Below are 454,795 nucleotides of genomic sequence, written 5' to 3'. Positions count from 1 at the left end.
TCTTGATCTCGTGCGCGAGCCGGCGCGCAACTTCGCCCCAGGCCTGCGCGCGCTGGGCCGAGACGATCTCGGAGATGTCGTCGAACACCAGCAGCCGCGCGGCACCGGGCAGCTCGGCGCCACGCGCGACGATGTTGATGGCGCCGTCCTGCTGCGGCAGGTCGGCACCGGAGGCATGCAGCTCGAAGGCATGCTGCCAGTGGTCGAGGCCGTGCTGCATGCGCTCGACGAGAAAGTCCTCGAACTGCTGCTGCACCTTGGCGCCGAACTCCGCCAGCCCAGGCACTTCGACGAGCAGCCGGCCTTCGTAGGCCGCTAGCGGCGCGCGCAGCACGCGGGTCGCGCCCGGATTGGTGGACAGCACGGTGCCCTTGGCATCGAGCACGATCACGCCCGAGGTCAGGTTGTCGAGGATGGTCTGCAGGTTGGCCCGCGCCGCGTCGAGCTGGCCCATGGTCTTCTCGACCGCGCCGCGCGCATCGGCCAGCTGTTGTGTCATGACGGCGAAGGAGCGCGTAAGGCCGCCCAGCTCGTCCTTGCCCTGCAGCACGGCGGTGGGCCTCAGGTCGCCGGCGGCCACCTGCCGCACGCCGTCGGCCAGCACGAGCAGCGGGCGCGCGAGCTGGTTGCCGAAGAGCACGGCCAGCAGCACCGCACCGAACACGGCGAGGAACAGGCTCAGCGTGAGCGTGCCGATATACATGCGGCGCAGCCCCTCGCGCGCGATCGCACGCTCCTGGTACTCGCGGTTGGCTTCCTGCACGTCCAGCGCGTTCTTGACCACCGCCGGCGGCAGCGGCCGCGTGACCTGCAGATAGCGCGGCGCGGTGTCGAAGTCGAAACCCGGCCTTTGCACCATGGCGAGCGCACGCACGCTGGCGACCGGCGGAGTGGCGCCCGCCGCGGTGGTTTCGTCCAGACCCTCGACGTGCGCGACGGCGCGCTCGGGGCGCACCTGGCGAAACTGCTGCACGGTCGGGCGCTCGGGGTTGAGCTGGAAGCGCGAGGTGCCGGCACTGGCCACCAGCTGGCCGCTGCCGGTCCAGAGAATGACGTCGCTGGCCTCGAGCTGGTCCCGGATGCGCTCGAGCACCAGGCCCGCGCTGGCGTCGGGCACCTGCGCCAGCTGCGCGCTGGCGCTGCGCGTCTTGACGGCAAGATCGTCGGACAGCGAATCGAGCGTGGCGCGCCCGAGGTTCAGGCCGGCGTCGAGCGCGCCTTCCACCTTGACGTCGAACCAGCTCTCGATGGAGCGCGCGACGAACTGGTACGACACCACGTAGACCAGCGCCCCCGGCACCACCCCCACCAGCGCGAAGATGGCCGCGAGCTTGATGAGCAGCCGGCTGCCGAACTTGCCCTGTCGCAGGCGCCGCAGCAGGCGGAAGGCCACCCAGCCGATCACCAGCACCAGCAGCACCGCCACCACGACGTTGATGCCGAACAGGCGCACGTAGTAGCGCTCGTACAGGGCGCGGTTGTTGGTGGCCTGGGCCAGCAGGAACATCAGCACGAGGCCGATGGCCGTGACCAGCGCGGCTCCGACGCCGATGGCCCAGCGTCGGGCCCGCGCGCGGCTCGCGGCCGACGAGGCCGAGGTGCCGCCGCGCTCCGGAGTGCTCACTTCTGCTTCTCCACCGCGAGACGCGCGGTGCGCTCGACGGCGATGTTCCAGTCGGACTGGCCGACCACGCCGATCTGGAAGGGGCGCGGCAGCTGCGAGGTGTCGAGCCTGAACCGGAACGTGACCTGGTGCTGCGGGTCGTCGCCGATCTCAGCCACGTCGCCCATGCGCAGGCGACCGACTCGCTTGATGGCATCGAGCGCGTCGCCGAGGGTGTCGAAGTTCTGGTTCAGCGAGATGCCCAGGCCGGCCGCGCCGGTCATCGGCGCCGCCGACACGTTGAGCCGCCAGCGCCGCGTGAGCGGCTGGTAGGCCAGCCGCATGTGGCGCGTGACCTGCGCGACCTTGCGGTCGGTCCAGTACCAGCGCTCCTGGAAGAGTTCGGCCTCGGCCACGAAATAGACGGCGATGCCCTTGTCGAGCACCTCCTCGACCAGCGAGGGCAGCTCGAACTGCACCGCGGCGCTGAAGTAGATGCCGTCGTCGGACTGCTCCAGCCGCATCTGGGTGATCGACGCGCCGTTGCGGCCCTGCGCGGAGACCGGAGCCGGCAGGAAGGCCATCCAAATCGCCCAGATCCAGAGCAGGACGGGCAGCGACAGGATCAGCCGGCGCCGTCGCTCAACGCGGACGCTTTTCAAGCAGGGCGTAGAAGAAGCCGTCGTGGTCACCAGAGGCATTGTCCGGGACGCTGCGGGCATTCGACCCGCTTTGGGGCAGCAAATGGCCCGGCGATGGCAGCAATCGTGCGTCGGTGTTGTGTACAAGAAACGCATCAATTTGTTGCGAACCCTCTTCGCGGAACACGGAGCAAGTGCAGTACAGAAGCCGCCCGCCGGGCCGCACCAGCGGCCACAGGGCCGCCAGAAGCGCGGCCTGCTGGGCGGCGAGCTGGGCGGTGTCGCTTTCGCGGCGCAGCCAGCGCACGTCGGGATGGCGCCGCACGATGCCCGAGGCGGTGCATGGCGCGTCGAGCAGGATGGCGTCGAAGGGCGTGCCGTCCCACCACTGGGCCGGCCGGGCCGCATCGGCGACGAGCACCCTGGCCTGGAGCCCGAGGCGGGCCAGGGTTTCGTCGATGCGGCGGCTGCGCGTTGCATCGACTTCCAGCGCGGTGACGTCGATGGCGCCGGGGCTCGCCATCTCGAGCAGATGGGCGGTCTTGCCGCCGGGAGCGGCGCAGGCGTCGAGCACGCGCAGCGGCGCGGCCGTCTCGCCGGGCTTCGCTGGCTGCAGCAGGCCGTCGAGCAGCAGCGGCGCAGCCATCTGCGCGGCGGCGTCCTGCACCGAACAGGCACCATCGGCAAAACCGGGCAGCTGCTGCACGGGGCGGGCGCGCGCCAGTTGCAGGCCGCTGGGCCCCACGCGCGTCGCGCCCAGGCCGACTGCCTCCAGCTCGGCGAGATAGGAAGCAGCGGTCGTCTTGCGTGCATTGACCCGCAGCGTCATCGGCGCCTGCGCGTTGTCGGCAGCGAGCACGCGCTGCCACTCGCGCGGATGGTCGCGCCTGAGGCGCTCGATCCACCAGCGCGGATGGTTCCATTGCGCGACGGGTTCGGTGTCGGTGGCGGCCACGAGCTCGTCGCGCTCGCGCAGGAAGCGCCGCAGGCAGGCGTTGATGAAGCTGGCCTGCGCCCGCGTGGCGGGGTTGCGCTTGGCGGCCTCGACGGCCTGGTCGACCAGCGTGAAAGGTTCGTAGGGCGCGTGCGCGGCGTCCCAGGCAAGCGCCAGTGCGGTGCACAGCAGTGCATCGGGCAGGGGCGGCGGGGTGCGCTTGGCCAGGTGGCGGCGCAGGGCCTCGGCGCGGCCGAGCCAGCGCAGCACCTGGAAGCCGAGCGCCTGCACGCCCGGCCGCAGCGCGGGCTCGACGGCCTCGAAGGCCACCGAGCCCGAGGTGCCGGCCCGGATCGACGCCAGCGCCGTCGCAGTCAGCTGCAGCTGGCGCCAGAGCGGAGGTTGTTGCAGCGGCGGCGTATCGCCATGGCCCCTGCGGGAAGGATCGGAAGGTAGTTCTGACAAGTTGGAGGCGATGGTAACGGGCCGGCCAAAGGCCGGACTTCGCGCATGGAAAGAAGAAGAAACGGAGAGAAACGGTGGTCGAAGCGCGCCGCAAGCTCTATTCAGAGCAGCGGAGCTGCCGGACGCAGACGCACGGCCCATGCCACCAGTACCGCCGGAAACTGCGCGATCGCGGCGTTGTATTGCGCCACCGCCAGGTTGAACTGGCTGCGCGCGATCTCGGCCGCGGCCGAGGGCTCGGGCCAGCCGATCGGTTCGGCGGCGCCGGACACCACGGTCGTTGTCGTGCCGGGCTGCAGCGGTACGGGCCGCGACAGCGTGCCGTCGGCATCGAACACCGTCACCTGGTCGGGGTGCTGGCGCTGCCAGGCTCCGATCCAGACCTGCAGCGCGGTGGCCAGCGCGGCCATGCCGCCGACATCGAGCGGTCGCAGCCGGGTCGCTCCCAGCAGGGTGGCGAGCTGCGCGGTTGCCGCCTGCAGCGGTGCGACCGAAGACAGCAGCTCGCCCGTGGGCGCGGCCTCGGGTTGCGGCCCCGCCGCGATGCTGGCCTGCACGAAATCCAGCTGCTTGCCCAGCGCCGCATCGAGCTGGCCATAGGCCTGCAGCACGGCCGCGCGCAGACGCACCAGCCGGTTGTAGGCACCGACAAACCAGAACAGCAGGATCGCGATCACGATCCAGCCGGCCATCGATTCGGGCAACAGACTCATCGACCACCAAGCCTCATGGGAACACAAAGAAAAACGCCCCCCAACCGGGGGCGGTCGGGGGGCGTGATGTACCGGTCATGGCCGGTGATGCTAACCAGTTATTCGGTCGCAGCGCCTTCGCTGGCTTCCGTCGTGCTGGCAGCCGCATCGGCTTCACCGGAGCCAGCCAGTTCGGCTGCTTCCGATTCGGCGATGGCGCGGCGCTCGGCCTCGTCCATGGCGTCCTTGACCTTGCGTGCCTGGTGGTACGCCATGCCGGTGCCCGCGGGGATCAGGCGGCCGACGATGACGTTTTCCTTCAGGCCGCGCAGCTCGTCGCGCTTGCCCATGATCGCGGCTTCGGTCAGCACGCGCGTCGTTTCCTGGAACGAAGCAGCCGAGATGAACGAGTCGGTCGACAGCGATGCCTTCGTGATACCCAGCAGCAGGTTGGTGAACGTCGCGGGGATCTTGCCTTCGGCGCGCAGGGCGTCGTTGGTGTTGAGCATTTCGCTGCGTTCGACCTGTTCGCCGGAGATGTAGCTCGTGTCGCCGATGTTGTCGACCACGACGCGGCGCAGCATCTGGCGAACGATCACCTCGATGTGCTTGTCGTTGATCTTCACGCCCTGCAGGCGGTACACGTCCTGCACTTCGTCCACGATGTAGCGCGCCAGTTCTTCCGAACCCAGCAGGCGCAGGATGTCCTGCGGGTCCGCCGGGCCGTCGACCACGGATTCGCCCTTGTTCACCACCTGGCCTTCGTGCACCAGGATGTTCTTTTCCTTCGGCACGAGGTCTTCCCAGACCGTGCCTTCCGGATCGGTGATCTGCAGGCGGATCTTGCCCTTCGTTTCCTTGCCGAACGACACGGTACCGGTCATTTCGGCCAGCATGCCCTTGTCCTTCGGCGAACGGGCTTCGAACAGCTCGGCAACGCGCGGCAGACCGCCGGTGATGTCGCGGGTCTTCTGGCCTTCGACCGGAATACGCGCCAGCACTTCGCCGGGGCCCACGTCCTGGCCGTCACGCACCTGCACCAGCGCGCCGATCGGGAAGCCGATCGTCACCGAGTGGTCGGTGCCCGGGATCTTCACTTCGGCGCCGGAGGCGTCGATGAGCTTCACCTGCGGACGAACGACCTTGGCGGCGCCGCGGCGCTTCGGGTCGATCACGACCAGGGTCGACAGACCGGTCACTTCGTCCACCTGCTTGGCGACCGTGAGGCCTTCCTCGACGTTCTCGAACTGCGTCTTGCCGGCGAATTCCGTGATGATCGGGCGGGTCAGCGGGTCCCAGTTGGCCAGGACGTGGCCAGCCTTGATCTGCTGGTCGGCCTTGACCGTCAGGGTCGCGCCGTACGGCACCTTGTGGCGCTCGCGCTCGCGGCCGTGCTCGTCGTGGATGATGATTTCACCCGAACGCGAGATCACGACCAGCTCGCCCTTGCTGTTGGTCACGTAGCGCATCGTGGCGTTGAAGCCGATCGAGCCGTTCGACTTGGCTTCCACGCTCGAGGCGATGGCGGCGCGCGAAGCGGCACCACCGATGTGGAAGGTACGCATCGTCAGCTGCGTGCCCGGTTCGCCGATGGACTGGGCGGCGATCACACCGACGGCTTCGCCGATGTTGATCAGGCCGCCGCGGCCCAGGTCGCGGCCGTAGCAGGTCGAGCAGATGCCGAAGCGGGTTTCGCAGGTCAGCGCGGTACGCACCTTGACCTCGTCCACGCCCTGCGCCTCGAGCTCCTCGATGGTGTCCTCGTCGAACATCTCGCCGGCCTTCAGCAGCACCGCGCGGTTCTCGGGGTGCAGCACGTCGTCGGCAGCGGTACGGCCGAGGATACGGTCGCGCAGCGATTCGATGACTTCACCGCCTTCGACGATGGCGCGCATCAGGTAGCCGCCGTGCGTGCCGCAGTCCTGCTCGGTGACGACCAGATCCTGCGTCACGTCGACCAGACGACGGGTCAGGTAGCCCGAGTTCGCCGTCTTCAGCGCCGTGTCGGCCAGACCCTTACGGGCACCGTGGGTGGAGATGAAGTACTCCAGCACGTTCAGGCCTTCGCGGAAGTTCGCGGTAATGGGCGTCTCGATGATCGAGCCGTCAGGCTTGGCCATCAGGCCGCGCATGCCGGCCACCTGGCGAATCTGGGCCGCGGAACCGCGGGCACCCGAGTCGGCCATCATGTAGATCGAGTTGAAGGACTCCTGCTCGACTTCCTTGCCGTTGCGGTCGATGACCTTCTGCTTCGACAGCTTGGCCATCATCACCTTCGACACTTCGTCGCCGGCCTTGCCCCAGATGTCCACCACCTTGTTGTAGCGTTCGCCGGAGGTCACGAGACCCGAGACGTACTGCTGCTCGATCTCCTTCACTTCCTTGGCCGAGCGCTCGATGATGCCGTGCTTCTCCGAAGGCACCAGCATGTCGTCGATGGCGATCGAGATGCCGGCCTTGGTCGCCAGGCGGAAGCCGTTCTGCAGCAGCTTGTCTGCGAAGACAACGGTTTCCTTCAGGCCGCACTTGCGGAACGAGACGTTGATGAGCTTGGAGATCTCCTTCTTCTTCAGCGCCTTGTTGATGTTCGAGAACGGCAGGCCCTTCGGCAGGATCTCGGACAGCAGCGCGCGGCCCACGGTGGTGTCCACGAGCGAGGTCGACGGCGTGAATTCGCCGGTTTCCTTGTTCTTGGTGTACTCCGTGATACGCACTGCCACCTTGGCGGTGAGTTCGACTTCGTTGGCGTCGAGCGCGCGCTGGACCTCACCGATGTCGGAGAAGACCAGGCCTTCGCCCTTGCCGTTGATGCGGTCGCGGGTCGTGTAGTACAGACCCAGCACCACGTCCTGCGAAGGAACGATCGACGGTTCGCCCGAAGCCGGGAACAGCACGTTGTTGGAGGCCAGCATCAGCGTGCGGGCTTCCATCTGCGCTTCCACCGACAGCGGCACGTGGACGGCCATCTGGTCGCCGTCGAAGTCGGCGTTGAATGCCGCGCAGACGAGCGGGTGCAGCTGGATGGCCTTGCCTTCGATCAGGATCGGCTCGAAGGCCTGGATGCCCAGACGGTGCAGCGTAGGAGCGCGGTTCAGCATGACCGGGTGCTCCTTGATGACCTCTTCCAGGATGTCCCAGACCACCGGCGTGCCCGATTCGACTTCCTTCTTGGCAGCCTTGATCGTGGTCGCGATGCCCATGGCTTCGAGGCGCGAGAAGATGAAGGGCTTGAACAGCTCGAGCGCCATCAGCTTCGGCAGGCCGCACTGGTGCAGCTTGAGCGTCGGGCCCACCACGATGACCGAACGGCCCGAGTAGTCGACGCGCTTGCCCAGCAGGTTCTGGCGGAAGCGACCGCTCTTGCCCTTGATCATGTCGGCCAGCGACTTCAGCGCGCGCTTGTTGGCGCCCGTCATGGCCTTGCCGCGGCGGCCGTTGTCCAGCAGCGAGTCGACGGCTTCCTGCAGCATCCGCTTCTCGTTGCGCGCGATGATTTCCGGAGCCTTCAGCTCCAGCAGGCGGCGCAGACGCGAGTTGCGGTTGATGACGCGGCGGTACAGGTCGTTCAGGTCGGAGGTCGCGAAGCGGCCGCCGTCCAGCGGCACCAGCGGACGCAGGTCCGGCGGCAGCACGGGCAGCACGTCGAGCACCATCCACTCGGGCTTGATGCCCGACTTGCGGAAGGCTTCCAGCACCTTCAGGCGCTTGGAGTTCTTCTTGACCTTGACTTCGGAGCCGGTCAGGTCGCCGCGCAGGCGTTCGATCTCGCTGTCGAGCTCGATGCCTTCCAGCAGGTCCTTGATGCCTTCGGCGCCCATCTTGGCGACGAACTCGTCACCGTATTCCTTGCGCTTCGCGTCGTAGTCGTCCTCGGACATGATGCCGAACTTCTTCAGCGGGGTCATGCCGGGGTCGGTGATCACGTAGGCTTCGAAGTACAGCACGCGCTCGATGTCGCGCAGCGTCATGTCGAGCACGAGGCCCAGACGCGACGGCAGCGACTTCAGGAACCAGATGTGTGCGCAGGGCGCGGCCAGGTCGATGTGACCCATGCGCTCGCGACGCACCTTGGTCTGCGTGACTTCGACGCCGCACTTCTCGCAGATCACGCCGCGGTGCTTCAGGCGCTTGTACTTGCCGCACAGGCACTCGTAGTCCTTGATGGGGCCGAAGATCTTCGCGCAGAAGAGACCGTCGCGCTCGGGCTTGAACGTGCGGTAGTTGATCGTCTCGGGCTTCTTCACCTCGCCGAAGGACCACGAACGGATCTTCTCGGGCGAAGCCATGCCGATCTTGATGGCATCGAAATGCTCATCGGGCGTGAATTGCTTGAACAGGTCGAGTAGCGATTTCATAAGACTCTTTCCCTTTTCAAATTAGGAACGCTCGAGCTCGATGTCGAGACCCAGCGAACGGATTTCCTTGACCAGCACGTTGAACGATTCCGGCATGCCGGCTTCGATCGAGTGCTCGCCCTTGACGATGCTTTCGTACACCTTGGTGCGGCCTTGCACGTCGTCGGACTTCACGGTCAGCATTTCCTGCAGGACGTAGGAAGCGCCGTAGGCTTCGAGCGCCCACACTTCCATTTCCCCGAAACGCTGGCCGCCGAACTGCGCCTTGCCGCCCAGAGGCTGCTGCGTGACCAGCGAGTACGGGCCGGTCGAGCGGGCGTGCATCTTGTCGTCCACCAGGTGATGCAGCTTCAGGAAGTGCATGTAGCCGACGGTGACGGGACGCTCGAACTGGTCGCCGGTGCGGCCGTCGAACAGGTAGGCCTGCGTGCGGCTGTCGGTCAGGCCCTTGGCCTTGGCGATGTCGTCCGGGTAGGCCAGCTTCAGCATGCCGCGGATTTCCTCTTCCGAGGCACCGTCGAACACCGGCGTCGCGAAGGTCGCGCCGTTCTGCAGGTTGCCCGCCATCTCGAGCAGTTCGGTGTCGCTCAGCGAGGCGATGTCTTCCTTGCGGCCCGAACCGTTGTACAGCTGCTCCATGAACTTGCGCAGCTCGGCCACCTTGGCCTCCTGCTGCAGCAGGTCACCGATGCGCTGGCCCACGCCCTTGCCGGCCCAGCCCAGATGCACTTCGAGAACCTGGCCCACGTTCATCCGCGAGGGCACGCCCAGCGGGTTCAGGCAGATGTCGCACGGCGTGCCGTCGGCCATGTGGGGCATGTCTTCGACCGGAACGATCTTCGACACCACACCCTTGTTGCCGTGGCGGCCGGCCATCTTGTCGCCGGGCTGCAGGCGGCGCTTGACGGCCAGGTACACCTTGACCATCTTGAGCACGCCGGCGGGCAGCTCGTCGCCCTGCGTGAGCTTCTTGCGCTTTTCTTCGAACGCGAGGTCGAAGCTGTGGCGCGTCTGCTCCAGCGAGTTCTTGATCGACTCGAGCTGCGTTGCCACTTCGTCTTCCGCCGGGCGGATGTCGAACCAGTGGAACTTCTCGACCGACGACAGGTAGGCCTTGTCGAGCTTGGTGCCCTTGGCCAGCTTGTTCGGACCGCCGTTGGCGACCTTGCCGGTCAGCAGCTTCTCGATACGGTCGAACGCGTCGGCTTCGACGATGCGAAGCTGGTCGTTCAGGTCGAGGCGGAAGCGCTTCAGCTCGTCGTCGATGATCTGCTGGGCGCGCTTGTCGCGCTGGATGCCTTCGCGGGTGAACACCTGCACGTCGATCACGGTGCCTTGCGAGCCCTGGTCCACGCGCAGCGAGGTGTCCTTCACGTCGGAAGCCTTCTCGCCGAAGATGGCGCGAAGCAGCTTCTCTTCAGGCGTCAGCGTGGTCTCGCCCTTCGGCGTGACCTTGCCCACCAGCGTGTCGCCCGGCTGCACTTCGGCGCCGACATAGATGATGCCGGACTCGTCGAGGCGGTTGAGCTGCTGCTCGGCCAGGTTCGGAATGTCGCGCGTGATTTCTTCGGCGCCCAGCTTCGTGTCGCGGGCCATCACCACCAGTTCCTCGATGTGGATCGAGGTGTAGCGGTCTTCGGCGACGACGCGTTCCGAGATCAGGATCGAGTCTTCGAAGTTGTAGCCGTTCCAGGGCATGAACGCGATCAGCATGTTCTGGCCGAGAGCCAGTTCGCCGAGGTCGGTCGATGCGCCGTCGGCCACCACGTCGCCCTTGGCGATCTTGTCGCCGCGCTTGACGATCGGACGCTGGTGGATGTTGGTGTTCTGGTTCGAACGCTGATACTTGATCAGGTTGTAGATGTCCACACCGACTTCACCGGCAGCCGCTTCGGCGTCGTTCACGCGCACCACGACACGGGTCGCATCGACGTAGTCGACGATACCGCCGCGGGTGGCCGTGACCACGGTGCCCGAGTCGACCGCGGAAACGCGCTCGATACCGGTACCGACCATCGGCTTCTCGGGACGCAGCACGGGCACGGCCTGACGCTGCATGTTGGCGCCCATCAGCGCGCGGTTCGCGTCGTCGTGCTCGAGGAACGGCACGAGCGATGCGGCCACCGACACGATCTGCGCGGGCGACACGTCCATGTACTGGATGCGTTCGGCGCCGACCAGGATCGATTCGCCGGCTTCACGCGCTGAGACCAGGTCGCCGGTCAGCACGCCGTCCTTGTCCAGGGCCGCGTTGGCCTGGGCGATGACGTACTTGCCTTCTTCGATGGCCGACAGGTAGTCGATCTCGTTCGTGACCTTGCTGTCCACCACGCGACGGTACGGCGTCTCGATGAAGCCGTATTCGTTCAGGCGGGCGTACAGGGCCAGCGAGTTGATCAGACCGATGTTCGGGCCTTCAGGCGTTTCGATCGGGCACACGCGGCCGTAGTGGGTCACGTGCACGTCGCGCACTTCGAAGCCTGCACGTTCGCGCGTCAGACCGCCCGGGCCAAGGGCCGACACGCGGCGCTTGTGGGTGATTTCGGACAGCGGGTTCGTCTGGTCCATGAACTGCGACAGCTGCGAGGCACCGAAGAATTCCTTCAGCGCGGCCGAGATCGGCTTGCTGTTGATCAGGTCGTGCGGCATCAGCGGCTCTTGCTCCGCCTGGCCCAGACGCTCCTTCACGGCCTTCTCGATACGTGCCAGGCCGGTGCGGTACTGGTTCTCGGCCAGTTCGCCGACGCAACGCACGCGGCGGTTGCCCAGGTGGTCGATGTCGTCGACTTCGCCGTTGCCGTTGCGCAGGTCAACGAGGATCTTGACCACGGCCAGGATGTCCTCGTTGGTCAGCACCATCGGGCCGGTCGATTCGTCGCGGCCGACCTTGGCGTTGAACTTCATGCGGCCGACGCGCGACAGGTCGTACGTGTCCGGGTTGTAGAACAGGCGCTGGAACAGGGCCTGCACGGCGTCTTCCGTCGGCGGCTCGCCGGGGCGCATCATGCGGTAGATGGCCACGCGCGCGGCGAACTCGTCCACGGTTTCGTCGATGCGCAGGGTCTGCGAGATGTACGCGCCCTGGTCGAGTTCGTTCGTGTAGATGACCTGCACGTCCTGCACGCCGGCCGTGCGCAGCTTCTTCAGCAGCGCTTCGGTCAGCTCGTCGTTGGCCTTGGCCAGGATCTCGCCGGAGTCGGCGTCGACGATGTTGCGGGCGATCACGCGACCGATCAGGAAGTCTTCCGGCACGCTGATGTGCGTGGTGCCGCCCTGCTCGAGCTCACGCGTGTGGCGCGCGGTGACGCGCTTGTCCTTGGCGACCACGACCTTGCCCGACTTGTCGGTGATGTCGAAGCGCGCGACTTCGCCGCGCAGGCGCTCGGAGACGAACTCCATCTGCGCGCCGCTGTCCATCAGGCGGAAGTTGTCGTTCACGAAGAAGTTCGCGAGGATCGATTCCGGGTTCAGGCCGATGGCCTTCAGCAGGATCGTGACCGGCATCTTGCGGCGACGGTCCACGCGGAAGTACAGCATGTCCTTCGGGTCGAACTCGAAGTCGAGCCACGAGCCGCGGTAGGGAATCACGCGGGCCGAGAACAGCAGCTTGCCCGAGCTGTGCGTCTTGCCCTTGTCGTGCTCGAAGAACACGCCAGGCGAGCGGTGCAGCTGCGACACGATCACGCGCTCGGTACCGTTGATGATGAACGAACCCTTGTCCGTCATGAGCGGCACTTCGCCCATGTAGACCTCTTGTTCCTTCACTTCCTTGACCACCTTCGACTGCGAGGTCGACGACTCGCGGTCATAGATGATGAGCTGCACCTTGGCGCGCACGGCCGACGCGAAGGTCAGGCCGCGGGTCTGGCATTCGCGCACGTCGAACGCCGGCTTCGCCAGGTTGTACTCGAGGAACTTCATCTCGACGAAACCGTTGTGCGAGACGATCGGGAAGGCGGCGTCGAACGCGGCCTGCAGGCCTTCGACGGTACGTTGTTTCGGCGGGATGCCGGCTTGCAGGAACGCGGTGTACGCGTCTTTCTGCATCTGCAGCAGGTAGGGGATTTCGACGACGCTGTCGCGATTGCCGAAACTTTTTCGGATGCGCTTGCGTTCGGTGTAACTGTACGCGGACGATTGGGCCATGAGAGCTCCGGTGCTTGAGATCTTCAGCGACTTGTCAGCAGTGCCTGGGCACCACTGCTTGGCGGCTGGCCACTACCAGCCGTTGGCGGACAGCGATGCGTTGCACATCGCCCGAACCAAGGGGTCTTCTGCAGTCGGGGTCAGAAGACACTCAAAAAACATCTCGCTCTGGCTTTTCCGGAGCCCTTCGGGTCTCCGGGAAAGCCGGCAACGAGCCGGCTTTTGAGTGCGCTCTGAAAGCGGCAAAGGCTGGAGGGCCTTTGCAGGCACCTCCAGCCCTCCAGGGGGTCTGAATTACTTCAGTTCCACCTTGGCGCCGGCGTCTTCCAGCTTCTTCTTGGCGGCTTCAGCGTCAGCCTTCGACAGGCCTTCCTTGACAGCCTTGGGAGCGGCTTCCACCAGGTCCTTGGCTTCCTTGAGGCCCAGGCCGGTGATTTCGCGCACTGCCTTGATCGCCGAAACCTTGTTCGCGCCGGCATCGACCAGCACGACGTTGAATTCGGTCTTCTCTTCGACTGCAGCAGCAGCGGCACCGCCACCACCAGCAGCCGGAGCGGCCATTGCAGCGGCGCTCACGCCGAACTTCTCTTCGATGGCCTTGACCAGGTCGTTGAGTTCCAGGACCGTCATGCTGTCGAGCGCGGTCAGAAATGCGTCTTTATCGAATGCCATTTTTGTTTCCTAACAATTGGGTTGAATGTTTCAAACGCAGACAGCTCAGGCTGCCTGTGCTTCTGCCGGGGCATCGGCGGGTGCAGCTTCGCCACCACCGCGCTTCTCGGCCAGCGCCGCGAGCACGCGGGCGGTACGAGAGATCGGGGATTGCATCAAGCCCAGCAGTTGCGCCAGCAGCACTTCCTTCGAAGGGATGTTGGCCAGTTGCTTCACGCCCTCGACGTCCAGGGCCTTGCCACCGAAAGCGCCACCGCGAATGACCAACTTGTCGTTGGTCTTCGCGAAATCGGCCACCACCTTGGCGGCGGCCACAGCGTCTTCGGAGAAGCCATAGATCAGCGGACCGGTCATCTGGTCGCCGACGACTTCAAACGGGCTACCAGCGACAGCACGGCGGGCCAGGGTGTTCTTCAGAACACTCAGGCTCACACCCTTGCTGCGCGCTTCGTTGCGCAGTTTGGTCATATCGGCCACCGTGATGCCACGGTATTCCGCCATCACGAGCGTTTGAGCTTTTGCGGCGAGGCTGGTCACGTCATTGATGACCGCTTCTTTCTCACTGCGATTCAGACTCAAGGTCTACTCCTTTAAATGCGATCTTCGGCCGGAGCCTGGGATCGCGCTTCATGCAGCGACCAACTGTCAGGAACAAAAAATCGACTTCCTTGATTCCTTGCAGTGGGGTCGCCATCTGCGCTGGATACCGGACAGGGAGGTCCGGCGTTTAAGTGCAGCACCCTGCACACCAGCGGTCTTGGATGGCCCGCGGCAACCGAAGCCGCCGCGACCCACCACATCCGCCCCACCCTTGCGAGGTGGAGCAAATCTCTTTAGCTCGCCGAGATGGTTTGCGTGTCCACGCGGACACCCAGACCCATGGTCGACGACACAGCCACCTTGCGCAGGTACACGCCCTTGCTGGTCGCGGGCTTGGCCTTGACCAGAGCGTCGATCAGCGCGGCGAGGTTGCCTTGCAGCTTGTCGTTGTCGAACGAGCGACGGCCGATCGTGCCGTGCACGATGCCGGCCTTGTCGACGCGGAACTGAACCTGGCCGGCCTTGGCGTTCTTCACGGCCGTGGCGACGTCCGGGGTCACGGTGCCGACCTTCGGGTTCGGCATCAGGCCGCGGGGGCCGAGGATCTGACCGAGCGTACCGACGACGCGCATCGCGTCAGGGGCAGCGATCACGACGTCGAAAGGCATGTCGCCAGCCTTGACCATGGCAGCCAGGTCGTCCATGCCGACGATGTCGGCACCGGCAGCCTTGGCTTCCTCAGCCTTGGCGCCCTGGGCGAACACGGCGACGCGCTTGGTCTTGCCGGTGCCGTTGGGCAGCACGACGGCGCCACGCACGACCTGGTCCGACTTCTTCGCATCGATGCCGAGCTGCACGGCCACGTCGATCGATTCGTCGAACTTGGCGGTAGCGGCTTCCTTGACGATGTTGATCGCGTCAGCCAGCGGGTACAGCTTGGTGCTGTCGACCTTGCCTTCGAGCGACTTCTGCTTCTTGGTGATCTTGGACATTTACACGCCCTCCACATTCACGCCCATCGAACGGGCCGTACCAGCGATGGTGCGAACTGCGGCATCCATGTCGGCAGCGGTCAGGTCCTTCATCTTGGTCTTTGCGATCTCTTCGAGCTGTGCACGCGTGATCTTGCCGACCTTGTCGGTGTGCGGACGTGCAGAACCCTTCTCGAGCTTGATGGCCTTCTTGATCAGGACGCCGGCCGGCGGCGACTTGATGATGAAGGTGAAGCTCTTGTCGGCGAACGCGGTGATGACCACCGGCAGCGCCAGACCCGGCTCGTAGCTCTGCGTCTGGGCGTTGAACGCCTTGCAGAATTCCATGATGTTCAGACCGCGCTGACCGAGTGCGGGACCGATCGGCGGGGACGGGTTGGCCTTACCAGCTGGCACTTGCAGCTTGATGAAGCCGACGATTTTCTTCGCCATGCTTTTTGCTCCTTGCGGGTGATATCGCCTTGGCTTGCGGCCGAGGCTCCCCGGGGTTAAACGACTCTTCGATCAAAGCCGCGCGCCGAGTCGGACAACGCGCAGCCGGGAGTGGCTCGGACCTCTCGGTCCGGGGCTCAGGTCTTTTCGACCTGGCTGAATTCGAGTTCCACAGGCGTCGCGCGGCCGAAGATCATGACCGACACGCTGACCTTGCTCTTCTCGTAGTTGACTTCCTCGACGGTGCCGTTGAAGTCGGTGAACGGACCTTCCTTGACGCGCACGAATTCGCCGACGGTGAATTCGATCTTGTGGCGCGGCTTCTCGGTGCCCTGCTGCATCTGGCTGACGATGTCCTCGACCTCTTTCTGCGAGATCGGGGCCGGACGGTTCTTGGCGCCGCCCACGAAGCCCGTCACCTTGTTGGTGTGCTTCACCAGGTGCCAGCTTTCGTCGTCCATGATCATCTCGACCAGCACATAGCCGGGGAAGAAACGACGCTCGGTGGTGCGCTTCTGGCCGTTCTTGATCTCGACCACTTCTTCGGTCGGAACCAGGATGCGGCCGAACTTGTCCTGCATGCCGGCGCGGTTGATGCGCTCGGTGATGTTGCGCTCGACGGCCTTTTCCATGCCCGAATAGGCATGCACCACGTACCAACGCAGGTCAGGATTGGCGGCAGGAGCCAGCACGGAGGTGTTTTCTTCCTCCGGCGCGCTCGGCGTGGTTTCAACTGCGTCGTCGATCATTTATTTTCTCCAGCCCAGAATGAGGTCGAAAAACACCCATTCGAGCGTCTTGTCGGTGAGCCAGAGGAAGACGGACATGATCGCCACGAAGGCGAACACATAAGCCGTCATCTGCATCGCTTCCTTGCGGGTCGGCCAGACGACCTTCCTGACCTCGCGCCACGAATCACGACCGAACGCCCACAGTTGGCGGCCATTCTCCGAACTGCCGAACGCAGCCACCGCCGCAGCCAGGCCGACCAGCAGCGCAGCCCATTGCACCAGCGAGCCCTGACGCGCCAGCAGATAGAACGCCACAATGGCGCCCACTGCCAACACCACCGCCGCGGCCAGTTTGGCCTTGTCGGCGCCGGTGCTCACGGTTTCGATTTGAGAAGTGGCCATGTTCGGCTGATTTCCTGTGACCCGAAGGCCTTCAATTCAATGCGTCTCTTGAGACGCCGAAGCCCGTCGGGACGCGACGGGCTTTTCGGAGTGCCACCTAAGTGGCAGGGGCAGTAGGAATCGAACCTACAACCTTCGGTTTTGGAGACCGACGCTCTGCCAATTGAGCTATACCCCTCCGGTACTCTTCGCGCTCGGCTTACAGGTCGAGGATCTTCGCCACGACACCCGAACCCACGGTACGGCCGCCTTCGCGGATAGCGAAGCGCAGACCTTCTTCCATGGCGATCGGAGCGATCAGCTTGACCGTGATCGACACGTTGTCGCCGGGCATGACCATTTCCTTGTCCTTGGGCAGCTCGATCGCGCCGGTCACGTCCGTCGTGCGGAAGTAGAACTGCGGACGGTAGTTGTTGAAGAACGGCGTGTGACGGCCGCCTTCGTCCTTCGACAGAACGTACACCTCGGCGGTGAAGTGCGTGTGCGGCTTGATCGAGCCGGGCTTGCACAGCACCTGGCCGCGCTCGACTTCTTCGCGCTTCGTGCCGCGCAGCAGCACGCCCACGTTGTCGCCGGCTTGACCCTGGTCCAGCAGCTTGCGGAACATTTCCACGCCGGTGCAGGTGGTCTTGACCGTCGGGCGGATGCCCACGATTTCGATTTCTTCACCGACCTTGATCACGCCGCGCTCGACGGCGCCGGTCACCACCGTGCCGCGACCCGAGATCGAGAACACGTCTTCCACGGGCATCAGGAACGTGCCGTCCACGGCGCGCTCGGGCGTCGGGATGTACGTGTCCAGGGCTTCGGCCAGCTTCATGATCGAGCCTTCGCCGAGTTCGCCCTTGTCGCCTTCCAGGGCCAGCTTGGCCGAGCCGTGGATGATGGGGGTGTCGTCGCCGGGGAATTCGTACTTGTCGAGGAGTTCGCGGACTTCCATTTCGACCAGTTCGAGCAGCTCCTTGTCGTCGACCATGTCGCACTTGTTCAGGAACACGATGATGTAGCCCACGCCCACCTGGCGAGCCAGCAGGATGTGCTCACGGGTCTGGGGCATCGGGCCGTCGGCGGCCGAGCACACCAGGATGGCGCCGTCCATCTGGGCAGCGCCGGTGATCATGTTCTTCACGTAGTCGGCGTGGCCGGGGCAGTCGACGTGTGCGTAGTGGCGGTTGGCCGTTTCGTATTCGACGTGCGCGGTGTTGATCGTGATGCCGCGGGCCTTTTCTTCAGGCGCAGCGTCGATCTGGTCGTAGGCCTTGGCTTCGCCGCCGAACTTCGACGACAGCACGGTCGCGATCGCAGCCGTCAGCGTGGTCTTGCCGTGGTCGACGTGACCGATCGTGCCCACGTTCACGTGCGGCTTGGTGCGGGTGAATTTACCTTTTGCCATTTTTCGACTCCGAAAAAAACGTTTCCAACGTATGCAGATGGGTTGCAGTGCTGCTTTTGCAACCCCCAAAAACTGGTGCCCTTTGCGGGAATCGGACCCGCGACCTCTCCCTTACCAAGGGAGTGCTCTACCACTGAGCCAAAAGGGCTTTGTCTAACCAATCGCTTTTCCGGCGCCGAACCGGGTCTCTGGAGCGGGAGACGGGAATCGAACCCGCGTCATCAGCTTGGAAGGCTGGGGTTCTACCATTGAACTACTCCCGCATCGGGGGCACTCAAGGCACCCAAAGCGCGAAATCCAATCGCTCTTAGAAACCAAATTCATCGCTGGTGGAGAGGGCTGGATTCGAACCAGCGTACTCGTAAGAGGGCAGATTTACAGTCTGCTGCCATTAACCACTCGGCCACCTCTCCGGCGAACCTCGAAATATAGCACGGTTTTGTGACTACTCAGAAATCCATGCATCAACGAAGATGCTGGAGAACTGCTCGAGGCGTTAGCCCACGATTATCGCCTAAGTTTTCACCCCGCCGACCGCTGCGCCTCCCGCCAGGCGCGCGCTTCGCCGAAATGACCGCAGCCGATGAACGGCACGGGCGGCCGCTGGGCCGAAAGAGGCGACGGATGATTCGACATCAGCACCTTATGGCGCTTAACGTCGATCAACGCCCGCTTACTTTGCGCGTGCGAGCCCCACAGCATAAAAACAACAGGTTTGGCACCGCTCGAAACATGCCGGATGACGGCGTCCGTCAGCACCTCCCAGCCACGCCCGGAATGGCTGGCCGGCTGCGCTTCTTCGACCGTCAGGCAGGTGTTGAGCAGCAGCACGCCATGCGTGGCCCACTTCACCAAGCTTCCACCCGGGTTCGGAAACGGCGGCGGCGCCGTCCCCAGATCGCGCTGGAGCTCCTTGAAGATGTTCCGCAGCGACGGCGGCAGCGCCACGCCGGGCGCCACGGAAAACGCGAGCCCCTCGGCCTGGCCGCGCCCGTGATACGGGTCCTGACCCAGGATCACCACGCGCACATCCTCAGGCGGCGTGAGCTCCAGCGCCCTCAGCGGCTGCGGCGGAAAGATCACGGCGCCCGCGTCGAGCCGCTCGCGCAGGAAACCCAACAGCTTCTGCCCCACGGCGCCGCCGAAGAACTCGTCGACCAGCGGCTGCCAGCCCGCCGCCACCGGCCAGTCGGCAGGATCGCTGCTCGACAGCTGATCGGGCCGGCTCATTTGAACAGCGCGGCGAGGGCCTCGCCGGGCTCCTTGGCGCGCATGAAGGCCTCGCCGACCAGGAATGCATTGACCCCGGCCGCACGCAGCGTGGCGACATCCTCTCGCGTACCGATGCCCGACTCGGTCACCGGCAGGCGGTCGGCTGGCAGCTTCGGCAGCAGATCGATGGTCGCCTGGATCGACACCTCGAAATTGCGCAGATTGCGGTTGTTGACCCCGATCAACGCCGTCTTCAGCCTGAGCGCGCGATCGAGTTCGGCCGCGTCGTGCACCTCCACCAGCACCGCCATGCCCAGCCCGCGCGCGATGGCTTCGTAGTCCTTCATCTGCGCGTCGTCGAGGCAGGCGGCAATCAGCAGGATCGCATCGGCGCCCATCGCGCGCGACTCGTACACCTGGTACGCGTCGACGATGAAGTCCTTGCGCAGCACCGGCAGGTCGCACGAGGCGCGGGCCTGCTTCAGATAGTCCACGCCCCCCTGGAAGAACTGCTTGTCGGTCAGCACCGAAAGGCAGGCCGCGCTGATCTCGCCATCGCCCTCCGCGTAGCTCTGGGCGATGTCGGCCGGAATGAAGTCCGCGCGCAGCACGCCCTTGCTCGGGCTGGCCTTCTTGACTTCGGCGATGACTGCGGCGTGGCCTGCCGCGATCTTGGCGCGCAGCGCGCCTTCGAAGTCGCGCGTCAGCACGCGGCTCTCCGCATCGAAGCGCACGGCCTCGAGCGGCGTGCGCTTCAGGGCCGCGGCCACTTCCTGGTGCTTGACGGCAACGATCTTGTCGAGGATGTCGGACATGACTTCTGGGGTTCCTGTTCTCTTGAAGCTCAGACGGCCGCGGACGCCTTGACCAGCTCGGCCAGCTTGGCTTTCGCCGCGCCGGAAGCGATGGCGGCGCGCGAGCGCTCCACGCCGGCCTGCACCGAATCGACCACGTTCGCCGCATAGAGCGCCGCGCCGGCATTCAACAGCACGATGTCGAGCGCGGGGCCGGCCTGATTGTCGAGCACGCCCAGCAGCATTGCCTTCGACTGCTCGGGCGTCTCCACGCGCAGCGCGCGATTGCTGGACATCTGGAAGCCGAAGTCCTCGGGATGCAGCTCGTACTCGCGGATCTCGCCGTCCTTCAGCTCGCCCACCATGGTGGCGGCGCCGAGCGAGATTTCGTCCATGCCGTCGCGCCCGTAGACCACCACCGCATGCTCGGCACCGAGCCGCTGCAGCGCCCGCACCTGGATGCCCACCAGGTCGGGATGGAACACGCCCATCAGGATGTTCGGCGCGCCGGCCGGGTTGGTCAGCGGCCCGAGGATGTTGAAGATGGTCTTGATGCCGAGTTCCTTGCGAACCGGTGCGACGTTCTTCATCGCCGGATGGTGGTTCGGCGCGAACATGAAGCCGATGCCGCACTCCTCGATGGAGCGCGCGATCTGCTCGGGCTTGAGGTTGATGTTCACGCCCAGCGACTCCAGCACGTCGGCGCTGCCCGACTTGCTCGACACGCTGCGCCCGCCGTGCTTGCTCACCTTGGCCCCCGCCGCGGCGGCCACGAACATCGAACATGTCGAGATGTTGAAGGTGTGCGAGCCGTCGCCGCCGGTGCCCACGATGTCCACGAGGTTCGTCGTGTCCTTCACCGGCACCTTGGTCGACACCTCGCGCATCACCTGCGCGGCCGCGGTGATTTCGCCGATGGTCTCCTTCTTCACTCGCAGGCCGGTGATCAGCGCGGCCATCATCACGGGCGAGCACTCGCCGCTCATGATGAGGCGCACGATGTGCAGCATCTCGTCGTGGAAGACTTCGCGGTGCTCGATGGTGCGCTGCAGCGCTTCCTGGGGGGTGATCATGGAAAGTCTCCTCGGAGGTGAATCAGTGAGTCGTTCGTTCAGCGGCCGACGCGAACGGCGGCGGGCGCATCGGTGAACGCGAGCTTGAGGCCGAAGCCGATGAACAGCACGCCGGCGACGCGGTCGAGCCAGTGCATGCCTTTCTGCACCGCGCTGCGGCGCGCCATCCAGCCCGCCGCCAGGGCCCATCCCACGTTGACGGGAATGGCGTTGACGTTGAACAGCACGCCCAGCAGCACGAAGGCCAGCGCCTTGTTGTCGGTGCCCGGCGCGATGAATTGCGGCACGAAGGCCAGGAAGAACAACGCCACCTTCGGGTTGAGCACGTTGGTCCAGAAGCCGCCCAGGAAGATCGCCTTGAGGCTGCGCTCCCCGCTCACCGCCGCGGCGGCCGCATCGAGGTCGGCGGGCGGCGCCGCTTTCGACATCAGCATGCGCACGCCCAGGTAGAGCAGGTAGGCCGCGCCGATGTACTTGAGCACCGTGAAGGCCATCGCTGAAGTCGCCATCAGCGTGCCCACGCCGACGGCAGCCGCAAAGATGTGGACGAAACAGCCGGCCGTGATTCCCAGCCCGGCCACGATGCCGGCGCGCACGCCCGAGCGCAGCGAGTTCGTCACGACGTAGAGCACGTCGGGCCCCGGGGTGAGATTCAGCAGCCAGCCGGCGGCGATGAATGCGAGCAGATGGGGAAGATCGGGCATCGCGCTCTCGTGGTTGTCAGGATTTGAAGAATGCTCTGATCGCTGCAATGGCCCGGTCGACGCCGGCGGCATCGACATCGAGGTGCGTCACGAAACGCAGCCGGTAGAGCCCCGTCGCGAGGATGCCTTGCGCATTGAGGCTCGCCAGCAGCTCCGAGGAGCGCGACTGGGCAGCCCCTGCGAGATCGACGAACACGATGTTCGTGTGCGGCGCTTCCACCTTCAGCCCCTCGATGCCTTCGAGCCCCTGCGCCAGGCGCTGCGCCAGCGCGTGGTCGTCGGCAAGGCGGTCGACGTGGTGGTCGAGCGCATGCGACGCCGCTGCTGCCAGCAGACCCGCCTGCCGCATGCCGCCGCCCGCCATCTTGCGGATGCGGTGCGCACGGGCAATGAATTCGCGAGAGCCGACCAGCGCCGAGCCGACCGGCGCGCCCAGCCCCTTGCTGAAGCACACCGACACGCTGTCGAAGCACTGCGCGATGCGGCGGGCTTCCGCACGGATGTCGCTGCGCTTGTTCAGCGCCGCCTGCGCCGTCGCGGCATTGAAGAGCCGCGCGCCGTCCAGGTGACGCTGCAGCCCCTTGCTCCTCGCAAGCTCGGTCGCGGCCTGCACGTACTCGAAGGACAGCAGCTTGCCGCCCAGCGTGTTTTCCAGCGCCAGCAACCGCGTGCGTGCGAAGTGCGCGTCGTCGGGCTTGATGGCCGCCTCGATCTGAGCGAGCGGCAGCGTGCCGTCGGGCGCATGGTCGAGCGGCTGCGGCTGCACGCTGCCGAACACCGCCGCGCCGCCGCCTTCCCAGCGATAGCAATGCGCCTGCTGGCCGACGATGTACTCGTCGCCGCGCCCGCAATGCGACAGGATCGCGCACAGGTTGCTCTGCGTGCCGGTGGGCACGAACAGCGCCGCCTCGAAGCCCAGCATGGCCGCGATCTTTTCCTGCAGCGCATTCACGCTCGGGTCGGTGCCGAAGACGTCGTCGCCCAGAGGCGCCGCCATCATGGCCTCGCGCATCGCGGGCGTGGGTTGCGTGACGGTGTCGCTGCGCAGGTCGACGAGAGATGTACGGTCTGTCATGGTGGGCTAGTCCAGAAAGTTTTTCAGCATGGCGTGGCCGTGCTCGGTGAGGATCGATTCGGGATGGAACTGCACGCCTTCGATGCGCACGTCGTGCGCGAATCCGGTGTGCCGCACACCCATGATCTCGCCGTCGTCGGTCCAGGCGGTGACAGTCAGGGCCTTCGGGCAGCTCTCGCGCTCGATGGAAAGCGAGTGGTAGCGGTTGACGACGAACCTCTGGGGCAGGCCCGCGAACACGCCTTCCTGCGTGGTCGTGATCTCGCTGGTCTTGCCGTGCATGAGCTGCTGCGCGCGCACGATCTTGCCGCCGAACGCAGCACCGATGGCCTGGTGGCCGAGGCACACGCCCAGGATCGGCAGCTTGCCCGCAAAGGCCTCGATGGCAGCCACCGAGACACCCGCCTCAGCCGGCGAGCACGGCCCCGGCGACACCACCAGCCGCGTCACGCCCGAGGCGATCAGCTCGCCGATCTGCTCCACGGTGATCTCGTCGTTGCGATGCACCTGCACGTCCGCACCCAGCTCGCCGAAGTACTGGACGATGTTGTAGGTGAACGAATCGTAGTTGTCGATCATCAGCAGTTTCATGGCTTGCTCACAATCCGGTGCACGCCCTTGACGACGGGGAACACGTTGAAGTTGATCAGGAGGCCCAGCTTGAGGCCCGAGAGACGCAGCGCGGCCAGCACCTGCGCGCGATGGAGGTCGGTCAGCACGTCGACCGCCCTGAGTTCGACGATGACCGACTGCTCGACCACGAAGCCCGCGCGGTACACCTCGCCGAGCGAACGGCCCTTGTAGCTGGCCGACAGCGCCACGTCGCGCGCGAAGCCGATCTCGCGCTCGGCGAGCTCGATGGCCAGCGCCGCTGCGTAGGTCGCTTCATCGAGCCCCGTGCCAAGCACGCGCTGCACCTCGACGGCAGCACCGATGATCTCGTGCGAGAAGTCGCTCTGGGTATCAGGCGCAGCGCTCATTCCAGCCCCTCCTCGACCAGCTCGGCCGCGCGCAGCAGCGCACGCGCCTTGGCCTCGGTTTCCTTCCACTCCAGCTCGGGCACCGAGTCGGCCACCACGCCGGCTGCGGCCTGCACGTGCAGCATCTGGTCCTTCACGATGCCGGTGCGGATCGCGATGGCCACGTCCATGTCGCCCGCGTAGCTGATGTAGCCGCATGCGCCGCCGTACAGGCCGCGCTTGGTGGGCTCGAGCTCGTCGATGAGCTCCATCGCATGCACCTTCGGCGCGCCGGTCAGCGTGCCGGCCGGGAAAGTGGCCTTCAGCACGTCGATGGCGGTCATGCCGTCCTGCAGCGTGCCCTCGACATTGCTCACGATGTGCATCACGTGGCTGTAGCGCTCCACCGCGAAGGCCTCGGTCACCTTCACGGTGCCGGTCTTGGCGATGCGGCCGATGTCGTTGCGCGCGAGGTCGATCAGCATCACGTGCTCGGCGCGCTCCTTCGGGTCGTTGATGAGTTCGACTTCGGCGGCCTTGTCGAGCTCCAGCGACGCGCCGCGCGGGCGCGTGCCGGCCAGTGGGCGGATGGTGATCTTCTGCTCGCCCTCGCCCGTGTTCTCCTGGCGCACCAGGATCTCGGGCGAAGCACCCACCACGTGGAAGTCGCCGAGGTTGTAGTAGTACATGTAGGGCGACGGGTTCAGCGAACGCAGCGCGCGGTACAGAGACAGCGGCGACTCCGTGTAGCGCTTGCTGATGCGCTGGCCCACCTGCACCTGCATGAAGTCGCCGGCAGCGATCATTTCCTTGGCGCGCTCCACCGCCGCAAGGTAGTCGGCCTTGGCGAAGCTGCGCTCGGGCGGATGCGGCTGCGTGGGCTTCACGACGGGCGCGCTCACCGAGTACTTGAGCTTTTCCTTCAGCTCGCGCAGGCGGCGCTTGCCAGTCGCATAGGCCTCGGGCTGCTTCGGATCGGCATAGACGATGAGGTACAGCTTGCCCGACAGGTTGTCGATGACGGCCAGTTCCTCGCACTGCAGCAGCAGGATGTCGGGGCAGCCCAGCGCGTCGGGCGGGCAGGTCTTCTCGAGCTTGCGCTCGATGTGACGCACGGTGTCGTAGCCGAAGTAGCCCGCAAGGCCGCCGCAGAAGCGCGGCAGGCCCGGCCGCAGCGCCACCTTGAACCGCTTTTGATACTCGGCGACGAAGTCGAGCGGATTGCCCTTGACGGTCTCGACCACCTGTCCGTCGGTCACCACCTCGGTGACGGCTTCGGCGCCGAAGCCGATGGCACGAAGCAGCGTGCGCGCCGGCAGTCCGATGAAGCTGTAGCGCCCGAAGCGCTCGCCGCCCACCACCGATTCGAGCAGGAAGCTGTGCTTGCCGCCGCCCTGCGAGTGGGCCAGCTTGAGATAGAGGGAAAGAGGCGTCTCGAGGTCTGCAAAGGCCTCGGCCATCAGCGGAATACGGTTGTAGCCCTGGGCGCTGAGGCTCTTGAATTCAAGTTCGGTGATCACGGATACGTTCTCCAGTTGCCTGCGGCGCTCCTTCGGCCGGCGGCAAGGTCATTCACGGGTGGCCCGGTGTCGGCGTGCATGCCGGTCCGGAACCGCGGGCGCACGGCGTGCGCCGCGCAATCAAACAGTCAGCGAAGTATGGCTACGCCAGGGCCAGGCTCCCCGGCTGCCTTCACCTGTTTGAATGATGTGATGAACGAACATATGAGTCGCGGAGTTTAGCCCACGAAAACGCCGGGGCGCGCAAACGATCTCGTTCGGCTCGGCTTTCAGGGTTCCCCCGAGGCCGAAGGAGTAGAACAAAAAGATACATTCGAACGACCGTTCGCAAAATTCCAAGGAGACAGCGTTGACCGCCCTTCCGTTCACGACCATGTTCTCTCGCCTCGCCCTGGCTGCCTGCCTCGCAACCGCCAGCCTCGGCGCCTCGGCCGCGCAGGTCGACGTGGGCGGAGTCAAGCTCGAAGACCAGATGGACCTGCGCGGCACGCCCCTCGTGCTCAATGGCGCGGGCATCCGCTACAAGGCCATCTTCAAGGTCTACACGGCCGGCCTGTACGTGGGCAAGAAGGTGTCGACTCCCGAAGAAGCTCTGTCCGCGCCCGGCCCCAAGCGCGTGGCCATCACCATGCTGCGCGACATCGACGCGAACGAGCTCGGCAAGCTCTTCACCAAGGGCGTGGAAGACAACTCGCCCAAGAGCGAGATGGTCAACCTCATCCCGGGCCTGCTGCGCATGGGCCAGATGTTCGCCGACCAGAAGCAGCTGAAGACCGGCGACACCTTCACCATCGACTGGCTGCCCGGCACCGGCACGCTCATCACGGTGCGCGGCGTGCCGCAGCCCGACCCGATCAAGGAGCAGGCCTTCTTCAATGCGCTGCTGCGCATCTGGCTCGGCCCCAACCCGGCCGACTGGAAGCTGAAGGACGCGCTGCTCGGCAAGCAGTAGCCGAAGCGGCTACCGCCCGGCGGCCGGCACAAGCTCGGCCAGCGAATCGACGAAGCCGTCGGCATCCACGCCACGCACCGGCTCGCCGTGGTTGTAGCCATAGCTCACCAGCACGACAGGGCAGCCCGCCGCGCGAGCCGCGCGCGCATCGTTGCTCGAGTCGCCGATCATCAGCGTGCGCGCAGGCGTCGTGCCCATCGCCTCGCATGTCTTCAGCAGCGGCAGCGGATCGGGCTTCTTTCGCTCGAACGCATCGCCGCCGAACACCAGCTCGAAGAAACCGTCCAGCCCCTTGTCGGCCAGCAGCGGCTTGGCGAACGAGGTCGGCTTGTTGGTGAGGCAGGCCAGCCGCAGGCCCTGCGCACGCAGCGCCTTCAACCCGTCGATCACGCCCGGGTACACCTCCGAATGCCGTCCGTTGACCGCGAGGTAGTGGTGCTGGTAGCGCTCCCACGCACGCTCGAACAGCGCGCGCGCCTTCGCATCTGCATCAGGCGACGCCATCACGTGCACGAGCGCGGAATGGATCAGGTGCTCGGAGCCCTTGCCCACCATCGTCTCGATGGCGGCGGGCGCCACGTGCGGCAGCGAGAGATCGTCGAGCATGCGGTTGAGCGAGGCGGCGAAGTCGCCCAGCGTGTCGACCATGGTGCCGTCGAGGTCGACGATGGCGGCATCGAAGCGGGTGCGGTCGAGAGAAATGGAGTTCAAGGCAGGCAGGAAGCGGAGTTGGAGCGAAATTGCGAAATATGCGAAGAGTCGCCCGACACTTTACAGAGCGCCGGAAAACCGCCGCCAGCCGCCCGATGCCGGGCGAGTGCCCGCGAGCCCGGCACTTTTGCAAACTGTTTCAAAGACCGTCGTTGTCATGCCTCGGAAACTTTTCGGGGCCTTTTGCACACCTATGCCCCATCGTTTGCAAAAACCCAACAACGAGGAACACTCCATGCGTCTCACGACGAAGGGCGGCTTCGCCTTGACGGCCATGATCGATGTCGCGATGCGCGAACAGGACGGCCCCGTGCCACTGGCGTCGATCAGCAAGCGCCAACACATTGCCCGCTCATCGCTCGAACTGCTGTTCAGCAAGCTGCGCCAGCACGCACTGATCAAGGCAACACGCGGACCGGGCGGCGGCTACACGCTGACGCGCAGGGCGTCCGAAATCACGGTGGCGGACATCCTCGCCTCGGTCGACGGCCAGCCGCTGACCGACACCGAAACCTCCTCCGGCAAGAACGAGCCCGGCAGCAAGGGCTGCTATTCGACGGAAGCGCTGTGGGCCTCGGCCAAGCACCACGTCATGGAATTCCTGGGCTCCGTCACGCTGCAGAGCCTGGTCGAAGACCAACTGGCCAAGGGCGTGCGCGTCGAGCACGAACCGGCGCCGAAGCGGAGAGAAACCCAGCCGAGCCCCGCGGCGCTGCCGTTGCGCGTGAACGCACCCAACTCGGTGTTCGCGTGGAACGGCGTCTTCGCCAAGCGCTGAAGACGGCAACGACACGCTTCGCCGCTTTCTCTCTTTCTCCTCACGCCGACCTCCTTGCCGACGATGCCCCGCTGGCTTCTGTCTCTGCTGCTCGTGCTCGCACTGGGCTGCCAGAGCTTTGCCGCGCTGGCCAAGTCGCATGAGGCGGCAGTGGCCCCGATGGTCGCCGGGCTTCATTCGCTGCAAGGCTCCGGCTGCGAAGCACCGGCCCATCCGTTGACCACGCTCGAGGAACGCTCGCCCGCAACCGAGCTGGCGCCCGATCTTTCCGAGATCTGCGGGCTGCGCAATGCAGCCTTGCATCACGCCGCATGGCGTGGCGCGGCGCCGCCGCAATACGTGCACACGCCTGCATCCCGCGTGCCGCGGGTTCCGCTGAAGCCGCCGCGCACGGACATCGCCGTCTAGACGGCGACGACGCGGGCACGCCCCGCGTCTTCACCTCCCTCATCGACGTCCCCGAAGACCGCGACGCGCGGGCCACCTGGCCTGCGCGTCGCATTCGTCCTGCGCGGCCACCACCGGCCGGCGCGGGCTTTCGACTCAACGCAACGCGAAACCGCTTTTCTCCCGATGAACGAAATCACCATGGTCGCCTTCGGCACCTGCCTCCTTCTGCTGTACCTGGCGTGGCGCGAACGCGTCGTCTCGAACGATCGCGATGCCGGCCTGCTTGCCGGCGTGGCCGCCTGCGCGGGCGTGGCCGGCATCGTTTCGCTGGTCGTGTGAAGACGACCGCGACCGCACGGCGGCAGCGCTGGTCTGCCGCCGTCGCTCCCGTTGCACTCGCCCTCGCGGCGAGCGCATGCACCGACGGCTACCCGTCCAAGGACGCGCCAGCCGCCCACACGCTGAGCGCCGCCGAGCACATCCACGCGCTCAACGACATGCTCCGGCACGAGGCGCGCAGCGTGGACGCGAAGCTGACGCTCGCGACGCCCTGCGTGCTGAGGCTCGCGACCACGGCACCCGGCGAGCGCGAGCAGACGGCCTCGCTGCGGCTGGAGACGCTGCGCATCGCCTTCTCCGTGGACGAGCGCTACCGGGTGAGCCTGGCCCGGGACGCCAACGCGCCCGTCGCGCGCGACCACCGCTTCGTGGTGGACGACTGGCACGACGCGGTCGCCTTCCGCTCGCACCTCCAGCAGCTGCAGATGGCCTGCGCGGCGTCGAAGGACTGAGGCCGGCCTTCTTTTTTTCTCCGCCATTGCGGGTTCCGGCATCTCGTTCGGCAACCGGATGAAAGCCTCTGAATTGCCAGAAGCGCCATCCGGAGATTGCCTTGGTTATCCTTCCCGCACGCCACCGCGCAGCCTGTGTCCGGCTGTCCGACATCGCACTCACGCTGGTCGCCATCCTCGCGATCGGCGCGCTGGTTCCCGCCTGCGGGGACAGCCGCAGCAGCATCGGCCCCAGCAGCAGCAAGAGCAGCGCCCCCGCCAGCACGACAGCGCCAGACGACCCGCCCCCGACCGTGCGCGACTGCACCGTCACCCTCGAGGGCGACTCGATCCTCTACGGCAGCTACGCCAACAACCAGCGCTTCGAAGAGCCGCCCGCGGCGATGCTCAGGCGCCTGCGCCCTGCCTACACGGTGATCGACAACAGCGCGCCCGGCTCTACCGCCGTCCAGCGAGCGCCCGCGTTCGCCACGGCACCGCTCACCACCCATTTCGTGGTGCTGCAGCACGGCATCAACGACGGGCAGTTCGGCCAGCCCTACGAGCCGGCGCTGCGGCGCATGGTCGCGCACGTCCAGGCCGAAGGGCGCACGCCGGTGATCACCGGGCTCAGCCGGCAGACGCATCCGGCCCCGGGCAGGGACGCCGCCGACGACGTCGCCCGCCGGGTGGCCGGCGAGACCGGCGCGCTGTTCGCCGACTGGGGAACCGTGTCCTTCAAGCCCGCCGAGATGGCCGACGTGCTGCACCCCGCGCCGGCCTACAGCGAGCGATTGGTCGGGCGCATCGTGTCCCTGCTGGACCGGGCTGCGCCCGAGTGCAGGCTCTGACGTCGACAGCTATCGGCAGTTTTTTCGGCCTGCCATTGCGGGTTCCGGCATTCCGTTCGGCAAGGAAGTGCATCCACCTGAAACCCGAAGAGGAACCGCCTCCCATGCTTCAGAGCCTTGTCTTCCACGCACCGCCGTCGCCCACATCACCCGCGTCGCCAGGCTCGCGCCGCCGGGAGACTGCCCGATGAGCGCCGGCAGCCTCGGCCTCGTGGTGGCCGCGCTATTCGCGCTCGGCGCCGCCTGGTTCACGGGCAAGACGCTCGCAGCGCGCACCGCCGCCGGCACGCCAGCGGCCCAGCTCGTCGCCCGCCAGGCGCCCGCCGCCGCGCGCGAGCGCATCGACCTGCGGCAGCCGCTGCGCACGCACGCGGCAGCGCTGGCGCAACGCGGCATCGACGTCGATCTGAGCGTGCCCGACACCCCGCTGCCGGTGGCTGCGCTCGCGGGCGACCTGCCTCGGCTGATGGCGCACATCGCCGACGCGGCGGCCGCCACCCTGCCGCAAGGCACGACACTGCGAGTGCTGGCACGCGCCGAAGGGCACCAGGCGGTGATCAGCCTGCGCGAGGCCGATGCATCTTCCGAAACCATCCCACGCCTGTCGCAAGCCTTCGAGACCGGCGCCGGCCGCGCCGTCGCGCCCCATGTCCACGCCTGCCAGGCCATCGCGGCGCGCCACGGCGCACGCATCTACACCGCGCCTTCGCCGCTGGGCGGCGGCTGCCTCACGCTGCGGTTTCCGCTGGACGGCACGCGCGCCACGCGCGCGCCGAAGGGGCTGCTGTGATGGCCGCCCACCGGTTCCCCGCGCCGCGCGAGATCGGCATGCCGGGCCGCTCCGGTGAAACCGGCGGCGCAACGGACCCGCGGCGGTCCTGGCTGGTCGACGGATGCTGCCTCGGCGCGGCGGCCGCCGGCCTCGCGCTCGCGGTGGGTTTCAGCCGCTGCGAGGCGGGCAGCGCCGGCACCGCGGCGCTGTCCACCCTCGCGCCCATCATGCAGACACGGGGCCATCGCCCTCCGGTGGGATGCAGACGCGGCAGAACTTCGGTCACAAATGTCAACGCAGTGAGATAGATTCATGCCTGCCGCACTCGCAGCGTTCCCGAACGACTTCTACCCGCCCTCCATGCCGGACCGTCCCCCCTCGCGCAGCGTGGAAACCCTCTACGGGGAACACCACGGCTGGCTGCTCGGCTGGCTGCGCCGCAAGCTGGGCCATCCGGGCGATGCCGCCGACCTGGCGCAGGACACATTCCTGCGCGTGTTGGGCCGCCAGCGCGACGTCGACGAGGTGCGGGAGCCGCGCGCCTGGCTCACCACCATCGCGCACGGCCTAGTGGTCGACCACGTGCGGCGCCGCACGCTGGAGCGCGCCTGCCTCGAAGCCATCGCCGCCCTGCCCGAGCCGCAGGCGCCGTCGCCCGAGACTCAGATGCTGCTGGTCGAGGCGCTGGTACGCATCGACGCCATGCTCGACGGCCTGCCCGCCAAGGCGCGCAGCGCCTTCCTGCTCTCGCGGCTCGACGGCCTCGGCTATGCCGAGATCGCGCAGCGCCTGAACGTGAGCCTGAGTTCGGTCGAGAAATACATGGCGACTGCCATCCGCCATTGCCTGACGCTGAAATGAACATCCCCCAGGCTTCGCGCACTTCGTGTCGCTTCTCCTCCCCCCTCACCGGGGGCAACACCGGCGGCCCGGCAGAGCCGGTTCCGCGGCGTTCCTGGTCTTGGCCGTGGCGGCTTCATGCGTCGTGGCCTTCACGGTGCACGGGGAGGCATCCGGAATGAGAGCAGCACTCCCTTCTTCCGACCTGCTCGACCAGGCCATCGCCTGGGCCGTGCGGCTCGGCTCCGGCAGCGCCGACAGGAAAGCGCACGACGAGTGCGACGCATGGCGCGCCGCGCACCCGTCGCACGAACAGGCCTGGCAGCAGGTGCAGGCCGTGGAGGACGCCTTCCGCCAGGTGCCCCGCATCGGCGACGCGGGCGACCACCTCGGCGTGGCGGGCGGCGCGCTGGCCCATGGCGCGCTGCAGGCCGCCACCCGCATGCGGGCGCAGCAGGGCCGCCGCCGCGCGCTCGGCGCGATCGGCGTAATGGGTCTCGCCGCCACCGGCGGCGTGATCGGCCTCTTCGTCTGGCGCGAGCAGCCCTGGGAGCGGCGCACCGACTACGCCACCGCCGTGGGCGAACGCAAGCGCGTGACGCTGGCCGACGGCACCGAGCTGAACCTCAACACCGGCTCCGAAGTGCAGGTGGTCTTCTCGCCGCGCAGCCGGCGCATCGTGCTGCGCCGCGGCGAGCTCTTCGTGCGCACCGGCGCCGACAGCGGCGCGCTGTTCGGCCATCGCACCTTCTGGGTCGAGACTCCGCATGCGCGCTTCGAGGCGCTGGGCACGCGCTTCGGCGTGCGCGAGCAGGACGGCCAGACGCGGCTGTCGATGACCGAGGGCCGCGTCGCAATCCACACCACCGACAGCGACGCGCAGCCGGTGGTCGCGCAGGCCGGCGACGGCTACATCGTGCGCGGCGACGCGGCACCGCCCCAGCGCATCGTGGACCGCAGCTTCGAGCCAGACGCCTGGACCGACGGCGCGCTGGTGGCCCGGCAGATGCGGCTGGACGCATTCGTCGCCGAACTGGCGCGGTACCACGGCACGCCGCTGCTCTGCGACGCAAACGCCGCTTCGCTGCGCGTGTCGGGCGTTTTCCAGCTCAACGGGCCAGATCCGGTCGGCCGCGCGCTCGAAGCGCTGGTGCGCACGCTGCCCGTACGACTCGAACAAGGCTCTGGAGGCACATTGACCATTTCGCGACGTTGAGAAGACTTCCTCCGGACCGCCATCCCGGGTTCTGGCGCCTCCGGCCGGCAAGGCCCATCCTGCTTCCCGCGCTGCTGCTGGGCATCGCGGCGGGATGGCTCGTGCCCGCCGTATCCGCGCGCGCGCAGGCGCAGCCGGCGGAGGGTTCGGCGCGCGCGGGTTTCGACATTCCGGCCGGCGCGCTGGAGGACGCGCTCAGCACCTTCGCGCGGCAGGCCGGCATCACGCTGTCCTTCGATCCGGCACTGGTGCGCGAGAAGAGCGCCGCCGCGCTCAAGGGCAGCCGCACGGTGCCCGAAGGCCTGGCCGAGCTGCTGTCGCCGCACCGGCTGGAGGCCGTTCCCGGCGTGAGCGGCGCCTATGCGGTGCGCCCGGCCGCGGCAGGCTCCGTCACTTCCGGCACCGGAGCCACCCTGCCCACCCTTACCGTCACCGCGCAGAGCGAGCGCGCCGACGGCCAGGTCGACGGCTACGTGGCGCAGCGCAGCGCCACCGCCACGCGCACCGACACGCCGCTGCTCGAGACGCCGCGCGCCGTCACCGTCGTCACGCGCGCGCAGATGGACGACCAGGCCGTGCACACCGTCGAGCAGTCGCTGCGCTATTCGGCCGGCGTGCTCACCGAGGTCGCCGGCTACGACACGCGCTTCGCCTCGCTCAGCGTGCGCGGCTTCGCGCCGGCCGAGTACCTCGACGGCTTCAAGCTCCCCACCGGCAGCGTCATCACGCGCTGGCTGGCCGAGCCGCAGGCGCTGGAGCGCGTCGAGCTGCTGAAGGGCCCCGGCGCGGTCTACGACCCGTCGGCGCCGGGCGGGGCCATCAACATGGTGTCCAAGCGCCCTTCGGCGGAGGCGGTGCGCGAGGTGAGCCTCTCGGTGGGCAACCGCAACCGCCACCAGGCCAGCTTCGACCTCGGCGGCGCGATGAACGCGGACGGCAGCCTGCTCTTCAGGCTCAACGGCGTGGTGCGCAAGAGCGAGGGCCAGACCGACTACTCGCGCGACGACCGCAGCTTCATCGCGCCCTCGCTGACGTGGACGCCTTCGGCGCGCACCAGGCTCACGCTGCTGGCGGAGGTCACGCGCGACCGCATGACGCCCAAGAGCATCTGGCCCGAAGGCACGCTCGTCACGTCCAACCCCTGGGGCAGCATTTCGCGCGAGCGCTTCATCGGAGAGCCGGGCTTCGACCGCTACAACCGCAACGCGTTCTCGCTCACCTACCTGTTCGAGCACAAGCTCGACGACCACTGGACCCTGCGGCAGAACGCGCGCCGCGCGTCGCTGGACGTCGACTACCGGCAGGTCTACGGCACCGGCTTCCAGAGCGACCAGCGCACGCTCGACCGCACGGCGTTGCGGGCCAGGGACCGCAACCGCACCACCACGCTGGACACCCAGGTCGAAGGCCGCTTCAGCACGGGGCCGATCGCGCACACCCTGCTGATCGGGATGGAATACCAGCGGCAGTCGAGCAAGCTGAGCAGCGGGATCACCCAGGCGCCGTCCATCGACGCCTTCGCGCCGGTCTATGGCGCGCCGGTGCCCGAGCCGGCGTTCAGCGCCGTGTCCGACAACGCCGTCACGCAGCGCGGGTTCTACGTGCAGGACCAGATGCGCAGCGGCCCCTGGTCGCTGGGGCTCACGGTGCGGCAGGACCGCGCCCGCAACAGCTTCAGCCCTCTGTCGACGGCCTCCAGGGGCATCGACACCAACACCAAGACGACCTACAACGCGGGCCTCCTGTATCTTGCGCCGAACGGGCTCGCGCCCTACTTCAGCTACTCGACCTCGTTCACCCCGCTGTCGGGCGCCTTCGCCAACGGAAATCCGCTGAGGCCCGAGCTGGGCCGGCAGGTCGAGGTGGGCCTGAAGTACCGCCCGCCCGGCGTGGACGCGCTGTTCACCGTGTCGGTGTTCGACCTGCGCAAGAACAACTCACCCACCTTCGACCCGTACGTGATCGGCCCCGTCTCGCAGATCGGCGAGGTGCGCACGCGCGGCCCCGAGTTCGAGGCGCGCGCGGCGCTCACGAAGCAGCTCAAGCTGGTGGCCAGCTACACGCTGCTCGACGCCGAGGTCACCCGCAGCCTCAACCCCGCGGAAGTGGGCAAGCAGCCGCTCAACACAGCTCGCCAAACCGCCGCGCTGTGGCTCGACTACCGCTTCGCCAGCCCCGCCCTGCAGGGCTGGAGCATCGGCGGCGGCGTGCGCCATGTCGGCAAGGTGCCGGCCAGCATCGACAACAGCAGCTACAACCCGCCTTACACCCTGCTCGACGCGGCCCTGCGCTACGAACGCGGCCCCTACAGCTTCGCGCTGAACGCCACCAACCTCACCGACCGGGTCTACGTCTCGGGCAACGGCCAGTACTTCGGCCAGGGGCGCGCGGTGCAGGCGAAGTTCACCTACCGCTGGTAGCGGCGGCTCAGCGCAATGTCGCGTGCGGGTGCAGCGGATGCGCCAGCGTGTCCGCGATCAGCCGCAGCGCCTGGTCGCACTGCTCGCGCGACATCGGCCCGCCCAGGCAGATGCGCACCGCGTCGGGCGGGTCGCCGTCGGTGGAAAAGGCCGCGCTCGCCACCACGCCCACGTTCTGCGTGCGCAGGTACGACGCGAACTCCACCGGGCTCCACCCCGGCGTGAGCGGCAGCCATGCGTGAAAGCCCTCGGGGTGCGCCTGCAGCCCGCTGCCACCCAGGTGGCGCGCGGCCAGTGCCTGCCGCGCCATCGACTCGGCGCGCACCGCCTGCAGCATCTCCTCGGCCGTGCCGTCTTCCACCCACAGCGTGGTCAGCGCGTTGGTGATCGGCGAGGCCATCACGGTGGTGGCCCGCATGGCGCCGGCCAGCCGCTGCGACTGCACCACCGTCGGCGAGCACACGTAGGCGCTGCGCAGCCCCGCGCCGAAGCACTTGGAAAAACCGCTCACGTAGTAGGTGAGCCCCGGCGCCAGCGTGGCGAGCGACGCGGGCACCTGGCGCGGCAGCATGCCGTAGGCATCGTCCTCGATGATCGGCACCGCGTAGCGCAGCGCCACGTCGGCCAGCGCCTCGCGCCGCGCGCGCGACACGGTGGCGGCCGTCGGGTTCAGCAGCGTGGGGTTGCAGTACAGCGCCTTGGGCTTGAGCGTCCTGCAGGCGTGCTCGAAGGCGTCGGCGATGGGGCCGTCGTCGTCCATCTGCAGCGCATGCAGCTGCACGCCGAGCTGCGCCGCGATCGCCTTCACGCCCGGGTAGGTGAGCGACTCCACGCAGATCAGCTCGCCCGGCCGCGCGAGCTGCGAGAACAGCGCGGTCAGCACGCCGTGGATGCCGGGGCACACCAGGATGCGGTCGACGCTCGCATCGGGCACGAAGGGCCGCAGCCAGTGCATCGCGGCGGCGCGGTCGTGCGCGGTGCCGCCGAAGTCCTGGTAGCGCAGCAGGTCGTGGAAGTCGGCCTGCGCGAAGGCGCGGCTGGCGCTGTCGTGCAGGCGCGCCATCAGGTGCTCGTCTTCGGGCTCGGGCGGCATGTTCATCGTCATCTCGGCGCCGCTGCCGCCGCGCAGCCGCAGGCTCGGGCTGCCGGAGCGGATGAAGGTGCCGGTGCCGGCGCGCGAATCGATCAGCCCGCGCTTGCGCGCCTCGGCATAGCCGCGCGCCACCGTCGTGTAGTTCAGCTCGAGATCCACCGCCAGTTCGCGCAGCGTGGGAAGTCGGTCGCGCACGCCGAGGCGGCCGGTCTTGATGTCGTCGGCGATCAGGTCGGCCAGCAGCAGGTAGGCCGGCCGGGCGGTGTTGCGCAGCTGCTTGCGCCAGTGGGCGGTGATGGTGGTCATGGGGCGTGGTCCGGCGGAGTTGATTGCATCCATTGATTGCATCTGGCCACCGATCAACATGCAGGAACCGCGCCCGCTCCAGAGGGGCCGGATGCTTCGATCAGGTGCGATCAACCCCATTGATCGGGTGCATTGATCGCATGAGGCGTGCGTCGTCGCGGTGCGGAACGGGCCGCACGGGACCGCCGCCGAGCCGCTTTTCCGGGGCTCGAAAAATTTTCGTGTGCGCGCGGCCCGCGCCGCCGCGCATTGATCGCGCATTGATCGCACGCGCCCCGCGAGCCGCTGGCACATCGCCTGCGAAGAGAAGGGCACGCAGCTCCTGCGTACCCACCACCCAACCGGAGTACCCCATGCCCAAAGTCACCCGCCCCCGCAACGAAAAAGGCGAGTTCCTCGTCGACTACGAAGAGAAGGTGTTCGAAGACGTCAAGGCCGAGCCCGGCGAGAAGGCGCTCGTCACCTTCCACACCGTGGCCTTCGAAGGCTCCATCGGCTTCGTGAACCTGCTGCAGGCCACGCGGCTCAAGCGCAAGGGCTACGAGACCTCCGTCCTGCTGTACGGCCCCGGCGTGACGCTGGGCGTGCAGCGCGGCTTTCCCACGCTGGGCGACGAGGCCTTCCCGGGCCACCAGAACTTCAACAAGCAGATCGCCAAGTTCATCGAGGAAGGCGGCAAGGTGTATGCCTGCCGCTTCGCGCTGCAGGCGCTCTACGGCCACGGCGAAGGCGCGCTGATCGAGGGCATCACGCCGATCAACCCGCTCGACGTGCTCGACCTCGTGCTGCTGCACAAGAAGGCCGGCGCGGTGGTCATCGACACCTGGACCCTGTGAGCGAAGGCGCGGCGATGGCTTCCACACCCCATGTCGTGCGGGCCGCGGCGATCCAGATCGCGCCCGACTTCGAGCGGCCCGAGGGCACGCTGGAGCGCGTGTGCGGCGCCATCGACGCGGCCGCCGCGAAGGGCGCGCAGATCGCGGTCTTTCCCGAGACCTTCGTGCCCTACTACCCCTACTTCAGCTTCGTGCTGCCGCCGGTTCTGCAGGGCGCGCCGCACCTGCGGCTGGCCGAGCGCGCGGTGGTCGTGCCCGGCCCGGTCACGCAGGCGGTGGCCGAGCGGGCCCGCGCGCGCGGCATGGTGGTGGTGCTCGGCGTGAACGAGCGCGACCATGGCAGCCTCTACAACACGCAGCTGGTGTTCGACGCCGACGGCACGCTGGCGCTCAAGCGCCGCAAGATCACGCCGACCTATCACGAGCGCATGGTCTGGGGCATGGGCGACGGCGCCGGCCTCAAGGTGGTCGATACCGCCGTCGGACGCGTCGGCGCGCTGGCCTGCTGGGAGCACTACAACCCGCTCGCGCGCTACAGCCTGATGGCGCAGCACGAGCAGATCCACTGCGCGCAGTTTCCCGGCTCGCTGGTCGGCCCGATCTTCGCGGAACAGATGGAAGTGACCATCCGCCACCACGCGCTGGAGTCGGGCTGCTTCGTGATCAACGCCACCGGCTGGCTGACCGACGAGCAGATCCGCTCGGTCACGCCCGACGCCAACCTGCAGAAGGCGCTGCGCGGCGGCTGCCACACGGCCATCGTCTCGCCCGAGGGAAAACACCTCGCGCCGCCGCTCACCGAGGGCGAAGGCATGGTGATCGCCGATCTCGACATGGCGCTGATCGCCAAGCGCAAGCGAATGATGGATTCGGTCGGCCACTACGCACGGCCGGAACTGCTGTCGCTCGCCATCAACGACCGGCCCGCGCAGACCACCGTGCCGATGCACCCCACGCAACCCCTTGTTCAACGGAGCCCCGACCATGACGACACCCACGACGACGCAGCCGCAGGACAGCCGGCAGCTGATGACAGAGCTCCAGTCCTTCGGGTTGCGGCTGGTTGACCCTTCGGCCGGCGTCTCTAGCCGCCGCGGCGGCGCGGGCCCCTCGGACCACAAGGCCGTGACGGTGGACGGCCACACGATCATGGTGCCGGTCCACACCTCCACCGCCTGGCACTCGCCCTTCACCGCCGAGGCTCCCGACGCCGCCGGCGTGAGCCGAGTGATGCGCGGCAGCATTCCCATTGCGAGCATCAGCTTTCCGAAGCAGCCGCGCTTCTACGCGATGCAGACCTTCGACGGCGTGCCCTACTCGCACATCGCCACGCTGCACGGCAGCGACGTGCTCGCCACCACCGTGCTGCAGACCTGCATCCGCTACGAGAGCCGCAGGAAGAGCTGCAAGTTCTGCGCGATCGGCCAGTCGCTCGCGGCAGGCCGCACCGTCGCGCGCAAGACGCCCGAGCAGCTCGCAGAGGTGGCGCGCGCCGCCGTGCTGCTCGACGGCGTGAAGCACATGGTGATGACCACCGGCACGCCCAACGCCACCGACCGCGGCGCGGCCGTGCTGTGCGAGAGCGCCTTCGCCATCAAGGCCGCTGTGGACATTCCCATCCAGGGCCAGTGCGAGCCGCCCGACGACGACCAGTGGTTCCACCGCATGAAGGCCGCAGGCATCGACACCCTGGGCATGCACCTCGAGGTGGTCACGCCCGAGGTTCGCGAACGCATCATGCCGGGCAAGGCCAGCGTGCCGGTCTCGCGCTACATGAGCGCCTTCGAGGCTGCCGTGGGCGTGTTCGGGCGCGGGCAGGTCAGCACCTACATCCTGGCCGGGCTGGGCGACACGCGCGAGGCCATCCTCGACACCTGCGACCAGCTGCTGGCGCGCGGCGTCTATCCCTTCGTGGTGCCCTTCGTGCCGATCAGCGGCACGCCGCTGGAAGACCACCCCGCCCCCACGCCCGAGTTCATGAAGTCGCTGCTCGCGCCGCTGGGCGAGCGCGTGGTGGCGGCGGGCCTGCGCTCGGCCGACATCAAGGCCGGCTGCGGCAAGTGCGGTGCGTGCTCGTCGCTCTCCATATACGAAAAAGAAAGCGAAAGCTGAACATGCTGTGCATCGACGACCTCTGCGAGATGCGCGAACGGATGGGCGACCACTACGCGCCCGTCGAATACCTGGTACGCGAAGCCGCACAGCAGTGGGAGCGCGACGAGGCCATGGCGCTGCGCCGCGCGGTGTTCTGCATCGAGCAGGGCATCTTCGCGCGCGACGACCGCGACGCCGTCGACGACCATGCGCGGCTGCTGGTGGCCATGTCGTGCAACGGCGGCATGCCCGAGCAGGTGGTGGGCACGGTGCGCATCCATCGCGGCCAGGGCGACGGTGAGTGGTGGGGCTCGCGGCTGGCCGTGCATCCCGCCTTCCGCAGCCAGGGACACCTGGGCGCGACGCTGATCCGGCTCGCCGTGTCGCGCGCCAACGCGCTGGGCTGCAAGGTCTTTCTCGCGCAGGTGCAGATGCAAAACGTGCCGCTGTTCCAGAAGCTCGGCTGGGCTGTGCTCGAGGAGACCGACGTGCACGGCCGTCCGCATGCGCGCATGCAGGCCGACCTCGGCCGGTATCCCCCCTGCCACGACCCGGTGAGCGGCTTCGTCACGCGCGCCAAGGTGATGTCATGACCAACGCCGGCGAGATTGCCGAAGCCCTGCGAGCCACGCGCGGCTTCGCCCACAAGCGCGACATCGGCGACGTGATGTCGGCGCTGGGCCGCTCGCTGCCCGGCGGCCATGCCGCGCTCGCGCAGGCCGTTCCCGTGGGGGACGACTGCGCCGCCATTCCCGACGGCCACGGCGGCTACCTGCTCTTCGCCATCGAGGGGCTGGTGGAGGACTTCATCGTGCGCATGCCCTGGTTCGCGGGCTACTGCGGCGTGATGGTCAACGTGAGCGACATCTATGCGATGGGCGGGCGCCCCACCGCGGTGGTCGACGCGCTGTGGAGCAACGGCATGACCCCGGCCGACGACGTGCTGCGCGGCATGGCCGAGGCCGCCGTGCGCTACGGCGTGCCCATCGTCGGCGGGCACAGCAACAACCGCAGCGAGCGGCCGCAACTGGCGGTGGCCATCCTCGGCCATGCCCGCCGGCTGCTGACCAGCTTCGACGCGAAGCCGGGCGACCTGCTCGTGATGGCAGCCGACCTGCGCGGCGCCTACGAAGAGCCGTTCCCGTACTGGAACGCGTCGACCCGCGCACCCGCCGCGCGGCTGCGGACCGACCTGGAGCTGCTGCCGTCCATCGCGGAGGACGGCCTGTGCTGCGCCGCCAAGGACATCAGCATGGCCGGCGCGGTGGGCACGGCCATGATGCTGCTCGAATGCTCGGGCACCGGCGCCCGCATCGACCTCGACGCGATTCCGCGGCCCGACGGCGTGCCGCTGCTGCGCTGGCTGTCCTCGTTCCCGAGCTACGGCTTCGTGCTGAGCGTGGCGCCCGCCCAGGTGGCACCGGTGCTGGCCCGGTTCGCGGCGCGCGACATCGCGTGCGGCGTGATCGGCGAGGTCGACGCGACCCGGCAGGTGCGGCTGCGCGCGTCAGGCGAGGAGGCTCTGCTGTGGGACTTCGGCAGCGACGCCTTCATCCAGCCCGCCGCCGACACGCACGAGGCGACGTATGTCTGACCGCCCCCTGCGCATCGCCTTGCTCACGCACTCGGTCAACCCGCGCGGCGGCGTGGTGCACACGCTCGAACTCGCGACCGCGCTGCACGAGGCCGGCCATGCGGTGACAGTGCTCGCGCCCGCCGCGCCGGGGCAGCGGCTGTTCCGCACGCCGCCCTGCGCCGTCGAACTGGTGCCGGTGCACGGCGCGCCTCGCGACACGGTGGAGATGGTGCGCTCGCGCATCGCGGCCTTCGTGCGGCACCTGCGCGGACTGCTGCGGCACGAGCGCTTCGACGTGCTGCACACGCACGACTCCATCGGCGGCAATGCGCTCGCCCAGCTGCGCGACGCGGGCGACATCGACGGCTTCGTGCGCACCGTGCATCACCTCGACACCTTCGACGTGCCGCAGCTCACGCAATGGCAGCACACGGCATTCGCGAGCGCGAGCCGGGTGCTGTGCGTGAGCCGCCTGTGGTGCGATCACCTGGCGCGCGAATACGGCATCGCGGCGCACGAAGTGCCCAACGGCGTGGACACGACGCGCTTCTCGCCGCAAGCGCAGCCGGCCGATGCGGCGCTGGCGCATCGCCTCGGCATCCGACCCGACGCGCCCGTGGTGCTCGCCCTGGGCGGCGTCGAGGAGCGCAAGAACACTGCGCGGCTGCTCTCGGCCTTCGCGCTGCTGCGCGCCACGCATTCGCGGGCGCAGCTGGTCATCGCCGGCGGCGCGAGCCTGCTCGATCACTCGGCCTATGCACAGGAATTCCGGGCCCTGATGCAGGCACTCGGCTTCGACGAAGGCCCGTTGCAACCGGTGCGGTTGACCGGGCCCCTGCCCGACGAAGACATCCCCGCGCTCTACCGGCTGGCGGACGTGGTCGCGATGCCGTCGCTGCGCGAGGGCTTCGGGCTGGTGGTGCTCGAAGGGCTGGCGAGCGGCGCGCCGGTGGTCGCCTCGCGCATCGCCCCGTTCACCGAGTACCTGACCGAGGACGACGTGAGCTGGGCCGATCCGCTCGACGCCGACTCCATCGCCGCTGCCCTGCGGCATGCGCTCTCGACGCGCGACCCGCAACGCATTGCGCACTCGGCCTCGAGGCTGGCCCAGCGCTTCAGCTGGCAGGCCAGCGCCGCGCGCCACGTGGCGCTGTACCGCGCCGCCATGCAGGAGACCGAAGCATGCCCGTGATGCACTTCCACGTGCGCTGGCCCGACGCCAGCGAGACCCGCTGCTATTCGCCATCGCTCGTGGTGCGCGACCACCTCGAGCCCGGCCGGCACTACCGGCTCGACGAGTTTCTGCAACGCACGCGCGAGGCGCTGGGCATCGCCTCGGAGCGGGTGCGCGCCAAGTACGGCTTCGCGTGCTCGCAGGCGATGGACCAGCTCGCCGAGATCGAAAGCATCGCCGCTCGCTTCGGCGAAACCGCGGACGCCCAGGTCACCGTCGTCGCCTTCGACTGACCTCTCCCCATATCCAGAGAACGAAAGAAGCACCCCATGTCACATCCTTATGGCGGACGCAGCCACTACAGCGTCGTCATCGTCGGCGGCGGCCAGGCCGGACTGTCGCTGAGCCACTGCCTGCAGCAGCGCGGCATCGACCATCTCGTGATCGAGAAGCGCAGCCTCGTGCACACCTGGCGCACGCAGCGCTGGGACTCGTTCTGCCTCGTCACGCCCAACTGGCAGTGCCAGCTGCCGGGCTGGGGCTACATCGGCAGCGATCCGCACGGCTTCATGGTCAAGAACCAGATCAACGAATGGCTCGCGGGCTTCGTCGAGCACGTGAAAGCGCCGGCCATCGAAGGCGTGACGGTGGAACGCGTCGCGCGCGATGGTGAACGCGAGCGCTTCAGCGTACAGACCGACGCCGGTCTCTACACCGCCGACCAGGTGGTGGTGGCCTCGGGCGGCTACCACCGCCCCATCGTGCCGCGCCTTGCCGAGAAGCTGCCGGCGGGCGTCGCGCAGTTCCATTCCGCCCAGTACCGCAACCCGGCGCAACTGCCCGAGGGTGCCGTGCTGGTGGTGGGCTGCGGCCAGTCGGGCGCGCAGATCGCCGAAGACCTGCACCTGGCCGGCCGCAAGGTCCACCTGGCCACCGGCAACGCACCGCGGTGCGCGCGCTTCTACCGCGGCCGCGAAGTGGTCGACTGGCTCGCCGACATGAAGTACTACGACATGCCGGTCACCGAGCATCCGCTGCGCGAGGGCGTGCGCGACAACACCAACCATTACGTGACGGGCCGCGACGGCGGCCGCGACATCGACCTGCGGCGCTTCGCGCTCGAGGGCATGGAGCTCTACGGCCTGCTGAGCGGCTTCGACGAGGGCGGCTTCGAGTTCCAGCCCAACCTGCGCGACAACCTCGACCAGGCCGACGACACCTACAACCGCATCAACGCATCGATCGACAGGCACATCGCCGCGCAGGGCATCGGGGCACCGCCCCCTTCTGTCTACACGCCGGTGTGGGAGCCGAAGGAAGAGCGCACGCGGCTCGACCTCGCGGCCGCGGGCATCGCCAGCGTGGTCTGGTGCATCGGCTTCTCGCCCGATTTCGCCTGGGTCGACGCACCGGTGTTCAACGGGCGCGGCGCGCCGGTGCACCTGCGCGGCGTGACGAACGAGCCGGGGCTGTATTTCCTCGGGCTGCCATGGCTGCACACATGGGGGTCGGGGCGCTTCTCGGGCGTGGCGCGCGACGCCGAATTCCTGGCGGAAGCCATTGCGCAGCGGAAGGAAGGCAAGGAGGGCTTGCACGACGGTACCGGCGGCGCCGCGCCGCATCCCGAGTTGCGCGCGGCCTAGGGCCTGTTCACACTATTTCCGCGGCGCTTCGTCTCCCTTCTTCCAGCGCCTTCCAACGCACCCCGGCGCACGCTTGTTGCGTTGGCAACGCCGTATTGCTTGCGGGAAAGCACAGGCACGGTCCGCTCGACGTCTCCCTAGACTGCATCGCGCAACGCGAAGCGATTGCAGCAAGAAGGGAGACGACCTGATGAGCACTCGAAGACTGTGCCGGCTTGCGCTGGGCATGGGGGTTTCGTTGCTGGCCGCCTGCGGCGGCAGCGGCGGCGGATCGAACAATGCGCTCCTGCCATTGCCCGGATCCACGAACAACGGAACCACCGGAGCACTCGTTCCCTCGCCGGCGGATGCCGGCAACCCCGCGACGGCTCCGGCGTCGACGGGCGGCGATCCGGCGGTGCCGTTCGTCAAGCAGTCTCTCGCCGACTACGTGAACACCATGCGAGGGGCCAACTCCAGCGGCGACTTCACGCGAGGCAACACCTTCCCCGCCATCGCCGTGCCGTTCGGATTCAACTTCTGGACGCCGGTCAACCGCGACGACAACAACTGGTTCTACCAGTTCCACACGAGCACCGGAGAGGCCTCCGACGGTTCGCCCATCACCACGATCCAGTCCTTCGCGACGGTGCACGAGCCCAGCCCGTGGATCGGCAACCGGCAGTCGCTGTCGATCATGCCGATCGACGACGTGAACGCCACCGCCCCGTGGAACCGCGCCCAGACCTACTCGCGCGCAACGCAGGTCGCGCATGCGCACTACTACAGCGTGACCTTCGACAACGGCATCAAGACCGAGATCACGCCGACGGACCACGCGGCCTACTTCCGGTTCACGGTGCCGGCCTCGGCGACCACCGCCACGGTGCTGTTCGATCGGTTCGCCGGGGAAGGATCAGGCAGCCTGAGCGTGGACACGAACGCCAGCACCGTATCGGGAACGGTGAACAACAACGGCGACAAGAACGCGCCGCTCATGTACTTCCATGCGAAGTTCGACGCCCCCATCACGGCCTCGAAGAACATCGACACAGGAAGCATCAAGAGCTGGGTTCAGTTCGCGACGCCGGGCACCGGGAAGACCGTGGGCATGAAGATCGCCACCTCCTTCATCAGCATCGAGCAGGCGAAGGACAACCTGGCGCAGGAGATCGGCGACAAGGGCTTCGACGACATCCGGCTGCTGGCCGCCGCCGCGTGGGACGACAAGCTCAACACCGTCCAGGTGGAAGGCGGCGCCGACGACGCGAAGACACCCGATGCCGTGAAGGCTTTCGAGGACAGGAAGGTCACGCTCTACTCGAACATGTACCGGGCCTTCCTCTACCCGAACTCCGCGTGGGAGAACGTGCGCGACCCTGCAACCGGCAAGGGCACGGCGACCTACATGAGCCCGTACATCCAGGGCACGCCCAAAAGGCAGGGAAAGATCTGGGTCAACAACGGCTTCTGGGACACCTACCGGACCACCTGGCCGCTCTATTCGCTGCTCGTTCCGACCCAGGCGGGCGAGATGCTGGACGGTTTCGTCAACGCCTACAAGGACGGCGGCTGGGTGCCGCGCTGGTCGGGCCCCGACTACCGCGACAGCATGGTCGCCACCAGCTCCGACGTGATCTTCGCCGACGCCTACCTCAAGGGCGTGCGCAACTTCGACGTCGATTCGGCCTACGCGTCGATGCTGCGCAACGCCTCGGTCAACAGCACCGACGGCAGCAAGGGGCGCAAGAACATGAACCAGTCCGTCTTCCACGGCTACGTGCCCTCGGACGCGATGTCGCGCGAGAGCGTGGCCTGGTCGCTCGAAGCGAACCTCAACGACTTCGGCATCGCGCAGATGGCCAAGGCGCTCGGCAAGCCCGACGACTACGCCTACTTCATCGACCGCGCCCTGAACTACACGCGCCTCTTCTCCGACCAGGGCACGGGCGCCTGGGCCGGCAAGTGGTTCCGCGAGAAGGACAGCGCCGGCAGGTGGACCGACGACGGCAACAGGCCCGACGACTGGGGCTACGGCTACACCGAAGGCAACGCGTGGTCGTACCAGTTCCTCGCCCCGCAGGACGGCCAGGGCCTGGCCAACCTGCACGGCGGCCGCGCGCAGCTCAAGGCCAGCCTAGACACCTTCTTCTCGGCGCCCACCTACCTGTCGCCCGGCAGCTACTGGACGGTGATCCACGAGATCAAGGAAGCCCACGCGGTCAGCGTGCTGGCCAGGGTCGGCCAGTACCAGCACTCGAACCAGCCGGTGCATCACTCGATCTACATGTACAACTACGCCGGGGCTCCGGCGCAGGGACAGAAGTACCTGCGCGACGTGATGAGCAAGCTCTACAGCGCCGGGTTCGACGGCAACGGCGTTCCCGACGGCAGCGGCTACATCGGCGACGAGGACAACGGCGAGCAGTCGGCCTGGTACGTGTTCAGCGCCATGGGCTTCTATCCGGTGAGCATGGGGCGGCCCGAGTACGCGATCGGCGCGCCCTACTTCCCGAAGATGGTCGTGAACCTGGAAAACGGCAAGCGCATCGTCATCACCGCGCCGGGCGTGAGCGACATCAACCGCTACGTGCAGGGCCTGCGACTGAACGGCCAGCCCATCACGCGCAGCTACCTGCTGCACAAGGAGATCGCCGACGGAGCGACGCTGGAGTTCGCCATGGGCGCGCAACCCTCGTCATGGGGCACGGGCGAGAACGACGTGCCGGCCTCGATCACGCAGGGCAACGCGAAGCCGGCACCGCTGCAGTCGCTGCTGCCGACGGGCACGTACACGGTGTCGTCGAGCACGACAGGCCAGTCGGGCAACCTGTACGACCGCGACTCCGACACCGCCTGGCAGAGCGCATCGGCCAACGCGTGGATCGAGGCCGACGCCGCCGCGGGCCAGCCAGCCAGCGTGCCCAGGATCTACACACTGACCTCGGGCACGCAGGGCGCGGATCAGGACCCGAAGAGCTGGAAGCTCAAGGCCTCGAAGGACGGAGCCACCTGGGTGACGCTGGACGAGCGAAGGAACGAGAGCTTCCAGTGGCGCCAGCAGACCCGCCCGTTCGCGCTGAAGGCAGGTACCGAGTCCTACAGCAGGTACAGGATCGAGTTCGACAACACGGGCACGATGACCGTGTCCGAGTTCGAACTGCTGGTGCAGTGAAGAAAAGGAAGAGGAGCCAGAAGGCGCAGGGCCTATCAGGCCTGCTGGGCCTCGGTCAATGCCTGCGCCGCCACCACTGCCTCGGTGCGGTTGCGCACGTTGAGCGCCCGGAAGATGGCCGCAAGGTGGATCTTCACCGTGCCTTCGCTGATGCCCAGGCTGCGCCCGATGAGCTTGTTGGGCTTGCCCTGCGACAGCAGCTGCAGCACCTCGACCTGCCGCTCGGTGAGCACGCTGCGCAGGTGCTCCAGCGTCTGGGTGCCGCCACCGCCGCTGCTGCTGGCGCCGCCGGCAGCACCGCCGCCGCGCACCAGCGCTTCGGCGCCCGCCTGCGGTGCCATGCCCGCTACCATGCCCGGCGGCAGCGCCGTCAGCATCATCGGCGGCACGTACACGCCGCCGGCCAGCACCAGGCGCACGGCCGAGAGCATCACGTCGGGGGAGTAGGCCTTGGGTATGAATCCGAGCACGCCGCGCTCGAGCGCGCTGCGCATGATGGCCGGGTCTTCGTAGCCCGACAGCACGATCACCGGCACCGCCGGATGGCGCTGGCGGATCTGGTCGATGTGGGCCTGGCCATCGGCACCGGGCATGTTGAGGTCGATCAGGGCCAGGTCGAGGTCGTCGGTGGCCCCGGCAAGCAATTCGTCGACGCTCATCGCCAGGACGAATTCGATGCCGGGCTCCAGCTCCGACAGCTTGGCTTTGACCGCCTCGATGACGAGCCGGTGGTCGTCGGCGATCAGTATTTTCATGATGTCTTTTCCCCGTGTCCCAGCGTGCAACGCACGGCAGACGCTGAAGATACCGGCGAATGCCCCGCGCAGCAAGGCCGGCGGCCCCACCAAAGGCATAGACCCCAAGCGATATGGCGCCCGCCGCAAGCACTTTGAAAGAATGAGCGCCTACTCGAAGGAACCGGGGACATGGGCATGTGCCATCGCTGCAGACGCCGGTGCAAGGCATCCTTCGCAACCCTCGACTGAGCGGGCCCGTCCATGGCCCGCCTCCTCGACTGCTTCTCCACCCTCATCTCGTCCGGCCTCTCACTGGACGCCGCCATCGCGGCCGGCGCCCCGCTGCCGTCGCTCGACGGCGCGCAGCAGCAGTTCCGCCAGCAGCTCGACGCGGCACGCGCCGCCGCGGAGGCATCGGGCACGCCCGCGGCGCAGATCGAGTCGGCCGCCTTCGCGATGGTGGCCTGGATCGACGAGATCCTCGCGCGCCACCCCGACGCCGCCACGGTCGCGGGTACCGGGGCGGGCGCGGCGGCCCCGCTGCAGGTCCAGCTCTTCAACTCGAACAACGCCCACAGCGAGTTCTTCCATCACCTGTCGGCGCTGGGTGCCGGCGACGACGCGGTGCGCGAGGTGTACTGGCACGCGCTGGCTCTGGGCTTCAAGGGCCAGTACTACTTCGAGGAAGGCGACCAGGGCGAACTGGGCAAGCTGAAGGACCTGCACAGCCGCCAGCTCCTGCTGCGCCCGCTCTCGACGGGCAGCCTGGTGCAGGACCGCATCGCGCCGCAGCCCTACGAGGTGGCCGACCCGCGCGGTCCCAACGACACGCGCCGGCGCGACCGCACGCTGCTGCTCAGCGGCGCCGCGCTGGCGCTCGCCCTGCCCCTGCTGTACATGCTGTGGCTATGGTCCGGCGGCCCGCCGACGGCCGACACCGGCCTGGCCCAGCGCATCGAGCAGCACCTGCAGACCTTCGCCTGCGCCGACCTCACGGCCAGCGTGGACCGCGACGGCCACACGCGGGTCACCGGCTTCGTCTCGCTGCCCGGCGACCTGCCGCGCGTGGAGCATGAGGTGAGCGCCCTGCCCGGCGTGAAGGCGCCGCGCTTCGACATCGGGCTGCGCGTGTGGCCGCACTGCGAGGTGTTCGCCATCCTCAAGCCCTACCAGACGCGCAACAGCGAGAAGGCCTACGGGCTGGACGTGAGCGCCCCCACGGCCCGCGACGGCAAGCTGCGCGAGGGCGACAACGTGCGCATGCAGGTCGTCGCGCCGCGGCACGACAGCTACATCTGGGTCGACTATTACACCGTCGACGGCTCGGTCATGCACCTCAACGCGGGCCAGCAGCCCACCCGGCTGCACTCGGGCGAAACGCTGGAGATCGGCCGCGACATCCCCTCGAGCTGGCTCGTGAGCCCACCCTTCGGCAGCGTGCTCGTCACGGTGCTGTCGTCGCCCACCCCGCTCAGCGAGGCATCCGACCGGCCGCCCTTCGAGCTCGCCTCGGCCTACCTGCTGCGGCTGCGCGAGTCGCTCGCGGCCAGCAAGAACAGCGACCGGCTGATCGCCGACTTCGTATTCCTGGAGACCGTTCCGCGATGAGCGCGCTGCTGCTGTCGCCCGCTCACCGCTTCTGGCTGCTGCTGTCGCTGTGCCTGCTGGGCTTCGGCCTGCTGTATGCGGTGGTGCGCGACGCGGGGCGCGGCGCGCGGCGGCGCGGGCTGCAGAAGCGCATCGCGGCGCTCGGCTGGCCCGCTGCCGGCGCGGACGAGGCCGCCATCGGTGCGCTGAGGGAAGGCATGGCACAGGCGCAGCAGGCCATGCGCCGCGCGCACTGGGCGAAGTCCGCTGCGCCGGTGCCGTGGTTCCTGTGCTTCGGCGACAGGGCGGCCAACCTGCCGGGCCTGTTCGCGACGGCGCACGGCGAACGCGCGGACGCGCCTTCATCCCCCGACGGCGCATGGTGGCGCTGGTGGCTGACGCCGCGGCTGGTGGCCGTCGAGGTCGATTCCACCGCCGCCGGCGACACCGCCGGTGCGCCACGGTCGCGCGGCCTGTGGCTGCACTCGCTGCTCGCGCTGGCCGAGCGGCGCGACCGGCTGCCGCTCAACGGACTCGTGGTGGGCGTGGCAGCCGCAGACCTGCTGGAGGCCGACGCGGCGGAGCTGAAGTCCCTGGCCGCGCAAACGCGCCGCCTGCTCGACGAAGCCAGCGACACCCTGCGCCTGCAGATGCCTACCTACCTCGTCGTGACCGGCCTGGAGCGGCTCGCGGGCTACGAGACCCTGCACGGGGCGCTGCCGCCCGAAGTGCTGGCGCAGGCACTGGGGCACCGGCTGACCGACCCTTCGGCATTCATCGAGACGCCGGCCGGCGAACGGCTGGACGCGGTGTTCGACCCGCTCGCGCAACAGCTGCACGCACTGCGCATGGCGCTGCTGCGCGAACAGCCCGGCGCTACCGGCCGGCTCGCGATCCATGAATTCGTGGAGGCCGTGCGTGCGCTGCGGCCCGGCCTGCGCGAGTTCGCGCAGGTGCTGTTCGAGAACCACGGCCGGAATTCGCGCGCCCCGCGCTGGCGCGGCCTCTATCTCACGGCCGCCGCGTCGGATGCCGTCGGCGGCGCCTTCGTGAACGACCTGTTCGAGCGCTTCCTGCCCGTCGACCAGCCGCTGGTGCGGCCGGGACGGCCGTCGTGATCGGGAGCGAGGCGGACGCGGCCGCTACGGCCGCTGCGGCTGCTACTTGCTGTCGACGCGCATCGCGCGCGCGCCGAAGGTCACGTCGAGCGCCTGCGCCTTGCCGGTGACCACGGGGCGCACTTCGCGCCAGCGTGCGCGATCGAGGTCGCGGTAGGCCGCCATCACGCCCATCGACTTCGCGTCGGGCGGCAGGTTGAAGTCGAGCTTCTTCGTCTCGCCGGGCCGCAGCAGCACTTCTTCGCGCTGCACGAGCTCGGCGCCGAGCGTGGCCTGGTCCTTCTCGAAGAGCGAGAAGAAGTCGGAGCCTTCGAACGGGCCCGGCGACTTCAATGCATACACGCGCACCGTGAGCGGCGATGCGCGGCCGCGCGCGTCGGGGTTGGCGTCGGCGCCGGCGGTGAGCGTGACGGCCACAGTGGTGACCACGGGCTTCGCCGCGCAACCCGCGAGCAGAAGACCGGCTCCAGCAAGGCCAAGAACGGCGATGTGGCGCCGCGTTACTGCGGCAGGGAGGCCCTCATAGGACGAATGGTGTGTACCCAGCGTGCGCATGCTATTCCCTTCGTTGCATTGACCGGTCAAGACGCATCTTTGATTATCACCAGCGAACTCGAACAGGCAACATGCTGAACAACGAACTCGCTGCAACACTGCTCGCGCCCATCGGCGATGCATCGCCGTGCGGCGACGATCTCGAGTACGACGCGGACTTCATGGCACTGGTCGCGGACGCGCAGGGCAAGCCCGAGCAGCAGTTCGGCGACACGGTGATCCCCGCTGTCGAGCCCGAGTGGCGCGAGGTCGGCGAGAAGGCCGAAGGCATTCTTCGCCGCAGCAAGGACGTGCGCGCCGCCGTGCTGCTGCTGCGCGCCTCCACCCGCATGCAGGGCGTGGAAGGCTTCGCCGCCGGGCTGCGGCTGCTCAACGGTTTGCTCGACACATTCTGGGACGGCATACATCCAAAGCTGGATGCCGACGACGACAACGACCCGACGATGCGCCTGAACGCGCTCGCACCGCTGACCGACGAGGCCATGGGCCTGCGCGACCTGTATGAGGCGCAGGTCGGCGTCGCGCGGGGCGTGGGCCCGATCCGCGTGCGCGACATCGCCATCGCCCACAACACGCTCACGGCCGTCGGCGGCGAAGCCACCTACTCGATGGCGCAGGTGCAAGGCGGCCTGGAGACAATCCAGTCCGAACGACCCGATGCGATCCAGGCCGCGCTGGGCGTGCTCGCGCTGGTGGACCAGCTCAGGAAGCTCATCGCAGACCGCACCGGCCGCGCCGATGCGTTCGACTTCGACCCGCTGCGCTCCATCGCCCGCGTGCTGCAGAAGGCATGCGCCTCCGCCAGCGGCGCGTCGGCCGAGGCGTCGGCGGACGAAGCCTCCGGCGCGGCGGACACCCAGCCCGATGGCGCTGCCGCGGCTCGCCCCGCCGCCGCGCGCGGCGAGATCCAGAGCCGCCAGGACGCCGTGCAGATGCTCGACCGCGTGATCCGCTATCTCGAGCAGGCCGAGCCCGGCAACCCTGCGCCGCTGCTGATCGAGCGCGCCAAGAAGCTCATCGGCGTGAGCTTCCTCGAAATCATGGCCAACCTCGCGCCGAACGCGATGGACACCATCGAAACGGTCACGGGCCGCCGTCCTTCCGAGTAGGCCCCGACCACTTCCCTATCCGCCTCATCCGCCCCCATTCACACCCGCAAGGAGCATCTCCATGGCCAAGAGCAGTCAGAAATTCATCGCCCGCAACCGGGCGCCCCGGGTCCAGATCGAGTACGACGTGGAGCTCTACGGGGCGGAGAAGAAGGTGCAGTTGCCCTTCGTGATGGGCGTGCTGGCCGATCTCTCCGGCAAGCCGGCAGACCCGCTCGCACCGGTGGCCGACCGCAAGTTCCTGGAGATCGACATCGACAACTTCGACTCGCGCATGAAGGCCATGAAGCCGCGCGCGGCCTTCGCGGTGGAGAACTCGCTCACCGGGGAAGGCGACCTGAAGGTGGAGCTCACCTTCGAGAACATGGAAGACTTTTCGCCCGCCGCCGTGGCGCGCAAGGTCGGCGCGCTCAACAAGCTGCTGGAGGCGCGCACGCAGCTTTCGAACCTCGTCACCTACATGGACGGCAAGGGCGGCGCCGAGGAACTGCTGGCCAAGGTGCTCGAGGACCCGGCCCTGCTGCAGACCCTGGCCGCGAGCAAGAAACCCGAAGACGGCGGCGCCACGCCCGCCGCCTGACGACACCCATCCGACCGCCACACAGGATCACGAGGAGTAAACAACCATGGCCACCGAAGCACTCGAACAGAGCGCGCTGAAAGATGTCGCGTACGCGGGCAGCGACTTTTCATCGCTGCTGCAGAAGGAATTCAAGCCGCGCAGCGACGAAGCCAAGAGCGCCGTCGAAGCCGCGGTGCTCACGCTGGCGCAGCAGGCGCTGGCCAACACCACCGTCATCGGCAAGGACGTGACCAAGTCGATCCAGGCCATGATCGCCGCGATCGACGCCAAGCTCACCGACCAGGTGAACAAGATCATCCACCACCCCGACTACCAGAAGCTCGAGAGTGCGTGGCGCGGCCTGCACTACATGGTGAACAACACCGAGACCGACGAGAACCTCAAGATCCGCGTGATGGACATCTCCAAGCAGGAGCTGGCCAAGAACCTGAAGAAATTCAAGGGCGCGGCCTGGGACCAGAGCCCGATGTTCAAGAAGATCTACGAGCAGGAATACGGCCAGTTCGGCGGCGAGCCCTTCGGCGCGCTGGTGGGCGACTACCACTTCGACCAGAGCCCGCCCGACGTGGAGCTGCTCGGCGAGATGGCCAAGATCGCCGCCTCGGCGCACGCCCCCTTCATCACCGGCGCCAGCCCCAACCTGATGCAGATGGAGTCGTGGCAGGAGCTCGCCAACCCGCGCGACCTGACCAAGATCTTCTCCACCCCAGAGTACGCCGGCTGGCGCAGCCTGCGCGAGTCGGACGACTCCAAGTACATCGGCCTGTGCATGCCGCGCTTCCTGGCGCGCACGCCCTACGGCGCCAACACCAACCCGGTGGAGGAGTTCGACTTCGAGGAAGACACCGCCGGCGCCGACCACAACAAGTACGCCTGGGCCAACGCGGCCTACGCGATGGCGACCAACATCAACCGCTCGTACAAGCTCTACGGCTGGGGTTCGCGCATCCGCGGCATCGAGTCGGGCGGCGCGGTGGAGAACCTGCCGCTGCACACCTTCCCGAGCGACGACGGCGGCGTGGACCAGAAGTGCCCCACCGAGATCGCCATCAGCGACCGCCGCGAGGCCGAGCTCTCGAAGGCCGGGCTGCTGTCGATGATCCACCGCAAGAACTCCGACTTCGCGGCCTTCATCGGCGCCCAGTCGCTGAACAAGCCGGCCGAGTACGACGACCCGGACGCCACGGCCAACGCCAACCTGGCGGCGCGCCTGCCCTACCTCTTCGCCTGCAACCGCTTCGCGCACTACCTCAAGTGCATCGTGCGGGACAAGATCGGCAGCTTCAAGGAGCGCGAGGACATGCAGCGCTGGCTCAACAAGTGGATCATGAACTACGTGGACGGCGACCCCGCCAACTCCTCGGAGATCACCAAGTCGCAGAAGCCCCTGGCCGCCGCCGAGGTGGTCGTGGAGGAAGTGGAAGGCAACCCGGGCTACTACACCTCCAAGTTCTTCCTGCGCCCGCACTACCAGCTCGAAGGCCTCACGGTTTCGCTGCGCCTGGTATCGAAGCTGCCCTCGGCCAAGGGCGGTGCGTGAAAACCTGAAAAAACGGGCCGGACTTTCTTGAAATTCCGGCTCCCGTTTCGTTCTATCAACAGCTGCCACATACCGGTCTTGCCAGCAAGCCGGCGGCAGCCCAAGCATCCGTCTCGATCATCAACAGCAACCGCCCGAACGCAATCGGGTTCCAAGGAGTAGGAACATGTCTTCTGACTTTCACATCAAGCTCGACGGCGTCAAGGGCGAGTCTTCCCACAAGGACCACAAGGACGAGATCGAGATCTCGTCGTGGACCTGGAACGTGAGCAACGCCTCGGGCGCCGGCTCCGGCGGCGGTTCGGGCAAGGGCAAGGCCACCCCCGGCGAGTTCCACTTCACGCACACCTACGACAAGGCATCCCCGGTGCTGGCCAAGAACTGCGTGAGCGGCAAGCACTTCAAGGACATGGTCCTGACCTGCCGCAAGTCGGGCGAAGGCCAGCAGGAGTACCTCAAGGTCACGCTCAAGGAAGTCTTCATCGCCATGGTCGGCCCCGGCGGCGCGCAGGGCGGCGACGTGCAGGAACAGGTGTCGTGCTCGTTCAAGGACATCGAGTTCGCCTACAAGGCCCAGGACGACAAGGGCGCGGCCGGCGGCGAAGTCAAGTTCGGCTGGAACGTCGCGACCACCGAGACCCGCTGACGGACGACGGACCCGCGGGGCACGGCATCGGGCGCGCCAGTGCCCGGTGCGGTTTCCACGCGTCCTCACCGGAGCAATGCAATGGCATTCAGCACCCCACTCATCGGCACCAGCGGCGCGCTGCTCACCGCCTACAACATCGACTGGTCGGTAGGCCGGATCGGTTCCAACACGCGTGAAGACGTGATGCTGGTACAGGCGCTGTTCAAGATCTTCTACTACGAGCTGCTGGGCTTCAACCACGACCTGGACCCGCCCCCGGGCCAGACCGAGGTGATCGTCGTGGACGGCTACTACGGGCCGATCACGCAGAAGCACATCACGCACTTCCAGACGCAGGCGATCGCGCTCGGACAGAAGGTCCTGCCGGACGGCATCTTCGATCCGTTCCGCGAGCCCGGCGCGTCCAGCACGCTGAGCAAGACGCGCTACGCGCTCGACCTGCTCAACAACGGCTGCGCCAACTGCTGCAAGGAACAGGGCATCGACAACTACACCAACCTGCCCAACCGTCAGGACATGCCGCAGCTGCTGCGCAGCGCGCTGAAGAAGGTGAAGAAGACGGCGAGCAAGTACACCTACGTCGCGCCCCAGACCGTGCCCAGCACGGGCGGTGCCTGAGCAGCGCAGTTGCCTCACCCGCAAGAAAGGGCCCCTCGGGGCCCTTTCTCTTTTGCCGGCCGGGAAGAGAGAGGTCAGGAGTCGGTCGATGCGACGTTCTCTGGCATCAGCCGCGTCACGTCGTCGCCGTCGTCCTCGATCACCCACAGCGTGAGCGCCGTGTAGTTGTCGTGGCCCGGCTTGGCGTTGGCCTTGACCTGCGCGTCGATCAGCTCGGTCCACTGGCTGGGCGTGCGCGAGGCGTGCAGCGTGTCGATCAGGCATTCGTCGCCCAGCGGCTCCCACACGCCGTCGCTGCACAGCAGCAGCACGTCGCCGGGCAGCAGGCGCATGCGCTCCGACACCGCGATGTCGGGCGCCTCCTCGATCGATCCCAGCGCCGACAGCAGCATGTTGCGCTGAGGGTGCAGCCGCGCGCCCTCCTCGTCGAGCATGCCGCCGGCCACCATCTGCTGCACCAGACTGTGGTCGGTGGTGCGCGCCACGATGGCGCCGCCGCGGAACAGGTAGGCGCGGCTGTCGCCGCTGTGCACCCAGGCGAGCGCCTGGCTCTCGAGGTCGATGGCCGCGAACACGATGGTCGATCGCATGCCCGCGAGCTTGCCACCCTCGGCCTGGCGCGCCACCACGTCGCGGTTGGCCTGCTCCACGAGACCGCGCAGCGTGGCCTCGTCCAGCCCCGGCGCGACCGCGAAGCCGGCGAGCATGCTGCCGCGCGCAGTGGCCGCCGCCACGTCGCCGCCGCCATGGCCGCCCGCGCCGTCGGCCACGAGACAGGCGACGAAGCGCTCGTCGTGCCAGTGGCCGTGCACGTCCTCGTTGTAGTTGCGGCCTCCCTGCCGGGAGAGCGTGACGATTTCGATTTCCAAGCGGGGTGCCTCGCGAGTGCTGGGGTTGTGTTGTCTTTGTGTTGCCTGCCTGTCAGCTGCTCTGCTCTTCTTCTTTTTTCTCGTCAGGCGTCGGACCTCAGGCGCGCCATCTGCTCCTCGTAGGCCTCGAGGAAGGCCTTGCCGAAGAGACTGTGGAAGTCGTCCTCCGCCTCGCTCGCGATGCCGCCGTAGAGCGACACGAACTGGTCCCACAGCTTGGCCTTGCGGTTGGCGCTGAAGAGCGCGTCGAGCGCCGTCTTCGCGCTGATCTTCTTCTCCAGCTCCGCCGGCTCGAAGCGCGCGATGACATGGGCCAGCGCCGCGCGCATGCCCACCATCACGCCGAACTGGTGCGCGCGCAGGTCGTTGAAGGCATCGCGCATCGCGGCCTCGGGCGGCATGAAGCCGCGCACGCCGGGGCCCAGCAGGTGCGCAAGCGCCACCTCCACCGTGGGCGAGAACTTCAGCGGGTTGTTGGCCTGCGCCGCGATCATCGTGACCTCGGCGCGCACCTCGCGCTTGAACTCCTGGCGCGTGAGCAGCAGCTGCAGCGTGCCCTCGGTGGCGCTGCGCAGCATCGAGCCGATGCGCTCCATCAGGCCGGGCGTGAGCATCTCGGGCGGCTGGTGCGTGCTCGCGAGGCCACGCAGGAAGGCCGCGAGCAGCTCGTCGTCGCTGGCCATGCGCTCGGGCGGAGGTGCCGCCGGGCGCGGAGCCGGCGCGGGAGCAACGACCGCCGGCGCCGGAGGCCGCAGCGGCTCCAGCGGCTTGCCGGAACCTTCAGGCCCGCTGATGCGGATCGGCTGGCCGGTCATGTCGTCGAATTGCGCGGTCGGCATGACTGGCGCAGGCGCGGGGACAGGGGCTGGCGACATCACCGGCGGCTTCGGCGGCTCGACGGCCTTCGGCGGCGTGAAGCCGAACTGGTCGATGGGCAGATGGTCGGGGCGCGGCGTGGGCGTTGGAGGCGCCGCCTGCTGCAGGGCCGCCAGCGGATCGGCGTTGGACGCGGTGTTCGGCTGCAGCAGCGGATCGGCCAGCGGCGACAGCGCGAGCGGATCGCCGCCGATGCCGCCACCGCCGCCACCCATGCCGCCGAACAGCTCGTCGATGTTCGCAGCCTTGCCGTGCGCGGGCGGCGCGCCGAGATCGGAGAAGTCGTCGAGGGCCCCCAGGCCGGCCACCGGCGCCGACGACGGCGTGGGCCCCAGCAGGTTGGCGAAGGGATCGACCTGCGAGGCCTGCACGTTGCGCGAACCGCTTTCCATCGGGTCGGGGAAGAGCAGCGAATCGGGCAGCGCGGCGGCGGGCGTGGAGGCGGCTGCGGCAGGCGCTGCAGCCCGCGGAGCCGGAGCAGGCGGCGGCGCGAGACCCGCGAGCAGGTCGGCAAAGGGATCGTCGCTCGTCGGCGTGGCCGCGGCAGGAGAGCTTCCCAGCACCGTCGCGGGAATGATCGGCGATGCCGGCGCGGCAGCAGCGGCTGCCGTCACGCGCACCGTGAGCTCGAAGCTGCCCACCACCAGCCGCGCACCATCGGTCAGCGCGGCCTCCTTGCCGGAGCCCAGCGACACACCGTTGCACTGCATCGGGTTGCTGCCCCGGTCGATCACGAAGTACTGCCCGTCGCGGCACAGCACCTGCGCATGCACGCGCGAGACCGTGCGGTCGGGGTCGTCGAGCACCAGCGTGTTGGTGTCGGCCCGGCCGATGGTGCCTCCGTTGGGCCCGAAGTCCGCCGAGATGGACTGGCCAGCCGGAGCGCCTTGCCGGGTGATGACAGCGATATGGATCATGAATCGGCCCCCGAAGGCTCTGTGCCTGAATGCGCCCGAACAAACTCGCAAGGAGTATTCATTCCGTGGGGCATGTTGGCAATCTCGCCTAAAGAGGTATGCCGTCGCCCAGCCAGCGCTGCTGGCGCCACGCCGGCGCGCTGGTGGCGAACAGGGGCGCACGCGCGTCGAGCAGCGCAAGGTGCAGCGCGGCGGCCACCCGCTGGCGCTGGAAGCCCTGGCTCAGCACGCCCTGGCAGCTGCTAGGCGAGACCGGCTGCCCCATGAAGAGTCGTCCTCCCGGGGCGAAGCGCGCGCCGTTCCGCTGCCACCACGCGCGCACCTTGTCGATGTCGGGCCAGGGCAAGGCGATGTCCTCGGGCAGCTCGACGTTGTCGTCGTCGGGATCGTCGGTAGGTCCGTCCTCGAAGCCGTCGGGCGGAGGAACCTCCATCTGCTCGATGTTGAAGTCCACGCCGGTAATGGTGACGAAGGCCTCGGCCGCGATGCGCGCCGTGGCCGGCTGCGCCATCTGCTCGATGAGCCAGGGCACGTAGCGCGCGTCGCCGATGAAACCCGAGCCGATGATGCGCAGGCGTTGCGCCTCGGGCAGCGCGGCGCTGTCGAGCAGCAGTGCGTGGCCCGGCACGACCTCCATCGCCTGCAGCGCGAGCTGGAACGCGCGCGGCTGGCGCGGTCCGCTCTTCAGCGCGAAGGCCGCGAGTACGTCGAGCGCCTGCGCCCGGTCGCCGAGCAGCACCGCCGCCCACGCGGCCCAGAAGCGCAGCTCGGGCTTGACCTCGCCGAGCAGCGACAGGGCCTGCGGCAACAGGTCGACACGGCCCAACTCGCCCGCCGCCCGAAGCGCGCGGACGCGCACGCTGTCGGGCGCACTCCCGAGCAGTTCGCCGAGCAACGGGCCCGGGTCGCGCCGATGCAGCGCGCAAGCCGCCACGCCCAGCTTCTGCTTCAACGGCGAGGCATCTTCGAGCAAGGCCCTGACGCGGCCGCCGAGATGCTTCGGCTCGACCCAGCCGAGCGCGGAGATCAGGCCGGGCACGACCTCGGGCAGGTCCTTCGCGCGCTCGACCAGGTCGTCGAAACGGCCATCGACAGCTTCGATGGCGAGCACGGCCGCAACGAAGAAATCCTCGGGGCCTTCGTTGTCGGTAAGGGCCAGCGCGTGCTGCCAGCCCTCGTCGCCGGCGACGCGCAGGCCGTCGATGTGGGCGGCGAGGCGCTCGTCGAGGTCGGTGAACTGCTGGAGCGAATAGTTGGGGGCGTGGACTGCGCTGGCGCGTTGCAGCCAGAGGAAGGAGACTTCGTCGGCGTGCTCGGCGACAACGGAAGTCAGTGTGTCGGAGTCCATGGAGCGAGTTCCTACTCGAAGTGCAGCCGCACGATGGGCAGTGTCTCGTGCCAGGCGCAGCAGAGGTTGACGATCAGACTCCATGCCCCGGCGTCAGCGTTATCCCAGATCCATTCGTGGTAGTGGATGGTGCGCGGATCGTTGAACATGGCTTGCGCGCCGCCGGCTTCCACTGGAACGTCGGGATCCAGAGGGTAGGCCGGCACGAGGGCATCCCACAACGCCAGGGAGGAGAGCAGCTGCTGGCCCACATCCGTGGGTACCGGATGCACGAATTCGATCTCCACCAGCAGAGCGTAGTTGCCGCCCATGTCCTCCGGGAACTCGACCTCGAACGGCGGAGATTCCGGCATCGCCGGACGCTCCCCGCTGTCGATCAGCAGGTCGAACTCGCGCTGCCCCAGAACGGCACGCGCGGACTGGACGAAGACGTCGCGGTGGCGCTCGTCCGCCAGCATGCCGGCCAGCACGCCCAGGGCTGTCACGGGCAGATCGTCGACTTCCACCCGGCCATGCACTGACGCGCCTGCGACGCGGAGTTCCAGCGGCGCCGAAGGGCGCAGCCTTGCGGGGAAGAAGAAGCCGGCGCCGATCCCATCGATGAAGTTGCGAAGCCGCTGCTGCGCCGCCTCGATCGCATCTGCGGGCCCCTGCGCCGGTGTCACCTCCAGCAGGAGCGGGCCGCTGTAGTGCTCAGACGAAGAAACGTCGGAACCACTCATAGGCGTCGTCTCCCTTCATGCCATCGACCGCGACCTCGTCGAGTGCCTCGTCGGGCGCCACGACGGGCGCCACCATGCGGCCGACGGCGTGGTAGACGGGCAGAGGATCCCGCCGATTCACATCCCCCAGTGCCGGCGCCTCTCCGGCGCGCAAGATCGCCCCGCCCGGCCCCAGTGGGAGCACGCTCACTTCCGCGGGTGCGTTCTGTGCCAGCGCCTTTCCTCCCCCCAACGCGGCCGTCAACTCTGGGCCGAGCAGGGTCAACCAGCTCACCACGGCCAGGCCCGCCTCGGAGGCATTCGCGACAGACAGCGGCTTGCCATAGCCAAGGCCCGGATGGCGTCGCAGCAAAGGCGCGGCCCAATCGCAGATCGCCCGGTCCACTGAAGGGTCGCGGTCCCACAGCAGCGAGTAGCCGCAATAGCCGCTCACCAACGGAAACTCGGCGAGCGCATCCTGGGCCAGCCGCACCACCTCGTCCGGGCTGTCACCCGACTCGACGGGCAGGACCATGCGGAACGCATAGCGCTGGGGTTCGAAGTTGCCCATCAACGATATGTCGATCGCCGGCGCGGCGATGTCGTGCGCGGTGGCGCCCGCATGCGCCTCGAATCCCAGCACCTTGGTCGCCAACATCGCGGGGTCGGAGAACCAGTGGCGCGGCCCCTCGAGTGCCTTGGGATCGAAGGGGCGGAAGCGCTTCATGTCGCCCGTGCGATAGACCGAGAGGCGACCGCCGAACGCATCGCAGAACACGCGCAGGAATCTCGCGAAACCGGCGCCGTCGGCGGGAACTCCGAACGAAAAGGCGACGAGCTCGAGACAAGGCACCGCCGCCACGCGCTCGTCGAACTTCAGGGTGAATTTCTCGGTATCCATCTGGAGTCCTTTCAGGTGCACAGACAGTCGGGAGGGGGTTTGGCGTTGGGGTCGGTGCCGACGGTCATGGTAGTTACTTTGTCCTTCTGCGATTTCGGCATCGAGTCCATCAGGGACTGCTGATTCTTGGTGAGCGTGTCATTCGGGAACTTGACCTCGACGAAATGCTTGATGTCCTTGACCCCCAGCGACTTCAATCCGGGGGTGACTCCGGCTGCGGTGACGACGATGTCCCACTTGACGAAGGCACGGCCATTGGCGACCTTGGAACCCCATCTGCCGATGAGATCCTTGCCCGCCTGCCCCACCTCCGTGATCAGCCCCGGGTTCTTGGTCCCGCGCTTGCGCGGGTCCAGCAGGTTGCGCATCTCGTTCTGGAACTTGCTGGTCGATGGCTTCTGCTTCTTCTTGTTCTTCTTGGCCTTCTTCTTGGCCTTGCTGTCGCCCTTCTTCTTCTTCTCCATCGCCTTGCAGGCGGCTTCGCAGAGCTTCTGCGCAAGGGCTTGGTCCCCGTCCAGCGCATCGATCAGCGGCTGCTGCGCCACCCCACCCAGATTCGCCGCGTTCTCCGAGTTGTGGAACATCTTGTCCGTGAGCCGGGCCGTGTTCTTGCCGTCCATCTTCACGTCGAAGGAGTAGAGGATCCAGGTCGCCTCCTTCATGAACGTGCTGGACTTCACGCCGCCGGCCACGCCGGCGTTGTCGCCGTTGGACAGCGCGAACTTCGAACCCTTGTTGGCCGCCATCGCCTTGTCGCCCTTGACGGTGGAAGTGCCGTTGGACAACGTGATGGAGTTGGCGATGTTCGGGTAGGGCACCGGCACCGGACCGCCGGGGCTCGGCGTCTTGCACACGTCGGGGATGGTCGCGGTGCTGATGCCGATGCTGAACTTGTGGACCAGCGTGAGACTGGTGCCGTTGACGCGGATGGTGAGCGGCACGGCTTAGCCTCCCATGCCCCCGGCACCGCGCAGCAATACCGCCCCGCGCTCGCCCGACTCCGAACTGCCCCACACCATCGACAGCGGACCCTTGTCGTAACGCTTGCGGCTCGCGATGACCGCCAGCGCGATGTGCAGCGGCGAGCCCGCCGCGCCCACATCGCCCCAGCAGTCGGCTGGTGCATGGAAGTCCGACGCTGCACGAAAGCGCTCCCCGGTGCGCAGCGCGGCGAAGCCGAACTCGTCGGCGCGATAGGCCTCCCCGTTGAGGTCGCAGAACACGTTGTGCACCAACTCACCGGGGGGCAGGACCTGGAGCGCAGCGCGGAAGGCCTGGGTCAAGCCCTCGCCGACGCACACCTCGTCTGTCTTGATGAGTTTGGACTCCATGCCGATGCCAACCGACACCAGTTCCCCCAGCGGCGCGATGCCGCACAGCTGGGCCAGCCGGGGCGTTCCGAACAACACTGCACCGGCAGCCTCGCCGGGGATAAAGCCCCAGGCATTGTTGAGCGGACCACCGCCGTGGAGCTGATCGCAGGCGTCGACCCATTCGAGCGTCTCGGGCGCGAGGTACGAGTCAGTGCCCGCCACCACGCACGCATCGAAGGCATCACGCGCGCAGCCAGCCTCGGCGGCAGCCACGGCCATGTGGCCCGCTGCGTGGCCGACCTCGAAGCGCGCAATGCGGGTGAATCGATCACCCATGCGCTCCCGTATGGCCTCCAGAACCTCATCGGCCAAGCCATCAGGCTGTCCGGGGCGCGGCGGCGGCAACGCCAGTGCGAGGCCGATGCGCGGCGACACGCTTCCGCCGAGCGCCGTCAAAGGCGCCAGCGCTTCCTCGATGGCCGGCAGCAGCAGCGCTCCCAGGCGCGCAGCACCATCGAGGCCCACGTCGATCCAGGGTGCCCGCGCGATGCGCATCGGCTCGCCGGCCGTGTCGACCATGTACGGATGCTCGGAGAAGCCACATACGCCGGCGCGCACCGCCGCAGCGCTGGCCCACGCATTTCGCCCTATGGGCGTGCTGGCACCGAGCCCGAGGATCCGCAATGCGCTGCCAGCCATGCTCAGGCCTCCACCGCCTGCTCGGGCACGGTCTCGCCCAGGCGCAGCAGCCGTTTCTCGAAGATGCGCGTCTTCAGCAGCTTGTGAACCTTGGGATGGCAAGGCAGCGTGCTGTGCCAGACCAGCGAAACGCGCATCGCAGCCGGCTCGAGGATCACCGTGTGCAACTGCGGTCGCTCATGCAGAACCTGCGTGCCGTCGGAGAAGAAGGTTTCGAAACCCAGCAGCACGCGCGGCAGCGTGAAGCGGATCTCGGACTGCTGCGCCAGATGCACCATCAACACTGGCTCTCCGCCCACCAGAAACTGCGGCGCCTGCTGGTCCGCAGGAGCGCACTGGTAGTGCCTGTCATCGAAATCCACCGGCAGCAACGGCAACCGCTCCCTCTGCCACGCCTCGTCGTACGTTCCCGCGAACCCCGCGCGCGGTTGCCAGTGGTTGCACAGCGGTCCGAAGCCCGCCGGCTCTGGCCGTTCGTTCCAGGTACGCACGAGCTGGTCGGGGTACTCGATGTTCGGCAGCCGCATCCCCTCCGCATGCACGGCTTCGAACGCGAAACCGGTGCCTACCGGATTGCGCACGTCGAACTGCGGATTCGGCGCATCGCACGTCCATGGATCGACACCGCCATACGCGCGTTCCCACACCAGCGGCATCGTGACGAAGGACTGGGGCTCCGACGGCGAACCGCCCAGCCATACGCGATCGCCCGTCACGCGCAGCCGCTTCGCTATCGGACCGACGCGCAGTCCCACGTCGATCTGCGTCACCGGCACGCCGCCGGGCGCATGCGCGTGGCCGATCAACAGCACGTCGGTCGTCTGCTTCGTGCGCACCAGGTCCATTTCGTACAACAGGCTCGGCTGGGGCGCGGCCTCGTCGACGAAGACGGGCGCCTGCGCGACGGGTGGCTGTTCGGGCGCGACGCTCGTCTCGCCGTCGGGCGCGATGTCGAAGCTGCACTTCACCGCCACGAGCCAGATCTCCGCACCGTCGCGGTCGCGCACCCAGGTGCGTTCGGCGGCGTAGGGCGTGCGGTTTTCGAGTTGCCACATGGCGTGTGCCTCGTCAGTTGATGCCCACGTAGGCGCCCTTGACGCGGTTGGCGCCGCTCGAGCGCGAGAGCACGTAGCTGCCGTTGATCAGCACCTTGCCCGCGCGCGTGAGCACGATGCTGGCCTCGCCGCAGCGCAGCTCGATGCGCTCGCGCGCCTGCAGCACGACGCGCTCGCCGTCCACGCGCGCGTCGAACGCCGGCGTTTCCGTGTGCGGCGGCTGCACGCGGCCCACGATGACGGGGTGTCGCGCCTCGCCCTTCTCGAAGGCGACCACGACGGCCGCGCCCGCATCGCCGGGCGCCAGCCCCACGGTCGACAGCGCCTGCACCGGCGCCATGCCCTCGCCCAGCGTGACCAGGAAGCGTCCCTCGGCATCGAAGCCGGCGAAACGGGCCACCGCCACGCCCTGGCCCGAGAGCTTCGACCATGCCGCCACGCTGTGCAGCACGCTGCGCGCGCTCCTGAGATCGGTTTGGTCTTCCACGGCCTCAGTCCTCCCCCAGGTTGGAGCCCTTGATCTTGATCGAGCCTCCGGCCTTGAACGATGCGGTGCCGTCGGCCTTGATGGTGATCTTGGCGCCCTTGATGGTGATGCCGCTGGCGTTCATGACGATCTTGCTGCCGCCCGCCTTGAGCATGATGGTGGGGGCCTCGACCATGCAGATCGCGCCCGCCTTGATCTTGATCGGTCCCTTCGAGGTCTCGGAGATCACCGCGGCCGACAGCTTGTGCGGGCCGCCCACGGATACCGACTGCAGCGCACCCACGCTCACCTTCTGCAGCCCGCCCACGCTCACCATCTGCGCACCGCCGACGCTCACGGTCTGCACGCCGCCCACGTTGATGGCCTCGCCGGCGCCCACGCTGTGCATGCGGCCCGCGCCCACGGTGTGCGCCTCGGCCACCGAGATGGTGGTGGTCTGCATGCCGTTGACGGTGTGGCTGCGCCCGCCGTTGACCGTCACGGTCTCGCCGCCGTTCACCGTCTCGGTGCGGTGGCCCGTAATGGTGATGGTCTCGGTGCCGCCCACGGTCTCCGTGCGGTTGGCGCCGATCGAGACGCTCTGGTCCACGCCCACGTGCTGCATCTGGTTGTTGCCCACACTCTCCGAGTCGTCGACGTCGATGGTGTCGGTGCGGCTGTTGTGCACGGTGGTCGTCTGGTTGTTCTCGACCGTGGTGTTCATGTCGTACTGGCCGTGGATCGTCACCTTCTCCTTGCCGGCGGTGTCGTCCATCGACAGTTCGTTGTAGCCCTTGCCCTTGTGCGTGTTCGACTTGATGCCGCTCACCACCGCGCCGGCCGGCAGGCCGAACGGTGCCATCGATTCGCCGTTGTAGAAGCGGCCGATGATGATGGGCTGGTCGGGGTCGCCGTCGAGGAAGTCGACGATCACCTCCTGGCCGATGCGCGGAATGCTGATCGCGCCCCAGCTCTTGCCGGCCCAGGGGTGCGACACGCGCACCCAGCACGAACTGTTCTCGTCGTTCTTGCCGTAGCGGTCCCAGTGGAACTGCACCTTCACGCGGCCGTGCTCCTCGGTCCATATCTGCTCGCCGCTGCGGCCCGTGACGATGGCGCTCTGCGGGCCGGGCATGGTCACGCGCGGCGTCATGCGCGGCGGGCGCCAGGGCGTGTTCAGCGGGATCGCGGTGAGCAGGAAGCTGCAGGCCCCCTGCCTGCCCGTGCGCAGCGTCGGCGTCTCGGCGATCAGGTCGCCCACCAGTTCGGCCATGCCGGCATTGACCGGATCGTCGGCCAATGCCTCGTGCAGCACGACGTCGATGGGACGCTGGCTCTCGAGGAAATTCGCGCCCTCGTAGCCGGGGTGGCTCGCGACGAAAGTGCAGGCGGCGATCAGGTAGTCGCCGTCGCGCTTGCCGTCGGGGTCGCCCTTGAAGGCGAAGCTGCGCCCGGCCGCCACATCGGGCCAGCCGGTCAATGCCCAGTGGCGCTGCCGCCGGCCGACCAGCTCGTCCAGGCGCAGCTGCGCGAGGTTGTCGGTATCGTCGCCCGACTGGTAGCCGCCCGGAAACTCGAACACCTCCAGGTCGGCCAGCTCGTGCGTGTCGGGGTCGCCCTTGTCCGCATCCAGCTGCTTGCTGATGACCTTGAAGTCGCGGTCGCGCGACGCGAACTTGCCCGACTCGAACTGCCGCGAGCTGACCCAGCGCGTGATCTCGTTGAAGCGCCCTTCCGATGCGCCGCGCTCGACGTGGTTCAGCGTGTCGGCCGCCGGCAGCTTCTCGTGCGCCAGCGTGCTGGTGTCCGACAGGTACAGGGTGCCCGGCGCATCGTGCGCGTCGAACCAGTAATAGATACCTTCTTCTTCCAGAAGGCGCGAGAGGAACTGGTAGTCGCTTTCCCTGTACTGCACGCAGTACACGTGGGGCGCATGCGGGCCCACCACGCCGCCCGCCTTGATCTTCTTCAGGCTGCCGACCGGGCTGTCGTCCAGCACAGCGTCGATCACGCCCAGCACCGGCTTGTTCTGCAGGATGCGCGCGTTGGTCCGCTTGCTCAGCAGCCAGAACCACGAACGCAGGCTGATCCGGTATTCGAGGAAGCGCCCGCTCTGCGACACGCGCGTCAGGCGCACCGCGTGGCCCTGGCAATGCCGCTTGTGGGCGTTGCCGTCGGCATCGGCGAACTCGATCACGACGTCGAAGGAGCGGCCCAGCACGTCGGCCGCGTCGATGCTTTCGTTGTCGGTCAGCACGGTGAGCTCGTAGGCGGAGGGACGCGCCAGCACCTCGTGGCCCACGATGCGCCAGAACATGAGCTTGTCGACCGCGGGCGAATCGCCCTGGATGCTGAACTTGTGATCGGCCATGCTTCCCCCTTTTTTCTCTCTCTCATCGCCTCTCCTCTCCCCTGGTCCGTGCGGACGGACCGGACAGCGGAACCTACGGCGCCAACAGCAGCACCAGCGGCTGGCTCGGCACGGTGCGCACGCCGGGGCAGTTGGTGCTGTTCTGCAGCGACACGCTGGTCAGGCGCGACGCGGGCATGCCCATCAGCAGCACCGTGAAGGCGCCGGTGAGATGGCGGCTCGGCCCCATCACCGTGCCCGAGGCCACGCCCAGCAGCACGCCGGAGTTGTCGCCGTTGGTCATCGGAATGGTGGTGCCGAGGTTGTGGGCCGGACCGCCCATGATGAGGATCGTCGGGCAGTTCGGAATCGCCATCGGACCCATGGCGATGTTCGGATACGGCACCGGAATCGGCGACGGCGCGGCGGGCGTGATGCAGACATCGGGAAAGCCCATGTCCGTGCCCATCAGCTGGCAGTTGGCGAACATTTCTCTTTCTCTCCGCTGCCGCTTCAGCCGAAGTGGATCTGCGCGCCGCGCGCCTTGACCAGCTCGCGGCCGTTGACCAGCGTGTGCTCTCCCTCCAGGCGCATCAGCTGCTGCGCCTCGCACTCCACGTGCGTGGCCGACACGCGATCGATGCCGTCGGTAGTGCGCAGGTAGTGCCTGCTGAAGTGCTGCACGCGGTCCATCACCGACGACAGCACCGAGCCCACGAGCTTCAAGCTGGTGCCGACCACACTGAGCTGGCGGCCGACGACGTCGGCGCTGTCGGTGGCCAGGCGCGTGCGCTGCGTGGCGATGTCGAGCTCCTCGGCAGCGAGCTCGATGCGCCCGCCCTCCGCGGCGATGCGCATGCCGCCGCCTTCGCAGTTCACGACATTGGCCGTGCCCTCCTCGCGCTGCAGTACGGCCATGACCCACACCTCGTCGGGCGCGATGCGCAGGCAGGCCACGCTGTCGCCAGCCGCGGGCTCGAGCAGGCAGCTCGCGGCGCGGCGTGCGCGAAGCTTCAGGTCGCCGCTGGCAACGACCTGGCGGCCCTTCGCGTCGGTGCCCAGGATGCCCACGCACCACTCGCCGCCGATGGCCTTCGCGGCCGGGCGCTGGCGTGTGCGGGTCTTCAGCGTCGTTTCGTTGTTCATGGCGTGTTCCCTCTGTGTTCGTTCATCCGGCGAATCTGGTGATCAGGCAATCAGGCGACCAGCGGCTGCCAGCGCTCCGATTCCGCGAGCTCCGGATCGGTCTCGAGCGCGCGGGCGCGGTCGCTCATCTGCGCGTTCTCGGTGATGGCGGCGTGCAGCACGGTGCGCAGCATGGTGGCGCGGCGCAGGTCGGCCGAGGTGAGATCGGCACGCCTGAAGTCGGCATACGTCAGCTCGGCGCCGCTGAAGTTGGCGCCCTGCACTTTCGCGCCCGCGAAATGGGTCTGGTACAGGTCGCAGCCTGTGAAATTGGCTTTGGGCAGCACGGCGCCGGTGAAGAGAGCCTGCCGCAGGCGCGCGCCCGAGAAGTCGGCTCCCTTGCCGGTGGCCGCGCAGAAGATCGCCGACGGCGCCACTGCGTTCGCGAACTTCGCGCCTTCGAGGTTGGCGCCCTGGAAGTTGCACTGCTGCAAGGTGACGCCACTGAAGTCGGCCCCGCCCAGGTCGGCGGACGAGAACTGGCAGCCGTTCAGGTCCAGCCCCGCAAACGGCATGCCCTTCAGCGAGGTCTTGAAGAACACGTTGCGCAGCATGCGCGCGCCGGTCCACGTCAGGTGCGAGAGATCGCATTCGTTGACGGTCGTGTACTGCCAGCTTGTGTCGTCGGCGCAGACGTCGAGTAGCACCGACTGGCTGAGAACGGCGGAGTCGAGCCGCACGCCGCGCAGCACGGCATGGTCCAGCCGGCAACGCGCCAGCGTGGCCATGGTCATCGCCGACTGCGCCATCTGCGCGTGCGTCAGGTCGCACTCGGAGAAGACCGCACCGTGCAGATTGGCTTCGCGCAGGTCTGCGTGGTCGAGCTTGCAGCGATTGAAGACGGCCTTGCGCAAGTTGGCGCCCGATGCGATGGCGCCGCGCAGGTCGCATGCGTCGAACACGGTCTCGCGCAGGTCGGCACCGCGGAAATCCGTTTCGGCGAAATTGATCCGGGAGAAGATTCCGCCGCCGAGCGCGAGGCCCGCGTAGCGTCCCTTGCGCAGGTCGAGGCCTTCCAGCGCCTCGCCGACGCTGACTGCAATGGCCAGCAGGTTCGGGCTCATGCTGCGGCCTGCTGTTCCGGCGTGAGCCGTGGCCATGTTCGCGCCCGCTTGAGCAATGCACCGTCGAAGCTCGTCGAGCCGTCCAGCCGCACGCGCCCGAGGTCGGCGCCGAATAGATTGCTGCGCCGCAGGTCGGCCCCGCGCAGATCCGCCGACTGGAAGATGGCGTCGCTGAAGTTCACGCCCGACAGCAGCGCGTTGGTGCAGACGGCCTTGCGCATCAGGGCACCCTTGGCGCTGGCGAGCCGCATGTCGGCGCCCTCGAGCAGGGCTTCGCAGAGATTGGCGCCGTCGAGCACGGCGCGAATCATCTTGGCGCCGCGCGCATCAGAGGCACCGAAGTTGAAACGGCGCAGGTCGGCCTGGCTCATGTCCGCACCGGCCAGGCTGCTTCCCTTGACCGCCACGGTGCCGGCGCAATGTGCCGCCATCATCCTTGCGCCGTCGAGCTTGCTGGTCACGAAGGTCGCGTTCTCCATTTTCGCGCCGTGCATGTCGACACCCGAGAGGTCGGACTCGATGAAGTTGCAGACGGACAGGTTCGCCTCCGGCCAACGCATGCCTTTCAGGTCCAGCTTGTGGAAGACCTGGCCGCTCAGGTCGGCACCGGCCCAGTCGGCCTCGCCCCACGTGGTGTGAAGCAGGTTCGCCTTGGCGAATGTCGCGCGCCGCATCTGCGTGCCGGCGAATGCGCAATGCATGAGCGTCGCGCCGCTGAAGTCGGCATCGTCGAAGACGCCGCGGGCGAGCCGCGCCTTGCCGAGGTTGGCTTTGCCGAACTTCGTGCCGATGGCGATCGCGCCTTCCAGATTCGCGTGCGCCAGCACTGCCCCCGCGAGGTTGGCGCCGGAGAGATTGGTATTGGCGAGGTTCGCGCTCTCGAGCCACGCGCCTTCGAAGTTCACGTCCCGCAGGTCGAGGCCCGAGAGATCGGCGCCGGTGAGGTCGATGCCCGCGAAGAACTTGATGCCCGCTGCGCTGGCGCGTGCCATCTCGCTGCGCAGCTTCGCGGCCTCGCCCACGGCCATCGGGTAGGCCGGCGGCTGCATGTGCGCGGACTGGAGATAGCCCGCGCGATGCGCATCCTCGATCTGGCACAGCTTCGGATAGATCGGCGCCAGGTCGACGGGCCTCGTTCCCATGGCCACCTGCGCGCGCATCTCGGCCATGTGCCTGTCGGGGTCGTATTTCGGCGGACCGCGGTGCTGCAGCTTGGCGAGGTCGATCTTCTGCTCCTGCGACATCGCCAGCGCCCGCTCGATGACCGTGACCGCATCCTCGACCGCCGCCCACCGCTGGGCCTCGGCCTCCTTCATCTTCTTCTCGAGGTAGGGCGGCAGTTCGTCGCCGACCGGAACCTTCTCGCGCGGCGGCATCCGGATGCCCAGTGCGTCCGGGTCCTTGCCCATGGAGATGGCCTTCTCGCGAGCGAAGGCCACATCCATCCCGGCGCGACGGCGCTGCGCTTCGCCCTGCAGTCCCTCCGTCCCGAAGGGCGCCTTCGCGGCTTCCACATCGGGGTCGACGGTGCTCACACCCTCCGGGAGCAGGTCGCTGTCGACGATGGCGTAGATCGGTCCCATCTTCGGATCGGCACGCTTCGCGGCAGCGTCCAGATAGTGCGCATCGGAGCGGACCTGGCCGATGCGTTCGACCGCCCCCATGAGGCTGACCACGTCGGAGCCGTCGTCGGTCCCGACCTCGGCCAGGCCCTGGAAGATCGCGATGCAGCGCTCGGCATGCGGAAAGAACCACACCGTCGTCAGCCGCAGCGGCACTTCGCGCACCTTGGGCTCGCCGACCGCCATGCGGTAGCCGACGAACACGCGGGCCCGCATGCCCGGCAGGCGGCCTTCGATCAGGCGCTTTTCCGGATGCATGTTCTCGAACGAGAACGGTTCGTCGCCGACGAGCGCCGCGCCCATCCACTGGTCAGGCGGCGCGAGGTTGAAGTAGCGCCAGTCGGTGTCCGGCGCGAAGCCCGGCGCGTGCAGCTTCAGGTAGTCGGCGTCGTAGGTGCCGCGGTACTGCACGCGCTGCGGATGCATCACGTCGAGTGCGCCCATGCCGGCGGGCGCAATGGCCTGGTCGGGGCGAAGGAGGCGGTCGTGCGGCAGTTCGATGTTGGGCAGCCAGGCCACGCCATCCGCCTTCTGCCTGCCGCGGCCTGCGGTGTTGAGGGGAAAGTCCGTCCCGCCGTAGGCCCTCGACCAGTCCAGCGGCATCTCCGCGAAAGGCCGGGCCTTGCTCGGCTTCGATCCGTCCCAGTAGCGGTCGCCCAGTACCAGCAAGGTCTTTTCCTGCGTGCCGAAGCGGGCCCTCACGGCACAGCCGTCGGGCCGGTCCGGGGGCGGGAATGCCTTGCCGTGCACCAGGAACTCCGGCGTGAGCTTGGCCACGCCCTCGTCGATCATCGGCTGGGCCATCTCCTTCGCCAGGAAGGACCACATCGACTGCTCCGCCCACAGCGTTGCGCACTCGCCCTGCGCGAACGGCAGGTGCAGGCAGGCGCTGATGCTGAGCCCGAAGCGCTTGCGGTACTCGATGGGGCGCGTCGACAAGCCGAGCGCCTGGGGTTTGAGGACTTGCATGGTCGATCGACAGCCCTCTTCATTCCCAGTCGTCGTTCGGCGGTACCCCGCCGTCCAGCGGGTCGGATGACGGCGGCGGCGGCGGCGGCGGTGGCGGTGGCGGTGGCGGTGGCGGTGGCGGTGGCGGGGGCGGCGGTGGCGGGGGCGGCTGTGGCGGCGGTGGCGGTGCTGGCGGCGTCGGGCTCCACTCCTGCGTCGGCTCCGCGGGGGCGCCTACCCCTGGTGCAGGCGGCGGGGCCGGTGGAGCCGGCGGAGGCGGGGGCGGTGCGGCGGAGCCGTCCGCGTTGACAGACTCGTCGGCCGCCAGTCGTTCGCCGCCGGTGCCGACGCCAGCGGCACCCAAGGCACCGACGATCAGTTCACCGCCGGCGATCGCGACAGTGCCGACCACCGGGATGCTGCCGATCACGCCTTCCGTGCGACGGTTGCGCGTGATCGCGCCGAGCGAGCGCAGCCGGCCCGCAAGGCCCGGCAGGTGCGCGGCGTCGGCCTCGTTGGCTGCGTTGTCCAGCGCATTGGCGGCGTCCGCGTACTGCTTCAGTGTCGCGGCGATGTCCGCGTCCGCACTGGCAAGGCCCGCAACCGCTCCGAGCATGCCGGCGACCGCGGCTCCGCCCGCGCCACCGGCACCCGCTCCCGGCGTGAAGGTGTGCAGCGCGGCCTGCTCCACGTCGACCGGAAAGGCCTGGATCTCCGGCGCGAGGCCGGACGACAGCTTGACGCCCAGCGCGGTATCGATGGCCACGCCTCCGAAGTTGGAGATGGCGATGGCCAGCGCGTTGTCGATGCTCATGCCCATGAAGGTCGAGCGCGCGATGCCCAGGTTGGCTTCGCTGTTGGTGCCGATGTAGCCGCTGGTGTTCGGCCCGAGGATGGTCGTGTTGGAGCCGACCGAGGTCGCGTCGATGCTGCCCACCGCCATCATCTCGATGCCGGTGTTGCTCATCAGCTTGATCTTGTTGGCCATCAGGTGCAGCGGCCCGGTGGGCACCGTGATGTACTTCGAGCTCGCCCCCGTCACCATCCAGTCGATGTGCCCGGCCTCGAAGCTCATCTTCGCGGCCTTGTAGGTCACGTTGCCGCTGACGGTGATGGTCTGGTTGCCGATCACGTTGCGGGTCTCGCCGGCGCGCGAGGTGTCGGTGCGCGCACCGGTCACGTCGCTCAGGCTGGTGCCGGTCACCATGGTCTTGTCGTTGCTGTCGACGAAAGTGGTGCGGTCGCCCACCACCTGGTTGTTCTGCTTGCCCTTGACCGTGTTCTTCTGATCCACCACCACCATGTTCGTGTCGTTGCGCGTCACCGTGCTCTTGCGGTCGCGGTCCACGTGGTTGGTCTGGTCGCGCTTGACGGTGACGCTCTGGTCGCGGTCGATGGTGGTGGAGTCGTCGCGCTCCACGCTGCGGCTCATGTCGAGCTCGGCGTGGATGTTGATGTTCTCCTCGCCCTTCTTGTCCTCGAACATGATCTCGTTGTAATTCGAGGAGCCGCCGCCGGGCGTGGAGCGGGTCTTGAAGCCGCTCTGCGTGGGCGACTTGTACGGTATGGGCTGCTCGTCGTTGTAGACGCGGCCCATGATGATCGGCCGGTCGGGGTCGCCGTTGAGGAAGTCGACGATCACCTCCTGGCCGATGCGCGGGATGAAGTAGCCGCCCCAGCCCTTGCCGCCCCAGGGCTGCGACACGCGGATCCAGCAGGTCGACTTCTCGTTGCTTTCGTCGTAGCGGTCCCAGTGGAAGTGCACCTTCACTCGGCCGTGGTCGTCCACGTGCAGCTCGTCGCCCTTGGGGCCGACCACGATGGCGGTCTGCGGGCCGGGCATGGTCACGCGCGGCGTGAGGCGCGGCGTGCGGAACAGGCGCTCGATGGGCATCACGGTCAGCAGGAAGATGCTGTTGCCGGTCTGCGCCGCCGAGAGCGCGGGCGTGGCGGCGATGATCTCCTCCAGCACCGGCAGCGTGTCGGCGTTCACCGCGTCGTCGCGCAGCACGTCGGCCAGTGCGTCGTGCACGGGCCGGGCCGGGGCGCTGGCGCTCACGCCCTCGTAGCCGCGATGGCTGGCGACGAAGGTGCAGGCCGCGATGATGTAGTCGCCGTTGCGCGTGCCGTCGGGGTCGCCCTCGTACTTGAAGCCGCGACCGGCCGTCACGTCGGGCCACGGCGTCACGGCCCAGTGGCGGTCGCGGTGAGCGTTGAGTTCGTCGCCGCGCAGCTTGGCGCGGGTTTCGGCGTCGTCGCCGCTGAAGTAGCCGCCGGGGAACTCGAAGAGCTCCAGGCTCGCCAGTTCATGGTCGTCCGACGCGTCGATGTCGGCGCCCAGCTTCTTCTTGATGGCCTTGAAGTCGCTGTCGCGCGAAGCGTGCTTGCCGGTGTCGAACTGCCGCCCGCTGACCCAGCGCGAGATCTCGTTGAAGCGCGGCTCGGCGGCGTTGACGGCCATGTGGCGCAGGGTGTCGGCCGCGGGCAGCTTCTCGTGCGCCATGTCGCTGGCATCCGAAAGGTGCATGGTGCCGGGTGCGTCGTGCGCGTCGAACCAGTAGTAGATGCCCTCGTCCTCCAGCAGGCGCGAGAGAAAGCGGTAGTCGCTCTCCTGGTGCTGCACGCAATAGCGCCTCGGGTTGTGCGTGCCGATCACGTTGTCGGCCTTGGTCTTCTTGAAGCGCTTGATGGGGCTGTCCTCGAACACCGCGTCGAGCACCTCCAGCACCTTCTTCTCCTGCAGGATGCGCGAGTTGGCGCGCTTGGTGAGCAGCCAGAACCACGAGCGCAGCGTGATGCGGTATTCGTAGTGCCGCCCCATGTGGCCCGCGCGCACGAAGCGCACCGCATGGCCCTGGCAGTGGCGCTCGTGCGTTCCGCCGTCGGCGTCCTTGAACTCGATCACCACGTCGAAGGCATGCCCCAGGATGTCCTTGGCGTCGATGGCCTTGTTCTTCGAGATCACCGTGAGCTCGTAGGTCGACGGACGCGCAAGCGCCTCGTGCCCCACGATGCGCCAGAACATCAGGTCGTCCTTGGCGGGTGAATCGCTCTCGATGCGGAACTCGTTGTCGGCCATCTTTTTCTCTTGGGGTGGAGGCTTGTCAGTCGAAGGCGTAGGTGAAGTCGGCGTCCTTCACGTCGAGCGCCACGCGGCGGATCTCGCCGCCGGAGGCCAGGCGCTGCAGGTACTCGACGGAGATCGTCGGCAGCACGGTGTTGGTGAGGATCGCGTCGATCACACGCCCGCCCGACTCCGGGTCCTGGCAGCGCGCGACCACCTGGTCGACCACCGCGTCGCTGTACTCGAAGGGCACGCCGTGGTTGGTTTCCACGCGCTTCTTGATGCGGCCCAGCTGCAACCGCACGATCTTCTTCATCATCTCGGGCGACAGCGGGTAGTAGGGAATGGTGACGATGCGGCCCAGCAGCGCGGGCGGGAACACCTTCATCAGCGGCGCCTTCAGTGCATCGGCCAGGCTGTTGGGCTCGGGCAGCAGCTCGGGGTCGCGGCACATGCTCATCACCAGCTCGCTGCCGGCGTTGGTGGTCAGCAGGATGATGGTGTTCTTGAAGTCGATCATCCGGCCCTCGCCATCTTCCATCCAGCCCTTGTCGAAGACCTGGAAGAAGATCTCGTGCACGTCAGGGTGGGCCTTCTCCACTTCGTCGAGCAGCACCACGCTGTAGGGCCGGCGGCGCACGGCCTCGGTCAGGATGCCGCCCTCGCCATAGCCCACATAGCCCGGAGGCGCGCCCTTGAGCGTGGAGACGGTGTGCGCCTCCTGGAACTCGCTCATGTTGATGGTGATGATGTTCTGCTCGCCGCCGTACAGCGCCTCGGCCAGCGCGAGCGCGGTCTCGGTCTTGCCCACGCCGGAGGTGCCGCAGAGCATGAACACGCCGATGGGCTTCTGCGGGTTGTCCAGCCGCGCGCGCGAGGTCTGGATGCGCCGCGCGATCATCTCCAGCCCGTGCTTCTGTCCGATCACGCGCTGGTTGAGCGTGTCGGCGAGCTTGAGCACGGCCTCCACCTCGTTCTTCACCATGCGGCCGACGGGAATGCCGGTCCAGTCGGCGACCACCGAGGCCACGGCCTGCTCGTCGACCGAAGGCAGGATGAGCGGCGACTCGCCCTGCACCGCGTGGATCTTCGCCTGCAACTCGTGCAGCTCGGCCAGCAGCGCGGCGCGGTCGGGCGCGGGTTCGGCGGATGCGGGCGCGGCCGCATCGGTGGCCGTGGCTGCAGCGGGCGTGTCCACCGGCTTGTTGCCCGCGCGCAGCTTGCTGCGCAGCTCCAGCAGCCGGTCGACCAGCCCCTTCTCTTCCTGCCAGCGCGCATTCAGCGCATCGAGCTGCACCTTCGATTCGGCCAGCAGCGCGGCAACCTGCGCGGCGCGCTTGGTCACGTCGATGCCGATGGCTTCCTCGCGGCCGATGATTTCCTGCTCGACCGTGAGGCCCTCGATGCGGCGCATGCAGTCTTCCACCTCGGGCGGCGTCGCATGCTGCGACACGGCCACGCGCGCGCAGGCGGTGTCGAGCAGGCTCACGGCCTTGTCGGGCAGCTGGCGCGCGGGAATGTAGCGGTGGCTCAGCTTCACTGCCGCCTCGATGGCCTCGTCGAGCAACTGCACGCGGTGGTGCTTCTCGAGCACGCTGGCCACGCCGCGCAGCATCAGGATCGCCTTGGTCTCGTCGGGCTCCGGCACCTGCACCACCTGGAAGCGGCGGGTGAGTGCCGGGTCCTTCTCGATGTACTTCTTGTACTCGGCCCAGGTGGTGGCGCCGATGGTGCGCAGGTTGCCGCGCGCCAGCGCCGGCTTGAGCAGATTGGCTGCGTCGCCGGTGCCGGCGGCACCGCCCGCGCCCACCAGCGTGTGGATCTCGTCGATGAAAAGAATGATGGGCGTGGGCGAGCTCTGCACCTCGTCGATCACCTGGCGCAGGCGCTGCTCGAACTCGCCCTTCATGCTGGCGCCGGCCTGCAGCAGGCCGATGTCGAGCGTGAGCAGCTTCACGTCCTTGAGCTGCGGCGGCACGTCGCCGCGCGCCAGGCGCTGCGCGAAGCCTTCGACCACGGCCGTCTTGCCGACGCCGGCCTCGCCGGTGAGCAGCGGGTTGTTCTGGCGGCGGCGCATGAGGATGTCGACGATCTGGCGGATCTCCTCGTCGCGGCCCGTCACCGGGTCCATCTCGCCCTTCTTCGCCTTCTCGGTGAGGTCGACCGCGAACTTCTTCAGCGCGTCGCCCTTGCCCATGGCGGCCGGGGCCATCGCGCCCGAGTCTTCGCCCGGTGCGCCGCTGCCCATGCCGGTGCCGTCCTGCGCGCGCATCTGCGCTTCGGGCGAGGCGTCGCAGATCTTGGCGAAGTTGTCGGCCAGGTCTTCGACCTTCACTTTCTCGAACTGCTTCGACAGGCCGAACAGCGGGTTGCGCAGGCTCTGCGTCTTCAGCATGCCCACCAGCAGGTAGCCGGTGCGCACCTGCGCCTCGCCGAACTGCAGCGTGGCGTAGGTCCACGCGCGCTCGATGGCGTTCTCGATGTGCGGGGAGAAGTCGCTGATGGCGGTGGCGCCGCGCGGCAGGCGGTCGAGCGCGGTTGTCATGTCCTTGGCGATGACCGACACGTCGAGGCCGTAGTGCTGGATCACGCGGTGCAGGTCGGAGTCCTGCGCCTGCAGCAGCTGCGCGAACCAGTGCTCCAGCTCCACGTACGGATTGCCCCGCATCTTGCAGAACACGGTGGCGCCTTCGATGGCCTTGTAGGCCAGCGAGTTGAGCTTGCCGAAAAGGGCTGTGCGGCTGATTTCACTCATGAGGGACTCCGTATCTCTTCTGAACGAATGAAGATGGGCTTGTTGAAAGACTGGTTGCCGATGCGCACGTCGGCGGCGTTGCGCGAGCGTGGGCGCTCTCCGAGCCACGACACCCAGCCGAGGCGCGGCGCGCTGCCCTTCGCGTCGCCAAGGCGCGTGGCCGGCACCTGCGCCTTCTCGAGCACGAGTTCGGCATCCCACTCGAGCTCGTCGCCGAGCAGCTGCTGCATCCAGCGCTGCAGCACGGGGCGCGCGTTTCCGATGGGAAGGAACATGCGGTACTGCTCCAGCGTGAGCGGCCCCAGGTGCAGTCGCACGCGGTGCTGGCGGTCCCACGCGCGGGTGCCGAGCATGGCGCCCATACCCATCGAGCGCGAGCTCTCGCCCTGCCCCAGCCGCGTGAGCTCGCCGGCCGGCAGGCTCATCCAGTGGCCGACCCAGCGCTCCAGCTTCACCGGCACGCCGAAGTAGCTGCACAGCACCGATTCCACGCTCTCCACGTTGTGCACGCGGCGCGCGAGCCAGCCCGAGAAGTGCAGGCGCGCGTCGTCGTGGATCTCGTCGCGGTCGACGCGGCCCGGCGTGCCGATGCCGACCAGCGCGCCGATCTGCAGGCGGAAGCGGTCCTCTCCGGGACGGTCGAGCGCGACGGCGGGACGCGACTGCGCCCACGCGCGATAGAAGTGCAGCGAGAAGCGATGAGAAAAGCTGTCGAGGAAGGCCAGCCAGGTCGGGTCGCCATGGTTCAGGCTGCGCTCGCGTATGAAGTCGCTCAGGTGCACCGGCAGCGGTCCGTTGGGGCCGATGTAGCCGAAGAACTGCTGGCGCAGGCGTGGCGGCGAATGCACGGTGGCGGGCTCGAAGCGGCTGAAGCTCGCTGGCGCGAACGACAGCGACGGCTCCTGGCCCACGCGCACCGGCTCGGCGCCGGGCAGCAGTGCGCGGCCCCAGCGCGGCGTGGTGCGCGCGACCGATTCGAGCCGGCGCATCACTGCGAAGTAGTCGAAGGCCCAGGGCTCGCTCGACCATTCGCGCAGCGCCGCGTCGACGCGCGCCTGCACGGTGCCGCCGGCCTCGAGTGGCCGGGCCACGCTCGTCACAGGATCTGCCGCGTTCCGCACAGCGGCCTCCAGCGCATGGCCTCGCCCTTGCCCGCGATGCGCAGCACGGTCTCGACGAAATGGTTCACCTCGACGTGGCGCGAGAGAAAGCGCGCCAGCACCGCGCCGAACAGGAAGGCGCTGTGGCCGTGGAAGGCGTCCTTGTCGACCTCGAGCGTCACCTCCAGGCCGCGCCCGAAGGCGATCGGCCCCTTCAGCGGCAGCCTGCGCGCCACGGGCTTGCACTTCACCGACAGCAGGCCGCGCACCTGGCCCTGCCGCATCTCGTCGGCATGCACCGCGTAGAGCATCAGCGTCTCGCGCAGCGCGGCGGCGCCCTGCTCCGGCGTGCTGTCGGACAGCGACAGGTAGTTGAGCGCGAGGTGGTCGACCACGCGCCACCCCAGCCCCTGGCTCACCACCGGCGACACCGGCCGCGACGGTCCGCGCACCATGCGCACGCGCTGCACGGGAAAGGAGTCGACGCAGTCGAAGTCGTTCTCGCGGCCCAGCGGCATCAGCAGCGGCAGGTCGCGGTTGGTGCACAGCGCGGTCACCGCCAGCTGCCGCAGCGTGGCCGCATACGGCGCCTGCTGCGGATCGACGATCTGCATGTAGACCTCGGAGCCGATGTGGCTGCTGCGGTTGCCCTCGGTGCGCTGGCGCACCGACAGCATGCGCGGCTCGCGCGTGGTCGTGAAATAGGCCGGGTGGCTCAGGCGGCTGCCGTGGAAGGCCGAGTAGAAGGGCCTGAACGGCTGCTCGGCCGCCACCGCGTCGCTGCCGGGCGCGCCGTGGCCGATGACTTCGGTGACGGTATGCACCTCGAAGTCCTGCGGGCGCGTGCGATCGGGCACGAGGTGGAACTGGCTCACGCCCTCGGTCATGGCCACGCGGTCGAGCCGCTTGTTGAACAGGTTGACGGCGGGCACGCAGTGCAGCAGCACGTTGTCGGCGCTCACGAGTTTCTCGAGCGCCGCGTCGCCGCGCGAGAACAGCAGCACGATCTCGACCTCGGCGACCGGCATCTCCGCCAGCAGCGCCCTGAGTCCGCCGATGCGCACGAACTGGAAGCGCTGCGGGAACGCGAAGTACTCCTGCAGCAGCCTGAAGCCCGAGAAGCCGGTGGCGGTCACGGACAGCAGGGCCTCGTCGTCCTCGAAGCCGACCGCGCCGATGGCGCTCGGCGGCAGGCTGCGCGCGGTGCCCTGCAGGGCGCCGCCCGCACCGAGCGGCCGCACCAGCACGCCGACCGGCTGGCCCAGCGCGCATTCGTGCAGCTGCCAGGCCACGTCCTCCGCGCCGCCGAAGTGCAGCACCAGGTCGTCGAGCGCGATCTGGCTGAAGTCCAGGCCGGCCGTGGCGCGCAGCGCGATGCGCAGGCCGCCGCGGATGGCGCGCGACTGCGGGTGCGTGTTCAGCGGCAGGTCGGGCGCGTAGGTGAAGTACTGCGCGCGTTGCACCTCGACGGGCCAGACGCGCAGCGCGCTCGCCGTACGGAACTCGCAGTGCGTGTTCTGCCCCACCGCCTGCCGCGCGCGCAGGCCGCTGCCGCGCGGCAGGCTCGGGCCGGTGGCGAGGTTGGCGTCGTCGGGGTCGGGCGCGAACGAGACCACCACCATCGCCGGCGTCGGCGCGAGGAAGTGCGGATAGACGATGTCGAGCAGGTGACCGGTGAAGCGCGGGTATTCGGCGTCGAGCTTGAGGCCCACGCGCGCAGAAAGGAATGCAGTGGCCTCGATGAGCCGCTCCACGTACGGATCGGCGACCTCCTGGCCTTCGATGCCAAGTCGATGCGCAATCTTTGGAAATGCGCGTGCGAACTCCGAAGAGCTCTCACGGAAGTAGCGCAGTTCCTGTTCATACAGGCTCAGCAGCCGAGGGTCCATGTCGGACTTACCTTGGGTTTTGCGCCATGTCCACTATCTCGATGCGGCCCTCTTCAAGGTCTACGCGGCTTCGCATGAGGAACTCGAGCGGCACGGGCTGCGCCCACAGCATGCCGCGGATCTGCAGGCCGATGCTGTTGTGGGAGTCCAGTGCCGGGCCTTCCATGATGAGTTCGACTTCGAGTGTTCGGGACAGGATGCGCGGCTCGAACTGCAGGATTGCGTTCTTCAAAGCCTGTTCCATGCTGACACGCTGCACCGACGAGGTGAACTGGCCAGACAGCATAGGCAATCCGTAGTTGATGACCGAGCGCGCCGCATTCGGGTACTGCCTGTCGTCCATCGAGAGGCCGTAGCCGGTGGCGTTGAAGAGCCACCCCAGGTCGCGCAGCACGGCCTGCCGCAGCGCCTGCTTGGTCAGCGTGCGCTTGTCGTCGCCCTCGCGCTTCTCGTCGGGCGCGTTGTCGACGAGGCGGTCGAGCAGCGATGGCTGCAGCCGCTCCTGCGCGGTGAGCTCAGCCATCGACCGCACCTTCGGCGGGCGCTTCGGCCGATGCATCGGCCTGCGTGAAGAGGATCTCGCGCACGTCCATCAGCGCATGCTCGCTGCCGTCGCTGCTGCTGAGCACGCGCTGGCCGTAGCCGGCCCACACCTCGGGACGCAGCTCGCGCCATTCGGTCTTGCGTGCAAGCCGCAGCTCGCCGTCTTCCACCTTCTCGGTGCCCTCGTAGCGCGTGGGAATGAGCGCGAGCGTCTCGCCGCCGTTCTCGAACTGCAGGTGCGCAGGCATCCACACGCAGTCGCGCAGGTCCTCCGGCGGCTCGATCTTGATGTGGGCAAGGCGTGCGTAGGGAATCCAGTAGTACTTCCCGTTGACGAAGGCCTCGAGCACCGGCCCCAGGCGCATGTCGGCATCGGCCAGCCACTCGAAGGGCTTGCCGTCGATGCTGCCGCCGATGGCGGGCGCGCCGTCGAAGGCGCGCTGGCGCAGGTCCTCGGCCAGCTCGCTCTCGCCGCGGCCCTGGCGCAGCAGCGACTCGATGAGCAGCGCCAGCCACTCGTCGGGCTGGCCGAAGATCATCGGCGTGCGCGTGCCGGCGAACACCTCGGCGCGCAGGCCCTCGCACCGCACGGCCTCGCCGTAGACCTGCTTCATGGGCACGGCCAGCGCGTCGAGCTCGGCCGCGACGGTGAGCTGGTTGAGCGCGCGCTCCCACTGCCCCAGCACGCACAGCAGCTGCGCCATGAACACGCGGTGCTTGCTGTCGGAGGGCTTGGCGCGCACATCGTCGCTCAGGGCCTTGAGGGCGGCGGCCGGGTCGGCGGCCTTGAGGAATTCGGCGGCGGTGGTCATGGCGTGCGGCTCCTTGTGGCTGGGCTGGGTGCGCGGCTCATGCACGGGTGAACTGGCATTCGCGCACCGCGCCGCGCAGGCCTGTGGTCTTCTGCGGGGCCGAGCGGACCTTCACCGTGCGGTAGCTGATCGAGATCAGCTCCGAGGGCACGCCCCAGTGGCCACCCGAGCTGAGCACCAGCCGGCAGATGCGCGCGTTCTCCAGCACCATCTCGAAGGTCGACTGCGCATCGGGCGAGCGCTCGTCGCCTCCCGACTTGAAGGCGCTGATCATGATCTTCAGGTCCTTCTCCTGCGCGCGCAGCAGGCTGGCGATGGTGGCGGTGGCCGCGTCGCTGCGGCGCGCGACGATCAGGTTGTTGGGCACGACCTGGTTCTGACTGGAAGACTCGGGCACCTGCACCGACCAGTAGTAGCCGCCGATGTTCAGGCGCGCCTTGCCGTCGTCGAAGCTGCGCTCCAGCTCGCCTTCGACTGGCGCGCCCTTGTTCTCGATCAGCATGACCAGGTCGGTCTCGGCCGAGCCGGTGCCGATCAGTTCGTAGAACTGGCGGGCGTCTTCAGGGCTCCAGGAGCCGTCGTCAAGGAATGCCATATCACCTCCGGAAATCGAGAGAACAGGAACAGGAAAGAAAAAGAAGAACTGGAACCGTCATGGCTTGGCCCCCACGTCCGCCGTGCCGCTCCTGCGCAGCAGGGCCGCGAACACCTGGCGCTCGCCGCTGTCGGCCGGCGGCTGCCCGCCGCGCACGCGCACTTCCGATACGTCGGCCTGCGCATAGGCCACGCCGAACAGGCGCGGCGCGCTGTAGGGCGTGGCGGGCACGGCCATGACCAGCAGGCGCGCGTCGCCCGCCGCATCGAGCCATGGCAGGTCGAAGCGCTTCACCGAGGGCTGCTCGGGCGTGCCGCGCTTGAAGCGGTTGGTTTCGCCCGACTCGTCGGGGTAGACCGGCTGCAGGTTGCCGCGCGCATCGATGCCGGCGATGACGAGATCGAGCGAACGGCCGCTGGTGTTGCGCACGCTCAGGCGCAGGCGCTCGCCAGGGCGTGGCGGCGGCAACGCATTGGCGGCCTGCGCGACTGATGCGATGGGCACGCTGCGCAGCATGCGGTCGGCGCTCCACGCTTCGAGCGCCGCGTCGAAGCCGTCGAGCTGGCCGTCCTTGCCGTAGCCCTGAAGCTGCGCGAGCCACTTGAGCTGCGCCAGCGCCTGCAGGCGGCGGCGCAGCGCGGCGGTGTCGGGCAGCACCACGGTGGAGACGTTGGCGCCGAACAGCGGCGCGAGCAGTTCGAGGCGCTGTCCCGAGGAGCCGAGGTCGGTCCAGCGCACGTCGGCGGTGGCGGCGGCGTCGGCCGGGCGGATCGCGGCCGGGTAGTCGAGGCTGAGGCCGGCGGGCAGCGGCTTGTCGGCGCGCACGCGCAGCGCGGTGGCGGCCGGCTCGCCCATGGGCGTGACGCTCCAGAAGGCGCTGCCCGGCACGTCCTTCAATGCGGCGGGCACGCCGAGCCATGCACCGCCGAGCTTGATCTGCGCCACCGTGGCGGACGCGCCGCGCACCGTGCCGTCGTCCAGCGTCGCGAGCACGCGCAACTCCTGCTGCTGCGCGAGGCCGTCGAGCAGGCCCGCCTTGATGGCCAGGCTGTCGCCGCTGCGCTGCGCGCGCCACACGGGGCGCGTGGACGCGGGCGCGCCGCTGTTGGCGAACAGCGGCGCGTCGAGATTGCCTTCGGCCACCGGCGATGGAAGCTCGCGCGTGGGAAAGCGCTGCGCGAGCTCGTCGATGACCGGCGGGTAGAGCGCGAGCACGCCATCGAACAATTCCCGCCAGGTGGCGGGCTTGCGCGAGAGGGCTTCCACCATCGCCCAGGTCAGCAGGCCCTGCGGCCTGGCGTTGCGCGCCTTGCGGGGCAGGCGCAGCTCGGGCGTGATCTGGTGGCTTTCCGATGCGAAGAAGGCGACGTAGCGGGCACGGGGAACGGCCTCCGCCGGCACGGGCGGTGCCGGCGCGCGCGCGGGCGGAGCACCGCCCGCCAGTTGCGTCGCACGCAGGCCGCGCCATCGCACCTCGTCGTCGCCCGTGCCCTCGGCGGTGGGCGGCGCGTCGGCGGTGCCGCGCGTCATGGAGTTGGCGGAGCAGGTGTCGAACACCGAGGCGACGAACACGTTCTTCGCGAGGAAGGACTGGATCCATGCATCGAAGTCCACGTCTCGCAGGTCGCCCGCGAGAGCGCTGTCGCTGCCGAGCGTGCCGCGCACGTCGCGCGCGAGGAAGTTCTCCGACAGCCCGTCGGGCTCCTGGTAGCGCTTGACGATGTCGCGCAGCCGGGTGCCGTGGCCCGAGAAGTACAGCAGCACGAAGTCGCCGCTTCTGGATTGCGCGAGCAGCCGCGTCAGCGCGTCGTGGATGGCCTGCGCCTCGGGCAGCGCGGCGCCGTTCACGCCGTCGGCCAGCACGGCGATGTCGGTCGCCGCGAAGCCCTGCTTCTGCAGCGCGTCGCGCATCAGCAGCACGTCGTTGCGCGGCGCCTGCAGCCACAGCGCCTGCGGCTGGTTGACCAGCTCCGAAACGCCCACGAGCAGCGCGCGCTGGGTGGCGAAGGCGAGGCTGCAGCAGGCGAGCAGCCATAGCACGAGCAGCACCTGCAGCAGGCGCAGCTGCCTTGTCCCTTCCCTCTTCGGCGGGATGACGGGACGAGTCTGGCGGGGGCGCCTCATGTACGTGTCATGCGCCCCCATCCCCGGTCTTCCCCAATGGAGAAGGGAGAAGGAAGACTGGTGTGCGGCGCGTTTCATGGCCGCTGCTCCCCGGCGGATTGCGCCGGCTGGGCCGGCCCGGCCGACTCGACCAGCGGCGAAGCCGCGAGCATTGCCAGCGCATCGACCGGCCTGGGCACGCGCAGGCGCCATGCGCCGTCGCCGCCGGGCCCGCCCACCACGTCGGCCGAGATCGACTGCAGAAGCCTGTCGGCCTCGTCCATGCGCACGCCGGCCTTCCAGCGCACCACCAGATCCGCGCGTGCCGGCGCGGGTGCGGCAGGCACGGCGCGGAAGCGCACTTCGTCTTCCTCGGGTCCGGCGCCGCGTCCGCCGAGCAGACCGACGTTCTGGACCACCACGACCAGCGCGAGCACGGCGAAGGCCGGGCGCGCCCAGCCTTCGGAGCCGAACCAGCGGCGGATGCTGCCCCACCAGCCGCCTTCGGGCCGGGGCTGCGGCCGGGCGGGCGATGGCGCAGGAGAAGCAGAAGCCTCCTCGCCCTGCGGCCGCGTCAGCGCCTTGCCCAGTTCGAGGCCGACGTCGCGGTACAGGTCCTGGTACTCGGTGCGCGGGTCTTCAGGCCCGAGCGGCGTGCCCGACAGCACCGAGAAGACGCCGCCCACGCTGCGCAGCGCGATGCGCCCCGGCTCGGGCGCGATGGCCGGCGCGGCGTGCGCGGCCCACTCGTCGTGCACCGCGCGGACCGCCGCGAGCCGCGTGGCCGTGACTTCGCCGAGCACGCGCGCGCAGAGCTGCGGGCCGGGCTCGAGCGTGAGCACGTTCCAGGCCTGGATCACGCCGAAGGCGGGCTCGAAGGGCTCGTCCTCCGGCTCCAGCAGCACGTCGAAGGCGCCGGCCCAGTCGGCCTCGCCCGCGGCCATCCAGCCCTGCCAGAGTTCGCCCTGCACGCGCCGGTCGAGCAGCACGCCGAGCATCCGCCCCTGGTGCACCACGCTGACGAGGCGGCCCGGCGCCCAGCGGGCCGGGAAGGCGCGCCGGGCCACGGCCTCGCGGCGCCGGGCCAATTCGGTGAGCGGCAGCAGCAGGTCGGATGCGGCTGCCGGCGAGGGTTCGGCCCCCGGCGGCGCTCCGGGGGATATGCCCGGCATGGCGACGGTCGCGGTGCCGGGTGCGCCGTCGGGCACGGCCGCGCCTGTTTCCAGCGCGCTGCGGATCACGCTGAGCGGGGGCCAGAGGTCGTGGGTCATGGCGTCTGTTCCTGAATGGCTATGTCTTCAGGCGTAAGACGCTTCAGCACCGAGGATTTTGAAAACCTGCAGGATCGCCGCCATGTTGTCGGGCTCGATGGCGATGCCCAGCGTCTGCTGGATCCAGCCGCCGAGCCGCGTGCGGGCATAGTCCGCCGTGAGCCCTTCGCGCTTGTGCACCAGCCCCAGCCGGCCCGCGCGGTAGTGGTAGGACGCGATGGCGTGGCGCGAGGCGATGCCCGAGAGCCCGCCCTCGGCCTCCTTGCCGAAGCCCTCGCACAGCAGCAGGCGCTCCGGCTCGGGCAGCTCGGCGATGAAGGCGCGCGCTGCGAGCTGCACGGCCTGGGCGCTCAGGCCGTGCTCGGCGAGGCAGCCTTCGAGGTCTTCGTCCGGGCCGATCTCGTCCTCCAGCTGCGCCTCGGTGATCTGGTCGCCGATGGAGAGCTTGCGGCGGAAGGAACTGGCGCGCGTGCAGTCGATGAGATAGCGGCGGAAGTAGGCGCACAGCGCGAAGGCGGTGGACGGCGCGCTGTGGCCCGCGCGCTCCTCGGCCTCGTCGGGGTCGGCGTCGAGCCGCAGCACCTTGACGTAGATGAACTGCGCCACCAGCTCCTGCCGCCCCTCGCCCAGCACCTGCAGCTCGGGCGGATTGCAGGCCACCAGCGCATCGCCCACGATGCGATACATGGCGCCCATGTCGTCGGGGGACAGCGTCTGCCTGCGCCGCCAGAGGCGGACGAGTTCACTGCTCTGCGCGGACGACAGCGTTTCGATCATCGGCTCACCCCCAGGCTTCGCGCACTTCGTGTCGCTTCGCCCACCCCCTTGCAGGGGGCAACACCTGCGGCCCGGCAAAGCCGGTTCCGCGGTGTTCCCCGAACGGGCCTCGCTTCGCGGGCCGACGGGATGGCAATTGGCCCGGGGTCTCGCATGCCTCGATCCTTCAATCGTCGACGCAGCTGCCCTCGGAAGGCACCAGGCATTGCGGCAGGTTCGCGCCCACCGGCCCGCCGCGCGTGCGGATCGTCGAGGACACGGCCGCCTGAGCCACCGCGAGGCCGCGCGGCAGCAATATCCACAGCTGGCCGCGCTCCTTCATGCGACGCGCGTTGGTCGCGGCCTGCTGGCCGTTGCCGAAGAAATAGTCGGCGCGCACCGCGCCGCGGATGGCGCCGCCGGTGTCCTGCGCGATGGTGAGGCGCTGCATCGGCGCGCCGCTGCCGGGCGTGCGCGTGGACACGAACACCGGATAGCCCAGCGGCGTGCTGCGCGGATCGACCGCGATGGAGCGCCCCGCCGACAACGGCACGCCGAAGGCGCCCACCGGGCCGCCCACGGGCGACGGCGACTCCTTGAAGAACACGTAGCTCGGGTCCTTGATGCCCGAGCCCGTCACCGCGCCGCCGGCCGCCGGGCGCCGACCCGGCACCACCACCGGACCGCTGGCCACCGGCCGCGCGAGCGTGAAGCCTCGCGTGCGGATGGTGCCGTTGGCCACCGCGCCGACATCGCTGTCGTCGTCGTCGCCGTCGTCGAGCTGCAGCTCGATGGACGAGCCGCGCACCTTCACCGGGCTGCGCGGCTTGCCGTTGGCCGCTTGCGCCAGCGTCGGGCGGAAGGGCTGCCCGTTCTGCTCGGCATAGGCGACGCGCACGATGTCGCCGTTGGCCATGCGGATGCGGCCCGAGCCCTGGATCTGCATTTCGTAGAGCGCGGTGGCGCTGCTCACGAAGGCCAGCACCTTGGCGTTGGGCGCGCCCTTGGTCTCGATCTCCTCGCGCGTGTAGTACGGCAGCAGCTGCTTGCCCTCGATGCGCAGGCGCACCTTGCGGTCGAGCGTGTCGCGCGAGATGCCCGAGAGGTCGAGCGCATAGAGGCCCGGCGCGCCCATGTCGCGCGTGCTCAGGCCGGTCTGCACCACCACGTTGCGCCCGTCGACGCGGGCCGCGACCGTGCCGCTGCCCGGCGGCAGCTTGCGCGCGTCGGCGAAGAGCATGTCTTCGGGCTGGCCGTACACCGGGTAGATGAAGGGCGCGCCGTACTGGCGCGCGCCCGCGATCTCGGGCTCGAAGTAGCCGGTGACCACGCCGTCGGGCCGGCGGTCGTCGTCGCGGATCTGGTAGGCCGAGAACTCGCTCTCGAAGAAGCCGCGGATGGAATTGCTGTTCTTCGCGTCGACCTTCTGCGCGCGGTCGCACACCGACTTCCATTCCGCTCCGCGCCCGTTCAGCACCTTGCAGCTGCCGAGGAAGGCCGGCCAGCTCTCGGAGAAATCGTCGCGCGACCAGCCCGGTACCGCATCGAAGCTCACCGACGTGTAGGTGGCGAGCTGGGTCGAGAAGGTGCGCGCCTGGCCGGCCACGCTGGCGCCGGCGGGCGGGCGCGATGCGGCTGTGTCTGTGCTCGCGGCGGCGGTGGTTGCGGCGCTGGTGTCGGTGGCGGCCGGCGGAGGCGCGGCGCAACCCGCCAGCGATGCGACGGCGGCGGCAACGCTCCAGCGGAGTGCGCAGGCCAGGGTGCGTCCCCGGGGTTGCCGTTGCTGTTGCAGCAGTTGTTGCTGCTGCTGCGGTTGCGATGTGGTCATCATGAAAGCCTCCTTGTCCGGAAAGTCACGGCCCGAAGGCCAACGCTCTGCAGACGATTACTTCTCGACGATTTTGAAATTGCCGACGCCGTAGACGTCGTTGCACGGGGTGTTGGGCGCGCATACCGGCCTGCCCAGCAGCGGCGACGGACCGGTGCCGCGCGTGGCCTCCAGCGCGGCCAGAACCGGCAGCGGGAACACCGGGAACACGCCGTCGTTCTGCACGCCGGCGGCGCTGAAATCGCGCTCGTGCTCGCTCACGAGCACCGCGAACTGGTCGGTGCCGGCTGGCCCGCCCGCGTCCATCGGCCACGATGCGCGCGGCAGCGAGAGCGTGCCGCCCGCGGTGATCTTGTTGTACTTGTCGAGCAGGTTCGGGAACAGCAGGAACATCTCGCCGCCGCTGGACAGCAGGAACACGTAGACGTAGCCCTCCCGCTTGCTGCGGACCTCGAACGCGAGCCGGTCCTTGCCGATCGAGACCTCGGCCTTCTTCGGCGTGGCCGTCACGTCGAAGCCGGGCGCGGCGCCCGTCGCGAGCGACTGCAGCGACTCGGCCGGCGTGCGCGGGGCCGGAGGAGGAGGCGGCGGTGGCGGAGGAGGCGCCGGCGGAGCCTCCGCAATCTTCGTGTCGGACGGCGGGGCCGGCGTATTGGCGACGACCGGCTTGTCGTCCGCGCCGCCGCGCCCCTGGAACCACCACCAGCCGCCACCGGCCGCCGCGGCGAGCACGGCGATCGAAGCAAGGGCGACGACGGTCTTGCTGCCGCCGCTGCTGCTGTTGCTGCCCTTGTTTCCCGCGGGCGCCGGTGCGGGCGCAGGCGCCTTGACGCCGGCCTTCCCTGCGATGACCGTGGCCGCATCGGCATTCGTACCCGCTCCCCGCCCACCCGAAGACGACGGCGGCTGCGTGCGCGGAACCGGCGCGATGCTGTGGCCCACCTCCAGATCGAGCGCGGCGCGCAACTCCGCCATCGACTGCGGCCGCTGCTCGGGCCGCACGCCCAGCCCCGCATCGATCGCCTCCAGCAGTCGCGGGCTGTAGCGCTTGCGCAGGATCTCGTTGCCCGCGAGCGGCACGTAGCTGTCGGACAGCAGCCGCGCCACCGAAGGCGGCGGCGCGCGCCCACACACCGCCACGTGCATCACCGCCGCGAGCGCGTACACGTCGGTCCACGCGCCCTGCGACATGTCGGGCATCTCGGCGTACTGCTCGATGGGCGCGTAGCCCGGCTTCAGGATCACCGTGATCGCCTGCGTCTTGTCGGTGATCACGCGCCGCGCCGCGCCGAAGTCCAGCACCACCGGTCGGCCCGAACCTTCGAGCAGGATGATGTTGTCGGGCGCGATGTCGCGGTGGTAGCAGTTCGCGTTGTGCATCACCGCGAGCGCCTGCGTCACGCCGTCCATGATGCGGATCAGCCAGGCCTCGTCCACGCCCGCGGGGATCGAGACCAGCGCCTCCCTGAGCGTCTCGCCGCGGTAGAAGGGCATGACCATGTAGGTCGTGCCCTTCTCCTGCCAGAAGCGGTAGACCTTCAGCAGCGACGGGTGGTCGAACTGGGCCAGCAGGCGGGCTTCGTTGATGAAGCTGCGCATGCCGAGGTCGAAGGTTTCCCTGTGTTTCTCCGACAGGGGGACGACTGTGCCGTCCTGCTGTCTTGCCGATAGCGAGGTCGGCAGGTATTCCTTGATCGCTACGACTCGCTCCAGCGTGTGGTCCCAGGCTTCGTAGACGACGCCGAAGCCGCCCTGGCCTATGACTCTTGTTATTTCGAATTCTGCGAGGCGGCTGCCTATGGGGAGGAGGCCGGCTTCCGTTGCGCCGGTGGCGGGGCTGGTCACGGGGTTCGAGCCGGACATGCTCGTGGGGGTGCCTGCCGTGATGACGGTGGCTGATGTGTCGCCTGTTGTCGTTGGCTGCGACGGCGGGGTCGATTTGGGGACTACGCGGGTGCGATCGTTTTCGTTGGAGTCGGTCATTGACTGGCTCCTTTTTGGGTTGTGCTGAGGGTTTGTTTCCCGGGGCCGGGTCTCGCCTCGGCGGGCGACCTACTTTCTTTTGCTTCGCCAAAAGAAAGTAGGCAAAGAAAAGGCGACCCTGCTGTCTGTGTCCCTTCGCTTCGCTACGGGCAACCTGCGGTGCTCGGCGCAGGAGGGGGTCCGCAGAACTCGCTTCGCTCAAACAGCTGCGGCCCTGATCCCTCCTGCGCCTGCGCTCCTCGGCACAGCCAGAAGGGAGTGGGACGCGCCATCGCTGCGCTCGGCCACCAAGGCACAGCAAGCGCTTCGCGCTTGCTGTGCTTGGAATGGGTCATTGGTCTTGTTTGGTTCGCTGGGGTTGAATGCGCGGCCGAGCGAAGCGAAGGCCAGCCCAGGCTGTTCAAAAGCCGAGCGCAGCGATGGCGCGTCCCACTCCCTTCTGGCTGTGCCGAGGAGCGCAGGCGCAGGAGGGATCAGGGCCGCAGCTGTTTGAGCGAAGCGAGTTCTGCGGACCCCCTCCTGCGCCGAGCACCGCAGGTTGCCCGTAGCGAAGCGAAGGGACACAGACAGTGGGGTCGCCTTTCTTTTGCCTACGTTTCTTTGGCGAAGCAAAGAAAAGTAGGTCGCCCGCCGAGGCGAGACCCGGCTCCGGGAAGAAAAACGAAGAAGGGCCTTCATCTCACCCCTCCTCCGCAAACCCAAGAAACAAAGCATCGAACTGCTCATCCCGAGGCAACCCGGTACTCAACATCCGAACCCCATGCTCCGCAGCAGGATCACTCAACCACAGCGAAGCCCCCGCCAGAGGCAAGTCCAGCGACTCGACCGCCCCCTCAGGCACACCAGAAGAAGCGCCTTCAACAAACAGCCGATGCAGAACAGCATCGAACCGCAAGGCATCCAGATCCCCATCAAGCCCCTCCAACGCAGCCTGCGTCGCATGAGCCCACCACCGCAACGCAGCAGCCAGCGCATCGCCCTGCAGCTGCCCAGGCGCCGAAGCATCGAGCTCGATCGCAAGAGCAAACGGAAAGTACCGCCCCACCCCATCCACCGAGGGCATCAACACCCCGATCCAGGCCTGGTCGCCAGCCACCTGCCGCCCGAGCGCAAAGCACCAGATAGGCGCCTCCAGATACCGCTCGGTCCAGTCCGCCCGGTCCCGCAGCCGCGACATCCCCCGCTGCAGCCACTGATCCCACACCGCGCGGAACGGCTCAGGCAGCCGCCGATGCGCGAAGTCCCCCATGCCCGGCAGCTTGCCGAACCACCCCGGCAGCGCAGTCGATGCAAACAGCAGTGGAGAAGAAGGAGAAGAAGAGGAAGCCTCGCTCACAACCCCTCCGGACATGAGAACTCGCGCAACTCGCGCAAGCGGATCGGATGCTGCACGCTGTTGGTGGTCACCTCGAACCGCGTCTTGCGCGCGCCGATCTGGAAGGTGATGAAGAACTTCTCGGGCGCGTCGCCCGCCTCGAGCTGGCCGTCGTCGAGCGCGCGGAACAGGGCCCACGGGCCGTCCACCGCCGCGCCGGAGCTGCCGGTGGTCGAGGGCGGGCTGACCTGGATGCGCACCTGGTTGCTGCCCTTCGGCCCCGGCCACTGCACGGCCATGGGCACGACCGGACCGTGCGCGTATTTCACGAGCTGGCCGTCGACGTCGAGGATGAACTGGGTGATGCCCGCGTCCATCTCCACCGGCTTGAAGTCCAGCCGCATCGAGGGGCCCCGGCCGCCGCCGCGGAAGAAGATTTCCTTGATGCGTGCCGCGCGTTCGAACTGCGCGATCGCCTGCGTGGTGATGGCGCCGCGCTCGGCCACGGGCTTGTAGCGCCACGGGCGCGTGCTGGTGTCGACGATGGAGGCAAGGCGCTTCTGGAAGAAGTCGTCCATCAGGCCGCCGGGGCCGAACATCTGGCCGAAGTCTTCGGGCAGCACGTCGCGCTTGCTGCTCTGCACGAAGGGGTAGCGGCCGGCGATGGCGCGCGCGCAGAACTCGGTCACGGGGCGCAGGTCCTGGCTGAGGTTGCCGCGCTCGGCCACCTGCGCCTGCGCGGCGCCGGCCTGGCTCAGGTTCTCGACCATGGAGCGCACCGGCTCGGGCAGCCGGCCGGCGTCGGACTTGAGCTTGCCGGCCACGTCGCCGGGCGGCGGCGAGGTGCGGCCCTTCACTGCCGTGTCGACGGCGTTGAGGTACACGTACACCTCGTTGAAGAGCTTCAGCGCGTCGTCGATGGGCGCGGGCTGGTTGGGGCCGCCGGCGGTGACGAGCCGGCGCAGCGCCTCGAAGCGGTCGTCCACGATGCTCTCGATGCGCTTGCCCGGCGCCACCTGGCGGCCGGGGTCGCTGCCGAACAAGTCTTCCAGGCCCTTGCGGGTGTTGCGCACGGTCTCGGTGGCCTTGCTGACCACGTCCTTGTTGGCGTCGGCGGCAGGGATCAGCGTGGTCTGCTTGACCACGGCGCGCAGGAAGTTGGCGAGCGGCGAATCGACGCCCGAGAGGATGCGCGCGGTCTCGATGTTCTTCTCCAGGCCGTTCACGCGGATCAGGCGCACGTCGGCGAGCAGCGCCTCCCACTGCTTGACGTACTCCTCCAGGTAGAGACGGCGCACGCGGTCGGTCAGCGCGCCGAGCGCGGCCACGTCGCGCAGGCGGTCGGCGGCGTTGCGGTCCTGGCCCAGCACCCACGGGTCTTCATTCGCGAGCAGGCCGGTGAGCACGGTCACCTCGTTCTGGAAGCGCTTGTGATAACCGTCGTAGGTGAACATGCCCGGCACGCCATCGGACAGCGGCTTGCCGCTGATGCGCTCGAACACCAGCGGACCCGAGGGGCCGGTGGCGGTCGCCACGCTGAAGGCCGGGATGTCCTTGCTGGCGCGCTGGCGCTTGAGGCGGCTGAACACGCGCTGCTCCAGCGGATAGCTCGCGAGCACGGCGCGCACGCTGCGCACCAGGTTCTCGTCCATCTTCAGCGGCGAGCGCGGTGGACCCTGGGCGATGAGCACGTCGAGCTGGTCTTCGAGCTGCTTGCGCTGGTCTTCGGGAATGCCGCGGTCGAGGTTGCGCGCCCAGTCGAGGGTGATCCAGGCCTTCAGCGCCTCGGCGTCGAAGTGCTCGGGCTGGTAGAGCATCAGGTAGCTCTTGAGCGCCTCATACGTGAATTCGAGGTTGTCCTTCTGCGCGGTGCGCAGCTGGTCCTCGATGCGCTTGGCGATCTGCGGCAGGAAGGCGTCGTTGAGCGCGCGCTGGTGCGTGAGCATAGCGGCGGCGTCGAGCTTGTCTCCCTGGTAAAGGCCCAGCGTCATCGACAGCGGCTCGTCGCCCTGCCGGTTGTCGGGCGTCTTCCAGATGTCGCGCAGGCTCTGCAGCACGGGCGCGACTTCCACCAGGTTCTGCACGCGCGCCGGCAGCGCGGCGAGGTTCTGCCGGGCGGGCTCGACGCGGGCCTCGACCGACTTCAGGTAGTTCATGTTCTGCAGCGTGCTGTAGCCCCAGGCCGCGAGCAGACCGACGGTGAGCAGTGTCATCGCCGTCACGCCGATCACGCGCAGCGTGTGGCGGCGGCGCTCCAGCTTCACGTCGGCGCCGGCGAGGCGCTGCTCGGGGAACACCACCTCGCGCAGCAGCGAGGTGAGGAAGTAACTGCGCCCGCTGGACTTCTGCGGCGCGAGCATCGCGCGCTCGATGCCGAAGCTGCGCGCGAGGCTGCCCATCACGCGATCGATGGGGCTGCCTTCCTGCGTGCCGCTGGTGAAGTACACGCCGCGCACCCACGGCGGCTGCGCGAAGCGCGAGCCGGTGAACACCTGCTCCAGCAGGTCGGACAGCAGCGGGCCGATGGAGCCGAACTGCGCCGGAAAACCGAAGATGGCCGCGCGGCGATTGCCGTCGGTCTCGCGCTGCATGCGCGCGATGAGGCCGTCGTTCACCCGGTTGTGCAGCAGCGCGAACTCGCGGTTGAAGGCGGCAGAGAGCCCCTTCTCCTCGACCTGCAGGTTCTCGTCGGCCGGCAGCGTGAAGCCGAAGACCTGCGCGCGCTGTTCCTTGCCCAGGTCGTCGAAGTAGTCGGTGAAGCCGTAGAGCAGGTCGCTCTTGGTGACGAGCACGTACACCGGCAGCCGCGTGGTGAGCTTGCCGTCGAGCTCCAGCAGGCGCGCGCGGATCGATGCCGCGAGCTGCGTGCGCGCCTCGGGGCCCTGGCTCAGCAGGTCGGCCACGCTGACGGTGAGGAACACGCCGTTCAGCGGCCGGCGCGGACGCACCTTCTTCAGCAGGCCGAGAAAGCCTTCCCACGCGCTCTTGTCTTCCGACTGGTGGCTGTCCTGCGTGGTGTAGCGCCCGGCGGTGTCGATGAGCACGGCCTCGTCGGTGAACCACCAGTCGCAGTTGCGCGTGCCGCCCACGCCGCGGATGGCGCCGGGGCCGAACTTCTCGGCGAGCGGGAAGCTCAGGCCCGAGTTGACCAGCGCTGTGGTCTTGCCCGCGCCCGGCGCGCCGATGAACACGTACCAGGGCAGGTCGTAGAGATAGCTGCCGCCCGAGATGGAGAGCCAGTCGCGCCAGCCCGGCTTCTTGCCGGCGGCGTGCATGCGCATCTGCTTGAGCGTGGCGACGGCTTCGCTGAAGCGGGTGTCGAGGATCTTCTGCTCGCCGTTGACCGGCGCATCGGCCTTGGCGGCCGGCGCCTTCATGAGGCCGTCGGTCAGGTGCTGGCTCGCGCGGCGGGCGCGCCAGCGGCGGTACAGCGCGCGCAGCACCACGATGAGCACGATGACGCCGATGACGACGGCGCGCGTGGTCTCGCCTTCGAGCGGCGCGAGCGATCCGATCTTCACCAGCGGGCCGATCCACCAGATCAGCAGCGCGACGACGATGAGCGCCAGCAGCGTGAGCAGCAGCGGGCTGAACAGGAAGCCGAAGATTTTCTTGATCATTTCGTCGCTCCCGTGGCCGGAGCAGCAGCTGGAGCGGCTGCCGGAGCAGTGGCGACGACGCCTTCAGGCCCGGTCAGCAGCACGACCTCGACGCGGCGGTTCTTCGCGCGGTTGGCCGGCGTGTCGTTGGGCGCCACCGGCTCGGCGTCGGCCTTGCCGTCGGAACGCATGCGCGCCGGATCGACCAGCGTGGAGAGCGCTCCCTTCACCGCGTCGGCGCGCGCGGCCGACAGGTGCCAGTTCGACGGATAGCGCAGCGAGCGGATGGGCTGGTTGTCGGAGTGGCCGGTGATCAGCACCTCGCCCTTCACCTCGGCCAGCGCCTGGCCGATGCGGCGCAGCACCGGCAGCGACTGCGCCATCGGCTCGGCGCTGCCGGAGCCGAAGAAGGAGTCGCCGCGCAGCCGCACCACGCTGCGGTCGGCCTCGTCGGTCACCGTGACCAGGCCCTGCTTCACCTCGGGCTCCAGGAAGCGTGCGAGGCGCGGCGTCTTCGCCGGCAGCGCGGGCGGCGCGATCTGGATGTTGGGCGCGCGCAGGCTGGACACCGCGGCGTACGTGGTGTCGGAGCGGTAGTTGAGCGTGAGCCGCAGGCCGAACCATGCGAGCGCCAGCAGCAGCGCGAAGCCGGCCGCGAACACCCACAGCGGCAGCGATTCGCGCAGCCGCACCGTGCCGGCGCCCTGCCCGCGCCAGTGCGGCGAGAGCTCGGCTTCCACCGGCGGACGGTCCTTGGCGATGAGGTCGGCCAGGCGCTGGCGCACCGAGTCGAGCTGCGCGCGGCCGTTGTCGATCACGCGGTAGCGGCCCTCGAAGCCGAGCGCGAGCACGCTGTAGATCAGCTCCAGCAGCTGGCGGTGCGTGGGCACGTCCTGCGCGAGCTTGGCCAGCAGCTGGAAGACTTTTTCGCCGCCCCAGGTCTCGTTGTGGAACTGCACCAGCAGGCTCTGCTTGTTCCAGCCGGCCTGCACGCCCCAGGGCGTGTTGGCCACGGCTTCGTCGAGCGCGGTGCACAGCACGTAGCGCGCGGCGAGCACCGACTCGTTGCCCACGCCGGCGCGGCGCGCGCTGGCATCGAACTGGTTCACCGCGTCGGCGGTGGAAGCGCGCAGGGCCGGCACGTTCGGCGGCTGCGCGAGGTTGCGCAGCTTGCCGATCAGCACCAGCAGCTTGCCGGCGGCCGACACCAGCGGATTGAGCAGGCCGAGTTCGCCGACGTCGGCGGCCGGCGTGGGATCGGCACCGCCGAAGAACGGCGCCGGTGCCGGCGCGCTCGGCGTGCCGCCCGGCGTGCGCGGCTTGGGCTTGATGACCGTGCGTTCCGACTCGAAGGCGGCAAAGGGATCGGGAGGTGTGCTCATGATGGCTCCACGCTGACGGCGCCAATTCGTGGAACGCCGCGGAACCGGCTTTGCCGGGCCGCAGGCACCGCCCCCTGGAAGGGGGTTGGCGTAGCGACACGAAGTGCGCGAAGACTGGGGGTCATGCTCGGATTGCCCAGAATTGAAGGTCGAGGCCGGGGAAGTCGCCCGCGATGTGCATCGCGATGCCGCCCGACTGCTCGAGCTGGCGCCACAGGTCGCTGTTGCGCGTTTCGAGCTCGAAGTAGTTGGCGCCCGTGTGAAAGGGAATCTGCCTCGGCGCCACCGGCATCGGCGTGAGCGTGACGCCCGGCAGCGCGAGGTTGACCAGGTCGCGGATGCGCTCCACCGGACCGATCTTGACCTGCGTGGGAAAGCGCGCGCGCAGCGCCTCGCTGGGCATGCTGGCGTTCACCGCGAGAACGAAGGTGGCCTTGCGCTGCAGCTCCACGTCGGTGACCACCGCCACGCGCACGCCGTGCTTGCGGTCGTGCAGCTCGATGCGGATGGCCGACTGCTCGAACACCATCGAGAGGCTGCGGCGCAGGTCGTCCATGAGCGGCCTGAAGCTCATGGCGAGGTCATCGTGGATGTAGGGGCCGAAGCGCGACACGCGGCGCGAGTCGCGAAAGCTCGCGAGGTCGCCCGCGAGGCCCAGCGCATGTTCGAAGAAGTGCTGCGGATGCAGCATGGCGCTCTTGGCGAGGTGCGCGAAGATGGCTTCGTTGCGGTTCACGGCCTGCAGCAGCATGAAGTCGGCGATCTCGGCCACGCCGCCGGTGCCGCCCTGCGTGAGCCGGCCGGCCAGCGCCTCGCCGCGCTGGCGCAGCAGGCCCAGCAGTTCGTCGAGCCAGGCGCGGATGACGGCATGGCCGGCCACGTCGAGCAGCGGCGGCAGCATGGCGCGGTCGAGCTGCACCTGGTTGTCGACGCGGCGCTCGATCACGCGGGCCACGCCGATGGTGGTCCAGGCGTCGGTGGCCTCGCTGGCGCGCATCAGCCGCGTGTGGAGCTGGCCCAGCTGCAGCATCGCGGTGCGCTCGCCGGCGGTGTTGGAGTCGGGCACTTCCGACTCGAGCACGCGGTGGCGCACCAGCTCTTCATATTCTTCCGCGTCGGCTTCGCGCGCGCCGGCGCGGCGCAGCGGCAACGCGAGCACCACGGCCTCGTCGCGCATGGACGATGGAATGTCGATGGGCTCGGGCAGCGGGTCGACCGCCGGCATGTCGAAGACGGTACCGTCGCCGAAGACGCCGACCGCGCGCACCAGCGCCAGCTTGCCCAGCGTGAGCGCGGCGGGGTCGATCTCCAGTTCGGCGAAGCCCCACGCATAGGGAGTGGTGGAACGCAGCAGCACGTGCCGCGCGTGATCGGCATGACGCTCGCTCTGCTGCAGGTGCTGAGGCTGCAACAGCATCCCCTCGCTCCAGACCACTTTTGTTCGCCAACTCATCCGCACTCCGTCAACGGCAAGGGTGCCTGAAAGAAACACGAAGTTTCCGGCCCGGTGGACGGGAGGCAAATCCGCCTTAAGGCCTAGCTAATGGCCTAGGCGCGGGGATTTGGAGCTACGGCGAAGGGAGTAGAAAGGAGCGCGAAAGAAGCGCGAAGGGACCGGCAGGGCCGGCTCAGCGGGCGGCGGCGCGCAGCGTCTCGACCTGCTCCGCGTAGGTCTTCTCGATGCGCTGCAGGCGCTGCTCGCGCGCGGCCTCGTTGACCCACGATGCGGCCATGGCGCGCTGCCTGCCGAGCTGGTGCTCCAGCCGCGCCTGCGGCAGCAGCGCGCTGTCGTCGGCCGCGACGTAGCCGTAGGCCGCGCGCAGGCTCTTGAGCACTTCGCGCTCGGCGTCGCCGCGCGCGCCCTTGGCCTTGCCGTAGCCGGTCAGGAAGTTCTGCAGCCGCGCCTGGAACTCGGGCGGGAAGTCGCGCCGCACCACCATCGGCGCGCCGGGCGGCGGCTCCGATTCCCACACCACCTGCAGCCGCTCGGCCTCCACCGGGAACTGCTGGCGGAAGCGCTCGAAGTCGGTGGTGTTGTTGGTGGCCACGTCGGCGTCGCCGTTGGCCACGGCCAGCGCGGTGGCCTGGTGGGTGCCCACGATCTCGCTGCGGAAGCGGGTTTCCATCTCGATGTTGTGCGGCAGGAAGAGCTGGCTCTGCGGCACGATGAAGCCGGTGACGGAGCGGCTGTCGCCGCGCGCGAGCCGCCACTTCTCGGGCTGGGCGAGCAGGCCCTCGAGCGTGTTGAGCGGCCCGGCCTTGCGCACCAGCAGCACGGCGCGGTGCTCGGGCACGCTGGGGTGTCGCGCGATCTGCGCCAGCACCTTCATGCGCCGCTGCATCACGGCGTCGAGCGCCATCTTGGCCGAGAGAAAGGCCATGTCGATCTCGTCGCGGCCGATGGCGCGGTCGAGTTCCTCGTAGGTCGGCACCGAATACATGCTGACCGGCATGCCGAGGGCGCGGCCCATGTCGGTCATGAGCGGGGTCCACAGCGCGCGCGACTCGACCGTGCCGCCCAGCGGCAGCACGCCGAAGCGGATCATCCGCACGGCGGGCGGCGGCGCGGCCTTCTCGCCCGGCGCGGCGGCGGTGCCGTGCTGCACCTGCGCCATGGCCGGCGGACCGGCGAAGGCGGCAAGGACGACAAGCGAGGCGAACACCCCGGCGGCCGCGCGCCGCAGCTTCCCGAGCGGCGTCGTCGAGGTCACGGCGACACGTCCTTCAGCACCGCGACCTGGTCCGCGTAGTTGCTCTCGATGCGCTGAAGGCGGGCCTCGCGGGCGGCGTCGTTCACCCACTGCGCGGTCATGGCGTTCTGCTTCGCGAGCTGGTAGGCCAGCTTGGCCGCCGGCTGCAGCGAACTGTTGTCGGCGGCCACGAAGCCGGCCAGGTCGTGCAGCGACTTCAGCACCAGGCGCTCGGCGTCGCCGCGCGGTCCCTTGGCGCGGCCATAGCCGACCAGGAAAGCCTGCACGCGCTTGCGCAGTTCGGGCGAGTATTCACGTCGCACCACGATCTGCGCGTGCGGTATCAGGTCCGACTCCCACAGCACCTGCAGCCGCTCGGTCTCGGCCGGAAAGCGCGTCTTGAAGCGTTCGAAGTCGGCTGTGTTGTTGGTGGCCACGTCGGCCTCGTTGTTGGCCACGGCCAGTGCGTTGGCCTGGTGGGTGCCCACGATCTCGCTGCGGAAGCGCGTCTCCATCGCGATGTGGTTCGGCAGGAAGAGCTGCAGCTGCGGCACGATGAAGCCCGACACCGACTGCTTCTCGCCGCGCGCCAGCCGCCAGCGATCGGGCTGGTCGAGCAGGTTCTTCAGCGAGTTGAAGGGCGGCGCCTTGCGCGCGAGCAGCAGCGCGCGATAGCCCGGCAGGCCGTCGTGCCGCACCACCTGCGCCACCACCTTCATGCGGCGCTGGGTGACGGCGTCGAGCGCCATCTTCCCGGACAGGAAGGCCATGTCGACCTCGTCGCGCTGGATGGCCTGCTCCAGCGCCTCGTACGAGTTGACCGAGAGCACGCTCACCGGGCGGTTGATGGCGCGGCTGAGCTCGGCCAGCAGCGGGTCCCAGTCGCTGCGCGACTCGAAGGCACCGCCGAGCGGCAGGATGCCGAAGCGCACCGGGCCGTCCAGCGGGCTCACCTGGGCAGGGGTCGCGAGCGGCAATCCGGCCAGCAAGGCGAGCGTCGCCGCACGGAAGAAAGCGGCTGAGAACTCGGCGAATCGGCGCATGGAAGCCTGCATTTCTGGAGCGAAAGACATAGGGCCGGCGCGCATCGGCGGTCTAACATGGGCAGCGCGGACGTCATTAAATATCAATTACAAGCATTTTTTGTGATGTTTTTCCTAGCTTTCCCGCCCTGGAGCGCCCCCATAAGCTCGGCGCCAATGAGTCCGTTGCCCTCATGAACTGGAATTTCCGTGTCATCCGCGGCCTGGCCCGCCTGACCTTCGCCCAGCAGCTGATCCTGCTGGCGATGGTGCCGGCGGCCCTGGCCACGCTGGCGGCGATCGCCGTGCTGACGCGGCAGCATCTGGGCAACCTCACCGAGCTGATGCGGGCCAACGCGCAGACAGTGGCGCTGCAGGTGGCCACCGTGGCGCAGGCGCCGCTGGCGCGCATGGACCGCCGCGCGCTGGCGCGTACCGCCCAGTCGGGCACCTACCAGCCCAACGTGCAGCAGGTGCAGATCTGGACGGAAGACGGCGAGATCGTCGCCAACTCCGAGACCCTCGACCGCGCCCGCGGCGAGGGCCTGCAGGTGGTGGTGCCCATCGTGGGCGACGACGGCCGCCACAACGGCAAGGTGATGGTCGAGATGAGCCTGGCCGCCGTGCAGAACGCGCGGCGCTCGGTGTGGTTCAACGTGGGGCTGGTGCTGGCGATCAGCCTGGTGGGCGTGGGCCTGGCCGGCTGGTGGGCGGCGCGCCGCATCAGCGAGCCGATCCGCGCGCTGGGCAAGGCGGTCGACCGCCTGGGCGCGGGCGAGGACGCGAGCGTGTCCATCGAGGGCACGGCGGAGGTGCGGCACCTGCAGCACGGCTTCAATCAGGCCGCGCGCGCCCTCGCCGAGAGCCACCGGCTGCTGCAGAGCCGCATCAACGAGGCCACCGCCGAGCTGGCCCGCAAGAACCAGCAGCTGGAGGTGGCCAGCCAGGCCAAGACCCGCCTTCTGGCCGCCGCCAGCCACGACCTGCGCCAGCCGCTGCACGCGCTCACGCTGTTCTCCGACGGCCTGGCCAACGGCGAGAGCGACCCGGTGAAGCTGCAGCGCATCGGCCACATCCGCGAATGCGTGGATTCGCTCGACCGGCTGTTCTCCGAACTCCTGAACCTGTCGCAGCTCGACGCCGGCGTGCTGCAGCCGCAGTGGATCGACTTTCCGCTCGACCGGCTGTTCGAGGAGATCAGCCGCAACTTCCGGCCGGTGGCCGAGCAGCAGGGCCTGCGGCTGGTGGTGCGCAAGACCGACGTGTGGGTGCGCTGCGACTACGTGATGCTCTCGCGCATCCTGAACAACCTGGTGTCGAACTCGCTGCGCCACACCATCGAGGGCGGCGTGCTGATCGGCGCGCGGCGGCGCGGCCGGGGCGTGCGCATCGACGTGGTCGACACCGGCGTTGGCATCGCCGCGCATCACCAGGCCCGGGTGTTCGAGGAGTTCTACCAGGTGGAGCCCGCGAGCCGGCAGGCATCGCGCGGCGCGCGCGGCATGGGCCTGGGCCTGGCCACGGTGCAGCGGCTGGCCGAGCTGCTCAACACGCGCGTGGAACTGAGCTCGAAGCTGAACAAGGGCACCTGCGTGCGGGTGCTTGTGCGCTCGGCGCCGGCCGCGCTGCCCGCGCCCGTGGCGCCGGCGGCCATTGCCGCCATCGACGAGGAGGAAGGCCTGGCCAACGTGCGCATCCTCGTGATCGACGACGAGCGCACCATCCTCGAGGGCCTGACGGTGGTGCTCACCAACTGGGGCGCCGAGGTGCTGCCCGCGCAGACCCGCGCCGAGGCGCTGGCCATGGCCGACAGCTGGGAGCGCCCGCCCGACGTGGTCATCAGCGACTTGCTGCTGCAGGGCGGCGACAACGGCCTGGACGTGATCGCCGCGCTGGAGCGCCATCCGCGCGGCATCGGCGCGGGCACTGCCCGCCTGCTCGTGACCGGCGAGACCAAGCCCGACCGCCTGCGCGAAGTGGCCAGCGCCGGCATCACGGTGCTCTACAAGCCCGTGTCGCCGCGCGTGCTGCGCCAGGCGATACAGGCGCAGCGCGCGGCGGCCGCACAGATGACGGGTGCGTAGAACACAGGAGTCTGTCCGTGCGTGAAACACCGCGGAACCGGCTTTGCCGGGCCGCAGGTATCGCCCCCTGGAAGGGGGATGGCGAAGCGACACGAAGTGCGCGAAGCCTGGGGGAGCGCCGGATATTCCATCGGACATAGGCCGAGCGGCCATTCCCCTCGTGGAATCCGTCACGCGGGCAGGCCACTGCCGACGCTGACATAAGCCCTCCGCCTTATCGCGCTAAGAAGGGGTCGTCCTTACATTGGATCATCGCCCCTCGCTGCGGAAGCAGTCCATGTTTGTTGCCGTGAATCCCGTCCTCCCGCCCTTCTTTCGAAGGCTGCGGCGCGCCGCCCGAACCGTGCTGGCCGCAAGCCTTGCATGCGCCGCGGGCGCGGCTTTCGCGGCGGTCAACCTCACGGTGCTGATGGGCGACGACATGGCGGCTTCCTCCGAGTTCGTGCAGCGGCTGCGCGCGGACCAGGAACCCGGCGGCAAGTTCGAGCTGGTGCGCCTCGGGCCCGGCGGCACCGAGACGCAGCCGGCGGCGGAGCAGGCCGCGGACGCCGAACGCGCCGCGAACGCAGGCGTGCGCACGCGCAGCCTGCGCGGAGCTTCATCTTCGTCTTCTTCCTCCGATGTGCCGCTCACCATGGCCGTCGGCCCCGCCGCCGCGCGCGCCGCCGTCGAGCGGCCGGGACAGGAGCCGCTGGTGCTCGCGATGCTCAGCCGGCTCGAATACGAGACCCTGAAGGCGACCAGCCCGGCGCTCAAGCGCGCCGACCGCCGCGTGGGCGTGCTGCTGCGCGACCCGGCCATGACCGATCAACTCGCGCTGGTCAACGCGGTGCTGCCGCAGAAGCACCGCCTGGGCGTGGTCGCCACGCCCGAGTCGGAACCGCTGGTGCGCGAGCTGCAGCGCGCGGCTCAGGGCGCGAACCCGGCCTGGGACCTGCGCGTGGAATACGCGCCCGACGCCCGGTCGATCGCCTCCGCCCTGCGACTGGTGGTGCCGAACAGCGACGCGCTGCTGGTGCTGCCCGACCTGATCGGCGACAACCAGGCGGCCACGCTCTCGGTGCTGCGCGCCGCCGCCGGCGCCGGCCTGCCGGTGTTCGGCGCCAGCGAGGGGCTGGTGCGCTCGGGCGGACTGGCGGCGGCGGTCTCGACGCCGTCGCAGCTGGCCCAGCAGGCGCGGCAGCTCGGCCAGAAGGTCGCGAGCGCCGGCAACAGCAGCAATGCACCGCTGGTGGAAGCCGCGACGCCCGCCACCGTGCGCGTCAACGCCACCGTGGCACGCGGACTCGGCCTGCGTCTGCCGGAGGAACGGGAACTGACCGACCGGCTCGCGGCCCCGCGATGAGCAGCGCAGCACCTCCCCACGAACGGGCGGCGCCCACGGCAACGGAGGGTGCGGGCGCGGCACTGCCGCCGCCGTCGCCCCCACCGCCTCCCCCGCCTCCATCGGCCCACACGCTGGTAGTGCGCGGCAACCTGCAGCGCGACCTGTTCCGCCTCGGCGTGGTGCCGTGCGCGGCGGTGGCGCTGGCGCTCACGGGCTGGTTCACGCACAACCGGCTGCAGACACTGGAGGCCGCCTTCGACGCCGAGGGCCAGGCCGTGGCGCGACAGGTGGCGGCCATGTCCGACCTGAGCCTCTACGCGGGCGACGTGCCGGCGCTGCAGAACGTGGCCAACGCGGCGCTGCGCGGCGGGCAGGTGACGCGGGTGGAGATCAGCAACAGCGCGGGCGTGTACGTCACGGCCGGGCCCAAGACCGCCTCGCTCGCGCAGCTGCGCATGTTCACCTCGCCGGTCACGCTGCGCGAGGCATCGCGCGCCAGCGCCTTCGCGCCCGCGGGCTCCACGGCGGCGGGCGACACGCCCATCGGCCTGGTGCAGACCTTTCGCGACACCACCGCCTACACGCGCGAGCGCAGCCGCTCGCTCATCGCGGGCATCGGCATCGCGCTGGTCGCGCTGATCGCGGCCTGGGCCTCGGTGCGGCACATGGCGCGCACGGTGGCGCGGCCGCTTCGGCGCGTGTCGCGCACGGTCGCGGCGTTGGAGGCCGGGCATTTCGAGGTGCGCTGCGACGTGGTGGAAGGCGGCACGCGCGGCACGCACGAGCTCGCCGTGCTCGCGCACGACATCGACCGCCTCGCCGAGCGGCTGCAGCGCAACCGCCAGATTAGCGAGGAGCGCGTGCGCGAGGCCACCGCCGTCGCGCTGCAGCGCATGGCCGAGGCGGAGCAGGCGGCGCTTTCCCGCGCGCGCTTCCTCGCGGCCGCGAGCCACGACCTGCGCCAGCCGCTGCACGCCATGGGCCTGTTCATCGACGGCCTGCTGCCCGGAGCTTCACCCGCGCAGCGCCCGGCGGTGCTGCGGCTGCAGGAAAGCACCGAGTTCATGGGCGTGCTGCTCGACGACCTGCTCGAGATCTCGCGGCTCGACGCGCAGGTGCTGACGCCGGCCATCGCCAAGGTGCCGCTCGCGGAGCTGTTCGACCAGCTCGACGCGCAGCACGCCGCCGCGGCCGTCGAGGCCCGCGTGCGACTGCGCTGGAGCGACCGCGGGCTGGCGGTGCGCAGCGACGCGGCGATGCTGCGGCGCATCGTCGGCAACCTGGTGACCAACGCGCTGCGCCACGCGCCCGAGGGCGGCACCGTGCTGGTGGCGGCCCGGCGCAGCGCATCGGGCGTGCGCATCGAGGTGCGCGACAACGGCGTGGGCATCGCGCCCATCCACCAGGGCCGCATCTTCGAGGAGTTCTACCAGGTGGCGAACACCGAGCGCGACCGGCGCCGCGGCTTCGGGCTGGGGCTGGCCATCTGCGCGCGCATCGCCACGCTGCTGGGCACGCGCATCACGGTGCGCTCGGCGCTTCAGGCGGGCAGCACCTTCGCCTTCACGCTGCCCGCGGCTCGGCTGGCCGACGTGACGCCGCCCCAGCCGCCTGCACTGGCCCCGGCGCCGCTGGCTGGACTGCGCTGCCTGGTGGTGGACGACGACCCCGCCATCCTCGACGGCAGCCGCGCGCTGCTGGAGCAGTGGGGCTGCCAGGTCGAATGCGTGAGCACCGGCGCCGAGGCCATCGCGCGGCTGGGCACCGGCGACATCCACTACGACGCGGTGCTGTGCGACCTGCAGCTCGCGGGCGACGGCGACGGCGTGGACGTGATCGACGCCGCCAAGCGGCTGCAGCCCGAGGCGCTGGCGGTGCTGGTGTCGGGTGCCACCGGGCCCGAGGTGCTGCAGCGGCTGCGCCATGGCGGCGTGATGCTGCTGACCAAGCCGGTCGCGCCGGCCAAGCTGCGCGCGCTGCTCACCACGCGGCGGCAAATCATGGTCTGACCCCCAGGCTTCGCGCACTTCGTGTCGCTTCGCCAACCCCCTTCCAGGGGGCGATACCTGCGGCCCGGCAAAGCCGGTTCCGCGAAAGCGTGAACTCACCCCCAGGCTTCGCGCACTTCGTGTCGCTTCGCCATCCCCTTCCAGGGGGCGATACCTGCGGCCCGGCAAAGCCGGTTCCGCGAAAGCGTGAACTCACCCCCAGGCTTCGCGCACTTCGTGTCGCTTCGCCACCCCCTTCCGGGGGCAACACCTGCGGCCCGGCAAAGCCGGTTCCGCGGTATCCCTGGCATTCAGGGTTTCCTGATGCGAAGCACGCCCTCTTCCTCATGCCCGCGAGAACTGCTGGCGGTATGCCGTGGGCGACAGCTTGAAGGCCGAGACGAAATGCTTGCGCAGCGACACCGCTGAGCCGAAGCCGGCGCCGGTGGCCACGCGCTCCACCGGGTGGTCGGTGGTCTCCAGCAGCCGCTGCGCGAGCGCGAGGCGCTGGTTCTGCATCCACTGGCCGACGGTGGTGCCGGTGGATTCGCGGAAGCGCCGCGTGAAATTGCGCCGGCTCATGAGCGCGCGCCGCGCGAGGTCGTCGAGCTCGTGCGGCGTGTCGAGATGCCGGCCCAGCCATTCGAGCAGCGGCGCGAGGCGGTCGCGCTCGGCGGCGGCGGGCACGGGCTGCTCGATGTACTGCGCCTGGCCGCCCTGCCGGTGCGGCGCCACCACCATGCGCCGCGCGGCGCGATTGGCCGTCTCCGCGCCATGGCGCACGCGCAGCAGGTGCAGGCAGCAGTCGATGCCCGCGGCCGTGCCGGCGGAGGTGAGCACGCTGCCGTCGTCCACGTAGAGCACCTCGGGCTGCAGCTTCACCTTCGGATACTGCTTCGCGAAGATCGGCGCCAGCTTCCAGTGCGTGGTGGCGGGCCGGCCGTCGAGCAGGCCCGCCTCGGCCAGCACGAATGCGCCGAGGCAAAGCCCCATCACGACGGCGCCGCGCCGGTGGGCGGCCTGCAGCGCGCGGATCAGCTCGGGCGGCGCCGCCGAACAGTCGTCGCGCCATGAAGGCACGACCACGATCTGCGCGCGGCGGATGGCCTCGAGCCCGTGCGGGACGACGAGCGCGAAGCCGGCGTTGGTGCGCAGCTCCCCGGGCCGGGGTGCGCACACCTTCACGCGGAAGCGCGGCTCGCCGGTCTCGGTGCGGTCCTCGCCGAAGACCATGCAGGGCACGGACAGGTGGAAGGGGCTGATGCCGTCGAAGGCGACGACGGCGACGGTCTCGGCGGTTGGCTGCGGCATGGCCCGATCTTATCGATGAATGGCTTTCGGGCCACTTTCTGGACGTGACGCCGGCGGGAAGAATCCAGTCATCCGAACCACACAAGAGAAGGAGCCCAACATGAGCAACACCACCGCCCCGCGCCGCGCCCTCGTCGTGATCGACGTGCAGAACGAATACTTCGAAGGCGGCGGCCTGCCGATCGAGTACCCGCCCATCCTGGACACGCTGCCGAACGTGACGAAGGCCATGGACGCAGCCCGCGCAGCCGGCACGCCCGTGGTGGTGGTGCGCCACCACGCGCCCAAGGGCGCGCCGGTGTTCCAGGCCGACACGCACAACGGCCAGCTGCACCCCAAGATCGCGAAGCGGCCGCACGACCACCTCGTCACCAAGAGCTTTCCGAGCGTGTTCACCGGCACCGACTTCGCCGACTGGATCGCGCGCAACCAGATCGACACGCTGAGCGTGGCCGGCTACATGACGCAGAACTGCGACGCCTCGACCGTGTTCGAGGCCATGCACCGGGGACTGAGCGTGGAGTTCCTGTCGGACGCCAGCGGCGCGCTGCCCTACGAGAACGCGGCGGGCAAGGTCACGGCGGAGGAGATCCACCGCGTCTTCAGCGTGGTGTTCCACAGCAACTTCGCGGCCGTGACCACGACGGACGCATGGATCTCGGCGATGCGCGAAGGCCAGGTCATCCCGAAGGACAACGTGGTGCTGTCCAACCGCCGCGCACGAGGCCTGGCGTAGCCCGGTCGCCGGCTAGAAATCGGCGCAGCCGTTGCGCTTCTCGGTGTCGACGCAGCTCGACAGGTTGGGCCGGGAGCGCACGCGCGACCATTCGCGCGCCAGCACGTCGCCGCCCTGCGTCGCGCGGTCGCCTTCCAGCGGCCCGGTGGCGAAGCAGATCGGCGGCGGGCCGATGTTGCGGTCGTACACCCAGGTGGCGGGCAGGTCGCGCAGCGTGTCGGGGCGCGGCAGGTCGGGCACGCCGCCCACGAAGAGGTTGCCCGGCACCACGTTGACCCTGTAGCCCTCTGCCGAGGTGAAGGCGCCGTTGATCGGGTACACGCCCGGCGGGCTGGCCTGCAGCGCGGGCGAGAACATGAAGCCCGCGAATCCCGCGCCCGTGTCGCCCAGGATCAGCCCCGTCACGAGGTAGCTGAAGAGCGGGTTCGGATAGCCGAAGGGCCTGGTCGCATTGCCGATGAGCACCGTGGCCACCGGCTGCTGCGCGTAGATGAAGTGGTTGGCGCCCGCGGGGATGCTCACCGCGCACAGGCCCGAGTAGGCGCAGTGGTACAGGTTGGGATAGATGCCCGACCCCGCGAGCCCGCCGCGCGTCTCGCCCACCCAGGTGTCGGCCCACACGCGCCACGGTGCGCCGGTGATGCTGTAGCCGCCGGTGTTCTGGAAGCGCGAACCCGCCACCAGGTCGGCTCCGCTGGTGCTGCTCACGTTGGTGCCCAGCAGCAAGTCGCCGCTCAGGGTGCGCACGAACACGGTGTCGGCCGCCATCGAGCCGGCCGACACGACCTGCGGCGCATTGCCCGCCGCGTCGTAGCCGGTGACGCTCACCGAACCCAGCTTGACGGTGTCGACGTCCACGTACCTGAATGCGCCGGCCGCGCCGCCGCCCAAGGTGTCGGCACTGACGTTGTTCGCCGCCTGGTCCAGCAGCACGCTGCCGCCGGTGGAGCGCGCCAGCAGCGTGCCGGCGGTGATCGGCGCGGCTGCCGTCTGCGTGATGTTGCCGCCGGAGATCAGCCCCACGGTCGAAGCCGTGAGCGCACCGCCGAGCTGGATGCCGCCGCCCCCGCCGGTGTTCTGCAGGGTCAGCGCGCCGGGCACGGTGAGCGGGCCCACCACGTTGATGTTGCCGGCGTGCGCGTTGCTGCCAGCCACGATGGTGGGCGCGTCGAGCCGCGTGAACTCGTCGGCCGACACCGCGAAGCCGTTGGCCGCAGTGCCGCCGAGCGTGATGGTGTTGGCCGTGCGGTCCGCCGCGTTGCCGGCCGCGTCCACGCCACCGGGGCGCAGGTTCAGCACGTTGCCGGCGCGCACGGTGCCTGTCAGCACCACCGCGTCGGTGCTGCCGTCGTTGCTCGCGCGCAGCACCACGTTGCGGTTGCCGTCGATGCGTCCGCCGGTGCCCAGGGTGATGCCCGTTCCGTTGGCCTGCGACTCGCCCGCCACGTCGATGTCGCCGACGCCCAGCGTGGTGACCAGCGCGTTGTTGGCGATCAGCACGCCGCCCGATGTGCCGCTCATGGCGCCCGGCGTCACGAGTCCGCGGATGCCGATGTTGCCGTCGACGCTGCGCACCGTGACGTTGCTGAGGTCGACGGCCTGCACGGCCAGCGGCCCGGTGCTCGGGTCCGTCACGCCGCTGCCGATGCCCACGATGGAGATGTCGCCGCTGGTGGTGAGGATCTGGCTGGGCCCGGTGCCCGCGCCGATGCGCACGCCGGTGCCGCCGGGCGCCGTGCCCGAGATCGACACGTCGCCGGTGCTGCTCTGGATGGTCGCGCCGCTCAGCTGCACGGTGGCGGTGAAGCCCGAGAAGGTGGGCGTTCCGCGCTTGCCCGTGATCTGCACCGAGCCGCCGGGGCCGGCGTCGCCCAGCGCGGTGGTCCGCGTATCGATCGTGGTGTTGGTAATGCCGATCGCCTGGTTGCCCGAGGGGCTGGTGTCGGCCGTCATCGTGACGTTGCCGCCGTTGGTGGCGATCTTCGCGCCGGTGAGGAAGATCGATCCGCCCTGCCCGCCCACGCCCGCGTTGAACACGACGTTGAGCGCGCCCGAGTTCGACTGGATCGAGTTGTTGCTGAAGGCGTTGATGTTGTGCGCCGCGTCGAGCTCGAAGGTCAGTGGCGTGGAGCCCTTGCTGCGCACGATGGCCGCGTCGGCCGCGAAGGTGATGTTGCCGTCGAAGGCGTTGCCGCCGGTGCCGGTGGTGATGGTGACGCTGGTGCCGCCGTCCAGCGCGTTGTTGATGTCGCCGTCCTGGATTGTCGAGTTCGCCAGCGGATCGAAGGGGTTGCCCGTGAGGCTGCCCGATGCGGTGCCGTGCGCGATGTTGACGTTGTAGGGGTCGATGGTCCACTTGCCCGCGGTGCCCACGGGCGCCGCGGCGTCCACGCGCAGGCCGGTCAGGTCGAAGTGCGCGGCCGAGGTCTCGATGTTGCCGCCGTTGCCTCCGCTCGCGCCGCCGCGCGCCGACAGGCTGCCATAGCCGCGCAGCGTGTCGCCCGCGATCACGTTGATCGTGCCGCCGTTGCCGGAAGCCGATTTCGCATCGGCGCGCAGGCTGACCTGGTCGCTGATGGCGATGGTGTTGATGGCGCGCACGTCGATGGTGCCGGACTGGCCCGCGCCGCCCGCGTCGACGGTGGTCACGTCGTCGAACGAATCGAGCACCAGCACGTTGCGCCCGGCGAGGCTGACGGTGCCGCCAGCGCCGGTGCTGCTCGACACATCGAGCACCGGCAGGAAGACGGTGCCCGAGGGCACGTCGCGCACGTTCACGCGCCCCACGCGCACGTCGCCGCCGCGCCCGTCGATCGCGATGCGCCCGCCCTCGGCGCGCACGGTGCCGCCGGCCTCCATCGCGAGTGCCACCGCCGATGCGTCGTCGCCGATGGTCGCGGCGCCGCCGTCCACCGTGAAGCTCTTGCCGCCCGCCGTGCCCGAGATCGATATGTCGCGCCCCTTGCCGGCCGTGATGCTGCCGCCGAAGATGGTCACGCCGTTGCCGGCGGCGTAGGCCACGCCGGCGCCGCCGTTGGCGGCCGATGCCGAGGTAAGGAAGGCGCTGTTCGCCGTGAGGCCCTGCATGTCGCCGCCGGTGCCGTCGATGGCCACGCGCCCGCCGGAGTCGATGGTCACGCCGCGCATCGAGATGCCGCCGACGTTGCTCGTCGTCACGTCGGGGAAGGAGCTGTCGACGAAGTCCACCGTGCCGCCGTACACCGCCGCGGGGTCGGTGGCGGTCCAGCTGCGCGAGCTGCCGGTGATGCTCACGTCGCCCGTGCCGGTGCGCAGCACCGTGCTGTTGCCCTCGGTGTTGTCGAGCAGCACGCCACCCGCGCCGATGCCGCCCACGCCGGTGATGGCGATGTTGCCGCCACCGGTGGTCAGGCTGGTGCCCGAGATCTCCACGCCATCGGAGCTCACGTAGTAGCTCGGGTCGCCGGCCGAGGTGCTGGTGCCCTGCCCGCGCAGCGTGATGGAGCCGCTGCCGCCGCAGCTGCCGGAGGCCATCGCGCAGGTGTTCAGCGAGCTGTCGAACAGCGAGACGCCCGCGCGCCCGACATTCGGGCCGCCGTCGGTGGGCGCGATGCCGCCGACCGCGTAGCCGTTGGCCGCGTGGCCCTGGCCGTAGAAGCGGATGTTGCCGCCGTTGGTGGCGATGCTCGCGTTGTTGAGCTCGATCACGCCGCCGTCGGAGCCGCCGGTCGCATTGGCGTCGAAGTCGACGTGCAGCGCGCCGCTTTCCGAGCGGATCGACGAGCCACTGGACATGCGGACGTCGCGCAGCGAATCGACCGTGAGGCGCGCGTCGCGCCCCTCGGTCTTGACGATGCTCGCGTTGTCCTGGAACACCACGTCGTTCGACTCGCCGTCGTTGGATCCGGTGCGCAGCTTCACGTCGGTGGCGCGGCCCAGCGCGCTGCCGATGGCGGTGGAGCTCACGCGCGTGTCGGCCGTGTTCAGGCCGTAGTTGTCCGGGTCGTAGACAGGCACCGTGTTGTCCACGTTGAGCGTGCCCTTCGAGTCGACCACCCAGGTGCCGTTGGCGCCGCTCGCGCCGCCCGCCGCGTCGATCTGCGCGAGCTCCGTCACCTCGACCTGCCGGGCCGCGGTGGTGATGGTGCCGCCCGCGCCGCTGCCCGCGCCGCGCGCCTGGATCTGGCCGGAGACGTGCGTGTAGTCGGCGCTCAGGCCCACCGTGCCGCCCTGCCCGTTCGCGCCGGTGGCGTTGCTGCGCAGCACCGAGTCGGGCGACATGCTCACTGCCGCATTGCCCGTCACCTGGATGCTGCCGCCGTTGCTGCCGCTGGCGTCCGCCGTCAGCCCCGACAGGCGCACGTAGTCGGCGCTCGCGGTGATCGAGCCGCCGGCCACGCCGGCTTCGGAGCCGGTCGCGTCGATGGTGCCGCCCAGCAGCATCTCGTTGGTGCGCGCGGCCGACTGGCCGCCGTCGAGCACGATCTCTCCGTTGCGGGTGGACAGCGAGCGCGCACGGATCACGCCGGTCTGGCTCACCACCAGCTGGCGTGCGTCCACGTCGGCCGCGGCAGCCATCAGCACCACGCGGCCGCCGTCGGCCGTGACCTTGCCGGTGCTCGTGTTCATGAGCTGGGCGGTGGTGGTCTTGTCGGTGGCCTGCAGGTCGGCGAGCTTGAAGGTGGTCTGCCCGTCCAGCGGCACCTTGAATGTGGTGAGCCCGTCGCCGTCGAAGTCCAGGTTCATCGTGAGCTTGCTGGCCGACACCAGGCCCACCGAGCCGCGCGCGACGTTGATCTCGCCGTCGTTGCGCACCGAGCCGCCGACCAGCGCCACGGTGCCGCCCGGCGCGGCGGTGATCGACGCGCCCTGCTCCAGCCGCACCTGCGCCATGCTGTTGGCCGGCCCCACGAAGACCAGCTGCTCGCTCTTGTCGAAAGCCTTGTTCTCCGAGCCCGCCGGCATGAAATTGCTGTTGGCGATGTCCAGCGTGGACGCCACCAGCCCGCCCACGTTGACCGACGCACCGTTGCCGAACACGATGCCGCTCGGGTTGATGAGGAACACGCTGCCGCCCGGCAGGTTGGGGTTGCCGATCAGCGATGTCCTCAGCGTGCCGTCGATGCGCGAGGCCTGGATGGTGCCCCCGTCGCCCACCACGCGGTTGAGCAGCACCGCGCGCGTGCTCGGCTGCGCGATGTTGACCGTGCCGCCCGCACCGATGGAGAAGGTCTGCCAACTGGCGATGCCGCGCATCATCGGCTGGGTGATGCTCATCACGCTGCCGCTCTGCGTCATGGTGACGCCGCCGGCAATGGAGTTGAAACCCGTGGGCAGCACCTGCGCCATGGCGGGCGCGGCTCCTGCGCAGATCAGCGACAGCGCGAGCGGGCGCAGTTGCAGCCGCCGTTGTGTGAATCGGTTGCGTTGCTTCATGGTCAGAACGCCTTGATGAGCTGCACGAAGAGGCGGGGGTTGCGCCCGCCTCCGTCTGTCTGCGCGGGCGGCGTGCCGGCACGCCAGGCCAGCGTCGCGTTGATCGAGAAATTGCCGGGTCGCGACCAGCTCAGGCCGATGCCATAGCCGCGCAGGCTGTGGCTGTTGACGCCGTCGTAGGGCGTCGGGTTGCGCACGATCTTTCCGTGCGCGGCGTCGTAGAAGAGGAAAGGCGTGAGCTCCTCGTTGAGCGACCAGCGCCATTCGACGGTGCCGATCACGCCCTGGTCCACCAGCAGTTCGCCCGAAGGGTAGGCGCGCACCGCGCGCGCGCCGCCGAGCGCGAGCTTCTCGGACGCGTCGAGGTTCTTGCTCGCCCACTGGCCACCGATCGACAGGTACAGCGAATGGCGCGGCACGATGGCCTGCAGGCGCGAGAGCTGGAAGCTCAGCTTGGTGAAGCCGCCTTCGGTGCGGTGGCCGGTGATGCCCCTGTCGAAGTCGCGGCTCTCGGGGTCGCGGATGGAGAGGTTGCCGTGGTACAGCGTGCCGGAGCTGGCCCAGTAGCCACCGCCCAGCAGCTCGTCGCGGCGCTCCCAGGTCCAGCCCAGGCTCAGGCCGTTGACGCGCTTCTTCGAGTTGTAGTCGGCCGCGCGCAGCTCGTCGGTGAGGTCCTTCACGTCCACGCCCAGGCGCAGGAAGAGGTTCTGCTGCCGCTGGCGGATCACCGGATAGCTCAGCGAGAAGTCGAGCACGTTGGCCCGGCCGCGCGCGTCGAGGTCGGCGAACTGGCCTCCCAGCTCGTAGCTCACGCGCGACAGGCCCACGCCCGCGCGCAGCCCGCTGGTGCCGATGGGCGCCTCGTACGCGATACGGCCGAACTGCAGTGCGTTGCTGTTGGAGACCATCAGGCGCATGTCGAGGTTGTCGCCGATGCCGAAGGGGCTGAGCCAGCGCGCGGTGCCGCCCACGCGGTAGCGGCCCGACTCCTTGGTGCCGTGGTTGTCGCCCTCGGCGGTGAAGGCCCAGCGCGGCGCGGCGGTCACTTCCACCGCGAGGTCGGTGGTGCCGGGCTGCGTGCCCTCCTGCAGGCCCGAGGACACCTTGACGCCGGGCTGGTCCGACAGCAGCAGCATCGCGCGCTCGTAGTCCGGCGCGCTCACGGCGGCACCGGGCTGCAGCGGCGCGAGGAAGCCGCGTACGCGCGACTCGGCAATGGGCGCATCGGGCGCGACCGTCACGTCGACCTTGCCGAGGCGGCCCTCGATCACGCTGATCTCGACGATGCCGTCGCGCACCGTCTGCACCGGCACCACGGCCTGCGCGAGGAAGTAGCCGCGTTCCTTGTAGCGGGCGGTGATGGCCTTGGCGAGCTCCTCGAGATCGGACAGCGTCACGTCGCGGCCGATGTAGGGGCCGGTGATGGCCTGCAGCTCCTCGTTGCTCAGCGCCTTCACGCCGTTCAGGCGCAGGTCGTTGAGCTTGAATGTCGCGCCGGCGGGTCCGCCCGTGTTGCGCGGCGGCGCGGGCAGGCTCTGCGGGGCGACGGCGCCGGTGGGCGCCTGCGCGATCGGGCGGTCGCAGGCACCACAAGGGTCCTTGGTCGGCAGGAGCGCGGTGGCGTTGTCGTCTGTTTCAGCGGCATGCGCGCGCTGGGCCGCGACGAGCAACGTGGCGCTGACCAGGGCCGTGACCGCGAAGGCGATCGGCGTGGGACATTGACGGACTTTCATTTCAACTCCCGACCGTTAAGCGCCAGTTGCCGATCAGGTTGAACGGCGCCCAGAAGAAGGGATGGGACATCTTGGGATCCTTCAGCACCGCGAGCTGCCCGGCCTGCATGGCCTTCTGGATGTCGCGGCCTTTCGAGAGCTCGCCGTAGAGCGTGCCCATGAGCACCGCGGTGGCGTCGTCGGACACCGGCCACAGCGAAGCGATCAGGCTGGAGCTGCCGGCCGACAGGAAGGAGCGCGTGAAGCCCAGCACCTCGTCGCCCTGCGCGATACGCCCGAGGCCCGATTCGCAGGCCGAGAGCGTGACCAGCGCGGTGCCGTCCATCGGAAGCCCGAGGATCTCGTGCGCTTCCAGGAAGTTCTGCTTGCCGCCTTCGTTGGCCAGCAGGATGCGCGAGTACAGCGGATCGACCGCGTCGGCCTCGGCGTGCGCCGCCACGTGCATCAGCGGCGAGCGCGCGGCCACGTCGCGGAACTGGGTCTTGGTGGCGGCCGCGCCCATGTACACGGCGTTGCGCGGGAACAGCCGCGCGAGCTGCTTCACCTCGGTCTCGGCGCCGGGCAGGTCGTACTTGTCCTCGATGCGCGGATTGCCGAAGGCGGTGAGCGACGCGTTCACGCGCGGCGTGCGCTGCGCGAGCTGCACCGCGATGCTCATCGACGGCGCCACCGCCACCGGATGCGTCTCGATGATGTAGCGGCCGTCGAGCCGCAGCGCCTGGAACGGCAGGTAGTGCAGCGGCCCGTGCGGCACCACGACCAGCCGCTGCCCCGGCGCAAGGCCGAGCGGCCCGAGCAGCGCCGCGCCCAGCTTGTCGGCATTGGTGATGGCGGTGCGGCGGCCGCGCACGATCGAATTGCGGAAGGTCTCGACCAGCTCGTTGAGCTCGTCGCGCTTCACCGCCACCGTCTTCTCGGCGATGCTGCTGGGCCCCACCACCCACACCACGAGGCGGTCGGGCAGCGAATGGAACTGCACCACGCGCTCGTCGGCCGCCAGCGTGCGCTGCAGCGTGGCGAGGTCGACGGTGTTGGCGGCCTGCTCGTTGATCTTCGCGCGGCCGCGCACCGCGTCGAGCAGCGCGCGCGAGCGGCTGTGCTCGCTCACCTCGAAGGCCTGGCGCGCATCGCCCGCGTCGCTGTAGATGGACACGCCGCGCTCGAACACCGTCTGCAGGTCCGAGAACAGGCCCATCTTGAATTCCTCGCTGCGGAATCTTGCGCGCACCTTGTCGACGTCGCCCAGCGCGCGGCCCACGGCCTCGGCGGCGGCCTGCTTCTGGCCCAGCGCGAGTTCGCTGCGCGCCACGCCGTCCCAGGCCCAGAGGCGGTAGTACTCGGTGTCGGCCCCCACCTGGCGCGCGGTGAGCGCGCGATACGCATCGCGCGCCTCGGCGGGCTTGTTCTCGGCCAGCAGCAGGCGGGCCCGGGTGCGATCGAGCTGCGCGGTGAGCGGCGCGTCCTTCGGCGGGGCCATGGTGCCGAGCACCTCGCGCGCCCGCGCCGGGTCACCCGATTCGATCAGCGCATTGACCAGCGATGCCTGCACCAGCGGCGCGTAGCGCTGCGAGCTGTTGGCCAGCGCCTCGTCATAGCTGAGCACCGCGCCTGCATAGTCGCCGCGGCGCGAGCGCACGTCGCCGATCACCTTCTGCACGGGGCCGACCACCAGCTTGGGGTCGCGCGCCTGGTGCCTGAGCGCTTCGCGTGCGAACTCCTCGGCCTTCTCGAGCTGGCCCGAGTAGCTGTAGACGATGGCCAGGTCGCGATTGGCCATGGCCATCAGGTTGGGGTCGTTGGTGGCGTTGGCCAGGTGCAGCGCCTTGCTCGCGGCACGCACGCTCTGGCGGAACTCGCCCGCCTCGGCCAGCGCGACGGCCTGGCTGCAGTACTGGTAGCCCGAGAGCTTGACCGAGTCCTGCCCGTAGAGCACGGCGCCTTCGCTGGTGAGGGCCAGCAGGGTGTCGGTGTCCGCAAGGCGGGCCTGCTCCATCCTGCTGGCCGCGGCCTCGGCACTCGTCGCCTGCTGCTGCTGCTGCGCCGAAGCCACGGAGCCGTAGCCCGCGAGAAGAATGCATGTCATACCGAGCGCGCCTGCGATTCCCGCACGACGACGTGCAGGGCGCTCCCATCCCCATCTCGAAAACCACGCCATTGGACCCCCGCGCGCGGCCCACGCATCCGCTTTGGCGGGATGCTCGACGTCGCGAAAGTGCGCGCCGTTCAGGCCTCGTGGGGGCGAAGTCTAGGAGTGGCCCTCTATGGCGCCTATTCGCAATACGGTCTAGCGCTAAAGGCTTAGAACCGGCCTCGCCGGCGGCCCTATGCCGGCACGGCGTCGATGTTCGCGCGGTCCCAGTGCCGGTGCTTCGCGATGGCCGCGAGGAAGCGCTGCGCGATCTCCGTCGCGCCGGAGCTGTCGCCCAGGTTGGTGACCGGCGTCGCGGCCACCACCAGCCCCGCGGGCAGTTCGTCGGCCGGCGTGTCCTCGGCAATGCCGAGCGTGGACAGCAGCCGCACGCCCTCGCCCACCGTGCAGATGGCCTTGCAGTGCCTGTAGGCTTCCAGCACGAAGTGCACCGCGTCGCCGATGCCCGCCAGCGCGGCGGCGCAGTCCTCGCCGGCCGGCACCAGCACGGCGTCGAACATCACCGAAGGCGTGTTGGCGAAGGTCGCGTCCACATCGATCTGGCGCTTCGAGGCGCTGGCGATGGTGCCCAGGCGCGGACCCACCACCTTGCATTGCGCGCCGGCCTGCTCGAGCGCGTCGCGTATGGGCTTGAGCGAGGCGGAGTCGACGCCGTCGGCCGCGATGATCGCGATCCTGCGCGTGCGCACCGAGCCGTCGCCGGTGTCGGCCATGCTCAGCGCGGGCGACTCCTCGATGGGCAGCGCGATGCGATGGTCGCGAAAGCCCGCGCGGCCCGCCGCCGCCTTGGCATCGGGCTCGCCGATGCCCAGCGGCTCGGCCACGCGGCGGGCGAGCTTCTCGTCCACGTGCGCGAGGTTGTCGACCATGCGCTGGCGGATGGCCGGCACCTCCAGTTTCGACAGCTCGAAGCGGAAGGCCGCGACGATGTGCTCCTTCTCGGCCGCGCTCTGGCTTTCGAAGAACAGGCGCGCCTGCGTGAAGTGGTCGTCGAACGAAGCGCTGCGGCGGCGCACCTTGGGCGGATCGATTTCCTCGGGGAAAGACTGGAAGCCGTGGCTGCCGCCGTCCACGCGGAACTCGGTGCCGCTGCCCAGCGTGTTGGGCTCGTAGGCCACCTGGCCGCGCGCGATGGTCTGCCGGTGCATGCCGTCGCGCTGGAAGTTGTGAAACGGGCACACGCCCTTGTTGATGGGCAGCTCGTGGAAGTTGGCGCCGCCCAGGCGCGAGATCTGCGTGTCGGTGTACGAGAAGAGGCGGCCCTGCAGCAGCGGGTCGTTCGTGAAGTCGATGCCGGGCACGAGGTGGCCCGGATGGAAGGCCACCTGCTCGGTCTCGGCGAAGAAGTTGTCGGGGTTGCGGTTGAGCACCAGCCGGCCGATCTTCTGCACCGGCACCATCTCTTCGGGAATGAGCTTGGTGGGGTCGAGCAGGTCGAAGCCCAGCGAGTGTTCCTTGTCCTGCGGAATCAGCTGCACGCCGAGCTCCCACTCGGGGAAGTCGCCGTTCTCGATGGCTTCCCACAGGTCGCGGCGGTGGAAGTCGGGGTCCTTGCCGGCGATCTTCTGCGCCTCGTCCCACGCGAGGCCGTGGATACCGAGCTTCGGCTTCCAGTGGAACTTCACGAAGTGGCTCTCGCCGCGGCTGTTGACGAAGCGGAAGGTGTGCACGCCGAAGCCTTCCATCATGCGCAGGCTGCGCGGGATGGCGCGGTCGCTCATGGCCCACATCAGCATGTGGGTGCTCTCGGGCATCAGCGAGGCGAAGTCCCAGAAGGTGTCGTGCGCGCTCGCGGCCTGCGGCATCTCGTGGTGCGGCTCGGGCTTGACGGCGTGGATGAGGTCGGGGAACTTCATCGCGTCCTGGATGAAGAACACCGGGATGTTGTTGCCCACGAGGTCGTAGTTGCCCTCGCGCGTGTAGAACTTGACGGCGAAGCCGCGCACGTCGCGCACGGTATCGGCCGAGCCGCGCGAGCCGGCCACGGTGGAGAAACGCACGAACACGGGCGTCTTCGCGTCCGGGTCCTGCAGGAAGTCGGCGCAGGTGAACTGCGACATCGACTTGTAGACCTGGAAGAAGCCATGCGCCGCCGAGCCGCGCGCATGCACCGCGCGCTCCGGGATGCGCTCGTGGTCGAAGTGCGTGATCTTCTCTCGCAGGATGAAGTCTTCGAGCAGCGTGGGGCCGCGCACGCCCGCCTTCAGCGAGTTGTGGTTGTCCGGCAGCTGCAGGCCCTGATTGGTGGTCAGGGTCGTCGGGTGCTCGACGGTGAACCCTTCGAGCTGCTGCTGCTTGGCGTTGCCTGCGTCGCCAGCCTTGACGGCGCTGGCGCGACGGCCGGCGGCGGCCTTGTTCTGGGGCGACATCGTGGACTTGCCGGAATCTTTCATGGGGTGGAGATGGGCGTTCAGCCCGTTTCGTTGCCGCCGTCGAGGAACATGTCGAGCACGTTGACCACGGCGATGAGACAGATGAGGCCCGCCACGGCGGCGATGGACCACACGAGGATTTCGTTGCCCCAGGAACTGGCGAACGAGTCGAAAAGCGATGCGAATTCCATCATTCCCTCCGGGTTTCACGCTGCCTGTCTTGCGCATGCCCCGCGCATGTTGCGGGCGAATCCGAAGGTTATGTCCGGCGCGGCTCCAGCCCCGTAGTGGCCGCCCTCCCGCCCCTGTGGGAGAGGGCGCGCGGACCGGGTAGGAGCCTGCCGACAGCCGCCCCGCAACAAGCCGCAATAAGCTGAAATCCGCGAGCAACATCGCGGCCCGACGCTCGCCGCTCCAACCACGATCGAGGAGCAAAAGTGTCGATTTCCGAATGCCGCCGACCCGGGCAGGACCAGAACCGAAACCACAACCAGAATCACGACCACAGGCACGGCCACCACCTGGCCGACGACCTTCCGCTCATGGCGGCGCAGCTCGGCCTCCAGCGCCGCAGGGCGCTGGCATGGCTGGGCTCCGCGGCGGCGGCGGGACCGGCTCTTCTGCTGGGTGGCTGCGGTGGCGGAGGCGGCTCCGACGCAAGCGGCAGCCTCGCCGGGCTGGTGGCGGCCTCGGGCACCACCTCGGCGACCACGACCACGCCGACTACGTCGACTTCGAGCTCGGGCTCTTCCACGACCACCGGCAGCAGCACGAGCAGCTCCAGCAGCAGTTGCACCGCGCTGCCCGGCGAGACGGCGGGGCCGTATCCGGCGGACGGCACCAACAGCTCGTCGGGCTCGACCTCGGACATCCTCACTTCCAGCGGCATCGTGCGCAGCGACATCCGCAGCAGCTTTCTCGGCACCACCACGCAGGCCGGCGGCGTGCAGACGACGCTGACGCTCACGCTGCTGAACACGTCCTCCAGCTGCGCGCCGCTGTCGGGCTACGCGATCTACCTCTGGCACTGCGACCGCGACGGCAACTACTCGCTGTACTCGGCGCCCACCGAGAGCTACCTGCGCGGCGTGCAGGTGACCGACAGCAACGGGCAGGTGACCTTCACGACGATCTTCCCAGGCTGCTATTCGGGCCGCTGGCCGCACATGCACTTCGAGGTGTTCCAGAGCCTCTCGACCGCCACGACCGGAAAGAACTCGATCCTGACCTCGCAGCTGGCGATGCCCAGCGCCGTGTGCGGCGCGGTGTACCCCTACGCCACGGGCTACACCAGCAGCGTCGCGAACTTCGCAGCGGTCAGCCTCTCCACCGACAACGTGTTCGGCGACAACACCTCGGCGCAGATCGCGGCGATGACGCCTGCCATGAGCGGCAGCGTCGCCGCCGGCTACACCGCGACGGCAACCATCGGCATCGCGCGCTGAGCGGAGGGAGGAAGGCCGGGACGGAGCACGGCGGCCGTCAGCCGGGCTCGTACCCGAGCAGCTTCATCGCGGCAGCGAGCCCCTTGCGGCTGCGCTCCATCGCGGCCCAGGGCTGGTTGCCGACCTCGAAGCGCTGCGCCGCGTTGGCGACCGTCCATCGGTCCGGCCCCGGGAGTTCCGGAAGCTCGTCCCACGTCAACGGCACCGAAACGCCCAGCCCCGGCCGCGCGCGCGCCGACCATGCGCTGACGGTGGTCGCGCCGAAGCCGTTGCGCAGGTAGTCGACGAAGATCCTGCCCACGCGGTTGCGCGGCCCGCTCTTGGCGACGAAACGCGCCGGAATGGTCTGCGCGAGATGCGCCACCACGGCCTGCGAGAAGCCCTTGACGGTGTCCCAGTCGTACTGGCGGCGGACCGGCACCACCACGTGCAGCCCCTTGCCGCCGCTGGTCTTCAGGAACGATGGCAGACCCAGCTCGTCGAGCAGCGTGCGCACCAGCATCGCGGCCTCCTGGATCTGCGCCCAGGCGACGCCTTCGCCGGGGTCGAGGTCGAAGGTCATGCGGTCGGGCTTGCCGATGGCGCGGGAGGTGGCGTTCCAGGTATGCAGCTCGATGACGTTCATCTGCGCCGCGCCGAGCAGGCCCGGCTTGGTGTCGATCTGCAGCAGCGGCTCGTGACCGGGGTCGAGCGCGGGGTCGAGCAGGCGCACGCCGGGTATCTCGCGCCCCTGCACGTGCTTCTGGAAGAACAGCTCGCCGCCCACGCCTTCCGGTGCGCGCACCAGCGACACCGGCCGCCCGCGCAGGTGCGGCAGCATGAGCTTCGCCACGCCGTCGTAATAGGCGGTGAGTTCGCCCTTGGTGATGCCGCTGTGCTCGTCGATCACGCGGTCGGCGTGGGTGATCTTCAGGGACATGGCCTTGCTTTTCCCTTCGCTGCTTGCGCTGCTTCTGCCGCTCTTCGTGGCCGGCGAGCTTGCCGACGCCTCGATCTCCCGCGTCCGCTGCGCATGCTCGCGCCGCACTTCGGCCGCGGGCTTGTCGCTGCGCAGGCCCTGGAACACGGCCTGGCGCACGCGGTTCTCGCGCGTCCATTCGCCGAACGATATCTCGGCCACCAGCGAGGGCCTGACCCACTGCGCCCTGACGCCGCGCGGCACGGGCTCGAAGGGGCAATCGTCGACGGCCAGCCGGTCGAGCTTCGCCTTGATGTCGGCGAGACGGCCGGCGTCGAAGCCCGTGCCCACGTTGCCGCAGTAGCGCAGCCGCCCGCTGTCTTCGTCGTACACCCCGAGCAGCAGCGCCCCGAAGCCGGCGCGCGAGCCCTTGGGCGCGGTGTAGCCGCCGATCACGAATTCCTGTCGCTGCTGGTTCTTGAGCTTGATCCAGTCGGACGAGCGGCGCGACACGTACGGCGAACCCTTGCGCTTGGCCACGATGCCCTCGAAGCCGATGCGCGCGGACGCCGCGAGCAGGTCGCGCGGCGCGGCCTCGAAGGCGTCGCTCAGGCGCAGCGGCGACAACCGCCGGCCGGCGAGTACCGCAGCGAGCCTCGCGCGGCGCTGCTCGACCGGCAACTCGCGCAGGTCTTCGCCATCCAGAAAGGGCGCGTCGAAGAGCCAGTAGACGATGGACGAGGTGGCGCCGCGGTCGAAGGCGTTCTGCAGCGCCTGGAAGTCGGGCGCGCCGTTGGGGCCGTCGACCGTGATCTCGCCGTCGAGCCAGGCCGAGCGCGTGCCCAGCTTCGAGATGGCCTCGACGAGCGCGGGCAGCTTCGCGCTCCAGTCGTGCCCGTTGCGGGTGAAGCAGCGGACCTTGCCCTTGTCGTCGATGCGCGCCAGCAGGCGGTAGCCGTCGAACTTGAGCTCGTAGAGCCAGTCGTGCGGCGACGACAGTGGCGAGGACGCGAGGGTGGCGAGCTGGGGCTCGAGGACGGCGGGCAGCTCGGCCTTCTTCTTCCTGGGTTCCTCTTTCTTCGCCGGCGTGCTGCTGCTTTTCGCCTTCGCCTTCTTCCTCGGCACCTGCCCCACCTCGTCCACGCCGAGGCCGGTGATCACGCTCGCGGGCTCTTCCTCCACCACGTCGTAGTCGTCGAGCGCGCGCGCCTCGCCGTCGCGCTCCTTGATGAGCAGCCAGGGCTCGTGCGATTCGTCGCCCTTGCCGTGCATGCGCACCAGCGTCCAGTGGCCGTGCAGCTTCTCGCCGCGCAGCTCGAACTTGAGCTTGCCGGCCGCGAGCGCCTTGCGCGCGTCGCCGTCGGGCAGCCAGTCGCCGCGGTCCCAGACGATGACGGTGCCGGCGCCGTACTGCTTCGGCGGGATGGTGCCTTCGAAGTCGGCGTACGAGATCGGGTGGTCCTCGACGTGCACCGCCATGCGTTTCACGCCGGGGTCGAGGCACGGCCCCTTGGGCACGGCCCAGCTCTTGAGCGTGCCGTCGAGCTCCAGCCTGAAGTCGTAGTGCAGGTGGCTCGCGTGGTGCTTCTGGATGACAAAGCCCAGCGTGCCCTTGCCGCGCCGGCCGCCGGCCTTGGGCTCCGGCGTGCGGGAGAAGTCGCGCTTGCCGTGGTAGCGCGCGAGCGCCTTGCGTGCGGTGGATGACGAGGATGATGCTGTGCGTGCCATGGCGTGCGGTCCTCGACGGGCTCAGGCGGCGCGACGGTGGCGGGCCGGTGCCCTGCGCGCGGTGGCGGCGCTCTTCTTCGTGGCGGTACTGCGCTTCTTCGCAGCGGGCCGCCTGGGTCGCGGCTCTTCCTCTTCATCGGCGTCGGCTTCCTCGTCCTTCGACCTGCCCCCACTGCCACCCGCGCCCCCTTTGCGCAGGCTGCGCTTGAGCAGCTCGGTCAGGTCGATGACCTTGGCGCCGCGGCCTTCGCCAGCCTGCTCGCCTTCTTGCGGTTCGGGCTGGGTCACGGTCTCGGTCTGGCCGGCCTTCACCTTCCTGTCGACCAGCCGCAGGATCTCGTCCTTGAACTCGTCTCGGAATTCCTCCGGGTCCCAGTCGGCGCTCATGTCCTCGACCAGCTCCTTCGCCATCTCGAGCTCGCGCGGGCGCAGGCCGGCCTTCTTCGCGTCTTCGGAAGGCAGCGGCAGGTCGGTCCAGGGGCGGATGTCGGCGCCCCAGCGCAGCAGGTTCAGCACGAGGCCGGGGCCGACGGGCACCAGCGCCGCAAGATGCTGCCTGGTCTGGATCACCACGCGGGCCACGCCCACGCGCCCGCTGCGCTGCAGGGTCTCGCGCAGCAGCGCGTACACCTTGGCGCCGCGGTTGATGGGCGCCACGTAGTAGGGCCGCTCGAGGTACACGAAGGGAATGCCGTTGGCCGGCACGAAAGTCTCGATCTCGATGGTCTGCGTGGTCTTCGGGTAGGCGGCGGCGATCTCCTTGTCGCTGAGCACGACGTACTCGCCGCTCTCGTACTCGATGCCCTTCACGATCTGCTCGCGCGCGATCTCCCTGCCGGTCTTCTTGTTGATGCGCTTGTAGCCGACCGGGTCCATGGTCCTCTTGTCGAGCCAGTCGAAATCGATGCCGTGGTCCACGGTGGCCGAATAAAGCGCCACGGGGATGTGGACGAGGCCGAAGCTGATGGCGCCCTTCCACAGGACACGCGGCGCGGGTGCTTTCTTCGAGACGGGCATGGGTTGCACACTCCTTCACCCCGGAATGTGCGCCGCCCCGGCGCGCGCGATGTAGGAACGCGGCCCCAGGCGCCGTCAGGCCGCGCCGGTTGCGCCCGTGGCCTCGGTCACCGGTCCGAGCCGGCGTTCGCTGGGGCGCGCGAAGTAGAACCACTCGGCGCCCGGCAGCGCCATCGCGTTGGGGAACACGATGAAGCCGTCGTCGGGCGCGCTCACCAGGGTGCCGTCGTGCCGCATGCCGATGGGCTCGCCGCGCTGCACTTCGTCGAAGGTGGCCCAGTCGCGCACGAAGCTGTCTTCCTCGTGCAGGCGATCTGTAACGCTGGCCAGGCGCAGCAGTTTCGGCGGCTGCGCGGGGCCGCCGGAGAGCCCCTCGGGCAGTTCGGCCATGCCCAGCAGCGCCAGGGTGCGGCGGATGGCGCGCCACGCCACCTCGGGCGCCTGCGGATCGAGGTGCTGGCCGCATTCGAGCGTGACGCCGTAGCCGCCGCGGCTGCGGATGAATTCGTTGGTGCCGCGGCCGAAGTCGAGTTCGGCCTCGCTGGCCGGCGCGCCGCCCGAGCGCTGCGCGATGCCGGCGGCGTAGATGTCGAGCCAGCCTTCCACCACGATGGGCGTGCCGATGTGCAGCGCGAGCTGGCCCTCCTCGTACGAGCGGGCGAAGGGCTCCAGCGTGCCGGTGTTGTCGCGCGGGCCGATCATGGCGAAGGCCTCGCCCTCGCTCTGGAAGGAATGCAGGTCGAGCAGCACCTCGTGGCGCTCGATGAGCGGGGCCAGCACGTTGGTCACGCGGGCTTCGTAGTCGGCCGGCGACTCGGAGGGGCGGAACAGGCGGTTGAGGTTGCGCTCGCCCTCGCGCTGCAGGCGCCTGCGGGCCAGCGGATTGGCCACCGGCACCATGGTCAGCTCGCCGCGCAGCAGCCGCAGCGAGCCGGCCTCCAATTCGCCCAGCACGCGCTCGATGCCCAGGGTGCCGGAGATTTCGTCTCCGTGCACGCCGCCCATCACGAGCAGGCGGGGACCGGGGTTGAGCGAGGCGAAGGCGTGGATGCGCAGGCTGTCGGTGGCCACGCCGGCGAAAGGATCGGAAGACATCCGGGGATTATTGCGGAGCCCTTTCCCTGCGCGCAAAGGCGCTATTCGTTTCATAGCACCGGCCGCCGAGGCGCCGCCTACAGGGGCTGCCTCGCCTGTCCTACCGGGCCGGCCGCGGCGGGGGCGCAGGCTCGGCCTCTGTCAAAGGAGTGCATGCATGAACAGCAAGAGCAGCCGCGGCAAGACCAAGGTGGAGCAAGGCGGCGAATCGGCGCCCCGCCTGCCGCACGAGCGCGACCAGTCGTCGGACAGCCAGCAAACTCTGGACGGCAATCCGCCCGAGGTGGGCCGCAAGGCCCACGAAGACGTGGAGCGCGGCGTGGTCGACACCGACCGCGGCCCGCCGAGCGACCGCGTCTACAACGAGAAGCTCAGGCGCTGACGACGCCGGCGAGCTGCCTGCGCATCTCGGTGATGACCGCGCCGTAGTCCTTGGCGTTGAAGATCGCGCTGCCGGCCACGAAGGTGTCGGCGCCGGCCGAGGCCACGCGCGCGATGTTGTCGGCCTTGATGCCGCCGTCGACCTCCAGGCGGATGTCGCGCCCGCTCTGCTCGATGCGCTTGCGCGCCTGCTCGATCTTGCGCAGGGCCGAGTCGATGAAGCTCTGGCCGCCGAAGCCGGGGTTGACGCTCATGATGAGGATGAGGTCGATGTCGTCGATGGCCCAGTCCAGCGCCTCCAGGCCCAGCCCGGGGTTGAATACCAGCCCGGCCTTGCAGCCGGCCGCCTTGATGGCCTGGATGCTGCGGTGCGTGTGGGGCGAGGCGTCGGGGTGGAAGCTGATGTAGTCGACGCCCGCTTGCGCGAAAGAGGCCGCCAGTGCGTCGACCGGCTGGATCATGAGGTGCACGTCGATGGGCACCGGGGTGCCGTCGGCGGTCTTGGCGTAGGGCTTGAGCGCCTGGCAGATCATCGGGCCGAAGGTCAGGTTCGGCACGTAGTGGTTGTCCATCACGTCGAAATGGATCCAGTCGGCGCCGGCCGCGATCACGTCGGTCAGTTCTTTGCCGAGGTGCGCGAAGTCGGCGGACAGGATGGAGGGCGCGATGCGGAACGGGGTGCTCATAACCCCTGATTCTCGCAGCCGGCGCAAGCCCGACCAAAGGCCTCCGTTACCATGCGCCCCATGTCACACAGCCCTTTCAGCGTACAAGTCGAACCGCGCTACCTCGCCGACCAGTCCTCGGCCAAGGACAACATCTACACCTTCTCGTACACGGTCACCGTCACGAACACGGGTTCGGTGTCCGCCCAGCTGATCGCGCGCCACTGGCTCATCAACGACGCCTCGGGGCATTCGCAGGAGGTCAAGGGCCTGGGCGTGATCGGCCAGCAGCCGCTGCTGGCGCCCGGCGAATCCTTCCGCTACACCAGCGGCTGCCGCCTGCAGGCGCCCAGCGGCACGATGCACGGCAGCTACTTCGTGGTGACCGAGGAAGGCGACCGCTTCGACGTGCCCATTCCCATGTTCGTGCTGGAAGCCGACATCGGCGGCGCCCCTGTTTCGCGCGTACTGCACTAGACGCACCAGGCGTTCCTCAGGCTTCGCTTCGCCTCCCCCTCGCCGGGGGCGACACCTGCGGCCCGGCAATGCCGGTTGCGCGGTGTTCCCCGGCACTTGACTTGACGAGATCGCTCCCATGGCTGCCGCATCGCGCGACTTGCAGGGGCTGCTTGCCGGCCTCGACCCCACGGCCGATGTGGCGCAGCGCCACATCTGGCTCATCGACATCTTCGACTGGCTGCGCGGCGACCGCGCCTCGCCGCAGGCGGCCATCGGCCGCGTGCAGCTGCTGCTGGACGCCATCGAGGCGCGGCCCGAGCTGCGCGAGCGGCTTCGCGCCTGGTGGCGCGCCTTCACGCAGACGGTCGACCTGACCACGCTGCTGGCCGACTACGGCTTCGCCCCGCGCACCGCCTTCGCGAGCGAGCTCAGCGAACGGCTGCGCCGCAAGATCCTGCCCGGCACGCCCGAGACCACCGACGCATCGGACCTGTTCCGCATGGTGCTGCCCGGCGTGTTCGACGCGGGCTGGATCGCCCTGCTCGACGAGACGCAGCTCGGGCGCATCGGCGCCCTGCTGGCCGACGCGGCGCTCGACGAAGACGGCGCCCCGCGCTGGCGCCACACGGTGATGGACGCCGTCACCTACTGCAGCAGCCAGGTGGTGGCCGCCGGCTTCTCGCCCGAACTCCGCCTGCGCATGAGCACCGACGCTGTCGGCGAGACGCGCCCCTTCCACGCGCTGATGGCCGACCTGGACGAACTGCGCGAGCAGATGTTCGACCGCCCCGGAGAGCCGCGCGACGAAGAGGCCCTGCAGGCCGCCTTCGTGGCCTTCCGCGACCGGCTCGATGCCTGCCGCGCCGGCGCCGCCTCGGTCTACACGCACCTGGAGGACAACGGCATCTCGGTCGGCCTGGTGTTCCGGCTGCGCCAGCTGCGCGAGCGGGTACTGCGCATCCGCGAGCTGCTCGACTGCCTGATGGCGCCCAACCCCGGTCCCAGCGTGGCGCGGCTGGTCGGCCGGCTGGTGCTGGCCGGCGGCGAGCGCAACAGCATCCGGGCGCTGATCGCCTCCAATTCCTCGATGCTGGCCGCCAAGGTGACCGAGCGCAGCGCCGAGACCGGCGAGCACTACATCACCCGCGACCGCGCCAGCTACCTGCGGATGGTGAAGAAGGCGGCCGGCGGCGGCGCCTTCACGGCCGTCACGGTGCTGCTGAAGTTCGGCATCTATGCGCTGGGGCTGTCGGCCTTCTGGAGCGGCCTGGGCTCGGGGCTGATGTACGCGGCCAGCTTCGTCGCGATCCAGCTGCTGCACCTGACGCTGGCCACCAAGCAGCCCGCGATGACGGCGCCGGCCATGGCGGCGCGGCTGCGCGACATCAAGTCGGACGCGGCGGTGGACGATTTCGTCGACGAGGTCGCCAACCTGGTGCGCTCGCAGGTGGCGGCGGTGCTGGGCAACGTGCTGGTGGTGGTGCCGACGGTGGCGGCCATCGCGCTGCTGGCGCAGTTCGCGCTGGAGCGGCCGCTGCTGGACGCCGCCCATGCGGCGGCCACGCTGAAATCGCTGTCGCTGGCAGGCCCGACCGCGCTTTATGCGGCAATCACCGGCATCCTGCTGTTTTCGGCCAGCATCATCGCCGGATGGACAGAAAACGCCTTTGTCCTGCATCGAATGGACTCTGCAATGCGTTACAACCCCCGCATCGGCGCATTTCTCGGCGCCGCACGGGCTCGCCGCTGGGCCGATTTCATGCGCACCAACATTTCAGGCTTCGCCTCCAACATCTCGCTGGGACTCATGCTCGGGCTGCTGCCCGCGTTCGCGGGTTTCTTCGGGCTCGGGCTGGACGTGCGGCACGTGACACTGTCTGCCGGACAGATCGCCGCCGCGGCGGCATCCACCGGCCTGGCGGTGCTGCAGCAGCCTGCGCTGTGGTGGGCGGTGGCGGCGATCCCGGTCATTGGCGCGCTCAATGTGAGCGTGAGTTTCTATTTCGCTTTCCGCCTGGCGCTGCGTGCGCACAGCGTGAGCCTCGGTGACCGCGCGCGCATCCGCAGCGCGATCTGGGCCCGCTGGCGCAGCCGCCCGGTGAGCTTTTTCCTTCCTGGATGAATTTGACGAGCTTCTTCAACGATCTGCTGGGTTTCTGGTCCGAGTGGGTGCGCCCCTCGGCCGGCCTGCCCACCGTGCTGTGGTCGCTGCTGCTGGCGGCCGCCGCTGCTTCCGGCCACCTGGTGCAACGCTACCTGGGGTTACCCAAGGTGATCGGCTACTCGCTGGTCGGCGCCGTGGTGGGCTTTGCCGGCTTCGAGGGCGCGATCTGGCCGCTGCGCGGCATCAGCCTCTTCCTGCTCGAGCTCGGCGCGGCCGTGGTGCTGTTCGAGGCGGGCGGGCGGCTGCCGCTGCGCTGGTTCCGCCACAACCCGATGGTGCTGGTGCAGAGCCTGCTCGAGGCCACGCTGACCTACTTCGGCGTGTACTGGGTGCTCACGCTGCTGGGCCTGCCCGAGCCGGTGGCCAACCCGATCGCGCTGATGGCCATCGTCGCCTCGCCGGCGGTGCTCAGCCGCGTGATCATCGACACCCGCGCCGCCGGCCCCGTGACCGAGCGCGCGATGACGCTGGCCACGCTCAACACCTTCTATGCGCTGGCTCTGGGCTACGCGCAGGCCGGGCTGATCGAGCGCGCGCCGCAGACCATGCTGCAGAAGCTCTACCCGATCGCGGTGGTGCTGGGCCTGTCCTTCGTGGTCGGCGCGATCATGGCGCTGGCGCTGCGCTCGGCGCTGCGGGTGATGAGCCCGTCGAGCGAGAACACGTCGATCCTGCTGCTGGCGATCATTGCCGCGGGCGCCGCGCTCACCGCGCACGTCGGCGGCTCCGCGCCGCTGGCCGCGCTGATCGGCGGGGTGCTGCTCAAGACGCTGAACCCCAAGCCCTGGGCCTGGCAGCGGCAGCTGGGCACGGCCTCCTCGCTGCTCACCATGCTGATGTTCGTGCTGGTGTCGATCGTGGCGGCACAGGCCGACTGGACGCTGCCGGTGGCCAGCGTGGTGCTGGCCGTGATCGGCGTGCGCCTGCTGACCAAGATCGCGGGCGTGGCGGTTGCCAACCCCGGCAGCGGCGCGAGCTGGAAGCAGGCCTTCTGGGTCGGCTGCGCGATGTCGCCGCTGTCGTCGATCGCGCTGCTCATCGCCTCCAATTTCGCCACCGCCTCGCCGCTGCTGGGCACGATGATCACGCAGGTGGCCCTGCCCTCGATCCTGTTGATGGAGGTGGTGGGCGCGGTGCTCGCCACCCTGGCCATCCACGCGGTGGGCGAGAGTTCGGTGCCCTGGATGCCCCAGGCCTTCAGCATCACGGAGGACACGCAGCGATGAGCACCGCAGCCAGCAACAACAGCCCCGTCGACCCGGACAGCGACGACGTCCGCTCGGCGCCGCTGCCTTCGGACCCGGAGAGCCGCGCGGTCAAGCTCGAGCCCTTCAACAAGTCGGAGGCGCTGTCGCTCGGCGTGGAGCTCGAGCTGCAGCTCGTGAACACGCACGACTACGACCTCGCGCCCTATGCAGAGGACATGCTGCGCCTGATGGCCCAGACCCCGCTGCCCGGCAGCGTGGTGCCCGAGATGACCTCGAGCATGATCGAGATCTCGACCGACATCTGCCACTCGGCGCAGGACGTGATCACGCAGCTGTCGCCCATTCGCGAGGCGCTGATCCGCAACGCCGACAAGCTCAACATCGCGGTGGTGGGCGGCGGTACGCACGCCTTCCAGCAGTGGCACGAGCGGCGCATCTACGACAAGCCGCGCTTTCGCGAGCTGTCGGAGCTGTACGGCTACCTGAGCAAGCAGTTCACCATCTTCGGCCAGCACGTGCACATCGGCTGCCCCGATGCCGACGCGGCACTGCTGATGCTGCACCGCATGTCGCGCTACATCCCGCACTTCATCGCGCTGTCGGCGTCCTCGCCCTTCGTACAGGGGCAGGACACGCAGTTCGACTCGGCGCGGCTGAACTCGGTGTTCGCGTTCCCGCTGTCGGGCCGCGCGCCCTTCACGCTGAGCTGGAAGGAATTCGAGGCGTATTTCGAGCGCATGACCCGCACCGGCGTCGTGCGCAGCATGAAGGACTTCTATTGGGACATCCGCCCCAAGCCCGAGTTCGGCACCATCGAGATCCGCGTGTTCGACACGCCGCTCACCGTGGAGCGCGCCGCCGCGCTCGCGGGCTACGTGCAGTCGCTGGCCGCCTGGTTCCTGCAGGAGCAGCCCTTCGAGCCGACCGAAGACGACTACCTGGTCTACACCTACAACCGCTTCCAGGCCTGCCGCTTCGGCCTCGACGCGGTGTACGTCGACCCGGCCACCGGGCAGCACATGCCGCTGCGCGACCACATCCTGATGACGATGACGCAGCTCGAATGGCACAGCGAGGCGCTCAACGCCACGCAGGCGCTGGGCGAGCTGCGCACCAGCGTGGAATCGAACCGCAACGACGCGCGCTGGCTTCGCGAGAAGCAGGGGAAGGAGAGGCTGCTGGCCGAAGTCGTGCGGCAGGCGGCGTTGAGGTTCCGCGGGCAGGCCTGAGCGCGGTCAGGGCGCGGGCTGCTGCCGCAGCAGCGCGACCTGCGCCATCTTCCGCAGGTAATGCGCGAGCGGCGGCGTCGCCTTGTCCCGCACCTTCGCCAGGTCGTCGTAGCGGCGCACGCGCAACGATTCGTCGGCGAATGGCTCGCGCATGAAGGCGTCTGCCTCGTCTTGCGTGTGAGGGCCGCCCTGCAGCACCAGGCTGTGCTTCGATGCGGGAGACAGGGTGTCCCAGTAGCCGTCCTGCGTGCAAAGGTAGCGCTTCGCTTCCACGTGCAGGCGGATCGGCGCCAGCACGCCCGGCGGAAACACCCCGTGCAGAAAGGGCAGCGCGATGTACTGGTGCAGGTCGTCGCGCGCCGGCATCGCTTCGCCCTCTTCAGATGTCTCTTCCTCCTGCTGCGCGCTTCCCGGCGCGAGCAGGTGACCAAGATCGTGCAGCAGCGCCGCCACCACCGTCTCGGTGGTCTCGCCCGCTTCTTCCGCGAGCGCCGCGCATTGCAGCGCGTGATCCAGCTGGCTCACGGCTTCGTGGCCGTATTGCCGCTGGCCGGGGCCGGCCAGCAATTGGGCGATGTCGTCGAGGGTCAATGCCATCGCAGCAGTCCTTGCCTGTTCAGATCAGCACCTTGCGGATGCGCGCCGACACCAGGTCGATCGCGCTGACGCTGATCACGATGATGATCATCACGGCGCAGGTCTGCGCGTACTGGAAGCCGCGGATGATTTCCCAGAGCACCACGCCGATGCCGCCCGCCCCGACCATGCCCACCACCGACGCCGAGCGCACGTTCGACTCGAAGCGGTAGAGCGCGAAGGAGATCCACAGCGGCATCACCTGCGGAAGCACGCCGTACACGATCTCGTGCAGGGCGCTCGCGCCGGTCGAGCGGATGCCCTCCACCGGCTGCGGATCGATGGCCTCCACCGCCTCGGAGAAGAGCTTGGCCAGCACGCCGGTGGTGTGCACCCACAGCGCCAGCACGCCGGCGAAGGGGCCGAGGCCCACGGCCACCACGAACAGCATCGCGAAAACCATCTCGTTGATGGCGCGGCAGCTGTCCATGAGGCGGCGCGTCGGCTGGTAGATCCACCACGGCACGATGTTGGCCGAGGCCAGCAGCGCCAGCGGCACGGCCGTGGCCACCGCCAACGCGGTGCCCCACAGCGCGATCTGCAGCGTGACCACCATCTCCTGCAGGTAGATGCGCCACTGCGTGAAGTCGGGCGGGAAGAACTCGGCGGCGTAGGTCGCCATGTTGCCGCCGTCCCGGACGAGGTCGAGCGGACGCATGTCGGCGCCATTCCAGGAGGCCGCGAGCAGCAGGAGCAGCGCGGCCCAGGAGAGCTGCCACGCTAGGTTGCGCTTGGGAGCCGTCGTGGCGAGCGGCGGGCGGTTCATCGGGATCGAGGAGGACATGGGAGGCGAACGAGCGGTCGTCGAAAAGGAAGCTGCACTGCGCTCAGTTCAGCGCGGCCAGCTTCTTGTCGATGTCGGCCAGCTTCGCCTTCCTGTCGGCATCGCCCAGCGCGGCATCGGCCTCGATCTTGTTGCGCTGGCCGAAGAGTTCGATCTGGCGGATCGGCAGCAGCTGCTTGTCGCTCGATTCCTTGAAGCCCGCGAGCTTCGAGATCTTCATGACGATCTCCTTCTCGCGCGGATCGGTCTTGGCGTAGTTGATGAAGAAGTTGCGGATCTTCGTCTTCGTGGCCTCGGGCAGGTCCTTGCGCATCACGAGCGGGTCGAGCGGGATCAGCGGCGAGGTCCAGATGACGCGGATGTCCTTGTACTTCTCGGGGAAGCGTTCCTTGATCTTCTCCAGGTTCTCGCTGTTGTTGGTCGCGACGTCCACCTGCTTGTTGGCCACGGCCAGTGCGTTCGCCTCGTGGTTGGCGCTGCGGGTGATGCGGAACGCGGTCTTGGCGTCGATCTTGTTCTGCGCGAAGACGTAGAAGCCCGGCACCAGGTAGCCCGAGGTGGAGTTCGGTTCGCCGTTGCCGAAGCTCAGGCTCTTCGCGTTCTTCAGCACGTCGTCGAGCGTCTGCAGCGGGCTCTCGCGGTTGACGATGAGATAGGAGTAGTAGCCCAGCGTGCCGTCGGCGTTGACCTTCTGCGCGAACACTTCGCCGTTGGCGCGGTCCACGGCTTCCATGGCCGACTTGTTGCCGAACCAGCCGAGCTGCACCTTGTTGAAGCGCATGCCTTCGATGATGCCGGCGTAGTCGGGTGCGAAGAAGGCGTTGACCTTCAGGCCGGTCTGCTTGCTCAGGTCGTCGATCAGCGGTTGCCAGTCGGCCTTGAGGTTCTGCGACGACTCGGTAGAGATGAGGCCCATGTTGAGGGTGTCCTGCGCGAACGCGCCGGCCATGCCGAGGCCGAACGCCGCGGCGGCGATGAGTTTCTTGATCATGGATGGCTCCAGGAAATGAAAGAGGAACGAGGGAGTGAAAGAGGAGACGGAGAGAAAGACGCGGCAGGCGCCCGGAGGCGCCCCGAGAAAATCAGACTGCGCTTGCCGGCTGGGCCGTCCACGGCACGGCAACCGGTGGCGCGGGCTCGGGCGCGACAGGCCGCAGCAGCTCTTCGGCCTGCACGCCGTACAGCTCGTGCAGCAGCGCGGGCGTGAGCGCGGACGAAGGCCCGTCGAACACCACGCGGCCCTGGTTCAGCGCAACGACGCGCGGGCAGTACTTCATTGCGACATCGACCTGGTGCAGCGAGACGATGACGGTGCAGCCGTCCTCGCGGTTGATGCGCGCCAGGATTTCCATGACCTTGCGCGAGGACTCCGGATCGAGCGAGGCGATGGGCTCGTCGGCCAGCACCACCTTGGCGCCTTGCACCAGCGTGCGCGCGATGGCCGCGCGCTGCTGCTGCCCGCCCGATAGCGTGGAGGCGCGCTGCGCATGGCAGTCGGCGATGCCCACGCGCGCCAGCGCATCGAGCGCCTGCGCGCGCTCCTGCGCGGTGAACACGCGCGCCAGGCTACGCCACCACGGCATGCGGTGCAGCGAACCCACGAGCACGTTGACCAGCACCGGCAGCCGCGCGACGAGGTTGAACTGCTGGAACACGAAGCCCACCTGCGAGCGCACCTTGCGGATGTCGCGATGGATGCGCCCGCCCTTCTGCACACAGCATCCGTCGATCTCCACCAGCGACTGCGAGCCGCCGTCGGCCGCCACCAGCCCCGCGATGTGGCGAAGCAGGGTCGACTTGCCGGAGCCCGAGGCGCCGATGAGCGCGACCATGTCGCCGCGCGCCACGTCGATGTTGATGTCGCGCAGCGCGTGCCGGCCGTTGGCGAAGTGCTTGTCGAGATGTCGGATGCGCAGGAGGGTGTTCATTGCTTGTCTCAAAGTCGTCTAGACAAGTGCAGTTTCACCAGCCCGTGTGACGAGCCGGAGACACTTCGGCGACGACGAAATGTCAGGGCGGTTCAGACCACCCTTCGGCCTTCGCGCCACACGCCGCGCACCACCGGGTACCGCGCACCGTCGGGCAGCGTGCACATGCGCACCTGCACCAGGTCGGCGCGCAGGCCGACCTCGAGCGCGCCGCGATCATTCAGGCGTGCCGCGCGCGCCGGCGTGCGCGTCACCATGCCGACGGCCTGCGGCAGCGTGACGATCCCGTCATGCACCAGCCGCATCGCGGCGCCCAGCAGGCTGCTGGGCACGTAGTCGGAGGAGAGGATGTCGAGCAGCCCGTGGCGCGCCAGCTCGGCCGCCGCGACGTTGCCGGAGTGCGATCCGCCACGCATCACGTTCGGTCCTCCCATCACGTTCGAGAGGCCCAGCCCGTGCGCGGCGCGTGCCGCGGCCAGCGTGGTCGGGAACTCCGACATGCTCGCGCCCTCGGCGTGCGCCTGCTCCACGTGCGCCACCGTGGTGTCGTCGTGGCTCGCGAGCGCGATGCCGTGCGTGCGGCAGTATTCGACGAAGTAGCGCCGGTGCGGCAGCGCGTACTCGGCCTGCAACGCGCCGGCCTGCGCCACGCGCTCGTCGAACTTGCTGTCGCTCCAGCCCTTCTTGCCGGTGTAGTAGACGCGGGCGATCTCGATGTTCTCCCACTGCCGCTGGCCCGGCGTGTGGTCCATCAGCGAGATCAGCGACAACCGCGGATGGCCATGGAAGGGCTCGAACAGCTCGACCGTGTTGGGCGCGGGCAGCTCGCAGCGCACGTGCAGGTGGTGGTCCGCGCGCAGGAGGTCCTGCGCGGCGCAGGCGTCGAGCGTGGTCAGCGTCGCCTCCCAGGTGCTGCCGCGCACGCTGTCGGGGTCGGCCTCGCCCACGCCGAGCGCATCGAACACCGTCGTGATGCCGGCGGCCGCCATCTCGGCGTCGTGCGCCAGCAGCGCGGGCAGCGGGCCCCAATGCACCTTCGGGCGCGGCATCAGGTGACGCTCGAAGTTGTCGGTGTGCACTTCCACGAGGCCGGGCAGCAGGAAGTCGCCGTCGAGGTCGATGGTGCCTTCGGCGGTGGGGCCGCTGTCGATGCTGGCGATGCGACCGCCGTAGACGGTGAGCGCACCCGAAACCACCTCGCCCGGCAGCACCATGCGTGCGTTGGCGAATACCGTCGTCGTGCTCATGGCCTGCCGCTCCTGAAGGCGCCCACGTCGACACGGCGCGTCGCGACCGCGGCGCCGACTTCGGCATCGTGAAAGATCCCCACCGTGGCCGCGCCGCGCGCGGTGGCCTCGCGGATCAGCGAGATCACGGTGTCGGTGTTGGCCGCATCGAGCGAGGCGGTCGGCTCGTCCAGCAGCAGCAGCGGCTTGGGCTTGATCATGTTGCGGGCGATGTTGATGCGCTGCTGCTCGCCGCCCGAGAAGGTCGCGGGCGGCAGGTGCCACAGCCGCTCGGGAATGCGCAGGCGCGCGAGCCAGCGGCGTGCTTCCTCGCGCGCGGCCTCGATCGCGGCGGGGTCGTCGCCCGCGTCCTCGGCCAGCGGCTCGGCCACCACGTCGAGCGCCGGCACGCGCGGGATCACGCGCAGGAACTGGCTCACGTAGCCGATGGTGTCGCGCCGCAGGCTCACCATCTCGCGCGGCGTCGCCTGAGTCACGTCGACCGGGCCGGCCGGCGACTGCACGGTGATGCGCCCCGCGCTCGCGCGGTAGTTGGCATAGACCAGCTTGAGCAGCGTGCTCTTGCCGAGGCCGGAGGCGCCGTCGAGCACCACGCACTCGCCGGCGGACACGCTCAGGTCCACGTCGTCGAACACGGGCAGCTCGAGGCTGTTCTGGCGGTGCAGCGTGAAGCGCTTGGCCACGCCCTGGAGTTGAAGCATCGGAGGAGCCATCATGGTTGCAGTACCGAGGAAACGAGCAGTTGGGTGTAGGCGTGCTGCGGGTCGTCCAGCACCTGGTCGGTGAGGCCGGCCTCGACCACGCGGCCCTGCTGCATCACCAGCATGCGGTGCGCGAGCAGGCGCGCCACCGCCAGGTCGTGCGTGACGACGATGGCCGCGAGCTGCATCTGCCGCGTCAGCTGGCGCAGCAGGTCGAGCAGGCGCGCCTGTACCGACACGTCGAGGCCCGAGGTGGGCTCGTCCATGAACACCAGGCGCGGCTGCGTCACGAGGTTGCGCGCGATCTGCAGGCGCTGGCGCATGCCGCCGGAGAAGGTGCGCGGCGCGTCGTCGATGCGCGCCGGGTCGATCTCGACGCGGCCCAGCCACTCGGCGGCGGTGGCGCGCAGGCGGCCGTAGTGGCGCTCGCCCAGGCCCATGAGCCGCTCTCCGACGTTCGCGCCGGCCGACACGTCCATGCGCAGGCCGTCGGCCGGGTTCTGGTGCACGAAGCCCCAGTCGGTGCGCGCGAGCATGCGTTGCTGGGCCTCGGTCATCGTGAACACTTCCTGCAGGCCGCCGCCGCGCACCTGGAACTCGACGCTGCCCGCATCGGGCTTGTCGCGCGCGGCGATGGCATTGAGCAGCGTCGACTTGCCGGAGCCGGATTCGCCGACCACCGCGAGCACCTCGCCGGGCCAGAGGTCGAAGGAAGCGTCGTGCAGCGCCACGCGCTCGCCGTAGCGCTTGGCGATGCCGCGCACGCGCAGCAGGGGAGATTTCGTGTCGGGGGCGTTCATGCAAGAGCCTGTTCGGGTTCGCTGCGGGGCGCGGGAGCCGGTTGCTGCTGCTCCTGCCGGCGCGAATGGCAGTGGTCGGAGTCGGAGCACACGTGCATGCGGGTGCCGCGGTCGTCCGTGATGATTTCGTCCAGGAAGCTGTCGGTCGCTCCGCACAGCGCGCAGGGCACGTCCCAGCGCTGCACCTCGAAGGGGTGGTCGTCGAAGCACAGGCTCTCGACCGGCGTGTAGGGCGGCACGGCGTAGATGCGCTTCTCGCGCCCCGCGCCGAAGAGCTGCAGCGCGGGGTTCATGTGCAGCTTGGGGTTGTCGAACTTCGGGATCGGCGAGGGCGACATGACGTAGCGGCCGTTGACCAGCACCGGGTAGTCGTAGGTGGTGGCGATGTGGCCGTAGCGCGCGATGTCCTCGTAGAGCTTGACGTGCATCAGACCGTACTCGGCCAGCGCGTGCAGCGTGCGGGTGGCGGCCTCGCGCGGCTCCAGGCGCTGCATGGGTTCCGGCACGGGCACCTGGTAGACCATCACCTGCCCTTCGGCGAGCGGCGCCTCGGGAATGCGGTGGCGGGTCTGGATCAGCGTGGCATCGGCGGTGCGCGTGGTGGTTTCCACGCCTGTGGTGCGCTGGAAGAAGCGGCGGATGTTCACCGCGTTGACGGTGTCGTCCGAGCCCTGGTCGATGACCTTGAGCACGTCCTTCGGCCCGATGACCGCGGCCGTGACCTGGATGCCGCCCGTGCCCCAGCCGTAGGGCAGCGGCATCTCGCGGGAGCCGAAGGGCACCTGGTAGCCGGGGATGGCCACGGCCTTGAGGATGGCGCGGCGGATCATGCGCTTGGTGCGCTCGTCGAGGTAGGCGAAGTTGTAGCTGCTGCTGGTGGTGGTCGTGTCGGCGGTCATTGCGGGTCTTCTCCTGCGCCGTTGGCGCGCATCTTTCGCACGAGCTCGAGTTCGGACTGGAAGTCGACGTAGTGCGGCAACTTCAGGTGCTGCACAAAGCCCGAGGCCTCGAGGCTGTCGCTGTGCGAGAGCACGAACTCCTGCATCTGCGCGGGCGCCTCGACCGGCTCGCCCAGTTCCTCGGCGCGCAGCGCACGGTCGACCAGGCTCATGGCCATCGCCTTGCGCTCGCTGTGGCCGAAGGCCAGGCCGTAGCCGCGCGTGAACTGCGGCGGCTCGGTCTTGCTGCCGGCGAACTGGTTGACCATCTCGCATTCGGTGAGCGCCATGTCGCCGATGGAGATGGCGAAGCCCAGCTCCTCCGGCACGATCTCCAGCTCGGCCGTGCCCACGCGGATCTCGCCGACGAAGGGATGGCTGTGCGAGTAGCCGCGCTGCGTCGAATAGGCCATGGCCAGCAGGAAGCCTTCGTCGCCGCGCGCGAGGTTCTGCAGGCGCGTCGCGCGGTCGGCAGGAAAGCGCAGCGGCGTGCGTGTGAGGTCGACCGGGGCCGGGTCGCCGGGCGGGACCTCGTGCGTTTCGATCAGGCCTTCGTGGTTCAGCAGGTCGACCACGCGCGGCGTGAAGGCCGGAGCCTCGGCCGTCGCTGTCGCAGCGGGCGCGCCTGTGGGCTGCTGGCCGTTCGCGAGCAGCGTGAAGTCGAGCAGCCGCTGCGTGTAGTCGTAGGTCGGGCCCAGCACCTGGCCGCCGGGCAGGTCCTTGAAAGTGGCGGAGATGCGGCGGTCGAGCTGCATGCGCGCCGTGTCGAGCGCGACGCTGGCGCCCAGGCGCGGCAGCGTGGCCCGGTAGGCGCGCAGCAGGAAGATGGCCTCGACCACATCGCCTGCCGCCTGCTTGATGGCGAGCGCGGCGAGTTCGGGGTCGTACACCGAGCCTTCGGTCATCACGCGGTCGACGGCGAGCCTGAGCTGTTCGCGGATCTGCTGCACCGACAGCTCGGGCGTGTCGGCGTTGCCGCGGCGCTGTTCGGCCAGCAGCCTGTAGCTGTTGAGGATGGCGGTCTCGCCGCCCTTGACTGCAACGTACATCTCAAGCCTCCTGCTCGATGCGCGTGGTGCGCGGAAGGCCGACGATCTGCCCCGGCGCTGCCAGGAACATGTCGACGCCGCGCGGAAAGGCCGCGTGGTTGGCGGACCACTGCGCGGCGAAGGGCGTCGCGCCGGTGCGCGGCAGGCCTTCGACGGCAACCGATTCGCTGTCGCGAATGCCGGGGCCGCGCAGCGTCCATGCGCCGGCACCGCCTTCGGCGAGGCCGGCCACGTCGACCACGCAGGTCGTCGACTGGTCGGGATAGGCGTCGCTGCCCTGCGCGAAGCTGTCCAGGCGCGGGCATTCGTCGCCCTGCGCCACCCATGCGAACTGCGCGGCCTCGGGCTTGTCGACCAGCACGCAGCCGGTGTGGAAGCGCAGCCAGGCAGCGGCGTCGCTGCCGGCCAGAGAGGGCGAGAGCCAGAGCGTGCAGTCGGGATCGAGCAGCGCGAGCAGCAGCGCGGCGGAAGCGGGGTGGCCGCGCGACGGTGTCTGCGCGTCGTGCGCGAGGGCGACCACGCGGCCGGGATGCGACAGCGCATGCTGCGCCGTGCGGAACACCGACTGGCTGCCCAGTGCCGCGTCGGAAAAACCGGCGCCTAGAGTGGAAAGATCGAGCGCGCTCATTCGGAATCGTCCTCGCCTTCGGCATCGCCGGCTTCGCGCGCGACGGTGAAGAACTCGACCTTGCTGCTCTGCGCGCTGGCCTGGCGGCGTGCGCGCAGCTGCTGGATATGGCGGCGCACGGGAGCGAGCAGCTGGGCATCCAGCGCCGGTTGGCGTTCCGGGTCTTGCAGCAGCGCGTCGGCCACGGCGGCCAGTTGCGCATGACGGTGCGAACGGCCCATGACGTAGGCGACGCCTACCGCGGAGCCGGCCTCGCCCAGACGCAGGGCGCAACGCGTGACCGTGACTTCGCCGAGGTTGAAGCGCTCGCCCGAGCCGCCCGCGCGGCCCTGCACCATCACGAGGCCGGTTTCCGGCGCGCGCAGCCACTGTGGCGTACCCTGCGCATGAGCACCGAGCGCCGGCTCGAGCAGCTCAAGCGGAGCCCGCGCCAGCGTGGCCATCCACTGGGCGCGATCCAGCGGGCGCCCGGGCGGTTCCGTGTCAAAAGCATGAAACATGTAAGTGATACTCTCAAAGTTGTATAGACAAATTCAACAACCGGCGCGAGCTTAGAGAGCGCTCAAGACGACTTCATGACAAGCACTACAAGTTCTCCCGCATCGCTTCCCGCCCGCCCGCCGCGCGACAGCTTCTGGACCCGCATCGCAGCCGACATCGCCGACGCCATCGCACGCGGCGTCTATCCGCCGGGGCAACGGCTTCCTCCCGAACACGCACTGGCCGAGCAATACGGCGTCAACCGCCACACCATCCGCCGCTCGCTGGCCGACCTCACGAGCCAGGGCCTGCTGCGCGTGACGCAGGGCAGCGGCACCTACGTCGAGGAATTCGCGATGGACCTCGCGCTGGTCAAGCGGCCCCGGCACCACCAGCGCATGGCACTGGCCGGCCTGCGCGGCGCGCTGAGCGTGGTGGCCGCCAGCACGGTGCGCGCAACCGCCGCGCAGGCCCGCGCGCTGGACGTGGCGGCACGCAGCACGCTGCTGTGCCTCAATGTGATCGGCGATGCCGAAGGACAGCCGCTGCATTTCAGCGAGCGCTTCTTCCCGTTGCCGCGCTTCGCGACGCTCGAGGATGTGGTGCGCGAGACCGGCTCCATCACCGCGGGCTTCGCGGCCCACGGCGTGGACGACTACACGCGCCGCGACAGCCGCATCACCGCGCAGATGCCCGAGCCCACGGTGGCGTCCCACCTGCGCCAGCCGGTGACGCGGCCGGTGCTCTTCGTCGAGAGCGTCAACATCGACACCGCCGCCGTGCCCATCGAATACGCCCGCACCTGGTTCGCGGGAGATCGCATCTCGCTGACGGTGACGCACGATGAGTGAACACCGCTACGCCGCCTACTTCGCGCCGCCGGTCGAAAGCGCATGGTGGGAGGCCGGCAGCCGCTGGCTGGGCCGCTGCGCGGCGAGCGGGCGCACATGGCCGCTGCCCGACATCGCGGGAGCGCCCGCGGAACTGCAGAAAAGGCTCACCGCCGCGCCCCGGCGCTACGGCTGGCACGCCACGCTCGCGGCGCCCTTCGTGCTGAAGCCCCGGTTCACCGAGGCGGAGCTTCGCGCCGGCATGCAGGCGCTCTGCCGCACGCTGGAGCCCTTCGACATGCCCGCGCTCGAAGTCGCGCTGCTCGACGACTTTCTCGCGCTCGTGCCCGTTCGCCCGGACGCACCGCTGCGCGCGGCGGCCGATGCCTGCGTGATGCAGCTGCACGCCTTCGCCGAGCCGCTGCCGCCTTCGGAGCTCCAGCGGCGCCGCGCGGCCGGCCTCACGCCCGAGGAAGACGCGCTGCTGCTGCGCTGGGGCTATCCCTTCGTGATGGACCGCTTCCGCTTCCACATGTCGCTGACCGGATCGCTGCGCAACGTCGAGCCGGATGTCGTGGCGGCCTTGCAGGCGGCGGCACGGCAGCACTTCGCGCCGCTGCTGTCTTCTCAGCCTCCGCTGCGCTTCGAAGCCATCAGCCTCTTCGCCGAGCCCTCGTCCGGGGCCGACTTCATGTGCCTCGCGCAGATGGGGCTGGGCCGATGACCGGCCGCCTCGTCTACGTGGCCGGCCCTTCCGGCGCGGGCAAGGACAGCCTCCTCGGCTGGCTGAAGGACCACCTTCCGCACGACGCGCCCGTCTCCTTCGCCCGCCGCACCATCACGCGCCCAATGACCGCCGGCGGCGAGCAGCACGACGGCGTCGACCTGCCCGGCTTCCTGCGACTGCGCGAAGCAGGTGCCTTCGGGCTCGACTGGGAAGCCAACGGGCTCTGCTACGGCGTGCGACATACCGAGCTGACGCCGCCGCGCGACGGCGGCACCGTCATCGTCAACGGATCGCGCGCCTACCTGCCCGAAGCCGCACGGCGCTTTCCGCGGATGACGGTCGTGCACGTCACGGCCAGCGTGGAGACGCTGCGCCGCCGCCTGACGGCACGGGCGCGCGAGTCCGCCGAGATGGTGGAAGCCCGCGTGCAGCGCGCGCTCGACTTCCGCATTCCACCGGAGCTGGCCGCCATCGAGATCCACAACGAGGACGTTCTTGCGGATGCCGGCGCCCGGCTGCTGCTGGCGCTGAGCATGCCGCGCAGGGAACTCCATCCGGAGGCGTAGCGCTTATGCTCTCACCCCCATGGGTGAATTCGACCTGATCGCACGCTACTTCAAGCGCCCCGCCACGCGCTCCCCGCTCGGCGTGGGCGACGACTGCGCACTGCTCGCGCCGGCTCCCGGCATGCAGCTCGCCGTTTCCTCCGACATGCTCGTTGAAGGGCGGCACTTCCTTTCCACCGTCGATCCGGCCCGGCTGGGCCACAAGGCGCTGGCGGTGAACCTCAGCGACCTGGCCGCCTGCGGCGCGAAGCCGCTGGCCTTCACGCTCGCGCTGGCGTTGCCGGGCGTGGACGAGCCCTGGCTCGAAGGCTTCTCTCGCGGCCTGCTCGCGCTGGCCGACGCGCACGGCTGCGAGCTGGTGGGCGGCGACACCACGCGCGGCCCGCTCAACATCTGCATCACGGTGTTCGGCGAGGTGCCGGCCGGCGCGGCACTGCTGCGCTCGGGCGCGCGCGCGGGCGACGACATCTGGGTGAGCGGCACGCCGGGCGAGGCGCGGCTGGCTCTCGAGGTGTTCCGCGGCACGATCGCGCTGCCGGCGGACGCCTTCGACACGGCGCGCAGGCGCATGGAGCAGCCGACGCCGCGCGTGGCGCTCGGGCAGGCCCTGCGCGGCATCGCCTCTTCGGCCGTGGACGTGAGCGACGGACTGATCGGCGACCTGGGCCACATCCTCGCATCGAGCGGCGTGGGCGCCACGCTGGACGCCGACGCGGCCACCGCGCTGATCTCGGTCGACACCGGCAACCTGGGAGAGGAACTGCGCCGCACCTGCGCGCTCTCGGGCGGCGACGACTACGAGCTGGTCTTCACCGCGCCCGCCTCGGCGCGCAACGCGGTCGGGCAGGCAGGCATGGACAGTTCCACGCGCGTCACGCGCATCGGCCGCATCGAGGCCGACGCCGGCCTGCGCATCGTCGACGCGGCCGGCGCGCCGGTGTCACAGCGCTTCGGCTCGTTCGACCATTTCGTCTAGTTTTCCTGCAATCCCTCTCTTTCGGGAAACACCGAGGAACCGGCTTTGCCGGGCCTCAGGTGTTGCCCCCGGAAGGGGGTTGGCGAAGCGACACGAAGTGCGCGCAGCCTGGGGGAGAGCCTATCCTCCGCGCACCACCGCCTGCATCTTCTGCTGAGCGGCATTGATGGCCGCCGACTGGCCGTTGAGCTGCTGCAGCATCTTGTTGAGCTCGGCCTGCACGGCAGGGTCGGTCACGGCGACGCTGCTGCCGCTGATCTGGATCTTCGACTTGTTCTTCTCCAGGAAGTCGCCGATGGCCAGCGCGCTGTCGAACACCTTGTCGAGCGCGGGGAACACTTCCTTGAAGGTGGCGGAGGGCGTGGTCACGGTCTTCTCGAAGGCCTTGTCGTAGACCTGCTTCAGGTCGTCGGGCTGCTTGAGCTGCGCGTGCGCGGCATCGGCCTTGGCGGACTGCTGGTCGAGCGCGGTGCGCAGGCCCGTGAGGCCGTCCTTCGCGGCCTTGAGGTCGTCGCGGCGCGCGGGCAGGTCGGCGATGGAACGCAGCGCGCCCTTGGCCATGATCTGCGTCATGGGCTGGCTCACGGACTTGTTCATGCCTTCGTTGAAGTCGGTGATCACGGCGTAGTGCTGCGCGTAGTCGCCGAAGGAGGCTTTTTCTTCCGCGGTGGGCACCGGCACGCGCAGGCCGGGCTTGCCGAGCACGCGGGTCTGCAGGAAGGAGATGAAGGCCTTGCGCTGCTCGGCCTCCTTGTTGCCGCAGGCCACCAGCGCGAGGCTGAAGGCGACGAGGAGCGTCATGGCCCCGAGACGTTGAATGAAAGTTCTCATGGGCCGGGCCCTCCTGTTTGTTGTGCCGGAAAAATTATAGGGAGCGCTTCAGCGCATCGATGAAGGCTCGCGCCGCGGCCGATAGCGAATGGCCGCGCTTGGTGACGATGGAGATGTCGCGCGCCACGCGCGGCGAGCTCAGCACCTTGATGACCAGCGACGGGTCGGCCTCCGCGCGCGCGAAGGCCGAGGGCATGATCGACGCGCCCATGCCGGCGGCCGTCATCCATATGGCGGTGGAGAGGAACGACACCTCGTTCACCACGTCGAGCGCCACGCCCGCCTCGGCCGCGGTGCCGTCGATGAGCGGCCGCACGCCGTAGCCCGGTCGCACCGTGATGACGGGGTGGCCGCCCAGGTCGCTCCAGCGCACCACGCGGGCCTTGGCCAGCGGATGGTCGTCGCGGCAGACCACGGCGAGGTGGTCGCGCATGAGGCGCTGCACCTCGACCTCGGGGCCGGGCCGCTCGGGCGTGCCGATGCCGAAGTCCACGTGCTCGCCGATGATGCGCGAGACGAACTGGTCGGGCGCGCAGTCGTTCACCAGCACCCGCACGCCGGGATGCTGCTCGTTGAATGCGCGCATCGCGTCGGGCAGCAGGAAGGCCGCGAGCGTGGGCGTGATGGCGAGGGTGACGCGGCCGCGCTCGAGCGTGGCCAGTTCGCGGAAGTCGTTCGACAGCGAATCCACGTCGCGCAGGATGCGCTCGACCGTCATCATCATCTGCTCGGCCGCCGCCGTGGCCTTGAGCGAGCGCGTGGTGCGGTCGAACAGGCGCGTGTCCAGCCCTTCCTCGAGCTGGCGGATCAGCATGCTCACCGCCGACTGCGTGACGAACAGCCGCTGCGCCGCCGCGCTGAGCTTTTTCAGCTGGTAGACGGCGAGGAACGCACGCAGCTGGCGGATCGTAGGACTGAAGTTCGTATTCATCAGCAAAGATGATATTTCATTAGAAATTTCTTGATTTACGAATGAATCCGGCCATCGTTCAATCATCGGAAAAACGCATCACATTCAAGGAGTCTCGATGGCAGCACCCCTTGCCCGCGGGAAGAGCGCGCGTCGCCGGCAGCTGCTGCTGGCCGCCGCCGGCGCGGCACTGACCGGTGGCACGGCGCTCGCGCAGGCGCCTTCCGCGCCGACCGGCGATTTCCCGAACCGGCCCATCCGCCTGGTCGTGACCTTCCCGCCCGGCGGCAGCGCCGACGCGGTGATGCGCATGCTGGTGCCCCGGCTCAACGAGAAGCTGGGCCAGCCGGTGGTGATCGACAACAAGCCCGGCGCGGGCGGCAACGTGGGGCTCTCGCTGGTGGCCAAGACTCCCGCCGACGGCTACACGCTGGGGCTGGGCGCGGCGGGCGCGCTGACCGCCAACGTCAGCCTCTATCCGCAGATGCCCTTCGACCCGGTGAAGGACTTCAAGCCCGTGGGCATGGTCGCGGCCACGCCCTTCGTGATCGTGGGACACCCTTCCATCGCCGCGCGCACGCAACGCGAGCTGATCGCGCTGGCAAAAGCCAGCCCCGGCACTCTGTCGATCGGCCACGGCGGCAACGGCACGGCCATGCACCTGTCGGCCGCCCTCTTCGCGCAGATGGCGGACGTGAAGCTGGTGGAGGTGCCTTATCGCGGCTCGGGCCCGGCGGCGCTCGACGCCATCGCGGGGCAGATTCCGCTCGCGCTGGTCGACCTGCCCGCCTCGCTGCAGCAGATCAGGGCCGGCAAGCTGGTGGCCTTCGCGGTGACGAGTGCGCAGCGCGTGCCGATGCTGCCCGAGGTGCCCTCGGTGGCCGAGGCCGGGCTCGCCGGCTACGACTCCACCGGCTGGTTCGGCGTGGTGGCGCCCGCAGGCACGCCAGCGCCCGTCGTCGCGCGGCTCAACGCCGAGATCAATGCCGCGCTCGGCGACGAGCAGATCAGGGCCTCGATGCGCAACCTCGGCGCGGAGCCCGCGCCGACCTCGCCGAGGCGTACATCCAATCCGAAACGAAGAAATGGGCGAAGGTGATCCAGACCGCCCGCATCAGGCTCGACTGACGACAGGCATCCGCCAGAACATGACCGACCAGAACCACACCTCAGCACTGCAGGCCGACGTGATGATCGTCGGAGCCGGCCCCGTGGGCCTCACGCTGGCCATGGACCTCGCCTCGCGCGGCGTCTCGGTCCTCATCTGCGAGACGCGCCGCTTCGCCGAGCCGCCGAACGTGAAGTGCAACCATGTCGCCTCGCGCACCATGGAACAGTTCCGCCGCCTTGGCGTGGCGCAGAAGCTGCGCGACGCGGGCCTGCCGGCGGATCATCCGAACGACGTGGTGTTCCGCACCACCGTGACGGGCACCGAGCTCACGCGCATCCCCATCCCCTGCCGGCGCGACCGCTACACCGAGACCGAGGGCCCCGACGCATGGTGGCCCACGCCCGAGCCGCCGCACCGCATCAACCAGATCTACCTGGAGCCCATCCTGCTGAAGCACACGGCCGCGCTGCCGGGCGTGCAGCTGCTCAACCGCACGCAGTTCGCGGGCTTCACGCAGGACGATACCGGCGTGACCGCGATCGCCACCGACATGGACAGCGGCGTGACGCGCAGCATCCGCTGCCGCTACATGGTGGGCTGCGACGGCGGCTCCTCGGCGGTGCGCAAGCAGATCGGCGCGAAGCTCGAGGGCACGGCGGTCATACAGCGGGTGCAGTCGACCTTCATCCGCGCGCCCGGGCTGCGCGCGCTCATTCCGGGCAAACCGGCGTGGTCGTACTACGCGATGAACCCGCGCCGCTGCGGCACGATGTTCGCCATCGACGGGCACGAGACCTGGCTGGTGCACAACCACCTGAACGCCGAGGAGCCCGAGTTCGATTCGGTGGACCGCGACCGATCGCTGCGCGAGATCCTCGGCGTGGGCCCCGACTTCGAGTACGAAGTCATCAGCAAGGAAGACTGGGTCGGCCGCCGCCTCGTGGCCAACCGCTTCCGCGAGGGCCGCGTGTTCCTCGCGGGCGACGCTGCCCACCTGTGGGTGCCCTACGCCGGCTACGGCATGAACGCGGGCATCGCCGACGCGCTCAACCTCTCCTGGCTGCTCGGCGCGGTGGTCCAGGGCTGGGGCGACGAGGCCATGCTCGACGCCTACGAGGCCGAACGGCTGCCGATCACCGAGCAGGTATCGAACTTCGCGATGAACCACGCGCAGAAGATGATCCGCGCGCGCCGCGCCGTGCCGCAGAACATCGAGGAGCCGGGCGCCGCCGGCGACGCGCTGCGCGCCGAGATCGGCCGCGAGGCCTACGAGCTGAACGTGCAGCAGTTCTGCTGCGGCGGCCTGAACTTCGGCTACTTCTACAGCGGCTCGCCGATCATCATCCCGGACGGCGAGCACATGGCGCCGCCCTACTCCATGGGCGAGTTCACGCCCTCCACCGTGCCCGGCTGCCGCGCGCCGCATTTCTGGCTGGCCGATGGCCGTTCGCTCTACGACGCCTTCGGCCCCGGCTACACCATGCTGCGCTTCGACCGCAGCGTGGACGTGCGCCCGCTCGAACGCGCCGCGGCCGCCTACAACATGCCGCTCACGGTGCTCGACATCGAGACGGAGGAAGTGCCCAAGGCCTACACGCACCGCCTCGTGCTGTGCCGCGCCGACCAGCACGTGGCCTGGCGCGGCGCGCACCTGCCGGCCGAGGTCTACGACCTGGTGGGCATGCTGCGCGGCGAAGGCCAGCGCATACGCGCTCGCCGCAAGGCGCTGGCGTGGGAAGGCGTGGTGGCCTGAGCCGCTTCACCAGTTGCGCCGCGCGACGACGCGATACGCGAGCCACGCGGCGGCCGCCGGCGCGAACGCAAAGCCCGCGAACAGCCACACGGCCGCCGACTTCGCGCCCTCCACGCCACCCGGCACGCTGAGCCCCGCCGCGTTCGCCACCAGCCCCGCCACCGCCGCGCCCACGGCCATGCCGTAGAGCTGCACGGTGGTGATCGAGGCCGAGGCCAGTCCCTGCTCGCCCTTCGGCGCCAGCGCCATCACGCGCGTGATGAGGTGCGGCCAGCCGATGCCCACGCCGAGCCCCACGGCCGCGAGCGCGGTTGCGATCAGCAACGTCTCGAAGCCGCCGCCGAAGAAGCCCGGCGAAGGCAGCAGGCACGCGAGCGCTGCGAGCCCCAATGTGCACGCCACCGGCCCGATGCGCAGCATGCGGTCGGCCTTCGCGCCGCTGCGGCCCGAGGACAGCAGCGAGCCCGCGCTCCAGCCGCCCGCCATCGCGGCCGTGAGATAGCCCGCCGCCAGCGGCGAGTGGCCGTGCAGCAGCTGCAGGAAGTACGGCACGAAGATCTCGGTGGTGCTTCCGATGAGCAGCAGCGCCACGCTCGCGTAGATGGCGCCCAGCGGCGCGCTCACGGCGTAGGCGCCGGCCGGCAGCACGCGCACGGCGGCTCGGCTGTCGATGCGCGTGGCGGCGAAGCCTATCGCCAGGCCCAGCGCGACGCCCGCCGCCTGCCAGGGGAGATCGGGCACCAGGCCGCTGGCGGCGATCACGAGCACCGAGGCGGCGAGCAGGCCGATCTGCGGCGCCGGCACGCGCGGCGGCGTGGCGGGCCGCTCGTGCTTCACGCCCATCGAGGGCCGCAGCTGCACGAGCACCAGCACTGCCTGCGCCGCCGCCACCGGCAGCAGGAACCAGAAGGCCCATCGCCAGTGCCCAGCCTGCGCGAAGAGCCCGCCCACGGCCGGCCCGCACAGCGTGGCCACGCCCCACATGCCCGACACCAGCGCCACCGCGCGCGGCCACAGCCGCTGCTCGAACACCAGCTGGATCAGCCCGTAGCTCAGCGCCGCGAGCAGCCCGCCGCCCAGCCCCTGGACCGTGCGCCCCGCCAGCATCCATGGCATGGCCGGGGCCAGCGCGCAGCCCACCGAGCCGGCGCTGAACACCGCCAGCGCCGCCAGGCAGGCGCCGCGCGGGCCCAGCACCGCGAGCAGCCGCACCGACAGCGTGGCGCCGAGGATCGAGCCGATCACGAAGAGCGTGGTGCTCCAGGCGTACCAGTCGAGCCCGCCGATCTCTCGCACCACCGAGGGCAGCACGGTGGTCACGATGTGCACGTTGACCGCGTGCAGGGCGACGCCGCCGGTCAGGGCCAGGGCGCGCCAGCCGTTGCGGCCGCTGAACAGTTCGCCCCAGGCGGCGGTGGAAGAAGGGGCATGCAGAGCGGCGGACGAGGCTGGAGAGGAAGGCATGGCAGGCATCGCGCTGACGCGAGGATCGGATCGGAAGGAGCCCGGATACTAGGCGTCGCCCGCCAATTAAACAAGCTATTGCTTTGATAAATAAAACTGCACCGACCCGGCCCCGCCGCAGATGCGCGAAACTCCTGCCCCGATGCAAGCCGTTTCCCCCAACTCTTCCTCTTCGTCCACCCCGACCTCCGGCGCCATGCCCCAACCCTCGATGCGCCGCGCCACGCTGAGCTTCCTGCTGTCCCACCCCGCGCACTTCATCGCGCTGGGTTTCGGTTCCGGCCTCTCGCGCCTCGCGCCCGGCACGGTGGGCACGCTGTGGGCCTGGGTCGCCTTCTCGGTGATGCAGCTGTGGTTCACGCCCGCCACCATCGGCTGGATCATCGCCGCCTCGCTGCCCGTCGGCTGGTGGGCCTGCACGGTGGCCGCGCGCGACATGAACGTGGCCGACCCCAGCCCCGTGGTGTGGGACGAGGTGGTCGCCTTCTGGATCGTGCTCTGGCTGGTGACGCCGGCCGGCCTGCTGGCGCAGACGGTGGCCTTCCTGCTGTTCCGCTTCTTCGATGCCGCCAAGCCCGGCCCGGTGGCCTGGGCCGACGGCCTGTTCAAGCCACGCGACCCGGCGCAGGTGCGCTGGTGGCAGGCCGGCTTCGGCATCATCCTCGACGATCTGGTGGCCGCCTTCTGCACGCTGCTGGTCATTGCGCTGTGGCGCGCATGGTGACCCCGATGGATTCCTCGCTCTCCCCGACCACGGCGCTCGCGGACCAGGACACGGCCGGGCTGGTCGTGACCCTGGCCGGCCTGCTGCAGAAAAAGGGCTGGATGCTGGCCACCGCCGAGAGCTGCACCGGCGGGCTGATCGGCGCGGCATGTACCGACCTCGCGGGTTCGAGCGTCTGGTACGAGCGCGGCTTCATCACGTATTCGAACGAGGCCAAGACCGAGCTGCTGGGCGTGGACGCGGGCGTGATCGCCGCGAACGGCGCCGTCAGCGAGCCGGTGGCGCGAGCCATGGCCACGGGCGCGATCGCGCATTCGCCGCCCTCGCGCGTTGCGCTGGCGGTGACTGGCGTGGCCGGGCCCACGGGCGGCACGCCCGACAAGCCGGTGGGCACCGTGTGGTTCGGCTGGTCGGTCGACGGCGACGTGCGCACCGAGCGCCGCCGCTTCGACGGCGACCGCGCCACGGTGCGCGCGGCCACGGTGCACCACTCGCTGCAGACGCTGGTGGAGCTGCTGCTCGCGCGCTGAGCCCGCCGGCGCCCGCGGCGCCTCAAGCCATCATGAAACCCGCGAGCGCCCGGCGCGGCGCGGCGGGCACCGGCGCCATCGGGTAGCCGAGGCGGCAGATCATCTGCACCGTCGGGCCCTGCCTGTCGCCCGGGAGCGCGGTGCCCAGCAGCATGTCGTGCGCGGCCGCGCGGTGCGGCGCCATTTCCGCGAATTCCTCCAGCGGCTGGCTCATCGGGTGCATGCCCAGGCCCAGGTCGGTGGCGCGCAGCTGCTGGCGCATGTAGGCGCGGCCCGCCGCGATCTGCTCGGTGCGGCTGTTGCCGCGCGTGCTGAGCCAGACGAAGCCCATCGCGGTGTTGGCCTGGTCCTCGAACAGCTGCAGGGTGCGGCGGAACGAGAGGCTGTCCTCGGACGCGGGCGTGCGGCGGTCGAACTGCCCCAGCGCGACGGCGACGCGCAGCGCAGGGTCGTTGATCGAGAAGCCGTCGCGGTGCGCGAGGATCTCCTGCGGGCCGACGCGCAGCAGCTGCAGGTTTTCCATCGCCGTGCCGGGCGTGGTGAGCTCCACCCGCGCGGCCGCCGCGCAGAGCTTGCGCAGGGGCTGCACGCGCGCCATGTCCACCGTGCCGGCCGAGCTCACCATGCCGCCCGCGGACGCGATGGAGGTCAGGCCCTGCAGGATGTCGGCCGACACCGGCCGCGTGAGGTCGAAGCGCTGCTTGGGCGTGCGCCGCCGCAGCACCTGCGCGAACAGCGGATCGGGCACGCCGCCGCCCGCCAGCCGCAGCCGCGCCACCGGAACGTGCGGCCAGTGCCTCGGCTCGCCGGCCAGCTCGCCCTGCGGCCACAGCTGCACGCTGGCCTGCAGCCCCTGCTGCGCGAGCGCCATCACCAGCAGCTCGATGAAGGCACCGTGGCCGATGACGATCTGGCGTCCGTACGGATCGGTCTCGGGCTGCACGCGCTCGCGGTCGCAATACACCACGATGGCGTCGGGCTCGCGCAGGTCGACCAGCCAGGGCTGGCGGTTGTAGGCGGTGGGGGCCGTCACGGCGTACGCGACGGCGCGCTTGCGCGCATCGGGCTCGTCGCCGGGGCCGTTCCATATCTCCAGCGCGGCCGCCGGCACGTCGGAGTTCAGCCACCAGGTTGCCAGCGCGGCCGCACCCGCCGCCACCACAACGCCGCCTCCCAGCAGCCGGATAAAGTTTCTTCGCTCATCCATCGGGCGGATTATCGAAAGCGGGGCAGCGATTAACAATCGCTTAAGCTTCCATAACTGCTATGCGGAACTGAATACCTGCCCGACACCCACCGGACCTCCGATGCGCTCCGAAAACGAACTCGGCTTCGACTGGCGGCTGGTGCGCGCATTCCTGGCCGCGCTCGACCACGGCAGCCTGCTCGCGGCAGCGCGCGCCCTGGGCGCGAGCCAGCCGACGCTGGGCCGGCACATCGCGGAGCTGGAATCGCAGCTGGGCGTGGTGCTGTTCGAGCGCACCGGCCGGGGGCTGCGGCCCACGGCCATGGCCACGCGTCTCGCGGAATCGGCCCGTGCCATGGAGAACGGCGCGCTCGCGCTGTCGCGCAGCGTCTCGGGCGCCAACGCGACCATCGCGGGATCGGTGCGCATCTCGGCGAGCCAGGCCACCGCGCGCCAGATGCTGCCCGGCCTGCTGGTGCGGATGCGGCAGGAGCTGCCCGAGATCCAGGTCGACTTGGTATCGACCAGCGAGATCAGCAACCTGCTGCAGCGCGAGGCCGACATCGCCATCCGCATGACGCAGCCCACCGCGGCCACGGTGGTGGCGCGCCGCATCGGCACCTTCGCGCTCGGCGCCTTCGCCCATGTCGACTACCTGCGGCGCCGCGGCACGCCGAGGCAGACGACCGACCTGTACCGGCACGACGTGCTGGGCTACGACAGCATCGACACCATCGTCCGCATGTCGGCGCAGCTGGGCACGCCCTTGCTGCGCGAGCACTTCTGCTTCCGCACCGACGACATGGGCGCCTACTGGGAAGCGCTGCGCCTGGGCATGGGCATAGGCTTCGTCAGCGAGTCGCTCGCGCGCACCGACGGCTCGGTGGTGCGCGTGCTGCCGCAGCTGAAGATCAAGTCGCTGCCGGTGTGGCTCGCGGTGCATCGCGAGATCCACACCGACCGGCGCATCCGCGCGGTCTATGATTTCCTCGCGCGCAACATCCCGGCGTCGATCTGACGCCACGCCGCTCCGCTCAACCCCAAGAGGCCTCATGACAGCAGCCACCAACGCCCAGACCATCGAGCGCTTCTACAGCGCCTTCGCGAAGCTAGACGCGCCGACCATGGAGGCCTGCTACGCCCCCGACGCGGTGTTCGACGACGAGGCCTTCTCGCTGCGCGGACGGCGCGAGGTGGGCGGCATGTGGCGCATGCTGGCCGGCGGCACCAAGGCCAAGGGCGCCGACGTGTGGAAGCTGACCTGGCGCGACGTGAAGGCGAACGACGACGGCACCGGCAGCGCCCACTGGGACGCGCACTACCGCTTCACCGCCACCGGCCGCATCGTCGACAACAGCATCGACTCGCGCTTCACCTTCACGCCCGAGGGGCTGATCGCCACTCACCGCGACAGTTTTCCGTTCTGGACCTGGTCGCGCCAGGCGCTCGGCACACCGGGCCTGCTGCTAGGCTGGAGCCCCATGCTGCGCAACAAGGTGCGCGCCACCGCGGCAGCCAACCTCGCAACCTTTCTCGCACGACAGCCATGAGCACCAACGACACCGCCCTCGCCTTTTCCAACAACGAAGCACAGCACCGCTACGAGGCCGCGCTCGAAGGCAAGCTGGCCGGCTACGCCGAATACAACCTGCTGACCGACGCGATCATGTTCACCCACACCGAGGTGCTGCCCGAATTCGAGGGCAAGGGCGTGGGCTCGGGCATCGCGAAGCACGTGCTCGGCGAGGCTCGCGCGAAGGGGCTGCACGTGATTCCGGTGTGCCAGTTCATCGCGGGCTATATCCGCAAGCACCGCGAATACGCTGACCTGGTGCGGCCCGATATTCAGCGCGCCTTCAAGATCTAGGCGATTCGGGCTTCGGGGCGGGCAGCCACGCGAAGGCTGCGATGCCGATCACCAGCAGCACGGCGATCGTGCCCAACACGGCCGTCAGCGGATCGCCGCCATGCGCCGCCGCCACCGAGGCGGCCACGCCCGTGCCCCACTGCATGAACGCCACGCCGAGGAACATCGCCATGGTGAACACGGCCATCGCGCGGCCGGTGAGCGTGGCCGGGTAGGCGCCGCGCACGTCGGCGTACTGCCAGACGATGAAGCCCGAGAGCACGCCGATCAGCACCATGCCGGCGATGTCGAGCCAGGCCGAGTGCAGCACCGCGATGAGCGCGAAAAGCCCCGCGTAGCCGAGACAGCAGATCGCGATCCAGCGGCGGCGCGAGGCACCGTCGCGGTCGAGCCGGCCGAAGAGCGGCGCGCCGAACAGCGAGATCACCGACACCGCCAGCGCCACGTTGCCGCTCTGCACCAGCGAGTAGCCGTGGCGCTCCATCATCAGCGGGCCCAGCCACAGGCCGCGCAGCGAGATGAAGGCCGCGTACGTGACCGCGCCCAGCACCATGATGCCCAGCGTGTGCGGCATGGCGAACAGCGCGCCGAACTGGCGGATCGCCTCGGGAATGGACTCCCGCTTGCCCGGCATGGCCGAGGCCGGCTCGTGCATCCAGTACCAGATCGCCAGCCACGCCAGCGCTGCGGCCAGGGCCAGCACCAGGAAGCCCGCGCGCCACGAATACGCCTGCACCAGCCAGGCCAGCGGCGTGCCGGTGGCCAGCATGCCCAGGCCGCCGACGGCCAGCACGATGCCCGACACGGTGGCGAAGCTCGCCGGCGGGAAGTGGCGAGCGATGAACACCGTGCAAACCAGGAAGGCCGGCGCGCAGCCCACGCCGATCAGCGCCTGCCCGGCCACCAGCACCAGGTAGCTGGACGACACCGCCGACAGCAGCGCCCCCGCGATGGCGACCGGAAAGGCCACCAGCACCGTGCGGCGCACGCCGTGCAGGTCAATGCCGATGCCCATGAAGAGCTGCATCGCGCCGAACGCAAAGTGAAAGGCCCCCGAGAAGATCCCGAGGGCCTGTGCGGAAAGATGGAAATCGGCCTGCAGCGGACTCGCCATGATGGCGCCCACCGTGCGGAACGCCTGGCTCAGCGCGACCCCGGCGCACAGCGCCAGGACCATCACCCATGCCGCACGGGGCGTCAGGGGTTCTGCGGCGGAGCGCTGCGCCAGGACTGAGCTCATTTCAGGAATACCGCGGAACCGGCTTTGCCGGGCCGCAGGTATTGCCCCCTGCAAGGGGGTTGGCGAAGCGACACGAAGTGCGCGAAGCCTGGGGGTGAGCCCAGTTACTCACCGTGGCACTTCTTGTACTTCTTGCCGCTGCCGCAGGGGCAAGGGTCGTTACGTCCGGGCGTGGCTTCCTTGCGGATGGTCTCGGCCTTGGGCCCCAGGCTCTTCCAGAGCTGGCGCAGGTCGTACACGGCCCAGATGGCGGCGCCGAAGTCGTCCAGCCGCTGCTGGCTCACGCTGGGCGGGGCGTCGTCGCTGTACATCGACAGCGTGGGCTTGCCGGTGTCGTCCTCGGTGAGGGCGACGATGTTGTCGAGCGCGTCGTTCAGCATGCGCGCGGCGTCCTTGTCGCGCGGCTCGGCCCAGTCTTCGGGCCAGTTCTCCACGGCGTACATGAAGCCCAGCGCCCAGACCTGGGCGAACGAGGGAATGGCCTCGCCGGCGACTTCGGCGCGTTCTTCTTCCGGCAGGGAGGCGATGGCGCCGCGGGTGTCGAGCACCTCGGGCTGCCAGCTGCGCTCGTCGTCGAGGGTTTCGACGGGGGCGTCGAGGCCTTCCTCGATCTCGATCCAGCGGCGCTTCCAGTTCCAGACGAACTCCATGTGCTGGGCGGACGAGAAGCTGTCGCCCAGCAGGACGGGCCAGTATTCGGACGGCAGGATGGGCCGGCGGGTGCAGATCAGGGCGGCCATGAAGCCTTCGCAGAACTCCCACTGGGGGATTTCCTCGTCGTGCTCGCGCATGGCGTCGAGGGCCTGGTCGAGGGCGTCGAAATCGTCGGGGCCGAGGGGAGTGCGGGCTGCGGGGGTGCTGTCGGGAGGCGAAATGGGGTCGGGAATGGTCGTCATGGCAAGTTCGAGGCAGCCCTCTATGATGCAGCAGGCCACGGTCGAGACTATTTCTATGCCCACGATTATTCCGTTTCCGGCGCGCTACAGCGCCTTCGCCCTGTGCGTGGTCGGTCTGGTGGCATGCCTGGCGTTCGTGCTGGTTTCGCCCCACCTGTGGCTGGCCTGGATCGGCGTCGCCGTCTTTGCGGTACTTACAGGTACCGGCGTACACGACCTGCGGCAGGCCCGTCATGCCATCCTGCGCAACTACCCGGTGATCGGCCACCTGCGCTTCCTGCTGGAGTTCATCCGCCCCGAGATGCGGCAGTACTTCATCGAGAGCGACTCCGAGGCCGCGCCCTTCTCGCGCGCCCAGCGCTCGCTGGTGTACCAGCGCGCCAAGGGCGACCCCGACAACCGCCCCTTCGGCACGCAGATGAACGTGACCATCGCGGGCTACGAGTGGATCAACCACTCGATGCGGCCGACCAAGCTGGCCGACCACGATTTCCGCATCGTGATCGGCGGCACGCCCCAGCCGGCGGGCGCGAACCCCGCGCAGGTCTGCACCCAACCCTACAGCGCCAGCGTGTTCAACATCTCGGCCATGAGCTTCGGCGCGCTGTCGGCCAACGCCATCCTCGCGCTCAACAAGGGCGCGAAGATGGGCGGCTTCGCGCACGACACCGGCGAGGGCTCGATCTCGCAGCACCACCGCGTGCACGGCGGCGACCTGATCTGGGAAATCGGCTCCGGCTACTTCGGCTGCCGCAACGACGACGGCAGCTTCAGCGAGGAGCGCTTCACCGCCAACGCGCGCGACCCGCAGGTGAAGATGATCGAGATCAAGCTGAGCCAGGGCGCCAAGCCCGGCCACGGCGGCGTGCTGCCGGCGCCCAAGGTCACGCCCGAGATCGCCGCCGCGCGCGGCGTGCCGGTAGGCGTCGACTGCATCTCGCCCGCCTCGCACAGCGCCTTCTCCACGCCGACCGAGATGATGCATTTCGTCGCCAGGCTGCGCGAGCTGTCGGGCGGCAAGCCCACCGGCTTCAAGTTCTGCCTGGGCCATCCTTGGGAATGGTTCGGCATCGTCAAGGCGATGCAGGCCACCGGCATCACGCCCGACTTCATCGTGGTCGACGGCGCCGAGGGCGGCACCGGCGCGGCGCCGGTCGAGTTCAGCGACCACGTGGGCGCGCCGCTGCAGGAAGGCCTGCTGCTGGTGCACAACACGCTGATCGGCGTGAACCTGCGCCACCGCATCAAGATCGGCTGCGCCGCCAAGGTGATCACGGCCTTCGACGTGGCGCGCATGATGGCGCTGGGTGCCGACTGGTGCAACGCCGCGCGCGGCTTCATGATGGCGCTGGGCTGCATCCAGGCGCAGAGCTGCCACACCGGCCACTGCCCCACGGGCGTGACCACGCAGGACCCGCTGCGCCAGAAGGCGCTGGTGGTGCCGACCAAGGCCGAGCGGGTGCACAACTTCCACCGCAGCACGCTGCACGCGCTGCAGGAGCTGGTGCAGGCCGCGGGCCTCGACCATCCGCAGCAGATCACGGCGCACCACATCGTGCGCCGCATTTCCGACACCGAAGTGCGCCTGTTGAGCAACCTGGTGATGCAGGTGCAGCCGGGCGCCCTGCTCGGCCCGCTCGACGAGCAGCACAATGTCTTCCGTACCTACTGGCCGCTGGCCAGTGCAGAGAGTTTCCAGCCCGTGACGCAGGGCCCGCAAGGGCTCGTGACGGGCTTCGCATTGGCCGCATGAACCCACTGAGTAGAGGCGCCAGCAGGCGCCTGCAAACGCGCAAGGGCGCAGCTTCGGCGCCCGCGCCCCTGGACGCGCTTTCCCCGAACCCGCCGGCGCCCGGCGACTACGCGGAATTCCTGCGCACCACCCTGCCCCAGCAGCAGAAGAACGTGGCCAGCCACCGCTTTGGCAGCGAACGCGTGTGGCTCAAGAAGGCCGGCCCCCGGCACGGCAAATGGGGCTACCGCGTGATGGCGGCGGTCGCGCGCATGGCGCGGCTGGACATCATCAAGCCCGTGCCCAACCCCGGCGGCGAAGCGGCCATCGCCACCGAGGCGCGGCGCCTCAAGCAGCTCGCGGCCGCCGGCCTGCGCGTGCCGGTGGTGCTGGCGCAGCAGCCCGACGGCCTGCTGATCTCCGACCTGGGCGAGAGCGGCCGCGCGACGGTGGTGCTGCAGGAGCGGCTCGACCAGGCAGCGGCCGCCGGCCCCGCCGCGCTGCTGTCGGTATGGCGCGAGGGCCTGGCCGCCATCGCCGCCGTGCACGTGTGCGGCCAGCACCTGAGCCAGGCCTTCGACCGCAATCTCGTGCAGTGCCCCGACGGCGTGATCGGCTACATCGACTTCGAGGACGACCCGGCCGAGGTCATGACCCTGGCCGAATGCCAGGCGCGCGACTGGCTGAGCTACCTGCACTCGACGGCCATGATGCTCGAGGCGGCCGCCCCGCAGGCCGCCGGGCAGCACTGGCACGCGGCGCTGGCCGGCGTGAGCGAAGAAGTGCGAGAGCGCATCGCGAATGCTGCAAGGCGAATGAAATGGGCGCAGAAGCTGCCGGCGAGCCGGCGCTGGGGGCGCGATACGCAGCGGGTGCGGGCGGTGGCGCGGCTGCTGGGGCGGTGGCATCTGCAGGTTGCCAACGGGGTGCAGCACTAGCCACGCTTGTCCGCAAGACTATTGGCGGTCGAGCCGTTTCCGAAGCCATTTGCGAAGCAGCCAATCGCCAAGCCAGCCCCCAACGATGGCGGAAAGGGCTTGCATTGCAAGGGCGATCACGAAGGCTTGCGTCAGATCGCTCTCGCTTTGAGCCTTGTTCATTTCGTACCACTGGCCAATGGGGACGAGCAGTCCCTTGGTCACAACGAAGCTGAGCGCGAGTCCGCCCAGCACAATGCAGATGAGGCGAAATAGGATTTTCATTGGACCTGCCAAAACCATATGGCTTGCGCCAGACGCATGTCGGTGAAAACGCCTTCCAAGGAGAGGTGCCATTGAATGCGGAAATAGGACATGCGCTCCGTCATCCGCGAACCATTCCAGAGATCGATGTGGTCACCCTGTCGCCCTGCGCCCCAGTAGTTCTGGACGAACACGATTCCTGTGCGCTTGGCGATTTTCTCGAACCCTTCCTTGCCTGAGTATTTCTCGGTGCGAGACATGAAGCCGGACTTGCCGGAGTCCAGCCAGCTCGCCAACTCCTGAGCCCTGATCGGGTACTTCGGCCTGTCCTTCTGCCAGGAATAGACACCCGGGAAGCTCTCGAGGCTCAGGCTGGAGCGGATGAAAGTCGCTCCTACGTTGATGGCGCATTGATCCTTGTAGACGTCCTTGTCCAGCAAGGCGTCGTCCCCCTTGATCGTCGGGTGGTTCGCCCAGAGGGTCGCAAAAGATGGCTGCATGATTTCCAGTCGGTCAAGGCAGGCGCAAGCCTGCGATGCCCATTCACCGCAGCCACCCTCCCCTTGCTGAAAATCTAGTGCCGCTTCAAAAAAGTTCGATGAACGAAACGTTGTCAATTGATACCCGGCACCGGGCAACACCACCGGCCACTAGGCCCCATACGCCGCCTGCACCACCACCCCTCGCAGCGCCAGCCGCTTCTTCATCGACAGCACCGCCCGGTCCTTGCTCAGCAGCAGCGCCTTGTGCGCCACGGCCAGGTCGATGAAGACCTGGTCGTCGGGGTCGCTGCACACGCATGGCGCGCGCGGCGGGACGGCTTCCACCACGTGCACCCGCGCGTCGAAATCGGCGAGCACGGCCGGCGCCTGCAGTTCCCGCTGCGCCATGCGCCGGGCGATCAGGGGGTAGCCCAGCACGCGTTCGAGTTCGGTGCGCATGGCGGCCGTGGCCAGCCAGCGCAGTTCGCCGGCGGCCAGGCGCGCGGTCAACGGGCCCCAGGCCGGGTCCTCGAAGACCAGCAGGTCGAGCGCGATGTTGGTGTCGATGACGACAAGGCTGGCGGGTTCTGTCAACGTCATGGGATGTGCGGGGAATATCGCCGATGTTGCACCATCCGATGCTGCGGTCAGCCGCCCGTTAGCCGGGCCGACGACAATCGGACTTCGCCAAAACCAGCACTCCCCGCCTTCCTTCATGAAACGCCTACCGCTGCTCTGCCTCGCCCTGCTCGCGCCCGTTGGCGCCCGGGCCGAGTGGCTGACGCTGGCGGGTACGCCCGGCGACGAGACCGCCAGCTATGTGCAGGTCGACCCGACCAGCGTCGAGGCCGACGGCTCGAAGCGCCTGGTGAGCCTGCGCATGAGCCTGCCGCAGGACCGCACCGGTCGCGACGGCATCAAATACCGCTCCTTCCAGGCCCGGGCCAAGGTCGATTGCGATGCCCGCAGCGCGCGCTACGTGAACGTCAGCTACTTCGGGCATCCGAACTTCGTGGGCGAACCGGTCGCGGTGAAACACTACGAAGAAGAGGAAGACGTGCGCCCCGTGACGCTGGCCGGCGCGCGCGACCTCGTCACGCGCACGATCAACGCGGCCTGCGCGGTGCGGCCGAAGGAAGCCAGGGAGCCGCAACAACAACAGCAGCCCAGGCCCGAGGGCGAACCGCCGCTCTCGCCGCTACCTGCGCGCTGAGCCCGCGACCATGTCGAAGCGGAACAGCCGGCATTCGATCGGGCCGTTCCACATCGGCACGCGGCGCGATTCCTTCAGGCGCATCAGCTTCGGCAGCTTCAGGTCGGGCGTGAGCACCCAGGCGGTCCAGCCGGCGTAGTTCTTCTTCCAGTGGGTGGCGAGCTGCGGGAAGAAGTCGCCGCCGTCCCCGTCGGTGGACTGCGCCGCCTCCCGTGCCCCGGGGCGCCCCGCGCCGGCCACGCCGCCCACGGCGATGCGCTCGCCGTACGGCGGGTTGAGCATGATCACGCCGCCTTCGGCAGGCGGCATGCGCTGCAGCGCGTCGCCGCCGCGGAACTCGACGGCCTGCGCCACGCCGGCGCGCTCGGAATTGCGCTGGGCGAAATCGACCATGCGGTGCGACACGTCGGAGCCGAAGACCGCCGGGGCGCCGTCGCCGGCCACTGCAGCCTCGGCTTCCAGCCTGATGGCCGACCACACGTGCGCCTGGAACGGCAGCAGCTTCTCGAAGCCGAAGCGCCGCAGCGATCCGGCCGCGATGCCGCGCGCGATCTGCGCCGCCTCGATGGCGATGGTGCCGCTGCCGCAGCAGGGGTCGTACAGCGGTTGGTCCGCGACCTCGCCGGTCTCGGGGTTCCACCAGCCGCTGGCGGCCAGCATGGCGGCGGCCAGGGTTTCCTTCAGCGGGGCGTCGCCCTTGTCCTGGCGCCAGCCGCGCTTGAAGAGCGGCTCGCCGCTGGTGTCGATGTAGAGCGTGCAGGTGTCGGTGGTCAGGTGGGCGAACACGCGGCAGTCGGGCCACTGGGTCTCGATGCTCGGGCGCACGCCGTTGGCCTTGGCCCGGAAGCGGTCGGCAATGGCGTCCTTGATGCGCAGGGTGGCGAAGTTCAGGCTCTGCAGCGGGCTGTGCTGGGCGGTGGTCTCGATCTTGAAGGTCTGCTTGGGCGTGAACCAGATCTCCCAGGCCACGCCGCTGGCGATGCCGTAGAGGTCGTTCTCGTTGCGGTAGGGCCCGTGGGCCAGCTCGACCAGCACCCGCTGCGCGAGGCGGCTGTGCAGGTTGAGCTTCAGGCCGTCGCGCCAGTCGGCACGCACGCGCACGCCGCCGCGCAGGGAAAGCAGGTCCTGCCCGGCGCGGCCGGTCAGGGCGTGCACCTCCTGGGCGAGGAATTCCTCGACGCCGGCGGCGCAAGGCAGGAAAAAGGAGAGATCGTTCACGGAAAGTAGGCCATCGGGAAGCCCGACTAGGGGACTCCATTGTCGCCGCGCTGCAACCCTTCTCTATATAGTCGATTCGCCGATGACTCCCACCCCCGCATCTCCGCCAGCGCCGTCCCCCGCCGGCAACGGCAGCGACAGCTTCGCGATCCAGTGCGAGGTGCTGCGGCTGTCCATCAAGCCCATCGGGCCGGTGCTGCTGGTGCAGTACCTGCTGAACTGCGGCGTGGCGGCGCTCTTCGCCTGGCAGTTCTCGCTCGTGCGCGCGCTGGCGTGGATCGCGCTGATCACCGGGGTGACGGCGATGCGGGGCTTCTTCCCGCAGCGGCTGCCCGAGCCCTTCACGCCCGCCAGCCTGCGCGAGGCGCAGCGCACCCATACGCTGCGCACCGCCGTCTGGGAGCTGGCGCACGGGCTGGCCGGCGTGCTGCTGTTCAACCCCGCGCGCGTCGACCTCCAGCTGCTGCTGGGCGTGATCATCATGGGCATGACGCTGTCGTCTGCCTTCTCTGTGTCGTTCTACACGCCGGCCACGCAGCTGGCGATCACGCTGCTGCTGGCGCCGATCATCGTCACCGGGCTCTGGCTGGGCGCCCCGGTGATGGCGGCGGTGGCCGTGATCGGCATCGGCCTGACCGCGATGATGTGGAAGCTGGTGGCCGAGCGCTCGCGCCAGCTCGAGGAAAACATCGGCCTGCGGCTCAACGAGCACAGCCTGCGCGAACAGGCCCTGGCCGGCCTGCGCGCCTCCGAGCAGGCGCAGGCCGAGCGGCTGCGCTTCTTCTCGGCCGCCAACCACGACCTGCGCCAGCCGGTGATGGCGATCGGCCTGCAGGCCGAGGTGCTGCGCCACCAGCTGGACGACGGCGCGAGCATGGAGGCGGTGCAGCACACGGTGGGTTCGCTGGCGCGGGCGCAGCAGGCGCTGGAAGGGCTGACCAACCAGCTGCTGGAAATCGGCCGCATCGAGGCCGCCGTCGACCCCCTGCGGCCCACCACCGTGGCGCTGGCGCCGCTGCTGCAGGAACTCGCGCGGCAGGCGGGCAACGGCCGGGTGCTGGTGCGCTGCCCGCCCGGCGCGATCGCCTGGAGCGACACGGTGTCGCTGCGCCGCGTGCTCGCCAACCTGGTCGACAACGCCGTCAAGTTCACGCCGCGCGGGCGCGTGCTGCTGGCGGTGCGCGCCCGCCGGCGCGACGGCGCCCGGGCCTGGCGCGTGGAGGTGCGCGACAGAGGCATCGGCATTCCGCCCGAGGCGCAGCAGCGCGTGTTCGACGACTTCGAGCAGATCGGCAACGTCGAGCGCAACCTGCAGCGCGGCCATGGGCTGGGCCTGGCGATCGTGCGGCGGCTGGCGACGCAGCTCGGCATCGAGGTGTCGCTGCGCTCGGCGCCGGGACGGGGCTCGGTGTTCGGCTTCGAACTGCCCGCCGCGCCCGAGGGCGCACAGGCGACTGCTCAGCAACCCACCGCTCCGGCCGCAAAGGACGAGGGCGCCGGTGCAACGAGCACGCTGCGCCCCGGCCTCGCCGTGCTCGTGGTGGAAGACAACGCGGTGGTGGCCGACAGCCTCGCCGCGCTGCTGCGGCAATGGGAAGTGGAGCCGCGCGTCTACGCCAGCGCCGCCGAGGCGCTGGCGCTGGCCGACCTGCACGCGCTCGACGCGGCGCTGTGCGACATCCGCCTGCCGGGCGCGCTCGACGGCATCGCGCTGGCCGCGAAGCTGCAGCAGCAGAAGCCCTCGCTGGCGATCGCGCTGATCTCCGCCGACATCACCGAAGCCACCCAGCGGCTGGCCGCCGAGCAGGGCTGGCGCGCGCTGCGCAAGCCGGTGCAGCCGGAGGAACTGCGCCGGATGCTGCTGGGAGTGCAGCAGGCGCGCGGCTGACGCACCCGACCTACCTGACGCACCTGACGCGTGCTGGAGCTGGCACGGCCCGTGCTGTCATCGCTTCCGGGATATGCTCCGCGCACACCGCGTACAGGCCGCCGTCCCCGCCCCCGATGTCCACCGACACGCCTTCTTCCCCCCTCGCCGCCGACCCGGCCGGCCTGCGCTACGACCTGTTCGCGATCGCGCTGCACTGGCTGCTCGCGGTGCTGATCGTCGGCTCCTTCGGCGTGGGGCTCTACATGACGGGCCTGCAGTTCTCCCCGCTGCGGCTGAAGATCTACAGCTGGCACAAGTGGGCGGGCATCACGATCCTCCTGCTGTCGGCATTGCGCCTGCTGTGGCGGCTCGGGCACCGCCCGCCGGCGCTGCCCGCGGGCATGTCGCGCCTGCAGCTGGCGAGCTACCGCGTCAGCCATGCGCTGATGTACCTGCTGTTCTTCGCCGTGCCACTGTCCGGCTGGGCCTACAGCTCGGCCATGGGCATGCCCGTCGCGTGGTTCGGCGTGCTGCAGCTGCCCGACTTCGTGCCGGTCGACCACGACTTCGCCGAGGCGATGCTGCAGCCGCTGCACCGCAACTGCGCCTTCGTGCTGGCGGGCGTCACGCTGCTGCACGTGGCGGCGGTGCTCAAGCACCACTGGATCGACCGCGACGGTCTTCTGAAACGCATGTGGCCCGGGCCACGCCAGGAATCAGCTCGATGACGATGAAGATGAAGCTCCCGTTGTTCACCCCGGTGCTGGCTCTGGCTCTGGCCCTGGCCATGGCGCTGCCGGCCGGCGCGGAGCCCCCGGCCGCCAGGCTCGTTGCCGACAAGAGCCAGATCGTGTTCGTCAGCAAGCAGATGGGCGTGCCGGTGGAAGGCACGTTCAAGAAGTTCGACGCGCAGGTCGCCTTCGACCCGAAGAAGCCCGAGGGCGGCAGCGTCGTGCTTCACATCGACACCGCCAGCGCGGGCTTCGGCATTCCCATGAGCGACGCCGAGCTGCCCAAGCAGCCGTGGTTCGACGCGGCGCACTTCCCGCAGGCGAGCTTCCAGTCGAGCGCCATCAAGGCGCTGGGCGAAGGCAGGTTCGAGATGGCGGGCAAGCTCACCATCAAGGGCACGTCCAGGTATGTGACGGTGCCCGTCAGCATCGCGCCGGCGCCTGGCGGCAACTACGCGGTGGCCACCGGAAGCCTTACGATCCAGCGGCTCGACTACAAGGTGGGCGACGGCGAATGGACCGACACCTCGATGGTCGGCAACGAGGTGCAGGTGCGCTTCAGGTTCACTCTCGCGGGCCTCGGGCCGCTGTGATCCGCTTCGCCCACCCGCCCGCCCTCCTTCATCGGTTTTTCTCTTTCATGCCCCACACGACCACCGCCATGAAAAAGCTCCTTCTCGCCGTGGCCCTGTCGGCCACCGTGTTCACCGGCGCCACGGCCCAGCAACAGCTGCCTTCCGAATTCGCGCCGGCGGCAGCCGCCAAGCCCGCGGGCGGGCCGGCGAAGAACGCCAACTACGTGATCGACCCCACGCACACCTTCGTGATGTACGAGATGGGCCACTACGGCACCACCACCAACCGGGGCCGCTTCAGCACCAAGGACGGCTCGGTGCAGATCGACGGCACCGGCACCAGCGGCAAGGTCGACATCACGATGGACATCAGCTCCATCAATACCGGCGTCGACCTGCTCAACCGCCACGTGCAGAGCAAGGACTTCTTCAACATGGCCGAGTTTCCGACCGGCCGCTTCGTGGCCGACCGCATCGAGTTCTCCGGCGACAAGGTGGTCGACGTGCCCGGAACGCTCACGCTGATGGGCCAGACGAAGCCGGTGACGCTGAAGGCCGTGCGCTTCAACTGCTACCTGAGCCCGCTCATCAACCGCCAGGTGTGCGGCGGCGACTTCGAGACCACCGTCGAGCGCAGCGACTGGGGCATCACCTGGGGGCTGAACTTCGGCTTCGAGAACAAGGTGAGGCTGCTGGTGCAGGTCGAAGCGGTCAACGTGCAGTAACGCTGCGGGAGCACAGCCATGATGGACACCACCCTCGCCCTTCTCGGCATCGCCGGCGCCATGACCGTGGGCGCGATGAGCCCCGGCCCCAGCTTCGTGATGGTGGCGCGCACCGCCGTGACTTCGCGCGCCGACGGCCTCGCGGCGGCGCTGGGCATGGGCGCCGGCGGGCTGGTCTTCGCGATCGCGGCGCTGGCAGGGCTGCAGGCGGCGTTTCTCGCGGTGCCTGCGCTGTACCTGGCGATCAAGGGGCTGGGCGGCGCATACCTCGTCTACCTCGGCTTTCGCATCTGGCGTGGCGCGCGGCAGCCGCTGGCAGTGGCGCAGGAGGCCGTCGATTCCTCGCAGCGCCCGCAGGGTCGCGGCAAGCGCACCTTCCTGCTGGGCCTTGCCACGCAGGTGAGCAACCCGAAGACGGCGGTGGTCTACGCCAGCATCTTCGCGGCCTTCCTGCCGCGCGAGGTGCCGCTGGTGCTGGCGCTGGCCGTGCCGGCGGTCATCTTCTGCATCGAGACGGGCTGGTATTCGATCGTCGCGCTGGCGCTGTCCTCGGCGGCGCCGCGCTCGGCCTACCTGCGCTACAAGGTCTGGATCGACCGCGCGGCAGGCGGCGTGATGGGGCTGCTGGGCCTTCGGCTCGTGTGGTCGGCCGTGCGCGGCGGCCACTGAGCGGCGTCGAGGCTCAGAGCAGGCTCTCCGGTGTCAGCGGCGCCAGGATCTCGAGCATGGTCCGGTCCCAGAAGCCGGAGTCGGGCTCCTCGGTCAGCACGGTGAGCTTGCCGGCGTCGTCGCTGACCCACTCGATGCGCGACTCGTTGCTGCCCTCGGCGAAGCGCAGCCTGTAGGCGCCCTGCTGCTTGAGCACGTCGATGAGCTTGAGCGCCTGCTGCGCCATCTCGGGGCTGCGGATGAAGAGGCCGATCTCGGTGTTGTGCGTTTCGGAGCGCGGATCGAAATTCATCGAGCCGACGAAAAGAATGCGCCGGTCGATCACCGCCGACTTGGCGTGCAGCCTGCCCACCGAGGTGCCGAAGAGCCCCAGCCGCACGCTGCGCCGGGTGCGGTTGGTGCTCAGCTCGTAGAGGTCGGCGCCCAGCTTCAGCATGTCGGGGCGGTAGCGGCGGTAGGCTGTGTGCACCAGCGGCTCGTCGGTAGCGGCCAGCGAGTTGGTGACCACGCTGATCTTCACGTTGCGGCCGCGGATCTCGCGCATCACCTCCAGCCCCGAGGGGCCCGGGATCAGGTAGGGCGAGACGATGGTCACGTCCGAGCGGGCGCGGCGCATCTGCTCGACCACGTTGTAGCGCACGCTGTCCACGTCGAGCAGCGGCACGCCGCCGTAGGAAGCGGTCTTGCCGATCACGCGCTCGGGCGAATCGGCGTATGCCTCGGCGGTGGTCCAGATCAGGCCGAGCTTGCCGGCGTCCAGGTCTTCCGCCATCGGGCTGTAGCCGAGCAGGTCGTTGGGCGCGGGCCTCGGCGGCGGCGGCGTGGTGTCGGGGCCGGTGGCGAGCTCGAAGCGTTGCTGCAGCTCCTCGCGCGACAAGGCACTGCTCGCCACCGACTGGATCGGCCGCACGTAGACACTGTTCCAGTACTGGTCGAAGAGACTGCCCAGCCGGGGGATGAGCGCGCCTGTGACGAAGGTATCGAGGTCGATGAAGTTCTCGCCCGCGGTGCGCCTGAAGTACTGGTTGCCGATGTTGCGCCCGCCCGCGACCGCCATCGCGCCGTCGGCGATGAACAGCTTGTTGTGCATGCGGCGGTTGACGCGGCTGAAGTCGAAGAGCGAGGCGGTGAAGCGCTTCAGCAGGCTGCCGCGGCCGGCCGGGAACGGGTTGAACAGCCGCAGCTCCACGTTGGGCGTGGCGGCGAGGCCGAGCAGCAACTCGTCTTCGCCGGAGGTGTAGAGGTCGTCCATCAGCAGCCGCACGCGCACGCCGCGCAGGGCGGCGTCGCGCAGGGTGCGCAGCAGGTAGCGGCCGGTCTCGTCGTTCTCGATCTGGTAGTACTGCACGTCGAGCGTGCGCTGCGCGCGGCGGGCCAGCTGGATGCGGGTGTCGAAGGCGAAATCGCCGCCGGGCATCAGGCGGAAGCCGCTCAGGTCGGGGTCGGGCTGGGAAGCCAGCGCGATCTTGCCGAGGGCAGTGTCGGCCGAGACGGCCATGGCCCTGGTGGGCGTGCGCGGCGCCTCGTCGGGCAGCGTGGCGCAGCCTGCGAACAGCACCACCGCCACCATGGCGAAGACCCAATGCCCACAGCGCGACATCAGGCCCCGGCTCATCGACGGTGTCTTTCTACAGGGCTTTGCGCAGGTTGGCGGGCGCGATGCGAAGCGCTTCGCGGTACTTGGCGACGGTGCGGCGCGCGCACTCGATGCCCTGTTCCTTCAGCATCTCGGAGATCTGGCTGTCCGACAGCGGCTTCTTCACGCTCTCGGAGCCGACGAACTGCTTGATGAGCGCGCGCACCGCGGTGCTCGACGCATTGCCGCCGGTCTCGGTGCCCAGCGCCGAGCCGAAGAAGTACTTGAGCTCGACCGTGCCGAAGGGCGTGGCCATGTACTTGGCGGTGGTCACGCGCGAGATGGTCGATTCGTGCAGGCCCAGCTCGTCGGCGATCTCGCGCAGCACCAGCGGGCGCATCGCGAGCTCGCCGTGCACGAAGTAGCTCTTCTGCCGCTCGACGATGGCGTTGCTCACGCGCAGGATGGTGTCGAAGCGCTGCTGGATGTTCTTGATGAACCAGCGCGCCTCCTGCAGCCGCTGCGACAGCGCCTGGCTGCCCTCGCCCTTGTGCGACTTGAGCGCGCCGGCGTAGATGTCGTGCACGCGCAGGCGCGGCATCACCTCGGGGTTGAGCATGACGCGGAACTTCACGTTCGTGCCGCGCCCGGTCTTGGTGACGATCACGTCGGGAATGATGATGTTGCGCTCGACGTCGACGAAGCTGCGGCCCGGCTTGGGCTCCAGCCGCGCGATGATCTGCAGCGCCGAGCGCACCAGGTCCTCGTTGCTGCGGGTGAGCGTGGCCAGGCGCTTGAAGTCGCGGCGCGCGAGCAGCTCCATCGGCTGCTTGCAGATGGCGATGGCGGTCTTGCGGACCTGCTCCTCTTCCTCGGTCTCGTCCTCGCTGGCCATGGCGCGCAGCTGGATGCTCAGGCATTCGCCGAGGTCGCGCGCGCCGACGCCGGCGGGCTCCAGGCTCTGGAGCAGGCCGAGCGCCACCTGGAAGTGGTGCACCAGGTCGTCGAACTGGTCGTTGTCGTCGCCGGCCAGGCCCGAGGCCAGGGCGGGCAGCGAGTCTTCGAGGTAGCCGTCGTCGTTGAGCGACTCGATCAGGAAGCGCAGCGCGGCGCTGTCGTTCTCGTCGAGGCGCAGGCTCAGCGCCTGGCGATGCAGGAAGGACTGCAGCGACTCCTGGCTGCGCGCGAGCTCGGTGGCGTCGGCGCGCTCGTCGTCGCCCAGGTTGTTCTGGCGCGCGGGCGCGTCGCTGCCCCATTCGCTGTCGTCGGGCGCCATGTCGACGGTGCCGTCGCCTTCCCAGTCGGGCTCGCGCTCGGAGATGTCGGCGGCGGGGCCGTCGGTGTCGGCCGTGCTGGTGACGGTTTCGGTGGAAGCAGTGGATGCGCTGCTGGCGGCCGGCGAAGCGAAGTCGCCCTCGCCGTCCCCGCCTTCACCACCGTCACCGCCTTCATCGCGCGGAACCGGGGCATCGGCCGTGTCGAGCCCGAATTCCTCGCGCGCCGCTTCTTCCGCGGTGCGCTCGAGGAACGGGTTCTCGTCGAGCATCTGCTCCACCTCCTGGCTCAGTTCGAGCGTGGAGAGTTGAAGCAGCCTGATCGACTGCTGCAGCTGTGGCGTCAGCGCCAGATGCTGCGAAACGCGAAGGGACAGCCCTTGCTTCATGGTGGAAACCGCCCCCGCGCCTTACATGCGGAAGTGCTCGCCCAGGTACACCCTGCGTACCTCGGCGTTGTCGACGATCTCCGAAGGCGTGCCTTGTGCCAGCACATGCCCGTCGCTGATGATGAAGGCGTGATCGCAGATGCCCAGCGTCTCGCGCACGTTGTGATCGGTGATGAGCACGCCGATGCCGCGCTCCTTCAGGAAGCTGATGATCCGCTGGATCTCGATCACCGCGATCGGGTCGATACCGGCGAAGGGCTCGTCCAGCAGGATGAAGCGCGGCTGCGTGGCCAGGGCGCGCGCGATCTCGACGCGGCGGCGCTCGCCGCCCGACAGCGCGAGCGCGGGCGAATCGCGCAGGTGGTCGACGCGCAGGTCGGCCAGCAGCTCGGACAGGCGCTCCTCGATGTGCGGCTTCGACAGCGGGGCCATCTTGCCGTTCGCGTCGGGCTCCATCTGCAACTCGAGCACGGCGCGCACGTTCTCCTCGACCGTGAGCTTGCGGAAGATCGAGGCTTCCTGCGGCAGGTAGCTCAGGCCCATGCGGGCGCGGCGGTGGATCGGCATGTGGGCGATGGGCTCGCCGTCGATGGCGATGTCGCCGGCATCGGCGCGCACCAGACCCACGATCATGTAGAACGACGTGGTCTTGCCGGCGCCGTTGGGGCCGAGCAGCCCGACGACTTCGCCCTTCTGCACGTCGAGCGAGACGTCCTTCACGACCGTGCGGCTGCCGTAGCTCTTCTTCAGGCCGCGCGCGACCAGGCGGCTGCCCGGGGCGCCGTTGACGTCCTGCGTTCCTGCGGATTCGATCACTTGCGGGTATCTCCCTGGTCACTGCCGAGCGTGGTGCTCTGGCGCAGGCCCTTGCCGGGTGCCGGGGTGGGTGCCGGCGGCGGCGCCTTCGCGCCGGCGGCCGGGGCCGAGGCGCCGGCCGCAGGGGCTGTGGCGGCCTTGGGGGTCAGGATGGTCCTGACGCGCCCGCCCGGAGCCGAGGCGTTGACGGCGGTGTTCGGCGGCACGGTGGAACCGTTGACGGTGTAGGTGTCGTTGCTCTGGTCGTAGACGATCAGCGCGCCCTGGCTCTCGTCGTTCGGCGTGGCGCCCAGCAGCCGGCGCATGGTGGCGTTGCGGATGAACTTGACGTTGTCGGCGCGGCTGTCGTACTCGATCACTTCCGACTCGCCCTCGATCCACTCGTCGGGCGCGTTGCGCTTCTGCTTGTAGTAGGCCCGCTTGCCGGGTGCCGCCGTGACCACGCCGTACTGGTAGCCCTCGGCGTCCTGGCGCACGTCCAGCCGCGCGCCGCGGATGATGATCGTGCCCTTTGTCACCAAAACGTTGCCGGTGAACACGCTGGTCTGCTTCAGGTCGTCGTAGCGCATCGCGTCCGACTCGATGTTCATCGGCTTGGAGCGGTCGGCGGTCTCGGCCAGGGCACCCGAGGCGAAGCCGGCCAGCAACAGCGCGCCGGCAGCCAGCCGGCTGACGCGACGAAGGAAGGGGATGGTGGGGTAAGAGTGCAATGTCATAGAGGCACGAAACTTGCTCGGCATTGTATGCGTCTGAGTGCTTCTGCCCCGCACGCACAGATGAAAAAGCCCGCCTAGGCGGGCTTGACTTTCGCTCTGGTTTGCTACCAGAAACAGCGTGAATCCAAGGGCTCAGCCCTTCTTTGCTTCGCCGATCAAATAGTTCACGACCTGAAGTACTTTGGTCATGTTGCCGGCGGTCTCGCCGTCCACGTACCAGCGGCCTGCCACGGCCATCGCGGGCACGCCGGCCACCTTGTAGGCGTCGGTCAGCTGCGAGGCGCGCTTGGCCTTGCTGGCCACGCCGAAGGAGGTGAAGGTTTCCTTGAACTTGGCGGCATCCAGGCCGTTGGCAGTGGCCCAGGCAATGATGTTGGCGTCGCCGTTCACGTTCTGGCGCTGGGCGTGGATCGCGTTGAACACCTTCGGCTGGTATTCGTCGACCTTGCCCATGGCTTCGAGCGTGTAGTACAGGCGCTGCTTGGCCTCGACGTCGTTGCCCACGAAGGGAACGGGGATGCGGCGGAAGGCGACTTCCTTCGGCACCGTCTTGATCCAGGCTTCCAGCGACGGCTCGAAGTCGTTGCAGTGCGGGCAGTTGTACGAGAAGAACTCGACCACCTCGATCTTGCCGGCGGGCGCGTCGACCGGCACCCGCTTGTCGAGCACCAGGTACTCGGAGCCGGCCTTGGGCACGCGCGCCTGGGCGTGTGCCGGGTTGGCGGCCAGGGACAGCAGTCCGAGCGAAGTGGCGGCCAGCGAAAAGTCACGACGTTTCATTGAAAGAGCTCTCCAGTTATTACGGCAGACTGAGCCGGCGCGCGGCGGGGAGTTCCCCCGCATCCGGCGCGCCCGAGGCTGTGGATGGTGGCGGCAAACGCCGCGCTGCGAAGCTTAGGGGCTATTCGTGTCGGTTGCCGGCCGGATGACGTCCGGTCAGCGCTGCACGCGGACCAGCGCCGAATCCATGCCGCCGCCGTCGAGCCGCTCCTTCAGGCGGTCGGCGTCGTCCTTCTTGTTGAAGGGGCCGGCACGCACGCGGTAGACGGTGCGGCCCGCCTGCTCGCGCTCGGTGACCTTGGCCTCGACGCCCATCAGCGACAGCTTGGCGCGCTGCGCCTCGGCGTCCTCGGTGGTGCGGAAGGCGCCGGCCTGCACGAAGTACATGAACGGATCGGGGCCGGAGCTGCTGCCGGCGTTGCTGCCGCTGCTCGGCGCGGCCGACGCGGTGGTCGTGCTGCCGGAGCCGGAAACGCTGCCCGAGCGAGCGCGGGCCAGGTCGCCCAGCGGATCGTTCGACGGCGGCAGGGCGTTGGCCTCGGCCGGCACCGGCGCGGGGCGCGGCTTGGGCGCCACCACCACGGGCACCGGCGGCGCGGTATTGGGCGAAGCGGTGGCCGGGGCCGCGGCGGTGTTGCCGGTGGCCGGCTCGCCGGTGATGGGGTTGACCGGGCCGGTCGGAGCGGCCGGGGCCGCCGGCTTGGGAGCGCCTGCCTTGCCGGCCAGCGGCGCGTTCGGGTCCCAGTCGCGGTTCTTGCGGGCTTCGGCCTCGTCCTGCTCGGCGCCGCCGCGCTGCGTCTTGGTCACGAACGGGATCGGCACCTTGGTCACGTAAACCGCGATGCCCAGCGCGACGCCCAGGCCGAGCACCAGCCCGATGATCAGGCCGATGACGATGTTGCCGCGTTGACTTCTTGTCTTCTTCATGGTGAGGGAGTTCACATCTTGCTCGGCGCACTGACGCCGAGAATCGCGAGGCCATTGTGCAGCACCTGCGCGGTCGCGGCGACCAGCGCCAGGCGGGCCAGTTTCACCTTTTCGTCGTCGACCAGGATGCGCTCGGCGTCGTAGTAGCTGTGGTAGCTGGCGGCCAGCTCGCGCAGGTAGAAGGTGACGTCGTGCGGGGCGAAGTCCTTCGACGCGGCGGTCAGCATGGCCGGGTACTTGGCCAGCAGCAGCATCAGCGCCTGGGCGGCCGGGCTCTCCAGCGGCGACAGGTCGACGTCCTTGAGCGCTGCCGTGTCGCCGCCCCAGCCGGCCAGCACCGAGCAGATGCGCGCGTGGGCGTACTGCACGTAGTAGACCGGGTTGTCGTTGTTCTTCGTCACCGCGAGGTCGACGTCGAAGGTGTACTCGGTGTCCGGCTTGCGGCTCAGCAGGAAGAAGCGCACCGCATCGGTGCTGGTCCACTCGATCAGGTCGCGCAGCGTGACGTAGCTGCCGGCGCGCTTGCTGATCTTGACCTCCTCGCCGCCCTTCATCACGCGCACCATGGTGTGCAGCACGTAGTCGGGGTAGCCCTCGGGGATGCCCTCGCCGGCGGCCTGCAGGCCGGCGCGCACGCGGGCGATGGTGCCGTGGTGGTCGGTGCCCTGGATGTTGATGACCTTGTGGAAGCCGCGCTCCCACTTGGCGATGTGATACGCGACGTCGGGCACGAAATACGTGTACGTGCCGTCCTGCTTCTTCATCACGCGGTCCTTGTCGTCGCCGTAGTCGGTCGACTTCAGCCACAGCGCGCCGTCCTGCTCGTAGGTCTTGCCGGCGGCCACGAGCTTGCGCACCGCATCCTCGACGCGGCCGCTGGTGTAGAGGCTGGACTCCAGGTAGTACTGGTCGAAACGCACGCGGAAAGCCTGCAGGTCCAGGTCCTGCTCGCGGCGCAGGTAGGCCACGGCGAACTCGCGGATGGCGTCGATGTCCTCGATGTCGCCGCTGGCGGTGACTTCGCGGTCTTCCGACTTGACGGTCTTCTTCGCCTTGAAGTCGGCCGCGATGTCGGCGATGTAGTCGCCGTTGTATGCAGGCGCCTTCTCGCCGCTGGGCCATTCGGCGTCGCCGGGCTTGAAGCCGCGCGCGCGCAGCTGCGTGCTGTTGGCCAGCGTCTGGATCTGCACGCCGGCGTCGTTGTAGTAGTACTCGCGCCAGACGCTCTCGCCCTGCGAGGCGCGCAGGTTGCAGATGGCGTCGCCGAGCGCGGCCTGGCGGCCGTGGCCCACATGCAGCGGACCGGTCGGGTTGGCCGAGACGAACTCGACCAGCACCTTCTCGCCGGTGGCCGGCTGTTGGCCGAAAGTATTCCCGGCCGACAGCACCTCGCGCACGATCTGCTGCTTGGCGGCAGTCTTCAGGCGGATGTTGAGGAAGCCGGGCCCGGCGATCTCGATGGCGTCGACCCACTGGGCGAACGCGGGGGTGGCGAGCAGCGCGGCGCTCAGTTCCTCGCCCAGTTCGCGGGGCTTGCGCCCCAGCGGCTTGGCGAGCTGCATCGCTGCCGTGCAGGCGAAATCGCCGTGCGCGGCCATCTTGGGCGACTCGAACGCGGCCTTGGAGCCGGCGCCGGGCGAGAGGGATTCGAGCGTGTTCGCGAGCGCCGCGAGCAGCTCCTGTTTGACCAATAGCATCCGGAAATTTTACCGGGGGCAAACCCGGGCGCTGTTGACGATGGTCATCCGATCGTTGCCTTGGCCCGTTACGATGGTCGGCCCCGAGGCGGGGAACCTGTCACAACTCAACCTAGCGAGGACATATCACCATGAAGAAGCTCCTTTCCCTGGTCGCACTGGGCATCTGCCTTTCCTTCGGCGCAGCCCAGGCTCAAGACAAGGCTCCCGCACCCGCTGCAGCCCCCGCCGCTGCCGCCCCTGCCGCAACAGCCCCCGCCGCCGGCGCGAGCTGCGAAGCCAAGGCCGTGGACAAGAACGGCAAGGCCCTGGCCGGCGCCGCCAAGGCCAGCTCCATCAAGAAGTGCGAGAAGGAAACCAAGGCCGCGGCCGCTCCCGCCTGCGCCGCCAAGGCCGTGGACAAGAACGGCAAGCCGCTGGCCGGCGCCGCCAAGAACAGCTTCATCAAGAAGTGCGAGAAGGACGCCAAGGCCTGAAGCCATGGCGCGTCGGTGCATCGAAGCACCGGCCTTCGAGAAGAACGAGGCCCGCAGCGTGCGGGTCTTTTCTTTTGGCGTGACCGTGCCGCCGTGCGCTACTTCAGCGCGCCGAGCAGGTTGTTGAAGTCGTCGGTCCAGGGCCGTTGCCCGGGCTGCACTTCGATGGGAATGGCTGCCTGCCCCATCGGATCACGCTTCAGCACCCGCGGATCGCGCGCGACCAGCACCCAGTCGGTGCGGCGCAGCCATTCGGCTTGCTCCGCCTCGTCGTGCACCAGCACCGCATGCAGTCCCCGCGCCTGCGCCACCCGGGCGATCACGGGCGAGAGCGCCAGGAAGCGGTTGGTGACATGAAAGGCGATCACCCCGTCGGGCTTCATGTGCCGCAGGTAGGCGTCCATCGCCTCGGCCGTGAGCAGGTGGACCGGCACCGAGTCTCCTGAAAACGCATCCACCGCGAGCACGTCGAAGCCCTGCACCGGCTCGCGCTCCAGCGCCAGCCGGGCATCGCCGAGCACGCGCTCGATGCGCGCGGCGCTGTCGCGCAGGAAGCTGAATTCCTTGTCCGCCAGCGCGAACACCTGCGGATTGATCTCGTAGAAGCGGTAGACGTCGCCGCTGCGGCCGTAAGTCGCGAGCGTGCCGGCACCCAGCCCGATCAGCCCCACGCGGCGCGGCCCCGCCGGCGCGGCGGCGATCGCGCGGCCGATGCCCGAAGTCTCGCCGTAGTAGGTGGTGGGCTCGCGCCGGCGCGCCGGGTCCAGAAACTGCGCTCCGTGCTTGACCGATCCATGCGCCAGCTGGCGCACGCTGTCGGAGGGCGGGTCGCGCATCGTGTCGTATGCCAGCAGCGCGCCATAGAAATTGCGCTGCAGGCTCCGCGCGCCCGCCCGGTCGCTGTCGATCTGCAGCAACAGGAAAAGCATGCAGCAGGCAGCCAGCACCACGCAGCTCAGCCGCAGCCACATCCGCCGGCGCAGCACGGCCGCGGCCGCCAGCGCCGTCAGCATCAGGCCGAGCCCCAGTTCGTAGTACGCCGCCAGCACGTGCGGCGCGACCAGCCCGACCATCACCCCGCCCAGCGCCCCGCCCAACGACAGCATCAGGTAGAAGCGCGTGAGGTAGCGCGCCCCCGGCCGCAGCCTCGCGGTTTCGCCGTGCAGGAACATGCACAGCACGAAAAGCCCCGACACGTAGAGCGGCAGCGCGACGTAGACATCGGCGCCGATGCTGTGCTGCAGCCCGAAGGCGCACAGCAGCAGCATCACGGCCGCCAGCGGCAGGAACACGCCGCGCCGGTACCAGCGGTCGCTCTCGAAACACAGCACGAAGGTCAGCAGGTACAGCGACAGCGGCAGCACCCACAGGAAAGGCACCGCGGCGACGTTCTGGGTGATGTGGTTCGTCACGGCCAGCAGCAGCCACGAAGCCAGCGCGGGTAGCGCGAGCCACAGCAGGTAGTCGGCGGGCCGCGGCGGCTGGTCCGGCGCGGCGGCCTGGCCGGGCGGCTGCGGCGCCACCACGCCGACCGGCCAGCGCCGCGCCATGTACAGCGTCGTGCCCGCGCACAGCAGCACGAACGCGCCGTAGCCCCACGACCATCCGTTGGCCTGCTGCCGCAGCGTGCTGAACGGCTCGATCAACACCGGATAGCTCAGCAGCGACAGCAGCGAAGCCAGGTTCGACAGCGAGAAGTAGCGGTACACCTGCGCACCCCACGGTGTGCGCGCCACCCACGACTGCACCAGCGGCCCGGTGGTGGAAAGCAGGAAGTACGGCAGGCCGATAGTGGCGAGCAGCAGCCCCAGGATCCGCCAGGCCGGGTCTTCGGCGCCGGTCGGCTTCCACTGCGCGCCCACCACGATCGGCACGAAGGCCAGGCTCGCGACGAGCAGCCCCACGTGCAGCACGGCCTGCGCCCGCATGCGCAGGTGGCGCGCGACCCAGTCGGAGTACGCGTACCCCGCGAGCAGCACGGCCTGGAAGAACACCATGCAGACCGACCACACCGCGGCCGAGCCGCCGAACCACGGAAGAATCTGCTTCGCGATCAGCGGCTGGACCAGGAACAGCAGGAACGCGCTGCTGAAGATCGTTCCGGCAAACAGGAGCTGGATGCCGGCGCGTCCCATGCCGCGCCTACTTGCCGAAGCCCCGTGCCAGGAACACCGCCACCAGCGGGATCAGCGCGATCAGGTGCGCCTGGATCATCACCAGCTTGCGGGTCTTCAGGATCTCCGCCTCGGCCGGCAGCTTGCCGGTGGCGCGCAGCGTCTTGCGCCAGCGGAAATACGTGAGCGTCGGAAAGATCGACACCACGCCCACGATGATGAAGAGCCCCAGCTTCACGTGCAGCAGCGGGTTGGTCCAGTACCAGGCCGTGCCCTTCACGCCCCACCAGGTGCGCGCGATGCCGGTGGCGAGCACCGCGATGGCGGCGATGCCGTAGACCATGTCGACCTTGGCCAGCCGCTCGACCACCGCCGCGTTGAGCCACTGCACGCGGCACAGCGCCGCTTCGCTGGAAATGAACACAACCATCGTCAGGATGGCGAGCAAGTGCAGGTACGCGAGGATGGCTTCGAGCGTCATCAGTGACTTTCTTCTCTGTGGGGTTGCAAATGCAAACAGATTGTGACGCCGCTGATGCGACTCAGGCCCTTCCTCCCCAGAATTCCGGATTCCCGTACTGCTCCTTGAGGAAATCAAGCCACAGTCGCACCCGCAGCGGCAGGTGCTTGGCACCCGCGAACACCGCATAGATGCCGTTGGGCGGCGCGGCGAACTCGTCGAGCAGCGGCACGAGCAGGCCGGCGTCGATCTCCGCCTCGACCTCCCAGGTGCTGCGCCAGGCGATGCCGTGGCCGGCGAGGCACCAGTCGTGCAGCACCTGTCCGTCGGAGCAGTCGAGCGGGCCGCTCGGGCGCAGGTGGATCAGCTCCTGGTTGCCCTCCTCGTTGACGATGCGGAAGGCCCAGCCGCGCGTCTGCGAGGCGTCGCTCGACAGCGTGAGGCAAGCGAAGCGCGAGAGTTCGCCCGGATGCTTCGGCTTGCCGTGGCGGCGCACGAACTCCGGCGTGGCGACGCAGCGGCGGCGGTTGTCGGCCAGCCGCACGCTCACCAGCGACGAATCGGGCAGGTCGCCCACGCGCACCGCGCAGTCGAAGCTCTCGCCGGTGACGTCGACCACGCGGTCGCTGAGGTTCAGCGAAATGGTCACTTCAGGGTGCAGCGCATGGAAGCGCGGCACCAGCGGCGCGACGTGGCGGCGGCCGAAGCCGGCGGGCGCCGTCACGCGCAGGTGGCCGCTGGCCTTGAGGCCGCCGGCGCTCACGCTGGCCTCGGCATTGGCGAACTCGGACAGCAGGCGCTGGCAGTCCTCGAGGAAGGAGCTGCCTTCGTTCGTGAGCGTGATGCGGCGCGTGGTGCGCACCAGCAGCTTGACGCCCAGCCGCTCTTCCAGCGCATCGAGCCGGCGCCCCATGATCGCGGGCGCCACGCCCTCGGCCTTGGCCGCGGCGGTGAGGCTGCCGCGGGTCGCGACCGAGACGAAGGATTCGAGTTGCTTCAGGCGGTCCATGGGGCGGGAACTATAGCCCCGCTCACTCCGGCACCGGCCCTTCCGGCTCTAGGCCTGGTGCCGGGAGTCCGTCGCGTGCGAGAAGAGCGGCGCCCCGCCCACCGGCAGCTCCGCCTCCAGCACGCTGCCGGTGGCCGAATCGGTCAGCACCAGCTGCCGCGTGCCGGGCCGGAAGGCGATGTTGGTCACTGTCTGCCCGGCCGGGCTGCGCACCATGTGCGTGACCTCGCCGCGCGCATTGAGCACGAAGGCGCCGCCCAGGCTCGCATGCGCCACCACGAGGCCGCCATCGGACGTGACCGCCAGCCCGTCGGGCCCGCTGGTGCCGAAGAAAGTCTGCAGCGCGCCCACCTTCGAGAGGCTGCCGTCGGGCAACAGCGGCGCGCGCCAGACCTGGTTGCCGCGCGTGACCGCCACGAAGAGCACCTTGCCGTCGGCGCTGGCCGCGATGCCGTTGGGACTCGGCGCGTTGCCCAGCAGCAGGTCGAGCCGGCCATCGGCATGCAGCCGGTACACGCGCCCGGTGGGGTCGTGCAGGCCCGTCTGGCCCTGGTCGGTGAAATAGAGGCGCCCGTCGAGATCGAAGCTCAGGTCGTTCACGCCCTTGAAGGACTCGCTGTTGCGATGCCCGAGCACCGTCTCGATACCGCCGCCTCCCGCATCGCGCCGCAGGATGCCGCGCCGGTAGTCCGCGATCCAGAGGCTGCCGTCCGCATGGATCGCCAGCCCGTTCGGCCAGCCTTCGTATTCGACGACCAGCTCCCAGTCGAGCGACGAAGGCGCGATCCTGAAGATGCGGCCATAGGGAATGTCGGTGACGTACAGGTTTCCAGCCCGGTCGAACACCGGGCCTTCGAGAAAGCTGTCCATCACGTGGCCGGGCTTGTTGGCGTCTACCCACTCGGTGCGCCGCGGCTTGCGGAACGCGTCGGGCAGGCGGGTGAGCACGCGCGCCTCGATGATCTCGGGCGGCTGGAAGTTCAGGTTCCACATGGCTTCGCTCAGTCGGGCTGGACGCCGGCGGCCTTGATGACCGCACCCCAGCTCTGCGTCTGGCCCTGGACGAACTTGCCGAAGTCGGCCGTCGCCGCGCCGCCCGGGCTCGCGCCCTGCTCGGCGAAGCGCTTCGCCAGGTCGGGCGACGCCAGCGCCTTCTTCACCTCGGCCTGCAGCTTCTCGACGATGGGCTGCGGCGTGCCCTTGGGCGCCGCGATGCCGAACCAGTTGGTGGCGGTGAAATCCTTCAGCCCGGCCTCGGCGCTGGTCGGCACCTCGGGCAGCGCTGCAAGACGCTGCGGCGAAGTCACCAGCAGCGCGCGCACCTTGCCGCCCTTGACCTGCGGAATGGCCGTGGGCGCCGCCGTCACCAGCACGTCGACCTGCCCCGACACCACGCCCAGCATCGCCTCGCCCGCGCCCTTGTAGGGCACGTGCGTCAGCGCGAGCTTGCCGTTCTGCTTGAGCAGCTCGCCGCCCAGGTGGGTGGAGCTGCCCACGCCGCCCGATCCGAAAGTCAGCTTGCCGGGATTCGCACGGGCCTCGTCGATCAGCGCCTGCACCGTCTTGTAGGGCGAGCTCGCGCCCACCACCAGCACCAGCGGCGCATCGACGATGGCCGTCACCGGCACCAGGTCGGCCGGCTCCCACGGCAGCTTCTTGAAGAGGTGCGGCAGCATCGCGTAGGTGGTGTCGTTGATCAGGAACGCGCCGCCGTCCGGCGCCGCCTTGGCCACGAAGTTGGAGCCGATGGTGCCGCTCGCGCCGGCCCTGTTGTCCACGTAGAAGGACACGCCGGTCTGCTCGGTGAGCTTCTGCGCGATCTGGCGCGCCGCGTAATCGGTGGTGCCGCCCGGCGCGTACGGGACCACGAGGCGCACCGGCTTCGAGGGCCACTGGGCCTGTGCGTGCGACTGCGCGGGGGCGATGAATGGAGCCGCCAGCGCGATGGCGGCGAGCCAGGAGTGCAGCTTCATCTTTGTTCCTTTGTCAGCAAGGAAAGGAGTCGGTCACTCGGGTCGCACGCCGGCCTCGCGCACCGCCGCGCCCCAGCGCGCGTGCTCCGCCTTGATGTACTGCGCCGCCTGCTCGGGCGTACCGCCCACGGGCGTGCTGCCTTCGGCCAGCAGCTGCGAGATGGTCGCGGGCTTGGCCAGCGCCTTGTCGACGGCGGCGCTGAGCTTCTTCACGATGTCGGGGCTGGTGCCGGCCGGCGCGACGAGCGCCTTCCAGTCCACCGCCTCGAAGCCCTTGTAGCTCTCGGCGACGGTGGGCACGTCGGGCATCACCGGCAGGCGCTTGGCCGAGGTGACGGCCAGCGCGCGCAGCTTGCCGCCCTTCACCATCGCGAGCGCGCCCTGCGGCGTGGCGAACATGTAGTCGGTCTGGCCGCCGAGCAGGTCGGTGATGGCGGGCGCGGCTCCCTTGTACGGCACGTTGAGCACCGTGAAGCCCGCGCGCTTGGCCAGCACCTCGCCGGCCATGTGGCCCAGCGTGCCGGTGCCCGCGAGCGCCTGCCTGATCTCGCCCGGCTTGGCCTTGGCGGCGGCGACCAGCTCGGCCAGCGACTTGAACGGCGCATCGGCACGCACCACCAGCACCACGGGCTGCGAAGCCACCACCGCCACCGGCACCAGGTCCTTCAATGCGTCGTAGGGCATCTTGGGAAACAGCGTCGGGTTGATCGCGAGGTTCGCGGTCTGGCCCAGGCCGATGGTGTAGCCATCAGGCTTGGCCTTGGCCACCACGTCCATGCCGATGTTGCCGTTGCCGCCCGCGCGGTTGTCGACGATGAAGGTCCACTTGGTGTCGTCGGCGAGCTTCTGCGCGACGAGCCGCGCCACGATGTCGGTGGCGCCGCCGGGCGTGTAGGGAACGATGAGCCGAACGGGCTTGTCGGGCCAGGCGGTGTCGGCAAGGGCGGGGGCGGCGTTCAGCCATGCGGCGGCCGCGGCGCACGCCAGCAAGGCGCGCCGTGCATTGAAAAACATGAGGTCAGTCTCCGAGTGTGATGTGTCGTGTTTCGAGCGCGGCGATCTCTTCGTCGCTGTAGCCCACTTCCTTCAGCAGCTCGCGGCCGTGCTCGCCCACGCGCGGCGGCTGAAGGCGGATGCCCGGGCGTTCGCCGTCGAGCGTGAACGGCATCAGCGGCACCTTGGCCATGCTGCCGTCGTTCATGCGCACCGGCGCGAGGCCGCCGGTGGCGTTGAGGTGCGGATCGTCGAACAGCTCCTGCGGCCTGGTGATGGGCGCGAAGGGCAGTTCGTTCTTCTCGAACACCGCGGCGAGATCGGCCGCGCTGTGGTTCGCGAGATGCGAGCGCAGGATCGGCATCATCCATTCGCGCGCCAGCACGCGGTCGTTGTTGGTCTTCAGGCGCGGGTCGGCCAGCATCTCGTCGAGACCGAATGCCTTGCAGAAGATGGCCCACTGCTTGTCGCTCACCGCCGCCAGGAAGATCTGCTCGCCGTCCTTCACGGTGAACACGTCGTACACGGCCCAGGCCGAGATGCGGCTGGGCATCGGGTCGGCCGCCTTGCCCGTGGCGGCGAACTGCATCATGTGTTGCGCCACCAGGAACACGTTGTTCTCGAACAGCGCCGACTGCACCTCGCAGCCCTTGCCCGTGATGTCGCGCTGGCGCAGCGCGGCCATCGCGCCGATGGCGCCGAACATGCCGCCCATGATGTCGTTCACGCTGGTGCCCGCGCGCAGCGGGTCGCCCGAGCGGCCGGTCATGTAGGCGAGGCCGCCCATCATCTGCACCACCTCGTCGAGCGCGGTGCGATGGTCGTAGGGGCCGGGCAGGAAGCCCTTGTGGCTCACGTAGATGAGGCGCGGGTTGAGCTTGCTGAGCGTGTCGTAGTCGAGCCCCAGCTTCTTCATGGTGCCGGGCTTGAAGTTCTCGCTGACGATGTCGGCGGTGGCGATGAGGCGCAGCGCGGCTTCCACGCCCTCGGGCTTCTTGAGGTCGAGCGCGATGCTCTTCTTGTTGCGGTTGAAGGTCGGGAAGAAGCCCGAGCCCGAACCGAGCAGGCGGCGGGTGTTGTCGCCCTCGATGGGCTCGACCTTGATGACCTCGGCGCCCAGGTCGGCCAGCAGCAGGCCGCAGGTCGGGCCCATGACCATGTGCGTGAACTCGACGACGCGCACGCCTGCGTACGGCAGCGGGTTCGACGATGGGTTGGCTTCAGACATGAGCGATGTGTTCCTGGACAAAGCCTTTCGGCAGGCCGGCCTCGGGCGTCATGCCGTAGACCGGTTCGCCGGGCAGGCCGGCCATGAGCGGCGCGCGCGCCGCGATGAGTTTCTGGATGTCGATGCCGGTGCGCACGCCCATGGCTTCGAACATGAAGACGAGATCTTCGGTGACGGCATTGCCCGAGGCGCCCGGTGCGTAGGGGCAGCCGCCGAGTCCGCCCAGCGATGCGTCGAAGGTGCGCACGCCCTCGTCCCATGCCGCGAGGCAGTTGGCGATGCCGAGGCCGCGCGTGTTGTGCATGTGGGCCGCGCCGGCGTGCCTGCCGATCTCGGCGCGCAGCCGCTTGAAGAGGCGGCGCACCTGCGCGGGGTTGGCGTAGCCCACGGTGTCGGACAGGCCCGATTCGTCGGCACCGGCCTCGATGCATTGCGCGGCCAGGCGGATCACGTCGTCCTCGGGCACCAGGCCCTGCAGCGTGCAGCCGAAGGCGGTGGAGATGCCGGCCTCGAGCCTCACCTGCGGCGCGATCTCGCGGCGCAGCTCGGAGATGGCGCGCACCTCCTCGACCATCTCGGTGGGTGTCTTGCGCACGTTGGCCAGCGAATGCGCCACGCTGGCCGACACCGGCATCGTGAGCTTGTGCGCGCCGGCCTCGAGCGCGGCCTGCGCACCCTTGCGGTTGGGCACCAGCGCCATCACCACCAGGCCGGGCAGCGTGACGGCGTGGCGCACCACCTCGGCGGCGTCGGCCATCTGCGGCAGCAGCTTCGCGGGCACGAAGGAAGCGACCTCGATCTCGCGCACGCCGGCGGCGTAGAGCGCGTCGATCCAGCGCAGCTTGTCGGCCGTGGGCATGGTGGCCTTGACCGACTGCAGGCCGTCGCGCGGACCGACCTCGCTGATGAGGACGTCGGGGGGTGTCATCGAATCCGTCTCCTGTTCTGGAATTGCTTGACTGTTCTGTCTTACAGAACTATATTCCGTTAAACAGAATTAGACCGTCGATCCGCCCCGACTGTCAAGCCGAGCCGCTCCCAACTCCTTCCCGTCATGCCCCGCAAAGCCCAGACCGAATCCGTCTCCGACCTCAATGCCGCCCCCGGCGGCGCGGCCGCGGTCGACCGCGCGCTGAGCCTGCTCTCGGCCTTCCAGCCTGGCGACGAGGCGCTGTCGCTCGCGCAGTTCGCCGAGCGCACGCAGCTCTACAAGAGCACCGTGCTGCGGCTGCTGGCGTCGCTGGAGCACGCGCGACTGATTCGCCGCCAGGACGACGGCCGCTACGCGCTGGGCATGGAGATCGCGCGGCTGCACGGGCTCTACACGGCGTCGCAGTCGCTCGACCGCATCGTGCTGCCGGTGCTGCGCGCGCTGGTCGCGACCACCGGCGAGAGCGCGGCGTACCACGTGCGGCAGGTGCAGGGCGACAGCTGGGTGCGGCTGTGCCAGTTCCGCGTCGATTCATCGCACGTGGTGCGCGACCACGTCCGCGCCGGCGACCTGCTGCCCAACGACCGCGGCGCGGGCGCGCGCGTGCTGATCGCCTTCGGCCCTGAAGCCGAGCTGCCGCGCGGAGCGAAGGAACGCAAGTTCTACGACACCATCCGAGCGCAGGGCTGGTGCGCGCTGGTGGGCGACCGCACCGCCGAGCTGGCCGGCATCTCGGCGCCGGTGTTCCATGCCGACGGCAGCCTGGCGGCCGCGGTCACGCTGACGATGCCCACGCACCGCTACGACGAGCGCTACATCGAGCCGGTGCGCGCCGCGGCGAAGGACCTCAGCGGGCAGGTCTGAGGCAGCGGGTCAGGACTCGGCCTTGAAGCCCGAGTTCTTGATGGGCAACTCCCAGCGCTTCAGGTGCGCCGCCTGGATCGCAGCCAGTTCTGCCGGCCCCGCATGCGCGGGCACGAGCCCCAGCGCGTAGATCTTTTCCTGCACGTCGGGCATCCGCAGCGCCTCGGCCACGGCCTTGTCGATGCGCGCGACGAGTTCGGGCGACATCCCCGGCGGCCCGTACAGCCCGAAGAAGGCATCGGCCGTCACGTGGATGCCCGCCTCCTTCAGCGTGGGCACCTCGGGCAGTGCGCGGCTGCGCTGCTCACCCGTCACCGCGAGGATTCGGACCTTGCCCGCGCGATGGTGCTCGATGGTTTCCGAAGCCGTGTCGACCATCAGCGGCACCTGCCCGCCGATCAGGTCCTGCGCCGCCGGAGCACCGCCGCGATAGGCCACGTGCGTCATCGGCACGCCGGAGGCCTGGGCGATCAGCTGTCCCGCGAAGTGCGGCACCGTGCCCGCGCCCGAGGTGGCGTAGTTCGCCTTGGCGGGATTGGCCTTCATCCACGCTAGCACCGCCTTCAGGTCGCCAGCCGGCGCGCCCGGACCGGCCGTGACCGCGAAGTCGAAGGTGCTGCCGAGGGCGATCGGCGTGAAGTCCTTCGCCGGGTCGTAGCCGAGGTTCGGATAGAGCCACGGGTGGATCACCATCGCGCCGCTGGGCGAGAAGGCCAGCGTGGCGCCGTCGGGCGCCGAGCGCTTGAGCTCGCCCAGCGCGAGCCGGCCCGCCGCGCCGGGCTTGTTGTCGATGATGACGTTCTGCCCGAGCGAAACACGCATCTTGTCGGCCAGCAGGCGCGCCACCACGTCCACCGACCCGCCCGGCGGAAAGCCGACCAGTATCCGTATCGTGCGGTCCTGCTGCGCGAAGGCCAGCGGCGCGGCGGCCGTGACGGCAAGGGCGGCAGCGGCCTGCGCTGCGAACTGACGGCGTTTCATGGTCTTGTCTCCTCGTGGCGTTGTGGAAATGTCGGACCCGCCGGGTTCAGCCCGGCCTTGTTCGGCTCAGCGCAAGGCGGCCAGCACCGCCCGGTTCTGCTCCGGCAGGCCGATGCTGACGCGCAGCCACTCCGGCAGGCCGTAAGGGCCGAGCAGCGAAACCTCGATGCCGGCCGCCAGCAGGCGCGCATGCACGGCCTGCGCGTCGCCGACCCGCACCATCAGGAAATTGCCGGACGAAGCGACGTATTCGAGGCCCAGCTCCCTGAAGCCGGTCGCGAGCTGGTCGCGGCCCGCCGTGTTGAGCTCGTAGGTGCGCGCGAGGAAATCCGCGTCGCCCAGCGCGGCCACCGCCGCTGCCTGCGCCGGCGTCGTCACGTTGAAACGCGGGCGCTGCGCATTCATGCGCGCCGTGAGCGCCGGCTGCGACACGCCGTAGCCGATGCGCAGCCCCGCCAGCCCGAAGGCCTTGGAGAAGGTGCGCGCCACGATGAGGTTGGGCAGCCGCCGCACCCATTCGATGCTGTCGTAGCGCTGCGCGGGCGACAGGTATTCGGTATAGGCCTCGTCCAACAGCACCGTCACGTGCGCCGGCACCGACTGCAGGAAGGCCAGCAGCGGCGCGGCGTCGATGAAGGTGCCGGTCGGGTTGTTCGGGTTGGCGACGAACACCAGCTTCGTGTCGTCGCCGATGGCGGCGCGCATCGCGTCGAGGTCGTGGCCGAAGTCGCGCGAAGGCACGACGGTTGCGTGCGCATGGGCATGCGCCGTGGCCTGCGCGTAGACGATGAAGCCGTACTGCGAATAGACGGCGCCCTCGCCCGGCTTCAGGCTCACCTGCGCCGCCAACTCGAGGATCTCGCTCGATCCGCTGCCCAGCGTGAGCCAGTCGGCCGGCACGTCGAGCCGGGCGGCCAGCGCGTTCTTCAGCGCCGTACCGTTGCTGTCGGGGTAGTTGCCGGCGCCCGCGAGCGCTTCGGCGGCCGCGCGGCGGGCCGATTCGGGCATGCCGAGGGGGTTTTCGTTGGAGGCCAGGAGGATCATGGAACTGGAATTCGTTTTTTATTTAAGAAGTTAAATATATCCGGCACTTGCAACGCTCTTATCAGTGCCTACCCTTTGCACCACAGGGCGCCCGACATCGATTACCTCCATTTTTGTCACGGATAAATCCCGCTTCCGGCTCTTACTGGCCAGCAAAGTATCGAATAAAGTTCGTCCCAGGATTGCATTTGTCTCAAGGAGAACCCCCATGACCGCCCGCACCACCGCCCACGGACTCCAGGTCGCGACCGAGCTGCACCGCTTCATCGAGGACAAGGTCCTCCCCGCCAGCGGCGTGGCCAGCGACGTCTTCTGGAAGGGCTTCGACGCCATCGTCAGCGACCTCGCGCCGAAGAACATCGCCCTGCTCGCCGAACGCGACCGCCTGCAGAGCGAGCTCGACGCATGGCACAGGAAGAACCCCGGCCCCATCGCCGACATGCCGGCATACCGCGCCTTCCTCGAGAAGATCGGCTACCTGCTGCCCCAGCCCAAGGGCACCAAGGCCACGACCGCGAACGTCGACTCCGAACTCGCGCTGCAGGCCGGCCCGCAGCTGGTGGTGCCGATCCTGAACGCGCGCTATGCGCTGAACGCCGCCAACGCGCGCTGGGGTTCGCTGTACGACGCGCTGTACGGCACCGACGCGATTCCCGAGACCGGCGGCGCCGAGAAGGGCAAGGGCTACAACCCGGTGCGCGGCGCCAAGGTCATCGAGTTCGCGCGCAACGTGCTCGACCAGGCCGCGCCGCTGCAGAACGGCTCGCACAAGAACGCCACCGGCTACAGCGTGAAGGACGGCCAGCTGGTCGTCGCGCTGCAGAGCAGCAGCACCGGCCTGGCCGATGCCTCGCAGTTCATCGGCTACCAGGGTGACGCCGCCGCGCCGTCGTCGGTGCTGCTCAAGCACAACGGCATCCACCTCGACATCCGCATCGACCGCTCCACGCCCATCGGCAAGAGCGACGCGGCCGGCGTGAGCGACCTGGTGCTCGAAGCCGCGCTCTCCACCATCCTCGACCTGGAAGACTCGGTGGCCGTTGTCGACGCAGCCGACAAGGTGGTCGCGTACTCGAACTGGCTCGGCATCGTGCAAGGCACGCTGACGGAAGAAGTCGCCAAGGGCGGCAAGACCTTCACGCGCGGCCTGAACGCCGACCGCGAGTACACCGGCGCAGACGGCAAGCCCGTGAAGCTGCATGGCCGCTCGCTCATGTTCCTGCGCAACGTGGGCCACCTGATGACCAACCCGGCCATCCTGTATGCCGGCGGCAAGGAGATTCCCGAAGGCATCCTCGACGCCGTGGTGACCACCACCATCGCCACCATCGACCTGAAGCGCAAGGGCAACTCGCGCACCGGCAGCATCTACATCGTCAAGCCGAAGATGCACGGCCCGGCCGAAGTGGCCTTCGCCAGCGAGCTGTTCGGCCGCGTCGAGCAGCTGCTGGGCCTGCCCGCCAACACCGTGAAGCTGGGCATCATGGACGAGGAACGCCGCACCAGCGTGAACCTGAAGGCCTGCATCGCCGAGGCCGCCGCGCGCGTGGCCTTCATCAACACCGGCTTCCTCGACCGCACCGGCGACGAGATGCACACCGCCATGCAGGGCGGCCCGATGATCCGCAAGGGCGACATGAAGTCCAGCGCGTGGATCGGCGCCTACGAGAAGAACAACGTGCTGGTCGGCCTGTCGAGCGGCCTGCGCGGCAAGGCGCAGATCGGCAAGGGCATGTGGGCCATGCCCGACCTGATGGCCGCGATGCTCGAGCAGAAGATCGGCCACCCCAAGGCCGGCGCCAACACCGCCTGGGTGCCCTCGCCCACCGCCGCCACGCTGCACGCGCTGCACTACCACCAGGTCAGCGTGACCGCGGTGCAGCAGGAGCTGGAGAAGATCGCCGCCCAATCTGACCCAGTGATCGAGCGCGACAACATCCTCAACGCGCTGCTGCAGGTGCCGATCGCGGCCGAAGCCAAGTGGACGGCTGAAGAGCGCCAGCAGGAGATCGACAACAACGTGCAGGGCATCCTCGGCTACGTGGTGCGCTGGATCGACCAGGGCGTGGGCTGCTCGAAGGTGCCCGACATCCACAACGTCGGCCTGATGGAAGACCGCGCCACGCTGCGCATCTCCAGCCAGCACATCGCCAACTGGCTGCTGCACGGCGTCGTGACCAAGGCGCAGGTCGACGAGACCTTCCAGCGCATGGCCAAGGTGGTCGACGAGCAGAACGCAGGCGACCCGCTGTACCAGCCGATGGCCGGCAACTTCGCGACCTCGGCCGCCTACAAGGCTGCGCAGGACCTGGTGTTCAAGGGCATCGAGCAGCCCAGCGGCTACACCGAGCCGCTGCTGCACGCATGGCGCCTGAAGGTGAAGGGCGAGGCCTGATCGCCCATCCAGGTCCGGCACTACGCCGGGCTTGAAGCATGCAAGACGAACGGCGCCCTCGGGCGCCGTTCTGCATGATGGGCGGCATGCCGTTAGCATCGACGGGGTTCTCCCTCCGCTTCCCGCCCTCCCCTTCGATGAACACGAACGCGGCATCGCCGCCTCCGCCGCGCTGGTCCTCTTCCGCGGCCGCCATGCTCGTGGCACTGGCCACCGCCTTCGCACTGAGCCAGGCCTTCCGCACCGTCGGCGCCATGATGGCCACGCCGCTCACCAGCCACTTCGGGCTGACGCCGCAGCAGCTCGGCACCTGGGCGGGCACCTTCCACTTCATGTTCGGGATCATGCAGCTCGCGATGGGCGTGTCGATCGACATGTTCGGCGTGCGCCGCACGGTGCTGACCGCCTTTCCGCTGGCCATCGCGGGCGCGGTGCTGTGCGCGATGGCGCCGAACTTCCACGCGCTGCTGCTGGGGCAGGCGCTGATCGGCGTGGGATGCGCGCCGGCCTTCCTGGCCTGCACCGTGTTCATCGCGCGGCACTTCGACGCATCGCGCTTCACCGCGATGTCGGGCCTGGTGATGAGCCTCGCCGGCATGGGCATCCTGTTCACGGGCACGCCGCTGGCGCTGCTGATCGAGGCTTCGTCGTGGCGCGTGGGCTATGCGGTGCTGGCGGCATTCGCGGTGCTTTCGTGGCTGCTCATCTCCTGGCGCGTGCACGAGCCTGCGCGCCCTACGGACCAAGCACCCGCGGGACAGACCGAGCGCCAGTCGCTGCGCAAGGCCGTGCGCGAGCTGCTGCCGCTGTTCGCCATGCCCCACACGCTGGGGCTGCTGTGCTTCGCCTGCGTGTCGTACGCCGCCTTCATCACGCTGCGCGGCCTGTGGCTCGGACCGGTGCTGCACGACCGCCACGGCCTCTCGCTGGTGGCGAGCGGCAACGTCGCGCTGGTGATGACTGTCGCCGGCATGATCAGCCCCACGCTCTTCGGCCGCATGGACCCGGGCGGCGCGCGGCGTACGCGCTGGATGATGGGCTGCGCGCTCGCCGGCACGCTGATGTTCGGCGCGATGGCGCTGACGCATTCGCGTGCGGTCGACATCGGCCTTCCGATCATCTATGGCCTGCTCTCCGGCTACAGCGTGCTGCAGTACGCGTACACCAAGAACGCCTACCCGGCCGCCATGACGGGCCGCGCGATGGCGCTGATGAACATGGCCATGTTCCTCGGCGTCTCGCTGATGCAGTGGACCACCGGCGTGGCCGCGTCGTGGGCCGTGGCGAATGGCGTCGAGCCGTTCCGCGCGGTGTTCCTCACCGTCGCGGGCATGCTGGCCGCCGGCACCATGGCGTTCTTCCTGCTGCCGCGCGCACCCGCACGGACGGCGGCGCAGCTCAGCGCTTGATCGCCAGCATCAGCACGCCGCCAGCGATCATCGCGACACCGGCCCATTCGCGGCCGGAGGGGCGCTCGCCGAGGAACATCACCGCGAAGAGCACCACCAGCACCACGCTGAGCTTGTCGACCGGCGCAACCTGAGAGGCATTGCCCATCTTCAGCGCGCGGAAGTAGCAGACCCACGACGCGCCCGTCGCGAGCCCCGAGAGAACGAGAAAGAGCCAGGTGCGCGGCGACAGCTGCAGCGGGTTCGTCCACTTGCCGGTGGCGTTCACGAAGACCAGGAGCACCGCGAAGATCACCACGGTGCGCACCAGCGTGGCCATGTCGGAATCGACGCCGGCCAGGCCCAGCTTGGCGAGGATGGCCGTCAGCGCGGCGAAGACGGCCGACAGGACGGCCCAGAGGAACCAGTTGGAGGCGGTGAGGTTCATGGTGCTTCTTTCATCGACGACAACGCGGGCGCCTCCATCATGCGCGACGCGACTTGTCGCTAGCTGACGAGCGGCTCAGGCGTCTTCACCCAGCCTCGCCCGGATCTCCTTGCGGCTCAACTGGCGCTTGGTCGCGGCATAGACATCCGGTCGCCCGTACATGGCCTGGTTGCTCGATACGCCGAACTCCGGTCGACCCCATGTGCAGGTGGTCTTGACGAAGCAGCGCCGCAGCGCGTCGAAACGCTTCTCCCAGACGCCCGGAGCCTTCATCGGCGGCGTAAGCGCCAGCGTGATCTCGAACCAGTCGCCGTTCACGCAGTGCCATTGCGTGAGTTCGTCGATCGCGATGAAAGACGCATGTGGCTTCTTTCCGCTCCTCTCATCGCTCTCGCCGCGAGCCCATTGCCGGGCCTGGGCGAGACGCCGGTTGGGCAGCAGGATGCCGGTGACCGGATGCACGAACAGTTCGACATGCGAAGCCTGATGCAACGGCGCGCGACTGCCGTCGCTCCACCAGCGTGCCCGCACCCACACTTCGCCATCGCGCAGCACCGCTGCGCGTTCGACGAAGTCGTCGATGTGTTCAAAGATGTGCGCCTGCACCGTGCTGCGGCGATCGATGCCGCTGCACAGTTCCGCGTAGACCTTGTCCCATGGCCGGTGCACCTGCTTGTGCAGCCAACGCTTGAGCGGCGCGAGATTCTCGTTGAGCCACTTGGTGCGGCCGTAGCCGCGCTTCATGCCGAGGTGCGAACCACGCTCCTTGCTGTTGCGCCACTTGCGCCCATCGCCCTGCACGCCGCCACCGCGGCGCGGCCGCTCGACGATGACCTTGTCCATGTCGTCACGCATCGTCGCTCCTCCCCCTGAAGTCGCGCGCTGCCTTCTGCAGCGCCACCTTCTGCGCGCGCCGCTCGGCGCTGTGGGTGCGCAGGTGGCGCCCCGCCTTCTGGCTTGCTTCGCGGCGCGCCAGCGCGGCCACCACGGGATTGCGAGGTGCCGCATTCGGCACCGAAAAATAGAACCGGCCCAGACGCTTGTCGTCGTCGCGGGCCTTTCGTTGAGCACTCATGTGCACACACTCCGAAAAACAAAAAGGCCCCGGCGAATGGCTGCGCGGGGCCTTTGTCGACTGGCCTCGGGCGGGTGCGTGGAATGCACATCCGGCCGGGGCGGTCGGTGTGCGGATCAGGTGTTCAGGTAACGGTTCATTGGATTGATGTGTCGCCAGGGAGGTTGGTCGTCGCCGGGCGCGAAGGGAGCAAAAACTGTTGCTGAAAAACGAAGGGCGGATTCTGTCGATCGCGCATGCGATGTGCAAGCGCCGCATGTGCCTCTGTGGCGCAAAGCCTACGCAAGGCTTTTCTTGAACCCGGTGAATCCGGTTGCGCGAATGCGCCGTATCCCACTCAAGCGCGTCGCGCCTCCGAGCTGTTGGCGGTTTCCACAGAGAGCCTCGAGAACCAATCACCTTTCCAGGAGACTTCCATGAAGAAACTCGTGATCGCAGCAAGTGTCTCGGTCCTGCTCGCAGCCTGCGCAGGCGGCATGGGCATGAGCGGCAGCAGCAGCAGCGGTGGCGCATCGAACCCGATGGTCGGCGGCGCTCCGATGTACCCGACGAAGGACATCGTCGACAACGCCGTGAATTCGAAGGACCACACCACGCTGGTGGCCGCCGTGAAGGCCGCGGACCTCGTCGGCACGCTGAAGAGCCCCGGCCCCTTCACCGTGTTCGCGCCCACCAACACGGCCTTTGCCGCTTTGCCGGCGGGCACGGTCGACACTCTGCTCAAGCCCGAGAACAAGCCCACGCTGACCAAGGTGCTGACCTACCACGTGGTGCCCGGCAAGCTCGACGGCGCCGCGCTCATGAGCGCCATCAACGCGGGCGGCGGCAAGGCCACGCTGAAGACCGCGAGCGGCGGCACGCTCACCGCGACGATGAGCGGCGGCAACGTGATGGTGACCGACGCCAAGGGCGGCACCGCGACGGTGACGATCGCCAACGTCTACCAGTCCAACGGCGTGATCCACGTCGTGAACAAGGTGCTGCTGCCGGGCTGATCGGCCCCCTTTTTCCGTTTTCCGCTTTCGTCAGCCGCGCTGCGCGGCCTCGGCTTCGTCGCGCAGCCACTGCGCGAACTCCTGCGCGTCGCGGTTGCCCGCGGCGCGCCTGGACATCTCGATGAAGTAGCCGCGATGCGAGGCGGCGCCCTCGCCCAGCGGCGCCACGAGCCGGCCGTCGCGCACCAGCTCGCTCAGCAAGGGCAGCCGCCCGATCACCACGCCCTGCCCCGCCACCGCGGCGGACACGGCATCGGCGTACTGCGTGAAGCGCAGCGTGCTCTTCATGCGCAGGTCTTCCAGCCCCATCACCTTGAGCCAGGGCTCCCAGTCGGCCGTGGGAGCTTCGCTGTGGTCGGGGTACTCGACGGTAAGCAGCGTGAGCTTCGAGAAATCGGAGAGCTGGCGCAGCGATGCGGCCACCTGCGGCGAACACAGCGGGATCACCGACTCCTCGAACAGCGCCGGCCCGATGCCGCGGCCCACGGGCACGAAGCGCACCGCCAGGTCGATGCGGCTGCTTTCCAGATCGAGCACGTCGAGCGTGGCCGACACGCGCACGTCCACCTGCGGATGGCTGCCGGTGAAGCGCGCCAGCTTCGGAATGAGCCAGATCGACGCGAAGCCCGGCGTGGTGGTGATCGCCACCTGGCGCGGCGCCGAACTCGCACGCACCCGCGCCGTGGCGTCGCGCAGGCGCTCGAGGCTGTCGGTGACGGCGCGCTGCAGCACGCCGCCGGCCTCGGTGAGCGACAGCGCGCGATGGCGCCGCTCGAACAACAACACGCCCAGGCTGGCCTCGAGCTGCTGGATCTGCCGGCTCACGGCCGACTGCGTGAGGTGCAGCTCGGCGGCCGCCAGCGTGAAGCTCAGCCGGCGCGCGGCCGCCTCGAAACTGCGCAGCAGCTCCAGCGGCGGCAACTCGCCGCCGGTGGCTCCGACGGCTTTCACATTCTCTGTACGCATGCAACGAGTTCCGAATTACCGTGTGCAAAGAGGGATCCGGCTCACTATATTCATTCGCATAGTGAATGCAATGGAGCTTGCCATGAGCACCTCGCCCTCTTCCACCGCCTCTTCTTCCTCTCCCTCCGTGACTTTCTCGTCCAGCACTTCCCGCTTCCACGTGAGCCTGCCGAAGCGCTCGGTCTTCGCCGTGCCCGACGGCGCGGGCGTTGGCATCGAATGCCGCAGCGGCTCGGTATGGGTCACGATCGACCGCGACACGCGCGACATCGTGCTGGAGCCCGGCGAGCGCTTCGAGAGCAGCGATCACCGGCGCGTGCTGGTGTCGGCGCTGGAATCGTCGTGCATCACCGTGTCGGACGCCCGGCCGGCCGCCATGCCGCTGCCCGCGCCTTCTCCGCGCGCATGGTCGCCCCGGCGACTGCTGCCACACGGGTTGTCCCCGGCTTGACCGGCCCCCGTGCGCATCGAACCATCGATGCCATGAGTTCCGACACGACCCCACAACCCTTCATCCTCCAGGAGCAGGCCGACGGCATCGCGACGCTGACGCTGAACCTGCCCGCCAAGCTCAACCCCATCGCGCGCGACCTGCAGGTCGAACTGCGCGACGCGCTGGAGCGCATCCGCGACGACCGCTCGGTGCGCGCCGTGATCCTCACGGGCGCCGGCAAGGCCTTCTGCGTGGGCGCCGACCTGAGCGCGATGACGCCGCCCGAGGAAGGCAAATCGCTCGGCACGCAGACCGCCGAGTGGATGCAGAGCCTGAGCAACCCGCTGATCGAGACGCTGCGCACGTTGCCGGTGCCGGTGGTGGCCGCGGTGAACGGCCCGGCCGCCGGCGCGGGCGTGGGCCTGGCGCTCGCGGCCGACGTGACCATCGCGGCGCGCAGCGCCTACTTCTACCTGCCCTTCCTGCCGAAGCTGGGCATCGTGCCCGACCTGGGCTGCACCTGGGCCATTCCGCGCCGAGCCGGCCGTGCACGCGCCATGGGCATGGCGCTGCTCGACGAGCGCGTGGGCGCGGGCCGCGCGGTGCAGTGGGGCCTGATCTGGGCCTGCGTGGACGACGAGCAGCTGCTCGAAGAGGCCAGGGGCATCGCGCAGCGCCTCGCCCGCCTGCCGGCGCATGCGGTGATCGAGGCGCGCGAAGCCTTCGAGGCCTCCGAGCGCCACACGCTGAAGGAACAGCTGCACTACGAGAGCGAACGCCAGCGCGAGCTGATCGACCGGCCCAGCTTCCGCGAAGGCGTGAGCGCCTTCCTGCAGAAGCGCCCGCCGGTCTTCGAGAGCCGCTGACAATCCGACACCGGCGTGCACTGGCGCCGGCCGGGGGGCTGCAGGACAATGCCGCGCATGCCCATCCCCAACGCCTTCTACGCCCAGTCGGGCGGCGTCACCTCGGTCATCAACGCCTCGGCCTGCGGCGTGATCGAAACGGCGCGCCGGCACCCCGACCGCATCGGCAAGCTCTACGCCGGACGCAACGGCATCATCGGCGCGCTGGCCGAGGAACTGATCGACACCGGCGCCGAATCGACCGAAGCCATCGCGGCGCTGCGCACCACGCCCTCGGGCGCCTTCGGCTCCTGCCGCTACAAGCTCAAGTCGCTGGAGAAGAACCGCCGCGAGTACGAGCGGCTGATCGAGGTGTTCAAGGCGCACGGCATCGGCTACTTCTTCTACAACGGCGGCGGCGATTCGGCCGACACCTGCTTCAAGGTGAGCCAGCTCTCGCAGTCGATGGGCTATGCGCTGCAGGCCATCCACGTGCCCAAGACCATCGACAACGACCTGCCGCTGACCGACTGCTGCCCCGGCTTCGGCTCGGTCGCGAAGTACGTGGCGGTGTCGACCATCGAGGCCTCGTTCGACGTGCGCTCGATGGCGGCCACCTCCACCAAGGTGTTCGTGCTCGAGGTGATGGGCCGGCACGCGGGCTGGATCGCGGCGGCCGGCGGCCTGGCCTCGGACCAGGGCATTCCGGTGGTGGTGCTGTTCCCCGAGATCGAGTTCGACAAGGCGCGCTTCCTCGCGCGCGTCGACGAGCTGGTGAAGCGGCACGGCTACTGCTCGGTGGTCGTGTCCGAAGGCTGCCATCACCCCGACGGCACCTTCCTTGCGGAGCAGGGCACGCGCGACGCCTTCGGCCATGCGCAGCTGGGCGGTGCCGCGCCGGTGGTGGCGCAGATGATCAAGGAAGCGCTGGGCCACAAGTTCCACTGGGCCGTGGCCGACTACCTGCAGCGCGCCGCGCGGCACATCGCATCGGCCACCGACGTGCGGCAGGCCTACGAACTCGGGCAGCGCGCGGTCGAACTCGCGCTGGAAGGCCGCAACGCGGTGATGCCGACCATCGAGCGCATCTCCGACGTTCCGTACGCATACCGCATCGGCAGCGCGCCGCTCGAATCGGTCGCGAACGTCGAGAAGCCGATGCCGCGCGACTTCATCTCCGACGACGGCTACGGCATCACCGAGAAGTGCCGCCGCTACCTGCTGCCGCTGATCGAGGGCGAGGACTACCCCGCCTACAGCGGCGGGCTGCCGGTGTACGCGACGCTGCGCAACGACATCGTCGCGAAGAAGCTGCCGGCCTTCGAGATTTCATGATGACCACGGAGGCCGTTCCCGGCCTGATCGACGCCACGCGCTGCCCGCTGTGCGGCGAGTTGAACCGCTGCGCGATGGAGATCGAGCGCGAGACCGGGCAGGCGCAGCCGCCGTGCTGGTGCATGCAGGTCGACTTCAGCAAGGCGCCGCTCACCAACCTGCCGGAAGAAATGCGCGGGCTGGCATGCATCTGCATGCGCTGCGCGACGGGCGCGGCTCCTCAGTCTCAGGACTGACCAAGGCTCTGCTGCTGTGCCTCTGCCTGCGGCTGCGCCTGCGCAGCCTCGGCCACGTCGGCCGCCACCACCATCGACGGCGCATCGCCCGGCCGCTGCTGCGTGACCACGCGGTGGATGAACTGCAGCTTGCCCACTGCCACGCGCGGCATCACGAAGGGGTAGTAGTCGGGCTGCCCCATGCTGCGCGACAGCTCGTTGAGCACGTTGGTGAGCAGCACCCAGCCGTTGACGAAGTCGAGGAACTTGCCAGCGTCGGGGTCGTCCGGCTGCCAGAGGTCGTCGAGGGTGAACAGGTCGCTCGCGAGTTCGACGTTGGTGGCGTCGACGCCGAAGCTCATCGCGGTATCGGCCGTGTCGGCCATGTGCAGGTAGTGGGCCCAGGTCTCGGCCCAGTCTTCCCACGGGTGCGTGCTCGCGTAGCTGCTCACGAAGCGGTCGGCCCAGTCGGGCGGCGGGCCCTGCTCGTAGTGCGTCTGCAGCGCGGCGGCGTAGTCGGCGCGCTCGTCGCCGAAGAGGGCGCGGAAGTCGTCGATCCACTGCGTGGGCTGCACCAGCAGGTCCCAGTAGTAGTGGCCGATCTCGTGGCGGAAGTGGCCCAGCAGAGTGCGGTAGGGCTCGCGCATCTCGGCGCGGATGCGCTCGCGCACGGCGTCCTCGGCCTCCTCGGCGTTGAGGGTGATCACGCCGTGCTGGTGGCCGGTCATGACGTGCGGGCCGCCGGGCACGTTGCTCAGGAAGTCGAAGCTCAGGCCGTGCGCGGGATCGACGTGGCGGCTCACCACCGGCAGGCCCAGCGCCAGCAGCTGCGAGACGAGCCGGCGCTTGGCGGTCTCGAGCTTGCGCCAGAGCTCGCCGTTGCCCTCCACCGATAGATCGGGAATGGTGCGCGTGACGCTGCAGGCCAGGCAGTAGCCGGGCGCCAGGCCCTGGGTGTCGGGGGGCAACTGCTCGCCCTCGCGCGCGGCGGGCACCATCCAGTTGCACGCGGCGGGCGTCATGAGGTTCGCGCAGCGGCGGTAGGTCTTGCCGTGCGGATCGCCGAACACGGTGAAGGTGTCGGGCTGCGCGCCCTCGCCGACAGCCGGCGCGAGCGGCATCACGCCGAGCCGGTCGATCACGTAGCCCAGCGGCGTGTGGCAGGCCAGGCACTCGCTGTTGCGCAGGAAGACGGGGCGGTCGCACTGGCAGCGGTAGGCGCGGCTGACGGTGGGCGCCGCGAGTTCGGTCGCGAGCGTGGGCGCGCCTTCCAGTTCGCCTGAGGCAACCGGCTGGGCGTTGGCTTGATCGTCGGATGGAGCGTTCATGCGGCAGTTGTCTTGATCGATCTTCTTGACGCGGAGGGGACAGCGGACCGATTTTGCGGCCGCCCCTTTCATTTGCCGCCACGCAAAGCCCGATATGCTTGTAGGACGACGGACCCGAGACATTCCGCCGCCCCATGACCTCCCCACAGCCCCAAGAAGCCGCGACCACGCCGGCCCCGCCCTCCATCGGCACGATGCGCCAGCGCTATGGCGAACGCTACCGCTGGTACCTGCTACTTTCCGTGATGGTGGGAACGATGGCGTCGATCATGTCCTCGACCATCGTCAACGTGGCGATCCCCGGAATGAGCCATCACTTCTCGCTCGGCCAGGAGCGCGCGCAGTGGGTGAGTTCGGGCTTCATGGTGGCGATGACGGTGTCGATGCTCACCACGCCGTGGCTGCTGTCGCGCTACGGCTACCGGCGCACCTACGTGGGCACGATGCTCCTGCTGCTGGTGGGCGGCATCGTGGGCGGCGTGGCCAACGACTTCTCGCTGGTGCTGTTCGCGCGCGTGGCCGAGGGGCTGGCGGCGGGCGTGGTGCAGCCCATTCCGGCCATCATCATCCTGCGCGCCTTCGAGCCGCACGAGCAGGGGCGCGCGAGCGGCATCTTCGGCATGGGCGTGGTGCTGGCGCCGGCCATCGGGCCGAGCATCGGCGGGGTGCTGGTCGATCTGTTCGGCTGGCGCTCGATCTTCTTCATGGTGGTTCCGTTCTGCCTGGCCTCTCTCTGGCTGGCCTACAAGTTCGTGCCCAAGACCGCGCCCGGCGGCGTGGCCGCCACGCGCGGCGACGGCCTCGATGCGCGCGGACTGGCGCTGGGCACGGTCGGCACGCTGTGCCTGCTGAACGGCCTGGTGGCGCTGCGCGGCGATTCGCCATTGCAGGCGGCGCTGCTGCTGGCGGGCGCGCTGGCCTCGTTCGGCATCTTCGTGTGGTGGCAGCGCCGCCTGGCTGCTTCGGGCGGCACGCCGCTGATGAACCTAGCGCTCTTCCGCTACCGGCAGTTCGCGATGGGCAGCGTGGTCGCCTTCATCTACGGCACGGCGCTGTTCGGCTCGACCTACCTGCTGCCGGTGTACATGCAGGTGGGGCTGCATCTGTCGGCCTCGCACGTGGGCACCATCCTGCTGCCGGCGGGCATCGTGCTGGCGCTCACCATCGCCGGCGTGGGCCGGCTGGCCGACAAGCACCCGACCTGGGTGCTGGTGACCATCGGCCTCGCGCTGCTGGCGGCCTCGTTCGCGCTGATGATGGTGCTGCGGCTCGACAGCGCGCTGTGGCTGCTGGTGGCCTTCGCCATCATCGGGCGCATCGGGCTGGGCTTCATCCTGCCCTCGCTCAACCTGGGCTCGATGCGGCCGCTGGCCAAGCCGCTGATCCCGCAGGGCGCGAGCGCGATCAACTTCGTGCGCATGCTGGGCGGCGCGGCCGGCGTGAGCCTGTGCGCCATCGTGCTCGAGTGGCGCCTCGCGGCGCACGGCGATTCGCTGGCCAACCCGATGAGCAGCCCGGCGCGGCTGGCAGCCTTCGACGAGGTTTTCGCGATGCTGGCCGGGCTTTGCGCGCTGGCGGTCTGCGCGGCCTGGCAGTTGCACCAGGGGCCCGCGGAACCCGTGAAGCCGGCGGGGCCGCCGCGCAACACGGGGTAAACCCCGGCGGCGGAAGACGGGGCTTTCGCATTCAATTGTTATAAGTTGTATCGCAATCAGCCCCCAATGCACCGTAGAAACTTCATCGCCGCCTCGGCTGCGGCAGTGGCCGGCCTCGGCCCGCTTTCATCCTCCCTGGCCGCCGAGAACGGCGTCACCGACAGCGAGATCGTCCTCGGCCACACCGGCATCCTGAGCGGCCCGCTGGGCGTGCCGGTCAAGGTCGTGATGGCCGGCGCAGGGCTGGCCTTCGACGCGGTCAATGCGCAGGGCGGGTTGTCGGGCCGCAAGATCAGGCTTGTCTCGCTCGACGACGAGCTGAAGCCCGAGAAGGCCGTCGCCAACTACGAAAAGCTGCTGGCGGAACATCGCGTCTTCGCCTTCTTCGGCTGTGTCGGCTCCGCCACCACCGCCGCGGGGGCCAAGGTGCTGAACCAGAGCGGCGCGCCGACGGTGGGCGGCTACGCGGTATCGGATTCGGCCCGCGAGAAGGTCGGCGGCGCCGGCTACTTCGTGCGCGCCACCTTCGCCCGCGAGGCCCAGGCGCTGGTGCAGCACCTGACGACCATCGGCGTCTCGCGCATCGCCGTGGCCTATCTCGACAACCCGGGCGGCGCGGAGGTCGCCAAGCTCGTCGGCGATGCACTGACCGCGCTGAAGCTGAAGCCCGAGGCGCTGGTGGCGGTGAAGGGCGACGGCACCACCAACGAGGCGTCCGGCAAGGCACTGGCCGACAGCAAGGCGCAGGCCGTGATCATGTACCTGGGCGGCGGCATCGGCGGCGAGGTGATGAAAGCCGCGTGGGCCGCGGGCGGGCGCCAGATGTTCTACGGCATGTCGATCGTGCCGGGCGACGTCACCGCGAAGCTGGTGGGCGACAAGACCAGCGGCCTCGCCATCTCTCAGATCGTGCCGTACCCCTGGAGCGAGGTCGACGCCGGTGCCAAGGAATACCGCCAGCTCGCCGAGCGCGCCAAGGTGGACATCGGCTACCTGAGCTACGAGGGCTACGTGAACGCGATGGTGATGATCGAGGCCCTGCGCCGCACCGGCCGCGACCTCACGCGCGCCAAGCTGCACGCCACGCTCAAGGCCATGAAGCTGCGCATGAGCAACATGGAGATCGACTTCACCGGCGCCAGCAACACCGGCTCGCGCTTCATCGAGATGGTGCGCGTGACGAAGGAAGGCAAGTTCCTGCGCTAGGAACGCCCCTCACGCGGCCCGCGCCGCCGCAGGCACCCGAGCACCGCCGTCGGCCACCAGCGCAGCGCCGGTGACGAACGAAGCCTCGTCGCTCGCAAGGAACAGGCACACGGCCGCCATCTCCTGGGGCGTGGCCATGCGGCCCAGCGCGATGCGCGCCACCGTCTGGGCGTGCGCGGCGCTCTCGTCGATGCCGCGCTCGGCCGCGAGGTCGCGCATCTCCTGCCGGCTCATCGGCGTATCGACCCAGCCGGGGCACAGCGCATTCACGCGCACGCCCTTCGGCCCGTAGGCCTGCGCCGCCGAACGCGTGAGCGCGACCACGCCGGCCTTGCTCGCGGCGTAGCTCGCCATGCCAGCCCCGGCATTGAAGGCCGCGACCGAGGCGATGTTGACGATAGCGCCGCCACCTTGAGCCACCATGCCGGGCAGCACCGCGCGCTGGCAGCGCATGGTGCCGCCGAGGTTGACCTCGTGCAGGCGCCACCAGTCGTCGTCGTCGATGTCGGCCGCGTCGTCGTTGCGCACGATGCCTGCGCAGTTCACCAGCACGTCGAGGCGGCCGAAGGCGGCCTGCACCGCTGCCACGGTGGCGCGAACTGCCTCGTCGTCGGTCACGTCGCAATCGAAGGCCGGGCCCTCGCCTACGGGCTGCGGCCTGGGCCAGCCGGCCACCGCGACGCGTGCGCCCTCGGCGGCGAAGCGTGCAGCGATGGCGGCACCGATGCCGGTGGCTGCGCCGACCACCAGGCAGGCCTTGCCCTGCAGGCGCCCGGTCATGCCTGCTCCGCGAAGAACGGGCTCTCGGGCAGCGTGGAGCCGCCATCGACCACGATGGTCTGCCCCGTGATGTAGCGCGCCGCCGGGCTGGCCAGGAAGCGCATCGCGTACGCGATGTCCTCGGGCCGCCCCAGTTCGCCGGCCGGAATGTGCCGCGCGATGCGCGCCGCCTTCGCCGGGTCGGACAGCAGCGAGCCGCCCTGCTTGGCGATGTAGCCCGGCTCCACGCCGTTGACGGTGATGCCCTCTCGCGCGTACTCCAGCGCAGCAGTGCGGATGAAGCCGTTCACGCCCGCCTTGCTCGCCGCGTAGTGCGCGCTGCCCGGCATCGCCACGCGCGGCCCCGTGACCGACGAAGTGACCAGCAACCGCCCGCCGCCGCGCGCGCGCATGTGCGGCACCGCCGCCTGCGCAAGCCAGAAACAGGCCTTGAGGTTCACGGCGAGCGTCTGCTCGAGCTGATCGTCGCTCATCGCGTCGATCGCGGCCCAGGGGTTCACGGCCGCGTTGTGGACCACGATGTCGAGCGCGCCGAAGATGCGCGCCGCCTCGGCCACGGCGCGTTCGACCTCGTCGCGACGGCCGATGTCGCAGGCCAGCGCCTGTGCGCGAAGGCCACGCTCTCGCAGCGCAGCCGCCACCGCCTCGCCCGCGCTGCCGGTGCGGTTGGCGATCAGTACCGAGGCACCGGCCTCGGCGAACACCTGCGCGATGGCCGCGCCGATGCCGCGCCCGCCGCCGGTGACGAGCGCGACCTTGCCTTCGAGCCCGAAGGGATCGCCCGCGCTCATCCCCTGCACTCCCGCACGAACTCGGCGAAGGCCGCGTTGTGCTCGTCCACCTCGCGCTCTGTGGTGCCCGGGCAGCACAGCATCATGTTGTGGAAGGGCGTGATGAGCACGCCCCGGTTCATCAGGTAGAGGTGCAGCAGCGCCTCCAGGTCGCCGTCGCGCGTGCGGCGCACGTCGGCGGCGTTGCGTGGCGCGTCGGGACAGAAGAGCGTTTCCACGCGCGCGCCGACCTTGGTGGCGTGCCACGGCAGGCCCGCTTCCGCGATGCTGGCGTTGACGCCATCGGCCAGCCGCTGCGCGAGCGTGCGCATGCGCTCGAAGGCCTCGGGCGTGAGCACCTGCGAGAGCACCGCGCGCATCACGGCCACGGTGAGCGCGTTGCCCGCCAGCGTGCCGCCGAAGCCGGCATGTGCCGACTGGCGCTGCGTGGGATGCAGCTTGGGCAGCACCTGCCAGACCCGCTCGGCGGTTTCCGAGCTCAGCCCGAAGGCTGCGGCGGGAATGCCGCCCGCAATGGCCTTGCCGATCACGAACATGTCGGGCTCGAGCCCGTGCTCGCGCGTGTAGCCGCCGGGTCCGCTGGAGATGGTGTGAGTCTCGTCGATGACGAGCAGCGTGCCGGTCTCGCGCGTGAGGCGGCGCAGCGCCTCGTGGAAGCCGGGGTCGGGCGCGATCATTCCGTAGTTGGTCATCGCGGGTTCGGCCAGCACGCAGGCCACGTCGCCGGCGCGCAGCGTGCGCTCCAGCGCCGGCAGGTCGTTGAACTCGACCACGGCCGAAAGTTTGTCGTGCGGAAAGCCGTTGGGGTGGATGTTGTTGCGCATCGCGACCGCGCCGTCGCGCAGCTCAACGTGCGCCTCTTCCACCGAGCCGTGGTAGCAGCCCGAGAACACCAGCACGCGAGGCCGGCCGGTGACCATGCGCGCCAGCCGTATGCAGGCGCGGTTGGCGTCCGAGGCCGAGGTCGTGAGGTTCCAGTACGGCAGGCCGAAGCGGCGCGCGAGCTCGTCGCCGACCCAGGCCGCATCGTCGTTCGGCAGCATCAGCGAGGTGCCAACGCGCGCCTGCCGAGCCATGGCCTCGACGATGGCCGGATGGCCGTGGCCGCACATGCCGCCGGTGTCGCCGAGGCAGAAGTCGGCATAGCCGTTGCCGTCCACGTCGACGAAGCGCGCGCCGTAGGGCAGCTGCGCATCCTGCACGTAGAGCGGCCAGCCGCCGATCCAGCGGCGCATCCAGTGCGAGGGTGCGCCGTAGAGCCAGGCCTGCTGGCCCTGGGCATAGAGTTCGCCGGAGCGGGCATGGGTGCGCGCGTAGCGCTCCTGTTCGGCCTGCATCAGGGCCTGCACGCATTCGCGCGGCACGGTGGGTTCGAAGGTCGGTGTCATCGGAAGAAAGATCAATCGAGAGAGGAAGAAGCGACACCCAGCAAGGCCAGGGCCTTCGCATAGCTCGCGCCCGGATGCATCACGTCGAAGTGCACGGTGCGCATGCCCACGCGCTCGGCGCCGGCGATGTTGCGCAGCTGGTCGTCGACGAACACGCAGGCATCGGCGCTCAGGCCGAGCTGCTCGATGCATTGCAGGTAGGCGCGCGCGTCGGGCTTGAGGATGCCGGTGTGCGTGGCGTCCACCACCACGTCGAAGGCGGACATGAAGGGCAGGCGCTTGCGGAAGTCGGCGCCGTAGAACAGGTCGAGTTCGTTGGAGAGGATCGCGAGCCTGCAGCCCGCGCGGCGCGCAGCGTCGATGGCCGCGATCGCCTCGGGGCGGATCGCCGCCTCCGGGTCGGCGCCGCGCGCGCGCTGCACGAAGGTTTCCATGCGGTCCCAACGCTCGCCGACGAGTGCGCCGACTTCGCGGGTGCGCGCCATCCAGTAGTCGCGCTCGGAGATCTTGTCGGCCTGCATGTCGCGCCACAGCGGATCGCTCGCGATGTCGAAGGGGCCTCGCCAGGTCAGCGTGCCGCGCGGCAGCGAGAGTGCCTCCTCGGTGAGCGCGTGCGTCTCGAACAGCGTGCGGCTGATGACGCCGCCGAAGTCCAGCACGAGTGCCTGCGTGCCGCGGCTCATGCGGGCCTCCCCGCGGGCACGGTGCCGTCGGCCACCCAGGCGTCGAACACGCGCAGCGCGGCGTCGCAGAAGGCGTCGTCGTTGATGTGTGCGTCCAGCTCGATCAGCCGCGTGGCATTGCCGATGCTGCCGCGCAGGCCGTCGGTGAAGGCCGCGAGGCCCTCGGGGTCGTGCAGCGGCTCACCGGGGCGGTCCCAGCCTTCGATGCCCTGCAGCGGCATCAGCACGCAGGTGGCGCCTTCGGCACGGGCCAGCCGGCGCGCGATCTCGGCCGCGACGCCGCGTCGGAAATCGGGCGCGCTCAGCGCGGAGGCCAGCAGCCGGTTGTGCATGTGCGCCGGCCGGCCTTCCAGTCCCGCGGGCATCGGCTGCCACGCGGGGTAGTCGAGCATGTCGATCGCGCCCGGCGCGACGATCTGCGGCGTGCCCGCGCGGCCCGCGCCCAGCAGCCGGTCGGGGCCCGCGTTGACGCAGGAGCCGCCGAGCTGGTTGGCCAGCTCCTGCAGGCTGAAGTCCATCACCGCGCAGAAGCGGCCCTCGGCGGCCAGTGCCTCGAAGGCACGCCCGCCCATGCCGGTGGTGTGGAACACGGCGACCTCGTAGCCGCGCGACTCCAGCGCGGGCTTGAGCGTCTTCATGTAGGTCAGTGCGCTGGAGCCCAGCGAGGTCATGCCCACCAGCGGCCGGCCGAAGGCAGGCGCGCGCACCTGGCGGCAGGCGCCCAGCACCGCGCCGGCCGCCTGGCTCAGGGCCGAGCGGCACAGGCTGTTGAGGCCGTAGAGACCGCCGGCCCACAGCACCATGATGAGATCGGGCGGAATGCGCTCGGGCGGCAGCAGGTGCGAGTAGGCGATGGTCGAGACCAGCACCTTCGGCACGCCCAGCGGCAGCGCCTGCGCCACGTCGAGCGCGAGGTCGGTGCCCATGGTGCCGCCCAGCGCCAGCATGCCGTCGATGCGACCCTCGGCCTGCCAGCGGGCTGCAAGTTTCGCGGCGCCGTGCGCCATCAGCGTCATCGCGGTGTTCTCGTCGCCGCTGGCCGCCACTTCGGCGACGGTCTTGCCTGCCGCCGCGGCCACTTCGACGTGGGTGATCTCTGGCACGAAGGGCGCGCCGTCGAGCACGCCCACGTCCATCACCACCGCACGGCCGCCGCCGGCCTCGATGCACTCGCGCATGAAGAGCAGCTCGGCGCTCTTGGTGTCGGCAGTGCCGATCAGGAGGATGGTCGGAACGGTCGGTGTCACAGCGTCGCTTCCACCTCGGCGAATGCGCCTTCGAGCGCATCGACCATGAAGTCCACCTCCTCGCGCGTGATGACCAGCGGCGGCGAGAGGATCAGGTTCGGCCCCGAGATGCGCACCATCAGCCCGCGCCGGTAGGCGGCCTGCGCCACCTTCGCCGCGACCGGGTTGCCGCGCGGCAGCGTGGCGCGCGTGGCCTTGTCGGCCACCATCTCGATGCCGAGCATCAGGCCCATGCCTCGCACGTCGCCGACGAAGCTGAAGCGCTCGGCGAAGGGCCGCACGCGGGCCTGGAAATGCGCGCCCACCCGCGCGGCGTTGCCGGGCACGTCGAGTGCCTCGATCTGGTCGAGCGTGGCCAACGCTGCAGCAGCCGCCACCGGATGCGCGCTGTAGGTGTAGCCGTGCCCCACCGCGGCCTGTCCCGTCGGGTCGTCCATGAACGCCTCGGCCACCTTGGCGCCGATGGCCGTGGCGCCCAGCGGCACGTAGCCCGAGGAGATGCCCTTCGCGAGGCACCAGAGGTCGGCCTTCACGTTCCACAGCCGCGTGCCGAACATCGCGCCGCCGCGGCCGAAGCCGGTGACGACCTCGTCGGCGATCAGCAGCACGCCGTACTTGTCGCAGATCTCGCGCACGCGCGGCCAGTAGTTGGGCGGCGGCACGATCACGCCGCCCGCGCCCTGGATCGGCTCGGCGATGAAGGCGGCGACGGTGTCGGGGCCCTGGAACAGGATCTCGCGCTCCAGCAGCGTGGCGCAGATCTCGCCGAGCTCCTCTAGGTCTTGCGTGTAGGGGTTGCGGTACAGCCATGGCGTGTCGACATGGAAGCAGCCGGGCAGCAGGGGCTCGTAGGCGCGGCGGAAGTTGAGGTTGCCGTTGACGCTCATGCCGCCGAAGTGCACGCCGTGATAGCCCTGGCGCAGCGCGATGAACTTGTGGCGGTCGGCCTGGCCCTTGAGCTTCCAGTACTGGCGCGCGAGCTTGAGCGCGCCTTCCACCGCGTCGGAGCCGCCGTTGCTGAAGAACACGGCCGTCACGCCGTCGGGCTCCATGGTCTGCACGATGCGCTTCGACAGCTCGATGGCGCGCGGATGCGTGGTGCCGCGGAACACGTTGTAGAAGGGCAGTTCGTCGAGCTGCGCGACGATGGCGTCGCGCACCGCCTTATTGCTGTGGCCGAGGTTCGCGGCCCACAGGCCGCCGACGCCGTCGAGCATCCTGTGGCCGTCGACGTCCCAGATCCAGCAGCCCTCGCCGCGCGCGATGATGTCCGGTTTCGTCTTCTGCATGGCCTGCGGATGGGCCATGGGATGCCACAGGTACTGCGCGTTGTCGCGCTTGAGCGCCGCCACTGCGGCGGCATCGGTCGATGTCATGCGTTGTCTCCGGAAATTTTCGTCAGGCGGGTACGCCGACGGTGAGGGTCTTGACTTCGGTGTAGTGCAGCAGGCCTTCGGCACCCATCTCCTGGCCGATGCCGCTTTCCTTCCAGCCGCCGAAAGGCATCTCGGGCTGCGAGACGCCGAAGTGGTTGATGCCGACCATGCCGGCCTCCAGCGCTTCGCCGAGGCGGTGTGCGGTGTGCAGGTCGCGCGTGAAGGCGTAGGCGCCGAGGCCGTAGGGCAAGGCATTGGCACTGTCGATGGCCTCGTCGAGCGCGTCGTAGGGCTGCAGCACCGCGATGGGGCCGAAGGGTTCCTGGCGCATCACGCGGCTGTCGGGCGGCGCGTTGGCGATCACCGTGGGCTCGAAGAAGTAGCCGGGCCGCTGCGCACGCTGGCCGCCGCACAGCAGTTGCGCGCCGCGCTCGACGGCATCGTCGACGAAGCGCCGCATGTCTTCGATGCGGCGCTCGTGCGCGAGCGGCCCCATCTGCGTGGCAGCGTCGGTGCCCGGGCCCATGCGCAATGCGCGCGCGGCCTGCACGAAGGCTTCGCTCCATTCGCCGAAGCGGCTGCGCGGTATATAGAAGCGGATCGGCGAGGCGCACACCTGGCCCGCGTTGCGGAACTTGGCGGCGATGGAGCTCTTGAGCGCGAAGGGAAAGTCGGCGTCCTCGCAGACGATCACCGGCGCGTGGCCGCCCAGCTCGCCGGTGAAACGCTTGACGTGGCGCGCCGCCTGTTCGCCCAGCAGCTTGCCCACTGCCACCGAGCCGGTGAACGACACCTTGGCGATCGCCGGATGGTCGATGAGGAACGAAGACACCTCGGCCGGATCGCCGCACACCATGTTGAGCGCCTCGGGCGGCACGCCCGCATCGAGGAAGGCGCGCACCAGCAGCATGCAGGTGCCCGGCGTTTCCTCCGCGGGCTTGATGACTACGCTACAGCCCGCGGCGAGCGCGCTCGCCAGCTTGCGCGCCGGCAGGTTGGCCGGAAAGTTCCACGGCGTGAAGGCCGCCACCGGCCCCACCGGCCGGCGCACCACGGCCTGCGAAAGAATGCCTTCGACGCGCGGCGGCACCAGCCGGCCGTAGAGGCGCTTGGCCTCCTCCGCCTGGAAGTCGACGATGTCGGCCGACAGCGTGACCTCGCGCACCGACTCGGCCAGCGGCTTGCCCTGTTCGAGCGTGAGCACCTGCGCGATGGTCTTCGCCTGTTCGCGGATCTTCTGCGCGGCGCCGCGCAGGATGTTGCAGCGCTCGAGTGCGCTCTTCGCGCGCCATTGAATGAAGCCGCGTTGCGCGGCCTCGGCGGCCTCGGCGAGCTCTTCGCGGCCTGCGAGCGGCAGGTGCGCGATCGTTTCTTCGGTGGCGGGGTCGATCACGGCGCGACGGCCGCCTTGGGTCTGCGTGCGCCACTGGCCGGCGATGTGCAGTGCGAGTTCGGGGTAGTCCATGCCTGCACGATAGGTAGCGACCCGCATGCGGCGTTATCGAAAACTGGCAAACCTCGCGCGGCCCTGTTCGCGATGCGCGAAGGCCTTCCTATACTGTTCCTCGCTCCGATCCATCGACGACAAGAACACACACCACACACTCGCACCGTGCCCCGTTCACGCACTCCATCACAGCCAAGCTCCAGGACCTCCACGCGCGCGCGCAGCAACGCGAGCGTCGATGCATTCGACCTCGAGACCTTCCTGCCCTTCCAGCTTTCGGTGGTCGCCAATCGCGTGAGCCAGACGGTGGGCCAGTCGATCGCAAGCCGCTTCTCGCTGCAGATTCCGGAGTGGCGCATCGTGGTGGTGCTGGGCAAGTACGGCGCGCTGTCGGCGCTGGAGATCGCGCAGAAGACGAGCATGGACAAGGCCCGCGTGAGCCGCGCGCAGCACCGGCTGGTGGACCTGGGCCTGGCCAACATGCATCCCTCAGTGGAAGACCGCCGCAAGGTCATCGTGTCGCTGGAGGAAGAAGGCCTCGCGCTGTATCGCGACATGGTGCCGCTCGCGCACGACACCGCGCAGCGCCTCTTCGCGCAGCTCACGCCCGACGAGCAACAGGTGCTGCAGACCATCGTGCAGAAGCTGTTCGACAGCACCACCGGCTTCGAGCCCAGCGGCGAGCTCGAATAGCCTGCGCACAGGCACTCGCCCCTTGCGCTTAGGGGTTTGTCCTGTCACTTTGAAATCGTTGTCAACGAAACAATCTGGTCTGGAGATTGCTTGAGGGAGGGCCACGCACGCCCTTGCCTAAAGACTCGCCGGACCGCCATGAACCGCCAGACCGCCTCCGCCCATCACCAACCCGCAGTCGAGCGCTGGACGCTGACCACGCACGACATCGACGCCTACGCCACCAGCCAGAGCGGCTGGCATCTGGAATGCGACATGCTCTCCGGCGGCAGCTTCGCGGGCTTCCTCGACCACGTGCAGCTGCCCGGCCTGCGGCTGGTGCGAGAGACCACCAACCGCGCGTTGCGCCAGCACGGCGAGATGAACCCCGACTGCTGCGGCTTCGCGCTCACATGCCGTCAGGACGGCGAGGCGCGCTTCTCCGGCCAGCGGCTGGACACCGGCTCGGTGATGGTCGGCCGCTGCGACGAACTCGACCTGTGCAGCCCCGCGGGCTTCGAGCTGACGGGCATCGTGGTCGACAACGCGCTGCTGCAGTCGCTCGCCGAACGATTGAACGATCGCGCACCGCCCGCGTGGCTCGAACGCCGCGTGGTGCTGCACTTCGACGAGACGACGATGCAGTCGCTGCGCGGCACGCTGCGAGGCGCCTTCACCGCGCTCGACGCCATGCCCGCCCTGCTCGACGACCACGTCGCCACGATGCAGCTGCGCGACGACGTGCTGCTGGCCTGGCTCAGCGCGCTGCCCGAGGACGTGGACCTGCGCGAGCTGCGCTCCACCGATGCGCAGCGCCGCGTGGTGCGTCGCGCCTGCGAACTGATGATGGCGCGGCCCGACGAGCCGCTGTCGATGCTGGAGGTGTGCAACCGCATCGGCGCGAGCCAGCGCAAGCTCAACTACTGCTTCCAGGAAACGCTGGGGCTGAGCCCTGCGCGCTATCTGCGGGCGCTGCGCCTCAATGGCGTGCGCCGCGCACTCAAGCGGCCCGAATCGCGTTCGGTGCAGGACATCGCGGCGCACTGGGGCTTCTGGCACCTGAGCCAGTTCGCGACCGACTACCGCCGGCAGTTCGGCGAGCTGCCATCGCAGACGCTGCGCAGCGCGGCGGTCATGCACCACTGAGGCACCGGTCCCGCGCGGCGGGCGCGCGAAGTTTGCCGTTTTTCGATATTGGCTTGGCGAGGCGGTCGCTATCGTTGACCGTCATATGTCCGCCTCCACGTCGACCGAGCCGATCACGCTGAGCGCCCGCGCGCTCGCCACCGCCCTGCAGCGCCGCGAACTCTCATGCCGCGAACTGATGCAGGCCTGCCTCGCGCAGATCGAGCGCCTCAACCCGGCCGTCAACGCACTGGTCTCGCTGCAGCCCGTGGCACAGCTGCTGCAGCAGGCCGACGCCTGCGATGCGCGCCTCGCTCGCGGAGAAGCGGTGGGCCGGCTGCACGGCTTTCCGATGGCGCCCAAGGACTTCGTCGCCACCGCCGGCATGCCCACCACCATGGGCAGCCCGGTGTTCGCGAAGCAGGTCACGGCGCACGACGCGCTCATGGTCGAGCGCCTGCGCCGAGCCGGTGCCGTCTTCGTCGGCCGCAGCAACACGCCGGAATTCGGCCTCGGCTCGCACACCTACAACACGGTGTTCGGCACCACGCGCAATGCATGGAGCACGGACCACGCAGCCGGCGGCAGCAGCGGCGGCGCCGCGGTGGCGCTCGCGCTGCACATGCTGCCCGTGGCCGACGGCAGCGACATGATGGGATCGCTGCGCAACCCCGCCGCATGGAACAACGTCTACGGCCTGCGCCCCTCGCTGGGCCGCGTGCCCACCGGGCCGGGGCCGGAGCTCTTCTTCCAGCAACTGGGTTGCGAAGGGCCGATGGGCCGCACGCCGGAGGACGTGGCATGGCTGCTGTCGGTGCAGGCCGGCCACGACGAGCGCTCGCCGCTGAGCCTCGCGGGCGACGGCGAAGTCTTCGCCCAACCGCTCGACGCCGAGCTGCGCGGCCGGCGCATCGGATGGTTGGGCGACCTCGGCGGCCATCTGCCGATGGGGCCGGGCGTGATGGCGCTGTGCGAGTCGGCGCTGCGGCACTTCGACACGCTGGGCTGCAGCGTCGAGCCGGCCGTGCCCGCCTTCGACTTCGACGCGCTGTGGACCGCATGGCTGCGCCTGCGCGGCTTCATCGTCGCTGGCGCCCTGCGCGGCCTGCATGCCGATCCCGCCACGCGTGCGCAGCTCAAGCCCGAGGCCTGCTGGGAAGTGGAACAGGGCGAACTCCTGAGCGCGGCCATGCTGCACGAAGCCGCCGTCACGCGCACGCAGTGGCACGGTGCGCTGCTGAAGCTCTTCGAGCGCTTCGACTTCCTGGTGCTGCCGGCCGCGCAGGTGTTTCCGCTTTCCGCCGACGAGCACTGGCCGCGCGAGGTGGGCGGCCGCGCGATGGACACCTACCACCGCTGGATGGAAGTGACCATCGGCCCCACGCTCGCCGGCCTGCCCGCGATGGCGATCCTGGCCGGCTTCTCGCAGGAGGCCGGCACACGCGGCCTGCCGATGGGGCTGCAGCTCATCGGCAGGCCCGGTGCCGACCTGGATGTGCTGCGCATGGCGCACGGCTGGCACCAGGCCACGCCCTTCGCTGGCATGCGCCCGTCGCTGCTGCAGAACGCGCACTGAATTCCGGCCCCCGACAACAAACGACACGAGGAGACAACCCATGCGCAGACGTTCACTGATCGGCGCCGGCCTTGCCGCCGGCCTCTCCACCCTGACCGGGCTCGCCGCAGCCCAGGGCCCGGCGGGCAAGACCCTGAGCCTGATCGTTCCCTACCCCGCCGGCGGCGGCTCCGACATCAACGCGCGACTGGCCGCGCCCGAGTTCTCGCGGCTGCTGGGCCAGACCGCCATCGTCGACAACGTGCCCGGCGCCAGCGGATCGCTGGGCGTGATGAAGGCAGCCAACGCGCCCGCCGACGGCTCGGTGCTGCTGCTGGGCTCGCCGATGGAGCTGATGCTCACGCCACTCACGCTCGCCAGCGCGCGCTACAAGGCGGAAGACTTCAGGCCCATCGGCGTGATGGCCGTCACCTCGATGGTGCTGCTGGCGCGCAAGGATCTCGGCGTGGGCAGCGTCGACGAGCTGGTCGCGCTGCTGCGCCGCCCCGATGCGAAGGAGCTGAGCTACGGCAGCATCGGCCCGGGCTCGCTCTACCACCTGCTGGGCGAGCGCTTCACGCAGCAGACGGGCACGAAGATGCTGCACGTGCCCTACAAGGGCATGGCGCCGGTGGTCAACGACCTGCTGGGCGGACAGATCGACCTGGTGTTCATGCCGTTGGCCGGCAACGTGCCCGACCTGCTCGACGCCGGCAAGGTCAAGGCGCTGGGCCTCGCGGCCAATGCGCCGCACGAGCGCTTCACGGCCATTCCGCTGATGCGCAACAGCAAGGGGCTGGAGGACTTCGTCTACAGCCTGTGGTCGGGCGTGCAGGTGTCGCAGCGCGTGCCCGAGGAAACGCAGCAGCGGCTGCACGCGGCCTTCAACCAGATGATGCAGAAGCCGGAGGTCCGCCGCGGCATCGAGCTCGGCGGCAGCAAGGCGCCGCCCGAGCAGCCGCTGGCCGAACTGCGCCGCGCCTACCAGGCCGACGTGGAGCGCTATCGGGCGATCGCGAAGTCGGTGAACCTGCGGCCCGAGTGAGGCACGCAGGGCACCACGCGCCTTTTGCCAGTTTTCGATAACGCCGCCGGCGCACGCGGAGAGACGATCCGGCCCAGCCTACCGTCAATCCTCCACACGCCAAGGAGCACCCCACCATGACCGCCGACTCTTTCCGCGAAGCCTCCGGCGCGCTCACGCGCCGCCAACTCGTCATCGGCGGCGGCGCGGCCGCGCTGGCCGGCGTGCCCGTGCTGGCCAATGCGCAGTCGAAGACCATCAAGATCGGCTACCTCACCACGCTGTCGGGCGTGCGCGCCAATTTCGGCGAGGCCGATCCGTGGAGCCTGGAGCGCGTGCGCGCGGCGCTGAAGGACGGGCTCAACATCGGCGGCACCAACTACAAGGTCGAGATCGTGGTGCGCGACACCCAGTCGGACGCCAACCGCGGCGCCACCATGTCGAGCGAGCTGCTGCTGCGCGAGAAGGTCGACCTGCTGCTGGTGCAGGACAGCGACGCCGCGCTGGCCGCCGGCCAGCTCTGCGACGTCAACGGCGTGCCGATGGTCTCCACCATGGGCCCGTGGCAGGCCATCACCTTCGGGCGCGGCTCCACGCCGCAGAAGGGCTTTCCGTTCTCGTTCCACTTCTTCTGGGGCGCCGACGACGTGCTGAAGAACTTCTTCGGCATGTGGGAGCCGCTGAAGGTGGAACGCACGCTGGGCACGCTCTACATCGACAACGGCCCGGGCCACGCCTTCGCCGATCCGGCCAACGGCATCCCCAACGGCGCGAAGCAGCGCGGCTACAAGGAGACCAACGGCGGCTTCTTCAAGATCGCGACCGACGACTTCAGCAACCAGGTCTCCAGCTTCAAGGCGGCGCGCGCGAACATCGTCTCGGGCTTCGCCTACGCGAACCACTTCGCCACTTTCTGGAAGCAGGCTCAGCAGGCGGGCTATCGCCCCGAGGTGGTGACGATGGCCGCGGCCTTCCTGTTTCCGAGCGCGGTCGAATCGCTGGGCGCAGCGGGCAACGGCATGTCGACCGAGATCTGGTGGACCCCCAACTTTCCGTTCAAGTCGTCGCTCACAGGCCAGAGCGCCAAGGCGCTGGCGGCCGACTGGGAAAGCAGCACCGGCAAGCAGTGGACGCAGCCCATCGGCTACGGCCACGCACTGTTCGAGGTCGGCATCGCGGCGCTGAAGAACGCGAGCAACCCGAAGGACAAGAAGGCGGTGCGCGACGCGCTGGCCAACCTGCAGCTGGACTCGATCGTCGGACGCATCGACTTCAAGGGCAGCCCGATCAAGAGCGTGGCCGTCACGCCGATGGTGGCAGGCCAGTGGCGCAAGACGAAGGCCGGCGCCAAGTTTCCGTACGAGCTGGTCATCACGCACAACAGCACGGCAACGCAGATTCCGGTGGAAGACGAGCTGAAGCTGCTGTCGCAGCTCAAGTCCGCCTGAGCCTCTGCAGCAGAAATATCGCATCCGCATGACCGGCTGCCTCGTCATCGAAGGCCTGTGCAAGCGCTACGGCGAGATCGTCGTGGCCGACGGGGTATCGCTCTCGCTCGCGCGCGGCGAGTGCCTCGGCGTGGTCGGGCCCAACGGCGCGGGCAAGAGTTCGCTTTTCAACCTGATCACCGGCGTGGCCGTGCCCAATGCCGGCAGCATCAAGCTCGAAGGCCGTGAACTGGTGGGCCTGCGCGCCGACGTGCGCGCGCGGCTGGGCGTTGCGCGCGCCTTCCAGATCCCGCAGCCCTTCGCGCACCTGAGCGCCTACGAGAACGCACTGGCGGCCGCGAGCTTCGCAGCGCGGCTGCCGCGCGCGCAGGCCGAGCGCGAGGCCTGGGCGGTGCTGGAGCGCACCGGGCTGGCCGATCGTGCCGACACGCCCGCCGGCCGCCTGCCGCTGCTGGACCGCAAGCGGCTGGAGCTGGCCAAGGGCCTCGCGGCGCGGCCGCACCTGCTGCTGCTCGACGAGATCGCCGGAGGTCTGACCGAAGCCGAAGTGCAGGTGCTGGTGGCGCTCGTGCTGGAGCTCAAGAAGGACGTGGCGATGATCTGGATCGAGCACATCGCGCAGGCGCTGATGGCGGTGGCCGACCGCATCATGGTGCTGAACTTCGGCCGCAAGCTGCTGGAGGACGCGCCCGCCGCCGCGATGGACAGCCGCGAGGTGCGCGAGATCTACATGGGCGTGGGAGAAGAAGCCACCGAAACCCTGGAGGCCGGTCATGCCACTGCTTGAGGTGCGCGAACTGTGCAGCCACTACGGCGACCTGCAGGCGCTGTTCGACCTGTCGCTCGACGTGGGCGAAGGCGAGGCCACCGCGCTGATCGGCGCCAACGGAGCGGGCAAGTCGACGCTGATCCGCGCCATCGCGGGACTGGGCCGTCGCAGCCGGGGCGCAATCCGCTTTGACGGGCAGGCCATCGAGGCCGAGCCGGCCGAGCGCATCGCGCACCGCGGCATCGCGCTGGTGCCCGAGGGACGCATGCTGTTTCCCTCGCTAACCGTGGAGGAGAACCTGCGCATGGGCGCACTGAGCCAGCGGCCCGGCCACTGGTCGCTGGCGACGGTGTATGCGCTCTTCCCGATCCTCCACGAGTTCCGCCATCGGCCGGCCACGCAGCTGTCGGGCGGCCAGCAGCAGATGGTGAGCATCGGCCGCGCGCTCATGGCCAATCCACGCCTGATGCTGTGCGACGAGATCTCGCTGGGCCTCGCGCCGGTGGTGATCGAGCAGATCTACCGCGCGTTCGTCGACATCCGCGCGCAGGGCACGGCATTGCTGATCGTGGAACAGGACGTGACGCGCGCCTGTCGCATCGCACAGCGCGTGTATTGCCTGCTCAAGGGGCGCGTCACGCTGGCGGGGCAAGCCCGCGATTTCAGCGCCCAGCAGATCGCCAACGCGTACTTCGGACACTGAAGAAGAAAGAGCGGCCGTGGCCTGGATCGAAACCATCATCAACGGCGTGCTGCTCGGCGGCCTCTATGCGCTCTTCGGCCTCGGGCTGGCGCTGGTCTTCGGCGTGATGCGCATGGTCAACCTCGCGCATGGCGAGTTCGTGGTGCTCGCGGCCTACTTCGCGGTGTTCCTGGCGGCGCAGTTTCCGGGTGTATCGCCGCTGCTCTTCATCGTGCCGGTGGGGCTGGCGGCCTTCGGCACCGGCTACCTGCTGCAGCGGCTGCTGCTGAACCGCGCCGTCGCCACCGACGATCCGCTCACGCCGGTGCTGGTGACCTTCGGCATCGCGGTGGTGCTGCGCAACCTGATGGCCGAGCTGTTCGGCGCCGATCCGCGCGCGCTCGACGGCGGCGCGCTGGCCACGGCCGGCTTCGAGATCGGCGGGCTGCGCATCGGCTGGTATCCGGTGCTGGTGCTGGTGCTCGCGGTGCTGGCCTTCGGCGCGCTGCAGTGGCTGCTGCAGCGCTCGCGCTTCGGCCTGATCGTGCGCGCCACCTCCGACCACCGCGAGATCGTGCGCACGATGGGCGTGCGGCCGGCCCACGTGTACGGCGTGGTGATGGGGCTGTCGCTGGCCTTCGCGTCGGTGGCCGGGCTGCTGCTCGCGCTGCGCACCTCGTTCACGCCGTTCTCGGGCGTGGAGCGGCTGCTGGGTGCCTTCGAGGTGGTCATCATCGGCGGCATGGGCTCCTTCCGGGGCGCACTCGTGGGCGGCATCGCGCTGGGCGTGGCGCAGCTCGCGGGCCAGCGGCTCGACTCCAATGCGGGCGCGCTGTATGCGCACCTGCTGTTCTTCGTGGTGCTGATGGTGCGTCCCAACGGCATCGCGGGCCCGCGCTCCTGATCGGCGAACTCCATGCGTGACCGCTCTTCTCCCGTTCCCTGGATCTGCTTCGCCATCGCCGCGGCGGCCATCGCCTTCGCGCCCACGGTGGCCGACGGCGGCACGCTGCGCCTTCTGAGCGAAGTGCTCGTCACGCTGGCGATGGCCCAGATGTGGAACCTGCTGGCCGGCTACACCGGGCTGGTGTCGATGGGTCACCAGGCCTTCGTGGGCATCGGGGCCTACCTGCTGTTCATCGCCTCCGACCGGCTCGGCATCTCGCCCTACTGGATGGTGCCGGTGGCCGGCGCGGGTGCGGCGCTGCTGGCGGCCGTGGTGGCGCCGCTGATGTTCCGGCTGCGCGATGCCTACTTCTCGATCGGCATGTGGGTGCTGGCCGAGATCGTGCGTCTGCTGGTGGCGAAGTTTCCGCTCTTCGGCGGCGAATCGGGCGTGCCGCTGCAGGCGGTGCGGCTGGTGGAGGCCGAGAGCTTCCAGCAGAACGCGTTCTGGATCTCGGGTGCCATCGGTCTGGCGGCCGTGGCCGGGGTCTACCTGCTGATGCGCTCGCCCTTCGGCCTCGGGCTGATGGCGGTGCGCGACAACGAGCTGGCGGCCACCAGCATCGGCGTGAACGTGTGGCGCAACCGCTTCATCGCCTTCGTGCTCTCGGGGCTGGGCTTCGGGCTGGCGGGCGCGGCGCACTTCATGGGCACGATGTTCGTCTCGCCCGACTCGGCCTTCGACATCAACTGGGTGGTGACCGCGATGTTCATCGTCATCATCGGCGGCATCGGGACCATCGAGGGGCCGCTGATCGGCGCGGTCATCTACTTCGGGCTTCGCGAGCTGTTCAACACCTGGTTCGCGATGTCGGGCGGCTGGTACCTGATCGCCATGGGCTGCATCGCGGTGACGGTGATGCTGCTGGCGCCGCGCGGCCTGTGGGGCCTGGCCCGCGAGCGCTGGGGCTGGCGCGGGCTGAGCGTGCAGCGCCACCCGCCGTCGCGCGAGCACACTTCGCATTCTTCTGCTTCCGATCTTTCCTCTTCCCTTTCTTCCGAATCCACGCGAGGACGCACCGCATGAAGACCGCCACCACCGCCTTCTTTCACGACGAACGCACCTTCTGGCACGTGCCGGGCGGCCTGCATGCGCTGTTCCTGCCCGTGGGCGGCTGGGTGCAGCCCATGGCCGGCAGCGGCATGGCGGAGTCGCCCGACTCCAAGCGCCGCATCAAGTCGCTGATGGACGTGTCGGGCCTGAGCGCCCGGCTCGACCTGCTGGGCGCACCGATGGCCACCGAGGAAGACCTGCGGCGCGTGCACCCCGCGAGCTACCTGGAGAAGTTCAAGGCCGCCAGCGACGCCCGCGGCGGCGACCTGGGCGAGGTCGCGCCCTTCGGGCCGGGCAGCTACGAGATCGCGAAGCTGTCCACCGGGCTGGCCATCGCCGCGATGGACAGCGTGCTGCAGGGCCGCCACCGCAACGCCTTCGCGCTGACGCGCCCGCCGGGCCACCATTGCCTGCGCGAGCACAGCATGGGCTTCTGCCTGTTCAACAACATCGCGGTCGCCATCGAGACCATGAAGGCGCGCCACAAGCTCGGCCGCGTGGCGGTGATCGACTGGGACGTGCACCACGGCAACGGCACGCAGGCGATCTTCTACGACCGCCCCGACGTGCTGACGCTGTCGCTGCACCAGGAGAACTGCTTTCCGCCCGGCTACAGCGGCGCGGAAGACCGCGGCGAGGGCGAAGGACTGGGCTTCAACGTCAACATTCCGCTGCAGCCCGGCGGCGGCCACAACGCCTACATGTACGCCTTCGAGCGCATGGTGGCGCCGGTGATCGACCGCTTCAGGCCCGAGCTGATCGTGGTGGCGAGCGGGCTGGACGCCAACGGCGTGGACCCGCTGGCGCGGATGCAGCTGCATCCCGAGTCGTTCCGCCAGATGATGCGGCAGGTCAACGCGCTGGCCGCCCGGCATTGCGACGGGCGGGTGGTGGTGGTGCACGAGGGCGGCTATTCGGAGGCCTGCGTGCCCTTCTGCGGGCTGGCTGTGGTGGAGGAGCTCTCGGGGCACCGCACGGAAGTGGAGGATCCGTTCAGCGAGTTCTTCGGGCTGCAGCAGCCTTCGGCGCGCTTCGATGCGTTCCAGCGGGGGCTGATCGACGAGATGGCGACGCTGCACGGTATCTGAACGCAGCGGCAGCGCGATCGGCACGCGAATCGCGGTCTAATCGCAGTCATGTGCCAATTGCTAGGGATGAACTGCAACACGCCGACCGATGTGACCTTCAGCTTCACGGGGTTCGCGCAACGCGGCGGCCGCACCGACCACCACGCCGACGGCTGGGGCATCGCGTTCTTCGAGGATCGCGGGCTGCGGCACTTCGTCGACCACCAGCCGGCGAGCGAATCGCCGGTGGCGGACCTGATCCGGCGCTATCCGATCCAGAGCCGCAACGTCATCGCGCACATCCGCAAGGCGACGCAGGGTGAGGTCAACCTGCAGAACTGCCACCCGTTCGTGCGCGAGCTGTGGGGGCGCTACTGGGTGTTCGCCCACAACGGCGACCTGAAGGAATTCCGTCCGCGCCTGCACGGCAACTTCCACCCGGTGGGCAACACCGACAGCGAGCACGCCTTCTGCTGGATCATGCAGGAGCTGGCCAAGTCGCACGCGGGTGTGCCGAGCATCGAGGAGCTGACGCTCACGCTGCGCGAGCTGGCGCCGCAGCTCGCGGGCCACGGCACCTTCAACTTCATGCTGTCCAACGGGCAGGCGCTGTGGGCGCATGCCTCGACCAACCTCTGGTACGTGGAGCGCCGCCATCCCTTCGTGACGGCGCAGCTGTCGGACGAAGACCTCGAGATCGACTTCGCGCAGCACACCACGCCCAACGACCGCGTCGCCGTGGTCGTGACCGCGCCCCTGACGACCAACGAGACGTGGACCCAGTTCGCTCCGGGCGAGTTGCAGGTGTTCGTGGACGGGCAGCGCGTCGGGCGCTGAAGGCGCCTGGAGCCGAGTCAGTCTTTTGACTGACACTTTTTAGCAACATTGCAAGAAAGTATCGACGGTCGGGCTCATACGAGTAAACAATAACGGTTCTCATTTGCATATCTGAACCGTCCATGCCCGCTCATTTCTTCCATCTCCGGCCTTCCGTGGTCGCAACGCTGCTCGCGCTCAATGCCGCGGCGGCCCTGGCCCAAACCACCACGGCGGAGCCGGCCGCTGCTGCGGTATCGAGCGGCACGCTGTCGACGGTGACCGTCGAGGCCAGCGCCGACGCATCGGCCGAGGGCCTGACCAAGCCTTATGCCGGCGGCCAGGTGGCGCGCGGCGGGCGGGTCGGCATCCTGGGCAACCAGGACATGATGAGCACGCCTTTTTCGAGCAACAACTACACGAACGAGCTGATCCAGGACCAGCAGGCCAAGAGCGTGGCCGACGTGCTGCTGAACGACCCGTCGGTGCGCCAGGCCCGCGGCTTCGGCAACTTCCAGGAGCTCTACGTGGTGCGCGGCTTCCCCGTGTACTCCGATGACGTGTCGTACAACGGCCTCTACGGCATGCTGCCGCGCCAGTACATCGCCTCGGAATTCTTCGAGCGCGTGGAAGTGTTCCGCGGTGCCAACACCTTCCTGAATGGCGCCGCCCCCGGCGGCAGCGGCATCGGCGGCGCGATCAACCTGCTGCCGAAGCGTGCTCCCAACGAGCCGCTCACCCGCGTCGGCTTCGGCGTGCAGACCGGCGGCCAGGGCTTCGTCAACCTAGACCTCGCGCGCCGCTTCGGCCCCGACGACAGCCTGGGCGTGCGCGTGAACGCGGTGCGCCGCGAAGGCGGCACGGGCGTGAAGAACGAGAGCCAGCAGCTCAGCGCCTTCGGCATCGGCCTCGACTGGCACAACCGCAACGTGCGCCTGTCGGCCGACTTCGGCTACCAGGACTACGACCTGAAGGACGGCCGCCCGAGCCTGACGCCCTCCTCCACGCTGCCGATTCCGCGCGCGCCCGACGCCCGCACCAACTTCGCCCAGCCCTGGACCTACTCGAAGGAAAAGGACAAGTTCGCCACCTTCCGCGGCGAAGTCGACATCACCGACAACATCACGGCCTGGGCCGCCGGCGGCGTGCGCCGCAGCGACGAGGACAACGTGCTGTCGAACCCGACGCTCACCGACGCCTTCGGCAACACCAGCAACACGCGCTTCAGCAACACCCGCAAGGATCGCATCGGCACCGCCGAGATCGGCGTGCGCGGCAACTTCGCCACCGGCCCGGTGAAGCACACCGTGGTGGTCTCGGCGGCCAAGTACAGCAACGACCGCGACAACGCCTACACGATCTCGCGCGGCACCATCCGCAACAACATCTACGCGCCCTACGCGTCGCCCTACCCCGTCGCCAACTCCTTCACCGGAAACACGCTGGAAGATCCGCGCCTAACCGATCGGATCGACACCTCGAGCGTGGCCGTCGCCGACACGATGTCGTTCATGGACGACCGACTGCTCGTCACGCTCGGCGCGCGCCGCCAGACCATCGAACAGACCAGCTACGCCTACACCACGCTCAAGCAGTCGAGCACCTACGACAAGAGCAAGACCACGCCAGTGGCCGGCGTCGTGTTCAAGATCACGCCGACCGTCTCGGCCTACGCCAACTACATCGAAGGTCTGGTCAAGGGCAGCGTGGCGGGAGCCAGTGACAACGGCCGGCCCATCACCAACGCTGGCGAAGTGTTCGCTCCGTATCAAGCCAAGCAGAAAGAAATCGGCATTAAGTACGACGGCGGAACGCTTGGTGCCAGCGCAGCGTTCTTCTCCACCGACCAGCCAACCTATTACAACCAGCTCCAGCCCTCCGGCGCCGTCACTTTCGGCCTCTACGGCAAGCAGCGCAACCAGGGCCTGGAGTTCTCGGTGTTCGGCCAACCGACCAAGGGCCTGCGCCTGCTCGGCGGCCTGACGCTGCTCGACGCGAAGCAGAAGAACACGCAAGGCGGCGCCACCGACGGCCTGACCGCCATCGGCGTGGCCAAGCAGCAGGCCAACATCGGCGCCGAATGGGACGTGCCCGGCGTGCGCAACCTGTCGCTGAATGCCCGCGTGCTCTACACCTCGAAGCAGTACGCCAACGCCACCAACACGCAGTCGGTGCCGTCGTGGACGCGCGTCGACGTGGGCGCGCGCTACCTGGTCGATCTCGGCAACGGCCGCCTGCTCACGCTGCGCGCGCGCATCGACAACCTCTTCAACAAGTCGTACTGGGCTTCGGTGGGCGGCACGCAGGGCAGCAACTACCTGGTGCTGGGTGCGCCGCGCACCTTCGCGGTGAGCGGCACGATCGACTTCTGATCGAACGCGCTGAGGTAGCGTCAGCGGCCCTGCTGGCGCAGGGTCGCTTCGAGCGCGTCGATGAACATCGCCGGCACGTCGAAGCCGGTCTGCTCGGTGATTTCCTGGAAGCAGGTCGGGCTGGTCACGTTGATCTCGGTGACCGAGTCGCCGATCACGTCGAGCCCGATCAGCAGCAGCCCGCGCGGCGCCAGCGCGCGGCCCACGGTCTCGGCGATCTCGCGGTTGCGCTGGGTGAGCGGCTGCGCCACGCCCTTGCCGCCCGCGGCCAGGTTGCCGCGCACCTCGGTGCCCTGCGGAATGCGCGCAAGCACGAAGGGCGCAGGCTCGCCGGCAATGATGAGGATGCGCTTGTCGCCCTGCGAGATCTCGGGCACGAAGCGCTGCACCATGATGGTTTCCGCGCCGTCCTTGTTGAGCGTCTCGACGATGGAGCCGAGGTTCAGCGCATCCTGCTTCACGCGGAAGATGCCCATGCCGCCCATGCCGTCGAGCGGCTTCAGGATGATGTCGCCGTGCTCCGCGTGAAAGTCGCGCACGGCCTGCGCGCTGCGCGTCACCAGCGTGGGCGTGGTGAACTGCGGAAACTCCATGATCGCCAGCTTCTCGGGGTGGTCGCGCAGCGCGCGCGGCTTGTTCACCACGTGCGCGCCTTCCCGCTCGGCCTGCTCCAGCAGGTGCGTGGCGTAGATGTACTCGGCGTCGAAGGGCGGGTCCTTGCGCATGAGCACGGCGTCGAAGTCCTTCAACGCCTTGGCCTCGGTGATGTCGATGCGGTACCAGTCCTTCGCGTCGCCGGTCAGCGTGATCTGCTGCACCGTGGCCGTGACCACGCCGCCCGATTTCCACTGGATGTCCTGCGGCAGGCAGGCAGCAATGCGGTAACCGCGACGCTGCGCCTCGCGCATCATCGAGAAGGTCGTGTCCTTGTAGATCTTGAAGTGATCGAGCGGATCGGCGACGAAGAGGATGTTTTTCATCAGGCGTTCTTTCTTGCGTTGCCGGGGCGCGGCGGCCATTGGCATGGATATCGGGGCGCGATGTTGCCGGAAGCGGCGATGTCCTTGCCGGCGGGGGCTTTTTTCTCTTCAGCCCGCCGCGACCAGCCGGGCCGCGCAACGCGCATCGGGTGATTGTGCCGGGAGCTCGCGGGCGCAGGATTGTCAACAATCTGAGCCCCATAACGTCAACCATCCGGCACGAGAATTGCGTGCCTGCGACTGCGACAACTCCCGGAGAACCTCGTGGACACATCCTTTTCGCAGGGCGGCCCCGCGCTCGATCCCGCCGCCGTGGTCGACGAATTCCTGCGCCTGGTGATGATTCCGGACCCGCAGTCGGCCTCGCGCTTCACCGCGCCCGACATCCGCATCCGCTTCACCGGCAATCGCCCGATGCATGCGCCTGCCGACACCTCGGCCTTCAATGCAAAGCGCTATGCATGGGTGAAGAAGAAGATCGAGCGCACCGAAACGGTGGCCGGCGGCACGCCCGAGGAAACGGTGGTCTACAGCCTCGGCACGCTCTACGGCGCATGGCCCGACGGCACGGCCTTCGAGGGCAACCGCTATGTCGACCGCTACGTGGTGCGCCACGGCCTGATCGTGCAGATGGACGTCTGGAACGACAGCGCCGAATGGCTGCTGGTGCGCGCCGGCCTCGCGGTGCTGTGAGGCCACCGGCATGAGCACGCGCTGGCCCGACCGGCTGCCCACGCACGACCGCTTCGACTACCGGCCCATCACGCGGCGGCCCGACTACACCTGGCCGAACGGCGCGCGGCTGGCGGTGTACATCGGCTTCAACGTCGAGCACTTCGCCTTCGGGGACGGGCTGGGCGCGTGCATCGGCCCCGCCTCGCCGCAGCCAGACGTGCTCAACCACGGCTGGCGCGAGTACGGCAATCGCGTCGGCGCATGGCGCTGCCTCGAGCTGTTCGACGCGCTCGCGCTGCCGACCGGCGCGCTCGTCAACACAGCGCTGTACGACCACTGCCCCGAGCTAGTCCAGGCGCTGGTGGCACGCGGCGACGAACTGATCGGCCACGGCCACAGCAATGCGGAACGCCAGGGCGTGCTCGACGAGGAGCACGAGCGCGCGCTGCTGATGCGCTGCCGCGAGCGCATGCTGCGCGAAAGCGGACAGGCGCCGGCGGGCTGGCTTTCGCCGTGGATCTCCGAAAGCGCCCTCACGCCCGACCTGCTGGCCGAGACCGGCTACGGCTACACGCTCAACTGGTGCCACGACGACCAGCCGCTGCGCATGCGCACGCGCGGCGGCGGCTCGCTGTGGTCGGTGCCGTACCCGCAGGAGCTCAACGACATCCCGATGATCGTCGGCCGCCTGATGGACGCCAAGGACTTCAGCGCCATGGTGGTCGACAACTTCGAGGAAATGCTCGATCAGTCACGCGCGCAGCCGCTGGTGATGGGCGTGGCGCTGCATCCGTACATCGTGGGGCAGCCCTACCGGCTGAGACACCTGCGCACCGCGCTGGCGCGCCTGGCGCAGGCGCGGGACCGGGGCGATATCTGGTTCACCACGCCGGGGGCGATCGCCTCGCATGTGGGCGAGATCGAGAGGGAGCGGCCAGGGGAGTTCGGCTGAGCCGCGCACCCGACCTCAGATCTCGATCTTCGAGCCCAGCTCCACCACCGCGTTGTTCGGCAGCCCCAGGAAGGCGGCGGCCCCACTCGCGTTGTGGTGCATCTGCGCGAACAGCTTCTCGCGCCACGGCGCCATGCCGCTGCCCAGCGTGGGAATGACGACGTCGCGCGACAGGAAGTAGCTGGTGGTCATCTGCTCGAGCTGGCAGCCGCGCATGCGGGCGTTCTCGAGCGCGCGCGGCAGGTCGATGTCGTTCTTGAAGCCGTAGTGCACGATGATCTGCCAGCAGTGGTGGCCCAGCGCCTCGATCTCGATGCGCTTGTCCATCGGGATCCACGGCACCTCGTGGTTGCGCACGGTGACGAACATGTTCTGCTCGTGCAGCACCTTGTTGTGCTTGAGGTTGTGCAGCAGCGCATTCGGCACCACGCCCGGCTCGGCCGTGAGGAACACCGCCGTGCCGTCGACGCGCGCGGGCGGGCTCACGAACACCGAATCGAGAAACGACTTCAGGTCGATGGCGTCGGCGTGCTGCGCCTCGCCCATCAGGCGGCGGCCTTCCTTCCACGTGATCATCAGCGTGAAGACGAAGCCGCCGATCAGCAGCGGGAACCAGCCGCCCTCGAAGAGCTTGAGCAGGTTCGACGCGAAGAACAGGAAGTCGACGATGAAGAAAAGCGCGGTGGAGCCGATGCAAAGCGCCAGCGGCAGCTTCCACGCATAGCGGATCACGAAGAAGGTCAGCACCGTGGTGATCAGCATGTCGGTGGTCACGGCGATGCCGTAGGCCGCGGCCAGGCTGCTCGACGAGCGGAACATGACCACCGCCAGCACGATGGCCACGAACAGGCCCCAGTTGACCAGCGGAATGTAGATCTGCCCCGCCGTGCGCACGCTCGTGTGCTCGATGTTCAGGCGCGGCAGGTAGCCCAGCTGGATGACCTGTCGCGTGACGCTGAAGGCGCCGGTGATGAGGGCCTGCGACGCGATCACGGTAGCTGCAGTGGCCAGCAGCACCAGCGGAATGAGCGCCCATTCAGGCGCCATCATGAAGAACGGGTTCTTCACTGCCTCGGGGTTCTCCAGCAGCAGCGCGCCCTGGCCGAAGTAGTTGAGCGTGAGCGCCGGCATCACCACCGAGAACCACGCGATGCGGATCGGGCTCTTGCCGAAGTGGCCCAGGTCGGCGTACAGCGCCTCGGCGCCGGTCACGCACAGCACGGTGGCGCCAAGCAGGATGAAGCTGGTGCCCGGGTTGTCCCACATGAACTTCAGCGCGTAGAACGGGTTCAACGCCTTCAGGATCTCGGGGTGGTGCAGGATCTGCGACACGCCGAGCACGGCGATCGCGAGGAACCAGGTCAGCGTGATCGGCCCGAAGAACTTGCCGATGCCCGCGGTGCCGCGCTTCTGCACCACGAACAGGCAGAACAGCACGACCAGCGTGAGCGGAATGACGTAGTGCGTGAAGTGCGGCGACACCACTTCCAGGCCCTCGACCGCCGAGAGCACCGAGATGGCCGGGGTGATGACCCCGTCGCCGTAGAAGAGCGAGGTACCGAAGATACCGACCACCAGCAGCAGGTGGCGCAGCCTGGGCTTGTCGGCCACCGCGCGGGAGGCCAGCGCCAGCATGGCGACCAGGCCGCCCTCGCCTTCGTTGTCGGCGCGCAGCACGAGCACGACGTACTTGATGGACACGATGACCGTAAGCGTCCAGAAGAACATCGAGAGGATGCCGTAGACGTTCTCGACGGTGAAAGGCACGTGGCCGTGGCCGAACACTTCCTTGACGGCGTACAGCACGCTGGTGCCGATGTCGCCATAGACGACGCCGATGGCGCCGACGATCAGGCCGGCTGAGAGATTTTTGGGGGCTGACACGAGGTCGATGGGAAAAGGACAGGCTGCTGGAATCGACGCGTCAGTCAGGCACGCCGGGGTGCGAAAGGCGAACTTTAGTCCACCTTCTTGCCCTCCCGCCCTTTTGTTTCCGTTGCTGTGGGGCCGCTATTTTGCCGTTGCCCGCCGCCTAGGCAAGCCGCCCCCGGCAATCATTCGTAGATTTCGGCGTCCGGATCGGTCGCTTCCATCTCGTAGCTGGCGGCCACCATGGCCAGCCGGCCGACCACGCCGTACATGTAGAAGCGGTTGGGTGCACTGGCGCCAGGCTTGGCTCCCGGCTGTGGCAAGTGCGCACTTTCAGAAAAGGCCAGCGGCACGAAGCTCGCGCCCGGCAGCTTCAGGTTCTCGTCGGCGGCGCGCTCGGAATGCACGCGGTAGAAGCCCCCGACCACATAGCGGTCCATCATGTAGACCACCGGCTCGGCCACGCCGTTGTGCACACGCTCGTTGGTGAGCACGCCTTCCTGGACGATCAGCTCAGTGGGCTCGCGCAGGTCGCGGCCAGCACCCGTCCTGGCGGCGGGAGCAATGCTGGCGGCACCGGTACGCGGCCTGCCGATCAGCGCTTCGACGTCCTTGGCGTCACGAACCGTCACCACGCCCGGGCTGCCGCTTCCGCTGTGGCCGCCCTTGACGACGACGAAGGGCTTCTCGTTGATGCCGTATTCCTTGTACTTGCGGCGCACCTTGGTCAGCACCGCGTCCACATGGCTCGTGAGCACGTCGATGCCGCGGCCCTCGGCCACGTCCACGCCTTCGGCCCGTGCATAGATCGGGTTGATGAGCCACGGGTCGATGCCCAGCAGCTTGCCGAAGCGCTTGGACAGCTCCTCGTAGCTGTGCAGATGGTTGCTCTTGCGGCGCACCGACCAGCCCGCGTGAAGCGGCGGCAGCAGGTACTGCTCGTGCAAATCCTCGAGGATGCCGGGAGTTCCCGCCGAAAGTTCGTTGTTAAGAAGAATTGTGCAGGGATCGAAGTTCTTCAGCCCCAGCCGACGCTTGCTGCGCACGACCGGTTCGAGCGTCACGGTCTCGCCGTTCGGCAACTCGATCTTCTTGGGCGACTTGATGGCCGGATCGATCGACCCGATGCGCACATTGAGCCCCGCCATATGGAAGATGCGCACGAGTTGCGCGACGTTGGCGAGATAAAAGGTGTTCTTGGAGTGATTTTCCGGAATGACGAGCAGATTGCGTGCCTCCGGGCAGATCTTCTCGATGGCCGCCTGCGCTGCCTGCACCGCCAGCGGCAGCATTTCCTTGGTGAGGTTGTTCCAGCCGCCCGGAAAGAGGTTGGTGTCGACCGGCGCCAGCTTGAAGCCCGCGTTGCGGATGTCGACGGCGCTGTAGAACGGCGGGGTGTGCTCCATCCACTCGAGCCGGAACCAGCGCTCGATGGCGGGCATCGAGTCGAGCACCCGCTGCTCCAGTTCGTTGATCGGGCCGGTCAGGGCGGTGACTAGATGCGGAACCATGCGGCGGCCTTGTTGGTTTTGTGCTTAAAGGTGGAGCGGAATTCTAGGATTTGGGGATGTACGCCCCAATGACAAGGCCGCGCGCGGACGCATCGAACCCGGGCATCAGCTCCGGACTTCGCCCTGCCCCAGCACCACGTACTTGAGCGAGGTCAGTCCTTCGATGCCCACCGGGCCGCGCGCATGGAACTTGTCGGTGCTGATGCCGATTTCGGCACCCAGCCCGAACTCGAAGCCGTCCGCGAAGCGTGTGCTCGCATTGACCATCACGCTTGCCGAATCGACCTCGCGCAGGAAGCGCTGGGCATGCACATGGTCGCGCGTCACGATGGCGTCGGTGTGGTGGCTCGAGTAGCGGTTGATGTGGGCGATGGCCTCGTCCACGCCGGCCACCACCTTGATGCTGATGACCGCGGCGAGATATTCCTCGTACCAGTCGGACTCGACCGCGTCGGTGATCTTCGCCGCCGGGTTGGCAGCACCCAGCGCCTCGCTCTCGCGCAGGATGGCCGCGGCCGCCGGGTCGCAGCGCATTTCCACGCCCTTGGCGGCGAAGATGGCAGCGATCTCGGGCAGGAAGTCCTCGGCCACCGAGGCCGACACCAGCAGGCCCTCCGCGGCGTTGCAGGGGCTGTACTTCTGGGTCTTGGCGTTGTCGACGATGCGCAGCGCCATCTCGAACTCGGCCGTGTCGTCCACGTAGACATGGCAGTTGCCGTCCAGGTGCTTGATGACCGGCACCTTGGCATCGCGGCTGATGCGCTCGATCAGGCCCTTGCCGCCGCGCGGAATGATCACGTCGACGAATTCCGGCATGGCGATCAGCTGGCCGACGGCCTCGCGGTCGGTGGTCTGCACCAGCTGCACCGCCTCGACCGGCAGGCCGGCCTCGCCGAGCGCTTCGGATACCAGCAACGCCAGCGCCTTGTTCGATTCGATGGCTTCCGAGCCACCGCGCAGGATGGCCGCGTTGCCACTCTTGATGGCCAGGCTCGCGGCCTCGATGGTCACGTTGGGCCGGCTCTCGTAGATCATGCCGAAGACACCGATCGGCACACGCATCTGCCCCACGCGGATGCCGCTGGGCTGCTGCTTCATGCCGATGATCTCGCCAATGACATCGGCCATGCCCGCGAGTTGCTCGCAACCCTGGGCGACGGTCTCGATGACCTTGGGCGTGAGCTTCAGTCGGTCGACCATCGGGGCCGGCAGGCCGGCGGCGGTGGCGCGCTCCAGGTCCTTCTGGTTGGCGACGGCCAGCGCCGGGCCGGCTTCGCGCAGGCGGCGGGCCAGCGCTTTCAGCGCCTTGTTCTTGCTGGCCGCATCGGCGCGGGCCATGAGAAATGCGGCGGTCTTGGCTTGCAGACCCAGGGTCTGCATGTGTTCGCTTACGTTGAACGCGTTCATCGGGCTATTTTCCCACGCCGGCCCGCGGCCCGGCTGGCGCAGGCCTTTTGGCGGCTGGAGCCGTCAGCCGGACCGATGGGCTCAGGCGCGCCGCGGGGCGCCGCCTGCGCTGCTGCAAGCCCGGCACAGCATCAGCGCCAGCCGCTGCAGGGCCTGCCAGCCGCTGGCGGGCCAGTCGGGCTGCTTCAGCCCCTTCACGATGCCGTCCACCACGTGCGCAGCGCGCAGCAGGCGGGTCAGCATGCGGTCGTCCAGCCGGGGCAGCACGCGCTCGAAGGCGCGCTCGCGCGGTCCCCAGATGCGGTTCTCGCGCAGCGCCATGGGCAGCGGGCGACCCGAGGCCATGGCGTCCTTCACGCGCTTGAGGGCGCGGATGTCTTCGGCGATGGCGTAATGCACCAGCACCTCGGCCTCGCCCTCGGCCTGCAGGCCGTCGAGCATGCGCGCCACGCGCTGGGGGTTGCCGGCCAGCACCGCCTCGGACAGCTTGAACACGTCGTAGCGCGCCACGTTGTTGACCGCGCCCTCCACCTGCTCCCAGCTCAGTTCGCCGGCCGGATGCAGCAGCGCAAGCTTCTGGATCTCCTGGTGCGCAGCGAGCAGGTTGCCCTCCACGCGGTCGGCGAAGAACTGCAGCGTGCGCTGCCCCTCGTCGCCGGGCATCACGCGCTGGCCCTGCTGGCCCAGGCGCTGTGCGATCCATTGCGGCAGCACGTTGCGATCGATGGGGTCGACCTGGATGCTCGCGCCGTTGTTCTCCAGCGCAGAGAACCAGGCGCCGGTGCGCGTGGCCTTGTCCAGCCTGGGCAGCATCACCAGCGTGAGCGTGCTGTCGTTGCCGGGCGCCGATTCGGCCAGCTGCTGCAGGGCCGCGCTGCCGTCCTTTCCGGGCTTGCCCGAGGGAATGCGGATCTCGACGATCTGCTTGTCGGCGAACAGCGAAAGCGAGCCCCCGGCCGCGAGCACCGCGCTCCAGTCGAAGTGCGCGCCGGCCACGGTGTACGAGCTGCGCTCGGTGTAGCCCTGCGCGCGCGCGGCGGTACGGATGGCATCGGCCGCCTCCTGCGCGAGCAGCGGCTCGTCGCCGTGGATCGTGTAGAGCGGCTTCAGGCCCTTCTGCAGATGGGCCCCGAGCTGAGCGCTGGCAAGTTGCATGGAAAAGAAAGAGCCGGCCTCAGATTTCCTTGAGCGCCGCCAGCCGGCGCATCAGCTGCTGCGCAATGTCCGACTGCATGTCGCGGAACAGCAGGTCGGCTTCGCCTTCCTTGGCCAGCGCGTTGGTCTCGTTGAAGCTCAGGTCTCGCGTCTGCGAGACGTCGGTGGGCGGCAGCAGGTCCTTGCCGCCCGGCGTGCGCAGCTTGAAACGCACACGAAGCTGAAGCTGCAGCTCGCGCACCAGTCCAGCCGAGTTGGTCGAGATCACGATGCGGTTGCGATCCTCGCTCAGGATCTCGAGCACGACATCGGCCTTGGACGCGTCCTCGGCCGACATCACCGTCACGGAGCCCGCAGCCCGCAACTCGCGCCTGATCTGGTTGATCATGGCCGAGTTGCCCGACACCGACAGCGACTTGAACGCGAAGACGGGAGCCTTGCGCAGCTCGAAGCCGCAGCCGGCCAGGCCGAGCGAGGCACCGGCCGCCGTCAGCCCGAGAAGAAAGCCGCGGCGCGGCAGCGAGACATTGCGAGTGTTCATGCTTGCTTGGTTGATTGAGTCGTTCGTTCGGCGGTTCAGATGACCACGTTGACCAGGCGGCCCGGAACCACGATCACGCGCTTGGCGGACGCGCCCTCGGCGAAGGCCACGAAGTCGTCGCAGGCGAGCGCGAGCTTCTCGATCTCGTCCTTCGAGGCGCCGGCCGGCACGCTGAGCTTGCCGCGCAGCTTGCCGTTGACCTGCAGCATGAGCTCGATCTCGTCCTGCACCAGCGCGCTCACGTCGACCGTGGGCCAGGGCGCATCGAGCAGGCCGCCCATGTCCTTGTCGTAGCCGAGTTCGTTCCACAGCTGCTGCGCGATGTGCGGCGTAGCCGGGTACAGGCAGCGCAGCAGGATGCCGAAGCCTTCGCGCACCGCCGCCGCGTCGCCCGCGCTGCCGTCGGGCTTGAAGCCTTCCAGCGCGTTGAGCAGCTTCATCGCGCCCGACACCACCGTGTTGTATTGCATGCGCTGGTAGTCGTAGTCGACCTGGCGCAGCACGGTGTGCACCTCGCGGCGCAGCGCCTGGGCGTCCTTGCCGAAGGTCTGGCCGGCGATGGCCACCGGGGCCACGTCGGCCTGCGACACGCCGAAGTTCCATACGCGGCGCAGGAAGCGGTAGCTGCCTTCGACAGCCGCGTCGTTCCACTCGAGCGTGGCCTCGGGCGGCGCCGTGAACATGGTGTACAGGCGCGCGGTGTCGGCGCCGTACTTCTCGATCAGGTCCTGCGGGTCGACGCCGTTGCGTTCGCTCTTGCCCATCTTGCCGACGCCGCCGTATTCGACCTTCGTGCCGTCGGCGGTGGTGCCGCCGACGATGCGGCTCTGGGCGTCGAGCACGGGCGTGACTTCGGAGGGCGGGAAGTAGTCCTTGCCGCCCTTCTCGTTGCGCGAATAGAAGATGTGATTGAGCACCATGCCCTGCGTCAGCAGCTTGCTGAAGGGCTCGTCGGCCTTCACCAGGCCGAGGTCGCGCATCACCTTGGTCCAGAAGCGCGCGTACAGCAGGTGAAGAATGGCGTGCTCGATGCCGCCGATGTACTGGTCCATCGGCATCCAGTAGTCGGCGCCGCCGGCCACCATCGCCTCGTCGTTCTTCGGGTCGCAGTAGCGCATGAAGTACCACGACGAGTCGACGAAGGTGTCCATCGTGTCGGTCTCGCGCCGCGCGGGCTTGCCGCACACGGGGCAGACCACGCCGGCATGGAAGCCTTCGTGCTTGTTCAGCGGGTTGCCCGAGCCGTCGGGCACGCAGTCGGTGGGCAGCACCACCGGCAGGTCCTTCTCGGGCACCGGCACCGCACCGTGCTCTTCGCAATGGATGATCGGGATCGGCGTGCCCCAGTAGCGCTGGCGGCTCACGCCCCAGTCGCGCAGGCGCCAGGTGGTCTGCAGCTCGCCCAGGCCCTTCTGGCCCAGCGCATGCGCCACGGCGGCCACGGCCTCCTTGTAGGTCATGCCGCTGAAGTTGTCGGAATTGATGGTCACGCCGCGCTGCTTGTCGCCGTACCAGTCCTGCCACTTGTGATAGTCGAAGTGCGGCTCGTCGTCGACCAGCACCACCTGGATGATCTCGATGCCGTACTTGTTGGCGAAGGCGAAGTCGCGCTCGTCGTGCGCGGGCACGCCCATCACGGCGCCGTCGCCGTAGCCGATCAGCACGTAGTTGCCGACCCACACCGGCACCTGCTCCTCGGTGATCGGGTGCATCACGGTGAGGCCGGTGGGCACGCCCTTCTTCTCCTGCGTGGCGAGTTCGGCCTCAGTGGTGCCGCCGCTCTTGCACTCCTCGATGAAGGCCGCGACCTTCGGGTCGAGCGTGGCGGCATGCGCGGCCAGCGGGTGCTCGGGCGCCACGGCGCAGAAGGTCACGCCCATGATGGTGTCGGCGCGCGTGGTGAACACGTACATGCGGCCGTCCTGGATCAGCTTGCCGTCGGCGCCCTTGATGTCATGCGTGAAGGCGAAGCGCACGCCCTCGCTCTTGCCGATCCAGTTCTCCTGCATCAGCTTGACGCGCTCGGGCCAGCCCGGCAGCTTGTGCTGGGTGTGCTCGAGCAGCTCCTCGGCGTAGTCGCTGATCTTCAGGTAGTAGCCCGGGATCTCGCGGCGCTCGACCGTGGCGCCGGTGCGCCAGCCCTTGCCGTCGATCACCTGCTCGTTGGCCAGCACGGTCTGGTCGACCGGGTCCCAGTTGACGACCTGGGTCTTTCGGTAGGCAATGCCCTTCTCGAGCATCTTCAGGAACAGCCACTGGTTCCACTTGTAGTAGCTGGGATCGCAGGTGGCGATCTCGCGGCTCCAGTCGATGGCCAGGCCCATGGCCTGGAGCTGGCCCTTCATGTAGGCGATGTTCTCGTAGGTCCACTTGGCCGGCGGCACGCCGTTCTTCAGCGCGGCGTTCTCGGCCGGCAGGCCGAAGGCGTCCCAGCCCATGGGCATCAGCACGTTGTAGCCGCTCATGCGCAGGTAGCGCGTGAGCATGTCGTTGATCGTGTAGTTGCGCACGTGGCCCATGTGCAGCTTGCCGCTGGGGTACGGCAGCATCGAGCAGGCGTAGTACTTCTTGCGGCTCGCGTCCTCTGTGACGCGGTAGGCATCGGCGGCGCTCCATTGCGCCTGGGCAGCGGACTCGACGTCGCTGGGTTTGTAGCTGGGATTCATGGCGGTTCGGCAAGAGCCCGGCTCGGAGCGGCCGGGAACGCGGGATTATCGCGCCGGACTAGACTCACCCCCAGGCTGCGCGCACTTCGTGTCGCTGCGCCAACCCCCTACCGGGGGCAACACCTGCGGCCCGGCAAAGCCGGTTCCGCGGTGTTTCGCGAAAAATGCATGTCCATCTGTTACGCGACGCGGACGAAAAACACCATGAAACTGCGCCTGAAACACCTTGCCCTGGCCCTCGCGGCCGCCGCCGGCCTTGCCGCCACACCCCTCTGGGCCCAGCAGAACGACAAGCCCCTGCGCATCGTCGTGCCCTTCGCCACCGGGGGGGCGCAGGACGTCATCGCCCGCTACCTGGGCGCCAAGCTCACAGACAAGCTGGGCCAGCCGGTCATCATCGACAACAAGGCCGGTGCCGGCGGCATCGTGGCCGCCGACGCGGTGGCCAAGGCGACCGACGGAGCCACTGTGCTGCTGGCCACCGGCGGCGCGGTCACCATCGCGCCCCACCTGCAGGCCAAGCTCCCCTACGACCCGGTGCACGAGCTGGTACCGGTCGCCCTGGTCGCCGACACCCCCATGACGCTCTCCGTGCGCGCCGAAAGCCCCTACAAGACGGTGGCCGACGTGCTGCGCGACGCCAAGACCAAGCCCGGCCAGGTCACCTACGCCTCGACCGGCAACGGCACCGTCTCGCACCTGACCGGTGCGCTGCTGGCCCAGGCCAGCGGCGTGAACCTGCTGCATGTGCCCTACCGCGGCGCCGCGCCGGCTCTCACCGATCTGCTGGGCGGCCAGGTGGCGACCATCGTGACCAGCGTGGCCTCGATCGAGCCCATGGTCGCCAGCGGCAAGGCCCGCGTGCTCGGCACCTTCTCGCGCGCCGCGCTGCCCAGCATGGGCTCGGCCCCAACCATCGGCGACGCCACGGGCCTGCCGGGCATGGAAGTGCCGGTCTGGGTCGGCGTGATGGCGCCGGCGCGCATGCCGGCGGCGAGCATCGAGAAGCTGTCGGCGGCTCTGGTCGAGGTGTGCAACCTGCCGGAGACGAAGCAGCGCTTCGCCCAGCTGGGCGCAGTCAATACCTGCGGCGGCGCGGCGGCTCTGGGCAAGGTCGTGACGGAAGACAGCCAGCGCTGGGCCAAGGTCATCAAGCAAGGCGGAATCAAGGTTGACTGAGCCCGCGGGCCGCAAATACCGCGTCGGCATCGCGGGCGCCGGGGCGATCGCGCTGGCCAGCGCGGCCTGGCTGCGGCGGGCGGGCCACGGCGTCACCGTCTGGTCGCCCGGTGGCCGGGGCGCTGACGCGCTGCGCACGCAGCAGCTGGAAGCCGGAGGCATCGAGTCGTTTTCGGTGAGCGTCGAAGTCGCCGACGACGCGGCCGGGCTCTGCGCCAGCTCCGACCTGCTGCTGCTCGCCCTGCCAGTCAACGGCCACAGGCAGGTGATGGACGCGCTGCTGCCCTTCCTGCGCGACGGCCAGACGGTGATCGTCAGCTCGATGGCCTCGCTGTCTTCGCTCTATCTGCATGAAGCCGCGGTGCGCGCCGGCCGGCGGATCACCGTCGCCAGCTTCGGCACCACCGTGCTGACCGCGCGCCGCGAATCGGGCACGCAGGTCAAGGTGATGACGCGGCGCAAGGCGGTCGGTGTCTCCGCCCTGCCCGGCCCCCGGGTGAATGCAGCCGTCGCTCTGTGCACGGAGCTTTTCGGCGAGGGCTTTTCCGCGCAGGGCAGCGCGCTCGCCAGCGCCCTGGCCAACGTCAATCCGCAGTCGCACGGGCCGCTCGCGGTCTTCAACTGGACACGCATCGAGCGCGCCGAGAACTGGCCGCAGTACCACTGCATGACGCCCGGCGTGTCGCGCGCGATCGAGGCGCTCGATGCCGAGCGCCGCGCCGTGGCGGCCGCCTTCGGCATCGAAGTCGGTCCCATCGAGGCACATTTCGCCCGCTCCTTCGGCACCGAGTCGGAAAAGCTCGCCGACATCGCTGCCGAGCTGCACGCCAAGCGCGGCGGCCCGCCGGGCCCCACGCAGACCGACACCCGCTACGTGAGCGAGGACATGCCCTACGGCCTGGCCTTCGTCGAGGCGCTGGGCGCCATCGCCGGCGTGCCTACGCCCGCGACCCTCACCATCGTGGATGCGGCCTCGCTGGTCAACGGCACCGACTACCGCCGCGGGAACGACCTGATCGATCCTCTGGGCCTGGCGAACGAGACAGTCGCCGGCCTGCTCGCGCGCCTAGGCTGAGCCGTCGGCTTCCTCGGGGAACACCGGCTCCCCGAGGTTGAGCATCAGCCGGTTGGCCCAGGCGAAGATGGCCACCGAGTGGATCAGGTCGAGGATCTCCAGCTCGCCCAGCCCGACATCCTTCAGCTTGCGGATGTCCCCGGCCGTGACCTTGTCGGGCTCCGCGCCCAGGCGGATCGAGAACTCGACGATGGCCTTCTCGCGCTCCGTGGTGCCGGCGCCCGATGGCTCCTCGAACACCTGCGAGATCACGTCGTTGCGCTTGGCCAGCTGCTCGAAGCGCTGCGCGTGCACCGAGGCGCAGTACACGCAGCCGTTGACGCGCGATTCCACCGTGGCACCCAGCTCGCGCTCGGCGCGCGGCATGCCGCCCGGCGCGAACATGATCGCGTTGAAGGCGATGGAGCGCTGCAGCAATATCTCGGGCTGGTGCGCCAGCACGAGGAAGTAGGGCGAGGTGCGCGCCTGCGGGCTCATCTCGTCCAGCGCCGCCAGCTGCTCGGGCGTGGCGGTGTCGACGTTCACTGTGTCGAGCCACGGCTTCCACTTGAGCACTTCGTTGGTGAAGCCCTTGATGCGGATCGGGGCGCTCATGCCGACAACTCCAGCGCAGCCAACGCCTTCAGGCCCGCGGCGACGCGGATCTGGTACGAGAGGAAGGCGATCAGCTGGCTCATCGCCACGATGGCCGGCGTCGAAAGGCCGCTTTCGGCCAGCGACTGCACGGCAGCCCTGTCGCCTTCGATGGGCCGCTCGATCAGCTTGCCGGTGAAGGCGAGCACAGCCTGCAGGCGTGCGTCGGCCACGGGCTTGCCGGCGTCGACAGCCGAGACCACGGCGGCGTCGGCACCCTCGGCCGCGAGCCGGTCACGGTAGTGCACCGCCAGGCTGTCCGCCTTCGACACGCGGCAGGCATGCAGCGCCACCAGCAGCCGCTCGGTCACCGAGATGCCCTCGACGGAGGGGGAAAACATCGCGTCGTAGCTGCCCTGCGTGGCGGCGAGCACCTTTTCGCGCTGGCGCCGCAGCGCCCAGTTGGGCTGGTCCGGCGTCAGCGGGACGACGGCATCGATCACATCAGAAACGGGTGTGCTTGTCATGGTTCGGTTTCTTCTCAATTTCTCTCTTGCGGCGGCAGCGCGGGCGTCCATTCGTCGCCGAACAGCTCCGGCTCGGCAAAGACTTCGAGGTTGGCCCAGTGATGGTCGAAGTCCTCGCGGTAGAACAGGCTGGCGATGCCGCTGGCCAGCCGTTTCGCACCGTCGCTGATGGCCGGGATGTCGCCCGACACCGTGCCGTGCGACAGCGCCGCCGGGTAGCAGAAGCAGTGGATGCGCCCGAGCCCCGGGCATTCGCCGGGCGCGCGCTCCTTGAATTCGAAGGCCGGGCCGAGGTCGGGCGAGTCGTCCAGCTCCTGGTCTTCGTCGCCGGGGGCGGGCTGAAAGCGATCCTTCCAGGTGCGCACATGGGCGGCAATGCCGTCGAACTCGGGGCGGTTGGGCCAGTCGACCTTGAAGCCGGTCGAGACGATCAGGAAGTCGAATTCGAAGTCGCCCTTGGGCGTCGACACGCGCATCGCCTCGCCCTTCGGCTCGATGGCCAGCACCGGGCAGCCGAAGTTGAAGAAGGCATTGGGATGGCGCGACACCCGCAGCGTGCTGCCATGCGGCGGCGGCACGTTCAGTACGTTGATGTAGTGGCGGATGCGCCACTTGAGCTCGTCCGGCAGGTCGTAGTGCCCCTGCGTGAGCCCGGGCACACCCGCGCCCTTGCCCTTGTTGACGCGCGGCAGGTCGGTACGGCGGATCAGCAGCTCGACGCTGTGGGCGCCGGCTTCCAGCGCGGTGGCCGCGCTGTCCATGGCCGAGGAGCCCGCGCCGATCACGCCCACGCGCAGGCCCTTGAGCCGGCCGTAGTCCATCTCGTCGGAGGAATGGGCCCACTTCGAGCGCGGCAGGGCGTTCACGAAGGCGGGAACGGCCGGGCCGCCGAGGCCGTCGCGCCCGGTGGCCAGGACGAGGCGGCGCGCCAGCACGCTGCTTTCGCCTCCGGGCGTGCGCAACGCGAGGCGCACGCCGGTCGCATCGGGCAGGGGCTGGATAGCGGTCACGGCCGTGTCGTTGCGCACGTCCACGCCCATCACGCGGCGGTACCAGACGAGGTAGTCCATCCACTGCAGGCGCGGGATCTTGTCCATCGCGGTCCAGGCTTCCAGCCCGAACTGGGCCTCGAACCATGCGCGGAAGGTGAGCGCGGGCAGCCCCAGCGCGGGACCGGTGAGCTCCTTGGGCGAGCGCAGCGTCTCCATGCGGGCCGTGGTGGCCCAGGGGCCCTCGCTGCCGGCGGGCGAGCGGTCGAAGATCACGGCGCGCACGCCCAGCTGCGCCAGCGCGACCGAGGCGGCCAGGCCGGCCTGGCCGCCGCCGACGATGGCCACGTCGAGCATGGGCTCGCCGCCGGCCTGCCGCGCGGGCATCCACTGGCGGGCGGGCCAGCCGAGGTATTCGAGGTCCTGGGCAAGCCGCGCCTCGAGCGCGGCCAGGGAAGAGGAGGAAGCGGGATCGGAAGTCGTCATCTTGAAAAGCGGGAACGGCGCCCAGTGTAGAAAGAAAGCTTCACGGACCTTCGCACCGTGCGCCGCTGCCCCGCATGACCGTATCACTGGCCCGGATTTCGCATGCCACAATGATTTCAGACCACAGGGACCGGCATGGGCAGCAAAACCGACGGCAGCAACAGCGAATGGTGGCGCGGCGCGGTGATCTACCAGATCTACCCGCGCAGCTTCATGGACAGCGACGGCGACGGCATCGGCGACCTGCCGGGCATCACGTCCCGGCTCGAACACGTGGCCGGCCTCGGCGTCGACGCCATCTGGGTCTCCCCCTTCTTCCGCTCGCCGATGAAGGACTTCGGCTACGACGTGGCCGACTACCGCGCGGTCGACCCGATCTTCGGCACGCTGGCCGACTTCGACGCCATGCTGGCGCGGATGCATGAACTGGGCCTGAAGCTCATCATCGACCAGGTGCTCTCGCACACCTCCGACCAGCACGCCTGGTTCGCCGAAAGCCGGTCTTCGCGCGACAACCCCAAGGCCGACTGGTACGTGTGGGCCGACCCCAAGCCCGACGGCACACCGCCGACCAACTGGCTCTCGGTGTTCGGCGGCTCGGCCTGGCAGTGGGACTCGCGCCGGCGCCAGTACTACCTGCACAGCTTCCTCGCCGAGCAGCCCGACCTCAACTTCCACAACCCCGAGGTGCAGGCCGCGCTGCTGGACGAGGTGCGCTTCTGGTGCGAGCGCGGCGTGGACGGCTTCCGCTTCGACGCCTGCAACCACCAGTTCCACGACGCGCTGCTGCGCGACAACCCGCCGGCCACGCTGGCCTCCATCGGCGAGGTCAGCACGGTGCGCGCCGACAACCCGTACGCGATGCAGCAGCACCTGTACGACAAGAGCCAGCCCGAGAACCTGGTTTTCCTCGAAAGCCTGCGCCGGCTGCTGGACGACTACGGCGCGGTGGCGCTGGGCGAGGTCGGCGATGAAAACGCGCCGCCGGTCATGGCCCGGTACACCGAGCGCGACAAGCGCCTGCACCTGGCCTACAGCTTCAGCCTGCTGACGGCCGACCACAGCCCCGCGCACCTGCGCCACCAGGTCGAGGCGCTCGACGACGCGCTCGCGCAAACGGGCGGCTGGGGCTGCTGGGCGGTGTCGAACCACGACGTGCCGCGCGTCGCCACGCGCTGGAGCGACGGCGGCGTGCCCGACACGCGCCGCGACCGGCTCTGGCTCGCGCTGCTGCTGTCCCTGCGCGGCAGCGCCAGCATCTACCAGGGCGAGGAACTGGGCCTGCCCGAGGCAGAGGTGCCCTTCGAACTGCTGCAGGACCCGTACGGCCGCGCCTTCTGGCCCGAGTTCAAGGGCCGCGACGGCTGCCGCACGCCCATGCCCTGGACCCCCGAGGCACCCAACGGCGGCTTCAGCACCGGCACGCCCTGGCTGCCGGTGTACGGCCCGCACCTGCCGCTGGCCGTCGAACGGCAGGCCGCCGACCCCGGCTCGATGCTGGCCTTCAGCCGCGCGCTGCTGCACTGGCGGCGTACCCAGCCGCTGCTGCGCACCGGCGGCATCCGCTTCATCGATGCGCCGGAGCCCCTGCTGCACTTCGAGCGCGGTGACGGCCTCCATTCGCTGCAGGCCGTCTTCAACCTCGGTGGCGAGCCGGTGTCGATGCCGCTGCCCGACGGGTTGATGCCTCTGGTCGGACAGCCGCTCGCGCCGACCGCCGTCATCCAGGACTCAGACGAAAGGCGCATGCTGGTGCTTGCGCCGTACGGCGTCTTCTTCGGCACGCCCGCCGCGGAAGAAGGACGAAGCTGACCACCATGTCATCGAAGACCAAGCCGCTGCCCGAAGCCGATATCCACGCGCTGATGCGCGCCGAGCACGGCGATCCGTTCGCGGTGCTGGGCCCGCACGAGACGGCCGAGGGCCTGGTGGTGCGCGCGCTGCTGCCCGGCGCGCAGCACGTGGCCGTGGTGCATTCGCGCACCGGCTGGCCGCTTTCCATCCTCTCGCGCCATCCCGAGTCGGACCTGTTCAGCGGACTGGTGCCGGCGGCCGAAGCCCGCATGGGCTATTCGTTCCAGGTCGACTGGGACACGCACACTTCGCGGCTCGAAGACCCTTACCGCTTTCCGTTCGTGCTCGGCGAGACCGACGTGTGGCTGCTGGCCGAGGGCACGCACCTGCGGCCGTGGGAGCGCCTGGGCGCGCACCTGCGCGAGATGGACGGCGTGAAGGGCGTGGCCTTCGCGGTGTGGGCGCCGAACGCGAAGCGCGTGTCGGTGGTGGGCAGCTTCAACAACTGGGACGGCCGGCGCCACATGATGCGGCTGCGCCGCGAGTGCGGCGTGTGGGAGATCTTCGCGCCGCACGTGTCCGTGGGCGACAGCTACGAGTTCGAGATTTTGTCGGCGCAGGGCGAGGTGCTGCGCAAGGCCGACCCCTTCGCCTTCTCGGCGCAGCTGCGCCCCGACACCGCCTGCGTGGTGCAGCCCCTGCCCGCGCCGGTGAAGATGCCCGAGGGCCGCGCCGCCGCGAACGGGCGCGACGCGCCCATCAGCATCTACGAGGTGCACCTGGGCTCGTGGCGCCGCAAGAACGGCCACGAATGGCTGGACTACCGCGAGCTGGCCGACACGCTGGTGCCTTATGCGCGCGACATGGGCTTCACGCACATCGAGCTGCTGCCCGTCAGCGAGCACCCCTTCGACGGCTCGTGGGGCTACCAGCCCATCGGCCTCTATGCGCCGACCTCGCGCTTCGGCACGCCGGGCGACTTCCGGCACTTCGTCGAGGCCGCGCACGCGGCGGGGCTGGGCGTGATCCTCGACTGGGTACCTGCGCACTTCCCCACCGATTCGCACGGCCTCGGCCGCTTCGACGGCACCGCGCTGTACGAGTACGCCGATCCGCGCGAGGGCTTCCACAACGACTGGCAGACGCTGATCTTCAACTATGCGCGCACGGAGGTGCGCAACTACCTCGTCGGCAATGCGCTGTACTGGCTGGAACGCTACGGCGTGGACGGCCTGCGCGTGGACGCTGTGGCGTCGATGCTGTACCGCGACTACAGCCGCAAGTCCGGCGAGTGGGTGCCCAACGCGCTCGGCGGGCGCGAGAACCTGGAGGCCATCGAATTCCTGCGCCGCATGAACCGCGTGGTGGGCGTCGAGCGGCCCGGCGCGATGACGGTCGCCGAGGAATCGACCAGCTTTCCCGGCGTGACCCGGCCGCCCGAGGACGGCGGGCTGGGCTTCCACTACAAGTGGAACATGGGCTGGATGAACGACACGCTGGCATACGCCGGCACCGATCCGGTCTACCGCAAGCACCATCACCGGCAGATCACCTTCGGGCTGATGTATGCGCACAGCGAGAACTTCGTGCTGCCGCTGTCGCATGACGAGGTGGTGCATGGCAAGGGATCGATGATCGGGCGCATGCCCGGTGACGAGTGGCAGAAGTTCGCCGGCTTGCGCAATCTGTATGGGTACCTCTGGGCCTATCCGGGGAAGAAGCTGCTGTTCATGGGCGGGGAGTTCGCGCAGTACGCGGAGTGGAATGCCGATCGGAGTCTGGATTGGCATCTGCTGGAGCACGCGGCGCATCAGGGGGTGCGGAGGCTGGTGCGGGATCTGAACAACGTTTATCGGCACTTTCCTGCGCTGCATGAGCTGGACCATGAGGCTCAAGGGTTCGAGTGGATCGTGCATGACGATTCGGATCAGTCGGTGTTTGCTTTTGTGCGGCGGGCGCGGGATGGGGCGTTTGTTGTCGTGGTTTGCAACTTCACGCCTGTGCCTCGGCATGGGTATCGACTGGGGGTTCCTTCTAGCGGGTCCTACCGGGAGGTCATCAATACGGATGGGGTTGTCTATGGGGGGAGTGGTGTGGGGAATGGGGTTGTCGAGAGTTCGCCTGTGGCTTGGCATGGAAAGACGGACTCCTTGTCTATTAGCGTGCCGCCGCTGGGGACCTTGATGTGGGTGCTGGTTTGATCTTTGAGGTTGTTTGCTTCCCGAGGCCGGGTCTCGGCCCGGCGGCCGACTCACTTTCTTTTGCTTCGCCAAAAGAAAGTAGGCAAAGAAAAGGCGACCCCACTGTCTGCGCCCCTTCGCTTCGCTACGGGCAACCTGCGGTGCTCGCGTTTCGCGGGGTCTCGCAGAACTCGCTTCGCTCAAACAGCTGCGAGCCCTGATCCGCGAAACGCTGCGCTCCTCGGCGCAGCCAGAGGGGAGGGGAGACGAACGGGCCATCGCGTTGCTCGGCCTTTGAACAGCCCACACTGGCCTTCGCTTCGCTCGGCCCCGAATCTCAATCCAATCCTGTCCAGCACCTCATTCCAAGCACGGCAGGCGCGAAGCGCCTGCCGTGCCTTGGAGGCCGAGCAACGCGATGGCCCGTTCGTCTCCCCTCCCCTCTGGCTGCGCCGAGGAGCGCAGCGTTTCGCGGATCAGGGCTCGCAGCTGTCTGAGCGAAGCGAGTTCTGCGAGACCCCGCGAAACGCGAGCACCGCAGGTTGCCCCGTAGCGAAGCGAAGGGGTCGCAGACAGTGGGGTCGCCTTTTCTTTGCTTACTTTCTTTTGGCGAAGCAAAAGAAAGTGAGTCGGCCGCCGGGCCGAGACCCGGCCCCGGGAAGCAAACTCCATGAGGAGCCCACAACAATGCTGAGCCCAGGCAACCCCTACCCCCTAGGCGCAACCCCCTCCCCCCAAGGCATCAACTTCGCAATAGCAGCCCCCATAGCAGAAGCAGTAGACCTCTGCATCTTCGACACCACAGGCAAGAACGAACAACAACGCCTCAGCCTGAAAGAACAATCAGACGGCATCTGGCACGGCCACCTCCCAAGCGGCAAACCAGGCCTCGTCTACGGCTACCGAGTCCACGGCCCCTGGAACCCCAAGGCAGGCCAGCGCTTCAACCCATCGAAGCTGCTCCTCGACCCATACGCCCGCGAGATCGTAGGCACCTACGACGGCAGCGACCTCTTCCTGGGCCACGACCCGGCGAACCCAGAAAAAAGAGACACCCGAGACAACGCAGCCATCGCCCTCAAAGCCCGGGTAGCGCCGGCACCGACCGAGCATGGACCTGCAGGCCACGCCCGCATCCCCTCAGGCGACCGCGTCCTCTACGAACTCCACGTCAAGGGCCAGACAAAACTCCACCCCGCCGTCCCCGCAGCCCTCAGAGGCACCTACGCCGGCCTCGCCGAACCCGCGGTACTCGACCACCTCCAGCGCATGGGCATCACCACCCTGAGCCTCATGCCCGTGCAGCACCGCGCCGACGAGCCGCGCCTCCTGCGCATGGGCCTGAGCAACTACTGGGGCTACAACACCATCGGCTGGTTCGCGCCCGAAGCCCGCTACTGGAGCGGCCGCCCCGGCACCACGCCCGCCGGCGAGTTCCGCGCGATGGCCGACGCGATCCACGCGCGCGGCATGGAGCTGGTGATCGACGTGGTCTACAACCACAGCGCCGAGAGCGACGAGCTCGGCCCCACGCTTTCGATGCGCGGCATCGACAACGCGCTCTACTACCACCTGCGCGCCGACGACCGCGCGCTCTACGAGAACTGGGCCGGCACCGGCAACTGCCTGAACCTCGGCGAGCCCCGCGTGCTGCAGCTCGTGATGGACAGCCTGCGCTTCTGGGCCTGCGAGATGGGCGTCGACGGTTTCCGCTTCGATCTCGCGCCCGTGCTCGGCCGCGCCGACGCGCAACGCGGGTTCGATGCGCGCGCGCCCTTCTTCGCCGCCATCGCGCAAGACCCCGTGCTCTCGCGCACGCTGCTCATCGCCGAGCCCTGGGACATCGGCCCCGGCGGCTACCGGCTCGGCGGGTTCCCGCCCGGCTGGCTCGAGTGGAACGACCGCTACCGCGACACGCAGCGCGGCTTCTGGCTGCGGCAGGACCATGACGACAGGGCGAAGCTCGGCGACTTCGCCCATCGCTTCGCCGCCTCCAGCGCCCAGTTCGCGCACCACGGCCGCGCGCCGACGGCCAGCGTCAACTTCATCACCGCGCACGACGGCTTCACGCTGCGCGACCTGGTGAGCTACGGCGAGCGCCACAACCTCGCCAACGGCGAGGGCAACCGCGACGGCCACGCCCACAACATGAGCAACAACTGCGGCGTCGAGGGCCCGAGCGACGACCCCGCCGTGCTCGCCCTGCGCACCCGCCTGCGGCGCGCGCTGCTCGCCACGCTGATGCTGTCGCAGGGCACGCCCATGCTGCTGGCCGGCGACGAGATCGGCCACGGCCAGCAGGGCAACAACAACGCCTACTGCCAGGACAACGAGACCACCTGGCTCGCGTGGATCGGCACGTCGGCGCCCGGCAGCGACGCGGCGCGCATGAGCGCCTTCGTGGCCCGTCTCGCCGCGCTGCGCCGCGAGGCCCCCGCCCTGCGCAGCACGCGCTGGTGGCCGGCGGAAGAGCCGTCAAGGGAGGCTCCGCGGGGAGCGCCGGGCATCCGCTGGCTGCGCCCCGACGGCGAGCCGATGACGCCCGCCGAATGGAGCTCGGGCACGGCCCTTGCAATCCTCTTCAGCCGTGACTTTCCTCACGACACCGCGGACGGCGGCGCATGGCTGGTGATGGTGAACGCGGGCCCCGAGACCGTGTCGTTCACGCTGCCGGCGGGCGCGTGGCGCCTATGCCTGTCCACCGATCCCGACAGCGATCCGGACAACGCACAGGGCCGGGCGCTGACCGGCGCGCTGCAGGTGCCTTTCTCGAGCATCGGGATTGCAAGAACGTAGGAGCCAGGCGTACGGCGCGGTGCTAGTCTCGATGCAGAAACTCTGACGGCGGATTCCGGCAAGCGAACAAACCAACGAACGGAGACTCAGGATGGACAACCCAACACCGCAAGCGCAGCTACCGCAACAGCAGGAGCTGCAGGCCCATCAACTGGTCCGCCGCACCATCGCACTGGTGCTGGCCGGCGGACGCGGCTCCCGCCTCAAGCAGCTGACCGACCGGCGCGCCAAGCCGGCCGTGTACTTCGGCGGCAAGTTCCGCATCATCGACTTCGCGCTGTCCAACTGCCTGAACTCGGGCATCAGGCGCATGGCGGTGGTCACGCAGTACAAGTCGCACTCGCTCATGCGCCACCTGCAGCGCGGCTGGAGCTTCCTGCGCGCCGAGCTCAACGAGATGGTCGACGTGCTTCCCGCCCAGCAGCGCGTGGGCGACGAGCACTGGTACCGCGGCACGGCCGACGCGGTGTTCCAGAACCTGGACATCATCCAGACCCGCTCCACCAGGCACGACTACGTGGTGGTGCTGGCCGGCGACCACATCTACAAGATGGACTACTCGCTGATGGTGAAGGACCATGCCGAGCGCGGCCTGGGCTGCACGGTCGGCTGCATCGAGGTGCCGCGCATGGAGGCCACGGCCTTCGGCGTGATGGCCGTGGACGACGGCCGCCAGATCACCGACTTCCTCGAGAAGCCCGCCGATCCGCCCGCCATGCCCGGCAGGCCCGACACGGCGCTGGCGAGCATGGGCATCTACGTGTTCGATTCCGAGTACCTCTACCAGCTGCTCGAGGAAGACAACGCCAACCCCGATTCGAGCCACGACTTCGGCAAGGACATCATCCCCCGCGCCGTGGCCCAGGGCCGCGCGCTGGCCCATCCCTTCGGCATGTCCTGCGTGACGCGGGCCTCGCGCGGGCCGGAGGCCAAGACCTACTGGCGCGACGTGGGCACGATTGATGCATTCTGGGCAGCCAACCTCGACCTGGCCTCCATCACCCCGGAGCTCGACATCTATGACACGGACTGGCCCATCTGGACCTACCAGCGGCAGCTGCCGCCGGCCAAGTTCGTGCTCGACCGCAACGGGCACCACGGCATGACGGTCAACACCATCGTCTCCGGCGGCTGCATCGTCTCGGGCTCCAAGGTCAGCAGCTCGGTGCTGTTCTCGGGCGTGCGCGTGCATTCCTTCTGCGAGATCAACGAGGCCGTGCTGCTGCCCGACGTGGAAGTCGGCCGCGGCGCCAGGCTGAACCGCGTGGTGATCGACCGCGCCTGCGTCATACCCGAGGACATGGTGATCGGCGAAGATGCCGAGGCGGACGCCGCTCGCTTCGAGCGCACCGAGAACGGCGTGGTGCTGGTCACCCGCGAGATGCTCAAACGACTGGCCTCGGCCTGATCCACCAACGATGCGAATCCTCCAGGTCAGCGCCGAACTCTTCCCCCTCCTCAAGACCGGCGGCCTGGCAGACATCGCCGGCGCCCTGCCCCTGGCGCTCATCGCCGAAGGGCAGGACGCGCGCGTGCTGCTGCCGGGCTTCCCCGCCATCGTGGCCGGCGTGCGCGACCTGGCGCCCGTGGCCGCCTTCGATGCGCCCTGGGGCGAAGGCTTCGGGCTGCGCCTCGGGCACATCGACATCGACGGCACGCCCGGCATCCCGGCCTACGTGATCGACGCGCCGGCGCTCTACGGCCGGCCCGGCAACCCCTACGAGGACATCTCGCGCCAGCCCTACGGCGACAACCACCGCCGCTTCGCGCTGCTCGGCTGGGCGGCGGCGCAGCTGGCGCAGGGGCTCGATCCGCAGTGGCAGCCCGAGGTGGTGCACGCGCACGACTGGCACGCCGCGCTCGCGCCGGCCTACCTGCACTTCGCGCGGCAGGCCGGCGGCCCGCGCGTGGGCAGCGTCTTCACCGTGCACAACCTGGCCTACCAGGGCATCTTCGCGCCCTGGCACTTTGCGGAGCTCGGCCTGCCCGGCCCGGCGTTCCAGATGAACGGCCTCGAATACCACGGCCAGATCTCGTTCATGAAGGGCGGCCTGTACTTCGCCGACCGGCTCACCACCGTGAGCCCGACCTACGCGCTGGAGATCCAGACGCCCGAGCAGGGCTGCGGGCTCGACGGCCTGCTGCGCCAGCGCAGCGCGGTGCTCAGCGGCATCCTCAACGCGGTCGACGACAAGGTCTGGAACCCCGCCACCGACGCCGCTCTGATCCAGGGCTATCACACGCCCGAAGGCCGGCACATGGCCGGCAAGGCGCGCTGCAAGTCGGTGCTGCAGCACCAGCTGGGGCTGGCCGAGCGGCCCGATGCGCCGCTCTTCATCGTCGTGAGCCGGCTCACCGAGCAGAAGGGCCTGCACCTGGTGCTCGGCGGGCTCGACGCGCTGCTGGCCCAGGGCGGGCAGCTCGCGCTGCTGGGCAGTGGCGAGGCCTGGCTGGAGGAAGCCTTCCGCCAGCGCGCGGCGGCCGCGCCGCAGTCGGTGGCCGTGACCATCGGCTACAACGAGACGCTGGCCCACCAGCTCTTCGGCGCGGGCGACGTGACCCTGGTGCCCTCGCTCTTCGAACCCTGCGGCCTCACGCAGATGTACGGCCTGAAGTACGGCGCCCTGCCGCTGGTACGCCGCGTCGGCGGGCTGGCCGACACGGTGGTCGACAGCTCGCTGGAAGACCTGGCCAGCGGCGAGGCCACCGGCTTCGTGTTCGACCGCTTCGAAGTGGCCGACTACGAGCGCGCCGTGCGCCGCGCCTTCGCCCTGCACGAGCGCGCGCCCGACTGGCGCCGCGTGCGCGGCAACGCCATGCGGCGGCCGGCCGACTGGGCCACGGCGGCGGCGCAGTACATCGACGTCTACCGTCAAGCCATCCAGCAATAGATAGATAACCCGGGAGCGTTCCCATGACGATCAAGGACTTCGCCTACGACCACCCCGACCGCGACGTCGCGGCCTTCAAGCGCGCCGTGGCCAACAAGCTGATCTACGCGGTCGGCAAGGACCCGGTCGCGGCCAGCCAGGACGACTGGCTCAACGCCACTTCGCAGGCGGTGCGCGACCAGCTGGTCGAGCGCTGGATGATGACCACGCGCGCCAACTACGCGCAGGACTTGAAGCGCGTCTACTACCTGTCGATGGAGTTCCTGATCGGGCGCACCTTCACCAACGCGCTGCTGGCGGTGGACCTGTACGACACCGTGCGCGAGGCGCTGGCCGACTTCGGCGTGGACATGGCGGCGCTGTCCGAACGCGAGCCCGACGCGGCGCTGGGCAACGGCGGCCTGGGGCGGCTGGCGGCCTGCTTCCTCGACTCGATGGCCACGCTGGGCGTGCCGGGCATGGGCTACGGCATCCGCTACGAATACGGCATGTTCCGCCAGCGTATCGTCGACGGCCAGCAGGTGGAGACACCCGACTACTGGCTCACGCGCGGCAACCCGTGGGAGTTCCAGCGGCCCGAGGTGAACTACCGCGTGCGCTTCGGCGGCCACGTGCAGAAGCGCGAGGGCGCCGGCGCAGTATCGGGCGCGGCCGACTGGGTCGACACGCACGACGTGCTGGCGGTGGCCTACGACACCATCATCCCGGGCTACGGCACGCAGGCCACCAACACGCTGCGGCTGTGGTCGGCGCGCGCCACCGAGGAGATCGACCTCTCGGCCTTCAACCGCGGCAACTACATGCAGGCGGTGGAGAGCAAGAACCACTCGGAGAACGTCTCCCGCGTGCTCTACCCCGACGACTCCACGCCCTCGGGCCGCGAGCTGCGGCTGCACCAGGAGTACTTCTTCTGCAGCGCGAGCGTGCAGGACCTGCTGCGCCGTTACCTGCGCAACCACAAGACCTTCGACCAGCTGTCGGAGAAGGTCAGCATCCACCTGAACGACACGCACCCCGTGCTGGCGGTGCCCGAGCTCATGCGGCTGCTGCTCGACGAGCACGGCCTCTCCTGGGACGTGGCCTGGGCGCACACGCAGAAGGTGTTCAGCTACACCAACCACACGCTGATGCACGAGGCGCTGGAGACCTGGCCGGTGGAGATGCTGGGGCGCATCCTGCCGCGGCACCTGCAGATCATCTACGACATCAACGCGAAGTTCCTTGCCGCCGTGACGCAGAAGGTGGGCAACGACGTGGAGCTGATGCGCCGCCTTTCGCTGGTCGACGAGGCCGGCGAGCGGCGCGTGCGCATGGCCTACGTGGCGGTGCTCGCGAGCCATTCGGTCAACGGCGTGTCGGGGCTGCACTCGGAGCTGATGAAGCAGTCGATCTTCTCGGACTTCGCGAAGATCTTTCCCGAGCGCTTCAACAACAAGACCAACGGCGTCACGCCGCGCCGCTGGCTGGCGCAGGCCAACCCGCCGCTGGCGGCGCTGCTCGACCAGCGCATCGGCAAGGGCTGGCGGCGCGACCTGTCGCAGCTGGAGGCGCTCAGGCCCATGGCCGCGCAGCCTGCCTTCGTGCGCGCGTTCCGTCACGCCAAGCGCGAGAACAAGCTGCGGCTGGCCAACTGGGTCGAGCAGCACCTGAAGATCGACATCGACACCGACGCGCTGTTCGACGTGCAGGTCAAACGCATCCACGAATACAAGCGGCAGCTGCTCAACGTGCTGCACGTGGTGACGCGCTACCACCGCATCCTCGACGCGCAGGCCGCGGGTACGCCGATCGACATGGTGCCGCGCGTGGTGGTGTTCGCGGGCAAGGCGGCGTCGGCCTATGCGATGGCCAAGCTGGTCATCAGGCTCATCAACGACGTGGCGAGCACCATCAACGCCGACGCGCGCGTGGGCAAGCTGCTGAAGGTGGTGTTTTTGCCGAACTACAGCGTGAGCCTGGCCGAGGTCATCATGCCGGCGGCCGACCTCTCGGAGCAGATCTCCACGGCGGGCACGGAAGCCTCGGGCACCGGCAACATGAAGTTCGCGCTCAACGGCGCGCTCACCATCGGCACGCTGGACGGCGCGAACGTGGAAATGCGCGAGAGCGTGGGGCCCGAGAACATCTTCATCTTCGGCAACACCACGCCCGAGGTGGCCGACATCCGCGCGCGGGGCTACCAGCCGCGCGAGATCTACGAGGAGAACGCCGAGCTCAAGCGCGTGCTCGACGCGATCCGCGACGGAGAGTTCTCACCCGGCGAGCCGTCGCGCTACCAGGGCATCTACGACGCACTGGTGAACTGGGGCGACCACTACCTGCTGCTGGCCGACTACGCGAGCTACGTGGCGAAGCAGGCCGAGGTCGATGCGCTGTACCGCGACTCGGACGCGTGGACGCGCACGGCGATCCTCAACGTGGCGGGGATGGGGGTGTTCTCGTCGGACCGCACGATTGCGCAGTATGCGCACGAGATCTGGCACACCAAGCCGGTAGTACTTGGCTAACCCCCAGGCTTGCCCACTTCGTGTGGCCGCCCACCCCCTTGCAGGGGGCGACACCTGCGGCCCGGCAAAGCCGGTTCCGCGGTGTCCACGAAAAAAGAGTCAGATCAGCGAGGTGGCTTCTGCGGCGCAGCCTCCGCCTCGGTCACGAAACCGATGCGGCTGAGCCCTGCCTTGTTCGCGATGCCCATCAGCGCGACCACCCTGCCGTAGGGCACGGTCTGGTCGGCGCGCAGCTGCACCTCGGTGTCCTTGCTGTCGGCGGCGGCCTTTTCGAGTTGCTGCGCCAGTTCCTCGTCGGTCACGGCCTTGTCGTTGAGGAAGACCTTGCCCGATGCGTCGACCGACAGGCTCACGAACTTGGGCGCGTCGTTGGGCTGGCCGGCGTCGGTCTGCGGCAGGTCGAGCTTGATCGAGCTGGCCATCAGCGGCGCGGTGATGATGAAGATCACCAGCAGCACCAGCATCACGTCGACCAGTGGCGTGACGTTGATGTCGGACAGCGGCCGCTGCGCGCCCGCGCCCATGGCGCGACCGCCGCCGCCGGTGGCGCTGCCCAGTGATGTGCGACCGAAGGCCATGGCTGCGGCTCTTGCTGTCTGCGTGCTCTCAGACCGGCATCGGCCGCGCGGGCGGCGGCGCGACGGGCGCGGCCGGGGCGCCGAAGCTGCCCAGCAGGTCGTGCGCGAAGCCTTCGAGCTCGGCTTCGATGCGGCCGATGACGCGCCCGAAGACGTTGTAGGCCAGCACGGCCGGAATGGCCACGGCCAGGCCGAAGGCCGTCATGATGAGCGCCTCGCCGACCGGGCCCGCCACCTTGTCGATGGTGAAGCCGCCGGTCTGGCCGGCAATGCCCGTCAGCGCGCCGTAGATGCCCCAGACCGTGCCCAGCAGCCCGACGAAGGGCGCGGTGGCGCCGACCGTGGCCAGCAGGATCTGCCCCGCCTGCAGCCGGCGCAGCGCGCCGTGCAGGGCGTCGCGCAGCACGCGCGTGAGCCGCTGGTTGCGGTCGACCGTGGCGCCCAGCGTGCCTGCCGCTTCGCCGGCGGTCACATTCCGGATGGCCGACACGGCGGGCGACACCAGCGTCGCGCGGTCGAAGGCCCTGAGTTTCTGCTCGGCGTCGGCCAGCGTGGACGACTGCCAGAACGCCGCGATGCTGCGCAGCACGTCGCGCGTGCCGCCGCGCAGCAGCCACGCCTTCCAGAGGATGATGACCCAGCTCGCGATCGACATCGCGAGCAGCAGCGCGGCCACCGAACGGCTGACGCCGTCACCGTGGGCCAGCAGTTCGAGCACGCTCATCGGCGGTCCTTCCGGGCTGCGCGGTCAGCGCAGGCCGAGCACGTCGTACATGTCGAACAGGCCCGAGCGCTGCCCGGCCAGGAAGCGCACCGCGCGCAGGCTGCCCTGGGCGTAGGTGACGCGGCTCGACGACTTGTGGGTGATCTCGATGCGCTCGCCGGTGCCGGCGAACAGCACGGTGTGGTCGCCCACGATGTCGCCGCCGCGGATGGCCGAGAAGCCGATGGTGGACGGGTCGCGCTCGCCGGTGATGCCCTCGCGGGCGTAGACGGCGCAGTCCTTGAGGTCGCGGCCCAGCGCGTCGGCGATGACCTCGCCCATCTTGAGCGCGGTGCCCGAGGGCGCGTCGACCTTGTGGCGGTGGTGCGCCTCGATGATCTCGATGTCGTAGCCGGTCGCCATGGCCTTGGCCGCCATCTCGAGCAGCTTGAAGGTGACGTTGACGCCCACGCTCATGTTGGGGGCCATCATGATCGCGATGTCTTTCGCGATCTCGGCGATCTCGGCCTTCTGGGCGTCGCTGAAGCCGGTGGTGCCGATGACGGCCTGCACGCCCAGTTCGCGGCAGACCGCGAGATGCGCGAGCGTGCCCTCGGGGCGGGTGAAGTCGATGAGCACCTGCGCGTCCTTCAGGCCGGCGCGCAGGTCGGACACGATGGACACGCCGCTGTCGAAGCCCAGGAAGGCGCCGGCATCGGCGCCGAGGGCCGGGCTGCCGGCGATGTCGAGGGCGCCGGCCAGGCGCAGGTCGGGCGCGTTGCGCACGGCCTCGATCAGCATGTGGCCCATGCGGCCCGATGCCCCGGCGATGGCGACACGGCGCGGCGCGGAGGCGGAATTGCTGGTGGGAGTGGAGGTGGATTCGGTCACGCTGGTTCAGTCTTCGGGAATTTCGAAACGGCCAATGGCATGCATGGACACGGAACGGACGCCGCCCGACTGGCGGGCGCCGCCCGCAGCCGCCGATGCTCCTGCGCGCTCAGCGCGCGGCTTCGAGCGGGGGGTAGGCGGCCGGCAGCGGCGGCAGGGAAGCCGACGACGAGCCCTTGGAGGCATCGGCCTTCTTCTCGTCGTCCTTGGAGGCGTATTTCTTGAGCTCGTCTTCCGAGGCCTCGAGCGCGGGCACCTTGCCGGATTTCTTGCGGGTGTCGAGCGTGGCGACGAATTCTTCCTCGCTGGGCATCTCGTCGCCCTGGAAGCGGTCCATGATCTCGCCGTTGAAGAACACGGTCAGGCGGCGTTCCTGCGGGTCGACGCCCTGGCGGCGGATGGTGAAGACGTAGTCCCAGCGGTTGGCGTGGAAAACGTCGTTCAGCAGCGAGGTACCGAGGATTTCACGCACCTGCTGGCGGGACATGCCCGGCTTGAGCGCCGCGACCTGTTCCTTCGACACGAAATTGCCCTGAACCACCTCGACTTTGTAGGGGGTTACGGCGGCCAGCGCGCCACGCGTGCGCTCGGTGAAACCACTGCAGGCACCGAGGCCGAGCGTTGCCGCGACGGCGACAGCCAGCAGCCAGGGCCGGCGTTGGAAGTTGGCAGGCATGGGAGGAAAAGGGGGTAGCGATATGATCGGCCATTGTAGCGGCTGGCCTTTTCGGGGCCTTTAGCCGCAGCCCTCCGGGGCGCAGGAACCAACATGGCCAACATCGACGAACTGAAGAATACCGGCCTCAAGGCCACCCTCCCGCGCCTGAAGATCCTGGAGATCTTCCAGACCGGCAGCCAGCGGCACATGACGGCGGAAGACGTGTTCCGCGTGCTGCTCAACGAACATTCCGACATCGGCCTGGCTACGGTCTACCGGGTGCTCACCCAGTTCGAGCAGGCCGGCATCCTGGAGCGCAGCCACTTCGAGAGCGGCAAGGCGGTCTACGAGCTGAACGAAGGCACCCACCACGACCACCTGGTGTGCACCTCCTGCGGCAAGGTCGAGGAGTTCTACGACGCCGAGATCGAGCGCCGCCAGCAGATGGTCGCCAAGGACAAGGGCTGGATCCTGCAGGACCACGCCATGTCGCTCTACGGTCTTTGCGGAGACTGCGCCAAGAAGCGCTGATACGAAGCAGGAAAGCGGGAAAAGGAAACGCGGCCCGGCGGCGGCCGCCGGAACCGATCAATCCCCGTCGCGGGAGTTTTCCATCGCCTTGTGGTGCCGGGCCACGAAGTCGGCGTACGTGTCGATGCCGCGCAGCTGCAGGATCGAATTGCGCACCGCCGCTTCCACCAGCACGGCGATGTTGCGTCCGGCAACCACCTGGATGATGACCTTGCGCACCGGGATGCCCAGCACGTCCTGGGTGAGCGGCGCCGAGGGCATGCGCTCGTAGTCGCGCTCGAAGCTGTCGCGCCGCACGAGGTGCACGATGAGCTTCAGCCGCATCTTCCGGCGCACCGCCGTCTCGCCGAAGATCGCGCGGATGTCCAGCAGGCCGATGCCGCGCACCTCGAGCAGGTTCAGCAGCAGGTCGGGGCAGCGCCCCTCGATGGTGTTCTGGTTGATGCGGTAGAGATCGACCGCGTCGTCGGCCACGAGGCCGTTGCCGCGCGAGATCAGCTCCAGCCCCAGCTCGCTCTTGCCCAGGCCCGACTCGCCCGTGATCATCACGCCCATGCCCAGGATGTCCATGAACACGCCGTGCATCGAGGTGCGCTCGGCGAAGTGCTTGGACAGGTAGGCGCGCAGCAGGTCGATCACGAAGGCCGACGACTCGCGCGTGGCGAAGAGCGGCAGCTGCGCGCGCTCGCAGATCGACAGCAGCTCGTCGGGCGCGGCCTGGCCGTCGGCCAGCACCAGCATCGGCGGCTCCAGCGTGACGATGCGGGCGATGCGCCGCGCGCAGTCTTCCTCGCTGCCGCGCGTGAGGTAGGCCACCTCGCGGGCGCCGAGGATCTGCACGCGGTACGGGTGGATGTAGTTGAGGTAGCCGACGAGGTCCGCGGCCGACTGGGCCCGGCTGATGACCTCGGGATCGAACTGGCGCTCCGAGGCGCCCAGCCCCGCGAGCCATTCCCACCGGAGCGAGCCACGGAACTCCTCGAACATGGCATCGGCGCTGATGACTGTCGGCTTCATGCGTTCAGGAGACGGCGCGCGGGCGCCGGCATTGCGTTGGAATGAGGGAAGAAGGAGCCGCGCAGCTTATCAGCAGCCGCGCGCGCCGACGCATGCGCTCAGGCGACCTGGGTGGATTGCCAGCCGGCAATGAGGTCGTGCAGGGCAGTTGCGTCGGTGCTGGACTTGATCTGTTCGCGCAGGCTGGCGTCGCTCAGCAGCTCGGCGATTTCGGAAAGGATTTCGAGGTGCTTCTGCGTGGCCGCTTCAGGCACCAGCAGGAAGATCAGGAGCGCGACGGGTTGCTCGTCGGGGGCGTCGAAGCCGATGGGATTGGCCAGCTGGAACACGGCTGCCATCGGCGACTTGAGGCCCTTGATGCGGCCATGCGGAATGGCGACGCCGTGGCCCAGACCGGTGGAGCCGAGGCGCTCGCGCGCGAAGAGGCTGTCGGTGATGAGGGCACGGCCCAGACCGTGAAGGCTTTCGAACAGCAGGCCGGCTTCTTCGAAAGCACGTTTCTTGCTGGTAGCGTCAACGCTCACGAGCACTTGAGCGGGCGGCAGGATGGACGCGAGGCGATTCATGGTGGGTGCAGAGCGGGGGCGATTATGCACCCGCCTGGTAAAAACCCCCAGTCCCCCTATTTACTTTCTGTCTACATGTTGCCCAGAGGCCTCGCGCTCTCCTCTGGGCGCCTGCCAAAAGACCCAGCGTCACAGTCGGAAAAACGAAAGGCCGCCCGGAGGCGGCCTTCGATGCGAGCCCTGGGGCTCTCTCTTACATCAGGCGCTTGGGTGCCGCGTGATGGTGGTCCTGCAGGCGGTCCTTGTGGCGCACCACCTGACGGTCGAGCTTGTCGACCAGTTCATCGACCGCAGCGTAGAGATCAGCGTGGCTCGACTCCGCGAACATGTCATTGCCCTTGACGTGGATGTTGCATTCCGCCCTTTGGCGGCGTTCCTTTTCCTTCTGCTTTTCCACCGTGAGGATCACCTTTACATCGACCACCTGGTCGAAGTGTCGGATGACCCGGTCCAGCTTGCTCGTGACGTAGGTGCGCAAGGCAGGTGTGACGTCGAGGTGATGACCGCTGATCGTCAAATTCATGAATGACCTCCTGGAATTGACGGTTGGGGAAATGACCGCGCCGCAGGATGCGGTTTGGCCGGCGAAACGGGAGTTCTCTTGGGGGTAGGGAAAGGGAGGAAGGGGGAGGGGAAGAAGAGGAGAAAGAGGGGACGGTCGATTCACTATGCCCAAGCTGTCACGGTATTGCAATACCTGAGTTGCCCGGGGTTTTGCCGCCTCTTGAGCAGCTTTTCACACGCTAGCGAATCGATAGCTGCGGGCACGCGCGGGGCTGGCGATGCCGCGCGTTCGAAACAAGTGTTTCAGCGCCGCGCGGCCGGTGACCCTGCCGCCGGAAGGGCCAGCCGCCCTGCCCGCCCATGCAGCCGCCCGCTCAGCGCCAGGCAGCGCGCATCCTGTTTCGCAGGTCGATCACCGCGCTGGGCGGCGGCACGGCCGGCGGGCGCTCGGGCGGAGGCGGCCAGGTCTGCTGCTCGAAGCCTTCCAGGTCGACGTCGGCGATGAAGCGCGTGCGGTTGGCGTACATGTGCCTGTCGCCTCGCGCCGCCTGCTGCGTGACGTAGAAGCGCTGCGGCACCAGCAGGTGCAGGTGGTCGCGGGCCCGGGTCATCGCGACGTAGAGCAGCCGGCGCTCCTCTTCCAGCTCGTGCGCGCTCTGCGCCACGTCGGCCGGCAGGCAGCCATCGACCACGTTGAGCACATGCACCGAATTCCACTCCTGCCCCTTTGCCGAGTGGATGGTGGAGAGGATCAGGTAGTCCTCGTCGAGCAGCGGCGGCCCCGGCCGGTCGCTGGTGGCTTCGGGCGGATCGAGCGTGAGTTCGGTGAGGAAGCGCTCGCGCGAGGCATACCCGGCCGCGAGGCGCGCGAGCTGTTCCACGTCGGCGCGCCGCACGCCGGAGGTGTCCTCGTACAGGCGCTCCAGGTGCGGCAGGTACCAGTCCATCGCCAGCTCGACGTCGGCCGGCCACTTGAGCCCCGGCGCGCGCAGGGCGGCATAGGCTTCGACGAAGTCGGCCCATTGCGCGCGGGCGGCCGAAGGCGGCACGAACTCGCGCACGGCCGCGGCCGGGTCGGCGGCCTGCTCCATCGTGTCGAGCAGGCGTGCGCTGGTGGCGGGGCCGATGCCCGGTATCAGCTGCGTCACCCTGAACCCCGCCATGCGCCCGCGCGGGTTCTGCGCGAAGCGCAGCACCGCGAGCAGATCCTTCACGTGCGAGGCCTCGAGAAACTTGAGCCCGCCGAACTTCACGAACGGGATGTTGCGCCGCGCCAGCTCGAGCTCGAGCGCCGCGCTGTGCGTCGAGGTGCGGAACAGCACCGCCTGCGACTTCAGCGCCAGCCCGCCCTCGCGATGCGCCAGCACCTTGTCGGCCACCCAGCGCGCCTGCCCGGCCTCGTCGGGCACGAGCACCAGCAGCGGCTTGCCGGCCGAGGGCTTGTCGGTCCAAAGCGTCTTGGCATGCCGCTCGGCGGCCTGCGCGATCACGCGATTCGACACATCGAGGATCGGCTGCGTCGAGCGGTAGTTGCGCTCCAGCGTGACCACGCGCGCCTCCTGCGCGAACTGCGAAGGGAAGTCGAGGATGTTGCGCACCGTGGCGCCGCGAAAGGAATAGATCGACTGCGCGTCGTCCCCCACCACCGTCACGCCGCGTCCGTCGGGCTTCAGCGCCAGCAGGATCGAGGCCTGCAGCAGGTTGGTGTCCTGGTACTCGTCGACCAGCACATGGTCGAAGCGTCCGCCGATGTGCGCGGCCAGCGCGGGTTCGGCGGCCATCTCGGCCCAGTAGAGCAGCAGGTCGTCGTAGTCGAGCACGTTCTGCCGCTGCTTGGCCTCGACATACGCGCCGAACAGCTTCTTCAGCTCGGCCTCCCATTCGTCGCACCAGGGAAAGGCCTCCTTCAGCACGTCGGCCAGCGGCGCGCGGGTGTTCACGCAGCGCGAGTAGATCGACAGGCAGGTGCCCTTGCGCGGAAAGCGGTTGACGGTGGAAGACAGGCCGAGCTCGTGGCGCACCAGCCCCATCAGGTCTTCGGCGTCGCCGCGGTCGTGGATGGTGAAGTTCTCGTCGAGCCCGATCTGCGGCGCGTACTCGCGCAGCAGCCGCGCGCCGACGGCGTGGAAGGTGCCGGCCCACGGCAGCGCGGGCGGCGCCTCGGACTTCAGGCCCAGCACCTGCGCCAGCACCCGGCCGGCGCGGCGCTCCATCTCCTGCGCGGCACGGCGAGAGAAGGTCAGCAGCAGCAGGCGCTGCGGATCGATGCCGCCGGCGATGAGGGTTGCGACGCGGTGCGCCAGCGTGCTGGTCTTGCCCGAGCCGGCGCCCGCGATGACGAGCAGCGGCCGCTCGTCGCGCCCGGCGGTGGCCGCGCTCACGCCGTGCTCGACCGCCGCGCGCTGCGCCTCGTTGAGCGAGGCGAGCGCGTCGGCCAGGCGTTCGGCCTGGGTCTTCGGCACGGCCGGAAAAACGGGGAGCGCAGTGGTCTGCATGGCGCACGACTTTACTGTATGCCCGTCCAGTCCGGCCACCTCGTCGACATATGAGCGGTGACATAATCGCGCCTCGCTGCAACCGGAGATTTTTCCTATGGAAACCGCCCCGTCTCGGCAGCTTTCAACTCCCTTTCGCTGACGCCTTTTCTGCGCTTCCTGCGCACGTCGGGCCGGGGAATTGAAAGCGCCCCTCCCCTCGCCCACCGTCCAGTCATCTCCGGGAGTGAGCCCAATGCTCAACATCTTCACGCTCGCCAACGGCCGCCTCGTCCAGGAAGAGATCGAGGCCCTCGAAGAGCTCTCCAAGTTCCAGCCGATCTGGGTCGACCTCGAATCGCCCACGCTCGAGGAAAAGCGCTGGATCAAGCAGTACTACGGCCTGTCCATTCCCGAAGACGCGATGGACGAGGACATCGAGGAGTCGGCCCGCTTCTACGAGGAAGACAACGGCGAGCTGCACATCCGCTCCGACTTCCTGATCGACGACGACGAGGCTCCGCGCGCGGTGCGCGTCGCCTTCATCCTCAACCAGCACAACACCGACCTGCGCAGCCGCGGCGTGCTGTTCTCGATCCACGACGAGGACGTGCCCGTGTTCCGCCTGCTGCGCATGCGCGCGCGCCGCGCACCGGGGCTGATCGAGGACGCCAAGGAAGTCATGCTCAAGCTCTTCGACGCCGACGCCGAGTACTCGGCCGACTCGCTGGAGAACATCTACGACGAACTCGAGGCGGCCAGCAAGAAGGTGCTCTCGGGCAACGTCAGCGACGAGCTGGCCGGCGAGGTGCTCGGCGCCATCGCCCGGCAGGAAGACCTGAACGGCCGCATCCGCCGCAACGTGATGGACACGCGCCGCGCGGTCAGCTTCATGATGCGCAGCAAGATGCTCAACGCCGAGCAGTTCGAGGAAGCGCGCCAGATCCTGCGCGACATCGAGTCGCTGGACAACCACACGGCCTTCCTCTTCGACAAGATCAACTTCCTGATGGATGCGACCGTCGGTTTCATCAACATCAACCAGAACAAGACCATCAAGATCTTCTCGGTGGCCAGCGTCGCGCTGCTGCCGCCGACGCTGATCGCCAGCATCTACGGCATGAACTTCAAGTTCATGCCCGAGCTCGACTGGGCCATGGGCTACCCGTATGCCATCGTGCTGATGGCGGCCAGCGCGCTGGTGCCCATGTGGTACTTCCGCCGGCGCGGCTGGCTGAAGTAGGCACGAGCAACGGGCGGGGGCCGGCCCCCGGCCCCGGGGTGCTAGAGTGGCCGGCAGCCAGGCGCTGACCGGAGAGCCACAGTGCGCAGACTTCGTTTCCTCACCAACCGCCATCGCGCGCCGTCCACCAACGCCGCGCTGGGCCTGCTGCTGGCCTTCAACGCCGGCGCCGTCAATGCGGGCGGCTTCCTCGTGCTGCACATGTACACCTCGCACATGACCGGCTTCGCCTCTCAGCTGGCGGACGGCATGGTGCTGGGAAACGTCAAGCTGCTGCTGAATGCGCTGGGCGCGATCCTGGCCTTCGTGACCGGCGCGGCCGTCTGCGCGGTGCTCGTGAACTGGGGCCGGCAGCACCGCATGCACGGCGTTTACGCGCTGCCGCTGATGCTCGAGGCGGCGCTGATGTTTCCCTTCGGGCTCATGGGCGCCATCACGCTGACCTGGGCGACGCCGTTCGCGGTGCCGCTCACCGTGCTGCTGCTGTCCTTCATCATGGGCCTGCAGAACGCGGTGGCGTCCAAGACCTCGGGCGGCAGCATCCGCACCACCCACATGACCGGCAACATCACCGACATGGGCATCGAGATCGGCAAGATGCTCTACTGGAACCGCCGCTCGAAGTCGGCACCGTCGCCGGCCCTTGTCGTGCGCCACGACCGCAGCCGCATGCGCCGCGCCGGCGGTCTGGTCGGCATGTTCGTGCTCGGCGGCGCGGTGGGCGCGCTGGGCTTCAAGTACGTGGGCTTCGTCTGCGTGGTGCCGCTGGCCGCGCTGCTGCTCGCGCTGTCGATCCCGCCGCTGCTGCGCGACATTCCGCGCCGCCGCACGCCCTCGCTCAGCTGAGCTCCCGCGGCGACAACGAAGCCAGCCACGCATCGACGAGCGCGAGGCTGTAGCGGCTCGCCACCGCGACGACGAAGCGTGAGAAGTCGCCGTGCGCGGCATCGTCGGCCCGGTCGGAGATCGTCCGCATCGCCGCGAAGGGCACGCCGTAGTCATGGCACACCTGCGCCACCGACGCTCCCTCCATCTCGACCGCGAGCGCATCGGGCAAGGCGCGCTGCAGCGCCGCGCTCTCGGCAGTAGTCGAGACGAACCTGTCGCCGCTCACCAGCAGGCCCCGATGCACCCTCGGCGAACGAAGGCCGAACTCGTCGACGGCCTCCTGCCCCAGCAATGCCACCGGATCGCGCAGCGTCGTTTCGGCAACGGCCGCCAGTGCATCGGCCATGGCCGCATCGGCTGCGAAGCGCGACAGGCCCATCAACGGCACCTCGTACTTCGGGAAGATCGGCGAGGCGTCGAGGTCATGCTGCAGCAGTTGCGTCGCGACCACCACGTCACCCACGTTCACGCCCGGCGCAAGCCCGCCCGCGACGCCGGTGAACACGATGGCCCGCACGCCGAAGCGCTCCAGCAGCACCGTGGCCGTGATTGCCGCGGCGACCTTGCCGATGCGCGACAGCACCGCGACCACCGGCTGGCCATGCAGATGGCCCACCCAGAAGTCGCGGCCCGCGACGCGAACGCGCTGCTCGTCGGGCATCAGCGCGAGGAGCGCGCCCAACTCCTCGTGCATGGCCGCGACGATGGCGATGGGCGCGCGTGACAGAGAGCTCAAGCTACTTCTCTTTCCAGGAACACCGCGGAACCGGCTTTGCCGGGCCACAGGTGTTGCCCCCTGCAAGGGAGTTGGCGTAGCGACACGAAGTGCGCGAAGCCTGGGGGGTTTACTTGATGTCCACGCCGTAGAAGGTGTGGCGGCCGAAGGGGCTGAGCTTGAAGTCGATCACTTCCTTGCGCACCGGCTTCAGCTGCACCGCGTGCGCGATGGTGAACCACGGTGCCTGCTCCTTGAAGATCAGCTGGGCCTTCTTGTAGAGCGCGTCGCGGTCGGCCTGCTTGGTCGCGCTCTTGGCCTTCACCACGAGGTCTTCGTACGGCTGGTAGCAGAACTTCGAGATGTTGCTGCCGCTGGCCGACTTGGCCGACGAGCAGCCCAGCAGCGTGTAGAGGAAGTTGTCGGGGTCGCCGTTGTCGCCGGTCCAGCCCAGCATGCCCATCTGGTGCTCGCCGGCCTGCAAGCGCTTGCGGTACTCGCCCCACTCGAAGCTCTTGATCTCGGCCTTGACGTTGATCTTGGCCAGGTCGGCCTGCATCAGCTCGGCGATGCGCTTGGCGTTCGGGTTGTAAGGGCGCTGCACCGGCATGGCCCACAGGTCGGTCGAGAAGCCGTCGGGGAAGCCGGCCTGCGCCAGCAGCTTCTTCGCGGCTTCGGGATCGTACGGATCGTCCTTCACCGCGTCGTTGTAGGACCACATGGTCGGCGGGATCGGGTTCTTCGCCGCCACGCCGGTCGACAGGTACACGCCGTCGATGATGGCCTTCTTGTTGATCGCCATGTTGATGGCCTTGCGCACGCGCACGTCGTCGAAGGGCTTCTTCGTCGTGTTGTACGAGAGGTAGCCCACGTTCAGGCCGGGCTGCTCCAGTAGTTGCACGTTCGGGTCCTTGCGGATCGCGTCGAGGTCGGCCGGGTTCGGGTACGGCATGACGTGGCACTCGCCCTTCTGCAGCTTGGCCCAGCGCACCGACGCGTCGGGCGTGATCGCGAACACGAGGTCGTCGATCTTGGCCTTGCCGCCCCAGTACTGCGGGAAGGCCTTGAAGCGGATGATCGCGTCCTTCTGGTACTGCACCAGGTAGAAGGGACCGGTGCCGATCGGGTCCTGGTCGACCTTCTCGGGCGTGCCGGCCTTCAGCATCGCGATGGCGTATTCCTTCGACTGGATGCCCGCGTACTGCATCGCCAGGTTCGCGAGGAACGGCGCCTCGGGCTGGTTCAGCACGATCTTCACGGTGTAGTCGTCGATGCGGTCCACCGTCTTCAGCAGCTTGGGCATGCCCATGTCGTTGAAGTACGAGTGGTTCTGGCTCGTCACCTTGAAGAAGGGATCGCTCTCCTTCCACTGCCGCTCCAGCATGAAGATGAAGTCGTCGGCGTTGAAGTCGCGCGTGGGCTTGAAGCTCTTGCTCGTGGTGTGCCACTTCACGCCCTTGCGCAGGTGGAAGGTGTAGACCGTGCCGTCGGCCGAGATGTCCCATTTCTCGGCGAGGCCGGGCACGACCTTGGTGCCGCCGCGCTCGAACTCGACGATGGTGTTGTAGACCTGCGTGGTCACGTCGAACGAGGTGCCGGTGGTGTTCATCCCCGGATAGAAATTCTCGGGACTGCCTTCCGAGCAATACACCAGCGTCTTGGCGGACACCGCGCCGCAGGCCAGGGTAAGGGCTGCAAGCGCTGTCGGTGCCAGGAGCGCCAGGCTTCGTGAGCGGCGCGAAACGGTGGGCTGGGTCTTCATGTGGACTCCTTGATACACGGTTGAAAAAACTGCGAGAACGGAAACGAAAGCGGAAACTGAAACGGAAAGGACACTAGGAATTCGTCGCCATCGCGATGGCGGCGGAGGGAACATCGGCACGCACCAGCGGCGCGCCTTCGAGGAACTTCTCTGAAAAGTGGCAGGCCACCAGCCGCTCGTCGAGCATGCGCGGCAGCGGCCTTTCTTCGCGGCAGCGCTGCTCCACATGCGGGCAGCGCGTGCTGAACACGCAGCCCGACGGCGGATTCAGCGGCGACGGCAGTTCGCCCTTGAGCACGATGCGCTGGCTGCTCAGGCCCGGCGTCGAGGCCAGCAGCGCCTGCGTGTACGGATGCAGCGGCCGCGCGAAGATGCGCGACTTCGGGCCCTGCTCCACCGCATGGCCGAGGTACATCACGAGCACGTCGTGCGCGATGTGCCGCACCACGCCGAGGTCGTGCGAGATGAAGAGGTACGCGAGGCCCAGCTCGGCCTGCAGGTCGGCCAGCAGGTTGAGCACCTGCGCCTGGATCGACACGTCGAGCGCCGACACCGGCTCGTCGGCCACCAGCAGGCGCGGGTTCAGCATCAACGCGCGCGCGATGGCGATGCGCTGGCGCTGCCCGCCCGAGAACATGTGCGGATAGCGGTTGGCGTACTCGGGCCGCAGGCCCACGCGCGCGAGCATGTCGCGGGCCTTCGCGGCGCGCTCGGGCTTGCCCATGCTCGTGTTGATGGCCAGCGGATCCTCGAGCACCGTCGAGATCTTCTTGCGCGGATTGAGCGAGCCGTACGGGTTCTGGAACACCAGCTGCACCGCCTGGCGCAGCTCCCGCTTGCGCTCGGCGGGCGTGTCGACCGCATCGGCGCCGACCAGCGTGAGCTGACCCGCCGTCGGCTTCTCGATCAGCGAGACCATGCGCGCCAGCGTCGACTTGCCGCAGCCCGATTCGCCGACCACGGCCAGCGTGCGGCCGCGCTCGATGCGAAAGGAAATGTCGCCCACGGCACGCAGGTGCGAAGGCGCGCGGAACAGCCCGCGGCGGACGTCGTAGGTGCGCTGGAGGTTCTTCGCCTCGACGACCACTTCGGTCGAAGCATGGGTGGAGGCCGCGCTCATGCCGCCACCTCCGCGGCCTGCCGCTTCGGCGGATCGCTCGCGATGGCCTCCCTGCGCCCAGGATCGCCGAGCGGAAAGTGGCAGCGCACCTCGGCGCCATGCGATTCCCTCAGCGTCGGCCGCACCTGGCAGGCGCGCTCGGTGACGTAGCCGCAGCGCGGCGCGAACAGGCAACCTGCCGGCCGGTCGTGCACGCCGGGCACCACGCCGCTGATGGTGGCGAGCCGCCCCTCGGGCGCGGCGCGCTCGGGCAGCGCCGCGAGCAGCGCCTCGGTGTAGGGATGCTGCGGCGAGGCGAAGAGCCTATCGACGCGCTGGTGCTCCATCACCTGGCCCGCGTACATCACGGCGATGCGCTGCGCCATCTCGCTGACCACGCCCATGTTGTGCGTGATGAGCACCAGCGCCATGCCGCGCTCCTTCTGCAAGTCGCGCAGCAGGTCGAGGATCTGCGCCTGGATGGTCACGTCGAGCGCGGTGGTCGGCTCGTCGGCGATCAGCAGGCGCGGGTTGCAGGCAATGGCCATCGCGATCATCACGCGCTGGTTCATGCCGCCCGAGAGCTGGTGCGGAAAGCTGCCCAGGCGCGATGACGCTGCCGGAATGCCGACCTGCTCCAGCAGTTCGGTGGCGCGTTTCTTTGCTTCGCGCTTGTCGAGCTTCAGGTGCAGCCGCAGCGTCTCCATCAGCTGGAAGCCGATGGTGAAGCAGGGGTTGAGGCTGGTGGTCGGCTCCTGGAAGATCATCGCGACTTCCTTGCCGACCAGCGCGCGGCGCGCCTTGTCGGAAATGCCGAGCAGGTCGTTGCCCGCGAAGCGCATGTGGTCCGCGCGCACGCGGCCCGGAAAGCCGACGAGGCCCATCAGCGCCATCATCGTGACGCTCTTGCCCGAGCCCGATTCACCGACGATGCCGAGCACCTCGCCTTCTTCGAGACTGAGGCTCACGCCGTCTACCGCATGCAGCACGCCCCCTTGAGTCGGGAACTCGACGTGCAGATCCTTGATGTCAAGCAAAGGCATCTTTTCTCTCCTTTGCTTCAGCGCTTGAGCTTGGGGTCCAGCGCATCGCGCAGGCCATCGCCCAGAAGATTGAAAGCCAGCACGGCCGCGAGGATCGCCATGCCGGGGAAGGTGACCACCCACCATGCGCGCAGCACGAATTCGCGCGCGTCGGCCAGCATCGTTCCCCACTCGGGCGAAGGCGGCTGCGCGCCGAGGCCGAGGAAGCCGAGCGCCGCCGCGTCGAGGATGGCGGTGGAGATGCCGAGCGAAGCCTGCACGATCAGCGGCGCGGCGCAGTTGGGCAGCACCTCGCTGAACATCAGCCGCAGCGTGCCGGCGCCGCTCACGCGCGCGGCGGTCACGTAGTCGCGCGAGACCTCGGCGATGACGGCGGCGCGCGTGATGCGCACGTAGTGCGGCAGCACCACGATGGCCACCGCGAGCATCGCGTTGATGAGCCCCGGCCCGAGGATCGCGACGATCACGATGGCCAGCAGCAGGCTGGGCAGCGTGAGCACGATGTCCATCAGCCGCATGATCGCGATCTCGAGCACGCCGCGGAAGAAGCCCGCGATCAGCCCGAGCACGATGCCGACGACCACCGACAGCGCCACCACCGCGACGCCGATCGACAGCGACAGGCGCGCGCCGTACATGAGCCGCGAAAGAATGTCGCGGCCGATGGCGTCGGTGCCCAGCAGGTAGCTCATGGAGCCGCCCTGCTGCCACGCCGGCGGCTGCAGGAAGGCGGCGCTGTTGGTCTCGTTGGGTGCGTGCGGCGCAATCCACGGTGCGAACAGCGCGACCAGCAGCAGCACGACGATGGTGGCGAGCCCGATGACCGCGCCGCGGTTGGCCGAGAAGGCCGTCCAGAACTCGCGCCAGGGGCCGGGAGGGGCGGCGCTTTTCACGCCGTTCGAAATGATCTGTGTCGAGGCCATGAGCTCAGCGCCGGATGCGGGGATTGATGACGCCGTAAGCCACGTCGACGAGAAGATTCACGAGCATCACGATGCCGCCGAGCAGCAGCATGCCTCCCTGCAGCACCGGGTAGTCGCGCCGGCCGATGGCCTCGATGAGCCACTTGCCGACGCCGGGCCAGGAGAAGATGGTCTCGGTGAGGATCGCGCCCGTGAAGAGCACGCCCACCTGCAGGCCGATGACCGTCACGACCGGGATGAGCGCATTGCGCAGCGCATGCAGCCCGACCACGCGCAAGCGCGAGAGGCCTTTGGCGCGCGCGGTGCGGATGTAGTCCTCGCCCAGCACCTCGAGCATGGCCGAGCGCGTCATGCGAGCGATGACCGCGAGCGGCACGGTGCCGAGCACCACGGCCGGCAGCACGAGGTGATGCAGCGCCGACCAGAAGGCGCCGGTGTCGCCGGCGCGCAATGCGTCGATCAGCAGGAAGCCGGTGTCGGGCTCGACGTAGTACTGCACCGCGATGCGGCCCGACACGGGCGTCCATCCGAGCTGCACCGAGAAGAACAGGATCAGCAGCAGCCCCCACCAGAAGATCGGCATCGAGTAGCCGGTGAGCGAGGTGGCCATCACGCCGTGGTCGAAGATGGAATTGCGCCGCACCGCCGCGAGGATGCCGGCCGGCAGGCCGAGCAGCAGCGCGAAGAGAATTGCGCACACCGCGAGTTCGACCGTGGCCGGAAAGAGCGAGAGGAACTCGCTCATCACCGTGTCCTGCGTGATGAGCGACTTGCCGAGATCGCCGTGCAGCACGCGGGCGATGTAGATGCCGTACTGCACGATCACCGGCTTGTCGAAGCCGTAGGCGGTGCGCAGCTCGGCATGGCGCGCGGGGTCGATTCCGCGCTCGCCGGCCATTGTTTCGATAGGGTCACCCGGCACGAGCCGGATGAGGAAGAAGGCGAGCAATGTCATGCCGAAGAAGGTCGGCACCAACAGACTCAAACGGGTAAAGACAAACCTGAGCATCGACCCGCGAATATGCAAGATCGATGCCTCGGCCCCACCCGGGCCGAACCCTTATTCCAGCACTTACTTCTTGGCGTCGCGCAGCTCGCGGCGAAGGATCTTGCCGACCGGCGTCTTCGGCATGTCGGTACGAAACTCTACGATGCGCGGCTGCTTGTAACCCGTAAGGTTTGCTCTGCAGTATTCGCGCACCTGCGCTTCGGTGAGTGAAGGGTCTTTCTTCACGATCACGAGCTTCACGGCCTCGCCGGTCTTGTCGTCGGGCACGCCGACCGCGGCGCACTCGAGCACGCCCGGAATGAGTGCGACCACATCCTCGATCTCGTTCGGGTACACGTTGAAGCCCGACACCAGGATCATGTCCTTCTTGCGGTCGACCACCTTGAAGTAGCCGCGCTCGTCGACCACGCCGATGTCGCCGCTCTTGAAGTAGCCGTCGGCCGTCATGACCTTGGCGGTCTCGTCGGGACGCTGCCAGTAGCCGGCCATCACCTGCGGGCCCTTGATCGCGATTTCGCCGCGCTCGCCGACGGGCACTTCGTTGCCGTCGTCGTCGAGCAGCTTGAGCCAGGTGCTCGGCAGCGGCAGGCCGATGGTGCCGGTGTAGGCCGTGCTGTTGGTCGGGTTGCAGGTGGCCGAGGGCGAGGTTTCGGAGAGGCCGTAGCCCTCGCAGATCGGGCAGCCGGTCTTCTCGAGCCAGAGCTTCGCGACAGCGGCCTGCACCGCCATGCCGCCGCCGACCGAGACCTTGAGGTTCTTCCAGTTGACGGTGTTGAAGTCGGGATGGTTCGCGAGGCCGTTGAACAGCGTGTTGACGGCCGGGAAGCTGTGGATGGTGTGCTTGGAGAGTTCCTTCAGCACGCCGGGAATGTCGCGCGGATTCGGGATCAGGATCAGCTTGCCGCCCGTGCGCATGCTCAGCATCATGCCGACCGTGAACGCGAAGATGTGATACAGCGGCAGCGCGCACACGCCCGTGGGCTGCTCGTTGGCCGGCACCTTGTTCATGACCGGCTCGTTCCATGCCTCGGACTGCAGCACGTTGGCGATCACGTTGCGATGCAGGAGCACCGCGCCCTTCGATACACCAGTGGTGCCGCCGGTGTACTGCAGCACCGCCACGTCGTCGGGGCCGATGGCCACGGGCTTCGGCGAGGCGCTCGCGCCCTTGTCGAGCGCGTCGTTGAAGCGCACCGCGCCCGGCAGGCTGAAGGGAGGCACCAGCTTCTTGACGTTGCGCACCACGTAGTTGACGAGCGCGCCCTTCAGGAAGCCGAGGCGGTCGCCCATGGAGGCCAGCACGATGTGCTTGACCGGCGTGCTCGCGATGCATTGCTGCAGCGTGGTGCCGAAGTTCTCCATGATGACGATGGCCTTCGCGCCCGAGTCCTTGAGCTGGTGCTCGAGCTCGCGCGGCGTGTACAGCGGGTTCACGTTGACCAGGATCAGGCCGGCGCGCAGGATGCCGGCGACCGCGACCGGATACTGCGGGCAGTTCGGCATCATGACCGCGACGCGGTCTCCCTTGGCCAGGCCCAGGCCCTGCAGGTAGCCCGCGAACGACTTGCTCTGCCTGTCGGTCTCGGCATAGCTGATGTCCTTGCCCATGAAGCTGTAGGCCGTGCGGTCCGCGTACTTCGTGAAGCTCTCTTCCATGAGCGCGACCAGCGAGGGGTACTGCGAGGCGTCGATATCGGCAGGCACGCCCTGCGGATAGCTGCTGAGCCAGGGACGATCGGTCATTGTTTTGTCTCCTCCGGGAGTCGGACTGTTGAAAACGAAAACGGCGCACGAAGTGGCGCCGCGAAGAACTCGTCCGCTGCGCGGACGGGGACCTTCGGCCTATTCGATGGCCTTGCCCATATCTTCCACTACTTTTTTGGCATCGCCAAAGACCATCATGGTCTTGTCCATGTAGAAGAGCTCGTTGTCCAGGCCGGCATAACCAGCAGCCATGGAGCGCTTGTTGACGATGACGGTCTTGGCCTTGTAGGCCTCCAGGATCGGCATGCCGTAGATCGGGCTGCCCTTGGTGTGCGCGGCAGGGTTCACCACGTCGTTGGCGCCCAGGATGATCGCCACGTCGGCCTGACCGAACTCGCCGTTGATGTCTTCCATCTCGAACACCTGGTCGTAGGGCACTTCGGCCTCGGCCAGCAGCACGTTCATGTGGCCGGGCATGCGGCCCGCCACCGGGTGGATGGCGTACTTCACGGTGATGCCCTTCTCGACGAGCTTCTGCGCGAGTTCCTTCACCGCGTGCTGGGCACGGGCGACCGCCAGGCCGTAGCCGGGCACGATCACCACCGTCTCGGCGTTGCCGAGCACGAAGGCCGCGTCGTCGGCGCTGCCGCTCTTCACGGGGCGCTGCTCCTTCGCACCACCGGTGGCCGCGGTCGCGTCGCCGCCGAAGCCGCCCAGGATCACGTTGAAGAACGAGCGGTTCATGGCCTTGCACATGATGTAGCTCAGGATCGCGCCCGAGGAGCCCACCAGCGAACCGGCCACGATCAGCATCGCGTTGTTCAGGCTGAAGCCGATGCCCGCGGCCGCCCAGCCCGAGTAGCTGTTGAGCATCGACACCACCACCGGCATGTCGGCGCCGCCGATCGGGATGATGATGAGCACGCCCATCACGAAGGCCAGAGCCAGCATCGCGAAGAAGGCCGGCCAGCTTTCGGTGAACACGAACACCAGCCCCAGGCCTATGGTCGCCAGGCCCAGCACGAGGTTGAGCATGTGCTGGCCCGCGAACTGCACCGGCGCGCCCTGGAACAGGCGGAACTTGTACTTGCCCGAGAGTTTGCCGAAGGCGATGACCGAGCCGCTGAAGGTGATGGCGCCGATGGCCGCCCCCAGGAACAGCTCGAGCCGGTTGCCGCTCGGGATCGGATCACCCTTGAGCGCAATGCCAAAGGCATGAGGCTCGGCCACGGCGGCCACCGCGATGAACACCGCGGCCAGGCCGATCATGCTGTGCATGAAGGCGACCAGCTCGGGCATCTTGGTCATCTCGACCTTGTTGGCCATGTAGGCGCCCAGGCCGCCGCCGGCGACCAGCGCGACCAGCACGTAGGCCAGTCCGTTGAGATTGCCGCTGGCGAGCTTGTAGATCAGCGCGCCGGTGGTCAGCACGGCGATCGCCATGCCGGTCATGCCGAAGATGTTGCCGCGGATCGAAGTGGTGGGATGGCTCAGGCCCTTCAGGGCCTGGATGAAGCAGATGCTGGCGACGAGGTACAGCAGCGTGACGAGATTCATGCTCACTTGGCGGCTCCCTCGGCGTTGGCCGCGGGGGCGGCCTTCTTGTCCTTCTTCTTGAACATCTCCAGCATCCGCCGCGTGACGAGGAAGCCGCCGAAGACGTTCACCGCGGCCAGCGCCACGGCGAGCACGCCCATGGTCTTGCCCAGCGGCGTGTCGGTGAGCGCGGCCGCCAGCATGGCGCCCACGATCACGATGGCCGAGATGGCGTTGGTCACGGCCATCAGCGGCGTGTGCAGCGCTGGCGTGACGGTCCACACGACGTGGTAGCCGACGTAGATAGCCAGCACGAAGATGATCAGGTTGATGACTGTGTGAGAGACGATGTCCATGTTCTTCTCCTCGGCGGGCTGGGTTACTTCTTCGTGACCTGGCCGTCCTGCGTGACGCGGCAGGCGGCGACGATGTCGTCCTCGAGGTCGATCTTCAGCGCGCCCTCCTTGGTGACGATGAGCTTGAGAAAGTCGAGCACGTTGCGCGCGTAGAGCGCCGATGCGTCGGCCGCCACGAGCGCGGCGAGGTTGGTCTCGCCCACGATGGTCACGCCGTGCTTCACCACCGTCCTGTCGGCTTCCGACAGCGGGCAGTTGCCGCCCACACCGTCGGGGCCCTTGCCGGCCGCGATGTCGACGATGACGGAGCCCGGCTTCATCGACTTGACCATGTCCTCGGTGATGAGCGTCGGCGCGGCGCGGCCCGGGATGAGCGCGGTGCTGATGACCACGTCGGCCAGCGCCACGCGCTTGGCGACCTCGGCCTGCTGGCGGGTGAGCCAGCTCGCGGGCATGGGCCGCGCGTAGCCGCCGACGCCTTCGGCCGCGTCCTTCTCTTCCTGGGTTTCGTAGGGCACGTCGATGAACTTGCCGCCCAGCGACTCGATCTGCTCCTTGACGCTCGGGCGCACGTCGGACGCCTCGATGACCGCGCCCAGGCGCTTGGCGGTGGCGATGGCCTGCAGGCCCGCCACGCCCACGCCCAGGATGACGACGCGCGCTGCCTTCACGGTGCCGGCAGCGGTCATGAGCATGGGGAAGAAGCGCTGGTACTTGTCGGCCGCGATCATCACGGCCTTGTAGCCGGCGATGTTGGCCTGGGAGCTGAGCACGTCCATGCTCTGGGCGCGCGTGGTGCGCGGCGCGGCTTCGAGCGCGAAGCCGGTGACGCCGGCGGCGGCCAGGCGCTGCAGGCCGGCCGCGTCGAAGGGATTGAGCATGCCGATGACCACTGCGCCGGACTTCAGCAGCGAGGTTTCCGATTCGGTCGGGGTGCGCACCTTGAGCACCATGTCGGCGGAGAAGGCACCCGGTTGATCGGTGATCTCTGCACCTGCGGCCTGATAGGCGCCGTCGGTGACGCTGGCCGCGACGCCTGCCCCCGACTGCACCCGTACGGTGTGCCCTGAGGCGACAAGTTTCTTCACCGTCTCAGGTGTAACAGCCACGCGGGTTTCGCCTGCCAGTGTCTCGGCGGGCACGCCTATCAGCATAGAGATCTCCTCAGAGCAAGGGGCACAGGGGGAATGCCGGCAGCTTACAGCAAGATTACAGCCGATCGCTGTCGCCGGAGTGCTCTGTCGTTTTCATCCCAAAGCGTCGAGGAGCTTATGGTTACTATAACTTTCGCTATTCAATTGATAGCGAATTCGGGTATTCGATAGCGGTTTGCGAGAAGGCCGGCGCGTGTTTCCTCGGCATGCCGGACGGATTTCCGCCTGATTGCCCGGCCAAAGTACTTCCAATGCCTGACGGAAGCCCGTCGATCAAAATCTCCATTTGTATCCAACTGCTGCCAACTTCGTTAACAAGCAATCAGAAATCGGCGATTTGCGTGCATTATTTGCAAATCCAAAAACTTTACCTTAGTCGCAGATAGATACACTTCTACTAACAATCGCCAGTTCACGGAAGCTGACGAAGGGAGGAAGAAGGGGTAGGAATGCGAATCGCGGTACTCGATGAAGGTGTAGATCACTTCAAGCGGATCAATCAGACCATGGCGGCACTCGAGCACGAGTGCCATCCCTATACGGAAGGCAAGGCCCTGCTGCAGGCGATGCGCCGCCAGACCTTCGACCTGCTGATACTCGGCTGGAATCTCCCTGATATGAAGGGTCCTGAGGTGGTAGCGACCATCCGTCGGGATCTCAACAGCCGGCTTCCCATTCTTTTCGTGTCCGACAAGCCCGGCGAGGCCGACATGGTCGAGGGCCTCAACGCCGGCGCGGACGACTTCATGGCCAAGCCCGCCCGCGCCGGCGAGCTCGAAGCCCGCGTGAACGCGCTGCTGCGCCGCTCCTACCCGGCCCAGCACGAGGCGGAACTGGTCTTCGGGCCCTATCACTTCTATCCGCCGTCGCGCGTACTCAAGGTCCGCGGCGTGCAGGTCGAACTCAAGAACCGCGAATACGAGCTCGCGCTGTTCCTGTTCCAGAACCTCGGCCGGCTACTCTCGCGGGAGCATCTGCACGAAGCCGTCTGGGGCCTCGGCATCGAGGCGCTCTCGCGCTCGCTCGACACCCATATCTCGCGCCTGCGGACCAAGCTCGACCTGCGCCCCGCAAACGGCTTCCTGCTGCTGGCCATCTACGGCCTGGGCTACCGGCTCGAAACCATCGAAGCCGATGCGTTGCCCGGAGTCAACGTACGCTGACCCCGGAAATCTCAGCGGGCTAAAGTAACCTCCAGCGGCTAGCGCGGCAACCGACACGGCCGCCGCAAGAACGGGCGATGTGCCCGCCGCCACGAGGAACGAGACGAATGAATCCGATGATCCGGCTGCTGCTCGCCGCCACATTGCTCTGGAGCTGGCTCGGGCCGGCTGGCGCACAGGAAGTGGTGGAGGCCAGCGACATGGTGCGAGGCGGCATGCAGGCGATCGAGATGATCGACCAGGGCAAGGCCGGCGAACTTTGGGACGGCGCCGCCCCGGCCACGCGCAAGCGGGTGACGCGCGCCGACTTCGTCGGCCAGGTCGCCCGGAGCCGGGCACAGATCGGCGTGCCGCAGATGCGCACCTGGGTCTCGGTCAACCGCCAGGTCGTTGCCGCGCAAGACGGCGACACGGCCGGCCAGTATGTCAGCATCGAATACGAGACCCGGTTCGCGAGCAAGTCCGACGGCACGGTGCGCGAACTCGTGAGCTTCCATCTCGACCAGGACCGCGTCTGGCGCTTCAGCGGCTACGCACTGAAATAAGGAAAGGAGCCGAGAACATGGCAGGTCCGCGCTGGAAACCCAATGTCACCGTGGCCGCGGTGATCGAGCGCGACGGGCGCTTCCTGCTCGTCGAGGAGCAGACCAGCGACGGCCTTCGGCTCAACACGCCGGCCGGGCACCTGGACCCCGGCGAGTCGCCCGCCGAAGGCTGCGCGCGCGAAACGCTGGAAGAAACAGCCCATCATTTCACGCCAACGGCGCTCATCGGCATCTACATGGCGCGTTCCCGGCCGCTGGCGGAGCGCGGCGAAGACACGACCTACATGCGTTTCGCGTTCTCAGGCACCTTGGGCGCGTTCGAGGCAGGCCGCCCGCTCGACGAAGGCATCGTGCGCACCGTGTGGATGACTGCCGACGAAATCCGCGCCAGCGTCGCCCGGCACCGCAGCCCGCTGCTGCTGCAATGTGTCGAGGACCACCTGGCCGGCAAGCGCCACCCGCTGGACCTCGTTTACGTCGACGAATCGGTGCGGTCCGCGCCCTGACCGGCTGAAAAGGCTCAGACGATGACGCCGCCGCCAAGGCAGCGCTCGCCGTCGTAGAGCACGGCCGACTGCCCCGGAGTCACTGCCCACTGCGCTTCGCCGAAGCGCAGGCCGAAGGTGCCGGCATCTCCCGCATCCATCTCGCAGGCAGCATCCGCCTGCCGGTAGCGCGCCTTGGAGCCGTAGCCGCCCGGCACCGGCGGCTCACCGGAAATCCAGCTCGCGTCGTCCGCCTTCAGTTCAGACGACAGCAGCCACGGATGGTCGTGCCCCTGCACCACCCACAGCGTGTTCTTCTCGATGTCCTTGCGCGCCACGAACCACGGTGAGTGGTCGCCCGAACCGCGCTGCGCGCCCTTTTCCTTCACGCCGCCGATGCCCAGCCCCTGCCGCTGCCCCAGCGTGTAGAAGCTCAGCCCCTGGTGCTCGCCCAGCTTGCGGCCGCGGTCGTCCTTGATCGGACCCGGCTCCTTGGAGATGTAGCGGTTCAGGAATTCGCGGAACGGCCGCTCGCCGATGAAGCAGATGCCGGTCGAGTCCTTTTTCTTCGCGTTGGGCAGGCCGATTTCCTCGGCGATGCGGCGCACTTCGGTCTTGTGCAGCTCGCCGACCGGGAACATCGTCTTCGACAGCTGCGCCTGGTTCAGGCGGTGCAGGAAGTAGCTCTGGTCCTTCGAGGGATCGAGCCCCTTGAGCAGCTCGTGCCTGCCGGTCGCCTCGTTCAGCCGCACGCGGGCGTAGTGGCCGGTGGCGATCTTCTCGGCGCCCAGCCGCATGGCGTGGTCGAGGAAGGCCTTGAACTTGATCTCGGCATTGCACAGCACGTCGGGGTTGGGCGTGCGGCCGGCCTTGTACTCGCGCAGGAACTCGGCGAACACGCGGTCCTTGTAGTCGGCCGCGAAGTTGACGTGCTCGATCTCGATGCCCAGCACGTCGGCCACGCTGGCGGCGTCCACGAAGTCGATGTTCGACGAGCAGTACTCGCTGTCGTCGTCGTCTTCCCAGTTCTTCATGAAGATGCCGACCACCTCGTGCCCCTGCTGCTTGAGCAGGTGCGCCGTCACCGCGGAGTCCACTCCGCCGCTCAGTCCCACAACGATCCGATGCTTTGCCATAAGCCCCCTATTGTCCCAGCCCCGCGGAAGGGGCTTCCGGCGTGTGGGAAATCGGGAAAACCCGTGTCGCCGGTTTGTCAGCTTGCGGGTTCGCGGCGCGAAGGCCGGCGCTACAGTGACTCCGGATGAAGGCGGCACAGATCCGCCAGGCGATTTGCAACGGACAACAACCAGCGGAGACAAGACGCATGGCCACCCCTTCCCCAGCTTCCCCCGCCGCATCCTTCGGCGACAGCACTCCCTGGACACGCGCCTACCCGCCCGGCATGCGCTGGGACGCGGAGCTTCCCGTGAAGCCGGTCCAGCAGATGCTCGACGAGGCCGTCGAACGCTGGCCCGACCGGTCGGCCGTCGAGTTCATGGGCCAGGCCATCACCTACCGCGAGCTCGGTGCCGCGGTCGAACGTGCCGCCAAGGGCCTGCAGGACCTGGGCGTGAAGCCCGGCGTACACGTCGGCCTCTACCTGCCGAACACGCCGCACTACCCCATCGCCTTCTTCGCGGTGCTGAAGGCCGGCGGCACGGTGGTGAACTACTCCCCGCTGGACGCCGAGCGCGTGCTGGCCCACAAGATCGAGGACAGCCGCACCGACATCCTGGTCACGCTCGACCTCGTCAACCTGTACCCGCAGATGGCGCGCCTGCTCGACAACTCGCGCCTGAAGACGCTGGTGGTCGGCAGCCTCGGCGACTACGGCGCCATGGGCGACAAGGTGCAGGCCCAGCTGCAGGGCGCCGGCCAGATCGCCCCGGTGCCCGTCGATGAACGGCACGTGCGCTTCACCGATCTGCTCAAGAGCGAAGGCACGCACAAGACCCATTCGCTGGGCGACCTCGCCGAAGAGATCGTGGTGCTGCAGTACACCGGCGGCACCACCGGCCTGCCCAAGGGCGCGATGCTCACGCACGCCAACCTCACGTCGGCCTCCGCGCAGTACTACGAATCGACCAAGGGCGATCCGCCCATCCTGGCCGAAGGCACCGAGCGCTTCCTGGTGGTGCTGCCGCTCTTCCACATCTTCGCGCTCAGCGCGGCGATGCTGCTCGGCGTGCGCCTTGGCGCGGCTCTGGTGCTGCACACGCGCTTCGACGTCGACGCGGTGATGAACGAGCTCGCCGCCAGCCGGATCAGCGTGTTCCCCGGCGTGCCGACGATGTACACCGCGATCCTCTCGCACCCCAAGGCGAAGGAGATGGACCTGCGCTCGCTGAAGTTCTGCGGCTCCGGCGGCGCGCCGCTGCCGGTGGAAGTGGAGCAGCGCTTCTTCGAGCTCACAGGCTGCCACCTCAACGAGGGCTGGGGCATGACCGAGACCTCGCCCGTGGGCACCTTCACGCCCGCGCGCGGCCTGCGCAAGGCGGGCTCGTGCGGCATGCCGCTGCCGCGAGTGCGCATCAAGCTCGTGAGCCTGGACGATCCGACGCAGGACATCACCGCCTTCGGCGAAGCGGGCGAGCTCTGCATCAAGGGCCCGAACGTGATGAAGGGCTACTGGAACAACCCCAAGGCCACGGCCGAGTCGATGACGGCCGACGGCTACTTCCGCAGCGGCGACGTCGCGAAGATGGACTCCGACGGCTACCTCTACATCGTCGACCGCACCAAGGACATGCTGCTGTGCGGCGGCTACAACGTCTACCCGCGCGTGCTGGAAGAGGCGGTGTACGAGCACCCTTCGGTGGCCGAGGTCTGCGTGATCGGCATTCCCGACGAGTACCGCGGCCAGTCGCCCAAGGCCTTCGTGAAGCTGAAGGACGGCGCGCCCGGACTGACGCTCGACGAGCTCAAGTCATTCCTGAAGAACCGCCTCGGCAAGCACGAGATGATCGGCGCGCTGGAGATCCGCGCCGAGCTGCCCAAGACGCCGGTGGGCAAGCTCTCGAAGAAGGATCTGGTGGACGAGGAAGCCCGCAAGCGGGCGGCGTAGCAGCGGAGCCGCACACCGCTCTTTCGTGGAACACCGAGGAACCGGCTTTGCCGGGCCTCAGGTGTTGCCCCCGGTAGGGGGTTGGCGAAGCGACACGAAGTGCGCGCAGCCTGGGGGCGAGCCTAGCGAAAGGCTTCGGCCAGCAATTCGTAGGAACGCAGCCGGGCCACGTGGTCGAACACCTGCGAGGTGATCATCAGTTCGTCCGCGCCGGTGCGCGCGACGAAAGCTTCCACGCCCTTCTTCACCGTCTCGACCGAGCCCACCGCGGAGCACGACAGCACCGAGTCGAGCAGCGCGTTCTCCGCCGGCCCGACCTTCTGGCGATAGTTCTCCACCGGCGGCGGCAGGCGCCCGGGCCGTCCGCTGCGCAGGTTCACGAAGGCCTGCTGCCACGAGGTGGCGCGGAACTCGGCCTCCTCGTCGGTGTCGGCCGCGAACACATTGAAGCCCAGCATCACGTACGGCTTCTGCAGCTGCGCCGAGGGCTTGAAGGTCTCGCGATAGATCTGGATGGCCTGCATGATCTGCTGCGGCGCGAAGTGCGAGGCGAAGGCATAGGGCAGGCCCAGGTGCGCCGCGAGCTGCGCGCCGAAGGTGCTCGATCCGAGGATCCACACCGGCACCTCGAGCCCCGCGCCGGGCACGGCCCGAACGGGCTGCTGCGGCGCCTTCGACATGAAGTCCATGAGCTCGATCACGTCCTGCGGGAACTGGTCGGCGTCCGACTCCAGGTTGCGCCTCAGGGCGCGCGCGGTGCGCTGGTCGGAGCCGGGCGCGCGGCCCAGGCCGAGGTCGATGCGCCCCGGGTACAGCGACTCAAGCGTGCCGAACTGCTCGGCGATCACCAGCGGCGAATGGTTCGGCAGCATCACGCCGCCGGCGCCGATGCGGATGGTGGACGTACCCGCCCCCACGTACGAAAGCAGCACTGCGGTGGCAGCGCTCGCGATGCCCGGCATGCCGTGGTGCTCGGCCAGCCAGTAGCGCGTGTAGCCCAGCTTCTCGCCATGCTGCGCCAGCGAGAGCGAGTTGCGGAACGACTGCGCGGCATCGCTGCCCTCGGTGATCGGGGAAAGGTCGAGGATGGAGAACGGAATCATGGGCGCGATCATGGCGCGAACCGCCCAATTCCGTCGCCCGAGGGGCTATTCGGTTTGGTATAGCGTGGTCACGCTCGCGAAGTCGCGGCCGTTCTGCTCCACGCTCGCCTGGAAGGGCACGCTCTCGCCCGGCGCGATGGCCGGCAGGTTGTCCACCAGCTTGAAGCCCGTGAGCTGCCCGTTGCGGTCGCGCAGGCTCACCCACAGCCGCACCTTGCCGACGATGCCCGTCCCGGGGTTCTTCACGCTGCCGCTGACCACAACGTACTTGTACGAAAAGCGCTGGCTGAAGTTGAGCAGCACGCTGCCGATCTCGGCCTTGGTGCCCGTCACCTTCACCTCCAGCGGCTTGCGCGGGCCGGGCAAGGCGGCACGTCGCATCGGCTTCCACTCGATGCGCGTGTCGGTGATGCGCTCCATGTCCTGCGGCTCCAGGTAGATGGGGAAGCGCTCGCCGGGGTACAGGTACGCCAGCCCCGCGATGGTGGTCGTGCCGTGCGCCTTGCTGCCGCTGAAGCGCGAGATCACGCCGCCCGGCGCGAGCACGACTGCGTCGGTGCTGCGATTGACGAGCTCGCCCAGGAACAGCCGCTGCTGGATGTTGTTGCGCCCGTCCACCAGCGGCAGCATCTCGAGCAGCCTGGCGTCGAAGCGCTCGCTGTCCTCGGCCAGCAGGTCGTCGGTGCCCAGGCGCAGTTCTGAATTAAAGGACTCCGGACCGCCCGCGGTGCGGATCACGCGGTCGCCGCTGCCCAGCACCGGCGTGCGCGAGCCCGAGGCCTCGACCGTGCTGTAGCCGATGCGGTAGTCCCATGCCGCGATGGCCGCGCCGCGACCGAAGCGCGCGATGCTCACGTCCACCGAGGTCCGCCCGCCGGGCTGTATCTCGTTGGCTTGCCCGTAGCCGTGGCCGAAGCCGATCACCTGCCCCGCGTCGTCGTACAGCGTGGCCAGCACCTCGAAGCCGCCGAGCACGGTGGCGTCCTTGCGGTCGTTGACGATGCGGCCCACCAGCCGCACGCGGTCGCCCTGCTGCACCAGCCGCACGCGCGAGAACACCATGCGCGGCCCCTTCACCGAGCTGTAGGGCTCGGCCAGCTTCTGCACGCGCAGCTCCTGCCGAGTGACGTTCTTGCCGCTGGGCATGTCGATCAGCGCGGGCGCGCTCTCGCCGGGCTCCAGCACGGACACGGGCAGCATCTCGCTGCGCTCGTCGAGCTTGCTCTCGCCGTCGAAGTACACGGCGCGAATGCCGGCGCGAGACAGCGGCTTGCCGGTCTCGTTGCGCGCCACCACCAGCAACTTGGGCATGGCCGAGCTCCCGCTGCCCACGAGCACCTGCCGCGGTTCGTCGAGCTTGAGGCCGTCGACGGGTATGGTGCGGTCGACCGCGGCCACCACACGCTGCGAGGCGGACGCGCCACGCGTGTCGGCATTGCGGCTGCCGAGGAACACGCCCACCACGCTGAAGAGCACCACCGCCCCCACCGCAATGGCCACCCCGATGCCGACCTTGCGCATCATGAGCGCCTGCCTGCGCGCTTCCTCGGCCGCGAGCCGGCGGCCGGCTTCGTTCTTCACCTGGTTGAGCACACGCTCCAGCCGGTCGGACACGTTGTCCTCCACCAGCGTGACGGAGCCGCAGTGCTCGCAGGTGTATTCGTTGAGGCCCGTGCGCTTGAGCACGCTGCTGCCGCACTCGCCGCACTTGAGCGTCTGGAGATCGATGGTCATGTCTGAAATGCTGCTCCCGTTTTTCTTCTTCTGCTTCTGCTCTTGCTGATGCTTCCGTCGCGGCCCTCTACCAGCCGAAGACATCCGCGAGATCTTCGGCCCGGTCCGCGCCGATCAGCGGTGCGAGCCGCTCGACCAGACGCGCGCGGTGCACCGGGTTGACCGAATAGTCGTCCGCGAAGATGTCCTCGCCCGCCTCGTCCCAGACCTGCCCGACGGTGCCGAGGCAGGCGGCCATCTCGAGGATGTCGGCGAAGAGCGGTTCATCGTCATCCCACGCGCCCGCCCCGTGCCGGGCGAACTGTATCGCGCCGGTGTTCAGGTCGAGGATGAGGGGGTCGGCGCCCTGGTCGGCCACCACCAGCCAGTGGTCGGGCCACGCGGCGAGGCGCTCGCCCGTGATGCCGTGCCAGCGGTAGCCGGCCTGCGCCGACCACAGGCGCCCCAGCGGAGGAATGCTGAAGGGGTTGCCGGCGGTGGGAACGGTGAGGCCCGCATGGCCCACGCGCTCGTTGATCCAGTTGCCGAGCGGGCCGACCTGCTCGTAGAAGGCCGCGACCGCCTCGGGCAGCGGGATCTCGCCGCGCCAGTGGTCGGCGGCGAGCTGCGGCTCCAGCGTGCCATGCGGAGCCAGGGCTGCACGAGCCTGTTCTGTCGATGCCAAGTGCGTCCTCCGTTCAGCGAGAGCAGGCTGTTCGCAACGCGGCGCGAAGCGCATCCACGTCGCCGGGCGCGATCTCGCGCATGCCCGGCAGTGCGCCGAGGCCGCATGCGGTCGATGCGACAACCGGCACGCCGGCTGCCACGGCGCGCAGCAACGCGCGCGGCGCGTGCTCGATGTGCGCGGGCAGCACGACGACGTCGGCGCCTGCCAGCCAGTCGCCCTGCCAGTTCATGTGTTCGACATGCCCGATGCCCTGCCAGAGCCGCGCATCGTCCGAAGGCGAGCCCAGCACGCGCAGCCTGCACGGCCAGCCCTGCAGCGCGGCCGCGAGTTCACGAGCGCCCTTGCGTGCCAGTGCGCTCGCGGCGAAGACGACGAGCGGAAGCTCCTGGCTCCCGGCCTTTGCGCGGCTGGTTGCCCTGACTTCGGGCAGCACCCAATCGAATCGCCGCGACGCGGCAAGCTGTCGCGCGACTTCGGCATGCGGCGTGACCACGATCGACGCTCGCGCAAGCGCCAGCGACTCGGCTCGCACCAGCGACGCATCGGCCCTGAAGTCGCGCAGCGTGACATCGCCGGGCCAGCGCCGCGAGGCTTCGTCGAGCCGCTTTTCGATGTCGACCATCGGCAGCGCGCCGGCCAGCACGATCACGCGGCGGCCGTCGAGCGCGCCGAGGCGCTGCAGGTGCGGCAGCAGTGCCTGCTCGACCACCAGCTGCGTGTGCTCCGGCTTCAGGCGCGCCGCGAAAGCCTGCGCGAGCCAGCGCTGGCCGTCGATCAGGCTGGCCTGGCGCCGTCCTGCCTGCCGGGCCCACAGCCGCTGCCACAGCGCACGGCGCAGGCTCGCGGCCCACGGCGCCTGTGCCGGCGCAACGCCGGCGGCAACCGGCTCGCGATGCCAGCCCGTCGCGGGGCGGCGCCAGAAGGCGAGCCGCAGCGGCACCGGCTGCATGCGCTGCGCACCCGGATGCTCCTCGCGCAGGTAGCGCGCGAACTCGGGCGTCCAGCCGTCGAGCAACGCAGCGGTGAGCCCTTCGGGGCCGACGTCGACCTGCGGGCGATGACGGAAGCACGCGGCCTGGTCGCAGCTGAGGCAGCCGCGCGCCATGGGCAACGCCGCGCCCGCGTCCTCGCTCGCGCGGCGCATCGTGACGGGCACGAAGGGCACGGCCGATGCGCCACGGCCCCGGATGCGCAGCACCAGCTCCGTGCCGGTCAGCTCCACTTCGAGCCGCCATGCCTGCCTGGCGCGCACCTTGAGGTCGATGTAGTTCCAGAACACGGTCGCGTCGACGGCATCCGCGCCCGGCTCCCCGGCCTGCTCGATGCGCGCCGTGTGCCCGTGCCGCTCAACCAGCTCGAAGCCCGCGCGCACCGCAACGGTGGCGAGCGCGTTCGACAGTTGGCACAGCCCGCCGGCCAGCGTCGGCACCACGCAGCCGCCGCGCAGTTCGCGGCCCTGCACGAAGCCGCGCCACGAGGCCGGCCTGCCCAGCTGGCGCCAGAAGCTCAGCACTTCGCCGGCGGGCACCTCGACGGCATCGAAGGCGCGGCGCGCCACGCGAAGGTTCTGCACCTTGCCGGCCACGAGCGGGAATTCGTCCGCGCGACCGTCGGTCCACAACGGCGTGCGGTATTGGGCGAGCACGGGCGCGTCGGCCAGTGCGTGGCTGCCGACGGGCCATCGGCGGGCCGAGGGCCGCAGGGTCTCGCGCAGCGCGTGGGCCGTGGCCAGGAGCCGCGAACGCAGCCAGAAATCGATCGCGTCGATGCGGCGCGGCGGCTGCCAGGCCTGCACGCTCACGCGGAGGGGCCTCGCTTGCGCCATTGGCCGAGGTCGGCTTCGATGCGCTCGTTGATGTTGCCGCTCCAGTGCGCGCCGAAGCCGGCCGCGCGCAGCAGTTCGACGATGCGGTGGCCCACGGCCGCGGTGTTGGCCTCGCGCTGCTCGATCTCGGGGATCATGCCGCCGCTGAAGGCCAGGTGCAGGCGGCCGGTGCGCACGGCCGTGTCGAGGTCCTGCGCGTGATAGAAGCAGCAGCCGCGAATACCGGACTCCGCCCGACCGGCCGCGCGCCACTGCTCGCGCACGTCGTCGTGGCCGTCGGAGAGCGTGTTGCCCGCGCGGTGCAGCGCGATGATCTTCTCGCCTCGCAGCTGCGCGAAGACGGCCTCGAGCCTGTCGTATTCGGTCTGCGCGGGCCATCCGGCCTCGGCCTCGTGCTTGGCGGCGCATGCGCTCGCGGCCTCTGCCTTGACCCAGGCACGGTCTTCGCTGGTGATTTCGTCGGGATCGAGGTACTCGTCGGTGATCATCCACTCGACATCGGCGTCGGGATAGAAGCCGCTCCACACCAGGTCGTGGATGCGTCCGCGCGTGTCTTCTGGGTCGAGAGTAAGGGCCATGCGTGTTGGGCTGCCGCCTTGGCGGCAACGGGTCATGCTTTCTTTTTTCCTGGCGGAAGCGTGGTCGTATTTTTACCCGAGCGCACCACGATGGCGCGGTAATGCGAAAGCATGATGTCCGACGGCCACCCCTTCCGTACCGCACCATCATGAAGGATGCGCCATGGCAAGGCAATGCGCCTTATGGCGAAGCCGGCTCCGCCACATGGCCGGGGTGCAGCAGGGCCGCTGGCTATGCTCGGCGGCTCCCCATGCCGCAGCAACATCGCCTTCCAGACCCCGCCCTGCCGCCGGCCGACGAACGCCTGCCCGCCTCGTGGACCTCCACCATGCCGCAGGCCACGGAACGCATGCAGAGGACGGCCGCCGACCGGGTCGCCTGGCTGGTCGCGCTGGCGGTGCTGGTGTTCATGGCCGTCTTCGGCTTCCAGGCGATGCACTGGTCGCTGGCCGGCGGCTGGCGGTGGCTCTGGATGCTGGTGGGATTGCCGTTCTTCGGCGTCTTCTCGGTGCTGTCGGTGCTGGCCGTCGTCACGAGGCTGCGCGAACGCCGGCGGGTGCGGGTGACGCTGGAGAACATGTCGCTGGAGCGCGGGGAAGGTTTTCGCACGGGCGAGCCGCTCGAGCTGCGCCTGCGCGCGACGGTGCCGATTGCACGGGAGGGTGAGCGCACGGTGGCACCGGAGCACATCGCGATGCACCTGGTGCGGCGCTTCATGCTCGATGCAGCCGACGGAACGCGATCGCTGGTGGAGGAGTGCTGCGACGAAGCGATCGCGCCGCGCGAGGATGCGCGGGCCGGCCGGGTTGTCTATGCCTGCGAGCTTCGCGCGAAGCCCGCGAACGGCGACGAAGCCGCGCAATGGTCGGTCGAGTTGCGCGAAGCGGCCGACGGCACCGGGGAGCCCTTGCTCGTCGCCGCGCTGCGGCTGCTCCCCCCGCGCTGAGGCCGGACCGGACGCAAAAAAGCCGGGCCATGGCCCGGCTTTCTTTCAGCCCCGCAGGAAATTACAGCGGCAGTGCGTCGCCGTGAGCGGCAGCGCGGGCTGCGGCACGAACCGCGGCGCGGTCCACCGAGCTGGCCACGACCGGAGCGACGCCGGAAGAAGCGCCTTCGGCATACGGGTCACCGCTGCGGGCGGCTGCCACGGCTTCGGCACGAACGGCCGAGCGGCTGGCGGTCGAGACGATCGCTTGTGCCGGGCCGGCGTTGGCACCGGTGGCGTAGGGGTTCGCGCTGTGGGCGGCAACCACGGCCTGGCTGGCAACGTCGGCGCGGCTGGCGGCCGAGGTCAGCTGGTGCACGCCTTCATAGGTTTCGGCGTGGGCAACGCCGGCAGCGGCCAGCAGGGCGAGGGAAACGGCGGAGAGGAGCTTCGAGGCGGTCATTTGGATGTGTCCTTCAATTGGTTCGGTTCTTGTTTCTTGATCTGGATCAGCTGAAGGGCTGGTCCATGGGAAGAATTGTGCGCCCGTCGTCTAAGTAAAAACCCTTAGACAATGGAACCACGGTGTTCACACCATGGAAACAATCAACCGCCGGGAAGACGGATCACCGCCTGTCGTAGAGTCCCCCGCATGAGCGAACCGGCCCCCGCCCCTTCACCTTCCACGTCCTTCTGGGGAAGCCCCGACACCGTGTTCGACCGGCTGGCGGGCGAATGGAGCCTGCAGCGCAACATCGAGGGGCAGGCCACCATGAGCGGCGTCGCCACGTTCACGCCGCTGGAAGCCGGAACGCTCAAGTACCGTGAGGAAGGCCGCATCCGCCTGGCCGACGGCAAGGAGTTCGACGGGCACCGCGAATACCTTTTCGAACGCGCTCCGGGCGGTTTCGCGGTGCATTTCGCCGAAACGCCGCCACGCCTCTTCCATACCATCGCCGTCGTGCGCGAGGGCAAGGGTGACGGTGACGTGCTCGCCGGCTCGGCCACGCACCTGTGCACGCCCGACACCTACGACAGCAGCTACCGCTTCCTGCCCGACGGCTCCTTCACGATCCGCCACGTGGTGCACGGCCCGCGCAAGGACTACCTCTCGGAAACCGTCTTCAGCCGGCGAGGCTGAGGGAAGCCGCTCAGTCGCGGTCGAGGCGCCACGCCGGCATGCCGCGCATCACGGTCTGCACCAGCACCGCGCAGATGCCGCACTTGATGAGGTCGCCGGGAATGAACACCAGCATGGCCAGCGCGGCCTTCGACAGCGACATGTGGGCGATCCACGAGAGCCCGACGATGCCGAAGGCGTAGACCACGCCGATCCCGCCGACCAGCGCCGAGAGGAACGCCGCCGCCAACAGGGGAAGCCCCGTCGTGCCGCCGATGCGGCGCACGGCCAGGCGCATCAGCAGGCCGCAGGCGAAGGCGCCGAACATCCAGCCGAACAGGAAGCCGCCGGCAGGCGCCACGAACACGCTCAGGCCGCCACGGCCGCCCGGCAGCAGCGGCAGCCCGAGCGCCACCGCGAGCAGGAACAGCGCGATGGCCAAAAAGCCCCGGCGCGGCCCCAGCAGGCAGCCCGCCAGCATCACGCCCAGCGACTGCAGCGTGATCGGCACGCCGAACGGCAGGTCGATCTTCGGGATCAGGCCGAACACCGCCATCAGCGCCGCGAACAGCGCGATGTACGACAGCGAACGGGAGGAAGTGAGGGAGCCTGAAGTGGTGGTCATGGCAGTCGCAATCGAGAAAAGACGGAAGAAGGATCAGCGCCCGAGCCGCGCGGCCAGCGCGTCCGCCACGCGCTCCGCCGTCTGCAGCGTGCGGATGGTCAGCGGCGCCAGCAGCCGCAGGCCGCCGCCGTGGCCGGAGCGGACGCGGTAGGCATCGTCGAGGCGCTGCCACTGCACATAGAAATTTTCGGCGAAGCGCAGCATGAGGCCAAGGCCCAGCGCGATCCGCTCGGTGGGCACGCCGAAGCGCTGCAGCGGATGCAGCACGGCCTCGAGCACCGCCAGCAGGTCCTCGAAGCGAGTGGTCAGCGTGAGCATCAGCGCAAGCGTGGCCGCGCTCGCCAGGCGCAGTGCGCTGGCCACGCCGAGCAGCGTCGTGCCCATCGCCCAGTGGAAGCCGACGATCAGCCCGCAGGCCACCGTCACGCCGACCAGCATGCGCACGCGGCGCCATGCGGGCGCTCCGAGCGAGGCGAAGATCAGCAGCACCGCTGCGCAGGCGATGGCCAAGTACGACGGGCGCTCGACCAGCACCAGCAGCGTGCCGCACACCGACAGCACCGCGAGCTTGATCCATGCCGCGATCGCATGCATCCACGTCGGCTGCTCCGAATACAGGCTACGCATGGTGGCGCCCCCGCTCAGCGGCAGCGCGCTCGCGCACGTCCTCGGCGTAGGCCTCGCACACCTCGCGGCCCGGTCCGTCGCCGCGCACCCTGCCCTGGTCGAGCCACAGCACGCGCTCGAAGTCGTAGACGTGCTCCAGCAGGTGCGTGGACACGAGGATCTGGTGGTCGCTCGCCTCCAGTTGCGCGGCAAGCCGCGCCTGGCTCAACAGGTCGAGGCTGGCGAATGGCTCGTCGAGCAGCAGCGTGGCGGGCTCGCTGATCTGCAGGGCCAGCAGGCACACCTGCTGGCGCTGGCCCTGGCTCAGCTCGCTCACCGCGCGCCCGGCCCAGGCCTCGAGCCCGCGCCGGGCAAGGAAATCGCGCGCCTGCTGCCTGGCCGCCTGCCGCGTCTCGCCGCGCGCCGTAAGACTGAAGGCCAGCTCCTCGGCCACGGTCGGAAAGATGATCTGGTCGTCGGGGTTCTGGAACATCAGCCCCACGTGCTTCGACAGCTGCCTGCGGTCGGCCTGCGTGTCGCAGCCATGCACGACCACGCGCCCTTCCTGCGGCTGGTCGAGCCCGCTGATGAGGCGGAACAGGCTGCTCTTGCCCGCGCCGTTGTCGCCGACCAGGCCGATGCGCATCTCCTGCAGGTCGAGCGTCAGCCCCTCGAAGACGCGCTGGCTGCCGCGCACCAGCGTCACCGCCTCGAGGCGGATGCTGTGCGGGGAGCTGGGTTCGGACGGGGTCGGCTGCGGCAAGGGGCGCCCACTGTACCTGATGCGGTACCCGAAGCCGCCTCGCCGCCGCGAGGCTCAGGCCGCGGCCGGAAACAGCGCGTTGAGCTCGCCCACGGACAGCATGCCCTCGCCCATCGTGCCGAAGCGGCCGTGCCCGAAGGCTTCGCCCGCGATGCGCGCCACCAGCCCCAACGCCGACTGCAGCGGGCCGCAGCCCAGGCTGATGCGCCGCGCACCGGCACGCGCGAGGCTATCGGCCGGCGGTGCGCCGGCGTAGCCCGCGTACACGTTCAGCGGCAGGTCGAGCGCACCGGACAGCCGCCCGATCTCTTCGGGGCTGGACATGCCCGGCACGAAGATGCCGTCCGCGCCCGCCGCCGCGTAGAGCTTCGCGCGGCGCAGCGCCTCCTCGAAGCGCGCGGCCGGGTCGTCCCACGGCATGAAGTACACGTCGGTGCGTGCGTTGATGAAGAAGCGCGCGTCCAGCTCGCGGATGGCCGCGATGCGCTCGCACAGCACCTCGGGCGACGCCAGCTCGCGCGCGCCCGGTCGCGTGCCGTCCTCGATGTTGATGCCGGCTGCGCCCATGTCGACGAGCGCGCCCGCCACCTCGCGCACCGCCGCGGCGCTCTCGCCGAAGCCGCTCTCGATGTCCACGCTCACCGGCACGCTCGCCACGCGGCAGATGCGCGCGCAGGCCGCGACCAGCTCGGCGACGGGCATTCGCTCGCCATCCGCGTAGCCCAGTGACCAGGCCATGCCCGCGCTGGTGGTGCCGATGGCCGTGGCGCCGGCGCGCTCGACGATGCGGGCGCTGGCGGCGTCCCATGCGTTCACCAGGACCAGCGGTCCGGGGCCGGCATGAAGCCGGTGGAAATCTTCTGTCTTCTGCTGCGCGTCGCTCGATCGCATGGCCATCCGTTCCAAGGGAGTTGAGGAATGGCCGCAGCTTAGGAGCGGCGCGCCGCCCCGGCTTGGAAAAAACTGCTATTTCATTTCACGCCGTAGCCGCGCGCCGCCCGCAGCGCGATCAGGCTCACCACCACGCCGAAGCCCACGTAGAACGCCGGCGCGATCTTGCTGCCCGTGGCCGTGATGAGCCAGGCGCTGATGAAGGGCGCGAAGCCGCCGAAGATCGCCACGCCGAAGCTGTAGCTCACCGAGAGCCCCGTGCCGCGCGTGGCCGCCGGGAACAGCTCCGACATCGCCGCCGAGATCGGCCCCCAGTAGGCAGAGGCCACCACGCCCATCGCGGTGAGCGCCAGCATCAGCGCCGGCACCGAGGGATGGTTCACCAGCAGGTAGAACAGCGGCACGATCATCACCAGCATGACCAGCGCCGCGGCACGCATCACGGGGATGCGCCCCACGCGGTCGGACATGCTGCCGAACAGCGGCACCAGCGCGAACTGCAGCACGCCGAACCAGAAGGTGCCGGCGAAGGCCATCGACGGCGGCAGGCCCAGCTGGCGCACCGCGAAGGTGGGCATGAAGAGCCCCGTGTAGGCCACGATGGTCGCGAGGATGATGAGCCCCATCGCCGCCAGCGTGCGCCCGCGCTGGTCCACCAGCGTGGTGCGCACCGGCGTGGCTTCCTGCGCGGCGCGCTTGAACTCCACGCCTTCGTCGAGGTGGCGGCGGATGTACAGGCCCGCCGGGCCGATCAACAAGCCGAAGAAGAACGGAATGCGCCAGCCCCACGACAGCAGCTGCTCGGGCGTGAGCAGCGCATTGAGCCCCATGCCGAAGCCCGCCGCCAGGAAGGTGGTGATGCCCTGGCTCGCGAACTGCCAGCTCGAGAAGAAGCCGCGCCGGCGCGGGTCCTGCTCGGCCAGCAGCGCGGTGGCACTGCCGAACTCGCCGCCCGCCGCGAAGCCTTGCAGCAGCCGCGCGAGGATCACGAGCCCCGGCGCCCACAGCCCGATCTGCGCGAAGGTGGGTGCCACCGCGATCAGCAGCGTGCCGCACAGCATCAGCGCCATCGACAGCGTCAGCGCGTTCTTGCGCCCGCGCGCGTCGGCATACGCGCCCAGCACCAGCGAGCCGACCGGGCGCATCACGAAGGTCACGCCGAAGGTGCCCAGCGTGATGAGCAGCGACACGGTGTCGTTCTCGGCCGGGAAGAACAGCTTGGAGATGGTCACGGCCAGAAAGCCGTAGATCACGATCTCGAACCACTCCAGCGCGTTGCCGATGGAGATGGCCGTGATGACCCGCAGCGTGCTCTGCCGGGAGGCCGGCTCGGCGGGTTCTGAAAGGTCGGCGGTGCGTGGGGCGAGTGTGCTCATGGTGCTGCGTGCTCCAGGGGTGGTTGAACTGCAAGGTCCGCGCCAGTCGCGGGCCGGACGCCGAAGTGATGCAGCACGTTGCGCAGCAGCCCTTCGAAACAGGGGTCGGCACCGAGCACCCAGCTCGCGCCGACGGCGCCTGCGTTGAACACGCGGCCGCCTTGCGGGCGCTCCCAATAGATCATCTCGGCCGACAGCCCGCCCCGCGAATCGGTCGGCTGCGAGTAGTAGTCGAGGTACGCGTCGAGGCGCCCGGGGCGCTGCCTGCGCCCCTCGGCGATGACCTGGATGCCGCGCTGCGGCTCGGGCAGGCTCTCTCCGGCGGGCAGCCTGCGCGTCATGCGGTTCAGCGTCGCGACGCTCAGGTCCCACTCGTGGCCGATGGCGCGCGGCAGGCCGCCGCCCGGCGCGTGACCGAAGGTGGAGCCGTCTTCGAGCCCCAGCGCGTGCGGCTGCGTGAACAGGAAGTGCTTCGGCTGCGTCGCGTGGTACACGCCGAAGTCGTCGCCGTCGGCGAAGGCCCAGCCCGCCGATTCCAGCCCGATGAGCTCGGCGCAGGAGCGCCCGGCCTGCCTGAACTGGCCGCCGCGCGCCCAGTCCTGCGAGTGGTACTGCTCGCCGTAGGGGCCGGCGGGCGGGCGCAGCTCCACCGATTCCGCGCCGTCCTCGTCGCCCGGTCCGCGCACCTTGCGCTGCTCCATCACCGTGCACTCTTCGTCGTAGCTCACGCGCAGGTACATGGTGTTGCCCGACAGCACGATGGCGGTGCCGCCGCCCGACAGGTAGTCGTCGAGCCCGTCGCAGGCTGGCTGCGACCAGTATTCGCTGTGGCCGTTGATGAACACCGTCTCGTAGGCCTTCAACAGGCCCGGGTCGCGGTGCAGATCGAGATCGCTCACCACGTCGTAGTCGTAACCGCAGCGCTCCAGCCACACGTGCAGGCGACGCTCCAGCCGGGTCCACTGGCTGAAGCCTGCATCGGCCGGGTCGTACAGCGCGTTCGGGCTGGCGTTGGGCCACGGCATGCGCAGGCCCACCTGGTAGGTCGGCTGGCCGCCGCGGTGGTAGGTGTAGCTGCAGAAGGCCGGCGCCTCGGGATGGCTGTTCTCCAGTCCCGCCGAGCGGCGCGGCCACACCGGATCGCTCGCGGTGTTCTTCGCGAAGGGCGTGGCGGCGTAGGCCAGCCAGCTGTTGGTGGCGCACAGCACCAGCACCGGCGCGGGAGCCCGCTGCGCGGCGCGGCGCACGATGAACGCGATGTCGTACTCGACCGGCCTGCCGTCGAGCAGGAAGTGCACGCGCCCCACGTACACGCCGGATTTCGCGTCCGCCGGAATGCGGAAGGCATGGCTCTCGGGCCAGCGGCAGTCGTAGAGATCGTCGCTCGCCAGGCGCAGGCCGTGGCCGCGCGTGGGGTCGGCCAGCGGGTCGTAGCCGTCGTCGGAAAACTCGTTCACGCGCGCCGGTTCGAAGGCCGGCCCGACGATCATCCAGGTGCCGTGGTTGACGATGCGGCCGGTGCGTTGGTGGCCGCTGGCATCGGCCACCACGTCGCCGCGCTCCTCGCGCAGCGGCCAGCAGGCGAGCACGGTGCGTCCGCGCGGTGTGCGCAGGCCGCGGTCGGCGAAGCGCGCCTCCACCTCATCGGCCTGCAGCGCATGGGAGTAGATCGCCGGCATGACGATGTCGCCCTCGAGGAATGCATCCGCCAGGCCGTCGATGCCGCTGCCGCCCAGGCGCAGCGGCGCCCTGCCCGGCTGCACCACGCCGTCGAAACGGCCGCGCGCGACGGCCTCGCCGTCGATCCACAGCACCGTCTCTCGCCCGTCCCAGGTGGCGACGATGTGATGCCAGCGCTTCGGCACCAGCGAGCCGCCCGCGAGCTCGCCTTCCGGGCGGAAGGCGCCGCCGTCGCCCAGATGGAACACAGCGCGGCCCGCCTCGTCGACGAAGAGGCCGTAGCCGCAGGCGGCGGGCAGGTCGAACTGCCCGATCACGCTCTGGCGCGCGCCCACGCTCCATACCTGCACCCAGCACTCCAGCGTGAGCGCGCGCAACGGATGACCGAGGCCGCGCTCCACCAGCACATAGGAGCCCGGGTGGATCGGATGCACGCGCGCGGGCGAAGGCTCGAAGGCGTGCAGCACCATGTCGGCCGTGCGGCCCTCGGTGTCGGGGCCGAGCCGGCACACCGAGAGCGTGTAGGGCACGTGGCTGCTGAGATGGAAGCGCACCACCTCGCCGGCGGCCACGCTCTTGCGGTCGGTGTAGCCGTGCACGCCGGGCACGTGCAGGCTGCGGTGGGGCGGAAGAATCTTCTGCTGTTGCATCGTCATGCCACGGTGGCCAGGCCCTTGGCCGCGATCTCGTCGGCCAGGTCGTGCAGCGAGCGTTCGAGCAGGTCCGCCAGTTCGTCGATCTCGGCCGGCGTGATGGTCAGCGGCGGCGTGATCATCTGGAAGTCGCCGAAGGCGCCCAGGTTGGCGCGCCGGTTGTACAGCGCGATGCCGTGCTTCAGCCCGTGCTCGGTGAGCCGCGCCGGCGCGTTGAAGCTTGCCGGCAGCTGCCGCTTCGTCGCCTTGTCGGCCACGATCTCGATGGCGGTGAAGAGGCCCTTGCCGCGCACGTCGCCCACGATGGGCGAGCGCGCCGCCACCTCGCGCAGGCGCGCCATCAGCAGCTCGCCCATGTCGCGCGCGCGGGTCACGAGGTCCTGCGCGATCACTTCGCCGAGCACCGCGTTCGCCACCGCGCACGACAGCGGGTTGGTGAAGTAGGTGTGGCCGTGCACGAAACCGCCGCTGCCCGCGACCGCGTCGACGATGCGGTCGGGCGCCAGCAGCGCGCCCAGCGGCGTGTAGCCCGCCGCCAGCCCCTTGGCCAGCGTGACCAGGTCGGGCCGCGCGCCGGCCCAGTGGTGCGCCGCGAGAAAGGCGCCGGTGCGGCCCGCGCCGCTCATGATCTCGTCGTAGATCAGCAGCACGCCGTGGCGGTCGCAGATCTGGCGCACGCGCTCGAAGTACACGGCGGGCGCCACCGCCGCGCCGGTCGACAGCCCGCCGATCGGCTCCATGATGAAGGCCAGCACAGTGTCGGCGCCCTCGCGCACGATGGTGGTCTCCAGTTCGTCGGCGCAGGCCAGCGCGTGGCTCTCGGCGGTGTGGCCGGCGGGCACGCGGTACGACAGCGGCGCGCTCACCTTCGGCATCTCGCGCACCATCGGCCCGTAGATCGACTGGGTGTGCGCATCGCCGGTCACCGCCAGCGCACCGAGCGTGGAGCCGTGGTAGCTCGGGTTGCGCGAGATCACCTTCACGCGCCGCGCCTGGCCCGTGACCACCGCGTATTGCCGCGCCAGCTTGATCGCCGACTCGTTGGCTTCCGAGCCGCCCGAGACGAAGAAGGCACGGTCGAAGCCCTCGCCCGCCAGCGCGCAGACGCGGTCGGCCAGCTCGATGCTCTGCTCGCTCTCGAAGAAGCGCGGGTAGGCGAAGGTCACGCGCGCCGCCTGCTCCTGCATGGCCGCCAGCACGCGCGGATTGCCATGGCCGATGTTGGCGACCACCGCGCCGGCGGTCGCGTCGAGGAAGCGGCGGCAGCCCGTGTCCCAGAGGTAGATGCCCTCGCCGTGCGCGATGCGCGGCGGCCGTGGCGTGCCCTTGGCGGCATAGAAGCCGAGCACGGAGCCGCCCTTGGGCGTGTCTCCCACGGTGCGGGGGGTGTCTTCGATCGAGGCGCTCATCGGGAAATATCCATTCATCGCAGGTCTTGAACGGCCACGACGATAGGCAGAGCCCGCCGCCACGGGTAGACGTATGGGCCGATGAAGTGCTATACGTCTGGCGCATGAAGAACACCCACGACCGGCTCGACCTGCTGCACACCTTCATCCGCATCGGCGAGAGCGGATCGCTCAGCAAGGCGGCGCGCCTGCTCGACACGACGCAGCCCACCGTGAGCCGCCGCCTGCTCGAACTGGAACGGCTGCTGGGCTGCAAGCTGGCGATCCGCAACACCGCGAACTTCTCGCTCACCGACGAAGGCCGCTCGCTGCTGGCCGAGGCGCACGACCTCACCGACCGCTGGTCGGGCCTGTCGCAGCGGCTGCAGGGCGGGCAGAGCCGGCCCGAGGGCACGCTGCGCGTGATCGGCCCCTCCGGCTACGGCACCGGCTTTCTCACCGACGCGGTGACCGACCTGCGCGCGGCGCATCCGCAGCTGCGCGTGGAGCTCACGCTGACCGACCGCGTGGTCGACCTCGCGGCCTCCGGCGCCGAATGCTGGGTGTGCGTGGGCGAGGTGCGCGACCCCGGCCTCGTCTGCCGCACAGTGGGCCGCATGGAGCGCGTGCTGATCGCCACGCCCGAGCTGCTGAAGCGCACCGGCCCCGTCACGCTGGCACGGCTGCCTCAATTGCCGTGCGTGGGCCTGATCCCGTACGTGACGGGCAACGTGCGGCTCATCAACCGCGCGGGCCGCTCGCGCATCGTGCCGCTGGACACGCCCATCCGTACCGACAGCCTGCTCGCGAGCTACCGCGCGATCCTCAACGGCGCGGGCATCGGCGCCGCAGCGCCATGGATGTGCCACGAGGACATGCAGGCCGGCCGCCTGAAGCGCGTGCTTCCCAACTGGTGGCTGGAGCCCATCGGCGTGCACGTCGCGCTGCCGCCGGGGCTGTACCGGCCGGCACGGGTCACGGCCTTCGTCGAGGCGCTGCGACAGCGCATGCATGCGCTGCCGGGGTTCAGGCCGGCGGCGTGAGCCGCAACTACATCAGCGCGACCACCGGATAGCGCCGCCACCCTGGCTCCGCGTGGCGCCGGCCGTGCGCGAAGATGAAGCCCAGCACCGCCTTCTGGTCGCCCAGCTTCTCCGGGTTCTCCGCCTTCCACTGCTCGAACAGGCGTTTCAGCTCGGGTTCGTCTTCCAGCATGCGCAGCGCCGTGTCCTCGAAGACGTAGGGCGAGAAGTTCTCCTTCTTCTCGAGCACGCTGTTGAAGAAGCCCCAGCGGAAGAAGCTGTCGTGGGCCTGCGGCTCCAGCGTCTCGACCGCGTAGCGGGCACGGGGCTGGTCCAGCGGAACCAGCACGTCGCCCGCGCGCGCCTGGAAGGGCTCGGTGCCTTCGGCAAGCTCCACCTCGTCGTGGAACATGTGGCCTTCGTAGGCGTTCGCGCGGGAGGTCACGCTGCGGATGCGGTACACGCGCGCCGCCTCGAAGAGCCTGTCTTCGTCGAGCCGCTTCAGCTCCACTCCGTTCCACTCCAGCCGCTCGATCGCTTCTCTCCATGCCCGGGGCACGAGGTAGGCCCTTGGCGCCGCGGCCGTCTCTCCCACGATGCAGCGGTCGAAATGCACGATGTCCTTCTCCCACGGCTGGCTGCGGTCATAGGCCAGACGCTCGTAGCTGCCCAGCAGGCTGGGCTTGCGGACCGCGCGATAGCCCTTGAAGCGGAGGCCGGCGGGCCGGCTGCGGTCGTTGCGCCAGGTCAGCGGCCAGCGGGCCTGCCGTGCGGCCGCGGCCTTCGCCTCGCGGCGCAGCTGCTGGATGCGCTGCGCATTCGCGATGCTGAAGTCGAGCACCGTCTCGACCAGCGCCCGCATCGACGCCACCCGGTCGGCGAAGGGCTTGAGCATGTGGGTCTCGGGCATGAAGCCGATGGTGTGGTGCAGCGCGGCGTAGCCGGTGGAAAAGCGCGGCGTGTCGAGGAAGTCCTCGATGCCGTCGTCGGGCGTCTCGGCCAGCAGGTTCATGTACGGGCAGGTGGGCCACCCGCGCCGCTCCATGCCGCCGTAGATCGCGGGCAGCATGCTCTCGCGCAGGAAGGCGCCGAGCCCGCCGCCCAGCTTGTCGGGCTGGGTCGGGATCAGCGTCATGGTGTAGCTGTAGTCGGCGCCGTTGGAGGTGTGGGTGTCGACCATCACGTCCGGGTCCCACGCGGTGAAGAAGCGGTTGAACACCTGCGCCGCGAGGCTGTCGCACTTGATGAAGTCGCGGTTCAGGTCCAGGTGCCGGCCGTTGCCGCGGAAGCCGAAGGACTCGGGGCCGAGCTGGTTCACGCGCGAGGTGTTCTGCCGGTCGATGCAGCCGTCCACGTTGTAGACCGGGATGAAGATGAACACCGTGCGGCCCAGCGCGGCCAGCTTCTCGGGCTGCGTGCAGAAGTCGCGCACCAGCGCCATGCAGGTGTCGATGCCCTCGGGCTCGCCGGGATGGATTCCGTTGTTGTTGAAGAACACCGGACGCCCCTGCCGCGCGAGCGTCTCGCGGTCGAACACGCCGTCCGAAGTGACCACGCCGGCGTGAAGGGGAACGCCAGTGTCCGAGACACCGATCTCGCCCCAGCGCAGCACGCCGGGGAAGTCTCTGGCCAGCCGCTCGTAGAAGGCGATGCATTCGGCCCAGGTGGCGGTCTGGTTGCCGTTGCCGGCTTCGAACGGCGTGACGTAGGAAGTGTCTTGTGGAGCGGTCATGGGAAGAAGGCTACAGTAGTCGCCCCTCCCGGTCATCCAGCCCTTCTTTCTTCAAAAGAGCCAGACAAGGCCGCAAGCAATACATATTCATTCAAGGAAACGCACATGGGCGCCCAATGGAAAGCCAAACACAAGGACATCGCGGCCAACGCCAAGGGCCGGCTGTTCGGCAAGCTCGTCAAGGAAATCGTGGTGGCCGCGCGCAACGGCGCCGACCCGGCCTCCAACGCGCGCCTGCGGCTGGTGGTGGAGCAGGCCCGCAAGGTCTCGATGCCCAAGGACACGCTCGACCGCGCCATCAAGAAGGGCGCCGGCCTCACGGGCGAGTCCGTGCACTACGAGCACGTGATCTACGAGGGCTTCGCACCGCATCGCGTGGCCGTGATGGTCGAATGCCTCACCGACAACGTGAATCGCACCGCGCCTGAAATGCGCGTGCTGTTCCGCAAGGGCCAGCTGGGCACTTCGGGCTCGGTGTCGTGGGACTTCGACCACGTCGGCATGATCGAGGCCGAACCCGCGAAGCCCGACGCCGACCCCGAAGTGGCCGCCATCGAGGCCGGCGCGCAAGACTTCGAGCCGGCCGGCGAAGACCACCCCGCCGTCTTCCTCACCGACCCCACCGACCTCGACCTCGTGAGCCGCGCCCTGCCCGCCCAGGGCTTCACCGTGCTGTCGGCCAAGCTGGGCTACAAGCCGAAGAACCCCGTCGATCCGGCGAGCCTGAGCGCCGAGGCACTGGAAGAAGTCGAGAGCTTCCTCGCGGCCATCGACGCGAACGACGACGTGCAGAACGTGTTCGTGGGACTGGCGGGTTGAGGTACCGTCGTGCAATGTCCTGTCTGCAACAACCTCAACGCGGCGACCGACGTGCGCTGCTTTCAGTGCAACACCACACTGATCCATGAAGCCGCGGGTCACTCCGAGGGCTACAGGAAGACGACGCAGGAGCTGGATGCCCGCGTGTACAGCGGTGTCGGCGCGTTCTTCGGGTTCTGCCTCGTCGCGGTCTTCCTGAAGTTCATCCTGCCCGGCGTGACGCTCGATGATCGGGAGATCTACCTCGCCGCGGCAGTGGGTGCCGGGATTGGCGGCTTCATCGGTCGTGCATTCCTGCGCGCGAGGTTTAAGTAAGCCGTTCGTCGGCGCAGAGGAAAGCACCTGTGGCAGCAGCCGAAGAACCTGGCACACGCGCACTCGCCGGCAGGTGCCTGTGCGGCGCCGTTCACTACGAGGTGGCGGATGAATTCGTCTACTCGCTGAACTGCCACTGCCAGGACTGCCGGCGCGCGACCGGCTCGGCCTTCAAGCCCTTCGCGGGCATCGAGCGCGGCAAGTTCGCCATCACGCAGGGAAAGGACGGGCTCGCGATCTACGGCAAGCCCGATGCGGGCGACCTGCACTGCGCGAAGTGCGGCTCGCTGCTGTGCTCCGTGGTGCGCGACGGGCAGTTCGTGCATGTCACGCTGGGCACCCTGGTCGATGCCCCCTCCATCCGGCCGAGCGCGCACATCTTCGTGGGTTCGAAGGCGCCGTGGTTCACGATCACGGACGACCTGCCGCAGCACGAGGGCCACGCCGGCGGGAGCTGAACGCGCCGCGCAAGAAGATGCCGGCCCGCGGCCGACAACCGCATCCTGTGCCGCGAGGCGGCCCCAGTTCGGAACGCGCATCCGGACAGCGCACCTATGCTCGATGAAGCCATTTCCACTTCATCCCTGGAGCGTTTCCATGTCCCTGCAAGATTTCAAGGTCCTCACCTTCGACGTCGTCGGCACGCTGATCGACTTCGAGGGCGGCATGCTCGCCTACCTGCGCAGCGTGGCGCCCGATGCCAAGGTGAGCGACGACGACTTCCTCGCCGCCTACCGGCGCGCACGCGCCGACGGCAATGCCGGCTGGTATCCGGACGACCTCGAGCGCTGCTGGCACGCCGTGGCCCCCGCGCTGGGCCTGCCCGACACCGACACCGTCGCTCGCGGGCTGCGCGACTCGGTCTCGCAATGGCCGGCCTTCCCCGACTCCGTGGAAGCGCTCAAGCGCCTGGGCAAGCGCTTCAAGCTGGTGACGATGACCAACGCGCAGGCCTGGGCGCTCGCGCACTTCGACAAGACCCTGGGCTCGCCCTTCGACATGCTGCTGAGCTGCGACGATGCACTGTGCGAGAAGCCCGACGCGCGCTACTTCGCCTATGCACGCGGCCGCTTCGAAGGCGCCTGGGGCTTCAAGCAGGCCGACAACCTGCACGTGGCGCAGAGCCAGTACCACGACATCGGCATCTCCAGGCAGCTGGGCATCACCACCTGCTGGATCGAGCGCCGGCATGCGCAGAAGGGCTCGGGCGGCACCATCGAGTCGAAGCACACCGTACCCGACTACCACTTCCACACGCTGGCCGAACTGGCCGACGCGGTAGAGGCGGGGCGCTGAGCATGACGGGCATCACCATCCTTAGCCAGTCGGCCACCATCGGCGGCCTGCAGGACCAGGGCACGCCCGCGCGCCCCCTGAGCCAGCCACCCTGCAGGCTCAGCGGCATCGACGTCGAGCTCGCCGGCGCGGGCGAGAACAAGAGCGGCATCTGGCAGTGCGAGCCCGGCCGCTTCGAGCGCCAGCTCGCCAACGCCGAGGTCATGCACATCATCGCGGGCGCCTGCACCTTCACGCCCACCGGCGGCGAGGCGCTACAGATCCGCGCGGGCGACACGCTGTTCTTTCCTGCGCACACCACCGGCGAGTGGCATGTGCACGAAACCCTGCGCAAGGTCTTCGTCGTGATGGCATAGGGCTCACGCCCAGGCCTGCTCGCTTCGTGCAGCCGCCAGCCCTTTTGCAGGGGGCCATGCCGGCGGCCCGGCAAAGCCGGTTCCACGGTATGCCTGGAAGGGCGCCCCTCGAACTCAGGCCGCCTGCCTCGTCAGTTCGCTCGCGAACCGGCCGATGGAAAAGCTCTCGATCGGCGTCGAGGTCCGGCCGGTGGCGATCAGCTCGGCCATCGTCTCGCCCACGCCGGGGCTGATCGCGAAGCCCTCGCCATTGAAGCCGAAGGCGTAGTGCAGGCCCGGCACGCGCGCGCTCGGGCCCATCACAGGCTGCCAGTCCGCCGTGTAGCCCTCGATGCCGCTCCACACGCGGATCAGCTGCACGTGCGCGAAGGCCGGTACGAAGCGGCGCAGCTCGCGCATCTGGCGCAGCACGTTGTCGGGCTTCACGTAGGCGCGGATGTGCTCCGCATGCGCCGGACCCTTGAGCCCGCCGCCGAAGACGATGTTGCCGCGCGCGATCTGCCTGAAGTACAGCCCCTCGTGCTCGATGGGCGACGAGATGCCGACGGACGGCCCGATGGCATAGGGCAGCGGCTCGGTCACGCCCATCTGCGGCCCGCGTGCTTCCATCGGCACGCCTTCGCCGAACTGCCCGGCCATGCGGTTCGACCATGCGCCGCAGGCCACGAAGAGCTGTGCCGCGCGATAGCGCCTGCCGTCCGCCGTGTGGGCGACGAAGCCCGCGCCGTCGCGCTCCACGTGCATCACCTCGGCGTGCTCGACGATGTTCGCGCCGGCACGCCGAGCCGCGCGCGCGAAGGCCGGCCCGGCCAGGCGCGGATTGGCATGGCCGTCGTTCGGCGAGAGCGAGCCCGCCACGATGCCGGGCGCGAAGATGCCCCAGCGCCTGGCGAGGCCGGCCGCGTCGAACAGTTCGAGATCGAGGCCCAGCGGCTTCACGTCCCTCGCGTGCTGTTCCAGCACCGCCGCCTGCTTCTCGGTGTAGCAGACGCGCAGGTGGCCGTAGGGCACGAACTCAAGGTCTTCGCCCAGCAGTTCCTTCACGCGTCCCCAGACGGCGCGCGCGCGGTTGGCCAGCGGCATCTGCGCCAGCGCGCGGCCCTGCCGGCGCACGTTGCCGAAGTTGGTGCCGCTGGCCTGGCGGCCCACGAGCTCGCGCTCGAGCAGCGTGACCGACAGGCCATGCTGGCGGCGCAGGAAGAAGGCGGCGGTGGTGCCCATGAGGCCGCCGCCCAGCACCAGCACGTCGGTGTCGGTTGTCGTCGTGTCGCTCATGCCTGCACCTCGCGCGTATCCATCATCAGCGGCTTGACCGGAGCCTGCGAGCGCAACCGCCCCACGAGCTCGACCGGCACGCCGCTGGCCTGCGCCACGATCTCGGCCGACGCATGGCCGCAGAAGCGACCCTGGCAGCGCCCCATGCCGACGCGGCTGAAGGCCTTGGCGCGGTTGACTTCGCGGCTGTCCATCTCGTCGACGCAGCGGCGCAGCTCGCCGGCCGTCACGGCCTCGCAGCGGCACACGATGGCGTCGTCGGGCAGCGACGCGACCTGCGCGTGCGGCCAGGGAAAGGCGCGCGCCAGGCCCTGGCGGAAACGGTCCATCTGCGCCAGCGTGCGGCGCAGCGCAGCGGATTCGGCGTTGTAGAGGGCGCCGCCCCGCGCATGGCCCAGGTCCGAGAGCGCCGCGAGCGCGGCCAGCCGGCCTGCCGCCTCGGCGCCGTCGGCACCGAGGATGCGAACGCCGTCGCCGGCCAGGTACACGCCTTGGGTGCTGCTGCGGCCGTCGGCATCGATGCGCGGCAGCCACTGGCGGCTCGCCGGCTCGAATTCGAATTCGCAGCGCGCGAGGTCGGCCAGCTGAGTCTCCGCGCGCAGATGCCAGCCGAGCCCGACGGCGTCGCACTCGAAGCGGCGTTCGCCCCCATCGGCATCGCGCACCGCCACGGCCTGCACGCCCAGGCTGTCGTCGCCCTCGATGCGCAGCGGCACGACGCCCTGCAGCACCGGCACGCCCGCGCGGCGCAGGCCGCGGATCAGCCCGAGCCCGCGCAGCGCGAGGCGCGGCCGCGCGAGCAATCCCGCCATCGCTCCCCAGGGCTTGGAGGCCGGAGCGGTGTCGAGCACCGCCGCCACTTTCGCGCCGGCCTGCGCGTACTGCGAGGCCACGAGGTACAGCAGCGGTCCGCTGCCCGTGAAGACCACGCGCGAGCCGATCGCGCAGGCCTGCGCCTTCAGCGCGATCTGCGAGGCACCCAGGCTGTAGCAGCCGGCGCGGTGCCAGCCCGCCACCGGCATCAGGCGGTCGGTGGCGCCGCTGCACACCAGCAGCGCGTCGAAGGGCAGCGCCTGCGGCTCGCCGGCATGCACCACGTGCAACTCGCCCGCGCTCACGTTCCAGGCGAGCGTGTCGCCGCGGTAGTCGATGCGCTCGCGCAGCACGTCGAAGTCGCCGTGCAGCGCCTGCGCCTTCGCGGCCTCGGTGCCGTAGAGCTTGGCGTAGGGGCGCTTGAAGCCCTCGGGCTGGCGCCGGTAGATCTGGCCGCCGTCGCGCCGGCCTTCGTCGACCACGACGGGCCGCACGCCGGCCTGCACCAGCGCCTGCGCGGCGCGCACGCCGGCGGGGCCGGTGCCGACCACGACGACGCGCGGCGAGAGAACGACTTCGGCGTTCATGCCCCTGCCTCCGTGGCATGCCGTGCGAGCGACTGCCTCAGGTCCGGCGTGGCGGGCCAGTGCTGCGCCGGCGGACGGGTCAGCACGGACATGCCCTCCTCCACCGCCGTGGAGCAGGCGCGCAGGCGCTCTCCGGCCGGCGTCCACACCCAGCAGTCCTGGCAGGCGCCCATCAGGCAGAAGCCGGCGCGCGAACCATCGCCGAACTCGCTGTCTCGCACGCGCCGGCCGTTGCTCAGCAGGGCCACCAGCAGCGTGTCGCCGGCCAGCGCGGTGCGGGCTTCGCCGTCGATGTGCAGGGTCAGCGCGGGCCGGTCGGTTTCCGCGAGCCGCACGAAGCGGGCCGGCGGGTGGAAGCGAGGCGTGGATTCGGGCATGGAGAAGAGTCGGGGAGCGCCGCTCAGCGCTCGTGGGGAAAGAGCCGCTCGATCGGACAGTGCGTCTTGATGAACGGCGACTTGATGACGATGTAGCTGAAGTACTTCGAGATGCCGATGTTGCGTTCGAGCAGCCCCTCGATCACTTCCTGGTAGTGGTTCACGCCGCGCGTGAGAAAGCGCAGCAGGTAGTCGTAGCCGCCGCTCACGAGGTGGCATTCGAGCACCTCGTCGACCTCGCGGATCGCAGCCTCGAAGCGCACGAAGTCCTCGCGGTGGTGGTCCGACAGCGTGACCTCGGTGAACACGGTGAGCGTGTCGCCGAGCTTCTCGAGCCGCAGGTGCGCGCCGTAGCCCGCGATGTAGCCGGCCTGCTCCAGGCGCTTCACGCGGATCAGGCAGGGGCTGGGCGAAAGCCCCACCGCATCCGCCAGGTCGACGTTGGTCATGCGCCCGTTCTTCTGCAACTGGGCCAGGATGCGCAGGTCGAGTCGGTCGATCTTGAAAGCTTCTGACATGGCGGTGCCTGATAACGAAACGAGAGATCCCGATTCTGCGTCGGCGGCCGGCTCTTGCGGGTGTCGTTCGACGCGGTTTCAGGCGGCCAGCGCGGCGCGAACGTCGGGCGCCTCGAGCACCTCGTCCAGCGTCTTCCTCAGCCGCGCGAACAGCTGCGCGAACTCGTCCTCGGTGAAGGTGAGCGCGGGCGCGAAGCCGAGGATGTGGTCGCCGAAGGAGCGGAACACCAGGCCATTGCGGTAGCCGGCCGCGAAGATGCGGTCGGACAGCCCGAGCGACGCGTCGAAGCGGCGCTTGCTGGCCTTGTCGCTCACCAGCTCCAGCGCGCCCAGCAGGCCGCGGTGGCGCGAGTCGCCCACCAGCGGATGGTCGAGCAATCCATCGAGCCCGGCCACGAAATGCGCCGCGCCGCGCTGGCCGTTGGCGAGGATGCCGCCCTCCTCGTAGAGCCGCAGCACCTCGAGCGCGACGGCCGCGCCGACCGGGTGCGCCGAGTAGGTCGCGCCGTGGCCGATGGCGGCCCCCTCGGGCGCGCCATCGGCGATGCCGGCGTAGACCTTCTCGGACATCATGGTCGCGCCCATCGGCACGTAGCCCGCCGTCAGGCCCTTGGCCATGGTCATCAGGTCGGGCTCCACGCCTTCGGCCTCGCAGGCGAACATGGGGCCGGTGCGGCCGAAGCCGGTGATGACCTCGTCGACCACGAAGAGGATGTCGAGCTCGCGCGCCGCGTCGCGCATGGCCGTGAGCCAGCCCTTGGGCGGCACCACGACGCCGCCCGAGCCCTGGATCGGTTCGCAGAAGAAGGCCGCCACGTTGTCGGCGCCCAGCTCGGCCACCTTGGCGCGCAGCGCCGCGACCGAGGAGGCGATCAGCGCCCGCGGATCGTCGCCGTGCTCATGGCGATAGGCATACGGCGAGGCGATGTAGTGCTGCGTGGGCAGCGGCAGGTCGAAGCCGCGATGGAAGGCCGGCAGCGCGGTCAGTCCCGCGCCGGTGGACGAGGAGCCGTGGTAGCCGCGCTCCAGCGAGATGAACTGCTTCTTCGACGGACGGCCGGTGGCGTTGTAGTACTGCACGACGAAGCGCACGGCCGCGTCGACCGCCTCGGAGCCGCCCAGCGTGAGGTACACGCGCGTCAGCGACGCGGGAGTGATCTGCACCAGCTTCTCGGCAAGGCGGATCGCCGGCTCGCTGCTGAAGTGGAAGTAGCCGGTGGCGTAGGGCAGCCGGCGCATCTGCTCGGTGGCGGCCTGCACCACGCTTTCCTGCCCGTAGCCCACGTTCACGCACCACAGGCCGGCGAATGCATCGAGCAGCCGGTGACCGTTGCCGTCGGTGAGCCATGCGCCCTTGCCCGAGGCCAACACGGTGGGACCGCGCTGCTCGTGCACGCGCCAGGGCGAGACGGGGTGGATGAGGTGCGCGCGGTCGATGGCGTCGAGAGCGGCTTGCTGAGGCAATGCGGTGGGGTGCGTCATGGGGTGTGAAGGTGCGAGAGCGGAAGGAGCTTTCGATGCCTTCAGCTTAGGCGGCGCACCGCACGAGGTGGTGCTGCTTTGGGGGTGTCGCACGAAGCAGGCTGCGGTTGTGCGTGCGGCGCGCAGCAGATCGTGCGGTGGCTCTTGCTTCGCCCCTTCGCTCCTTCGCTCCTTCGCTCAGTAGCCGCGCGCGCGGTCGACCAGCCCGAGCATCGGCTTGCCCGCCTCGAAGCACTCGAGGTTGTCGAGCACCACTTCGGCCGCGCTCAGCGGCTGCGTCATGCTCGCGATGTGCGGCGTGAGCTGGATGCGCGGATGGCGCCAGAAGGCATGCTCCGGCGGCAGCGGCTCGGGATCGGTCACGTCGAGCACGGCGTCGCCGATGCGGCCGCTTTCGAGCGCGGCCAGCAGGTCGGCGTCGACCAGTTGCGGTCCGCGCCCGACGTGCACGAGGCCGGCGCCTTCGGGCAGTTGCGAGAACAGGCGCGCGTCGAGAAAGCCGCGCGTCGAATCGGTCAGCGGCAGCAGGCAGACGAGGATGCCGGTGCGCGCGAGGAAGGCCGGCAGCTCGTCGGCGCCGGCATGGCATTGAACGCCTGCCACTTCATGCCGCGAGCGGCTCCATCCCGCGCAGTCGAAGCCCAGGGCGACGAGTTGTTCCAGCACCGCCTGCCCGAGGGAACCCAGCCCGAGCACGCCCACGCGCCGCTCGCGGGCCGTTCGCACGGGCAGCGGCTTCCACAGGCCTTCCTGCTGCTGGCGCCGGTATTGCGGCATGTCGCGATGCAGGCCCAGCACCGCATGCGTCACGTACTCGACCATGCCGCGCACGATGCCGGGCTCGACCATGCGCACCACAGGCAGCTCGGGCGGCAGCGACGCGAAGTCGAACTGGTCGACGCCCGCTCCTGAAGAGAACAACACCTGCAGATTGGGAAAGCGCGTCGCCAGGTCGTCCGGCGGCTCCCACGCCGCGAGGAAGCGCACCTGCGCGGGATCGCCGATGTCGGGCCAGATGCGGAAGTCGATGTCGGGGGCGCGGCGGCGGAACACCTCGGCCCACAGGCGGCCTCTTGCCGGGTCGGATTTGTAGAGGAAAGTGGTTTTCATGATTTGGCTGGACTCGGCTCGGAACACATTCGGGGTGCGTGCGAATGACACCGGGTACTCCCCTCCGCGAATGCCCCCGTCGGCGTGATCGCACCACGAACAGAAACGGTCACCCAACAGCCTGAGTGACGATGGCAAAGAGCGAAGGCCCGCCCGCCGGAGAGGCAAGCGATGCACCACGCACCATCGTCGTGGGCGCATCCACGCGCAGCAGCCCGATGCTTTCCAGGCACTCCGCCAGTCCGCTGTCGAAATCGATGTCGATGCGCGTGAAGTGGCCTGCGTTCACGCTGGCAAGGTGAGCGATCAGCGCCTTCGCCCCATCCAGGTCCGGGGCCACCACAGGACCGATCGAGTGCCCACGCCCGAAGCGCCGCAGCATCGCGAAGCCGCGCGGTTCGTTGTCGTGGTCCAGCACCACGCAGGCATCGGCGCTGGCCAGCAGGTCGGAGATGAGCGCGTCGCGCGGCATGCCGCGTGCGGCGGCGTCCAGGGCCTGCAGTGCCGCTGCCTCATGCACGCCGGCGGGCCGGAGGCGCCAGCCCGGCTGCAGTGCGACCAGCGGCGCGGGCTGCGCGATGCCCTGGTGCTGGCGCAGCTCGCCGGTGCGCACGAAGCCCAGCCGCTCGTAGAGCCCGCGCCCCTCGGCGGTGGCATGCAGCAGCACCGTGCGGTCTTCCAGGCCTTCTAGCACCGCGCTCATCAGTCGATGGCCGATGCGGCGACCCTGGCAGGCCGGCGTCACGATCACGAGGCCGACGGTGGCGTGGTGCTCGCCCCAGAGCCAGCGCAGCGCGCAGCCGACGATCTCGCCGTCGCGCTCGGCCACGATGCCCTCGGCATGCGCGAACACCTGCTCCCAGTCCGCGCGCCGGTGCGGCCAGCGCAGCAGGTCCGTCAGCGCGTGGGTGAACGGCAGATCTGCGGACGTCATCGGTCTGAGCACCACGCCGTCGCCGGCGGGTGCATTCGGGGTCTGGTCGGGCATCGGAGAGTCTCTTGGCGAAGAAAAGTCCCTTCCATCTTGGACGACATCGGCGCGCGAGGCCAGACAGAAATGGGCCCTCGCCGCAACTTGCAAGCTTCGGCTGCCGCGCGCCCGGGTTTTGCAATTCGCTGCGGTGAGGCGCCCGCGTACGCATACAAATGCTGTGCCAACCTGCCTAGGATCGATCGCCGCTCTTGCGGTGCCTCATCGATCCCAAGCCCATGCAAGTCTTCGACCCGCGACAGATCCACGTGCCTTCGGGCCATTTCATCGGCGGGCGCCTCGTGCCCGATGCCGGCCGCATCGTCGTGCACCGCCCCTCCGACGCCCAGGCGCATGCCGAGCTTCCGCTGGCCGACGCCGACACGGTGGACGCCGCAGTGCGCGACGCATGGAACGCCTGGCGCACGAGCGACTGGGCACGCCGCGCACCGCGCGAACGCGCACGCGTGCTGCGCCGCTGGGCCGAGCTCGTCGAGGCCGACGCCGCACGGCTCGGCCCGCTGGAAGCCGTGTGCTCCACGCGGCCGGTGCGCGACGCGATCGCGTGGGACATTCCATTCACCGCCGAGGGCCTGCGCTTCTTCGCCGAGTACGCCGACAAGCTCGGCGGCGAGGTCGCCGCCACGCGCCACGACAACCTCGGCATGGTGGTGGCCGAGCCCTACGGCGTCGTCGGCGCGATCACGCCGTGGAATTTTCCGCTGGTGATGGTGTCGTGGAAGGTCGGTGCCGCGCTCGCGGCCGGCAACGCGGTGGTGCTCAAGCCCTCGGAGCTCACGCCGTGGTCGGCGCTGCGGCTGGCCGAGCTGGCCGTCGAGGCCGGCGTGCCGCCCGGTCTCTTCAACGTGGTGCAGGGCGACGGCCGCACCACGGGCGATGCGCTCTCGCGCCACCCGCTCATATCGAAGATGACCTTCACCGGCTCCACCCGCACCGGCGCCGCCATCATGGCCGCCTGCGCCATGACCGGCCCCAAGCCGGTGACGCTGGAGCTCGGCGGCAAGAGCCCGCAGCTGGTGTTCGACGACGCTCCCGACGTCGACCGCCTGGCCGGCATGATCGCCGGCGCCATCACCGGAAACGCCGGGCAGGTGTGCGTGGCCGGCTCGCGGCTGATCGTGCAGCGCGGCATCGCGGGCGAGCTGGTGGAGCGCATCGCGACGCGCTTCGCGGCAATGCGCCCCGGTGCGACCTGGGACGACTCCGCCACGCTGCCGCCCATCATCTCGACGCAGCAGGCAGGCCGCATCCTGGAGATCGTCGATCGCGCGCGCGACGCCGGCGCCACCGTGCGCTGCGGCGGCGGCCTGTACGACGGCGGCCCGGGCGGCGCCTTCTTCCAGCCCACGCTGGTCGAGGGCGTGGACTCTTCCAACCCGGCGGTTCGCGAGGAGATCTTCGGCCCGGTGCTCACGGTGCAGACCTTCGCCGACGAGGAGGAAGGCCTGGCGCTCGCCGCGCACGAGCACTACGGCCTGGCCAGCGGCGTGCACACGGCCGACATCGGCCGCGCGCTGCGGGCGATGCGCGGCATCTCCGCGGGCACGGTCTGGATCAACCGCTACGGGCGCAGCGCCGACTTCGTGATCCCTACCGGGGGTTACCACCAATCGGGTATCGGCAAGGACCTGGGACGCCAGGCGGTCGAGGCCAACCTGCGCTTCAAAAGCGTGCTGATCGACTTTGCCGCGGCGCACTGAGGTGCGCGCCGCACCCATGGAGGGCAGACCGCATGGCATGCCGTCGCCGGCCCTCCAAACCGCAGCTTCGTCGCGGCAGGCAACGCATTTCCCTACAACTGCCGCGCGACTGCGTGCTGCAATCAATCCGTAATTTGCTTGTCGCAATTGCCATCTGAAGAAGTGGCCGGCGGCCGGTTTGGACAACGAGCGAACCAACGAAACACAGGACCCGAGACCATGACCTTCAAGCCCAAGTACGTGACCTTCGACTGCTACGGAACGCTGACCCGCTTCCGCATGAAGGAGATGACGCGCGAGTTCTTCGCCGACCGCATCCCGGCCGACCGCATGGAGCAGTTCATCGCCGACTTCGCGGCCTACCGCTTCGACGAGGTACTCGGTGCCTGGCAGCCCTACGAGGTGGTGCTGAAGAACGCCGTGCGGCGCCTGTGCCGCAAATGGAAGATCCAGTACTTCGACATCGACGCGCAGCGCATCTACGACGCCGTGCCCACCTGGGGCCCGCACGAGGACGTGCCCGCGGGCCTGGCCAAGGTGGCCAAGGAAATTCCGCTGGTGATTTTGTCGAACGCGTCGGACGACCAGATCCAGAAGAACGTCGCGATGCTGGGCGCGCCATTCCATCGCGTCTACACCGCGCAGCAGGCACAGGCCTACAAGCCGCGCCTGACGGCCTTCGAGTACATGCTCGACTCGCTGGGCTGCAACCCGGAAGACGTGCTGCACGTGTCGTCCAGCCTGCGCTACGACCTGATGTCGGCGGACGACCTGGGCATCGTCAACAAGGTGTTCGTCAACCGCGGCCACGGCCCCGGCAACCCGGCCTACCGCTACACGGAAATCAAGGACATCGGCGGCCTGCCGGGCGTCGTGGGACTCTGATCTTTCATCTTTCCGGAAACAGCCTCAAGCCATGAAGCTCGACTCCTACTGGACCGATTCGGCCCCGGCCTTCGTGCCCGAAGCCCGCGAGCTTCCAGCGCAGGTCGACGTCGCGATCGTCGGCGGCGGCTTCACCGGCCTGTCGGCGGCGCTGGCGCTGGCCCGGCGCGGTGCCAGCGTCGCGGTGCTGGAAGCCGGCACGCGGGTGGCTGCCGAGGCCTCGGGGCGCAACGGCGGGCACGTCAACAACGGGCTGGCCGTCGACTATGCCGATGTGGCGGCCAAGGTCGGCGTGGAGCGGGCGCGCGGCTGGTATCACGCGTACGACGCGGCAGTCGACACGGTGGACCGGCTGGTGCGCGAGGAAGGCATCGACTGCGACTTCATGCGCCACGGCAAGCTCAAGCTCGCCACGCGGGCTAGCCAGATGGCCGCGCTCGAGAACAGCGCGCGGCGCCTGGTCGACGACGGCGTGGACTGCGACGTGGAGATCCTCGACGCGGCACACGTGCGCGCTGAGGTGCAGAGCGATCGCTTCCACGGCGGCCTGCTCTACAAGCGCAGCGGCCAGATGCACATGGGCCGCTTCGCGCACGGGCTGGCAACGGCGGCGCAGCGCAACGGCGCGCAGGTCCATACCGGCGCCGAAGTGAGCCGCATCGAGCGCGTGGGGCAGGGCCATGCACACCGGCTGCACACCGCGCGCGGCACGGTCGCGGCGCAGCAGGTGCTACTGGCCACCGGCGCGACACGCCACGGCGGCTACGGCAGCTTCGGCTGGCTGCGCAGGCGCATCGTGCCCATCGGCAGCTTCATCGTCGTGACCGAGCCGCTGGGCGAGCAGCGGGCGCTGGCGCTGCTCGCGGGCCGGCGCACCTACACGACCATCGCGAACATCCACCACTACTTCAGGCTCACGGCCGACCACCGGCTGGTGTTCGGCGGGCGCGCGCGCTTCGCCATATCGAGCCCGCAGTCGGACGCAGCCAGCGGCGAGATCCTGCGCGCGGGGCTGGCCGAAACGTTCCCGCAGCTCGGCAAGGTGCGGCTCGACTATTGCTGGGGCGGACTCGTCGACATGACGCAGGACCGCCTGCCCCACGCGGGCGAACGCGACGGCCTCTACTACGCCATGGGCTACAGCGGCCACGGCACGCAGATGTCGGTGCACATGGGCCAGCGCATGGCCGCCGTGATGGGCGGCGACGCGGGCGCCAACCCCTGGCAGGGCCGCGACTGGCCCGCCATTCCCGGCCACTTCGGCCCGCCGTGGTTCCTGCCGGCGGTGGGCTTCTATTACCGGCTCAAGGACAGGCTGGCCTGAGGGCGGGCTGTCCGGCGTTCGTTCTTCCGACTGATTTCTTTCACCCCACGGTCCCCCAGGAGCACTCACCATGAGCGACAGCAGCAGCGACTACAAGAGCTTCCAGAACCTCGTCGGCCCCGACGAAAGCCTTCGCGTGATGGCATCGCTGCGACGCGGTGCCACCCGGCGCGACATCCTGTCGATGCTGGTGGCCGGCGGCATGCAGGCCACGCTGGCGGGCAGCCTCGCGGGCGTGGCCGTCTCGGCCCACGCGCAGGCGCCGCGGCGCGGCGGACGCATCCGGGTTGCCGGTGCCACCGCCGCCGCCACCGACACGCTCGACCCCGCCAAGCAGTCGAACCAGACCGACTACTCGCGCGGCAACATGATCTACAACAGCCTGACCTCGCTGGACGGCAGCCTCACGCCGCAGCCCGCGCTGGCCGAGTCGTTCACCACCAAGGACGCGAAGACCTGGGTGTTCACGCTGCGCAAGGGCGTGGTGTTCCACGACGGCAAGGCGCTCCCGCCGGCCGACGTGGTGTTCTCGGTGATGCGCCACAAGGACCTGGCCACCGCCTCCAAGGCCAAGGTGCTCGCCGACCAGATCGAGAGCGTGAAGGCCACCGGTCCCAACGAGGTGACGATGGTGCTGAGCGCGCCGAACGCCGACCTGCCGGTGATCCTGGGCACCTACCACTTCCACATCGTCAAGGAAGGCACCACCGACTTCAACGCCGGCATCGGCACCGGCCCCTACAAGCTCAAGGAGTTCAAGCCCGGCATCCGCTCGCTGGTGGTGCGCAACGAGGCCTACTGGAAGCCCGGCAAGCCTTACCTCGACGAGATCGAGTTCGTCGGCATCGGCGACGAGAGCGCGCGCGTCAACGCGCTGCTGTCGGGGGGCATGGACCTGGTGGGCTCGGTCAATCCGCGCTCGGTGGAGCGCGTGAAGGGCACGCCCGGCTTCGGCATCTTCGTCACGCAGTCGGGCCAGTATTCCGACCTCGTGATGCGCAAGGACGTGGGCCCCGGCGCCAATCCCGACTTCGTGCTCGGCATGAAGCACCTGTTCGACCGCGAGCAGATGAAGAAGACCATCGCGCTCGACTACGCGGTGGTCGCCAACGACCAGCCGATCGACCCGACCAACCGCTTCCACTTCGCCGGCCTGCCGCAGCGCCCCTTCGATCCGGAGAAGGCGAAGTTCCACCTGCAGAAGGCCGGCGTCACCGGCAAGGTGCCGGTGGTGGCCTCGCCCGCGGCGCTCTACTCGGTGGAGATCGCGCTGATGCTGCAGCAGACCGCGCAGCGCGTCGGCCTGGAGCTCGACATCAAGCGCATGCCGGCCGACGGCTACTGGTCGAACCACTGGCTCAACAGCCAGGTGGGCTTCGGCAACGTCAACCCGCGCCCGAGCGCCGACGTGCTGCTCACGCAATTCTTCCAGTCGGGCGCCGCCTGGAACGAGTCGCGCTGGAAGAGCGAGAAGTTCGACCAGCTGCTGCTGGCCTCGCGCGCCGAGACCGACCTGGCCAAGCGCAAGCAGATGTACGCCGACATGCAGACCATGATCCACCAGGACGCGGGCATCGGCATTCCGCTGTTCCTCGCGAGCATCGACGGCCACAGCTCGAAGCTCAAGGGGCTGTCGCCGATTCCGCTGGGCGGCCTGATGGGCTACAACTTCGCTGAGAACGTGTGGCTGGAATCATGACTCTCCCCCAGGCTTCGCGCACTTCGTGTCGCTTCGCCACCCCCCTTCCGGGGGCAACACCTGCGGCCCGGCAAAGCCGGTTCCGCGGTGTTTCCCGAAGGGGCCTGGCTCCGCCGGCCGCGTCGGTGCACTGCCTTCGGTGAAATGGGATTGCTGAGATGAATCGACTGATCCTCAAGCTCCTTGCACAGCGCATCGCGCTCGCGCTGCTGTCGCTGCTGGCGGTGTCGGTGATCGTGTTCTCGATCACCGCGGTGCTGCCCGGCGACGCGGCCGAGGAACAGCTCGGGCAGGACGCCACGCCGCAGGCGCTGGCCGCGCTGCGCGCGCAGATGGGGCTGGATGTGCCCGCGCCGAAGCGCTATGCCCAATGGCTGCTGGGCATGACCAAGGGCGACCTGGGCCGCTCGGCCACGACGCAGATGCCGGTGTCGGAGCTGGTGGCCAGCCGCCTGCCCAACTCGCTGCTGCTGGCTGCCGTCACCGCCCTGTTCTCGGTGCCGATCGCGCTGGCGCTGGGCATCGCCTCGGCGGTGTGGCGCGGCTCGTGGTTCGATCGCGCGGCCTCCACCTCGGCGGTGGCGGTGGTGTCGGTGCCGGAGTTCCTGGTGGCGACGCTGGCGGTGCTGGTGTTCGCGGTGAAGCTGCGATGGCTGCCGGCGCTTTCGTTCGTGAGCGACATCGATTCGCTCGGCCAGATGCTGCAGGCCTTCGCCATGCCCGTGCTGGTGCTGTGCTGCGTGATCGTCGCGCAGATGATGCGCATGACGCGCGCCGCCGTGATCGACCAGCTGGAAGCCCCCTACATCGAGATGGTGCGGCTCAAGGGCGCCTCGCCGATGCGCACGGTGCTGGCGCACGCGCTGCCCAACGCGGTGGGGCCGATCGCCAACGCCGTGGCGCTGAGCCTGTCGTACCTGCTGGGCGGCGTGATCATCGTCGAGACCATCTTCAACTACCCGGGCATCGCCAAGCTGATGGTCGACGGCGTCTCGCAGCGCGACATGCCGCTGGTGCAGACCTGCGCCATGATCTTCTGCGGCGCCTACCTGATCCTGGTGACCGCGGCCGACGTCTGCGGCATCGTCGCCAACCCGCGGCTGCGGCACCGCTGACGAGGGGAAGCCATCATGGAATCGTCCACTTCTTCCCCTGTCCTGAACGCGGCCGCCCCGACACTGCCGCCGGTACCCGCGCCCCGGCGCCACCCGCTTCGCTGGCTCGCCGGCTTCGGCCCCTCGGGACTGCTCGGGCTCGTGGTGCTGCTCTTCTGGGTGCTCGCGGCGGCGTTCGGCCCCTGGCTGCTTTCGTTCAGCACGGCCGCCACCGGCACCTCGAACGTCTTCGCGCCGATCAGCGCGGCGCACTGGCTCGGCACCGACTACCTGGGCCGCGACATGCTGGCGCTCGTGATCACGGGCGCGCGCTACACGGTCGGCGTGGCGCTGCTGGCGACGCTGCTGGCCAGCGGCACCGGCACCACGCTGGCGCTGCTGGCCGCCGCCAGCGGCCGCTGGACCGACGCCACGCTCAGCCGCTGCCTCGACACGCTGACGGCCATCCCGAGCAAGATGTTCGCGCTCATCATGGTGGCGGGCTTCGGCTCGTCGGTGCCGATGCTGGTGGTCACGGCGGCCATCATCTACGTGCCGGGCGCCTTCCGCATCGCGCGCTCGCTGGCCGTGAACATCAACGCGCTCGACTACGTGACAGTGGCGCGCACGCGCGGCGAGGGCACGCTCTACATCATGCTGCGCGAGATCCTGCCCAACATCCTCGGCCCGATGCTGGCCGACCTGGGGCTGCGCTTCGTCTACATCGTGCTGCTGCTGGCGAGCCTGAGCTTCCTGGGCCTGGGCATCCAGCCGCCGGCCGCCGACTGGGGATCGCTGGTGCGCGAGAACATCGGCGCGCTGGCCATGGGCGGCGCCTCGGTGATCGTGCCGGCGCTCGCCATCGCGAGCCTGACCATCGCGGTCAACCTCGTCATCGACAACCTGCCCGGCCGTGCCGCGCGCGAACGGGGGACACGCTGATGGGCGCACCACTTACCGTCGAAGGCCTGAGCATCTGCGCCGGCGCCACCACGCTGGTCGACAACCTGAGCTTCTCGGTGCAGCCCGGCGAGGTGCTGGCGCTGATCGGTGAATCGGGCTCGGGCAAGACCACCACCGCGCTCGCGCTGATGGGCCATGCGCGCCACGGCTGCAGCATCTCGGCCGGCCGGGTGCGCATCGGCGACACCGACGTGCTGGCGCTCGATGCCCGCGCTCAGCGCGCGCTGCGCGGGCGCACCGTCGCCTACATCGCGCAGAGCGCGGCGGCCTCCTTCAACCCCTCGCGCACGATCATGGACCAGGTGGTGGAGCCGACCGTGATCCACGGCCTGTGCAAGCGCGCCGAGGCCGAGGCGAAGGCGGTGCAGCTCTTCCGAGAGCTCGCGCTGCCCGACCCGGAAGGCATCGGCTCGCGCTATCCGCACCAGGTCTCCGGTGGCCAGCTGCAGCGGCTGATGGCGGCGATGGCGCTGATCGCCGACCCCGACCTGGTGATCCTCGACGAGCCGACCACCGCGCTCGACGTGACCACGCAGATCGAAGTGCTGCGCGCCTTCCGCCGCGTGGTGCGCGAGCGCCGCGCCACCGCGGTGTACGTGAGCCACGACCTCGCGGTGGTGGCGCAGATGGCCGACCACATCCTGGTGCTGCGCAACGGCGGCATGCGCGAGCTGAACGCGACCGGCCGGATCCTCGCCGCGCCGGCCGACGACTACACGAAGAGCCTGCTGGCCGCCGCGCGGCCGGCGCCGCGCGCATCGGCCACCGCGACGGACGACGGCCGCGAACTGCTGCTCGAGGTGCGCCAGCTCTCGGCCGGCTACGGCCCGGTGGATGCGCAGGGACGACCCGCCAAGCCGATCCTGCAGGACATCGACCTGAAGCTGCATCGCGGCCAGGCCATCGGCGTGATCGGCGAATCGGGCTCGGGCAAGACCACGCTGGCGCGCGCGGTGGCGGGCCTGCTGAAGCCCAGCAGCGGCAGCGTGCTGTTCCACGGCCGCGAGCTCAAGCCCACGCTACAGCAGCGCGATCGCGAGGAGCTGCGGCGCATCCAGATCGTGTTCCAGATGGCCGACACGGCGCTGAACCCCTCGCAGACCATCGAGCGCATCCTGGCGCGGCCGCTGGAGTTCTACAAGGGCCTGCGCGGCGAGCCGCTGCAGCGGCGCATCCGCGAGCTGCTCGACCTGGTGAAGCTGCCGCAGACCGTGGCAGGGCGCCTGCCGGGCGGACTCTCGGGCGGACAGAAGCAGCGCGTGAACCTCGCGCGCGCACTCGCGGCCGAGCCCGACCTGATCCTGTGCGACGAAGTGACCTCCGCGCTCGACACCGTGGTGGGCGCCGCGGTGCTCGACCTGATGGCGGAGCTGCGGCGCGAGCTGGGCGTGTCGTACCTCTTCATCAGCCACGACCTTCACACGGTGCGCGCCGTGTGCGACGAGATCGTCGTGATGCAGCACGGTCGCAAGCTCGCGCAGGTGGCGCGCGCCGACTACGACCGCGGCCCTCATCACCCTTACTACGAGCTGCTTGCACGCTCGGTGCCCGAATTGCGCCAGGGCTGGCTCGACGAGATGGACCGCGTGGACCACGCCAAGGCGCTCGCATCATGAGAAAGACCGAAATGACACCGACCTTCCGCATCGCCGTGATTCCCGGCGACGGCATCGGCAAGGAAGTGATGCCCGAGGGCCTGCGCGTGGTGCAGGCCGCCGCGGCGCGCTTCGGCTTCGAGCTCGACTGCCGCGTCTTCGACTGGGCCAGCGCCGACTACTACGCGGCGCACGGCCAGATGATGCCGGACGACTGGAAGGAGCAGCTCAAGGGCGTCGACGCGCTGTACTTCGGCGCCGTCGGCTGGCCCGCGACCGTGCCCGACCATGTGTCGCTGTGGGGATCGCTGCTGAAGTTCCGCCGCGAGTTCGACCAGTACATCAACCTGCGCCCGGTGCGCCTGTTCGAGGGCGTGCCCTGCCCGCTGGCCGGCCGCAAGCCCGGCGACATCGACTACCTCGTGGTGCGCGAGAACACCGAGGGCGAATACACCTCGCTCGGCGGCGTGATGTACGCGGGCACCGAGCGCGAGATCGTGATCCAGGAGTCGGTGTTCTCGCGCCACGGCACCGACCGCGTGCTGCGCTTCGCCTACGAGACCGCCCGCGCGCGCGAGCGCAGGCACCTGACGGTGGCGACCAAGAGCAACGGCATCGCGATCAGCATGCCCTGGTGGGACGGGCGCGCCGATGCGATCGGCCTCGACTACCCCGAGGTGACGGTCGACAAGCAGCACATCGACATCCTGTCGGCGCGCTTCGTGCTGCAGCCCACGCGCTTCGACGTGGTGGTGGCGAGCAACCTGTTCGGCGACATCCTCTCCGACCTCGGGCCCGCGACCACCGGAACCATCGGTCTCGCGCCGTCGGCCAACCTCAACCCGGAGCGCAGGTTCCCGTCGCTGTTCGAGCCGGTGCACGGCTCGGCGCCCGACATCTACGGCCAGAACATCGCCAACCCCATCGCGATGATCTGGTCCGGCGCGCTGATGCTGGACTTCCTGACGCAAGGCCAGGGCGCGGGCCGTGCGGCGCACGACGCGATCCTGGGCGCGATAGAAGCGGTGCTGCGCGACGGTCCGCGCACGCGCGACCTCGGCGGCTCGGCGAACACCACCGAGGTGGGCATCGCGATCGCCGAGCGGGTGGCTGCATCCTGAAGAAAGACCTTGAATCCATGACTCTCGAACTCGAACGCAAGGACCTGATGCCAGGCCTGCAACTCATCGGCGCCGAATGGCGCGAAGCCAGCGACGCGCGCCGTCTCGACGTCAGCGATCCCGCGAGCAACGCCGTCTTCGCGAGCGTGCCGGACGGCACGGCCGGCGACGCACGCGCGGCCACCGATGCGGCGCACGCCGCCTTCCCCGCATGGCGCGCCGTGCCCGCCAAGCAGCGCGCCCAGATCCTCAAGCGCTGGAACGACCTCGTGATGGCGCACCAGGAAGACCTGGGCCGCCTCATCTCCCGCGAACAGGGCAAGCCGCTGGCCGAGGGCCGCGGCGAGGTCGCCTACGCGGCCAGCTACATCGAATGGTTCGCCGAGGAAGCCACGCGCGCCAACGGCGAGATCATTCCCGCACCGGTGACCGGCCGGCGCATGCTCGCGCTGCGCGAGCCCGTGGGCGTGGTCGCCGCGATCACGCCGTGGAACTTCCCGGCCGCGATGATCGCGCGCAAGATCGCGCCTGCCCTTGCCGCAGGCTGCACCGTGGTGTGCAAGCCGGCCGAGGACACGCCGCTGACCTCGCTGGCGCTGGTGAAGCTGGCGCAGGAGGCCGGCGTGCCGCCGGGCGTGCTCAACATCGTGACCGCCTCGCGCGAGCGCACGCCCGAGGTGGTCGACGCCTGGCTCGACGACCCGCGCGTGCGCAAGATCACCTTCACCGGCTCGACGCCCGTGGGCAAGCACCTGGCACGCCGCTCGGCCGACACGCTGAAGAAGCTCTCGCTGGAGCTCGGCGGCAATGCCCCCTTCATCGTGTTCGACGACGCGAACATCGACGCGGCGGTGGAAGGCCTGATGGCCGCCAAGTTCCGCAACGGCGGCCAGACCTGCGTGTGCCCGAACCGCGTGTTCGTGCAATCACGTGTGCACGATGCCTTCGTCGACAAGCTGGCGGCGCGGGTGGGTGCGCTGCGGGTCGGGCCGGCCAGCGACGAGGGCTCGCAGATCGGGCCGATGATCAACGCGCGCGCGGTCGACAAGATCGAGCGCCACGTGCGCGACGCCGTCTCCCGCGGCGCCCGCGTGGTGGTCGGCGGCAAGCGGCTGCGCGATGCGCGCTGCGACGGGCCCAACTATTACGCGCCCACGGTGCTGGTGAATGCCGACTCGACGATGGAATGCAGCTGCGAGGAGACCTTCGGGCCGGTGGTGCCGGTCACGCGCTTCGAGAGCGAGGCGGAGGTGATCGCCGCGGCCAACGAGACGCCCTTCGGGCTCGCGGCGTACTTCTATTCGACGGACGTGAAGCGCATCTGGCGCGTGGCCGATGCGCTGGAGTCGGGCATCGTGGGCATCAACGAAGGCGCCCTGGCGGCCGAGGCGGCGCCCTTCGGCGGCGTGAAGGAGTCGGGCTATGGCCGCGAGGGCTCGGTGCATGGACTGGAGGACTACATGCACATCAAGTACGTGTGCCAGGGCGGCCTGGCTTAGCCGCTAGCCGGCTGACGGGGACCGGCGGGCGCGGAATTCGCCCGGCGTCATCCCCTCGATCCGCCGGAAGTGCCGGTTGAAGTTCGAGATGTTGTTGAAGCCCACCTCGTAGCAGATGCTGCTCACGTGCTGGCGCGTCGACGCCAGCAGGCGGCAGGCCTTGGCCACGCGCAGGCCGATCACGAAGTCGGTGAAGGTCTGCCCCGTGGCGCGGCGGAAGCTGCGCGAGAAGGCGTTCTCGCGCATGCCCACGAGCGCGCCCACCTCGGCCAGCGACAGCGCCTCCGCATAGTTCTCGCGAATGTGATCGAGCGCCTTGTGGATGCGCAGCGCCTGCGTGTCTTCACCGAGGCCTTCGCCGGCCAGCGCTACGCCGGAGAGCACGCGATAGTCGCCCCACTGCGCCAGCTCGTGCAGCAGCGCGGTGAACTCGGAAAAGCGCGCGAGCCCCTGCAGCGTCTCGATGCGGCGCAGGCGCGCGAGCGTGCCCGCCTCCAGGCCGACGAACTGCACGCCCAGCCGCGCGCGGGCCAGCAGCGGCCCCGCATCGGCGAGCTCGGGAAAGAGCGCCATGCCGCGCTTGAGCGGCTCGTCGCTGAAGCGCAGCACCAGTCCGCCCGAACCGCTGCTGCTGCAGCCGCCCGGCTGCGCACGATGCTCGAACGCGAGGCTGCGCGGCAGCCGGGGGCCCAGCAGCACGACGGTGCCGGGCGCGAAGCTGTGCGTTTCCTCGTCGGCGCCGCTGCCGATGCGAAGGCGCGCGGGTGCGGCGCCGATAAGGTGCAGCTCGTGATCGTGCAGGCAGCGCGCTCCGCCCGCCTGGGCCGAAGGCGCGGCGGCGGCCTCGCACCGGACCGTGGCGGAAAGGTCGCGCGCTTCGCCTCGAGCCGGTGTTTGGGCGATCGGCGCGATCGGGGCGCGCCATGCGACCGCCTCCATGCCGCGCGAAGCATGTCGCCGCGCCGGCGTCACGGGCAGCAGGGCCCTCGCATGCGCCTGGGTGGCAAGGGCCGATGTCGTCGTGTTCAGCAAGACCAGTTTTCCTCCAGCAAATCTCCGATGGACAACGACGACCCGGAAGTCGTCAGCTTCGCCGCGCCCGCGGCGGCACCGCCGTCTGCTGCTGGAACGCGGCGAGCAGCCTGTATTCCTCGCCGAGCTTGCGCGGCAGCGAGAGGTACACCGGCAGCAGCTGCCGGTAGAGCGCGGCGTTCTTGGCGTTGGGCGTGTGGCGATGGGTGGCGCCGACCATGCCCGCGACCGCGTCGAGCGAATCGACGTGGCCCAGCGCGTAGAGCCCCAGCACCGCGGCGCCGAGGCACGAACTCTCGAAGCTCTCGGGCACGACCACCTCGCGGTCGAACACGTCGGCCATCATCTGGCGCCACATGCCCGAGCGCGCGAAGCCGCCGGTGGCCTTGATGCGGGCGCTGCGCCCGGCGATGGACTCGACCGCCGGCAGGATGCTGTGCAGGTTGAAGATCACGCCCTCGAGCACCGCGCGGATCATGTGCTCCTTGCGATGGTGGATGCCCAGCCCGAAGAAGGAGCCTCGCAGGTCGGCGTTCCAGTAGGGCGCGCGCTCGCCGGTGAGGAAGGGGTGGAACACCAGCCCTTCGGAGCCGGCCGACACGCGCTCGGCGATGCGCGTGAGCACCTCGTAGGTGTCGATGCCCAGGCGCTTGGCGGTCTCGGCCTCGGCCGAGGCGAACTCGTCGCGCACCCAGCGCAGGATGATGCCGCCGTTGTTCACCGGGCCGCCCACCACCCAGCGCCGCTCGGCGAGTGCGTAGCAGAAGGTGCGGCCCTCGGGGTCGGTCATGGGGTGGTCGACCACGGTGCGCATCGCGCCGCTGGTGCCGATGGTCACTGCCACCTCGCCGGGCGCCATCGCGTTCACGCCCAGGTTGGAAAGCACGCCGTCGTTGGCGCCGATGACGAAGGGCGTGTCGCGCGACAGGCCCAGCTGCGCGGCAACGTCGGCAGCGAGGCCTTCGACATGCCAGGTGGTCGGCACCGGGCTCGAGAGCTGCCCGGCGTGCACGCCGGCGAGCGCGAGCGCCTCTTCGTCCCAGTCGAGCCGCACGATGTCGAAGAGCCCCGTGGCCGAGGCGATCGAGTGGTCGACCTGCCACTGGCCGAAGAGCCGGAAGAACACGTACTCCTTGATGCCGACGAAGCGCGCGGCACGCGCGAAGAGCTCGGGGCGCTCATGGCGCAGCCACACCAGCTTGGCCAGCGGCGACATCGGATGGATGGGAGTGCCGGTGCGGCGGTAGATCGCGAGGCCGTCCCATTCGTCGCGGATGCGCGAGGCCCAGGCCGAGGCGCGGTGGTCGGCCCAGGTAATGCTGTGCGTGAGCGGCGCGCCCGCGTCGTCGATCAGGATCAGGCTGTGCATCGCCGCGCTGAAGGACACCGCGAGCACGTCGGCGGGCGCGGCCTTGCTCTGCTTCACGCAGCCGGCGATGGCCGAGAGCACGGCCTGGAAGATCTGCTGCGGGTCCTGCTCGGCGGCCCCGGCTTCGGGCTGCAGCAGCGGGTATTCGATCGTGTCGTGTGCCAGCACGCGCCCGGCGGGCGTGAAGGCCACGGCCTTCGTGCTGGTGGTTCCGATGTCGACGCCGATGACGATGCGGCCCATGGCTCGCCTCCTCAGACGACCATGCTCAGCAGCATGATGAAGACGATGGCCACGACCGAGATCAGCGTTTCCATCACGGTCCAGGTCTTGAAGGTCTCGGCCACCGTCATGTTGAAGTATTGCTTCACCAGCCAGAAGCCGGCGTCGTTGACGTGCGAAAGAATCAGCGAGCCCGCGCCGGTGGCCAGCACCAGCAGTTCGCGGTTCACGCCCGGCACCATGGTCGCCAGCGGCGCGACGATGCCCGCGCCGGTGATGGTGGCGACGGTGGCCGAGCCGGTGGCGATGCGGATCAGCCCCGCCACCAGCCATGCGAGCAGGATCGGCGAGACCTGCGCATGCAGCGCCATCTGCCCGATCGCGTTGCCCACGCCGCTGGCCACCAGCATCTGCTTGAAGCCGCCGCCCGCGCCGATGATCAGCACGATGGCCGCGGTGGGCGCGAGGCTGTCGTCGACGAACTTCATGATCTGCTTCGACGTGAAGCCGCGCGCGACGCCGAAGGTGTAGAGCGACAGCAGCAGCGCCGCCAGCAGCGCGGTGATCGGGTGGCCGATGAAGTCCATCCACTGGCGCACGATGTTCTTCTCGTCCAGCGCCACGTCGGCAAAGGTCTTCAGCAGCATCAGCGCCACCGGCAGCAGCACCGTGACCAGCGTGATGCCGAAGCCGGGCAGCTCGCGCGCCTCGGGCTCGTGTGCCAGCTGCTCCATCAGCTCGGGCGAGGCCTCGCCCGGCACGTACTTCGAGATGAACTTGCCGAAGATCGGGCCCGCGATCATCGCGGTGGGCAGGCCGACGATCAGGCCGTAGAAGATGGTCTTGCCGATGTCGGCATTGAAGACGCCGATGGCCAGCAGCGGCCCCGGATGCGGCGGCACCAGGCCGTGCACCACCGACAGGCCCGCCAGCAGCGGAATGCCGATGCGGATGAGCGACACGCCGGTGCGCCGCGCGACGATGAACACGAGCGGGATCAGCAGCACGAAGCCGATCTCGAAGAACAGCGGAATGCCGACCAGGAAGGCGGCGAACATCATCGCCCAGTGCACGCGCTCGCGGCCGAAGGCGTCGATCAGCGTGCGCGCGATGCGGTCGGCGCCGCCCGACTCCGCCATCATCTTGCCGAGCATGGTGCCCAGGCCGAGCACGATGCCCACGAAGCCCAGCACGCCGCCGAAGCCGTCCTGGAAGGACTTCATGACCTTGTCCACCGGCATGCCCGATGTCAGGCCCAGGAAGCCGGCGGCCAGCGTCAGCGCGATGAAGGGGTGCACGCGCCAGCGCGTGATCAGAAGGATCAGCCCGACGATCGCCACCAGGGCGTCGACGAGCAGGAAGATCTCTTGGCTCATTCCGAACATGGGTGTCTCCTGGATCCGGGCCTGCCCAAGAAGAAGGCAAAAAGGGGCGGTCCGGCGGGTGGGACGGCATTCTGGATAGCGCTGTCCCGCACAATTCAAAAAAAGCCAGCTCTGGTGCGCGCTCGGGTTTTTCCGAATCGGACAAGGGCTGGGATAGCGCTATCCTAGGACAGCGCTGTCCAATTCCGGATTGGTAATAACCCTGAGAAACGACCGACCATGGCCGACACCCCCGACCGCCCGCGCTCCCGCTCTTCCAGCCAGGTCACCCTCGACGACGTGGCCCGCGCCTGCGGGGTGAGCCCGATCACGGTGTCGCGGGCGCTGCGCGGCGCGCGCAACGTGGCGCCCGAGCTGCAGGCCCGCGTGCAGGCGGCGGCGGACCAGCTCGGCTACGTGCCCAACGTGGCGGCGCGCGCGCTGGCCTCGGCGCGCAGCTCGCACGTGGCGGTGCTGATCCCCTCGCTGACCAACCAGCTCTTCGTGGAGCTGCTCGAGGCGGTGCAGGACGCGCTGTCGCCGCACGGCTTCCAGTCGCTGATCGGCGTGACGCACTACGACCCGGCGCAGGAAGAGGCGCTGCTGCGCAGCTACCTCTCGCAGCGGCCGGCTGGCGTGCTGCTCACGGGCTTCGACCGCGGCCCCACGGCCGCGCAGCTGCTGGAGCGCAGCAACGCGCCCTGCGTGTACCTGATGGAAACCTCCACCGAGCCCGGCGTCCACAGCGTGGGCTTCTCGCAGCAGGACGCGGGCCGCGCCATCGTGCAGCACCTGCTGCAGCGAGGCCGCCGGCGCATCGCGTATGCCGCCGGCCAGCTCGATCCGCGCGTGATGCTGCGCCTGGAAGGCTATCGCGAGGCGCTGCGCGCGGCAGGCTGCCACGATCCGGCGCTCGAACTGCTGGTGCCGGGCCCGACCTCCATGGCGCTGGGCGGCCGCCAGTTCGAGGACCTGCTCGCGCGCCACCCCGACGTGGACGCCATCTTCTATTGCAACGACGACCTCGCCCAGGGCGGGCTGCTGGCCGCGCTGCGCACCGGCGTCTCGGTGCCGCAGCGGGTGGCGATCGCCGGCTTCAACGATCTGGGCGGCAGCGACCAGATGCTGCCGCCGCTGACCACCGTGCGCACCCCGCGCCGCGAGATCGGCGAACGCGCGGCCGCGATGCTGCTGGCGCTGATGCGCGGAGAGACGGTGGCCGAGCGAACGATGGACCTGGGCTTCGAACTGCTGGTGCGGCAGAGCAGCTGAAGCGGCGAACGGCGTGCCGCCTACAGCGCCAGCGCCGCCACTTCCGCGCTGCCGAGCGCGCCGCCGTAGATGCGGAAATCGTCGATGCGGCCCTTCAGATAGGCGTCGCTGGCGTACTGCGAACGGCCCAGCCAGTTCTGCGTCGTCGCGCCGAGGTCGATGGGCGCGAGGCTCATCTGCGTATTGGAGCCGGCCTCGACACCGTCGACATACAGGGTGCCGAGCGTGTCCGACACAGTCACCGCGACGTGTACCCACCGGCCCGTGGGCAGCGCCGCCGCGCCGTCGATCACCTGCTCGTTGTAGCCGTGCTCGGTGGTGATGGAAAAGCGCGGCACGCCGCTGCCGTTGCGCACGGTCAGCATCATGTAGCGGCGCGTGCCGGAGCCGAAGTCGAAGACGCGCGACCATGTCGCGAGAGTGTCGATGTAGAGCCAGGCGGTGATGCTGAAGTCGGCGAAGCTCTTCGCCGCGCCCGCCGGCAGTGCCACGCAGCCGTTCGTACCCCCGAGGGCGACGGCGTTGCCCTGGCGTCCGGCGGTCCACGTCGCATCGCCCTGCAGTTCGCCGGCCGCGAACCGGCCGGTGGCGTCGACGGCCTGCGTGCCTGTGGATTCATCGAACTTGAGCTGCAGCAGCAGTTCGGCCTTGATCGCCGCCCGCTCCTCGTTGGACGCGGCGCTCTCGCCCGAGGCGCCGGTCGCCACGACCACGTAGTACCAGACGTCGCCGGCCGCGACGGTGCTGTCCGTGAAGCTGAGCGTGTCGGTGATGCCCGAGGCGATGTCGGTGTAGGGGCCTCCCGCGGTGCTCGCGCGCCTGACGGTGTAGCTCTGCGCGTCGGGGCAGCCCCACCATGACAGCAGCACCTGCGTGCCGCGCACGCGGGCCGTGAGGCCGGTCGGTTTGCCCTGCGCCGTGAGCGGATCGCGCGTGAAGGTCAGCGTGCCGAAGCCCAGCTGGTCGCCGTTGCCGCCGTCGTACTCGGGGCGCATCTGAATGGCCTGCAGCAGGCTGTAGGGCGTGGCGACGCCGAGGCGGTTCGCATAGTGGTTGTAGATGCTCTCCCAGACCACGCGCCGGTGCCCCTGCCCCGCCGTCGACAGCACCGACTGCGTGCCCTGCCTGTTGACGTTGGTGAAGTAGGGCACGGTGTAGAAGGTGCCGGTGCTGCTGTCGGTGAGGTTGGACTTGGCGACGTACTCCGCGCCCGCGAGGAAGCGGTTGTTCTCGTAGCCGTAGGTGTCGTCGCCCTGGTTCCACGCCATCTCGTGGAACGCGGCCGCGAGGCCGATGCCCAGCGTGCAGTGGCCCTGGTCGCGGCCGCTTTCCTGCCACTGGCCCAGGTAGCCGGGATGCACGTGGTAGACCGCCTGCAGGCCCGCGCCGTTGCCCTGGCCGGCCTTGAAGTAGCTCATCGCCTCGTCGTAGATGTCCGTGCGGTCGCACAGCACGCCGATGGCCAGCATCGAGGCGATGTTGCACAGGTCCCAGTTGGCCCAGTAGTTGGTGATCTCCGAGCCGTTGTGGTCGAGCAGGAAGCTGTGGTTGAGCGGGTAGAACAGCGTGAGCATCATGTTCTGGAAGCGCGCGAAGTCGCTCGCGGCCCAGCCCTCGTAGCTGCGCATGATCTCGCCCGCGTTGGCGAACTGGTAGCCGTAGATGCCGGCCGCGAGGAAGCGGTCGGAGTTGCCGGTGAGCGTGGTCATCGTGGAAGACCAGGCATTGAGGAAGACGACCGCGAGGTCGGCATAGCGCGTGTCCTGCGAGACCTTCCAGCGCAGCGCGAGCTGATAGGCGCGCGCGATGTCGATGTACATCTGCGCGAAGTTCGAGTCGTCCCCGCCGCGGATCACCGTGGCCAGCGGGCGCGGCGTGGCGCCGAGCTGCGAGCGGCCGTTGGAGGTGAGCGCGTTCCAGCCTTCGAGCCAGGGCTGCGCCTGCGCCGCGACCTTCTGGCGCATGCGCTCGAAGTCGGCCTCGGTGTGCAGCAGGCCGGGGTGGACGAACTTGCGGGCCTGCGCCTCGGGTGTCGCCGATGCGGGGTCGGCTGCCGTGACGGTGCCGGCGGTATCGGTGGCGGTAGTCGTCGTCTGCTGCGAGCCGGCGGACTGCGCGCCGGTGCCCGTCACCGGAAAGGAGAAGCTGCCTCCGCCGCCTCCGCAAGCCGTCGTTCCAAGGGCCAGGGCGCCTGCGGTGCCCAGAAGGAAAACACGGCGGTCCAGGGAGAGGCCGTTCTTGTCATCGTCCAACGAATGCATCCTTGCCGAAATCTGTAAATAAATGATTCAGCAACATGCATGCCCATCCGCCTGCGCCTGCGCACGGCGTGCCATTGCCCGCACCGGTGAATGCAATGGCATGCATTGCGTCGGAAATGCATGTATTGGCGTGACATTCGCTGTCACACCCGCGCGCGGCGCGCCCAGGAATGTCAGTGCCAGTTCGCCGGCCTTGCGGCGAACTCAGGCGCTTTCCGCGCTCGCCTCGACGTGGATGAGCTCGACGATGGCCTGCATCAGCGTGGCCGCGCTGACCGGCTTGAACAGCACGGGCACGCCCCACTCGCGCACGCGCTGCAGGCGGTCGGGCGCGGTCTCGCCGGTGATCAGCAGCATCGGCGCGTCGAGCCGGAAGCGCTCGCGCAGCCGCAGCCCGACCTGGAGCCCCTCGGCGCCCTCGCCCAGGCGGTAGTCGCACATCAGCAATGCCACGGGGTTGGGGTCCGCGTCGGGCTGCGTGAGCACTTCCACGGCCTCGGCTTCGTCGGCCACCGCCACGACCTCGATGCCGTAGGCGCGCATGAGTTCGGTCATCGCCTCGCGGATGTCTTCCTCGTCGTCGATCAGCAGCACGCGCCCGCCGAGCTCCGGCACCTGGAAGAAGTGGCGCACGGGCGATTCGAGCTCCTGCAGCAGAAGGCTGTCCCGCGACGCATCGGTGGGCTCGGCCAGCGGCACCGTGAGGCGAAAGCGCGTGCCGCGTCCGGGGCGCGAGCGCAGCTGCACCGCGTGGCCGAGCAGGCGACCGAGGCGCCGCACGATCGACAGGCCGATGCCCAGGCCGCGCGAGCGGTCGCGCCCCGGGTTGTTGACCTGGTAGAACTCCTCGAAGATCCGGTCCGCCTGTTCCGGCGCGATGCCGATGCCGGTGTCGCGCACTTCGATCCACGCCTGCTCGCCGCGCCTGCGCGCGACCACCGTCACGCCGCCCTGGCGCGTGTACTTCAGGGCGTTGTCGACGAGGTTGGAGAGCATGCGGTACAGCAGCTGCGGATCGCTGTGCACCCACAGGCCGCTGGCGCGCACGCGCAGCTGCAGCTTCTTGCGCTCGGCCAGTACCGAGAAGGTGTTGTGCAGCGGCAGGAACAGTTCGTCGAGCTCCAGCGCGTGCGGCATGGGCTGGACCACGCCCGCGTCGAGGCGCGAGATGTCGAGCATGGTGTCGAGCGAGGCGCCGAGCGCGTTGACCGCGCGCATCAGGCGCTCGACATTCCTGACCTCGGGGCGATGGCGCAGCGTGTTGCCCAAGGCCGCGCCGAAGAGCGCGATGGCATGCATCGGCTGGCGCAGGTCGTGACTGGCCGCGGCGAGGAAGTGGGTCTTCTCGGCGCTGGCGCGCTCGGTGGCCGCGATCTGCTCGCGCAACTGGGCCGCGAGTGCCTCGTTCTCGAACTGCAGGATCAGCGAGGCCGTGAGCCGCCTGTTCTGCTTGACGCCTTCGCTCAGCGTCAGCACCAGGTTGACGAAGGCGAAGCCCGCCAGGAACCAGTTGAGCGCGCCGCCGTACCAGGCCAGCGAGACGATCAGCCCGCTCATCATGGGAATGCCGTAGCCGAACATGGCCCTCTTCAGCGGCCAGCGGGCCTGCACGGCGCGGGTCCAGCTGCCCATGATCACCACCGTCACGAAAGTGGTCAGCATCGGGTCCTGGATGCTGACGAGGAAGAGGCTGCTGGGCGCGGTGATGGTGCTGATGATGGTGACGATCCGGGTGTACTTCTTCTCCCAGTAGGGCGTCTCGGCCAGCGGCACCGCCGGCGTCCAGCGCGGCGTGAACAACGCGTACAGGTCGACCAGCACGATCGCCGCGATCAGCGCGACGATCAGCAGCCTGAAAGCCGGGTTCACGTAGAAGTAGCCGAAGCAGCCGATGACGATGGCGAAGCCCATGTGCGCCGCGATGGCCGTGGTGTTGCCCGCGTACACGGAGGCCACGTGCTCGCGCAGCACGCGCATCTCGAGCGTGGCGTCGACGGGCAGGCGCCCGGGGGTCTGGTCGTTCATTGCCTTTGTCTCCCTCCGGGGTCTTTCGCGAGCCCCGTTTTTTTCCGACCCGCCGCGGCGGGACTCAGCGCAGGCTGCTGATCAGCTGCGCGCGCGAGCGCATCCCGAACTGCAGCAGGATGCCGGCGACATAGTTCTTCACCGTGCCCTCGCTGATCTCGGCGAGCAGCGCGATCTCGTGGTTGCTCTTTCCCTCCAGCAGCCAGTTGAGCACCTGCAGCTGCCGCTTCGTCAGCTTGTGGCGGGCATTGCTGGACGAGGGCTGCGCGACGTCGACGACCGACGGCGCGGGAAAGGCCTGGTAGTTCACCGCGTCGCCGCCCAGGAGCCCGCAGGCGCGGATGAAGCTCACGACTTCCCTGAGCGTCGCGGACTTCGGCAGGAAGGCGAAGGCGCCCAGCGTCATCGCTCCCTGCGCCAGCGTGTCCTGCGCGAGCGAGGTGGTCCCGGTGCCCGAAAGCACCACGACGCGCGCGGCGGGATAGCGCGAGCGGAATTCCATGAGGCCGCTCAGGCCCTGCGTGTCGGGCAGCGCGAGGTCCAGCAGCACGAGTTCGATCGCGTCCTGGTTGTCCTCGTAGATGGCCATGGCCTCGGCGAGGTCTCCGGCCTCGAGCACCTCGATGGGCGTCGCCGACACGTTGGCCTGCAGCAACGCGCACACGCCCATCCTCACGAGGTCGTGGTCGTCCACGACCAGGATGGCGCGCGGCCTTGCGGGATCCTGCGTCGCCTCGGGAATCGGGGATGAGGTCCTGTCGGTCGCTGTCATGGGCGGATGCTATGTGCCGCCGGAACCGCCCTGTAAGTGCCCAAAGTCATGTTCGCAGTCAGAATGTCGGCCATGGAATCCCTGATCGAACAACTCTCCGGCTCGGTGGCTTCGGCCAAGACCCTGGAGGACCTGACCCGTCCGATGCTCGAGATGCTCGAGGCGGTGACCGGCCTGGAATCGACCTACCTCACCACCATCGATCTCGACAAGGGCCAGCAGCACATCCTGTTCTCGCGCAACGTGCGGCAGCTGAGCATTCCCGAGGGCCTCACGGTGCCCTGGGCCGACACCCTGTGCAAGCGCGCCATGGAGGAAGGCCGCACCTACACCGGCGACGTCGCGAGCTGCTGGGGCGACTCCGACGCAGCGCGGGAACTCGGCATCCAGACCTACGTGAGCACGCCGGTCAAGACCGAGAGCGGCGGCCTGTTCGGCACCCTGTGCGCCGCCAGCGCCGCGCAGCATCCGCTGGCGCCGCACGCCGAGCCGGTGCTGCAGCTGTTCGCGCGGCTGATCGGCCAGCAGGTCGAGCGCGAGCTGCTCTACCGCAAGCTCGAGAAGGCCCACGCCGAGCTTGTCACCCTCGCCGCCACCGACGCGCTCACCGGCCTGCCGAACCGCCGCTCGCTCGTCGACGGCCTGCGCCGGCTGCTCGCGCAGGGCGAGCGCGACAGGCTCAGCGTGCTGGTGGGCTTCATCGACATGGACGGCTTCAAGAAGATCAACGACACGCACGGCCACGACATCGGCGACGAGTTCCTCGTGGCCATGGCCGGGCGGCTGTCGGCTTCGCTGCGTGCCGGCGAGCTGCTGGCGCGCAGCGGCGGCGACGAGTTCGTGGTTATCGGTGCCGGCCCCGCGCTGGGCGGGGCGACGAACGCCGCGGCGCGGGCGCTCGCCGACCGGCTGAGCGAATGCACCGTCGGCGACCTTCGCCTGCAGGGCACCACGCTGGCCTACGCCGGCGCCAGCGTCGGCGTGGTGGCGGTCGATCCGCGCGGCACCACCGCCGCGCAGGCGCTGCGCCAGGCCGACGAGGCCATGTACGCGGTCAAGCGCAGCCGCCGCAGCGTGCGCCATCACGCGGGCGAAGCCATTTCGGGTTGAACCGCCCCTGAACCGGAAAACTGGCGCCCCGCGGCGGCGCCCGTGCTCGTCCCCGATCCAGCGGGACTGAAGCTCCCCCAAAAAACGAATCCGATCGCCTCTGCGCGACGTACAGGCTTGTTGGCCGACAAGGGTCGGGGCCTGGGTCGTCCCCGAATTCATACAGTCGGGGCCGCCAAAGACAGTCCTCTCGTACTAATTAGTTCACATTTATTGTCAATGGTTAACTGATCCAAGAAAATGCCTCGGCATGGAAACTGGTGCGACGTTTATCGACTACTACGACAAGAAATCCTGCAGCTCGCAATGGCTGGAATTCAATCGCGGAATGGCCGCCGAATTGAGCGCCGGATTGCCGCCTGAGGATCTGCGGCAGCTCTTCTGCCGCGTCGGCCAGCATTTCGCGCAGGCCCTGCCCATTCCGCCCTGCCGCACGCTCGAGGAACTGCAAGACCGGTTCAACGAGCACTGGGACCGCATCGACTGGGGCTTCACCGTCCTGAGCGAGGAATCCGACGGCGTCGCCATCACCCATGCCTGCAGCCCGATCGCCATGGCCTTCGGCCCCGAGACCACGGGCTGGAGCGTGGGCTTCTTCGAAGGCGTGTACCAGGCCTGGTTCGATTCGCAGCGCATGCCCGCGTCGCTGCGCGTGCAGGCCCTGAAGACGGCCGCCGTGCAAGGCGAGCCCCGCGTCGACCTGCGGCTGTCGAAGGTGGCCGCATGAACACCGAGGACTCCGCTCCCGAAGACATAGCCGGCCTGTTCCGCAAGTTCGGCGGCAACTCGCACGGCTACAGGGAATTCGCGCCGCCCGAGGCCGAGACCGAGACGCCCCGCGTCTGGCCGCTGCTGTCGGGCCAGCGCATCGCGCATCCGCCGGCCGCCGCGGCGCCCGTTTCCTCTCCGGTCGCTACGGTCCCTGCGGCCGCGCCAGTCGCTCCGGTTGCGCCGTTCGCGCCCCCCGTGCACGCGCAGCCGCGCCCCGCGGCCGCCGCGCCGCAGCCCCGCGTCGAACCCGTTCTGCGCACGCCCCCTCCCGCCGCGGCTTCCTTCGCGGCACCTGCCGCCGACAGCACCGATGTCCAGCCCACGCCGCTCGAGCAGTTGTTCGAGCGCCTTGCCGGCCCGCAGCCGCCGTCTGCCGCGCCGGGGCCCTTGTCACGCTGGCGAAGGCCGACGTGACGATGGTTGTCATCCCAGTCATTTCCTCCAAGGGCGGCGTAGGCAAGACCACGATTGCCGCGAATCTCTGCACCGCGCTCGCGCAGCGCGGCCGGCAGGTGCTCGCGATCGACCTCGACCCGCAGAACGCCCTGCGCTTCCACATCGCCAATGAACCGCAGGACTGCGACAGCGGCCTGGTCGAAGCCGCCACGGGGCTGATCCCGTGGGCCCACACGATCCGCCCGGCCAGTGCCGGCGCGATGCTGCTGCCCTTCGGCGACGTCGACGACGAACGCCAGATCTCGTTCGAGCAGCAGCTGGCGCGCCACCCCGGCTGGCTGGCCGAGACGCTGCAGCGCTTCGGGCTGCCCGAGGGCACGCTGGTGCTGCTCGACACGCCGCCCGGTGCCTCGGTCTACCTGCAGCAGGCGCTGCGCGCCGCGCACTTCGGCGTCGTCACGGTGCTGGCGGACGCCGGCTCCTTCGCCACGCTGCCGATCGTCGAACGCATGATCGGCAAGTACGCCAGCCCGCGCGCCGACTACCTCGGCACCGGCTACGTGGTGAACCAGGTCGATCCGGGCAAGCGGCTGAACAACGACGTCTTCGAGATGTTGCGCCAGCGGCTGCGGCCCGAGCTGCTGGGCGTGCTCCACCTGGACCAGGCGGTCCCCGAGGCGCTGGCCTCCGCCTCGCCCGTGCAGCGCTACGCGCCGATGAGCCAGGCGGCCGAGGACTTCTCCTCCTGCGCCGAGCGGGTGCTCGAGCGCATCGAGACCGCCCGCCAGGCCGCCGCCTTCCCCTCCCTGCGGACCATGGAACCGAACCGATGAAAAGCGCCCCGTCCGCCCCCCTGCAGCAACCCGCGCCGCGGCCTGCCCCGGCCATCCTGCGGCTGCTGCCGGTGCGCATCCTCGGCTGGATCGCCGTGCTCGCGACGCTGCCCGCGCTGATCATCGCGCCCATGAGCTTCGAGCAGCAGATCGCGCTGTCGGTGGGCATATTCCTGGCCGCGCTCGTCACCAACCGGTTTCGCGGTCGCTTCGCCAGCCTGGTGCTGATCTTCCTGTCTGTCGTCGTTTCATCGCGCTACACCTACTGGCGCGTGACCGAGACCATGTACATGGACAACCCGGTCGACCTGGTGCTGGGCGTGGGCCTGCTGATGGCCGAGCTGTACGCCTTCGTGGTGCTGCTGCTGGGCTACGTGCAGACCGCCTGGCCGCTGGAGCGCAAGCCGGTGCCGCTGCCCGATGACCCGGCCGAGTGGCCCACGGTCGACCTGTTCATCCCGACCTACAACGAGTCGCTGTCGGTGGTGCGCTCCACCGTGCTGGCCGCGCAGCTGATCGACTGGCCGCGCGACAAGCTCAAGATCTTCGTGCTCGACGATGGCCGCCGCGAGGAGTTCCGCGTGTTCTGCGAGGAGGTCGGCGTGACCCACGTCACGCGCGACAACAACCGCCACGCCAAGGCCGGCAACATCAATGCCGCGCTGAAGCACACCACGGGCGAGTTCGTCGCGATCTTCGACTGCGACCACATCCCCACGCGCTCGTTCATGCAGATCGCCATGGGCTGGTTCGGGCGCGATCCGAAGCTGGGCATGGTGCAGCTGCCCCACTACTTCTTCTCGGCCGACCCCTTCGAGCGCAATCTCGACACCTTCGGCACGGTGCCCAACGAGGGCGAGCTGTTCTACGGCCTGATCCAGGACGGCAACGACTTGTGGAACGCCACCTTCTTCTGCGGCTCCTGCGCGGTGCTGCGCCGGACCATCGTCGAGGAAGTGGGCGGCATCGCGGTGGAGACCGTGACGGAAGACGCCCACACCGCGCTGAAGATGCACCGCCTGGGCTACACCACCGCCTACCTGGCGCTGCCGCAGGCGGCCGGCCTGGCCACCGAGAGTCTCTCGGGCCACGTGGGCCAGCGCATCCGCTGGGCGCGCGGCATGGCGCAGATCTTCCGCATCGACAACCCGCTCTTCGGGCGCGGCCTGCACTGGGCGCAGCGCCTTTGCTACGTGAACGCGATGCTGCACTTCCTGTACGGCCTGCCGCGGCTCATCTACCTGACGGCGCCGCTGGCCTACCTGTACTTCGGCGCGAGCGTGATCCACGCATCGGCGTCGATGATCTTCGCCTTCGCGCTGCCGCACATCCTGCACGCCAACCTCACCAACAGCCGCATCCAGGGGCGCTTTCGCTACCTGCTGTGGAACGAGGTCTACGAGGCGGTGCTGGCCTGGTACATCTTCCGGCCGACGCTGGTGGCGCTCATCAACCCCAAGCTGGGCAGCTTCAACGTGACGGCCAAGGGCGGCCTGATCCAGGAGGAGTACTTCGACAGCAGCATCGCCAAGGCCAGCCTGGTGCTGCTGGCGCTGAACTTCGTCGGCGTGTGCCTGGGGCTGTGGCGCCTGAGCTGGGTCGACCCGCAGAACATCGCCACCGTCTGGCTCAACCTGGCCTGGACGGTCTACAACATGATGATCCTGGGCGCCTGCGTGGCCGCCGCCAACGAGTCGCGCCAGCTGCGCAGCTCGCACCGCGTGGAGCTCAGCCTGCCGGCCACGCTGTATTTCGCCGACGGCCGCTCGCTTCGCTGCAACACCTTCGACTTCTCCAGCGGCGGGCTCGGCGTCGAGCTGCCGCAGGACATGAAGCTCGACCCCGAGACCCCGGTCGACATCGCGCTCTATCGCAACGACCTGGAGTCGCGCTTCGCCGCGACGGTGCGCTTCAGCGGCGGCAAGCGGCTGGGCCTGCGCTTCGCGCCGATGAGCTTCGCGCAGGAGCGCGCGCTGGTGCAGTGCACGACCGCGCGCGCCGACATCTGGGCCGCGCGCTGGGGCAACCACCCGCGCGTGCCGATCCACCGCGTGCTCGGCCACATCATCAGCATCAGCGGCACCGGTTTCCGCGACATGTTCAGCCACTACTACCGCGCGACCGCCGCGCGGCTGCGCCCCGCCAAAGCAAAGGAATCGACGTGATGTCCACCCTGTGCGCGCGTCGTCCCGACGCGCCTCTCGTCCGGGCGCCAGCGCGCGCCGCCACCGCCGTGCTGCTCGCCGCGGCCCTCGCCTGCGCCATGGGCGCCACGGGCGCGGCGGCGCAGCCGGGCCCGGTCGCCGCACCGGCGGCAGGGGGCGCGGCCGCGAGCGCCAGCGTGCGCGAGCACAACCTCACGCAGCTGGGCATCGACTACGCCGTGCAGCTGCGCGGCATCAGCGGCACGATCGGCATCCCGTTCAACGTGCGCGCCGACGAGCTGGTCACGGCCGCGTCGTTCAAGCTGAACTACGCCTACTCGCCCTCGCTGATCCCCGAGCTGTCGCACCTGAAGGTCACGGTCAACGACGTGCTGGTGGCCACGCTGCCGGTGAACCGCGCCGACGCGGGCAAGCCGCAGACGGCCGAGATCCCGATCGACCGGCGCCTGATCACCGAGTTCAACCGCATCAACGTCCAGCTCGTGGGCCACTACACGCGTGAATGCGAGGACCCGGCCCACACCAGCCTGTGGGCGCACATCGACGCATCGAGTGCGCTGAAGCTGACGGTGGCGCCGCTGAAGCTCGCGAACGACCTGGCGAAGCTGCCCCTGCCCTTCTTCGACCGCCGCGACGTGCAGCGCGCGCGCATTCCCTTCGTCTTCGGCACCGCCGCCGCGGGCCCGGTGCTCGAGGCGGCCGGCGTGGTGTCTTCGTGGTTCGGCGCGCTGGCCGACTACCGTGGCGCGACTTTCCCGGTGTCGGGCGGCGACCTGCCCACGGGCCACGCGGTGGTGTTCGTCACGCCGGAGTCGAGCATTCCGGGCCTCGCGCTGCCCGCGATCCAGGGCCCGGGCCTGGCCGTGGTCGACAACCCGCGCGACGCCGCCGGCAAGCTGCTGCTGGTGATGGGCCGCACGCCGGCCGACCTGCGCACCGCCGCCGCGGCGCTGACGCTCAACAGCCAGGCCTTCGCGGGCGCCGCGGCCGCGGTCACCGCCTTCCAGGAGCCGCCGGCGCGCAAGCCCTACGACGCGCCGCGCTGGGTTCCGAGCGACCGCGCGCTGCAGTTCGGCGAGCTGACGACGGCCGCCGACCTCTCGGTGTCGGGCTACAACCCCGACGTGGTCCGCGTCAACCTGCAGCTGCCGCCCGACCTCTTCACCTGGCGCAGCCGCGGCATTCCGCTCGACCTGCGCTACCGCTACACGCCGCGCGTGCGGCCCGACCAGTCGACGCTGAACGTCAACGTCAACGAGAACTTCGTGGGCGGCCTGCCGCTGCGCTCGGCCAACCCGGCCGGCGACCGCTGGTGGAACCCGCTGGCCGTGAAGCTGATGCCCGACGGCACGCTGGCCGAGCACAAGGAAGTGATCCTGCCGCCGCTGGCCATGGGCCCGCGCAGCCAGCTTCGCCTGCACTACTACTTCGAGCCCGTGGGCGGGCGCTGCGTGCCGCAGCTGGACAACGTGCGCGGCGCGATCGACCCGACCTCCACCATCGACGTGTCGGGCTTCCCGCACTTCATCGCGATGCCCGAGCTCGCGGCGTACGCCAACGGCGGCTTCCCGTTCTCGCGCATGGCCGACCTGTCGGAAACCGCGGTGATCCTGCCCACGCAGCCCGACAGCGCCGACACCGAGACCTACCTCGGCCTGCTCGGCCAGATCGGCCGCTCCACCGGCTACCCGGCGCTGCGCGTGAAGGTGGGCACTCCGTCGGAAGCCGTGCAGCTCGCCGACAAGGACCTGCTGGTGATCGGCAACCTGCAGAGCCAGCCGCTCTTCACGCAGTGGGCCGACAAGATGCCGCTCAAGCGCAACGGCGCGGCGCCCGAGATCAAGCTCGGCAGCTGGATCGACAACACCATCGACTTCGTGATCGGCGCGCGCACGCGCGAGGACCTGCCGGGCTCGATGCAGATCGCGATCACCGGCGACGGCCGCGACGCCGTGCTCGCGGGCTTCGAGTCGCCGCTGCGCGGCGGCCGCAGCGTGGTCGCCGCCATCACCGGCCCCGACTCGAAGGAGGCGCTGCTCAACACGCTGATGACGCCCGAGCTGCTCAAGCGCGTGCAGGGCAGCATGACGATCATGCGCGACACGCAGGTCAACAGCGTGCTCGGCGGCGACACCTACTACGTCGGCCGCCTGCCGCCCATCGCCTGGGTGCAGTGGAACCTGTCGCGCAGCCCGCTGATGCTGGCCGGGCTGGTGCTCGTGCTGGCGCTGCTGGGCGCGGCCGTTTCGTATGCCGGCCTGCAGCTGCGGGCGCGCAAGCGCCTGTCGGTGGGCAGCGCGAAAACCAAGTAAGCGATCCATGCGACGACTGCCGACCCCGTCCGCCCACCGCCGCGCCCTGCTCGGCGCGGCCGGGCTCGCGCTGGCGCTGCCGAAGCTCGCGGCCGCCGCGCAGTCGCAGGAGCCGGCGCCCGCCACCTGCCACCCGGCCACCGACTGGGCCGCCTTCGCGGCGCGCCACGTCCAGGCCGACGGCCGGGTGATCGACTTCAACACGCCGCAGCAGCAGTCGACCTCCGAAGGCCAGTCCTACGGCATGTTCTTCGCGCTGGTGCACAACGACCGCGCCGCCTTCGCGCGCATGCTGGCCTGGACCGAAGCCAACCTCGCGGGCGGCAGCCTCGCGAAGAAGCTGCCCGCCTGGCAATGGGGCCGCAAGCCCGAGGGCGGCTGGGGCGTGCTCGACGCCAATGCCGCGTCGGACGCCGACCTGTGGATCGCCTATGCGCTGATGGAAGGCGGCCGGCTGTGGAACGACGCCGGCTACCGCGCGCTCGGCCGCAGCCTGCTGGCACTGGCCGTGCGCGACGAGGTGGTGGCGCTGCCCGGCCTCGGCCGCATGCTGCTGCCCTGGCCCAAGTCGGTGGCCAGCGGGCCGTCGTGGCGGCTCAACCCCAGCTACATGCCGCTGCAGCTGCTGCGCTACTTCCAGCAGGCCGATCCCACGGGCCCGTGGGGCGAAGTCACGGACAACACGCTGCGCATGTTCGGCGCGGTCACGCCCAAGGGCTTCGCGCCCGACTGGTGCGCCTGGTCGCCGGACGAGCGCGCCTTCGTGGCCGATCCGCAGAAGGGGCTCACCGGCAGCTACGACGCCATCCGCACCTACCTCTGGGCGGGCATGCTTTCCGACAAGGATCCGGCGCGCAAGATGCTGCTGCTGAACCTGCGCGGCCCGGGCCAGCTGCTGGCCGAGCGCCAGCCGCTGCCCGAGTACGTCGACACCGCCAGCGGCGCCGGGCGGGGCATGGCGCCGCTCGGTTTCGCGGGCGCGATGCTGCCCTACCTCAAGGCGGTGGGGGCCACCGACGCGCTGGCGACCCAGGTCGCGCGCGTGCCCGGCGGCCGCGCCGCACCGGCAGCGCCCGGCACCGCGCCCTTGCCCTACTACGAACAATGCCTGCTCCTTTTCGGTCAGGCCTGGCACGACGGCCGATACGAATTCGGCCGCAACGGCCAGCTGCAACCCTCATGGAGAACGCTATGCCGTCCCAATCGACCGGCCTGAAGCCAGGGCGTCCCCCCTCTTTCCCCTTCGCGTTGTCGCCGCAGTCGCGGCAATGGATGGCCTGCTTCGGCATGCTCGCGGCGCTGTGCGCCGCCGTGCCCGCGCAGGCGCAGGTCGACGCCGGCGCGGCGCTGACCGAGCAGGGCAACTACTGGCAGGCCCAGGGCCGCGCCGAACTCGCGGAGGAAAGCTGGAAGAAGCTGCTGAGCATCCAGCCCCAGTCGACCGACGCGATGTACGGCATGGCGCAGGTCGAGCTGTCGCGCGGCAACACCGAGGCGGCGCGCGGCTGGATCGCGCGGCTGCGCAGCGCGAGCCCGAACGACGCCCGCCTGGCGCGCCTGCAGCAGCAGGCGCAGCAGCCCGGCGGCCAGCAGAGCACGCTGCAGCGCGCCCGCGCCGCCGCGCGCGCCGGCCGCGCCGCCGAGGCGGTGGAGCTGTACCGCAGCCAGTTCGACAACCGCCCGCCGCCCGAGGCGCTCGCGCTGGAGTACTACCAGGTGCTGGCAAGCACGCCGCAGGGCGCCGACGAAGGCCGCCGCGGCCTCGAGCAGTTGGTGAAGGAGCACCCGGACAACGCGAACTACAGGCTCGCGCTCGCGCAGCAGAAGACCTACAGCGAGTCCACGCGCCGCGCGGGCATCCGCGAGCTGGTAGAGCTGACGAAGCAGCCCGCCGTGGCAGCGGCCGCGCGCGCCGCCTGGCGCCAGGCGCTGATCTGGCTCGACGCGCGCCAGCCCGATGTCGCGCTCTACCAGGAGTACCTGGGCAGCAACCAGAACGACGCTGCCGTGACCGCGCGGCTGGAGACGCTCACCAAGGCCAGGACGGCCGCCGCGAACACGCCCGGCGTGCCCGTGGGCGAAGGCTTCCAGGCCCTCGACCGCGGCGACCCGGGCACCGCCGAGCAGCGCTTCCAGCAGGCGCTTCGCACCAAGCCGGACGACAGCGAGGCGCTGGGTGGCCTCGGCCTCGTGCGGCTGCGCCAGGAACGCTTTGCCGAAGCGCAGGAGCTGCTTGAACGCGCGGCGCGCGGCGGCGGCAGCAAGTGGAATTCGGCGCTGCAGAGCGCCACCTACTGGGCGCTGGTGGGCCAGGCCCGCGCCGCGCAGGCGAAGAACGACGCGCGCGGTGCGCAGTCGCTCTACGAACGCGCCGTGCGCATCGACCCGCGCGAGGCCGTGGGCCAGAACGCGCTGGCCGACCTGCGCCTGGCCGCCGGCGACTACGCCCAGGCCGAGCAGGGCTACAAGCGCGTGCTCGAGAGCAAGCCCCAGAACACGCAGGCGCTCAACGGCCTGATCTCGCTGTACGGCCAGACGGGCCGCGCCGACGAGGCGCTGGCGCTGTCGCGCCGCCTCACGCCCGAGCAGGCCACCCAGCTCGGCGGCCTGCGCAACCTGCAGGTCGACCAGGCCCGCAACCGCGCCCGCCAGCAGGCCGATGCCGGCGACGCGGCCGGCGCGCAGCGCACGCTCGAGGACGCCATGCTCGCGGCGCCCGACAGCCCGTGGGTGCGCCTCGACCTGGCCAACATCTACCGCAAGCAAGGCCTCGTGTCCGAGGCGCGCGGCGTGATGGAAGGGCTGCTGATGTCGCAGCCCGACATGCCCGACGCGCTCTACGCCAGCGCCCTGCTCGCCTCCGAGACGGGCGACGCGGCCGCCGGCATCCAGTACCTCGAACGCATTCCCGCGGGCTCGCGCACGCGCGACATGGCGGCGCTGCAGCGCCGCCTGTGGGCGCAGTCGCAAGCCGCGCGCGCGCTCGCGCTGGCGCGCCAGGGCCAGGCGGACGCCGCACGCGGCGTGCTCGCGCAGGCCGAGGCCACGCTGGGCGCCGACATGCCGGCCGAACTGTGGGGCCAGCTCGCGGGCGCCTATGCCGAGATCGGCGACGCACCGCGCGCCCTCGCCATGAGCCGCCAGTTGCTGGCGCGCACGCCGGTGCCGGGCACCGGTGACCGGCTGCTCTATGCGTCGGTGCTGCTCAAGACGAAGCAGGACATCGAACTCTCGGCCGTGCTGCGCCAGCTCGCGGGCACCAACATGACGGCCGCCCAGCGCAGCGACTTCGACAGCCTGCGCATAGCCTTCGCGCTGCGCCAGACCGACGCGCTGCGCGAAGCCGGCAACCTCGAGGCCGCCTACAACGCGATGGCACCGGTGCTCGCCGAGCGGCCGGAAGATCCGCAGGCGCTGGCCGCGCTGGCGCGGCTGTACTCGGCGGCGCGCGACGAAGGACAGGCGCTGGCGCTGTACCAGCGCATCCTGCAACGCAGCCCGACCGACCTCGACACTCTGCTCGCCGCCGCGGCCAGCGCCAGCGCGCAGCGCGAGCACAGCCAGGCCGAGAACTACGTGATGGCCGCGCTGAAGCAGGCGCCCGACCAGTCGCGCGTGCTGGCCGCCGCCGGACGCGTGTATCGCAACGCGGGCGAGAGCCGCAAGGCAGAGCAGTACCTGCGCGCGGCACTGGAGGCCGAGCGGCAGGTCGCTTCCGGCGGCTTCGCGCCGGGCGGCGTGCCAGTGCAGCAGATGCCGCCCGCCAATCCGTTCGCCGGCATGACCGGCGGCGCGCCGGGCGCGGCCATGCCCGCCGGCGCCCTGCCGGCCAACGGCAACCCGTTCGCGCAGGCGCGCATGCAGCCCGCGGTCTATCCGGCGGCTGCGGCGGCCGGGGCTTACCCGACGAGCTATCCGGCTGCATCGGCCTACCCGGTGGCGCAGCAGGCTGTTGCCTACCCGGGCTACCCGGTCGCGGCCGCGCCGGTCGCCCTGCCGTGGGATTCCGCCGCGCCGGCAGCTGCGGGCGCGAAGGGCCGCCAGTCGAGCGCGAAGACATCGACACGCACGGCGCGCAACAGCAGCCCGAACAACAATGTGCCGCAGGCCTCGGCCTATGTCGCGCCGTCGATGCAGCCCGTGCCGCAGTACCCGGTGCCGGGCAGCCGGCAGGCCGCGCCGGTCTACATCCCGCAGGCGCAGGGCGCCATGGCGGCGGCACCCGCCGGCTATCCGGCCTATCCGCAGGCCAATGCCGCCTACGCCCAGGCCAATACACGCCCCGAGCCGAGCTGGAACGCGCCGCTGCGCAGCGCGCCCGCGAGCACGCTGGCCTCGGAAGTGCAGGAACTCGAGTCGCAGCGCGCGGTGAGCCTCACCGCGGGCACGGTCTACCGCAACCGCGCGGGCGAGGCCGGCCTGAGCCGGCTCTCCGACTTCCAGCTGCCGGTGCAGGCGCGCTTCCCAGTCGGCGAGGGCAAGATCGTCGTTGGCGTGACGCCCACGGTGCTCGATGCCGGCACGCCGGCGAGCGACTATTCGACCGGCAGCCGCTTCGGCGGCGGGCCGGCCGCAGCCCTCGACGCGCTGCGCAACGGCACGTCGGCCGGCCAGCAGAACGCATCGGGCGTCGGCCTGAACGTGGGCTACGAGGGCAAGAACTTCGAGGCCGGCATCGGCACCACGCCGCTGGGCTTTCCCACCACCAACGTGGTCGGCAACGTCACCTTCAAGGGCAGCTTCGGCGACTCCTGGAACTACAAGGCCGACATCTCCCGCCGCGCGGTGACCGACAGCGTGCTGTCGTTCGCCGGCGCGAAGGACGAGCGCACCAACGAGCGCTGGGGCGGCGTGGTCGCCACCGGCGTGCGCGGCGACATCGGCTACGACGACGGCACCTACGGCGTGTACAGCTACCTGGCCGCGCACGGCATCACCGGCAAGAACGTGCAGAGCAACTCGCGCGTGGAGACCGGCGGCGGCGCCTACCTGCACCTGCTGAACAACCCGAACTCCAAGCTCACGCTGGGCATGAACATCGGGCTGATGGGCTACGAGAAGAACCTGAGCTACTACACCTTCGGGCAGGGCGGCTACTTCAGCCCGCAGAGCTTCGTGAGCGTGGCCTTCCCGGTCGACTGGAGCGGACGCAGCGACCGGCTCTCGTGGCGCGTGAACGCCTCGCTGGGCGTGCAGTCGTTCAACCAGAAGGCATCGCCCTACTTCCCGACGGACCCGTCGCGCAACGCCGCCGCATCGAGCGCGGCCTACCAGGCGCTGGCGCTGGGCCTGAGCAGCTCGAGCTACAACAACATGTACGCCAGCAGCTCCAAGACCGGCCTCGCCTACAACCTGGCCGCGGTGCTGGAGTATCAGCTTGCGCCGAAGATGTTCCTCGGCGGCTCGCTCGGTTTCAACAACGCACAGAACTACCGGCAGTTCACGGGCAGCGTCTACCTGCGCTATGTATTCGGCGGCTCGAACAGCATCGGCGTGCCCGGGTACGACAGCGGCGGCGCCACGCTGAGGCCGATGACCTCGCCCTACACGCCGCTGCTCTGATGCGCTGACGGCTGAAGCCGGGCGGGTCTTCTTCGTTCGCGGGGCGACGGCTTTCAGCGCCCCGCGGGCACCTCGATCTCCACGCGGCGGTTCGGGGCCAGGCAGTCGATGAGCGCCGCGCGCGCGGCCTGCCGCGCGCACTGCACCTTCGGCTCCGACGAGCCCCTGCCCTGGATCTGGATCTTCCGCGCCGGCACGCCGGCCTGCACCAGGTAGTCGCGGACGGTGCCAGCGCGGGCCAGCGAGAGCGCCTGGTTGTAGGCGTCGCTGCCGAGCCGGTCGGTATGGCCCGTGACCCTGACCGTCTCCACCGATGCGCTGCTCCCGATGTCGGCGGCCAGCGCATCGAGCTTGCGACGGCCCTCGGGCAGGAGGTCGGCCAGCGTGCGGCCGTCGAAGCGGAAGAGGCCGTCGGCGCCCAGTGTCGTCTTCGTGGCAGGGACGGCCGCGGGTGCGACAGCAACGACAGGCGCGGCTGCCGCGGGCGGCGGCCTGAGCAGGTCGGCGCAGCCCGGTCCCTTCCAGTACATGCCGTTGGTCAGCACGTCGTCGTTGAAACGGACCATGTACTGGCAGGTGATGTACCCCGGGCCCGCGCCCGTGCGGAAGTGGAAGATGTAGTTCCATTCGCGCGCGCCGCCCAGCCCTTCGCTGAAGTGCGGGAAGCCCAGCAGCTCGCGCACCTGGTCCTTGCCCATGCCGGTGCGCATGTTGCGCAGGGCCTCCAGGCTGGGGAAGGCGCCCTGGCGCCACTTCGCGGAATCCGGCGCGGGAAAGTCGTCGTCCTTCGCGGGCGCCGGGTTCTCCGACGCGGCCCTGGCCTGCATCTGCGGCGTGACGGTGTAGCTCGGGCTCGCGCATCCGCCGGCCAGCAGTGCGGCGAGAACGATGGGAACGATGGCGCGGGTCCTGGCTTGGAGAGGCTTGCTGTTCATGATGGCGTTCGTCCAGTTCATCTGTGTGGCAATCAGTTGAAGACCCATTCCGCGCCGACGGTGGCGCCCACGCCGGCACGGCTGGTGGCCACGCCGCCGGTGATGCTCCAGGCGTTGTTCTCCGCGGTGCGCCGGAAGCTGACGCCCACCGCGCTCTGGCCCTTGAAGGAGCCCGCGCCGATGCGCATGACCGTCTTGCCCGGCACGTAGCTCCCGGGCATCTGCAGCGCCATGGCGGCCGCCACGCCGGCATAGGCGTTCTTCTCGACGCCGTCGATGCGGTCGCCCATGGCGTTGATGCGGTTGTTCAGGCCGGCGCTGGTCGCGTTGAGCTGGTTGACGTTGACGGCATCGGTGCCGGCCACGCCCGGCGCCACGTTGTGCACAGTGACCGGGCCGGTGGAATTGCTGCCGCCCATCGTCACGCTGTTGTAGTTGACCGAGCCGTCCACGTTGGTGTCGTACTTCACCGTCGACTGGTCGATGGCGGCGACGGTGCCCTGCACGCCCCGCAGCTGCGAGACATTGACCGCGTCGCTGTCGGCCGTGCCCGCCGCCACGCCGGTGATCTGGCGGAACTGGCCGCTGGCGGCATTGCCCACCGACACCGCCGCCAGCGTGCTGGTGGTCGCTCCGATGGCGATGCGTTGCGCGTCGGTCGCGGTGGGCGGCACGTAGCCCGCCACGCCCGCGGCCGTCGAAGCCACCGAGCCCGCGCCCAGCGCCACGCCGCCGGCCTGCGTCACGCTGGTGCCCGCGCCCAGCGCCACGCCCTGCACCGCGGCTGCGGACGACTGCGTGCCCAGCGCGATGGAGTCGGCCAGGTGCGAGGTCGCGCCCTGGCCGATCGCGATGCCGCCCGGCGCGCTCTGCTGCACCACGGCGCCGTTGCCGATGCCCACGCCGTTGTTGCCGTTGACCACCGTCTGCGGGCCGACCGCCACCGACTCCGTGCCGATGGCCAGCGAATCGGCCGCCGCGGAGTTGGCGTGGAAGTACTTGATCGGCGTGACCGCGAAGGACTGCAGCGCGCCGCTGAGCTGGCGCACCGTGACCGCGTCCTGTGCCTGCGTGCCGTCGGCGACGTTGGTGATCTGGCGGTAGGTGGTGGCGCTGCCCACGGAGAGCGCACCCAGGAGCGTGCGGTCGGCGGTGTTGAACGGGATCAGCGCGCTGCCCGCGGGGATGTTGCCCGTGCCGGCGGCGATCGCCCGGTCGGAGACGGAGCCCGAGCCTATGGCGACCGAGCCGTCGACGGTCGCGCTGGCGTTCTTGCCCGAGGCGATGGCGTCGGCGCCTGTTGCGCCGAGGTTGTCCTCGTTGCCGCCGCCGGTGGAATTGACGCTGTAGTACTTGATCTTGTTGGCCGTGATCGTGGTGTTCAGCTGGCTCACGTTCACCGCGTCGGTGGGGCCCACGCCGGGCGCCACGTTGGTGATCACCGTGTTGTTGGCGTTGATGCCCGTGATCGTCACGCTCGGGCCGCCCGTGATCGTGAGGCCGTTGTTGTTCATCACCGTGCCGCCCGTGGTCACGCTGGTGAAGCTGGGCGTCGCGCTGGTGGCGATCTGCACCTCGGCGCCGTTCTGCGTGATGGCGATGTTGTTGCCTGCCGTGTAGGTGACGGCGGTGCCCGGAGCGATGTTCTGCACGCTGGTGCCCGTTGCCGTGCCGGTGCCCGTCTGGGCCGTGGTCAGGTTCCAGCCCTTGCCGGCCGTGGTCGCCACCTCCGCGATCGCGTCGTTGGTGGCGGACAGCTGGCTGCCGTTGATGGCATCGGTGGAGGTCCCGGAGATCCTGCCGGCGGCCACGTTGGTGATGGTGCGCTCGGTGCCCGGCGCACCGACGCTGACGGTGCTCGTGGGGTTGATGCCCTGGAACTTGTGCGTCGTGCCGTTGATGGTGACGCTGGAAGTTCCCACGGCCGTCGCGGTGACCGAGCCGGAACCGAGCGCCACGTCGCCCGCGTTGTTGGCGATGGCCGTATCGCCGAAGGCGACCGCGCCCGCCGCCAGTGCCTGGCTGGTGCTGCCGATCGCCACGCTGCCCTGTCCGACCACGGTGTTCTGGAAGCCGATGCCGACCGCACCCTGCGCCGGCGTGCCGGGCACGCCCACGGCCTGGCCGCCACCGCCGACCTTGTTGGTGTTGCCCATCGCCACGGAGCCGTTGCCGGTGGCGGTGTTGTCCAGGCCGCTCGCGATCGCGCCGTTGCCGGTGGCGGTGTTCGGGTCGCCGATGGCCACCGCGCCGTTGCCGTTGGCGACGTTGCCGGAACCGATGGCCACTGCCTTGCCGCCGGTGGCCGTCGAGCCGTTGCCGATTGCGACTGCGTCTGCGGAGTCGGCGATGGTGTTGAGGCCCATTGCGATCGCGTTGAGCGCGGAGGCCTTGGCGTTGCTGCCGATGGCGACCGCCTGCTCACCGGTCGCGGCGGCAAGCGTGCCCACCGCGGTGGCGTTCTTGGCGGCCGCGGTACCGAATCCCAGTGCGGTCGCGCGCGTGGCACTGGCGGTGGCGTTGTTGCCCATCGCCACGGTGCCATCGGCCGCTGCGTTGGCGCCCGCCCCCGCCGCGACCGAGCCGACGCCGCTCGACAGGGCCTGATTGCCCATGGCCAGAGAGAAGTCCGCCGAAGCATTGGCGAGGTTGCCGAGTGCCGCGGAGCTGATGCCCGCTGCGTTGGCCAGGGGGCCTATCGCAACCGCGTTGTTCGCGCTGGCATTCGCATTGAGGCCGATGGAAGTCGTCGCGTTGCTGGCGACGCCGATGCCCGCGTTGGTGCCGATGGCGATGTTGTCGTTGCCCGTTACCAGGTTGCCCGCCGATGCCTTCAGAGTGGCGTCGTAGGCGACGCTGCCGTCGCCTGTGCCGAAGGCGACGTTGCGCGCTCCCGTGACGCCCGAACCCGCGCCGCGCATCGCGCTCGCAATGCCTCCCCCCATGGCGGTGTTCTGTGCGCCGCTGACCAGCGTTCCGGCCGCGATACCCACTGCGGCCGAACCTGTATTGGCGATCGTCGAGCCCGCGCCGGCACCCTGGCCGACCGCGACTGTGCTGTCGCCGACAGCGATCGCTTGCGCACCGAGCGCAAGCGAACTGTTGCCTTGCGCTCGAGTGCCGTTGCCGAAGGCGGTGGCCGCTTCACTGGTTGCCATTGCCTGGTTTCCCACCGCGACGGCGCGCAACGCGGTTGCCTGGGACAGGGAGCCGATGGCAACGGTGCTGCCGGCGCTGGCGGTCACATCCGTGCCAATTGCGATGGCGCCATCGGCCAGTGCGCCGGTGGTAGGCCCGGTGCGGGCGCCCAGATAGATGGAGTTGATGCCCGTGGTGTAGGCCTGGAAACCCAAGGAGATGGAGTTGAGCTGGGTGCTGAGGGAGTTGTATCCCACGGCGAGACCGCCGTCTGTCTGGGCTTGTGCAAGAGAGCCGAGTGCGGTGGCCCCGATCCCCGAGGCCTTCGATTGGAACCCCATGCACGAGGCGGTGCTGTTGTACGCGTTGAAAGGCGACGCCGAGCAGTCGACCGACTGTGCCTGCGCCGGAGGGGAGCATCCGGCCCAGCCCAGCGTCAGCAATGCCGTCATGACCCCCGCGCGCAGGCGCCCTGAAGGGGGCAGCGTGAGCGCGCCGTTCGCGGCGGAGGCCGCCACGCGGCTTGCGCCGCGGCTGCCGCGTGCACTGGCGGTTTCAGACGCCGCGACCCAGGCGCCAAGGGACTCGTTCCACAGAGAGCGGTAAGTTTTATTCATGAGCTCCATCCATCCGTTTGAAAGGCTGATCGAATGGCTGAAGACCATTCGGCCCCTGGTTTTTTTAATTATTTGCAGCCGGCAAATCTAAAAAAACGAATGGAATCAAGCAATCGTAAATGTCTCTTTTTGGAGTCATTTGGAAGAATAAAAGCGAATTTTCAATTGAATCGTCAAATTCAATAGTAATCCAAAGATACCAATGAATTATTTTCTTACCATGCAATTTTGGGCTCGACAATGAAGTTATTCTTCGTAATCATCAATTCGATATCAATGACAATGAAAATGTTATTTGTCTTTGGTGGGATGGACGGGTAGACGCGCCCGTACGCGAGGTGAGAGAGGAAAGGGAAGCAACCGGCCTGCAAGGCAGGATTTCATGAGTACGTTGGGATACTTTTCGACCAATTGACGGCCGCTTTTCCGAATTTCCATTGCCCGCGAACAATGACTGGCCAAAAACCATCCAAACTAAGTCGAATTAATTGCTTCATGCGCAAAAAACAGCACCGGCAGCGCAAGAAAGCACCAGTCGGCCAAACACGCGAATCGACCTGGAACGCATGCGCACAGCGAGAAAAGAGATTTCCGGCGTTTTTCTCGACACCCCGCAATTCGAATGCCCTGCCCTCGGCGAACTCCTGGGCTGCGAGTTCATCGTCAAGCTCGAGACCGCCAACCCGATCGGCTGCTTCAAGGGACGCGGGACGGAGGTCGTGACCTCGCGGATCGCCGCGAGCCCCGGTCCCAGGGCCGCGGCAGCAGGCGGCCGGCCGGTTCAGCTCACTTCGCGAACCTGGCCGCGTACTCGCGGAACATCGCGTTGCGCTCGTCGAGCGCTTCCTGCGTGGGCGGCACCATGATCGGAGCGCCTTCGCCGGCGAAGGCCTGGCACTGCTCCACATAGGGCCGCAGGCGTTCGTGATAGAGCGGCGATGCCGCCTCCATGTTGCCGCCGGCCTCGGTCCAGGTGCTCGCCAGCAGTTCCGCCGACACCATCGCGAGCGTCGTTCCCATGCCCGACAGCAGCGCCGCGCAGTGACCCGCGTCGCCGATGACCGCGACGTTGCCGCGCGTCCAGCCCGGCATACGGGTCTGGCTGACCGAATCGAAGTAGAAGCCCCTGGCGTCGGGATCGACGAACGCCTCGCGCATCGCGGGCACCTGCCACGCTTCGACGCGGGAGAGGAGCCGGCCGATCAGCCGCCGTTGCGCATCGAGGTCGCGGTAGTCGTAGTCGATCTCGGGGCTGGCCGCGAGCATCATTCCCTGCGGACCGTCGCCCGCATCGCGCACGGCGATCGTGAGGCCGGGCACGTTGAGCATGGCACGATGCCACGTCCGGTCAGCCGGAAGATCGACCAGCGCAACGTAGTGACCGAAGTGCCGGACGTAGTCCTTCTCCGGCCCGAAGGCGAGCCGGCGCACGTTGGAATGCAGGCCATCGGCACCCACGACGAGGTCGTACCGCCCCCGCAGCCCGTCCGCGAAGACGACATCCACGCCGCCCGCCCCATCGGCGATCGCCGCGATGGAGGCCTTGAAGCGGAACTCCACGCCGTCGGGTATGGCGTCCAGCAGGATCCGGTTGAGCCGGTCCCGCGTGATCTCGATGTCGTCGTCGGTCTCGTTGGCGAACCAGCGCAGGTCCAGGGTCGCGACCTGCGCTCCCGTACCGTCGAGCACCGGTGCCGGCTCGAGGATGGCGACCTTCTCTTCCTCGATCCTCGCGAGGATGCCCATCCGTTGCGCGGTTGCGAGCGCACGACCGCGAACGTCGATGGGCGCACCGCCGGGGCGCAGGCCGTCGGCGCGCTCCACGACCGTCACCCGGTGGCCGAGGCGGGCGAACCAGCAGGCCGCCGAAAGGCCAGCCATGCTGGCGCCGGAGATGAGAACGTCCATGGCCTGCTCCTTCGCCTGCTACAGCCTGAATTCCCTGGCCATCCGGATCACCGCCTGCTTGTCGAAGGCGTTGATGTCGTCGATCAGCTCGTTGGTGAACAGCCGGTTCGGGTCGCCGAGTTCGCTGGCCAGCTTCGGGTTCTTGCTGCTCTCGGCCGTCATCTCGATGTTGGCCTTCCACTCGGCCACCGACGACGCTCCCATGCGCTGGTCCGGATCGTCGGGCCGGCGCATCCAGCTGTTCCTGCGGTCCTTGAGGATGAATGCCAGCTCCTTGCGCGCCTCGTTCTCGCTGCGGCCCTTGGGCCTGCTCTCGGGGTACGTGGCCCAGTGCAGGTCGATCGCCGCATCGAGGTTCGCGTTCGAGAAGAGAGTCGACTTCGCGATGCCCTGGAACAGCGCCACCAGCGCCTTGCGGTCGTCCTTGAGCAGCTTGCGCGGCACGCACAGCCAGCCCGAGCCCAGCTGCGCGAACTTCGGCGTGAGCGGCACGTAGCGCAGCTTCGTTCCCACCAGTTCGATGCGCGCGGCGGCGGTGTCGAAGGCCACCATCGCGTCCACGCGGTCGTTGTCGATCGCCGCGCCTGCCGGCGCGCCGTCGCCGATGGCGATGTACTCGCATCGGTCGTCCTTCAGCCCCAGCTCGGCCAGCATGATCTTCGTGATGACGATGCCGGTGTCGCCCTGGCTGCGCACGCCGATGCGCTTGCCCGCGAGGTCCGCGGCCGACCTGATCGGGCTGCCGGGCTTCACGACGATCACGTTCGCATTGCGCGGCAGCCACTTGTAGACGCTCACCAGGTCGAGCGACGGATCCTTCGCCATCGCCGGCAGCAGGATGCCCGGCACCGCCGGTCCGAAGTCCACGTGCCCAGCGCGCAGGCTCTGCAGCGCCTGGGTCATGCTCGACATGTTGACGTACTCCACGTCCACGCCCTTCGACTTGTAGAAGTCGAGCCTGGGGTGCTGGCCCGCGGTGGTGAAGCACTGCTGCGGATCGTTCACCGCCGCGGTGTTCGCCACCTTCATCACCCGTACACCCTGCGCCTGCGCCTGCGCCAGTGCAGGCAGACCGGCTGCAAGACCGAGGGCGCCGAGGCCCAGGCCGAAATCACGTCGCGTCAACATGGCTCGCTCCTTCTTCATGCGAAAAGAAATGCGGGAATGCGGAATCAGGAATGCGCGGGTCAGACGTTCACCGTCCGCTGCTGCGAGGCGTCGGCCGGCATCCAGTGCAGCACGCGGCGCTGGATGCGGCGCAGCAGGTCGCTCAGCACGATGCCGATCACCGACAGCACCACGCACACCGCGAAGCTGCCGCCGGTGTCGGCCTGCGCTTCCATCTGCAGGATGAGCACGCCGAGCCCCGCCTGCGCGCCGACGAACTCGCCCACCACCGCGCCCACCACGCTGAAGGCGGCGGCCATGTTCAGCCCCGCGAAGATGTACGGCAGCGCGCTCGGAAACTTCGCCTTGCGGAAGATCTGCCACTGCGTGGCCGAGAGCGAGCGCAGCAGGTCGATCCGGTCCGGGTCCACCGCCTTGAAGCCCGCAATGCTGGTCACCAGCACCGGGAAGAAGGTGAGCAGGCAGATGATCATCACCTTCGAGCCGATGCCGAAGCCCAGCCACACCACGATGATCGGCGCGACCGCCACCTTGGGCACGCTCTGCAGCGCCGCGACGTAGGGCTCCAGCAGCGCCTCGACCTTCGGCATCTGCGACACCACGATGCCGATCGCGAGGCCCACGCCGCTGCCGATGAGAAAGCCCAGAAGAATCTCGGTCACCGTCACGCCGCCGTGATACCAGAAGCCGTCCTTCGCCAGGGGCCCGGTGGCGAGGCCGCGCCACAGCGCGACGGCGATGTCGCTCACCGGCGGCACCAGGTGCTTCGGCACCTTGAAGAGCCGCACGGCCCCTTCCCACGACCCGAGCAGCGCGACGAGCAGCAGGATCGACTGCACCCGTGTCGACGCGAGCGGATTGGCGCGGCGCCGCCGCGGCTTCTCCCTTGCCGGGATCGAGGGGCTAGCCGCGGACGGCGCGGCGGAATCGGTCTTGGCGAGCATGGCGGTGGTCATCGGGAGCCCCCTGTCAGTCGAATGAAGCTGCATGCGAGAAACGCTCGCGGATCGATGCGGACGCGGCGGCGAAGGCGGGATGCGACATCACCTCCATCGACCGCGGGCGCGGCAGGTCGACGGGCAGCACGCGCTCGAGCGCGCCGGGGCGCGGCGACATCACGAACACCCTGTCGCCGAGGAACACCGCCTCTGGAATCGAATGCGTGATGAGCACCACCGTCTTGCCGCTTTCCATCCAGATGCGCTGCAGCTCCAGGTTCATGCGCTCGCGCGTCATCGCGTCGAGCGCGCCGAAGGGCTCGTCCATCAGCAGGATCTTCGGGTCGTGCAGCAGCGCCCGCGCGATCGAGGCGCGCTGCTGCATGCCACCGCTCAGCTGGCGCGGCAGCTTGTGCTCGAAGCCTTCGAGTCGGACCATCTGCAGCAGCTGCATCGCCCGCTCGCGCGCCTGCTTCGCGGGAATGCCGAGCACCTCGGCCGGCAGCATCACGTTCTCGAGGATGGTGCGCCATGGCAGCAGGATCGAGCTCTGGAACACCACGCCCACGTCGCGCCGCGTGCCGCGGATCGGCTGTCCGTCGAGCACCACGCGGCCGATGTCGTAGTCGAGCAGGCCCGCGAGGATGCGCAGCAGCGTGCTCTTGCCGCAGCCGCTCGGCCCCACGATGGTCACGAAGCTGCCCTGCTCGATGCTGCAGTCGATGTCCTTCAGCGCGAGCACGCCTCCACCGCCGTCGCCGAAGTGCTTGGAGAGCCCCTCGATGCGGATGTAGTCGGGGCGCCCGCGCGCGCCTGCGGCCGCGCGTTCATGGTTCGTGCTCATGGCCTGGCTCCTTCGGGTTTCAGGTCTCGATCAGGTCTCTAGAAAGCGGACGATGTGCTGCGCCAGCACCTGTGGCGCCTGCATCGCCGTGACGTGGCCGACGCCGGGCAGCAGCACCGCATCGGCGCCGCGGATGCGGCCGGCCATCGAGAGCGTCACGCTCGCGGGCACCACGCGGTCGAGTTCGCCCGCCAGCACCAGCGTGGGCGCGAGGATGTCGGCTACGCCTTGCTCGAGCGCGGTCTGCACGGTCTCGGCTCGCCGGGTGGCACGCGCCGATCCGGGCCGTGCGTTGGCGAACAGGCGCCGCAGTTCGGGCCGCTCCGTGAGAAAGGCTTCGGGAAAGAACCAGGTCGCCAGTTCCTCCGCCGTGGCCGGCAGGTCGCGGCGCAGCTCGCCCAGGCGCCGCGCGTCGGGACACAGCTCTTCGTACGGCCTCGGCAGCGGCCACGTGCTGCCCAGAACGAGGTGATCGACCGAGCGCGGATGGAGCAGCGCCAGCGCCTGCGCGACGCGGCCGCCGAAGGACGAACCGAACACGTGCGCACGCCTGAACCCCAGCGCCTTGACGAGCCGCCGCGCATCGTCCGCAAGATCCGCGAGCGTCGACGCGCGCTCCGGCCCCTCGGTCTCGCCGCAGTCGCGCTGGTCGTAGGCGATCACGGTGAAGTGCTTCGACAGATGCGGCACCAGCGCCGCGAACATCTGCCGCGAGGCCTCCGCGCCGTGCATCAGCAGCAGCGGCGGGCCGTCGCCCTCGCGGTCGAAGGCGATGCGCAGCTCACCCGCCTGCACGAAGCTCGTCATGCGGCGCTCCCCTCTTCCTGGTCCATCCAGAAGGTCATCTCGATCTTCAGGCCGCGCGGATCGTGCAGGAAGAGCTGGCGGATCGCCCAGCCGGGAATCGGCGCCTCGGCGAAGGAAATGTCCAGTGCGCGAAGGTGCTCGCGCATCTCGGCCAGGCCGCGCGAGCGGAACGAGATGTGGTCGACGTGGCCGGTGACGGGCCCGTCCGCATCGCCGGGCCCATCAGGCGTCGACAGGTGCGCGTAGAGATGAACGATGGGCTGGCCATCCGCGTACAGCCACGCGCCGGGCGCTGGAATCTCCGGCCGCGCGCCGACCGTGAGGCGCATCACGCGCGTGTAGAAATCGACCAGCGGCGGCAGCTCGTCCGGCGTGCAGCGGATGGTGAAGTGGTGCAAGGCAGTCACAGGCATGGCGTCTCCTCCTCGAAGCTGTAGGCGAGCCCGGGCGCGGAAGGCACCCATCGCGCGGCGGCGAGCGCCAGCAGCCGGATGCCGAAGAGCTCCTCCGGCTGCCAGCGCTCGCGGGTGCCGAAGACGTTGAAGGTGGCATAGCAGAGGCTGCCTTGCAGCATCGGCACGTTGACCACGCTGCGCAGCCCGTAGGCGCGCATCTGGTCGAAGTCGTCGAAGTTCTGCGCGAGCACCTGCTCGCCCTCGCCCACGAACACGCGCCCCTGCACGAAAAGACGTTCGGTCCACGGCGTGCGCGTCTTGCGCTTCGCGCCGTTGACCGGGAAGGTCGCGGCCTCCGACGAATAGAAGCGGCGCAGCAGGACCTGGCCGGCCGCGTCGCGCCCGGTCGTCACGTTCTGCTGGATGCTGAAGATGCTGCCCGGGGCGATCCGAAGGCGGCAGCCGTCGATCCGGCGCAGTGCCTCGTCGGCGCCGGCCGCCTCGGCCAGGGCGTCCAGGAAGCCGGCCGTGATGCCGGTGGTCGTCGGTGCATTGATCGGGTCCATGGGAAAAGTCTAGGACTCGCAATTCACCAAAGTGAAATAATTTCTGATAGCCCGATAACCATGGAGTTATGGCCTTGCCCACAGCCCGCGACCCCGCCGTCGAACTGCAGCACGCGCTGCTCACGCGCCTCAAGCTGCGCCAGCTTTCGCTGCTGCAGGCCATCGACCGGCATCGCACGCTCAGCCGCGTCGCCGCCGAGATGCAGCTCAGCCAGCCGGCGATCACCAAGGCGCTGCACGAGGTCGAGGACATCTTCGGCAGCACGCTCTTCGAGCGCTCCAGCAGGGGGCTGGTGCCGACCGCCGCGGGCGACGCGGTGCTGCACTACGCGCGGCGCTGGCTGGCCGAGCTCGAGGCGACCACGCGCGTGCTCACCTCGCTGGAAGCCGGGCGCAGCGGGCGCCTGCGGCTGGGCCTCACGCAGCAGGTGCCGCAGCAGCTCATGTCGGCGGCGCTCACGCACCTGCTCGACCGCTCGCCGCGCATTTCGGTGATGGTGCGCGAAGGCACCACGGACGAGCTGGTCGCCGGCCTCGTCGCGCGCGAACTCGACTGCGCCATCGGCCGCTCCTACGACGGCGATGCGAGCGGGCTGGTGCAGGAAGCCATCCACGAGCAGGAACCCTGCCTCGTGGTCGGCGCGAAGAACGTCAAGCGCCTCTCGCGCGGGCCGCTGGACTGGGCGCGGCTCGCGCAGCTCGACTGGATCCTGCCGCCGCCCAACACGCCCATGCGCAGGACCTACAACGCGATCTTCGTCGGCGCGGGCGTCCAGCCGCCGCTGCCCATCCTGGAGACCACGGCGATCCGGAGCATCGAGACGGTGCTGCGCCAGGAGCCCAACGCCATCACCATCTTCGCGCGCGACGTGCTGGCCGGCATGGAGCCCGCGGGCCACTGGGCCGCGCTCCCCTACCGCCTGAGCTGGAACCTGCCGCCGGTGAGCTTCTTCACGCTGAAGGAGCTCGAAGCCCACCCCACGGTGCGATCGCTGCGCGGCGCGGTGGTCGAGACGGCGCGGCGCATGAAGCGCTCCGCCGGCTGAACCCTTTCACGCGGACGGCCGGGCAAGCGTCGCCAGCTTCTTTCTCGCCGCCTGCAGCAGCCCGCCCTTCTCGACGGGCAGCTGCGCCTTGGTATCCCCGAGCGCGATGATCTCGTGCACGTTGCCGGCGGCGAGCTTCGAGGCCAGCGGATCGCGCGGCGACATGCCGTCGAGCCTGCCGAGCGGAATGACGTGCACCTTGAGGTGGCGACTCATGCTCTTCGACAGCTTCTGGCAGGCCGCCGCCATGGTGGCCTCGTCGGGCACGAGCTGGCCATGCACGACGAGCAGCTCCACCGTGCCCTGCGCGTCCTCGCCCAGCACGAAGGCGCGCACGACCGAGTCCTTGAACTTGGACCGCAGCATGGAACGGATCGGCTCCGCCACGGCGAACGACTTGAACGCGATGCGCCGCAGCTCGTCGTGGAAGACGAAGGAGCGATCGACCTGCAGGGTCTCGGCCTGCTCGGCCTTCGCCGCCTGCCGCTTCACCATGCCGCTCTTGACGAGATGCTCCACGGTGAGCGCCGCATCGGCCTCGCCGAGCTTCGCACGCCGCGCGAGTTCGCCGGTCGGAAGTTGCTGATCGGGTGCCGCGTACAGGATCGCGAGGAGCTTCTGCACTTCGGGAGAAAAAAGGAAATCCGCGGCACTCATCCTGGTTGGCTGCTGAGCAAAAAAGCCCGCATTATCCGGCGGCGACTTCCGCGTCATCGTGTCGATTTGCGTCCTGCTTTCGCGGGCTTGCTCGCACCCCGGACACTCGCGCGAGGCACCTGCCCCAGCGTCGGCTTCAGGAGCGGCGCATGGCTGCCGAGAAAGTCCCACAGCGCAGTCGCCACGGGGCCGTGCGGCCTGTCGCGCAGCCGCGCGACCACGAGGTCCTCGACGATGCCCGGAAAGTGCCGCCCCGCGATGGACAGCAGCCGCCCGTCCTTCAGCTCGGGCTCGACGAGAAAGCGCGGCAGGTGGCCCCATGCCATGCCGTTCACGATGAGTTCCTTCTTCATCAGCATGTCGGGCACCGAGCACTGCGGCGCGCCTTCGACCACGTAGTGCTGCGTCTCGGGCGCGCGGCGGGCCGAGTCGCGGATCACGCATTGGGTGAAGCGCTGCATCTGCTGCGGCGTGATCGCAGCCGTGATCGGGAACGGCAGGAAGCCCGCGGCCACGACCGGCACCATCGCCACCTTTCCGAGGTCGATCCAGTCGAGACGCACGTCGCTCTTGGCGACCCGGTGCACGATGAGATCGGCCTCGCCGTCGAGCAGGCGCTCCCACGGCCCGGTCACGGATTCGAACTGCAGATGAAGCCGCGTCTGCGGCCACGCGCCGAAGAAGCGGCCCAGCAGCTGCAGCACGGGCGTCAGCGGGCACAGGTCTCCGAGCACGACGCGAAGCTCGGCCTCCTGCCCCATGGCCAGCTGCTCGGCGTAGGTCTTCAGATCACCCGCTTCCCGCAGCAGCGATTCCGCCTTGCGATGCAGCGCGCGCCCTGCGTCCGTCGGCTTCACCCGGTAGCCGGAGCGGTCCAGCAGCGTGATGCCCAGCTGCTGCTCCAGCTTGGCCACCGAGGCGATCACGGAAGGGTGCGTGCGGTGCAGCCGTTCCGCCGCGGCCTGGAAACCGCCATGGCGCAGGACGGCGTCGAAGCATTGCAGATCGTGGAGCGTGAAGGTCGATGACATCGTTGGCTCTTCGTACAAAGATGGTCTGAACTTTGTAGTATCCGCCGCGCCGGTGCCTGCCTACGATGAAGCCATCGTCAAACACATCGCAAGGCCACGCACCATGGACTCGAACCTTTCCTTCTTCACCACCGGCGACGGCGTTTCCATCGCCTATCGCTTCGACGGGGACGCCGGCCTGCCGGTGCTGCTGCTGTCGAACTCCATCGGAACCGATCTGCACATGTGGGACGCGGAGGTGCCGCAACTCGCGCGCCACTTCCGCGTGCTGCGCTACGACGCCCGCGGCCACGGCGCGTCCGGCGCACCGGCGTTGCCCTACTCGCTCGACCGTCTCGGGCGCGACGTCGTCGAGCTGCTAGACACGCTGGGGCTGGAACGCGTCCACGTGCTCGGGCTGTCCCTCGGCGGCATCGTCGCCCAATGGCTGGGCGTGCACATGCCCGAGCGCGTCGACCGGCTGGTGCTGTCGAACACCGCCGCCTGGTTGGGCCCGGCCGGCCAGTGGGACCAGGCCATCGCCGGGTTGATGACCGCGCCGGACATGACATCCACGGCCGACACCTTCCTGCGCAACTGGTTTCCCGCCCGCATGCTCGAGGCCCGCGGAGCCACCATCGAGGCGTTCCATCAGACGCTGCTGCGCACGCCCAGGGAAGGCATCGCCGGCAGCTGGGCCGCCGTGCGCGACGCCGACCTGCGCAGGACGCTGCGCCTGATCGCGAGCCCCACGCTCGTCATCGCGGGCGAGCACGACACCGTGACTTCGGCCCGCCATGGCGAGGAGCTCGCGGCCGGCATTCCGGGTGCGCGCTTCGAGCTGCTGCCGGTGGTGCACCTGTCGAACGTCGAGCAGGGCGAGCGCTTCGTCGAACTGGTGCTGGGGTTCCTGGGCGCCGATGCGGAGGCCCGCAAGGAGCCTGTTCCGGAAGCCGGCTGAAGGCCTGGCGCGCTCAGGCCCGAGCAATGAAAAAAGGCCTGCTCCCGAAAGAGCAGGCCTTCAGTGACAAGTCCGGGTAACCGGCTTCAGAACGGAATATCGTCGTCCATGTCGTCGAAGCCCGACGACGACTTGGCCGGTGCCTGGCGCGGAGCCGGCGCCGGAGCGCGCGGTGCAGCCGCGGGCGCACGCGGGGCATAGCCGCCACCGCCGCCACCACCACCGCCGCCTTGCGAGTAGCCGCCGCCACCGCCACCGCCGTAGCCGTCGTCATCGCTCGGGCCCGACGGGCCGCCCTGGCCCTGGCGGCTGCCGAGCATCTGCATCTGATCGGCGCGGATCTCGGTGGTGTACTTTTCGATGCCGTCCTTGTCGGTCCACTTGCGCGTGCGCAGGCTGCCTTCGACATAGACCTGCGAGCCCTTGCGCAGGTACTGGCCGGCGATTTCGGCCAGGCGGCCGTTGAAGACGATGCGGTGCCACTCGGTGGCCTCGCGCATTTCGCCGCTTTGCTTGTCCTTCCAGCGATCGGTGGTGGCCACTGTGACGTTCGCGACCTGGTCGCCGCTCGGGAATGTACGCATCTCGGGGTCGCGCCCCAGATTGCCGACGACGATGACTTTATTGACCGATGCCATATGCACTGCCCCTGATAAGTAGATGGAGGAGGAGGTTGAGAAGAACCCTCGATTGTGCCCCAAGGCGGCTGCCCGCACTCCCGCCGGATGCCAGAATGGGCCTTTGCGATGAATCGGGAACCTGACTTTTTCGAGCATCTGCGCGCCGAGCTGTCGAGCGGGCGCGTCTGGCTCGACCGCGTCATCGTGCTGGGCTACGCCATCGCGGCAGGCCTCTTCGTGGTGGGCTTCACGCTGGCCAGCGACTGGGTCTTCGGCGAGTTCCACCGTTTCTACCGCGCCTGGCCCTGGGCGGTGCTGCTGACCACGCCGCTGCTCACGGCCGGCATCGTCTGGTTCACCCTGCGTTTCTTCCCCGGAGCCGGCGGCTCCGGCATTCCCCAGATCAAGGCCGCCCTGCATCCGGCCCTGCCCGGCGAGCGGCGCTTCGTCTTCGCCTCGCTGCGGCTCACGGTCGCGAAGATCGGGCTGGGCGTGGCGGGTTTCGCGGCCGGCCTGTCGATCGGACGCGAAGGCCCCTCCGTGCAGGTGGCGGCAGGCGTGATGCAGCATGCGCGCCGCTGGCTCTCGCCCAACACGGCCATCGACGGGCGCGCGCTGCTGGTGGCCGGCGGTGCCGCCGGCATCGCGGCGGCGTTCAATGCGCCGCTGGCGGGCGTGGTGTTCGCCATCGAGGAGCTGTCGGGCCGGCTCGAGGCGCGCTCCAGCGGCCTGATCATCACGGCCATCGTGCTGGCGGGCCTGGTGGCGGTCTCGGCCTTCGGCAACGTCAGTTATTTCGGCGTGATCCGCGTGCCCCGGCTGGGTTGGGACGTGCTCGGGCCCGGCCTGCTGGTCACGCTGCTGAGCGGCGCCGCGGGCGGACTCTTCGCGCGGCTGCTGATCGCTTCGCTCACGGGCACGGCCGGACGCTTCAACCGCTGGCGGGCGCGCTTTCCGGTGCGCTTCGCGGCCGTGGGCGGGCTGGCGGTGGCCGTCATCGGGCTGGTCACGGGCGGCGTCACCTTCGGCGCGGGCTCCGAGGCGGTCAAGCAGATGCTGCAGGGCCACGACGAACTCACGCCGCTGTACACCGTGCTGAAGTTCGTCGCCACCTGGCTCACGGCCTGGTGCGGCGTGCCGGGCGGCATCTTCGCGCCGTCGCTGTCCATCGGCGCGGGCATCGGCGACGCGGTGGCCCGCCTGGCCAGCAGCGAGCAGGGGCCTGCGCTCATCGCCATGGGCATGGCCGGCTTCCTGGCGGCGGTGACGCAGGCGCCGCTCACCGCCTTCATCATCGTCATGGAAATGGTCGACGGCCACTCGATGGTGCTGAGCCTGATGGCCGCCGCCATGTTGGCCAGCCTGGTCTCGCGGATGATCAGCCGCCCGCTGTACGACACGCTGGCCGAGCACATGGTGGGCCGGGCCATCAGCAGTGGGGGCAGCGGGGGTGGCACCGAAGCGGTGCAGCCGCCGCCATCGCCGGAAGTCCCCACGCCCAAGCCTCCAGAGCCCGGCCACTCGCCATGAAATCCCCGGCGGTCTATCATGTCCGGTTGCCCTCGGACGATCGCCCCCTTGAATTCAAAAACCACTGAATACACCGACGCCGACGCGGAAAGCGCTCGCGACGCGGAACTCGAACGCAATACCTACCTCGGCGCGGTGCTGGCGCAGCAGCGCATCAGCATCCGGGGTGCGCGCACGCACAACCTGAAGAACGTCGACCTCGACATCCCGCGCAACAAGCTGGTGGTCATCACCGGCCTGTCGGGCTCGGGCAAGTCGAGCCTGGCCTTCGACACGCTGTATGCGGAAGGACAGCGGCGCTACGTCGAGAGCCTGTCGGCCTATGCGCGGCAGTTCCTGCAGTTGATGGACAAGCCCGACGTCGACGTGATCGAGGGCCTCTCGCCCGCGATCAGCATCGAGCAGAAGGCCACCAGCCACAACCCGCGCTCCACCGTGGGCACGGTGACCGAGATCCACGACTACCTGCGCCTGCTCTACGCCCGCGCCGGCACGCCCTACTGCCCCGACCACCACCTGCCGCTGCAGGCGCAGACGGTGTCGCAGATGGTCGATGCGGTGCTGGCATTGCCCGACGAGCCGCGCCTGATGATCCTGGCGCCGGTCGCTCGCGAGAAGAAGGGCGAGTTCCTCGAGCTCTTCGCCGAGATGCAGGCAGCCGGCTACGTGCGCTTCCGCGTCGACGGGCAGACCTACGAATACAACGACCTGCCCAAGCTCAAGAAGACCGAGAAGCACGACATCGACGTCGTCATCGACCGCCTGCGCGCGCGCCCCGATATGCAGCAGCGCCTGGCCGAGAGCTTCGAAGCCGCATTGCGCCTGGCCGAGGGACGCGCCATCGCGCTGCAGTTGGGCGCCGAGGGCGCGCCCGACAAGGAGCACCTGTTCAACGCCAAGTTCGCCTGCCCGATCTGCCACTACTCGCTGTCGGAGCTGGAGCCGCGCCTCTTCTCGTTCAACTCGCCCGTGGGCGCCTGCCCCAGCTGCGACGGCCTCGGCCACCGCGAGGTGTTCGACCCGGCGCGCGTGGTGGCCTTTCCATCGCTGTCGATGGCCAGCGGCGCCGTCAAGGGCTGGGACCGCCGCAACGGCTACTACTTCAGCATGATCGAGAGCGTCGCGAAGCACTACAAGTTCGACGTCGACGCGCCCTTCGAATCGCTTCCCGCCTCGGTGCAGCACGTGCTGCTGCACGGCTCGGCCGCCGAGGAGATCAAGTTCAACTACACCATGGAGTCGGGCAACTTCGCGGGCAAGAAGCTCACGAAGAAGCATCCCTTCGAGGGGATCATCCCGAACATGACGCGGCGCTACCGCGAGACCGACTCCGTGATGGTGCGCGAGGACCTCGCGCGCTTCCGCAACCTGCAGCCCTGCCCCGACTGCGGCGGCTCGCGACTGCGGCCCGAGGCGCGCAACGTGTTCCTGGTCGACGAGAGCACCGCCGACAACGGCGCCGAACGCCCACGCATGGCCATCTTCGAACTCAGTCGCCTCACGCTGCGCGATTCGCTCGACTGGTTCCAGAAGCTCAGGCTGCGCGGCGCCAAGGCCGACATCGCCGACAAGGTGGTGCGCGAGATCGGTCTGCGCCTGAAATTCCTGAACGACGTGGGCCTGAACTACCTGAGCCTGGACCGCAGCGCCGAAACGCTCTCTGGCGGCGAGGCGCAGCGCATCCGCCTCGCCTCGCAGATCGGCTCGGGCCTCACCGGCGTGATGTACGTGCTCGACGAGCCCAGCATCGGCCTGCACCAGCGCGACAACGACCGCCTCATCGGCACGCTGAAGCACCTGCGCGACATCGGCAACAGCGTGATCGTGGTCGAGCACGACGAGGACATGATTCACGCCGCCGACCACGTGATCGACATGGGCCCCGGCGCGGGCGTGCACGGCGGCCGCGTGATGGCGCAGGGCACATATACCGAGGTTTCGTCCAACCCCGACTCGCTCACCGGCCAGTACCTGTCAGGCGTGCGCAAGATCGAGGTGCCCAAGCACCGCACCGCCTGGCTGCCGGCGACGAAGCAACCCGCTTTCCATGAAGGCAAGAAGCCCCCGCGCTTTCCGCCCAGCCCCGCCGCCGAGCGCCGCGCCGCGCGCGAGGCCGCGCACCTCGCCACGCAGACCGACCTGCAGGAAATCCGCGTCGTCGGCGCCACCGGCAACAACCTGAAGAACGTGAGCGTGGCCTTCCCGGTCGGCCTGCTGACCTGCGTGACGGGCGTGTCGGGCTCGGGCAAGTCCACGCTGGTGAACGACACGCTCTACACCGCGGTGGCGCGCACGATCTACCGCGCGCACGAGGAACCGGCCGCGCACGAGTCGGTGGAAGGCATCGAGTACTTCGACAAGGTCATCAACGTCGATCAGAGCCCCATCGGCCGCACGCCGCGCAGCAACCCGGCCACCTACACGGGCCTGTTCACGCCCATCCGCGAGCTCATGGCCGAGACCAACACCGCGCGCGAGCGCGGCTACGGCCCGGGCCGCTTCAGCTTCAACGTGGCCGGCGGGCGCTGCGAGGCCTGCCAGGGCGACGGCGTGGTGAAGGTCGAGATGCACTTCCTGCCCGACGTGTACGTGCCCTGCGAGGTCTGCCACGGCCAGCGCTACAACCGCGAGACGCTCGAGGTGCTCTACAAGGGCAAGAACATCGCGCAGATCCTGGAGATGACGGTCGAGGCCGCGCACGACTTCCTCAGGGCCGTGCCGACCATCGAGCGCAAGCTGCGCACGCTGCTCGACGTGGGCCTGAGCTACATCAAGCTGGGCCAGTCGGCCACCACGCTGTCGGGCGGCGAGGCCCAGCGCGTGAAGCTCGCGCTGGAGCTCAGCAAGCGCGACACCGGCCGCACGCTCTACATCCTCGACGAGCCGACCACCGGCCTGCACTTCGCCGACATCGAGCTGCTGCTGAAGGTGCTGCACCAGCTGCGCGACGCGGGCAACACCATCGTCGTGATCGAGCACAACCTCGACGTCATCAAGACCGCCGACTGGCTCATCGACATGGGCCCCGAGGGCGGTGCCGGCGGCGGCACGGTGGTGGGCGAAGGCACGCCGGAAGACATCGCGGCGAACGAGGCGAGCCATACGGGGCGGTACCTGAAGCGGCTGCTGAAGTAGCCGCGCCCTGCACGAATGCGCGAGCCGCGCCACAATCGCGCCCCATGCCTTCCTTCACCCCGCGCCAGTTCGTCATCCTCGTTCTCCTGACCCTCGCGTGGGGCTTCAACTGGCCGGTGATGAAGCTCGGCGTGGCCGACTACCCGCCGCTGGGCTTCCGCGCGATCTCGATCTGGCTCGGCCTGCCGGTGCTGGCCATCGCGCTGGTGTGGCTCAAGGTGCCGTTCCGCGTGCCGCGCAGCGCGTGGCCCGAGCTGGTCTGGCTGGGCGCCACCAACATGTTCGTCTGGCACGCCTGCATCATCCTCGCGGTGAAGGCGCTTTCGGGCGGGCGCGCCGCGATCCTGGGCTACACGATGCCGGTGTTCTCGGCCGTCATCGGTGCGCTGCTGTTCTCCGCCGCGCTCACGCGGCGCGCGTGGCTGGGCGTTGGCGCCTGCGCGGTCGGCGTGGGGCTGCTGCTGTGGCACGAACTCACGAACCTCTCGGGCCGGCCCGGCTACGTGGCGCTGGCACTGGTGGCCGCGGCCACGTGGGCGCTGGGCACGCAGCTGCTGCGCCACACGCGCATCGGCCTGCCGACACTCACGCTCTCGTTCTGGATGACCGCGATGACGGCCGTGGTGATGACGGTGCTCTCGCTGCTCTTCGAGCGCGAGCAGCTCTACTGGCCGGGCCGCGTGGCATGGGGTTCGATCCTCTACAACGCGGTGCTGATCTTCGGCTTCGCCCACGCCGCATGGTTCTACCTCGCGCGCGGCCTGCCGCCGATCGCGTCGACGCTGAGCGTGATGTTCATCCCGGTGCTGGGCGTGTTCAGCGGCGCGGTGTGGCTCGGCGAGGCCGTGCACTGGCAGGACTGGGTGGCGGTGGCGCTGATGATGGTGGCCATCGCCTCGGTGCTCTGGCCCTCGAAGACAGCCACCAAGGGCTGAGCCCGGACCTCAGGTGGTCGTCTGCACGTGCAGGCGGCTGGTCTTGCAGCGGTGCAGCGCGCGGTAGTGCTCCAGCGGCCTGCCGTTGGCGCCGTAGGCGATCGACTCGATGCGCAGCAGCGGCTCGGGCTGAGGCAGGTTGAGCAGGTCGCAGGTCTCGGCGTCGGGCAGCACGGCGTCGATCCAGCGTTCTGCGCGCACCAGGCGCAGGCCGTACTGGCGGCGCAGCACGTCGTAGAGCGAGCGGTCGTCCAGGCGCGTGCGGTGCAGGCCGGGCGCCAGGTCGGCGGGCACCACGGTCTCCACCAGCAGGCGCAGCTCGCCGTCGACGCTGCGCAGGCGCTTGAGCGCGACCACCTGCGTGTCGTCGGTCAGGCCGAGCGACGCGGCCTCCTGCTCGGTGGGCGCCCGCAGCTCCTGCGTGAGGATCTGCGTGCGCACCGAGCGGCCCTTGCGCTCCATCTCGTCGGAGAAGCCGAGCACGGTCGAGACGAAGTCTTCGTCCCGCTCGCGCGCCGACACGAAGGCACCCCGGCCCTTGATCTTGTAGATGAGGTTGTTGCGCACAAGGTCGGCCAGCGCCTCGCGCACCACGATGCGCGAGATGCCGAACTGCTCACCCAGCTCGGCTTCGGACGGCAGCTTGGCGCCGATGGGCAGCACGCCCTGCAGGATCTGCATGCGCAGCGCGTCGCGGAACTGGGCCCACAGCGGGGACTCGGAATCGCGGTCGAGTACGGTCGAAATTTCGGTCTGAGAGTTCACGTCGAGGGCTGGCCCATGGCCTGAGGAGTCATCAATGATGCATCGAAAGATGCCGGCGCATCGGCCGCCACCGGCGAAAGCCGCACGCCGTGGCGCTCGCGCAGCGCGGTGGCGCAGGCCTTCAGCTCGGCGTGCTGCTGCGCTGCGTCCCAGCCCAGCGCCTCGGCGGCGATGCCGGCCATCTCGGCCAGCGCGGCGTCGGTGACGAGCCCGCGAATTGCCAGCAGCGTGCGCCGGATCACGAGGTCGTCCAGGTGCACCACGCCGGTTTCGAGACACAGGTACGAAAGCTCGGCAACCGAGTAGTCGGGCGCATGGCGCAGCGGCATGTCGCCCGAGGCGGCCAGGCGCTGCGCCAGCGGCAGCGCCTTCGATCCGTAGCGCCGCAGCAGCACCTGGGCGCGCGTGCGGCTCATGCCCGAGGCGCCGACCATGCGCTCGACGAAGCGCTCGGCCGCCTGCGCATCGGCCGGCAGCTCGGCACCGCCGCCGATGGGCAGCATGTCCGTCGATGCCGTGCGCGGGCGGCCCAGTTGCTTCAGCACTTCGTTGACCGCCTCTTCCGCGAGCGCCCGGAAGGTCGTCCACTTGCCGCCGACGAGGCCGACGACGGGAATATCGCGCGTGGCGCTCGGCGGATCCAGCACCACCGAGTGGTCGCGCGAGATCTGCCCCGGCTTGTCGGCGTCGGAGCGCGCGAGAGGCCGCACGCCGACGTACGTGTAGACGACATCGCCACGGTCGAAGCGCAGGTTCGGGAACACCTCGGCCAGCACTTCGAGCAGGTAGTCGACCTCCTCCGGCTCGGTCGCGATCTTGTCGGGGTCTTCCACCGGGATGTCGGTGGAGCCCACCAGCACGCGGTCGAGAAAGGGATAGACGATGCACACGCGCCCGTCCACCGCCTCGAAGTAGGCCATGCGGCCTTCGAGCGCATCGCGCAGCGCGGGATGGTCGAGCACGAGGTGCGAGCCCTTGGTGCCCATCACGCGCGGACCGCCGCCGCCGAGCACCGCGGTGCTCCGGTCCAGCCATGCGCCGCTGGCGTTCACCACGGTGTCGGCCGTCACGCGCACCAGCGCGCCGGTGATCTCGTCGCGCAGCGTGATGATGTTGCCCGCGCAGCCCATCACGCGGCAGTAGTTGGTGGCGGCCGAGCGCGGCTGGTCGCGGCAGGCATCGCCGATCAGCTCGAGGATGAGCCACTCGGGGTGGCTGATCCACGCGTCGAAGAAGGTGGCCGTCCAGCGCACCGCGGCGCGGAACAGGCTGCGGTCGCCCGGCGGCACGCGGCTGATGCGGTGGTTGGGCATCACGCGCTGGCGGCGGCCCAGCAGGTCGTACAGGCGCAGGCCCGCGGCCACGGCCAGCAGCCCGCGCGTGCGCTGCGGCGGCGTGCGGCCGAAGAACTTGAGCGCGCTGCTCATCAGGCCGCCGAAGAAGCTCGACAGCGGCACCACCGTCTTCAGCGGCTGCACCAGATGCGGCGCGTTGCGCAGCAGCAGGTTGCGCTCGCGCGTGGCCTCGGCCACCAGCGAGAAGCTGCCGTTCTCCAGGTAGCGCAGGCCGCCGTGGATCATGCGCGAGGGCGCGCTGCTGGCGCCCGCGCTGAAGTCGCCCTTGTCGACGATGAGGCAGTCCACGCGCTGCAGGCACAGGTCGCGGAACACGCCCACGCCATTGATGCCGGCGCCGATGATGACCGTCGAGAAATGGCGGTCCGCCAGGGATGCCGGGCGTACGAAGGGCAGTTGCCAGGCGCTCATTTCGCGCCTCCTGCCAGATGGGAAAACACAGGAGACATGGTGTCGATCAGTTCGTTGAAGCCGGCGATGAAGTCGGCATGGGCGCGCGCCTGGGCTGCGTCGGGTTCGACGGTGTCGCAGGGTGCGAGCAGGGCGCTGCCCTGCTCCGCGCGGTCGATGCCCTGCGACATGGCGGCGTAGATGGCGGCGCCGCGCGCGCCGGTCTCGTCGTCGGCGCAGCGCTCCACCGGATGGCCGAGGAAGCCCGCCAGCAGGCGCACGAGGCGCGTGTCGCTCGCGCCGCCGCCGAGCACGGTGCATGCGGACACCGGCAGCCCGCAGGCCGCGAGCCGCGCGACGTGGCGCGCATGCAGCGCGGCCACCGCATCGACCACGGCACGCGCCATGTCGCCGCGCGTGTGATGACTCTTGAGGCCGACGAAGCCCGCCGTCACGCCACCGCCGCCGTTGACGAAAGGCAGGAAGCGCAGGCCGCCGGCACCCAGCGGCACCGACATCGCCAGGTCGACCACCGCGCGCGAATCGGGCAGCCCGAGCACGCCGGCCAGCCATGCGATGTTGGCCATCGACGAGGGGCTGTTCTCCATGTAGAGGCGCTTGTCCTCGCGGCCGAAATTGACGACGGCGGCCACCGCGGGCTTGGGCTCGATCACCGGCCCGATGACGGCGTTCACGCACCAGGTGCCGAAGACCGACGCCGCGCGCGAGCGCCCTTCGGCGCAGATCGCGGTCATCGAGGCGAGCAGGTCGATGGCGCCCATCGCCACGGGAATGCCGGCGGGCAGGCCGCACAGTGCGGCTTCCGAAGGCCGCAGCCTGCCGACGATCTCGCCGCTGGGCACCAGCGGACCGAAGACGCGCGGGCCGAGATCCGCGATGCCGGACGCATCGAAGGCCGCCTGCGACCAGGTGCCCGTCTCGATCGACACAAGCCCGGCGGTGCTCGCATCGCTGGCGTCGGTCGCGATCTCGCCCGTCAGCAGGAAGCCGAGGTAGTCCTTCGCGAACATCAGCCGGCGCACCGCGCCGCGCTGCACGGCATCGGTGCCCAGCAGCTCGGCCGCGATCACCGTGGACTGGCCGGGCCAGGGCTGGCAGCCCACGTCGGCGAAGAGCGCAGGGCCGTGGCCGAGCGCGAGGGAGCGGGCACGCGCGTCGGCGCGCTGGTCGGTGGAGGCGACGGCGCGTCCGCCCACGAGCTCGTTGCGCGCGTCGAGCGCATAGAGCCCCGCGCCATGGCCGGTGCAGCCGATGGCGCGGACCTCCGCCACGCGGTCTCCGAGTTGATGGGCGACGTCGCGCAGCACGTGGGTGAGCGCTGCGCGGATGGCCGTCGCGCTCACTTCGCATCCCCCTCCGGGCAGCCGGTCGTGCGGCAATGGCATTCGGGACAGGGCGACGGAGCGGCCGCTCCCGGCTTCGAGGGCCAGGGCTTTCAGGCTGCTCGACCCCATGTCGATGCCGATCAGTATGTTTGGCTTCATGTCATAACAGCTTCGGCTGAATAAAAGCACCTTGCCAGTAGCGTTTCCCCTAGTTATCCCTGCAAACGGCCAGCGCGTACATTCTAGCCTGTCATAACAACTGATGTGACAAAGAGGTTCCAAGGGCTGCCCTGAAAAGCGGCAGCCACAAGCTGTGCCACCCAACGTGAGGAGACAAAAAATGAGGCGTAATTTCCTGAAGTCCGCAGCCGCAGCCGGCATCGGCCTGGCCGGCGCAAGCGCGTTCGCGCAGCAGCAGGCGGCTGCCCCCGCCGCGGCAGGCGGCCTGCGCGGCAATTCGAGCGACGTCTACGTGATGAACGTGATGGTGTCGGGGGTCGAGTACTGGTTTCCGGTCTACGAAATGATGAAGCAGCTCGGCCGCACGCTGGGCGTTCGCACCCGCTACACCGGCACGCCGGAGTACGACGTGAACAAGCAGCTCGCGTCCTTCGAGCAGGAGCTGGCGCGCAAGCCCGCGGGCATCCTGCTGCACCCGATGAACCCCGACCCGTTCATCGAGCCGATCAACCGTGCCGCGGCGATGGGCATCCCGGTCGTCACCTTCGCGGCCGACTCGCCGAACTCCAAGCGCACCTCCTTCGTCACCTCCGACAACGACCGCGAAGGCACGCAGGCCGCCGACGCCATCGCGGCCTCGCTGGGCGGCAAGGGCGAATACGCCGTGCTGGAGAACCCGGGCCAGGACAATCACGACCGCCGCATCGCCGCCTTCATCAATCGCATGAAGGCCAAGCACCCCGGCATGAAGCTGGTCGGCCGCGCCGCCAGCAACCAGGATCCGAACAAGGCCTACCAGGCGGTGCTGAGCCTCGCGCAGGCCAACCCGAACCTGGGCGCGCTCTTCATGCCCGAGGCCAACTCCGCCCTCGGCGCGGCGCAGGCCAAGGTCGAGACCAAGAAGAACATCAAGGTGATGTGCTGCGACGTGAACGCGAAGATCCTCGACATGATCAAGTCGGGCGACGTGTTCGGCTCCATCAACCCGAACCAGGGCATGCAGGGCTACATGGGCATGATGATGCTGTTCCTGGCCAAGAACCCGGGCCTCATCGACCCGATGAACGACGCCAAGCGCAACGGCACCAACCCCATGGCCGTGCCCTTCCTGGACAACGGCCTGTCGGTGGTGAGCAAGGCCAACGCCGACGACTTCTACTGGGACAAGTACCTCGCCCGCCGCGGTACCAAGGGCATCGGCGAGTGAATGGGCACGAAGCGATGAGCGCACTGCTCGAATTGCGGGGCATCAGCAAGCGCTTCGGCGCTTCGCGCGCGCTCTCGGGCGTGGACTTCACGCTGCACCGCGGCGAGATCCACGCCCTGTGCGGCGAGAACGGCGCGGGCAAGTCCACGCTGATGAACATCATCGACGGCATCCACCAGCCGGACGAGGGCGAGATCTCGCTCGACGGCCGGAAGGTGGTGATCGACGGCCCGGCGCACGCGATGCGCCTGGGCATTGGCCTGGTGCACCAGGAGATCGCCCTGTGCGGCGACGCCACCGTGGCCGAGAACATCTTCATGCCGGAAATCAACGCCGGCAAGAGCGCGTGGATGAACTACGCGAGCCTCAACGAACGCGCGGCGAAGGTGCTGCAGCGGCTGGGGCAGGACGTGGACCCGTCCGCGCTGGTGAAGGACCTGAGCATCTCCACGCAGCAGCTCATCGAGATCGCGAAGGCGCTCACGCTGGACTGCAAGGTGCTGATCCTCGACGAGCCCACCGCCGCGCTGACCGACAACGAATCGGCCGCGCTCTTCAAGGTGCTGCACGACCTGCAGGCGCAGGGCATCGGCATCATCTACATCAGCCACCGCATGGCCGAGATCTTCGCGCACTGCTCGCGCGTGACCGTGCTGCGCGACGGGCGCGACGTGCACAGCGGCCCGCTGGCCGAGCTCGACGCCGACGGCCTGGTGCGCCGCATGGTCGGGCGCGACCTGGGCAACTACTACCCGCCCAAGCAGGATGAACCCTCGTCGGGCGAACACGTGCTCGAGGTGACGGACATCGCCGACGGCGAGCGCGTGCACGGCGTGTCCTTCAAGCTGAAGCGCGGCGAGATCCTCGGCATCGCGGGCCTGATGGGCGCCGGCCGCAGCGAACTCGCCGAGACCATCTGCGGCCTGCGCACGGCCCGCGGCGGCAGCGTGCGGCTGCGCGGCAGGGAGCTCGCCATCCGCAAGTACAGCGACGCGCTGCGCGAGGGCATCGCCTATCTCAGCGAAGACCGCAAGGCGGCCGGCGTCTATCTCGACCTGCCGATCGCGCAGAACATCGCGTCGATGGCACTGAAGCGCGTGAGCTCGCGCTTCGGCCTGCTGCAGCGCGCGAGCGAACGCAAGCTCGCGATCGAGCTGGGCGCCAAGCTCAAGCTCAAGTCCGACGGTGTCGACATCGACGTCGCGAGCCTGTCGGGCGGCAACCAGCAGAAGGTGGCCATTGCCAAGCTGCTGGCCACAAACCCGTCGGTGCTGCTGATGGACGAGCCCACGCGCGGCGTGGACGTGGGCGCCAAGTCGGAGATTCATCACATCCTGCGCGACCTGGCCAGCCAGGGCGTGGGCGTGATCGTGATCTCCTCGGAGCTGCCCGAGATCATCGGGCTGTGCGACCGCGCGCTGGTGATCCGCGACGGCCGGCTCGCCGGCGAGGTGCAAGACAAGGACATGACGGAAGAGGCGCTGCTGCGGCTGGCCTCCGGACTTTGCGAAGAGGAAGCGACAGCATGAATTACCCAGCACAACTCGATGCAGGGACCGCCCCCGGTCTCCAGCCACGCCAGTCGGGAGGAGGAGGTCCCGTGAAACCCGCCAGCAAACTCGGCAGCATGCGCGAGATGGGCTTGCTGCTCATCATCGCCGCGCTGTGCGTGGGCATGAGCTTCGCCTCGCCCTACTTCCTCACGTGGGACAACGTGCGCGCGATGCTGCTGTCGTTCTCCATCGAGGGGATCGTGGTGGTGGGCATGACCATTTTGCTGATCGTCGGCGGCATCGACCTGTCGGTGGGATCGGTGGTGTGCTTCGCGATGGTGGTCACGGGCAAGCTCTTCCTCATGGGCTTCGACCCGTGGACGGCGGGGCTCATCGCCATCGCCGCCAGCGCCATGATCGGCGCGATGATCGGCGGCTGCGTCACGCGCATCGGGCTCAATCACTTCATTGCCTCGCTGGCTTTCATGGTGATCGTGCGCGGCCTGTGCCTGGCGCTCACGCAGGGCACGCCGCAGTCGCTGTTCTCGCTGCCGGCGGAGTTCAAGTTCATCGGCCAGGGAACGCTGTTCGGCATTCCTGCCGTGATCCTGATCTTCCTGGTGATCGTGGTGGTGAGCGACTTCGTGCTGCGCCGCTCCTCGCTGCTGCGCCGGGTGTTCTACACCGGCAGCAACGAGAAGGCCGCGCTCTATTCGGGCATCCGCGTGGGCCACGTCAAGTTCTGGGTCACGGTACTGTGCGCTGCATCGGCCGGGCTCGCGGGCGTGATCTACACGGCACGCTTCGGCGCGGCCACGCCGACCTTCGGCATGGGCATGGAACTCAACGTGATCGCCGCCGCAGTGATCGGCGGTGCCAGCCTCAAGGGCGGCTCGGGCACGGTGCTCGGCGCGGTGCTGGGCCTGGCGCTGCTGTCGGTGGTGACCAGCTCGCTGATCCTGCTCGACGTGTCGCCCTACTGGCAGGACGTGATCAAGGGCGTGATCCTGCTCGCGGCCGTGACCATCGACCACCTCATGAACACGAGAAAGACCAAGCGATGAGCAACAGCACCAACAACGCATCGGCCATGAAGAAGACCACGCTCGGCCCCTCGGGCATCGAGTGCTCGGCCATCGGCCTGGGCACCTGGGCCATGGGCGGATGGATGTGGGGCGGCGGCGACAACGCGGCCGCCGTGCTTGCCATCCAGGCCTCGCTGGACGCGGGCGTGAACCTGCTCGACACCGCGCCGGCCTACGGCCTCGGGCGCTCCGAGAGCATCGTCGGCACCGCGCTGAAGGGCCGGCGCCACGAGGCCGTGATCGCCACCAAGTGCGGCCTGGTCTGGCACACCCAACAGGGAACGCACTTCTTCGAAGAAGACGGCCACCCGGTGTACCGCTACCTCGGGCGCGAGTCGATCTTCCATGAGGCCGAAGAAAGCCTGAAGCGCCTGCAGACCGACTACATCGACCTCTACATCACGCACTGGCAGGACAGCACCACGCCGGTCGAAGAGACGATGAGCACGCTGCTCGAACTCAAGAAGCAGGGAAAGATCCGCGCCATCGGCGTGAGCAACGTGAGCCCCGAGACGCTGGCCGAATACCTCCGGTACGGCCCGGTCGACGCGGCGCAGGAGCGCTACAGCCTGATCGACCGCGAGATCGAGCAGACGCTGGTGCCGCTGTGCACCGAGCACAACGTGGCGGTGCTGGGCTACTCCTCGCTGGCGCTGGGCCTGCTCGCGGGCCCCATCGACCCCGAGCGCAAGTTCACCGGCGACGACCAGCGCGCCTCCAACCCGCGCTTCAGCGCGCAGAACCGCGCGAAGCTCAAGGCCTTCTTCGAGGAGCTGGAGCCGCTGCGCAAGCAGCTCGAATGCTCCTTCGGCCAACTCATGATCGCCTGGACGCTGGCGCGTGGAAGCATCTCGGTGGCGCTGTGCGGCGCGCGCGTGAGCAAGCAGGCCATCGAGAACGCGGGCGCCGGCTCGGTGCGCCTGCACGACGCCGCCCTGGAGCTGATCGACGCGGCAGCCGGCAGGCACCTGGGCTCGCTGGCCTGAGCCGCCCTCTTCTTTTCTGTCACACCAACACACAAGGACTTCTTTCCGTATGTCGAAGGACAAGACCGCACGCCTGAACAGGCTGCTCAACAACGGGCGCTGCCTGGACATCGCGCTCGACCACGGCGTGTGCAACGAGCCCAGCTTCCTCGACGGCCTCGAGGACATGCCCTCGGTAATGGACCGTCTCGTGGCCGCCCGCCCCGACGCGATCCAGCTCAACTACGGCCAGTCCGACCTGCTGCAGGACCGCCCGGGCCGCGACAAGCCCGCGCTGGTGATGCGCATCGACATGGGCAACCCCTACAACGCCACGCGCCACCGCGTGATGTGGGCCGTGCTGCAGAACGAGCACGACCCGGTGCTGCCGGCGGTGCAGCGCGACGCCGCCTGCGTGGTGGTCAACCTCTTCATGCTGCCCGACGAGCCCGACCTGTTCCGCCAATGCGTGCAGAACATCGCCCGCGTGCGCGCCGACTGCGACCGCTACGGCATGCCGCTGATGATCGAGCCGCTGGTGATGCAGGCGCCGTCGGCCGGCAGCCGCTACTCGGTGGACGGCGATGCCGAGAAGATCGTCACGCTGGTGCGCCTGGCGCGCGACATGGGCGCCGACATCATCAAGGCGGACCCCACCACCGACCCCAAGGACTTCCACCGCGTGGTGCAGGCCGCGCGCTGCCCCGTGCTCGTGCGCGGCGGCGGCCGCGAAGACCTGCAACAGGTGTTCGCGCGCTCGCGCGTGCTGATGGACGAAGGCGCCGTCGGCATGGTGTACGGGCGCAACGTCTACCAGCACGGCAATCCGTCGGCGGTGGTGGACGCGCTGATGGCCATGATCCACCGCGGCGCCAGCGCCAAGGAGGCATGGGACATCTACGAATCGGGTGGCGCGAAATGACATGACGAAGACGCGCCCTCTTTAGGAGGAAGAAAGAAGGAAGAAAGCTCACGGCGGGCGACGGATGCGTCGCCCGCCGGGGTGCGTCCTGCGCGCGCGTTTTCTGCCACGCGCCCAGGCAGGCAAGGAAGAGACGAGAGAGACAAAGAGAAAAGACAAACACGGAGTTAGTTGGCCGAGAAGAAAACGGTTCCCCTGCGGACTTCAAACAACCTGGAGGCGACGATGAAAATCCGGTATTACTTGATGGCGTTCCTGCTGCCGTTCGTCACGCTGCTGACGCACGCGGCAATCACAGGGGTCAGTCCGATGACGACCCTGAACAACATGGCGACGGCGGTGGCCGAAGCCGTGGCCGATCCTCTCCCCCTGCAGGGACCGGGCCTCGGCAATCTCACCTACACATCGGCCGAGCTGTTCAAGCCGGTCTCGATGATCACCAGTGCCGCGCATCCGCTGGACCCGGCGCACAGCAATGCCTACGAGTCGCGCGAGGTGCCCGCCACCTACCCGGGCCGCAAGGACTACGGCATGAACGCCGGCATCATGGTCAACGGCTACTTCCTGACCTCCTTCGCGCCGGACAGCGGCCTCGGCCCGGGCGGCTTCCTGCTGTACGACATCTCGAACCCGCGCCAGATCAAGCTCGTGAAGAAGATCTACGAGCCCGAGGGCCGCACGCAGGAGTTCCGCGAGACCCACTCCTTCGGCACCGCGAAGATCGGCGGCAAGACGTACGTGGTGCTGCCCAGCATCAACGGCGTCGAGTTCTGGGACTTCACCGACGTCAACGACATCAAGCAGGTGAAGAAGCTCGCGCTGCCCGGCGTCAACGGCGGCGACTACGAGAACGTGGCCTGGCAACTCTGGTGGCAGGCGCCCTACCTGTACGTGGCCTCGGCGGGCCGCGGCATCTTCATCGTCGATGCCACCGACCCCGCCAACGCCGTGGTGGCGAACCGCGGCGCCGGCAAGCCCAACCCGGTGCCCACCGGTGAGCTCGGCGGCTTCCGCATCGGCCCGATCTTCACCATGGGCAACCACATGGTGCTGACCTCGATGGACAACACCGCGGGCTTCTCCAGCCTCGACATCTCCGACCCGCTGAACCCCAAGGTGCTGGACACCGTGGGCTCCAACCCCAACTACTACGCCACCTGCTTCGACGGCAAGACGCTGCACGCCTCGGCGCGCGGCGGCGGCGCGAAGATGTACAGCTACGACCTGAGCGACCGCTCCAACTTCGTGGCCGAGGACAACCGCCTCGTCATCGACGAGCAGCTCTACTGCGCCACGCAGGACAACTACGTCATCCAGGGTGCGCAGACCTACATCCACAAGGTCGACGTGAGCAATCCGCTGAACCACGTCGAGGTGGGCCGCGGCAGCATCCTGCGCGAGGACGATCCGAACTTCTCGCACTCCGACAACGGCCAGGTCGCGGCCTTCGGCAACCTGATCTTCGTGGGCAACGACCACGGCTCGGGCAGCGGCTTCGTCGTGCACCAGGTCGACCCCGACACCACCAAGCCGGAGGTGAGGCAGGTCTCTCCCGCCGGCAACTCGAAGCAGCAGGCGCTGACCTCGCGCATCGGCCTGGGCATGAGCGACAGCATCCTGCCCGAGAGCGTGAACTCCAACACCTTCATCGTGCGCCCTGTGGGCGGCAACACGCTGGCGGGCACCTACAGCGTGCAGCTGGGCATCATCAACTTCCACCCCGCGCAGCCGCTGCAGCCGGGCACCAGCTACGAGGTGTTCCTGCCGGCCAACGGCGTGAAGGACTATGCGGGCAACGCGATTGGCGCGGACTACAAGTCGGTGTTCCACACCGGCAACGCCGCCGAGATCGGCCTGATGCACTACTGGACACTGGCGGGCAACCTCTCCGACCAGATCGGCGCCAACAACGGCACGCCCGCCACCGGCGACGCCTTCGAGAGCATCGGCCTGAACTTCGCGAACCGCACGGCCGGCGTGCCGCTGAAGAGCGACACCGTGGCCACCGTGCTCGGCGGCAGCGCCTCGCTGAGCTTCTACATGAAGACCACGCAAGCCGGCGGCCCGAACTCCTGGACCGCGCCCGGCATCTTCGGGCGCGACCAGTCCGGCGGCGCCGACGACGTGTTCTGGGGCTGGCTCGACAACAGCGGGCGCATCAAGCTCTCGGTCGGCAACGACGGCGGCACAACCTCCACCGCGGCGGTGAACGACGGCACCTGGCACCACGTCGTGATGACGCGCGACGCCGCCTCCGGCGCGCAGGCCGTGTACGTCGACGGCGCGAAGACCACCTCCACCGGCCCCACCGGCAACAAGGGCCTGTCGAACAAGTTCGCGGTGCTGGGCCAGATCCAGGGCAATGCTGCGCTCTTCAAGGGCACGCTGGCGGAAGTGCGCGTCTACGGCCGCGTGCTGAGCGATACCGACGTGAACACGCTGCGCGGCCAGGCCATCATCGGCGACCCCGGCATCGGCGGCGGGCCCAAGCTGGTGAACGGCCAGCTGGTGTTCAACCCGGCCACGCTGGGCAGCAGCGGCGCGCAGTACCGCTGGAACTTCGGCGACGGCACGCAGACGGCCTACTCGAACCAGGCGAACTACAGCTACACCTACACGCGCCCCGGCCACTTCACGGTGACGCTGACGGTGAAGGACGCCAGCGGCCGCGAGACCTTCTACACCTACAACGTCACGGTGATCATGCCGGTGACGGCGAAGGCGCCCACGCACACCACCAACATCGCGGGCGACGCGAACTCGGTGTACTCGGTCAACCCCGACAGCGGCACGGTCGCCGCCATCGACTCGCAGAGCCTCGTCAAGCGCTGGGAAGTGCGCGTGGGCGACGAGCCGAAGACGCTGGCCGTCGGCCCCGACGGACGCATCTGGGTCACGGTGCAGGGCGAGGACAAGCTGGTGGTGCTCAACGCCGCCGACGGCAGCCTCTCGGCCACCGTGCCGCTGGCCTACGGCAGCGGCCCCTACGGCGTGGCCTTCACGCCCGACGGCACCAAGGGCCTGCTGACGATGGAAAGCAAGTCGGTGCTGATGAGCTTCAACCCGAGCAACGGCACCACCACCGGCGCGGTCGCGCTGGAGGGCGCGCTGCGCGGCATCGCGGTCGAGTCGGGCTCGCAGGTGGCCTACGTCACGCGCTTCAAGTCGAAGATGACTGGCGGCCAGCTGCACAAGGTGAACCTGCAGAGCATGAGCGCCATCAGCACCGTCGCGCTGCCGGTGGACACCACCACGGTGGACACCGAGAGCCGCGCGCGCGGCGTGGCCAACTACCTGAGCCAGGTGGTGATCTCGCCGGACGGCGCACGTGCCGTGCTGCCCTCGAAGAAGGACAACATCGTGCGCGGCAAGTACCGGGACGGCAACAACCTGGTGCACGACCAGACGGTGCGCTCCATCCTGTCGCAGGTCAACCTGCAGACGGCAGCGGAAGAGTTCGGCGAGCAGATCGACTTCGACGACCGGGCACCGGCACGCGCGGCGCTCTTCTCTCCCTCGGGCGACTACCTGTTCGTCGCGCAGATGGAAGGCAACCGCGTCGCCATCGTCGATCCGTACAGCCGCGCGGTGCGCGGCGAGATCAACGCCAGCAGCGCGCCGCACGGCCTGTACCTCGACGCGACGCGCAAGCGGCTGTTCGTCAACAACTTCCTGGCGCGCTCTGTGACGGTGCACGACGTGGCGACGGTGCTGTCGTCGGAGACCAATGTGCCGACCTTCCTGCAGACCGTGTCGACGGTGGCTGCGGAGCCCATGTCGCCGGCGGCGCTGCGCGGCAAGCAGGTGTTCTACAACGCGTCGGATCGCCGCATGAGCAAGGACAACTACATCTCCTGCGCGAGCTGCCATGCGGATGGCGGCGACGACGGCATGGTGTGGGACTTCACCCAGCGCGGCGAGGGCCTGCGCCGCACCATCAGCCTGCAGGGCCGGCGCGGCCTGGGCCACGGCAAGCTGCACTGGACGGCCAACTTCGACGAGGTGCAGGACTTCGAGAACGACATCCGCAACGAGTTCGGCGGCACCGGCTTCCTGACGAACGCGGACTTCGCGGCCACCTCCGACCCGCTGGGCGCGCCCAAGGCCGGCAAGAGCGCGCAGCTCGACGACCTCGCGGCCTACCTGACCTCGCTGACCAAGTACATGCGCAGCCCCGCGCGTGCGGCGGACGGCAGCCTCAGCGTGGACGCCGCGCGCGGCCAGACCGTGTTCAACACGGCACAGTGCGCGACCTGCCACACCGGCGCCACCTTCCGCGACGGCGTGCGGCATGACGTGGGCACGATCCAGGCCTCCTCGGGCAAGGGCATGAACCAGCCGCTGGCGGGCGTGGGCTTCGACACGCCGACGCTGCTGGGCACCTGGAACACCACCGCGTTCTTCCACAACGGCCAGGCGGCCACGCTGCAGGACGTTCTCACGAGCGGCCACGGCAACGCCTCCAGCCTGCCGTCCAACGACGTGGTCGCCCTGCGCGAATACGTGCGCTCGCTCGACAACGACCCGACGCCGGTGGTCACGCGCATCCGCTCGAACCACAGCAACCTGTGCGTGAACGTGAAGGGCGCGGCGACCACGAGCGGCACGACGGTGGTGCAGTGGCCGTGCGGCAACGCGGGCAACGAGCGCTTCATCGTGACCCAGCTCGGTGGCGGCTTCGTGCAGTTCAAGGCCGAACACAGCGGCCTGTGCCTGGCGCAAAGCGGCACCGCGACGACCAATGCGGCCGTGGTCCAGCTGGCCTGCTCGGCCGGCGACACGACGCAGTGGAGCCTGGTCGGCGCGGCCCTGCGCAACCGCGCCTCGGGTTCGTGCCTGGACGTGCCGAACAATGCGACGACGCAGGACACGGCGCTGATCACGTGGACCTGCAACGGCGGCAACAACCAGAATTGGACACAGCTTCAGTAGCAGGCAAACCCCCAGGCTGCGCGCACTTCGTGTCGCTTCGCCTACCCCCTTGCAGGGGGCAACACCTGCGGCCCGGCGAAGCCGGTTCCGCGGTGTTCCGCGAAGGAGCCGCCCGTTTTCACGGGCGGCTTTTTTTCTTTGTCTCGTCTGCATTGGCTGCATCCGCTCCATGACCTCTCACGTCATGGACCGTGCGCAGCCGCTCTGGGAAAGTACGTCCATCGAGGAAGCAACCAGTGCCTCGATTCACCAACCAACCAGGAGAAAACACCATGACCGGCTTCAACATCCTTCCCCTCGCAGTGGCCCTGCTGATCGGCGTCGCCGCCCTCGGCTCGTGCCTCGGCATCGGACTGGTCGGCCAGAAGTTCCTGGAGAGCACCGCGCGCCAGCCCGAGCTGGTCGATACGTTGCAGACCAAGTTCTTCCTGGTGGCGGGCGTGACCGACGGAGCGTTCATCATCGCCACCGGCATCGGCCTCTGGTTCGCCACCGCAAATCCTTTTGGCTAACCCCCAGGCTTCGCGCATTTCGTGTCGCTTCGCCCCCCTTGCAGGGGGCAACACCAGCGGCCCGGCAAAGCCGGTTCCGCGGTGTTCCTTAAGCAGGCCCGCGCATCAGGGAGCAAGACGACGTATTGGCACCATTCGTGCTAGCACTGTTGACACCAAATTGTTTACAGCTAAAGTATTTAGCTATCAACGGTTTGATGTCGCCGGTGCCGCATGGGGCGGTGCCGGTGCGTTGTTTCTGCATCCTTTCCTGCCGGAGAACCCATGAGCCGCCTGCCCCCGAAGTCGCCCGCGCTGCCGCGCACCCTGCTTTCGCTGCTGCTGTGCGGCTCAGTCCTCGGTGCTGCGGTGTCCGCCACGGCCGCCCCCGTCAAGGTGGGCCTGGCCCTCGACATCTCCGGGCCGTTCGCGGCATTGGGCGCCGAGGCGCGCGACGGTTTCGCGCTCGGCATCAAGCAGCTGGGCGGCAAGCTCGGCGGGCAGGACGTCGAATTCGTGCAGGCCGACATGGCCGGCAGCCCCGACCAGGCCAAGCAGCTGGTCGACCGCATGATCCAGCGCGACAAGATCGACCTCTTCAGCGGCCCCATCGGCTCCAACGTGGCGCTGGCCGTGGGCCCGACGCTCTTCAACGCCAAGGTGCCCTACCTCTCGGCCAACGCCGGCCCGAGCCAGTTCGCCGGCGCGCAGTGCAATGCCTACTTCTTCGGCACCGCCTACCAGAACGACCAGTTCCACGAGGCCGCCGGCAAGTTCGCGCAGGACCGCGCCTTCAAGAAGATCGTGCTGATCGCTCCCAACTACCCGGCCGGCAAGGACGCGCTGGGCGGCTTCAAGCGCCAGTTCAAGGGCCAGGTGGCCGACGAGCTCTACACCAAGCTCGGCCAGATCGACTACGCCGCCGAACTCGCGCAGCTTCGCGCGGCCAAGCCCGACTCGATCTACTTCTTCCTGCCCGGCGCGATGGGCATCAACTTCATCAAGCAGTTCGTGGGCGCGGGCCTGTCGAAGGACATCACGCTCGTGACCAGCGGCTTCTCGGCCGACGAGGACGTGATCGGCGCAGTGGGCGAGCCGATGCTCGGCCTCTTCAACACCTCGCACTGGGCGCACGACCTCGACAACGCCGCCAACAAGGCCTTCGTGGCCGCGTTCCGCAAGGAATACAACGGCCGCTACCCGTCGGTGTATGCGGCACAGGCCTATGACGCGATCCTCGCGATGGACGCCGCCGTGAAGCAGGCCGGCGGCAACGCGCAGAACCGCGAAGCCGTGGTGGCCGCATTGAAAAAGGCCAACTACGCCTCGACGCGCGGCAACTTCAAGTACGCGAACAACCACTATCCCGTCGAGAACTTCTACCTGCGCGTGATCGGCAAGGACGCGCAGGGCAAGGTCACGAACAAGCTGATCAACACCGTGCTCACGAACTACGGCGACTCCTACGCCGACAAGTGCCCATTGAAATAGGCTCGCCCCCAGGCTGCGCGGCACTTCGTGTCCGCTTCGCCAACCCCCTACCGGGGGCGACACCTGAGGCCCGGCGAAGCCGGTTCCTCGGTGTTTCTTGAACAAACCGTGGGCAACCTCTTTGGTTCTATGAGTGGAATTCTTGTTCTCGAGCAGCTGCTCAACGGCCTCGGCTACGGGCTGATGCTGTTCCTGCTGGCTGCGGGGCTCACGCTGGTGTTCGGCATCATGGATGTGCTGAACCTCGCGCACGGCTCGCTCTTCATGGCCGGCGCATACGTGGCGGCCGAGGCGCACACGCGCACTGGCTCGTTCGCGGCCGCCATCATCATTGCGGTGGCGGTCACGGTGGTCGTGGCGCTCCTGCTCGAAGTGCTGTTGATGCGGCGGCTCTACACGCGCGACCACCTCGCGCAGGTGCTCGCCACCTTCGGCGTGATCCTGGTGGCCGACGACATCGTGAAGATGGCCTGGGGCCCTTCGCCGGTGATGGCGCCGACGCCCGCCGCGCTCTCGGGGCCGGTCGAGCTGATGGAGGGCCTGCCCTACCCGGCCTATCGCCTAGTCATTCTTGTCGGCGGCCTGCTGGTGGCGCTGGCGCTGTACCTGCTGGTGAACCACACGCGCATCGGCATGCGGGTGCGCGCGGGCGCCTCCGACCGGCCGATGGCCGAGCTGATGGGCGTGCGCGTGGGCCGCATCTTCAACGGCGTGTTCCTGCTCGGCGCGGCGCTGGCCGCATTGGCGGGCGCGCTGATGGGCCCGATCGTCGCCGTGCAGGTCGGCATGGGCGAGGCCATCCTGATTCCGGCGCTCGTGGTGCTGGTGATCGGCGGCATCGGTTCGGTGCGCGGCGCCTTCGTGGCCGCACTGCTCGTGGGCGTGGTCGACACCGTGGGCCGCGCCTTCGTGCCGATGCTGCTGCGCGCCACGCTGCCGCCCGCGACCGCGGCCGACCTGGGCCCGCTGTTCGCCGAAGTCGCGATGTACGCGCTGATGGTGGTCGTCCTCATCTTCCGGCCCTCGGGGCTCTTCTCGGCACGCGCATGAAGACATCGTCAAGCTACATCGGCCTCGGGCTGCTCTTCGTGCTGCTCGCGGCGTTTCCGCTGGTCGCGCCCGTCTTCGGGCTCGAGTTCTACATCGGCTTCGTGCGCCGCGTGCTCGTCGTGGCGCTGGCCGCCGCAAGCCTCAACTTCATCCTCGGCTTCGGCGGCATGGTGGCGCTGGGGCACGCGGGCTTCATCGGCGTGGGGGCGTACACGGTGGTGGCGCTCAGCGACTCCGGCGTGATGTCGGGCTGGATCATGTGGCCCGCGGCCGCACTCGTGGCCGGCCTCGTCGCCGCGCTGATCGGCACGGTGGCGCTGCGCACGCGCGGCGTCTACTTCATCATGACCACGCTGGCCTTCGCGCAGATGCTGTACTTCGTGGTGGTGTCGCTGCGCCGCTATGGCGGCGACGACGGCTACACGCTGATGTCGCGGCCCACGCTGCTGCCCGGGCTGGACCTGGGCAACGAGGCGAACTTCTACTGGGTGGTGCTGGCGATCGTCGCGCTCGCGCTGTGGTGGCTGCACCGCGCGACGCAATCGCGCTTCGGCCATGCGCTGATGGGCATCCGCGACAACGAGACGCGCATGCGGGCGCTGGGCTATCCGGTGTTCCGGCTGCAGCTGGTGGCCTTCGCCATCGCGGGCGCCATCGCGGGGCTGGCCGGTGCCTTGCTCGCGGGCGGCAACGGCTTCGTGAGCCCGGCGACGATGCATTGGACGCAGTCGGCCACGCTACTGGTGATGGTCGTCATCGGCGGACTGGGGCGCAGCTGGGGCGGGCCGGTGGGTGCCGTCGTCTGGCTGGTGCTCGAAGAAGCCTTGAAGCAGCACACGGAGCATTGGCACATGCCGCTCGGGTTGTTGCTGATCGCCGTGGCGCTGTGGGCACCCAAGGGACTGGCCGCACTGTACAAGCGCCGCATGCCCCTCACCCCAACCCTCTCCCCAGAGGGGCGAGGGAGCAAGTCATGAGCCTTTTCAGAATCGAAGGGTTGGTCAAGCGCTTCGGCGGACTCCTGGCCACCGACCATGTGAGCCTCACCGTGGAGCGCGGCGAAGTACATGCGCTGATCGGGCCGAACGGCGCGGGCAAGACCACGCTGGTGAACCTGATCACCGGCCTGCTGAAGGCCGATGCCGGGCGCATCCTGCTCGACGAAGCCGACATCACGAAGCTGAAGGACCACCAGCGCGTGGCTGCCGGCATGTCGCGCTGCTTCCAGGTGACGCGCGTGTTCCCGAAGGAGACCGTGCACGACAACCTGATGCTCGCGGCGCAGGCCCATGCGGGCACCAGCCTGCGCTTCATGGCGCCGCGCGCGAAGGAGCGCGACCTCGTCGATCGCGCCGTGGCGCTGGCCGACCGCGTAGGCCTCAGCAGCGAACGCGAGCGCATCGCAGGCACGCTGCCGCACGGCGCGCAGCGCGCGCTCGACGTGGCGCTGGCGCTCGCGGCCGAACCCAAGCTGCTGCTGCTCGACGAGCCGATGGCCGGCATGGGCCCGGACGAATCGGCACGCATGGTGGAGCTGATCGAGTCGCTGCGCGCGTCGATGGCCATCCTGCTGATCGAGCACGACATGGACGCGGTATTCCGCCTCGCCAACCGGCTCACCGTGCTGGTGCAGGGCAAGGTGCTGATGAGCGGCACCGCCGACGAAGTGCGGGGCCATCCCGACGTGCAGGCCGTCTACCTCGGCACCGAAGCCGAAGGCCATTCATGAACACGGCCACCATGACATTGCTCGAAGCGAAATCCATCGAAGCCGGCTACGGCGCCAGCCAGGTGCTGTTCGGCATCGATCTCGACATCCGCCCCGGCGAAGTGCTCGCGCTGCTCGGGCGCAACGGCATGGGCAAGAGCACGCTGCTGAAGGTGCTGACGGGAACGTTGTCACCGATGCGCGGCAGCGTGCACTTCGGCGGCGCGGCCATCGGTGGTCACAAGCCCGACGCCATCGCGCGGCGCGGCGTGGCCATCGTGCCCGAGGGTCGGCATGTGTTTCCGAACCTCAGCGTCGACGAGCACCTGCGCGCCTTCGCAAGGCCGCGTCCGGGCAGCGCGCCGCGCTGGACGCTGGAGGCGCTCTACGGCCTGTTCCCCCGTCTGTCGGAACGCAAGGCCAACGCGGGCAACCAGCTCTCGGGCGGCGAGCAGCAGATGCTGGCGATTGCACGCGCGCTGTCGACACATCCGCGCCTGCTGATCCTCGACGAAGCCACCGAAGGCCTGGCCCCGGTGATCCGCGAGGAGATCTGGCACTGCATCGCCACGCTCAAGGCCGAGGGCGAAGCGATCCTGGTGGTCGACAAGTACGTGCAGCGCCTGCTGCCGCTGGCCAACCGCCACGTGATCCTCGAACGCGGGCGCGTGGTGTGGCAGGGCGACTCGGCCGCGCTGGATGCCGACCGGTCGCTGTGGACGCGCTACCTGGGCGTGTAGAGGCAGCTTCGCCAGCAGCTCACGGCTGCAGGCGACGCGCCAGGAAGTAGACCCACGCCTCGTCGTTGCGGCCGACGCGCTCCATCTCCCAGCAGGGGTGCAGGTCGGCCGCCACGAGCTCCGCGGCGAACCGGTCCTTATCCCAGCACACCGTGTGGTAGTCGCCCTTCTTCTCGCCTTCGCCGACGCGCATGGACACCAGGAAGACGCCGCCGGGCACTAGTGCATCGAAGACCTTGCGCAGCACCCCGGGTACCTGCGCGCGATCGACGTGGATCAGCACGCACATCGCGAGGACGGCGTCGTAGGGCCCGCCCAGCGCATCGGTAACGACGTCGAGCAGATCGCCCTTCTTGCCCCGCTGCGCCTGAAGATCGAGAAATGCCTGTGCCGCGTCGGTGCGCCGGACCACGCCGCCCAGCGACTCGACGAAGTCGGCGTCGCGCCCCGGACCGGAGCCGATCTCGAGCACGCTGCCGCCGGCGGGAACGAACTCCATCATCCGTCGCATCGAATCCGCGATTTCAGGCTGCAGCGGATGTTCGGCCACGATCGCGTTGTACTCGCGGGCATGCGCGTCGTAGGACTGGACGGTGCGGCGCGAATTTTCCAGCGCCTGCGCGGGGGGCTTCATGGAGGCCTCACACCGATCGCGTGATGCCGCCGTCCACGCGCAGGTTCTGCCCGGTGATGTAGCCCGCGCCTTCCGACGCGAGAAAGCCGATGACGGCGGCGATCTCGCTGCTCTTGCCGTAGCGGCCCATCGGAATGCGCGAGCGGAACTCGGCCTTCTCGGGCAGGCTGTCGATGAAGCCGGGCAGCACGTTGTTCATGCGCACGTTCTTCGCGGCATAGGTGTCGGCGAAGAGCTTGGTGAAGGCTGCGAGGCCGGCGCGGAACACACCCGAGGTGGGGAACACCGGGTCGGGCTCGAAGGCCGCGAAGGTGGAGATGTTGATGATCGCTCCGCCACCCTGCTGCACCATGAGCGGCGCGACGAGCCGCGCGGGGCGCACCGCGCTCAGCAGGTAGACGTCCATGCCGCGATGCCAGTCTTCGTCGGTGATGTCGAGGATCGGTGCACGCGGGCCGTGTCCGGCGCTGTTGACCAGCACGTCGACGCGACCCCACTGGGCCACGACCTTGTCGACGAGGCGCTTGAGGTCGTCGTTCGACTGGTTGGAGCCCGTCACGCCGATGCCGCCCAGCTCGGCCGCCAGCGCCTCGCCCTTGCCCGACGACGACAGGATGGCCACGCGGAAGCCGTCATCGGCGAGCTTGCGTGCCGCGGCGGCACCCATGCCGCTGCCGCCGGCGGTGACGATGGCTACTTTTTTCTGGTCTTCAGAAGACATTCGGGATTCCTTGGTTCATGCGAGAGCTCGCATTTAGCCAAGGATTCGGATCTCCTGCCAAGTGGAGACTTTCGGCGATGTCCGGGGGCATGCACAGGCCGCCGGGGACATTCGCGGAGCAAGGCACCCCGTCGGCGTGATCGCACCCCGAAAGCAAAAACTCAGGCAGTGGGCAAGGTCGCCTGCATCGAAGCCCGCTGGTTGAACGCCTTGAACCACTTCGCGCTGTTAGGCGCCTCGGCGCGCCAGTCCACCGAAGGGAAGCGGAAGTCCATGTAGCCCAGCGCGCAGCCGAAGGCGATGGTGCCGATGTCGACGCGGTCGCCGAATGAAGGGGCGGCGGTTTCCAGCCAATCGAGGCCGGTGCGCACCTTGGCGAGCTGGCCGTCGGTCCAGTCGGCCCAGCGCAGTTCCTCGGGGCGCAGCACGTTCTCGTAGCGTGCGAGCAAGGCGGCGCCGGTCATGCCGTCGGCAAGCGCCAATTCGGTGAGGCGGGCCCAGCGCTCCTTGCCGTCGGACGGGAACAGCTTGCCCGACTGCGTGGCATTGAGGTACTCGCAGATCACGCGGCTGTCGAACAGCACCTGGCCGTCGTCGGTGATGAAGGTAGGCACCTGGCCGAGCGGGTTCTTCGGAATGATGGTGGCGTCGCGCTTCACCGGGCCGGCCGCGCTCGGCAGCTTCTCGATGCGGTCGGCAATGCCGAGCTCGTGGGCCACGACCATGCACTTGCGCACGAAGGGGGAAGCAGGAGAGAAGAAGATTTTCATGATGATGATGCTGGGAGCTTGTGTTTCAGAGCTGAGCCTCGGAGCCGTGCGCCAGATGCATGCCGGCCACCCAGCCGAAGGTTAGCGCGGGGCCGAGCGTGATGCCAGGCGCGGGGTACTCGCCGCCCATCACCGAATGCATGTCGTTGCCGGCCACGTAGAGGCCCGCAATGGGAGCGCCCTGCGTATCGAGCACCCGGGCGTTGCCGTCGGCGCGGATGCCGAGCGCGGTGCCGATGTCGCCCGGGTACACCTTCACCGCATAGAACGGCGCCTTCTGCAGCGGGGCGAGGCAGGCGTTGGGCTGGTGGTCGGGGTCGCCGAGGTAGCGGTTGTAGGCGTCGCCGCCCTTGCCGAAGGCCGGGTCCTGCCCTTGCGCGGCAGGCGGGTTGTATGCGGCGACGGTGCGTGCAAGCCCGGCCGGGTCCACGCCCGCCTGCTTCGCCAGGTCCTGCAGCGTGTCGGCGCGGAAGAGATATCCCGCGCGCACCAGATGCTCGCGCGGCCGGCCGCCGGGCAATGCGAGGCCCAGGCCCCATTTCTCGACGAAGTCGCTGTCGCACACCAGCAGCGCCGGAATGCTCGTGGCCTTGCCGTTCGCGCGGTACATGCCGCGCACGAACTCGTGGTACGAGGTCGATTCGTTGACGAAGCGATCGCCGCGCGCATCGACCGCGATGAGCCCCGGCTTCGCGCGGTCCCACACCAGGTGCGGATAGCGCAGCACGCTGCCATCGGGCCGCGTGAGCAACGAGACGGGCGCCCACAGCGCCGGCCCCGCATGCCCGGTGCCGAGCGTGCCGCCGGCCTCGCGCGCCATGGTGATGCCTTCGCCGACGTTGTCCTGCGGGGACATCGAATACGGACCGGTGGGTGCCGGATAGTGCTGGCCGCGCATCGCCGCATTCCACGGAAAGCCACCGGTAGCGACGACCACGCCGCGACGCGCATGCACGATGATTTCCTTGCCATCGCGGCGCAGCTTCACGCCGGTGACCCTGCCGCCCGCGTCCTGCTCGAGCCCCAATGCCGGCGTGTCGAGCCAGAACGGAATGCCCTGCTTCAACACGCCGTGGAAGAGCCGTGCCGCCAGCGCATTGCCCAGCAACACGCGAGTGCCGCGATGATGGCCGCTCAGCCTGTCGCCGAAGTAGCGCAGCACCAGCTTCACGCCGTGCTTCCACGAAGCGAACGAACGCCAGACGCCGAGCAGGTGCTTCACGTCCGTCATGTTGACCATCATTCCGCCAAGCACGCAGAACTCGGGCAGCGGGTCGCGCAATGTCTTGAAGTGCGCGCCCAGCAGCCGGCCGTCGAACTCGATGGGGTCGAGCGAACGCCCGCCCATGGCGGCGCCTTCGCGGTCGGGGTAGTAGTCGGGCGAGTAAGTGCGTGCCGCGAGCTTCACGTCGGTGCGCTCGCGCAGGTAGCGCAGCGCACGCGGGCCCGCATCGAGGAAGGCGTGGCGCAACGCCTCGTCGCCGGCGGCGCCCACGGTGTTCTGCAGATAGGTCAGTGCCTTCTCGCGCGTGTCGGGATGGCCGGCTGCTTCCGCCTGGTCGTTGAGCGGCACCCAGACGGCTCCGCCCGAGATCGCTGTGGAGCCGCCGATGCGGTCGGTCTTCTCGACCACCAGCACGTCGAGCCCTTCCAGCTTCGCGGTGAGCGCGGCCGAGAGCCCGCCCGCGCCGCTGCCGATCACCACGACGTCGTACGCGGTCTTCTCATCTTGCTGCTGCGCCATCAGGCCCCCGAGCCGCCGAGCGACTTGCCGCCGTCGACGAAGAGCACCTGTCCGGTCACGAAGCAGGTCGAGGGCGAGGCGAAGAAAGCCACGGCGTTGGCGATGTCCTCGGGCCGGCCGGCAGCGCCCGTGGGCTGCAGCGCGAGCTGCGCGGCCAGCCGCTCGGGCGTGAGCGCGCGCAGCAGCGGCGTGTCGATGAGCCCCGGCGCAATGGCGTTGACCATGATGCCGCGCGGCGCCAGTTCCATCGCGCTGGCGCGCGTGTAGCCCACCAGCGCGGCCTTCGAGGCCACGTAGTGCGGATGGTTCTTCGCGCCCAGGTAGGCGCGCGAGGCGATGTTGACGATGCGCGCGCCATCGGCCATCTTGCGCGCGGCCTCCTGCGTGAGCGTGGCCACGGCAAGCAGGTTGACTTCGTACATGCGGCGGAAATCGGCGGAGCTCACGTCCATGAACTTGCGCTCGTCGAAGATGCCCGCGTTGTTGACCAGCGCGGTGAGCGGCGGCAGCGCCTGCACCATCGCGCGCACGGCCGGCTCGTCGGTCAGGTCGATGGCGCGGCATTCCACGTCGAGGCCTTCGGCGCGCAGCGCATCGGTCTCGCGCTGCGCGAGCTCGCCGTTGTAGTCGGCCATCACCACGCGCCAGCCGTCGCGCGCCAAGCGCTCGACGATGGCGCGGCCCATGCCGCTGGCGCCGCCGGTCACGAGGACGAGCGGCTTTTTTTCACTGCTGCTGTTCATGTTTGTTCCGTTGGAAGGCAGCCGTCAGACCGCCAGGTAGCCGCCGTCGACCGGCAGCACCACGCCGTTGACGTAGCTCGCCATCGAGGAAGCGAGAAAGACGACGGGCCCGGCGATCTCGTCGGCCTCGCCGTGCCGCTTGACCGGCACGCGGCTCAGGTACCAGTCGGTGCCGTGCTCGGTCTCGCGCTGGCCGGCCGTCATGTCGGTGACCATCAGGCCCGGCGCCACCGCGTTCACGCGCACGCCGTACGGCGCGAGGTCGCGCGCCAGCACCTGCGTGAGCGAGCGCACCCCGCCCTTGGCCACCACGTAGCCGGCCGAGGAGATGCCCGCGCCGAAAGCCACGATGGAAGAAAGATTCACGATGTTGCCGTGCGTGCGCTTGAGCGCCGGCACGAAGGCCTGCGTCACGTTGAACACGCCCTGCAGGTTGACCGACATCACGCGGTCCCAGGCCTCGCGCGCGCCGGGCTCGTCGAACTTCGAGCGTGCGGAGATGCCGGCGTTGTTCACCAGGATGTCGATGTCGCCGTGCGATGCGGCGATGCGGGCCGCGAGCGCGTCCACCGCTGCAGCATCGCTCACGTCGACGCTGTCGGCATCAGCGCGACCACCGGTTTCGCGGATCGACGCGGCCACCTGCCGGGCCACATCGAGGTCGCGGTCCACCACCAGCACGCGCGCGCCTTCGGCCGCCATGCGGCGCGCGATGGCTTCGCCCAGGCCGCGCGCCGCGCCGGTGACGAGCGCGAGTTTGTCTTCGAGAAGCATGAAGTTTCCTTTTGCGAAGGCGCCGTCAGACGCCGAGGTAGGCGCGGCGCACCGCTTCGTCGTCGGCCAGTTGCGAAGCGGGGCCGTGCAGCGAGATCTCGCCGTTCTCCAGGATGTAGCCGTAGCTCGACACCGCCAGCGCGAGCTGCACGTTCTGCTCGACCAGCAGGATGGTGATCTTCTGTTCGCGGTGCAGCCGCTCGATGATCCCGAACATCTGCTCCACCAGCAGCGGCGAAAGGCCCATCGACGGCTCGTCGAACAGCATCACGCGCGGGCGCGCCATCACTGCGCGGCCGATGGCCAGCATCTGCTGCTCGCCGCCCGAGAGCGTGGCGGCCATCTGGCCCTGCCGCTCCTTCAGGCGCGGGAACATGCCGTACACCGCCTCCAGGTCGTTGCGGATGCCCGCGCGGTCGCGCCGCAGGTAGGCTCCGAGGTCGAGGTTCTCGCGCACGCTCATGTCACGGAACACCTGCCGGCCCTCGGGCACCTGCACGATGCCGCGCTTCACCAGGGCGTCGGAGCCGAGGCGGTCGATGCGCTCGCCCGCGAGGCGCACCTCGCCCTCCGTGCAATCGACGATGTTCGAGATGCAGTTGAGCGTGGTGGTCTTGCCGGCGCCGTTGCTGCCCAGCAGCGCGACGATCTGCCCCTCGGGCACTTCCACCGACACGTTGCACAGCGCCTGGATGCGGCCGTACGCTGCCGAGATGCCGCGCAGCGACAACAGTGCTTCCTCAGCCATGCGCGGCTCCCTTCCCGTTTCCCTTGCCCAGATAGGCCTCGATCACTCGCGCATTGCTGCCGATTTCCGAAGGCGTGCCCTCGGCGATCTTCTCGCCGAAGGCCATCACTGTGATGCGGTCCGAGATCGACATCACCAGCTGCATCACGTGCTCGACCAGCAGCACGGTGATGCCGTCGCGTGCCACCAGCTCCTTCAGCAGCCGGTCGAGGCTTTCGATCTCGCGGTTGCGCAGGCCGGCGGCGGGCTCGTCGAGCAGCAGCAGCCTGGGCTTGATGGCCAGCGCGCGCGCCAGCTCCAGCAGCTTCTGGCGGCCGAAGTCGAGGTCGCGCGCGGGCTGGTCGCGCTCGTCAGCCAGGCCCACGCGCTCGAGCAGGTGCAGGGCGTAGTCCTCGGTCTCGCGGTCGGGCCGGCGCAGCAGGCGTCCCAGCGTGCCGGCGGCACGCGCATGGGTGCCGAGCAGCACGTTCTCCAACACCGACAGCTCGGCGAAGAGTTCCAGGTTCTGGAAGGTGCGCGCGATGCCCAGCGAGGCCATGCGATGCGGCGCCACGCGCGTGAGCTCCCGGCCCTCGAAGGTCACGCTGCCGCTGCTGGGCGTGTAGAAGCGCGAGATGCAGTTGAAGGTGGTCGACTTGCCCGCGCCGTTCGGCCCGATCAGCGCGTGGATGCGGCCCTGCTCCACCTGGAATGAGAGGCCGTTCACCGCCTTGAGGCCGCCGAACACCACGCTGATGTCGCGCACGTCGAGGAATGCCGTCGCGCTCATCGCACGGCCTCCGCCGCGTTGACCGAGGTTGCGCGCTGCGCCTTGCGGCGAGTCGCGAACAGCGACGCCATGCCCTTGGGCAGGAACATCATGAAGAGCATGAGGATGCCGCCGTAGATGATTTCCTGGTACGACGGCGCCTGCCGCAGCAGCTCCGACACCAGGCCAAACACGATGGCGCCCGCCACCGCGCCGCGCACCGAGCCGAGGCCCCCCACCACCACCATCGTGAGGATCAGGATGGTGGTCTGGAAGCCCAGGCTCTCGGGGTGGATGAACGAGGTGAAGAGCGTGTACATGCCGCCCGCCACGCCCGCGAAGGCCGCCGACAGCACGAAGGCCGTGACCTTCACCGCACGCGTGTTCACGCCCATGGCAACGGCCGCCACGTCGCTCTCGCGCACCGCGCGGAACGCCGATCCCAGCCGCGAGCGCGACAGCGCCACCGTGAGCCACAGCATCAGCGCCGCGATGGCCACGACGAAGGGATACGCCTGCAGGTCGTTCATCAGCTGCAATCCGCCCAGCGAGGCCGGCTTCATCTGCAGGCCGTTGGAGCCGTTGGTCACCGACTCCCAGTTCAGGAACACCCACTGCATCGCCTCGCCGAAGGCGAAGGTGGCGAGTGCGAGGTAGATGTCGCGCATGCGCAGCGCCAGCAGGCCGATGACCCAGCCCAGCGCGGCCGAGAGCACCGCGCCCGCGAGGATCGAGACGAAGAACGGCGGCTGCCACTGGTTGTTGATGAGCCCGGCCGTGTAGATGCCGATGCCGAAGAAGGCCGCGTGCGAGAGCGCGAACTGCCCGGTCTCGCCGATGACCAGGTGCATGCCGAGCGCGAGCACGGTGAACACCATCAGCAGGTTGACCACGTACAGCACGTAGCCGCTGGTGGTGAATGGCAGCACCGCGAGCACCAGCGCCATGGCCAGCAGCACCGCGCGATCACGCCAGGGGGAAGAAGAAGCGGAAGACACGCTCATACCTTCTTCACCTGCGGCTTTCCGCCGAGCAGGCCCTGCGGGCGCACCAGCAGCACCACCATGATCGCCACGAAGGGCGCGACCACGATGGCGTTGGACGAAATGAAGAGCCCCACAAGGTTCTCGACGATGCCGATGATGAAGCCGCCCACCACCGCGCCCGGCAGGCTGGTGAAGCCGCCGACGATGGCGGCCGCGTAGGCCAGGATGGCGATGTGGCCGATGTCCGGCGTGATGAGGATCTTGGGCGTGATGAGCAGCGCCGAGATGGCCGAGATGACGCCCGTGAGCGCCCAGATCTGCATGCGGATGCTGCCGAGCTTCACGCCCACGATCTGCGCGCCGCGCGGGTTCATGCCCACCGCGCGCATGGCCTGGCCGGTGCGTGTGCGCGTGAACATCAGGTACAGCAGCACCATCGTCACCACGGCCGAGCCGAAGATGGCGAGGTCGAGCAGCGTGAGCGAGGCCTGTCCGATGGTGATCGGGTCCTGCGGCACCAGCGAGGGCAGCGAACGCGGCGTGTCGCCCAGGCCGGTCTTGCGCACCAGGCCCTTGAGCAGGTAGGCGAAGCCCAGCGTGGCGATCACCAGTTGCACGCCCACGCCGCGCGAGGCGGTCACGCGCTGCATCACCACGCGCTGGAAGAGCGCCGCGAGCAATGCCGTGACCGCGATGCTCGCGAGCACCGCGCCCCAGTAGGGCCAGCCCCACACCACCAGCGGGAAGAGCGCGGCGTAGCCGCCGGCCATGAAGATCTCGCCCTGCGAGAAGTTCGGCACGTCGGTGGTCTTGAAGACCATGACGATCGCCACCGCGAGCAGCGCGTAGACGCTGCCGGTCACGATGCCGGACAGCACGCCCTGCTGCACGAAAAGCCAGATGTCGGAAAGGCTCATGGGTTCGCGGCCGCCCTCAGGGCTTGTACTTCCACACGCTCTTGTAGCTGCCGGGCACGAGCGTCATGTTGGTTGCGTCGAACTTGATGTAGATGGCCGCCTCCTGCGCGGCACGGTCGTCGGGGCCGAACTCGATGGGGCCGGCCATCACGCCGGAGTCGAACTTCATCGTCGACAGCGCCGTAAGCACCTTCTCGCGCGTGGGGCTGGGGCCGGCGGCCTTCAGCGCGTTGACCACCGCCATGGCCGAAGGAATGCCGTAGGGCATGTAGGTCTGCGGGTAGCCGGGCTTGGAGGCCAGGTCGGGGTAGGAGGCCTTGTACATGTCGTACACCCACTTCAGCTTGGGACCGCCGGGCACGTCGGCCAGCACTTCCTGGATGTAGACGTTCTTGAAGGCGTCCTTGTTGCCCACGTTCTCCACCAGCTGCTTCAGGTCGGCGGTGGAGTTCACTGCCAGCACGATGGGCTTGTTGAAGCCGAGCTCGAAGGCGCGCTTGACGATCAGGCTCACGGGGCGCGCGTAGGTGGTGAGCAGCAGCACGTCGGGGTTGGCGGCCTTGATCTTCAGCATGGGCGCCGTGACGTCGGTGATGTTCGGGTTGACCGACTGCACCTGCAGGTCGATGCCGCCGAGCGCCTTGGCCTGCGCCTGGGCCGATTCCAGGTTCCAGCCGCCGTAGGCGTCGTCGTGGTTGATGTAGCCGATCTTCTTGGCCTTGAGGTGCTCGCTCGCGAACTGCACCATCGAACCGCCCACCGCGTGCTGCGAGATGGAGAACGCGCCGTAGATGTACTTCGACGGCGGATACAGCGCGCCGTCGCCCGAGGCGTTGAGCATCACCAGCGGGATCTTCGCGCGCTCGACGTATTCGCGCGCGCCCACCACGGCGGCCGAGCAGGAGCCGCCGTTGAGCAGGAACACCTGGTCCTGCTCGGTGAGCTTCTTCACCGCGGCCAGCAGGTCGTTGGCGTTGCAGCGGTCGTCCTCCACCACGAGCTCGATCTTGCGGCCGTTCACGCCGCCTTCCTTGTTGACCTTGTCGTAGTACATCTTCGCGGCGTTGATGACGTCGAAGCCGTAGTTCATCGACGCGCCCGACATCGGCGAGAACATGCCGATCTTGATGGTCTTGTCGGTCAGGCCGGGTTCGGCCTGCGCGAGCGCGGCGGGCGAGGCCGCGCAGAGCACTGCGCCCAGGGCCAATGCAGAAATCAGGAAGTTCTTTTTCATGAGCTGTCTCCGTTCGTTGGAATGAAGGGGTGAAGGACCGGTGCGTTGCCGTGTCACTGCATGCGGTAGCCGCCGTTGACGTCGATCACGTTGCCCGTGATGTACGCCGCCTGTTCCGAGACCAGGTAGTCGACCGCGCCCGCCACGTCGTCCACCGTGCCGATGCGCCCGAGCGGGATGTTGGCGGCGGCCGCGTCGAGCGCGCCGCTGCTGCGCACGGTGCCGCGCAGCATGTCGGTGTCGATCAGGCCCGGTGCCACCGAATTGACGGTGATGCCCATGTGCGCCGATTCGCGCGCCATGGCCTTGGTAAGCCCCAGCACCGCCGACTTGGCGCCGATGTAGGTGGCGCTGGAGCGATAGCCGCCGAGCTGCGCCGCCACCGAGCCGAAGGTGACGATGCGCCCGTGCGCCACGGGCTTCGCCTCGCGCCGGCGCAGGTATGCACGCCCGCACAGGAACACGCTGCGCGCGTTCACGGCGAAGGTGCGCTCCCAGTCTTCGAGCGTGGTGTCCTTGATGAGGGAGCGCTCGCCGCCCGGCATCAGCAGCACGCCGGCCACGCAGACCAGCGCGGCGACGGGGCCGATGCTGCCCTCGATGTCGTCGAACACGGCCTCGACGGCCGCTTCATCGCTCACGTCGAACTGGCGGAAGTGGTGCCCCTCGCCCAGCGACTGCGCCACGGCGCGCGCGTTGCCGCCGTCGATGTCGGCGACGACGACGCGATAGCCGCTGGCCGCGAGCCGGCGGCACACGGCCTCGCCGATGCCCCGGCCGCCGCCGGTCACGAGGGCCAGCCGGCCGTGGGGTTGTGCATGATGGTCCGCCATGGGCTGCAGGGTCTCCGGGCCGCGCAGGGGCGGCTTGAAAGTTGATCGAGGGCCGCATTGTGTATACATGAAATCATTCATGCGCCCTCGTTTACCCTAACAACTCGAACTATTCGTTCAATTTCACGGCATCATGTATACCTGACATGGACACACTCTCCCAACAAGTCACAGAGACGCTGCGCACCTGGATCCTTCACGGCAGGCTCTCGCCGGGCATGCGCGTGGAGGAAGTGCCGATCGCCGAAAGCCTCAAGGTGTCGCGCACGCCGGTGCGCGCCGCGCTGGCCGCGCTGGCGATGGAAGGGCTGATCGACCATCAGCCGAAGAAGGGCTACCTGGTGCGCGCCTTCGCGCTCGAGGACATCCTCGCGGCCTACGAGGTGCGCTCGGTGCTGGAGGGCCTGGCCTGCCGGCGCTTCGCCTCGCTGGGCGTGGACGAGCCCACCGCCGCCCTGCTGCGCGAATGCCTTCGCGAGGGCGACGAAATACTTGCCAAGGGAAAGCTGCTGGTGGAAGACCTGGCTCCCTACCAGCAGATGAACGTGAAGCTGCACAACACGCTGATGCACGGCGCGCGCAACCCGTGGGTGGTGCGCTTCGGCGCGCAGGCACAGGCGGTGCCCTTCGCGTCGGACCGGATCATGCTGTGGAACGACCACGGCGTGATCCTGCGTTCGCACGACGACCACCACCGCATCGTGCAGGCCGTGATTTCAGGCGATGCGGCCCGCGCCGAGCAGCTGATGCGCGAGCACGTGTACTACGCCGGCATCCTGCTGCGCGACAACTACCAGCGGCTGCTCGACGAGCGCAGCCGCGACGGGCTGCCGCCCACGCTCATCACGAACGAGCCGCCGGCTTCCTGATGCGCAGCATGCCCTCCTGCGCGGCCGAGGCAACGAGCCGGCCGTCGCGCGAATAGAGGCTGCCGCGGCACAGGCCGCGCGCGCCGCCCGCACTGGGCGAGTCGAGCACGTACAGCAGCCAGTCGTCCATGCGGAAATCGCGGTGGAACCACATCGCGTGGTCGAGGCTCGCGGGGCGCACCTGACCGCTCATGAAGCTCAGGCCGTGCGGCAGCATCGCCGCGCGCAGCAGGCCGTGGTCGGAGGCGTAGGCCAGCAGCGCGCGATGCACCATCGGGTCGTCGGGCAGCGGCGCGATGGCGCGCATCCAGATGGCGCTCTGCGCCGAGGTCGGGCGCACCTGCGGCGCGATCAGGTCTTCGGGGTCTACGCGGCGGTACTCGATGCCGTGCGGCTGGATCGCCTTGGTGCGCCAGGGCTCCGGCAGGCGGTCGCCGAGCGCGATGCGCTGGTCGAGTTCGCTGATGAGGCCGTCGGGGCCATCCACCTCGGGCATGTCGAACTGGTGCTCGACGCCCTCGTCCACGGTCTGGAACGAGGCGGACATTTCAAAAATGATGCGCTCCTGCTGGCGCGCCACCACGTGGCGGGTGGTGAAGCTGCGGCCGTCGCGCACGCGGTCGACGCTGTATTCGATGGGCGCATGCTCGCCCGGCAGCAGGAAGTAGGCATGCATCGAATGCACCGGGCGCTCGGCGCCCACGGTGAGGCTCGCGGCCATCAGCGACTGGCCCAGCACCTGGCCGCCGAACACGGCGGGCGTGCCGATGTCCTCGCTCTGGGCCCTGAAGCGGTCGCCGCCCAGAGGCTCGAGCTGCATGAGCGCGACGAGTTCGTTGACGAGGCGGGAGGCGGTGGCGAGATCGGTGGTCATCGGGGAAGGAGGCAAAACTGTCGAAAAGGCAACCCTCGACCATAGCAAAGCCCGCGCCCGCAGGCTGTCGCGGGCCGGTCAGCTGCCTCCCGCCGCTCTCCCGCTACTCGGCTACTTGTAGAAGCACACGCCCATGAGGCGGGCGCGGCAGCCGTAGTCCGTGCCGCCCTGCACCACGCGCACCGGCACGCCGGACAGCAGCAGCGAGCCGTCGTCCGCATACACCAGCGGCGAAGGCGCGGCCTTGCTGAAGGGGGCGCTGAGCGTTTCCTGCTCGACGTAGCCCAGGTACTGCCGCCGGGAGAAGTCGACCGTGTCGGCCGACTTCAGCGGCACCGCCGCATAGCGCTTGCCGTAGACGGTGCCGAAGTAGCGCAGCGACGGCCCGGGCCGGTCGCCGTATTTCGCGTCGGTTTTGGCGAAGCCGGTCTGGATCAGGAAGGCCCGGTCTTCGGGCGTCAGGTCGGCGTCGAAGGCCATCAGCACGTACTGGCCCTCGAAGCTCTGGTTGCGCGCCACCTTGAACTCGCCCAGCAGCGCGGGCGTGACCTTGGTGCGCCCTTCCCAGCGCAGCAGCGCCGCCACGGAGGGATCGCCGTCGAACACGTAGTGGTAGTTCTCGCCGGCGATGGCGACCTTGCGGCCGTCCTTGGCCGCGAAGAAGCTCAGCAGCCGGTCCTTGCCGTGCACCGGCTCGCCTTCGGGAGTACTGGCGCAGCCGGCCAGCGAGAGGCCGATGGCGGCGCAGGACAGCGCCAGGAGGGTGCGACGCGCGGGTGTCGACAGCGAAGGGAAGTGCACGTTTCGTCCGGGGTTCGAGTTCATCAAGCCCCGGACTCTAGCGCGCCGCCGCGCTCAGCGGTCGAGGTCGACGCCGTCGGCGAGCAGCTTTTCCTGCAGCGCCGGAACGTCCACCTGCGCGAAGCTGCCGCCGCCCAGCGACGCCGCCGCCGTGCCCGCGGCCTGCCCCATGACGAAGCAGCCGCCGCTCGCGCGCGCGGCCGACTGGCCCTCGTGCGTCATCGACGCGCAGCGCCCGGCCACCAGCAGGTTGTCGAGCGCCTGCGGCACCAGCATGCGCCACGGCAGGTGGTTGTAGGCGTTGGCTTCGTCGCGCGGGAAGGCCCACTCGATGCGGCCGTCGGCGTGCATTTCCATGGGCCAGGCGTTCAGGCCGATGTTGTCGTCGAACTTCGCCGAGCCCAGGATGTCCTCGCGCCCGAGCGCGTACAGGCCCTGGATGCGCCGCGTCTCGCGGATGCCGACCTGCGGCGCGATCTCCACGATGGCCGACTGCGCGAAGCCCGGCACCTCGGCCTTCAGGAACCTGAAGTACTCCGTGATCTGGCGGCGGCCTTCGAGCTCGCCCTCGGTGAGTTCGCGCGCGTCGACGCCGTTCATCGCCCGGCCCTGCGAATTGCGGATCTGCGTGACGTTGGCGCGCCACTCGCGCGGGTCCTTGTTGGGCCGCAGGATCGCGCCTTCGCGCGGGAACTTGTAGACGCCCGGCTTCTGCTGCTCGGCGCGCGCCATGAAGTCGTTGATGGCCTTGAACTCTCCCACCGCCTCCAGCGCAGCCGGCGCGTCGACCTGGCCGATGCGGAACATGGTGGTCGGGAAGAGCCCGCTGCCGTGGCCGTCGCCCACCTCGAAGGGCACGCCCGCGAAGGCGGCCACGTCGGCGTCGCCGCTGGCGTCGATGAAGGCGTTGGCGCGGATGGCCTGGCGGCCCGACTTGGTCTCGACCACCAGTGCCGCGATGCGCTTGCCGTCGAGCACGACGGCGGCCGCCAGCGCGTGGAACAGCAGCTTCACGCCCGCTTCCCCGAGCAGCTGGTCGGCGGCGAGCTTGTAGGCCGAGGTGTCGTACGAGCGCACGCAGATGCGCCCGCCCATGCCGTTCTGCGGCTGGTTCATGCCGTTGAGCGCGGCGATGCGGTCGATGAGTTCGTCGACCACGCCGCGCACCAGCTGCGTCATCTCGCCCTTGCGCTTGCCGTACAGGCCCGCGAAATTGGTGACGCCGCCGGCCGTGCCCATGCCGCCGAGGAAGCCGTAGCGCTCCACCAGCAGCGTGCTGGCGCCATGGCGCGCGGCGCTCACCGCGGCCGCGATGCCGGCGGGGCCGCCGCCGACCACCACCACGTCGTACTCGCCGAACACCGGCAGCGTGCGCGCCGGTTCATGCAATGTGGAAGTCATTCAAATAGATCCATGGATGTCTGTTCGGGAAACACCACGGATCCGGCTTTGCCGGTCCGTCGGTGTTGCCCCCTGCAAGGGGGTTGGCGAAGCGACACGAAGTGCGCGAAGCCTGGGGGTGTGCTCACTGCAACTTGATGCCGCGGGCCGAGATGATCTTGGTCATGATCGCCGCTTCCTCGTTGACGCGCGTACGCATGCCGTCCGGCGAGGTGCCCACGGCCTGCCAGCCCTGCTCGAAGAGCTTGCGGCGCACGTCGGGGTTCTTCATCACGGCTTCGAGTTCGCGGCTGATGCGCGCCTGCGCCACCTTCGACAGGTTGGCCGGGCCCAGCAGCGCCACCCACACCTCGAGGTTGAAGTCCTTCACGCCGGCGTCGGACAGCGGCGGGATCTCGGGCACCAGCGCGCTGCGGCCGCCCGTGAGGCCGATGGCCTTGAGCTTGCCGGCCTTGATCTGCGGCATGGCCACGCCCGGAGGGATCAGGCCCATCTGCACCTGGTCGCCCAGCATCGCGGTGATGACCTGCGGGTTGCCCTGGTAGGGCACGTGCTCGGGCTTGAAGCCGGGCACGCGGGTCTTGAGCAGTTCCATGCCCAGGTGGCCGACCGAGCCGATGCCCACCGAGCCGTAGTTCCACTTGTCGCCGGCCTTGCGGCCTTCGTCGAAGAAGGCGGTGCCCGAGGGCAGGTTGTTCTGCGCCACCAGCACCAGCGGGGCGGTCGCGATCAGCGAGAGATACGTGAAGTCCTTGACCGGGTCGTACGGCAGCTTGGGATACAGCATCTTCGACGACGTGAGGTTGCCGTTGATGACGAGGCCCAGCGTGTGGTCGTCGCTGGCCTTGGCCACCTGGTCGGCCGCGATGTTGCCCGAGGCGCCGGCCTTGTTGTCGACCACGATCGGCTGGCCCAGCGCCTTCGACAGCGGCTCGGCGATGGTGCGAGCGGCGATGTCGGGCGTGGAGCCGCCGGGGAAGCCCACCAGCAGGCGGATGGGCTTGGTCGGCCAGGCGGCGTTCTGTGCGCTGGCGCTCAGGGGCAGCGCGGCAGCGGCGGCCAGGCCGCAGGCGATCAAAAGGGCTCTCTTGGTGGCGTGCATGAAGGGAAAGTGTGAAAAAGTTGTCAAAAACCTGAGAGGGCCAGCTTAACTGCCTGAGAAGACACCGGGCAAGCCGAGCCCTCCGCTATTCGAGGCTGATGTTGCCCCTGCGCACCAGCTCCCCGTACACCTTCGACTTGGCCTCGGCATTGCGCTCGATTTCCTCGGGCGACCATGCGAGCGGCTCGAAGGCGAAGGTGTCGAAGCGGGCGCGGATCTCGGGATCGGCGATGACCTTGGCCACGTCGGCATTGATCTTCGCCTTGATGGCCGCCGGCACGCCCTTGGGCGCGAGCAGCGACACGAAGGAATTCACCTCCAGCGATGCGGGGCCGCCCGCCTCGGCCATGGTCGGCACGTCGGGCATCTGCGGGATGCGCTTGCTCGCCGCGACCGCGATGTAGCGCAGCTTGCCGGCCTTGTAGATGCCCTGGCTCGACGGAATGCTCGCGAAGGCCCACGGCACCTCGCCGGTGCCCACGTTGGAGTAGAGCTGCGACACCTCGCGATACGGCGCGTGGCGCATGCGGATGCCGGTGAGTGCCTCCAGCTGCTGCGCGCCCAGGTGGCCCGGGCTTCCCACGCCCCACGAGCCGTAGACGATGCCGTCGGGGTTGGCCTTGGCGGCGGCGATCAGGTCGCCCATGTTCTTCCACTTCGACTCGGTGGCCACGGCCACGAAGAAGGGCGTGCGAAAGAGCGATGCCACCGGGTCGAAGTGCTGCAGCGTCACGAAGTTGCGCGACTTGTACAGGTGCGGCAGCGCGGCGATGTGCTCGCTGTCGAGCTGCAGCAGCGTGTAGCCGTCGGGCGCGGCGCGGCGGGCCTGGTCGATGGCGATGAAGCCGCCGCCGCCGGGCCTGTTGTCGACGAGCACGCGCTGGTTCCACAGGCGCGAGAGCTTGTCGGAGACGAGGCGCAGCACCGCGTCGGGGCCGCTGCCGGCGGCGAAGGGCGTGACCAGGGTCACGGACTTGCTCGGGTAGTCGGAAGCCTGGGCCAGTGCCCCGGCAGTGGCCGTCAGGGCCAGGAAGCCCGTCAGCAGCGCGCGCGAAAAGTTCATGTCTCTTGTCTCCTGGGCCTTCGGCCTCGATGGTTATGAATTGCTGAAAGAAAACTGCTTCAGTGCGGCGAGAGCATCGCCACGGCTTCGGCGACGGCCGCGCCCGAAGGACGCAGCGACTCCGGGGCGTCGTCCAGGCAGCGCTCGGGCCGCCAGGCGTAGAGCCATTCGACCGCATCGTAGAAGCGCTCGGGCGTGCGGCCCGGCCAGAGGCTGTTGCGCACGAGGCGTTCCACGCCCTTGGCGTGATAGAGCCGCCCCATCTCGCGCACCGACAGCACCACGCGCGCCGTGCGGGCGACGCGCGCCGCCTCGTAGAGCTTGAAGGCGGCGGGCATGTCGAAGCCGCAGGCCTTCACGGCCTCGCCGAGCGTCACGGCGTCCTCGAGCGCCATGCACGCGCCCTGCGCGAGGTACTGCATCATCGGATGCGCCGCGTCGCCCAGCAGCGTGGCAGCGCCTTCGCTCCAGCGCTCGACCGGATCGCGGTCCGCGGTGCTCCAGCGGCGCCACGAGGTCGGGCGATCGAGCAGCTGGCGGGGGCGCGCATGCACGCCCTCGAAGTACGAGAGCACCTCTTCCTTGCTGCCGTCGGTCACGCCCCACTCTTCCTTCTCGCGGCTGTGGAAGGTGACGACCAGGTTGTATTGCTCGCCGTGGCGCAGCGGGTAGTGCACCAGGTGGCAGTTGGGGCCGGCCCAGACCACGGGCGCGTTCCAGCGCAGGTCGGCCGGCATGTCGGCCGCTGGCACCACGGCGCGGTAGACCACATGGCCCGACACGCGTGGCGCATCGCCGATGAGCTTGCCGCGCACCACCGACTTCACGCCGTCGCATCCCACGATGGCGTCGGCCTTGAAGCTGCGGCCGTCGCGGGTGACAGCCGTCACCGCGTGTGCGCCCTGCCCGCCCAGGTCGATGGACTCGACCTGCGCCGAGGTGTGGAAGCGGATCAGCGGATGCTGCTTCACCGCCTCGTGGATCGCACCGTGCAGGTCGGCGCGATGGCTCACCGCATACGGATTCTTGAAGCGTGCGCGGAAGGCCTCGCCGACCGGCACCGAGGCCACTTCGCCGCAGTCGACGGCGTCCATCATCACCAGCCGGTCGGTGAACACCGAGCCCCGGCGCACTGCCTCGCCCACGCCCAGCGCGTCGAGCGCGGCGAAGGCATTGGGGCCGAGCTGCAGGCCGGCGCCGATCTCGCCGATGGTGGCGCTCTGCTCGAGCAGGTCGATGGAAACGCCCAGGCGCGCGAGCGCCAGCGCGGCGGCCATGCCGCCGATGCCGCCGCCGACCAGCAGCACGGTGGGAGGGTTCTTCGATGGAGTCATGGCGGGCCCGCGCTTTCCGGAGGATTCAGTCAGTCGATTCGGACGGTCAGCGACGGCAGGCGCTCGATGCTCACCTTGATGGTCTGGCCCGGCTTCACCGCGCCCACGCCTTCGGGCGTGCCGGTGAAGATCAGGTCGCCGGGCTGCAGCGTGAAGAGCGTCGAGAGGTTGGCGATGACTTCGTTCACCGACCAGATCAGGTGCGTGATGTCGCTCTTCTGGCGCACTTCGCCGTCCACTTCGAGCACGATGGCGCCGGCGTTGATCTCGCCCACGTCGGCCAGCGTGCGCAGCGGCGCGATGGGCGCGGAGAAGTCGAAGGCCTTGCCGATTTCCCACGGGCGGCCCTGCTCGCGCATCTTCATCTGCAGGTCGCGGCGGGTCATGTCCAGGCCCACGGCGTAGCTGTGGATGTGGCTGGCGGCCTGCTCGACCGGGATGTTGGCGCCGCCCTTGCCGATGGCGACCACCAGCTCGGCCTCGTAGTGGTAGTTGCTGGTGAGCGGCGGGTAGGGAATGGACGCGCCCTTGCCGTCGAACACGGGCACTACCGAGGCGTCGTCGTTCGGCTTGCAGAAGAAGAAAGGCGGCTCGCGGTCGGGGTCGAAGCCCATCTCGCGCGCATGCGCGGCGTAGTTGCGGCCTACGCAATAGACGCGGCGCACGGGGAACTGCTGGTCGGAGCCCACGATGGGCAGGCCGACGATGGAAGGAGGCGTGAAGACGAAGGACATGGGAGGCTCCTGCCGCTCGGGGCGGCACACGGTCAAGAAGAAAGAAACGGCAAGAAAGAACGATCGCCCGGGCTTCAGGCGTCTTCGAGGAAGGCTTCGCGCAGGATGCCCATGGCCTGCTGCACGGGGCGGTCGGAGAAGCTGAAGAGCACGGCGTCTTCGCCCGGCGACGACAGCTTCAGCGGCGCCCACGAGGGAACGACGAAGGTGTCGCGCGGGCCGAACGCGAAGCGCTGGCCGGCGATCTCGGCCGTGCCGTGGCCTTCGACCACGCTGTACACGGCGCCGTCGGTGGCGCGGTGCGTCTTGCCCGCGAAGCCCTTGGGAAGCAGTTGCAGGTTGGTCGAGATGGTCGGCATCGGCGAGCCGCCCGTCAGCGGGTTGATGTAGCGCAGCTTGTGGCCCAGCCAGGCGTCGGGCACTTCCTGCTTCTGCAGCTGCGCCAGCGCCTCGCGGCTGCGCGCATAGGGGTAGTTGAAGATCGGCGAGGTGGCCGACGCGTGGTCGTGCCGCACCGGCACCATGTTGTGGCCGAAGCGCGCGAGGCTGTTGCCCTCGGGGCGCGAGACGTGCTGCACCTTGGAGTCGTCGTTCTCGGCGAAGCCGGCGTCGAAGAAGCGCAGCATCGGGATGTCGAGGCCGTCGAGCCACACCACCGGCTCCACGCTGCCGCCGATGCCTTCGTTGCCGTGGTCGTGCCAGGCCCACGAGGGCGTGATGATGAAGTCGCCCGGGTACATGGTGGTGCGCTCGCCGCCCACCGTGGTGTAGGCGCCCTTGCCGTCGACGATGAAGCGCAGCGCCGACTGCACGTGACGATGCGAGGGAGCGACCTCGCCCGGCATGATGAGCTGCAGCCCTGCGTAGAGCGACTGCGTGATCGACGAGTTGCCGGGCAGCGCCGGGTTCTCCAGCACCAGCACGCGGCGCACGGCCTCCTCGGCGGTGATGAGATCGGCCGACTGCATCAGCAGCGGGCGGATCTCGTCGTAGCGCCACAGGGCGGGCACGCAGGGCGTCTGCGGCTCGCGCGGCACGAGTGCGTGCAGCGACTCCCACAGCGGCGTGAGGTGCAGCGGGCGGATGCGGTCGTAGTAGTCGCGGCGCTCGGCCGCGTTCGAGGGGGCGGGTTTCATGGGGCGGGTGTCTCCGTTGGCGGCATTGTTGGCCCGCACCACTATTTCCTCAAGACCGACAGCCAATACACGGAATTCGAAATTTCGATAATGGTGTCTTTTGCCGTAAGCAGGAGTCCCGCATGTCGAAGCTCGATCTCGAATGGCTCGCCGTGTTCGACGAGGTCTACAAGACCGGCAACGTCTCGAAGGCGGCCGAGCGGCTGGGCATGGCGCAGGCGGCGGCCAGCACCGCGCTCAACAAGCTGCGTGCGCACTTCGACGACCGCCTCTTCACCCGCACCGCGCAAGGCATGCAGCCCACGCCGCACGCCGAGCGCATCTACCCGAACCTGCGCGAGGCGCTGGCCCAGCTGGCGCAGGCCCAGGGCAACCGCAGCAGCTTCGATCCCGCGCAGGCGCAGCGGCGCTTCCGCATCTGCATGACCGACATCAGCGAAGTGGTGCTTCTGCCCGGCCTGCTCGACCACCTGCGGCGGTCGGCACCGGGGGTGCACATCGAGACGGAGATCATCTCCACGATCAGCGGCCGCCGGCTGCAGGACGGCGAGGTCGACCTCGCCGTGGGCTTCATGCCGCAGCTGGACGCGGGCTTCTACCAGCAGACGCTCTTCATGCAGAACTTCGTCTGCTTGGCGGCGAAGAACCATCCGCGCATCGGCACGAAGCTCACGCGCAAGCGCTTCGAGGCCGAGGCGCACGCGGTGGTGTCGACCTCGGGCACGGGGCACGCCATCGTCGACACCACGCTCGCGCGGCTGGGGCTGAAGCGCAACGTGGTTGTGCGGCTGTCGAGCTTCCTGAGCGTGGCGCGCATCGTGGCGCAGACCGAGCTGCTCGTGGTGGTGCCGCGCATCCTGGGCAAGGTGCTGGCCACGCAGGAGCCGGTGAAGCTGCTGGAGCCGCCCTTCGCGCTGCAGGACTACGCGGTGAAGCAGCACTGGCACGAGCGCTTCCACGCCGACCCGGGCAACGCCTGGCTGCGGCGCACCATGGCGCAGCTGTTCAGCGGCAGCTAGCCGGGCGTATGCGCCCGGACGACGGGCGGCGTCCGGAAGCGGGTGCCCGCTCGCATAATCGCGGCTCCCCACTTCATAGTCACAGCCATATTCACCAAAGGCGGCCTCCCATGTCCTCGATCACCCTGCGCTTTCTTGCCGAACCCAGCACCGTCAACTTCGGCGGCAAGGTCCACGGCGGCACCGTCATGAAGTGGATCGACGAAGCGGGTTACGCCTGCGCCACCAGCTGGGCCAAGCGCTACTGCGTCACCGCCTTCATCGGCAGCATCCGCTTCCACCGGCCGATCATGATCGGCGACCTCGTCGAGGTGGAGGCCCGCCTCGCCTACACCGGCAACACCAGCATGAACATCTCGGTCGAGGTGCGCAGCGGCGACATGAAGGGCGGCGCGATGGAAAAGACCACCGAGTGCCTGATCGTGTTCGTCTCGGTCGACTCGCACGGCCGGCCGCTGCCGGTGGAGGCCTACGTGCCCGGCACCCCCGGCGAAATGGCGCTGGCCGAGCGCGCCAAGGCGCACCTGGACGCGAGCCGCGCGGCCGGCGGCACGCCCTGAGACCGGGCTTCACGGCATGGCCCCGTAGACGCGAAGCTCTAATGAAGAGCGCGCCGGGCGGCTAGAGTCAGGCGATTGTTTGCAAGCAAAGGAAGAAATCGCATGGCTACCCAGGACGACGACAGCAACGGCAAGGCCGCCGACCGCATCAAGGATTCCGCCCAGCAGATCTGGCTTGCCGGCCTCGGTGCCTTCGCCAAGATGCAGCAGGAAGGCAGCAAGGCCTTCGAGGCGCTGGTCAAGGACGGCGCGGGCATGCAGAAGAAGACCCAGCAGGCCGCCGAGGAAACCCTGGCCCAGGCCCAGCAGCGCATGGCCGGCTTCGCCAGCGAGTTCGGCACCAAGGCCGCCGGCCAGTGGGGCAAGCTGGAGAACATCTTCGAGGAGCGCGTGGCGCGCGCGCTCGAGAAGCTCGGCGCGCCGAGCGCCGCCGACATGGCCGCGCTGCAGGCGCGCGTCGAGGCGCTCGAGGCCCAGCTGAAGAAGTCGCAGCAGGCCGCAGCGCCCCGCAAGACCGCGGCGCGCAAGACGACAGCCCCCGCGGCCAAGAAGACCCTGCGCCGCAGCAAGGCCAGCTGAGCGGCCCGCATTGCGGCGCTGCACAAGAAACCAGCGCCGCAAAACATGTCCCGCACCGTTCATGGTGCGGTGCACATACGCTAGAGTGCTCCCAAGAGACCACGAGACAACCGGGGGCACCAGCATGGCAAAGAAGGCGCCACGCCGAACAGCGCAACGCATCCTCGAAGCCGCATTGGATCTGTTCAACCGCTTCGGGGAACCGAACGTCTCGACCACGCTCGTGGCCAGCGAGCTCAACATCAGCCCTGGCAACCTGTACTACCACTACCCGGCCAAGGAAGAGCTGATCAACAAGCTCTACGAGGCCTACGAGACCGAACTCGACGAGCTGCTGCACGCCAGCGAGGGCGTGCACGACGTGGAGGACGCGTGGTTCTTCATGCACAGCCTGTTCGAGCTGATCTGGCGCTACCGCTTCCTGTACCGCGACCTCAACGACCTGCTCAGCAAGAACCGCCGGCTGGAGACGCAGTTCCAGCTCGTGCTGAAGAACAAGGCGCGCGCCATCCGCCAGCTGATCGCCGGGCTGAGCCGCGCGGGCCACCTGGAGATCGACGTGCACGAGGTCGACACGCTCGCGCAGAGCATGGTCGTGGTGCTGACCTACTGGCTCAGCTACGAATACGTGCGCAACCCGCGCGAGGCGCTGGAGCCCGAGCATGCGCAGGGCGCGCTGATGCGCGGCGGCCTCCATGCGCTGCACCTGCTGGCGCCCTACCTGGGGCGCGAACAGAGAAGGCATCTGCTGGCGCTCGGCAATGCCTACAACGGCGAAGACCCCGGCAACAGCGGCAGTGCCGACGCCGCGGCTTCCCCTGTCGATATGGCGGTCTAGAACCATGCCCCACCACGATTTCAAACCGCTCTCGCTGATGTCGGCCGGTGCACCCAACGCCAATGCCGACACCGAACACTGGACCCCCCTTCCCTGGGCCGACTCTCCCCGCTACGACGCGCACAGCGTGCTGCCTCACTGGCCGCGCCTGCATGCCGGCCACGAGCTGCCGCTGCCGGCCGAGGGCTCGGCGCTCGCCGAAGGCTGGGCGCTGTACCACAGCGGCGAGTTCGAACGCGCCGCCGCCATCGGGCTGCAGCAGGGCGCCGAAGGAATGGCGCTGGCCAACCAGGCGACGGCGATCTACGCCAACTACCTCGAGCCGCGCGAATCGATACGGCTCGCGATGTTCCGCCAGGTGATCGAGCGCGCGGGCGCGCAGGCGGCCGCCGAGCCCGACAACTGCCAGGCGCTCTACTGGCAGTCGTATGCGCTGGGCCGGTACAGCCAGGGCATCAGCGTGGCGCGCGCGCTGGCGCAGGGCCTGGGCAGCAAGCTCAAGGGCGCGCTGGAGCGCGTGATCGAACTGCAGCCGCGGCACGCGGACGCGCACCTCGCCCTGGCCTCCTTCCACGCCGAGGTGATCGACAAGGTGGGCGCGCTGGTCGGACGCATGACCTACGGCGTGCGCTCGGAGACCTCGATCGAGCTGTTCGAGCGCGGGCTCGAGCTGCACCCCCACTCGGCCGCCGGAATGATGGAATACGCCCGCGCGCAGCTGATGCTGCATGGCGAATCGCGCATGGGCGAGGCGACGCGGCTCTATGAAAAGGCGGCTGAACTCAAGCCCGCGGATGCCCGGGAACGGCTGGATGTGGAACTAGCGAGGGCGGGCCTGAGGGACTGATCCGAAACCAGCCTGGTACCGCCCTGTACCGCACGATTTAAGATGCGTGCTTTCCGCTTTTCATCACCCTGAACGCCATGTCCGATCTCAACGCCCAGTTCGAAGCCGCCCAGGCCAACTCCAAGCTGCTCGCCGAGCGCCCCGACAACCCGACGCTGCTGAAGATCTACGCCCTGTTCAAGCAGGCCACCGAAGGCGACAACACCGCCAAGAAGCCCAGCTTCAGCGACGTGGTCGCGCGCGCCAAGTGGGACGCGTGGACGGCCCAGAAGGGCGCGAGCGCCGACGAGGCCAAGCAGAAGTACATCGACCTGATCGAATCGCTGCGCGGCTGACAGACAGCCCCTCGGCTCAGGCCGGCAGCTTCGTGTCGACGAGGCGCCGGATGGGCTGGGCGAACGCGAGGTCCGCGCCGTCGAGCACGTCGCGCCCCGCGAGGCTTTCGAAGCCGAGCCCCGTTTCCGCCTCGATGAACGCCAGCGGCCGCTGCGAGGTGCCGAAGTCCTCGAGGTCGCGCGCCACGCCTGAATCCAGGTATCCGCCCTGGCTCATCAGGTAGGCGATGGCGGCGAGTTCGCCGGTCGCTTCGCTGACGAAGGCGACCACTTTCCAGAAATCGCGCGGTATCCGTATGCTGAATCTCTCGGGGTCGTCCGGCCGCAGGATCGGGCCGGTGAAGACGCTGATGCGCTTGTCGTCGCCCTGCGCGTTGCCGAGCACGTAGTCCTCCAGGTCGCCCCACAGCCCCTCGTTGAACGGCTGCCATTGCGGGCAGGCGTTGGTGGCGAAGAAGGTGTCGATGTTGGCCTTGCGGGCCGTCGCCAGCGGGCCCCAGTTCGGGTCCTGCCTGCGCGTCATGTGGCCGCGGGAGAACTTTCCTTCCTGCCCGGGGCCGTAGGCCTCGCGCAGCATCTGGTGCTCCTTGGCGATGCGGCCGTCGTAGCTCCAGGTGTCGTGGCGCGGGACGTTCTTCGACTTCGAGCCGTCGATGTTGCAGGCCGAATAGAGCGGCATGCGCCGGGACATGCACTGCACGGTGCTGAAGTGCTGGTACCTGAGCTCGAAGCTGCCGTCCTTGAGCTTCGCGATGTCGTCCATGGAGATGGGCTCGCCGATGGAAGGCAGCGTCACGTGCGCGTCCCGCCCCAGGAAACCGGCCGAATAGCCCTGGCGGCCCTCGAAGAACTCCGGCGGCTTCGGCGTCGCGGCGACGCGCTGGATGCCGGCCCACGAGTCGCTCACGACCTGGATGTCTGCATCGTCGGACATGGAAAAGCTCCCTCCAGAAAGACGCCGGGGCCGTCTTCGGCCCCGGTGGATGCGTGCTGCGCGATCACTTCGCCAGCTTGGCGCGCGCGTTCTTCAGGTTGAAGGCAGGCTTGCGGATTTCCGCGAAGGTGGGCTGGGACACCGCCCACTCGGGGTTCTGCTCGAGCGCGGCCAGCTGCTCCTCGTCGACCTGGGCTTCCAGCAGGGTGCTGGTCTTGGCCGTCAGGACGACACCCGGTACGCGGCGGCGCAGCCGCGCCTTCGCCGACAACTTCTTGCCGGGGCTGCCTGTGTAGGTCAACACGACGCTGGTCACTTCAGAACTCCAAATCCTTCGTACTCGGCCGGCCAACCCACCCTTTGCGCCGTCTGCGACAGCATCCTGACGATGGCGTCGGCCTTTTCAGGACCGTTTTGCATGGTAAGCAGCTTCGGATTCCCTGACAACAGACGGGCCGCCATGCCCGAGGAGTACGGCGTGGCCATCGAGGTGCCGGACATCATCGCGTACCTGCCGCCCGGAAAGGTCGACAGCACCGCCACGCCGGGGCCGATGAAATCGGTGGAGAGCCCATGGTTCGAGAACTCGGCGACGAACTCCTTCTTCCGGCGGATCTCGCTTTCCTGGAAGCTCTCGGGGCAATCCGCCGGAAACGTCCCGTCGCGCCCCATCGCGCCCACGGCCAGGGTGTGGCTGTAGCGGGCGGGAAAACGCAGCAGCGGCTGGCCGTCGTTGCCGGTGGCCGCGAACACCACCACGCCGGCATTGCGCGCCTTCTCGAGGATGTCGGGCATCTCCGGCATCGGCTCCAGGCTGCCCATGCTGATGTTGACGATGTGGCAGCCGTCGGCGATGGCGCGGTCGAGCGCGCTGGCGATGTCGGTCGATTTCGCGCGCCCGCGCTCGCCGCTCTTCGGGCAGACGCGGTAGGCCATGAGCCTGCAGGCCGGCGCGAGGCCGTGGATGCCGGTGCCCTGCGCCATCCGGCCCGCGATGATGCCGGCCACGTGCGTGCCGTGCCCGATGCCGTTGTCCAGGAAGTCGGCCGGGTTCTCGCCGGTGACGAAGCAGCCGCCGCCGGCCACGGCGATGTCCGGATGCGGCCCGACGCCGCTGTCGATCACGCCCACCGTCACGCCCGCTCCCGCCTGGGGGTCGTAGGGCGCGTAGTGCGCCAGCAGCCGGAAGGAATCTGGTGCCAGCGGCAGCGCCCGCACGTCCAGCCGCTTCGGCGCAGCCGTCCGGTCGAAGCCCTTGAGGAAGACGGACCAGTGCGTGTGCTCCGGCTCGACCAGGATCATTTCGACGCGCGGATAGAGCACGGGAATCCCGATGCTCGCGATGCCCTCCTTGTCGGTCACCGCCGGCACGTGCGCGCCGTCCCAGTCCACGAGCACCTTGACCCTCACGCCCGCCACGGGCTTGCCCTGCGGATCGGCAAGGCGCAGCTCGAAGCGCTTGACCTTGGTTGCCGCCGCGACCTGGATCGCGCTGGCTTCCAGCTCGTCGCCCAGCGGCCGGATGTACTGGAGATACGCCCACGCGGCCGGCGCGATGCGCAGCCCGGGCGTGTTTCGCCGCATCGCCAGCAGCGCGGCCGAGTTGGCGCTCATCACCGACACGCCCTCGACCTGCTTGAGGAGCTTCATCCGGGGAATGCCGCGGCCCTCCACCCGTTGCCCGATCGCGTCCGCCGAATTGCCCAGGTTGATCGCGCTCAGCGTCGCCAGCTCCGTGCCGCCGGCCACCGCGCTGCGCGGGGGCCAGACGATGACGTCGTCGGAAAACTTGGGCTCCACCGCCATGCGGCGCAGGCGCAGCACCTGCAGCAGGCGCTCCAGCTTCTGCTCGTCCGACTTCGACAGCTCGCTCTTCACGGGCTGGTGGTGGATGCGCCTCGGCGCCTCGCGTCGCTCGTTCGCTGCTGCAGCCATGGACTCTCTCTCCTTGTTGCCGGTTTATCGCACGAGGGCCGTTTCGCCCCGGTGATTGCCCCTCGCGGAGCTAGCCCACGATCCCGCGCTCGCGCAGCGCCGCGATCTGCTCTTCGCTCAGTCCGATCTCCTTCAGCACCGCGTCGGTGTTCTCGCCGAGCGCGGGCGCGTCGTGCCGGTGGCTGGCCGGCGTGAGCGACAGCTTGGGCACGAAGCCGGGCACCGCGAGATCGCTGCCGTCGGCCATGCGCACCTGTTGCAGCATGCCGCGCGCGGCGTAGTGCGGGTCGGCCGCGATGTCGGCGATGGTGTAGATGCGCCCGGCCGGCACGTGCGCCGCATCGAGCGCCGCCAGCACCTCGCCCACGGTGCGCTGCGCGGCCCAGTCGCCGATGGCGGCGTCCAGCATTTCCACCTGCGCGACGCGGCCCGTGTTGCCGGCCAGCGCCGGGTCGGCCGCCAGGTCGGGTCGGCCGATGCATTCCATGAGCCTGCGGAAGATGCTGTCGCCGTTGCCCGCGACGATGGCGTAGCCGCCGTCGGCACAGCGGTAGGCGTTCGTCGGCGCGATGCCGGGCAGCGCGCTGCCGGCCGCCTCGCGCACCGCGCCGAAGGCGCCGTACTCGGGCAGCAGGCTTTCCATGCAGTTGAAGACCGCCTCGTAGAGCGCCACGTCGACCACCTGTCCGCGCCCCTTCGGATATTCCGCGCTCACCGTCGCATGCCGATGCTGCATCGCCATCAGCACGCCGATCACCCCGTGCAGCGAGGCCAGCGTGTCGCCTATCGAGACGCCAACGCGCACCGGCACGCGGCCCGGTTCGCCCGTGAGATGGCGCAGCCCGCCCATGGCCTCGGCCACCACGCCGAAGCCGGGGCGGTCGCGATACGGCCCCGTCTGGCCGTAGCCGCTGATGCGCAGCATCACGAGCGCGGGGTTGGCGGCCAGCAGCTCGTCGGGGCCCAGGCCCCAGCCTTCCATCGCACCGGGGCGGAAGTTCTCGACCAGCACGTCGGCCTCCGCCGCGAGCTTGCGCACCACGGCCTGCGCCTCGGCCTCGCGCAGGTCCAGCGCCAGCGAGCGCTTGTTGCGCGACTGGACCTGCCACCAGACCGAGGTGCCGTCCTTCAGCAGCCGCCAGGTGCGCAGCGGATCGCCTGCGCCGGGCGGCTCGATCTTGATGACGTCCGCGCCGAAATCGCCCAGCGTGCGCGCGGCGAAGGGCCCGGCGATGAGCTGTCCCAGCTCGATGACCTTGAGGCCGGCCAGCGGGCCCGCCGAGGAGGATGAGGTTGTGCTTGTGGTCGTCGTCATGGCGCCCGAGTGTGCCGCCCCGCCGGGCCGGGAAGGGAAAACACCTATGAATTCTTGACTCCGCCGACCTCGGGTTCGCCGCAGTGCAGCAATCGGAGCCAGCGCCCTGCTCCTTCCTCGGGGAGAAAGGGTCTTGCTGCGGCGCAATGCGGCCTCCGGCGTCGGTCTCCGGGGCCTTACGCAAGGTCAAGAAAGTATCGATTCCCGGCGCTATCTCTGGTTGTTGGCGTCGGGAGCGGTTCGTACAGTCCGCCCCATGCAACCCGACCTGGAAATCGTCGAAGTCCGCGGTGACGAATCGTTCACCTGCTGGGCGCACGGATACCCGTACCGCACGGTGCGCTGGCACTTCCATCCCGAGTACGAGATCCAGCTCATCGTCGAGACCCAGGGCGTGTATTTCGTGGGCGACCACGTCGGCCACTTCGAGCCCGGCAACCTGGTGCTGATGGGCCCCGACCTGCCCCACAACTGGATCAGCGACGTGCCCGCCGGCCAGAGCGTTGAACGGCGCGGCATCGTGATCCAGTTCCCGGCCTCGCTGGCGCAGGGCATGGCCGCGACCTTCCCCGAGTTCGAGCGCATCGCACCGCTGCTGGCCGAATCGGGCTCGGGTCTGCTGTTCTCGGCCGAGACCGCCGCGGCGGCCAAGCCGATCATGGAATCGCTGCTGGAGGCGCGCGGCCTTCGGCGCGTGGTGCTGCTGCTGTCGCTGCTCGAGCTGCTGGCCGATGGCCGGGACCGCCAGCGCCTCGCCAGCCCCGCCTTCAAGCCCGACCCCAAGGCCTTCATGTCGCACGCGATCAACAACGTGCTGGCGCACATCGCCGCCAACCTGGGCGACGACCTGCGCGAGCCGATGCTGGCCGAGCTGGTGGGCCAGAGCCCCAGTGCCTTCTCGCGCTCGTTCCGCAAGCACACGGGCCAGTCCTTCGTGCGCTATGTGAACCGGCTGCGCATCAGCCGCGCCTGCGAGCTGCTCACCAACAGCGAGAAGCCCGTGCTCGACGTCTGCATGGACGTGGGCTTCAACAACGTGTCGAACTTCAACCGGCAGTTCCTGCTGCACAAGCGCATGCCGCCCACCAAGTTCCGCCAGTTCCACCGCATGCAGGCAGCCGCCTCGCGCGCAGCCAGCCCGCCGTAGCGCACGGCGCCACCACCGTTCCCCCGCGTCGTTTCCGGCGCGGCGCATCGAGGCGCCGCGCGGGGCGGCCCTTTGCCAGCGTTTCTTCCACGGACAGCAAGACAACCTCAAGGAGACAGCCACCATGACGAACCTTCTCAAAGCCACCGCCCTCACCGCATGCATCGCCGCGCTGGTCTGCGGCACTTCGGCCGCGCAGGCCCAGGCGGCGAAGCAGCCGCTGCGCATCGGCATGACCTTCCAGGAGCTCAACAACCCCTATTTCGTGACCATGAAGCAGGCGCTGGAGGAAGCCGCCGCCAGCATCGGCGCGACCGTGGTCACCACCGACGCGCGCCACGACGTGGCCAAGCAGATCGGCGACGTGGAGGACATGATCCAGAAGAAGGTCGACATCCTGCTGCTGAACCCGACCGACTCCACCGGCGTGCAGTCGGCCGTGCGCTCGGCCAAGAAGGCGAACCTGGTGGTGGTGGCGGTGGACGCCAACGCGCAGGGTCCGGTCGACTCCTTCGTGGGCTCGAAGAACACCGACGCCGGCCGCCTGGCCTGCGACTACCTCGCGAAGAACATCGGCGAGAAGGGCGACGTGGCCATCCTCGACGGCATCCCGGTGGTGCCGATCCTCGAGCGCGTGAAGGGCTGCCGCGAGGCGCTCGCCAAGTACCCCGGCATCAAGGTGGTGAGCACGCAGAACGGCAAGCAGGAGCGCGCCACCGCGCTCACCGTGACCGAGAACATCCTGCAGGCCAACAAGGACCTGAAAGGCATCTTCAGCGTGAACGACGGCGGCTCCATGGGCGCGCTCGCGGCCATCGAGGCCAGCGGCAAGGACGTGAAGCTCGCCAGCGTCGACGGCGCGCCCGAGGCCATCAAGGCGATGCAGAAGCCGGGCTCGAAGTTCATCGCGACCACGGCGCAGTACCCGCGCGACCAGATCCGCCTGGCCATCGGCATCGCGCTGGCGAAGAAGTGGGGCGCCAACGTGCCGGCCGCGGTACCTGTCGACGTGAAGCTGATCGACGCCGAGGGCGCGAAGACCTTCAGCTGGTAACCCTCGCATCGACGAGTTCAAGGCCATGGAAGACACCGCCGAAATGCTTCGGCTCGAAGGCGTCTCGAAGAGCTTTCCCGGCGTGAAGGCGCTCTCGGGCATCGACCTCTCGATCCGCAAGGGCGAGGTGCACGCGCTGCTCGGCGAGAACGGCGCGGGCAAGTCGACGCTGATGAAGATCCTCGGCGGCATCCACCAGGCCGACGAGGGGCGCATCCTCATCGAGGGCAGCGAGCGCAGGTTCGCGGGCTACAACGACGCGATCGCCGCGGGCATCGGCATCATCTTCCAGGAGTTCAGCCTCATCCCGCACCTGAACGCGGTGGAGAACATCTTCCTCGGCCGCTACCTGAAGAACCGCTTCGGGCTGATGGACAGGGCGGCGATGAAGCGCTCGGCGCGCGAGCTCTTCGACGAGCTGGGCGTGCACATCGACCTCGACGCGCCCATCTGCCGCCTCTCGGTGGCGCAGCAGCAGTTCGTGGAGATCGGCAAGGCGCTCTCGCTGAAGGCGCGCCTGCTGGTGCTCGACGAGCCCACCGCCACGCTCACGCCGAACGAGGCCGGCCATCTCTTCAACATCATGCGGGAGCTGCGCGCCAGGGGCGTGGCGATGATCTTCATCTCGCACCACCTCGACGAGATCTTCGAGGTGTGCGACCGCATCAGCGTGCTGCGCGACGGCGCCAACGCGGGGCACGCCGAAGTGGGCGAGACGAACGTGGACGCGCTGGTCGAGATGATGGTGGGCCGGCGCATCGAGCACAGCTTTCCGCCGAAGCCGCAGCCCGCGCCGCGTGGGCGCAAGGTGCTCGAAGTGCCGCACATCCAGCTCGCCAAGGGCGGGCCGATCAATGCCTTCGAGCTGCACGAGGGAGAGATCCTCGGCTTCGCGGGGCTGGTCGGCTCGGGCCGCACCGAGCTGGCACTGGGCATGATGGGCGCCGACCGCGCCCATCGCAAGACGGTGCTGCGCAACGGCGTGCCCGTGCAGCTGGACGACCCGACGCAGGCGCTGGAACACGGCATCGGCCTGCTGCCCGAGAGCCGCAAGGTGGAAGGGCTCATCACCGACTTCACGATCCGCTTCAACATCTCGCTGAACAACCTCGGCAGGCACCGCAGCGCGGGACTGGTCAGCAGGGCATCGGAAGAGCGCTCGGCCGCCGAGCTCTCGCGCCGCGTCGGCGTGAAGGCGCCCGGCATCGAAACCCGCGTGGCCACGCTGTCGGGCGGCAACCAGCAGAAGGTGGTGATCGCGCGCTGGCTCGGCCACGACTGCGACGTGCTGATCTTCGACGAGCCCACGCGCGGCATCGACGTGGGCGCCAAGGCAGAGATCTACGGGCTCATGCGCGAGCTCACGCGGCAGGGCAAGTCGATCGTGATGATCTCCAGCGAGCTGCCCGAGATCGTCGGCATGTGCGACCGCGTCGCGGTGTTCTCGGGCGGCTCCATCGTGGCCACGCTCGAGGGCGACTCCATCAACTCCGGCGACATCATGCGCCACGCAACCAAAGGGGGCCTGCAATGAACGCCACCGCCACCCATCCCGTGCCGCCGGTTCCCGCCGGCGGGCTCTTCACCCGGCTGCGCCGCTCGACGGCCTTTCTTCCGCTGGTGGGCCTGGTCGCGATATCGGTCTTCATGATCGTGGCGACCGACAACTTCCTCTCGTGGAGCAACCTGCAGAACATCGCGCTGCAGTCGTCGATCAACGCGATCATCGCGGTGGGCATGACGGCCGCGATCCTCACCGGCGGCATCGATCTTTCGGTGGGCGCGGTGGTGGCGCTCTCGGGCACGCTGGCCTCGGGGCTGATGGTGCAGTTCGGGCTGCCGCCGATGCTCGCCGTGCCGCTGGGCCTGGGCGTGGGCGTGGTGATCGGCCTGTTCAACGGCTACTGCGTGGCCTACCTGCGCATGCCGCCCATCATCGTGACGCTGGCCACCATGGGCATCGCGCGCGGCATCGCGCTGATCTACACGGGCGGCTACCCCATCGACGGGCTGCCCGACTCGTTCGCCTTCCTCGGCGGCGGCGTGCTGGCCGGCATCAAGGTGCCGATCCTCATCATGCTGGCGACCTATCTCGCGGCCTACGTGCTGCTGAACATGGCGCCCTTCGGCCGCTACGTGTACGCCATCGGCGGCAACGAGGAAGCCACGCGGCTGTCGGGCGTGCGGGTGTCGCGCTACAAGCTGCTGGTGTACGCGCTCAGCGGCTTCACCGCAGCGGTGGCCGGCATCGTGCAGGCCTCGCGCGTGACCAGCGGGCAGCCCGGCGTGGGCGTGGGCTTCGAGCTCGATGCCATCGCCGCGGTGGTGATGGGCGGCACCTCCATCGCGGGCGGACGCGGTGCCATCGTGGGCACGCTGGTCGGCGCGCTGCTGCTGGGCGTGCTGAACAACGGCCTGAACATGATCGGCGTGTCGCCGTACCTGCAACTGATCATCAAGGGCGGCATCGTGCTGCTCGCCATCTTCATCAGCCGCGAGGCAAAACGCTGAGCCCTTTCCCGCCTTGCTCCTTCCCCCGCTGGGGGAGGGCAGGGGTGGGGGCAAGCGGCGTGACCATTGGGCACGCCCTGCCTGCCCCCATCCCAGCCTTCCCCCAACGGGGGAGGGAGAAAAACCCGAAACAACCTCTCTGAACACAAGGAACCCATGTCCTATCAAAAGCTCCAGCCCGGCACCTCGGGTGCCATCTCGCAACTCGCCTCCATGCAGGCCGTCGTCTGCCACGGCCCCAAGGACTACCGGCTCGAGACCGTCGACATGCCGGTCATCGGCGCCAACGAGCTGCTGATCTCCATCGCCGCCTGCGGCATCTGCGCCTCCGACTGCAAATGCCACTCGGGCGCGAAGATGTTCTGGGGCGGCGACGGACAGCCCTCGTGGGTGAAGGCGCCGGTGATCCCGGGCCATGAGTTCTTCGGCTACGTCGAGGCGCTGGGCGACGGCGCGGCCGAGCACTTCGGCGTGGAGAAAGGCGACCGCGTAATCGCCGAGCAGATCGTGCCCTGCGGCAAGTGCCGCTTCTGCACCTCGGGCAAGTACTGGATGTGCGAGGTGCACAACATCTTCGGCTTCCAGCGCATCGTGGCCGACGGCGGCATGGCCGACTACATGCGGCTGCCGCCGACCTCGCGCGTGCACAAGATTCCCGACGGCATCCCGCTGGAAGACGCGGCCATCATCGAGCCGCTCTCGTGCGCGATCCACACGGTGAACCGCGGCGAGATCCAGCTCGACGACGTGGTGGTGATCGCCGGTGCCGGGCCGCTGGGGCTGATGATGGTGCAGGTGGCCGCGCTGAAGACGCCGAAGAAGCTGATCGTGATCGACCTCGTGCCCGAGCGCCTCGCGCTCGCGAAGCAGTACGGCGCCGACGTCGTCATCAACCCGAAGGCCGAGAACGCCGACGCCATCGTCAAGGGCCTGACCGGAGGCTACGGCTGCGACGTGTACATCGAGACCACCGGCGTGCCCGCGGGCGTGACGCAGGGCCTGGAGATGATCCGCAAGCTCGGCCGCTTCGTGGAGTTCAGCGTGTTCGGCTCCGAGACCAGCGCGGACTGGTCGATCATCGGCGACCGCAAGGAGCTCGACGTGCGCGGCGCGCACCTGGGGCCGTACTGCTACCCCGTTGCCATCGACCTGCTGGCGCGCGGCCTCGTCACCTCGAAGGGCATCGTCACGCACGACTTTCCGCTGACCGAATGGGAGCGCGCCTTCGCGCTGGCAAACTCGCTGGATTCCATCAAGGTGCTGCTGAAGCCGCAGCCCCGATCCTGAGAGACAACCAGCCAGAGGACACCATGAAATACGTGATCGGCGTCGACATCGGCACGCAGAGCACCAAGTGCCTGCTCGTCGGAATCGACGGCAAGGTGCATTCGCAGCACAGCGTGGCCTACCAGCCCGAGACGCCGAAGCCGTTGTGGGCGCAGCAGGACTGCGAGGTGTGGTTCGACGCGGTATGCGAGAGCGTGCGTGCCTGCGTGGCCGGCAGCGGCGTCGCACCCTCCGACATCGCCGCGATGTGCGTGAGCAGCCTCTACGGCGGCGCGGGCATTCCGGTCGATGATGAGATGCGCCCGCTGCACCCCTGCCTGATCTGGATGGACCGCCGCGCCACCGCCGAGGTCGACGCGGTGAACGCGAAGGTCGACGTGGCGCGGCTGCAGGCCATCACCGGCAACGGCGTGGACAGCTACTACGGCTTCACCAAGATCCTGTGGGTGCGCGAGCACCTGCCCGAGGTATGGGCGAAGACGCGCCACTTCCTGCCGCCCAACAGCTACGTCAACTGGCGGCTCACCGGCGAACTGGCGGTCGATCACAGCTCGGCCGGCAACATCGGCGGCGTGTACGACGCGGCGCGCCGGCAGTGGTCGGAAGAAGCGATGGGCATGCTCGGCATTCCGTCGCGCATGATGCCGCCGCGCCTGGTGGAGTCGAGCGACGTGGTCGGCGCTCTGGGCGCCGAGTGGGCGGCGAAGCTCGGCCTTGCCGAGGGCATGCCGCTGATGGCGGGCGGGGTCGACGCGGCGGTCGCCACCTTCTGCGCGGGCGTCACCGGCAGCGGCGACCACGTGGCGATGATCGGCACCAGCATGTGCTGGGGCTTCGTGAGCCCCACGGTCGATGCGCGGCACAAGCTCATCACCATGCCGCACGTGTACCGCGGCGCGGACCGCAGCTATGTGTTCGGCGGCGCTATCACCGCGGGCGCCGCGGTCACCTGGTTCCGCGAGGCCTTCTGCCAGGCCGAGATCGCGGAGGCCGCGCGCACCGGCGAGGACGCGCACGCGCTCATCGAGCGCAAGGCGGTCGACGTGCCGCCCGGTGCCGAGGGCCTGGTGTTCCTGCCCTACCTCATGGGCGAGCGCAGCCCGATCTGGGACGCGCAGGCCAAGGGCGCATTCATCGGGCTTTCGCTCGCGCACAGCCGCGCACACCTCTACCGCGCGGTGCTCGAAGGCGTGAGCTTCGCGCTGCAGCACAACATCGAGGCCGGGCGCCGAAGCGGCCAGCCGCTGGACGAGCGCCTGATCGTGGTCGGCGGCGCGGCGCATTCCGATCTCTGGATGCAGATCGTGGCGGACATCACGGGCTATCCGGTATTCACCATCGAGCAGGAAGTGGAAGCGGCACTGGGCGCGGCGATGCTCGCGGCGCTCGGCGCCGGGCTGGTCGACGCGGCCACCGCCGAGCGCGGCTGGGTCACGCTGGTGGAGCGGGCGCGGCCCGAGCCGCCCGCGCAGGCCGTGTATCGCGAACGCTTCGAAATCTACAAATCGCTTTACCCCGCGCTGCGCGATGCGATGCAGCGGCTGAAATGACGACCTCCTTCGACTTCTCCGGACGCCATGCCCTCGTGACCGGCGCGAGCAGCGGCATCGGCCGCGCGGTGGCGGCACGGCTCGCACAGGCGGGCGCGCAGGTCACGGCCATCGGGCGCAATGCCGCGGCGCTGGCTGCGCTGCATACCGAAGCCGGCTGCACGCCCCTGTTGCTCGACGTGGCCGATGCACCGGCGCTGGAACGTGCGCTGGCTGCCCTGCCCGCCTTCGATCTCGTGGTGAATTGCGCCGGCATCGCGCTGCTCGAATCCGCCATCGAACTGCAGGCCGACAGTTTCGACGCGGTGATGGCCGTCAACGCGCGCGCGGCGGCACTGGTGGCTTCGCGCTGTGGCAAGGCGATGATCACGGCCGGCGTGCGCGGCAGCATCGTCAACGTGTCGAGCCAGGCTTCGCTGGTCGCGCTCGACGCCCATCTTTGCTACTGCGCCTCGAAGGCCGCGATGGACGCCGTCACGCGCTCGCTGTGCCTGGAGTTCGGCCCGCACGGCATCCGGGTGAACAGCGTGAACCCGACCGTCACGCTCACGCCGATGGCACAGCAGGCCTGGGCCGATCCGGAAAAGAGCGCCGCGGCCCTCAGGAACATTCCGCTGGGCCGCTTCGCGCAGGTGGAGGAAGTGGTGGCGCCGATCCTCTTCCTGCTGGGCGACGGCGCGTCGATGATCAGCGGCGCGGCGCTGCCGGTGGACGGCGGCTACACCGTCGTCTGAAACCGGGGGCGCTCAGGCGAGGCGGGTGCCGCCCCGGGGAGACGACTCGAGCATCGCGTCGAGGTTGCGCGTGATCTTCTGCTCGATCATTTCGCTGAAGCTGCTGAACAGGAAGCCCAGCGTCGCGTCGAGCTTGAAGGTGGTGTCGGTGACTTCGACGGTGCCGTCGATGCCGGCGCGCGTGAAGGTGGCGGTGTCGCAGCCCTCGCCCTGCGTGTAGACGCATTCGAGGCCGAACTCCTGCTCGGCCTGCTGGATCCACTTGCGTGCGACGACACGCGCGCGTGCGATGCCCAGTGTGTGGTTGCGTTCGATGTGGATGTCAGGCACCGCGATCTCCGGTCTTGTCGTGTTCAGGGCTGGTCTGGGTCTGAAGGATACCCGTCGCTGCCTGCAGGGCGACGCGGCGTTCCTCTGTGGTGGAAAGCGCGGCGATGCGCCGCACCTCGGCATAGAAGCGCGGCCAGTCGCGGCCTTCGCGCTCGAAAAGTTTCTCGAAGCTGGGCACGAGGTCGTCGTAGGCACCCTGCGCACCGAAGGCCGCGTTGTTGGCGCGCGCCACCCAGGCGTCGTAGGCGTTCTGGCGCAGGCCGCTCCAGCCCTCCTTCAGCTTCGCGTAGCGTTCACGGAAGTCGGCCATGGCGGCCTGCTTCATGACGTCCACCTTGGCCCAGTCCTTGGCCTTGGCCTCGGGCGACTCGTAGACCTGCGTGAGCGCGCGGCGGGTGTTGAGCGCGAGCGCGCGGAAATCCTGGCGCTGCGCATCGAACTGCGCGTACTCGCGCCGCGCCGCGTCGCCGGCCTCGCGCTGCAGCCACATCGCGCCGCCGATGCGCTCGACCGCGGTGGCGTACGACTCGTTGAACACCGTGTCGCCGGCCACGTAGAGCACCTGGTGCGCCAGCTCGTGGAACACGATGCGCGCCAGCTCGCCCTCGGGATAGCCGATGAAGGTGGACAGCAGCGGATCGCCGCCGGCCCAGTTCATCCAGCCCAGCGTGGAGTACGCGGGCACCGGGTACACGGCCACTTCCAGGTCCTGCTTCTTCTGCTCCTCGGCTTCGGCCTTGGCCGCTTCCTCGCTGTAGTAGCCGCGATAGCCCACGCAGCCCGCCACCGGGAAGCACCAGCTCTTGAGCGTGAGCGAATACGGCGGCGCCGCCACCACGTTCCACACGGCCGCGGGGCGGTGAAGGTCGGCGTACGACTTGTAGCTGGCGTTGTCGGGCAGGCCGAGCTCGACCGACGCGAAGCGGCGGATGCGCTGCGTGAGTTCGAGCTTGGTCTTCAGCGCGGCCGACACCGACGGGTCTGCCAGCCACTCGGGCACCGGCTTGGCGGCCCGCATGATGCCGATGTGGCCGCTGGCGGACTGCCAGTAGTAGCCGAGGTCGGCGCAGCCGGTGAGCATGAGCAGCGAACCGGCGAGCGCGAGCGCCGGAAGAACGCGAAGAGGCCTCACACCTTCTCGACTTCGACCAGGCAGTCGTAGAAGGTCGGCCCGCGGCCGATATCGGTCAGGCGCTGGCTGGTGAGCTCGTTGACGTTGGTGCCGTCCATGCCGAGCTTGCGCCACCAGATGCCCATGCCGTGCACCACGCCCTGTCGTGCGCGGCGCGAGACCTCGGCGCGGCAGCGGTGCTCGCCGCGCTTGTTGAACACGCGCACCGTCGCCCCGTCCTCGATGCCGCGCGCCGCGGCGTCGGCCTCGTGGATCTCGAGCAGCGGCTCGACCTCGATGGCGCGCAGGCTCGTCACGTTGACGAAGGTCGAGTTGAGGAAATTGCGCGCCGGCGGCGAGATCATGGCCAGAGGGAACTCGGTCGAGCTGCCTGCCGGCTCCCAGTTGGGCACGTGGTCGGGCAGGCCGTCCATGCCCATGGCTTCGAGGCGCCCGCTGAAGAATTCGCAGCGGCCCGAAGGCGTAGGGAACTGGCCCTCGGCGAACGGAGCCTCGGGCAGCTTCAGGCTGCTGAAGCCCTGGGCCAACAGCTCGGAGAAATCGATGTTGCGCTCGGCGAAAGCAGTGCGGCACAGCGTCTCGTCGGAATCGGAGAAGCAGGGCTCGTCGAAGCCCATGCGCTTCGCCAGTTCGCGGAACACCCAGGCGTTGCTGCGAGCCTCGCCGCGCGGCGCCACAGCCGGGCGGTTCAGCAGCACGTCGGTGTGGCCGTAGCTGCAGTGGATGTCCCAGTGCTCCAGCTGCGTGGTGGCGGGCAGCAGGTAGTCGGCGTAGTCGGCGGTGTCGGTGCGGAACTGCTCCAGCACCACCGTGAAGAGGTCTTCGCGCGCGAAGCCCGCCGCCACCTTGGCCGACTCGGGCGCCACCGCCACCGGGTTGCTGTTGTAGACCACGATGGCCTTCACCGGGTTGGCGGTGTCCAGCAGCGCGTCGCCGATGGTGCTCATGTTGATGGTGCGCGGCTTGCGCCCGGCCAGCAGGTCGGGGCGCTGCAGCGCGGCGCGGTCCACCGGGTAATGGCCCGAACTGCTCAGCAGCAGGCCGCCCGCGCGGTCGCGCCAGGCGCCCACCAGCGCCGGCAGGCAGGCCACGGCGCGGGCCGCGTTGCCGCCGCCGCGCACGCGCTGCATGCCGTAGTTCAGGCGGATGGCGGCCGGCTTCGTGGTGCCGTAGGCCTTCGCGAGCGAGACGATCTGCTCTTCGGGAATGCCGCAGACCTGGGCCGCGCGCGACGGCGGCCATTGCAGCGCGCGCTCGCGCAGCTGCTCCCAGCCCAGCGTGTGGCTGGCGATGTAGGCGTGATCGAGCCAGTCGTTCACGATCAGCTCGTGCATCAGGGCCAGCGCCAGCGCGGCGTCGGTGCCGGGCAGCAGCGCGATGTGCTCGTCGCACTTGTCGGCGGTTTCGGTGCGGCGCGGGTCGATGCACACCAGCCGCGCGCCGGCGCGCTTGGCGGCCTGGGCGTGGCGCCAGAAATGCAGGTTGCTGGCGATGGAGTTGCTGCCCCAGATCAGGATCAGCTTCGCCTCGGCGAAGAACTCGATGCGCATGCCGACCTTGCCGCCCAGCGTGTAGAGCATGGCCTCGCCGCCGGCCATCGAGCAGATCGTGCGGTCCAGCAGGGTGGCGCCCAGCTTGTGGAAAAAGCGCCTGTCCATGGACTCGCCCTGCACCAGGCCCATGGTGCCCGCATAGCTGTAGGGGACAATAGCTTCGGGTTTTCCCTGTAATACTCGAAGATTAGCGGCGATGTCGTCCAGCGCGGCATCCCAGCTCACCGGCTCGAACTGGCCGCTTCCCTTGGGGCCGACGCGCTTCAGGGGCTGCACCAGCCGTTCGGCATGGTCGTTGCGTTCGATGTAGCGCGACACCTTGGTGCACAGCACCCCGCCCGTGTGCGAATGGGCGGGGTTGCCCTGCAGCTTCACGGCAACGCCGTCCCTGACGGTGGTGACCAGCGCGCAGGTGTCCGGACAGTCGTGCGGGCAGGCGCCCAGCACGGTGGTCGTTGCGGGCTGAGCGGGCGCTTCTTCGAGCGAGGTATCCGGTGCGTGGGCCATCGGGCAAGTCTAATTTGTGCGCGAATCAGAGCGCGGGAGTGGGTTTTCATCATGTTGAATCGACGTCATTTTTCCCTGGCCGCCGGCGCGGCCGCCACGCTGGGCGGCTTCGGCATCGCCCGGGCGCAGGGCGACACGCCGCTGGTGCTCGGCCAGTCGGCGCCGTTCACCGGCCCGGCGGCGCAGCTGGGCATCCAGTTCCACCAGGGCGCCAAGCTGTTCCTGGACCAGTACAACGCCCAGCCGGGCCGCCGCAACGTGGTCATCAAGAACCTGGACGACGGCTATGAGCCCGACCGCTGCGCGGCCAACACGCAGAAGCTGATCGACGAAGACGCCTTCGCCCTGTTCGGCTATGTCGGCACCCCGACCAGCCTGGCCGCCCTGCCGCTGGCCGCGAAGGACAAGGTGCCTTTCGTGGCCCCCTTCACCGGCGCGATGTCGCTGCGCGAGCCCTTCCAGAAGAACGTGTTCCACCTGCGCGCCTCGTACAACGACGAGACGGCGCTGATGGTGAAGCAGCTCACCCACCTGGGCCTGAAGAAGATCGCGGTCTTCTACCAGAACGACGCCTACGGCAAGGCCGGGCTCGACGGCGTGACGCTGGCACTCGCCGAGCAGCAGCTCAAGCCGGTGGCGCTGGCCACCGTGGAACGCAATTCGGCCGACGTGGCGCAGGCGGTGAAGACCATCGTGGCGGCGCGGCCCGACGCGGTGGTGCAGGTGGGCGCGTACAAGGCCTGCGCCGCCTTCATCCGCGAGGCGCGCAAGGCGGTCTACGGCGGCACCTTCTTCAACATGTCCTTCGTGGGCACGCAGGCGCTGGCGGACGAGCTGGGCAAGGACGCGGCCGGCGTGATGGTGACGCAGGTGGTGCCCTCGCCCTACAACCAGGCCAACGCGCTGGCGCGCGAGTTCAACGAGGCAGTGCGCAAGGCCGGCGGCGGCGCGAGCGCCAATTTCTCCAGCATGGAAGGCTACCTGGCCGCGAAGGTGCTGACCGAGGGCTTGCGCAAGGCACCGGGCAAGCCCACGCGCGAGAGCCTCATCGCCGGGCTGGAAAGCATCGACCGCCAGCAGTTCGGCGGCTTCGAGGTGTCGTTCTCGGCGAAGAACCACGTGGGCTCGAAGTTCGTCGAGCTCTCGATGCTGACGGGCGACGGCCGCGTCAGGACCTGAGGTTCTTTCGTGGAATACCGCGGAACCGGCTTTGCCGGGCCGCAGGTATTGCCCCCTTGAGGGGGTTGGCGAAGCGACACGAAGTGCGCGAAGCCCCGGGGGTGGGTCAGCTCAGCCCGTCGACGGCCTGGAACATGGCCTGGCGCGCCTGGCTGACGATCTGTCCGCGCCAGGCGTCGGTGTCCGTATAGAAGGCTTCCAGCATCCGCGCCCGGATGCCGTCCGCCAGCTCGGCCGGCGCTTGCGGATGCTTGTGCAGCCAGTGGTCGGCGCGCAGCGCGCCGGTCACTTCCAGGATCGGCAGCGTGCCGTATTCGAGCGCGATGCCGGTGTATTCGGCCTGCGGGCATTCCTCGTACACCGAATCCCACATCAACCCGCGCAGCAGCGCGGAAGTGGAGGAGCCGTCGTAGATCGAGGTGACGGGCGCGGCCGGCGTGCCCCACCACGCGTTGGCGCGCGCATAGGCGACCTTGTCGTCGCGGCAGGCGAAGATGCGTTCGCCCAGGCCGTTCGGGCCCAGCCCCGTGTGCAGGTCGATCCACGCGATGCGCTTCGCGCGGCCGGCATGGCGGCGCAGCACGTCGCGGATGGTCTTGTTGCTCCAGGTCGGCGCCTTGCCGCCGTAGAACAGGCCGTCGTCGAACTGGTACTGCCCGCTGGTCACGGCCGCCTGGTAGGCGGTGGTGCCGTGCTTGCTTATCCACTTCTCGATGGCCGCCTGGTTCTCCGGCGTGGGCGGCCAGGTGTCGGGCAACAGCAGCTCGTGCAGCTTCGCGTAGGGCTCGTTGACCGGCACCGGCTTCGAGAAGTCGATGAAGTTGCGGTTGAGGTCGACGTTCTCGTGCGTCACGCGCCGGCCGTACGAGAAGCCGTGCGGATTGAGCGCATGCACGTACAGCACCGCCACGCCCTGCGCCTTCGCCTTCTCGCGCCATTCGGCGTCGTGCAGCGCGAACACCTGCACGCCGCTGCCGCAATGGCCCTCGACGCCATGGCATGCGCTGCTGACGACCAGCAGGTTCTGCGCATCGGGTGCGCCGTCGAGCGCCACGTCCATCGAGAGCTCCTCGCCCTCGCGCCCCTTGAGCGGATGGGCATGCGGCTCGACCGTGAGGCCGGCGCTCACGCAGCCCTGCAGGAATTTCTGGCGCGCCTGCGCGTAGCGCGGCGAAAAGGCTTCGGCGATTCCGATCATGTGGCGCAGGACCTTTCTCGGTGGATCAGGCGATCAGGGTGGTCGGGCGATCAGGCCGCGGCGCCGCCGGGCTTGAGGAACTGCTCCGCGATCTGCACCCAGCAGGTAGCCCCCAGCGGGATCAGATCGTCGTTGAAGTCGTAGCTCGCGTTGTGCAGCGTGCACGGACCTTCGCCGTGGTGCACGTCGCGGTGCGCGCCGTCGCCGTTGCCGATGAAGGCGTAGGCGCCGGGCTTGGCCTGCAGCATGAAGGCGAAGTCTTCCGAGGTCATGGCGGCCTCCTGCTTCAGCACGTTCTCGGCGCCGACGACACCGCCCATCACGCGGCGCGCGAAGTCGGCCTCGGCCTCGGTGTTGATGGTAGGCGGGTAGTAGCGCTCGAAGCGGAACTCGCAGGTCGCGTCGTGCGCGGCGCAGATGTTGTCGCAGATCTTCTTCATGCGCGCCTCGATCATGTCGAGCACCTCGATGGAGAAGGTGCGCACCGTGCCCGACAGCTCGCAGTTGTCGGGAATCACGTTGTTGGTTTCACCCGCATGGATGGTGGTGACCGAGATCACGGCCGAATCGGTCGGCTTCATCTTGCGCGTGAGGATGGTCTGGAAGGCCTGCACGATCTCGCAGGCGATCGGCACCGGATCGACGCCGGTCTGCGGCAGCGCCGCGTGGCCGCCCTTGCCGATCACGTTGACGAAGAACTTGTTGCCCGAGGCCATCACCGGGCCGGGGCTCACGGCGAACTGGCCGGCCTTCATGCCGGGCCAGTTGTGCATGCCGAACACGGCATCCATGGGAAATTTCTCGAAGAGCCCTTCCTTGATCATCTCGCGGGCGCCGCCGCCGCCTTCTTCGGCCGGCTGGAAGATCAGGTAGACGGTGCCGTCGAAGTTGCGGTGCTTCGACAGGTGCTGCGCTGCCGCGAGTAGCATCGCGGTGTGGCCGTCGTGGCCGCAGGCGTGCATCTTGCCGTGGTGCTTGCTGGCGTGGGCGAAGGTGTTGAGCTCTGTGACGGGCAGCGCGTCCATGTCGGCGCGCAGGCCGACCGCGCGGTTGCTCGTGCCGTTCTTGATGATGCCCACAACGCCGGTGGTGCCCAGGCCGCGGTGGATGGGAATGCCCCATTCGGTGAGCTTGCCTGCCACCACGTCGGCGGTGCGGACTTCTTCGAAGCAGAGTTCGGGATGAGCGTGGAGGTCACGTCGGACGGCGGCGATGCCGGCCGCCTGCGTGACGATCGAGTCGATGAGTTTCATGGGGTGGTCGTCTCAAAACGCCAGTCTATCCACTATGGCGTTTCGGGGCACCTCGGAAAACACGCAGCCCGAGAGGGCTGCCGGGACATGCGTGGGCCTTTCCTCAGTGCCCGGCCGTCCAGAAGCCCACGTGCGGCGCCGCGGCTTCCTGCTCGAGCAGCGGCCCGACCACCTCGACGCGCCGCTGCCCGCGCGCGAAGACTTCGCGGCAGGGAAGCGAAAAGGTCGGGTTCTCGGGATGGTCGCCGGTCAGGCCGAGCAGCGCGTGTTCCGAGAGCGCGTAGACCACGCGCCCGATGTTGGTCCAGTAGATCGCGCCAGCGCACATGCAACAGGGCTCGGCGCTGGTGAAGAGCGTGCAGCGCGCGAGTTCCTCGGGCGTGAGCAGCCGCGCGGCCTGCGCGGCTGCCACCAGCTCGGCGTGCTGCGTGGGGTCGCCCTCGGGCGGCATCGAGTTGTTGCCCGCGGTGACCACCACCTCGCCGTGCTCGTTGGCCACCAGCGCGGCGAAGGGATGGCGCCCGCGCGCCTTCGACTCGTCCGACAGGCGGATGGCCATGCGAAGCAGTTCGAGGTCGCGCGGGGACAGGTCGTCGGTGGTCATGCGCGGACGATACCCGGTCAGCGGCCGATGCTCTTCAGGTAGTCGGCGCGCGCGGCCAGCGCGGTGTCGGTGAAGTCGGTGAACACGCCGTCCACGCCGAGCTTGTAGTACACGCCGTATTCGTTCTTGCCGTCCTTGTTGTAGTCGGAGGCCAGGCGGCGCGACTCGTTGCGGAAGGTGAAGGGGTGCACGAACAGGCCCGCCTTGTGCGCGTCGGCGATCAGCGAGGTGGGCGCCGTGGAGGTGGCGTCTGCGTCGTTGATCTTGCCGTCCTTGTTGACGTCCACCGGCTTGCCGTCGGCGCCGATCGTGCCCTTGATGCTCACGATGTAGCGCTTCCAGGGGCCGATGCCATCGGCATAGGTCTTGATCTCGGCCAGGCCCGCGGGCGTGACCATGGCGTCGAAGTTGCGCTTGTCGCCGGCCTTGGTCCAGTCGTAGGGACGGTCGCTGGGCACCGCGAAGGTAACCGCGCCGGTCTTCAGGTCGACGCTGTCGCCGTCGATCAGCTGGATGAGCCTGGTGTTCAGGCCCTTGCTCTTCATGTACTTGAGGCTGCCCGGCTCGAAGGACTGCACGTAGATGGGCGCGGTCTTGCTGTTCCAGCCGGCCGCGTTGATGGCGGCGATGACCTTGTCTTCCATCGGCAGGCCGAGGTCGCGGAAGTAGGTCGGGTTCTTGGTCTCGGGGTAGATGGCGATGGTGCGGCCGGTTTCCTTCGACTTGGCCTTGGCGAAGTCGATGATTTCCTGGAAGGTCGGCACCTTGTACTTGCCGTTGAATTCCTGCGGGCGCTCGGCGTCGGTGGAGATGGCGCCCAGGGTCTTGATCTCGGCCAGCGTGAAGTCGTTGCTGAACCAGCCGGTCTGGGTTTCGCCGTCGACCTTGATGGTCTTCTTGCGCGAGGCGAAGCGGGGGTGCTTGGCCACGTCGGTGCTGATGGCGAGGTTGGGGTCGTGGCGGGCGATGAGCACGCCGTCCTTGGTGGAGATCAGGTCCATCTCGATCACGTCGGCGCCGAGTTCGATGGCGCGGGCATAGGCTTCGAGCGTTTCCTCCGGCAGATAGCCCGATGCACCACGATGGGCAATGACCAGCGGCGGCTTGCCGTCCAGCGTCAGCAGCTTGCCGCCGCTGGAGGGGCCTCCGGTGCTGCTGCAGGCTGCCAGGGCAATGGCGGCGGTTGCGGTCAGGGCGATCTGAAAGGTGCGCATGGTCCTTGTTTCTCCGTTCAAAAGAAGAGGCGCAGGGTACCCGTTTAGCGTGACAGCTTCGACCTCGGCGCGCGCATGGAGCCGACTTCCGGGAGAATGTGTTGCATGCTCCATACGCTTTCCCCCAAAAGCCTGCTGCTGGCCCAGACCCTGGTGCGCATGAACACCATCAGCGCCAACAGCAACCTCGAACTGATCGACTTCGCGCAGAGCCACCTCGCGGCCCTGGGCGTCAAGAGCCGCATCACCTACAACGCCGAACGCACCAAGGCGAACCTGTTCGCCACGCTGGGCGAGGGCAAGCCGGCCGGCGTGATCGTCTCGGGCCACACCGATACGGTGCCATGGGACGGGCAGGACTGGAGCGTCGACCCGCTGTCCGCCGTGGTGCAGAACGAGCGCCTCTACGGGCGCGGCTCGGCCGACATGAAGAGCTTCATCGCCATCGCGCTGTCGAACGCGAAGCGCTTCCTGGAAAGCGACGCCCCTTTCGCGGTGCACTTCGCCTTCAGCTACGAGGAAGAAATCGGCTGCTTCGGCGTGAAGGAACTCATCGCCGACATGCGCGATGCAGGCATCAAGCCTGTCGCCTGCATCGTGGGCGAACCCACCAGCATGGTGCCCGCCATCGCGCACAAGGGCGTGTACCGCTACAAGTGCTGCGTGCGCGGCAAGGAAGCGCACTCCTCGCTCACGCCGAAGTCGGTCAACGCCATCGAGATGGCGGCCCGAGTGATCGGCAAGGTGCGCGACATGGCCGAGGGCTTCGAGCGCAGCGAGCCGCGCTACGAGGGCTTCGACGTGCCCTTCAGCACCGCGAGCGTGGGCCAGTTCCACGGCGGCATCGCCGACAACGTGGTGCCGCGCGACGCCGAGTTCCGCTATGAATTCCGCGACCTTCCCACCGCCGATGCCGGGAAGATGCAGGCCGAGGTGGTCGCCTATGCGGGCAGCCTCGAGCCCGCGATGAAGAAGGTGGCGCCCGACACGGGCTTCAGCTTCGAGACCATCTGCGAGATCCCGAGCTTCCTCGGCGCGGCCGACAACCCCATCACCAAACTGGCGCAGCGCCTCGCCGGCGAAGAGCGCACCACGCTGGTGGCCTTCGGCACCGAAGCGGGTCTTTTCAAGAACGCCGGCATCCCCACCGTGGTGTGCGGACCAGGCAGCATCGAGCAGGCGCACCAGCCCGACGAATACGTGAGCCTCGAGCAGCTCGCGCGCTGCGAGCTGTTCATGGAGCGCCTTGCGTCCACGCCGAGCATTGGCTGACCGCGGCGACAACAACAACGACGCATCGCGGCGCATGAAGCGCGTCGCGCTCGGCCTGCTTTGCGGCGCCGCTCTGCTCTATGCGGTGGCGAGCGTGCTGCACGACCGGCATCCGGCCTGGGGCTACGTGGCGGCCTTCGCCGAGGCCGCGATGGTCGGCGCCATCGCCGACTGGTTCGCGGTGGTGGCGCTCTTTCGTCATCCGCTGGGCCTGCCGATTCCGCACACGGCCATCATCCCGAGCAACAAGGACCGCATCGGCGCCAAGCTCGCGGGCTTCATCTGCGACAACTTCCTGAGCACCGGGCAGGTGCTCGCCAAGCTGCGGCAGTTCGACGCAGCCGGCCGCATCGCCGACTGGCTCGCGCGGCCCGCCAGCGGCGAGAAGCTCGGCGAATGGGGCGTGGCCGCCACGCGCTACGGGCTCTCGGCCTTCGACGACGAGCGCGTGCGCGACTTCATGGGCCGCGCCGCCGCGGCAGGCCTCGCGAAGATCGACCTCTCGCGCCTCACCGGCCAGGCGCTGGACGCGCTCACCGCCGGCGGGCGCCACCAGGCGCTGCTCGACGACGTGCTGCAGCAGGTGGCCGGCCTGCTCGAAGGCGAGGAGGCGCAGGCCCACATCACCGAGGCCATCGCGCGCGAGATCAAGACGCTGCGCTACGTGGGCCTCGACCAGGTGGCCGCCAAGCTGGCCACGCGCAAGATCGTCGCGGCCGTGGCACGCACCATCGGCGAACTCGCGGCCGAGCCCGATCACCCGATGCGCAGGCGCTTCGACCACTTCGTCGACGACTTCGTGGTGCGCCTGAAGCTCGACCCCGAGTTCCAGCAGCGCGGCGAGCAGATCCGCGCCGAGCTGGTCGCGCACCCTGCCCTGGGCGACTACCTGCACGGGCTGTGGGGCGAGCTGCTGGCGTGGCTGCACGACGACCTGGGCCGCGGCGACTCGGCCATCCGCCAGCGCATCGCGTCGATGGCCGGCGCGTTGGGCACGCGGCTGCAGGGCGACGAGGCCATCCGCCGCTGGATCAACGAGCAGATCGAGGCGGCCGCGCCGCTGGCCATCGAGCGCTACCGCGAGGACATCCGCCGCTACATCGAGGAGCGCGTGGGCGAGTGGAACGCACAGGAGATGACGGTCGAGCTCGAGCGCCACATCGGGCGCGACCTGCAGTTCATCCGCATCAACGGCACGCTGGTGGGCGGGCTGGTGGGGCTGCTGATCCACACGGCCACGCAGCTGCTGCGCGGCTGAAGCCCGCGGGTAATCCACAGCGGACGAAAGTCCGCATCCTGTCCCCGGCGGGACTCCACGGCCCGGTCGGGCTCCTAGACTGCTTCGCGCATCAACAAGAGGAGACGCCAACCATGCCCCGTCGAAGCAGTCTCGGCGCCATTGCGCTGACCGCCACCCTCGCCCTGCTGGGCGCCTGCAGCAGCCTCTCGCCACCATCGGCCACCCGGCCCGCCTCGTGGGCCGCGCCCGAGGCGCTGGTCGCCCCGTCTGCCTTCATGGGCGTGCACGGGCTGGCCGTCGACGCGAAGGGCCGGCTGCTGGCAGGCTCCGTGCTCGGCAACACGATGTGGGAGGTAGACCGCAGCACCGGCGCGGCCAGGGTGTTCATCGACGCGCCCGAAGGCCAGGCGGACGACATCGCCGTCGGCCCGAAGGGCGAGCTGGCCTGGACCAACTACCTCATGGGCATCGTGCGCTACCGCGAGAGCGACACCGCTCCCATGCGCGTGCTGGCCAAGGACCTGCCCGGCATCAACTCGCTCGACTTCGACCGCCGCAACGGCAGGCTCTACGCCTCGCAGGTGTTCCTGGGCGACGCACTGTGGGAGATCGACCGCGAGGGCCAGAAGCCGCCCAGGCTCATCAAGAAGGACATGGGCGGCTTCAACGGCTTCGAGGCCGGCCCCGACGGCATGCTCTACGGGCCGCTGTGGTTCAAGGGCCAGGTCGTGAAGATCGATCCGGCGAACGGCAACATGACCGTGATCGCCGACGGCTTCAAGATCCCGGCCGCGGCCAACCTCGACGGCAAGGGCAACCTCTGGGTGGTCGACACGCGCAGCGGCGAGCTGGTGCGGGTGGAGCTGGCCACCGGCCGCAAGACGGTCGCGAAGCAGCTGCGGCCGTCGCTGGACAACCTGGCCATAGCCAAGGACACGCCCGACGGAACGATCTACGTCTCCAACATGGCGAACAACGAGGTGCAGGCCTTCAACCCGGCCACCGGCGAGCTGCGCACGCTCACCAGCGGCAAGGTGGCGGCGCCGGCCGGCATGAAGCTCGACGGCAACGACCTCTGGGTGGCCGACGTCTTCGGCTTCCGCCAGGTCGACGTGCGCACCGGCGAAGTGCGCGACGTGTTCCGCATGCAGCGCGACCCCGATCTCGACTATCCGTTCGCCGTCGGCCTCTCGCCGAAGCTCTTCGCGCTGACCTCGTGGTTCACGGGCTCGGTGCAGCTGGTGGACCGGCGCACCCTGAAGACGGTCGACACCATCCACGGCCTGAAGGCGCCCTTCGACGCCATCCCCATGCCGGACGGCAGCGTGATCTACGCCGAGATCGCCACCGGCAGCATCACCCGCGCCAGCGGGCCGAAATTCGCGCAGAAGTCAGTGCTCGCCAGCGGCCTGAACGGCCCGGTGCAGATGATCGTCGGCCGGGACGGCGCGCTCTACGTGACTGAGGCGGCCGGCAGGCTGCTGCGCATTCCGCTGGACGCCAGTTCGCCGCTGCGCGCGGTAGCCGAGGGACTGGCGTTGCCCGAGGGCGTGGCGCAGACGCCCTGGGGCAGCTTCGTCGTGGCCGAGAGCGCGGCGCGCCGGCTGGTGGAAATCGCGCCTGACGGCACGCGCCGCACCGTCGCCGAGAACCTGCCGATCGGCGTCGCGGCCGGCCCCGGACTGCCCCCGCCCTACGTGGTCACGGGTGTCGCCGTGGGCGGCGACGGCACGATCTACATGGCGGCCGATCGCAACAATGCGATATATCGAATCAGGCCGGTAAGGTAGCGTAACAATAAGTGTAAATTTCAGTTTACTTTTTAAAACAAACATTACAGACTGCGCGGGACGTCTTGCGGCGTCCCGTTCGCATCCGGCGACCGGGGGTCCGCGAAACGCTCTTTTGACCTGAAAGGGACATCGCATGACTCCGCTCGTCGTAGGCCAGATCCTGTCGCCCGAGTACTCCCTGGGCATGGTGGCGCTCTCCTTCCTCATCTCTTTCGCGGGCTCGCTGGTGGCCCTGATCTGCGCCGGCCGGATGGTCGGCGCGGACGGCAAGCCCAACCTCGCCGTCGTGACCTGCGCGGCGGTGGCGCTGGGCGGCATCGGCATCTGGTCGATGCACTTCATCGGCATGCTGGCGTACCGGCTGCCGGTGGCCATCTCGTACAACATGCCGCTGACGGTGGTGTCGCTGGTGGCGGCCATCCTGATCTCGGGCATCGCGCTCTACATGGCCGGCGGACGGCGCAAGTTCAGCAAGCCGGGCTGGCTCGCGGGCAGCCTGCTGGCGGGCCTGGGCGTGTGCGTGATGCACTACATGGGCATGTTCGCGATGAACATGCGCGCCTCGATGAACTTCGACCTGGCGACGGTCGGGCTGTCGGTGCTGATCGCCGTCACCGCGGCCGGAGCCGCCCTCTGGCTCGCCTTCAACCTGCGCAAGTTCACGCACAAGGTGGCGGCCGCCGCGGTGATGGGCGTGGCGGTCTGCACCATGCACTACGTGGGCATGAGCGCAGCCAGCATGGTCTGCACCGCCGCGGCGCCCGTCGACGCGCTGGCCATCGGCGGCAGCTACATGGGCCTCACGGTGTTCGGCACGGCAGGCGCGGTGCTGATCTTCATCTACTGGGTGGTCACGGGCAGCAGCCTCGACACCCCGGTCGCGCCCCGGCGCGCCCGCGCCGGCTGACCGCCCGACGGGTACCAGCCAGTAAGCGCAAGCGGGCGCCGCGCCCGCGTCCTAGAGTCCGTGCAGAGCGAAAAAAACGATCTGCACGGACTCTCACATGCCAGTCATCGAATCCCGGCTGCAAGCGGCCAGCGACACCTTTCGGGCCAACAGTGCCAGCATGCTGGCGCTGCTCGGCCAGGTGCGCGAGCACGAAGCCCGCGCCGTCGCGGCCTCCGGCGCCTCGGCCGAGCGCTTCGCCAGGCGCGGCCAGCTGCTGCCGCGCGAACGCATCGCGCTGCTGCTGGACACCGGCGCGCCCTTCCTGCCGCTGGCCTCGCTCGCGGGACTGGGGCAGGACAACCCCGATCTCTCGAAGAGCGTTCCCGGCGGCGGCCTGATCTCCGGCATCGGCTACGTGTCGGGCGTGCGCTGCATGGTCAATGCGTCGGACTCCGGCATCGACGCCGGCGCGCTGCAGCCCATGGGCCTGGACAAGCAGCTGCGCGTGCAGGAGATTGCGCTGGAGAACAGGCTGCCCTACGTGCAGCTCGTGGAAAGCGCAGGCGCCAACCTCATGCAATACCGCGTGCAGGACTTCGTGCGTGGCGGCAACATCTTCCGCAACCTCGCGCGGCTCTCGGCCGCAGGGCTGCCGGTGGTGACGGTGACGCACGGCTCCTCGACCGCCGGCGGCGCCTACCAGACGGGCCTGTCCGACTACATCGTGATGGTGCGTGACCGCACGCGCGCCTTTCTCGCGGGGCCGCCGCTGCTGAAGGCCGCCACCGGCGAGATCGCCACCGAGGAAGAACTGGGCGGCGCCGTGATGCACACCCACGTCTCGGGCCTCGGCGACTACCTCGCGGAGGACGATCGCGACGCCATCCGCATCGCTCGCTCGATCCTCGGCGGCATCGACTGGGCACGCGACGAAGAGCCGCGCCGGTTCGCGCCGCCGTGCTACGACGCCGAAGACCTGCTCGGCATCATGCCGACCGACGGGCGGCGGCCGGTGGACATGCGCGAGGTCATCGCGCGCATCGCCGACGGCTCCGAGTTCCTGGAGTTCAGCGAGCACTACGGTAGCGCCACCGTCTGCGGCCACATCCGTCTCGAGGGGCACGCCGTGGGCATCATCACCAACAACGGCCCCATCGACTCCGACGGCGCCACCAAGGCCACGCACTTCATCCAGGCCTGCTGCCAGTCGCGCACGCCCATCGTCTACCTGCAGAACATCACCGGCTACATGGTGGGCCGCGCGCACGAGGAGGCCGGCATCATCAAGCACGGAGCGAAGATGATCCAGGCCGTGACCAACGCCACGGTGCCGCAGATCACGCTGCACTGCGGCGCCTCGTACGGTGCAGGCAACTACGGCATGTGCGGCCGGGGCTTCGCGCCGCGCTTCTGCTTCAGCTGGCCCAACGCGCGTACCGCCGTGATGGGCGGCGAGCAGGCGGCGAAGACCATGGCCATCGTGATGGAGGCCGGCATGGCGCGCAAGGGCGCGGTCGACCAGGCGAAGCTCGACGCGATGCAGCAGCAGATCGTCGAGCGCTTCGACCGGCAGATGAGCGTGTTCACCACCAGCGCGCTGCTGCTGGACGACGGCGTGATCGACCCGCGCGACACGCGCGCGGTGCTGGCCGAAGTGCTCTCGGTGTGCCGCGACGCCGACGCCCGCACGACTCAACCCATGCAGTTCGGGGTGGCACGTCCATGAGCAGCACCACCAGATTCCACAAGATCCTGATCGCCAACCGCGGCGAGATCGCGATGCGCGTGATGCGCACCGCGCGCGCCATGGGCCATCGCACGGTGGCCGTGTACTCCAGCGCCGACGCGAATGCCGAGCACGTGCGATTCGCCGACGAATCGGTGCACATCGGCGAGCCGCTGCCCGCACAGAGCTACCTGAACATCGCCGCGATCGTCGAAGCGGCGCGCACCAGCGGCGCCGACGCTGTGCACCCCGGCTACGGCTTCCTCGCCGAAAACGCCGCATTCGCGCAAGCCTGTCGCGACGCGGGCCTGGTCTTCATCGGCCCCTCGCCCGAGGCCATCCGCGCGATGGGCGACAAGGCCGGCGCCAAGCGGCTGATGCAGGCGGCGGGCGTGCCCTGCATTCCCGGCTACCAGGGCGAGGACCAGAGCGAAAAGGCGCTTGCCGCCGAAGCCGCGCGCATCGGCTGGCCCGTGATGATCAAGGCCACCGCCGGCGGCGGCGGGCGCGGCATGCGGCTCGTCACTTCAGCCGCGAACTTCGCCGAGCAGTTGCGCAGCGCGCAATCGGAAGCGCTCAATGCATTCGGCAACGCCACCGTGATCCTGGAGCGCGCCATCGTCGCGCCGCGCCACGTCGAAGTGCAGGTGTTCGCCGACCGGCACGGCAATGCCATCCATCTCGGCGAACGCGACTGCTCGGTGCAGCGCAGGCACCAGAAGGTGATCGAGGAAGCACCCTCGCCGGCGGTGTCCGAAGCGCTGCGCGAACGCATGGGCGCCACCGCCGTGGCCGCTGCGAAGGCCATCGGCTACGAAGGCGCGGGCACGCTCGAATTCCTGCTCGACGCCGAGGGCCAGTACTGGTTCATGGAAATGAACACGCGCCTGCAGGTGGAGCATCCGGTGACCGAGGCCGTGACAGGACTCGACCTGGTCGAGCTGCAGCTGCGCGTCGCGGCCGGCGAGCCGCTGCCGATTGCGCAGCGGGACGTGCGCATCTCAGGCCACGCGATCGAGGTACGACTGTGCGCCGAAGACCCGCTGCAGGGCTTCATGCCGCAGAGCGGCACGCTGGCCGCATGGCGACCCTGCGCCGCGCTGCGCACCGAGCACGCGCTGCGCGACGGCGCCGAAGTGCCGCCCTTCTACGACTCGATGATCGCCAAGCTGGTGGCCCACGGCCGCACGCGCGACGAGGCAAGGCAGCGGCTCGCCGCAGGCCTGCAGGACACGGTCGCGCTCGGCATTTCAACCAACCAGCAGTTGCTGCGGCGCGCACTGTCGCACGATGTCTTCGCAAGTGGCGGGGCGACCACCGCCTTCGTCGGCGACCATCTCGACGCGCTGCTCGCCGTCGACCCGGCGGACCAGGCACGCGCCGCGTTGCTCGCCGCGCTGCTGCTCCAGCTGGGCGAACGCGGCTGGCCCTCGCCGCTGGCCCACACGCTGCCCAACGCCCTGCGCTTCTCGCTCGACGGCAAGGTGCACGTGGCCCGCGTGACGCCGCGCGGCGCCGGCAGCTTCGACATCGCGCTGGACGGCGGCGATCCGGTGCGGCTCGCGCTGCTCGCACTGCCGGGCGACGGCAACCTTCGCTTCTCGTGCACCGGCGTATCCGCGCAGGCCTTCGTCGCGCGGCGCGACGGCCGCGTGTTCTTCCACCACGACGGGCAGGCGCACCAGCTGGACGATCTCACGCACGTCGCCGCCACCCGTGCGGACGGCAGCGGCGGCGACGGCCTGCTGCGCGCCTCCATGAACGGCCGCGTGATCGCGCTGCTGGTGACCGAGGGCGACGCGGTCGCCGCGGGCCAGCCGATCGTCACGCTGGAAGCGATGAAGATGGAACACGTGCACTGCGCGCCGCGCGCCGGGCGGGTCGCCCTGCATGTCGCCGTGGGTGCGCAGGTGGCGGCGCGGCACGTGGTCGCGCAGGTCGCCGATGCATGACGGGGCCAGCCCCCGCGTCTTTCCGAAAGCCAACCGCATGACTTCACCCTCCTCCCGCTACCGCTCCGTCTTCGCGCCCGGCCTGTTCGACGGGCAGGTCATCGTCGTCACCGGCGGCGGCTCCGGCATCGGCCGCTGCACCGCGCACGAACTCGCCTCTCTGGGCGCGCAGGTGGTGCTGGTCGGCCGCAAGCCCGAGAAGCTCGACACGGTGCGCGCCGAGATCGAGGCCGCCGACGGCAAGGCTTCCACGCAGGCCTTCGACATCCGCAACGAAGACGCGGTGCGTGCGGCAGTGGCGGCCGTCGTTACGGAACACGGCCGCATCGACGGTCTCGTCAACAACGCGGGCGGCCAGTACATCACGCCGCTGCATGCGATCTCGGCCAAGGGCTGGGAAGCGGTGATCCACACCAACCTCACAGGCGGCTTCCTGGTCGCGCGCGAGTGCTACCTGCAGAGCATGCAGGCCAATGGCGGCGCCATTGTCAACATCGTGGCCGACATGTGGGGTTCCATGCCCAACATGGGCCACAGCGGCGCGGCGCGCGCGGGCATGGTGAGCTTCACCGAGACCGCCGCGCTCGAATGGGCCGCGAGCGGCGTGCGCGTGAACGCGGTGGCGCCGGGCTACATCGCGTCGAGCGGCATGGACCACTATCCGCCCGAGGCCGGCGACATGCTGCGCGCCATGCGCAAGACCGTGCCCGCGGGCCGCTTCGGCAACGAGGCCGAGACCTCCGCCGCCATCGCCTTCCTGCTGAGCCCCGCGGCCAGCTTCATCAGCGGCAGCGTGCTGCGTGTGGACGGCGCGCGACCGCAGGTGCGCATGGGCTGGCCGATGGCGATTCCCGATGCACAGGCGCAGCAGCGCACGGCGGTGAAGCCCTTCGACGGCTTCCATCTGGCGCAGGCGCCGCGCGTGTTCCAGGACAAGTAGGGACAACGAGAGAACAAGCGAACGAACGAAAGATCGACCGGAGACCAATTCATGCAGTACAGCCACGAACACCTCGAGATCCAGAAGACCCTGCGCCGCTTCATCGACGACGAGATCAACCCGCATGTGGACGAATGGGAGGCGGCCGAGATCTTCCCGGCGCACGAGGTCTTCAAGAAGCTCGGCAACCTCGGCATGCTCGGCCTGAACAAGCCCGAGGCATTCGGCGGCGCGGGCCTGGACTATTCGTACGCGATGGCCATGGCCGAGGCGCTGGGCCATATCTCGTGCGGCGGCGTGCCGATGGCCATCGGCGTGCAGACTGACATGTGCACGCCCGCGCTCGCGCGCTTCGGCAGCGACGAGCTGCGCCGCGAGTTCCTCGCGCCCGCCATCGCCGGCGACATGGTCGGCTGCATCGGCGTGAGCGAGCCCGGCGCGGGCAGCGACGTGGCAGGCCTGAAGAGCCACGCACGCAAGGACGGCGGCGACTACCTCATCAGCGGCCAGAAGATGTGGATCACCAACAGCCTGCAGGCCGACTGGATGTGCATGCTGGTCAACACCAGCGACGGCCCCGTGCACCGCAACAAGTCGCTCGTCATGGTGCCGATGAACCTGCCGGGCATCGAGAAGGCGAAGAAGATCCGCAAGATCGGCATGGATTCGAGCGACACCGGGCTCATCTACTTCGACAACGTGCGCGTGCCGCAGCGCTACCGCATCGGCGAGGAAGGCCAGGGCTTCGTCTACCAGATGCAGCAGTTCCAGGAAGAGCGGCTGTGGGCCGCGGCGAGTTCGCTGGAGTCGATGGAAGACTGCATCGCGCAGACCATCGAGTGGGCGCAGCAGCGTCAGATGTTCGGCGCCACGCTGGCCGACCAGCAGTGGGTGCAGTTCAAGCTGGCCGAACTCAAGACCGAGGTTGAAGCGCTGCGCGCGCTCACCTATCGCGCCTGCGACCTGCACGTGAAGGGCGAGGACGTGCTCGAACTCGCGTCGATGGCCAAGCTCAAGACCGGCCGGCTCACGCGGCAGGTGGCCGACACCTGCCTGCAGTTCTGGGGCGGCATGGGCTTCACGCTGGAGAACCGCGTGTCGCGGCTGTACCGCGACGGCCGGCTGGGCTCCATCGGCGGCGGCGCCGACGAGGTGATGCTCGGCATCCTCGCGAAGACCATGGGCATCGCCAAGCGGCCGCCGCGCGGCTGAGCACAACATGGACGCCGAACTGCAAGCCGACCGCGCTGCGCTCGCCGACACGGTGCGGCGCTTCGCCGAAAGCGAGATCGCGCCGCACGTGCAGGCGTGGGACGACGCGGGCGAGTTTCCGCGCGCACTCTATGCGCGAGCCGCCGAACTCGGGCTGCTGGGCCTGGGCTATCCGGAAGAACTCGGCGGCACGCCCGCCTCGTACTCGCTCAAGCTGCCCGCGTGGATCGCGCTCGCGCGCCATGGCAAGAGCGGCGGCGTGCTCGCGAGCCTGTTCTCGCACAACATCGGCCTTCCGCCGGTGGTGCTGCATGCCGGCGACGCGGTGCGCCGCGAGGTCGTGCCGCCGGTGCTGCGCGGCGAGAAGATCGCGGCGCTGGCCATCACCGAACCCGGCGGCGGCTCCGACGTGGCGGCCCTTCGCACGACGGCGCGGCTCGAAGGCGACCACTATGTCGTCAACGGCGAGAAGACCTTCATCACCTCCGGCATGCGCGCCGACTGGATCACGGTGGCCGTGCGCACCGGCGAGGGGCGCGGCGCCGGCGGCATCTCGATGCTGCTGGTGCCGGGCGACGCGCCGGGCCTCACGCGCACGCGCCTCTCGAAGATGGGCTGGCTGTGCTCCGACACCGCCACGCTGCACTTCGACAACGTGCGCGTGCCCGCGCGCTACCTGCTCGGGAACGAAGGCGAAGGCTTCCGCATGATCATGGGCAACTTCAACGGCGAGCGCATCGGCCTCGCCGCGGGCGCCCTGGGCTTCTCGCAGGCCTGCTTCGACGAAGCCCTGGCCTGGGCGCGCGAGCGCAAGACTTTCGGCGCCGCGCTCGTCGAGCACCAGGCGGTGCGCCACAAGCTGGTCGACATGCAGACGCGCATCGCTTCCACCGAGGCGTGGATCGAGGCGGTGTCGGCCGAGGGCGACGCGCTCGAGGCGGCCGGGCGCCACAACGCGCCCGAATGGGTCGCGCAGATCTGCATGCTGAAGAACCACGCCACGCAGACCATGCAGTTCTGCGCCGACCAGGCGGTGCAGATCCTCGGCGGCATGGGCTTCATGCGCGGCACGGTGAGCGAACGCGTCTACCGCGAGGTCAAGGTGATGATGATCGGCGGCGGGGCCGAGGAGATCATGAAGGAGCTGGCGGCCCGGCAGATGGGCTGGTAGGCGCCGCGCGGAACGCCGCCGCGCGCCCGGTGTCCAACCATCCAGCGCTTTCGCTGGGTCGCAGGAGACCGTCATGCTCTCTCTCACCTCAGTCACCGGCGCCGTCATCGTGGTCCTGCTGGCGGTGCTGCTCTTTTCCGCGATCTGGATCTTCCGGGAGTACGAACGCGGTGTCGTCTTCACCCTCGGCCGCTTCTCGAGGGTCTCGGGGCCCGGCCTGGTGCTCGTGATTCCGGCCATCCAGCAGGTGGTGCGCGTGGATCTGCGCACCGTGGTGCTCGAAGTACCCACCCAGGACGTGATCTCGCGCGACAACGTGTCGGTGAAGGTCAGCGCGGTCGTCTACTTCCGCATCATCGATGCCGAGAAGGCCATCATCCAGGTCAAGGACTTCTTCAACGCCACCAGCCAGCTGGCGCAGACCACCCTGCGCTCGGTGCTCGGCAAGCACCAGCTCGACGACATGCTGGCGGAGCGCGAGCAACTGAACCTCGACGTGCGCGAGTCGCTGGACGTGCAGACGGCCTCGTGGGGCATCAAGGTGTCGAACGTGGAGATCAAGCAGATCGACCTCACCGAATCGATGGTGCGCGCCATCGCGCGGCAGGCCGAGGCGGAACGCGAACGGCGCGCCAAGGTGATCCACGCCGAGGGCGAGCTGCAGGCGTCCGAGAAGCTCGCGCAGGCCGCGCGCGTGCTGGCGCAGGAGCCGCAGGCGATCCAGCTGCGCTACCTGGAAACGCTCACCGTCATCGGCGCCGACAAGAACACCACCATCGTGTTCCCGCTGCCGGTGGACCTGCTGGCGAGATTCCTGGCCAAGCCCGCCTGACGACGCGAAAGCGGAAAACTGTTCTTCACCGGCGCCGGGCGCGGCGTCTGGTGTTTCGTGCGCGGCGTGCCTACGATCGACCGCACGACTTTCGCTCCTTCATTTCCAGACAAGCCTGATCCATGTTCAAGCACATCGTGATGTGGAACCTGCGCGCCGATTCGCCGGCGCAGAAACAGCAGGCCACGCAGCTGCTCAAGCACAAGTTCGAATCGCTGCGCGGCCAGATCCCGGGCCTGCTGCACATGGAAGTGGGCATCGACTCGAGCCGCGTGGACTACGCCTGCGACGTGGTGCTCTACAGCGAGTTCGACAGCCAGGCCTCGCTGGACGGCTATGCCACGCATCCGGCGCACCTGCGCGTGCGGGAGGAGCTGGGCAATCTGAGGATCGCGCGGCATCAGGTGGATTACGCGGCCGACTGAACCAGGGCCGGTCAGTCGTCAGTCGTTCTTCTCCTGAGCCTCGCTCCGGTCGGCTGCCTTCGCAGCCGCCGCCCGCAGCTTGTCCTTCTTGCTCGGCCGCTTGCCCTTGATGCCCCCCGTGCCCGACGCGTCGACCAGCGGCGGCGCCACCTCCACCGGCTCGAAGCCCTCGACTCGCTCGCGCGGCAGCTTCAGGCCGTGGCGTTTCTCGATCACCCTGAAGTGGGCCTCCGTCGATGCGCTCACGAAGCTGATGGCCAGGCCACTCTCGCCGGCGCGGCCGGTGCGGCCGATGCGGTGGATGTAGTCGGCGGGCGAGCGCGGCAGGTCGTAGTTGATGACCACGGGCAGCTGGGCGATGTCGATGCCGCGCGCCGCGAGGTCGGTGGCGATCACCACGTCCCAGCGGCTCTGCTTGAACTGCGAGAGGATGTCGGTGCGCGTGCGCTGCGCGATGTCGCCGTGGAAGGGCACGGCGTAGATGCCGTTCCTGTAGAGCTTCTCGGCCACGGTCTGCGCGGCGTGCTGCGTGGCGACGAAGACCAGCACGCGGCCCCATTCGTCCTCGTGCTGCTTCAGCAGGTGGCGCAGCAGCTGGGTGCGGCGGCCGGGGTCGACCTCGATCACGCGCTGCACGATGTCGGGCGCGGTGCCGGGTTCGCCCTGCACGTCGACTACCGCCGGGTCTTGCAGCATGCCGTCGGCCAGCGCCTGGATGGCCCCTGGGAAGGTGGCCGAGAACAGCAGGTTCTGGCGCCGCTTCGGCAGCAGTTCGAGGATGCGGCCGAGTTCATCGGCGAAGCCCAGGTCGAACAGGCGGTCGGCCTCGTCGAGCACGAGCATGGCCACGCCGTCGAGCTTCAGCGCGTTGTGGTCCGCCAGGTCGAGCAGCCGTCCCGGCGTGGCGACGACGATGTCGGCGCCCCCGCGCAGGCTCATCATCTGCGGGTTGATCGACACGCCGCCGAATGCGACGACGATCTTCGGGCGTTCGGGCAGGTCCTGGGCCAGGTCGTGCATGGTCTCGCCGACCTGGGCGGCGAGTTCGCGCGTGGGAACGAGCACCAGGGCGCGCACGCGGCGCGCGCCGCGAGGCCGGTCGGCAGCAAGGCGCTGCAGCAGCGGCAGGGAGAATGCGGCGGTCTTTCCGGAACCGGTCTGCGCCGAGCCCCGCACGTCGCGACCTTGCAGAATCGCGGGAATGGCCGCGGCCTGGATGGCGGTCGGCGCGGCATAGCCGCGGCGGGCGGCGGCCTGCACGAGCGCGGGGGACAGACCCAGTGAGTCGAATGGCATGTGAGCGGACAGAAGGATCAACCCCAGGGTAGATGGATGGACAGAGAAGAGAGACGTATCGGATGTCGACGATGAAACAGCAGCAGCGCAGCAATCAGTCCGGCAGCACGCTGGTGTATTCCACCGAGGCGGGCGGCCGCATGTGCCCCGGCTGCGGGGAGCCCGTGGCCCGATGCCGCTGCAAGGAACTCGCGAGCCAGGCCCGCGCGCCGGCCACCGACGGCATTGTGCGTGTATCCCACGAGACCAAGGGCAGAAAAGGCAAGGGCGTGACGGTGGTCAAGGGCGTTGCGCTCGACGCGGCGGCGCTCCTGACGCTGGGAAAGCAGCTGAAGACGGCCTGCGGCTCGGGCGGCACGGTGAAGGACGGCACCATCGAGATCCAGGGCGACCATCGCGAGACGGTGATCGCCGCGCTCTCGAAGCTGGGCCACACGGTCAAGCGCGCGGGAGGCTGAGCAGACGATGAATCCCGAAGACCTCCAGCGGCTGGTGACGCTCGAAATGCCCTTCGGCAAGTACAAGGGCACGCTGATTGCCGATTTGCCCGGCAATTACCTGAGCTGGTTTGCACGCGAGGGTTTTCCCTCGGGAGAAATCGGCAGATTGCTCGCGTTGATGCATGAAATAGACCACAACGGGCTTTCCGGCCTGCTGAAACCGTTGCGAAACCGCCCTTCAGGCCCGGGAGTTACCCGATGAAGCACGATTTCGCCGCATTTTTTGCAAATCGGGCCGGATAATCCCTGCTACGTGTCAGTGGGCCCCCGCGGCTCCCGTGCACGTAATTCGGTGATCGGTCAGTTTCGCGCCACAGCGCAGTTCTTGTTTGTTGTGATTCTGGGACTCCATCGCTTTTTGTTTTTTTGTTGGTTTGAATCAGGAGTCCCTTGATGGGCAAGAAACTTTACGTGGGCAATCTCGCCTACTCGGTCCGTGACAACGATCTCGAGCAAGCCTTCGGCGAATTCGGCTCGATCGTCAGCGCAAAGGTCATGATGGAACGTGACACCGGCCGTTCGAAGGGCTTCGGCTTTGTCGAAATGGGCACGGATGCCGAAGCGCTCGCAGCCATCGAAGCCATGAACGGCCAGCCCCTGCAGGGCCGCGCCCTGACGGTGAACGAAGCCCGTCCGATGGAAGCCCGTCCCCCCCGCAGCGGTGGCGGCGGCTACGGCGGTGGTGGTGGCGGCGGCTACGGTGGCGGCGGCCGCAGCGGTGGTGGCGGCTACGGCGGCGACCGCAGCGGCGGCGGCGGTTACGGTGGCGGCGGTGGTGGCTACGGCGGCGGTGGCCGCGGCGGCTACTGAGCCCTCCCCCTCCTGCCTCCAGGGCCTTCGGGCCCTCGAATGAAAAAAGCTCCTTCGGGAGCTTTTTTTATTGGGGAAAACGCCCGAACCGGGAAGAACCCTTGCCCTGCGGTACGCATTTGTTCGTACCGCGCTGGTCAGCCAACGGTCAGCCCCGCGGATCGACCCTCATTCCTCCATAACAAGAGGAGCGAGACATGCGGATAAAGAGTCAGGCGGACTTCTTTTCAGGAGTCATGTTCACCACCGTGGGCGGCGCCTTCGCCATCGGCGCCACCACCTACACCATCGGCGACGGCGCCCGCATGGGGCCCGGCTACTTCCCGCTGATGCTGGGCATCCTGCTGGCGGTACTGGGCGCGATCATCATGTTCCAGGCGATGGTGGTCGAGACCAACGACGGCGACCCCATCGGCAAGTGGGCCTGGAAGCCGCTGGCCTTCGTGCTCGGCGCGAACCTGGCCTTCGGCGTGCTGCTGGGCGGACTGCCCAGCATCGGGCTGCCGGCGATGGGGATGATCATCGCGATCTACGCGCTCACGATCATCTCGAGCATGGCGGGCGAGCACTTCAAGCTGCGCGACGTGCTGATCCTCGCGACCATCCTGGCGGCCGGCAGCTACGTGGCGTTCATCTGGGCGCTGAAGCTGCAGATCCAGGTGTGGCCCACCTTCATCTCGGGCTGAGGAGCACACCGCCATGGAACTCTTCCACAACCTCGCGACCGGCTTCGGCGTCGCGTTCACCTTCACCAACCTGCTGTACTGCCTGATCGGCTGCATCCTGGGCACGCTGATCGGCGTGCTGCCGGGCATCGGCCCGGTCGCGACCATCGCGATGCTGCTGCCGGCTACCTACGCGCTGCCGCCGGTTTCGGCGCTGATCATGCTGGCGGGCATCTACTACGGCGCGCAATACGGCGGCTCCACCACGGCCATCCTGGTGAACCTGCCGGGCGAGTCGTCCTCGGTGGTCACCTGCATCGACGGCTACCAGATGGCAAGGCAGGGCCGCGCAGGCCCGGCCCTGGCCGCCGCCGGCCTGGGCTCGTTCTTCGCGGGCTGCGTGGGCACGCTGATCCTGGCCGCCTTCGCGCCTCCGCTGACCGAGCTGGCCTTCAAGTTCGGCCCCGCCGAGTATTTCTCGCTGATGGTGCTGGGCCTGATCGGCGCAGTGGTGCTGGCCTCGGGCTCGCTGCTGAAGGCGGTGGCGATGATCGTGCTGGGCCTGCTGCTGGGCATCGTGGGCACCGACGTCAATTCGGGCGTGGCTCGCTACAGCTTCGACATTCCCGAGCTCACCGACGGCATCGGCTTCGTGGTCATCGCCATGGGCGTGTTCGGCTACGGCGAGATCATCGGCAACCTCTCGCAGCCCGACGACGAGCGCGAGGTGTTCACGCACAAGGTCAAGGGCCTGTGGCCCACCAAGGACGACTTCAAGCGCATGCTGCCAGCGGTGCTGCGCGGCACCACGCTGGGCTCCGCGCTGGGCATCCTGCCCGGCGGCGGGGCGCTGCTGGCCTCGTTCGCCTCGTATGCGCTGGAAAAGAAGATCAAGATGCGCCCCGGCGAAGTGCCCTTCGGCAAGGGCAACATCCGCGGCGTGGCATCGCCCGAGTCGGCCAACAACGCCGGCGCCCAGACCTCCTTCATCCCGCTGCTGACGCTGGGCATCCCGCCCAATGCCGTGATGGCGCTGATGGTGGGCGCGATGACCATCCACAACATCCAGCCCGGCCCGCAGGTGATGACCAGCAACCCCGAGCTCTTCTGGGGCCTGATCGCCTCGATGTGGATCGGCAACGCGATGCTCATCATCCTGAACCTGCCGCTGATCGGCATGTGGATCAAGCTGCTGACGGTGCCCTACAAGTTCCTGTTCCCGGCGATCGTCCTGTTCTGCGCGATCGGCGTGTACTCGACCAACAACAACACCTTCGACGTGTGGATGGTGGCGGCCTTCGGCTTCATCGGCTACCTGTTCATCAAGCTGCGCACCGAGCCCGCGCCGCTGCTGCTGGGCTTCATCCTGGGGCCGATGATGGAAGAGAACCTGCGCCGGGCCCTGCTGCTGTCGCGCGGCGCGTGGAGCGTGTTCGTCACGCGACCGCTGTCGGCGGGGCTGCTGATCGCGGCGGTGCTGCTGCTGGGCATCGTGCTTCTCCCTGCCATCAAGGCCAAGCGCGAGGAAGCCTTCGTAGAGGACTGAGCCTCAGCGCACGAGCAGTGGCAGCAGCAACAGCTGCCACGCCAGCCCCAGCAGGGCCGAGCCCAGCACCACCGGGATCACCCCGGCCCTGAAGCGGAACAGCGCCACGGCGGCGATCAGCCCGATCGCCGCCGATGCCGCGTCGAAGCCCCCTCCGGCTCCCTTGGGCCACAGCACGTGCCAGGCGAAGAACACCGCCAGATTGACGATCACGCCCACCACCGCCGCGGTGATGGCCGTGAGCGGAGCGGTGAGCTTCAGGTTGCCGTGCGTCGATTCGATGAAGGGACCGCCCAGCAGGATGAACAGGAAGGACGGCAGGAAGGTGAAGAAGCTCACCACCGTCGCCGCCACCGCGCCCGCGACGAACAGCGAGTGGGCGCCGAACAGCGCCTGGTTCCAGCCGCCGACGAAGCCCACGAAGGACACAACCATGATGAGCGGCCCCGGCGTGGTCTCGCCCAGCGCGAGGCCGTCGATCATCTGCGTGGCGCCCAGCCAGCCGTAATGGTCGACCGCGCCCTGGAACACGTAGGGCAGCACCGCATACGCGCCGCCGAAGGTCATCAGCGCGGCCTTGGTGAAGAACCAGCCCATCTGCGTGAGCGTGCCGTGCCAGCCGTACAGCGCGACGAGCGCGCCCATGGCGCCCAGCCACAGCGCGAGGAACACGCCCAGCACGCGCCAGAAGCGGCCCCAGCCGAAGCGCGCGTGCGCGGGCGTCGGCGTGTCGTCGTCGATGAGCGCCGGGCCGATGGCCGCAGCCCCCGCCGCGCCATGCCCGCCGCCTCCGGGCGCGAAGCGCTGCGGCGCCACCCGGCTGCCGAAATAGCCAATGGCCGCCGCCGCGAGCACGATCAGCGGAAACGGCACCTGCAGCGCGAAGATCGCCACGAAGGCCGCCGCGGCGATCGCCCAGAGCCACGCGTTCTTCAGCACCCGCGAGCCGATGCGCCAGGCCGCGAACAGCACGATGGCCGTCACCGCCGGCTTCACGCCGTACAGCAGCCCGGCCACCGCCGGCACCTGCCCGTAGGCCATGTAGACCCACGACAGCGCGATCAGGATGAAGAGCGAGGGCAGCACGAACAGCACGCCCGCCGCGATGCCGCCCCAGGTGCGGTGCATGAGCCAGCCGATGTAGGTGGCGAGCTGCTGGGCCTCGGGGCCGGGCAGCAGCATGCAGTAGTTGAGGGCGTGCAGGAAGCGCTTTTCCGAGATCCAGCGCCGACGCTCCACCAGCTCCTGGTGCATCAGCGCGATCTGCCCGGCCGGCCCGCCGAAGCTGATGAAGCCCAGCTTGAGCCAGTAGCCGAAGGCCTGCCAGAAGCTGACGGGGACGGGCGGCTCGGCTGGGTCTTCGGTGGGCGGCATCGGGCAACTTTCGGGGTTCGCTATTTCAGGAATGCGTCGTAGGCGGTCTTCAGTATCAGCGCGCTCACCACCACGATGAACACCACCCGCACGAAGCCCGCGCCGTGCTTCAGCGCAACCCTCGTGCCCAGCACGCTGCCGGCCACGTTGGCCACCGCCATCACCAGCCCGTAGTGCCACCAGACGTGACCCTTGGCCGCCAGCAGGATCAGCGCGGCGGCATTGGTCAGGGTGTTGATGATCTTGGCCGAGGCCGAGGCGTTGAGGAAGTCGTAGCCCATCCAGCGCACGAAGAGGAACACCAGGAAGCTCCCCGCGCCCGGCCCGAAGAAGCCGTCGTACAGGCCGATCGACAGGCCGATGGTGCAGGCGGCCAGCGTCTCGGCCCGGCCCGAGAAGCGCGGCGCGTGCATGCGGCCCATGTCCTTGCGCGCCAGCGTGTACAGCAGCACGCCCAGCAGGATCAGCGGCAGCGCCTTGCGCAGGAAGTCGCCCGGGAACATGGTGACGCCCCAGGCGCCCAGCATCGAGCCGGCGAAACCGAGCAGCGCGGCCGGCCAGAGCGCGCCCCAACGCATCTGCACCCGCTGGCTGAACTGGGCAGCGGCGGCGGCCGTGCCCCAGATGGACGCACTCTTGTTGGTGCCCAGCAGGGTCGCGGGCGGTGCGCCCGGAAAAACGGCGAACAGCGCGGGCACCAGGATCAGCCCGCCCCCGCCCACGATCGAATCGACAAAACCCGCGAGCGCAGAGGCGCCCGTCACCACCAGCATTTCCATAGGGGCTGGATTGTCTCACCCCGGTGCTATCGAAAAAGTAGCTGAAGAAGCCTGCGCCCCGTGCCTTTCGCGCAAATAAAAAAGGCGCCGACCAGCGGCGCCTTCCAAAGTCGAACAGGCATCTCGTACGGAGCCTTTGAAGATTTTTCTTGTTGCTTGGGGGGATTGTCTCCTCGGACCCTCGGCACACGAGCAGGGCCCGTTCGCGAGTGCGCAGACTTTATGGGCACGCACCGCCTCAGTGCATTGGGAATTACCCGCTTTGCCTTACCGAAGAAGTCCGATTTGCAAACCAAAGTGTTTCTGATAGTTAACGACGTGGCACGACTTGTGCACGGGGCGCCTGAGTCCATCACTTGAAGAAGAAAAGCGACCATGGCCCTGGCACCGCAAGCCTCCATCAACGCGGCAGACACCGCATGGATGATGACCTCGACCGCGCTGGTGCTGCTGATGACGCTGCCCGGCATCGCTCTCTTCTACGCGGGCATGGTGCGCCGCAAGAACGTGCTGGCCACCATGGCGGCGGTGGTGGCGATCGCCGCGACGGTCTCGCTGACCTGGTTCGCGGTGGGCTATTCGCTGGCCTTCACCGAGGGCTGGCCCTGGCTCGGCGGCTCCGGGCGCTTCTGGTTCTCGGGCTTCGAATACCTCAAGGCGGCCGGGCAGCTGGCGGTGAGCCACGTGGCGCCCAACGTGCCCGAGACGGTCTACGCGATGTTCCAGCTGACCTTCGCGATCATCACCACGGCCCTCGTTCTCGGCGCCTTCGTCGAGCGCATGCGCTTCTCGGCGATCCTGTGGTTCGCGCTGCTGTGGAGCGTGCTGGTGTACGCGCCCATCGCCCATTGGGTGTGGGAGCCGGGCGGCTGGCTCGCGCAGATGGGCGCTCTCGACTTCGCGGGCGGCTCGGTGGTGCACGTCAACGCGGGCATCGCGGGGTTGGTGTGCGCCTACGCGCTCGGCTCGCGCAAGGGCTACGGCCGCGAGGCCTTCGAACCCTACAACCTGGCATTCACAATGACCGGCGCGGGCCTGCTGTGGGTGGGCTGGTTCGGCTTCAATGCCGGCTCGGCGGTGGCGGCCGACGGCCGCGCGGGGCTGGCGATGCTGGTCACGCACATCGCGGCCGCCGCCGGCGCCCTGAGCTGGATGCTCGGCGAATGGATCGTGCGGCGCAGCCCTTCGCTGCTGGGCCTGTGCTCGGGGCTGGTCGCGGGGCTGGTGGCCATCACGCCGGCCGCCGGCTTCGTCACGCCGCCGGCCGCGCTGGCCATCGGCACCATCGCCGGGCTGGCCTGCTACTGGGGCGCCACCGGCCTGAAGCACCTGCTGGGCGCGGACGACTCGCTCGACGTGTTCGGCGTGCACGGCATCGGCGGCATCGTGGGCGCGCTGCTGACGGGCGTGTTCGCCGACCCGCGCGTCTCGGGCGCCACCGGCGACGCGCTGACGCAGGCGATCGCGGTCGGCAGCGTGGCCATCTTCAGCGCCGCGGGAACGGCGGTGGTGCTGTTCCTGGTGCACGTCATCGTCGGATTGCGCGTCGATGCCGACAGCGAGGTGCTGGGCCTCGATCTTGCACAGCACAGGGAACATCTCGGGAGCAGTTGACCCACCGACGGAGGAACCATGCCATCCATGTCCGAAAGCGAACGCATCGCCCTCGCCGCCCGCCTTCACGTGGCGCTGCGGCGAAAGCACGGCCGCGTGACCGACACCGAATGGATGGCGACCAACGCCGAGTACGCCGCCGAGATCGTGCGCATGACCCGCGCGCACGCGGCCGACACCAAGGACGAGGAGCTCTACCTGCTCGCAACGCGGTTGGAGCAGGCGATGGAGCCGCTGGCGCGCGCCGCCCGGCTGGCGGCGCGGCAGCCCGACGGCCAGCCGCCCACGCCCCCGCCGCGCTACGTCGGCGGGCTGCGCTGAAGCGGGCCGGCTCAGCCGGCGGCGAGCGCCGCCTTGCGAATCGACTGCAGCGTGCTGGCGGGCGTGATCGCCTCCGGGTCCAGCAGGCAATGCAGGATCGCCGGCTTGCCGCTCGCCCTCGCACGGGCCAGCGCGGGGCCGAATTCCTCAGTGCTCGTCACGCGCTCGCCGTGGCCGCCGAACACCTCGGCGTAGCCCCTGAAGTCGGGGTTCTTCAGTTGCGTGGCACTGATGCGGCCCGGGTAGTGCCGTTCCTGGTGCATGCGGATCGTGCCGTACATGGCGTTGTCCAGCAGCACCACGATGATTGGCAGGCCGTACTGCACGGCGGTCGCGAACTCCTGACCGTGCATCATGAAGTCGCCGTCGCCCGCGAACACCACCACCTCGCGCTGCGGCCAGAGGCGCTTGGCACCGACGCCGGCCGGCAGGCCGTAGCCCATCGAGCCGCTGGTGGGCGCGAGCTGGCTGGCATACGAACGAAACGGCCAGAAGCGGTGCACCCAGGTGGCGAAGTTGCCCGCGCCGTTGCAGAAGATGGTGTCGGCCGGCAGCACCTCGCGCAGGTGCTTCATGACCTCGCCCATCTGCAGCGGGCCCGGAATGCGGATGGGCGACGGGTCGCTCCAGCGCAGGAAGTCTTCGCGGGCAGTCTTCGTTTCCGCCTGCCATGCAGCCACCTGCGCGGGCCGCAGCGTGGCAACGGCCTCGGCGAAAGCCTGCGGCGTGGCGTGGATGCCCAGCGCCGGGCGATACAGCCTGCCGAGCTCGCCGGCATCGGCATGCACATGCACCAGCGCCTGCTTCGGCTGCGGAATGGACAGCAGCTCGTAGCCCTGCGAAGGCACTTCCGACAGGCGCCCGCCCACCAGCAGCACCAGGTCGGCATTGCGGATGCGCTCCAGCATGCGCGGATTGGCGCCGAGCCCCAGGTCGCCCGCATAGCTCGGGTGATCGGCCGACAGCAGCATCTGCCGGCGGAACGAGCAGTACACGGGCAGCGAGAACGCCGCCGCGAAGTCCGCGAACTGCCGCGATGCCTTCTCCGACCAGCGGCTGCCACCCAGGATGACCACCGGCCGCTGCGCCTGCGACAGCCGCTGCTGCAGCTCGGCGATCTGCGCCGCGCCGGGATGGGTCTCGGTGACGGCGTAAGGCTGCGCGTCGGCCACCGTCGCGGCCTCGGTCAGCATGTCTTCCGGCAGCGCGATCACCACCGGCCCGGGGCGGCCCGAGGTCGCGACGTGAAAGGCGCGCGACACCAGCTCGGGCACGCGCGCCGGGTCGTCGATCTGCACCACCCACTTGGCCATGGTGCCGAACACCGCGCCGTAGTCCAGCTCCTGGAAGGCCTCGCGACCCAGCGCGTCGCGCGCGACCTGGCCGACGAACAGCAGCAGCGGCGTCGAGTCCTGGTGCGCGATGTGCACGCCGGCCGACGCATTGGTGGCGCCCGGCCCGCGCGTGACGAAGCACACGCCCGGCTTGCCGGTGAGCTTGCCCTGCGCCTCGGCCATCATCGTCGCGCCGCCTTCCTGGCGGCACACGGTCACTTCGATGGAGGCGTCGTGCAGCGCGTCGAGCACCGCGAGAAAGCTCTCGCCGGGCACGCAGAAGAGCTGCTCGACGCCGTGGGTGATGAGCTGGTCGACCAGGATCTGGCCGCCGGTGCGGGAGGTAGTCATGCTGTGTCCGATGGGATGAAGGTGGTGGGTATCGCTCCTTCCCCCTCTGGGGGAAGGTTGGGATGGGGGCAAGCGGCGATGGACAAGCCGACAGCAATTGCCAGGCCGCCTGCCCCCACCCCTGCCCTCCCCCAGCGGGGGAGGGAGAAATGCGGGTTCATTCGAGGGCGGCGCAGGCAGCGATGATGCGCGCGCACGCCTCTTCCAGTTGCGCCATCGACGTCGCGTACGAGATCCGGAAGTACGGCGCCAGCCCGAACACGCTGCCCGGCACCACCGCCACCTCGAAGTCCTGCAGCAGGTAGCGGCAGAAGTCGCTGTCGGTCTGCAGCAGCGCGCCGCCGCGGGTACGCCTGCCGAGTACGCCGGCGCAGCTCGCGAATGTGTAGAACGCGCCCTCGGGCACGCGGCAGTGCAGGCCCTGCGCGCGGTTCAGCGCGGCGACCACGAAGTCGCGCCGCGCCTGGAAGTCGGCACAGCGCTCGGCCACGATGTCCTGCGGTCCGGTCAACGCCTCGATGGCCGCGGCCTGGCTGACCGACGAAGGACACGAAGTGGTCTGGCTCTGCACCACGGCCATGGCCGCGATCAGCGCGCGCGGACCGGCGCCGTAGCCCACGCGCCAGCCGGTCATCGCATAGGCCTTGGATACGCCGTTCACCGTCAGCGTGCGCTCGCGCAGCCGCGGCTCCACTGCCACGGGCGTCGCGAAGGCCAGCCCGTCGTAGAGGATGTGCTCATAGATGTCGTCCGCCAGCACCCACACCTGCGGATGGCGCAGCAGCACCTCGCACAGCGGCTTCAGCTGGTCGGCGCTGTAGGCCGCGCCGCTCGGGTTCGAGGGCGAGTTCAGGAACAGCCAGCGCGTGCGCGGAGTGATGGCCGCCTCGAGCTGCGCGGCATCGAGCCGGAAGCCGTTGGCCTCGGTGCCGGCCACGGGCACCGGCACGCCGCCGCAGATCTGCACGATGTCTGCGTACGAGGTCCAGTACGGCGCGGGCAGGATGACTTCGTCGCCGGGGTTCAGGCTGGCCATCAGCGCGTTGAAGATCACCTGCTTGGCGCCAGCGCTCACGCTGATCTCGTCGAGCGCGAAGTCGAGCGCGTTGTCGCGCCTGAACTTGAGTTGCACCGCAGCCTTCATCGCCGGGCTGCCGTCGAGCACGGTGTAACGCGTGTCGCCGCGCCCGATGGCACGCACCGCGGCCTCGCGCACGTTCTGCGGCGTGTCGAAATCGGGCTCGCCCGCGCCCAGCACGATCACCGGTCGGCCCGCGCGCTTCAGCGCATTGGCATGGTCGGTGATGCGCAGGATCTCCGAGACGCCGATGGCGCGCACGCGCTGCGCCGGAGAGAAGGCAACGGTATCTGCTGTCACTTGGCGTAGGCCTCCAGCGGCTTGTCGTTGGGCTCGGCGATGAGCTGCCTGAGCGTGGTGCTCATCGGCAGGTTCAGGCTGGTGTTCTTCGGCGGAATGGCCGCCACGAACCACTTGGTGTAGATCTTCTCGAGGTCGCCGCTCTTCATCATGCGGCGCAGCG

394 protein-coding genes, 4 tRNA genes and 2 pseudogenes (2 of these 400 only partly in view) are annotated in these 454,795 nt (G+C 68.9%); 171 read left to right on the top strand and 229 right to left on the bottom strand.

Annotated features, from left to right (window positions below):
• The 25 genes from ABL840_RS04360 to trpE form a co-directional block, all read right to left on the bottom strand.
• Positions 1-1,624: the 5' portion of a sensor histidine kinase gene (locus ABL840_RS04360; protein WP_093298953.1), read on the bottom strand. It extends 710 nt beyond the left edge of the window; only the first 1,624 of its 2,334 coding nucleotides appear in the window; its start codon is at positions 1,622-1,624; the stop codon falls past the left edge of the window.
• Positions 1,621-2,187: a DUF4390 domain-containing protein gene (locus tag ABL840_RS04355; protein ID WP_176947393.1), complete on the bottom strand. Its 567-nt coding sequence runs from the start codon at positions 2,185-2,187 to the stop codon at positions 1,621-1,623. The genes ABL840_RS04360 and ABL840_RS04355 overlap by 4 nt, the downstream gene beginning before the upstream one ends.
• Before the next feature lie 58 nt (positions 2,188-2,245).
• Complete coding sequence (gene rsmB, locus ABL840_RS04350; RefSeq protein WP_176947360.1) at positions 2,246-3,643, bottom strand: 16S rRNA (cytosine(967)-C(5))-methyltransferase RsmB; 1,398 nt, start codon at positions 3,641-3,643, stop codon at positions 2,246-2,248.
• 101 nt (positions 3,644-3,744) lie between these two features.
• Positions 3,745-4,356: a lema family protein gene (locus ABL840_RS04345; RefSeq protein ID WP_093207009.1), complete on the bottom strand. Its 612-nt coding sequence runs from the start codon at positions 4,354-4,356 to the stop codon at positions 3,745-3,747.
• Between the two features lie 98 nt (positions 4,357-4,454).
• Positions 4,455-8,690, bottom strand: a complete 4,236-nt coding sequence (gene rpoC / locus ABL840_RS04340) for a DNA-directed RNA polymerase subunit beta' (protein ID WP_093207007.1) — start codon at positions 8,688-8,690, stop codon at positions 4,455-4,457.
• A 21-nt stretch (positions 8,691-8,711) separates the two neighbouring features.
• The gene (gene rpoB / locus ABL840_RS04335) at positions 8,712-12,836 is read right to left on the bottom strand and encodes a DNA-directed RNA polymerase subunit beta (protein WP_093207004.1); all 4,125 of its coding nucleotides are present in this window, start codon (positions 12,834-12,836) and stop codon (positions 8,712-8,714) included.
• Positions 12,837-13,130: 294 nt separating this feature from the next.
• Positions 13,131-13,508 carry a 50S ribosomal protein L7/L12 gene (gene rplL, locus ABL840_RS04330; protein ID WP_093207002.1) on the bottom strand — a complete coding sequence of 126 codons (378 nt, stop codon included), beginning with the start codon at positions 13,506-13,508 and terminating at the stop codon, positions 13,131-13,133.
• 45 nt (positions 13,509-13,553) lie between these two features.
• Complete coding sequence (gene rplJ, locus ABL840_RS04325; protein WP_019658335.1) at positions 13,554-14,087, bottom strand: 50S ribosomal protein L10; 534 nt, start codon at positions 14,085-14,087, stop codon at positions 13,554-13,556.
• Between the two features lie 254 nt (positions 14,088-14,341).
• Positions 14,342-15,040: a 50S ribosomal protein L1 gene (gene rplA, locus ABL840_RS04320; RefSeq protein WP_093206999.1), complete on the bottom strand. Its 699-nt coding sequence runs from the start codon at positions 15,038-15,040 to the stop codon at positions 14,342-14,344.
• On the bottom strand, positions 15,041-15,472 hold the full coding sequence (rplK, locus tag ABL840_RS04315) for a 50S ribosomal protein L11 (protein ID WP_093206996.1): 432 nt from the start codon (positions 15,470-15,472) through the stop codon (positions 15,041-15,043). It lies immediately after the preceding gene.
• Positions 15,473-15,609: 137 nt separating this feature from the next.
• Complete coding sequence (gene nusG / locus ABL840_RS04310; protein WP_093206992.1) at positions 15,610-16,221, bottom strand: transcription termination/antitermination protein NusG; 612 nt, start codon at positions 16,219-16,221, stop codon at positions 15,610-15,612.
• Positions 16,222-16,605, bottom strand: a complete 384-nt coding sequence (secE, locus tag ABL840_RS04305; protein WP_019658339.1) for a preprotein translocase subunit SecE — start codon at positions 16,603-16,605, stop codon at positions 16,222-16,224. It lies immediately after the preceding gene.
• Positions 16,606-16,707: 102 nt separating this feature from the next.
• Positions 16,708-16,783, bottom strand: a tRNA-Trp gene (locus ABL840_RS04300).
• A 21-nt stretch (positions 16,784-16,804) separates the two neighbouring features.
• Positions 16,805-17,998, bottom strand: coding sequence for an elongation factor Tu (gene tuf, locus ABL840_RS04295; RefSeq protein ID WP_093210122.1), 1,194 nt, complete (start codon positions 17,996-17,998; stop codon positions 16,805-16,807).
• Between the two features lie 73 nt (positions 17,999-18,071).
• A tRNA-Thr gene (locus ABL840_RS04290) sits at positions 18,072-18,146 on the bottom strand.
• A gap of 41 nt (positions 18,147-18,187) precedes the next feature.
• Positions 18,188-18,261: transfer RNA gene (locus ABL840_RS04285), tRNA-Gly, on the bottom strand.
• Between the two features lie 64 nt (positions 18,262-18,325).
• Positions 18,326-18,411: transfer RNA gene (locus ABL840_RS04280), tRNA-Tyr, on the bottom strand.
• Positions 18,412-18,520: 109 nt separating this feature from the next.
• Positions 18,521-19,228, bottom strand: a complete 708-nt coding sequence (locus ABL840_RS04275; RefSeq protein WP_093209007.1) for a uracil-DNA glycosylase — start codon at positions 19,226-19,228, stop codon at positions 18,521-18,523.
• On the bottom strand, positions 19,225-20,025 hold the full coding sequence (gene trpC, locus ABL840_RS04270; protein WP_093209004.1) for an indole-3-glycerol phosphate synthase TrpC: 801 nt from the start codon (positions 20,023-20,025) through the stop codon (positions 19,225-19,227). Before trpC ends, ABL840_RS04275 begins: the two co-directional genes overlap by 4 nt.
• A gap of 29 nt (positions 20,026-20,054) precedes the next feature.
• Positions 20,055-21,077, bottom strand: a complete 1,023-nt coding sequence (trpD, locus tag ABL840_RS04265; RefSeq protein WP_093209002.1) for an anthranilate phosphoribosyltransferase — start codon at positions 21,075-21,077, stop codon at positions 20,055-20,057.
• Positions 21,078-21,115: 38 nt separating this feature from the next.
• Entirely contained in the window at positions 21,116-21,781 is a 666-nt protein-coding gene (locus tag ABL840_RS04260; protein ID WP_093301759.1) for a LysE family translocator, read from the bottom strand.
• A gap of 16 nt (positions 21,782-21,797) precedes the next feature.
• Positions 21,798-22,856: a low-specificity L-threonine aldolase gene (ltaE, locus tag ABL840_RS04255; protein ID WP_093301757.1), complete on the bottom strand. Its 1,059-nt coding sequence runs from the start codon at positions 22,854-22,856 to the stop codon at positions 21,798-21,800.
• 6 nt (positions 22,857-22,862) lie between these two features.
• Positions 22,863-23,447: an aminodeoxychorismate/anthranilate synthase component II gene (locus ABL840_RS04250; RefSeq protein WP_093301756.1), complete on the bottom strand. Its 585-nt coding sequence runs from the start codon at positions 23,445-23,447 to the stop codon at positions 22,863-22,865.
• Entirely contained in the window at positions 23,444-23,836 is a 393-nt protein-coding gene (locus ABL840_RS04245) for a GxxExxY protein (protein ID WP_093301754.1), read from the bottom strand. Before ABL840_RS04245 ends, ABL840_RS04250 begins: the two co-directional genes overlap by 4 nt.
• Positions 23,833-25,335 (bottom strand): anthranilate synthase component I, encoded by a 1,503-nt coding sequence (gene trpE, locus ABL840_RS04240; protein WP_093301753.1) that lies wholly within the window; start codon positions 25,333-25,335, stop codon positions 23,833-23,835. The genes ABL840_RS04245 and trpE overlap by 4 nt, the downstream gene beginning before the upstream one ends.
• A gap of 373 nt (positions 25,336-25,708) precedes the next feature.
• Between trpE and ABL840_RS04235 the strand changes: the two genes are divergently transcribed.
• On the top strand, positions 25,709-26,287 hold the full coding sequence (locus ABL840_RS04235) for a chalcone isomerase family protein (RefSeq protein ID WP_093209027.1): 579 nt from the start codon (positions 25,709-25,711) through the stop codon (positions 26,285-26,287).
• Between the two features lie 9 nt (positions 26,288-26,296).
• Here the strand turns inward: ABL840_RS04235 and ABL840_RS04230 are convergent, their stop codons facing one another.
• A complete protein-coding gene (locus ABL840_RS04230) occupies positions 26,297-26,998 on the bottom strand; it encodes a phosphoglycolate phosphatase (RefSeq protein ID WP_093301751.1) in 702 nt (233 codons plus the stop codon).
• Between the two features lie 235 nt (positions 26,999-27,233).
• On the opposite strand from ABL840_RS04230, the gene ABL840_RS04225 reads away from it, so the two are divergent.
• The 9 genes from ABL840_RS04225 (at position 27,234) to ABL840_RS04185 (ending at position 35,035) form a co-directional block, all read left to right on the top strand.
• A complete protein-coding gene (locus ABL840_RS04225) occupies positions 27,234-27,776 on the top strand; it encodes an Rrf2 family transcriptional regulator (protein WP_093204221.1) in 543 nt (180 codons plus the stop codon).
• A gap of 63 nt (positions 27,777-27,839) precedes the next feature.
• The gene (locus ABL840_RS04220) at positions 27,840-28,184 is read left to right on the top strand and encodes a hypothetical protein (RefSeq protein ID WP_093204218.1); all 345 of its coding nucleotides are present in this window, start codon (positions 27,840-27,842) and stop codon (positions 28,182-28,184) included.
• A gap of 165 nt (positions 28,185-28,349) precedes the next feature.
• Positions 28,350-28,505, top strand: a complete 156-nt coding sequence (locus tag ABL840_RS04215; RefSeq protein ID WP_176947464.1) for a hypothetical protein — start codon at positions 28,350-28,352, stop codon at positions 28,503-28,505.
• Positions 28,502-28,957 (top strand): hypothetical protein, encoded by a 456-nt coding sequence (locus tag ABL840_RS04210; RefSeq protein ID WP_093301750.1) that lies wholly within the window; start codon positions 28,502-28,504, stop codon positions 28,955-28,957. Before ABL840_RS04215 ends, ABL840_RS04210 begins: the two co-directional genes overlap by 4 nt.
• 101 nt (positions 28,958-29,058) lie before the next feature.
• On the top strand, positions 29,059-29,787 hold the full coding sequence (locus ABL840_RS04205; protein ID WP_176947463.1) for an SGNH/GDSL hydrolase family protein: 729 nt from the start codon (positions 29,059-29,061) through the stop codon (positions 29,785-29,787).
• A 187-nt stretch (positions 29,788-29,974) separates the two neighbouring features.
• Positions 29,975-30,577 (top strand): hypothetical protein, encoded by a 603-nt coding sequence (locus ABL840_RS04200; protein ID WP_093301746.1) that lies wholly within the window; start codon positions 29,975-29,977, stop codon positions 30,575-30,577.
• A 342-nt stretch (positions 30,578-30,919) separates the two neighbouring features.
• Entirely contained in the window at positions 30,920-31,420 is a 501-nt protein-coding gene (locus tag ABL840_RS04195) for a sigma-70 family RNA polymerase sigma factor (protein WP_093204302.1), read from the top strand.
• Between the two features lie 157 nt (positions 31,421-31,577).
• Positions 31,578-32,615, top strand: coding sequence for a FecR family protein (locus tag ABL840_RS04190; RefSeq protein ID WP_093301744.1), 1,038 nt, complete (start codon positions 31,578-31,580; stop codon positions 32,613-32,615).
• Positions 32,612-35,035, top strand: coding sequence for a TonB-dependent siderophore receptor (locus ABL840_RS04185; RefSeq protein WP_093301743.1), 2,424 nt, complete (start codon positions 32,612-32,614; stop codon positions 35,033-35,035). Before ABL840_RS04190 ends, ABL840_RS04185 begins: the two co-directional genes overlap by 4 nt.
• 7 nt (positions 35,036-35,042) lie before the next feature.
• Here the strand turns inward: ABL840_RS04185 and ABL840_RS04180 are convergent, their stop codons facing one another.
• Positions 35,043-36,434 (bottom strand): PLP-dependent aminotransferase family protein, encoded by a 1,392-nt coding sequence (locus tag ABL840_RS04180; protein WP_093301741.1) that lies wholly within the window; start codon positions 36,432-36,434, stop codon positions 35,043-35,045.
• 353 nt (positions 36,435-36,787) lie between these two features.
• Between ABL840_RS04180 and ABL840_RS04175 the strand changes: the two genes are divergently transcribed.
• The 9 genes from ABL840_RS04175 (at position 36,788) to ABL840_RS04135 (ending at position 46,911) form a co-directional block, all read left to right on the top strand.
• Positions 36,788-37,270, top strand: coding sequence for an MSMEG_0572/Sll0783 family nitrogen starvation response protein (locus ABL840_RS04175; protein WP_093301740.1), 483 nt, complete (start codon positions 36,788-36,790; stop codon positions 37,268-37,270).
• A 14-nt stretch (positions 37,271-37,284) separates the two neighbouring features.
• Positions 37,285-38,337 (top strand): Nit6803 family nitrilase, encoded by a 1,053-nt coding sequence (locus ABL840_RS04170; RefSeq protein ID WP_093204301.1) that lies wholly within the window; start codon positions 37,285-37,287, stop codon positions 38,335-38,337.
• Positions 38,300-39,382, top strand: a complete 1,083-nt coding sequence (locus tag ABL840_RS04165; protein WP_093204299.1) for an MSMEG_0568 family radical SAM protein — start codon at positions 38,300-38,302, stop codon at positions 39,380-39,382. Before ABL840_RS04170 ends, ABL840_RS04165 begins: the two co-directional genes overlap by 38 nt.
• 2 nt (positions 39,383-39,384) lie before the next feature.
• Complete coding sequence (locus ABL840_RS04160; protein ID WP_093301738.1) at positions 39,385-39,957, top strand: MSMEG_0567/Sll0786 family nitrogen starvation N-acetyltransferase; 573 nt, start codon at positions 39,385-39,387, stop codon at positions 39,955-39,957.
• Positions 39,954-40,958, top strand: coding sequence for a sll0787 family AIR synthase-like protein (locus ABL840_RS04155; protein ID WP_093301737.1), 1,005 nt, complete (start codon positions 39,954-39,956; stop codon positions 40,956-40,958). The genes ABL840_RS04160 and ABL840_RS04155 overlap by 4 nt, the downstream gene beginning before the upstream one ends.
• Positions 40,951-42,132: an MSMEG_0565 family glycosyltransferase gene (locus ABL840_RS04150; RefSeq protein WP_093301736.1), complete on the top strand. Its 1,182-nt coding sequence runs from the start codon at positions 40,951-40,953 to the stop codon at positions 42,130-42,132. The genes ABL840_RS04155 and ABL840_RS04150 overlap by 8 nt, the downstream gene beginning before the upstream one ends.
• Positions 42,123-42,407, top strand: a complete 285-nt coding sequence (locus tag ABL840_RS04145) for an MSMEG_0570 family nitrogen starvation response protein (protein ID WP_093301734.1) — start codon at positions 42,123-42,125, stop codon at positions 42,405-42,407. The genes ABL840_RS04150 and ABL840_RS04145 overlap by 10 nt, the downstream gene beginning before the upstream one ends.
• Before the next feature lie 36 nt (positions 42,408-42,443).
• The gene (locus ABL840_RS04140) at positions 42,444-43,757 is read left to right on the top strand and encodes an MSMEG_0569 family flavin-dependent oxidoreductase (protein WP_418116197.1); all 1,314 of its coding nucleotides are present in this window, start codon (positions 42,444-42,446) and stop codon (positions 43,755-43,757) included.
• 190 nt (positions 43,758-43,947) lie between these two features.
• The gene (locus ABL840_RS04135; RefSeq protein ID WP_093301733.1) at positions 43,948-46,911 is read left to right on the top strand and encodes a GH92 family glycosyl hydrolase; all 2,964 of its coding nucleotides are present in this window, start codon (positions 43,948-43,950) and stop codon (positions 46,909-46,911) included.
• Between the two features lie 35 nt (positions 46,912-46,946).
• On the opposite strand, the gene ABL840_RS04130 is transcribed toward ABL840_RS04135, so the two are convergent.
• Entirely contained in the window at positions 46,947-47,666 is a 720-nt protein-coding gene (locus tag ABL840_RS04130; RefSeq protein ID WP_093204182.1) for a response regulator transcription factor, read from the bottom strand.
• A gap of 243 nt (positions 47,667-47,909) precedes the next feature.
• Between ABL840_RS04130 and ABL840_RS04125 the strand changes: the two genes are divergently transcribed.
• Positions 47,910-49,256, top strand: coding sequence for a DotU family type IV/VI secretion system protein (locus ABL840_RS04125; protein ID WP_093301731.1), 1,347 nt, complete (start codon positions 47,910-47,912; stop codon positions 49,254-49,256).
• A complete protein-coding gene (locus ABL840_RS04120) occupies positions 49,253-50,353 on the top strand; it encodes a type VI secretion system protein (protein WP_093301730.1) in 1,101 nt (366 codons plus the stop codon). The genes ABL840_RS04125 and ABL840_RS04120 overlap by 4 nt, the downstream gene beginning before the upstream one ends.
• Positions 50,354-50,395: 42 nt before the next feature.
• Here the strand turns inward: ABL840_RS04120 and tssJ are convergent, their stop codons facing one another.
• The gene (gene tssJ, locus ABL840_RS04115; protein ID WP_418116196.1) at positions 50,396-50,782 is read right to left on the bottom strand and encodes a type VI secretion system lipoprotein TssJ; all 387 of its coding nucleotides are present in this window, start codon (positions 50,780-50,782) and stop codon (positions 50,396-50,398) included.
• A gap of 197 nt (positions 50,783-50,979) precedes the next feature.
• Between tssJ and tssA the strand changes: the two genes are divergently transcribed.
• The 5 genes from tssA to ABL840_RS04090 all read left to right on the top strand — a co-directional run bounded on the left by tssA (position 50,980) and on the right by ABL840_RS04090 (position 55,407).
• Positions 50,980-52,017, top strand: a complete 1,038-nt coding sequence (gene tssA, locus ABL840_RS04110) for a type VI secretion system protein TssA (protein WP_093301728.1) — start codon at positions 50,980-50,982, stop codon at positions 52,015-52,017.
• A gap of 61 nt (positions 52,018-52,078) precedes the next feature.
• On the top strand, positions 52,079-52,597 hold the full coding sequence (tssB, locus tag ABL840_RS04105; RefSeq protein ID WP_093204169.1) for a type VI secretion system contractile sheath small subunit: 519 nt from the start codon (positions 52,079-52,081) through the stop codon (positions 52,595-52,597).
• A gap of 46 nt (positions 52,598-52,643) precedes the next feature.
• Complete coding sequence (tssC, locus tag ABL840_RS04100) at positions 52,644-54,140, top strand: type VI secretion system contractile sheath large subunit (RefSeq protein WP_093204167.1); 1,497 nt, start codon at positions 52,644-52,646, stop codon at positions 54,138-54,140.
• Positions 54,141-54,306: 166 nt separating this feature from the next.
• On the top strand, positions 54,307-54,786 hold the full coding sequence (locus ABL840_RS04095; protein WP_093204164.1) for an Hcp family type VI secretion system effector: 480 nt from the start codon (positions 54,307-54,309) through the stop codon (positions 54,784-54,786).
• A gap of 81 nt (positions 54,787-54,867) precedes the next feature.
• Positions 54,868-55,407: a peptidoglycan-binding domain-containing protein gene (locus ABL840_RS04090; protein ID WP_093204162.1), complete on the top strand. Its 540-nt coding sequence runs from the start codon at positions 54,868-54,870 to the stop codon at positions 55,405-55,407.
• Positions 55,408-55,481: 74 nt separating this feature from the next.
• Here the strand turns inward: ABL840_RS04090 and ABL840_RS04085 are convergent, their stop codons facing one another.
• The 32 genes from ABL840_RS04085 to phnD (ABL840_RS03930) all read right to left on the bottom strand — a co-directional run bounded on the left by ABL840_RS04085 (position 55,482) and on the right by phnD (ABL840_RS03930) (position 100,461).
• Entirely contained in the window at positions 55,482-56,276 is a 795-nt protein-coding gene (locus ABL840_RS04085; protein WP_093204159.1) for a PP2C family protein-serine/threonine phosphatase, read from the bottom strand.
• An 83-nt stretch (positions 56,277-56,359) separates the two neighbouring features.
• Entirely contained in the window at positions 56,360-58,069 is a 1,710-nt protein-coding gene (gene tagH / locus ABL840_RS04080) for a type VI secretion system-associated FHA domain protein TagH (RefSeq protein ID WP_093301727.1), read from the bottom strand.
• An 88-nt stretch (positions 58,070-58,157) separates the two neighbouring features.
• Positions 58,158-59,417 (bottom strand): TIGR02270 family protein, encoded by a 1,260-nt coding sequence (locus ABL840_RS04075; RefSeq protein WP_093301725.1) that lies wholly within the window; start codon positions 59,415-59,417, stop codon positions 58,158-58,160.
• Positions 59,418-59,428: 11 nt separating this feature from the next.
• A complete protein-coding gene (locus ABL840_RS04070; protein WP_093445743.1) occupies positions 59,429-60,139 on the bottom strand; it encodes a hypothetical protein in 711 nt (236 codons plus the stop codon).
• On the bottom strand, positions 60,111-61,019 hold the full coding sequence (locus ABL840_RS04065) for a type VI immunity family protein (RefSeq protein WP_093301722.1): 909 nt from the start codon (positions 61,017-61,019) through the stop codon (positions 60,111-60,113). Before ABL840_RS04065 ends, ABL840_RS04070 begins: the two co-directional genes overlap by 29 nt.
• An 11-nt stretch (positions 61,020-61,030) precedes the next feature.
• On the bottom strand, positions 61,031-61,960 hold the full coding sequence (locus ABL840_RS04060) for a DUF4150 domain-containing protein (protein ID WP_418116195.1): 930 nt from the start codon (positions 61,958-61,960) through the stop codon (positions 61,031-61,033).
• A 3-nt stretch (positions 61,961-61,963) separates the two neighbouring features.
• Positions 61,964-63,031 carry a beta-ketoacyl synthase gene (locus ABL840_RS04055; RefSeq protein ID WP_143042926.1) on the bottom strand — a complete coding sequence of 356 codons (1,068 nt, stop codon included), beginning with the start codon at positions 63,029-63,031 and terminating at the stop codon, positions 61,964-61,966.
• Between the two features lie 2 nt (positions 63,032-63,033).
• Positions 63,034-64,086: a DUF2169 family type VI secretion system accessory protein gene (locus tag ABL840_RS04050; RefSeq protein WP_093301719.1), complete on the bottom strand. Its 1,053-nt coding sequence runs from the start codon at positions 64,084-64,086 to the stop codon at positions 63,034-63,036.
• Positions 64,087-64,099: 13 nt separating this feature from the next.
• Complete coding sequence (locus tag ABL840_RS04045) at positions 64,100-64,573, bottom strand: DUF6484 domain-containing protein (RefSeq protein WP_093301717.1); 474 nt, start codon at positions 64,571-64,573, stop codon at positions 64,100-64,102.
• Between the two features lie 4 nt (positions 64,574-64,577).
• Positions 64,578-66,923, bottom strand: coding sequence for a type VI secretion system Vgr family protein (locus tag ABL840_RS04040; RefSeq protein ID WP_093301715.1), 2,346 nt, complete (start codon positions 66,921-66,923; stop codon positions 64,578-64,580).
• 73 nt (positions 66,924-66,996) lie between these two features.
• The gene (locus ABL840_RS04035; RefSeq protein WP_093301714.1) at positions 66,997-67,392 is read right to left on the bottom strand and encodes a DUF4150 domain-containing protein; all 396 of its coding nucleotides are present in this window, start codon (positions 67,390-67,392) and stop codon (positions 66,997-66,999) included.
• A gap of 23 nt (positions 67,393-67,415) precedes the next feature.
• Complete coding sequence (locus ABL840_RS04030; protein WP_093301712.1) at positions 67,416-68,048, bottom strand: DUF3540 domain-containing protein; 633 nt, start codon at positions 68,046-68,048, stop codon at positions 67,416-67,418.
• A gap of 50 nt (positions 68,049-68,098) precedes the next feature.
• Positions 68,099-69,151, bottom strand: a complete 1,053-nt coding sequence (locus tag ABL840_RS04025) for a pentapeptide repeat-containing protein (protein ID WP_093301711.1) — start codon at positions 69,149-69,151, stop codon at positions 68,099-68,101.
• Positions 69,148-71,742 (bottom strand): DUF2169 family type VI secretion system accessory protein, encoded by a 2,595-nt coding sequence (locus ABL840_RS04020; RefSeq protein WP_093301709.1) that lies wholly within the window; start codon positions 71,740-71,742, stop codon positions 69,148-69,150. The genes ABL840_RS04025 and ABL840_RS04020 overlap by 4 nt, the downstream gene beginning before the upstream one ends.
• A 19-nt stretch (positions 71,743-71,761) precedes the next feature.
• Positions 71,762-74,800 carry a type VI secretion system Vgr family protein gene (locus ABL840_RS04015; protein WP_093301708.1) on the bottom strand — a complete coding sequence of 1,013 codons (3,039 nt, stop codon included), beginning with the start codon at positions 74,798-74,800 and terminating at the stop codon, positions 71,762-71,764.
• 25 nt (positions 74,801-74,825) lie between these two features.
• Positions 74,826-77,540 (bottom strand): type VI secretion system ATPase TssH, encoded by a 2,715-nt coding sequence (gene tssH / locus ABL840_RS04010; protein WP_093204124.1) that lies wholly within the window; start codon positions 77,538-77,540, stop codon positions 74,826-74,828.
• Positions 77,537-78,631 carry a type VI secretion system baseplate subunit TssG gene (gene tssG / locus ABL840_RS04005; protein ID WP_093301790.1) on the bottom strand — a complete coding sequence of 365 codons (1,095 nt, stop codon included), beginning with the start codon at positions 78,629-78,631 and terminating at the stop codon, positions 77,537-77,539. Before tssG ends, tssH begins: the two co-directional genes overlap by 4 nt.
• Positions 78,632-78,636: 5 nt before the next feature.
• Entirely contained in the window at positions 78,637-80,529 is a 1,893-nt protein-coding gene (gene tssF, locus ABL840_RS04000) for a type VI secretion system baseplate subunit TssF (protein WP_093301706.1), read from the bottom strand.
• 7 nt (positions 80,530-80,536) lie between these two features.
• On the bottom strand, positions 80,537-81,052 hold the full coding sequence (tssE, locus tag ABL840_RS03995; protein WP_093204116.1) for a type VI secretion system baseplate subunit TssE: 516 nt from the start codon (positions 81,050-81,052) through the stop codon (positions 80,537-80,539).
• Entirely contained in the window at positions 81,045-81,884 is an 840-nt protein-coding gene (locus ABL840_RS03990) for a type VI secretion system accessory protein TagJ (protein WP_093301704.1), read from the bottom strand. Before ABL840_RS03990 ends, tssE begins: the two co-directional genes overlap by 8 nt.
• A 37-nt stretch (positions 81,885-81,921) precedes the next feature.
• On the bottom strand, positions 81,922-82,479 hold the full coding sequence (locus ABL840_RS03985) for a type VI secretion system tube protein Hcp (protein WP_093204111.1): 558 nt from the start codon (positions 82,477-82,479) through the stop codon (positions 81,922-81,924).
• Between the two features lie 57 nt (positions 82,480-82,536).
• The gene (locus tag ABL840_RS03980; RefSeq protein WP_176947462.1) at positions 82,537-84,603 is read right to left on the bottom strand and encodes a caspase family protein; all 2,067 of its coding nucleotides are present in this window, start codon (positions 84,601-84,603) and stop codon (positions 82,537-82,539) included.
• Between the two features lie 74 nt (positions 84,604-84,677).
• Positions 84,678-85,853 (bottom strand): hypothetical protein, encoded by a 1,176-nt coding sequence (locus ABL840_RS03975; protein WP_093301701.1) that lies wholly within the window; start codon positions 85,851-85,853, stop codon positions 84,678-84,680.
• A 27-nt stretch (positions 85,854-85,880) separates the two neighbouring features.
• Positions 85,881-86,630 carry a hypothetical protein gene (locus tag ABL840_RS03970; RefSeq protein ID WP_093204295.1) on the bottom strand — a complete coding sequence of 250 codons (750 nt, stop codon included), beginning with the start codon at positions 86,628-86,630 and terminating at the stop codon, positions 85,881-85,883.
• 166 nt (positions 86,631-86,796) lie between these two features.
• Positions 86,797-88,440 carry a murein transglycosylase A gene (locus ABL840_RS03965; RefSeq protein WP_418116194.1) on the bottom strand — a complete coding sequence of 548 codons (1,644 nt, stop codon included), beginning with the start codon at positions 88,438-88,440 and terminating at the stop codon, positions 86,797-86,799.
• Positions 88,441-88,494: 54 nt separating this feature from the next.
• Positions 88,495-90,300, bottom strand: a complete 1,806-nt coding sequence (locus ABL840_RS03960) for a protein kinase domain-containing protein (RefSeq protein ID WP_418116193.1) — start codon at positions 90,298-90,300, stop codon at positions 88,495-88,497.
• Between the two features lie 799 nt (positions 90,301-91,099).
• On the bottom strand, positions 91,100-91,756 hold the full coding sequence (tagF, locus tag ABL840_RS03955; RefSeq protein WP_176947461.1) for a type VI secretion system-associated protein TagF: 657 nt from the start codon (positions 91,754-91,756) through the stop codon (positions 91,100-91,102).
• Positions 91,753-95,355, bottom strand: a complete 3,603-nt coding sequence (tssM, locus tag ABL840_RS03950; RefSeq protein WP_093301696.1) for a type VI secretion system membrane subunit TssM — start codon at positions 95,353-95,355, stop codon at positions 91,753-91,755. The genes tagF and tssM overlap by 4 nt, the downstream gene beginning before the upstream one ends.
• Entirely contained in the window at positions 95,352-96,716 is a 1,365-nt protein-coding gene (locus tag ABL840_RS03945; protein ID WP_093301695.1) for a DotU family type VI secretion system protein, read from the bottom strand. Before ABL840_RS03945 ends, tssM begins: the two co-directional genes overlap by 4 nt.
• Before the next feature lie 121 nt (positions 96,717-96,837).
• Positions 96,838-98,169: a type VI secretion system baseplate subunit TssK gene (gene tssK / locus ABL840_RS03940; protein WP_093301693.1), complete on the bottom strand. Its 1,332-nt coding sequence runs from the start codon at positions 98,167-98,169 to the stop codon at positions 96,838-96,840.
• A 175-nt stretch (positions 98,170-98,344) separates the two neighbouring features.
• Entirely contained in the window at positions 98,345-99,427 is a 1,083-nt protein-coding gene (locus tag ABL840_RS03935) for a phosphate/phosphite/phosphonate ABC transporter substrate-binding protein (protein ID WP_418116192.1), read from the bottom strand.
• Entirely contained in the window at positions 99,424-100,461 is a 1,038-nt protein-coding gene (gene phnD, locus ABL840_RS03930; protein ID WP_093204089.1) for a phosphate/phosphite/phosphonate ABC transporter substrate-binding protein, read from the bottom strand. The genes ABL840_RS03935 and phnD (ABL840_RS03930) overlap by 4 nt, the downstream gene beginning before the upstream one ends.
• Positions 100,462-100,622: 161 nt before the next feature.
• Between phnD (ABL840_RS03930) and ABL840_RS03925 the strand changes: the two genes are divergently transcribed.
• The 3 genes from ABL840_RS03925 (at position 100,623) to ABL840_RS03915 (ending at position 105,848) form a co-directional block, all read left to right on the top strand.
• Positions 100,623-102,512 (top strand): hybrid sensor histidine kinase/response regulator, encoded by a 1,890-nt coding sequence (locus tag ABL840_RS03925; RefSeq protein WP_093301692.1) that lies wholly within the window; start codon positions 100,623-100,625, stop codon positions 102,510-102,512.
• 289 nt (positions 102,513-102,801) lie between these two features.
• A complete protein-coding gene (locus tag ABL840_RS03920) occupies positions 102,802-103,857 on the top strand; it encodes an ABC transporter substrate binding protein (RefSeq protein WP_256229269.1) in 1,056 nt (351 codons plus the stop codon).
• Positions 103,854-105,848 (top strand): ATP-binding protein, encoded by a 1,995-nt coding sequence (locus ABL840_RS03915; RefSeq protein WP_093429455.1) that lies wholly within the window; start codon positions 103,854-103,856, stop codon positions 105,846-105,848. Before ABL840_RS03920 ends, ABL840_RS03915 begins: the two co-directional genes overlap by 4 nt.
• A 324-nt stretch (positions 105,849-106,172) precedes the next feature.
• Here the strand turns inward: ABL840_RS03915 and ABL840_RS03910 are convergent, their stop codons facing one another.
• Positions 106,173-107,138, bottom strand: coding sequence for a GlxA family transcriptional regulator (locus ABL840_RS03910; RefSeq protein WP_093204079.1), 966 nt, complete (start codon positions 107,136-107,138; stop codon positions 106,173-106,175).
• Positions 107,139-107,238: 100 nt separating this feature from the next.
• On the opposite strand from ABL840_RS03910, the gene ABL840_RS03905 reads away from it, so the two are divergent.
• Entirely contained in the window at positions 107,239-107,874 is a 636-nt protein-coding gene (locus ABL840_RS03905; protein ID WP_093301689.1) for a cysteine hydrolase family protein, read from the top strand.
• Positions 107,875-107,886: 12 nt separating this feature from the next.
• On the opposite strand, the gene ABL840_RS03900 is transcribed toward ABL840_RS03905, so the two are convergent.
• From ABL840_RS03900 to ABL840_RS03880, 5 genes are all read right to left on the bottom strand, one after another.
• Entirely contained in the window at positions 107,887-113,289 is a 5,403-nt protein-coding gene (locus ABL840_RS03900) for a filamentous hemagglutinin N-terminal domain-containing protein (RefSeq protein ID WP_093301687.1), read from the bottom strand.
• A gap of 2 nt (positions 113,290-113,291) precedes the next feature.
• On the bottom strand, positions 113,292-115,022 hold the full coding sequence (locus tag ABL840_RS03895) for a ShlB/FhaC/HecB family hemolysin secretion/activation protein (RefSeq protein WP_093301686.1): 1,731 nt from the start codon (positions 115,020-115,022) through the stop codon (positions 113,292-113,294).
• Between the two features lies 1 nt (position 115,023).
• Positions 115,024-117,105 carry a CHAT domain-containing protein gene (locus ABL840_RS03890; RefSeq protein ID WP_418116191.1) on the bottom strand — a complete coding sequence of 694 codons (2,082 nt, stop codon included), beginning with the start codon at positions 117,103-117,105 and terminating at the stop codon, positions 115,024-115,026.
• Positions 117,106-117,344: 239 nt separating this feature from the next.
• The gene (locus tag ABL840_RS03885) at positions 117,345-119,540 is read right to left on the bottom strand and encodes a catalase (protein WP_093301785.1); all 2,196 of its coding nucleotides are present in this window, start codon (positions 119,538-119,540) and stop codon (positions 117,345-117,347) included.
• Positions 119,541-119,581: 41 nt separating this feature from the next.
• Positions 119,582-119,734: a hypothetical protein gene (locus ABL840_RS03880; RefSeq protein ID WP_170217237.1), complete on the bottom strand. Its 153-nt coding sequence runs from the start codon at positions 119,732-119,734 to the stop codon at positions 119,582-119,584.
• A gap of 246 nt (positions 119,735-119,980) precedes the next feature.
• Here ABL840_RS03880 and ABL840_RS03875 point away from each other — a divergent pair, with 246 nt between their 5' ends.
• Positions 119,981-120,988 (top strand): intradiol ring-cleavage dioxygenase, encoded by a 1,008-nt coding sequence (locus ABL840_RS03875; RefSeq protein WP_418116190.1) that lies wholly within the window; start codon positions 119,981-119,983, stop codon positions 120,986-120,988.
• A gap of 37 nt (positions 120,989-121,025) precedes the next feature.
• Here ABL840_RS03875 and ligD read toward each other — a convergent pair whose 3' ends face one another.
• From ligD to ABL840_RS03860, 3 genes are all read right to left on the bottom strand, one after another.
• Entirely contained in the window at positions 121,026-123,614 is a 2,589-nt protein-coding gene (ligD, locus tag ABL840_RS03870) for a DNA ligase D (RefSeq protein WP_093301683.1), read from the bottom strand.
• Positions 123,615-123,635: 21 nt separating this feature from the next.
• Positions 123,636-124,631, bottom strand: coding sequence for a Ku protein (locus ABL840_RS03865; protein WP_093301681.1), 996 nt, complete (start codon positions 124,629-124,631; stop codon positions 123,636-123,638).
• A 75-nt stretch (positions 124,632-124,706) separates the two neighbouring features.
• A complete protein-coding gene (locus ABL840_RS03860; RefSeq protein ID WP_093301680.1) occupies positions 124,707-125,726 on the bottom strand; it encodes a succinylglutamate desuccinylase/aspartoacylase family protein in 1,020 nt (339 codons plus the stop codon).
• 157 nt (positions 125,727-125,883) lie between these two features.
• On the opposite strand from ABL840_RS03860, the gene ABL840_RS03855 reads away from it, so the two are divergent.
• Positions 125,884-126,108, top strand: a complete 225-nt coding sequence (locus ABL840_RS03855; protein ID WP_418116189.1) for a hypothetical protein — start codon at positions 125,884-125,886, stop codon at positions 126,106-126,108.
• Here the strand turns inward: ABL840_RS03855 and rpe are convergent.
• Positions 126,098-126,793: a ribulose-phosphate 3-epimerase gene (rpe, locus tag ABL840_RS03850; protein WP_093301678.1), complete on the bottom strand. Its 696-nt coding sequence runs from the start codon at positions 126,791-126,793 to the stop codon at positions 126,098-126,100. The two genes, ABL840_RS03855 and rpe, sit on opposite strands and share 11 nt — an antisense overlap.
• A 60-nt stretch (positions 126,794-126,853) precedes the next feature.
• Between rpe and apaG the strand changes: the two genes are divergently transcribed.
• The 4 genes from apaG (at position 126,854) to ABL840_RS03830 (ending at position 131,832) form a co-directional block, all read left to right on the top strand.
• The gene (gene apaG / locus ABL840_RS03845; RefSeq protein ID WP_093204281.1) at positions 126,854-127,249 is read left to right on the top strand and encodes a Co2+/Mg2+ efflux protein ApaG; all 396 of its coding nucleotides are present in this window, start codon (positions 126,854-126,856) and stop codon (positions 127,247-127,249) included.
• 118 nt (positions 127,250-127,367) lie between these two features.
• Positions 127,368-129,353 carry a site-specific recombinase gene (locus ABL840_RS03840; RefSeq protein WP_093301676.1) on the top strand — a complete coding sequence of 662 codons (1,986 nt, stop codon included), beginning with the start codon at positions 127,368-127,370 and terminating at the stop codon, positions 129,351-129,353.
• A complete protein-coding gene (locus tag ABL840_RS03835) occupies positions 129,350-130,621 on the top strand; it encodes a cation:proton antiporter (RefSeq protein ID WP_093204054.1) in 1,272 nt (423 codons plus the stop codon). Before ABL840_RS03840 ends, ABL840_RS03835 begins: the two co-directional genes overlap by 4 nt.
• Positions 130,618-131,832 carry a YbdK family carboxylate-amine ligase gene (locus ABL840_RS03830; RefSeq protein ID WP_093204051.1) on the top strand — a complete coding sequence of 405 codons (1,215 nt, stop codon included), beginning with the start codon at positions 130,618-130,620 and terminating at the stop codon, positions 131,830-131,832. The genes ABL840_RS03835 and ABL840_RS03830 overlap by 4 nt, the downstream gene beginning before the upstream one ends.
• Before the next feature lie 6 nt (positions 131,833-131,838).
• On the opposite strand, the gene ABL840_RS03825 is transcribed toward ABL840_RS03830, so the two are convergent.
• From ABL840_RS03825 to phnG, 11 genes are all read right to left on the bottom strand, one after another.
• Entirely contained in the window at positions 131,839-132,429 is a 591-nt protein-coding gene (locus tag ABL840_RS03825; protein WP_093301675.1) for an HD domain-containing protein, read from the bottom strand.
• Between the two features lie 19 nt (positions 132,430-132,448).
• Positions 132,449-133,252, bottom strand: coding sequence for a phosphonate ABC transporter, permease protein PhnE (gene phnE, locus ABL840_RS03820; RefSeq protein ID WP_103893588.1), 804 nt, complete (start codon positions 133,250-133,252; stop codon positions 132,449-132,451).
• A 43-nt stretch (positions 133,253-133,295) separates the two neighbouring features.
• Positions 133,296-134,243 (bottom strand): phosphonate ABC transporter substrate-binding protein, encoded by a 948-nt coding sequence (phnD, locus tag ABL840_RS03815; protein ID WP_093204044.1) that lies wholly within the window; start codon positions 134,241-134,243, stop codon positions 133,296-133,298.
• 91 nt (positions 134,244-134,334) lie between these two features.
• Entirely contained in the window at positions 134,335-135,180 is an 846-nt protein-coding gene (gene phnC, locus ABL840_RS03810) for a phosphonate ABC transporter ATP-binding protein (RefSeq protein ID WP_093204041.1), read from the bottom strand.
• A gap of 92 nt (positions 135,181-135,272) precedes the next feature.
• Positions 135,273-136,427 carry an alpha-D-ribose 1-methylphosphonate 5-triphosphate diphosphatase gene (locus tag ABL840_RS03805; protein ID WP_093204038.1) on the bottom strand — a complete coding sequence of 385 codons (1,155 nt, stop codon included), beginning with the start codon at positions 136,425-136,427 and terminating at the stop codon, positions 135,273-135,275.
• Positions 136,424-137,140: a phosphonate C-P lyase system protein PhnL gene (phnL, locus tag ABL840_RS03800; RefSeq protein WP_093301672.1), complete on the bottom strand. Its 717-nt coding sequence runs from the start codon at positions 137,138-137,140 to the stop codon at positions 136,424-136,426. The genes ABL840_RS03805 and phnL overlap by 4 nt, the downstream gene beginning before the upstream one ends.
• Positions 137,140-137,928, bottom strand: coding sequence for a phosphonate C-P lyase system protein PhnK (gene phnK, locus ABL840_RS03795; RefSeq protein ID WP_093301670.1), 789 nt, complete (start codon positions 137,926-137,928; stop codon positions 137,140-137,142). The genes phnL and phnK overlap by 1 nt, the downstream gene beginning before the upstream one ends.
• A complete protein-coding gene (locus ABL840_RS03790; protein WP_093301669.1) occupies positions 137,925-138,827 on the bottom strand; it encodes an alpha-D-ribose 1-methylphosphonate 5-phosphate C-P-lyase PhnJ in 903 nt (300 codons plus the stop codon). The genes phnK and ABL840_RS03790 overlap by 4 nt, the downstream gene beginning before the upstream one ends.
• Positions 138,824-139,915: a carbon-phosphorus lyase complex subunit PhnI gene (locus tag ABL840_RS03785; RefSeq protein ID WP_093301667.1), complete on the bottom strand. Its 1,092-nt coding sequence runs from the start codon at positions 139,913-139,915 to the stop codon at positions 138,824-138,826. Before ABL840_RS03785 ends, ABL840_RS03790 begins: the two co-directional genes overlap by 4 nt.
• Before the next feature lies 1 nt (position 139,916).
• Positions 139,917-140,543 carry a phosphonate C-P lyase system protein PhnH gene (phnH, locus tag ABL840_RS03780; RefSeq protein WP_093301666.1) on the bottom strand — a complete coding sequence of 209 codons (627 nt, stop codon included), beginning with the start codon at positions 140,541-140,543 and terminating at the stop codon, positions 139,917-139,919.
• Positions 140,540-141,043, bottom strand: coding sequence for a phosphonate C-P lyase system protein PhnG (gene phnG, locus ABL840_RS03775; RefSeq protein ID WP_093301664.1), 504 nt, complete (start codon positions 141,041-141,043; stop codon positions 140,540-140,542). The genes phnH and phnG overlap by 4 nt, the downstream gene beginning before the upstream one ends.
• A 75-nt stretch (positions 141,044-141,118) precedes the next feature.
• Between phnG and phnF the strand changes: the two genes are divergently transcribed.
• From phnF to thiL, 4 genes are read left to right on the top strand one after another with little or no spacing between them, the layout of a single operon-like run.
• Positions 141,119-141,874, top strand: a complete 756-nt coding sequence (phnF, locus tag ABL840_RS03770) for a phosphonate metabolism transcriptional regulator PhnF (protein ID WP_093301663.1) — start codon at positions 141,119-141,121, stop codon at positions 141,872-141,874.
• Positions 141,867-142,577 (top strand): DUF1045 domain-containing protein, encoded by a 711-nt coding sequence (locus ABL840_RS03765; RefSeq protein WP_093301661.1) that lies wholly within the window; start codon positions 141,867-141,869, stop codon positions 142,575-142,577. The genes phnF and ABL840_RS03765 overlap by 8 nt, the downstream gene beginning before the upstream one ends.
• On the top strand, positions 142,574-143,146 hold the full coding sequence (phnN, locus tag ABL840_RS03760) for a phosphonate metabolism protein/1,5-bisphosphokinase (PRPP-forming) PhnN (RefSeq protein WP_093301660.1): 573 nt from the start codon (positions 142,574-142,576) through the stop codon (positions 143,144-143,146). Before ABL840_RS03765 ends, phnN begins: the two co-directional genes overlap by 4 nt.
• 19 nt (positions 143,147-143,165) lie before the next feature.
• On the top strand, positions 143,166-144,122 hold the full coding sequence (gene thiL / locus ABL840_RS03755) for a thiamine-phosphate kinase (RefSeq protein ID WP_093204014.1): 957 nt from the start codon (positions 143,166-143,168) through the stop codon (positions 144,120-144,122).
• A 120-nt stretch (positions 144,123-144,242) separates the two neighbouring features.
• On the opposite strand, the gene ABL840_RS03750 is transcribed toward thiL, so the two are convergent.
• Positions 144,243-144,953, bottom strand: coding sequence for a DUF3053 domain-containing protein (locus ABL840_RS03750; RefSeq protein ID WP_093301658.1), 711 nt, complete (start codon positions 144,951-144,953; stop codon positions 144,243-144,245).
• A gap of 34 nt (positions 144,954-144,987) precedes the next feature.
• The gene (locus ABL840_RS03745; protein ID WP_093204009.1) at positions 144,988-145,884 is read right to left on the bottom strand and encodes a LysR family transcriptional regulator; all 897 of its coding nucleotides are present in this window, start codon (positions 145,882-145,884) and stop codon (positions 144,988-144,990) included.
• Positions 145,885-145,981: 97 nt separating this feature from the next.
• Here ABL840_RS03745 and ABL840_RS03740 point away from each other — a divergent pair, with 97 nt between their 5' ends.
• Both ABL840_RS03740 and ABL840_RS03735 read left to right on the top strand, forming a co-directional pair.
• On the top strand, positions 145,982-146,962 hold the full coding sequence (locus ABL840_RS03740) for a tripartite tricarboxylate transporter substrate binding protein (RefSeq protein WP_418116188.1): 981 nt from the start codon (positions 145,982-145,984) through the stop codon (positions 146,960-146,962).
• Positions 146,963-147,011: 49 nt separating this feature from the next.
• Positions 147,012-148,727 carry an FAD-dependent oxidoreductase gene (locus ABL840_RS03735; RefSeq protein ID WP_093301657.1) on the top strand — a complete coding sequence of 572 codons (1,716 nt, stop codon included), beginning with the start codon at positions 147,012-147,014 and terminating at the stop codon, positions 148,725-148,727.
• A 6-nt stretch (positions 148,728-148,733) separates the two neighbouring features.
• Here ABL840_RS03735 and ABL840_RS03730 read toward each other — a convergent pair whose 3' ends face one another.
• Complete coding sequence (locus tag ABL840_RS03730) at positions 148,734-150,200, bottom strand: MFS transporter (RefSeq protein ID WP_093301655.1); 1,467 nt, start codon at positions 150,198-150,200, stop codon at positions 148,734-148,736.
• Positions 150,201-150,387: 187 nt separating this feature from the next.
• Here ABL840_RS03730 and ABL840_RS03725 point away from each other — a divergent pair, with 187 nt between their 5' ends.
• Positions 150,388-150,915, top strand: coding sequence for a phosphatidylglycerophosphatase A (locus ABL840_RS03725; RefSeq protein ID WP_093204000.1), 528 nt, complete (start codon positions 150,388-150,390; stop codon positions 150,913-150,915).
• A gap of 5 nt (positions 150,916-150,920) precedes the next feature.
• Positions 150,921-151,445, top strand: a complete 525-nt coding sequence (locus ABL840_RS03720) for a CinA family protein (protein ID WP_418116187.1) — start codon at positions 150,921-150,923, stop codon at positions 151,443-151,445.
• A 22-nt stretch (positions 151,446-151,467) separates the two neighbouring features.
• On the opposite strand, the gene ABL840_RS03715 is transcribed toward ABL840_RS03720, so the two are convergent.
• Positions 151,468-152,652: an Acg family FMN-binding oxidoreductase gene (locus ABL840_RS03715; RefSeq protein ID WP_093203998.1), complete on the bottom strand. Its 1,185-nt coding sequence runs from the start codon at positions 152,650-152,652 to the stop codon at positions 151,468-151,470.
• A gap of 100 nt (positions 152,653-152,752) precedes the next feature.
• Here ABL840_RS03715 and ABL840_RS03710 point away from each other — a divergent pair, with 100 nt between their 5' ends.
• Genes ABL840_RS03710 through ABL840_RS03700 form a run of 3 tightly spaced genes read left to right on the top strand, consistent with a single transcriptional unit; the run spans position 152,753 to position 154,498 of the window.
• Positions 152,753-153,649, top strand: coding sequence for a LysR family transcriptional regulator (locus tag ABL840_RS03710; protein WP_093203995.1), 897 nt, complete (start codon positions 152,753-152,755; stop codon positions 153,647-153,649).
• 34 nt (positions 153,650-153,683) lie between these two features.
• Positions 153,684-154,181 (top strand): nuclear transport factor 2 family protein, encoded by a 498-nt coding sequence (locus tag ABL840_RS03705; protein ID WP_093203991.1) that lies wholly within the window; start codon positions 153,684-153,686, stop codon positions 154,179-154,181.
• Positions 154,178-154,498, top strand: coding sequence for a GNAT family N-acetyltransferase (locus tag ABL840_RS03700; protein ID WP_093301653.1), 321 nt, complete (start codon positions 154,178-154,180; stop codon positions 154,496-154,498). The genes ABL840_RS03705 and ABL840_RS03700 overlap by 4 nt, the downstream gene beginning before the upstream one ends.
• On the opposite strand, the gene ABL840_RS03695 is transcribed toward ABL840_RS03700, so the two are convergent.
• Together ABL840_RS03695 and ABL840_RS03690 are read right to left on the bottom strand one after the other, a co-directional pair.
• Positions 154,488-155,675 carry an MFS transporter gene (locus tag ABL840_RS03695; protein WP_093301780.1) on the bottom strand — a complete coding sequence of 396 codons (1,188 nt, stop codon included), beginning with the start codon at positions 155,673-155,675 and terminating at the stop codon, positions 154,488-154,490. The two genes, ABL840_RS03700 and ABL840_RS03695, sit on opposite strands and share 11 nt — an antisense overlap.
• 167 nt (positions 155,676-155,842) lie before the next feature.
• The gene (locus ABL840_RS03690; protein WP_093301652.1) at positions 155,843-156,634 is read right to left on the bottom strand and encodes a UPF0149 family protein; all 792 of its coding nucleotides are present in this window, start codon (positions 156,632-156,634) and stop codon (positions 155,843-155,845) included.
• A 55-nt stretch (positions 156,635-156,689) separates the two neighbouring features.
• Here ABL840_RS03690 and ABL840_RS03685 point away from each other — a divergent pair, with 55 nt between their 5' ends.
• Positions 156,690-158,387, top strand: coding sequence for an FMN-binding glutamate synthase family protein (locus tag ABL840_RS03685; RefSeq protein WP_093301650.1), 1,698 nt, complete (start codon positions 156,690-156,692; stop codon positions 158,385-158,387).
• Entirely contained in the window at positions 158,384-159,304 is a 921-nt protein-coding gene (locus tag ABL840_RS03680; RefSeq protein WP_093301649.1) for a hypothetical protein, read from the top strand. The genes ABL840_RS03685 and ABL840_RS03680 overlap by 4 nt, the downstream gene beginning before the upstream one ends.
• 18 nt (positions 159,305-159,322) lie before the next feature.
• On the opposite strand, the gene ABL840_RS03675 is transcribed toward ABL840_RS03680, so the two are convergent.
• Genes ABL840_RS03675 through ABL840_RS03665 form a run of 3 tightly spaced genes read right to left on the bottom strand, consistent with a single transcriptional unit; the run spans position 159,323 to position 160,629 of the window.
• On the bottom strand, positions 159,323-159,568 hold the full coding sequence (locus ABL840_RS03675) for a hypothetical protein (RefSeq protein WP_093203981.1): 246 nt from the start codon (positions 159,566-159,568) through the stop codon (positions 159,323-159,325).
• Positions 159,565-160,164 (bottom strand): type VI secretion system amidase effector protein Tae4, encoded by a 600-nt coding sequence (locus tag ABL840_RS03670; RefSeq protein WP_418116186.1) that lies wholly within the window; start codon positions 160,162-160,164, stop codon positions 159,565-159,567. Before ABL840_RS03670 ends, ABL840_RS03675 begins: the two co-directional genes overlap by 4 nt.
• 33 nt (positions 160,165-160,197) lie before the next feature.
• On the bottom strand, positions 160,198-160,629 hold the full coding sequence (locus tag ABL840_RS03665) for a putative toxin-antitoxin system toxin component, PIN family (protein ID WP_093301646.1): 432 nt from the start codon (positions 160,627-160,629) through the stop codon (positions 160,198-160,200).
• 115 nt (positions 160,630-160,744) lie between these two features.
• Here ABL840_RS03665 and ABL840_RS03660 point away from each other — a divergent pair, with 115 nt between their 5' ends.
• Positions 160,745-161,242 carry a surface-adhesin E family protein gene (locus tag ABL840_RS03660; RefSeq protein ID WP_093301644.1) on the top strand — a complete coding sequence of 166 codons (498 nt, stop codon included), beginning with the start codon at positions 160,745-160,747 and terminating at the stop codon, positions 161,240-161,242.
• On the opposite strand, the gene ABL840_RS03655 is transcribed toward ABL840_RS03660, so the two are convergent.
• Complete coding sequence (locus tag ABL840_RS03655) at positions 161,228-162,460, bottom strand: THUMP domain-containing class I SAM-dependent RNA methyltransferase (protein ID WP_093301643.1); 1,233 nt, start codon at positions 162,458-162,460, stop codon at positions 161,228-161,230. The two genes, ABL840_RS03660 and ABL840_RS03655, sit on opposite strands and share 15 nt — an antisense overlap.
• An 82-nt stretch (positions 162,461-162,542) precedes the next feature.
• On the opposite strand from ABL840_RS03655, the gene ABL840_RS03650 reads away from it, so the two are divergent.
• From ABL840_RS03650 to ABL840_RS03630, 5 genes are all read left to right on the top strand, one after another.
• Positions 162,543-164,348: a hybrid sensor histidine kinase/response regulator gene (locus tag ABL840_RS03650; RefSeq protein ID WP_093301641.1), complete on the top strand. Its 1,806-nt coding sequence runs from the start codon at positions 162,543-162,545 to the stop codon at positions 164,346-164,348.
• 116 nt (positions 164,349-164,464) lie between these two features.
• Positions 164,465-165,058, top strand: a complete 594-nt coding sequence (locus ABL840_RS03645) for a cytochrome b (RefSeq protein WP_093301640.1) — start codon at positions 164,465-164,467, stop codon at positions 165,056-165,058.
• Positions 165,059-165,060: 2 nt separating this feature from the next.
• Complete coding sequence (locus tag ABL840_RS03640) at positions 165,061-165,654, top strand: YceI family protein (RefSeq protein ID WP_418116347.1); 594 nt, start codon at positions 165,061-165,063, stop codon at positions 165,652-165,654.
• A gap of 68 nt (positions 165,655-165,722) precedes the next feature.
• Complete coding sequence (locus ABL840_RS03635; RefSeq protein ID WP_093301638.1) at positions 165,723-166,361, top strand: YceI family protein; 639 nt, start codon at positions 165,723-165,725, stop codon at positions 166,359-166,361.
• 18 nt (positions 166,362-166,379) lie between these two features.
• Positions 166,380-167,030 (top strand): LysE family translocator, encoded by a 651-nt coding sequence (locus tag ABL840_RS03630; protein WP_093301637.1) that lies wholly within the window; start codon positions 166,380-166,382, stop codon positions 167,028-167,030.
• 13 nt (positions 167,031-167,043) lie between these two features.
• Here the strand turns inward: ABL840_RS03630 and ABL840_RS03625 are convergent, their stop codons facing one another.
• The 7 genes from ABL840_RS03625 to argS form a co-directional block, all read right to left on the bottom strand.
• The gene (locus tag ABL840_RS03625) at positions 167,044-168,645 is read right to left on the bottom strand and encodes a phospholipase D family protein (RefSeq protein ID WP_093301635.1); all 1,602 of its coding nucleotides are present in this window, start codon (positions 168,643-168,645) and stop codon (positions 167,044-167,046) included.
• 13 nt (positions 168,646-168,658) lie between these two features.
• Entirely contained in the window at positions 168,659-170,269 is a 1,611-nt protein-coding gene (gene rpoN / locus ABL840_RS03620; RefSeq protein ID WP_093203954.1) for an RNA polymerase factor sigma-54, read from the bottom strand.
• Positions 170,270-170,290: 21 nt separating this feature from the next.
• Positions 170,291-171,085, bottom strand: coding sequence for an LPS export ABC transporter ATP-binding protein (gene lptB, locus ABL840_RS03615; protein ID WP_093301634.1), 795 nt, complete (start codon positions 171,083-171,085; stop codon positions 170,291-170,293).
• Entirely contained in the window at positions 171,082-171,801 is a 720-nt protein-coding gene (lptA, locus tag ABL840_RS03610) for a lipopolysaccharide transport periplasmic protein LptA (protein ID WP_093301632.1), read from the bottom strand. The genes lptB and lptA overlap by 4 nt, the downstream gene beginning before the upstream one ends.
• A gap of 132 nt (positions 171,802-171,933) precedes the next feature.
• Positions 171,934-172,581, bottom strand: coding sequence for a thiol:disulfide interchange protein DsbA/DsbL (locus ABL840_RS03605; RefSeq protein ID WP_093203947.1), 648 nt, complete (start codon positions 172,579-172,581; stop codon positions 171,934-171,936).
• 156 nt (positions 172,582-172,737) lie between these two features.
• Positions 172,738-173,508, bottom strand: a complete 771-nt coding sequence (locus ABL840_RS03600) for an SPOR domain-containing protein (protein WP_093301777.1) — start codon at positions 173,506-173,508, stop codon at positions 172,738-172,740.
• 11 nt (positions 173,509-173,519) lie between these two features.
• Complete coding sequence (gene argS / locus ABL840_RS03595) at positions 173,520-175,205, bottom strand: arginine--tRNA ligase (protein ID WP_093301631.1); 1,686 nt, start codon at positions 175,203-175,205, stop codon at positions 173,520-173,522.
• 131 nt (positions 175,206-175,336) lie between these two features.
• Here argS and ABL840_RS03590 point away from each other — a divergent pair, with 131 nt between their 5' ends.
• Complete coding sequence (locus tag ABL840_RS03590; RefSeq protein WP_093301629.1) at positions 175,337-175,681, top strand: hypothetical protein; 345 nt, start codon at positions 175,337-175,339, stop codon at positions 175,679-175,681.
• Between the two features lie 98 nt (positions 175,682-175,779).
• Here the strand turns inward: ABL840_RS03590 and ABL840_RS03585 are convergent, their stop codons facing one another.
• The 8 genes from ABL840_RS03585 to ABL840_RS03550 form a co-directional block, all read right to left on the bottom strand.
• On the bottom strand, positions 175,780-177,816 hold the full coding sequence (locus ABL840_RS03585; protein ID WP_093301627.1) for a spermidine synthase: 2,037 nt from the start codon (positions 177,814-177,816) through the stop codon (positions 175,780-175,782).
• A 7-nt stretch (positions 177,817-177,823) separates the two neighbouring features.
• Positions 177,824-178,276 (bottom strand): DUF2214 family protein, encoded by a 453-nt coding sequence (locus tag ABL840_RS03580; protein WP_093203932.1) that lies wholly within the window; start codon positions 178,274-178,276, stop codon positions 177,824-177,826.
• A 61-nt stretch (positions 178,277-178,337) separates the two neighbouring features.
• Entirely contained in the window at positions 178,338-179,264 is a 927-nt protein-coding gene (locus ABL840_RS03575) for a LysR family transcriptional regulator (protein ID WP_093203930.1), read from the bottom strand.
• A gap of 48 nt (positions 179,265-179,312) precedes the next feature.
• Positions 179,313-180,257, bottom strand: coding sequence for an SMP-30/gluconolactonase/LRE family protein (locus ABL840_RS03570; protein WP_093301626.1), 945 nt, complete (start codon positions 180,255-180,257; stop codon positions 179,313-179,315).
• A gap of 8 nt (positions 180,258-180,265) precedes the next feature.
• The gene (locus ABL840_RS03565; RefSeq protein ID WP_093301624.1) at positions 180,266-181,237 is read right to left on the bottom strand and encodes a Bug family tripartite tricarboxylate transporter substrate binding protein; all 972 of its coding nucleotides are present in this window, start codon (positions 181,235-181,237) and stop codon (positions 180,266-180,268) included.
• A 33-nt stretch (positions 181,238-181,270) separates the two neighbouring features.
• Positions 181,271-182,251, bottom strand: a complete 981-nt coding sequence (locus ABL840_RS03560; RefSeq protein WP_093301622.1) for a Bug family tripartite tricarboxylate transporter substrate binding protein — start codon at positions 182,249-182,251, stop codon at positions 181,271-181,273.
• Between the two features lie 4 nt (positions 182,252-182,255).
• A complete protein-coding gene (locus ABL840_RS03555; protein ID WP_093301621.1) occupies positions 182,256-183,458 on the bottom strand; it encodes a CaiB/BaiF CoA transferase family protein in 1,203 nt (400 codons plus the stop codon).
• Positions 183,451-184,386 carry a hydroxymethylglutaryl-CoA lyase gene (locus tag ABL840_RS03550; protein ID WP_093301619.1) on the bottom strand — a complete coding sequence of 312 codons (936 nt, stop codon included), beginning with the start codon at positions 184,384-184,386 and terminating at the stop codon, positions 183,451-183,453. Before ABL840_RS03550 ends, ABL840_RS03555 begins: the two co-directional genes overlap by 8 nt.
• A 126-nt stretch (positions 184,387-184,512) precedes the next feature.
• Here ABL840_RS03550 and ABL840_RS03545 point away from each other — a divergent pair, with 126 nt between their 5' ends.
• Complete coding sequence (locus ABL840_RS03545; RefSeq protein ID WP_093301618.1) at positions 184,513-185,253, top strand: IclR family transcriptional regulator; 741 nt, start codon at positions 184,513-184,515, stop codon at positions 185,251-185,253.
• Positions 185,254-185,262: 9 nt separating this feature from the next.
• Here the strand turns inward: ABL840_RS03545 and ABL840_RS03540 are convergent, their stop codons facing one another.
• On the bottom strand, positions 185,263-186,234 hold the full coding sequence (locus tag ABL840_RS03540) for a Bug family tripartite tricarboxylate transporter substrate binding protein (protein WP_093301616.1): 972 nt from the start codon (positions 186,232-186,234) through the stop codon (positions 185,263-185,265).
• Between the two features lie 66 nt (positions 186,235-186,300).
• Positions 186,301-187,290, bottom strand: a pseudogene (hisC, locus tag ABL840_RS03535) (histidinol-phosphate transaminase); the annotation flags it as partial.
• A 196-nt stretch (positions 187,291-187,486) separates the two neighbouring features.
• Between hisC and ABL840_RS03530 the strand changes: the two are divergent.
• Positions 187,487-189,673: a malate synthase G gene (locus ABL840_RS03530; protein WP_093301613.1), complete on the top strand. Its 2,187-nt coding sequence runs from the start codon at positions 187,487-187,489 to the stop codon at positions 189,671-189,673.
• Between the two features lie 137 nt (positions 189,674-189,810).
• Positions 189,811-191,082, top strand: coding sequence for an MFS transporter (locus ABL840_RS03525; RefSeq protein WP_093301612.1), 1,272 nt, complete (start codon positions 189,811-189,813; stop codon positions 191,080-191,082).
• Here ABL840_RS03525 and ABL840_RS03520 read toward each other — a convergent pair.
• The 3 genes from ABL840_RS03520 to ABL840_RS03510 form a co-directional block, all read right to left on the bottom strand.
• Positions 191,072-191,509 (bottom strand): EamA family transporter, encoded by a 438-nt coding sequence (locus ABL840_RS03520; RefSeq protein ID WP_093204267.1) that lies wholly within the window; start codon positions 191,507-191,509, stop codon positions 191,072-191,074. The genes ABL840_RS03525 and ABL840_RS03520 overlap by 11 nt on opposite strands.
• A gap of 75 nt (positions 191,510-191,584) precedes the next feature.
• The gene (locus ABL840_RS03515) at positions 191,585-192,364 is read right to left on the bottom strand and encodes a hypothetical protein (protein ID WP_093301610.1); all 780 of its coding nucleotides are present in this window, start codon (positions 192,362-192,364) and stop codon (positions 191,585-191,587) included.
• On the bottom strand, positions 192,357-192,584 hold the full coding sequence (locus ABL840_RS03510) for a hypothetical protein (protein ID WP_093203900.1): 228 nt from the start codon (positions 192,582-192,584) through the stop codon (positions 192,357-192,359). The genes ABL840_RS03515 and ABL840_RS03510 overlap by 8 nt, the downstream gene beginning before the upstream one ends.
• A gap of 476 nt (positions 192,585-193,060) precedes the next feature.
• Between ABL840_RS03510 and ABL840_RS03505 the strand changes: the two genes are divergently transcribed.
• Complete coding sequence (locus ABL840_RS03505) at positions 193,061-193,579, top strand: fasciclin domain-containing protein (RefSeq protein WP_418116346.1); 519 nt, start codon at positions 193,061-193,063, stop codon at positions 193,577-193,579.
• A gap of 30 nt (positions 193,580-193,609) precedes the next feature.
• Here ABL840_RS03505 and ABL840_RS03500 read toward each other — a convergent pair whose 3' ends face one another.
• Positions 193,610-194,545 carry a LysR substrate-binding domain-containing protein gene (locus ABL840_RS03500; protein WP_093301607.1) on the bottom strand — a complete coding sequence of 312 codons (936 nt, stop codon included), beginning with the start codon at positions 194,543-194,545 and terminating at the stop codon, positions 193,610-193,612.
• A gap of 82 nt (positions 194,546-194,627) precedes the next feature.
• Between ABL840_RS03500 and ABL840_RS03495 the strand changes: the two genes are divergently transcribed.
• The 4 genes from ABL840_RS03495 to ABL840_RS03480 are packed head-to-tail and all read left to right on the top strand — an operon-like array spanning position 194,628 to position 197,394.
• Positions 194,628-194,996, top strand: coding sequence for a DUF2917 domain-containing protein (locus ABL840_RS03495; protein WP_093301606.1), 369 nt, complete (start codon positions 194,628-194,630; stop codon positions 194,994-194,996).
• Between the two features lie 32 nt (positions 194,997-195,028).
• Positions 195,029-195,844, top strand: coding sequence for an enoyl-CoA hydratase-related protein (locus tag ABL840_RS03490; protein WP_093301604.1), 816 nt, complete (start codon positions 195,029-195,031; stop codon positions 195,842-195,844).
• A gap of 57 nt (positions 195,845-195,901) precedes the next feature.
• Positions 195,902-197,158, top strand: coding sequence for a 6-phosphofructokinase (locus ABL840_RS03485; protein WP_093301776.1), 1,257 nt, complete (start codon positions 195,902-195,904; stop codon positions 197,156-197,158).
• Positions 197,155-197,394 carry a cysteine-rich CWC family protein gene (locus ABL840_RS03480; RefSeq protein WP_093203888.1) on the top strand — a complete coding sequence of 80 codons (240 nt, stop codon included), beginning with the start codon at positions 197,155-197,157 and terminating at the stop codon, positions 197,392-197,394. The genes ABL840_RS03485 and ABL840_RS03480 overlap by 4 nt, the downstream gene beginning before the upstream one ends.
• Here the strand turns inward: ABL840_RS03480 and ABL840_RS03475 are convergent.
• Complete coding sequence (locus ABL840_RS03475; protein ID WP_093301603.1) at positions 197,385-198,701, bottom strand: zinc-binding metallopeptidase family protein; 1,317 nt, start codon at positions 198,699-198,701, stop codon at positions 197,385-197,387. The genes ABL840_RS03480 and ABL840_RS03475 overlap by 10 nt on opposite strands.
• 134 nt (positions 198,702-198,835) lie before the next feature.
• Between ABL840_RS03475 and ABL840_RS03470 the strand changes: the two genes are divergently transcribed.
• Together ABL840_RS03470 and ABL840_RS03465 are read left to right on the top strand one after the other, a co-directional pair.
• Positions 198,836-200,356 carry a DHA2 family efflux MFS transporter permease subunit gene (locus ABL840_RS03470; protein WP_093301601.1) on the top strand — a complete coding sequence of 507 codons (1,521 nt, stop codon included), beginning with the start codon at positions 198,836-198,838 and terminating at the stop codon, positions 200,354-200,356.
• Positions 200,357-200,422: 66 nt separating this feature from the next.
• Entirely contained in the window at positions 200,423-201,562 is a 1,140-nt protein-coding gene (locus tag ABL840_RS03465; RefSeq protein ID WP_093301600.1) for an ABC transporter substrate-binding protein, read from the top strand.
• A gap of 9 nt (positions 201,563-201,571) precedes the next feature.
• On the opposite strand, the gene ABL840_RS03460 is transcribed toward ABL840_RS03465, so the two are convergent.
• Genes ABL840_RS03460 through ABL840_RS03430 form a run of 7 tightly spaced genes read right to left on the bottom strand, consistent with a single transcriptional unit; the run spans position 201,572 to position 209,292 of the window.
• Positions 201,572-202,342: an SDR family NAD(P)-dependent oxidoreductase gene (locus ABL840_RS03460; protein ID WP_093301598.1), complete on the bottom strand. Its 771-nt coding sequence runs from the start codon at positions 202,340-202,342 to the stop codon at positions 201,572-201,574.
• A complete protein-coding gene (locus ABL840_RS03455; RefSeq protein ID WP_093301596.1) occupies positions 202,339-203,133 on the bottom strand; it encodes an SDR family oxidoreductase in 795 nt (264 codons plus the stop codon). The genes ABL840_RS03460 and ABL840_RS03455 overlap by 4 nt, the downstream gene beginning before the upstream one ends.
• Positions 203,130-204,521 (bottom strand): transaminase, encoded by a 1,392-nt coding sequence (locus tag ABL840_RS03450; protein ID WP_093301594.1) that lies wholly within the window; start codon positions 204,519-204,521, stop codon positions 203,130-203,132. Before ABL840_RS03450 ends, ABL840_RS03455 begins: the two co-directional genes overlap by 4 nt.
• An 11-nt stretch (positions 204,522-204,532) precedes the next feature.
• Positions 204,533-205,204, bottom strand: coding sequence for an HAD-IA family hydrolase (locus ABL840_RS03445; RefSeq protein WP_093301593.1), 672 nt, complete (start codon positions 205,202-205,204; stop codon positions 204,533-204,535).
• A complete protein-coding gene (locus tag ABL840_RS03440; RefSeq protein ID WP_093203867.1) occupies positions 205,201-206,451 on the bottom strand; it encodes a Tm-1-like ATP-binding domain-containing protein in 1,251 nt (416 codons plus the stop codon). The genes ABL840_RS03445 and ABL840_RS03440 overlap by 4 nt, the downstream gene beginning before the upstream one ends.
• A complete protein-coding gene (locus ABL840_RS03435; protein WP_093301591.1) occupies positions 206,448-207,827 on the bottom strand; it encodes an aminotransferase class III-fold pyridoxal phosphate-dependent enzyme in 1,380 nt (459 codons plus the stop codon). The genes ABL840_RS03440 and ABL840_RS03435 overlap by 4 nt, the downstream gene beginning before the upstream one ends.
• A 22-nt stretch (positions 207,828-207,849) precedes the next feature.
• Positions 207,850-209,292 (bottom strand): NAD-dependent succinate-semialdehyde dehydrogenase, encoded by a 1,443-nt coding sequence (locus tag ABL840_RS03430; RefSeq protein ID WP_093301590.1) that lies wholly within the window; start codon positions 209,290-209,292, stop codon positions 207,850-207,852.
• 147 nt (positions 209,293-209,439) lie between these two features.
• Between ABL840_RS03430 and ABL840_RS03425 the strand changes: the two genes are divergently transcribed.
• The 12 genes from ABL840_RS03425 (at position 209,440) to ABL840_RS03370 (ending at position 222,803) form a co-directional block, all read left to right on the top strand.
• The gene (locus ABL840_RS03425) at positions 209,440-209,967 is read left to right on the top strand and encodes a MarR family winged helix-turn-helix transcriptional regulator (protein WP_093301588.1); all 528 of its coding nucleotides are present in this window, start codon (positions 209,440-209,442) and stop codon (positions 209,965-209,967) included.
• A gap of 138 nt (positions 209,968-210,105) precedes the next feature.
• Positions 210,106-211,092 (top strand): helix-turn-helix domain-containing protein, encoded by a 987-nt coding sequence (locus ABL840_RS03420; protein WP_093301587.1) that lies wholly within the window; start codon positions 210,106-210,108, stop codon positions 211,090-211,092.
• A gap of 85 nt (positions 211,093-211,177) precedes the next feature.
• Positions 211,178-212,647 (top strand): amidase, encoded by a 1,470-nt coding sequence (locus ABL840_RS03415; protein ID WP_093301585.1) that lies wholly within the window; start codon positions 211,178-211,180, stop codon positions 212,645-212,647.
• A 40-nt stretch (positions 212,648-212,687) separates the two neighbouring features.
• On the top strand, positions 212,688-213,671 hold the full coding sequence (locus ABL840_RS03410; protein WP_093301584.1) for a Bug family tripartite tricarboxylate transporter substrate binding protein: 984 nt from the start codon (positions 212,688-212,690) through the stop codon (positions 213,669-213,671).
• A gap of 116 nt (positions 213,672-213,787) precedes the next feature.
• The gene (locus tag ABL840_RS03405) at positions 213,788-215,098 is read left to right on the top strand and encodes an ABC transporter substrate-binding protein (RefSeq protein WP_093301582.1); all 1,311 of its coding nucleotides are present in this window, start codon (positions 213,788-213,790) and stop codon (positions 215,096-215,098) included.
• A gap of 28 nt (positions 215,099-215,126) precedes the next feature.
• Positions 215,127-215,885, top strand: a complete 759-nt coding sequence (locus tag ABL840_RS03400; protein ID WP_093301581.1) for an ABC transporter ATP-binding protein — start codon at positions 215,127-215,129, stop codon at positions 215,883-215,885.
• The gene (locus ABL840_RS03395; RefSeq protein WP_093301579.1) at positions 215,872-216,570 is read left to right on the top strand and encodes an ABC transporter ATP-binding protein; all 699 of its coding nucleotides are present in this window, start codon (positions 215,872-215,874) and stop codon (positions 216,568-216,570) included. The genes ABL840_RS03400 and ABL840_RS03395 overlap by 14 nt, the downstream gene beginning before the upstream one ends.
• A 16-nt stretch (positions 216,571-216,586) precedes the next feature.
• Positions 216,587-217,453 carry a branched-chain amino acid ABC transporter permease gene (locus ABL840_RS03390; protein ID WP_093301578.1) on the top strand — a complete coding sequence of 289 codons (867 nt, stop codon included), beginning with the start codon at positions 216,587-216,589 and terminating at the stop codon, positions 217,451-217,453.
• A gap of 12 nt (positions 217,454-217,465) precedes the next feature.
• Positions 217,466-218,521 (top strand): branched-chain amino acid ABC transporter permease, encoded by a 1,056-nt coding sequence (locus tag ABL840_RS03385; RefSeq protein WP_093301576.1) that lies wholly within the window; start codon positions 217,466-217,468, stop codon positions 218,519-218,521.
• Positions 218,518-219,636, top strand: a complete 1,119-nt coding sequence (locus ABL840_RS03380; RefSeq protein ID WP_093301575.1) for a class II histone deacetylase — start codon at positions 218,518-218,520, stop codon at positions 219,634-219,636. The genes ABL840_RS03385 and ABL840_RS03380 overlap by 4 nt, the downstream gene beginning before the upstream one ends.
• Positions 219,637-219,684: 48 nt before the next feature.
• On the top strand, positions 219,685-220,452 hold the full coding sequence (locus ABL840_RS03375; protein ID WP_093203832.1) for a class II glutamine amidotransferase: 768 nt from the start codon (positions 219,685-219,687) through the stop codon (positions 220,450-220,452).
• 122 nt (positions 220,453-220,574) lie between these two features.
• A complete protein-coding gene (locus ABL840_RS03370; RefSeq protein WP_093301573.1) occupies positions 220,575-222,803 on the top strand; it encodes a TonB-dependent receptor in 2,229 nt (742 codons plus the stop codon).
• Positions 222,804-222,823: 20 nt separating this feature from the next.
• Here ABL840_RS03370 and gshB read toward each other — a convergent pair whose 3' ends face one another.
• Positions 222,824-223,783 carry a glutathione synthase gene (gshB, locus tag ABL840_RS03365; protein ID WP_093301572.1) on the bottom strand — a complete coding sequence of 320 codons (960 nt, stop codon included), beginning with the start codon at positions 223,781-223,783 and terminating at the stop codon, positions 222,824-222,826.
• Between the two features lie 264 nt (positions 223,784-224,047).
• Between gshB and ABL840_RS03360 the strand changes: the two genes are divergently transcribed.
• Both ABL840_RS03360 and ABL840_RS03355 read left to right on the top strand, forming a co-directional pair.
• Positions 224,048-224,476: a hypothetical protein gene (locus ABL840_RS03360; RefSeq protein WP_093301570.1), complete on the top strand. Its 429-nt coding sequence runs from the start codon at positions 224,048-224,050 to the stop codon at positions 224,474-224,476.
• Between the two features lie 10 nt (positions 224,477-224,486).
• Positions 224,487-225,410, top strand: coding sequence for a polysaccharide deacetylase family protein (locus ABL840_RS03355; protein ID WP_093301568.1), 924 nt, complete (start codon positions 224,487-224,489; stop codon positions 225,408-225,410).
• Positions 225,411-225,425: 15 nt separating this feature from the next.
• Here ABL840_RS03355 and ABL840_RS03350 read toward each other — a convergent pair whose 3' ends face one another.
• From ABL840_RS03350 to leuS, 6 genes are all read right to left on the bottom strand, one after another.
• A complete protein-coding gene (locus ABL840_RS03350; RefSeq protein WP_093203818.1) occupies positions 225,426-227,294 on the bottom strand; it encodes a potassium transporter Kup in 1,869 nt (622 codons plus the stop codon).
• A gap of 170 nt (positions 227,295-227,464) precedes the next feature.
• Entirely contained in the window at positions 227,465-228,790 is a 1,326-nt protein-coding gene (gene gshA / locus ABL840_RS03345) for a glutamate--cysteine ligase (RefSeq protein WP_093301566.1), read from the bottom strand.
• A gap of 105 nt (positions 228,791-228,895) precedes the next feature.
• Positions 228,896-230,197 (bottom strand): glutamate-5-semialdehyde dehydrogenase, encoded by a 1,302-nt coding sequence (locus ABL840_RS03340; protein WP_093301564.1) that lies wholly within the window; start codon positions 230,195-230,197, stop codon positions 228,896-228,898.
• Between the two features lie 81 nt (positions 230,198-230,278).
• Positions 230,279-231,352 (bottom strand): DNA polymerase III subunit delta, encoded by a 1,074-nt coding sequence (holA, locus tag ABL840_RS03335; RefSeq protein ID WP_093301563.1) that lies wholly within the window; start codon positions 231,350-231,352, stop codon positions 230,279-230,281.
• Positions 231,353-231,371: 19 nt separating this feature from the next.
• Complete coding sequence (gene lptE / locus ABL840_RS03330; protein WP_093301561.1) at positions 231,372-231,893, bottom strand: LPS assembly lipoprotein LptE; 522 nt, start codon at positions 231,891-231,893, stop codon at positions 231,372-231,374.
• Positions 231,894-231,928: 35 nt separating this feature from the next.
• Positions 231,929-234,559, bottom strand: coding sequence for a leucine--tRNA ligase (gene leuS / locus ABL840_RS03325; protein WP_093301560.1), 2,631 nt, complete (start codon positions 234,557-234,559; stop codon positions 231,929-231,931).
• A gap of 204 nt (positions 234,560-234,763) precedes the next feature.
• Between leuS and ABL840_RS03320 the strand changes: the two genes are divergently transcribed.
• Positions 234,764-235,738 carry a Bug family tripartite tricarboxylate transporter substrate binding protein gene (locus ABL840_RS03320; protein WP_093301558.1) on the top strand — a complete coding sequence of 325 codons (975 nt, stop codon included), beginning with the start codon at positions 234,764-234,766 and terminating at the stop codon, positions 235,736-235,738.
• Positions 235,731-236,813, top strand: a complete 1,083-nt coding sequence (locus ABL840_RS03315) for an NAD/NADP octopine/nopaline dehydrogenase family protein (protein WP_093301556.1) — start codon at positions 235,731-235,733, stop codon at positions 236,811-236,813. The genes ABL840_RS03320 and ABL840_RS03315 overlap by 8 nt, the downstream gene beginning before the upstream one ends.
• Here ABL840_RS03315 and ABL840_RS03310 read toward each other — a convergent pair.
• The 3 genes from ABL840_RS03310 to ABL840_RS03300 are packed head-to-tail and all read right to left on the bottom strand — an operon-like array spanning position 236,805 to position 239,388.
• Positions 236,805-237,407 (bottom strand): peroxidase-related enzyme, encoded by a 603-nt coding sequence (locus ABL840_RS03310; protein ID WP_093301554.1) that lies wholly within the window; start codon positions 237,405-237,407, stop codon positions 236,805-236,807. The genes ABL840_RS03315 and ABL840_RS03310 overlap by 9 nt on opposite strands.
• A complete protein-coding gene (locus ABL840_RS03305) occupies positions 237,404-237,913 on the bottom strand; it encodes a CMD domain-containing protein (protein WP_093301553.1) in 510 nt (169 codons plus the stop codon). The genes ABL840_RS03310 and ABL840_RS03305 overlap by 4 nt, the downstream gene beginning before the upstream one ends.
• A 14-nt stretch (positions 237,914-237,927) precedes the next feature.
• Positions 237,928-239,388 (bottom strand): NAD(P)-binding domain-containing protein, encoded by a 1,461-nt coding sequence (locus ABL840_RS03300; protein ID WP_093301551.1) that lies wholly within the window; start codon positions 239,386-239,388, stop codon positions 237,928-237,930.
• Between the two features lie 135 nt (positions 239,389-239,523).
• On the opposite strand from ABL840_RS03300, the gene ABL840_RS03295 reads away from it, so the two are divergent.
• From ABL840_RS03295 to ABL840_RS03270, 6 genes are all read left to right on the top strand, one after another.
• A complete protein-coding gene (locus ABL840_RS03295; RefSeq protein WP_093301549.1) occupies positions 239,524-241,200 on the top strand; it encodes an alpha-amylase family glycosyl hydrolase in 1,677 nt (558 codons plus the stop codon).
• Positions 241,201-241,205: 5 nt separating this feature from the next.
• Complete coding sequence (gene glgB / locus ABL840_RS03290) at positions 241,206-243,383, top strand: 1,4-alpha-glucan branching protein GlgB (RefSeq protein WP_093301548.1); 2,178 nt, start codon at positions 241,206-241,208, stop codon at positions 243,381-243,383.
• A gap of 666 nt (positions 243,384-244,049) precedes the next feature.
• Complete coding sequence (glgX, locus tag ABL840_RS03285; RefSeq protein WP_093301546.1) at positions 244,050-246,158, top strand: glycogen debranching protein GlgX; 2,109 nt, start codon at positions 244,050-244,052, stop codon at positions 246,156-246,158.
• A 91-nt stretch (positions 246,159-246,249) separates the two neighbouring features.
• Positions 246,250-247,566: a glucose-1-phosphate adenylyltransferase gene (gene glgC / locus ABL840_RS03280; protein ID WP_093203785.1), complete on the top strand. Its 1,317-nt coding sequence runs from the start codon at positions 246,250-246,252 to the stop codon at positions 247,564-247,566.
• Positions 247,567-247,576: 10 nt separating this feature from the next.
• Positions 247,577-249,049 (top strand): glycogen synthase GlgA, encoded by a 1,473-nt coding sequence (glgA, locus tag ABL840_RS03275; protein WP_093203782.1) that lies wholly within the window; start codon positions 247,577-247,579, stop codon positions 249,047-249,049.
• A 23-nt stretch (positions 249,050-249,072) separates the two neighbouring features.
• Complete coding sequence (locus tag ABL840_RS03270) at positions 249,073-251,556, top strand: glycogen/starch/alpha-glucan phosphorylase (protein ID WP_093301545.1); 2,484 nt, start codon at positions 249,073-249,075, stop codon at positions 251,554-251,556.
• Positions 251,557-251,660: 104 nt separating this feature from the next.
• Here the strand turns inward: ABL840_RS03270 and ABL840_RS03265 are convergent, their stop codons facing one another.
• The 4 genes from ABL840_RS03265 to ABL840_RS03250 form a co-directional block, all read right to left on the bottom strand.
• Positions 251,661-252,134, bottom strand: coding sequence for an ExbD/TolR family protein (locus tag ABL840_RS03265; protein ID WP_093301543.1), 474 nt, complete (start codon positions 252,132-252,134; stop codon positions 251,661-251,663).
• A gap of 28 nt (positions 252,135-252,162) precedes the next feature.
• A complete protein-coding gene (locus ABL840_RS03260) occupies positions 252,163-252,858 on the bottom strand; it encodes a MotA/TolQ/ExbB proton channel family protein (protein WP_093301542.1) in 696 nt (231 codons plus the stop codon).
• A gap of 24 nt (positions 252,859-252,882) precedes the next feature.
• Positions 252,883-253,728 (bottom strand): 4-hydroxy-tetrahydrodipicolinate reductase, encoded by an 846-nt coding sequence (dapB, locus tag ABL840_RS03255; protein ID WP_093301540.1) that lies wholly within the window; start codon positions 253,726-253,728, stop codon positions 252,883-252,885.
• 109 nt (positions 253,729-253,837) lie between these two features.
• Positions 253,838-254,404, bottom strand: coding sequence for an outer membrane protein assembly factor BamE (locus ABL840_RS03250; protein WP_093301539.1), 567 nt, complete (start codon positions 254,402-254,404; stop codon positions 253,838-253,840).
• A gap of 93 nt (positions 254,405-254,497) precedes the next feature.
• Here ABL840_RS03250 and fur point away from each other — a divergent pair, with 93 nt between their 5' ends.
• Complete coding sequence (fur, locus tag ABL840_RS03245; protein WP_093203766.1) at positions 254,498-254,917, top strand: ferric iron uptake transcriptional regulator; 420 nt, start codon at positions 254,498-254,500, stop codon at positions 254,915-254,917.
• Between the two features lie 57 nt (positions 254,918-254,974).
• Here the strand turns inward: fur and hprK are convergent, their stop codons facing one another.
• The 4 genes from hprK to ABL840_RS03225 all read right to left on the bottom strand — a co-directional run bounded on the left by hprK (position 254,975) and on the right by ABL840_RS03225 (position 259,499).
• On the bottom strand, positions 254,975-255,934 hold the full coding sequence (gene hprK, locus ABL840_RS03240) for an HPr(Ser) kinase/phosphatase (RefSeq protein WP_093203763.1): 960 nt from the start codon (positions 255,932-255,934) through the stop codon (positions 254,975-254,977).
• A 98-nt stretch (positions 255,935-256,032) separates the two neighbouring features.
• Positions 256,033-256,500 (bottom strand): PTS sugar transporter subunit IIA, encoded by a 468-nt coding sequence (locus ABL840_RS03235; protein ID WP_019655574.1) that lies wholly within the window; start codon positions 256,498-256,500, stop codon positions 256,033-256,035.
• 193 nt (positions 256,501-256,693) lie between these two features.
• Complete coding sequence (hpf, locus tag ABL840_RS03230; protein WP_019655573.1) at positions 256,694-257,023, bottom strand: ribosome hibernation-promoting factor, HPF/YfiA family; 330 nt, start codon at positions 257,021-257,023, stop codon at positions 256,694-256,696.
• Positions 257,024-257,378: 355 nt separating this feature from the next.
• Entirely contained in the window at positions 257,379-259,499 is a 2,121-nt protein-coding gene (locus ABL840_RS03225) for an ATP-dependent helicase (RefSeq protein ID WP_093301537.1), read from the bottom strand.
• A gap of 235 nt (positions 259,500-259,734) precedes the next feature.
• Between ABL840_RS03225 and corA the strand changes: the two genes are divergently transcribed.
• Both corA and ABL840_RS03215 read left to right on the top strand, forming a co-directional pair.
• On the top strand, positions 259,735-260,721 hold the full coding sequence (corA, locus tag ABL840_RS03220) for a magnesium/cobalt transporter CorA (protein ID WP_093203758.1): 987 nt from the start codon (positions 259,735-259,737) through the stop codon (positions 260,719-260,721).
• An 81-nt stretch (positions 260,722-260,802) separates the two neighbouring features.
• Entirely contained in the window at positions 260,803-261,567 is a 765-nt protein-coding gene (locus tag ABL840_RS03215; RefSeq protein WP_093203755.1) for a YoaK family protein, read from the top strand.
• On the opposite strand, the gene ABL840_RS03210 is transcribed toward ABL840_RS03215, so the two are convergent.
• The 10 genes from ABL840_RS03210 to ABL840_RS03165 form a co-directional block, all read right to left on the bottom strand.
• Positions 261,560-262,303 carry a 5'-methylthioadenosine/adenosylhomocysteine nucleosidase gene (locus ABL840_RS03210; RefSeq protein WP_371287187.1) on the bottom strand — a complete coding sequence of 248 codons (744 nt, stop codon included), beginning with the start codon at positions 262,301-262,303 and terminating at the stop codon, positions 261,560-261,562. The two genes, ABL840_RS03215 and ABL840_RS03210, sit on opposite strands and share 8 nt — an antisense overlap.
• A gap of 151 nt (positions 262,304-262,454) precedes the next feature.
• Positions 262,455-264,086: an ABC transporter substrate-binding protein gene (locus tag ABL840_RS03205; protein WP_093203750.1), complete on the bottom strand. Its 1,632-nt coding sequence runs from the start codon at positions 264,084-264,086 to the stop codon at positions 262,455-262,457.
• Between the two features lie 73 nt (positions 264,087-264,159).
• Positions 264,160-265,206 carry a dipeptide ABC transporter ATP-binding protein gene (locus tag ABL840_RS03200; RefSeq protein ID WP_093301536.1) on the bottom strand — a complete coding sequence of 349 codons (1,047 nt, stop codon included), beginning with the start codon at positions 265,204-265,206 and terminating at the stop codon, positions 264,160-264,162.
• Positions 265,203-266,228, bottom strand: a complete 1,026-nt coding sequence (locus ABL840_RS03195; protein WP_093301534.1) for an ABC transporter ATP-binding protein — start codon at positions 266,226-266,228, stop codon at positions 265,203-265,205. Before ABL840_RS03195 ends, ABL840_RS03200 begins: the two co-directional genes overlap by 4 nt.
• 17 nt (positions 266,229-266,245) lie before the next feature.
• The gene (locus tag ABL840_RS03190) at positions 266,246-267,151 is read right to left on the bottom strand and encodes an ABC transporter permease subunit (RefSeq protein ID WP_093203742.1); all 906 of its coding nucleotides are present in this window, start codon (positions 267,149-267,151) and stop codon (positions 266,246-266,248) included.
• Between the two features lie 4 nt (positions 267,152-267,155).
• Positions 267,156-268,160 carry an ABC transporter permease subunit gene (locus ABL840_RS03185; protein ID WP_093301533.1) on the bottom strand — a complete coding sequence of 335 codons (1,005 nt, stop codon included), beginning with the start codon at positions 268,158-268,160 and terminating at the stop codon, positions 267,156-267,158.
• Positions 268,161-268,223: 63 nt separating this feature from the next.
• Positions 268,224-269,903: a long-chain-fatty-acid--CoA ligase gene (locus ABL840_RS03180; protein ID WP_093203737.1), complete on the bottom strand. Its 1,680-nt coding sequence runs from the start codon at positions 269,901-269,903 to the stop codon at positions 268,224-268,226.
• A gap of 99 nt (positions 269,904-270,002) precedes the next feature.
• The gene (locus tag ABL840_RS03175; protein WP_093301531.1) at positions 270,003-271,427 is read right to left on the bottom strand and encodes an NAD(P)(+) transhydrogenase (Re/Si-specific) subunit beta; all 1,425 of its coding nucleotides are present in this window, start codon (positions 271,425-271,427) and stop codon (positions 270,003-270,005) included.
• Entirely contained in the window at positions 271,424-271,756 is a 333-nt protein-coding gene (locus ABL840_RS03170; RefSeq protein WP_093203732.1) for an NAD(P) transhydrogenase subunit alpha, read from the bottom strand. The genes ABL840_RS03175 and ABL840_RS03170 overlap by 4 nt, the downstream gene beginning before the upstream one ends.
• 23 nt (positions 271,757-271,779) lie before the next feature.
• Positions 271,780-272,910: a Re/Si-specific NAD(P)(+) transhydrogenase subunit alpha gene (locus tag ABL840_RS03165; RefSeq protein ID WP_093301530.1), complete on the bottom strand. Its 1,131-nt coding sequence runs from the start codon at positions 272,908-272,910 to the stop codon at positions 271,780-271,782.
• Positions 272,911-273,359: 449 nt separating this feature from the next.
• Between ABL840_RS03165 and ABL840_RS03160 the strand changes: the two genes are divergently transcribed.
• The 3 genes from ABL840_RS03160 to ABL840_RS03150 all read left to right on the top strand — a co-directional run bounded on the left by ABL840_RS03160 (position 273,360) and on the right by ABL840_RS03150 (position 275,124).
• A complete protein-coding gene (locus ABL840_RS03160; protein WP_093203727.1) occupies positions 273,360-274,073 on the top strand; it encodes a response regulator transcription factor in 714 nt (237 codons plus the stop codon).
• A 107-nt stretch (positions 274,074-274,180) separates the two neighbouring features.
• On the top strand, positions 274,181-274,618 hold the full coding sequence (locus ABL840_RS03155) for a DUF4019 domain-containing protein (RefSeq protein WP_093301528.1): 438 nt from the start codon (positions 274,181-274,183) through the stop codon (positions 274,616-274,618).
• 17 nt (positions 274,619-274,635) lie between these two features.
• Positions 274,636-275,124: an NUDIX hydrolase gene (locus ABL840_RS03150; RefSeq protein WP_093301527.1), complete on the top strand. Its 489-nt coding sequence runs from the start codon at positions 274,636-274,638 to the stop codon at positions 275,122-275,124.
• Positions 275,125-275,138: 14 nt separating this feature from the next.
• On the opposite strand, the gene mnmA is transcribed toward ABL840_RS03150, so the two are convergent.
• The gene (mnmA, locus tag ABL840_RS03145; RefSeq protein ID WP_093203719.1) at positions 275,139-276,239 is read right to left on the bottom strand and encodes a tRNA 2-thiouridine(34) synthase MnmA; all 1,101 of its coding nucleotides are present in this window, start codon (positions 276,237-276,239) and stop codon (positions 275,139-275,141) included.
• A 188-nt stretch (positions 276,240-276,427) separates the two neighbouring features.
• Between mnmA and ABL840_RS03140 the strand changes: the two genes are divergently transcribed.
• Positions 276,428-278,167, top strand: coding sequence for a long-chain-fatty-acid--CoA ligase (locus ABL840_RS03140; protein ID WP_093301525.1), 1,740 nt, complete (start codon positions 276,428-276,430; stop codon positions 278,165-278,167).
• Between the two features lie 122 nt (positions 278,168-278,289).
• Here the strand turns inward: ABL840_RS03140 and ABL840_RS03135 are convergent, their stop codons facing one another.
• The 5 genes from ABL840_RS03135 to ABL840_RS03115 form a co-directional block, all read right to left on the bottom strand.
• A complete protein-coding gene (locus ABL840_RS03135; protein ID WP_093301774.1) occupies positions 278,290-279,270 on the bottom strand; it encodes an LLM class flavin-dependent oxidoreductase in 981 nt (326 codons plus the stop codon).
• Positions 279,271-279,315: 45 nt separating this feature from the next.
• Positions 279,316-281,004 carry an FxLYD domain-containing protein gene (locus tag ABL840_RS03130; protein ID WP_093301523.1) on the bottom strand — a complete coding sequence of 563 codons (1,689 nt, stop codon included), beginning with the start codon at positions 281,002-281,004 and terminating at the stop codon, positions 279,316-279,318.
• A 67-nt stretch (positions 281,005-281,071) separates the two neighbouring features.
• On the bottom strand, positions 281,072-281,668 hold the full coding sequence (locus ABL840_RS03125; protein WP_093301522.1) for a hypothetical protein: 597 nt from the start codon (positions 281,666-281,668) through the stop codon (positions 281,072-281,074).
• A gap of 13 nt (positions 281,669-281,681) precedes the next feature.
• Positions 281,682-283,472, bottom strand: coding sequence for a VanW family protein (locus ABL840_RS03120; RefSeq protein WP_418116185.1), 1,791 nt, complete (start codon positions 283,470-283,472; stop codon positions 281,682-281,684).
• A complete protein-coding gene (locus ABL840_RS03115) occupies positions 283,469-284,074 on the bottom strand; it encodes a DUF6891 domain-containing protein (RefSeq protein WP_093301519.1) in 606 nt (201 codons plus the stop codon). The genes ABL840_RS03120 and ABL840_RS03115 overlap by 4 nt, the downstream gene beginning before the upstream one ends.
• Positions 284,075-284,325: 251 nt before the next feature.
• Between ABL840_RS03115 and ABL840_RS03110 the strand changes: the two genes are divergently transcribed.
• A complete protein-coding gene (locus ABL840_RS03110) occupies positions 284,326-285,021 on the top strand; it encodes a hypothetical protein (RefSeq protein ID WP_418116184.1) in 696 nt (231 codons plus the stop codon).
• 61 nt (positions 285,022-285,082) lie between these two features.
• Here ABL840_RS03110 and ABL840_RS03105 read toward each other — a convergent pair whose 3' ends face one another.
• Positions 285,083-285,463, bottom strand: a complete 381-nt coding sequence (locus ABL840_RS03105) for a helicase SNF2 (protein ID WP_093301517.1) — start codon at positions 285,461-285,463, stop codon at positions 285,083-285,085.
• A gap of 189 nt (positions 285,464-285,652) precedes the next feature.
• Between ABL840_RS03105 and ABL840_RS03100 the strand changes: the two genes are divergently transcribed.
• Positions 285,653-286,141, top strand: coding sequence for a DUF6314 family protein (locus ABL840_RS03100; protein ID WP_093301516.1), 489 nt, complete (start codon positions 285,653-285,655; stop codon positions 286,139-286,141).
• Positions 286,142-286,151: 10 nt separating this feature from the next.
• Here the strand turns inward: ABL840_RS03100 and ABL840_RS03095 are convergent, their stop codons facing one another.
• From ABL840_RS03095 to ABL840_RS03065, 7 genes are all read right to left on the bottom strand, one after another.
• Positions 286,152-286,745: a biotin transporter BioY gene (locus ABL840_RS03095; protein WP_093203696.1), complete on the bottom strand. Its 594-nt coding sequence runs from the start codon at positions 286,743-286,745 to the stop codon at positions 286,152-286,154.
• A gap of 33 nt (positions 286,746-286,778) precedes the next feature.
• Positions 286,779-287,372 carry an energy-coupling factor transporter transmembrane component T family protein gene (locus ABL840_RS03090; protein ID WP_093301515.1) on the bottom strand — a complete coding sequence of 198 codons (594 nt, stop codon included), beginning with the start codon at positions 287,370-287,372 and terminating at the stop codon, positions 286,779-286,781.
• The gene (locus tag ABL840_RS03085; protein ID WP_093301513.1) at positions 287,365-288,114 is read right to left on the bottom strand and encodes an energy-coupling factor ABC transporter ATP-binding protein; all 750 of its coding nucleotides are present in this window, start codon (positions 288,112-288,114) and stop codon (positions 287,365-287,367) included. The genes ABL840_RS03090 and ABL840_RS03085 overlap by 8 nt, the downstream gene beginning before the upstream one ends.
• 54 nt (positions 288,115-288,168) lie before the next feature.
• Positions 288,169-289,005, bottom strand: a complete 837-nt coding sequence (locus ABL840_RS03080; RefSeq protein ID WP_418116183.1) for an isocitrate lyase/PEP mutase family protein — start codon at positions 289,003-289,005, stop codon at positions 288,169-288,171.
• 80 nt (positions 289,006-289,085) lie between these two features.
• The gene (locus ABL840_RS03075) at positions 289,086-290,381 is read right to left on the bottom strand and encodes an MFS transporter (RefSeq protein WP_093301510.1); all 1,296 of its coding nucleotides are present in this window, start codon (positions 290,379-290,381) and stop codon (positions 289,086-289,088) included.
• Complete coding sequence (locus tag ABL840_RS03070) at positions 290,378-292,717, bottom strand: LamG domain-containing protein (RefSeq protein WP_093301509.1); 2,340 nt, start codon at positions 292,715-292,717, stop codon at positions 290,378-290,380. Before ABL840_RS03070 ends, ABL840_RS03075 begins: the two co-directional genes overlap by 4 nt.
• Complete coding sequence (locus ABL840_RS03065; protein ID WP_093301507.1) at positions 292,714-294,123, bottom strand: aspartate aminotransferase family protein; 1,410 nt, start codon at positions 294,121-294,123, stop codon at positions 292,714-292,716. The genes ABL840_RS03070 and ABL840_RS03065 overlap by 4 nt, the downstream gene beginning before the upstream one ends.
• Positions 294,124-294,227: 104 nt before the next feature.
• Here ABL840_RS03065 and ABL840_RS03060 point away from each other — a divergent pair, with 104 nt between their 5' ends.
• Positions 294,228-295,145, top strand: coding sequence for a LysR family transcriptional regulator (locus tag ABL840_RS03060; RefSeq protein ID WP_093203678.1), 918 nt, complete (start codon positions 294,228-294,230; stop codon positions 295,143-295,145).
• A gap of 7 nt (positions 295,146-295,152) precedes the next feature.
• Here ABL840_RS03060 and ABL840_RS03055 read toward each other — a convergent pair whose 3' ends face one another.
• Positions 295,153-296,856 (bottom strand): M14 family zinc carboxypeptidase, encoded by a 1,704-nt coding sequence (locus ABL840_RS03055; RefSeq protein ID WP_093301506.1) that lies wholly within the window; start codon positions 296,854-296,856, stop codon positions 295,153-295,155.
• A 105-nt stretch (positions 296,857-296,961) separates the two neighbouring features.
• Between ABL840_RS03055 and ABL840_RS03050 the strand changes: the two genes are divergently transcribed.
• The 5 genes from ABL840_RS03050 to ABL840_RS03030 all read left to right on the top strand — a co-directional run bounded on the left by ABL840_RS03050 (position 296,962) and on the right by ABL840_RS03030 (position 299,642).
• Entirely contained in the window at positions 296,962-297,675 is a 714-nt protein-coding gene (locus ABL840_RS03050; protein WP_093301504.1) for a YebC/PmpR family DNA-binding transcriptional regulator, read from the top strand.
• A 9-nt stretch (positions 297,676-297,684) separates the two neighbouring features.
• Complete coding sequence (locus ABL840_RS03045; RefSeq protein WP_093429409.1) at positions 297,685-297,990, top strand: hypothetical protein; 306 nt, start codon at positions 297,685-297,687, stop codon at positions 297,988-297,990.
• 29 nt (positions 297,991-298,019) lie between these two features.
• Positions 298,020-298,448: a GFA family protein gene (locus ABL840_RS03040; RefSeq protein WP_093301501.1), complete on the top strand. Its 429-nt coding sequence runs from the start codon at positions 298,020-298,022 to the stop codon at positions 298,446-298,448.
• Between the two features lie 139 nt (positions 298,449-298,587).
• On the top strand, positions 298,588-299,286 hold the full coding sequence (locus ABL840_RS03035; protein ID WP_093301499.1) for an HAD-IA family hydrolase: 699 nt from the start codon (positions 298,588-298,590) through the stop codon (positions 299,284-299,286).
• Positions 299,287-299,288: 2 nt separating this feature from the next.
• Positions 299,289-299,642, top strand: coding sequence for a cupin domain-containing protein (locus tag ABL840_RS03030; protein WP_093301498.1), 354 nt, complete (start codon positions 299,289-299,291; stop codon positions 299,640-299,642).
• A gap of 114 nt (positions 299,643-299,756) precedes the next feature.
• On the opposite strand, the gene ABL840_RS03025 is transcribed toward ABL840_RS03030, so the two are convergent.
• The 7 genes from ABL840_RS03025 to ABL840_RS02995 all read right to left on the bottom strand — a co-directional run bounded on the left by ABL840_RS03025 (position 299,757) and on the right by ABL840_RS02995 (position 306,792).
• On the bottom strand, positions 299,757-300,917 hold the full coding sequence (locus ABL840_RS03025) for an NAD(P)/FAD-dependent oxidoreductase (protein ID WP_093301496.1): 1,161 nt from the start codon (positions 300,915-300,917) through the stop codon (positions 299,757-299,759).
• The gene (locus tag ABL840_RS03020) at positions 300,914-302,317 is read right to left on the bottom strand and encodes an NAD(P)/FAD-dependent oxidoreductase (protein ID WP_093301495.1); all 1,404 of its coding nucleotides are present in this window, start codon (positions 302,315-302,317) and stop codon (positions 300,914-300,916) included. The genes ABL840_RS03025 and ABL840_RS03020 overlap by 4 nt, the downstream gene beginning before the upstream one ends.
• A complete protein-coding gene (locus ABL840_RS03015; protein WP_093203653.1) occupies positions 302,314-302,694 on the bottom strand; it encodes a (2Fe-2S)-binding protein in 381 nt (126 codons plus the stop codon). The genes ABL840_RS03020 and ABL840_RS03015 overlap by 4 nt, the downstream gene beginning before the upstream one ends.
• Positions 302,695-302,717: 23 nt before the next feature.
• Positions 302,718-303,212: an Lrp/AsnC family transcriptional regulator gene (locus tag ABL840_RS03010; protein WP_093203650.1), complete on the bottom strand. Its 495-nt coding sequence runs from the start codon at positions 303,210-303,212 to the stop codon at positions 302,718-302,720.
• Between the two features lie 78 nt (positions 303,213-303,290).
• Entirely contained in the window at positions 303,291-304,694 is a 1,404-nt protein-coding gene (locus ABL840_RS03005) for an aspartate aminotransferase family protein (RefSeq protein WP_093301493.1), read from the bottom strand.
• A gap of 177 nt (positions 304,695-304,871) precedes the next feature.
• The gene (locus tag ABL840_RS03000) at positions 304,872-305,804 is read right to left on the bottom strand and encodes a 2-hydroxyacid dehydrogenase (protein ID WP_093301492.1); all 933 of its coding nucleotides are present in this window, start codon (positions 305,802-305,804) and stop codon (positions 304,872-304,874) included.
• Between the two features lie 109 nt (positions 305,805-305,913).
• The gene (locus ABL840_RS02995) at positions 305,914-306,792 is read right to left on the bottom strand and encodes a GNAT family N-acetyltransferase (RefSeq protein WP_093203642.1); all 879 of its coding nucleotides are present in this window, start codon (positions 306,790-306,792) and stop codon (positions 305,914-305,916) included.
• A gap of 221 nt (positions 306,793-307,013) precedes the next feature.
• Here ABL840_RS02995 and ABL840_RS02990 point away from each other — a divergent pair, with 221 nt between their 5' ends.
• The 9 genes from ABL840_RS02990 to ABL840_RS02950 all read left to right on the top strand — a co-directional run bounded on the left by ABL840_RS02990 (position 307,014) and on the right by ABL840_RS02950 (position 318,675).
• Entirely contained in the window at positions 307,014-308,495 is a 1,482-nt protein-coding gene (locus ABL840_RS02990) for an aldehyde dehydrogenase family protein (protein WP_093301771.1), read from the top strand.
• 219 nt (positions 308,496-308,714) lie between these two features.
• On the top strand, positions 308,715-309,380 hold the full coding sequence (locus ABL840_RS02985) for a haloacid dehalogenase type II (RefSeq protein WP_093301490.1): 666 nt from the start codon (positions 308,715-308,717) through the stop codon (positions 309,378-309,380).
• 31 nt (positions 309,381-309,411) lie between these two features.
• On the top strand, positions 309,412-310,704 hold the full coding sequence (locus tag ABL840_RS02980; protein ID WP_093301488.1) for an NAD(P)/FAD-dependent oxidoreductase: 1,293 nt from the start codon (positions 309,412-309,414) through the stop codon (positions 310,702-310,704).
• A gap of 70 nt (positions 310,705-310,774) precedes the next feature.
• Entirely contained in the window at positions 310,775-312,403 is a 1,629-nt protein-coding gene (locus ABL840_RS02975) for an ABC transporter substrate-binding protein (RefSeq protein WP_093301487.1), read from the top strand.
• Between the two features lie 158 nt (positions 312,404-312,561).
• Complete coding sequence (locus ABL840_RS02970; protein ID WP_093203632.1) at positions 312,562-313,518, top strand: ABC transporter permease; 957 nt, start codon at positions 312,562-312,564, stop codon at positions 313,516-313,518.
• A gap of 15 nt (positions 313,519-313,533) precedes the next feature.
• Positions 313,534-314,439 (top strand): ABC transporter permease, encoded by a 906-nt coding sequence (locus ABL840_RS02965; RefSeq protein ID WP_093301485.1) that lies wholly within the window; start codon positions 313,534-313,536, stop codon positions 314,437-314,439.
• Complete coding sequence (locus ABL840_RS02960) at positions 314,439-316,076, top strand: ABC transporter ATP-binding protein (protein ID WP_093301484.1); 1,638 nt, start codon at positions 314,439-314,441, stop codon at positions 316,074-316,076. Before ABL840_RS02965 ends, ABL840_RS02960 begins: the two co-directional genes overlap by 1 nt.
• Before the next feature lie 11 nt (positions 316,077-316,087).
• Entirely contained in the window at positions 316,088-317,176 is a 1,089-nt protein-coding gene (locus ABL840_RS02955) for a tartrate dehydrogenase (protein WP_093204254.1), read from the top strand.
• A gap of 17 nt (positions 317,177-317,193) precedes the next feature.
• Positions 317,194-318,675, top strand: coding sequence for an NAD-dependent succinate-semialdehyde dehydrogenase (locus ABL840_RS02950; protein WP_418116182.1), 1,482 nt, complete (start codon positions 317,194-317,196; stop codon positions 318,673-318,675).
• A gap of 3 nt (positions 318,676-318,678) precedes the next feature.
• On the opposite strand, the gene ABL840_RS02945 is transcribed toward ABL840_RS02950, so the two are convergent.
• From ABL840_RS02945 to ABL840_RS02935, 3 genes are read right to left on the bottom strand one after another with little or no spacing between them, the layout of a single operon-like run.
• Positions 318,679-319,707 carry an AraC family transcriptional regulator gene (locus ABL840_RS02945; RefSeq protein WP_240652301.1) on the bottom strand — a complete coding sequence of 343 codons (1,029 nt, stop codon included), beginning with the start codon at positions 319,705-319,707 and terminating at the stop codon, positions 318,679-318,681.
• Between the two features lie 52 nt (positions 319,708-319,759).
• Positions 319,760-321,319, bottom strand: a complete 1,560-nt coding sequence (gntK, locus tag ABL840_RS02940; RefSeq protein WP_093209990.1) for a gluconokinase — start codon at positions 321,317-321,319, stop codon at positions 319,760-319,762.
• 11 nt (positions 321,320-321,330) lie between these two features.
• Positions 321,331-322,683 (bottom strand): GntP family permease, encoded by a 1,353-nt coding sequence (locus ABL840_RS02935; protein ID WP_093209991.1) that lies wholly within the window; start codon positions 322,681-322,683, stop codon positions 321,331-321,333.
• Positions 322,684-322,902: 219 nt separating this feature from the next.
• Here ABL840_RS02935 and ABL840_RS02930 point away from each other — a divergent pair, with 219 nt between their 5' ends.
• A complete protein-coding gene (locus ABL840_RS02930) occupies positions 322,903-323,934 on the top strand; it encodes a LacI family DNA-binding transcriptional regulator (RefSeq protein ID WP_093301481.1) in 1,032 nt (343 codons plus the stop codon).
• Positions 323,935-323,954: 20 nt separating this feature from the next.
• Here the strand turns inward: ABL840_RS02930 and ABL840_RS02925 are convergent, their stop codons facing one another.
• The 3 genes from ABL840_RS02925 to ABL840_RS02915 form a co-directional block, all read right to left on the bottom strand.
• Positions 323,955-326,195 carry a LamG-like jellyroll fold domain-containing protein gene (locus ABL840_RS02925; protein ID WP_093301479.1) on the bottom strand — a complete coding sequence of 747 codons (2,241 nt, stop codon included), beginning with the start codon at positions 326,193-326,195 and terminating at the stop codon, positions 323,955-323,957.
• A gap of 204 nt (positions 326,196-326,399) precedes the next feature.
• Entirely contained in the window at positions 326,400-328,220 is a 1,821-nt protein-coding gene (locus ABL840_RS02920) for a hybrid sensor histidine kinase/response regulator (RefSeq protein ID WP_093301478.1), read from the bottom strand.
• 64 nt (positions 328,221-328,284) lie between these two features.
• Positions 328,285-328,992 carry a response regulator transcription factor gene (locus tag ABL840_RS02915; RefSeq protein WP_093209997.1) on the bottom strand — a complete coding sequence of 236 codons (708 nt, stop codon included), beginning with the start codon at positions 328,990-328,992 and terminating at the stop codon, positions 328,285-328,287.
• Positions 328,993-329,064: 72 nt separating this feature from the next.
• On the opposite strand from ABL840_RS02915, the gene ABL840_RS02910 reads away from it, so the two are divergent.
• The 8 genes from ABL840_RS02910 to ABL840_RS02875 all read left to right on the top strand — a co-directional run bounded on the left by ABL840_RS02910 (position 329,065) and on the right by ABL840_RS02875 (position 342,141).
• On the top strand, positions 329,065-330,102 hold the full coding sequence (locus ABL840_RS02910; protein ID WP_093209999.1) for a sensor domain-containing diguanylate cyclase: 1,038 nt from the start codon (positions 329,065-329,067) through the stop codon (positions 330,100-330,102).
• 250 nt (positions 330,103-330,352) lie between these two features.
• Complete coding sequence (bcsD, locus tag ABL840_RS02905) at positions 330,353-330,829, top strand: cellulose biosynthesis protein BcsD (RefSeq protein ID WP_093210000.1); 477 nt, start codon at positions 330,353-330,355, stop codon at positions 330,827-330,829.
• Positions 330,826-331,287 (top strand): BcsR/BcsP family cellulose biosynthesis protein, encoded by a 462-nt coding sequence (gene bcsR, locus ABL840_RS02900; protein WP_176947460.1) that lies wholly within the window; start codon positions 330,826-330,828, stop codon positions 331,285-331,287. The genes bcsD and bcsR overlap by 4 nt, the downstream gene beginning before the upstream one ends.
• A gap of 2 nt (positions 331,288-331,289) precedes the next feature.
• Positions 331,290-332,102, top strand: coding sequence for a cellulose biosynthesis protein BcsQ (gene bcsQ, locus ABL840_RS02895; RefSeq protein ID WP_176947459.1), 813 nt, complete (start codon positions 331,290-331,292; stop codon positions 332,100-332,102).
• Entirely contained in the window at positions 332,099-334,267 is a 2,169-nt protein-coding gene (bcsA, locus tag ABL840_RS02890; protein WP_093301473.1) for a UDP-forming cellulose synthase catalytic subunit, read from the top strand. The genes bcsQ and bcsA overlap by 4 nt, the downstream gene beginning before the upstream one ends.
• Positions 334,267-336,579: a cellulose biosynthesis cyclic di-GMP-binding regulatory protein BcsB gene (bcsB, locus tag ABL840_RS02885; RefSeq protein WP_093301472.1), complete on the top strand. Its 2,313-nt coding sequence runs from the start codon at positions 334,267-334,269 to the stop codon at positions 336,577-336,579. Before bcsA ends, bcsB begins: the two co-directional genes overlap by 1 nt.
• Positions 336,580-336,586: 7 nt before the next feature.
• Complete coding sequence (gene bcsZ, locus ABL840_RS02880; RefSeq protein WP_093301470.1) at positions 336,587-337,795, top strand: cellulose synthase complex periplasmic endoglucanase BcsZ; 1,209 nt, start codon at positions 336,587-336,589, stop codon at positions 337,793-337,795.
• Positions 337,771-342,141 carry a cellulose biosynthesis protein BcsC gene (locus tag ABL840_RS02875; protein ID WP_093301469.1) on the top strand — a complete coding sequence of 1,457 codons (4,371 nt, stop codon included), beginning with the start codon at positions 337,771-337,773 and terminating at the stop codon, positions 342,139-342,141. The genes bcsZ and ABL840_RS02875 overlap by 25 nt, the downstream gene beginning before the upstream one ends.
• Before the next feature lie 53 nt (positions 342,142-342,194).
• Here the strand turns inward: ABL840_RS02875 and ABL840_RS02870 are convergent, their stop codons facing one another.
• The 9 genes from ABL840_RS02870 to ABL840_RS02830 all read right to left on the bottom strand — a co-directional run bounded on the left by ABL840_RS02870 (position 342,195) and on the right by ABL840_RS02830 (position 353,417).
• Entirely contained in the window at positions 342,195-343,076 is an 882-nt protein-coding gene (locus ABL840_RS02870; RefSeq protein WP_418116181.1) for an OmpA family protein, read from the bottom strand.
• Positions 343,077-343,108: 32 nt separating this feature from the next.
• A complete protein-coding gene (locus ABL840_RS02865; protein WP_093301769.1) occupies positions 343,109-346,831 on the bottom strand; it encodes an ESPR-type extended signal peptide-containing protein in 3,723 nt (1,240 codons plus the stop codon).
• A gap of 786 nt (positions 346,832-347,617) precedes the next feature.
• Positions 347,618-348,739, bottom strand: a complete 1,122-nt coding sequence (locus ABL840_RS02860) for an FAD-dependent monooxygenase (protein ID WP_093301466.1) — start codon at positions 348,737-348,739, stop codon at positions 347,618-347,620.
• 18 nt (positions 348,740-348,757) lie between these two features.
• Positions 348,758-349,867: an ABC transporter substrate-binding protein gene (locus tag ABL840_RS02855; RefSeq protein ID WP_176947458.1), complete on the bottom strand. Its 1,110-nt coding sequence runs from the start codon at positions 349,865-349,867 to the stop codon at positions 348,758-348,760.
• Between the two features lie 59 nt (positions 349,868-349,926).
• On the bottom strand, positions 349,927-350,823 hold the full coding sequence (locus ABL840_RS02850) for an ABC transporter permease (RefSeq protein WP_093301463.1): 897 nt from the start codon (positions 350,821-350,823) through the stop codon (positions 349,927-349,929).
• A gap of 13 nt (positions 350,824-350,836) precedes the next feature.
• Positions 350,837-351,649 (bottom strand): ABC transporter ATP-binding protein, encoded by an 813-nt coding sequence (locus ABL840_RS02845; RefSeq protein ID WP_093301461.1) that lies wholly within the window; start codon positions 351,647-351,649, stop codon positions 350,837-350,839.
• Between the two features lie 30 nt (positions 351,650-351,679).
• Positions 351,680-352,456: an alpha/beta fold hydrolase gene (locus ABL840_RS02840; protein WP_093301459.1), complete on the bottom strand. Its 777-nt coding sequence runs from the start codon at positions 352,454-352,456 to the stop codon at positions 351,680-351,682.
• Positions 352,453-352,869 (bottom strand): VOC family protein, encoded by a 417-nt coding sequence (locus tag ABL840_RS02835; protein WP_093301457.1) that lies wholly within the window; start codon positions 352,867-352,869, stop codon positions 352,453-352,455. The genes ABL840_RS02840 and ABL840_RS02835 overlap by 4 nt, the downstream gene beginning before the upstream one ends.
• Complete coding sequence (locus ABL840_RS02830; protein ID WP_093301455.1) at positions 352,860-353,417, bottom strand: hypothetical protein; 558 nt, start codon at positions 353,415-353,417, stop codon at positions 352,860-352,862. The genes ABL840_RS02835 and ABL840_RS02830 overlap by 10 nt, the downstream gene beginning before the upstream one ends.
• 74 nt (positions 353,418-353,491) lie before the next feature.
• Between ABL840_RS02830 and ABL840_RS02825 the strand changes: the two genes are divergently transcribed.
• Positions 353,492-354,463, top strand: a complete 972-nt coding sequence (locus ABL840_RS02825; protein WP_176947457.1) for a LysR family transcriptional regulator — start codon at positions 353,492-353,494, stop codon at positions 354,461-354,463.
• Positions 354,464-354,469: 6 nt separating this feature from the next.
• On the opposite strand, the gene ABL840_RS02820 is transcribed toward ABL840_RS02825, so the two are convergent.
• The gene (locus tag ABL840_RS02820) at positions 354,470-355,177 is read right to left on the bottom strand and encodes a hypothetical protein (RefSeq protein ID WP_418116180.1); all 708 of its coding nucleotides are present in this window, start codon (positions 355,175-355,177) and stop codon (positions 354,470-354,472) included.
• Positions 355,174-356,151 carry a LysR family transcriptional regulator gene (locus ABL840_RS02815; RefSeq protein WP_093301450.1) on the bottom strand — a complete coding sequence of 326 codons (978 nt, stop codon included), beginning with the start codon at positions 356,149-356,151 and terminating at the stop codon, positions 355,174-355,176. Before ABL840_RS02815 ends, ABL840_RS02820 begins: the two co-directional genes overlap by 4 nt.
• Before the next feature lie 103 nt (positions 356,152-356,254).
• Between ABL840_RS02815 and pcaD the strand changes: the two genes are divergently transcribed.
• On the top strand, positions 356,255-357,091 hold the full coding sequence (pcaD, locus tag ABL840_RS02810; RefSeq protein ID WP_093301449.1) for a 3-oxoadipate enol-lactonase: 837 nt from the start codon (positions 356,255-356,257) through the stop codon (positions 357,089-357,091).
• 86 nt (positions 357,092-357,177) lie between these two features.
• Here the strand turns inward: pcaD and ssb are convergent, their stop codons facing one another.
• The gene (gene ssb, locus ABL840_RS02805; protein ID WP_093301447.1) at positions 357,178-357,729 is read right to left on the bottom strand and encodes a single-stranded DNA-binding protein; all 552 of its coding nucleotides are present in this window, start codon (positions 357,727-357,729) and stop codon (positions 357,178-357,180) included.
• Positions 357,730-357,837: 108 nt separating this feature from the next.
• Here ssb and ABL840_RS02800 point away from each other — a divergent pair, with 108 nt between their 5' ends.
• From ABL840_RS02800 to ABL840_RS02790, 3 genes are read left to right on the top strand one after another with little or no spacing between them, the layout of a single operon-like run.
• Positions 357,838-359,241, top strand: a complete 1,404-nt coding sequence (locus ABL840_RS02800; protein WP_093301445.1) for a chloride channel protein — start codon at positions 357,838-357,840, stop codon at positions 359,239-359,241.
• Between the two features lie 18 nt (positions 359,242-359,259).
• Positions 359,260-362,376, top strand: coding sequence for an excinuclease ABC subunit UvrA (uvrA, locus tag ABL840_RS02795; RefSeq protein ID WP_093301443.1), 3,117 nt, complete (start codon positions 359,260-359,262; stop codon positions 362,374-362,376).
• 44 nt (positions 362,377-362,420) lie between these two features.
• A complete protein-coding gene (locus ABL840_RS02790; protein ID WP_093301441.1) occupies positions 362,421-363,311 on the top strand; it encodes a DMT family transporter in 891 nt (296 codons plus the stop codon).
• A 9-nt stretch (positions 363,312-363,320) separates the two neighbouring features.
• Here the strand turns inward: ABL840_RS02790 and ABL840_RS02785 are convergent, their stop codons facing one another.
• The 3 genes from ABL840_RS02785 to ABL840_RS02775 are packed head-to-tail and all read right to left on the bottom strand — an operon-like array spanning position 363,321 to position 367,326.
• Positions 363,321-364,076, bottom strand: coding sequence for a GntR family transcriptional regulator (locus ABL840_RS02785; protein ID WP_093209064.1), 756 nt, complete (start codon positions 364,074-364,076; stop codon positions 363,321-363,323).
• Complete coding sequence (locus tag ABL840_RS02780; RefSeq protein ID WP_093301439.1) at positions 364,073-365,842, bottom strand: glycerol-3-phosphate dehydrogenase/oxidase; 1,770 nt, start codon at positions 365,840-365,842, stop codon at positions 364,073-364,075. The genes ABL840_RS02785 and ABL840_RS02780 overlap by 4 nt, the downstream gene beginning before the upstream one ends.
• On the bottom strand, positions 365,839-367,326 hold the full coding sequence (locus ABL840_RS02775) for an FGGY family carbohydrate kinase (protein ID WP_093301437.1): 1,488 nt from the start codon (positions 367,324-367,326) through the stop codon (positions 365,839-365,841). The genes ABL840_RS02780 and ABL840_RS02775 overlap by 4 nt, the downstream gene beginning before the upstream one ends.
• A 181-nt stretch (positions 367,327-367,507) precedes the next feature.
• Between ABL840_RS02775 and ABL840_RS02770 the strand changes: the two genes are divergently transcribed.
• From ABL840_RS02770 to ABL840_RS02715, 12 genes and pseudogenes are all read left to right on the top strand, one after another.
• Positions 367,508-368,554: a substrate-binding domain-containing protein gene (locus tag ABL840_RS02770; RefSeq protein WP_093301435.1), complete on the top strand. Its 1,047-nt coding sequence runs from the start codon at positions 367,508-367,510 to the stop codon at positions 368,552-368,554.
• A gap of 14 nt (positions 368,555-368,568) precedes the next feature.
• Entirely contained in the window at positions 368,569-370,083 is a 1,515-nt protein-coding gene (locus ABL840_RS02765) for a sugar ABC transporter ATP-binding protein (protein WP_093301433.1), read from the top strand.
• Entirely contained in the window at positions 370,080-371,111 is a 1,032-nt protein-coding gene (locus ABL840_RS02760; protein ID WP_093301432.1) for an ABC transporter permease, read from the top strand. The genes ABL840_RS02765 and ABL840_RS02760 overlap by 4 nt, the downstream gene beginning before the upstream one ends.
• Positions 371,108-372,118, top strand: coding sequence for an aldo/keto reductase (locus tag ABL840_RS02755; protein WP_418116179.1), 1,011 nt, complete (start codon positions 371,108-371,110; stop codon positions 372,116-372,118). Before ABL840_RS02760 ends, ABL840_RS02755 begins: the two co-directional genes overlap by 4 nt.
• Positions 372,119-372,167: 49 nt before the next feature.
• Entirely contained in the window at positions 372,168-373,019 is an 852-nt protein-coding gene (locus ABL840_RS02750; protein ID WP_093209079.1) for a class I fructose-bisphosphate aldolase, read from the top strand.
• A gap of 225 nt (positions 373,020-373,244) precedes the next feature.
• Positions 373,245-377,951: an RICIN domain-containing protein gene (locus ABL840_RS02745; protein WP_093301430.1), complete on the top strand. Its 4,707-nt coding sequence runs from the start codon at positions 373,245-373,247 to the stop codon at positions 377,949-377,951.
• A 272-nt stretch (positions 377,952-378,223) separates the two neighbouring features.
• Positions 378,224-378,463, top strand: a complete 240-nt coding sequence (gene atpE, locus ABL840_RS02740) for a F0F1 ATP synthase subunit C (protein WP_012745530.1) — start codon at positions 378,224-378,226, stop codon at positions 378,461-378,463.
• Positions 378,464-378,727: 264 nt separating this feature from the next.
• Positions 378,728-379,933, top strand: coding sequence for an ABC transporter substrate-binding protein (locus ABL840_RS02735; protein WP_093209084.1), 1,206 nt, complete (start codon positions 378,728-378,730; stop codon positions 379,931-379,933).
• A 129-nt stretch (positions 379,934-380,062) separates the two neighbouring features.
• Positions 380,063-380,983, top strand: coding sequence for a branched-chain amino acid ABC transporter permease (locus ABL840_RS02730; protein ID WP_093301428.1), 921 nt, complete (start codon positions 380,063-380,065; stop codon positions 380,981-380,983).
• Positions 380,980-381,960, top strand: coding sequence for a branched-chain amino acid ABC transporter permease (locus ABL840_RS02725; protein WP_093301427.1), 981 nt, complete (start codon positions 380,980-380,982; stop codon positions 381,958-381,960). Before ABL840_RS02730 ends, ABL840_RS02725 begins: the two co-directional genes overlap by 4 nt.
• Positions 381,957-382,712, top strand: coding sequence for an ABC transporter ATP-binding protein (locus tag ABL840_RS02720; protein WP_093301425.1), 756 nt, complete (start codon positions 381,957-381,959; stop codon positions 382,710-382,712). The genes ABL840_RS02725 and ABL840_RS02720 overlap by 4 nt, the downstream gene beginning before the upstream one ends.
• An 80-nt stretch (positions 382,713-382,792) precedes the next feature.
• Positions 382,793-383,431: pseudogene (locus ABL840_RS02715) on the top strand (ABC transporter ATP-binding protein); the annotation flags it as partial.
• A 19-nt stretch (positions 383,432-383,450) separates the two neighbouring features.
• Here ABL840_RS02715 and ABL840_RS02710 read toward each other — a convergent pair.
• From ABL840_RS02710 to ABL840_RS02655, 12 genes are all read right to left on the bottom strand, one after another.
• Complete coding sequence (locus ABL840_RS02710) at positions 383,451-384,065, bottom strand: class I SAM-dependent methyltransferase (RefSeq protein ID WP_093301423.1); 615 nt, start codon at positions 384,063-384,065, stop codon at positions 383,451-383,453.
• A 7-nt stretch (positions 384,066-384,072) separates the two neighbouring features.
• Positions 384,073-384,786 (bottom strand): SDR family oxidoreductase, encoded by a 714-nt coding sequence (locus ABL840_RS02705; RefSeq protein ID WP_093209100.1) that lies wholly within the window; start codon positions 384,784-384,786, stop codon positions 384,073-384,075.
• Positions 384,787-384,947: 161 nt separating this feature from the next.
• The gene (locus ABL840_RS02700) at positions 384,948-385,556 is read right to left on the bottom strand and encodes a glutathione S-transferase (RefSeq protein WP_093301422.1); all 609 of its coding nucleotides are present in this window, start codon (positions 385,554-385,556) and stop codon (positions 384,948-384,950) included.
• Between the two features lie 25 nt (positions 385,557-385,581).
• Entirely contained in the window at positions 385,582-387,300 is a 1,719-nt protein-coding gene (locus ABL840_RS02695; RefSeq protein ID WP_093301420.1) for an FAD-dependent oxidoreductase, read from the bottom strand.
• Positions 387,300-388,043 carry an SDR family NAD(P)-dependent oxidoreductase gene (locus ABL840_RS02690; RefSeq protein ID WP_093301419.1) on the bottom strand — a complete coding sequence of 248 codons (744 nt, stop codon included), beginning with the start codon at positions 388,041-388,043 and terminating at the stop codon, positions 387,300-387,302. Before ABL840_RS02690 ends, ABL840_RS02695 begins: the two co-directional genes overlap by 1 nt.
• 24 nt (positions 388,044-388,067) lie before the next feature.
• On the bottom strand, positions 388,068-388,817 hold the full coding sequence (locus ABL840_RS02685) for an SDR family NAD(P)-dependent oxidoreductase (protein WP_093301417.1): 750 nt from the start codon (positions 388,815-388,817) through the stop codon (positions 388,068-388,070).
• Between the two features lie 25 nt (positions 388,818-388,842).
• Positions 388,843-389,565, bottom strand: a complete 723-nt coding sequence (locus tag ABL840_RS02680) for an ABC transporter ATP-binding protein (RefSeq protein WP_093209115.1) — start codon at positions 389,563-389,565, stop codon at positions 388,843-388,845.
• Positions 389,558-390,334, bottom strand: coding sequence for an ABC transporter ATP-binding protein (locus ABL840_RS02675; protein WP_093301415.1), 777 nt, complete (start codon positions 390,332-390,334; stop codon positions 389,558-389,560). The genes ABL840_RS02680 and ABL840_RS02675 overlap by 8 nt, the downstream gene beginning before the upstream one ends.
• The gene (locus ABL840_RS02670; RefSeq protein WP_093301414.1) at positions 390,331-391,317 is read right to left on the bottom strand and encodes a branched-chain amino acid ABC transporter permease; all 987 of its coding nucleotides are present in this window, start codon (positions 391,315-391,317) and stop codon (positions 390,331-390,333) included. Before ABL840_RS02670 ends, ABL840_RS02675 begins: the two co-directional genes overlap by 4 nt.
• Positions 391,314-392,216, bottom strand: a complete 903-nt coding sequence (locus ABL840_RS02665; RefSeq protein ID WP_093301412.1) for a branched-chain amino acid ABC transporter permease — start codon at positions 392,214-392,216, stop codon at positions 391,314-391,316. The genes ABL840_RS02670 and ABL840_RS02665 overlap by 4 nt, the downstream gene beginning before the upstream one ends.
• Before the next feature lie 16 nt (positions 392,217-392,232).
• A complete protein-coding gene (locus ABL840_RS02660; RefSeq protein ID WP_093301410.1) occupies positions 392,233-393,450 on the bottom strand; it encodes an ABC transporter substrate-binding protein in 1,218 nt (405 codons plus the stop codon).
• A 53-nt stretch (positions 393,451-393,503) separates the two neighbouring features.
• Entirely contained in the window at positions 393,504-394,283 is a 780-nt protein-coding gene (locus ABL840_RS02655) for an SDR family NAD(P)-dependent oxidoreductase (RefSeq protein WP_093209126.1), read from the bottom strand.
• A 146-nt stretch (positions 394,284-394,429) separates the two neighbouring features.
• Here ABL840_RS02655 and ABL840_RS02650 point away from each other — a divergent pair, with 146 nt between their 5' ends.
• A complete protein-coding gene (locus ABL840_RS02650; RefSeq protein ID WP_093301408.1) occupies positions 394,430-395,152 on the top strand; it encodes a GntR family transcriptional regulator in 723 nt (240 codons plus the stop codon).
• Here the strand turns inward: ABL840_RS02650 and ABL840_RS02645 are convergent.
• The 8 genes from ABL840_RS02645 to gtdA form a co-directional block, all read right to left on the bottom strand.
• Positions 395,127-396,026: an acyl-CoA thioesterase gene (locus ABL840_RS02645; protein ID WP_093301406.1), complete on the bottom strand. Its 900-nt coding sequence runs from the start codon at positions 396,024-396,026 to the stop codon at positions 395,127-395,129. The genes ABL840_RS02650 and ABL840_RS02645 overlap by 26 nt on opposite strands.
• Positions 396,027-396,137: 111 nt before the next feature.
• Positions 396,138-396,827 (bottom strand): hypothetical protein, encoded by a 690-nt coding sequence (locus ABL840_RS02640; protein ID WP_240652251.1) that lies wholly within the window; start codon positions 396,825-396,827, stop codon positions 396,138-396,140.
• Positions 396,828-396,881: 54 nt separating this feature from the next.
• The gene (locus ABL840_RS02635) at positions 396,882-398,228 is read right to left on the bottom strand and encodes an FAD-dependent oxidoreductase (RefSeq protein WP_093301404.1); all 1,347 of its coding nucleotides are present in this window, start codon (positions 398,226-398,228) and stop codon (positions 396,882-396,884) included.
• Between the two features lie 124 nt (positions 398,229-398,352).
• Complete coding sequence (locus tag ABL840_RS02630; protein WP_093301403.1) at positions 398,353-399,330, bottom strand: Bug family tripartite tricarboxylate transporter substrate binding protein; 978 nt, start codon at positions 399,328-399,330, stop codon at positions 398,353-398,355.
• A gap of 85 nt (positions 399,331-399,415) precedes the next feature.
• Positions 399,416-400,393, bottom strand: a complete 978-nt coding sequence (locus ABL840_RS02625; protein ID WP_093301401.1) for a Bug family tripartite tricarboxylate transporter substrate binding protein — start codon at positions 400,391-400,393, stop codon at positions 399,416-399,418.
• A gap of 59 nt (positions 400,394-400,452) precedes the next feature.
• On the bottom strand, positions 400,453-401,727 hold the full coding sequence (locus ABL840_RS02620) for a 3-hydroxybenzoate 6-monooxygenase (protein ID WP_093301400.1): 1,275 nt from the start codon (positions 401,725-401,727) through the stop codon (positions 400,453-400,455).
• 29 nt (positions 401,728-401,756) lie between these two features.
• Complete coding sequence (locus ABL840_RS02615; protein WP_093209147.1) at positions 401,757-402,461, bottom strand: fumarylacetoacetate hydrolase family protein; 705 nt, start codon at positions 402,459-402,461, stop codon at positions 401,757-401,759.
• Between the two features lie 74 nt (positions 402,462-402,535).
• Positions 402,536-403,597 carry a gentisate 1,2-dioxygenase gene (gene gtdA, locus ABL840_RS02610; protein WP_093301398.1) on the bottom strand — a complete coding sequence of 354 codons (1,062 nt, stop codon included), beginning with the start codon at positions 403,595-403,597 and terminating at the stop codon, positions 402,536-402,538.
• A 122-nt stretch (positions 403,598-403,719) separates the two neighbouring features.
• On the opposite strand from gtdA, the gene ABL840_RS02605 reads away from it, so the two are divergent.
• From ABL840_RS02605 to ABL840_RS02580, 6 genes are all read left to right on the top strand, one after another.
• Positions 403,720-404,616, top strand: coding sequence for a LysR family transcriptional regulator (locus ABL840_RS02605; protein ID WP_093301396.1), 897 nt, complete (start codon positions 403,720-403,722; stop codon positions 404,614-404,616).
• A gap of 110 nt (positions 404,617-404,726) precedes the next feature.
• Positions 404,727-405,176 carry an acyl-CoA thioesterase gene (locus ABL840_RS02600; RefSeq protein ID WP_093209153.1) on the top strand — a complete coding sequence of 150 codons (450 nt, stop codon included), beginning with the start codon at positions 404,727-404,729 and terminating at the stop codon, positions 405,174-405,176.
• 102 nt (positions 405,177-405,278) lie between these two features.
• Complete coding sequence (locus ABL840_RS02595; RefSeq protein ID WP_093209155.1) at positions 405,279-405,755, top strand: phasin family protein; 477 nt, start codon at positions 405,279-405,281, stop codon at positions 405,753-405,755.
• Between the two features lie 124 nt (positions 405,756-405,879).
• On the top strand, positions 405,880-406,593 hold the full coding sequence (locus tag ABL840_RS02590; protein ID WP_093301395.1) for a TetR/AcrR family transcriptional regulator: 714 nt from the start codon (positions 405,880-405,882) through the stop codon (positions 406,591-406,593).
• A 4-nt stretch (positions 406,594-406,597) separates the two neighbouring features.
• Positions 406,598-407,440 carry a hypothetical protein gene (locus ABL840_RS02585; RefSeq protein WP_093209160.1) on the top strand — a complete coding sequence of 281 codons (843 nt, stop codon included), beginning with the start codon at positions 406,598-406,600 and terminating at the stop codon, positions 407,438-407,440.
• A gap of 77 nt (positions 407,441-407,517) precedes the next feature.
• Positions 407,518-407,775, top strand: coding sequence for an acyl-CoA-binding protein (locus ABL840_RS02580; protein WP_093301393.1), 258 nt, complete (start codon positions 407,518-407,520; stop codon positions 407,773-407,775).
• A 16-nt stretch (positions 407,776-407,791) separates the two neighbouring features.
• Here ABL840_RS02580 and ABL840_RS02575 read toward each other — a convergent pair whose 3' ends face one another.
• The 4 genes from ABL840_RS02575 to ABL840_RS02560 form a co-directional block, all read right to left on the bottom strand.
• Entirely contained in the window at positions 407,792-408,709 is a 918-nt protein-coding gene (locus tag ABL840_RS02575; protein ID WP_093301392.1) for a DNA/RNA non-specific endonuclease, read from the bottom strand.
• A 64-nt stretch (positions 408,710-408,773) separates the two neighbouring features.
• Entirely contained in the window at positions 408,774-409,013 is a 240-nt protein-coding gene (locus tag ABL840_RS02570) for a hypothetical protein (RefSeq protein ID WP_126472389.1), read from the bottom strand.
• Between the two features lie 8 nt (positions 409,014-409,021).
• A complete protein-coding gene (locus tag ABL840_RS02565) occupies positions 409,022-410,644 on the bottom strand; it encodes a S8 family peptidase (protein WP_093301390.1) in 1,623 nt (540 codons plus the stop codon).
• Positions 410,645-410,714: 70 nt separating this feature from the next.
• Positions 410,715-411,959, bottom strand: coding sequence for a CaiB/BaiF CoA transferase family protein (locus ABL840_RS02560; protein ID WP_093209171.1), 1,245 nt, complete (start codon positions 411,957-411,959; stop codon positions 410,715-410,717).
• 256 nt (positions 411,960-412,215) lie between these two features.
• Here ABL840_RS02560 and ABL840_RS02555 point away from each other — a divergent pair, with 256 nt between their 5' ends.
• The 7 genes from ABL840_RS02555 (at position 412,216) to ABL840_RS02525 (ending at position 420,242) form a co-directional block, all read left to right on the top strand.
• Entirely contained in the window at positions 412,216-413,106 is an 891-nt protein-coding gene (locus ABL840_RS02555) for a helix-turn-helix domain-containing protein (RefSeq protein WP_093209174.1), read from the top strand.
• A gap of 124 nt (positions 413,107-413,230) precedes the next feature.
• Positions 413,231-414,160, top strand: a complete 930-nt coding sequence (locus ABL840_RS02550) for an ABC transporter substrate-binding protein (protein WP_093209175.1) — start codon at positions 413,231-413,233, stop codon at positions 414,158-414,160.
• Between the two features lie 25 nt (positions 414,161-414,185).
• Positions 414,186-415,694, top strand: coding sequence for a sugar ABC transporter ATP-binding protein (locus tag ABL840_RS02545; RefSeq protein WP_093209178.1), 1,509 nt, complete (start codon positions 414,186-414,188; stop codon positions 415,692-415,694).
• Complete coding sequence (locus tag ABL840_RS02540) at positions 415,691-416,671, top strand: ABC transporter permease (RefSeq protein ID WP_093209180.1); 981 nt, start codon at positions 415,691-415,693, stop codon at positions 416,669-416,671. The genes ABL840_RS02545 and ABL840_RS02540 overlap by 4 nt, the downstream gene beginning before the upstream one ends.
• A 156-nt stretch (positions 416,672-416,827) precedes the next feature.
• Positions 416,828-417,958 carry an alcohol dehydrogenase catalytic domain-containing protein gene (locus ABL840_RS02535; protein ID WP_093209183.1) on the top strand — a complete coding sequence of 377 codons (1,131 nt, stop codon included), beginning with the start codon at positions 416,828-416,830 and terminating at the stop codon, positions 417,956-417,958.
• 23 nt (positions 417,959-417,981) lie between these two features.
• Positions 417,982-419,508, top strand: a complete 1,527-nt coding sequence (locus ABL840_RS02530; protein WP_093209185.1) for an FGGY-family carbohydrate kinase — start codon at positions 417,982-417,984, stop codon at positions 419,506-419,508.
• Entirely contained in the window at positions 419,505-420,242 is a 738-nt protein-coding gene (locus tag ABL840_RS02525; RefSeq protein WP_093209188.1) for an SDR family oxidoreductase, read from the top strand. Before ABL840_RS02530 ends, ABL840_RS02525 begins: the two co-directional genes overlap by 4 nt.
• Before the next feature lie 12 nt (positions 420,243-420,254).
• Here ABL840_RS02525 and ABL840_RS02520 read toward each other — a convergent pair whose 3' ends face one another.
• From ABL840_RS02520 to ABL840_RS02510, 3 genes are read right to left on the bottom strand one after another with little or no spacing between them, the layout of a single operon-like run.
• Entirely contained in the window at positions 420,255-420,572 is a 318-nt protein-coding gene (locus tag ABL840_RS02520; RefSeq protein WP_093209190.1) for a polyhydroxyalkanoic acid system family protein, read from the bottom strand.
• On the bottom strand, positions 420,565-421,653 hold the full coding sequence (locus ABL840_RS02515; RefSeq protein WP_093209263.1) for an aminopeptidase: 1,089 nt from the start codon (positions 421,651-421,653) through the stop codon (positions 420,565-420,567). The genes ABL840_RS02520 and ABL840_RS02515 overlap by 8 nt, the downstream gene beginning before the upstream one ends.
• 47 nt (positions 421,654-421,700) lie before the next feature.
• Positions 421,701-423,764: a molybdopterin-containing oxidoreductase family protein gene (locus tag ABL840_RS02510; RefSeq protein ID WP_093209193.1), complete on the bottom strand. Its 2,064-nt coding sequence runs from the start codon at positions 423,762-423,764 to the stop codon at positions 421,701-421,703.
• Positions 423,765-423,815: 51 nt separating this feature from the next.
• On the opposite strand from ABL840_RS02510, the gene ABL840_RS02505 reads away from it, so the two are divergent.
• Positions 423,816-424,943, top strand: a complete 1,128-nt coding sequence (locus ABL840_RS02505; protein ID WP_093301388.1) for an ABC transporter substrate-binding protein — start codon at positions 423,816-423,818, stop codon at positions 424,941-424,943.
• 106 nt (positions 424,944-425,049) lie between these two features.
• Here ABL840_RS02505 and ABL840_RS02500 read toward each other — a convergent pair whose 3' ends face one another.
• From ABL840_RS02500 to ABL840_RS02485, 4 genes are all read right to left on the bottom strand, one after another.
• Positions 425,050-426,141, bottom strand: a complete 1,092-nt coding sequence (locus ABL840_RS02500) for a M14 family metallopeptidase (protein ID WP_093301387.1) — start codon at positions 426,139-426,141, stop codon at positions 425,050-425,052.
• A gap of 50 nt (positions 426,142-426,191) precedes the next feature.
• Positions 426,192-427,394 (bottom strand): M20 aminoacylase family protein, encoded by a 1,203-nt coding sequence (locus ABL840_RS02495; RefSeq protein ID WP_093301385.1) that lies wholly within the window; start codon positions 427,392-427,394, stop codon positions 426,192-426,194.
• Between the two features lie 103 nt (positions 427,395-427,497).
• On the bottom strand, positions 427,498-427,998 hold the full coding sequence (locus tag ABL840_RS02490) for a nucleoside deaminase (protein ID WP_093209203.1): 501 nt from the start codon (positions 427,996-427,998) through the stop codon (positions 427,498-427,500).
• A gap of 17 nt (positions 427,999-428,015) precedes the next feature.
• Positions 428,016-429,212 carry a glycerophosphodiester phosphodiesterase gene (locus ABL840_RS02485; RefSeq protein ID WP_093301384.1) on the bottom strand — a complete coding sequence of 399 codons (1,197 nt, stop codon included), beginning with the start codon at positions 429,210-429,212 and terminating at the stop codon, positions 428,016-428,018.
• A gap of 105 nt (positions 429,213-429,317) precedes the next feature.
• Here ABL840_RS02485 and argE point away from each other — a divergent pair, with 105 nt between their 5' ends.
• The 11 genes from argE to ABL840_RS02430 all read left to right on the top strand — a co-directional run bounded on the left by argE (position 429,318) and on the right by ABL840_RS02430 (position 442,664).
• Positions 429,318-430,484, top strand: a complete 1,167-nt coding sequence (argE, locus tag ABL840_RS02480; protein ID WP_093301382.1) for an acetylornithine deacetylase — start codon at positions 429,318-429,320, stop codon at positions 430,482-430,484.
• Positions 430,459-431,742: a DUF445 domain-containing protein gene (locus tag ABL840_RS02475; RefSeq protein ID WP_240652252.1), complete on the top strand. Its 1,284-nt coding sequence runs from the start codon at positions 430,459-430,461 to the stop codon at positions 431,740-431,742. The genes argE and ABL840_RS02475 overlap by 26 nt, the downstream gene beginning before the upstream one ends.
• Before the next feature lie 113 nt (positions 431,743-431,855).
• Positions 431,856-433,514: a hypothetical protein gene (locus ABL840_RS02470; RefSeq protein WP_093301381.1), complete on the top strand. Its 1,659-nt coding sequence runs from the start codon at positions 431,856-431,858 to the stop codon at positions 433,512-433,514.
• 136 nt (positions 433,515-433,650) lie between these two features.
• Positions 433,651-434,424 carry an MHYT domain-containing protein gene (locus ABL840_RS02465; protein ID WP_093209214.1) on the top strand — a complete coding sequence of 258 codons (774 nt, stop codon included), beginning with the start codon at positions 433,651-433,653 and terminating at the stop codon, positions 434,422-434,424.
• A 97-nt stretch (positions 434,425-434,521) separates the two neighbouring features.
• Positions 434,522-436,132, top strand: coding sequence for an acyl-CoA carboxylase subunit beta (locus ABL840_RS02460; RefSeq protein ID WP_093301379.1), 1,611 nt, complete (start codon positions 434,522-434,524; stop codon positions 436,130-436,132).
• Positions 436,129-438,084 (top strand): acetyl/propionyl/methylcrotonyl-CoA carboxylase subunit alpha, encoded by a 1,956-nt coding sequence (locus tag ABL840_RS02455; RefSeq protein ID WP_093301378.1) that lies wholly within the window; start codon positions 436,129-436,131, stop codon positions 438,082-438,084. The genes ABL840_RS02460 and ABL840_RS02455 overlap by 4 nt, the downstream gene beginning before the upstream one ends.
• Positions 438,085-438,121: 37 nt before the next feature.
• Positions 438,122-439,024: an SDR family oxidoreductase gene (locus ABL840_RS02450; protein ID WP_093301376.1), complete on the top strand. Its 903-nt coding sequence runs from the start codon at positions 438,122-438,124 to the stop codon at positions 439,022-439,024.
• Positions 439,025-439,075: 51 nt separating this feature from the next.
• On the top strand, positions 439,076-440,236 hold the full coding sequence (locus tag ABL840_RS02445; protein WP_093301375.1) for an acyl-CoA dehydrogenase family protein: 1,161 nt from the start codon (positions 439,076-439,078) through the stop codon (positions 440,234-440,236).
• A gap of 7 nt (positions 440,237-440,243) precedes the next feature.
• A complete protein-coding gene (locus tag ABL840_RS02440; protein WP_093301373.1) occupies positions 440,244-441,407 on the top strand; it encodes an acyl-CoA dehydrogenase family protein in 1,164 nt (387 codons plus the stop codon).
• A gap of 73 nt (positions 441,408-441,480) precedes the next feature.
• The gene (locus ABL840_RS02435) at positions 441,481-442,239 is read left to right on the top strand and encodes a slipin family protein (RefSeq protein WP_093301371.1); all 759 of its coding nucleotides are present in this window, start codon (positions 441,481-441,483) and stop codon (positions 442,237-442,239) included.
• Between the two features lie 122 nt (positions 442,240-442,361).
• Complete coding sequence (locus ABL840_RS02430) at positions 442,362-442,664, top strand: Dabb family protein (protein WP_093209232.1); 303 nt, start codon at positions 442,362-442,364, stop codon at positions 442,662-442,664.
• An 18-nt stretch (positions 442,665-442,682) separates the two neighbouring features.
• On the opposite strand, the gene ABL840_RS02425 is transcribed toward ABL840_RS02430, so the two are convergent.
• Entirely contained in the window at positions 442,683-443,960 is a 1,278-nt protein-coding gene (locus ABL840_RS02425) for a DEAD/DEAH box helicase (RefSeq protein ID WP_093301370.1), read from the bottom strand.
• 62 nt (positions 443,961-444,022) lie between these two features.
• On the opposite strand from ABL840_RS02425, the gene ABL840_RS02420 reads away from it, so the two are divergent.
• The 5 genes from ABL840_RS02420 (at position 444,023) to ABL840_RS02400 (ending at position 447,481) form a co-directional block, all read left to right on the top strand.
• Positions 444,023-444,418 (top strand): translation initiation factor Sui1, encoded by a 396-nt coding sequence (locus ABL840_RS02420; RefSeq protein WP_093301368.1) that lies wholly within the window; start codon positions 444,023-444,025, stop codon positions 444,416-444,418.
• Between the two features lie 7 nt (positions 444,419-444,425).
• Positions 444,426-444,662 carry a DUF3820 family protein gene (locus tag ABL840_RS02415; protein WP_093209247.1) on the top strand — a complete coding sequence of 79 codons (237 nt, stop codon included), beginning with the start codon at positions 444,426-444,428 and terminating at the stop codon, positions 444,660-444,662.
• A 191-nt stretch (positions 444,663-444,853) separates the two neighbouring features.
• Positions 444,854-445,270, top strand: a complete 417-nt coding sequence (locus tag ABL840_RS02410) for an RNA recognition motif domain-containing protein (protein ID WP_093209250.1) — start codon at positions 444,854-444,856, stop codon at positions 445,268-445,270.
• A 197-nt stretch (positions 445,271-445,467) separates the two neighbouring features.
• A complete protein-coding gene (locus ABL840_RS02405; RefSeq protein WP_093209252.1) occupies positions 445,468-445,956 on the top strand; it encodes a tripartite tricarboxylate transporter TctB family protein in 489 nt (162 codons plus the stop codon).
• A gap of 13 nt (positions 445,957-445,969) precedes the next feature.
• Positions 445,970-447,481: a tripartite tricarboxylate transporter permease gene (locus ABL840_RS02400; protein WP_093301367.1), complete on the top strand. Its 1,512-nt coding sequence runs from the start codon at positions 445,970-445,972 to the stop codon at positions 447,479-447,481.
• Between the two features lie 3 nt (positions 447,482-447,484).
• Here ABL840_RS02400 and chrA read toward each other — a convergent pair whose 3' ends face one another.
• Both chrA and ABL840_RS02390 read right to left on the bottom strand, forming a co-directional pair.
• A complete protein-coding gene (gene chrA, locus ABL840_RS02395; protein ID WP_093301365.1) occupies positions 447,485-448,855 on the bottom strand; it encodes a chromate efflux transporter in 1,371 nt (456 codons plus the stop codon).
• Positions 448,856-448,875: 20 nt separating this feature from the next.
• A complete protein-coding gene (locus tag ABL840_RS02390) occupies positions 448,876-449,634 on the bottom strand; it encodes a sulfite exporter TauE/SafE family protein (protein ID WP_093206951.1) in 759 nt (252 codons plus the stop codon).
• 375 nt (positions 449,635-450,009) lie between these two features.
• Between ABL840_RS02390 and ABL840_RS02385 the strand changes: the two genes are divergently transcribed.
• Both ABL840_RS02385 and ABL840_RS02380 read left to right on the top strand, forming a co-directional pair.
• Entirely contained in the window at positions 450,010-451,248 is a 1,239-nt protein-coding gene (locus ABL840_RS02385; RefSeq protein ID WP_093301364.1) for an ammonium transporter, read from the top strand.
• Between the two features lie 18 nt (positions 451,249-451,266).
• Complete coding sequence (locus tag ABL840_RS02380) at positions 451,267-451,569, top strand: hypothetical protein (protein ID WP_093206947.1); 303 nt, start codon at positions 451,267-451,269, stop codon at positions 451,567-451,569.
• A gap of 11 nt (positions 451,570-451,580) precedes the next feature.
• On the opposite strand, the gene ABL840_RS02375 is transcribed toward ABL840_RS02380, so the two are convergent.
• The 3 genes from ABL840_RS02375 to ABL840_RS02365 form a co-directional block, all read right to left on the bottom strand.
• Positions 451,581-453,254: a thiamine pyrophosphate-binding protein gene (locus ABL840_RS02375; protein WP_093301362.1), complete on the bottom strand. Its 1,674-nt coding sequence runs from the start codon at positions 453,252-453,254 to the stop codon at positions 451,581-451,583.
• A gap of 157 nt (positions 453,255-453,411) precedes the next feature.
• Entirely contained in the window at positions 453,412-454,632 is a 1,221-nt protein-coding gene (locus tag ABL840_RS02370; RefSeq protein WP_093301361.1) for a pyridoxal phosphate-dependent aminotransferase, read from the bottom strand.
• Positions 454,629-454,795: the 3' end of an amino acid ABC transporter substrate-binding protein gene (locus ABL840_RS02365; RefSeq protein WP_093301359.1), read on the bottom strand. The gene runs 736 nt beyond the window's last position; only the last 167 of its 903 coding nucleotides appear in the window; its start codon lies off the right edge, out of view; the stop codon is at positions 454,629-454,631. Before ABL840_RS02365 ends, ABL840_RS02370 begins: the two co-directional genes overlap by 4 nt.

The sequence above is a fragment of the Variovorax sp. NFACC27 genome (assembly GCF_048301545.1).
Classification (GTDB): domain Bacteria; phylum Pseudomonadota; class Gammaproteobacteria; order Burkholderiales; family Burkholderiaceae_C; genus Variovorax; species Variovorax gossypii.
The sequence above is the reverse complement of the archived record's forward strand: the minus strand, read 5'-3'. Positions and strand labels throughout refer to the sequence as shown.

Excerpts from the sequence above, each read along its gene's own strand:
- ABL840_RS02815 (WP_093301450.1), bottom strand. The coding sequence starts at position 356,151 with ATGTCATCGACCTTCACGCTCCACGATCTGCAATGCTTCGACGCCGTC.
- ABL840_RS02590 (WP_093301395.1), top strand. The coding sequence starts at position 405,880 with ATGGCAAAGAAGGCGCCACGCCGAACAGCGCAACGCATCCTCGAAGCC.
- ABL840_RS02415 (WP_093209247.1), top strand. The coding sequence starts at position 444,426 with ATGAATCCCGAAGACCTCCAGCGGCTGGTGACGCTCGAAATGCCCTTC.
- ABL840_RS03925 (WP_093301692.1), top strand. The coding sequence starts at position 100,623 with ATGAACTGGAATTTCCGTGTCATCCGCGGCCTGGCCCGCCTGACCTTC.
- tssB (WP_093204169.1), top strand. The coding sequence starts at position 52,079 with ATGGCCAAGAGCAGTCAGAAATTCATCGCCCGCAACCGGGCGCCCCGG.
- ABL840_RS03435 (WP_093301591.1), bottom strand. The coding sequence starts at position 207,827 with ATGACATCGACCGATGCCGCCGCAGTGGCGGCGCTCAAGCGCGACAAC.
- ABL840_RS04075 (WP_093301725.1), bottom strand. The coding sequence starts at position 59,417 with ATGGACTCCGACACACTGACTTCCGTTGTCGCCGAGCACGCCGACGAA.
- tssC (WP_093204167.1), top strand. The coding sequence starts at position 52,644 with ATGGCCACCGAAGCACTCGAACAGAGCGCGCTGAAAGATGTCGCGTAC.
- ABL840_RS03985 (WP_093204111.1), bottom strand. The coding sequence starts at position 82,479 with ATGGCATTCCTTGACGACGGCTCCTGGAGCCCTGAAGACGCCCGCCAG.
- apaG (WP_093204281.1), top strand. The coding sequence starts at position 126,854 with ATGTCACACAGCCCTTTCAGCGTACAAGTCGAACCGCGCTACCTCGCC.
- ABL840_RS02385 (WP_093301364.1), top strand. The coding sequence starts at position 450,010 with ATGGCCCTGGCACCGCAAGCCTCCATCAACGCGGCAGACACCGCATGG.
- ABL840_RS03475 (WP_093301603.1), bottom strand. The coding sequence starts at position 198,701 with ATGAACGCTCCATCCGACGATCAAGCCAACGCCCAGCCGGTTGCCTCA.
- phnE (WP_103893588.1), bottom strand. The coding sequence starts at position 133,252 with ATGTCCTCCTCGATCCCGATGAACCGCCCGCCGCTCGCCACGACGGCT.
- ABL840_RS03025 (WP_093301496.1), bottom strand. The coding sequence starts at position 300,917 with ATGAGCGACACGACGACAACCGACACCGACGTGCTGGTGCTGGGCGGC.
- ABL840_RS02630 (WP_093301403.1), bottom strand. The coding sequence starts at position 399,330 with ATGCACGCCACCAAGAGAGCCCTTTTGATCGCCTGCGGCCTGGCCGCC.
- ABL840_RS03150 (WP_093301527.1), top strand. The coding sequence starts at position 274,636 with ATGGCAGGTCCGCGCTGGAAACCCAATGTCACCGTGGCCGCGGTGATC.
- ABL840_RS02425 (WP_093301370.1), bottom strand. The coding sequence starts at position 443,960 with ATGCCATTCGACTCACTGGGTCTGTCCCCCGCGCTCGTGCAGGCCGCC.
- ABL840_RS03295 (WP_093301549.1), top strand. The coding sequence starts at position 239,524 with ATGGGCAGCAAAACCGACGGCAGCAACAGCGAATGGTGGCGCGGCGCG.
- ABL840_RS03890 (WP_418116191.1), bottom strand. The coding sequence starts at position 117,105 with ATGACATGCATTCTTCTCGCGGGCTACGGCTCCGTGGCTTCGGCGCAG.
- ABL840_RS02600 (WP_093209153.1), top strand. The coding sequence starts at position 404,727 with ATGTCCTCGATCACCCTGCGCTTTCTTGCCGAACCCAGCACCGTCAAC.
- ABL840_RS03735 (WP_093301657.1), top strand. The coding sequence starts at position 147,012 with ATGACCGACCAGAACCACACCTCAGCACTGCAGGCCGACGTGATGATC.
- ABL840_RS03050 (WP_093301504.1), top strand. The coding sequence starts at position 296,962 with ATGGGCGCCCAATGGAAAGCCAAACACAAGGACATCGCGGCCAACGCC.
- ABL840_RS02965 (WP_093301485.1), top strand. The coding sequence starts at position 313,534 with ATGGAATCGTCCACTTCTTCCCCTGTCCTGAACGCGGCCGCCCCGACA.
- ABL840_RS02605 (WP_093301396.1), top strand. The coding sequence starts at position 403,720 with ATGTCGAAGCTCGATCTCGAATGGCTCGCCGTGTTCGACGAGGTCTAC.
- ABL840_RS02525 (WP_093209188.1), top strand. The coding sequence starts at position 419,505 with ATGACGACCTCCTTCGACTTCTCCGGACGCCATGCCCTCGTGACCGGC.
- ABL840_RS04180 (WP_093301741.1), bottom strand. The coding sequence starts at position 36,434 with ATGACCACCATCACCGCCCACTGGCGCAAGCAGCTGCGCAACACCGCC.
- ABL840_RS02865 (WP_093301769.1), bottom strand. The coding sequence starts at position 346,831 with ATGAATAAAACTTACCGCTCTCTGTGGAACGAGTCCCTTGGCGCCTGG.
- trpD (WP_093209002.1), bottom strand. The coding sequence starts at position 21,077 with ATGATCACCCCCCAGGAAGCGCTGCAGCGCACCATCGAGCACCGCGAA.
- ABL840_RS03320 (WP_093301558.1), top strand. The coding sequence starts at position 234,764 with ATGAAACTGCGCCTGAAACACCTTGCCCTGGCCCTCGCGGCCGCCGCC.
- ABL840_RS04225 (WP_093204221.1), top strand. The coding sequence starts at position 27,234 with ATGCGTCTCACGACGAAGGGCGGCTTCGCCTTGACGGCCATGATCGAT.
- ABL840_RS02950 (WP_418116182.1), top strand. The coding sequence starts at position 317,194 with ATGACTCTCGAACTCGAACGCAAGGACCTGATGCCAGGCCTGCAACTC.
- ABL840_RS02910 (WP_093209999.1), top strand. The coding sequence starts at position 329,065 with ATGGAATCCCTGATCGAACAACTCTCCGGCTCGGTGGCTTCGGCCAAG.
- rplL (WP_093207002.1), bottom strand. The coding sequence starts at position 13,508 with ATGGCATTCGATAAAGACGCATTTCTGACCGCGCTCGACAGCATGACG.
- ABL840_RS02770 (WP_093301435.1), top strand. The coding sequence starts at position 367,508 with ATGAGGCGTAATTTCCTGAAGTCCGCAGCCGCAGCCGGCATCGGCCTG.
- ABL840_RS02995 (WP_093203642.1), bottom strand. The coding sequence starts at position 306,792 with ATGCCCGACCAGACCCCGAATGCACCCGCCGGCGACGGCGTGGTGCTC.
- phnK (WP_093301670.1), bottom strand. The coding sequence starts at position 137,928 with ATGAACGCCCCCGACACGAAATCTCCCCTGCTGCGCGTGCGCGGCATC.
- bcsQ (WP_176947459.1), top strand. The coding sequence starts at position 331,290 with ATGGTTGTCATCCCAGTCATTTCCTCCAAGGGCGGCGTAGGCAAGACC.
- ABL840_RS03605 (WP_093203947.1), bottom strand. The coding sequence starts at position 172,581 with ATGAAACGTCGTGACTTTTCGCTGGCCGCCACTTCGCTCGGACTGCTG.
- ABL840_RS04195 (WP_093204302.1), top strand. The coding sequence starts at position 30,920 with ATGCCGGACCGTCCCCCCTCGCGCAGCGTGGAAACCCTCTACGGGGAA.
- ABL840_RS02400 (WP_093301367.1), top strand. The coding sequence starts at position 445,970 with ATGGAACTCTTCCACAACCTCGCGACCGGCTTCGGCGTCGCGTTCACC.
- tuf (WP_093210122.1), bottom strand. The coding sequence starts at position 17,998 with ATGGCAAAAGGTAAATTCACCCGCACCAAGCCGCACGTGAACGTGGGC.
- ABL840_RS03075 (WP_093301510.1), bottom strand. The coding sequence starts at position 290,381 with ATGAGCACACTCGCCCCACGCACCGCCGACCTTTCAGAACCCGCCGAG.
- ABL840_RS03265 (WP_093301543.1), bottom strand. The coding sequence starts at position 252,134 with ATGGCCTTCGGTCGCACATCACTGGGCAGCGCCACCGGCGGCGGCGGT.
- ABL840_RS03165 (WP_093301530.1), bottom strand. The coding sequence starts at position 272,910 with ATGCTGATAGGCGTGCCCGCCGAGACACTGGCAGGCGAAACCCGCGTG.
- ABL840_RS02470 (WP_093301381.1), top strand. The coding sequence starts at position 431,856 with ATGCCCCGTCGAAGCAGTCTCGGCGCCATTGCGCTGACCGCCACCCTC.
- glgX (WP_093301546.1), top strand. The coding sequence starts at position 244,050 with ATGCTGAGCCCAGGCAACCCCTACCCCCTAGGCGCAACCCCCTCCCCC.
- ABL840_RS03865 (WP_093301681.1), bottom strand. The coding sequence starts at position 124,631 with ATGCCCGTCTCGAAGAAAGCACCCGCGCCGCGTGTCCTGTGGAAGGGC.
- ABL840_RS03010 (WP_093203650.1), bottom strand. The coding sequence starts at position 303,212 with ATGTCAGAAGCTTTCAAGATCGACCGACTCGACCTGCGCATCCTGGCC.
- ABL840_RS02930 (WP_093301481.1), top strand. The coding sequence starts at position 322,903 with ATGGCCGACACCCCCGACCGCCCGCGCTCCCGCTCTTCCAGCCAGGTC.
- ABL840_RS03180 (WP_093203737.1), bottom strand. The coding sequence starts at position 269,903 with ATGACCGATCGTCCCTGGCTCAGCAGCTATCCGCAGGGCGTGCCTGCC.
- ABL840_RS02445 (WP_093301375.1), top strand. The coding sequence starts at position 439,076 with ATGCAGTACAGCCACGAACACCTCGAGATCCAGAAGACCCTGCGCCGC.
- ABL840_RS03720 (WP_418116187.1), top strand. The coding sequence starts at position 150,921 with ATGGATTCCTCGCTCTCCCCGACCACGGCGCTCGCGGACCAGGACACG.
- ABL840_RS02405 (WP_093209252.1), top strand. The coding sequence starts at position 445,468 with ATGCGGATAAAGAGTCAGGCGGACTTCTTTTCAGGAGTCATGTTCACC.
- ABL840_RS03570 (WP_093301626.1), bottom strand. The coding sequence starts at position 180,257 with ATGTGGAACCTGAACTTCCAGCCGCCCGAGATCATCGAGGCGCGCGTG.
- fur (WP_093203766.1), top strand. The coding sequence starts at position 254,498 with ATGGCCAACATCGACGAACTGAAGAATACCGGCCTCAAGGCCACCCTC.
- ABL840_RS03585 (WP_093301627.1), bottom strand. The coding sequence starts at position 177,816 with ATGGGACGCGCCGGCATCCAGCTCCTGTTTGCCGGAACGATCTTCAGC.
- rpoB (WP_093207004.1), bottom strand. The coding sequence starts at position 12,836 with ATGGCCCAATCGTCCGCGTACAGTTACACCGAACGCAAGCGCATCCGA.
- ABL840_RS03480 (WP_093203888.1), top strand. The coding sequence starts at position 197,155 with ATGATGACCACGGAGGCCGTTCCCGGCCTGATCGACGCCACGCGCTGC.
- ABL840_RS04200 (WP_093301746.1), top strand. The coding sequence starts at position 29,975 with ATGAGCGCCGGCAGCCTCGGCCTCGTGGTGGCCGCGCTATTCGCGCTC.
- ABL840_RS02460 (WP_093301379.1), top strand. The coding sequence starts at position 434,522 with ATGCCAGTCATCGAATCCCGGCTGCAAGCGGCCAGCGACACCTTTCGG.
- bcsZ (WP_093301470.1), top strand. The coding sequence starts at position 336,587 with ATGCGACGACTGCCGACCCCGTCCGCCCACCGCCGCGCCCTGCTCGGC.
- ABL840_RS04055 (WP_143042926.1), bottom strand. The coding sequence starts at position 63,031 with ATGGCTGGCAGCGCATTGCGGATCCTCGGGCTCGGTGCCAGCACGCCC.
- ABL840_RS03860 (WP_093301680.1), bottom strand. The coding sequence starts at position 125,726 with ATGTCTTCCGATCCTTTCGCCGGCGTGGCCACCGACAGCCTGCGCATC.
- ABL840_RS03185 (WP_093301533.1), bottom strand. The coding sequence starts at position 268,160 with ATGCTCAGGTTTGTCTTTACCCGTTTGAGTCTGTTGGTGCCGACCTTC.
- ABL840_RS03520 (WP_093204267.1), bottom strand. The coding sequence starts at position 191,509 with ATGAACCTCACCGCCTCCAACTGGTTCCTCTGGGCCGTCCTGTCGGCC.
- ABL840_RS03895 (WP_093301686.1), bottom strand. The coding sequence starts at position 115,022 with ATGAAAGTCCGTCAATGTCCCACGCCGATCGCCTTCGCGGTCACGGCC.
- ABL840_RS03565 (WP_093301624.1), bottom strand. The coding sequence starts at position 181,237 with ATGAAGCTGCACTCCTGGCTCGCCGCCATCGCGCTGGCGGCTCCATTC.
- ABL840_RS02455 (WP_093301378.1), top strand. The coding sequence starts at position 436,129 with ATGAGCAGCACCACCAGATTCCACAAGATCCTGATCGCCAACCGCGGC.
- ABL840_RS03825 (WP_093301675.1), bottom strand. The coding sequence starts at position 132,429 with ATGGCATTGACCCTCGACGACATCGCCCAATTGCTGGCCGGCCCCGGC.
- ABL840_RS02690 (WP_093301419.1), bottom strand. The coding sequence starts at position 388,043 with ATGAACAGCAGCAGTGAAAAAAAGCCGCTCGTCCTCGTGACCGGCGGC.
- ABL840_RS02990 (WP_093301771.1), top strand. The coding sequence starts at position 307,014 with ATGCAAGTCTTCGACCCGCGACAGATCCACGTGCCTTCGGGCCATTTC.
- rpe (WP_093301678.1), bottom strand. The coding sequence starts at position 126,793 with ATGAGCACCCCGTTCCGCATCGCGCCCTCCATCCTGTCCGCCGACTTC.
- ABL840_RS03830 (WP_093204051.1), top strand. The coding sequence starts at position 130,618 with ATGAGCACCGCAGCCAGCAACAACAGCCCCGTCGACCCGGACAGCGAC.
- ABL840_RS02490 (WP_093209203.1), bottom strand. The coding sequence starts at position 427,998 with ATGACCACCGACGACCTGTCCCCGCGCGACCTCGAACTGCTTCGCATG.
- ABL840_RS03430 (WP_093301590.1), bottom strand. The coding sequence starts at position 209,292 with ATGGACTACCCCGAACTCGCACTGCACATCGCCGGCCAGTGGCGCACG.
- gntK (WP_093209990.1), bottom strand. The coding sequence starts at position 321,319 with ATGGGCCGCATCGTCATCGGCGTCGACATCGGAACCACCAGCACGAAG.
- ABL840_RS02540 (WP_093209180.1), top strand. The coding sequence starts at position 415,691 with ATGAACGCCACCGCCACCCATCCCGTGCCGCCGGTTCCCGCCGGCGGG.
- ABL840_RS03130 (WP_093301523.1), bottom strand. The coding sequence starts at position 281,004 with ATGACCATCGATCTCCAGACGCTCAAGTGCGGCGAGTGCGGCAGCAGC.
- ABL840_RS03710 (WP_093203995.1), top strand. The coding sequence starts at position 152,753 with ATGCGCTCCGAAAACGAACTCGGCTTCGACTGGCGGCTGGTGCGCGCA.
- ABL840_RS03030 (WP_093301498.1), top strand. The coding sequence starts at position 299,289 with ATGACGGGCATCACCATCCTTAGCCAGTCGGCCACCATCGGCGGCCTG.
- rpoN (WP_093203954.1), bottom strand. The coding sequence starts at position 170,269 with ATGAAGCAAGGGCTGTCCCTTCGCGTTTCGCAGCATCTGGCGCTGACG.
- ABL840_RS02450 (WP_093301376.1), top strand. The coding sequence starts at position 438,122 with ATGACTTCACCCTCCTCCCGCTACCGCTCCGTCTTCGCGCCCGGCCTG.
- ABL840_RS02635 (WP_093301404.1), bottom strand. The coding sequence starts at position 398,228 with ATGACTTCCACATTGCATGAACCGGCGCGCACGCTGCCGGTGTTCGGC.
- ABL840_RS02495 (WP_093301385.1), bottom strand. The coding sequence starts at position 427,394 with ATGAAACTCATCGACTCGATCGTCACGCAGGCGGCCGGCATCGCCGCC.
- ABL840_RS04015 (WP_093301708.1), bottom strand. The coding sequence starts at position 74,800 with ATGGCCGACAACGAGTTCCGCATCGAGAGCGATTCACCCGCCAAGGAC.
- ABL840_RS03530 (WP_093301613.1), top strand. The coding sequence starts at position 187,487 with ATGACCGCCCGCACCACCGCCCACGGACTCCAGGTCGCGACCGAGCTG.
- argE (WP_093301382.1), top strand. The coding sequence starts at position 429,318 with ATGCTCCATACGCTTTCCCCCAAAAGCCTGCTGCTGGCCCAGACCCTG.
- ABL840_RS03640 (WP_418116347.1), top strand. The coding sequence starts at position 165,061 with ATGAAGATGAAGCTCCCGTTGTTCACCCCGGTGCTGGCTCTGGCTCTG.
- ABL840_RS02535 (WP_093209183.1), top strand. The coding sequence starts at position 416,828 with ATGTCCTATCAAAAGCTCCAGCCCGGCACCTCGGGTGCCATCTCGCAA.
- ABL840_RS02750 (WP_093209079.1), top strand. The coding sequence starts at position 372,168 with ATGTCGAAGGACAAGACCGCACGCCTGAACAGGCTGCTCAACAACGGG.
- ABL840_RS02665 (WP_093301412.1), bottom strand. The coding sequence starts at position 392,216 with ATGAGCCTTTCCGACATCTGGCTTTTCGTGCAGCAGGGCGTGCTGTCC.
- ABL840_RS03695 (WP_093301780.1), bottom strand. The coding sequence starts at position 155,675 with ATGGTCCTGGCGCTGTGCGCCGGGGTCGCGCTGAGCCAGGCGTTCCGC.
- ABL840_RS02875 (WP_093301469.1), top strand. The coding sequence starts at position 337,771 with ATGCCGTCCCAATCGACCGGCCTGAAGCCAGGGCGTCCCCCCTCTTTC.
- ABL840_RS02585 (WP_093209160.1), top strand. The coding sequence starts at position 406,598 with ATGCCCCACCACGATTTCAAACCGCTCTCGCTGATGTCGGCCGGTGCA.
- ABL840_RS03190 (WP_093203742.1), bottom strand. The coding sequence starts at position 267,151 with ATGGCCTCGACACAGATCATTTCGAACGGCGTGAAAAGCGCCGCCCCT.
- ABL840_RS03210 (WP_371287187.1), bottom strand. The coding sequence starts at position 262,303 with ATGCACGAGGAGTTGGGCGCGCTCCTCGCGCTGATGCCCGACGAGCAG.
- ABL840_RS04160 (WP_093301738.1), top strand. The coding sequence starts at position 39,385 with ATGCTGTGCATCGACGACCTCTGCGAGATGCGCGAACGGATGGGCGAC.
- ABL840_RS02550 (WP_093209175.1), top strand. The coding sequence starts at position 413,231 with ATGACGAACCTTCTCAAAGCCACCGCCCTCACCGCATGCATCGCCGCG.
- ABL840_RS03645 (WP_093301640.1), top strand. The coding sequence starts at position 164,465 with ATGTCCACCGACACGCCTTCTTCCCCCCTCGCCGCCGACCCGGCCGGC.
- ABL840_RS03355 (WP_093301568.1), top strand. The coding sequence starts at position 224,487 with ATGAGCACGCGCTGGCCCGACCGGCTGCCCACGCACGACCGCTTCGAC.
- ABL840_RS03055 (WP_093301506.1), bottom strand. The coding sequence starts at position 296,856 with ATGACCGCTCCACAAGACACTTCCTACGTCACGCCGTTCGAAGCCGGC.
- ABL840_RS03460 (WP_093301598.1), bottom strand. The coding sequence starts at position 202,342 with ATGACCGGGCGCCTGCAGGGCAAGGCCTGCCTGGTGGTCGGCGCAGCC.
- ABL840_RS03855 (WP_418116189.1), top strand. The coding sequence starts at position 125,884 with ATGAACAGCAAGAGCAGCCGCGGCAAGACCAAGGTGGAGCAAGGCGGC.
- ABL840_RS03510 (WP_093203900.1), bottom strand. The coding sequence starts at position 192,584 with ATGAGTGCTCAACGAAAGGCCCGCGACGACGACAAGCGTCTGGGCCGG.
- ABL840_RS02675 (WP_093301415.1), bottom strand. The coding sequence starts at position 390,334 with ATGAGCGCGACGGCATTCCTCGACGTGCGCGACATCAGCGTGGTGTTC.
- phnF (WP_093301663.1), top strand. The coding sequence starts at position 141,119 with ATGACAAGCACTACAAGTTCTCCCGCATCGCTTCCCGCCCGCCCGCCG.
- ABL840_RS03340 (WP_093301564.1), bottom strand. The coding sequence starts at position 230,197 with ATGAACGCGTTCAACGTAAGCGAACACATGCAGACCCTGGGTCTGCAA.
- gshA (WP_093301566.1), bottom strand. The coding sequence starts at position 228,790 with ATGGTTCCGCATCTAGTCACCGCCCTGACCGGCCCGATCAACGAACTG.
- ABL840_RS03675 (WP_093203981.1), bottom strand. The coding sequence starts at position 159,568 with ATGAAAATCCTATTTCGCCTCATCTGCATTGTGCTGGGCGGACTCGCG.
- ABL840_RS04355 (WP_176947393.1), bottom strand. The coding sequence starts at position 2,187 with ATGGCCTTCCTGCCGGCTCCGGTCTCCGCGCAGGGCCGCAACGGCGCG.
- ABL840_RS03690 (WP_093301652.1), bottom strand. The coding sequence starts at position 156,634 with ATGACGACCATTCCCGACCCCATTTCGCCTCCCGACAGCACCCCCGCA.
- ABL840_RS02575 (WP_093301392.1), bottom strand. The coding sequence starts at position 408,709 with ATGTCCGACGATGCAGACATCCAGGTCGTGAGCGACTCGTGGGCCGGC.
- ABL840_RS02975 (WP_093301487.1), top strand. The coding sequence starts at position 310,775 with ATGAGCGACAGCAGCAGCGACTACAAGAGCTTCCAGAACCTCGTCGGC.
- ABL840_RS03750 (WP_093301658.1), bottom strand. The coding sequence starts at position 144,953 with ATGAGAACTTTCATTCAACGTCTCGGGGCCATGACGCTCCTCGTCGCC.
- ABL840_RS03065 (WP_093301507.1), bottom strand. The coding sequence starts at position 294,123 with ATGAGCGCCTCGATCGAAGACACCCCCCGCACCGTGGGAGACACGCCC.
- ABL840_RS03385 (WP_093301576.1), top strand. The coding sequence starts at position 217,466 with ATGCGTGACCGCTCTTCTCCCGTTCCCTGGATCTGCTTCGCCATCGCC.
- ABL840_RS02565 (WP_093301390.1), bottom strand. The coding sequence starts at position 410,644 with ATGGCTGCAGCAGCGAACGAGCGACGCGAGGCGCCGAGGCGCATCCAC.
- ABL840_RS03555 (WP_093301621.1), bottom strand. The coding sequence starts at position 183,458 with ATGTCTGAAGCCAACCCATCGTCGAACCCGCTGCCGTACGCAGGCGTG.
- ABL840_RS04220 (WP_093204218.1), top strand. The coding sequence starts at position 27,840 with ATGCCCCGCTGGCTTCTGTCTCTGCTGCTCGTGCTCGCACTGGGCTGC.
- ABL840_RS02730 (WP_093301428.1), top strand. The coding sequence starts at position 380,063 with ATGAGTGGAATTCTTGTTCTCGAGCAGCTGCTCAACGGCCTCGGCTAC.
- ABL840_RS04140 (WP_418116197.1), top strand. The coding sequence starts at position 42,444 with ATGTCACATCCTTATGGCGGACGCAGCCACTACAGCGTCGTCATCGTC.
- ABL840_RS02955 (WP_093204254.1), top strand. The coding sequence starts at position 316,088 with ATGACACCGACCTTCCGCATCGCCGTGATTCCCGGCGACGGCATCGGC.
- ABL840_RS03590 (WP_093301629.1), top strand. The coding sequence starts at position 175,337 with ATGAAGAAGCTCCTTTCCCTGGTCGCACTGGGCATCTGCCTTTCCTTC.
- tssE (WP_093204116.1), bottom strand. The coding sequence starts at position 81,052 with ATGGCTGAGCTCACCGCGCAGGAGCGGCTGCAGCCATCGCTGCTCGAC.
- ABL840_RS02980 (WP_093301488.1), top strand. The coding sequence starts at position 309,412 with ATGAAGCTCGACTCCTACTGGACCGATTCGGCCCCGGCCTTCGTGCCC.
- ABL840_RS02985 (WP_093301490.1), top strand. The coding sequence starts at position 308,715 with ATGACCTTCAAGCCCAAGTACGTGACCTTCGACTGCTACGGAACGCTG.
- ABL840_RS02745 (WP_093301430.1), top strand. The coding sequence starts at position 373,245 with ATGAAAATCCGGTATTACTTGATGGCGTTCCTGCTGCCGTTCGTCACG.
- ABL840_RS03685 (WP_093301650.1), top strand. The coding sequence starts at position 156,690 with ATGCCCACGATTATTCCGTTTCCGGCGCGCTACAGCGCCTTCGCCCTG.
- phnL (WP_093301672.1), bottom strand. The coding sequence starts at position 137,140 with ATGGCTCCTCCGATGCTTCAACTCCAGGGCGTGGCCAAGCGCTTCACG.
- ABL840_RS03020 (WP_093301495.1), bottom strand. The coding sequence starts at position 302,317 with ATGAACGCCGAAGTCGTTCTCTCGCCGCGCGTCGTCGTGGTCGGCACC.
- ABL840_RS03450 (WP_093301594.1), bottom strand. The coding sequence starts at position 204,521 with ATGACACCGACCTTCGAACCCACCGTGCCGCGCGAATGCGTGCAGGCC.
- rplA (WP_093206999.1), bottom strand. The coding sequence starts at position 15,040 with ATGTCCAAGATCACCAAGAAGCAGAAGTCGCTCGAAGGCAAGGTCGAC.
- ABL840_RS02390 (WP_093206951.1), bottom strand. The coding sequence starts at position 449,634 with ATGGAAATGCTGGTGGTGACGGGCGCCTCTGCGCTCGCGGGTTTTGTC.
- ABL840_RS02760 (WP_093301432.1), top strand. The coding sequence starts at position 370,080 with ATGAATTACCCAGCACAACTCGATGCAGGGACCGCCCCCGGTCTCCAG.
- ABL840_RS03970 (WP_093204295.1), bottom strand. The coding sequence starts at position 86,630 with ATGATCGAAACGCTGTCGTCCGCGCAGAGCAGTGAACTCGTCCGCCTC.
- ABL840_RS04170 (WP_093204301.1), top strand. The coding sequence starts at position 37,285 with ATGGCTTCCACACCCCATGTCGTGCGGGCCGCGGCGATCCAGATCGCG.
- ABL840_RS02430 (WP_093209232.1), top strand. The coding sequence starts at position 442,362 with ATGTTCAAGCACATCGTGATGTGGAACCTGCGCGCCGATTCGCCGGCG.
- phnG (WP_093301664.1), bottom strand. The coding sequence starts at position 141,043 with ATGTTTCATGCTTTTGACACGGAACCGCCCGGGCGCCCGCTGGATCGC.
- ABL840_RS02560 (WP_093209171.1), bottom strand. The coding sequence starts at position 411,959 with ATGACGACGACCACAAGCACAACCTCATCCTCCTCGGCGGGCCCGCTG.
- tagH (WP_093301727.1), bottom strand. The coding sequence starts at position 58,069 with ATGATCCATATCGCTGTCATCACCCGGCAAGGCGCTCCGGCTGGCCAG.
- ABL840_RS02545 (WP_093209178.1), top strand. The coding sequence starts at position 414,186 with ATGGAAGACACCGCCGAAATGCTTCGGCTCGAAGGCGTCTCGAAGAGC.
- ABL840_RS03470 (WP_093301601.1), top strand. The coding sequence starts at position 198,836 with ATGACCTCCCCACAGCCCCAAGAAGCCGCGACCACGCCGGCCCCGCCC.
- glgA (WP_093203782.1), top strand. The coding sequence starts at position 247,577 with ATGCGAATCCTCCAGGTCAGCGCCGAACTCTTCCCCCTCCTCAAGACC.
- ABL840_RS03300 (WP_093301551.1), bottom strand. The coding sequence starts at position 239,388 with ATGACGACTTCCGATCCCGCTTCCTCCTCTTCCCTGGCCGCGCTCGAG.
- secE (WP_019658339.1), bottom strand. The coding sequence starts at position 16,605 with ATGGCCACTTCTCAAATCGAAACCGTGAGCACCGGCGCCGACAAGGCC.
- ABL840_RS03305 (WP_093301553.1), bottom strand. The coding sequence starts at position 237,913 with ATGACAAGCACACCCGTTTCTGATGTGATCGATGCCGTCGTCCCGCTG.
- ABL840_RS03405 (WP_093301582.1), top strand. The coding sequence starts at position 213,788 with ATGACCGCCGACTCTTTCCGCGAAGCCTCCGGCGCGCTCACGCGCCGC.
- rpoC (WP_093207007.1), bottom strand. The coding sequence starts at position 8,690 with ATGAAATCGCTACTCGACCTGTTCAAGCAATTCACGCCCGATGAGCAT.
- ABL840_RS04095 (WP_093204164.1), top strand. The coding sequence starts at position 54,307 with ATGTCTTCTGACTTTCACATCAAGCTCGACGGCGTCAAGGGCGAGTCT.
- ABL840_RS03115 (WP_093301519.1), bottom strand. The coding sequence starts at position 284,074 with ATGGCCCTTACTCTCGACCCAGAAGACACGCGCGGACGCATCCACGAC.
- ABL840_RS02650 (WP_093301408.1), top strand. The coding sequence starts at position 394,430 with ATGGACACACTCTCCCAACAAGTCACAGAGACGCTGCGCACCTGGATC.
- ABL840_RS03080 (WP_418116183.1), bottom strand. The coding sequence starts at position 289,005 with ATGCGATCGAGCGACGCGCAGCAGAAGACAGAAGATTTCCACCGGCTT.
- bcsR (WP_176947460.1), top strand. The coding sequence starts at position 330,826 with ATGAACACCGAGGACTCCGCTCCCGAAGACATAGCCGGCCTGTTCCGC.
- ABL840_RS02485 (WP_093301384.1), bottom strand. The coding sequence starts at position 429,212 with ATGCGCACCTTTCAGATCGCCCTGACCGCAACCGCCGCCATTGCCCTG.
- thiL (WP_093204014.1), top strand. The coding sequence starts at position 143,166 with ATGGGTGAATTCGACCTGATCGCACGCTACTTCAAGCGCCCCGCCACG.
- ABL840_RS02700 (WP_093301422.1), bottom strand. The coding sequence starts at position 385,556 with ATGAAAATCTTCTTCTCTCCTGCTTCCCCCTTCGTGCGCAAGTGCATG.
- ABL840_RS02380 (WP_093206947.1), top strand. The coding sequence starts at position 451,267 with ATGCCATCCATGTCCGAAAGCGAACGCATCGCCCTCGCCGCCCGCCTT.
- ABL840_RS03380 (WP_093301575.1), top strand. The coding sequence starts at position 218,518 with ATGAAGACCGCCACCACCGCCTTCTTTCACGACGAACGCACCTTCTGG.
- ABL840_RS03975 (WP_093301701.1), bottom strand. The coding sequence starts at position 85,853 with ATGACCCACGACCTCTGGCCCCCGCTCAGCGTGATCCGCAGCGCGCTG.
- ABL840_RS03660 (WP_093301644.1), top strand. The coding sequence starts at position 160,745 with ATGAAACGCCTACCGCTGCTCTGCCTCGCCCTGCTCGCGCCCGTTGGC.
- ABL840_RS03105 (WP_093301517.1), bottom strand. The coding sequence starts at position 285,463 with ATGACCGCCTCGAAGCTCCTCTCCGCCGTTTCCCTCGCCCTGCTGGCC.
- ABL840_RS03495 (WP_093301606.1), top strand. The coding sequence starts at position 194,628 with ATGAGCACCTCGCCCTCTTCCACCGCCTCTTCTTCCTCTCCCTCCGTG.
- ABL840_RS03765 (WP_093301661.1), top strand. The coding sequence starts at position 141,867 with ATGAGTGAACACCGCTACGCCGCCTACTTCGCGCCGCCGGTCGAAAGC.
- ABL840_RS03740 (WP_418116188.1), top strand. The coding sequence starts at position 145,982 with ATGGCAGCACCCCTTGCCCGCGGGAAGAGCGCGCGTCGCCGGCAGCTG.
- ABL840_RS03090 (WP_093301515.1), bottom strand. The coding sequence starts at position 287,372 with ATGCGTAGCCTGTATTCGGAGCAGCCGACGTGGATGCATGCGATCGCG.
- ABL840_RS02620 (WP_093301400.1), bottom strand. The coding sequence starts at position 401,727 with ATGACTCCATCGAAGAACCCTCCCACCGTGCTGCTGGTCGGCGGCGGC.
- ABL840_RS03170 (WP_093203732.1), bottom strand. The coding sequence starts at position 271,756 with ATGGACATCGTCTCTCACACAGTCATCAACCTGATCATCTTCGTGCTG.
- ABL840_RS03420 (WP_093301587.1), top strand. The coding sequence starts at position 210,106 with ATGAACCGCCAGACCGCCTCCGCCCATCACCAACCCGCAGTCGAGCGC.
- ABL840_RS03545 (WP_093301618.1), top strand. The coding sequence starts at position 184,513 with ATGCCCCGCAAAGCCCAGACCGAATCCGTCTCCGACCTCAATGCCGCC.
- ABL840_RS02505 (WP_093301388.1), top strand. The coding sequence starts at position 423,816 with ATGTTGAATCGACGTCATTTTTCCCTGGCCGCCGGCGCGGCCGCCACG.
- ABL840_RS02510 (WP_093209193.1), bottom strand. The coding sequence starts at position 423,764 with ATGGCCCACGCACCGGATACCTCGCTCGAAGAAGCGCCCGCTCAGCCC.
- ABL840_RS03790 (WP_093301669.1), bottom strand. The coding sequence starts at position 138,827 with ATGACCGCCGACACGACCACCACCAGCAGCAGCTACAACTTCGCCTAC.
- ABL840_RS03990 (WP_093301704.1), bottom strand. The coding sequence starts at position 81,884 with ATGACCACCGCCGCCGAATTCCTCAAGGCCGCCGACCCGGCCGCCGCC.
- ABL840_RS02705 (WP_093209100.1), bottom strand. The coding sequence starts at position 384,786 with ATGTCTTCTGAAGACCAGAAAAAAGTAGCCATCGTCACCGCCGGCGGC.
- lptE (WP_093301561.1), bottom strand. The coding sequence starts at position 231,893 with ATGAACACTCGCAATGTCTCGCTGCCGCGCCGCGGCTTTCTTCTCGGG.
- ABL840_RS03715 (WP_093203998.1), bottom strand. The coding sequence starts at position 152,652 with ATGGATGAGCGAAGAAACTTTATCCGGCTGCTGGGAGGCGGCGTTGTG.
- nusG (WP_093206992.1), bottom strand. The coding sequence starts at position 16,221 with ATGATCGACGACGCAGTTGAAACCACGCCGAGCGCGCCGGAGGAAGAA.
- ABL840_RS03445 (WP_093301593.1), bottom strand. The coding sequence starts at position 205,204 with ATGAGCCGCGGCACGCAGGCACTCGTGCTGGACTTCGGCGGCGTCATC.
- tssH (WP_093204124.1), bottom strand. The coding sequence starts at position 77,540 with ATGAGTGAAATCAGCCGCACAGCCCTTTTCGGCAAGCTCAACTCGCTG.
- ABL840_RS03395 (WP_093301579.1), top strand. The coding sequence starts at position 215,872 with ATGCCACTGCTTGAGGTGCGCGAACTGTGCAGCCACTACGGCGACCTG.
- ABL840_RS03725 (WP_093204000.1), top strand. The coding sequence starts at position 150,388 with ATGCCCCAACCCTCGATGCGCCGCGCCACGCTGAGCTTCCTGCTGTCC.
- tssA (WP_093301728.1), top strand. The coding sequence starts at position 50,980 with ATGCTGAACAACGAACTCGCTGCAACACTGCTCGCGCCCATCGGCGAT.
- corA (WP_093203758.1), top strand. The coding sequence starts at position 259,735 with ATGCTCAACATCTTCACGCTCGCCAACGGCCGCCTCGTCCAGGAAGAG.
- ABL840_RS02375 (WP_093301362.1), bottom strand. The coding sequence starts at position 453,254 with ATGACTACCTCCCGCACCGGCGGCCAGATCCTGGTCGACCAGCTCATC.
- ABL840_RS04150 (WP_093301736.1), top strand. The coding sequence starts at position 40,951 with ATGTCTGACCGCCCCCTGCGCATCGCCTTGCTCACGCACTCGGTCAAC.
- ABL840_RS03650 (WP_093301641.1), top strand. The coding sequence starts at position 162,543 with ATGACTCCCACCCCCGCATCTCCGCCAGCGCCGTCCCCCGCCGGCAAC.
- ABL840_RS04130 (WP_093204182.1), bottom strand. The coding sequence starts at position 47,666 with ATGAAAATACTGATCGCCGACGACCACCGGCTCGTCATCGAGGCGGTC.
- ABL840_RS02835 (WP_093301457.1), bottom strand. The coding sequence starts at position 352,869 with ATGCCTGTGACTGCCTTGCACCACTTCACCATCCGCTGCACGCCGGAC.
- ABL840_RS02410 (WP_093209250.1), top strand. The coding sequence starts at position 444,854 with ATGGGCAAGAAACTTTACGTGGGCAATCTCGCCTACTCGGTCCGTGAC.
- ABL840_RS04245 (WP_093301754.1), bottom strand. The coding sequence starts at position 23,836 with ATGAGCGCTGCGCCTGATACCCAGAGCGACTTCTCGCACGAGATCATC.
- ABL840_RS03915 (WP_093429455.1), top strand. The coding sequence starts at position 103,854 with ATGAGCAGCGCAGCACCTCCCCACGAACGGGCGGCGCCCACGGCAACG.
- rplK (WP_093206996.1), bottom strand. The coding sequence starts at position 15,472 with ATGGCGAAGAAAATCGTCGGCTTCATCAAGCTGCAAGTGCCAGCTGGT.
- ABL840_RS02845 (WP_093301461.1), bottom strand. The coding sequence starts at position 351,649 with ATGAGCACGAACCATGAACGCGCGGCCGCAGGCGCGCGCGGGCGCCCC.
- ABL840_RS03965 (WP_418116194.1), bottom strand. The coding sequence starts at position 88,440 with ATGATGACCACATCGCAACCGCAGCAGCAGCAACAACTGCTGCAACAG.
- ABL840_RS03550 (WP_093301619.1), bottom strand. The coding sequence starts at position 184,386 with ATGACACCCCCCGACGTCCTCATCAGCGAGGTCGGTCCGCGCGACGGC.
- ABL840_RS02660 (WP_093301410.1), bottom strand. The coding sequence starts at position 393,450 with ATGAAAAAGAACTTCCTGATTTCTGCATTGGCCCTGGGCGCAGTGCTC.
- ABL840_RS03225 (WP_093301537.1), bottom strand. The coding sequence starts at position 259,499 with ATGCAGACCACTGCGCTCCCCGTTTTTCCGGCCGTGCCGAAGACCCAG.
- ABL840_RS02680 (WP_093209115.1), bottom strand. The coding sequence starts at position 389,565 with ATGGCTGAGGAAGCACTGTTGTCGCTGCGCGGCATCTCGGCAGCGTAC.
- hpf (WP_019655573.1), bottom strand. The coding sequence starts at position 257,023 with ATGAATTTGACGATCAGCGGTCATCACCTCGACGTCACACCTGCCTTG.
- ABL840_RS03840 (WP_093301676.1), top strand. The coding sequence starts at position 127,368 with ATGGCTGCCGCATCGCGCGACTTGCAGGGGCTGCTTGCCGGCCTCGAC.
- bcsA (WP_093301473.1), top strand. The coding sequence starts at position 332,099 with ATGAAAAGCGCCCCGTCCGCCCCCCTGCAGCAACCCGCGCCGCGGCCT.
- ABL840_RS03500 (WP_093301607.1), bottom strand. The coding sequence starts at position 194,545 with ATGCGTACAGAGAATGTGAAAGCCGTCGGAGCCACCGGCGGCGAGTTG.
- ABL840_RS04025 (WP_093301711.1), bottom strand. The coding sequence starts at position 69,151 with ATGAGCCCGAACCTGCTGGCCATTGCAGTCAGCGTCGGCGAGGCGCTG.
- ABL840_RS03235 (WP_019655574.1), bottom strand. The coding sequence starts at position 256,500 with ATGAATCGCCTCGCGTCCATCCTGCCGCCCGCTCAAGTGCTCGTGAGC.
- ABL840_RS04190 (WP_093301744.1), top strand. The coding sequence starts at position 31,578 with ATGAGAGCAGCACTCCCTTCTTCCGACCTGCTCGACCAGGCCATCGCC.
- ABL840_RS02800 (WP_093301445.1), top strand. The coding sequence starts at position 357,838 with ATGAATCGGGAACCTGACTTTTTCGAGCATCTGCGCGCCGAGCTGTCG.
- gshB (WP_093301572.1), bottom strand. The coding sequence starts at position 223,783 with ATGAAAAACATCCTCTTCGTCGCCGATCCGCTCGATCACTTCAAGATC.
- atpE (WP_012745530.1), top strand. The coding sequence starts at position 378,224 with ATGACCGGCTTCAACATCCTTCCCCTCGCAGTGGCCCTGCTGATCGGC.
- ABL840_RS03485 (WP_093301776.1), top strand. The coding sequence starts at position 195,902 with ATGCCCATCCCCAACGCCTTCTACGCCCAGTCGGGCGGCGTCACCTCG.
- ABL840_RS02860 (WP_093301466.1), bottom strand. The coding sequence starts at position 348,739 with ATGGACGTTCTCATCTCCGGCGCCAGCATGGCTGGCCTTTCGGCGGCC.
- ligD (WP_093301683.1), bottom strand. The coding sequence starts at position 123,614 with ATGGCACGCACAGCATCATCCTCGTCATCCACCGCACGCAAGGCGCTC.
- ABL840_RS03140 (WP_093301525.1), top strand. The coding sequence starts at position 276,428 with ATGGCCACCCCTTCCCCAGCTTCCCCCGCCGCATCCTTCGGCGACAGC.
- ABL840_RS02755 (WP_418116179.1), top strand. The coding sequence starts at position 371,108 with ATGAGCAACAGCACCAACAACGCATCGGCCATGAAGAAGACCACGCTC.
- phnC (WP_093204041.1), bottom strand. The coding sequence starts at position 135,180 with ATGAACACCCTCCTGCGCATCCGACATCTCGACAAGCACTTCGCCAAC.
- ABL840_RS03260 (WP_093301542.1), bottom strand. The coding sequence starts at position 252,858 with ATGAGCGTGCTCGAACTGCTGGCCCACGGTGACGGCGTCAGCCGTTCG.
- ABL840_RS03455 (WP_093301596.1), bottom strand. The coding sequence starts at position 203,133 with ATGAGCGCGGGCGATCCCTTCGGGCTCGAAGGCAAGGTCGCGCTCGTC.
- ABL840_RS03805 (WP_093204038.1), bottom strand. The coding sequence starts at position 136,427 with ATGAGCACGACGACGGTATTCGCCAACGCACGCATGGTGCTGCCGGGC.
- ABL840_RS03665 (WP_093301646.1), bottom strand. The coding sequence starts at position 160,629 with ATGACGTTGACAGAACCCGCCAGCCTTGTCGTCATCGACACCAACATC.
- ABL840_RS02615 (WP_093209147.1), bottom strand. The coding sequence starts at position 402,461 with ATGTCCTTCGTCTTCACGCCTCCTTCCATCGTCGGCCTGCCCATCGTG.
- ABL840_RS02775 (WP_093301437.1), bottom strand. The coding sequence starts at position 367,326 with ATGAAGCCAAACATACTGATCGGCATCGACATGGGGTCGAGCAGCCTG.
- trpC (WP_093209004.1), bottom strand. The coding sequence starts at position 20,025 with ATGTCCGACATCCTCGACAAGATCGTTGCCGTCAAGCACCAGGAAGTG.
- ABL840_RS03635 (WP_093301638.1), top strand. The coding sequence starts at position 165,723 with ATGAAAAAGCTCCTTCTCGCCGTGGCCCTGTCGGCCACCGTGTTCACC.
- ABL840_RS04275 (WP_093209007.1), bottom strand. The coding sequence starts at position 19,228 with ATGAGCCGGCCCGATCAGCTGTCGAGCAGCGATCCTGCCGACTGGCCG.
- ABL840_RS03730 (WP_093301655.1), bottom strand. The coding sequence starts at position 150,200 with ATGCCTGCCATGCCTTCCTCTCCAGCCTCGTCCGCCGCTCTGCATGCC.
- leuS (WP_093301560.1), bottom strand. The coding sequence starts at position 234,559 with ATGAATCCCAGCTACAAACCCAGCGACGTCGAGTCCGCTGCCCAGGCG.
- ABL840_RS02920 (WP_093301478.1), bottom strand. The coding sequence starts at position 328,220 with ATGAACGACCAGACCCCCGGGCGCCTGCCCGTCGACGCCACGCTCGAG.
- ABL840_RS02925 (WP_093301479.1), bottom strand. The coding sequence starts at position 326,195 with ATGCATTCGTTGGACGATGACAAGAACGGCCTCTCCCTGGACCGCCGT.
- ABL840_RS02765 (WP_093301433.1), top strand. The coding sequence starts at position 368,569 with ATGAGCGCACTGCTCGAATTGCGGGGCATCAGCAAGCGCTTCGGCGCT.
- ABL840_RS03515 (WP_093301610.1), bottom strand. The coding sequence starts at position 192,364 with ATGCGTGACGACATGGACAAGGTCATCGTCGAGCGGCCGCGCCGCGGT.
- ABL840_RS04260 (WP_093301759.1), bottom strand. The coding sequence starts at position 21,781 with ATGCCCGATCTTCCCCATCTGCTCGCATTCATCGCCGCCGGCTGGCTG.
- ABL840_RS03600 (WP_093301777.1), bottom strand. The coding sequence starts at position 173,508 with ATGAAGAAGACAAGAAGTCAACGCGGCAACATCGTCATCGGCCTGATC.
- ABL840_RS03005 (WP_093301493.1), bottom strand. The coding sequence starts at position 304,694 with ATGACGCACCCCACCGCATTGCCTCAGCAAGCCGCTCTCGACGCCATC.
- ABL840_RS02440 (WP_093301373.1), top strand. The coding sequence starts at position 440,244 with ATGGACGCCGAACTGCAAGCCGACCGCGCTGCGCTCGCCGACACGGTG.
- ABL840_RS04145 (WP_093301734.1), top strand. The coding sequence starts at position 42,123 with ATGCCCGTGATGCACTTCCACGTGCGCTGGCCCGACGCCAGCGAGACC.
- ABL840_RS03155 (WP_093301528.1), top strand. The coding sequence starts at position 274,181 with ATGAATCCGATGATCCGGCTGCTGCTCGCCGCCACATTGCTCTGGAGC.
- ABL840_RS02685 (WP_093301417.1), bottom strand. The coding sequence starts at position 388,817 with ATGCTTCTCGAAGACAAACTCGCGCTCGTCACCGGCGCGGCGCGCGGC.
- argS (WP_093301631.1), bottom strand. The coding sequence starts at position 175,205 with ATGCTATTGGTCAAACAGGAGCTGCTCGCGGCGCTCGCGAACACGCTC.
- glgB (WP_093301548.1), top strand. The coding sequence starts at position 241,206 with ATGTCATCGAAGACCAAGCCGCTGCCCGAAGCCGATATCCACGCGCTG.
- glgC (WP_093203785.1), top strand. The coding sequence starts at position 246,250 with ATGGACAACCCAACACCGCAAGCGCAGCTACCGCAACAGCAGGAGCTG.
- ABL840_RS03070 (WP_093301509.1), bottom strand. The coding sequence starts at position 292,717 with ATGACGATGCAACAGCAGAAGATTCTTCCGCCCCACCGCAGCCTGCAC.
- ABL840_RS03700 (WP_093301653.1), top strand. The coding sequence starts at position 154,178 with ATGAGCACCAACGACACCGCCCTCGCCTTTTCCAACAACGAAGCACAG.
- gtdA (WP_093301398.1), bottom strand. The coding sequence starts at position 403,597 with ATGAAACCCGCCCCCTCGAACGCGGCCGAGCGCCGCGACTACTACGAC.
- ABL840_RS02780 (WP_093301439.1), bottom strand. The coding sequence starts at position 365,842 with ATGAGCGCCTGGCAACTGCCCTTCGTACGCCCGGCATCCCTGGCGGAC.
- ABL840_RS03270 (WP_093301545.1), top strand. The coding sequence starts at position 249,073 with ATGACGATCAAGGACTTCGCCTACGACCACCCCGACCGCGACGTCGCG.
- phnD (WP_093204044.1), bottom strand. The coding sequence starts at position 134,243 with ATGATCAAGAAACTCATCGCCGCCGCGGCGTTCGGCCTCGGCATGGCC.
- ABL840_RS02530 (WP_093209185.1), top strand. The coding sequence starts at position 417,982 with ATGAAATACGTGATCGGCGTCGACATCGGCACGCAGAGCACCAAGTGC.
- ABL840_RS02465 (WP_093209214.1), top strand. The coding sequence starts at position 433,651 with ATGACTCCGCTCGTCGTAGGCCAGATCCTGTCGCCCGAGTACTCCCTG.
- ABL840_RS02855 (WP_176947458.1), bottom strand. The coding sequence starts at position 349,867 with ATGTTGACGCGACGTGATTTCGGCCTGGGCCTCGGCGCCCTCGGTCTT.
- ABL840_RS02850 (WP_093301463.1), bottom strand. The coding sequence starts at position 350,823 with ATGACCACCGCCATGCTCGCCAAGACCGATTCCGCCGCGCCGTCCGCG.
- ABL840_RS03745 (WP_093204009.1), bottom strand. The coding sequence starts at position 145,884 with ATGAATACGAACTTCAGTCCTACGATCCGCCAGCTGCGTGCGTTCCTC.
- ABL840_RS03375 (WP_093203832.1), top strand. The coding sequence starts at position 219,685 with ATGTGCCAATTGCTAGGGATGAACTGCAACACGCCGACCGATGTGACC.
- ABL840_RS04165 (WP_093204299.1), top strand. The coding sequence starts at position 38,300 with ATGACAGAGCTCCAGTCCTTCGGGTTGCGGCTGGTTGACCCTTCGGCC.
- ABL840_RS03400 (WP_093301581.1), top strand. The coding sequence starts at position 215,127 with ATGACCGGCTGCCTCGTCATCGAAGGCCTGTGCAAGCGCTACGGCGAG.
- tssK (WP_093301693.1), bottom strand. The coding sequence starts at position 98,169 with ATGAGTTGGCGAACAAAAGTGGTCTGGAGCGAGGGGATGCTGTTGCAG.
- ABL840_RS02720 (WP_093301425.1), top strand. The coding sequence starts at position 381,957 with ATGAGCCTTTTCAGAATCGAAGGGTTGGTCAAGCGCTTCGGCGGACTC.
- ABL840_RS03490 (WP_093301604.1), top strand. The coding sequence starts at position 195,029 with ATGAGTTCCGACACGACCCCACAACCCTTCATCCTCCAGGAGCAGGCC.
- ABL840_RS02695 (WP_093301420.1), bottom strand. The coding sequence starts at position 387,300 with ATGGCGCAGCAGCAAGATGAGAAGACCGCGTACGACGTCGTGGTGATC.
- ABL840_RS02420 (WP_093301368.1), top strand. The coding sequence starts at position 444,023 with ATGTCGACGATGAAACAGCAGCAGCGCAGCAATCAGTCCGGCAGCACG.
- uvrA (WP_093301443.1), top strand. The coding sequence starts at position 359,260 with ATGTCCGGTTGCCCTCGGACGATCGCCCCCTTGAATTCAAAAACCACT.
- ABL840_RS03945 (WP_093301695.1), bottom strand. The coding sequence starts at position 96,716 with ATGAGCACACCTCCCGATCCCTTTGCCGCCTTCGAGTCGGAACGCACG.
- ABL840_RS03580 (WP_093203932.1), bottom strand. The coding sequence starts at position 178,276 with ATGACGCTCGAAGCCATCCTCGCGTACCTGCACTTGCTCGCCATCCTG.
- ABL840_RS03110 (WP_418116184.1), top strand. The coding sequence starts at position 284,326 with ATGCCGCAGCAACATCGCCTTCCAGACCCCGCCCTGCCGCCGGCCGAC.
- ABL840_RS04250 (WP_093301756.1), bottom strand. The coding sequence starts at position 23,447 with ATGAAACTGCTGATGATCGACAACTACGATTCGTTCACCTACAACATC.
- pcaD (WP_093301449.1), top strand. The coding sequence starts at position 356,255 with ATGGACTCGAACCTTTCCTTCTTCACCACCGGCGACGGCGTTTCCATC.
- ABL840_RS03880 (WP_170217237.1), bottom strand. The coding sequence starts at position 119,734 with ATGGAATTCGCATCGCTTTTCGACTCGTTCGCCAGTTCCTGGGGCAAC.
- ABL840_RS02935 (WP_093209991.1), bottom strand. The coding sequence starts at position 322,683 with ATGTTCGGAATGAGCCAAGAGATCTTCCTGCTCGTCGACGCCCTGGTG.
- ABL840_RS03250 (WP_093301539.1), bottom strand. The coding sequence starts at position 254,404 with ATGCCTGCCAACTTCCAACGCCGGCCCTGGCTGCTGGCTGTCGCCGTC.
- ABL840_RS02840 (WP_093301459.1), bottom strand. The coding sequence starts at position 352,456 with ATGACGAGCTTCGTGCAGGCGGGTGAGCTGCGCATCGCCTTCGACCGC.
- ABL840_RS03015 (WP_093203653.1), bottom strand. The coding sequence starts at position 302,694 with ATGCCCGAATCCACGCCTCGCTTCCACCCGCCGGCCCGCTTCGTGCGG.
- ABL840_RS02435 (WP_093301371.1), top strand. The coding sequence starts at position 441,481 with ATGCTCTCTCTCACCTCAGTCACCGGCGCCGTCATCGTGGTCCTGCTG.
- holA (WP_093301563.1), bottom strand. The coding sequence starts at position 231,352 with ATGCAACTTGCCAGCGCTCAGCTCGGGGCCCATCTGCAGAAGGGCCTG.
- ABL840_RS04070 (WP_093445743.1), bottom strand. The coding sequence starts at position 60,139 with ATGAGTGGTTCCGACGTTTCTTCGTCTGAGCACTACAGCGGCCCGCTC.
- ABL840_RS03910 (WP_093204079.1), bottom strand. The coding sequence starts at position 107,138 with ATGCCGCAGCCAACCGCCGAGACCGTCGCCGTCGTCGCCTTCGACGGC.
- ABL840_RS02625 (WP_093301401.1), bottom strand. The coding sequence starts at position 400,393 with ATGAACTTTTCGCGCGCGCTGCTGACGGGCTTCCTGGCCCTGACGGCC.
- ABL840_RS03135 (WP_093301774.1), bottom strand. The coding sequence starts at position 279,270 with ATGATTCCGTTCTCCATCCTCGACCTTTCCCCGATCACCGAGGGCAGC.
- ABL840_RS03205 (WP_093203750.1), bottom strand. The coding sequence starts at position 264,086 with ATGAAGACCCAGCCCACCGTTTCGCGCCGCTCACGAAGCCTGGCGCTC.
- ABL840_RS02580 (WP_093301393.1), top strand. The coding sequence starts at position 407,518 with ATGTCCGATCTCAACGCCCAGTTCGAAGCCGCCCAGGCCAACTCCAAG.
- ABL840_RS03160 (WP_093203727.1), top strand. The coding sequence starts at position 273,360 with ATGCGAATCGCGGTACTCGATGAAGGTGTAGATCACTTCAAGCGGATC.
- ABL840_RS04065 (WP_093301722.1), bottom strand. The coding sequence starts at position 61,019 with ATGGATACCGAGAAATTCACCCTGAAGTTCGACGAGCGCGTGGCGGCG.
- ABL840_RS04040 (WP_093301715.1), bottom strand. The coding sequence starts at position 66,923 with ATGGCCGATCACAAGTTCAGCATCCAGGGCGATTCGCCCGCGGTCGAC.
- mnmA (WP_093203719.1), bottom strand. The coding sequence starts at position 276,239 with ATGGCAAAGCATCGGATCGTTGTGGGACTGAGCGGCGGAGTGGACTCC.
- ltaE (WP_093301757.1), bottom strand. The coding sequence starts at position 22,856 with ATGACAGACCGTACATCTCTCGTCGACCTGCGCAGCGACACCGTCACG.
- ABL840_RS02655 (WP_093209126.1), bottom strand. The coding sequence starts at position 394,283 with ATGGCGGACCATCATGCACAACCCCACGGCCGGCTGGCCCTCGTGACC.
- ABL840_RS03680 (WP_093301649.1), top strand. The coding sequence starts at position 158,384 with ATGAACCCACTGAGTAGAGGCGCCAGCAGGCGCCTGCAAACGCGCAAG.
- ABL840_RS03200 (WP_093301536.1), bottom strand. The coding sequence starts at position 265,206 with ATGAGCGCGGCCTCCACCCATGCTTCGACCGAAGTGGTCGTCGAGGCG.
- ABL840_RS03900 (WP_093301687.1), bottom strand. The coding sequence starts at position 113,289 with ATGAAGCAACGCAACCGATTCACACAACGGCGGCTGCAACTGCGCCCG.
- ABL840_RS03575 (WP_093203930.1), bottom strand. The coding sequence starts at position 179,264 with ATGGACCGCCTGAAGCAACTCGAATCCTTCGTCTCGGTCGCGACCCGC.
- ABL840_RS02870 (WP_418116181.1), bottom strand. The coding sequence starts at position 343,076 with ATGAACAGCAAGCCTCTCCAAGCCAGGACCCGCGCCATCGTTCCCATC.
- tssF (WP_093301706.1), bottom strand. The coding sequence starts at position 80,529 with ATGGACCCTCGGCTGCTGAGCCTGTATGAACAGGAACTGCGCTACTTC.
- ABL840_RS03370 (WP_093301573.1), top strand. The coding sequence starts at position 220,575 with ATGCCCGCTCATTTCTTCCATCTCCGGCCTTCCGTGGTCGCAACGCTG.
- ABL840_RS02645 (WP_093301406.1), bottom strand. The coding sequence starts at position 396,026 with ATGACCACCGATCTCGCCACCGCCTCCCGCCTCGTCAACGAACTCGTC.
- ABL840_RS02820 (WP_418116180.1), bottom strand. The coding sequence starts at position 355,177 with ATGACGCGGAAGTCGCCGCCGGATAATGCGGGCTTTTTTGCTCAGCAG.
- ABL840_RS03465 (WP_093301600.1), top strand. The coding sequence starts at position 200,423 with ATGCACCGTAGAAACTTCATCGCCGCCTCGGCTGCGGCAGTGGCCGGC.
- ABL840_RS04155 (WP_093301737.1), top strand. The coding sequence starts at position 39,954 with ATGACCAACGCCGGCGAGATTGCCGAAGCCCTGCGAGCCACGCGCGGC.
- ABL840_RS02970 (WP_093203632.1), top strand. The coding sequence starts at position 312,562 with ATGAATCGACTGATCCTCAAGCTCCTTGCACAGCGCATCGCGCTCGCG.
- ABL840_RS03835 (WP_093204054.1), top strand. The coding sequence starts at position 129,350 with ATGAATTTGACGAGCTTCTTCAACGATCTGCTGGGTTTCTGGTCCGAG.
- ABL840_RS02670 (WP_093301414.1), bottom strand. The coding sequence starts at position 391,317 with ATGAGCGTGTCTTCCGCTTCTTCTTCCCCCTGGCGTGATCGCGCGGTG.
- ABL840_RS04090 (WP_093204162.1), top strand. The coding sequence starts at position 54,868 with ATGGCATTCAGCACCCCACTCATCGGCACCAGCGGCGCGCTGCTCACC.
- ABL840_RS02960 (WP_093301484.1), top strand. The coding sequence starts at position 314,439 with ATGGGCGCACCACTTACCGTCGAAGGCCTGAGCATCTGCGCCGGCGCC.
- hprK (WP_093203763.1), bottom strand. The coding sequence starts at position 255,934 with ATGAAGCCGACAGTCATCAGCGCCGATGCCATGTTCGAGGAGTTCCGT.
- ABL840_RS03625 (WP_093301635.1), bottom strand. The coding sequence starts at position 168,645 with ATGAGCCGGGGCCTGATGTCGCGCTGTGGGCATTGGGTCTTCGCCATG.
- ABL840_RS02515 (WP_093209263.1), bottom strand. The coding sequence starts at position 421,653 with ATGCTCACCGGCTGCGCCGACCTCGGCTACTACTGGCAGTCCGCCAGC.
- ABL840_RS04030 (WP_093301712.1), bottom strand. The coding sequence starts at position 68,048 with ATGAACAACGAAACGACGCTGAAGACCCGCACACGCCAGCGCCCGGCC.
- ABL840_RS02555 (WP_093209174.1), top strand. The coding sequence starts at position 412,216 with ATGCAACCCGACCTGGAAATCGTCGAAGTCCGCGGTGACGAATCGTTC.
- ABL840_RS03095 (WP_093203696.1), bottom strand. The coding sequence starts at position 286,745 with ATGACCACCACTTCAGGCTCCCTCACTTCCTCCCGTTCGCTGTCGTAC.
- ABL840_RS03410 (WP_093301584.1), top strand. The coding sequence starts at position 212,688 with ATGCGCAGACGTTCACTGATCGGCGCCGGCCTTGCCGCCGGCCTCTCC.
- phnH (WP_093301666.1), bottom strand. The coding sequence starts at position 140,543 with ATGAGCGCGCTCGATCTTTCCACTCTAGGCGCCGGTTTTTCCGACGCG.
- lptA (WP_093301632.1), bottom strand. The coding sequence starts at position 171,801 with ATGACATTGCACTCTTACCCCACCATCCCCTTCCTTCGTCGCGTCAGC.
- ABL840_RS03540 (WP_093301616.1), bottom strand. The coding sequence starts at position 186,234 with ATGAAACGCCGTCAGTTCGCAGCGCAGGCCGCTGCCGCCCTTGCCGTC.
- ABL840_RS03980 (WP_176947462.1), bottom strand. The coding sequence starts at position 84,603 with ATGAGGCGCCCCCGCCAGACTCGTCCCGTCATCCCGCCGAAGAGGGAA.
- ABL840_RS02735 (WP_093209084.1), top strand. The coding sequence starts at position 378,728 with ATGAGCCGCCTGCCCCCGAAGTCGCCCGCGCTGCCGCGCACCCTGCTT.
- ABL840_RS02710 (WP_093301423.1), bottom strand. The coding sequence starts at position 384,065 with ATGAAGCCCCCCGCGCAGGCGCTGGAAAATTCGCGCCGCACCGTCCAG.
- ABL840_RS03310 (WP_093301554.1), bottom strand. The coding sequence starts at position 237,407 with ATGAGCGCCCCGATCCGCATCAAGGGCTTCACCAACGAAGTGCTCAAG.
- ABL840_RS04125 (WP_093301731.1), top strand. The coding sequence starts at position 47,910 with ATGGCCCGCCTCCTCGACTGCTTCTCCACCCTCATCTCGTCCGGCCTC.
- ABL840_RS04135 (WP_093301733.1), top strand. The coding sequence starts at position 43,948 with ATGAGCACTCGAAGACTGTGCCGGCTTGCGCTGGGCATGGGGGTTTCG.
- ABL840_RS03560 (WP_093301622.1), bottom strand. The coding sequence starts at position 182,251 with ATGTTTTTCAATGCACGGCGCGCCTTGCTGGCGTGCGCCGCGGCCGCC.
- ABL840_RS04215 (WP_176947464.1), top strand. The coding sequence starts at position 28,350 with ATGAACGAAATCACCATGGTCGCCTTCGGCACCTGCCTCCTTCTGCTG.
- ssb (WP_093301447.1), bottom strand. The coding sequence starts at position 357,729 with ATGGCATCGGTCAATAAAGTCATCGTCGTCGGCAATCTGGGGCGCGAC.
- ABL840_RS04175 (WP_093301740.1), top strand. The coding sequence starts at position 36,788 with ATGCCCAAAGTCACCCGCCCCCGCAACGAAAAAGGCGAGTTCCTCGTC.
- ABL840_RS03000 (WP_093301492.1), bottom strand. The coding sequence starts at position 305,804 with ATGAAAACCACTTTCCTCTACAAATCCGACCCGGCAAGAGGCCGCCTG.
- ABL840_RS04035 (WP_093301714.1), bottom strand. The coding sequence starts at position 67,392 with ATGTTCGCCAACTGCCAGCTGATGGGCACGGACATGGGCTTTCCCGAT.
- bcsD (WP_093210000.1), top strand. The coding sequence starts at position 330,353 with ATGGAAACTGGTGCGACGTTTATCGACTACTACGACAAGAAATCCTGC.
- ABL840_RS03060 (WP_093203678.1), top strand. The coding sequence starts at position 294,228 with ATGAAGAACACCCACGACCGGCTCGACCTGCTGCACACCTTCATCCGC.
- ABL840_RS04120 (WP_093301730.1), top strand. The coding sequence starts at position 49,253 with ATGAGCGCGCTGCTGCTGTCGCCCGCTCACCGCTTCTGGCTGCTGCTG.
- tssM (WP_093301696.1), bottom strand. The coding sequence starts at position 95,355 with ATGATCAAGAAAATCTTCGGCTTCCTGTTCAGCCCGCTGCTGCTCACG.
- ABL840_RS03960 (WP_418116193.1), bottom strand. The coding sequence starts at position 90,300 with ATGTCCGGCTCGAACCCCGTGACCAGCCCCGCCACCGGCGCAACGGAA.
- ABL840_RS02830 (WP_093301455.1), bottom strand. The coding sequence starts at position 353,417 with ATGGACCCGATCAATGCACCGACGACCACCGGCATCACGGCCGGCTTC.
- bcsB (WP_093301472.1), top strand. The coding sequence starts at position 334,267 with ATGTCCACCCTGTGCGCGCGTCGTCCCGACGCGCCTCTCGTCCGGGCG.
- ABL840_RS02790 (WP_093301441.1), top strand. The coding sequence starts at position 362,421 with ATGCCTTCCTTCACCCCGCGCCAGTTCGTCATCCTCGTTCTCCTGACC.
- ABL840_RS04345 (WP_093207009.1), bottom strand. The coding sequence starts at position 4,356 with ATGAGTCTGTTGCCCGAATCGATGGCCGGCTGGATCGTGATCGCGATC.
- ABL840_RS03100 (WP_093301516.1), top strand. The coding sequence starts at position 285,653 with ATGAGCGAACCGGCCCCCGCCCCTTCACCTTCCACGTCCTTCTGGGGA.
- phnD (WP_093204089.1), bottom strand. The coding sequence starts at position 100,461 with ATGCAGGCTTCCATGCGCCGATTCGCCGAGTTCTCAGCCGCTTTCTTC.
- ABL840_RS03035 (WP_093301499.1), top strand. The coding sequence starts at position 298,588 with ATGTCCCTGCAAGATTTCAAGGTCCTCACCTTCGACGTCGTCGGCACG.
- ABL840_RS03195 (WP_093301534.1), bottom strand. The coding sequence starts at position 266,228 with ATGCCTTTGCTTGACATCAAGGATCTGCACGTCGAGTTCCCGACTCAA.
- ABL840_RS03705 (WP_093203991.1), top strand. The coding sequence starts at position 153,684 with ATGACAGCAGCCACCAACGCCCAGACCATCGAGCGCTTCTACAGCGCC.
- ABL840_RS03785 (WP_093301667.1), bottom strand. The coding sequence starts at position 139,915 with ATGTACGTTGCAGTCAAGGGCGGCGAGACCGCCATCCTCAACAGCTAC.
- ABL840_RS03630 (WP_093301637.1), top strand. The coding sequence starts at position 166,380 with ATGATGGACACCACCCTCGCCCTTCTCGGCATCGCCGGCGCCATGACC.
- ABL840_RS03905 (WP_093301689.1), top strand. The coding sequence starts at position 107,239 with ATGAGCAACACCACCGCCCCGCGCCGCGCCCTCGTCGTGATCGACGTG.
- phnN (WP_093301660.1), top strand. The coding sequence starts at position 142,574 with ATGACCGGCCGCCTCGTCTACGTGGCCGGCCCTTCCGGCGCGGGCAAG.
- ABL840_RS03525 (WP_093301612.1), top strand. The coding sequence starts at position 189,811 with ATGAACACGAACGCGGCATCGCCGCCTCCGCCGCGCTGGTCCTCTTCC.
- ABL840_RS03415 (WP_093301585.1), top strand. The coding sequence starts at position 211,178 with ATGTCCGCCTCCACGTCGACCGAGCCGATCACGCTGAGCGCCCGCGCG.
- ABL840_RS02500 (WP_093301387.1), bottom strand. The coding sequence starts at position 426,141 with ATGATCGGAATCGCCGAAGCCTTTTCGCCGCGCTACGCGCAGGCGCGC.
- ABL840_RS02725 (WP_093301427.1), top strand. The coding sequence starts at position 380,980 with ATGAAGACATCGTCAAGCTACATCGGCCTCGGGCTGCTCTTCGTGCTG.
- ABL840_RS03505 (WP_418116346.1), top strand. The coding sequence starts at position 193,061 with ATGGGCATGAGCGGCAGCAGCAGCAGCGGTGGCGCATCGAACCCGATG.
- ABL840_RS03885 (WP_093301785.1), bottom strand. The coding sequence starts at position 119,540 with ATGTCGCCCCAGAACAAGGCCGCCGCCGGCCGTCGCGCCAGCGCCGTC.
- ABL840_RS04020 (WP_093301709.1), bottom strand. The coding sequence starts at position 71,742 with ATGCAAGTCCTCAAACCCCAGGCGCTCGGCTTGTCGACGCGCCCCATC.
- ABL840_RS02595 (WP_093209155.1), top strand. The coding sequence starts at position 405,279 with ATGGCTACCCAGGACGACGACAGCAACGGCAAGGCCGCCGACCGCATC.
- ABL840_RS04050 (WP_093301719.1), bottom strand. The coding sequence starts at position 64,086 with ATGTGGCAACTCGAAAACCGCACGCCCTACGCCGCCGAACGCACCTGG.
- chrA (WP_093301365.1), bottom strand. The coding sequence starts at position 448,855 with ATGCCGCCCACCGAAGACCCAGCCGAGCCGCCCGTCCCCGTCAGCTTC.
- ABL840_RS02915 (WP_093209997.1), bottom strand. The coding sequence starts at position 328,992 with ATGACAGCGACCGACAGGACCTCATCCCCGATTCCCGAGGCGACGCAG.
- ABL840_RS04235 (WP_093209027.1), top strand. The coding sequence starts at position 25,709 with ATGTTCTCTCGCCTCGCCCTGGCTGCCTGCCTCGCAACCGCCAGCCTC.